This window comes from Bradyrhizobium sp. BR14999 (assembly GCF_056106085.1).
The window spans coordinates 3,430,748-3,884,315 of record NZ_CM148536.1; the positions used below are offsets into that span (position 1 = coordinate 3,430,748).

Annotated in this window: 400 protein-coding genes and 22 pseudogenes (2 of these 422 cut by a window edge); 195 read left to right on the forward strand and 227 right to left on the reverse strand. The window is 62.2% G+C overall.

The features are described from left to right. From ACR9YP_RS15765 to ACR9YP_RS15775, 3 genes are all read left to right on the forward strand, one after another. Positions 1–340 carry the 3' portion of a hypothetical protein gene (locus ACR9YP_RS15765; protein ID WP_474220375.1) on the forward strand. Its footprint begins 26 nt before the window's first position, so only the last 340 of its 366 coding nucleotides appear in the window; its start codon lies off the left edge, out of view; its stop codon occupies positions 338–340. An 83-nt stretch (positions 341–423) separates the two neighbouring features. Further along, positions 424–1,668 (forward strand): NAD(P)-binding domain-containing protein, encoded by a 1,245-nt coding sequence (locus ACR9YP_RS15770; protein WP_474220376.1) that lies wholly within the window; start codon positions 424–426, stop codon positions 1,666–1,668. A 122-nt stretch (positions 1,669–1,790) separates the two neighbouring features. Next, positions 1,791–2,927 (forward strand): ATP-grasp domain-containing protein, encoded by a 1,137-nt coding sequence (locus tag ACR9YP_RS15775; RefSeq protein ID WP_474220378.1) that lies wholly within the window; start codon positions 1,791–1,793, stop codon positions 2,925–2,927. 637 nt (positions 2,928–3,564) lie between these two features. Here ACR9YP_RS15775 and ACR9YP_RS15780 read toward each other — a convergent pair. The 3 pseudogenes from ACR9YP_RS15780 to ACR9YP_RS15790 form a co-directional block, all read right to left on the reverse strand. Then, positions 3,565–3,893: pseudogene (locus ACR9YP_RS15780) on the reverse strand (YqaJ viral recombinase family protein); the annotation flags it as partial. After that, positions 3,867–4,295 (reverse strand): annotated as a pseudogene (locus ACR9YP_RS15785) (IS110 family transposase); the annotation flags it as partial. The pseudogenes ACR9YP_RS15785 and ACR9YP_RS15780, both read right to left, overlap by 27 nt. A gap of 502 nt (positions 4,296–4,797) precedes the next feature. Further along, positions 4,798–5,114, reverse strand: a pseudogene (locus tag ACR9YP_RS15790) (hypothetical protein); the annotation flags it as partial. Between the two features lie 46 nt (positions 5,115–5,160). Between ACR9YP_RS15790 and ACR9YP_RS15795 the strand changes: the two are divergent. The 3 genes from ACR9YP_RS15795 to ACR9YP_RS15805 all read left to right on the forward strand — a co-directional run bounded on the left by ACR9YP_RS15795 (position 5,161) and on the right by ACR9YP_RS15805 (position 7,987). Further along, positions 5,161–5,823: an arylesterase gene (locus tag ACR9YP_RS15795; protein ID WP_438106312.1), complete on the forward strand. Its 663-nt coding sequence runs from the start codon at positions 5,161–5,163 to the stop codon at positions 5,821–5,823. Between the two features lie 383 nt (positions 5,824–6,206). Beyond that, positions 6,207–6,731 (forward strand): hypothetical protein, encoded by a 525-nt coding sequence (locus tag ACR9YP_RS15800; RefSeq protein WP_474220379.1) that lies wholly within the window; start codon positions 6,207–6,209, stop codon positions 6,729–6,731. A gap of 734 nt (positions 6,732–7,465) precedes the next feature. Next, positions 7,466–7,987: a transglutaminase-like cysteine peptidase gene (locus tag ACR9YP_RS15805; RefSeq protein WP_438106314.1), complete on the forward strand. Its 522-nt coding sequence runs from the start codon at positions 7,466–7,468 to the stop codon at positions 7,985–7,987. Between the two features lie 269 nt (positions 7,988–8,256). Here ACR9YP_RS15805 and ACR9YP_RS15810 read toward each other — a convergent pair whose 3' ends face one another. Then, positions 8,257–8,598: an H-NS histone family protein gene (locus ACR9YP_RS15810; protein WP_091878262.1), complete on the reverse strand. Its 342-nt coding sequence runs from the start codon at positions 8,596–8,598 to the stop codon at positions 8,257–8,259. Between the two features lie 1,071 nt (positions 8,599–9,669). Here ACR9YP_RS15810 and ACR9YP_RS15815 point away from each other — a divergent pair. Further along, a complete protein-coding gene (locus ACR9YP_RS15815; RefSeq protein WP_438106318.1) occupies positions 9,670–10,416 on the forward strand; it encodes a LuxR C-terminal-related transcriptional regulator in 747 nt (248 codons plus the stop codon). 190 nt (positions 10,417–10,606) lie between these two features. Here the strand turns inward: ACR9YP_RS15815 and ACR9YP_RS15820 are convergent, their stop codons facing one another. After that, positions 10,607–10,873: a hypothetical protein gene (locus ACR9YP_RS15820; RefSeq protein WP_438106319.1), complete on the reverse strand. Its 267-nt coding sequence runs from the start codon at positions 10,871–10,873 to the stop codon at positions 10,607–10,609. 222 nt (positions 10,874–11,095) lie between these two features. Here ACR9YP_RS15820 and ACR9YP_RS15825 point away from each other — a divergent pair. Then, a pseudogene (locus ACR9YP_RS15825) lies at positions 11,096–11,282 on the forward strand (hypothetical protein); the annotation flags it as partial. Between the two features lie 862 nt (positions 11,283–12,144). Continuing rightward, positions 12,145–12,630, forward strand: coding sequence for a phasin family protein (locus ACR9YP_RS15830; RefSeq protein ID WP_244550920.1), 486 nt, complete (start codon positions 12,145–12,147; stop codon positions 12,628–12,630). Positions 12,631–12,920: 290 nt separating this feature from the next. On the opposite strand, the gene ACR9YP_RS15835 is transcribed toward ACR9YP_RS15830, so the two are convergent. Further along, complete coding sequence (locus ACR9YP_RS15835; protein WP_370987673.1) at positions 12,921–13,706, reverse strand: Crp/Fnr family transcriptional regulator; 786 nt, start codon at positions 13,704–13,706, stop codon at positions 12,921–12,923. Between the two features lie 427 nt (positions 13,707–14,133). Then, on the reverse strand, positions 14,134–14,601 hold the full coding sequence (locus tag ACR9YP_RS15840) for a MarR family winged helix-turn-helix transcriptional regulator (protein ID WP_370987674.1): 468 nt from the start codon (positions 14,599–14,601) through the stop codon (positions 14,134–14,136). 310 nt (positions 14,602–14,911) lie between these two features. On the opposite strand from ACR9YP_RS15840, the gene ACR9YP_RS15845 reads away from it, so the two are divergent. The 3 genes from ACR9YP_RS15845 (at position 14,912) to ACR9YP_RS15855 (ending at position 18,871) form a co-directional block, all read left to right on the forward strand. Further along, a complete protein-coding gene (locus ACR9YP_RS15845; protein WP_091878253.1) occupies positions 14,912–15,253 on the forward strand; it encodes a hypothetical protein in 342 nt (113 codons plus the stop codon). Between the two features lie 482 nt (positions 15,254–15,735). Further along, entirely contained in the window at positions 15,736–16,935 is a 1,200-nt protein-coding gene (locus ACR9YP_RS15850) for an ABC transporter substrate-binding protein (protein WP_438106323.1), read from the forward strand. Between the two features lie 133 nt (positions 16,936–17,068). Further along, positions 17,069–18,871, forward strand: coding sequence for an AMP-binding protein (locus ACR9YP_RS15855; RefSeq protein ID WP_438106325.1), 1,803 nt, complete (start codon positions 17,069–17,071; stop codon positions 18,869–18,871). 107 nt (positions 18,872–18,978) lie between these two features. On the opposite strand, the gene ACR9YP_RS15860 is transcribed toward ACR9YP_RS15855, so the two are convergent. Beyond that, positions 18,979–19,491, reverse strand: coding sequence for a winged helix-turn-helix transcriptional regulator (locus ACR9YP_RS15860; RefSeq protein WP_091878246.1), 513 nt, complete (start codon positions 19,489–19,491; stop codon positions 18,979–18,981). A 232-nt stretch (positions 19,492–19,723) separates the two neighbouring features. On the opposite strand from ACR9YP_RS15860, the gene ACR9YP_RS15865 reads away from it, so the two are divergent. Beyond that, the gene (locus ACR9YP_RS15865) at positions 19,724–20,356 is read left to right on the forward strand and encodes a 2-hydroxychromene-2-carboxylate isomerase (RefSeq protein ID WP_438106327.1); all 633 of its coding nucleotides are present in this window, start codon (positions 19,724–19,726) and stop codon (positions 20,354–20,356) included. Positions 20,357–20,431: 75 nt separating this feature from the next. After that, positions 20,432–21,631 carry a CaiB/BaiF CoA transferase family protein gene (locus tag ACR9YP_RS15870; RefSeq protein ID WP_438106329.1) on the forward strand — a complete coding sequence of 400 codons (1,200 nt, stop codon included), beginning with the start codon at positions 20,432–20,434 and terminating at the stop codon, positions 21,629–21,631. Between the two features lie 46 nt (positions 21,632–21,677). On the opposite strand, the gene ACR9YP_RS15875 is transcribed toward ACR9YP_RS15870, so the two are convergent. Beyond that, the gene (locus tag ACR9YP_RS15875) at positions 21,678–22,337 is read right to left on the reverse strand and encodes a glutathione S-transferase family protein (RefSeq protein WP_091878239.1); all 660 of its coding nucleotides are present in this window, start codon (positions 22,335–22,337) and stop codon (positions 21,678–21,680) included. Further along, positions 22,337–23,080, reverse strand: a complete 744-nt coding sequence (locus ACR9YP_RS15880) for an SDR family NAD(P)-dependent oxidoreductase (protein ID WP_438106332.1) — start codon at positions 23,078–23,080, stop codon at positions 22,337–22,339. Before ACR9YP_RS15880 ends, ACR9YP_RS15875 begins: the two co-directional genes overlap by 1 nt. A 360-nt stretch (positions 23,081–23,440) precedes the next feature. On the opposite strand from ACR9YP_RS15880, the gene ACR9YP_RS15885 reads away from it, so the two are divergent. From ACR9YP_RS15885 to ACR9YP_RS15905, 5 genes are read left to right on the forward strand one after another with little or no spacing between them, the layout of a single operon-like run. Next, positions 23,441–24,178 carry an SDR family oxidoreductase gene (locus tag ACR9YP_RS15885; RefSeq protein ID WP_474220383.1) on the forward strand — a complete coding sequence of 246 codons (738 nt, stop codon included), beginning with the start codon at positions 23,441–23,443 and terminating at the stop codon, positions 24,176–24,178. Between the two features lie 14 nt (positions 24,179–24,192). Continuing rightward, the gene (locus tag ACR9YP_RS15890; RefSeq protein WP_474220385.1) at positions 24,193–25,374 is read left to right on the forward strand and encodes an acyl-CoA dehydrogenase family protein; all 1,182 of its coding nucleotides are present in this window, start codon (positions 24,193–24,195) and stop codon (positions 25,372–25,374) included. 24 nt (positions 25,375–25,398) lie between these two features. Continuing rightward, positions 25,399–26,529, forward strand: a complete 1,131-nt coding sequence (locus tag ACR9YP_RS15895; protein ID WP_438106334.1) for an acyl-CoA dehydrogenase family protein — start codon at positions 25,399–25,401, stop codon at positions 26,527–26,529. Between the two features lie 15 nt (positions 26,530–26,544). Further along, a complete protein-coding gene (locus tag ACR9YP_RS15900; RefSeq protein WP_438106336.1) occupies positions 26,545–27,732 on the forward strand; it encodes an acetyl-CoA C-acyltransferase in 1,188 nt (395 codons plus the stop codon). A 22-nt stretch (positions 27,733–27,754) separates the two neighbouring features. Then, positions 27,755–28,759, forward strand: a complete 1,005-nt coding sequence (locus ACR9YP_RS15905) for an NAD(P)H-dependent flavin oxidoreductase (RefSeq protein ID WP_474220387.1) — start codon at positions 27,755–27,757, stop codon at positions 28,757–28,759. A 136-nt stretch (positions 28,760–28,895) separates the two neighbouring features. Here ACR9YP_RS15905 and ACR9YP_RS15910 read toward each other — a convergent pair whose 3' ends face one another. After that, the gene (locus ACR9YP_RS15910; protein WP_091878224.1) at positions 28,896–29,075 is read right to left on the reverse strand and encodes a CsbD family protein; all 180 of its coding nucleotides are present in this window, start codon (positions 29,073–29,075) and stop codon (positions 28,896–28,898) included. A gap of 148 nt (positions 29,076–29,223) precedes the next feature. Further along, the gene (locus ACR9YP_RS15915) at positions 29,224–30,822 is read right to left on the reverse strand and encodes an alpha-amylase family glycosyl hydrolase (RefSeq protein WP_438106338.1); all 1,599 of its coding nucleotides are present in this window, start codon (positions 30,820–30,822) and stop codon (positions 29,224–29,226) included. A 333-nt stretch (positions 30,823–31,155) separates the two neighbouring features. Between ACR9YP_RS15915 and ACR9YP_RS15920 the strand changes: the two genes are divergently transcribed. Further along, complete coding sequence (locus ACR9YP_RS15920) at positions 31,156–31,938, forward strand: SDR family NAD(P)-dependent oxidoreductase (RefSeq protein WP_474220390.1); 783 nt, start codon at positions 31,156–31,158, stop codon at positions 31,936–31,938. 119 nt (positions 31,939–32,057) lie between these two features. Further along, positions 32,058–32,993, forward strand: a pseudogene (locus ACR9YP_RS15925) (cation diffusion facilitator family transporter); the annotation flags it as partial. Between the two features lie 283 nt (positions 32,994–33,276). Here ACR9YP_RS15925 and ACR9YP_RS15930 read toward each other — a convergent pair. From ACR9YP_RS15930 to zigA, 3 genes are all read right to left on the reverse strand, one after another. Then, a complete protein-coding gene (locus tag ACR9YP_RS15930) occupies positions 33,277–34,161 on the reverse strand; it encodes a LysR family transcriptional regulator (protein ID WP_438106342.1) in 885 nt (294 codons plus the stop codon). 112 nt (positions 34,162–34,273) lie between these two features. Beyond that, positions 34,274–34,462, reverse strand: a complete 189-nt coding sequence (locus ACR9YP_RS15935) for a hypothetical protein (protein ID WP_438106344.1) — start codon at positions 34,460–34,462, stop codon at positions 34,274–34,276. Between the two features lie 11 nt (positions 34,463–34,473). Beyond that, positions 34,474–35,679 (reverse strand): zinc metallochaperone GTPase ZigA, encoded by a 1,206-nt coding sequence (zigA, locus tag ACR9YP_RS15940; protein WP_438106345.1) that lies wholly within the window; start codon positions 35,677–35,679, stop codon positions 34,474–34,476. Positions 35,680–35,823: 144 nt separating this feature from the next. Here zigA and ACR9YP_RS15945 point away from each other — a divergent pair, with 144 nt between their 5' ends. Then, entirely contained in the window at positions 35,824–35,994 is a 171-nt protein-coding gene (locus ACR9YP_RS15945; RefSeq protein WP_438106347.1) for a hypothetical protein, read from the forward strand. A 60-nt stretch (positions 35,995–36,054) separates the two neighbouring features. Here the strand turns inward: ACR9YP_RS15945 and ACR9YP_RS15950 are convergent, their stop codons facing one another. The 5 genes from ACR9YP_RS15950 to dctP are packed head-to-tail and all read right to left on the reverse strand — an operon-like array spanning position 36,055 to position 41,936. Next, complete coding sequence (locus ACR9YP_RS15950) at positions 36,055–37,587, reverse strand: malonate--CoA ligase (RefSeq protein WP_438106349.1); 1,533 nt, start codon at positions 37,585–37,587, stop codon at positions 36,055–36,057. After that, positions 37,584–38,993, reverse strand: a complete 1,410-nt coding sequence (locus ACR9YP_RS15955; protein WP_474220392.1) for a malonyl-CoA decarboxylase — start codon at positions 38,991–38,993, stop codon at positions 37,584–37,586. The genes ACR9YP_RS15950 and ACR9YP_RS15955 overlap by 4 nt, the downstream gene beginning before the upstream one ends. A gap of 17 nt (positions 38,994–39,010) precedes the next feature. Next, positions 39,011–40,366, reverse strand: a complete 1,356-nt coding sequence (locus ACR9YP_RS15960; RefSeq protein WP_438106350.1) for a TRAP transporter large permease — start codon at positions 40,364–40,366, stop codon at positions 39,011–39,013. After that, on the reverse strand, positions 40,363–40,920 hold the full coding sequence (locus tag ACR9YP_RS15965; RefSeq protein ID WP_128945279.1) for a TRAP transporter small permease: 558 nt from the start codon (positions 40,918–40,920) through the stop codon (positions 40,363–40,365). Before ACR9YP_RS15965 ends, ACR9YP_RS15960 begins: the two co-directional genes overlap by 4 nt. Beyond that, positions 40,917–41,936, reverse strand: a complete 1,020-nt coding sequence (gene dctP, locus ACR9YP_RS15970; protein ID WP_438106352.1) for a TRAP transporter substrate-binding protein DctP — start codon at positions 41,934–41,936, stop codon at positions 40,917–40,919. The genes ACR9YP_RS15965 and dctP overlap by 4 nt, the downstream gene beginning before the upstream one ends. A gap of 123 nt (positions 41,937–42,059) precedes the next feature. Here dctP and ACR9YP_RS15975 point away from each other — a divergent pair, with 123 nt between their 5' ends. Then, positions 42,060–42,746 (forward strand): GntR family transcriptional regulator, encoded by a 687-nt coding sequence (locus tag ACR9YP_RS15975; RefSeq protein WP_438106354.1) that lies wholly within the window; start codon positions 42,060–42,062, stop codon positions 42,744–42,746. Between the two features lie 303 nt (positions 42,747–43,049). On the opposite strand, the gene ACR9YP_RS15980 is transcribed toward ACR9YP_RS15975, so the two are convergent. Then, positions 43,050–43,856 carry an AraC family transcriptional regulator gene (locus tag ACR9YP_RS15980; protein WP_474220394.1) on the reverse strand — a complete coding sequence of 269 codons (807 nt, stop codon included), beginning with the start codon at positions 43,854–43,856 and terminating at the stop codon, positions 43,050–43,052. A 148-nt stretch (positions 43,857–44,004) separates the two neighbouring features. Between ACR9YP_RS15980 and ACR9YP_RS15985 the strand changes: the two genes are divergently transcribed. The 6 genes from ACR9YP_RS15985 to acdA all read left to right on the forward strand — a co-directional run bounded on the left by ACR9YP_RS15985 (position 44,005) and on the right by acdA (position 49,878). Continuing rightward, complete coding sequence (locus tag ACR9YP_RS15985; RefSeq protein WP_474220395.1) at positions 44,005–45,324, forward strand: tetratricopeptide repeat protein; 1,320 nt, start codon at positions 44,005–44,007, stop codon at positions 45,322–45,324. Then, positions 45,325–46,551, forward strand: coding sequence for an MFS transporter (locus ACR9YP_RS15990; protein ID WP_438106359.1), 1,227 nt, complete (start codon positions 45,325–45,327; stop codon positions 46,549–46,551). It begins immediately after the preceding gene. Between the two features lie 89 nt (positions 46,552–46,640). Continuing rightward, positions 46,641–47,318 carry a cupin domain-containing protein gene (locus ACR9YP_RS15995; protein WP_438106360.1) on the forward strand — a complete coding sequence of 226 codons (678 nt, stop codon included), beginning with the start codon at positions 46,641–46,643 and terminating at the stop codon, positions 47,316–47,318. Positions 47,319–47,421: 103 nt separating this feature from the next. Continuing rightward, complete coding sequence (gene acuR / locus ACR9YP_RS16000) at positions 47,422–48,078, forward strand: acrylate utilization transcriptional regulator AcuR (RefSeq protein WP_438106362.1); 657 nt, start codon at positions 47,422–47,424, stop codon at positions 48,076–48,078. Between the two features lie 34 nt (positions 48,079–48,112). Further along, a complete protein-coding gene (locus ACR9YP_RS16005; protein WP_130211712.1) occupies positions 48,113–48,685 on the forward strand; it encodes a peroxidase-related enzyme in 573 nt (190 codons plus the stop codon). Between the two features lie 14 nt (positions 48,686–48,699). Further along, positions 48,700–49,878, forward strand: coding sequence for a 3-sulfinopropanoyl-CoA desulfinase (gene acdA / locus ACR9YP_RS16010; protein WP_438106364.1), 1,179 nt, complete (start codon positions 48,700–48,702; stop codon positions 49,876–49,878). Positions 49,879–50,227: 349 nt separating this feature from the next. Here acdA and ACR9YP_RS16015 read toward each other — a convergent pair whose 3' ends face one another. After that, the gene (locus ACR9YP_RS16015; protein ID WP_438106366.1) at positions 50,228–50,578 is read right to left on the reverse strand and encodes a RidA family protein; all 351 of its coding nucleotides are present in this window, start codon (positions 50,576–50,578) and stop codon (positions 50,228–50,230) included. Between the two features lie 241 nt (positions 50,579–50,819). Here ACR9YP_RS16015 and ACR9YP_RS16020 point away from each other — a divergent pair, with 241 nt between their 5' ends. After that, a complete protein-coding gene (locus ACR9YP_RS16020) occupies positions 50,820–53,141 on the forward strand; it encodes a molybdopterin guanine dinucleotide-containing S/N-oxide reductase (RefSeq protein ID WP_438106368.1) in 2,322 nt (773 codons plus the stop codon). 136 nt (positions 53,142–53,277) lie between these two features. Here the strand turns inward: ACR9YP_RS16020 and ACR9YP_RS16025 are convergent, their stop codons facing one another. From ACR9YP_RS16025 to ACR9YP_RS16035, 3 genes are all read right to left on the reverse strand, one after another. Continuing rightward, positions 53,278–54,261: a helix-turn-helix domain-containing protein gene (locus ACR9YP_RS16025; RefSeq protein WP_438106370.1), complete on the reverse strand. Its 984-nt coding sequence runs from the start codon at positions 54,259–54,261 to the stop codon at positions 53,278–53,280. Between the two features lie 251 nt (positions 54,262–54,512). Further along, positions 54,513–55,220, reverse strand: coding sequence for a hypothetical protein (locus tag ACR9YP_RS16030; protein ID WP_091878181.1), 708 nt, complete (start codon positions 55,218–55,220; stop codon positions 54,513–54,515). Positions 55,221–55,338: 118 nt separating this feature from the next. Beyond that, on the reverse strand, positions 55,339–58,182 hold the full coding sequence (locus ACR9YP_RS16035) for an ATP-binding protein (protein ID WP_438106372.1): 2,844 nt from the start codon (positions 58,180–58,182) through the stop codon (positions 55,339–55,341). Positions 58,183–58,507: 325 nt separating this feature from the next. On the opposite strand from ACR9YP_RS16035, the gene ACR9YP_RS16040 reads away from it, so the two are divergent. The 3 genes from ACR9YP_RS16040 to msrA all read left to right on the forward strand — a co-directional run bounded on the left by ACR9YP_RS16040 (position 58,508) and on the right by msrA (position 60,476). Then, on the forward strand, positions 58,508–59,197 hold the full coding sequence (locus ACR9YP_RS16040; protein ID WP_438106374.1) for a VOC family protein: 690 nt from the start codon (positions 58,508–58,510) through the stop codon (positions 59,195–59,197). A gap of 168 nt (positions 59,198–59,365) precedes the next feature. Beyond that, the gene (locus ACR9YP_RS16045) at positions 59,366–59,788 is read left to right on the forward strand and encodes an OsmC family protein (protein ID WP_438106375.1); all 423 of its coding nucleotides are present in this window, start codon (positions 59,366–59,368) and stop codon (positions 59,786–59,788) included. 172 nt (positions 59,789–59,960) lie between these two features. Beyond that, entirely contained in the window at positions 59,961–60,476 is a 516-nt protein-coding gene (msrA, locus tag ACR9YP_RS16050) for a peptide-methionine (S)-S-oxide reductase MsrA (protein ID WP_438106377.1), read from the forward strand. A gap of 127 nt (positions 60,477–60,603) precedes the next feature. Here the strand turns inward: msrA and ACR9YP_RS16055 are convergent, their stop codons facing one another. Beyond that, on the reverse strand, positions 60,604–63,447 hold the full coding sequence (locus ACR9YP_RS16055; protein ID WP_474220397.1) for an ATP-binding protein: 2,844 nt from the start codon (positions 63,445–63,447) through the stop codon (positions 60,604–60,606). Between the two features lie 292 nt (positions 63,448–63,739). Between ACR9YP_RS16055 and ACR9YP_RS16060 the strand changes: the two genes are divergently transcribed. After that, positions 63,740–64,729, forward strand: a complete 990-nt coding sequence (locus ACR9YP_RS16060; protein WP_474220398.1) for a Bug family tripartite tricarboxylate transporter substrate binding protein — start codon at positions 63,740–63,742, stop codon at positions 64,727–64,729. 6 nt (positions 64,730–64,735) lie between these two features. Here ACR9YP_RS16060 and ACR9YP_RS16065 read toward each other — a convergent pair whose 3' ends face one another. The 6 genes and pseudogenes from ACR9YP_RS16065 to ACR9YP_RS16090 all read right to left on the reverse strand — a co-directional run. After that, positions 64,736–65,896 carry an MFS transporter gene (locus ACR9YP_RS16065; protein ID WP_438106383.1) on the reverse strand — a complete coding sequence of 387 codons (1,161 nt, stop codon included), beginning with the start codon at positions 65,894–65,896 and terminating at the stop codon, positions 64,736–64,738. 60 nt (positions 65,897–65,956) lie between these two features. After that, positions 65,957–67,285 carry an ATP-binding protein gene (locus ACR9YP_RS16070; RefSeq protein WP_438106385.1) on the reverse strand — a complete coding sequence of 443 codons (1,329 nt, stop codon included), beginning with the start codon at positions 67,283–67,285 and terminating at the stop codon, positions 65,957–65,959. Further along, entirely contained in the window at positions 67,282–67,995 is a 714-nt protein-coding gene (locus ACR9YP_RS16075) for a response regulator (RefSeq protein WP_370987715.1), read from the reverse strand. Before ACR9YP_RS16075 ends, ACR9YP_RS16070 begins: the two co-directional genes overlap by 4 nt. 90 nt (positions 67,996–68,085) lie before the next feature. Then, positions 68,086–70,035 (reverse strand): MacB family efflux pump subunit, encoded by a 1,950-nt coding sequence (locus tag ACR9YP_RS16080; protein ID WP_474220401.1) that lies wholly within the window; start codon positions 70,033–70,035, stop codon positions 68,086–68,088. A gap of 1 nt (position 70,036) precedes the next feature. Then, positions 70,037–71,266, reverse strand: coding sequence for an efflux RND transporter periplasmic adaptor subunit (locus tag ACR9YP_RS16085; RefSeq protein WP_474220402.1), 1,230 nt, complete (start codon positions 71,264–71,266; stop codon positions 70,037–70,039). Continuing rightward, positions 71,263–71,901, reverse strand: a pseudogene (locus tag ACR9YP_RS16090) (TolC family protein); the annotation flags it as partial. The pseudogene ACR9YP_RS16090 and the gene ACR9YP_RS16085, both read right to left, overlap by 4 nt. Here ACR9YP_RS16090 and bamA point away from each other — a divergent pair. Both bamA and ACR9YP_RS16100 read left to right on the forward strand, forming a co-directional pair. Continuing rightward, positions 71,893–73,677: pseudogene (bamA, locus tag ACR9YP_RS16095) on the forward strand (outer membrane protein assembly factor BamA); the annotation flags it as partial. The pseudogenes ACR9YP_RS16090 and bamA overlap by 9 nt on opposite strands. A gap of 191 nt (positions 73,678–73,868) precedes the next feature. Then, a complete protein-coding gene (locus ACR9YP_RS16100) occupies positions 73,869–74,801 on the forward strand; it encodes a helix-turn-helix domain-containing protein (RefSeq protein WP_438106397.1) in 933 nt (310 codons plus the stop codon). A gap of 27 nt (positions 74,802–74,828) precedes the next feature. Here ACR9YP_RS16100 and ACR9YP_RS16105 read toward each other — a convergent pair whose 3' ends face one another. The 7 genes from ACR9YP_RS16105 to ACR9YP_RS16135 form a co-directional block, all read right to left on the reverse strand. Continuing rightward, on the reverse strand, positions 74,829–75,755 hold the full coding sequence (locus ACR9YP_RS16105) for a catalase family peroxidase (RefSeq protein WP_474220404.1): 927 nt from the start codon (positions 75,753–75,755) through the stop codon (positions 74,829–74,831). Positions 75,756–75,886: 131 nt separating this feature from the next. After that, positions 75,887–77,119 (reverse strand): Zn-dependent hydrolase, encoded by a 1,233-nt coding sequence (locus tag ACR9YP_RS16110; protein ID WP_438106400.1) that lies wholly within the window; start codon positions 77,117–77,119, stop codon positions 75,887–75,889. Further along, complete coding sequence (locus tag ACR9YP_RS16115; RefSeq protein WP_438106402.1) at positions 77,112–77,897, reverse strand: ABC transporter ATP-binding protein; 786 nt, start codon at positions 77,895–77,897, stop codon at positions 77,112–77,114. The genes ACR9YP_RS16110 and ACR9YP_RS16115 overlap by 8 nt, the downstream gene beginning before the upstream one ends. Beyond that, a complete protein-coding gene (locus ACR9YP_RS16120; RefSeq protein WP_091896321.1) occupies positions 77,894–78,667 on the reverse strand; it encodes an ABC transporter permease in 774 nt (257 codons plus the stop codon). Before ACR9YP_RS16120 ends, ACR9YP_RS16115 begins: the two co-directional genes overlap by 4 nt. A 70-nt stretch (positions 78,668–78,737) precedes the next feature. Further along, entirely contained in the window at positions 78,738–79,682 is a 945-nt protein-coding gene (locus tag ACR9YP_RS16125; RefSeq protein ID WP_128932433.1) for an ABC transporter substrate-binding protein, read from the reverse strand. A gap of 106 nt (positions 79,683–79,788) precedes the next feature. After that, positions 79,789–80,517 (reverse strand): histidine utilization repressor, encoded by a 729-nt coding sequence (gene hutC, locus ACR9YP_RS16130; protein ID WP_128932434.1) that lies wholly within the window; start codon positions 80,515–80,517, stop codon positions 79,789–79,791. Continuing rightward, complete coding sequence (locus ACR9YP_RS16135) at positions 80,514–81,872, reverse strand: formimidoylglutamate deiminase (protein ID WP_438106405.1); 1,359 nt, start codon at positions 81,870–81,872, stop codon at positions 80,514–80,516. The genes hutC and ACR9YP_RS16135 overlap by 4 nt, the downstream gene beginning before the upstream one ends. 82 nt (positions 81,873–81,954) lie before the next feature. Between ACR9YP_RS16135 and hutI the strand changes: the two genes are divergently transcribed. Genes hutI through hutU form a run of 3 tightly spaced genes read left to right on the forward strand, consistent with a single transcriptional unit; the run spans position 81,955 to position 86,405 of the window. Further along, a complete protein-coding gene (gene hutI / locus ACR9YP_RS16140) occupies positions 81,955–83,169 on the forward strand; it encodes an imidazolonepropionase (RefSeq protein WP_438106407.1) in 1,215 nt (404 codons plus the stop codon). Continuing rightward, positions 83,166–84,725: a histidine ammonia-lyase gene (gene hutH / locus ACR9YP_RS16145; RefSeq protein ID WP_438106409.1), complete on the forward strand. Its 1,560-nt coding sequence runs from the start codon at positions 83,166–83,168 to the stop codon at positions 84,723–84,725. The genes hutI and hutH overlap by 4 nt, the downstream gene beginning before the upstream one ends. 9 nt (positions 84,726–84,734) lie before the next feature. Further along, positions 84,735–86,405 (forward strand): urocanate hydratase, encoded by a 1,671-nt coding sequence (hutU, locus tag ACR9YP_RS16150; RefSeq protein WP_438106410.1) that lies wholly within the window; start codon positions 84,735–84,737, stop codon positions 86,403–86,405. 7 nt (positions 86,406–86,412) lie between these two features. On the opposite strand, the gene ACR9YP_RS16155 is transcribed toward hutU, so the two are convergent. From ACR9YP_RS16155 to ACR9YP_RS16175, 5 genes are all read right to left on the reverse strand, one after another. Beyond that, entirely contained in the window at positions 86,413–88,404 is a 1,992-nt protein-coding gene (locus ACR9YP_RS16155; RefSeq protein WP_474220406.1) for a putative bifunctional diguanylate cyclase/phosphodiesterase, read from the reverse strand. A gap of 290 nt (positions 88,405–88,694) precedes the next feature. After that, positions 88,695–89,579, reverse strand: a complete 885-nt coding sequence (blaBJP, locus tag ACR9YP_RS16160) for a BJP family subclass B3 metallo-beta-lactamase (protein ID WP_438106414.1) — start codon at positions 89,577–89,579, stop codon at positions 88,695–88,697. Between the two features lie 171 nt (positions 89,580–89,750). Continuing rightward, entirely contained in the window at positions 89,751–90,026 is a 276-nt protein-coding gene (locus ACR9YP_RS16165; RefSeq protein WP_438106416.1) for a TonB-dependent receptor plug domain-containing protein, read from the reverse strand. Between the two features lie 64 nt (positions 90,027–90,090). Next, the gene (locus ACR9YP_RS16170; RefSeq protein ID WP_438106418.1) at positions 90,091–91,326 is read right to left on the reverse strand and encodes a hypothetical protein; all 1,236 of its coding nucleotides are present in this window, start codon (positions 91,324–91,326) and stop codon (positions 90,091–90,093) included. 310 nt (positions 91,327–91,636) lie between these two features. After that, the gene (locus ACR9YP_RS16175; RefSeq protein ID WP_370987735.1) at positions 91,637–91,936 is read right to left on the reverse strand and encodes a hypothetical protein; all 300 of its coding nucleotides are present in this window, start codon (positions 91,934–91,936) and stop codon (positions 91,637–91,639) included. 161 nt (positions 91,937–92,097) lie between these two features. Between ACR9YP_RS16175 and ACR9YP_RS16180 the strand changes: the two genes are divergently transcribed. Beyond that, on the forward strand, positions 92,098–92,907 hold the full coding sequence (locus tag ACR9YP_RS16180) for an ABC transporter substrate-binding protein (RefSeq protein ID WP_438106419.1): 810 nt from the start codon (positions 92,098–92,100) through the stop codon (positions 92,905–92,907). On the opposite strand, the gene ACR9YP_RS16185 is transcribed toward ACR9YP_RS16180, so the two are convergent. The 5 genes from ACR9YP_RS16185 to ACR9YP_RS16205 all read right to left on the reverse strand — a co-directional run bounded on the left by ACR9YP_RS16185 (position 92,881) and on the right by ACR9YP_RS16205 (position 95,700). After that, positions 92,881–93,579 (reverse strand): ABC transporter permease, encoded by a 699-nt coding sequence (locus ACR9YP_RS16185; RefSeq protein WP_091896353.1) that lies wholly within the window; start codon positions 93,577–93,579, stop codon positions 92,881–92,883. The genes ACR9YP_RS16180 and ACR9YP_RS16185 overlap by 27 nt on opposite strands. 160 nt (positions 93,580–93,739) lie before the next feature. Continuing rightward, positions 93,740–94,444, reverse strand: coding sequence for an MIP/aquaporin family protein (locus ACR9YP_RS16190; RefSeq protein WP_474220407.1), 705 nt, complete (start codon positions 94,442–94,444; stop codon positions 93,740–93,742). After that, positions 94,444–94,854 (reverse strand): arsenate reductase (glutaredoxin), encoded by a 411-nt coding sequence (gene arsC, locus ACR9YP_RS16195; protein WP_091896359.1) that lies wholly within the window; start codon positions 94,852–94,854, stop codon positions 94,444–94,446. Before arsC ends, ACR9YP_RS16190 begins: the two co-directional genes overlap by 1 nt. A 16-nt stretch (positions 94,855–94,870) precedes the next feature. Next, positions 94,871–95,350 carry an ArsI/CadI family heavy metal resistance metalloenzyme gene (locus ACR9YP_RS16200; protein ID WP_474220408.1) on the reverse strand — a complete coding sequence of 160 codons (480 nt, stop codon included), beginning with the start codon at positions 95,348–95,350 and terminating at the stop codon, positions 94,871–94,873. 11 nt (positions 95,351–95,361) lie between these two features. Continuing rightward, a complete protein-coding gene (locus ACR9YP_RS16205) occupies positions 95,362–95,700 on the reverse strand; it encodes an ArsR/SmtB family transcription factor (protein ID WP_474220409.1) in 339 nt (112 codons plus the stop codon). Positions 95,701–95,943: 243 nt separating this feature from the next. On the opposite strand from ACR9YP_RS16205, the gene ACR9YP_RS16210 reads away from it, so the two are divergent. The 4 genes from ACR9YP_RS16210 to ACR9YP_RS16225 all read left to right on the forward strand — a co-directional run bounded on the left by ACR9YP_RS16210 (position 95,944) and on the right by ACR9YP_RS16225 (position 100,156). Then, positions 95,944–96,795 (forward strand): 3-hydroxybutyryl-CoA dehydrogenase, encoded by an 852-nt coding sequence (locus ACR9YP_RS16210; protein WP_438106423.1) that lies wholly within the window; start codon positions 95,944–95,946, stop codon positions 96,793–96,795. A 138-nt stretch (positions 96,796–96,933) separates the two neighbouring features. Further along, positions 96,934–97,398 (forward strand): group III truncated hemoglobin, encoded by a 465-nt coding sequence (locus ACR9YP_RS16215; protein ID WP_370987741.1) that lies wholly within the window; start codon positions 96,934–96,936, stop codon positions 97,396–97,398. 263 nt (positions 97,399–97,661) lie between these two features. Then, positions 97,662–98,315 (forward strand): QcrA and Rieske domain-containing protein, encoded by a 654-nt coding sequence (locus ACR9YP_RS16220; protein WP_438106425.1) that lies wholly within the window; start codon positions 97,662–97,664, stop codon positions 98,313–98,315. A gap of 113 nt (positions 98,316–98,428) precedes the next feature. After that, a complete protein-coding gene (locus ACR9YP_RS16225) occupies positions 98,429–100,156 on the forward strand; it encodes a methanol/ethanol family PQQ-dependent dehydrogenase (RefSeq protein WP_370987743.1) in 1,728 nt (575 codons plus the stop codon). Positions 100,157–100,384: 228 nt separating this feature from the next. Here the strand turns inward: ACR9YP_RS16225 and ACR9YP_RS16230 are convergent, their stop codons facing one another. The 7 genes from ACR9YP_RS16230 to xoxF5 all read right to left on the reverse strand — a co-directional run bounded on the left by ACR9YP_RS16230 (position 100,385) and on the right by xoxF5 (position 108,269). Next, on the reverse strand, positions 100,385–100,642 hold the full coding sequence (locus ACR9YP_RS16230; protein ID WP_438106427.1) for a hypothetical protein: 258 nt from the start codon (positions 100,640–100,642) through the stop codon (positions 100,385–100,387). 54 nt (positions 100,643–100,696) lie between these two features. Then, positions 100,697–103,009, reverse strand: coding sequence for a xanthine dehydrogenase family protein molybdopterin-binding subunit (locus tag ACR9YP_RS16235; protein WP_474220412.1), 2,313 nt, complete (start codon positions 103,007–103,009; stop codon positions 100,697–100,699). A 1-nt stretch (position 103,010) separates the two neighbouring features. Next, complete coding sequence (locus ACR9YP_RS16240; RefSeq protein ID WP_091896387.1) at positions 103,011–103,463, reverse strand: (2Fe-2S)-binding protein; 453 nt, start codon at positions 103,461–103,463, stop codon at positions 103,011–103,013. Positions 103,464–104,094: 631 nt separating this feature from the next. Then, positions 104,095–104,658, reverse strand: a complete 564-nt coding sequence (gfa, locus tag ACR9YP_RS16245; protein WP_438106429.1) for an S-(hydroxymethyl)glutathione synthase — start codon at positions 104,656–104,658, stop codon at positions 104,095–104,097. Positions 104,659–104,690: 32 nt separating this feature from the next. After that, positions 104,691–105,800 (reverse strand): S-(hydroxymethyl)glutathione dehydrogenase/class III alcohol dehydrogenase, encoded by a 1,110-nt coding sequence (locus ACR9YP_RS16250; protein ID WP_128945313.1) that lies wholly within the window; start codon positions 105,798–105,800, stop codon positions 104,691–104,693. A 60-nt stretch (positions 105,801–105,860) separates the two neighbouring features. Continuing rightward, positions 105,861–106,352, reverse strand: coding sequence for a c-type cytochrome, methanol metabolism-related (locus ACR9YP_RS16255; RefSeq protein ID WP_091896454.1), 492 nt, complete (start codon positions 106,350–106,352; stop codon positions 105,861–105,863). Positions 106,353–106,463: 111 nt separating this feature from the next. Beyond that, a complete protein-coding gene (xoxF5, locus tag ACR9YP_RS16260) occupies positions 106,464–108,269 on the reverse strand; it encodes a lanthanide-dependent methanol dehydrogenase XoxF5 (RefSeq protein ID WP_474220413.1) in 1,806 nt (601 codons plus the stop codon). Between the two features lie 514 nt (positions 108,270–108,783). Here xoxF5 and ACR9YP_RS16265 point away from each other — a divergent pair. Next, the gene (locus tag ACR9YP_RS16265) at positions 108,784–109,752 is read left to right on the forward strand and encodes a helix-turn-helix domain-containing protein (protein ID WP_091896399.1); all 969 of its coding nucleotides are present in this window, start codon (positions 108,784–108,786) and stop codon (positions 109,750–109,752) included. Positions 109,753–110,382: 630 nt separating this feature from the next. On the opposite strand, the gene ACR9YP_RS16270 is transcribed toward ACR9YP_RS16265, so the two are convergent. The 3 genes from ACR9YP_RS16270 to ACR9YP_RS16280 are packed head-to-tail and all read right to left on the reverse strand — an operon-like array spanning position 110,383 to position 113,341. Next, positions 110,383–111,312 carry a type 2 periplasmic-binding domain-containing protein gene (locus ACR9YP_RS16270; protein ID WP_438106431.1) on the reverse strand — a complete coding sequence of 310 codons (930 nt, stop codon included), beginning with the start codon at positions 111,310–111,312 and terminating at the stop codon, positions 110,383–110,385. Continuing rightward, entirely contained in the window at positions 111,309–111,665 is a 357-nt protein-coding gene (locus ACR9YP_RS16275) for a c-type cytochrome (RefSeq protein ID WP_438110630.1), read from the reverse strand. The genes ACR9YP_RS16270 and ACR9YP_RS16275 overlap by 4 nt, the downstream gene beginning before the upstream one ends. Positions 111,666–111,676: 11 nt before the next feature. Continuing rightward, entirely contained in the window at positions 111,677–113,341 is a 1,665-nt protein-coding gene (locus ACR9YP_RS16280; RefSeq protein ID WP_474220414.1) for a methanol/ethanol family PQQ-dependent dehydrogenase, read from the reverse strand. A gap of 336 nt (positions 113,342–113,677) precedes the next feature. Between ACR9YP_RS16280 and ACR9YP_RS16285 the strand changes: the two genes are divergently transcribed. From ACR9YP_RS16285 to pqqA, 3 genes are all read left to right on the forward strand, one after another. After that, on the forward strand, positions 113,678–114,070 hold the full coding sequence (locus tag ACR9YP_RS16285) for an EF-hand domain-containing protein (RefSeq protein ID WP_091896411.1): 393 nt from the start codon (positions 113,678–113,680) through the stop codon (positions 114,068–114,070). A gap of 144 nt (positions 114,071–114,214) precedes the next feature. Beyond that, the gene (locus ACR9YP_RS16290) at positions 114,215–114,550 is read left to right on the forward strand and encodes a hypothetical protein (protein ID WP_091896457.1); all 336 of its coding nucleotides are present in this window, start codon (positions 114,215–114,217) and stop codon (positions 114,548–114,550) included. A 228-nt stretch (positions 114,551–114,778) separates the two neighbouring features. Next, complete coding sequence (pqqA, locus tag ACR9YP_RS16295) at positions 114,779–114,859, forward strand: pyrroloquinoline quinone precursor peptide PqqA (RefSeq protein WP_008562446.1); 81 nt, start codon at positions 114,779–114,781, stop codon at positions 114,857–114,859. 224 nt (positions 114,860–115,083) lie between these two features. On the opposite strand, the gene ACR9YP_RS16300 is transcribed toward pqqA, so the two are convergent. Together ACR9YP_RS16300 and ACR9YP_RS16305 are read right to left on the reverse strand one after the other, a co-directional pair. After that, on the reverse strand, positions 115,084–118,230 hold the full coding sequence (locus tag ACR9YP_RS16300) for an efflux RND transporter permease subunit (RefSeq protein ID WP_474220415.1): 3,147 nt from the start codon (positions 118,228–118,230) through the stop codon (positions 115,084–115,086). Then, positions 118,223–119,293, reverse strand: coding sequence for an efflux RND transporter periplasmic adaptor subunit (locus ACR9YP_RS16305; RefSeq protein WP_474220416.1), 1,071 nt, complete (start codon positions 119,291–119,293; stop codon positions 118,223–118,225). Before ACR9YP_RS16305 ends, ACR9YP_RS16300 begins: the two co-directional genes overlap by 8 nt. A 218-nt stretch (positions 119,294–119,511) precedes the next feature. Here ACR9YP_RS16305 and ACR9YP_RS16310 point away from each other — a divergent pair, with 218 nt between their 5' ends. After that, positions 119,512–119,721 (forward strand): hypothetical protein, encoded by a 210-nt coding sequence (locus ACR9YP_RS16310; RefSeq protein WP_091896419.1) that lies wholly within the window; start codon positions 119,512–119,514, stop codon positions 119,719–119,721. 9 nt (positions 119,722–119,730) lie between these two features. Here the strand turns inward: ACR9YP_RS16310 and ACR9YP_RS16315 are convergent, their stop codons facing one another. From ACR9YP_RS16315 to ACR9YP_RS16335, 5 genes are read right to left on the reverse strand one after another with little or no spacing between them, the layout of a single operon-like run. After that, positions 119,731–120,072 (reverse strand): hypothetical protein, encoded by a 342-nt coding sequence (locus tag ACR9YP_RS16315; RefSeq protein ID WP_438106437.1) that lies wholly within the window; start codon positions 120,070–120,072, stop codon positions 119,731–119,733. 26 nt (positions 120,073–120,098) lie between these two features. Continuing rightward, positions 120,099–120,902: a pentapeptide repeat-containing protein gene (locus tag ACR9YP_RS16320; RefSeq protein WP_474221065.1), complete on the reverse strand. Its 804-nt coding sequence runs from the start codon at positions 120,900–120,902 to the stop codon at positions 120,099–120,101. A gap of 47 nt (positions 120,903–120,949) precedes the next feature. Then, on the reverse strand, positions 120,950–121,678 hold the full coding sequence (locus ACR9YP_RS16325; protein WP_438106439.1) for an ABC transporter ATP-binding protein: 729 nt from the start codon (positions 121,676–121,678) through the stop codon (positions 120,950–120,952). After that, positions 121,668–122,405, reverse strand: a complete 738-nt coding sequence (locus ACR9YP_RS16330; RefSeq protein WP_438106441.1) for an ABC transporter permease — start codon at positions 122,403–122,405, stop codon at positions 121,668–121,670. Before ACR9YP_RS16330 ends, ACR9YP_RS16325 begins: the two co-directional genes overlap by 11 nt. Before the next feature lies 1 nt (position 122,406). Next, the gene (locus tag ACR9YP_RS16335) at positions 122,407–123,405 is read right to left on the reverse strand and encodes an ABC transporter substrate-binding protein (RefSeq protein ID WP_438106443.1); all 999 of its coding nucleotides are present in this window, start codon (positions 123,403–123,405) and stop codon (positions 122,407–122,409) included. 87 nt (positions 123,406–123,492) lie between these two features. Between ACR9YP_RS16335 and ACR9YP_RS16340 the strand changes: the two genes are divergently transcribed. Further along, positions 123,493–123,852 (forward strand): hypothetical protein, encoded by a 360-nt coding sequence (locus ACR9YP_RS16340; RefSeq protein ID WP_438106445.1) that lies wholly within the window; start codon positions 123,493–123,495, stop codon positions 123,850–123,852. Positions 123,853–124,031: 179 nt separating this feature from the next. Here the strand turns inward: ACR9YP_RS16340 and ACR9YP_RS16345 are convergent, their stop codons facing one another. Together ACR9YP_RS16345 and ACR9YP_RS16350 are read right to left on the reverse strand one after the other, a co-directional pair. Beyond that, positions 124,032–124,850, reverse strand: coding sequence for a quinoprotein dehydrogenase-associated SoxYZ-like carrier (locus ACR9YP_RS16345; protein WP_438106447.1), 819 nt, complete (start codon positions 124,848–124,850; stop codon positions 124,032–124,034). Between the two features lie 42 nt (positions 124,851–124,892). Beyond that, positions 124,893–125,801, reverse strand: coding sequence for a quinoprotein relay system zinc metallohydrolase 2 (locus ACR9YP_RS16350; protein WP_474220417.1), 909 nt, complete (start codon positions 125,799–125,801; stop codon positions 124,893–124,895). Between the two features lie 146 nt (positions 125,802–125,947). Here ACR9YP_RS16350 and ACR9YP_RS16355 point away from each other — a divergent pair, with 146 nt between their 5' ends. Beyond that, positions 125,948–126,832 (forward strand): substrate-binding domain-containing protein, encoded by an 885-nt coding sequence (locus ACR9YP_RS16355; protein ID WP_474220418.1) that lies wholly within the window; start codon positions 125,948–125,950, stop codon positions 126,830–126,832. Beyond that, positions 126,829–127,386 carry a PQQ-dependent catabolism-associated CXXCW motif protein gene (locus ACR9YP_RS16360; RefSeq protein ID WP_474220419.1) on the forward strand — a complete coding sequence of 186 codons (558 nt, stop codon included), beginning with the start codon at positions 126,829–126,831 and terminating at the stop codon, positions 127,384–127,386. Before ACR9YP_RS16355 ends, ACR9YP_RS16360 begins: the two co-directional genes overlap by 4 nt. Before the next feature lie 224 nt (positions 127,387–127,610). Here ACR9YP_RS16360 and ACR9YP_RS16365 read toward each other — a convergent pair whose 3' ends face one another. The 6 genes from ACR9YP_RS16365 to ACR9YP_RS16390 all read right to left on the reverse strand — a co-directional run bounded on the left by ACR9YP_RS16365 (position 127,611) and on the right by ACR9YP_RS16390 (position 132,476). Continuing rightward, positions 127,611–127,916: a copper-binding protein gene (locus ACR9YP_RS16365; RefSeq protein WP_370991141.1), complete on the reverse strand. Its 306-nt coding sequence runs from the start codon at positions 127,914–127,916 to the stop codon at positions 127,611–127,613. A gap of 148 nt (positions 127,917–128,064) precedes the next feature. After that, positions 128,065–128,673 (reverse strand): hypothetical protein, encoded by a 609-nt coding sequence (locus ACR9YP_RS16370; RefSeq protein WP_438106452.1) that lies wholly within the window; start codon positions 128,671–128,673, stop codon positions 128,065–128,067. Further along, positions 128,670–129,518, reverse strand: coding sequence for an ABC transporter permease (locus tag ACR9YP_RS16375; protein WP_128939285.1), 849 nt, complete (start codon positions 129,516–129,518; stop codon positions 128,670–128,672). The genes ACR9YP_RS16370 and ACR9YP_RS16375 overlap by 4 nt, the downstream gene beginning before the upstream one ends. Beyond that, positions 129,515–130,321 carry an ABC transporter ATP-binding protein gene (locus ACR9YP_RS16380; RefSeq protein ID WP_438106456.1) on the reverse strand — a complete coding sequence of 269 codons (807 nt, stop codon included), beginning with the start codon at positions 130,319–130,321 and terminating at the stop codon, positions 129,515–129,517. The genes ACR9YP_RS16375 and ACR9YP_RS16380 overlap by 4 nt, the downstream gene beginning before the upstream one ends. Beyond that, the gene (locus tag ACR9YP_RS16385; RefSeq protein WP_474220421.1) at positions 130,318–131,310 is read right to left on the reverse strand and encodes a YVTN family beta-propeller repeat protein; all 993 of its coding nucleotides are present in this window, start codon (positions 131,308–131,310) and stop codon (positions 130,318–130,320) included. The genes ACR9YP_RS16380 and ACR9YP_RS16385 overlap by 4 nt, the downstream gene beginning before the upstream one ends. Further along, the gene (locus tag ACR9YP_RS16390; protein WP_474220422.1) at positions 131,295–132,476 is read right to left on the reverse strand and encodes an ABC transporter substrate-binding protein; all 1,182 of its coding nucleotides are present in this window, start codon (positions 132,474–132,476) and stop codon (positions 131,295–131,297) included. Before ACR9YP_RS16390 ends, ACR9YP_RS16385 begins: the two co-directional genes overlap by 16 nt. A 59-nt stretch (positions 132,477–132,535) precedes the next feature. Between ACR9YP_RS16390 and ACR9YP_RS16395 the strand changes: the two genes are divergently transcribed. Continuing rightward, positions 132,536–133,105 carry a DUF3280 domain-containing protein gene (locus ACR9YP_RS16395; RefSeq protein ID WP_438106460.1) on the forward strand — a complete coding sequence of 190 codons (570 nt, stop codon included), beginning with the start codon at positions 132,536–132,538 and terminating at the stop codon, positions 133,103–133,105. 161 nt (positions 133,106–133,266) lie between these two features. Here the strand turns inward: ACR9YP_RS16395 and fghA are convergent, their stop codons facing one another. Both fghA and ACR9YP_RS16405 read right to left on the reverse strand, forming a co-directional pair. Further along, entirely contained in the window at positions 133,267–134,112 is an 846-nt protein-coding gene (gene fghA, locus ACR9YP_RS16400; protein WP_474220423.1) for an S-formylglutathione hydrolase, read from the reverse strand. 70 nt (positions 134,113–134,182) lie between these two features. Continuing rightward, positions 134,183–134,803: a response regulator gene (locus tag ACR9YP_RS16405; RefSeq protein ID WP_474220424.1), complete on the reverse strand. Its 621-nt coding sequence runs from the start codon at positions 134,801–134,803 to the stop codon at positions 134,183–134,185. Between the two features lie 195 nt (positions 134,804–134,998). Between ACR9YP_RS16405 and ACR9YP_RS16410 the strand changes: the two genes are divergently transcribed. The 4 genes from ACR9YP_RS16410 to rpsU all read left to right on the forward strand — a co-directional run bounded on the left by ACR9YP_RS16410 (position 134,999) and on the right by rpsU (position 140,109). Next, entirely contained in the window at positions 134,999–136,357 is a 1,359-nt protein-coding gene (locus tag ACR9YP_RS16410) for a histidine kinase (RefSeq protein WP_474220425.1), read from the forward strand. Between the two features lie 163 nt (positions 136,358–136,520). Continuing rightward, positions 136,521–138,992 (forward strand): TonB-dependent receptor, encoded by a 2,472-nt coding sequence (locus ACR9YP_RS16415; protein WP_474220426.1) that lies wholly within the window; start codon positions 136,521–136,523, stop codon positions 138,990–138,992. A 133-nt stretch (positions 138,993–139,125) separates the two neighbouring features. Then, on the forward strand, positions 139,126–139,323 hold the full coding sequence (locus tag ACR9YP_RS16420; protein ID WP_474220427.1) for a hypothetical protein: 198 nt from the start codon (positions 139,126–139,128) through the stop codon (positions 139,321–139,323). Positions 139,324–139,833: 510 nt separating this feature from the next. Beyond that, complete coding sequence (gene rpsU, locus ACR9YP_RS16425) at positions 139,834–140,109, forward strand: 30S ribosomal protein S21 (protein WP_027572522.1); 276 nt, start codon at positions 139,834–139,836, stop codon at positions 140,107–140,109. 32 nt (positions 140,110–140,141) lie between these two features. On the opposite strand, the gene ACR9YP_RS16430 is transcribed toward rpsU, so the two are convergent. The 3 genes from ACR9YP_RS16430 to ACR9YP_RS16440 all read right to left on the reverse strand — a co-directional run bounded on the left by ACR9YP_RS16430 (position 140,142) and on the right by ACR9YP_RS16440 (position 141,095). Beyond that, on the reverse strand, positions 140,142–140,420 hold the full coding sequence (locus ACR9YP_RS16430; protein WP_130211800.1) for a DUF1488 family protein: 279 nt from the start codon (positions 140,418–140,420) through the stop codon (positions 140,142–140,144). Positions 140,421–140,539: 119 nt separating this feature from the next. Then, complete coding sequence (locus ACR9YP_RS16435; protein ID WP_091898391.1) at positions 140,540–140,836, reverse strand: hypothetical protein; 297 nt, start codon at positions 140,834–140,836, stop codon at positions 140,540–140,542. After that, complete coding sequence (locus tag ACR9YP_RS16440; RefSeq protein ID WP_474220428.1) at positions 140,829–141,095, reverse strand: hypothetical protein; 267 nt, start codon at positions 141,093–141,095, stop codon at positions 140,829–140,831. The genes ACR9YP_RS16435 and ACR9YP_RS16440 overlap by 8 nt, the downstream gene beginning before the upstream one ends. A 370-nt stretch (positions 141,096–141,465) precedes the next feature. Between ACR9YP_RS16440 and ACR9YP_RS16445 the strand changes: the two genes are divergently transcribed. The 3 genes from ACR9YP_RS16445 (at position 141,466) to ACR9YP_RS16455 (ending at position 142,731) form a co-directional block, all read left to right on the forward strand. Beyond that, the gene (locus ACR9YP_RS16445) at positions 141,466–141,792 is read left to right on the forward strand and encodes a hypothetical protein (RefSeq protein WP_474220429.1); all 327 of its coding nucleotides are present in this window, start codon (positions 141,466–141,468) and stop codon (positions 141,790–141,792) included. A 128-nt stretch (positions 141,793–141,920) separates the two neighbouring features. Continuing rightward, positions 141,921–142,262, forward strand: coding sequence for a hypothetical protein (locus ACR9YP_RS16450; RefSeq protein WP_438110906.1), 342 nt, complete (start codon positions 141,921–141,923; stop codon positions 142,260–142,262). Between the two features lie 61 nt (positions 142,263–142,323). Continuing rightward, positions 142,324–142,731, forward strand: coding sequence for a hypothetical protein (locus ACR9YP_RS16455; RefSeq protein WP_438106470.1), 408 nt, complete (start codon positions 142,324–142,326; stop codon positions 142,729–142,731). A gap of 200 nt (positions 142,732–142,931) precedes the next feature. Here ACR9YP_RS16455 and ACR9YP_RS16460 read toward each other — a convergent pair whose 3' ends face one another. After that, entirely contained in the window at positions 142,932–144,407 is a 1,476-nt protein-coding gene (locus ACR9YP_RS16460; RefSeq protein ID WP_474220430.1) for a sulfatase-like hydrolase/transferase, read from the reverse strand. 219 nt (positions 144,408–144,626) lie between these two features. On the opposite strand from ACR9YP_RS16460, the gene ACR9YP_RS16465 reads away from it, so the two are divergent. The 3 genes from ACR9YP_RS16465 (at position 144,627) to ACR9YP_RS16475 (ending at position 148,160) form a co-directional block, all read left to right on the forward strand. After that, entirely contained in the window at positions 144,627–146,090 is a 1,464-nt protein-coding gene (locus tag ACR9YP_RS16465) for a GH1 family beta-glucosidase (RefSeq protein ID WP_438106474.1), read from the forward strand. 252 nt (positions 146,091–146,342) lie between these two features. Next, a complete protein-coding gene (locus tag ACR9YP_RS16470) occupies positions 146,343–147,575 on the forward strand; it encodes an acetyl-CoA C-acetyltransferase (RefSeq protein ID WP_474220431.1) in 1,233 nt (410 codons plus the stop codon). Between the two features lie 282 nt (positions 147,576–147,857). After that, the gene (locus ACR9YP_RS16475; protein ID WP_084805933.1) at positions 147,858–148,160 is read left to right on the forward strand and encodes an HU family DNA-binding protein; all 303 of its coding nucleotides are present in this window, start codon (positions 147,858–147,860) and stop codon (positions 148,158–148,160) included. Positions 148,161–148,232: 72 nt separating this feature from the next. Here ACR9YP_RS16475 and ACR9YP_RS16480 read toward each other — a convergent pair whose 3' ends face one another. The 5 genes from ACR9YP_RS16480 to ACR9YP_RS16500 form a co-directional block, all read right to left on the reverse strand. Then, complete coding sequence (locus ACR9YP_RS16480; RefSeq protein ID WP_164934584.1) at positions 148,233–148,388, reverse strand: hypothetical protein; 156 nt, start codon at positions 148,386–148,388, stop codon at positions 148,233–148,235. A 5-nt stretch (positions 148,389–148,393) separates the two neighbouring features. Continuing rightward, the gene (gene lon, locus ACR9YP_RS16485) at positions 148,394–150,787 is read right to left on the reverse strand and encodes an endopeptidase La (RefSeq protein ID WP_438106477.1); all 2,394 of its coding nucleotides are present in this window, start codon (positions 150,785–150,787) and stop codon (positions 148,394–148,396) included. An 8-nt stretch (positions 150,788–150,795) separates the two neighbouring features. Beyond that, complete coding sequence (locus ACR9YP_RS16490; protein WP_370991044.1) at positions 150,796–151,179, reverse strand: Hsp20/alpha crystallin family protein; 384 nt, start codon at positions 151,177–151,179, stop codon at positions 150,796–150,798. A gap of 152 nt (positions 151,180–151,331) precedes the next feature. Beyond that, positions 151,332–151,898 carry a YciE/YciF ferroxidase family protein gene (locus ACR9YP_RS16495; RefSeq protein WP_130211786.1) on the reverse strand — a complete coding sequence of 189 codons (567 nt, stop codon included), beginning with the start codon at positions 151,896–151,898 and terminating at the stop codon, positions 151,332–151,334. A 113-nt stretch (positions 151,899–152,011) separates the two neighbouring features. Further along, the gene (locus ACR9YP_RS16500) at positions 152,012–152,218 is read right to left on the reverse strand and encodes a hypothetical protein (protein ID WP_091898377.1); all 207 of its coding nucleotides are present in this window, start codon (positions 152,216–152,218) and stop codon (positions 152,012–152,014) included. An 85-nt stretch (positions 152,219–152,303) separates the two neighbouring features. Here ACR9YP_RS16500 and ACR9YP_RS16505 point away from each other — a divergent pair, with 85 nt between their 5' ends. The 3 genes and pseudogenes from ACR9YP_RS16505 to ACR9YP_RS16515 all read left to right on the forward strand — a co-directional run bounded on the left by ACR9YP_RS16505 (position 152,304) and on the right by ACR9YP_RS16515 (position 155,035). Continuing rightward, entirely contained in the window at positions 152,304–152,930 is a 627-nt protein-coding gene (locus ACR9YP_RS16505) for a MarC family protein (RefSeq protein WP_370991042.1), read from the forward strand. Positions 152,931–153,094: 164 nt separating this feature from the next. Continuing rightward, a pseudogene (locus ACR9YP_RS16510) lies at positions 153,095–153,214 on the forward strand (class II aldolase/adducin family protein); the annotation flags it as partial. A 33-nt stretch (positions 153,215–153,247) separates the two neighbouring features. Further along, positions 153,248–155,035 (forward strand): chloride channel protein, encoded by a 1,788-nt coding sequence (locus ACR9YP_RS16515; protein WP_438106480.1) that lies wholly within the window; start codon positions 153,248–153,250, stop codon positions 155,033–155,035. Positions 155,036–155,046: 11 nt separating this feature from the next. On the opposite strand, the gene ACR9YP_RS16520 is transcribed toward ACR9YP_RS16515, so the two are convergent. After that, positions 155,047–155,304 carry a DUF2798 domain-containing protein gene (locus ACR9YP_RS16520; RefSeq protein ID WP_091898414.1) on the reverse strand — a complete coding sequence of 86 codons (258 nt, stop codon included), beginning with the start codon at positions 155,302–155,304 and terminating at the stop codon, positions 155,047–155,049. 304 nt (positions 155,305–155,608) lie between these two features. Here ACR9YP_RS16520 and ACR9YP_RS16525 point away from each other — a divergent pair, with 304 nt between their 5' ends. Continuing rightward, positions 155,609–156,013, forward strand: a complete 405-nt coding sequence (locus ACR9YP_RS16525; RefSeq protein WP_091898371.1) for a hypothetical protein — start codon at positions 155,609–155,611, stop codon at positions 156,011–156,013. A 1,022-nt stretch (positions 156,014–157,035) separates the two neighbouring features. Here ACR9YP_RS16525 and ACR9YP_RS16530 read toward each other — a convergent pair. The 3 genes from ACR9YP_RS16530 to ACR9YP_RS16540 all read right to left on the reverse strand — a co-directional run bounded on the left by ACR9YP_RS16530 (position 157,036) and on the right by ACR9YP_RS16540 (position 164,991). Further along, positions 157,036–158,406 carry an HlyD family type I secretion periplasmic adaptor subunit gene (locus tag ACR9YP_RS16530; RefSeq protein ID WP_474220432.1) on the reverse strand — a complete coding sequence of 457 codons (1,371 nt, stop codon included), beginning with the start codon at positions 158,404–158,406 and terminating at the stop codon, positions 157,036–157,038. 9 nt (positions 158,407–158,415) lie between these two features. Then, on the reverse strand, positions 158,416–160,119 hold the full coding sequence (locus tag ACR9YP_RS16535; protein ID WP_474221066.1) for a type I secretion system permease/ATPase: 1,704 nt from the start codon (positions 160,117–160,119) through the stop codon (positions 158,416–158,418). An 84-nt stretch (positions 160,120–160,203) separates the two neighbouring features. After that, entirely contained in the window at positions 160,204–164,991 is a 4,788-nt protein-coding gene (locus ACR9YP_RS16540) for a beta strand repeat-containing protein (RefSeq protein WP_474220433.1), read from the reverse strand. Between the two features lie 986 nt (positions 164,992–165,977). Between ACR9YP_RS16540 and ACR9YP_RS16545 the strand changes: the two genes are divergently transcribed. Next, on the forward strand, positions 165,978–166,289 hold the full coding sequence (locus ACR9YP_RS16545; protein WP_143035689.1) for a hypothetical protein: 312 nt from the start codon (positions 165,978–165,980) through the stop codon (positions 166,287–166,289). Positions 166,290–166,565: 276 nt separating this feature from the next. Next, a complete protein-coding gene (locus ACR9YP_RS16550; RefSeq protein ID WP_474220434.1) occupies positions 166,566–166,802 on the forward strand; it encodes a hypothetical protein in 237 nt (78 codons plus the stop codon). Between the two features lie 108 nt (positions 166,803–166,910). On the opposite strand, the gene ACR9YP_RS16555 is transcribed toward ACR9YP_RS16550, so the two are convergent. Next, positions 166,911–167,654 carry a hypothetical protein gene (locus ACR9YP_RS16555; RefSeq protein ID WP_474220435.1) on the reverse strand — a complete coding sequence of 248 codons (744 nt, stop codon included), beginning with the start codon at positions 167,652–167,654 and terminating at the stop codon, positions 166,911–166,913. 537 nt (positions 167,655–168,191) lie between these two features. On the opposite strand from ACR9YP_RS16555, the gene ACR9YP_RS16560 reads away from it, so the two are divergent. Next, positions 168,192–168,530: an H-NS histone family protein gene (locus ACR9YP_RS16560; protein ID WP_438106488.1), complete on the forward strand. Its 339-nt coding sequence runs from the start codon at positions 168,192–168,194 to the stop codon at positions 168,528–168,530. 466 nt (positions 168,531–168,996) lie between these two features. Here the strand turns inward: ACR9YP_RS16560 and ACR9YP_RS16565 are convergent, their stop codons facing one another. The 6 genes from ACR9YP_RS16565 to ACR9YP_RS16590 all read right to left on the reverse strand — a co-directional run bounded on the left by ACR9YP_RS16565 (position 168,997) and on the right by ACR9YP_RS16590 (position 175,253). Further along, the gene (locus tag ACR9YP_RS16565) at positions 168,997–170,196 is read right to left on the reverse strand and encodes an IS256 family transposase (RefSeq protein WP_474220436.1); all 1,200 of its coding nucleotides are present in this window, start codon (positions 170,194–170,196) and stop codon (positions 168,997–168,999) included. 799 nt (positions 170,197–170,995) lie between these two features. Next, positions 170,996–171,178: an N-acyl amino acid synthase FeeM domain-containing protein gene (locus tag ACR9YP_RS16570; RefSeq protein WP_438106492.1), complete on the reverse strand. Its 183-nt coding sequence runs from the start codon at positions 171,176–171,178 to the stop codon at positions 170,996–170,998. Between the two features lie 211 nt (positions 171,179–171,389). Beyond that, positions 171,390–173,120, reverse strand: a complete 1,731-nt coding sequence (locus ACR9YP_RS16575) for a GAF domain-containing sensor histidine kinase (RefSeq protein WP_438106494.1) — start codon at positions 173,118–173,120, stop codon at positions 171,390–171,392. Positions 173,121–173,496: 376 nt separating this feature from the next. Further along, positions 173,497–173,820 (reverse strand): transposase, encoded by a 324-nt coding sequence (locus tag ACR9YP_RS16580; protein WP_474221067.1) that lies wholly within the window; start codon positions 173,818–173,820, stop codon positions 173,497–173,499. 132 nt (positions 173,821–173,952) lie between these two features. After that, complete coding sequence (locus ACR9YP_RS16585; protein ID WP_474220437.1) at positions 173,953–174,138, reverse strand: hypothetical protein; 186 nt, start codon at positions 174,136–174,138, stop codon at positions 173,953–173,955. Between the two features lie 362 nt (positions 174,139–174,500). After that, positions 174,501–175,253 (reverse strand): cupin domain-containing protein, encoded by a 753-nt coding sequence (locus tag ACR9YP_RS16590; RefSeq protein WP_474220438.1) that lies wholly within the window; start codon positions 175,251–175,253, stop codon positions 174,501–174,503. 157 nt (positions 175,254–175,410) lie between these two features. Between ACR9YP_RS16590 and ACR9YP_RS16595 the strand changes: the two genes are divergently transcribed. Together ACR9YP_RS16595 and ACR9YP_RS16600 are read left to right on the forward strand one after the other, a co-directional pair. Further along, positions 175,411–176,049, forward strand: a complete 639-nt coding sequence (locus ACR9YP_RS16595; RefSeq protein ID WP_474220439.1) for a DedA family protein — start codon at positions 175,411–175,413, stop codon at positions 176,047–176,049. A 289-nt stretch (positions 176,050–176,338) separates the two neighbouring features. Then, entirely contained in the window at positions 176,339–178,102 is a 1,764-nt protein-coding gene (locus ACR9YP_RS16600) for a Rieske (2Fe-2S) protein (RefSeq protein ID WP_474220440.1), read from the forward strand. A 125-nt stretch (positions 178,103–178,227) separates the two neighbouring features. On the opposite strand, the gene ACR9YP_RS16605 is transcribed toward ACR9YP_RS16600, so the two are convergent. Together ACR9YP_RS16605 and ACR9YP_RS16610 are read right to left on the reverse strand one after the other, a co-directional pair. Further along, entirely contained in the window at positions 178,228–178,383 is a 156-nt protein-coding gene (locus ACR9YP_RS16605; protein ID WP_474221225.1) for a hypothetical protein, read from the reverse strand. A gap of 52 nt (positions 178,384–178,435) precedes the next feature. Then, a pseudogene (locus ACR9YP_RS16610) lies at positions 178,436–179,539 on the reverse strand (S41 family peptidase); the annotation flags it as partial. A gap of 458 nt (positions 179,540–179,997) precedes the next feature. On the opposite strand from ACR9YP_RS16610, the pseudogene ACR9YP_RS16615 reads away from it, so the two are divergent. From ACR9YP_RS16615 to ACR9YP_RS16630, 4 genes and pseudogenes are all read left to right on the forward strand, one after another. Beyond that, positions 179,998–180,597: pseudogene (locus tag ACR9YP_RS16615) on the forward strand (Crp/Fnr family transcriptional regulator); the annotation flags it as partial. 207 nt (positions 180,598–180,804) lie between these two features. After that, complete coding sequence (locus tag ACR9YP_RS16620) at positions 180,805–181,623, forward strand: Crp/Fnr family transcriptional regulator (RefSeq protein WP_474221068.1); 819 nt, start codon at positions 180,805–180,807, stop codon at positions 181,621–181,623. Between the two features lie 316 nt (positions 181,624–181,939). Continuing rightward, on the forward strand, positions 181,940–183,058 hold the full coding sequence (locus ACR9YP_RS16625) for an efflux RND transporter periplasmic adaptor subunit (RefSeq protein WP_244551409.1): 1,119 nt from the start codon (positions 181,940–181,942) through the stop codon (positions 183,056–183,058). A gap of 10 nt (positions 183,059–183,068) precedes the next feature. Beyond that, positions 183,069–186,161, forward strand: coding sequence for an efflux RND transporter permease subunit (locus ACR9YP_RS16630; protein ID WP_474220442.1), 3,093 nt, complete (start codon positions 183,069–183,071; stop codon positions 186,159–186,161). Between the two features lie 555 nt (positions 186,162–186,716). Here ACR9YP_RS16630 and ACR9YP_RS16635 read toward each other — a convergent pair. Further along, a pseudogene (locus ACR9YP_RS16635) lies at positions 186,717–187,322 on the reverse strand (PDC sensor domain-containing protein); the annotation flags it as partial. Positions 187,323–187,640: 318 nt separating this feature from the next. Between ACR9YP_RS16635 and ACR9YP_RS16640 the strand changes: the two are divergent. After that, a pseudogene (locus ACR9YP_RS16640) lies at positions 187,641–188,402 on the forward strand (outer membrane protein). Positions 188,403–188,737: 335 nt separating this feature from the next. Here the strand turns inward: ACR9YP_RS16640 and ACR9YP_RS16645 are convergent. Beyond that, the gene (locus ACR9YP_RS16645; protein ID WP_438106506.1) at positions 188,738–189,367 is read right to left on the reverse strand and encodes a LabA-like NYN domain-containing protein; all 630 of its coding nucleotides are present in this window, start codon (positions 189,365–189,367) and stop codon (positions 188,738–188,740) included. A 603-nt stretch (positions 189,368–189,970) separates the two neighbouring features. Between ACR9YP_RS16645 and ACR9YP_RS16650 the strand changes: the two genes are divergently transcribed. After that, positions 189,971–190,216 (forward strand): hypothetical protein, encoded by a 246-nt coding sequence (locus ACR9YP_RS16650; RefSeq protein WP_474220444.1) that lies wholly within the window; start codon positions 189,971–189,973, stop codon positions 190,214–190,216. Positions 190,217–190,524: 308 nt separating this feature from the next. On the opposite strand, the gene ACR9YP_RS16655 is transcribed toward ACR9YP_RS16650, so the two are convergent. The 3 genes from ACR9YP_RS16655 to ACR9YP_RS16665 form a co-directional block, all read right to left on the reverse strand. Continuing rightward, a complete protein-coding gene (locus ACR9YP_RS16655) occupies positions 190,525–190,962 on the reverse strand; it encodes a YybH family protein (RefSeq protein ID WP_474220445.1) in 438 nt (145 codons plus the stop codon). A 73-nt stretch (positions 190,963–191,035) separates the two neighbouring features. Beyond that, entirely contained in the window at positions 191,036–191,380 is a 345-nt protein-coding gene (locus tag ACR9YP_RS16660) for a calcium-binding protein (protein ID WP_474220446.1), read from the reverse strand. A gap of 150 nt (positions 191,381–191,530) precedes the next feature. Continuing rightward, the gene (locus tag ACR9YP_RS16665) at positions 191,531–192,703 is read right to left on the reverse strand and encodes a helix-turn-helix transcriptional regulator (RefSeq protein ID WP_438106513.1); all 1,173 of its coding nucleotides are present in this window, start codon (positions 192,701–192,703) and stop codon (positions 191,531–191,533) included. 384 nt (positions 192,704–193,087) lie between these two features. Between ACR9YP_RS16665 and ACR9YP_RS16670 the strand changes: the two genes are divergently transcribed. The 3 genes from ACR9YP_RS16670 (at position 193,088) to ACR9YP_RS16680 (ending at position 198,819) form a co-directional block, all read left to right on the forward strand. Next, positions 193,088–196,498 carry an AAA family ATPase gene (locus tag ACR9YP_RS16670; RefSeq protein ID WP_474220447.1) on the forward strand — a complete coding sequence of 1,137 codons (3,411 nt, stop codon included), beginning with the start codon at positions 193,088–193,090 and terminating at the stop codon, positions 196,496–196,498. 667 nt (positions 196,499–197,165) lie between these two features. Then, positions 197,166–197,699, forward strand: a complete 534-nt coding sequence (locus tag ACR9YP_RS16675; RefSeq protein ID WP_474220448.1) for a hypothetical protein — start codon at positions 197,166–197,168, stop codon at positions 197,697–197,699. Between the two features lie 928 nt (positions 197,700–198,627). Then, positions 198,628–198,819, forward strand: coding sequence for a hypothetical protein (locus tag ACR9YP_RS16680; protein WP_091898359.1), 192 nt, complete (start codon positions 198,628–198,630; stop codon positions 198,817–198,819). Between the two features lie 360 nt (positions 198,820–199,179). Here ACR9YP_RS16680 and ACR9YP_RS16685 read toward each other — a convergent pair whose 3' ends face one another. Together ACR9YP_RS16685 and ACR9YP_RS16690 are read right to left on the reverse strand one after the other, a co-directional pair. Beyond that, positions 199,180–199,410, reverse strand: a complete 231-nt coding sequence (locus ACR9YP_RS16685; protein ID WP_474220449.1) for a hypothetical protein — start codon at positions 199,408–199,410, stop codon at positions 199,180–199,182. 348 nt (positions 199,411–199,758) lie between these two features. Beyond that, positions 199,759–199,962 (reverse strand): hypothetical protein, encoded by a 204-nt coding sequence (locus ACR9YP_RS16690; RefSeq protein WP_091898363.1) that lies wholly within the window; start codon positions 199,960–199,962, stop codon positions 199,759–199,761. Between the two features lie 467 nt (positions 199,963–200,429). On the opposite strand from ACR9YP_RS16690, the gene ACR9YP_RS16695 reads away from it, so the two are divergent. Further along, a complete protein-coding gene (locus ACR9YP_RS16695) occupies positions 200,430–200,702 on the forward strand; it encodes a hypothetical protein (protein ID WP_091898331.1) in 273 nt (90 codons plus the stop codon). Between the two features lie 327 nt (positions 200,703–201,029). Beyond that, positions 201,030–201,218 (forward strand): hypothetical protein, encoded by a 189-nt coding sequence (locus ACR9YP_RS16700; RefSeq protein WP_091898333.1) that lies wholly within the window; start codon positions 201,030–201,032, stop codon positions 201,216–201,218. A gap of 498 nt (positions 201,219–201,716) precedes the next feature. On the opposite strand, the gene ACR9YP_RS16705 is transcribed toward ACR9YP_RS16700, so the two are convergent. Beyond that, positions 201,717–201,917, reverse strand: coding sequence for a hypothetical protein (locus tag ACR9YP_RS16705; protein WP_091898337.1), 201 nt, complete (start codon positions 201,915–201,917; stop codon positions 201,717–201,719). A 322-nt stretch (positions 201,918–202,239) separates the two neighbouring features. On the opposite strand from ACR9YP_RS16705, the gene ACR9YP_RS16710 reads away from it, so the two are divergent. Further along, the gene (locus ACR9YP_RS16710; RefSeq protein ID WP_091898340.1) at positions 202,240–202,431 is read left to right on the forward strand and encodes a CsbD family protein; all 192 of its coding nucleotides are present in this window, start codon (positions 202,240–202,242) and stop codon (positions 202,429–202,431) included. 311 nt (positions 202,432–202,742) lie between these two features. Here the strand turns inward: ACR9YP_RS16710 and ACR9YP_RS16715 are convergent, their stop codons facing one another. From ACR9YP_RS16715 to ACR9YP_RS16745, 7 genes are all read right to left on the reverse strand, one after another. Further along, complete coding sequence (locus ACR9YP_RS16715) at positions 202,743–202,901, reverse strand: hypothetical protein (RefSeq protein WP_474220452.1); 159 nt, start codon at positions 202,899–202,901, stop codon at positions 202,743–202,745. A 1,677-nt stretch (positions 202,902–204,578) separates the two neighbouring features. Further along, complete coding sequence (locus tag ACR9YP_RS16720) at positions 204,579–204,827, reverse strand: DUF6894 family protein (RefSeq protein WP_091898344.1); 249 nt, start codon at positions 204,825–204,827, stop codon at positions 204,579–204,581. A 149-nt stretch (positions 204,828–204,976) separates the two neighbouring features. Continuing rightward, positions 204,977–205,150 carry a hypothetical protein gene (locus ACR9YP_RS16725; protein WP_474220453.1) on the reverse strand — a complete coding sequence of 58 codons (174 nt, stop codon included), beginning with the start codon at positions 205,148–205,150 and terminating at the stop codon, positions 204,977–204,979. Between the two features lie 199 nt (positions 205,151–205,349). Further along, positions 205,350–205,550: a GDCCVxC domain-containing (seleno)protein gene (locus ACR9YP_RS16730; RefSeq protein ID WP_091898365.1), complete on the reverse strand. Its 201-nt coding sequence runs from the start codon at positions 205,548–205,550 to the stop codon at positions 205,350–205,352. A gap of 58 nt (positions 205,551–205,608) precedes the next feature. Beyond that, the gene (locus ACR9YP_RS16735) at positions 205,609–205,920 is read right to left on the reverse strand and encodes a hypothetical protein (protein WP_438106525.1); all 312 of its coding nucleotides are present in this window, start codon (positions 205,918–205,920) and stop codon (positions 205,609–205,611) included. Positions 205,921–206,115: 195 nt separating this feature from the next. Further along, positions 206,116–206,520 (reverse strand): hypothetical protein, encoded by a 405-nt coding sequence (locus ACR9YP_RS16740; RefSeq protein ID WP_438106527.1) that lies wholly within the window; start codon positions 206,518–206,520, stop codon positions 206,116–206,118. A 1,441-nt stretch (positions 206,521–207,961) separates the two neighbouring features. Beyond that, positions 207,962–209,206 (reverse strand): tyrosine-type recombinase/integrase, encoded by a 1,245-nt coding sequence (locus ACR9YP_RS16745; protein ID WP_474220454.1) that lies wholly within the window; start codon positions 209,204–209,206, stop codon positions 207,962–207,964. A 1,030-nt stretch (positions 209,207–210,236) separates the two neighbouring features. Between ACR9YP_RS16745 and ltrA (ACR9YP_RS16750) the strand changes: the two genes are divergently transcribed. The 5 genes from ltrA (ACR9YP_RS16750) (at position 210,237) to uraD (ending at position 214,122) form a co-directional block, all read left to right on the forward strand. Next, entirely contained in the window at positions 210,237–211,406 is a 1,170-nt protein-coding gene (ltrA, locus tag ACR9YP_RS16750; RefSeq protein WP_474220455.1) for a group II intron reverse transcriptase/maturase, read from the forward strand. Between the two features lie 103 nt (positions 211,407–211,509). Beyond that, positions 211,510–211,788 carry a hypothetical protein gene (locus tag ACR9YP_RS16755; protein ID WP_474220456.1) on the forward strand — a complete coding sequence of 93 codons (279 nt, stop codon included), beginning with the start codon at positions 211,510–211,512 and terminating at the stop codon, positions 211,786–211,788. A gap of 89 nt (positions 211,789–211,877) precedes the next feature. Continuing rightward, positions 211,878–212,291 (forward strand): DUF3830 family protein, encoded by a 414-nt coding sequence (locus ACR9YP_RS16760; protein WP_014493672.1) that lies wholly within the window; start codon positions 211,878–211,880, stop codon positions 212,289–212,291. Then, on the forward strand, positions 212,292–213,227 hold the full coding sequence (gene puuE / locus ACR9YP_RS16765; protein ID WP_438106534.1) for an allantoinase PuuE: 936 nt from the start codon (positions 212,292–212,294) through the stop codon (positions 213,225–213,227). It begins immediately after the preceding gene. A gap of 7 nt (positions 213,228–213,234) precedes the next feature. After that, on the forward strand, positions 213,235–214,122 hold the full coding sequence (uraD, locus tag ACR9YP_RS16770; protein ID WP_474220457.1) for a 2-oxo-4-hydroxy-4-carboxy-5-ureidoimidazoline decarboxylase: 888 nt from the start codon (positions 213,235–213,237) through the stop codon (positions 214,120–214,122). A gap of 200 nt (positions 214,123–214,322) precedes the next feature. Here uraD and ACR9YP_RS16775 read toward each other — a convergent pair whose 3' ends face one another. After that, complete coding sequence (locus tag ACR9YP_RS16775; RefSeq protein WP_474220458.1) at positions 214,323–217,049, reverse strand: molybdopterin-dependent oxidoreductase; 2,727 nt, start codon at positions 217,047–217,049, stop codon at positions 214,323–214,325. After that, positions 217,046–217,873: an FAD binding domain-containing protein gene (locus ACR9YP_RS16780; RefSeq protein ID WP_438106539.1), complete on the reverse strand. Its 828-nt coding sequence runs from the start codon at positions 217,871–217,873 to the stop codon at positions 217,046–217,048. Before ACR9YP_RS16780 ends, ACR9YP_RS16775 begins: the two co-directional genes overlap by 4 nt. 153 nt (positions 217,874–218,026) lie before the next feature. Between ACR9YP_RS16780 and ACR9YP_RS16785 the strand changes: the two genes are divergently transcribed. Continuing rightward, complete coding sequence (locus ACR9YP_RS16785) at positions 218,027–219,376, forward strand: 8-oxoguanine deaminase (RefSeq protein ID WP_474220459.1); 1,350 nt, start codon at positions 218,027–218,029, stop codon at positions 219,374–219,376. Positions 219,377–219,469: 93 nt separating this feature from the next. Here the strand turns inward: ACR9YP_RS16785 and ACR9YP_RS16790 are convergent, their stop codons facing one another. The 5 genes from ACR9YP_RS16790 to ACR9YP_RS16810 form a co-directional block, all read right to left on the reverse strand. Then, the gene (locus tag ACR9YP_RS16790; RefSeq protein ID WP_438106543.1) at positions 219,470–220,546 is read right to left on the reverse strand and encodes a BMP family ABC transporter substrate-binding protein; all 1,077 of its coding nucleotides are present in this window, start codon (positions 220,544–220,546) and stop codon (positions 219,470–219,472) included. A 79-nt stretch (positions 220,547–220,625) separates the two neighbouring features. Beyond that, positions 220,626–221,543 (reverse strand): ABC transporter permease, encoded by a 918-nt coding sequence (locus ACR9YP_RS16795; protein ID WP_474220460.1) that lies wholly within the window; start codon positions 221,541–221,543, stop codon positions 220,626–220,628. Beyond that, the gene (locus ACR9YP_RS16800; RefSeq protein WP_474220461.1) at positions 221,530–222,621 is read right to left on the reverse strand and encodes an ABC transporter permease; all 1,092 of its coding nucleotides are present in this window, start codon (positions 222,619–222,621) and stop codon (positions 221,530–221,532) included. The genes ACR9YP_RS16795 and ACR9YP_RS16800 overlap by 14 nt, the downstream gene beginning before the upstream one ends. Beyond that, on the reverse strand, positions 222,605–224,176 hold the full coding sequence (locus ACR9YP_RS16805; protein ID WP_438106547.1) for an ABC transporter ATP-binding protein: 1,572 nt from the start codon (positions 224,174–224,176) through the stop codon (positions 222,605–222,607). The genes ACR9YP_RS16800 and ACR9YP_RS16805 overlap by 17 nt, the downstream gene beginning before the upstream one ends. 41 nt (positions 224,177–224,217) lie before the next feature. After that, the gene (locus ACR9YP_RS16810) at positions 224,218–224,604 is read right to left on the reverse strand and encodes a hypothetical protein (RefSeq protein WP_474220462.1); all 387 of its coding nucleotides are present in this window, start codon (positions 224,602–224,604) and stop codon (positions 224,218–224,220) included. A gap of 132 nt (positions 224,605–224,736) precedes the next feature. On the opposite strand from ACR9YP_RS16810, the gene ACR9YP_RS16815 reads away from it, so the two are divergent. Further along, the gene (locus tag ACR9YP_RS16815) at positions 224,737–225,840 is read left to right on the forward strand and encodes a hypothetical protein (protein WP_474220463.1); all 1,104 of its coding nucleotides are present in this window, start codon (positions 224,737–224,739) and stop codon (positions 225,838–225,840) included. Positions 225,841–225,917: 77 nt separating this feature from the next. On the opposite strand, the gene ACR9YP_RS16820 is transcribed toward ACR9YP_RS16815, so the two are convergent. The 6 genes from ACR9YP_RS16820 to ACR9YP_RS16845 are packed head-to-tail and all read right to left on the reverse strand — an operon-like array spanning position 225,918 to position 231,790. Then, entirely contained in the window at positions 225,918–226,403 is a 486-nt protein-coding gene (locus ACR9YP_RS16820; protein WP_474220464.1) for a nucleoside deaminase, read from the reverse strand. 13 nt (positions 226,404–226,416) lie between these two features. Continuing rightward, positions 226,417–227,949 carry an ABC transporter ATP-binding protein gene (locus ACR9YP_RS16825; protein ID WP_438106553.1) on the reverse strand — a complete coding sequence of 511 codons (1,533 nt, stop codon included), beginning with the start codon at positions 227,947–227,949 and terminating at the stop codon, positions 226,417–226,419. Further along, positions 227,946–228,629 (reverse strand): biuret amidohydrolase, encoded by a 684-nt coding sequence (gene biuH / locus ACR9YP_RS16830; RefSeq protein ID WP_370989769.1) that lies wholly within the window; start codon positions 228,627–228,629, stop codon positions 227,946–227,948. The genes ACR9YP_RS16825 and biuH overlap by 4 nt, the downstream gene beginning before the upstream one ends. 11 nt (positions 228,630–228,640) lie before the next feature. Next, positions 228,641–229,567: an ABC transporter permease gene (locus tag ACR9YP_RS16835; protein ID WP_474220465.1), complete on the reverse strand. Its 927-nt coding sequence runs from the start codon at positions 229,565–229,567 to the stop codon at positions 228,641–228,643. A gap of 1 nt (position 229,568) precedes the next feature. Continuing rightward, positions 229,569–230,681 carry an ABC transporter permease gene (locus tag ACR9YP_RS16840; RefSeq protein WP_438106557.1) on the reverse strand — a complete coding sequence of 371 codons (1,113 nt, stop codon included), beginning with the start codon at positions 230,679–230,681 and terminating at the stop codon, positions 229,569–229,571. Further along, positions 230,678–231,790 carry a BMP family ABC transporter substrate-binding protein gene (locus ACR9YP_RS16845; protein ID WP_474220466.1) on the reverse strand — a complete coding sequence of 371 codons (1,113 nt, stop codon included), beginning with the start codon at positions 231,788–231,790 and terminating at the stop codon, positions 230,678–230,680. The genes ACR9YP_RS16840 and ACR9YP_RS16845 overlap by 4 nt, the downstream gene beginning before the upstream one ends. 409 nt (positions 231,791–232,199) lie before the next feature. On the opposite strand from ACR9YP_RS16845, the gene ACR9YP_RS16850 reads away from it, so the two are divergent. Both ACR9YP_RS16850 and ACR9YP_RS16855 read left to right on the forward strand, forming a co-directional pair. Beyond that, the gene (locus tag ACR9YP_RS16850) at positions 232,200–233,483 is read left to right on the forward strand and encodes an allantoate amidohydrolase (RefSeq protein WP_438106561.1); all 1,284 of its coding nucleotides are present in this window, start codon (positions 232,200–232,202) and stop codon (positions 233,481–233,483) included. Positions 233,484–233,556: 73 nt separating this feature from the next. Further along, on the forward strand, positions 233,557–234,930 hold the full coding sequence (locus ACR9YP_RS16855) for a hypothetical protein (protein WP_474220467.1): 1,374 nt from the start codon (positions 233,557–233,559) through the stop codon (positions 234,928–234,930). Positions 234,931–235,047: 117 nt separating this feature from the next. On the opposite strand, the gene ACR9YP_RS16860 is transcribed toward ACR9YP_RS16855, so the two are convergent. Further along, a complete protein-coding gene (locus ACR9YP_RS16860; protein WP_438106564.1) occupies positions 235,048–235,269 on the reverse strand; it encodes a hypothetical protein in 222 nt (73 codons plus the stop codon). A 350-nt stretch (positions 235,270–235,619) separates the two neighbouring features. Between ACR9YP_RS16860 and ACR9YP_RS16865 the strand changes: the two genes are divergently transcribed. Further along, a complete protein-coding gene (locus ACR9YP_RS16865; RefSeq protein ID WP_091897150.1) occupies positions 235,620–235,802 on the forward strand; it encodes a hypothetical protein in 183 nt (60 codons plus the stop codon). 25 nt (positions 235,803–235,827) lie between these two features. Here ACR9YP_RS16865 and ACR9YP_RS16870 read toward each other — a convergent pair whose 3' ends face one another. The 3 genes from ACR9YP_RS16870 to ACR9YP_RS16880 all read right to left on the reverse strand — a co-directional run bounded on the left by ACR9YP_RS16870 (position 235,828) and on the right by ACR9YP_RS16880 (position 238,505). Next, entirely contained in the window at positions 235,828–237,204 is a 1,377-nt protein-coding gene (locus tag ACR9YP_RS16870; protein ID WP_474220468.1) for a vWA domain-containing protein, read from the reverse strand. A 5-nt stretch (positions 237,205–237,209) separates the two neighbouring features. Next, the gene (locus ACR9YP_RS16875; protein WP_474220469.1) at positions 237,210–238,157 is read right to left on the reverse strand and encodes an AAA family ATPase; all 948 of its coding nucleotides are present in this window, start codon (positions 238,155–238,157) and stop codon (positions 237,210–237,212) included. A 147-nt stretch (positions 238,158–238,304) separates the two neighbouring features. Then, positions 238,305–238,505: a hypothetical protein gene (locus ACR9YP_RS16880; protein WP_091897156.1), complete on the reverse strand. Its 201-nt coding sequence runs from the start codon at positions 238,503–238,505 to the stop codon at positions 238,305–238,307. Positions 238,506–238,729: 224 nt separating this feature from the next. On the opposite strand from ACR9YP_RS16880, the gene ACR9YP_RS16885 reads away from it, so the two are divergent. Further along, on the forward strand, positions 238,730–239,704 hold the full coding sequence (locus tag ACR9YP_RS16885; RefSeq protein ID WP_474220470.1) for a quinone oxidoreductase family protein: 975 nt from the start codon (positions 238,730–238,732) through the stop codon (positions 239,702–239,704). Between the two features lie 40 nt (positions 239,705–239,744). On the opposite strand, the gene ACR9YP_RS16890 is transcribed toward ACR9YP_RS16885, so the two are convergent. Together ACR9YP_RS16890 and ACR9YP_RS16895 are read right to left on the reverse strand one after the other, a co-directional pair. Beyond that, complete coding sequence (locus ACR9YP_RS16890) at positions 239,745–240,020, reverse strand: hypothetical protein (RefSeq protein WP_128932532.1); 276 nt, start codon at positions 240,018–240,020, stop codon at positions 239,745–239,747. Positions 240,021–240,120: 100 nt separating this feature from the next. Continuing rightward, the gene (locus ACR9YP_RS16895) at positions 240,121–240,729 is read right to left on the reverse strand and encodes a S24 family peptidase (RefSeq protein ID WP_035705094.1); all 609 of its coding nucleotides are present in this window, start codon (positions 240,727–240,729) and stop codon (positions 240,121–240,123) included. Positions 240,730–240,895: 166 nt separating this feature from the next. On the opposite strand from ACR9YP_RS16895, the gene ACR9YP_RS16900 reads away from it, so the two are divergent. Next, complete coding sequence (locus tag ACR9YP_RS16900) at positions 240,896–241,429, forward strand: GcrA family cell cycle regulator (protein ID WP_474220472.1); 534 nt, start codon at positions 240,896–240,898, stop codon at positions 241,427–241,429. A gap of 62 nt (positions 241,430–241,491) precedes the next feature. Continuing rightward, a complete protein-coding gene (locus ACR9YP_RS16905) occupies positions 241,492–242,067 on the forward strand; it encodes a hypothetical protein (RefSeq protein WP_370989759.1) in 576 nt (191 codons plus the stop codon). A 33-nt stretch (positions 242,068–242,100) separates the two neighbouring features. On the opposite strand, the gene ACR9YP_RS16910 is transcribed toward ACR9YP_RS16905, so the two are convergent. After that, positions 242,101–242,457 (reverse strand): hypothetical protein, encoded by a 357-nt coding sequence (locus ACR9YP_RS16910; RefSeq protein ID WP_474220474.1) that lies wholly within the window; start codon positions 242,455–242,457, stop codon positions 242,101–242,103. A gap of 746 nt (positions 242,458–243,203) precedes the next feature. Between ACR9YP_RS16910 and ACR9YP_RS16915 the strand changes: the two genes are divergently transcribed. Both ACR9YP_RS16915 and ACR9YP_RS16920 read left to right on the forward strand, forming a co-directional pair. Next, positions 243,204–243,389 carry a hypothetical protein gene (locus ACR9YP_RS16915; RefSeq protein WP_474220475.1) on the forward strand — a complete coding sequence of 62 codons (186 nt, stop codon included), beginning with the start codon at positions 243,204–243,206 and terminating at the stop codon, positions 243,387–243,389. A 140-nt stretch (positions 243,390–243,529) separates the two neighbouring features. After that, entirely contained in the window at positions 243,530–243,871 is a 342-nt protein-coding gene (locus tag ACR9YP_RS16920) for a phasin (RefSeq protein WP_474220476.1), read from the forward strand. 194 nt (positions 243,872–244,065) lie between these two features. On the opposite strand, the gene ACR9YP_RS16925 is transcribed toward ACR9YP_RS16920, so the two are convergent. The 3 genes from ACR9YP_RS16925 to ACR9YP_RS16935 all read right to left on the reverse strand — a co-directional run bounded on the left by ACR9YP_RS16925 (position 244,066) and on the right by ACR9YP_RS16935 (position 247,459). Beyond that, positions 244,066–244,389, reverse strand: coding sequence for a c-type cytochrome (locus ACR9YP_RS16925; protein ID WP_438106575.1), 324 nt, complete (start codon positions 244,387–244,389; stop codon positions 244,066–244,068). Between the two features lie 292 nt (positions 244,390–244,681). After that, positions 244,682–245,512: an alpha/beta fold hydrolase gene (locus ACR9YP_RS16930; RefSeq protein WP_474220477.1), complete on the reverse strand. Its 831-nt coding sequence runs from the start codon at positions 245,510–245,512 to the stop codon at positions 244,682–244,684. 150 nt (positions 245,513–245,662) lie between these two features. Beyond that, on the reverse strand, positions 245,663–247,459 hold the full coding sequence (locus tag ACR9YP_RS16935) for a ShlB/FhaC/HecB family hemolysin secretion/activation protein (RefSeq protein ID WP_474220478.1): 1,797 nt from the start codon (positions 247,457–247,459) through the stop codon (positions 245,663–245,665). A gap of 130 nt (positions 247,460–247,589) precedes the next feature. Between ACR9YP_RS16935 and ACR9YP_RS16940 the strand changes: the two genes are divergently transcribed. Together ACR9YP_RS16940 and ACR9YP_RS16945 are read left to right on the forward strand one after the other, a co-directional pair. Continuing rightward, positions 247,590–248,780: a FecR family protein gene (locus ACR9YP_RS16940; protein WP_474220479.1), complete on the forward strand. Its 1,191-nt coding sequence runs from the start codon at positions 247,590–247,592 to the stop codon at positions 248,778–248,780. A gap of 60 nt (positions 248,781–248,840) precedes the next feature. Beyond that, the gene (locus ACR9YP_RS16945) at positions 248,841–251,582 is read left to right on the forward strand and encodes an EAL domain-containing protein (protein ID WP_474220480.1); all 2,742 of its coding nucleotides are present in this window, start codon (positions 248,841–248,843) and stop codon (positions 251,580–251,582) included. Positions 251,583–251,606: 24 nt separating this feature from the next. Here the strand turns inward: ACR9YP_RS16945 and ACR9YP_RS16950 are convergent, their stop codons facing one another. Further along, positions 251,607–251,867, reverse strand: coding sequence for a hypothetical protein (locus ACR9YP_RS16950; protein ID WP_130216261.1), 261 nt, complete (start codon positions 251,865–251,867; stop codon positions 251,607–251,609). A gap of 265 nt (positions 251,868–252,132) precedes the next feature. Here ACR9YP_RS16950 and rocF point away from each other — a divergent pair, with 265 nt between their 5' ends. Then, positions 252,133–253,110: an arginase gene (gene rocF / locus ACR9YP_RS16955; protein WP_128932543.1), complete on the forward strand. Its 978-nt coding sequence runs from the start codon at positions 252,133–252,135 to the stop codon at positions 253,108–253,110. Positions 253,111–253,240: 130 nt separating this feature from the next. Next, on the forward strand, positions 253,241–253,525 hold the full coding sequence (locus ACR9YP_RS16960; RefSeq protein ID WP_370989784.1) for a hypothetical protein: 285 nt from the start codon (positions 253,241–253,243) through the stop codon (positions 253,523–253,525). Positions 253,526–253,575: 50 nt separating this feature from the next. Here the strand turns inward: ACR9YP_RS16960 and ACR9YP_RS16965 are convergent, their stop codons facing one another. From ACR9YP_RS16965 to ACR9YP_RS16980, 4 genes and pseudogenes are all read right to left on the reverse strand, one after another. After that, positions 253,576–254,823, reverse strand: a complete 1,248-nt coding sequence (locus ACR9YP_RS16965) for an NRAMP family divalent metal transporter (RefSeq protein WP_474220481.1) — start codon at positions 254,821–254,823, stop codon at positions 253,576–253,578. Between the two features lie 327 nt (positions 254,824–255,150). Then, positions 255,151–255,336, reverse strand: coding sequence for a hypothetical protein (locus tag ACR9YP_RS16970; RefSeq protein WP_091897192.1), 186 nt, complete (start codon positions 255,334–255,336; stop codon positions 255,151–255,153). A gap of 320 nt (positions 255,337–255,656) precedes the next feature. After that, a pseudogene (locus tag ACR9YP_RS16975) lies at positions 255,657–255,800 on the reverse strand (IS5/IS1182 family transposase); the annotation flags it as partial. A 376-nt stretch (positions 255,801–256,176) separates the two neighbouring features. Beyond that, entirely contained in the window at positions 256,177–256,425 is a 249-nt protein-coding gene (locus ACR9YP_RS16980) for a hypothetical protein (RefSeq protein ID WP_474220482.1), read from the reverse strand. Between ACR9YP_RS16980 and ACR9YP_RS16985 the strand changes: the two genes are divergently transcribed. Beyond that, on the forward strand, positions 256,424–257,362 hold the full coding sequence (locus tag ACR9YP_RS16985) for a metallophosphoesterase (RefSeq protein WP_474220483.1): 939 nt from the start codon (positions 256,424–256,426) through the stop codon (positions 257,360–257,362). The genes ACR9YP_RS16980 and ACR9YP_RS16985 overlap by 2 nt on opposite strands. A gap of 7 nt (positions 257,363–257,369) precedes the next feature. On the opposite strand, the gene ACR9YP_RS16990 is transcribed toward ACR9YP_RS16985, so the two are convergent. Next, positions 257,370–257,858, reverse strand: coding sequence for a CDP-archaeol synthase (locus ACR9YP_RS16990; RefSeq protein ID WP_438106591.1), 489 nt, complete (start codon positions 257,856–257,858; stop codon positions 257,370–257,372). A gap of 102 nt (positions 257,859–257,960) precedes the next feature. Here ACR9YP_RS16990 and ACR9YP_RS16995 point away from each other — a divergent pair, with 102 nt between their 5' ends. After that, on the forward strand, positions 257,961–258,899 hold the full coding sequence (locus ACR9YP_RS16995; RefSeq protein WP_474220484.1) for a metallophosphoesterase: 939 nt from the start codon (positions 257,961–257,963) through the stop codon (positions 258,897–258,899). Positions 258,900–259,681: 782 nt separating this feature from the next. Continuing rightward, positions 259,682–259,831, forward strand: coding sequence for a hypothetical protein (locus ACR9YP_RS17000; protein ID WP_438106594.1), 150 nt, complete (start codon positions 259,682–259,684; stop codon positions 259,829–259,831). Between the two features lie 376 nt (positions 259,832–260,207). Here the strand turns inward: ACR9YP_RS17000 and ACR9YP_RS17005 are convergent. After that, positions 260,208–260,366, reverse strand: a pseudogene (locus ACR9YP_RS17005) (PRC-barrel domain containing protein); the annotation flags it as partial. A 976-nt stretch (positions 260,367–261,342) separates the two neighbouring features. Between ACR9YP_RS17005 and ACR9YP_RS17010 the strand changes: the two are divergent. Then, positions 261,343–261,639, forward strand: coding sequence for a hypothetical protein (locus ACR9YP_RS17010; RefSeq protein ID WP_438106598.1), 297 nt, complete (start codon positions 261,343–261,345; stop codon positions 261,637–261,639). 1,431 nt (positions 261,640–263,070) lie between these two features. Here the strand turns inward: ACR9YP_RS17010 and ACR9YP_RS17015 are convergent. Then, positions 263,071–264,111: an IS110 family RNA-guided transposase gene (locus ACR9YP_RS17015; RefSeq protein ID WP_474220485.1), complete on the reverse strand. Its 1,041-nt coding sequence runs from the start codon at positions 264,109–264,111 to the stop codon at positions 263,071–263,073. Between the two features lie 169 nt (positions 264,112–264,280). Between ACR9YP_RS17015 and ACR9YP_RS17020 the strand changes: the two genes are divergently transcribed. Continuing rightward, the gene (locus tag ACR9YP_RS17020) at positions 264,281–265,720 is read left to right on the forward strand and encodes an IS1182 family transposase (RefSeq protein WP_474220486.1); all 1,440 of its coding nucleotides are present in this window, start codon (positions 264,281–264,283) and stop codon (positions 265,718–265,720) included. Between the two features lie 419 nt (positions 265,721–266,139). After that, a complete protein-coding gene (ltrA, locus tag ACR9YP_RS17025; RefSeq protein ID WP_474220487.1) occupies positions 266,140–267,615 on the forward strand; it encodes a group II intron reverse transcriptase/maturase in 1,476 nt (491 codons plus the stop codon). Between the two features lie 200 nt (positions 267,616–267,815). On the opposite strand, the gene ACR9YP_RS17030 is transcribed toward ltrA (ACR9YP_RS17025), so the two are convergent. Further along, the gene (locus ACR9YP_RS17030) at positions 267,816–268,109 is read right to left on the reverse strand and encodes a GYD domain-containing protein (protein ID WP_474220488.1); all 294 of its coding nucleotides are present in this window, start codon (positions 268,107–268,109) and stop codon (positions 267,816–267,818) included. A 702-nt stretch (positions 268,110–268,811) separates the two neighbouring features. Here ACR9YP_RS17030 and ACR9YP_RS17035 point away from each other — a divergent pair. Further along, complete coding sequence (locus ACR9YP_RS17035; protein ID WP_176946161.1) at positions 268,812–271,061, forward strand: ABC transporter substrate-binding protein; 2,250 nt, start codon at positions 268,812–268,814, stop codon at positions 271,059–271,061. Between the two features lie 701 nt (positions 271,062–271,762). Here ACR9YP_RS17035 and ACR9YP_RS17040 read toward each other — a convergent pair. From ACR9YP_RS17040 to ACR9YP_RS17060, 5 genes are all read right to left on the reverse strand, one after another. Continuing rightward, positions 271,763–272,041, reverse strand: a complete 279-nt coding sequence (locus tag ACR9YP_RS17040; RefSeq protein WP_244551443.1) for a dodecin family protein — start codon at positions 272,039–272,041, stop codon at positions 271,763–271,765. A gap of 183 nt (positions 272,042–272,224) precedes the next feature. Then, the gene (locus ACR9YP_RS17045; RefSeq protein ID WP_091898887.1) at positions 272,225–272,662 is read right to left on the reverse strand and encodes a YybH family protein; all 438 of its coding nucleotides are present in this window, start codon (positions 272,660–272,662) and stop codon (positions 272,225–272,227) included. Between the two features lie 233 nt (positions 272,663–272,895). Then, positions 272,896–273,246: a response regulator gene (locus ACR9YP_RS17050; protein ID WP_244551444.1), complete on the reverse strand. Its 351-nt coding sequence runs from the start codon at positions 273,244–273,246 to the stop codon at positions 272,896–272,898. A 564-nt stretch (positions 273,247–273,810) separates the two neighbouring features. Next, on the reverse strand, positions 273,811–274,227 hold the full coding sequence (locus tag ACR9YP_RS17055; RefSeq protein ID WP_474221069.1) for an ATP-dependent DNA ligase: 417 nt from the start codon (positions 274,225–274,227) through the stop codon (positions 273,811–273,813). 327 nt (positions 274,228–274,554) lie between these two features. Then, on the reverse strand, positions 274,555–274,746 hold the full coding sequence (locus ACR9YP_RS17060; protein ID WP_474220489.1) for a hypothetical protein: 192 nt from the start codon (positions 274,744–274,746) through the stop codon (positions 274,555–274,557). A 354-nt stretch (positions 274,747–275,100) separates the two neighbouring features. Here ACR9YP_RS17060 and ACR9YP_RS17065 point away from each other — a divergent pair, with 354 nt between their 5' ends. Both ACR9YP_RS17065 and ACR9YP_RS17070 read left to right on the forward strand, forming a co-directional pair. Next, complete coding sequence (locus tag ACR9YP_RS17065) at positions 275,101–275,367, forward strand: hypothetical protein (RefSeq protein ID WP_474220490.1); 267 nt, start codon at positions 275,101–275,103, stop codon at positions 275,365–275,367. A 479-nt stretch (positions 275,368–275,846) separates the two neighbouring features. Beyond that, complete coding sequence (locus ACR9YP_RS17070) at positions 275,847–276,116, forward strand: excalibur calcium-binding domain-containing protein (RefSeq protein WP_474221070.1); 270 nt, start codon at positions 275,847–275,849, stop codon at positions 276,114–276,116. A gap of 1,872 nt (positions 276,117–277,988) precedes the next feature. Here ACR9YP_RS17070 and ACR9YP_RS17075 read toward each other — a convergent pair. Beyond that, a complete protein-coding gene (locus tag ACR9YP_RS17075) occupies positions 277,989–278,171 on the reverse strand; it encodes a hypothetical protein (protein ID WP_244551445.1) in 183 nt (60 codons plus the stop codon). 219 nt (positions 278,172–278,390) lie between these two features. On the opposite strand from ACR9YP_RS17075, the gene ACR9YP_RS17080 reads away from it, so the two are divergent. Beyond that, the gene (locus ACR9YP_RS17080; protein ID WP_438106640.1) at positions 278,391–278,639 is read left to right on the forward strand and encodes a hypothetical protein; all 249 of its coding nucleotides are present in this window, start codon (positions 278,391–278,393) and stop codon (positions 278,637–278,639) included. 118 nt (positions 278,640–278,757) lie between these two features. On the opposite strand, the gene ACR9YP_RS17085 is transcribed toward ACR9YP_RS17080, so the two are convergent. Together ACR9YP_RS17085 and ACR9YP_RS17090 are read right to left on the reverse strand one after the other, a co-directional pair. Continuing rightward, positions 278,758–278,973 (reverse strand): hypothetical protein, encoded by a 216-nt coding sequence (locus ACR9YP_RS17085; protein WP_091898891.1) that lies wholly within the window; start codon positions 278,971–278,973, stop codon positions 278,758–278,760. Next, the gene (locus ACR9YP_RS17090) at positions 278,970–279,170 is read right to left on the reverse strand and encodes a hypothetical protein (RefSeq protein ID WP_370989743.1); all 201 of its coding nucleotides are present in this window, start codon (positions 279,168–279,170) and stop codon (positions 278,970–278,972) included. Before ACR9YP_RS17090 ends, ACR9YP_RS17085 begins: the two co-directional genes overlap by 4 nt. A 333-nt stretch (positions 279,171–279,503) precedes the next feature. Between ACR9YP_RS17090 and ACR9YP_RS17095 the strand changes: the two genes are divergently transcribed. Beyond that, complete coding sequence (locus ACR9YP_RS17095) at positions 279,504–279,701, forward strand: hypothetical protein (protein ID WP_438106643.1); 198 nt, start codon at positions 279,504–279,506, stop codon at positions 279,699–279,701. A 333-nt stretch (positions 279,702–280,034) separates the two neighbouring features. On the opposite strand, the pseudogene ACR9YP_RS17100 reads toward ACR9YP_RS17095, so the two are convergent. From ACR9YP_RS17100 to ACR9YP_RS17115, 4 genes and pseudogenes are all read right to left on the reverse strand, one after another. Then, a pseudogene (locus tag ACR9YP_RS17100) lies at positions 280,035–280,391 on the reverse strand (MFS transporter); the annotation flags it as partial. Between the two features lie 15 nt (positions 280,392–280,406). Next, complete coding sequence (locus ACR9YP_RS17105) at positions 280,407–280,703, reverse strand: hypothetical protein (RefSeq protein ID WP_474220491.1); 297 nt, start codon at positions 280,701–280,703, stop codon at positions 280,407–280,409. Positions 280,704–281,340: 637 nt separating this feature from the next. Further along, positions 281,341–281,763, reverse strand: a complete 423-nt coding sequence (locus tag ACR9YP_RS17110) for a hypothetical protein (protein ID WP_438106645.1) — start codon at positions 281,761–281,763, stop codon at positions 281,341–281,343. A gap of 12 nt (positions 281,764–281,775) precedes the next feature. Further along, a complete protein-coding gene (locus ACR9YP_RS17115; protein ID WP_091898898.1) occupies positions 281,776–281,997 on the reverse strand; it encodes a hypothetical protein in 222 nt (73 codons plus the stop codon). Positions 281,998–284,031: 2,034 nt separating this feature from the next. Here ACR9YP_RS17115 and ACR9YP_RS17120 point away from each other — a divergent pair. Continuing rightward, complete coding sequence (locus ACR9YP_RS17120; protein WP_474220492.1) at positions 284,032–284,433, forward strand: hypothetical protein; 402 nt, start codon at positions 284,032–284,034, stop codon at positions 284,431–284,433. A 414-nt stretch (positions 284,434–284,847) separates the two neighbouring features. Here ACR9YP_RS17120 and ACR9YP_RS17125 read toward each other — a convergent pair whose 3' ends face one another. Next, positions 284,848–285,090, reverse strand: coding sequence for a hypothetical protein (locus tag ACR9YP_RS17125; RefSeq protein ID WP_474220493.1), 243 nt, complete (start codon positions 285,088–285,090; stop codon positions 284,848–284,850). Positions 285,091–285,165: 75 nt separating this feature from the next. Between ACR9YP_RS17125 and ACR9YP_RS17130 the strand changes: the two genes are divergently transcribed. Beyond that, on the forward strand, positions 285,166–285,447 hold the full coding sequence (locus tag ACR9YP_RS17130; RefSeq protein WP_438106649.1) for a helix-turn-helix transcriptional regulator: 282 nt from the start codon (positions 285,166–285,168) through the stop codon (positions 285,445–285,447). Next, complete coding sequence (locus tag ACR9YP_RS17135) at positions 285,444–286,808, forward strand: HipA domain-containing protein (protein WP_474220494.1); 1,365 nt, start codon at positions 285,444–285,446, stop codon at positions 286,806–286,808. Before ACR9YP_RS17130 ends, ACR9YP_RS17135 begins: the two co-directional genes overlap by 4 nt. 327 nt (positions 286,809–287,135) lie before the next feature. Here the strand turns inward: ACR9YP_RS17135 and ACR9YP_RS17140 are convergent. Next, positions 287,136–288,551, reverse strand: a pseudogene (locus ACR9YP_RS17140) (IS1182 family transposase). A gap of 432 nt (positions 288,552–288,983) precedes the next feature. On the opposite strand from ACR9YP_RS17140, the gene ltrA (ACR9YP_RS17145) reads away from it, so the two are divergent. Further along, positions 288,984–290,459, forward strand: coding sequence for a group II intron reverse transcriptase/maturase (ltrA, locus tag ACR9YP_RS17145; RefSeq protein ID WP_474220495.1), 1,476 nt, complete (start codon positions 288,984–288,986; stop codon positions 290,457–290,459). A gap of 149 nt (positions 290,460–290,608) precedes the next feature. Here ltrA (ACR9YP_RS17145) and ACR9YP_RS17150 read toward each other — a convergent pair whose 3' ends face one another. Both ACR9YP_RS17150 and ACR9YP_RS17155 read right to left on the reverse strand, forming a co-directional pair. Then, entirely contained in the window at positions 290,609–291,022 is a 414-nt protein-coding gene (locus tag ACR9YP_RS17150; RefSeq protein ID WP_474220496.1) for a cupin domain-containing protein, read from the reverse strand. Between the two features lie 156 nt (positions 291,023–291,178). Further along, entirely contained in the window at positions 291,179–291,793 is a 615-nt protein-coding gene (locus ACR9YP_RS17155) for a LabA-like NYN domain-containing protein (RefSeq protein WP_474220497.1), read from the reverse strand. Positions 291,794–293,371: 1,578 nt separating this feature from the next. On the opposite strand from ACR9YP_RS17155, the gene tnpA reads away from it, so the two are divergent. From tnpA to ACR9YP_RS17175, 4 genes are all read left to right on the forward strand, one after another. Then, complete coding sequence (gene tnpA / locus ACR9YP_RS17160; protein WP_474219587.1) at positions 293,372–293,794, forward strand: IS66-like element accessory protein TnpA; 423 nt, start codon at positions 293,372–293,374, stop codon at positions 293,792–293,794. After that, complete coding sequence (gene tnpB, locus ACR9YP_RS17165) at positions 293,791–294,144, forward strand: IS66 family insertion sequence element accessory protein TnpB (RefSeq protein ID WP_080134255.1); 354 nt, start codon at positions 293,791–293,793, stop codon at positions 294,142–294,144. Before tnpA ends, tnpB begins: the two co-directional genes overlap by 4 nt. Positions 294,145–294,213: 69 nt before the next feature. Further along, complete coding sequence (tnpC, locus tag ACR9YP_RS17170) at positions 294,214–295,803, forward strand: IS66 family transposase (protein WP_474221071.1); 1,590 nt, start codon at positions 294,214–294,216, stop codon at positions 295,801–295,803. A gap of 277 nt (positions 295,804–296,080) precedes the next feature. Continuing rightward, positions 296,081–296,215, forward strand: coding sequence for a hypothetical protein (locus ACR9YP_RS17175; RefSeq protein ID WP_474220498.1), 135 nt, complete (start codon positions 296,081–296,083; stop codon positions 296,213–296,215). Positions 296,216–298,985: 2,770 nt separating this feature from the next. On the opposite strand, the gene ACR9YP_RS17180 is transcribed toward ACR9YP_RS17175, so the two are convergent. The 3 genes from ACR9YP_RS17180 to ACR9YP_RS17190 are packed head-to-tail and all read right to left on the reverse strand — an operon-like array spanning position 298,986 to position 301,565. Further along, positions 298,986–299,981, reverse strand: coding sequence for an ABC transporter substrate-binding protein (locus ACR9YP_RS17180; protein ID WP_474220499.1), 996 nt, complete (start codon positions 299,979–299,981; stop codon positions 298,986–298,988). 22 nt (positions 299,982–300,003) lie between these two features. Continuing rightward, the gene (locus tag ACR9YP_RS17185) at positions 300,004–300,813 is read right to left on the reverse strand and encodes an ABC transporter ATP-binding protein (RefSeq protein WP_091898285.1); all 810 of its coding nucleotides are present in this window, start codon (positions 300,811–300,813) and stop codon (positions 300,004–300,006) included. Then, complete coding sequence (locus tag ACR9YP_RS17190) at positions 300,810–301,565, reverse strand: ABC transporter permease (RefSeq protein WP_474220500.1); 756 nt, start codon at positions 301,563–301,565, stop codon at positions 300,810–300,812. Before ACR9YP_RS17190 ends, ACR9YP_RS17185 begins: the two co-directional genes overlap by 4 nt. A 121-nt stretch (positions 301,566–301,686) precedes the next feature. Between ACR9YP_RS17190 and ACR9YP_RS17195 the strand changes: the two genes are divergently transcribed. From ACR9YP_RS17195 to ACR9YP_RS17205, 3 genes are read left to right on the forward strand one after another with little or no spacing between them, the layout of a single operon-like run. After that, on the forward strand, positions 301,687–302,814 hold the full coding sequence (locus ACR9YP_RS17195; RefSeq protein WP_474220501.1) for a mandelate racemase/muconate lactonizing enzyme family protein: 1,128 nt from the start codon (positions 301,687–301,689) through the stop codon (positions 302,812–302,814). Continuing rightward, on the forward strand, positions 302,814–304,409 hold the full coding sequence (locus ACR9YP_RS17200; protein WP_438106659.1) for a GMC family oxidoreductase: 1,596 nt from the start codon (positions 302,814–302,816) through the stop codon (positions 304,407–304,409). Before ACR9YP_RS17195 ends, ACR9YP_RS17200 begins: the two co-directional genes overlap by 1 nt. A 28-nt stretch (positions 304,410–304,437) precedes the next feature. Next, positions 304,438–305,160: a GntR family transcriptional regulator gene (locus ACR9YP_RS17205; RefSeq protein ID WP_438106661.1), complete on the forward strand. Its 723-nt coding sequence runs from the start codon at positions 304,438–304,440 to the stop codon at positions 305,158–305,160. Between the two features lie 5 nt (positions 305,161–305,165). Here the strand turns inward: ACR9YP_RS17205 and ACR9YP_RS17210 are convergent, their stop codons facing one another. The 9 genes from ACR9YP_RS17210 to ACR9YP_RS17250 all read right to left on the reverse strand — a co-directional run bounded on the left by ACR9YP_RS17210 (position 305,166) and on the right by ACR9YP_RS17250 (position 315,593). After that, positions 305,166–306,956 (reverse strand): chloride channel protein, encoded by a 1,791-nt coding sequence (locus ACR9YP_RS17210; RefSeq protein WP_091898275.1) that lies wholly within the window; start codon positions 306,954–306,956, stop codon positions 305,166–305,168. Position 306,957: 1 nt separating this feature from the next. Beyond that, positions 306,958–307,932 (reverse strand): formylglycine-generating enzyme family protein, encoded by a 975-nt coding sequence (locus tag ACR9YP_RS17215; protein ID WP_474220502.1) that lies wholly within the window; start codon positions 307,930–307,932, stop codon positions 306,958–306,960. 3 nt (positions 307,933–307,935) lie between these two features. Continuing rightward, a complete protein-coding gene (locus tag ACR9YP_RS17220) occupies positions 307,936–309,579 on the reverse strand; it encodes an arylsulfatase (RefSeq protein ID WP_438106664.1) in 1,644 nt (547 codons plus the stop codon). Positions 309,580–309,611: 32 nt separating this feature from the next. Next, complete coding sequence (locus ACR9YP_RS17225) at positions 309,612–310,385, reverse strand: GntR family transcriptional regulator (protein WP_474220503.1); 774 nt, start codon at positions 310,383–310,385, stop codon at positions 309,612–309,614. Positions 310,386–310,389: 4 nt separating this feature from the next. Continuing rightward, on the reverse strand, positions 310,390–311,442 hold the full coding sequence (locus ACR9YP_RS17230; RefSeq protein ID WP_474220504.1) for an ABC transporter ATP-binding protein: 1,053 nt from the start codon (positions 311,440–311,442) through the stop codon (positions 310,390–310,392). Beyond that, on the reverse strand, positions 311,439–312,278 hold the full coding sequence (locus ACR9YP_RS17235) for a carbohydrate ABC transporter permease (RefSeq protein ID WP_091898265.1): 840 nt from the start codon (positions 312,276–312,278) through the stop codon (positions 311,439–311,441). The genes ACR9YP_RS17230 and ACR9YP_RS17235 overlap by 4 nt, the downstream gene beginning before the upstream one ends. Next, positions 312,275–313,210: a carbohydrate ABC transporter permease gene (locus tag ACR9YP_RS17240; protein WP_091898263.1), complete on the reverse strand. Its 936-nt coding sequence runs from the start codon at positions 313,208–313,210 to the stop codon at positions 312,275–312,277. Before ACR9YP_RS17240 ends, ACR9YP_RS17235 begins: the two co-directional genes overlap by 4 nt. Positions 313,211–313,213: 3 nt before the next feature. After that, on the reverse strand, positions 313,214–314,608 hold the full coding sequence (locus ACR9YP_RS17245) for an ABC transporter substrate-binding protein (RefSeq protein ID WP_474220505.1): 1,395 nt from the start codon (positions 314,606–314,608) through the stop codon (positions 313,214–313,216). A 181-nt stretch (positions 314,609–314,789) separates the two neighbouring features. Further along, complete coding sequence (locus ACR9YP_RS17250; protein WP_474220506.1) at positions 314,790–315,593, reverse strand: DeoR/GlpR family DNA-binding transcription regulator; 804 nt, start codon at positions 315,591–315,593, stop codon at positions 314,790–314,792. A gap of 235 nt (positions 315,594–315,828) precedes the next feature. Here ACR9YP_RS17250 and ACR9YP_RS17255 point away from each other — a divergent pair, with 235 nt between their 5' ends. The 6 genes from ACR9YP_RS17255 to ACR9YP_RS17280 are packed head-to-tail and all read left to right on the forward strand — an operon-like array spanning position 315,829 to position 321,149. Beyond that, positions 315,829–316,848: an ABC transporter ATP-binding protein gene (locus tag ACR9YP_RS17255; protein WP_474220507.1), complete on the forward strand. Its 1,020-nt coding sequence runs from the start codon at positions 315,829–315,831 to the stop codon at positions 316,846–316,848. Positions 316,849–316,902: 54 nt separating this feature from the next. Further along, entirely contained in the window at positions 316,903–318,156 is a 1,254-nt protein-coding gene (locus tag ACR9YP_RS17260; RefSeq protein WP_474221072.1) for an ABC transporter substrate-binding protein, read from the forward strand. A 46-nt stretch (positions 318,157–318,202) separates the two neighbouring features. Beyond that, complete coding sequence (locus ACR9YP_RS17265; RefSeq protein WP_474221074.1) at positions 318,203–319,123, forward strand: carbohydrate ABC transporter permease; 921 nt, start codon at positions 318,203–318,205, stop codon at positions 319,121–319,123. Next, positions 319,120–319,929: a carbohydrate ABC transporter permease gene (locus ACR9YP_RS17270; protein WP_474220508.1), complete on the forward strand. Its 810-nt coding sequence runs from the start codon at positions 319,120–319,122 to the stop codon at positions 319,927–319,929. Before ACR9YP_RS17265 ends, ACR9YP_RS17270 begins: the two co-directional genes overlap by 4 nt. Further along, a complete protein-coding gene (locus tag ACR9YP_RS17275) occupies positions 319,818–320,768 on the forward strand; it encodes an endonuclease/exonuclease/phosphatase family protein (RefSeq protein WP_438106677.1) in 951 nt (316 codons plus the stop codon). The genes ACR9YP_RS17270 and ACR9YP_RS17275 overlap by 112 nt, the downstream gene beginning before the upstream one ends. A 3-nt stretch (positions 320,769–320,771) precedes the next feature. Then, positions 320,772–321,149, forward strand: a complete 378-nt coding sequence (locus tag ACR9YP_RS17280) for an NUDIX hydrolase (protein WP_091898249.1) — start codon at positions 320,772–320,774, stop codon at positions 321,147–321,149. A 323-nt stretch (positions 321,150–321,472) separates the two neighbouring features. Here ACR9YP_RS17280 and ACR9YP_RS17285 read toward each other — a convergent pair whose 3' ends face one another. The 3 genes from ACR9YP_RS17285 to ACR9YP_RS17295 form a co-directional block, all read right to left on the reverse strand. Continuing rightward, the gene (locus ACR9YP_RS17285; protein ID WP_438106680.1) at positions 321,473–321,748 is read right to left on the reverse strand and encodes a hypothetical protein; all 276 of its coding nucleotides are present in this window, start codon (positions 321,746–321,748) and stop codon (positions 321,473–321,475) included. Between the two features lie 336 nt (positions 321,749–322,084). Then, positions 322,085–322,807 carry a metallophosphoesterase family protein gene (locus ACR9YP_RS17290; protein ID WP_474220509.1) on the reverse strand — a complete coding sequence of 241 codons (723 nt, stop codon included), beginning with the start codon at positions 322,805–322,807 and terminating at the stop codon, positions 322,085–322,087. Between the two features lie 4 nt (positions 322,808–322,811). Further along, positions 322,812–323,594, reverse strand: a complete 783-nt coding sequence (locus ACR9YP_RS17295) for a nucleotidyltransferase family protein (RefSeq protein WP_438106682.1) — start codon at positions 323,592–323,594, stop codon at positions 322,812–322,814. A gap of 443 nt (positions 323,595–324,037) precedes the next feature. Here ACR9YP_RS17295 and ACR9YP_RS17300 point away from each other — a divergent pair, with 443 nt between their 5' ends. From ACR9YP_RS17300 to ACR9YP_RS17315, 4 genes are all read left to right on the forward strand, one after another. Next, a complete protein-coding gene (locus tag ACR9YP_RS17300; RefSeq protein ID WP_474220511.1) occupies positions 324,038–325,369 on the forward strand; it encodes an adenylate/guanylate cyclase domain-containing protein in 1,332 nt (443 codons plus the stop codon). Positions 325,370–325,682: 313 nt separating this feature from the next. Then, positions 325,683–326,096 (forward strand): SRPBCC family protein, encoded by a 414-nt coding sequence (locus tag ACR9YP_RS17305; protein ID WP_438106685.1) that lies wholly within the window; start codon positions 325,683–325,685, stop codon positions 326,094–326,096. 1,051 nt (positions 326,097–327,147) lie between these two features. Continuing rightward, the gene (locus tag ACR9YP_RS17310; protein WP_438106687.1) at positions 327,148–327,369 is read left to right on the forward strand and encodes a hypothetical protein; all 222 of its coding nucleotides are present in this window, start codon (positions 327,148–327,150) and stop codon (positions 327,367–327,369) included. Between the two features lie 247 nt (positions 327,370–327,616). Next, on the forward strand, positions 327,617–327,973 hold the full coding sequence (locus tag ACR9YP_RS17315; RefSeq protein ID WP_438106688.1) for a hypothetical protein: 357 nt from the start codon (positions 327,617–327,619) through the stop codon (positions 327,971–327,973). A 236-nt stretch (positions 327,974–328,209) separates the two neighbouring features. Here ACR9YP_RS17315 and ACR9YP_RS17320 read toward each other — a convergent pair. Both ACR9YP_RS17320 and ACR9YP_RS17325 read right to left on the reverse strand, forming a co-directional pair. Beyond that, a protein-coding gene (locus tag ACR9YP_RS17320; protein ID WP_438102468.1) for an IS5 family transposase occupies positions 328,210–328,958 on the reverse strand; the annotation gives its coding sequence in 2 pieces (ribosomal slippage) (positions 328,210–328,628 and positions 328,628–328,958; 750 coding nt in all). Between the two features lie 564 nt (positions 328,959–329,522). Further along, positions 329,523–330,354: pseudogene (locus tag ACR9YP_RS17325) on the reverse strand (IS110 family RNA-guided transposase). Positions 330,355–330,570: 216 nt separating this feature from the next. Between ACR9YP_RS17325 and ACR9YP_RS17330 the strand changes: the two are divergent. Continuing rightward, the gene (locus tag ACR9YP_RS17330; RefSeq protein WP_474220513.1) at positions 330,571–331,593 is read left to right on the forward strand and encodes an IS110 family RNA-guided transposase; all 1,023 of its coding nucleotides are present in this window, start codon (positions 330,571–330,573) and stop codon (positions 331,591–331,593) included. A 371-nt stretch (positions 331,594–331,964) separates the two neighbouring features. Here the strand turns inward: ACR9YP_RS17330 and ACR9YP_RS17335 are convergent, their stop codons facing one another. Beyond that, entirely contained in the window at positions 331,965–335,270 is a 3,306-nt protein-coding gene (locus ACR9YP_RS17335) for a LuxR C-terminal-related transcriptional regulator (RefSeq protein WP_474220514.1), read from the reverse strand. A 156-nt stretch (positions 335,271–335,426) separates the two neighbouring features. Here ACR9YP_RS17335 and ACR9YP_RS17340 point away from each other — a divergent pair, with 156 nt between their 5' ends. The 4 genes from ACR9YP_RS17340 (at position 335,427) to ACR9YP_RS17355 (ending at position 339,233) form a co-directional block, all read left to right on the forward strand. Beyond that, a complete protein-coding gene (locus ACR9YP_RS17340) occupies positions 335,427–335,765 on the forward strand; it encodes a nuclear transport factor 2 family protein (RefSeq protein ID WP_438106696.1) in 339 nt (112 codons plus the stop codon). A 553-nt stretch (positions 335,766–336,318) separates the two neighbouring features. Beyond that, the gene (gene ltrA, locus ACR9YP_RS17345) at positions 336,319–337,467 is read left to right on the forward strand and encodes a group II intron reverse transcriptase/maturase (protein WP_474220515.1); all 1,149 of its coding nucleotides are present in this window, start codon (positions 336,319–336,321) and stop codon (positions 337,465–337,467) included. Positions 337,468–337,794: 327 nt separating this feature from the next. Next, a complete protein-coding gene (locus ACR9YP_RS17350; protein ID WP_474220516.1) occupies positions 337,795–337,989 on the forward strand; it encodes a CsbD family protein in 195 nt (64 codons plus the stop codon). Between the two features lie 956 nt (positions 337,990–338,945). Continuing rightward, positions 338,946–339,233, forward strand: coding sequence for a hypothetical protein (locus ACR9YP_RS17355; RefSeq protein ID WP_438106700.1), 288 nt, complete (start codon positions 338,946–338,948; stop codon positions 339,231–339,233). A gap of 611 nt (positions 339,234–339,844) precedes the next feature. Here the strand turns inward: ACR9YP_RS17355 and ACR9YP_RS17360 are convergent. Beyond that, positions 339,845–342,985, reverse strand: coding sequence for an ATP-binding protein (locus ACR9YP_RS17360; RefSeq protein WP_474221075.1), 3,141 nt, complete (start codon positions 342,983–342,985; stop codon positions 339,845–339,847). A gap of 102 nt (positions 342,986–343,087) precedes the next feature. Then, positions 343,088–343,213: pseudogene (locus ACR9YP_RS17365) on the reverse strand (double zinc ribbon domain-containing protein); the annotation flags it as partial. 782 nt (positions 343,214–343,995) lie between these two features. Between ACR9YP_RS17365 and ACR9YP_RS17370 the strand changes: the two are divergent. Continuing rightward, entirely contained in the window at positions 343,996–344,403 is a 408-nt protein-coding gene (locus ACR9YP_RS17370) for a hypothetical protein (RefSeq protein ID WP_474220518.1), read from the forward strand. A 74-nt stretch (positions 344,404–344,477) separates the two neighbouring features. On the opposite strand, the gene ACR9YP_RS17375 is transcribed toward ACR9YP_RS17370, so the two are convergent. After that, positions 344,478–344,876, reverse strand: coding sequence for an EF-hand domain-containing protein (locus ACR9YP_RS17375; protein ID WP_474220519.1), 399 nt, complete (start codon positions 344,874–344,876; stop codon positions 344,478–344,480). Positions 344,877–345,139: 263 nt separating this feature from the next. Between ACR9YP_RS17375 and ACR9YP_RS17380 the strand changes: the two are divergent. Further along, positions 345,140–345,328: pseudogene (locus tag ACR9YP_RS17380) on the forward strand (LysR substrate-binding domain-containing protein); the annotation flags it as partial. A 186-nt stretch (positions 345,329–345,514) separates the two neighbouring features. On the opposite strand, the gene ACR9YP_RS17385 reads toward ACR9YP_RS17380, so the two are convergent. Next, entirely contained in the window at positions 345,515–347,047 is a 1,533-nt protein-coding gene (locus tag ACR9YP_RS17385) for an FAD-dependent monooxygenase (RefSeq protein WP_474220520.1), read from the reverse strand. A 227-nt stretch (positions 347,048–347,274) separates the two neighbouring features. Beyond that, complete coding sequence (locus ACR9YP_RS17390; RefSeq protein ID WP_474220521.1) at positions 347,275–347,619, reverse strand: response regulator; 345 nt, start codon at positions 347,617–347,619, stop codon at positions 347,275–347,277. A 405-nt stretch (positions 347,620–348,024) separates the two neighbouring features. Between ACR9YP_RS17390 and ACR9YP_RS17395 the strand changes: the two genes are divergently transcribed. The 4 genes from ACR9YP_RS17395 (at position 348,025) to ACR9YP_RS17410 (ending at position 351,826) form a co-directional block, all read left to right on the forward strand. After that, positions 348,025–348,324: a hypothetical protein gene (locus tag ACR9YP_RS17395; protein ID WP_474221076.1), complete on the forward strand. Its 300-nt coding sequence runs from the start codon at positions 348,025–348,027 to the stop codon at positions 348,322–348,324. Between the two features lie 337 nt (positions 348,325–348,661). After that, a complete protein-coding gene (locus tag ACR9YP_RS17400) occupies positions 348,662–349,933 on the forward strand; it encodes a CaiB/BaiF CoA transferase family protein (protein ID WP_474221077.1) in 1,272 nt (423 codons plus the stop codon). A 114-nt stretch (positions 349,934–350,047) separates the two neighbouring features. Then, complete coding sequence (locus ACR9YP_RS17405) at positions 350,048–351,253, forward strand: acyl-CoA dehydrogenase family protein (RefSeq protein ID WP_474220522.1); 1,206 nt, start codon at positions 350,048–350,050, stop codon at positions 351,251–351,253. A gap of 9 nt (positions 351,254–351,262) precedes the next feature. Then, positions 351,263–351,826, forward strand: coding sequence for a flavin reductase family protein (locus ACR9YP_RS17410; protein WP_438106716.1), 564 nt, complete (start codon positions 351,263–351,265; stop codon positions 351,824–351,826). Positions 351,827–351,838: 12 nt separating this feature from the next. On the opposite strand, the gene ACR9YP_RS17415 is transcribed toward ACR9YP_RS17410, so the two are convergent. Beyond that, entirely contained in the window at positions 351,839–352,756 is a 918-nt protein-coding gene (locus ACR9YP_RS17415) for an NAD(P)-dependent oxidoreductase (RefSeq protein ID WP_474220523.1), read from the reverse strand. Positions 352,757–352,934: 178 nt separating this feature from the next. Between ACR9YP_RS17415 and ACR9YP_RS17420 the strand changes: the two genes are divergently transcribed. From ACR9YP_RS17420 to ACR9YP_RS17445, 6 genes are all read left to right on the forward strand, one after another. Next, a complete protein-coding gene (locus tag ACR9YP_RS17420) occupies positions 352,935–353,918 on the forward strand; it encodes an ABC transporter substrate-binding protein (RefSeq protein WP_474220524.1) in 984 nt (327 codons plus the stop codon). A gap of 78 nt (positions 353,919–353,996) precedes the next feature. Next, positions 353,997–355,691 (forward strand): dihydroxy-acid dehydratase, encoded by a 1,695-nt coding sequence (gene ilvD, locus ACR9YP_RS17425; protein WP_474220526.1) that lies wholly within the window; start codon positions 353,997–353,999, stop codon positions 355,689–355,691. A gap of 123 nt (positions 355,692–355,814) precedes the next feature. Then, positions 355,815–356,660, forward strand: coding sequence for an ABC transporter ATP-binding protein (locus tag ACR9YP_RS17430; RefSeq protein WP_474220528.1), 846 nt, complete (start codon positions 355,815–355,817; stop codon positions 356,658–356,660). After that, on the forward strand, positions 356,657–357,442 hold the full coding sequence (locus ACR9YP_RS17435) for an ABC transporter permease (RefSeq protein ID WP_474220530.1): 786 nt from the start codon (positions 356,657–356,659) through the stop codon (positions 357,440–357,442). Before ACR9YP_RS17430 ends, ACR9YP_RS17435 begins: the two co-directional genes overlap by 4 nt. Then, positions 357,439–358,206 carry an ABC transporter permease gene (locus ACR9YP_RS17440; RefSeq protein ID WP_474220531.1) on the forward strand — a complete coding sequence of 256 codons (768 nt, stop codon included), beginning with the start codon at positions 357,439–357,441 and terminating at the stop codon, positions 358,204–358,206. Before ACR9YP_RS17435 ends, ACR9YP_RS17440 begins: the two co-directional genes overlap by 4 nt. Positions 358,207–358,242: 36 nt before the next feature. Further along, a complete protein-coding gene (locus ACR9YP_RS17445) occupies positions 358,243–359,289 on the forward strand; it encodes a 2,5-dihydroxypyridine 5,6-dioxygenase NicX family protein (RefSeq protein WP_474220532.1) in 1,047 nt (348 codons plus the stop codon). Here the strand turns inward: ACR9YP_RS17445 and ACR9YP_RS17450 are convergent. Genes ACR9YP_RS17450 through ACR9YP_RS17470 form a run of 5 tightly spaced genes read right to left on the reverse strand, consistent with a single transcriptional unit; the run spans position 359,286 to position 365,022 of the window. Beyond that, positions 359,286–360,278, reverse strand: coding sequence for a 3-hydroxybutyryl-CoA dehydrogenase (locus tag ACR9YP_RS17450; protein ID WP_474220533.1), 993 nt, complete (start codon positions 360,276–360,278; stop codon positions 359,286–359,288). The two genes, ACR9YP_RS17445 and ACR9YP_RS17450, sit on opposite strands and share 4 nt — an antisense overlap. A 3-nt stretch (positions 360,279–360,281) precedes the next feature. Further along, positions 360,282–361,370, reverse strand: coding sequence for an NAD/NADP octopine/nopaline dehydrogenase family protein (locus ACR9YP_RS17455; protein WP_474220534.1), 1,089 nt, complete (start codon positions 361,368–361,370; stop codon positions 360,282–360,284). Then, positions 361,367–362,902 (reverse strand): class I adenylate-forming enzyme family protein, encoded by a 1,536-nt coding sequence (locus ACR9YP_RS17460; RefSeq protein WP_474220535.1) that lies wholly within the window; start codon positions 362,900–362,902, stop codon positions 361,367–361,369. The genes ACR9YP_RS17455 and ACR9YP_RS17460 overlap by 4 nt, the downstream gene beginning before the upstream one ends. Positions 362,903–362,904: 2 nt before the next feature. After that, complete coding sequence (locus tag ACR9YP_RS17465) at positions 362,905–364,194, reverse strand: acyl-CoA dehydrogenase family protein (protein ID WP_474220536.1); 1,290 nt, start codon at positions 364,192–364,194, stop codon at positions 362,905–362,907. Between the two features lie 12 nt (positions 364,195–364,206). After that, positions 364,207–365,022: an alpha/beta fold hydrolase gene (locus ACR9YP_RS17470; protein ID WP_474220537.1), complete on the reverse strand. Its 816-nt coding sequence runs from the start codon at positions 365,020–365,022 to the stop codon at positions 364,207–364,209. Positions 365,023–365,214: 192 nt separating this feature from the next. Here ACR9YP_RS17470 and ACR9YP_RS17475 point away from each other — a divergent pair, with 192 nt between their 5' ends. From ACR9YP_RS17475 to ACR9YP_RS17490, 4 genes are all read left to right on the forward strand, one after another. Continuing rightward, positions 365,215–365,976 carry an SDR family NAD(P)-dependent oxidoreductase gene (locus tag ACR9YP_RS17475; protein ID WP_474220538.1) on the forward strand — a complete coding sequence of 254 codons (762 nt, stop codon included), beginning with the start codon at positions 365,215–365,217 and terminating at the stop codon, positions 365,974–365,976. A gap of 43 nt (positions 365,977–366,019) precedes the next feature. Continuing rightward, positions 366,020–366,856 carry an enoyl-CoA hydratase family protein gene (locus ACR9YP_RS17480; RefSeq protein ID WP_438106739.1) on the forward strand — a complete coding sequence of 279 codons (837 nt, stop codon included), beginning with the start codon at positions 366,020–366,022 and terminating at the stop codon, positions 366,854–366,856. A gap of 100 nt (positions 366,857–366,956) precedes the next feature. After that, positions 366,957–369,308: a bifunctional salicylyl-CoA 5-hydroxylase/oxidoreductase gene (locus ACR9YP_RS17485; protein WP_474220539.1), complete on the forward strand. Its 2,352-nt coding sequence runs from the start codon at positions 366,957–366,959 to the stop codon at positions 369,306–369,308. Positions 369,309–369,359: 51 nt separating this feature from the next. Continuing rightward, positions 369,360–370,631, forward strand: a complete 1,272-nt coding sequence (locus tag ACR9YP_RS17490) for a flavin-dependent oxidoreductase (protein ID WP_474220540.1) — start codon at positions 369,360–369,362, stop codon at positions 370,629–370,631. Between the two features lie 100 nt (positions 370,632–370,731). On the opposite strand, the gene ACR9YP_RS17495 is transcribed toward ACR9YP_RS17490, so the two are convergent. Then, complete coding sequence (locus ACR9YP_RS17495) at positions 370,732–371,187, reverse strand: cupin domain-containing protein (protein ID WP_080136282.1); 456 nt, start codon at positions 371,185–371,187, stop codon at positions 370,732–370,734. Between the two features lie 30 nt (positions 371,188–371,217). Continuing rightward, positions 371,218–372,393 carry an ABC transporter substrate-binding protein gene (locus tag ACR9YP_RS17500; protein WP_474220541.1) on the reverse strand — a complete coding sequence of 392 codons (1,176 nt, stop codon included), beginning with the start codon at positions 372,391–372,393 and terminating at the stop codon, positions 371,218–371,220. Between the two features lie 250 nt (positions 372,394–372,643). Between ACR9YP_RS17500 and ACR9YP_RS17505 the strand changes: the two genes are divergently transcribed. The 3 genes from ACR9YP_RS17505 (at position 372,644) to ACR9YP_RS17515 (ending at position 375,477) form a co-directional block, all read left to right on the forward strand. Then, the gene (locus tag ACR9YP_RS17505; protein WP_164934521.1) at positions 372,644–373,162 is read left to right on the forward strand and encodes a MarR family winged helix-turn-helix transcriptional regulator; all 519 of its coding nucleotides are present in this window, start codon (positions 372,644–372,646) and stop codon (positions 373,160–373,162) included. A gap of 143 nt (positions 373,163–373,305) precedes the next feature. Then, complete coding sequence (locus ACR9YP_RS17510) at positions 373,306–374,997, forward strand: benzoate-CoA ligase family protein (RefSeq protein WP_474220542.1); 1,692 nt, start codon at positions 373,306–373,308, stop codon at positions 374,995–374,997. A gap of 21 nt (positions 374,998–375,018) precedes the next feature. After that, positions 375,019–375,477, forward strand: coding sequence for a RidA family protein (locus tag ACR9YP_RS17515; RefSeq protein ID WP_474221078.1), 459 nt, complete (start codon positions 375,019–375,021; stop codon positions 375,475–375,477). A 26-nt stretch (positions 375,478–375,503) separates the two neighbouring features. On the opposite strand, the gene ACR9YP_RS17520 is transcribed toward ACR9YP_RS17515, so the two are convergent. Then, positions 375,504–376,232: a CBS domain-containing protein gene (locus ACR9YP_RS17520; protein WP_474220543.1), complete on the reverse strand. Its 729-nt coding sequence runs from the start codon at positions 376,230–376,232 to the stop codon at positions 375,504–375,506. Positions 376,233–376,443: 211 nt separating this feature from the next. Here ACR9YP_RS17520 and ACR9YP_RS17525 point away from each other — a divergent pair, with 211 nt between their 5' ends. After that, on the forward strand, positions 376,444–378,291 hold the full coding sequence (locus ACR9YP_RS17525; RefSeq protein WP_474220544.1) for a PHA/PHB synthase family protein: 1,848 nt from the start codon (positions 376,444–376,446) through the stop codon (positions 378,289–378,291). Here ACR9YP_RS17525 and ACR9YP_RS17530 read toward each other — a convergent pair. From ACR9YP_RS17530 to ACR9YP_RS17540, 3 genes are read right to left on the reverse strand one after another with little or no spacing between them, the layout of a single operon-like run. Next, positions 378,288–379,259 carry a CHAD domain-containing protein gene (locus tag ACR9YP_RS17530; RefSeq protein WP_474220545.1) on the reverse strand — a complete coding sequence of 324 codons (972 nt, stop codon included), beginning with the start codon at positions 379,257–379,259 and terminating at the stop codon, positions 378,288–378,290. The genes ACR9YP_RS17525 and ACR9YP_RS17530 overlap by 4 nt on opposite strands. A gap of 25 nt (positions 379,260–379,284) precedes the next feature. Further along, positions 379,285–380,820 (reverse strand): bifunctional aminoglycoside phosphotransferase/ATP-binding protein, encoded by a 1,536-nt coding sequence (locus ACR9YP_RS17535; RefSeq protein WP_474220546.1) that lies wholly within the window; start codon positions 380,818–380,820, stop codon positions 379,285–379,287. 11 nt (positions 380,821–380,831) lie between these two features. Beyond that, a complete protein-coding gene (locus ACR9YP_RS17540; protein ID WP_474220547.1) occupies positions 380,832–381,815 on the reverse strand; it encodes a zinc-dependent alcohol dehydrogenase family protein in 984 nt (327 codons plus the stop codon). Positions 381,816–381,990: 175 nt separating this feature from the next. On the opposite strand from ACR9YP_RS17540, the gene ACR9YP_RS17545 reads away from it, so the two are divergent. Together ACR9YP_RS17545 and ACR9YP_RS17550 are read left to right on the forward strand one after the other, a co-directional pair. Continuing rightward, complete coding sequence (locus ACR9YP_RS17545; RefSeq protein ID WP_474220548.1) at positions 381,991–382,830, forward strand: universal stress protein; 840 nt, start codon at positions 381,991–381,993, stop codon at positions 382,828–382,830. Positions 382,831–382,894: 64 nt separating this feature from the next. Further along, positions 382,895–385,588, forward strand: a complete 2,694-nt coding sequence (locus ACR9YP_RS17550) for a bifunctional acetate--CoA ligase family protein/GNAT family N-acetyltransferase (protein WP_474220549.1) — start codon at positions 382,895–382,897, stop codon at positions 385,586–385,588. A 9-nt stretch (positions 385,589–385,597) separates the two neighbouring features. Here the strand turns inward: ACR9YP_RS17550 and ACR9YP_RS17555 are convergent, their stop codons facing one another. After that, a complete protein-coding gene (locus ACR9YP_RS17555; protein WP_474220550.1) occupies positions 385,598–386,083 on the reverse strand; it encodes a phage holin family protein in 486 nt (161 codons plus the stop codon). Beyond that, on the reverse strand, positions 386,084–386,359 hold the full coding sequence (locus ACR9YP_RS17560) for a hypothetical protein (RefSeq protein WP_128932582.1): 276 nt from the start codon (positions 386,357–386,359) through the stop codon (positions 386,084–386,086). A gap of 177 nt (positions 386,360–386,536) precedes the next feature. Between ACR9YP_RS17560 and ACR9YP_RS17565 the strand changes: the two genes are divergently transcribed. Genes ACR9YP_RS17565 through ACR9YP_RS17575 form a run of 3 tightly spaced genes read left to right on the forward strand, consistent with a single transcriptional unit; the run spans position 386,537 to position 389,610 of the window. Then, positions 386,537–387,673: an ABC transporter permease gene (locus ACR9YP_RS17565; RefSeq protein WP_474220551.1), complete on the forward strand. Its 1,137-nt coding sequence runs from the start codon at positions 386,537–386,539 to the stop codon at positions 387,671–387,673. A 2-nt stretch (positions 387,674–387,675) separates the two neighbouring features. Then, positions 387,676–388,443 carry an ABC transporter ATP-binding protein gene (locus ACR9YP_RS17570; protein WP_474220552.1) on the forward strand — a complete coding sequence of 256 codons (768 nt, stop codon included), beginning with the start codon at positions 387,676–387,678 and terminating at the stop codon, positions 388,441–388,443. Between the two features lie 3 nt (positions 388,444–388,446). Then, positions 388,447–389,610 carry an ABC-type transport auxiliary lipoprotein family protein gene (locus ACR9YP_RS17575; RefSeq protein ID WP_474220554.1) on the forward strand — a complete coding sequence of 388 codons (1,164 nt, stop codon included), beginning with the start codon at positions 388,447–388,449 and terminating at the stop codon, positions 389,608–389,610. A gap of 6 nt (positions 389,611–389,616) precedes the next feature. On the opposite strand, the gene ACR9YP_RS17580 is transcribed toward ACR9YP_RS17575, so the two are convergent. Further along, on the reverse strand, positions 389,617–389,934 hold the full coding sequence (locus tag ACR9YP_RS17580; RefSeq protein ID WP_474220555.1) for a c-type cytochrome: 318 nt from the start codon (positions 389,932–389,934) through the stop codon (positions 389,617–389,619). A gap of 156 nt (positions 389,935–390,090) precedes the next feature. Between ACR9YP_RS17580 and ACR9YP_RS17585 the strand changes: the two genes are divergently transcribed. The 3 genes from ACR9YP_RS17585 (at position 390,091) to ACR9YP_RS17595 (ending at position 392,034) form a co-directional block, all read left to right on the forward strand. Continuing rightward, the gene (locus ACR9YP_RS17585) at positions 390,091–390,804 is read left to right on the forward strand and encodes a helix-turn-helix domain-containing protein (RefSeq protein WP_474220556.1); all 714 of its coding nucleotides are present in this window, start codon (positions 390,091–390,093) and stop codon (positions 390,802–390,804) included. A 96-nt stretch (positions 390,805–390,900) separates the two neighbouring features. Further along, the gene (locus ACR9YP_RS17590; RefSeq protein ID WP_256477624.1) at positions 390,901–391,029 is read left to right on the forward strand and encodes a hypothetical protein; all 129 of its coding nucleotides are present in this window, start codon (positions 390,901–390,903) and stop codon (positions 391,027–391,029) included. A gap of 276 nt (positions 391,030–391,305) precedes the next feature. Next, on the forward strand, positions 391,306–392,034 hold the full coding sequence (locus ACR9YP_RS17595; protein ID WP_474220557.1) for a Crp/Fnr family transcriptional regulator: 729 nt from the start codon (positions 391,306–391,308) through the stop codon (positions 392,032–392,034). A gap of 32 nt (positions 392,035–392,066) precedes the next feature. On the opposite strand, the gene ACR9YP_RS17600 is transcribed toward ACR9YP_RS17595, so the two are convergent. After that, positions 392,067–392,843, reverse strand: a complete 777-nt coding sequence (locus ACR9YP_RS17600; RefSeq protein WP_474221080.1) for a cyclase family protein — start codon at positions 392,841–392,843, stop codon at positions 392,067–392,069. 305 nt (positions 392,844–393,148) lie between these two features. Here ACR9YP_RS17600 and ACR9YP_RS17605 point away from each other — a divergent pair, with 305 nt between their 5' ends. The 4 genes from ACR9YP_RS17605 (at position 393,149) to ACR9YP_RS17620 (ending at position 396,852) form a co-directional block, all read left to right on the forward strand. Beyond that, entirely contained in the window at positions 393,149–394,120 is a 972-nt protein-coding gene (locus ACR9YP_RS17605) for a TRAP transporter substrate-binding protein (RefSeq protein WP_091890026.1), read from the forward strand. 68 nt (positions 394,121–394,188) lie between these two features. Next, entirely contained in the window at positions 394,189–394,740 is a 552-nt protein-coding gene (locus ACR9YP_RS17610) for a TRAP transporter small permease (RefSeq protein ID WP_128932589.1), read from the forward strand. Then, positions 394,731–396,023, forward strand: coding sequence for a TRAP transporter large permease (locus ACR9YP_RS17615; RefSeq protein WP_474220558.1), 1,293 nt, complete (start codon positions 394,731–394,733; stop codon positions 396,021–396,023). The genes ACR9YP_RS17610 and ACR9YP_RS17615 overlap by 10 nt, the downstream gene beginning before the upstream one ends. A 22-nt stretch (positions 396,024–396,045) precedes the next feature. Then, a complete protein-coding gene (locus ACR9YP_RS17620; protein ID WP_474220559.1) occupies positions 396,046–396,852 on the forward strand; it encodes an SDR family NAD(P)-dependent oxidoreductase in 807 nt (268 codons plus the stop codon). Positions 396,853–396,867: 15 nt separating this feature from the next. Here the strand turns inward: ACR9YP_RS17620 and ACR9YP_RS17625 are convergent, their stop codons facing one another. From ACR9YP_RS17625 to ACR9YP_RS17640, 4 genes are read right to left on the reverse strand one after another with little or no spacing between them, the layout of a single operon-like run. Continuing rightward, positions 396,868–397,566, reverse strand: a complete 699-nt coding sequence (locus ACR9YP_RS17625; RefSeq protein WP_474220560.1) for a molybdate ABC transporter substrate-binding protein — start codon at positions 397,564–397,566, stop codon at positions 396,868–396,870. Next, positions 397,563–399,686: a xanthine dehydrogenase family protein molybdopterin-binding subunit gene (locus tag ACR9YP_RS17630; RefSeq protein WP_474220561.1), complete on the reverse strand. Its 2,124-nt coding sequence runs from the start codon at positions 399,684–399,686 to the stop codon at positions 397,563–397,565. Before ACR9YP_RS17630 ends, ACR9YP_RS17625 begins: the two co-directional genes overlap by 4 nt. Then, positions 399,683–400,153, reverse strand: a complete 471-nt coding sequence (locus ACR9YP_RS17635; RefSeq protein ID WP_474220562.1) for a (2Fe-2S)-binding protein — start codon at positions 400,151–400,153, stop codon at positions 399,683–399,685. Before ACR9YP_RS17635 ends, ACR9YP_RS17630 begins: the two co-directional genes overlap by 4 nt. 15 nt (positions 400,154–400,168) lie before the next feature. Continuing rightward, complete coding sequence (locus tag ACR9YP_RS17640; RefSeq protein ID WP_438106781.1) at positions 400,169–401,143, reverse strand: Bug family tripartite tricarboxylate transporter substrate binding protein; 975 nt, start codon at positions 401,141–401,143, stop codon at positions 400,169–400,171. Positions 401,144–401,378: 235 nt separating this feature from the next. Between ACR9YP_RS17640 and ACR9YP_RS17645 the strand changes: the two genes are divergently transcribed. Beyond that, entirely contained in the window at positions 401,379–403,469 is a 2,091-nt protein-coding gene (locus tag ACR9YP_RS17645; protein WP_474220563.1) for a molybdopterin oxidoreductase family protein, read from the forward strand. A gap of 136 nt (positions 403,470–403,605) precedes the next feature. Then, on the forward strand, positions 403,606–404,388 hold the full coding sequence (locus ACR9YP_RS17650) for an enoyl-CoA hydratase/isomerase family protein (RefSeq protein ID WP_474220564.1): 783 nt from the start codon (positions 403,606–403,608) through the stop codon (positions 404,386–404,388). A 48-nt stretch (positions 404,389–404,436) separates the two neighbouring features. Here the strand turns inward: ACR9YP_RS17650 and ACR9YP_RS17655 are convergent, their stop codons facing one another. Continuing rightward, complete coding sequence (locus ACR9YP_RS17655) at positions 404,437–405,504, reverse strand: hypothetical protein (protein ID WP_474220565.1); 1,068 nt, start codon at positions 405,502–405,504, stop codon at positions 404,437–404,439. A gap of 1,839 nt (positions 405,505–407,343) precedes the next feature. Between ACR9YP_RS17655 and ACR9YP_RS17660 the strand changes: the two genes are divergently transcribed. From ACR9YP_RS17660 to ACR9YP_RS17680, 5 genes and pseudogenes are all read left to right on the forward strand, one after another. Next, positions 407,344–407,775, forward strand: coding sequence for a ParB/Srx family N-terminal domain-containing protein (locus ACR9YP_RS17660; protein ID WP_474220566.1), 432 nt, complete (start codon positions 407,344–407,346; stop codon positions 407,773–407,775). After that, positions 407,775–408,833: a DUF7146 domain-containing protein gene (locus tag ACR9YP_RS17665; RefSeq protein ID WP_474220567.1), complete on the forward strand. Its 1,059-nt coding sequence runs from the start codon at positions 407,775–407,777 to the stop codon at positions 408,831–408,833. The genes ACR9YP_RS17660 and ACR9YP_RS17665 overlap by 1 nt, the downstream gene beginning before the upstream one ends. Positions 408,834–409,163: 330 nt before the next feature. Beyond that, positions 409,164–410,087 carry a DUF2493 domain-containing protein gene (locus ACR9YP_RS17670; protein ID WP_474220568.1) on the forward strand — a complete coding sequence of 308 codons (924 nt, stop codon included), beginning with the start codon at positions 409,164–409,166 and terminating at the stop codon, positions 410,085–410,087. 122 nt (positions 410,088–410,209) lie between these two features. Then, positions 410,210–410,395 (forward strand): annotated as a pseudogene (locus ACR9YP_RS17675) (DUF2840 domain-containing protein); the annotation flags it as partial. Continuing rightward, positions 410,392–410,904: a S26 family signal peptidase gene (locus ACR9YP_RS17680; protein ID WP_474220569.1), complete on the forward strand. Its 513-nt coding sequence runs from the start codon at positions 410,392–410,394 to the stop codon at positions 410,902–410,904. The pseudogene ACR9YP_RS17675 and the gene ACR9YP_RS17680, both read left to right, overlap by 4 nt. Positions 410,905–411,249: 345 nt before the next feature. Here the strand turns inward: ACR9YP_RS17680 and trbG are convergent, their stop codons facing one another. The 8 genes and pseudogenes from trbG to ACR9YP_RS17720 form a co-directional block, all read right to left on the reverse strand. After that, positions 411,250–412,284: a P-type conjugative transfer protein TrbG gene (gene trbG, locus ACR9YP_RS17685; protein WP_474220570.1), complete on the reverse strand. Its 1,035-nt coding sequence runs from the start codon at positions 412,282–412,284 to the stop codon at positions 411,250–411,252. Beyond that, on the reverse strand, positions 412,281–412,964 hold the full coding sequence (gene trbF / locus ACR9YP_RS17690; protein WP_474220571.1) for a conjugal transfer protein TrbF: 684 nt from the start codon (positions 412,962–412,964) through the stop codon (positions 412,281–412,283). The genes trbG and trbF overlap by 4 nt, the downstream gene beginning before the upstream one ends. Positions 412,965–413,063: 99 nt before the next feature. Continuing rightward, positions 413,064–414,293, reverse strand: coding sequence for a P-type conjugative transfer protein TrbL (trbL, locus tag ACR9YP_RS17695; RefSeq protein WP_474220572.1), 1,230 nt, complete (start codon positions 414,291–414,293; stop codon positions 413,064–413,066). Next, on the reverse strand, positions 414,290–414,658 hold the full coding sequence (gene trbK-alt, locus ACR9YP_RS17700; RefSeq protein ID WP_474220573.1) for a putative entry exclusion protein TrbK-alt: 369 nt from the start codon (positions 414,656–414,658) through the stop codon (positions 414,290–414,292). Before trbK-alt ends, trbL begins: the two co-directional genes overlap by 4 nt. Further along, positions 414,658–414,780: pseudogene (locus tag ACR9YP_RS17705) on the reverse strand (P-type conjugative transfer protein TrbJ); the annotation flags it as partial. The pseudogene ACR9YP_RS17705 and the gene trbK-alt, both read right to left, overlap by 1 nt. 546 nt (positions 414,781–415,326) lie before the next feature. Then, on the reverse strand, positions 415,327–415,785 hold the full coding sequence (locus ACR9YP_RS17710) for a lytic transglycosylase domain-containing protein (protein WP_474220574.1): 459 nt from the start codon (positions 415,783–415,785) through the stop codon (positions 415,327–415,329). A gap of 28 nt (positions 415,786–415,813) precedes the next feature. Next, positions 415,814–416,179: pseudogene (locus ACR9YP_RS17715) on the reverse strand (autoinducer binding domain-containing protein); the annotation flags it as partial. Positions 416,180–416,569: 390 nt separating this feature from the next. Beyond that, positions 416,570–417,943: an MFS transporter gene (locus ACR9YP_RS17720; RefSeq protein ID WP_474220575.1), complete on the reverse strand. Its 1,374-nt coding sequence runs from the start codon at positions 417,941–417,943 to the stop codon at positions 416,570–416,572. 328 nt (positions 417,944–418,271) lie between these two features. On the opposite strand from ACR9YP_RS17720, the gene ACR9YP_RS17725 reads away from it, so the two are divergent. The 10 genes from ACR9YP_RS17725 to ACR9YP_RS17770 all read left to right on the forward strand — a co-directional run bounded on the left by ACR9YP_RS17725 (position 418,272) and on the right by ACR9YP_RS17770 (position 428,538). After that, positions 418,272–419,108, forward strand: a complete 837-nt coding sequence (locus ACR9YP_RS17725; protein WP_474220576.1) for a VOC family protein — start codon at positions 418,272–418,274, stop codon at positions 419,106–419,108. A 25-nt stretch (positions 419,109–419,133) separates the two neighbouring features. Next, entirely contained in the window at positions 419,134–419,985 is an 852-nt protein-coding gene (locus tag ACR9YP_RS17730) for a fumarylacetoacetate hydrolase family protein (protein ID WP_474220577.1), read from the forward strand. A gap of 84 nt (positions 419,986–420,069) precedes the next feature. Continuing rightward, positions 420,070–421,704, forward strand: coding sequence for a bifunctional 3-(3-hydroxy-phenyl)propionate/3-hydroxycinnamic acid hydroxylase (locus tag ACR9YP_RS17735; RefSeq protein WP_474220578.1), 1,635 nt, complete (start codon positions 420,070–420,072; stop codon positions 421,702–421,704). A 150-nt stretch (positions 421,705–421,854) separates the two neighbouring features. Next, on the forward strand, positions 421,855–422,592 hold the full coding sequence (locus ACR9YP_RS17740; protein ID WP_474220579.1) for an IclR family transcriptional regulator: 738 nt from the start codon (positions 421,855–421,857) through the stop codon (positions 422,590–422,592). Between the two features lie 181 nt (positions 422,593–422,773). Continuing rightward, the gene (locus ACR9YP_RS17745) at positions 422,774–423,484 is read left to right on the forward strand and encodes a dienelactone hydrolase family protein (RefSeq protein WP_474220580.1); all 711 of its coding nucleotides are present in this window, start codon (positions 422,774–422,776) and stop codon (positions 423,482–423,484) included. After that, on the forward strand, positions 423,481–424,191 hold the full coding sequence (locus tag ACR9YP_RS17750) for a class II aldolase/adducin family protein (RefSeq protein ID WP_474220581.1): 711 nt from the start codon (positions 423,481–423,483) through the stop codon (positions 424,189–424,191). The genes ACR9YP_RS17745 and ACR9YP_RS17750 overlap by 4 nt, the downstream gene beginning before the upstream one ends. Positions 424,192–424,235: 44 nt before the next feature. Next, entirely contained in the window at positions 424,236–425,219 is a 984-nt protein-coding gene (locus tag ACR9YP_RS17755) for a hypothetical protein (RefSeq protein ID WP_474220582.1), read from the forward strand. A 26-nt stretch (positions 425,220–425,245) separates the two neighbouring features. Next, positions 425,246–426,349, forward strand: coding sequence for an alcohol dehydrogenase catalytic domain-containing protein (locus ACR9YP_RS17760; protein WP_474220583.1), 1,104 nt, complete (start codon positions 425,246–425,248; stop codon positions 426,347–426,349). A 5-nt stretch (positions 426,350–426,354) separates the two neighbouring features. Next, complete coding sequence (locus ACR9YP_RS17765; protein ID WP_474220584.1) at positions 426,355–427,344, forward strand: TAXI family TRAP transporter solute-binding subunit; 990 nt, start codon at positions 426,355–426,357, stop codon at positions 427,342–427,344. Positions 427,345–427,482: 138 nt separating this feature from the next. After that, entirely contained in the window at positions 427,483–428,538 is a 1,056-nt protein-coding gene (locus ACR9YP_RS17770) for a quinone oxidoreductase family protein (protein ID WP_474220585.1), read from the forward strand. Positions 428,539–428,610: 72 nt separating this feature from the next. On the opposite strand, the gene ACR9YP_RS17775 is transcribed toward ACR9YP_RS17770, so the two are convergent. Together ACR9YP_RS17775 and ACR9YP_RS17780 are read right to left on the reverse strand one after the other, a co-directional pair. Next, entirely contained in the window at positions 428,611–429,567 is a 957-nt protein-coding gene (locus ACR9YP_RS17775; RefSeq protein WP_474220586.1) for a VOC family protein, read from the reverse strand. 78 nt (positions 429,568–429,645) lie between these two features. Further along, positions 429,646–430,518 carry a fumarylacetoacetate hydrolase family protein gene (locus ACR9YP_RS17780; RefSeq protein ID WP_474220587.1) on the reverse strand — a complete coding sequence of 291 codons (873 nt, stop codon included), beginning with the start codon at positions 430,516–430,518 and terminating at the stop codon, positions 429,646–429,648. Positions 430,519–430,594: 76 nt separating this feature from the next. Here ACR9YP_RS17780 and ACR9YP_RS17785 point away from each other — a divergent pair, with 76 nt between their 5' ends. Both ACR9YP_RS17785 and ACR9YP_RS17790 read left to right on the forward strand, forming a co-directional pair. Further along, positions 430,595–431,332 (forward strand): GntR family transcriptional regulator, encoded by a 738-nt coding sequence (locus ACR9YP_RS17785; RefSeq protein ID WP_474220588.1) that lies wholly within the window; start codon positions 430,595–430,597, stop codon positions 431,330–431,332. A gap of 105 nt (positions 431,333–431,437) precedes the next feature. After that, positions 431,438–432,214: a methyl-accepting chemotaxis protein gene (locus ACR9YP_RS17790; protein ID WP_474220589.1), complete on the forward strand. Its 777-nt coding sequence runs from the start codon at positions 431,438–431,440 to the stop codon at positions 432,212–432,214. A 22-nt stretch (positions 432,215–432,236) separates the two neighbouring features. Here the strand turns inward: ACR9YP_RS17790 and ACR9YP_RS17795 are convergent, their stop codons facing one another. Continuing rightward, complete coding sequence (locus ACR9YP_RS17795; RefSeq protein WP_474220590.1) at positions 432,237–433,199, reverse strand: LysR substrate-binding domain-containing protein; 963 nt, start codon at positions 433,197–433,199, stop codon at positions 432,237–432,239. Positions 433,200–433,312: 113 nt separating this feature from the next. On the opposite strand from ACR9YP_RS17795, the gene ACR9YP_RS17800 reads away from it, so the two are divergent. Then, positions 433,313–434,983 (forward strand): FAD-dependent oxidoreductase, encoded by a 1,671-nt coding sequence (locus ACR9YP_RS17800; RefSeq protein WP_474220591.1) that lies wholly within the window; start codon positions 433,313–433,315, stop codon positions 434,981–434,983. A gap of 206 nt (positions 434,984–435,189) precedes the next feature. Further along, positions 435,190–436,173: a SphA family protein gene (locus tag ACR9YP_RS17805; RefSeq protein ID WP_474220592.1), complete on the forward strand. Its 984-nt coding sequence runs from the start codon at positions 435,190–435,192 to the stop codon at positions 436,171–436,173. A gap of 1,087 nt (positions 436,174–437,260) precedes the next feature. Here ACR9YP_RS17805 and ACR9YP_RS17810 read toward each other — a convergent pair. The 3 genes from ACR9YP_RS17810 to ACR9YP_RS17820 are packed head-to-tail and all read right to left on the reverse strand — an operon-like array spanning position 437,261 to position 440,155. Beyond that, positions 437,261–438,259: an SIS domain-containing protein gene (locus tag ACR9YP_RS17810; protein WP_474220593.1), complete on the reverse strand. Its 999-nt coding sequence runs from the start codon at positions 438,257–438,259 to the stop codon at positions 437,261–437,263. A gap of 11 nt (positions 438,260–438,270) precedes the next feature. After that, positions 438,271–439,212: an N-acetylmuramic acid 6-phosphate etherase gene (locus ACR9YP_RS17815; protein ID WP_474220594.1), complete on the reverse strand. Its 942-nt coding sequence runs from the start codon at positions 439,210–439,212 to the stop codon at positions 438,271–438,273. 19 nt (positions 439,213–439,231) lie between these two features. Beyond that, entirely contained in the window at positions 439,232–440,155 is a 924-nt protein-coding gene (locus ACR9YP_RS17820) for a glucosamine kinase nucleotide-binding domain-containing protein (protein WP_474220595.1), read from the reverse strand. A gap of 118 nt (positions 440,156–440,273) precedes the next feature. Here ACR9YP_RS17820 and nagA point away from each other — a divergent pair, with 118 nt between their 5' ends. Beyond that, on the forward strand, positions 440,274–441,455 hold the full coding sequence (gene nagA, locus ACR9YP_RS17825) for an N-acetylglucosamine-6-phosphate deacetylase (RefSeq protein WP_474221081.1): 1,182 nt from the start codon (positions 440,274–440,276) through the stop codon (positions 441,453–441,455). Next, entirely contained in the window at positions 441,456–442,658 is a 1,203-nt protein-coding gene (locus ACR9YP_RS17830) for an aspartate kinase (RefSeq protein WP_474220596.1), read from the forward strand. A gap of 963 nt (positions 442,659–443,621) precedes the next feature. Here ACR9YP_RS17830 and ACR9YP_RS17835 read toward each other — a convergent pair. The 8 genes from ACR9YP_RS17835 to ACR9YP_RS17870 all read right to left on the reverse strand — a co-directional run. Next, positions 443,622–444,056 carry a hypothetical protein gene (locus ACR9YP_RS17835; RefSeq protein ID WP_474220597.1) on the reverse strand — a complete coding sequence of 145 codons (435 nt, stop codon included), beginning with the start codon at positions 444,054–444,056 and terminating at the stop codon, positions 443,622–443,624. 1,051 nt (positions 444,057–445,107) lie between these two features. After that, positions 445,108–445,362 carry a hypothetical protein gene (locus tag ACR9YP_RS17840; RefSeq protein ID WP_474220598.1) on the reverse strand — a complete coding sequence of 85 codons (255 nt, stop codon included), beginning with the start codon at positions 445,360–445,362 and terminating at the stop codon, positions 445,108–445,110. A 7-nt stretch (positions 445,363–445,369) separates the two neighbouring features. Then, positions 445,370–447,403: an acyltransferase family protein gene (locus tag ACR9YP_RS17845; protein WP_474220599.1), complete on the reverse strand. Its 2,034-nt coding sequence runs from the start codon at positions 447,401–447,403 to the stop codon at positions 445,370–445,372. Positions 447,404–448,963: 1,560 nt separating this feature from the next. Further along, positions 448,964–449,110 carry a hypothetical protein gene (locus tag ACR9YP_RS17850; RefSeq protein ID WP_164940500.1) on the reverse strand — a complete coding sequence of 49 codons (147 nt, stop codon included), beginning with the start codon at positions 449,108–449,110 and terminating at the stop codon, positions 448,964–448,966. A 167-nt stretch (positions 449,111–449,277) separates the two neighbouring features. Continuing rightward, positions 449,278–449,529, reverse strand: a complete 252-nt coding sequence (locus ACR9YP_RS17855) for a DNA ligase-like domain-containing protein (RefSeq protein WP_474220600.1) — start codon at positions 449,527–449,529, stop codon at positions 449,278–449,280. A 75-nt stretch (positions 449,530–449,604) separates the two neighbouring features. Continuing rightward, a complete protein-coding gene (locus ACR9YP_RS17860; protein WP_474220601.1) occupies positions 449,605–449,754 on the reverse strand; it encodes an ATP-dependent DNA ligase in 150 nt (49 codons plus the stop codon). 2,063 nt (positions 449,755–451,817) lie between these two features. Beyond that, a complete protein-coding gene (locus tag ACR9YP_RS17865; RefSeq protein WP_474220602.1) occupies positions 451,818–452,246 on the reverse strand; it encodes a GlcG/HbpS family heme-binding protein in 429 nt (142 codons plus the stop codon). Continuing rightward, positions 452,239–453,568 carry the end of an FAD-binding and (Fe-S)-binding domain-containing protein gene (locus ACR9YP_RS17870; RefSeq protein WP_474220603.1) on the reverse strand. 1,640 nt of this gene lie beyond the right edge of the window, so the window shows 1,330 of its 2,970 coding nt (coding positions 1,641–2,970); its start codon lies beyond the right edge, outside the window; its stop codon occupies positions 452,239–452,241. Before ACR9YP_RS17870 ends, ACR9YP_RS17865 begins: the two co-directional genes overlap by 8 nt.

Consider the following 453,568-nt stretch of genomic DNA (forward strand, 5'->3'; position numbering starts at 1 on the left):
CGTCGGCGAAGTCGAATGGGATGGCAAGGCGCTCTTGATCCTGGCGGTGACCGAATTTGGACACGTGCTCTGTAGAATCCCTCGCGAGACGATTCACGCGCTTTGGCTCTATTCGGACGCCATCGAACGCGAGATCCGTTTGGAGCGGCACCTGATCCTGGAACGGCTCGCCCCCGCACTGTGCGCAAAAATCTCTGCTCTGAGGGCAAATGAGCCGGTGGACCTATGGCCGTCGGATGTCAACGACACGCGCTCTCAGGCGCTCGTCATCGCGCCATCCATCGATCAAGCACTGGAGGGGCGCATGCAGGACGAGACTGAAAAGCAGCAACCATCGTGAGCGTGAGCTGCCGCTCGGGTTCGTCGAATTGAGCTATGTGCGGTGAATTGGTCTGTGGATTCGAATGGCCGGTGGTGAGCGCAATGGACACTGACGTGGCAATTATCGGTGCTGGTCCATACGGCCTGGGGCTCGCAGCCCATCTGCGCGCCGCGGGCGTCGATCATGCAATTTTTGGGCGTCCCATGGAGCTGTGGCGGCGCCACATGCCTGAAGGCATGCTGCTGAAGTCTGACGGCTTCGCTTCCAATCTCTACGATCCACATAACGAACTGCCGCTGTCGCGATTCTGTCGGGAGCACTCAATCGAGTACAGCGACGATCGAATCCCTGTACAGTTGAGGACCTTCATCGACTACGGGATGGCGTTCGCCAAGCGATTCGCTCCGAACCTGGAGGAGACAACGGTCAGCTCGGTTCGACAGCATGGCAATGGGTTCGCATTCGACTGCGAGAATGGCGCGATGGTGCGGGCCCGGCGCATCGTGGTGGCAACAGGCGTCGGTCCCTTCCGCTATATGCCGCCCCCCCTTGACGCGTTTCCGTCAGAGATTGTTTCGCACAGCCATGATCATCGCGATCTCGGCCGTTTTGCGGGCAGCCGCGTTGTCGTGATCGGTGGAGGTGCATCGGCGATCGATCTTTCGGCACTGCTAAAGGCGCGTGGTTGCGACGTAACATTGATCTGCCGGCGTCGAAACCTGATATTCGCGACCCCTCCGTCCGCCACAGGTCGTTCGTTGTGGCAACGCATCAGGCATCCCCGCTCTGGCATAGGCCCGGGTCTGAGGTCGCGGATGTGCACCGATGCACCGCTACTTTTTCATGTCATGCCCGACAATTTCCGCCGGGGAGTAGTTCGTCGCCATCTGGGACCGGCGGCGGGATGGCCTATGAAGGACATGTTTGTCGGTCGCGTTCCTGTGCTGAGCGGTCACGAGCTGGTGCATGCATCCATTTCTCACGGAAGCGTCCATCTGGAGTTGCGCGATGAGTCTGGCGAGACGGCCCGCGTAGAGACAGACCACGTGATCGCCGCAACGGGTTATCGCGTCGACATCCGGCGCCTCGACTATTTCGATGGCTCACTGCTGTCGCGCTTATCGCACACGGGGCAGGCCCCGTTGCTGTCCTCGCGTTTTGAATCGTCGATTGAGGGGCTCTTCTTCGCCGGGCCGGTCGCCGCAAACAGCTTCGGGCCGTTGTTACGCTTTGCCTTCGGTGCAGGATTTGCCTCGCGCCGTCTGGTGCCGATCCTGAGTCGGGAGCCGCGCCTGCAATCGCGCAGTTACGCGATACCGCAATTTGATGCGTGGGCGGAGAAATGAGTGCAAGAGTCCTTCTCGCGCACAGCATGTTGTGGCCCAATGTCGCGCGGTTAGCGATTGCATTTCGAAAAGCAGGTTCTGCGGTAGACGTCGTTGCACCCTCTGGGCACCCGGTTCATCGGATGCATTCGCCGAATCGAACGTTCGAATATCGGAGGACTGCGGCCTATGATTCGATCAAGGCCGCGATCGCTGCATCCCAGCCGGATCTGATTGTGCCGTGCGACGATCGAGTTGTCGCCCACCTTCACAGATTGCATGACGAGGTGTCAGCCCTCTCCAGTGAGGCTGGCATGCGGTGCATTGCTTCGCTCATTAGAGCATCGTTGGGATCGCCGCTTTCTTACCCTTTGGTTGTCCGACGTTCCTTCCTGTCCGATCTTTCGCGCTTGCCCGACGTTCACATTCCGCACACGGCGGCCATCGATGGTGTTACGGACCTGTTCGATTGGGTTCGCCAACATGGGCTTCCGGCTGTCCTGAAGCTCGACGGAAGTTCGGGTGGCAAAGACGTCATTGCGATTCGCAGGGTGAGCGAAATCGTACCTTGTTTTCTCAGGATGCGTCTCCAGAAGAGCTGGGTGCGTCGGCTAAAGTCGTTTTTGGTGAACGGTGATGGCGAGGCCCTGCTGGCGGCCAACAAGTTTTCGACAGCTCAGATTTGCGTACAATCGTACGTTACAGGGCGCCTCGCAAATTGCACCGTGGCTTGCTGGCATGGCGATGTTCGCGCTTCTGCGGCCGTCGAGGTCTTGCAGCGTACGAGCGACTTCGGAGTAGCAAGTGTGGTTCGTCGAGTGAAAGGCGAGGGGATGATTGCTAGCGCGCGGTCAATCGTGCGGCATCTCGACCTCTCGGGAATCTTTGGATTCGACTTCGTGTTGGAAGATGGCACCCAGCAGGCGAAGCTGATAGAGATCAACCCTCGGGCTACTCAAATCGATCATTTTCCGGGTTTCGACGGTCCCGATTTGCCATCGGCGCTGCTTAGCGTCATCTCGAACGAGCCTATTGTCAACGCGGTAGATCATCAAATCGCGAACGAAGTAGCTCTGTTCCCGCAGGAATGGCAGCGCGACCCGGCGAGTAGATGGTTCGCAAGGGCCTACCACGACGTTCCGTTCGAAGAGCCGGAGTTTCTACGGTACTTTGGATCTCGTGGCAGAAAGAGCATCCCGCCGCTCGTTGCTCGGACTGACCGAGCCGCCGCGGTCGACGGCCCTGGCGACATCGACCCGCGTCCTCGCCCACCACTTTAAATCCTGCGCGTAGTCGCACATCGCTCGACGCGACGCCTGTTGCTGAAGAGCTGCTAAAATGGGGGGTCGGTGATGCGGCTGCATCCTTCGTGGTCCAGAGTGGCCATGCTGGTTGGACTGCTACCATAACAGGCTTGGTGCGAGGCCAAGCGGATCGCGACCAAGGCCGGTTGTCGACACGCCAGACTGGCGTTCGCTGGAGAAGCGTCCGCTCAGGATGTTCAAGTTTCCCGCAATCTCACGAATCGGAGTGGCTGAACCAATATGTCTCGCAAAACGAACTCAGTCTGTGTGTTCGACGGGAGGGCCGAGATCCCAGAGTAGACCGACGGTTCTGACCATCCCGTTTCAAGCCGCGCTTGGACCTCGCGCCCGGCGGTGCTTGTGGATTTCCCTCAGCAAGAATACCCGCCGCGTTCCAGCGCCGTGCAACAGGTTCTCAAAGAGGAGAAAGATTTCGCGCGCTTGCACGTGGCCTCCATGCTGATCGAGTGCTGATCGAAGCCGCACGAGGCAAGCCGGGCCTCGATCTAGGCGCCGGCCTATCAACTCGCCAGCTCAGAGCGTTTTGCATCTTGTAAAACTCGGCTTCACATTTGAAATCGGGTGCGATGCCAACCAAGTCGACGCGGCGAAGTTGCCCGCCGCCGGTGATGATTGAGAGCACCGAGCTTCGCGCGGCCGTGACCCACATGTTATGCTATAGCTCGGCCATGTGTTTCTCGGCTGCTGCTTCCTCAGTGAAGGCCCACGGCAGCATGAACTTGGCCTCAAACACGGCGCCGGTTTGCTCGACGATGCCGTCAAGGGTAGCTGCCATCCATTTGTGTACGGGATGGCGGACGCGTTATTGGATGTTCCTGATGGTTTGCCCCGACGACCGTTGAATCAAGCGCGATTCACGGTTCCGAGCTGAATGATCAGATTGTCTGAGAGGTGGATCTGGTTGGAAAGCGCGGCAGTGATTCGGAACCAGCTGCGTCCGCGCTGCGACAAGCGTGCGGTCAGCATGCTGTCGAATCCCTTCACACGCACCTCACGAAAGCACCCGACTTCCGCGAGTTGCGCTAGGCCATCAGCGTCGTTTGCGTCCGTCTTATTCGCCGCCATATCGAGTGCCGCTTTAGCATAGCGCGCATCGATGCAGATCGCCGGCAACCCTTCGGTGCGCAGCGAATGATAGAACCATACCGACAGCGGTCCGGTCTCGAATACGACGCGTTTCACGGACGGCGCCCGCTTGCGGATGAGCTCTGCGATAATGCTGAGATCAGATGGGCACTTGCCGCGTCAGATCCGTTCACCTGTTTGGCGGATCGAGACTGCCGTCTCTTTCATCGACACGTCGAGACCAATAAATTCTCCCATGGCTGTTCTCCATTCGATGCTTGGGCCCGGCGTCAGGTCGTGAGCCCGTCTCTCCATCTTATCGGGGAACAGCCACTCATTCAGGGGCAACTCGCTCCCGCGATTACCCCATGTGGCTTGGCCACGCCGTCACTCTGTACGCTGCGCCAAGAACAGCGGCGCTCCTCGCCGCACTGCCTGAAGCCCCGCGTCTGCGAGGTGAGATACCGGCCCCCGCCTTCGAGCTCCGGCCGACTCAATAAACGCTCCGATTGCGCAGGAATTCCAGTCCTATCTGCAGCAGTCCTATTGCTCATGTCGCATCTCCGTCTGTGCCACGAGCGGCGGCCGGGGCGCCTCTAATGAAAAAGGCGACAAATCGAAGCTAGCGGGACCAACGACGAAGCAGCAGTACGGCCTTAGAGCTCGGAGCGACCCCCAAGGGTTCACCTTCTCCGCCCCGCGGCGCGATCAGCCTCTGCCGCTAACCCTCGTTGTCCGGTGAGCAGCCATCGATAGTCGTTCAATCACTCGGCCTGTATCCGTTGCATTCAGGGCAGGTCGCGAGATAGCTGGCGCCAAGTTTATCGTTACGCGCCGCCGCCCGACGACCTCGCTTGATGCTGTTGAAGAACCGCACAACCCGATTGCGGGCGCGATATAGGCAAGGACCAAAACAGATTAGTTCGCCGCGATTCCTTTTGGGCGGGATGTTGGTCCATGCGCCTTTCTTCATGGCAGCTCGGCGTCGTAGCCACGATCAGCAAGCCGCATCGATTCGGGCATCAAGCGAGACAGAAGTCTTCCAGCAAGCCGATTATCGTGAGCCTCGAGGGGGGCCTCATTGTGCCTTGCTGTTTGTTCGCTATCCGGATTATTGTTTAGTATGGTCACGCCCACTCTTCGCCTCACGATCATTGTCGCCGCGGCTTCCATCGTGCCGGCGTGGACAACGAACCATAATGTTCGAGCCGATGAAACGGTGGTCAGAATTGTCGCGCTCGGGGATTCTCTCACTGCCGGGTACGGTGTCCCCGCTGGCTCCGCCTTTCCGAAGAAACTAGAAGCTGCATTGAGAGCCAGAGGTCAACCAGCCGCGGTTGCAAATGCAGGTGTGTCTGGTGACACAGCTGCAAGGGGTCTTGCTAGATTGAACCGATCGATCAGTGACGATACTGACGCGGTAATCTTGGAACTCGGTGCGAATGACATGCTTAGGGGATTCGAACCAAATGTCACTCGCGCGGCGCTCGGGGAGATACTACGCAATCTCGAAGCTCGGCGGATTGTCGTGCTTCTTTGCGGGGTGCGGACCCAACCCAGCCGTGGAGATGAATACAAGCGTGCCTTTGCGGCGATGTTCTCTGATCTTGCCAGAGAGCACAATGTGTTGTTCTATCCGGCTTTCGACGATGCGTTTGTGGACGATACTCAGCTCAAACTGCCGGACGGCCTACACCCGACCGCGGCCGGAATCGAAGCGGTCGTCACGCGCATATTGCCAAAGGTCGAGGTCCTCATCGACCGCGCGCGTCATAGGGGTCGTTGATCCCTTCCAGGTTGCGCCGAATGGCGCCCATTTCATTGTCCCCGACGAGGCGATGAATAGCGCCGGGCCGCTTCCGCTTATGGGCCTATCGGCGACATCGGGATGTCCGTCCTGTGCTGCGTCGCATTCTCGCATTCGGCAGATCCGCCATGACATACTTGTTGCGTTGATGGAATGCCCAAGCCCGAAGCTAGCGAAGCGTCTTACTGGATTGGAGCGCTATGAGAGGCCGGTTCGGGCCGCGCAACGGCGCGTCCTGAAGCGCTGGCTGAAGGAGGGACAACAACAAGAGCGAAGGCAAGGCGCCGGAGCCATTGCGTTTGGAGAGCTTGCCGATCCCATGCCCTGTCAATCGCGTGGGGCCACCATCCCTCCAAAAAAGAGTGCGTCGATCATCGCGAGAGCTTGAAGCGGTTGATTCTGGCAACATCGAAGTGCGGTTAGTCAGTTTCAGAAAGAAGATTTCACTTGAATTAAATGTCTTATTAAATAATCTAGATAAATGGAGCCTATTTATTGGATATGGGATTTTTGATATGACGCGGAGCTCTGTCGGAGACATCGAGTTCGTTGGCGAGGTCGAGTGGGATGGCAAGGCCATCGTGGTCGGGGTAGCGACCCCATTTGGGCACGTGTCGTGTAGAATCCCTCGTGAGACAATCCACGCGCTCCCGATCTATTCGGATGCCCTCGAACGCGAGATCCGTTTGGAGCGGCACCTGATTCTGGAGCGGCTCGCCCCCGCCCTACGCGCAAAAATTTCTATTTCGGGAACGGGCGAACCAGTGGATTTGTGGCCTTGGGAGATCAGTCGCGCACGCCCTGCGGCTGTCGCGAGCGCACTACCCGCTGATCAAGAGACCGCCGGTGGATTGCCGGAGGCGATCGAAAAGGTGCAGCCGTCATGATCGGTCAATGGGTTCAAATCGGCTAGCTTGACGAACAACGTCGGCATAGCTGGACTTGAACGTCCAATCCGCGCGTTCGGATCGCCGCCGATTCCAAGGCTCCATCGCAGGCTTCTGTCAGGCGGCGTCCTGTGCGAGAAGCAATGGTGCTGGCGATTTCGACTCGCGTCCCCGCCCTGCACACAAAATCCGGTGCATAACCGCGGACCGAGTGCGGCGTTTGCGTGTTGCAAAAATATGTCTGCTCATTGCAGCCATTCGCTTGGCGAGCGAAGTCACCGCTACGATTGCCGCCTGAATTATGAGGGGACGAAGTTGGAGGCAGCGCGCCTTCGGCGCCGTCCGCCCGATAACAGCGCGACGCTCGCGACGCGAATGCCACCGTCGCTGACAGACGGCAGCCGCGTAAGGGCAGCAGCGCTCTCGGAGAGAAGCAACCGACGCGCATTTGAACCTGCTTGTCCACTGGCAGGCTCAGCTTTTTTCGTCCGAAGCTGGATTATTTAATCTCGAATGTTATTTTGGTTGATAATTAGATAAAATTTAATACATTTAAATATGACAATTAATCGCGCGGTTCTGGCCATGGCCTCGCTGCGGCTGGATCTGAGCCTCAGTGGTGTTCGCAAGGGGATCGGCAGATGTATCGAGTCTCCGGCTCCGTGTTGGTTGTAGCGGTCGCCATGATGGTCGGAGGTACTCCATGGGCGGACGCAGGACGCCTGGCGATGCCCATGACTTCTCAAGCAGCACTAGGGCGCATCGAACTCGGGCGGCCCACGCTTCCGCCTTTGACGTACACGATGTTCTGCCTGCGCTATGAGGCCGAATGCCGCTCGCGGCGTGGCTTCCGGGGCGGCCCGGTCCGGCTGACCGAGGAGCGGTGGGCGGATCTCTTGGAGGTCAACCGTGCGGTCAATCTGGCCATTATGCCGGTGCCCAACAACCTCGGCTTGGCCGGCGAGGCGTGGAGCGTCAATCCCGATCGCGGGGACTGCAACGACTACGCTGTAAGCAAACGTCACGAACTCCTTCGGCGTGGCTGGCCGGCGCGGGCCTTGCTACTGAGCGAGGTCATCGTCAGTTCCGGAGAACATCATTTGGTGCTGCTCGTCCGCACCCGGAGCGGCGATCTCGTGCTCGACAATCTCGCCCCAGAGATCAAGCTCTGGTCGCGAGTCCCCTATCGTTGGCTTCGCGTGCAAATGCCGAGCAGTCACCAGCTGTGGGCGACGATCGACGGGAAAGGGGCGTAATCGTTACCGGGCGAGCGCGATGCGGATCGCCATTTCCTTTCCCTTGGCGCCGCGCTCCCGTGGATCGGGCCTACTGCTCATCGGTGGACCGGCAGCGGCGAGATCCGAAAGCTGCCCACCATGGCCGTCGTTGCCGGCCCCGTGCAGTTCGGCATTGCGGTCAATGGGCTGCGGCCTCCTGGCGGCAAGGACGGCCCGAACCGCGGAGTAAGCCGCCCGCGGCAAAGGGCATCGTCTCGGCGCGCGGCGTCGGGATACGGCCGTGGCGCTCAGCCCGTCCGGCGGCGGCTTTGTCCGGATGGGCGGTTGATCAGTAGATCGGTCAGCTTCTTGCCGGCTCGAAGCTGCGCTTTCAGCCATCGGGGCTGCTTACCGCGACCGGACCAGGTTTCGGATGGGTCCTTCGGGTTCCGGTACTTCGGCAGCACTGGGGGGTAGGGACGGCGCGCACGCTCCGCGTTCGGGGCCCCGGCAGTTCCCTCAATCCTGCGAAGTCGTTCTTCGAGCTTGGCTTTTTCCGCGATCATTCTCCGACTGAGAACAGTCGTCACCTCATCGTAAAGCCGCCACAGCTCGGCTGTGGTCGCGGATGCCCAGTCGTCCTTCTCCATGGAAGCCGTCCCCACTACTTCCGATTTGAAATAGGAGGGGGACTTATCAGGTCGAACCCGGGTCGGGCAAGCACGATCACCTCGCGCACAGCCCGGTCTGCAACGCGGTTCTTCTTGATGCTACCGGCCGGGTCCGTGCCTCCGACCGACCGGCCGCCTCTCGGCCGCTCTCCGCCGACGGCCCCTTCGCATTGGACCAAGCAAGCGCTGCTCGGCCATCAACACGCGACTACGTAAATTCTGCAATTCAGTGAATTGAACGATCAGCGCCTCATGCGTTTGACGCAAAATAGCCGAAGAATACATGTGACCACCTACTCATGACCAGCGATGAACCCGTGACTGCAGATTGGAAGTTGCGGGTTGACGAAATGCCGCCCCAACTTTGCTGACAAGTTTTCATCGGTGCTACTACTGAAGCAGTACAGTTATCGTTCGAGATCCCTGATCAATGGTTGGAAATAAATTCGTGCCCCTCATTTGAGCCTCCCGGCTGGCACACGACTGAGATCGGAATGATTCCAGCCGCTGTCACGCTCGATGACCAGTCCTCGCATTATCTTAAGGAATAGTATTACTTTTTTGCGCCTCCTCTTTCTCGACCTTCCTGTCTGGGGCGAGGCTTTTCAGATTGCCTCGCTCCGGTGAAACTTTGTCGAATGTTAGATTTGAATCGTGAATGTCCCTATATATCGTTCGTAATAAGTGGCCGGTGACGAGTTAGATGATGTTAACCAACACTGACGAAGCGGCCAAATTACTGCATCAATACATTCTTTGGGAGGGCTTTCATGTTGCTACAACCCTTAATTGCAGTAGAAATCGCGGTTTAGTCGATGAATATGCGGTTTCGGATTTCCTTGAGGAGACCCGCATTCTTACGGTGCTGCATGCATTCTCTAAGCGAGTTACGTTGATGCGGCCATCAAGCGTTGCCGATACGTGCCGTGGCGAAGTTGGCAGTGCGACGTTTTGGCAGAACGGATCGGTTATGCCTCCTGCGCGTCTCTATAGAGGGAATGGTGGATTAAACGGCTGCATGCGGAGCTATTAGCGATAGGCAAGGGAAGCATGCGCCGCATCAGAGTCGTCATCGCGGATCGGCACCCGATCGTTTTGCAGGGCATCAGCAGCGTCCTTGCGGCGCAGCACGATTTTGCGATCGTGGCCTCCTGCGGCGATGCTGCGAACTGCATCGAGGCGATTCGACTCCTCGTGCCGGACATTGTGCTGGTCGATAACGCAATGCCCAACGTCAGCCGGCCGGATCTTCTTGCTCTGGCAAACACCGCTGGCCGAGGAGCCCGGGTCATTTTCTTCGCTGGTAAGGCTGGCGATCGCGAGTTGCAAAGGCTGGCCGCAGACGGCGCGTGCGTCGTTCTCACGAAGGATGCCAAGCCGGAGATGCTGGTCGCGACCCTGCGGGAAGTTGCACAGAACCAAGGACTTGCGTCGGGGTCGACGGGCCCCGGTGGGGAGATCAGTGCGGAGCCTCGCGCAGGTGAGGAGAAGTCCCTGACACAACTGACCGACCGGGAGCGGCAGATCATGAGGCTCGTATCGGAGGGGTTGTCGAACAAGGAGATTGGGCGCCGCCTGAACATTGCCGACGGTACGATCAAGGTCCACCTTCACCACATCTTCCAGAAGCTGGATATCAGCAATCGTACAGTTCTCGCGGCATTGGCGATTTCGCAAAACGAGCAGCATGCAGCTCCGCGTGAGTTCGCCTCCTCCGGGCTGCTCCAGCCGGATCCGGTGGTTCGAGATGACGAGGACGCCAAGTGCAACGGTGTCCTTCCGGAACGTACGCGTTAGCTGCAAATCGCACTTGACTGGATATTGTTCCGTTAACCTCGCTGCAGCTTCGGTGTAGGCCTTTGCTGTCGCGGCCGTGCCACGGGGCCGGTGCACGCAAGCAGGACAGGAGCCGGCGGCGCTCTCAGAGACCTGCGAACAATCGTCGATTGTTTTCGGGCATCCTGTCCGAGATGCGTTGTTCATTACGTTAAGTGGGGAGGTCGGTTGTCGCAGCCAGATGCTCAGCCATGTTGCGGCAGGCCCCCTCGGCCTCGGCCAGCGTTCGGAAGGGTGAGCCGCTGATCTTGACCGCGCCGTTGTTCTGGTAGAGCGGTCGCCAACTCGCCAGGTAGCCGGAACGTCCGTGAAAGCCTGGACCCGTGGGGCTTCCAAAGCTGATCACAAACGAGAAGCCATCGCTGCTCGCGCTCCATATCTCCATCCGCTCAAGGGATCGATGAAACTGCAGTGGCATGGCAAATCCTGCGGTGTCTTGGTGGTCGCTCGATTAATATAAATCAGAAATAAATACATTAAATCCTCAATTTGCAAGCCCGAAATTCGACGGCCGCCGCCGCGGAGAACCGCAAGTTCAAGAGGATGCGGAAAATGGCGAAGAGCTGCCGGCTCGACACACGCTTAACAGCTGCCCATTTTCAAACAAAAGTCTTGGTTGAATGCGGATTTAATATATAATATGGGGAATAAATATTTAACTCGAGGAGAGCGCATTGTGTCCCGTGACTGCACTGAAGACGACGATCGGCGGGCATTCCTCAAAACCTGCGGAAGATTCGCGGCCGTGACACCCCCCGTCATGACGCTGCTTCTGTCGACCTCCCTGACCTCGACCGCGATCGCACGTTCGGGCGGACAGACCGGTGTAACCCGAGACGACGACGGGGGCAGGTCATTCTTCGACGACGATCGTCCGTCCGGGGCAGGGTCGAGAGCCTCTGGCAGCGGGTCAGCTGGAGGTGGTGGAGCATCAGGCGGTGGCGGCGGCGGTGGTGGGGCCCCCGGAGGTGGCGGAGCATCTGGCGGTCGCCGTGGTGCGTCATCAAGTGCCGGAGGGACCTCCGGCGGTGGCGGATCCGGTGGAGGGGGAGCCGGTGGTAAAGGGCCGTTCGCGACCGGTGGGAGCTCCGAAAACCCGATCGCAGCTGGCGGCGTCGATTGTGCAGATGAAGATGACGAGGCGCGGAGACGCAATCCCGATTGCGAGCGACCCGCCACTCGAGTTTCGACTGCAACGGGATCTGAGCATTAGTGCATGCAGCTTGGTCTATCGAGCAGGAGACCTGCCATGCCTATCCGCGCTCGGCGGACGACCCTGCTGCCGTTCTTCGCCAGCGTCTCGAAGCGCTTGCCTCCGAACTCGCAGAACTTGAGAGTCTCAGAGGCCGGGTAGATCGGGCAGAGCGCCGTCAGCGCCACCTGCGCAACCGGGCTGTCCTGGGAAAGCGAGCGAGCTCAGAAGGCAAGCAAGCAGTCGTTGCAACCTGGCAGATTTAAATTTCATCCCTGCGCCGCCTGGTCGCAATTCGTCGAATTATTGCAACGAGTGTCCGAAAGCGAACGGATGGTTCGGCTTTGATCGATCATAGTTGGCTTCGGCCGGGGGGAGGCAGTTCATTCGCAGCAGCATCCCACCATGCCGAGAATAGGGGCGCTAGTCTTCTGGCGCAGCACGTGCCGGGCGCTTTGGGGTCTTCAATCCATACCTAGTTTCGCTTGAAAGGATGAATGCTCGTGAATGATGCCAATGTGAAAGTCGAAACGCATGCCGCGAATGAGAGCTCGAACGGAGCAAAGCCAAGGTTCGAGTTGCCGCTTTTAAATTTCCAGGAACTCTTCCGCGGCTTTGCCGAGCAGGGCGCCGCGCAGGCGAGGAAAAATATTGAGAGCATGAAATCCACTTCCGAGGAGATCAGCGACGTTCTCCGTGAAGCCTGTTCTATGAACGTCAAGGGAACCATTGACTACGGCGCCAGGGTGATCGAGATCTCCAAAAACAATACCAGTGCCACCCTGGAATTTTTTTCCCGGCTCGCTGAGACCAGATCGCTGCTGGATATCGTACATCTTTCGACCGCCCAAAGCCGCGAGGCTTTCGAAGCCGCTTCCGCACAGAACCGGGAGCTTTGGGCGCTCGCGCAGAAAGTCGCGATCGATACGACCGAGCCCATCAAGACTGGCTTCAACCGGGTATTGCAAAGGACCGTCGCATAAGACCGTCTGAATCGAGGCTACCGGCCGCGCGGATCGGCTGGACAAGCCTCTCCCCGACAAGGAGAGGCGCGGTCCAGCCGATGGCGGGCGAGTGTGCTCAGAGCCGGCAATAGATTGCAGGAAATCAAGATGGGTATAGTAATGATTAAGTGCCCGGAAACGGGGAGCGCCATTTCGACGGGGATCGAGACCGATCGCGAAAGATTCCGGTGCAGCGCAGTATTCTTCTCGCGCACCTATTGCCGGATTTGCGCCGCCACACACGAGTGGTTCGCGAGGGAGGCCTGGGTCTACGAACCTGCCTTGGATAGTCGGTTACCGGTCGGCTGGCAGGCTCGCGCCGGAGCGGCGTGAAGAACCTCGGCTGCGCCCTGCGAAACGATCCGATCGATCCTGCGGCTCATCACCTTGTAGCACTCGCATGCCACGGCTTCGAGCCGCGGCCGATCAATCTCGAGCTGACCGCGCCGGTTCGATTTCAACGCTCTTGACGCGCGCAACGCGCTCACGACGTGCGTGACGGTGGTGCGGCGGACTCCCAGTAACTCCGACATGGTCTCTTGCGTCAAAGGGAGGAGATTGCCGGCATCCGCCCGGTCGTGAATGTGAAGCAGCCAGCGCGCCATCCGGGCCTCGACGGAGTGCAGGGCATTGCAAGCCGCGACGTACTGGAATTGCGTCAACAGCGATCTCGTGAAAATCTGCACCATGGATGTGATCGCAGGGCTGCGACGCAGAGCCGGCATGAATTGCGCCGCCGGAATCTGCAGCACTGACCCTGGGACGCGGACGACCGCCGTCACGGGTGAGCGGGATGCGCCAAGCGCCGACGTCAGACCGACGGCACCCTCATGACCGATTACCCCCGTGGCGGCCGTCTGCCCGTTCGGCAAGTCCACGATAAAGGCGATCGCGCCGCCGCAGGGGAAGTGAAGGTGTTCGATCCGATCGCCTGATCGGACCAGTACGGCGTCGCGCTCGAGCGCGACTTTCCGCAAATGAGGTGCAAGCAAAGCAAAATCCGCCGGCGGCAACGCTGCTAACAAACGATTACCAACTCTGGTCGCGTGGTCCATCACGGGATTCACCCCCGACGGATAACCGGCGCTGGGACTCGTGCCGGTCGTGCCGAGCTGCTCTGCAGAGTGACAGCTCAACAGCAAGCCAACCGGCCACCTCAGATATGGTTCCAGCGATGAATGGGCATGCCGGACAGCCGCCCCCTGCGGCCGAGATCCTGTCGCGGCTCCAGTGGCGTCCGGCAGCGCCGCCGCACAACTGATCGCATCAACCTTGTGCTCACCAGGCCTACGCGGGAGCCGAAAGAGGGTTGTGCCAGCGACCACTCTCCGAACAAGCACGTCGGCCGCGATCAGTGACGCGCAAGGTGCGGACTGCAAGCGCGCTCTGAGATTATTCGGGGTCGAACTAATTCCCGCAAGAATGTTCTGACCCGGACCAACACTGGTGCAATGACGAGAGCGCCGAATTGAATCGTATGATCTACTCAGGGCGAGGGAGAGGGAGGTCAACGATCCGCTTCATCAAATCGCGCAGATCGGCGGCTTCCTGTTCGCCCATGGCCTCTTCAAAGGCTGTCTGCGCGAGCCGCCATGCAGCCAGGGCTCGCCCATGCGTCTTATGACCCTGCCTTGTGATCGTAACGATACGCTCCCGTCGGTCATTCTTGCCGACTGAAATCTCGACGAAGCCGTCACGCACGAGCGGCCTCAGGTTATGCCCCGTGGTCGCACGATCCATGGACATCAGCTTGGCGAGCTGGGCCATGGTCATCGGCCCTGACGTTACGAGATAACCCAACAAACTGTATTGCGTCGATTTGAGCCCGCTCGAGGCTAGCGCGAGGTCATAGTACCGGGAGAGACGTCTGGCTGCGCGGCGGACTTGATTGCAGTTACAGCGCGCCGGGTCATCGACCAGATTGGATGCTTTTGCTGCTGCTCTCGGCATCAATACCCCTCTCAGCGTCCAACATATCACACGGCTCCTATTTGTTGTCGATAGTTCCAGAACCGCACGCGCGCGCGAGAGCGTTGCGCGCTGACGCTTCCTGCTGTATATCCAAATATAGTTTGATATGCCCCTATTTTGACGGCGATCGGACTCTCAGCGCGTTCGCTCGGCGCGCCGGGCGCAGCCGGAGGAGGAAGACATGGAATCTCCAGTCTTGATCACGGGTGGCGCAGGAACCGTTGGTCATTTACGACGTCGTCCTGCGATAGGCCGATGTGTACACGGCTAGAAACCAGGGCTACCCGCTATGAAGCGCATCGTGTGGTCACTGGCCCTCATCATGCTGGCAACGTCTGCGCCGGCGCGTGACGATGGTCGCTACGCCAATTCACCGCTGAAGGAATGGTTCGAGAGCCTGTCCAGCGAGCTCGGACCATGTTGCTCGGACGCCGATGGATATTTTGTCGCCGATATCGATTGGGAATCCGATCACGGCCACTACCGGGTGCGCATCGATGGCGAATGGGTGATGGTGCCGGACGGCGCCGTGGTCGCACAGCCAAACAAGACTGGGCGGACTATGGTCTGGAAATACTATATTGACGGTCATCCGCGGGTCCGCTGCTTCATGCGGGGCACGATGATCTGACATGGGAGATCTGGCTTCAGCATGAGCGTGATTGTTCGCTCTCCCATGACTGCGCCCCGCGATACCTGGCGTTGTCCGACTCGAGGGCCCGATAGAGCCGCGCAGCAAGATCGCAAGCGTGCCCAAATAAGTACAATAATAGAACTGATGATCTCGACGACGAGGCGCTCCGTTTCCCCACGCGGCATTCCGATTGAAGGCGCTTCGCTGCTTAGTCTATTTGCGTGGAGACTGGCACGTCTCACCGGACGCAGCATGTGCGGTCCGTCCCAAAGCGATGGTCATCAAATCGCTTGACGAGTTCAAAAAAAGAACTGTAGATTTTGTGACAAGATGGCCGAGCTGAACGGCCGCAGGGCCTACCGCGCTGGCCAACCACGCTTGGACGGCGAGGCGCGCAATTCGCTCGGCGCGGTGCCGGGCGGGCGGTCAGCAAAACACAATGGCGTGCCCGGATGGGTGCGCATCAGGGAGGACGGGTCATGTTGGCGAAATGGAAGAGTCTTGCGGCTCTGGCTTTGCTTTTGAGCAGTCCAGCCTTCGCAGCCGACGAGCCGGGAGTTACCGCGACCGAGATCAAGATTGGCGGGGTGTTTCCGTTCAGCGGACCTGCGTCATCGATCGGTCTCGTGGGCAAGGGCCTCATCGCCTACGTTCAATCGGTGAATGACCGCGGCGGCATCAATGGCCGCAAGATCAACTACATCGCATATGACGACGCCTACAGTCCTCCGAAAGCGGTGGAGCACGTCCGCAAGCTCGTCGAGAGCGATGAAGTGGCGTTCATGTTCGGCCAGCTCGGCACGCCCGGCCTTTCGGCCACAGCAAAATACCTGAGGGCGAAAGCGGTGCCCAGCATCGCAATCATCAGCGGCTCGTCGAAATTCACGGACGTTGGCAGTTATCCGCTGACGACGACAGGCCTTGTCAGCTACGACACCGAAGGAAAAATCTACGCCAAATATCTGATCAGGACGCTGCCGAACGCCAAATACGCCATCCTCTATCAGAACGACGATCTCGGCAAAGATTACGTCAATGCCTTCAAGAGCTTTCTCGGCAAGGACTACGACCGAAAGGTCGTCAGCGCGTCCTATGAGGTCACGGAGCCGACCGTCGATTCGCAGATCACAACCCTGAAAAGCTCTGGTGCCGACGCCCTGATGATCGCGGGAACGCCGAAATTCGCAGCGCAGGCGATCCGGCAAGCTTCTGTGATCGGCTGGAAAGCAACCGTGATCATCAACTTTCCGTCCGGTTCGGTCGGAGGCACGCTCGCGCCGGCTGGCCTCGACAAATCAGTCGGTGTGATCGTCGGGACGATCAACAAGGACGTCGTGGATCCGACATGGAAAGACGATCCCGCCATGCAGGCTTATCGGGCGTTTCTCGACAAGTACCTGGCCGGCGTCGATATCACCAACGGCAGCTACCTGACCGGCTATCAGCAAGGCATCCTGCTCGAGCAGATCCTGAAGCAATGCGGCAATGACCTGTCCCGCAAGAACATTCTGGCGCAGGCCAAGAACCTCAGGGATTTCGTCGTCCCGACCGCGCTGCCCGGGATCAAGGTGAACACCAGCGAATCCGAGAACATGATCTGGACGCAGATGCGTTTGCAACGATGGACCGGATCGACCTGGGAAGCCTTCGGCGAGGTGTTGGACGCCAGGTCCGAATGATTTCGCCCCAGCCAGAGTGACGGACGCGGCATCAGTTGCGTCCGAGCTTGCTCTGCGCCGGCAGGCCGCCGCTGGGCAAGACAGGACTGCACCGCCTGCGGTCGCCTTTCAGCAATTCGGGAGATCATTTTCGATGTCGACGACCGCACTGACGTTTGCACCCCGCGAGGTTTCCATCGAGCGTCGAACCGACGGCACGCTTATCTTGAGCTCACCACTCGAATGGACGCCGTGCGACTGGCGCATCACAGATTTTCTGCCGCGCTGGGCCAATGCCGTTCCGGATCGGGTTTTCCTTGCGCAGCGCAATGCCAAGGGAGGATGGGACGAGATCACCTATGGTGAGGCATGGTCGCAGGTTCAGGCGGTCGGCCAAGGCCTGATCGATTTGGGCGCTAAGCCTGCCGACAAGCTTGCGGTGCTTTCCGGAAACTCCATCGAGAACGCGGTGATCTCGTTTGCGGCGATGTCGATCGGGGTCATCTTGGCGCCGATCTCGCCGAACTACACGCTGATGCCGGGGGGCCTCGCACGCCTCAAGGACATCGCGGAAGTGCTGCGCCCAAGCTTCGTATTCGTTCAAAGCGGACGCGACTTTTCCGCCAGCCGCGCGATTCCCGAATTGGCGGCCGCGACCTGGTTCAGCGTCGATGGCGCGCCGGATACGGTGCCTTTTCAGGCTCTGGCGGCTCGAACCGGGAGCGAAGGATTCGATCGCGCATCGCGTGAGGTGCCTTGCGACGCCGTCGCAAAGATTCTCTTCACGTCAGGTTCGACCGGCTTCCCCAAAGGGGTGCTCAACACCCATCGCATGATGGCAAGCTCCCTGCAAATGGGCAGCCTGCTCGTGTCACCTCCGGCCGTGCCGGTGCAGGTTGAATGGCTGCCCTGGCACCATACGATGGGCAGCAATGTCATCCTTCACGGCATCCTGAAGAATGGCGGGACGCTCTATATCGATGATGGCCGGCCGCTGCCGCAGCTCTTTCACAAGACGGTCGCCAATCTCAGGGAGATTTCACCAACCGCCATGTTCAACGTGCCTGCCGGCTATAACCTCTTATGTGATGCGATCGAGAACGACCTCGACCTTGGCGCCACCGTGTTCAAGCGGATGGACCGATTGAGTTATGCCGGCGCCGCAATTTCACAGGGCACCCTGGAAAAACTCTATCGATTGACATTCGCGGTCACCGGCCGACGAATTCCTGTCATGTCGGGCTATGGCACGACCGAAACGGCGCCGACAATCAGTTCGACGCATTGGGCAACGGACCAGCCCGGAGAGATCGGTCTTCCCGCGCCGGGGCTGCAGCTCAAGCTCATCCCGGTCTCCGATACCTACGAGGCCAGGGTCAAGGGCCCTAACGTCACGCCCGGCTATCTCGAAAGGCCGGATTTGACGGAAAGGGCCTTCGATGAGGAAGGATTCTACCGCATCGGCGACACTGTCTCGTTTCTGGATCCAGAGAAGCCGGAGCTTGGGCTGCGCTTTACGGGAAGAATTTCCGAGAACTTCAAGCTTGCGAATGGCACCTGGGTCTCGATCGGAAACATGCGCGCGGCAATCCTGGCCGCGACGCGCGGCGTCTTGCTCGACATCGTCGTTGCGGGCGAAAATCGCGAGGCGTGCGCGCTGCTCTGCTGGTTGAATCCGACCGAAGCGACGCGAGTTTCAACGAACCCAGCCGCAGATCTGACCTGCGATCCCTTCGTGATTCAATTTCTAAGGGATTGTTTTCAGAAATATAACGAGACCGTCGGAAGCAGCGAAAGAGTCTGTTCCTTCTCTCTGCTGAAGGATCCGCCATCAATGGCTGCCGGAGAGATCACGGACAAGGCCTATGTCAACCAACGCGCCGTGCTGAAGGTTCGCTCCGAACAGGTTGAACGCCTCTATACCAGCGAACCGGGCCGCGATGTGGTCCGAGTGTAAGGGCGAGTTGAGCGACATCGCGTGTCGGCCTGACGGCGCCCGCATGCGCTCCCTTGCGTTGCTATCCGATGCGCGGACCCTCGAGCAGCATTCCGTGGGCGGCCATCTCAAGCGGCGCGCGAGCGCGTCTTTGTCTTCCGGACCTCCGGCGCCGCCGTCGCGGGGGTGCCGCGGGCACCTGGTCCCGGATGAGTATGAACCTCCTTGGCCGACAGCGGCTCGCCGCATTCAGAGCACACCATGACCGGATCGAAGTCCTTTCCGCACTTGCGGTGCTGATGCAGCAACGGTCGGCCGCGCTCGTCGACCATGTGGGTATCGCCCCAATGCACGATCGCCATCATGATCGGATAGAGGTCGAGGCCCTTCTGGGTCAGGATATATTCGTGACGCTTGGGGGATTCCTGGTAGGGAATACGGCGCAGGATGCCCTGCCGAACCAGCTTTTTCAGCCGTTCGGCGAGCAAGTGTCGTGTGATTCCGAGCGCCGACTGAAATCCCTCGAAGCGGCGCGTGCGCAGGAAGCATTCACGCAGGATCAGAAGAGTCCAGCGATCGCCGATCACGCCGATGGTTCGGGCCATCGAACATGGCTCTTCCTCGAGTTCTTTCCACTTCATTCACCCACTCCAATCGTCCCGGCACAGGCCGTCTCCAATCGTCGCGGAGATCGGCACCGACTCTTGCATTCTAGATAGGTACTAGATTTCAAACAATACCCTTCCCAATAGGCCAAAATCAGCGGATTACAGGCGCATTGACAGTTCTATTTTAGAACTATATGGTTGCCGAAAGTCGCGCTGGCGATCGGATTGCCAGTGACCTCCATTCGCTCTCCGGGAGAAGGCCGAGATGACCCTGAAGGTTGAATTCCAGTTCGATTTCGGTAGCCCGAACGCCTACCTGGCGGAAGTGGCCATCCCTGGCATTGAGCAGCGGACCGGGGTGAAATTCGCGTACGTCCCGGTTCTGCTCGGCGGCATCTACAAGGCGACCGGCAACATGTCGCCGTTCGACTCGCTTCGCGGCATCAAGAACAAGCCGGAATATCAGGCGCTGGAGACCCAGCGGTTTATCCGACGCCACAACATCACGAAATTTCGCCAGAATCCCTTCTTTCCCGTCAACACGCTGACGCTGATGCGCGGTGCTGTCGCTGCCCAGTTCGAGGGCATGTTCGAGCCCTATTTCCGCGCCGCCTATCATCATATGTGGGAAGAGCCGAAGAAAATGGACGACCTCGAAATCTTCCGTCGCGCGTTTGTCTCCTCGGGTCTCGATGTCGATCGGCTGTTGGCGCGTGCGCAGCAGGATGACGTCAAGAAGAGGCTGATTGATCTGACCAACGACGCCGTCAGCCGGGGAGCATTCGGCTCTCCGACCTTTTTCGTCGGAAAGGAAATGTTCTTCGGCAAGGACCAGATCCGTGACGTCGAGGAATCGATCGTCGAGCAGATCAGGCAACCTGTTCCCAAGACGGCCTGACGGCGGCGACTGTCCGGGCTGCGTGGCGAAGCCGCTCTCGGACCCAAAGCAAACGTAAATTCAGGGAGAATGCCCATGCCCGGCCCACTTCACGGCGTTCGAGTGCTCGATTTGACCGGCGTGGTGTCGGGCCCGTTCGCGACCATGTTTCTGGCGGATCAGGGCGCCGACGTGCTGAAGATCGAGCCGATCGGCGGCGACATTACCCGCCGCAGCCGCGCCACCATCGACAAGGAGGGCGAGTTCTCCGCGCTATTCATCTCTTCAAACCGCGGCAAGCGCTCGCTGTCGATCGACGTCAAGAGTATGTCGGGATGCGAGGTGCTCACCCGGCTGGTCGCGCAGGCCGATGTCCTGGTGCAGAATTTCCGGCCAGGCACCATGGAACGTCTCGGTCTCGGCGTTGAGGAATTGCGCCAGCGCCATCCGCGCCTGATCTACGTCTCAATCAGCGGGGTCGGCGATACCGGACCCTATGTAAAGAAGCGCGTCTATGATCCGATCGTTCAGGGATTGTCGGGCTTCGCCGATATCCAGTCGCAGCCGGTCACGAACCGGCCGCAGATGATCCGCACCATCGTATGTGACAAGACCACCGCGGTGTTCACCGCTCAGGCGGTGGCGGCGGCGCTCTATGCGCGTGAGAAGACGGGGCAGGGCGACCACATCCAAGTGGCGATGCTGGATGCGATGATCTCCTACCTCTGGCCGGAAGGCATGATGCAGTACACGGTGGTCGGTGCCGAGGCGGCCACTGTCGATCCGAATGATCGGCCGGACCTGGTGTTCAAGACCAGCGACGGCTACATCACCGCCGGCACCATCTCCGACTCCGAATGGCAGGGCTTTTGCCACGCCTCCGGCGATCCCGAGCTCGCCAAGGATCCCCGCTTCGCGACTCCCGCGGCGCGCTCGGTCAATGCCACCGCGCGGATCAACAAGATGGCGGAATACATCAGTCAGCATACGACCGCCGAATGGCTGGAGCGCCTCGACGCCGCGGATGTGCCCTGCGCACCAATCCTGCGCCGGAGTGAGATCATTCATAACGAACAGGTGGTAGCGCGCGGCATCATCGCTGAATTCGATCAGCCGAAAGTCGGCCGTGTCCGGCAGCCGAAACCGGCAGCCCGCTTCGAGATCAACCAGGCTGCGATCGGCGGGCCGGCCCCCCGGGTCGGCGAGCATTCGCGCGAGGTGCTGCGCGATCTCGGATACGACGACGGCGCCATCGACAAAATGATTGCCGAGCGCGCCCTGCGCGTGGCTGTGTAGGCAGAAGCGTTAGCGCTGCCGGCGATCGCTTGGAGCTTTGCCGGCCCTACCGCAACGGGGCCACAGGAACATTAGCCGCGACCGCTCGCTGATAGGCCTCCCGTCGCTGGATGCGTTCGAGGTAGGGCAGCGCATTCTCGCAAATGCCGACGCCATAAGCGATGGCCCAGTCAAGGCACGTCGTAAGGAGGATATCTGCGCTGCTGAAGCGCTCGCCCATGAGAAACGGCCGGCCGTCAGCCAAGGCGACTTCAACGTGGCGCAGCTGGCCGCGAAAGTACTCCGCGGCTTGAGCGACGACTTCAGGTGCGACGCCATAGATGTGTCCCAGCGCGTCCGCCCGGTGGCGGCGCATGACGTAAAGGCTCGTGGAATCGAGCTCGGCCACGACAAAGAAGCACCATTCGAGCCACGCGGCATAGTCGTGGGTGGACTCCGGAATCAGCGAGCGTTCCGGCGTCGAATACATGCGCGACAAATAGGCAACGATCGCGGCGCTCTCGCCGATGCAGAAGTCGCCATCCTGCAACAGTGGGATCTTCTGGCGGGGATTGAGCCTGGTATATTCAGCGGTTTTGGTTTCGCCTGTCCGAGGTCCGATCGGCTTGACCTTATAGGATAGGCCAAGTTCGTGCATCGCCCAGTGTGCACGAATGGTGCGGCTTGTGCCGGCGCCCCACAGCGTGAGATCGGGTGTCGCGTTCATCACCACTTCTCCACCGACGGACGAAGATCGAGTTCATGGGTCCAGCCGTCGCGGCTCTGCTGGTGCGTGAACCAATAGGCTTCTGCGATAGAGGAGGTCTTCGTCAGGCTGTCCGGCGGGATCGCGCCTGCCTCGATCCCCTTTGCCGCTTTCATGCGCTGGTGGATGGCTTCGCTATCGACGCCGGCATCGATGATGAGATGGACGACATGGATATTCTTCGGCCCAAGCTCGCGCGCCATGGCCTGGGCCACCGCGCGAAGGCCGAATTTTGCCGACGAGAACGCGGCAAAGCCCTGGCCGCCGCGAAGGCTGGCGGTCGCTCCGGTAAAGAAAATGGTGCCGCGACCGCGCGGCAACATGACGCGCGCAGCTTCGCGGCCCACGAGGAATCCGGCGTAGCACGCCAGCTCCCAGGCCTTGAAGAAGAGCCTCTCCGTGGTGTCCACGAGCGGCTTGTTGACGTTCGATCCGGCATTGAAAAGGCAGACCTCGATCGGTCCGATATCGCGTTCAACGTCGGAAAAGAGGTTCTGCACCTCGGCTTCTTGCCGCGCATCGACACTGAAGGCGTGGATACGACAGCCGGCAGCCGTCAGCTCGTCCACGAGCCCCTGGGATTTGGTGGCGTCACGCCGGCAGATACAAACCGTGTAGCCGCCTTTGGCAAAACGTCGGGCGACGGCGGCTCCGATCGCATCGCCCGCGCCCACCAGGATTGCTACGCCGGGACCTTCGACCATGATCACTCCTCCCCATAAGTTCTTATTTGATACTTAAGGCTAGCCGTTCGCCGCAATGTTGTAAACGATGTTCTGCAAGGGCTACGCAAAGCGACAGCTATTCTGTCACTCTGGCGTTAAGTCGCCAAATGGTCATTTAGCGATTGACGAGTTCTAAAAAAGAACGTTAACTCCAATTCGAATGGGCTTGGGCCAAGGACCGGGCTCAGCGTTTCGGGAGGTTGGCAGTGGCGGGGTTTTTCAGGCGCGGCCGATATCGCAGGCGACCGGGTGATCACGGTGCGCGAACAGCGTATTGGGCTGGACGCTCCGGCACGGCAGAACAGCTTCAACAGGTCTAATTTAACCGGGAGACGACCCTTGCAAAAGAGAAACGCAACCGTGGCCGTGATCGGTGCCGGCGACTATATCGGCGGCGAGATCGCAAAGAAGTTTGCCTCGGAGGGCTTCACGGTGTTTGCCGGGCGCCGCAACGGCGCCAAGCTCGAGCCGCTCGTCAAGGAGATCGAGGCGGCCGGCGGCGAGATTCACGCGCGCACGCTCGATGCGCGCAAGGAAGAGGAGATCATCTCCTTCCTGGAAGACGCCGACAAGCACGCGCCGCTCGAGGTCTGCATTTTCAACATCGGCGCCAACGTCAATTTCCCGATTCTGGAAACGACCGAGCGCGTCTTCCGCAAGGTCTGGGAGATGGCCTGCTATTCCGGCTTTCTCGCTGGCCGCGAGGCCGCGCGGCTGATGCTGCCTCGCGGCAAGGGCAACATCTTCTTCACCGGTGCAACGGCGAGCCTGCGCGGCGGAATTGGCTATGCAGCCTTCGCCAGTGCCAAGTTCGGTCTGCGGGCCGTTGCCCAGGCCGCGGCGCGCGAGCTGGGGCCGAAGAACATTCACGTGGCGCATCTCATCATCGACTCCGGGGTCGACACCGAATGGGTGCGCCAACGACGGATCGAGGCGCTCGGTCCGAATGCCCTCGATAATCCTGATCTCTTGATGCCGCCGTCGTCCGTCGCGGAATCCTATTGGCTGCTGTATCAGCAGCCGCGCAGCGCCTGGACCTTCGAGCTGGAGATCCGCCCCTTCGGTGAGAAGTGGTAGCGGAGACTGTTGCGATGGAGCTCAATCTTTCCAGCGAGGATGCTGCCTTTCGTGACGAGGTTCGCACATTCATTGCGGAAAACTATCCGCAGGAAATGCGCGTTCCAAATCCCGAGACCGATTTGACCAAGGAGCAATCGCTGCTCTGGCATCGAATTCTCTACAAGAAGGGCTGGATCGCGCCGCTCTGGCCCAAGGAGTACGGCGGTCCGGGCTGGTCGATCACGCAACGCTTCATCTTTGAGCAGGAAACCTCTCGGGCCGGAACGCTGCCGCCGCTCGCGTTCAGCGTGACCATGGTCGGGCCGGTGATCTACACGTTTGGCAACGAGGCGCAGAAGAAGAAGCTTCTGCCGCGGATTCTATCCGGCGAAGATTGGTGGTGCCAAGGCTATTCGGAGCCGGGCTCCGGCTCGGACCTCGCGACCGTCAGAACCAAGGCGGTGCGCGAGGGTGACCACTACATCGTCAACGGGCACAAGACCTGGACCACGCTGGCGCAGCACGCCGACTGGATTTTCTGCCTGGTGCGGACGGATCCGAGCGCGAAGCCGCAATCCGGGATCTCCTTCCTGCTGATCGACATGAAGTCGCCCGGGGTGACGGCGCGGCCGATCATCACGATCGACGGCAGCCATGAAGTCAACGACGTCTTCCTCGAGAACGTCCGCGTGCCGTTGGAGAACCTTGTCGGCGAGGAGAACAAGGGCTGGACTTACGCCAAGTTCCTGCTCGGCAACGAGCGGACCAGCATGGCGGGCATCGGCCGGTCGACCCGTTACATCGGGAAGCTGAAGCAGATCGTGAAGGCCGAGATACCGGCGGACGATCCGGCACATCTCGAGTTTCTGCGGGACATTGCCCGCATTGAGCTCGACGTGCTGGCTCTGGAGGCGACCGAACTGCGCGTCGTCGCCCAGATGGCGCGCTGCATCGATCCGGGGCCGGCGGCGTCGCTGTTCAAGATCCGCGGCACCGAGATCTTCCAGAGCATCACCGAACTTACTCACCGCGCGATGGGCAATTACGGCCTTGCGATCCGCGAGCATCCGGCCAGTGCCAACCATTTCATGCCAGGTCCCGACTACGGACATACCGCGTCGGAGAAATACCTGAATGCGCGCAAGCTCAGCATCTACGGCGGATCGAACGAGATCCAGCGCAACATCATCGCCAAAGCAGTGCTCGGCCTTTAGGCGCGGGCGCATCGGGAGGATCGGATGGACATCCAGTTCACGGAAGAGCAGGACATGCTGCGATCCAGCGTCCAGCGTCTGCTGCGCGATCAATACGATTTCGACACGCGCCGAAAGATCGTGGCGAGCGAGCAAGGCTTCAGCCGGAAGCAGTGGGAGGCTTTCGCGGAGCTCGGCCTGCTCGCTGCGCCGTTCTCCGAGGACGCTGGCGGTCTCGGCGGCGGCGCGCTGTCGACCATGATCATCATGCAGGAGTTCGGCCGGCACCTCGTCGTTGAGCCTTTCGTCGAGACGGTCGTGCTGGCCGGGGGGCTGATCGAGCAGGCGGGCACGTCGGAGCAGAAGCAGGGCTTCCTTCCCGGCATCATCGACGGCAGCAAGATCTGGGCGTTGGCCTGGACGGAGAAGGCATCCCGGTTCGATTTCGCTAACGTCGCGACCAGGGCGCGGCGTGAGGGGAACGACTACGTTCTGAGCGGTCGGAAGACCATGGTGATCGCCGCGCCCTGGGCGGATCATCTGATCGTCTCGGGGCGGACCTCCGGCGACGACCGCGACGGCGGCGGCGTCAGCCTGTTCGTGGTCGACCGCCGCGCCGCCGGCGTCGATCTTCAGAGCTTCAAGACGATCGACGGGCGCCGGGCCGCCGAGGTCGACCTGCGTGAGGTCCACGCGCAATTGCTGGGGAGGGAAGGCGAGGGCGTCGCCGCGCTGGAGGCTTGCCGCGAGCGTGCGATCGGCGCCCTCTGCGCGGAGGCCGTCGGCGCCATCGGCGAGCTGAATTCCGCCACACTGGAATATTCCAAGACCCGCAAGCAGTTCGGCACCACCATTGGCTCCTTCCAGGTGCTGCAACATCGGATGGTCGACATGTTCATCGCGCATCAGGAGGCGCTCTCCCTGATGCAGCATCTCAACCTCAGCCTCGCGGCGGGCGATGCGGGACTTCCGCGGCTCGCCTCGGGCGCCAAGTCGAAGATTGGTTATGCCGGCAAGTTCGTCGCCGACCAAGCGGTGCAGCTTCATGGCGGCATGGGAATGACCGACGAGCTCAACGTCGGACACTATTTCAAGCGAATCTCCTCCATCAACATCCAGTTCGGCGATCCCGCGTTCCACCTGCTGCGCTACGCGCAGCTGGATGCGGCCGCGTAAAGAGAAGAGGCCAGCATGACGACTGAAGCAGTCATCGTTTCCACCGCAAGGACCGCCGTCGGCAAGGCCTATCGCGGCGCGCTCAACAACACGGACGGCCCGACCATGGCCGGGCACGTGATGGCCGAAGCCGTGAAGCGGGCCGGCGTCGCGCCCGGCGAAGTCGAGGACGTGGTGATGGGCTGCGCGATGCAGCAAGGCACCATGGTGATGAACGTCGCGCGCAAGGGCGCGATCCGCGCTGGCTTGCCGGTCACCGTCGCCGGCACCACCATCGACCGCCAATGTGCCTCCGGCCTGCAGGCCATCGCCGTTGCCGCGCGCTCGGTGATATCGGATGGGGTCGAGGTCGCGATCGGCGGGGGCATCGAGTCGATCAGCCTCGTGCAGAACGACCACATGAACCGGTTTCATGCCGTCGACGATGAGTTGATGGCGATGAAGCCGGAAATGTACATGTCGATGCTCGAGACGGCCGAGATCGTCGCCGAACGCTACAAGATCGGTCGCGACAAGCAGGACGAATACAGTCTCGAATGCCAACGCCGCGTCGGCGCTGCCATGCAGGCCGGCCACTTCAACGACGAGATCGTGCCATTCACCACCAGGATGGCGCTCGTCAACAAGGACACGAAGGAGGTGACCTACGAGCAGGTGACGCTGACAAAGGACGAAGGCCCGCGCCCGGAAACGACCGCCGAAGTCCTGGCCAGGATCAAGCCGGTGTTCGAGGGCAAGACGATCAGCGCGGGCAATGCCAGCCAGCTTTCCGACGGTGCTTCGGCCTGTGTGATCATGAGCGATAAGATTGCAGCCAGGAAGGGCCTCAAGCCGCTCGGCATCTTCCGCGGCTTCGTCGCTGCCGGCGTCGAACCCGACGAGATGGGCGTCGGTCCGGTCGCCGCGATCCCGCGGCTGCTCAAGCGCCATGGCCTGAAGATCGACGACATCGATCTCTGGGAGCTGAACGAGGCCTACGCGGTCCAGGTGATCTATTGCCGCGATAAGCTCAGCATTGACCCGGACAAGCTCAACGTCAATGGCGGCTCGATTGCGATCGGTCATCCCTACGGCATGACCGGGGCGCGGCTCACCGGTCACCTCCTGATCGAGGGGCGGCGGCGCAAGGCGAAATACGGCGTGGTGACCATGTGCATCGGTGGTGGCATGGGCGCGGCGGGATTGTTTGAAATCATCCACTGAGCGGAAACGCGGGAGATCATTCGTGAAGACAGCGATCACTGAACTGTTCGGCATCGAGCATCCGATCATCCAGGGTGGGATGCACTATGTGGGGTTCGCCGAACTCGCCGCCGCGGTGTCGAATGCCGGCGGCCTGGGGATCATCACGGGCCTGACGCAGCGGACGCCGGAACTGCTGGCCAAGGAGATCGCGCGCTGCCGCGACATGACGGATAAACCATTCGGGGTGAACCTGACCTTTCTGCCCACCTTCAGCGCGCCACCCTATCCGGAGTACATCGCAGCGATCAGAGAGGGCGGCGTCAAGGTCGTCGAAACCGCCGGGCGCAGCCCCGAGCAGTACATGCCGGCTCTGAAGGCCGGCGACATCAAGGTGATCCACAAATGCACCTCCGTCCGGCATTCGCTGAAGGCCGAGCAGATCGGCTGCGATGCCGTCAGCGTCGACGGATTTGAATGCGGCGGCCATCCGGGCGAGGATGACATGCCAAACATGATCCTGTTGCCGCGTGCGGCCGAGGAACTGAAGATCCCGTTTGTTGCATCCGGCGGCATGGCAGATGCGCGCAGCCTGGTTGCGGCGCTGGCGATGGGGGCCGCCGGCATGAACATGGGCACGCGCTTTATCGCCACCAAGGAGGCACCGGTGCATGAGAACGTCAAGAATGCGCTGGTCCAGGCCTCGGAGCTCGATACCCGGCTCGTCATGCGCGCGCTCCGCAACACCGAGCGGGTCCTCAACAACAAGGGCGTCGAAGACTTGCTGGAGATCGAGCGAGAGAAAGGTAAAAGCCTCAAGATTGACGACATCCATGACCAGGTGGCGGGCGTCTATCCGAAGGTGATGATCGACGGCGATATGGACGCGGGCGCTTGGAGCTGCGGCATGGTCGTCGAACTCATCCGCGACATTCCGACCGTGAAGGAACTGGTCGACCGCATCATGGCGGACGCCGAGCGACTGATCAGGGGCAGGCTTACGGGATTCCTGGACGCCGACAGCACGGCCGCCCTGAAGGTCGCATGAAGCGACGGCGAGCGGATTGGCACCTCGTAGGACTTGCCAAGCGCGAAATGCATCCCTCCAAAGCGGTTGCAAGACCCAGGAGAACGCCGGTCGTCCGCTTCACCTGATTGCTAGAGCGCCGGTTGCGACGGCGCGTTCACGTCAGCTGCTGGAGCTTCTTCAGCGGATTGAGTTCGCTCGGCTGGCCCTGTTCCTCGCGGCCGCGCTCCGCCTCGGCCTTGCCGTCCTCGTGGAGCTCCTGATCCCCGACGATCTCGCCGACGGCCTGTTTCGCCTTGCCGGCGATCCGCCGCTTAAGACCTTTCACCTTGCCCATGGCAGCCTCCAAGCTCACGCCGCTGCCCCGGCGCCAAACGGGGGAATAAGCGCCGGGGCCTGCGGTTTCGTCCAAAGTGCGTCCGACAGCAGGGGGCAGATGCCGGAGGCGTGGGGCAGACTCCTTGGCGCGCCGATGGTTCCTCCGATCATCGCCGTGCGAGCTCGATGATCACGCCTTCATTGCCCCGAAGCAGGATCGATGCGTCCGGCAATGGCTCGCGCGGCCGGTCCAGATGTGTTGACATCAGCAGGCGGCCACGGCCGTGCCAGTGCCATCTCCGCGGCTCGGCGACGATGTTGAGGGCGACCAGCACTTCGCCCGCGTCTGTCACGCGCTTGAAGGCGAGGACGTCGTTTTGCGATCGCAGCGGCGCGTGGCTGCCTTCGCGAAGACAGGCATGCTCGCGCCGCAGCGCGATCAGCGCGCGAAACAACGCCAGGATGGAATGTTCGTCCCGCCTCTGCTGCGCCACGTTGGGCGCATCGCGCGGCCCCAGCGGTAGCCATGGGCTGCCTGTGGTGAATCCACCGCTCTCGCTGTCATCCCAGCGCATCGGCGCGCGCTCGGGATCGCGGCAAAGTTCATATCCCGGCACAAGCTTCTCGAAGAGATCGCGAACGCGATCGGCTGGAATAGGGACCCGTTTGCGGCCGATCTCGTCGCCCATGAAGAAAAACGGCGTTCCCCGCAGCGTCATCAACAGCATCGCGAGCACGCGCATCTGCGCGGCACCGATCTTGCTCGCGATCCGCTGCTTGTCGTGCCCGCCGATCACCCACACCGGCCAAGCGTCCTTGGGAATGGCGTTGAGATAGGCGTCGATAGTCGCCTGGAGCGACAGCGCGTCCCATCGCGAGTCCAGCAGCGCGAAATTCAGCGGCAGGTGCAGGCGCGGTCGATCGTTGCCGTAGAAGTGCCCGATCCGGTCGGTCTTGCCCTGAACTTCGCCGCACAATAGCCGGTCCGGATAGCCATCGATCACCTCACGGATGAATTCGATGCACGACATCGTCTCCGGCCGGTCGTCGGTAAACACGGACGTATGGCGTTGCGGCGGCGGCTTGTCCTTGGCTTGCGGGTTTGGTGGATTGTCGCGCAACAGATCGTCCTTGATCAGCACGGCGCTGGCATCGACGCGAAAGCCGTCGACGCCGCGGTCGAGCCAGAAATGCATGACCTCGGCGATCGCAGCCCTCACGTCCGGATTGCGCCAGTTCAGGTCGGGCTGCTCGACCAGGAAGGAGTGGTAGTAATATTGCCGCCGCGCGTCACACCACTCCCAGGCGCTACCGCCGAAACGACTCAGCCAGTTGTTCGGCGGTCCGCCATTCTCGGCCGGATCGGCCCAGATGTACCAATCGGACTTTGCGCTGTGGCGCGAACTGCTGCTCTCGACGAACCAGGCGTGGTCGTCGGCAGTGTGATTGGGGACGAGGTCGAGAATGAGCCGGATCCCTTCTGTGTGCAGGGCGCTGACGAGGCGATCGAATTCGTCGAGCGTGCCGAAGCCCGGGTCGATTGAACAATAATCGGAGATATCATAGCCGAGATCGCGAAAGGGACTGCGGTAGATCGGCGTGAGCCACACCGCATCGATGCCGAGCCATCTCAAATAGTCTAGCCGCGACATCAAGCCGGCGAGGTCGCCTTTGCCGTCGCCATTGGAATCCTGGAACGAGATCGGCGCGATTTCATAGATGACCGCGGATTGCCACCACGCGCGTTCGTCACGGGATTTGGTCATTGCCTCGATTTCACCTCGTTGCAGGTGGCCTCTCGATCAAGCTCTGTAAACGGACAGCGATGGCGCAGCTCGTGAGCTTGATGATGGCGTCGCGCGGGTCCTGGATTTCCGGGTCGGTGACGGTGTCGCACCGGATGTCCGCCTTGCCATGCCAAACCAGCGCCTTGATCTCGGTCCTCCGCCATCAATCATGTGGCATCTAAGTTCAGGCATGAACGATGGTTGCTATGCAACGCGCAAATTCTTCGCACTGCACCGGACCGTGCGGGAATAGGAACAGCTGGCCGGTCGAGCGATTGGGCATCATCATCCCAACCCGCGAGGATACGCCCTATGGCCGCCAATCAACTCGCCGTCGTCACCGGCGCCTCAACCGGTATCGGCCTGGAACTTGCCAGGTGCTGCGCCCAAGCAGGTTTCAATCTTGTCATCGCCGCGGACGAGGCCGCGATCGAGGGGGTGGCCGTCGACCTGCGTAGGTTCGGCGGCAGTGTGGAGCCGGTCGAGACCGATCTCGCCACCATTGAGGGCGTCGACAAGCTCTGCGCGGCGGTCGCCGACCGGCCGGTCGACGCGCTGCTGGCTAATGCCGGCATCGGCCTCGGCAAGGCCTTCCTTGACCAGGATTTCCAACGCATCAGGCACGTCATCGATACCAACATCACCGGCACGCTCTACCTGATCCATCACGCCGGCAATGCGATGGTGCGACGCAACTCCGGGCGCATTCTCATCACGGGCTCGATCGCCGGCTTCATGCCCGGCAGCTTCGAGGCGGTGTACAACGCCTCCAAAGCTTTTCTCGACTCGTTCTCCTTCGCTCTGCGCGAAGAGCTGCGCGATAGCGGCGTCACCGTCACTTGCCTGATGCCTGGCGCCACCGACACCGAATTCTTCCGCCGCGCCGACATGATGGACACCAAGGTTGGCACCGAGCAGAAGGATGGCGCCTACGAGGTCGCCAAGGCCGGCTTCGATGCAATGCTGCGCGGTGAGGCCGACGTCGTCACCGGTCTGAAGAACAAGATCCAGGCGACGGTCGCCGCCATCACGCCGAACGAGATGCTGGCCAAGCAGCATCGGAAGTTGGCCGAGCCCGGCACGGCGAAATCGTAGCGCGAGAGTGCACCAACTCTCGCGGCACGCCGTAGATACGGCGTCTGCTGTGATGGCGCTGACCTTCTGTGCGTAACGGCGGGCCCGCCGACCGCAGAGGAGGACTGACCTTGGTGAACATGGCCGCTGCTTCGTCATCGAAGACCACGGTCTATGCCGCACTTGCCGGCAATGTGCTCGTCGCGGTCACCAAGATCGGCGCCGCCATCTGGACGGGAAGCTCGGCGATGACGAGCGAGGCCGTGCACTCGGTGGTCGACACCTCCAACGAGGTGCTGCTGCTCTATGGCTACCATCGTGCCAGCCGCCCAGCGGACGAATCCCATCCACTCGGCTACGGGCGCGAGCTGTATTTCTGGAGCTTCATCGTCGCCCTGGTGATCTTTGCGCTCGGTTCGGGCGTCTCGCTCTATCAGGGCCTCGTGCATGTTGCCGCCCCTGAGCGGATCGAAGATCCCATCGTCAGCTTCATCGTGCTCGGGCTGTCGTTCCTGTTCGAGGGCGCATCGTGGCTGGTCGCCTTGCGACGTTTCCGCTTCGACGCGGCGCGGTTCGGCTACTATCAGGCCTTTGTCCGCAGCAAGGACCCGCCTGCATTCATGGTGCTGCTCGAGGACAGTGCGGCGCTGGTCGGTATCGTCATTGCGGCCGGGGCAACGGCGGCGGCGGTGTGGCTGGAGCAACCGGTGTGGGACGGCGTCGGCTCGATCCTGATCGGGATTCTGCTGGGGGTCACGTCCGTCGGGCTCGCCCGCGAGAGCAAGAGTCTGCTGATCGGCGAGCCGGCGCACCCTGAGCTTGCGCGATCGATCCTCGAGATCGCCCGGCGTTCGCCGGGGGTGCTGCAGGCCAACGGGCTCCTGACGGTCCAACTATCCCCGGACGAGATTGTCGCCGCCCTCAGCGTCGAGTTCGCCGACGAGAAGCGCGCCGACGATATCGAGCAATGCGTGATCTCGCTCGAAGGTGAAATCCGCAAGCATCATCCGAGCGTCGCAGCCCTGTTCATCAAGCCGCAGACGAACGCGCGCTTTCACGCCGTTCGGGCGAAACGCAGGCGTGGAAGCTCCAGAGCCATCAATGACCCGAGAGGCGCTCCCCCCAGTGCCAAAAAGCCATGGCAAGCTCCGGGTCGATGTCGCGCTGTGGCGGACCGCCTGCGTGAGACCGATTTCATGCCGACTGTGATGTCGCCCGCTGCCTTTGCTGCCCATCTTCAATCGGAAGCGGATCGTTGGAGCGCGATCGCACACCAGTCAAAGGTCAGAATTGAGTGAGCGGTCGACGCTTTCCGCGAGCATCACGAAGCAGTCGAAGAGGAGCGGCACATTGGTTGGCTCAGCCGGTGAGGATCGGTTTCAAAGCGTCCGCTTCCGATGCGACAAAGTCAAAGAAGGCTCCGACCCGCGGGAGATGTCGGGCATCGGGATAGGTGAGGAGGCGCCAGGCCCGGGTCAACTCGGGCACAGGCTCGAGAACACGTACGAGATCGACTTCGGCATCCCCGAGCGCGATCGGTAGCGTCGCAATCCCGACCCCCGCCTTCGCTGAGGACACCAGGCCAAGCACGCTGATACTTCGTGCAGCATAGTGAGCATCGGGTGCGACTTCACGTAGCCAGGTCGACAACCGGTGGCCGGCGAGGCTTTCGTCGAAGGCGATCAGCGGATGGTTTTTTAGCGCGTCAATCGATCCTGGTGCGCCGTTGCGCTCGAGATAGGCGTGACTGGCGTAGACGGCCCAGATGGAGTCGGCGATCTTTCTGCCGATCATATCCCCTGTGGTATCGCCGGAGCGGAACGCGACGTCAGCCTCACCCTTCGACAAGTCGATGTAACGATCCGCGAGGACGAACTGGACACGAATGCCGGGATGTTTGGCGTGGAAGCGGTCGATGAAACCCGATTGTGCGAGGCGGATCGCGATGGGTTCGGGGCAGGTCAGACGCAGAATGCTGGCATGGGCGGCTTCGGCGGCCTTGAGCCGGAACGCTTCGATGCTGGCAGCCACGTCCTCGGCCAATGGGAAGACCAGCGCGCCCGCAGTGGTGAGGCTGTAGCCGCTAGGCGATCGCTCGACCAATCGTAGCCCAAGGCGTCCTTCCGGTTCGGTCAGGCGCCGCTGGACGGTGAACTGGTTCACTCCCAGATGGCGTGCGGCCGCGAGCGTGCTGCCGTGATGGGCCACCGCCAGCAGGTACTTGAGATCATTCCAGTCGAACATCACAGATCCCCAACGCGCGCAGCCATTCTGCATCCTTGCGGCTCCCTTCCGCAATCGTCTTGACTGCCGCGGTTCGCGCTCGACCCTCACGGTGTAGCGCAAAGGATCTACATCATTCGCCTTCGAGCGCATTCCTGAGGGAATCGGATGAGCTTTGCGTGCTCTGTGCGGGGCAACCATATGACTGCTCGCCGACCAAGGCAGTTGGCGGGAATATGCTGTCGTATATTGCGCGAGCTTCCCGAATGAGACGAATTCGCTCGAGCTCGGATTTCGGGACAAATCGAATGACGTCGCCCATGTGCGCTCCCGCTAGGCTGCTTCGTGCGCGCGCCGCCAAATCGGAAACGGGTCTGCGAGCTTTGCCCATTCCGCGACGTCCATGGCAGGTTTTCCCCTCACGAGACATCCGTCCAGGCGGGCGCAGATCGAGTCTTCGTCCATGCCGGCCCCGATGAACACGATTTCCTGACGGCGATCGCCGTAGATGCTGCTCCAGTTTTGTCGAAGTTTCTTGCGCCAGAAAGGATCATCCGGCCATCGTTCTGCCGGCACGCCGGCCCACCAGAAACCAAGGGCCTGGGTGCGAATGATCGAACCCGCCTGGCTGAGTTCACCGAGCCATTGCGGCCGTGTCGCGAGCCAGAAGTGCCCCTTGGCGCGAATGACGCCTGGCCAAGGCTCCTTGATGAACCTGTCGAACTTGGCGGGGTCGAACGGACGGCGCGCGCGGTAGACGAAGTTCCTCACGCCGTATTCTTCCGTTTCCGGCACGTGATCGGCAAAGCCGTAGAGCTCCTTGTACCAGAGGGGATGCTGCTGAGCCTTTTCGAAGTCGAACCGGCCGGTGTCGAGAATGCGATCGAAAGCGACCCGGCTGTGGTTGGCTTCGATCAGGTCCGCTTCTGGATTGAGCGCACGAATGATCTTTCGCGCCGCTTCGCGCTGCTCGGGCGAGGCGTCATCAACCTTGTTCAAGACGATCACATCGGCAAATTCGATCTGCTCGACGAGGAGATCGACCAACGTGCGCTTGTCGTTCTCGAGCGCTTCGCCGCGTTGCTCCAGAAAATCCGTCGACGAATAGTCCTTGAGCAGGTTCTCGGCGTCGACCACGGTGACCATGGTGTCGAGACGCGCCACGTCGGAGAGGCTTTCGCCGTCTTCGGAGCGAAAGTCGAAGGTCGCCGCGACCGGCAGCGGCTCGGAGATGCCCGTCGATTCGATCAGCAAATAATCGAAGCGACCGTGTTCGGCGAGTGCGCGGACCTCCTTCAAGAGATCGTCGCGCAGCGTGCAGCAGATGCAGCCGTTCGTCATCTCGACGAGCTTCTCATCGGTCCGGGATAGATTCGCACCGTCATCGCGAACCAAATCCGCATCGATGTTCACCTCGCTCATATCGTTGACGATCACCGCCACCTTCAGGCCGTGCCGGTTGTTCAGGACATTGTTCAGCAAAGTGGTCTTTCCAGCCCCGAGGAAGCCGGACAAGACGGTGACGGGGAGTTTCTGCATGGAGATCGAAGAGCCTTTTCAAGGGGAGAGGGCGGCGCTTGGGACAGGGCATTTCGGCTGACGCGATGTAATGTTATAACATTACATCTTCGAAGCTTGGCCATCTGTCAAGGCGCTTTGGGTCACCGCACGATCGGAACCACCTTGAACGCGCTGGTGCGGTCCGGGTTTAGCATCGAACTCGTCGACGCGTTCGCCCTGTCGATTGAGCAGATCAGGGAGAGTCAGGCGCTCACGGAAGAGCTGGAGCGGCCGATGATGCTGCTCGTGTCGTCGAGGCGATCGGATGCCGATCTCGCCATTCGATCTGCATGATGGCGGCAGACTCGAGGCTCCGCGCTCGCTCTGCGGAGCGGACCGTTCAAGCCGTCCGTATCAACTCCCCTGGCCGGCCTTGGCCGAATAGAGCTCTGCAAAGCGCTCCCGCAGCAGGTTTTTCTGTACCTTGCCCATCGTGTTGCGCGGAAGCGTCTCGACGAAGATGATGCCCTTGGGCTGCTTGAATTTCGCCAGCCGTCCGGACAGCGCCGCGAGAATGGTGCGTTCGTCCAAGGACGAGCCCGGCGACCGGACGACGGCAGCCGTGACGCCCTCGCCGAAATCGGCATGCGGCACGCCGACGACGGCACTTTCTGAGACCCCCGGGATGGCGTCGATCTCCGTCTCGATCTCCTTCGGATAGACGTTGAAGCCGCCGGTGATGATGAGATCCTTGCCGCGGCCGACGATGTGCAGATAGCCATTTGCATCGAGCTTGCCGAGGTCGCCGGTGATGAAGAAGCCGTCGCTGCGGAATTCGGCCGCGGTCTTGTCCGGCATGTTCCAGTAGCCCGCAAACACGTTCGGCCCCTTCACTTCGATCATGCCAACCTCGTTCGTGGGCAGCGCCGCACCGCTCTCGGGATCGGCGATCCGAACTTCGACCGCGGGCAGGGGGCGACCCACGGAGCCCGGAATGCGCTGGCCGTCGTAGGGATTGGAGGCGATCATGCCGGTTTCGGTCATGCCGTAGCGCTCCAGGATCGCGTGTCCGGTCCTCGCCTGCCAGGCGCGGTGAGTCTCGGCAAGGAGCGGCGCCGAGCCGGCGACGAACAGCCTCATGTTGGCGGTCGTGCGCTCGTTCAGGTTCGTGCTCTCGAGCAGGCGTACATAGAAGGTCGGCACGCCCATCAGCACGGTGCTGCGCGCCATCGTCGCCAGAATGCGCTCGGCGTCGAACTTTTGCATGAACAGGATGCGCCCGCGCGCGGCGAACGTGACGTTGCAGGCCACGAAGAGCCCGTGAACGTGGTAGATCGGCAGCGCGTGGATCAGCACGTCCTTCCTGGAATAGCGCCACTCTTCAACCAGCGTCAGGGCGTTCGAGGCCAGATTGCCGTGCGTCAGCATGGCGCCCTTCGAGCGGCCGGTCGTGCCGGAGGTGTAGAGAATGGCGGCGAGGTCGTCATTCCCCCTGGCCACGGTGTCGAATGCAATCGGGAAGTCCGCCGCGGCATCGGCGAGCGAGCCCTTGCCGTGGTGATCGAGCGTCTCGACCCGGCCGCCCGCTTTGGCAGCAATGGCGCGCAGGTCGGCTTCTTCCTTCGGATTGCACACGATCAATGTCGGCTGCGCGTCGCGGACGAAGTACTCGGTTTCGGCCGGCGTATAGGCAGTGTTCAGCGGCAGATAGACGGCACCGGAGCGGAGCGTTGCGAGATAGAGGGCGATGGCCTCGACGGATTTCTCGACCTTGGCAGCGACACGGTGGTTCGGGCCGATGCCAATCCTGGCGAGCAAGTTCGCAAACTTGCCGCTCAGCGCAGCGAGTTCGGCGTAGCTCAACGTCGCGCCGTCCTCCTTCTCAATGCAGATGGACTGATCGGACTCCGCAGAGCCAAGCAGGCGGTCGTACAGGTTCCAGGTCATGACGAGATCTTCCGTTGAGAGTTGGATTGGGGACTCGGAACGAGGTCGCGCGATGACAATTTCGCGCGAAGGGCCTTCTTCACCTTGTCGGACGCCACTACGGTGCCGGCTTCCGCAAACGCTTCGTGGTTCGCCTCGATGTGCTCGAGCGCGTAAAGATAGTTCACCATCAGTCCGTAGGACTGCTTCATGCCCTTGGGCGAAGCATCCCCCAGGAAATTCAGCCGCTCCAGGCGCGCGCCGTTGCCGAGATGGAAGCGGGCGACCGGATCGACCGGCTTGCCTGACGGCAGCTTCGCCTTCAGGAAGTAGTAGGCCGCAAGCGCGGTGACGGCCTCTTTCGCCTGCGCGATGTCGCCGCCGTCATCGAGAGCGGCCAGCGCGCGTCGTGTCTCCTCATCGATCGCGCCGGAGGCCTCTGTCTTGAGCTCGCGCCGCACCCAACCGGCAAAGCCGGGAATGGGCGACAGCGTGACGAAGGTCTTCAGGTTCGGCAGCTCGCGGGCGAGATCCTGCACCACCTGCTTGATCAGGAAATTGCCGAACGAGACGCCGGCCAGGCCCTTCTGCGTATTCGAGATCGAGTAGAACACGGCAGTGGTCGCCTCACGCGCGGCAATCGCCTGGCGCGATTTGTCGAGCAATGGGCCGATCGCGCCGGGAATCTCCTTGGTTAGCGCGACCTCGACGAAGATCAGCGGCTCGTCGACCAGCTGCGGATGAAAGAACGCGTAGCAGCGGCGATCCGGCGGCTCGAGCCGGTTGCGCAAGTCCTCCCAGTCCTGGATGGCATGGACGGCCTCATACTTGATGATCTTCTCGAGGATGTTGGCAGACGTCGTCCAATCGATCGGCCGCAGCACGAGGAAGCCCCTGTTGAACCACGACGAGAACAGATGGACGAAATCGTCGTCGACCGGCTGGAGCTCGGGATGCTCGCGCAGCAGCGAGAGCAGCACCTCCCGCATGCGAACCAGCGACGAAGTGCCGCCGGGCGCCAGATTGAGGCGCCGGATCAATTCCTGCCGGCGCGGCTCGGCGACGGCATGGAGCGCCTCGAGCTTGCTGCCGTCGCCGCCCTCCTTGCGTTGGTAGGCCGCGATCGCGAGCTCGATCGCGCGACGGTCGGGCCCGAACCGGTCCGCGAGCGAGGCGAGGAATTTCAGCCGCTGCGGCTCGCCGGCCTGCTCGAAAGCCGCAAGCAGCGATTGCGCGATCGCAACGCCGGAGGCTTCGCCGCGCCTGGAGAGCAGCGCTTCACCCAGAAGGGCGAGATCGCGATCCTCGCCTGGCTCGCGATCAGGCTTGATGCCCAGAACCGCGCGACCACGTTGCGTCAAGGTATCGATGAGCCCTTGCAGGAATTCGGGCGCCGTGATGCGTCCGGATCTTGTGTCGTTCAGCATCGTTCATGCCTCCTCGGTTAACGCGACGGGGCGCCCATCACCAGGTTGGGCAGAAAGGTGGAGATCGAGGGCGCCAGGCAAAGCAGGACGACCGCGAACGCCATCAGGAGCACGAAGGGCAGCGTCCCCCAGATCACGTCCCGCAACGGGATGTCCGGCGCGATGTTCCTGATGACGAAGATGTTGAGTCCAACCGGCGGATGAATGAGGCCCATCTCCATCACGATCGTCATCACCACGCCGAACCAGATCAGGTCGAAGCCTGCGTCCTTGAGCGGCGGCAGGATGATCGGCGCAGTCATCAGGATGATGGAGACCGGCGGCAGGAAGAAGCCGAGCACGACCACCAGCACCAGGATCGCTGCCAGCAGCACCCAGCGCGAGAGCTGCATCGCGACGATCGCTTGCGCCGCCGCCTGACTGATGTGGAGATAGCTCATCACGTAGGAGTAGAGCAGCGACATGCCGATGATCAGCATCAGCATGGTCGATTCCTTCAGCGTCGATTCCAGGATCGGGCCGAGATCCCGCGGGCGCCACACGCCATAGATCGAGGCGATCAGGACTAGCGCCAGGATGCCGCCGAGGCCTGCGGTTTCCGACGGCGTCGCATAGCCGCCATAGAGTGCGATCATGACGCCGCTGAGCAGCACGACGAAGGGGAGCACCCGCGGCAGCGCACCGAACCGCATCGCCATGGTGAAGCGCTCATTCGAAAGGATCGGGTGCTGCGCAGGGTCCGCGGCATAAGCGCGCTCTGCCGCGGCGTATTCGGACTTGAATCTCAACACCGCATACGTCGCAAACAGTAGCACCAGGAGAAGGCCCGGGCCGATGCCGGCGAGGAAGAGACGACCGAGCGACTGCTCCGCCGCGACCGCGTACAGGATCATGGTGATCGAGGGCGGCAGCAGGATGCCCAGCGTGCCGCCGGCTGCGATGACGCCCGCAGCAAAGCCGCCGGAGTAGCCGCGCTTGCGCATTTCGGGAATGCCGGCCGAACCGATGGCCGAGCACGTCGCCGGAGATGATCCGGCCATTGCAGCGAACAGCGCGCAGGCGAACACATTGGCGATGCCGAGCCCACCCGGGATCCGGCCCATCCAGACATGCAACGCGCTGTAGAGGTCTTGTCCCGCCTTCGACTTGCCAATCGCGGCGCCCTTCAGGATGAAGAGCGGGATCGCCAGCAGCGTGATCGAGGCCATCTCCTCGTACACGTTCTGCGTCACCGTATCGAGCGATGCAGCGGGCATGAAGAAATACATGAAGATGACGGCGACGGCACCGAGCGCCAGCGCGATCGGCATGCCCGAGGCCATGACGGCGAGCGTGGCCCCGCCATACATCAGTCCGACGGCAAACGTGCTCATTTGCTCCTCCATCCGTCGACGCGCGAGGCGAGCTGAAGCGCGATTTGAACCGTCATCAGCGTCATCCCGAGCGACATCATGCTGTAGGGAATCCATAGCGGCGGGGCCCAGGTCGATCCGGACACCTGTCCGTCGACCCATGCCTCGTGGAACAGCGTCCAGGATTTCCAGGCGAAGAAGCAGCAGAACAGCAGGCTCGCGGTGTCGACCACGAGCATGCGGATCGCATTGCCGCGCTTCGACAGATAGCCGGTGAGAGCCTCGATGCCGATGTGGCCGCGTCCGGCTTGCACGAACGCGGTCGACAGGAACGTGGCGCCGACCAGCAGGAACACCGCGGCCTCGTCCTGCCAATAGGTTGCCGCGTTGAAGAAGTAGCGCGCGGCCACGCTGTAGCTCAGGATCGTGCTCGCGACGATAAGTGCGACCGAGCAGAGGACGACGATCGTCCTGTTGAGCAGGATCATCGCGCGATTGATCCGTCCCACCGTGGAGCCGGGTCGCGCTGCCGTCATGACGACGGAGTGGCCGAGATCGACGCCGTGCGCGCTCATGATCCGGCCTCCATGGCGAGCTTGATCAGGCGGGCGCAGTTCTCGTTCTTTTTGGCGTAATCCTTCCAGGCCGTGTCGCGCGCAAGCTCCCGCCACGCCTGAACCGTCTTGTCGTCGAGATCATGCACGGTCGCGCCGGCGGCCTGGTAGACCTTGGCCACGCGGACGTCGTCTTCCATCGCCGCGGTGCGGCCGAACGCTTCCAGCTCGGCGCCGACCGAGACGATGATGTCGCGCTCCTCGCTCGAAAGCCGATCGAACACCGCCTTCGACATCACGAGCGGCTCGAGCATGAACCAGTAGCTCTTGGCCCGGCCGGTCGTCAGATGCTTGGCGAGCTCTTCCAGGCGGAACGAGGTCAGGCTGGTGGACGAGGTGAGGGCGGCATCGCAGGCGCCGGTCTGCATCGCCGCATAGAGTTCGTTGGAGGGAAGCGACAGCACCGAGGCGCCGGCGGCCTGGAGCACGAGATCCATCTCGCGCGAGCCGCCGCGGATCTTCATGCCCTTGGCATCGCCGACCTCGACGAGCGGACGCGCACGGCTGGCGACGCCGCCCGCCTGCCAGATCCAGGTGACAATGACGATGCCTTTGGCGGCGAGAAATTTGCTGAACTCCTGGCCGATCGGCTTGTTCTTCCAGCCGAGACCCTCGTCGTAACCGGTGACGAGACCCGGCATCAGGCCGATGTTCAGTTCGGGAAGATCGCCGCCGGCGTAGGAGATCGGAATGAGGCTCATGTCGAGCGCACCTTTGCGCATCGCCGAGACCTGCGCGTTGGTCTTCATCAGCGACGAGCCGGGATAGATCTCGGCGGTCATCGCGCCCTTGCTGCGCTCCTGGATCAGGGCTGCGAAACGCCGGCAGAGCCGGTCGCGGAAATCACCCTCGGTCGCCGTGCCACCCGGAAACTGGTGCGAGATCTTCAGGGCCGTGGCCGCGCGCGCTTCCCCGAACCGGAGCAGCGCCGGGGCTGCGATTCCCAAGGCCAGGGCTTGGCGTCTTGAAATCCTCATTCCATACCTCCCGTTGCCAGATTGCATTTTTTATTTCTAATCTTGCATACAATTAATATATGAACTGCATGCTGTTTGTTTTGTCAAGTATATGGTATGGAATTGTGGGATCAGGTGTATGCAATGAGCCAGGCCTTCAGACTTAAGCAGTCGATCGAAGACGCTGTGATTGCAGGAGAATTCCTGCCGGGTGATCGCCTGGACGAGGCCTCGCTGGCGGAGCGATTCGGGGTGTCGCGCACCCCCATCCGGGAGGCGCTGCTCCAGCTCGGCGCCGAGGGCTTCATCGATGTTCGCCCCCGCCGCGGCGCGATCGTCAGCGTCCCGTCACCGACCCGGCTGTTCGAGATGTTCGAAACGATGGCGGAGATCGAAAGCGCCTGCGGACGCCTGGCGGCACGTCGGCTGACGCCGGAGAACGATGCCGCAATGGAGACGGCTCATCGCGCCTGCGAGATTGCCGCGCGCGAAGGCGACAGCGAGCAGTACTACGCCGACAACCGCAATTTTCACGAAGCGATCTACCGCGCGAGCCGCAACAGTTTTCTCGCTGATCAAGCCTTTGCTCTGCATAAGCGGCTGAGCGCCTATCGCCGTATCCAGCTACGTGCGCGCAACCGCCTGCTGCAATCGCTCCAGGAGCACGCCGGGATTCTCGAAGCGATCCGCGCCGGCGATGAGCAACTCGCGGCAACGCGACTTCACGATCATGTTCTGGTCCAGGGTGAGCGGTTCTCGGACATGGTGCTTGGCCTTGCCGCGGATCGACGATCCGACGCGACCGGAAGCAAGAGCGGAACGGCGAAGTAGAGGCTGCGTCAGCGCCGGCTAGAGCATGATCCGGAAAAGTGTGCAGCGGTTTTCCGAAAAGATCATGCTAAAACAATAACCTAAAGCGCGATGACGATTCATCCCAATCTCATCGCGCTTTAGCGTTGAGTCTCGCCGTAGCCATTCGTCACTCCATTCAGGGTGTCCGCGCTGTGCTGCCGGTCGTGCCGCCAGTGAAGAATGCCACCCAACCCAATCTGGCCCCAACTGAGCTCGGCTTCGATGGTTCCGAGGAAGCCCGAATGCTGCTTCGCCGGAGCTCTCCGCTTCAGATACTCCTTATCAGCGGATGTCGGCGGCACGACGCTCGCTAGTTGCTCTTCGCATGTAGGCGTGCGGACTGGATCCCATTTCCGTCCGGAATGCGTAGACGAACGCGGATGCGGATCCGTAGCCCAGTTGCAACGCAGTCTCCGTGACTCCCGTGCCTCTGCTCAACAGCTCGATAGCGCGCAGCAGCCGTACCCGCCGCCGCCATGATCGCAGGCTCGAACCCATTTCCGCTTCGAACTGGCGCGTCAGCGTGCGCGACGACATGCCGAGCGCCTTGGCCCAATCATCCGAAGTTCGGGAATCGGCCGGATCTACGTAGAGCGCTTCGCAAAGGCGCAGCAGGCGTTCGCCGCGCGGCCACGGCAATCCCGCCCTCAGCGCGCGGGCCCTGCCGAGCTGATCGAGAATGAGTGTCGCGACGCGATCGGGGTAGCCGTCGGTATCCTGGCTTCCTTCGATGGCTGCGGCCTCGACGATCAACTCCTTCAGCAGGGGAGACACGGCGAGCACTGTCGGAGCCGATGGCAGATTGCTCCCGGCGTCGACGGCAATCCACAGGCTGCGAAACTCGGCGCCGAGAAGGGAGCCCACCCGATGGCGAACGCCGCGCGGCAGCCAGACGGCTTGTTCGGGCGAGATGACGAAGGAACGGTTCTCCGCGGTCACCATCAGCACGCCGTCGATGGCGTAGACCACCTGGTGCCAGTCGTGCGCGTGCTCCAGGAATTCGTGCCGCGCCGGGATCGACTGGGCGCGCATGGTGATCGGGCGCGGCGGCAAGGCATCCGGCGGAGCCGATAGTGGGGTCCAGGTCATGTCGTTTCCGATTGGCCGATATTCTATATAAATTGGCAAAACGTCGAAAGACAGCCGCTTTTCGCTCTGTTAGCGCTCCAGTTCAAGGCCGGCCACACCACGGACTTCGTTGGCCGGACCGTCTCGTCCCTCGTAGCAGGAGCGGAGCATGGCCGAGTGCGACAGCCGGGGCCTGCCGATTTCGACAGATTCACCGAAAGCCGCCGGTCAATATCGCGCCGGCATCGATCTGCTTCTTTCGGCGTGGCCGGGTGCAGATGAGGCGCTGCGGCAGGCCGTGGAGCACGATCCGCATTTCGCGCTGGCGCACGCCGCCCTCGCACGTCTGCACGCGATCAAGGCCGAGCCTGCGGACGCGCGCGCAAGGATCGCGACTGCGCAGGAAATCGTCGCGCGAAACGGCTCGCCGCGTGAGATCAGCCATGTGGCGGTCCTCGCGCTCGCGGTGACCGGCCAGTCCACCCGGGCGTTGGAGAGCGCGCTCGCGCATCTGGACGCGTGGCCGCGCGACGTCCTGATCCTCTCTCTGCCGCTCGGTGCGTTCGGCCTGTTCGCGTTCTCGGGGATGATCGGGCACGACCAGGCGCGCGTGGATCTCTGCGAACGCGTCGCGGGTCGCTACGACGCGGATGACTGGTGGTTCCTGACCTATCGCGGCTGGTCACATGCCGAGAACGGATCGGTCTCGAGAGGTCGCGACCTCGCGCAACGTGGTCTCGAACGGCGCCGCGCCAACGCGAACGCCGCGCATGCGGTCGCGCATGCGATGTTCGAGCAGGGCGCCAAGGACGAAGCCGAAACGCTGCTCGAAGGCTGGTTGCCTGATTATGATCGGGCAGGGATGCTTCACGGTCATCTGGCCTGGCACGCGGCGCTCTCGGCGCTGGAGCGCGACGATCCGCAACACGCCCTGGCGATCTACTCCAAATACGTTCGACCTTCGGCCTCGCTCGGTCTGCCGATCAACGTCGTGAGCGACACGGTTTCCTTGTTGTGGAGGCTTCAGGCGTATGGCCATGAGGTGCCGTCCGGCATGTGGGGCGAGGTCGAGAGCTACGCCGGATCCCGCTATCCGAGTCCCGGTCTGGCATTCGTCGAAGTGCACATGGCCTTGTTGGCCGCCGCGACCGGAAAACACGCCACGGCCGTCGACCGCATCAAGGCGAATGCGCAACGTGTCGCGGACGGCGCGCTGCCGGCTGGTCCCGTCGTGCCGGCCATCGGGCGGGCGGCGCTCGCGTTCGCGAACGCCGACTACGCCGAATGCATGCGGATTCTCGAGCCCGTGGCCGCAGACGTCGCCCGGGTCGGCGGCAGCGGCGCCCAGAGGGAAATCATCGAAGACATGTTGTTGCTCGCTTTCATGCGAAGCGGCGATTCCGCCAAGGCACGCGATCTGCTCGATCGCCGCCTTCACCGCCGTCCGTCGCAGCGCGATGCGCGCTGGCGCGGCCAAATCGAGGTCTGAATGTCAGAAGTTGCCGTGCAAGGGCGGATGGAGGCTCCGCCCGCGTTCCGTTTCGAGCGCAACAATATCGCAAGGCTCGCCGTCGCGCAGGCACTGGCCGGCGCGAATTCGGCGATCGTCTACGCCACCGGCGCCGTGATCGGCGACATGCTGGCGCCCAGCAAGGCGCTGGCAACTCTCCCAATCTCGATCTTCGTGGTCGGGATGGCGGCCTGCACCTTGCCCGCCGGAGCGGTCGCGCAACGTTACGGGCGACGCGCGACCTTCATGATCGGCACCGGCTGCGGTGTCCTCTCCGGCCTGATCGGATCGCTCGCGATTCTACACGCCTCGTTCGGCTTGTTCTGTGCGGCAACGTTTCTCGGCGGTGTCTACGCCGCGGTGGTGCTGTCCTTTCGCTTCGCTGCCGCCGATTGTGCGGCGCCGGAGCGGCGGCCGCGCGCGCTATCGGCGGTGATGGCAGGCGGTGTCTTTGCCGGCGTGATCGGGCCGCAACTCGTCACGTATACGATGGGTCTGTGGCCATCCCATCTGTTCGCGGCCACCTATCTGGCACAAGGCGCGGTCGCCGCGATCTCGTTATCGGTTCTCGCCGGGGTCCGTCTGCCGATGCCGATCGCGGCCGACAGGGGCAGAGGCCGTCCTCTTTCCGTGATCGCGCGCCAGCCGCGTTTCATTGCTGCGGTGGTCTGCGGTGTCGTCTCCTATCTGCTGATGAACTTCCTGATGACGGCGGCGCCGCTCGCGATGAAGTTCTGCAATCTGTCGCAGGAGTTTGCCAATCTTGGTCTGCAATGGCATGTGATCGCCATGTACGGCCCGAGCTTCTGGACCGGCAGGCTGATCACCCGGTTCGGCGCATCGAGGGTGGTGGCGACCGGGCTGCTGCTCACCGCCGCCTCTTCGGCAGTCGGTCTGTTCGGCATTCAGGTCGGGCACTTCTGGGCGACGCTGATCCTGCTCGGCGTCGGCTGGAATTTTGGCTTCGTCGGAGCATCTGCGATGGTCCTGGAGTGTCATCGCGCGGAGGAGAAGGCGCGCGTCCAGTCGCTGAACGACTTCATCGTGTTCGGGACGATGACCTTCGGCTCGTTCCTGTCGGGTGGACTGCTCTCCGCCTACGGCTGGAATACGGTCCTGTGGGTTTCGTTTCCGCCTCTGTTCCTGGCCGTCGCCGCGCTGGCGCTGGCATCACCACGATCGCGCCGCGGCGATACGGCGTCGTGATGTGCTGGAGCGCGCCGCGGAGGCCGTCGCACGGATGCGGTCCGGCCAGGCCAATTTCAGAATGGTGTTGACCATGAGGGAGAAGAGCCATGCGCATCAATGATAACTTGACGGTTCCGGTGATCGTCCAGGCTGGGCAGCTGCCGTGGACCCAAAGCCCGGCGGCCGGTGTCGACCGGCGCATGCTGTTCCGCATCGGTGACGAGGTCGCGCGCGCCACCTCGATCGTGCGGTACGCGCCGCACAGCGCGTTTCCGCGCCATACGCATGGCGGCGGCGAAGAGATCGTCGTTCTCGATGGCGTCTTTCAGGACGAGCATGGCGATTACCCCGCGGGCAGCTACTTCCGCAATCCGCCCGGGACCTCGCACGTTCCCGCATCGGAGGCTGGCTGCACGATCTTCGTGCGCCTTTGGCAGTTCCGGGATGGCGATCGCGACCAGATCGTACGACGGCCCGCGGAAGGTCGTCAGCGCGAGCCGCGATCCGGGGCGGCGAGCGCGCTCGAACTGTTCGACGATGGATTTGAGAACGTGCGTTTCGAGAGCTGGATGCCGGGCAGTTCCGTCGCGGTCGAGAATGCACGCGGGCTCGAAATGCTCATTCTCGCCGGGAGCCTGTCGATTGGTGATCAGACGCTGCTCCCGCAAGGCTGGGTCCGCTTGCCCGCCGGACAGCCCCTGCGCGCCGTCTGCGGTGCGGACGGCGCGAACGTCTGGCTGAAGGACGCTCCTCTGCTGCATCCGGACGTCTGTCAGATGCCGTGAGCGCGAGGCGATCCGCACGTCCTGGAAGGTCCGATCGACAGACGCCGGGCCTCGATGACGACGCGGGATTGATTTTGCAAGACGATCGGTCTAATAAATCGCCATGAAAGCGATTTCGCCGTCAGCCGAACCACGTCGCCGTGGCCGTCCGCCTAAGGACCAGACACGGCCAGACGCGCCGCGCGCACGGCTGCTGCGCACCGGCGTAGCGATCCTGACCGAGAAGGGCTTCAGTGCCGTGGGCGTCGAGGAGATCCTTGACACCGCGGAGGTGCCAAAAGGCTCATTTTACCATTACTTCGACAGCAAGGAGGCCTTTGGTCTCGCACTGATCGATGCCTATGCGGACTATTTCGCGCGCAAGCTGGACCGATGGTTCGACGACACCGAGCGTGCTCCGCTCGACCGTCTGCGTGATTTCATCGCGGACGCTCGCTCGGGCATGGCGAGACATCGTTACCGGCGCGGCTGCCTCGTCGGCAATCTCGGACAGGAGATGGGTGTTCTGCCCGAACCGTTCCGGAAGCGCCTCGCTGCTGTGTTCCGGGATTGGGAAGCGCGGACGTCCCGTTGCCTGCGGTCGGCGCAAGAGGCGGGCGAGATGTCCAGCGAGCTCGACTGCGAGGATCTCGCGCAGTACTTCTGGATCGGCTGGGAGGGCGCGGTGCTACGCGCCAAGCTCGAACGGCGCCCGGACGCGCTCGACGTCTTCGCCGAAGGTTTTCTTGTGATGATCCGGGCGAAAGGTGAGGGGCGATGACTGTCGTGCCAATCTTCAACGAGGAGCCAAGCTCATGACCGAAACACGCGCCGTCAGCCGCTTCCCTGTCCCCGATCTCGCCGATATGCCGGACGATATCCGCAGCCGCATCCTGGCCGTGCAGGAGAAGTCCGGCTTCATTCCGAATGTCTTTCTCGTGCTCGCCCACCGGCCGGAGGAGTTTCGCGCGTTCTTTGCCTATCACGACGCGCTGATGGATAAGCCCGGCAATCTGACCAAGGCGGAGCGCGAGATGATCGTCGTTGCGACCAGCAACCTCAATCAGTGCCAGTATTGCGTAGTGGCGCATGGCGCGATCTTGCGGATCCGCGCCAAGGACCCGCTGATTGCCGATCAGGTCGCCGTCAACTACCGCAAGGCCGACATCACCGATCGTCAGAAGGCGATGCTGGATTTCGCTGTTCGGGTCTCGACCGAGGCGCACAAGACGTCTGAAAGCGACTTCGCCACGCTGAAGGCGCACGGATTCACCGAAGAGGACATCTGGGACATCGCGGCGATCTCGGCCTTTTTCGGCCTGTCGAACCGGCTCGCGAACGTGACGAGCATGCGTCCGAATGCCGAATTCTATGCCATGGGCCGCTGAGAAGGAGCGGCGCCATGGAGCTGTCATCCCGTCAATTGGCTTTGAAGGAAAGAGCCGCCGCCTTCTCGAACGGGCTGCTGCGCAAGCGCGGCGCCGAGATCGATCAATCGCGCGAGTATCCCTTCGACGTTGTCGAGGCACTGAAAGCCGAGCGCTTCATGGGCATGACCATCCCGAAGGAATATGGCGGGCAGGGCCAGAGCTTCCTCGACACGGTGCTGGTGATCGAGGAGATGGCGCGCGCGTGCACGGTCTCGGCGCGTATCGTCGTCGAGGCCAATATGGGCGCGATCTCCACCGTCATGGCCTACGGCACCGATGCACAGCGCAGGCGCGCTGCTGATCTCGTCCTGGCAGGCGACAAGCCGGCCATCTGCATCACGGAGCCCGAGGCGGGCAGCGACGCGAGCGGCATGAAGACCCGGGCCGACAAGCGCGGCAATCGCTTCGTGCTCAACGGCAGCAAGCATTGGATCACCGGTGCCGGCGTGTCGCGCCTGCACCTGATCTTCGCGCGGGTCTTCGATGAGAGCGGTGAGGAGCTTGGCGTCGGCGGCTTCCTGGCCGTGCGCGGCGAGGCCGAAGGGCTGCGCATCGGCAAGCGCGAAACGACGATGGGACTGTGCGGCATGCCCGAGGGCGAGCTCGTGTTCGAGGATCTGGAGATCACGCCGGACATGGTGCTGCTGCCTCCGTCGGGCTTCAAGCGCGGCTTTGCCGACCTCATCAATGCCTATAACAGCCAGCGTGTCGGCGCAGGCACTGTCGCGATGGGGATCGCAGCAGGTGCGCTGGAGCACGCCGTCGAATGGGTCAAGACGCGCGAGCAGTTCGGGCGCCCGATCGGCGAATTCCAGGGGCTGCAATGGATGCTCGCCGACATGCAAACGCAGCTCACCGCATCCCGCCTGATGCTGCATGCAGCCGCCGCGTCGCGAGGCCCGGGCGGCAGCGCATTTCCCGATCCGACCCTCGCGGCGCAGGCGAAGATCTTCGCGTCCGAGGCGGCGATCAAGATCGTCAACGATGCACTTCAGATGTTCGGGGCCCGCGGTTATTCGCGCGACTTCCCGCTCGAGCGCATGGCGCGCGACGTGCGCATGTTCACGATCGGCGGTGGCACGGCGCAGGTGCTGCGCACGCTCGTCGCGAGCAAGGTTCTGGGCTGGAAGCTGCCGCAGACCCGTCATTGAGCGGGGGTCATCCAGACTGCTTCAGCCAGTTTTGGGCTCGGCTCGCGGTCGGCTTGCGTCTGCGATCACTAGCTCGTGTCATCATGGCCGCTTCAGCGGCCCTGACGCGCCGACGCAGCTCTAACAATTCGCAATATGCGGCACGAAGCGGATCGTCAGAATCGAGCGTCGGCGATTGCTTTGAAGAATTCGTCGTGCCGTAGGATGAGTATCTGATCATCTTGAACACGCTGCGTTTGATATACGCAGAGCGTATCAGGGCATTCTCTTCGCGCAACGAAAGTCGCTCGTTAACATTGATGTCGGCGCAAAAAGTTAAGACCGGTACAAGGATATGCTCTCCCAACCGCTATTGTCGCGCAGCGATCGCGGTCATCTCGAGCTTGATGCCCGGACCGAGATCGGCGACGCCGATTGCGGCGCGCGCTGGCAGATGAGCTTCCGCAAAGTGCGCCTTCCAGGCGGCGTTGAACGCGGCCTTCTCCTTGAGGTCCGTCATGTAGATGGTCACCTGCAAGACATTCGCCAAATCGGATCCGAGGGTCTTCAGCAGCTGCGCCAGCTGCCGGAGGACGTCGTTAGCCTGACCCGACATGTCGAGGCTCGTGTCTTCAGGGACGATTCCACCGATGTAAAGCACGCCATTATGCTCGACCACTTCGTGGAGCAGACCTTCGTAGGGCAAGACGCGCTTGATCATGATGAGACCGATGTTGCTGATGAGGGGAGGGATGCGTATCGCACATCTGCACCATCAATACGAGGCCCTGTGACGTACCGAGTGGCACCGTCGACATCGGCTTGAGTCTTGACCTCGCTATTCGGCGGCGTCGGGTGCAACAGAGTGCACGGGAGCCCAGCGTAGACGTCAGCCCTGATCTCGATGACATCGCAGTGTGGATCGGTATACTGCCACCACGTGCTGGAACAAGGATCAGGCGATGGACGATACGATTGGCTTTCCCGACCCCGGCCTCGACCTGTCCGACGGCTTCAAGCCGCACACCTCGCATTGGGGCGTGTTCTCGGCGCGCCAAGGCGCGGCCGGGCTCGAGGTGAGAGCGTATGCAGGGGATCCCGATCCCAACGGCATCATCGACAATTTCCCCGGCGCGCTGCGCCATCAGGCGCGCATCGCCCAGCCGGCGATCCGCCGCGGCTGGCTCGAGCGCGGTCCCGGTCCGGACGATCGCCGCGGCCGCGACGAATTCGTCTCCGTGAGCTGGGAGAAGGCGCTCGACCTGCTCGGCGACGAACTGGCGCGCATCCGCGACACGCGTGGTCCCGGCGCCGTGTTCGGCGGCTCCTATGGCTGGTCGAGTGCGGGCCGCTTTCATCACGCACAGAGCCAGGTGCATCGCTTCCTCAACATCGCAATGGGCGGCTATGTGCGTTCGGTCAACACCTATTCTTCCGGCGCGTCCTCGGTGCTGCTGCCGCAGATCCTGGCGGGATACGAGGACATCACCAAGCGCAACGTCACCTGGGAGCAGATCGCGGCTGATACCGAGATCGTGCTGGCGTTCGGCGGCATGGCGCTGAAGAACTCCATGGTCGCCGGCGGCTCTATCAGCAAGCATGTCGAGCGCGGTGCCATGGCGGCGGCGCGCCGGCGCGGCTGCGAGTTCGTCCTGGTCAGCCCGCTGCGCGACGATCTGCCGGTCGAAGCTGGCGCCGAATGGATGAGCTGCGTGCCCGGCACCGACACCGCGCTGATGCTCGGCATCGTCCACACGCTGGTGAGCGAAGGTCTGCACGACCAGGCCTTCCTCGATCGCTACACGGAAGGCTGGCCCGTCTTCCTGCGCTATCTCACCGGCGAGAGCGATGGGCAAGCAAAGCATGCCGGATGGGCCGCCGCGATCTCAGGCGTCGACGCGGACACGATCCGCGCTCTGGCGCGTCGCCTCGCCGGAAAACGCGCGCTCATCACCGTCTCGCATTCGCTCCAGCGCGCCGAGCATGGTGAGCAGCCGGTGTGGATGGGCCTGGTATTGGCGGCAGCGCTCGGCCAGATCGGTCTTCCCGGCGGCGGTTACGCCTATTCGCTGGGTGCGATCGGCTATTACGGCCGCCGCGTCAACGACGTGCCGGGGCCGACGCTGGGGCAGGGCCGCAACGGCGTTGCCGATTTCATTCCGGTGGCACGCATCGCCGACATGCTGCTCAACCCCGGCAGCACCTATCGCTACAATGGCGAGACGCGCACCTATCCGGACATTCGCCTCGTCTACTGGGCCGGCGGCAATCCCTTCCATCATCACCAGGACATCAACCGCCTGCGCAAGGCGTTCGCGAAAGTCGACACGCTGGTCGTGCACGAGCTCGGCTGGACCGCGACGGCCCGGCACGCCGACATCGTGCTGCCCGCGACCATGACGCTGGAGCGCGAGGACATCGGCTATTCCACCAACGATCCCCTGATGGTCGCGATGCACCGGATCGCCGAGCCGTTCGGGCTCGCGCGCGACGACTATGATATCTTCGCCGATCTCGCCGAGCGTCTTGGCGCGCGCGAACCCTTTACGGAAGGTCGCACCTCCCGGGAGTGGCTCGAACATCTGTATGAGCCAACCCGCGCCTCGCTCGCCAAGCGTGGCCTGGAAGCGCCCAGCTTCGACGAATTCTGGCAGCGCGGCAGCCTGGTCGTGCCGCAGCAGCCCGATGACGGCGGCCGGCTGCGCCGATTCCGTGAGGATCCCGCAGGTCACGCCCTGCCGACGCCGAGCGGCCGCATCGAGATTTTCTCGGCGAAGATCGCGGGCCATGGCGATGCGGATTGTCCGGGCCATCCGGTTTGGCTCGACAAGACCGATATGCCGAGGCCTGGCGCGCCGTGCTTCCTCGTCGCCAACCAGCCGGTGACGCGGCTGCACAGCCAGCTCGATTTCGGCGGCCATTCGCTTGCCGCAAAACATCGCGGCCGCGAGGTCGCGCGCATGAACCCGCGCGATGCGGCCGCGCGCGGCATCAAGGATGGCGACATCATCCGCCTGTTCAACGACCGCGGCGCCTGCCTCGCTGCGGTCCACGTCACCGACGGCATCGCGCCCGGCGTCGTGCAGCTTCCGACCGGAGCGTGGTATGACCCGATGGATCCCGAGGACGACGCGCCGCTCTGCGTGCACGGCAATCCGAACGTGCTCACCCGAGACATCGGCACCTCATCCCTGGCGCAAGGCTGCACGGGGCAGCTGACGACGGTCGAGGTGGAGAAGTTCACGGGCAATCTGCCACCGATCCGGGCGTTCGATCCGGTGTAGGGCTTTTATCGTAGCCCGGATGGAGCGTAGCGCAATCCGGGACCGCTCTCTTCATCGGCACCTTCCCGGATTACGCTTTCGCTCCATCCGGGCTACGGCATCTCGCAATGATGAAGTAGAGACCGTGTGCGCCTCGCTACGCGGCCACGCTGGCGATCCAGTCCCTCTCCAGAGCGGCACGCCGCTGCGGAGGCGCTTCTGCCTCAGCTCGCTCACCCTTGCTGGCGAGGCGCCAGCGTGCCGGAGACTGGCCGCTGATGCGCTTGAAGACGGTGGAAAAATGCGCCTGCGTGCTGAAGCCGACGGCAAGCGCGATCTCCGCCAAGGGCCGCTCGGTGGTGATGAGCAGCGCCTTCGCACGTTCGATCCGGTGATTGAGAAGATATTCGCGGGGACGGTAACCGGTCGCGGCGCGGAATTGGGCCGCAAAGTGCATTCTGGACAAGCCGGCGACATGGGCGAGCTCGGCCAGGCTGATGCAGCGGTCGAAATGATCGGCGATGTATTGTTCGACCCGCCGCAGCCGCCATTTCGGCAAGGCATTGACCCTGACGCGCGGCGGCTCCAACCGGGCGAGATGCATCGCGAGGGTCTGGCCGAGGCAGCGCATGAACTGGTGGTCCGCGGCGTGACCACGTTCGATCAGCGCCTTGGCAAGCTCCGCAGCGAGCGGGTCCCGCAACAGGACGAGGTCATTCAGTCCTTCGGTCGCGGGGAATTGCGCCGGAAAATGATCCGTGGAGATATGAAAGTGCAGGAAAGCGCACGGCGATTCGAATTGCGCGCGGAGAGGCTTCGACGGTGCGGTGACATAGAGCGTGCCTGCAGGCATGGCGCCGTCGAAAACGATCTGACGGTCCCGGCTCAGTCTTGCGCGCGTGGTCTTCAGGGCGATGCCGACGAAATAGCGATCCTCGGGCGTCGTCGTTTCGTGCGACGAAGCGCCACGGCAATCTTCCCATCGCGAGATCGTGATGTCCTCGCTGGACGTCTCCGCGCTGCGATCGATCTGACGCCATCGGCTTTCCCGGGCGAATGCCTGTGTCGCTCGAATGGCTTCGCGATTCCGGTTGACGGCTCGAAGATCGGCCCAGGCGTGCGCCTGCATGTCGGTGAACATCGTTCGTCCTCTCGTCTCAGCGGCGGCTTGCGAATGCGCAAGTTCGCTATGGTCCGAGAGTACGCGTGTGCGCGCCAGGACGCCCGTTAGTGGTGATTAGGAGTTGTTAGTTGTTGTGTGAGTGCGAGCGCTGTGACAGCTCGCCGCAGGGGGGCTCTATGAACGTCCCAATTCGTCGCATCGGTTGGCAATCGTCGGCGCAGTCCAGGCCTGGTTCGAGCACGTGACGTCGTTTGCGCGCTCATGCGCCGCTACTCGAAGACGGCGTCGAAGATCTCGACGTCCATCAGCACGGGCTTGACGATCACGGTTCCATCGGGCCGCAGCGTTTGCGCCCGTCGAAGCGTCGGCACCACGATGCCGCCGAAACTGTCATGAGCCCAGGAAGAATGTGCGACCTTCATCCCGAAGAGATCGTGATCTGTCCGTCGTTGCAGGGCGCTCTCGTCGAAATAGAAGATCTGCTCGGGAGCGAGCGTGACCAGGCGCGGGGGGAATTGCGCCCGCAGCCGCCGCCAAGTCTGGGTGCTCTCGCGCCACGGCGTCAGCTCTTCCACCACGACATCGGGGTCGGCGAGCAGGAATGGAGTCGTCAGGTAATTCCAGATCGCCACGCCGCAGAAGAAGACGAGGTGCAGTTCGTCCGCGAGCGCAGCAGAGCCAGCCTCGGCAGACGCGAAGCTCGGGTTGCGCCAGGTCCGCAGGACCTCACCATCCAGGCTCTCGATCGTGATCGCGTCCGGTTGAAACGACCCGGAATGTTCGCCCCCGGTGATGCCGGTGAAGCGGATCGATTGCGTCCGGGTCGAGCCTTCTGCGGTCACGTCCTTGAATTCCCGGGCGTGCCCGGCGCTGGAGAACAGCGTCCCGCCGACGGAGAGGTGGAGCGTGAACCCCTTCAAGCTGTTCCAACGGGCCATACCGCCGTTGGCATCGATTACGTCGTCAAGAAGCGCCATGTCCCGCCATATCCACCGTGAAGTGCCTCCACCATGGCGGGGTGTGTGCGGCTTGGCGTGTTAGAAGTTGTTAGGACTTGCGAGCGCGCGGGATGGCGGTATCTCGTTGAAGATGCTCTCAATTCAGGGCGGCAAGGAGGCCTCTTGCGGCAACCAGATCGCGGGTCTGGAGGCCCTCCTGATACTGCGCGACGAGTGGGGTGAGCAGGTCGCGCGCGTCGGCGGCCTTGCCGGTGCGCTCCCAGATGCGGCCAAGGCTGATCGCGCCGCGGAGTTCCCAGCCGACCGCGAATTGGCGCCGCGACAGATCGAGCGATCTGCGCAAGACGCTCTCGGCCTCCGCAACGTTGCCAGACCGTACGAGGATGTCGCCCTTGACCCTGAGCATCTCCGGCATGTCGAACGACTCGCCATGATCGGGGATTTCCGCGATGGCCTCATCGATGGTCCGCAGGGCCTCGTCGGGCTGGTTCTGGGCCAAGAGTCCCTCCGCGAGCGCCGTCGCAAACACCGTCGTCATGATCCGGTGCCGCGTTGCGAACAGCGTGGCCTGGCTGCGGCGAAGATGCTCCATGCCGGCGGCGACGTCGCCGCGGCGCAGCAGCAGCTCGCCTTTCTGGCCGATGCCGACCGCATGATAGGGGCCGAGGAAGTGGCGCGCGGAATGTTCGATCAGCCGCTCGATCAGGATTTCCGCATTGGCCCAGTCGCCGACCCAGAGGAACACATAGATCGTCCAGATCAAGGAAATACCGAGGGTCAGCGGCTGCTCCAGCAACTCGGCCTCGCGAACGGTGTACCTGGCCGCCTCAATTGCACGATCGGGCCGGCCGGTGAGCCAAAGCCCGCGCGCCAGTGCCACCAGCGCCACGATGCGGTCGTCATAACCGAGATGCCCGATGTTCAGCCGCTGCGAGCCGGGATTGTGCGCCATTGCGCTCTGGCAAAACTGCACGGCCTTGTCCTGATTGCCGATCAGATGATGCGCAACGCCCAGCATCCATTCCACGTTCAGCGCGGCGGCGGGATCGTTCAGCCTGCGCGCAACGCTTTCGCCCTGTTCGCCCGTGCCGAGCGCGCCGTGAAAATCGCCAACCCTGGTGAGATAGATGTGCAATCCGCGCAACAGCCAGAGCTGCCAGTGCAGATCCTTCAGCTCCCGTGCAAGCTGGAGACTGCGCGTGAACGCCGTCCGGACCGCTTCCGTATTGCCCTGCGTGAACATCACGGAGACGCCGAGCGCCGCCTGCAACGTCATCTCCTGGCGGCTGTCGATCGAACCCGTGTCGAGCGAGGCCAGCGCCTGCCGGGTCCAACGGTAGCATTCCGTCAGCAATGTCAGCTCGAGGAAGAACTGGGCTGCCGAGGCCGCCAGATCCACGCCGATTGTCCGGTCGCCGCCGTCCGAAAAGCTCCAGGTCAGCGCGGCCCTGACGTTGGGCAGGTAGTCGGCATAAGGAAGGAAGCCGCCGGCGCTCTGCATGCCCGCTGATTTGACAGCAACGTCGCGCAGGACATCGCGGAAATATTCGGCGTGAGCGCGCGCAGCGCGGGCCGCTTCCCCGTTCTCGACGAGCTTGTCCGCGACGAAGGCGCGGGTCGTGTCGAGCAGGCGATAGCGCAGCCGCCGCTCCGCGGGCGACGTTGCGATCAGCGATTTGGAGAGCAGGTTCGAGATCGTCTCGACCGCTTCGGATTCGCTGATGCCCTGGCTGGACGCGACAGCAATTGCGGCTTCCAGCGTGAACGGGCCGACGAACACCGACAGTGCGCGCAGCGTCGCGCTTTCGGCCGGCGGCAGCAGGTCGTAACTCCAGGCGAGTGCCGCGCTCAGGGTCTGGTGTCGCGGAATCGCAGTACGTCGTCCTCGCCACAACAGCGAGAAGCGGCTATCCAGCAGCGAGGCGGTCCCGGCAATGCCATAGGCGTTCACACGTCCGGCGGCGAGCTCGATCGCAAGCGCAATGCCGTCGAGACGCCGGCAGATCTCGGCGACGAGCGGGGCATCCTCCTCGCTGAGCTCGAACTCGCTCAGGCTCTCGGCGATGCGTTCCACGAAGAGTTGGCTTGCGGGATAGGCAAGGATGTCGGCGATGCTGAGACCGTCGCGCTGCGGTGGGCAATCCAGTGGAAACAGCCGGTGGACGCGCTCGCCTTCGGTGCGAAAGGATTCGCGGCTGGTGGCGAGAATGTGCAGCTCTGGCGCCTCCTGGACGATGCGTTCGGCTAAGGGGGCGAGCTCATCGAGAATATGTTCGCAACTGTCGAACACCAGCAGCATCCGCTGGCTGTGCAGGAACGTCAGTAGGCCCGGCATGGGATCGTCGGAGTTGACGGTCAGGCCAAGCGCGGCCGCAATCGTTCCGGGCACGAGGCGGGCATCCGTCAGCGCACCGAAATCGACGAAGCTCACCCGACCGTCGAAGGCCCCGAGCTCGCGGTGCGCGACGGCGAGCGCAACCGAGGTCTTGCCGATCCCGCCGGGCCCGACGATGGTGACGAAGTGGTGCTGAGTCAGCTCTGCGGAGATCCTCTCGACCTCATCGTCGCGCCCTATCATCCTCGCAAGCGGCGAGGGAAGCGCGTGGGGCGAAGCGGCAGGCAGGCTGGTGCGGTCCTCGAACAGTGCTGTCCGGAGCAGCGGGGCGGCGAAGCAATAGCCACGTCCGGGGACGTTGACGACGTAGCGGGAGCCTTCGCCAGCATCGCCCAAGGTTTTGCGCAGATTCGTGATGTGGAAGCGCAGGCTGCCTTCGTCGACATTCACGTCGGCCCAGACGCGCCGCATCAGCTCCCGTTTGTCCACGACCTCGCCGGCGCGCTCGGCGAGAAAGATGAGGATGTCGAGCGCGCGGCCACCGAGGTGAAGCGGCGCGCCGTCCTTCTCAATCAGCCGCGACTTGGGAAACAGCCGGAACGGCCCGAAAGCAATGGCCGAATTCTGGTCGTTAGTGTCCGGCACGAGCAATGGTCCGCTGAAAAGGCTGATGTCTGCACGTTGATCTATCAGAACGAGACGTTCAGTAAACTGGCCGAAAGTGGCGAAATCGCGTGGCGATCATCGAATGCAGGGGAATAGCCGTCACAAATTTTGCTTAAAGGCGAGCGATTTACGACGATGACTGCGACAATTCGTCAGCATGCTTGACCGTCGAGGTCGCGCTGTCCGCCGCCAGATTGCGATGCCGCCGATCATAACAGAATCTTGCAACGTCTAACGCGCAAAACGCGAGCGATGCATTCAGTATGGCCTTCGGGTTAAATCGTACTCCAACGGGGAGGTTATCATGGCCACTATCGAAATCGACCGTGACGTCGCGACCAAGCCTTCGACATCGCGTAGCCTTGATCTGAAGCTCGAAGTCGTCGTCATCCCCGTCTCCGATGTCGACCGCGCCAAGGCGTTCTACACGCGTCTCGGCTGGCGACTGGACGCCGACTTCGTGTCGGGCAGCGAGTGGCGCGTGATCCAGTTCACGCCGCCGGGCTCGGCCTGTTCGGTGATTTTCGGCAGGAACGTCACGGCGGCCGCGCCTGGTTCGGCGCGCGGCCTCTACCTGATCGTCTCCGATCTGGAGGCTGCACGACAATATCTGCTCGACCGCGGCATCGCCGTCAGCGAACCCTTCCACGGTGCCGGCGATGTTCACGCCGGTCCGGACGAGCCGTACCTGTTCGGCAGCGTCCGGGTCAGCGGTGCTGACCCGGAGCGCGGCAGCTACAGCTCGTTTGCCTCGTTCAGCGATCCCGACGGCAATGGCTGGCTGTTCCAGGAAGTCACGACACGATTGCCCGGACGCATCACGGCAGACGGCACGACGTTCGCCTCGCAGAGCGATCTGGCGGCGGCGTTGCGCCGTGCATCGGTTGCGCATGGTGAGCACGAGACGCGGATCGGCGGACACGACGAGAATTGGGCGGATTGGTACGCCGACTACATCGTGCGCGAGCAAGCCGGTCTACCACTGCCGTCCTGAGTTGAAGGCAGTCTTCCATCTTGCGCCAGTCATCGGACAAATCGGACGGAACCTCGGCGCCGCGTGACCGGTTGGAGAGGCGGCAGGCGCGAGGCCGCCGCCGTCTTCCACCGGCACGAGGTGCCGGGATCGGGCTGAACGATCCACAAACAAACAAGGAGAACCAGGATGATCCGCAAGGCAAAAGCAGTATGGAAGGGCACTGGTCGTGATGGCACGGGCCATCTCTCAGGTGAATCTGGCGTGCTCGCTGAGACGCCCTATTCGTTCAAGACCCGCTTCGAGAACGAGAAGGGGACCAATCCCGAGGAGTTGATCGCGGCGGCCCATGCCGGCTGTTTTACGATGGCGTTGGCCTTCGGCCTTCAAATGGCAGGCTTCACGCCGGAGGAGCTCTCGACCGAGGCAGCCGTCACGCTCGAGCCCGAAGGCAAAGGCTTCAAGATCAGCAAGTCAGCGCTCACCTTGCGCGCGAAGGTGCCGAACCTCGATGAAGCAGGTTTCGCGCGCCTCGCCGGCGAGGCCGAGAAGAACTGTCCGGTGTCCAAGGTGCTCAACGCCGCGATCACGCTCGACGCCAAGTTGGGCTAGCGGCGAGCTTTCAATTCGTGTCCATCCGGTTCTGGTTGGGAAACTGAAGCTGTCGACGCTTTGGGCCCATGAGAGGACCGGGTGGACAAATACCTGCCTTTCGGCCAGGCAGCCGAAAGCATATGATACGACAGGCGCAGAACGGACAGAGCGATCAATTGGGAGCGGACAGATGACGACAGAGCGCGCAGTTTTGGCCGGAGGCTGCTTCTGGGGCATGCAGGATCTGATCCGCAAGCAGCCAGGCGTGGTCTCCACACGCGTCGGCTACACCGGCGGCCAGGTGAAGAATGCCACCTATCGCAATCACGAGGGCCACGCCGAAGCGATCGAGATCATCTTCGATCCCGCAAAGACCAGCTTCCGGACCATGCTGGAGTTCTTCTTCCAGATCCACGATCCCACCACGCTCAATCGCCAAGGCAATGATCGGGGCACGAGCTATCGCTCCGCGATCTTCTATACCAGCGAGGCGCAGAAGCGCATTGCCGAGGATACGATCGCGGACGTCGAGGCGTCGCGCCTGTGGCCCGGCAAGGTGGTGACCGAGATCGCGCCGGCCGGCGAGTTCTGGGAAGCCGAGCCCGAGCACCAGGATTATCTCGAACGCTATCCGGACGGCTACACCTGCCACTTCATCCGGCCGGGCTGGAAGCTGCCGCAGCGCGCGGCTGCTGCCGGAGGCTAGAGCGTTATCGAGCGAAGTGGATACCGGTTCGCGTGAAGAAAACGCGTCAAAACAAGAATCTAGAGCTTCGGTTCTGATTCACCAGAACCGATCATGCTCTAGGCCGTCGCGGCGTCAGCGCGCGCGGTCAGGCGCGCAATTGCGCGATCAGATCGCGGGCAGTGCGTATATCGGCGATGTCTGCGCCCTCGGCGAACCTCCCGCAGACAGGGTCGAGAACCGCCAGTGCTTCTGCGCTTCGGCCGGCCCTGAACATGTATCGCGCGAGGCTGATAGCGCAACGCAGCTCCCAGAAGCGGGCGCCTTGCTGAACGGCCAGGTCCATGGCCTCGCGCAAACGTTCTTCGGCGTCGCCCGGGTGCCGCACACTCCTGAGCATCAATTCTGCCTTGATGCGGGTCAGTTCAGGCAGATACCAGAGCTCCTGCCGGTCGTTGCAGCGGGTCAGGACGTCGTCGATCACGTCGAGGCCGCGGTCGATCTGGTCGGTCTCCAGGAAGGCCGCCGCGAGTTCGCCGAGCAAGGGAAGAAATCGCGGCAGGAAGCGCGCATCGCCGGCGCGATTGAGCTCTTCGCGCAGCAGCGGCAGGCCCGTCGCGACGTCGCCTCGCTTGGCAATGACCGCTGCGTTGAAGGCTTTTGCCCACAAGCCCCACAGCCGGATCGCATGGCGCTCGGTGTGCTCGAGCAACTCGGTGCCGTGGCGCTCGGCGGCGTTGAAATCGCCGGCCCAGAACGCGATCGGGCAGGCGGCCTGTCCCAGCACGCTACAGAAGGTCAGGGCGTGGCCGTTGGCGCGGCCTTCCTCGATGTTCCTGGCGGCGAGCGCCTTGGCCTGATCGGCCAGGCCTTGCAGCCACAGGATGCGGGCGCGGAAATATTGCGTCGATATCCTGAGGTCGAGCGGGAAGATTTTCGGCTTCTCCGCCAGCACATGCAGCGACATGTTGACCCGATCGATGCGCACGCGCGCCTCGTCCTGGTCGCCGAGATAGTGCAGCGCGACGGCCATCAGCCGGTCGCCCAGCATGACATCGGTCTTGTCGGGTGAGTTCGCTGCCGCGTCGGCAAAGCGCTCGGCAAGCGTGCGGGCCTTGCCGAACTGCCCGTTGTTGAACTGGTCGATGCACAAACCCCACAGCGCGCGCAGCCGGAAATCCTTGTCATCGAGCCTGTCGGCCAGCTCAAGGGTCGTCTCCAGGATCGGACGCGCCTCGCGCGCGCGGCCTTCGCCATACATCAGCGACCAGCCAAGTGCCGACAGCAGCTGCATGCGGACACGGTCGTTGTCGCCGGCGTTGCCGAGCGCGGCGAGGGCCGTTCTGGTGCGCTCGCGGCATTCGGCGAACAAGGAAAGGCGCACCCACAGTGAGACCGCAACTGCGGTCAGGGCGATTCCCAGTGCAGCGTCGCCGTCGGGCGCGAAGGCCCAATCCAGCGCCGCGCGCACATTGTCCAGCTCTGCGCCGTAGATGTTCAGCCATTCGGGCAGCGGCGTTGTCGTGTCGGCCTCCGCGCGCTCGAAGAAATCGCGAAAATGCTCCGCATGGCGCCGCGCGAACTGCCTGTTTTCGCCGAGCTCGTGCAGCTTCGCGAGCGCGTAGGTGCGCGTTGTGTCGAGCAGGCGATAGCGCAGCGTTCGCGAACCGGACGGCGAGATCAGCGATTTGGTGACCAGGCTGTCGATCGCCTCCAGCGTCTCCGATTCGCTGAGGCCGTCGCCGGCCGCAACCGCGGCGGCCGCCTCCGGCGCAAAGGGCCCGGCGAAGACGGACAGCCGTCGCAAGGTGGCGCTCTCCGCCGCGGGCAGCAGATCGTAGCTCCAGTCGAGCGCGGCGGCGAGGGTCTGGTGTCGCGGCACGGCGGTGCGGCGCCCCCGCCATTGCAGCGAGAAGCGGCTGTCGAGCAGGGACGCGGTGCCGGCAATGCCGTACGCGTTGACGCGGCCTGCCGCGAGCTCGATCGCCAGCGCAATGCCGTCGAGGCGCCGGCAGATGCTGGCGACAAGCGGCGCCTCTTCGGCGCTGAGCTGGAACGGACCCGAGCTCTGCGCGATGCGCTCGACGAAGAGCTGAGCGGCGGGGTAGGCAAGGACATCGGCGACATCAAGGTCCTCGCGCTCCGGCGGACAATCCAGCGGGAAGAGCCTGAATATCCGCTCGCCTTCGCTGCGGAACGACTCGCGGCTGGTCGCGAGAACGCGAAGCTGCGGTGCTTCGCGAACGATGTGCTCGACCAGCGGCGCGAGCGCATCCAGCACGTGTTCGCAACTGTCGAAGATCAGCAAGGCCGGGCCGGTCTTCAGGAATGTCAGCAGGGCCGGCGTCGGATCCTCCGAGCTGATGGTCAGGCCGAGCGCCGAAGCAATGGTGGTCGCGATGTGGCTGGCGTCCCGCAACGGACTGAAGTCGACAAAGAAGACGCGCCCACCGAAATCCTGGGATCGGCGATGCCCGACGGTGACGGCGACGGCGGTCTTGCCGATGCCGCCCGGGCCGACCACGGTCATGAAGCGATGCAGCGAAAGTCCATTGGAGATCTTCTCGATGACTTCCTCTCGTCCGATCATCTTCGCGAGCTGAGCGGGCAGGGAGCGAGGAAGCGCGGTTTTGGCGGAGGGTGGGGCGATCTGCGGCGCCGCTTGCGCGAACGAGGCGACGAAGCAATAGCCGCGGCCGGGTACATTGACGACATAACGGGCCGACTTGCCGGTATCGCCGAGCACCTTGCGCAGCGCTGCGACATGAAAGCGCAGACTGCCTTCGTCGACATTGACGTCGGCCCAGATGCGCTTGACAAGCTCGCGCTTGTCGATGACTTCGCCGGGACGCTCGGCCAGGAAGATCAGAATGTCGAGCGCGCGGCCGCCGACGTGAAGCGGCGCGCCCTCCTTCTCCAAGAGCCGGGACTTGGGAAACAGCCGAAATGGCCCAAATGAAATGGCTGAGTCTTGGTTACTATGTGCTGGCACGCGCCATTGCCCCCTCGCGGGAGTCAAAAGGTATTTCGTTCTGGTCTAGCAGAACGAGGCGCCGAGTAAACTGGCCGAAAGCCGCATGACTGGCAGACCTGCGCAGATGGCTTGGGTCGGCCTCGGCTGATTGAAATAATTCTTGAAAAGGAATGGGTTAGACCAGCATGCCACGGCGGTGATGCTGCCGCTCGATCGGACCGGAGCATTGACGGCGGTCGCGGATTGCTGCGATGGGATGACGGGGAGCCGGTCCTGCCTCGACAGTAACTCCCGCTTCCGGAATTCGAACATGCCTTCCTTCTCGCGGCGACGGTTCGTCTCTGCGCTATCGGGCGCAGCGGCGCTGGCGACCATCCCACGCAGCGGACAAGCCGCCGACTATCCGTCCCGTCCCATTCGACTGGTGATTCCCTACGGGGCTGGCGGATCGGGTGACCAGATCGGGCGCCCATGGGTCGACAAGATGTCAGCGCTGCTCGGGCCGACCTTCGTCGACTATATCGGCGGCGCAGGCGGCGCGATCGGGACTGCCGCGGTTGCGCGCGAGGAGCCCGATGGCTATTCGCTGCTGCTTGGAAACGGCAGCACGCAGGTCATCATTCCCTTGACCTCGGCAAATCACGGCTATTCCGTCGGCGATTTCCGCGCCATCTACCGCCTGATCAACAGCGCACTGGTTTTCGCCGTCCATCCTTCCGTACCCGCGGCCAATCTGCGCGAGTTGATCGCCTATGCGAAGGACAATCCGGGAAAGCTGTCCTACGGGACGCCCGGCGTCGCCACCGGAAATCACCTGGTCGGCGAATCCTTCAAGCAGCAGGCCGGCGCGCTCGACATCGTCCACGTGCCCTATCGGGGCATCGCGCAGGCGACCAATGATCTCGTCAGCGGCCAGATCTCGCTCGTCATTGCCGTCATGTCGGTCCAATTGCAGCAGCTGAGCCAAGCCGGCAAGATCCGGTTGCTCGCGGTCACCACCGAAAGGCGGCTGAGCGGCGCGCCTGATATCCCGACGGCCGTCGAATCCGGCATGCCGGATCTCAGATATGAGGGCTGGTTCGGACTGTTCGCGCCCAAGCGCACTGATGATGCGATCATCGATCGGATCGCCCAGGCTACGCGGTTGGCCATGGCCGATGCCGCGCTCCAGGCAAGCTACCGTGCTCAAGGCATGGAGCCGGACGCCGATTCAAGCCCCGAAAAATTCCAGCGCATCGTCGAGGCGACAACGGCAAGCCTGGCGCCCGTGATCAAATCGATTGGACTGAATCAGTTGTGAGGCCGCTCACGCGCTGACGCGCGATGTCCGGCGTTGCTCCTTCGTGACGACGCCTGCCGACAGCGTGACGAGACCCATCAGCGCGGCCAGCAGCCAGAACGCCGTTGGCAGCCCACTGACGCGAGCAACGAAGCCGACGCCGGCGGGGCCGATGAGGATGCCGGCATAGCCGGCGGTCGTGATCGCCGCGACTGCGAGGCCCGTGGGCATGGCGGTCTGCTTGGCCGCCCGGCGGAACAGCACCGGCACCAGGTTCGATGCGCCGAGGCCGATGAGCAGGAAGCCGGCTATGGCCACCGCCGCGATCGGAGCCGTGAGCAGGACCACGAAGCCCGCGATGGCGATGAGGCTTCCCCACAACAGCGTCGTGCGGTCGCCGATGCGCGCGACGACAGCGTCGCCGCCGAGCCGCCCCACCGTCATCGCGATCGAGAACACGATATAGCCGGCGCCGCCTTGTGCCTCCGAGACGAGGCCCGCGCCGATGACGAGCAGCGCTCCCCAATCGAGCATCGCGCCTTCGACGAGAAAGGTGATGGCGCCGAGCAGCGCGAGCAGCAGCACGGAGCCGTGCGGCAGCACGAACAGCGGACCCTCCTGCACCTGCGCCGAACGCAGCAGACGCGGCCAGGTCACCAGCATGGCAAACAGCATGAGGATCGAGCAGATCAGCGTGCAAGTGAGCGCGCCGAGTTGCAGCGAGAGCAGTGCCGTCATCAGCGCGGACCCGGCGAAGCCGCCGATGCTGAACAAAGCGTGGAAGCCGGACATAAGCGGGCGCTTCGCGGCGCGCTCCACCTCCACCGCGTGGATGTTCATCGCGACGTCGATCGAGCCGAGCGCGGCGCCGAACGCAAAGAGCGCCAGCGCCAGCGCTGCTGGCGAGCTCGCGATCGCGAGCAGCGGCAGGACCAGGGCGAGACCGAGCCCGCCCGCAATGATGATCGGCCTGCTGCCGTAGCGCGCACTCAGGATTCCGGTGAGAAGCATGGCGAGGACCGAGCCGATGCCGAGGCTGAGCAGCAGCAGCCCGAGGACGCCATCATCGACGCCGAGCCGCGTCTTCGCGAACGGCACCAGCGGCGCCCAGCACGCGATGCCGAAGCCCGCGACGAGGAAAGCGAGCCGAGTCGCAAGGCGCGTCGACGGCCGGTCGGCAGAATGCATGGGAACTCCGGGGAAGCAGTCGGGGTAGGGTGCTCCAGAAGCCCCAGAATTGCCGCGCCTTTATGTCCGAGGCTTGCCCGAATTGTCGCAGGCAGCGCTCGAAAGCTGTAAGCGGACGCGCAGGCCCCTGGGCTTATTGTCGAGCAGTTGAAGCGTTCCATCATGTGCGATCACGATCGCCTGCGCGATCGAAAGCCCGAGGCCGAATCCGGCCCTCTCGTCCATGTTGCGGGCGTCCTCTCCGCGTACGAAGGGCTCCAGCATCGCCACCTTCCTCTCATCGGGAATGCCGGGTCCGTCGTCGGAGACGTCGATGACGATCTCGTTTCCGGGCGTCGACAGCTCGACGCGGACGTCGGTTCCGAATCGCGTTGCGTTCTCGACCAGATTGGTGACCGCGCGAATGATCTCGTCCGGCCGCATGACGAACGCGGCACGGTCGGGGCCGGAATAAGTCACGGCGTGTCCGCAATCCGAGAACTGCTCGCAGACCATTTGAAGGAGCGCGGCAACGTCCACCAGGGTCGGCTTGACAGAGCTTTCGTTGCGCAGCAACGAGAGCACCGATTCGAGCATCGATTGCATCTGGTCGAGGTCGCGCACGGTCTGCATGCGCTGCGCCGCATCCTCGATATATTCCGAGCGCAACCGCAGCCGCGTGATCGGCGTGCGCAGGTCATGGCTGATGGCTGCGAGCATGCGGGTTCTGTCGTTCATCAGCGTGGTGATGCGCTCGCGCATCCGGTTGAGCGCTCTTGCCGCGGACCTGATCTCCTCTGGACCGTTTTCGGGTAGCGGCGCAGACGATCCGTTCAAGCTGAAGTCCTCTGCCGCGCGCGCGAAGGCCGACAAGGGCGAGGAGAGCGCGCGACCGGCCCAGACGCCGAGCAGCGTCACGCTCGCCACCAGGAACAGCAACGTAGAGGTCCAGAGGCCGCTGACGAAGGCCGGCATTTTGGGCGATCCGATCGTAGCCTCGAGCACGTCGTCCTTTGAGAGGTGAAACCACACACGATCGTGTTCTGACGTGCTGCCGCGAATGAGGTCGACCTCACCGTCGAGCGGCGACGGGACGTTCAATGTCCGCTCCGGCAATGGCACGGTGGAGGCGGAAACGCCTTCCAGCAATTGAAGCTTCAACGCGGGAAAGGTTCGGCTGACGTTCTCGAGAACAAGAGCTCGCTCGGCTTGTGGCGTGTTGGCGATGATCCGAACGATCAGCGCAAACTGCTCGAGCGGCCTGTCAGCTAGAATTTTCGGACGGTTGAGCAGGAAATAGCCGGCGATCAGGACATGGATCAGGACCAGCGATACCAGCACCAGGGCCGCGATCTGGCCGCTGATCCGCCTGAAGCTGAACAGCGTGACGATGTCGGCGGCGCGGCTCATGCTTCCTCCACCACCGGCGTGAAGATGTAGCCGCCGGTGCGGACGGTCTTGATCACGGACGTCCCTTCCGTGCGGTCGAGCTTGCGGCGCAGGCGGCTGACCAGCACGTCGATGCTGCGGCCAAAGCTTGCGCCGGCACGTCCGCGCGTCATGCTGAGCAGGCTGTCACGGGTCAGGATGCGGCCGGCCCGTTCGCAGAAGGCTTGCAGCAGGTCGAACTCGGCGCTGGTCAGCGGCACCTGCGCGCCCTCGGGATCGCGCAATTCCCGCAAGCGCAGATCGATCGTCCAGCCCTGGAATTTCAGCCGGCTCGCCGTCGCGCTGGCCGCAAGGCCGCTCGATTGCCGGCGCAGGACGGCGTTGATCCTGGCGAGGAGTTCGCGCGGGTTGAAGGGTTTCGGCAGATAGTCATCGGCTCCCATCTCGAGGCCGAGGATCCGGTCGAGATCCTCGCCCCTCGCGGTGAGGATGATGATCGGGGTCGTGGAGTCCATGCGTAGGCGACGGCAGAGGCTCAAGCCGTCCTCGCCCGGTAGCATCAGGTCGAGCACGATTAGATCGACGCGGTTCTGCGCCAGGTGACGGTCCATCTCTTTGCCGTTCGTGACGGCGTCGACCGAGAATTTGTGATCGCGCAGATAGCGCGCGATGAGGTCGCGAGTCTGCTGATCGTCTTCGACGATCAGGATGCTCTGCGTGCCGTTTGTCATGATTGAGATCGCATCGGGGCTGCCGATCGTTGGTCGATGTGCGGACGATTGTCTCGTCCGAAGAACTACGGTCATGGGGCAATCCTACGGTCAGTCACGGCTCAACGCCACCACGGGGTCGAGGAAGGCGGCCCGCCGGGCCGGGAAGAAGCCGAAGGCGATCCCGATCCCCGTCGAGGTCAGGAACGCCGCGCCGATCGAGAACGGCGAATAGCTGACCTGGAATCCCGGGATCGCGATGTTGATCACGGTCCCGAGCAGGATCGCGACGACAATGCCGGCGATGCCGCCGATGGACGAGATCAAGGTCGCCTCCACCAGGAACTGCTGGAGGATGTCGGTGCGCCTGGCGCCGACCGCCATGCGTACGCCGATCTCGCTGATCCGCTCCGAAACGGACACCAGCATGATGTTCATCACGCCGATGCCGCCGACGATCAGCGAGATCACCGCGATCGCCGCCACGAGGAAGGCCAGGGTCTGCGTGGTGCGGCGGATGTCGTCGGTGTTGAGGATGACGAAATCCTTGACGTTGTGCCGCCGTGTTAGCAGCGTGGTGACCGCATCCTGCGCCAGCGCGGTCGAGATCTCGTCGCTGATCCGGAGCAGGATGCTGCGGAGCGAGCGGTCGCCCGTGAACTGCGCCTGCACGGTGGTGTAGGGAAGATAGACCGAGAGGTTCTGGTTCGAACCGAAGCCGCCCTGCTGCTGGGCGATGACGCCGACGATGCGGCAGGGCACCTTGCCGAGCCAGATGACGCGGCCGATGCCTGAGGTCTGGTCGTCCGCGAAGAAGGTCTTGCGGGTATTGTCGTCGATGACGGCCTGCCGCTCGATATTGCGGACCGCATCGGTGTCGAACAGGCGTCCTTTCGCCAGCTTGGCGCCCTTGACCTGGAAATAGCTCTCGCCGACGCCGTTCACCAGCACGTTGGATTCGTTGCCGCGGTACCGAACGGTGGTGCTGGTGGAGACCGTCGGCGTGACCCCGGCAATGAAGCTCTGGCGGTCAAGCGCGCGGGCATCGTCGAGCACCAGCGTCTTGATCTTGCCGGCACGGGCATCACCAAAGTCCTTGCCCGGAAAAACCTCGATCGTGTTGGTGCCGAGGCTTGCGATATCGGACAGCACCTTGCGCTGCGAGGCGTTGCCGAGCGCGACGACAGACGATACCGCCGCGATGCCGATGATGATGCCGAGCATCGTCAGGAAGGCGCGCAGCCGGTGCGCGGCCATCGCCACCAGCGCCATCCGCGATGCTTCGCGCAGCCGTCGCCACGCACCGGACCAGCCGGAGTCGCCGTCCCAGGACGTCCGGACAATCGGAGCGGACGGCTCCGCGATGACGGCGGTCGCGGCGCGGCGGTCGGCGGCGATCCTGCCGTCGCGCAGCTCGATGATGCGCTCGGCCCGCGCGGCGACCTCGGAATCGTGGGTGACGATGATGATCGTTCGCCCCTCGCGGTGCAGCTCGCCGAGGATACGCAGGATTTCCTCGCCGCTACGTCGGTCGAGCGCGCCGGTGGGCTCGTCCGCCAGGATGACCTCGGCCCCGTTGATCAGTGCGCGCGCGATCGAGACGCGCTGCTGCTGGCCCCCCGAAAGTTGGTTCGGGCGATGGCCGCGCCGGTCGTTCACGCCCAGTCTTGCGAGCAGCTTCTCTGCGCGCGTGCGGCGCTCCCGGGCCTTCATTCCGGCATAGACGGCGGGGATCTCGACGTTCGCGCCAGCCGAGAGGTCGCCGAGCAAATGATAGCGCTGGAAGATGAAGCCGAAATGCTCGCGGCGCAGCGCCGCCAGCGCATCGGCATCGAGCTCGGAGACGTTCTTGCCGGCGACCCGATAGGTGCCGGAGGTCGGACGGTCGAGGCAGCCGAGGATGTTGAGCAGGGTCGATTTGCCCGATCCGGACGAGCCGATGATCGCGACCATCTCGCCGGGCTGGATGCTGAGCGAGAAGTCGTCGAGTGCGATCACACTTGTGTCGCCGGCTGCGAACTCACGCCGGACGTTCTGAAGCGCGATGATCAGATCGGTCATGTCACGGACCTCCCGGCGGGCCGCCCGGCATGCCGTGCGATGCGGTCTGCTCGTTCGCTTCTCCGGTGACGACCCGTTCGCCCTCGTCGAGACCGGACCTGATCTCGACCGTGGTGCGGTCGTTGAGGCCGGTCTTGACCTCGCGCTTGCGAACGTCACCCGACGCGTCGAGGGTGCGGACGGTGCTGCGGCCGTCGGATTTGCGTGTCAACGCAAGCGCGGGGATGACCTTCACGCGTTTGGCCTCGCCGGTGACGATATGCACCTCGGCGGTCATGTAGGTTCGTAGCGCAAGGTCCTTGTTCGGGACGTTGAAGACACCGATGTAGTAGATCGCCGTGCTGGTCGAGCTCGACGAACTCGTGCTCGAGGTCGAATTGGTGGTGGTCGAAGAGAAGCTGGCGTCGCTCTTGATCGATTCGGGCGCCGGCTCGATCTGCTCCAGCCGCGCCTCGTAGCGATGGTCCTGGTCGCCGAGAATGGTGAAGTAGAGCGATTGCCCGGGCCTGACCTTGACGATGTCAGCCTCGGAGATCTCCGCCCGCACGGTCATCGTCTCGAGCTGGCCGAGCACGACGATGGTCGGCGCTGACTGCACCGCGTTGACGGTCTGTCCCTCCTGCACCACGGTGGCGAGCACGGTGCCGTCGATCGGTGCGGTGATGCGGGTGTATTCGAGGTTCACCCGCGCCGTCTCGACGCTGGCCTCGGCACCCACGATCAGCGCCTCCAGGGCCGCGATCTGGGCCCGGGTCTGGCGCACGGTCGAATCCGCGCTGTCGAAATCGCTGCGCGACGTCGCACGCTGCGCCAATGTCGCTTGCTGGCGCGCAAGGTTGGCCTCGGCCAGCACGAGCGCAGCCTCTTTCTCGACCTTCTGTGCACGGTAGTTCTTCAGCGACGCCTCCGCGCTGCGCAAATCGTTCTGCTTGGTGACGGGATCGATCTGGGCGATAACGTCCCCGGCCTTGACGCTGTCGCCGACGCGCACGTTGAGCGCGGTGATCCGGCCCGACACTTGCGCGCCAACAGCGGTCAGTCGCGCCGGCTTCAGCGTGCCGCTCGCGAGCACCTCCTCGCGCAAATCGCTGACGGTGACGGGCGCGGTGATGTAGGATTGCGCCTTGCTCGGTGTTCCCGGAAAGCGCGTCGCCGCGACGACGCCGGTGACTACGGCGACAATGAGCGCGGCAGTGATCTTCAGCCGCCTGGCGGTGATGATGGCAGTCACTTGACCGTCTCCCGCCAGTGAGGTCCCGTGCCCGCGTCGACGATAATCGGCGTCGATACATCGATTGGATCGGTCCAGCCGCCGCCAAGCGCCTTTGCCAGCGCGATGTAGTCCTTGGCCGCCGACACCTTGCTCTGGATCAGTGAATCTTCGGCTGAATAGAGCGAACGCTCGGCGTCCAGCACGTCGATGAAGCTGGCGCTGCCGGTCTCGAACAGCGATCGCGACAGGCGCGCAGCCTCGCGATAGTTCTTGGCTGCTTCGGACAGCTTGGTGGCGCGTATCCGTTCGCGCGACAGCGAAACCAGCGCGTTCTCGACATCCTCGAGCGCGGTGAGCAGGGTCGAATGGAAGGTGGCGAAGGCCTGGTCGCGTTGCGCTTCGGCGATCCTGACCGCCGCCTGTCGCTTGCCGGCGTCGAACACCGGCACGGTGACCGAGGGGCCGACCGACCAGCTCACGCTGGAATATTTGGCGAGATCGCCGGCCCGCAGCGCCGACGTGCCAACCGAGCCGGTCAGCGACACCGCCGGGTAGCGGTCGGCTTCGGCTTGCCCGATCTTGGCGGTCGCCTGCGCCAGCTTGCGCTCGGCACTTGCCACGTCGGGACGGCAGGTCAGGAGATCGACGTCCAGGTCGTGGCCGCGCTCACCGAATACGATCCGGAGAAGAAGGGCTTTCTCGTTACCTTCAAGATCGAGGAAGGACAGCAATATCGGGTCGGAGCGGTGAATTTCCGCTCCAGCATTCCCGATTTCGATGCAGGCTCGCTGCGTACCTATTCGCGCGTCAATGTCGGCTCGCTCTACAACGTCGAATCGGTCGAGAAGTCGACCGAGGAGATGCAGATCGAGGCCTCGCGCCGCGGTTACGCCTTCGCCGTGGTCCGTCCCGGCGGCGACCGCAATTTCGAGGCCCACACCGTCTCGGTCGTGTTCAACATCGACGAGGGACCGCGCACCTATATCGAGCGCATCAATTTGCGCGGCAACACCCGCACGCGCGACTACGTGATCCGCCGCGAATTCGACCTCTCGGAAGGAGATGCCTACAACCGCGCCCTGGTTGACCGCGCCGAGCGGCGGCTGAAGAACCTCGACTACTTCAAGAGTGTCAAGATCGTCACCGAGCCCGGCTCCTCCAGCGACCGCGTCATCCTGATCGTCGACATGGAAGAGAAATCGACCGGCGATTTCTCGATCTCGGGCGGTTACTCCACGGCGGATGGCGCACTGGCCGAGGTCTCGGTCTCCGAGCGTAACCTGCTCGGCAAGGGACTCTACGCCAAGGCGTCCGTCAGCTATGGCCAGTACTCGCGTGGCATATCTTTATCCTTTGTCGAGCCCTACCTGCTCGACTATAGGCTGGCGCTCGGATTCGACACCTACTGGCGCCAGCAATTGTCGAACAGCTATACGAGCTATGGCGTGACGACGCTGGGCTTCTCTCCGCGCCTGGGCTTTGCGTTGCGCGAAGATCTCTCACTCCAGCTCCGCTACTCGCTCTATCAGCAGAGCATCACGCTCGCCAGCGCGTACAATAATTGCAACAACAACGCATCGAACACGTCACTGGCCTTTAACCCGACGCCGGCCTACATCAGAAATGTTCTGGGCGGCGTCGACCCGACCAATTCCACGGATTCGGGTGTTTACGGTTACGGCTGCTACGGCGACGGCGAGTCGAGCCTGCCGGTCCGGAAAGAACTGGCGAACGGCGCGACCTGGACGTCGGCGCTCGGCTACACCTTGAACTACAACACGCTCGACAACACCAAGAACCCCACCGACGGGTTGCTGATCGACTTCCGGCAGGATTTCGCCGGGGTCGGCGGCGATGTGACTTATCTGAAGACTGCGATTGACACGAAGTATTACACGCCGCTCGTGTCCGAGATCGTCAGCGTGATCCACCTTCAGGGTGGCATCCTCAACAAGATCGGCGACCAGGATCTGCGCATGCTCGACCATTTCCAGATGGGACCGAACCTCGTGCGCGGATTCGCTTCGAACGGCATCGGTCCGCGTGACATCACTTACTGGAGCCTCGGCGCGAGCGGCGATGCGCTCGGCGGCACGAAATACTGGGGCGCGTCGATGGAGTTGCAGATGCCGTTCTGGTTCCTGCCCAAGGAGGTCGGCCTGAAGGGTGCGATCTACGCCGATGCCGGCTCGCTCTGGGGCTATCAGGGGCCAACGTCATGGACGGCCACCGGCGAAATCAACACGGCGGCCTGTCCGACCTGCGGATTGCAATATGACGACGGCAATGTGGTGCGATCGTCGGTCGGCGTCGGCCTGATCTGGGCCTCGCCGTTCGGGCCGCTGCGCTTCGACTATGCCGTGCCGATCACCAAGGGCAAATACGACATCGTCCAGGAGTTCAGGTTCGGCGGCGGCACGTCGTTCTAGCGATGCGGCGCCGGCACCGCGATTCTCGTGTCGCGTGACGCGCGTTCGCCATTTGATCGTGCGTTTGTGAAAACGTGTGAAGCTCGCCTCGTGCGCGCACGTGGACAGTCGCTTGCGGATGTTGGATAATGCGCGACTGAAATTGCAGGACACTGTGGCCTGCACTCGGCTTCCACAGAAAGGCAAATCCGATGACGCAAGCAGGCGCCTATGGACAGAGGCTCGGGCAGTTCCTGCGTCTGAAGGAGGCGCCGCCGGCCCTGGTCACGCGCTCGCTGCGCAGCGCCGAGCTCGCGGTCACCGAAACCCGGAATGATCACCCGGTGCCCGGCCTGTCCGGTTCGCTGACCGCCGAAGATGCCTTTCTCGTCAGCCTGAAGCTTCACGACTACCCGGATTGCGAGCTCTGGGAGCGTGGCAAGTGTATCATGAAGGCGGACGTCCACGCCGGTACGACTTATCTCTACGACCTCAAGCGCGATCCGCGCTATGTGATCGACAAGCCGTTCCACTCGCTGTTTTTCTACATTCCGCGTTCGGCACTCGACAGCATCTCCGAGCAGTGCAATGCGTCGCGGATCGACGAACTCGACTGTCAGATCGGCGTCGGCCATGACGACGGAATCATCCGCCACATCGGCGCGTCGCTGCAGCAAGGCCTGCGCAGGCCGGACGAGGCCAACCAGCTTTTCATCGACCACATGATGCTCGGGCTGACCGCCCATGTCGCCCAGACTTATGGCGGGCTCCAGCGCACGGCCGGACCCACCCGCGGCGGGCTCGCTCCGTGGCAGGCGAAGCGTGCCTGCGAGAGACTGGAATCCGACCTCGGCGGCAAGCTCTCGCTGCAGAAGATCGCGACCGAGCTTGACCTCTCGGTCAGCCATTTCTCCCGCGCATTTCGAATTTCCGTCGGCATGCCGCCGCACCAATGGCTGCTTCATCAGCGGGTGAAGGCCGCCAAGCAGTTGATGACCGTTCGCGACCTGCCGCTGACGGAGATCGCGATCTCGGCCGGGTTCGCCAACCAGAGTCACTTCACGCGCGTGTTTTCCTCGATTGCCGGCGTCAGCCCGGCGGTGTGGCGCCGCGAGGCGCTCGGCGTCTTGCGCGCCGGGACGTGACCCCGCTGATCTGGGGCGCCAGTGCCCTCAACGGCGTTTCGCCAGTGAAATGGCGTAGGCGGTGCGCCGCGCCGCAAAGATCTCGTCCGGCGGATGACCGATGCCATCGGCGAGATCGGCCGGATTGAAGATGGAGGCGTCGCAAGCCCGGTTCGGCTCGAACCCCGTGATCACGATCGTACCCAGACGCACCTCTTCGCGGCTGTCCTCGTCCGGCCAGCGTATGGTCACGTCCATGACGGGGTCGCCGGGACGGTCGAGCAGCGCCATCACGTTGAAGCGGACATCGCCGGTAGCGATCCGCGTGTTCAGGTCGTCGTGCAGGAAGTGGGCCGGCTTCGTCTCGGCTTCCTGCTCGGTCAGCGTGATGTCGTCGCCGACCGGGGCGACCTTGAACTTGATGAACCGCGTCTCGCCTCGCGCGCTGGTCGCAGGAAAGGCGTGCACGCCCCAATAGGTCGTGCCGGCAAAACTCCCGGGCAGCCGGCGCGCGGCGACGTAGTTCGCCTGATTGAGCGTTTCGGGATTAGCCGCCGAGAAAGCTGCGACCTTCGCCTCATCTGGCCTGCCGTCCGGCCCGGGGATGCGCGCCTCGAGGAAGGCCAGCATCTGGTCGGGCGTCCTTGCAAAATGCACGGGAGCGCTTTCCGTGAGGATGTCGGATCGATGATCCCCGTCGCCCAGTCTGAAGCTGAAGCCGCGCAGCACGTGGTTGTCGGTATCAGCGACGTTAGGATTGCCGCCGCCCACCGAGAAGCGTGCCAGCACGCGCGATGGTCTCGTGAAGCTCCGCGATCTCGTGACGTCCCCCGCGCGGTCCGACGGGGTGTAGGTGCCGCGAACACACCGGCCCTTCGCGAAGCTCGCACGCACTTTCGGCGGATTGCCGGCGACCGCCTTCAGGGCGCCGACGATGGAGGCGGGTGTTGCGACGCCGTTCGGGCTCTCTGACAAGGCGGACCTCTCGCATGCGAGCCCCGCTTCTAGGCACGCTTCGGGTCATGAGTTTTTCCCAAAGCGGGCACGATTTGCCCGATCCCGCCACGATCGATGCTCGATCGATCGGGCAGCGACGACCCGTATGCTCAGCCGCCGAGAATGCGGCGGCAGGCGTCGACGAACACCTCTGCGCCGGTGACGATGTCGGCATCGGTGGTGTTCTCGGTCCAGTGATGGCTGATGCCGCCGATCGATGGCACGAACAGCATCGCCGCGGGCATGATCGTTGCCAGCATCTGCGCATCGTGGCCGGCGCCGCTGGGCATGCGGACCGACCGGCCACCGGCCAGGGCCTTGCTCGCCGCTTCGATGGCATCCTGAAAGCCAGCGTTCATCATGGCCGGCGCGCCGGTGCGTAGTTTCTCCACCGTGACGGTGCAGGGGCCCTTCGCGTTGACCTCGTCCGCCATGGTCTGCAGCAACTGCTCGAGCCGCGCGATGATCGCCGGGTCGTCGTCGCGGATCTGGAACAGCATTTCTGCTCCACCCGGAATGATGCTGGGTGCGCCGGGATCGAGCGTGATGCGACCGGTGGTCCACACCGTGCGCGGGCCGCAGGCATCGGGCAAACGTTCGTCGACCGCGACACAGAATTTGGCCAGCGCCAGGCCGGCATCCTTTCGCACGGCCATGCGGGTGGTGCCGGCGTGGTTCTGCTCGCCGACGAAGTTGATCCGGTATTGCCAGATCCCGACGATGGAGGTCACGACGCCGATCGCGAGGCGGCCGCTTTCGAGCGTGTCGCCCTGTTCGATATGCGCCTCCAGATATCCGACGTGCCGGCCTGGCGGGGCGGTGATGCGCGGGCGCCCCGAGAGCCCCATCTCGGCGAGTGCATCGCGCATGGTGCGGCCGCTGGTGCGGTCGCGGGCAGCATCGACGTCGGCCTCGGTCACCTGGCCGACATAGGAGCGCGAGCCGAGGAAATGCCCAAAATGTCCTTCCTCGTCGCACCAGGCGGCGACCTCGACCGCGCCCTTGAACGAGGGATCGGCATTGAGCACGCGTGCGGCTTCGAGCGCATAGACGACGCCGAGCGGACCGTCGAGCCAGCCGGCGTAATTCTGGCTTTCCAGATGCGATCCCGCCAGCAGCTTCGGCCCGGGCTTTGCGCTGGTACCGAAGACATTGCCAATGCCGTCGATCGTGGCGGAGAGGCCGGCGTCGGGCAGCTTTCGCACCAGCCAGTCCAGCGAAAGCCTGTGCGGCTCGGAGAAGGTCGGCTTGTGCACGCCGGTCTTATAGGCGCCGATTGCGCGCAGCGCATTGAGGTCGGCGAGGACGCGCTTCCCGTCGGCGCGGGGCTGGGTGTCAGGCATGTTCGGCAACTTTCAGCGCCTCGGTGCGGATCTCCTCGACCAGCCGCTCCTTGAGCTGGACGAATTCCGGCGTGGTCTTGATCTTGTAGGAACGCGGATGCGGCAGGTCCACATGGATCTCGGCCTTGATGCGGCCGGGGCGCGCGCTCATGACGATAACGCGGCTGCCGAGGAAGATCGCCTCCTCGATGTCGTGGGTCACGAACAACACGGTCTTCTGGTCGCGCTCCCAGATCCCGAGCAGCATCTCCTGCATCAAGGCGCGGGTCTGGTTATCCAGCGCGCCGAAGGGCTCGTCGAGCAGCAGGATTTTCGGATCGTTGGCGAGCGCGCGGGCGATCGCCGTGCGCTGCTGCATGCCGCCGGAGAGCTGCTTGGGCCAGTGGTTCTCGAAGCCGGATAATCCGACCTGGCGGATGAAAGCGTCGGCGATCCTGTTCCGCTCGTCTTGCGACACGCCGCGCTCGCGCAGGCCGAAGGCGATGTTCTCGCGTACGGTCAGCCAGGGGAACAGCGTGTAGGACTGGAACACCATGCCGCGATCGGCGCCTGGGCCGGTCCCCTCGCGCCCGTCAAGCGTGACACGCCCGCTGGTGGGGCGATCGAGGCCAGCGACGATGCGGAGCAGCGTGGACTTGCCGCAGCCGGACGGGCCGAGGATGGTGACGAAGTCGTTGTTGCCGATGACGAGATCGGTCGGCTCCAGCGCCCTGGTCGGCGCATTGCCGTGGCGCGCAGGAAAGGTGCGCGAGACCTGCTCGATCTTGAGGATCGTCATGCGAGCCTCCACGGAAACAGCCAGGCGTTGAACGCCTTGAACATGAAGTCCGAGAGGAGGCCGATCAATCCGATCACGATGATGCCGAAGATGATCTGGCCGGTGTTGAGCAGCGCCTGGCTGTCGGTGATCATGTGGCCGATGCCCGAGGACGAGCCGATCAGCTCGGCGACGATGACATAGGTCCAGGCCCAGCCCAGCACCAGTCGCAAAATTTCTGCGATCTCCGGCGCGGAGGAGGGCAGCAGCACGCGGCGGATGATGCCGCGGTCGCTGGCCCCGAGCGTATAGGCCGCCTCGACCAGATCACGCCGCGTCGCTCCGACCGTCACGGCGACCATCAGGATGACCTGGAACACCGAGCCGATGAAGATGACGAGCAGCTTCTGCAATTCCCCGATGCCGGCCCAGAGGATCAGGAGCGGAATGAAGGCGGACGCAGGCAGATAGCGCGCGAAGGAGACGAACGGCTCCAGGAACGCTTCGACCGGCTTGTAGGCCCCCATCAGCACGCCGAGCGGCACAGCGATGATTGCCGCGAGTGCAAAGCCGCCGACGACGCGCCAGACCGTCATGCCGATGTCGTACACGAAGCCCTGCTTGGCTAGCAGATCATAACCTTCCTGCACCATGGTCAGCGGGTTCGCGAGGAACGTCTTCGACACATGGCCGCCGAGCGTCGCCCAGGACCAGAGGGCAACGAACAGCACGAAGAATGCAAGGCCGTACGCCATACGTTGCTTCGATGTCACGGGATCCAGGGGACGCATCAAACTGTCTATCCGAATAGTCGATCATGTGCCGGCTCCGCCTCTTGGCGGAACCGGTCACTTGCAGAAGTTACTTGATGTAGCTCGCGTCGAAGAGGTCTTCGACCTTCGGCGCGGTCTTGATGATGCCGATCTCGAGTAGGAGCTCGGCGGCCTCCTTGTTGAAGGTCAGGAAATCGCCGGCGAAGAACTTCTGGTTCGCCGCCTTGTCCTGCCAGCGCAGATATTTCGCCGAGTTGCCGAACTGCTCGCCGGACTGCTTCACGTCGGCGCCCATGATCTCGTAGGCCTTTGCCTGATCCTTGGCGATCATGTCGAGCGCCTCGAAATAGCTGTCGGCGAGCGCCTTGGCGGCCTTCGGGTTCTCGGTGAGGAACTTTGGCGTGCAGCCGAACGTGTCCATGACCATCGGGTAGTCGAGCGTGGTCGCGATGATCTTGCCCTTGTCGGGCGCGGCGCGAACCGTCGAAAGATACGGTTCATACGTCATCGCGGCATCGTTCTGCCCGGAGACGAAGGCCTGCGCAGCCGCAGCCGGCTCGAGGTTGACGACGGTGACGTCCTTCACCGACAGACCGTTCTTCTTGAGCATCCAGGCCAGCGCGAAATAAGGCGAGGTGCCGGGCGCGGAGGCCGCGACGGTCTTGCCCTTCAGATCCTTGATCGAAGCCAGATCGTTTCGCACGGCCATGCCGTCGGCGCCGTAGCTCTTGTCGAGCTGGAAGATCTGCTTGGTCGCAACGCCGTTGGCGTTCCAGGAGATCCAGGTCTCGACGGTCGTTGCCGCGCACTGGACGTCGCCGGAGGCGATCGCGAGGTGACGGTCCTTCTGCGGGATCTTCTTGATGGTGACGTCGAGGCCGTTCTTCTTGAAGATGCCGGCCTCCTTCGCCAACGTCAGAGGCGCGAAGCCGGTCCATCCGGAGATGCCGATGCCGACCTTGACGTCGTCGGCGAGCACCGGAGTGGCGGTCGCGAGGGCAATGATTGTCACAAATACTTTCGAACTACGCATGATTGTCGTCCTCTTGCCGATCGATGGATTGACGTCCTGTTGATCCTTGTCGGTCCATTTGGACCGTTGCCCGAAGCATTGCACGAACTGTGCCGACATTATTCTCTCAGCCTCCCTTGAATCGGGCGACAAGGCGGTGAGAGTCACCGGGATAAAGCAGGCGCACCGCGGTGATCGTGCGCGCGCTGCGCCAGGTGTAGCGATCGATCACGAGGCAGGGCGCGCCGATTGCGATGTCGAGCGCCTTCGCCGCGCGATCGTCCGCAACGATGGCGCTGATGGTATGCTCGGCCTCCGTCCACGGCACATGGTGGAGCAGCCACGAGCCCGGCGGCTCGCGCGAGAAGTCTGCCGTCGCAGCATTCGGCACGGACGACAGATCGATCAGTCTGTCCTCGACGGCGAAGGGCACGTTGTCGGCGCTGTGCCGGCAGGCGATCGCGACCACCTTGCCGGCCTTCTTGACGCCGAGGCGGTCGCGGTCAGCGGCGGTCGCCGTGCGCAGCTTGCGGCCGATCAGCTCGTAGCCGTAAGCGCGGCCGAGCGCGATGATTTCGGCGCGGATGTCGGCGATCTTGAGCACGGCGGACTGATGCTGCGGCCGGCGCACGAAGGAGCCGGCGCGCCGCCGTCGCTCGATCAGGTCGGCCTGCGCCAGCTCCGACAGCGCCTTGTTCACCGTCATGCGCGAGCAGCCGTAGCGTGCGACCAGCTCGTGCTCGAAGGGGATGCGATGCCCGGGCGGCCATTCGCCGGTCAAAATGCGCTTTTCAATATCGGCGCGGATTCGCTTGTAGAGCGTCGGCTTGTCGGTCGCACCGGTCGCGAGGCTCATGCGACGAGCCTCCGGATGGAGGCGTTGAAGCGCTCGCGTGCGGCTTGGCGCAGCTTGTGCCGGCCATTCTCGACGACCTTGGCGCCGCCGGCCCAAACGCAATCGATCGCGCCGCCGCCGGCCGCGAAGATCCAGCCGTCGATGATGGCGTCGCGTGCGCGCCCCGCCAGCGACGGATGTGCCGTGTCGAGCGTGACGATGTCAGCGCGCGCACCCGGCGCGAGGCCGACGGTCGTCTGTGCCATCGCCTGCGCGCCGCCCGCGAGCGCATGATCGAACAGCGTGCGTCCCGTCGAGCGCCCCGCACCGCTGGAGAGTACGTTACGCTGACGATGCTTCAGACGCTGACCGTATTCGAGCTGGCGCAACTCGTCGGCGACGCCGACCAGCACGTTGGAATCGGTGCCGACACCGAACGCGCCGCCGGCCGCGAGAAATTCGCGCGCCGGAAAGATGCCGTCGCCGAGGCTCGCTTCCGTGATGGGGCAGAGACCCGCGACCGCGCCGGTCTTGGCGAATGCGGTGACTTCCGCATCCGTCGTGTGGGTGGCGTGGATGAGGCACCAGCGTTGATCGACGGGCGCGTGCTCCAGCAGCCATTGCACCGGCCGCTGGCTCGACCATGCCAGGCAATCCTCGACTTCCTTCACCTGTTCGGCGGCATGAATGTGCACCGGTCCGCCATCGGCCAGCGGAATGATCGCTGTGAGTTCGTCCGGCGTCACCGCGCGCAAGCTGTGCGGCGCGATGCCGATATTGGCGCCCGGCAATGTTGCGATGGCCGTGCGTGATGCAGTCATCAGGGCGGCGAACTGATCGACCGAGCAGATGAAGCGGCGCTGGCCGCCATGCGGCGCTGCGCCGCCGAAGGAGCCATGCGCATAAAAACTTGGCAGCAGTGTCAGCGCAATGCCTGACGCTTCGGCAGCCTGTGCGATGCGCGCGGCCATCTCGCCGAGATCAGCGTAGGGCGAGCCATCGCGATCATGATGGAGATAGTGGAATTCGCCGACGCGGGTAAAACCCTGCTCCAACATCTCGACATAGAGCAGCGTCGCGACCGCCACGACGTCATCCGGCGTCATCGCCAGCGCGAAGCGATACATCGTCTCGCGCCAGGTCCAGAAGGTATCGGTGCTGTCGCCGCGCAACTCGGCGAGGCCCGCCATGCCGCGCTGGAACGCGTGGCTGTGCAGGCTCGCCAATCCCGGAAGCGCGATGGCGTGGCGCTCGTCGCCGGCCGCCGGCGCCACATTCGGCGTCACCGCCGCGATCGCGCCGGCGGTGATGACCACCTGCACGTCATTGGCCCAGCCCGAGGGCAGGAGCGCGGAGGCGAAATGCAGTCGGGTCATGATTACACGCCGGCTGGACAGAACCGCCTCACGATTATATGTCTAGACATATAAGTCAAGCATCCCACGAAGGGGCCGTTGCATGGCAGAGCGCTTCGACCGGATCTGGCACAATGCCCGGCTCGCCACGATGCGGGCTGACCGTCCTGACCTTGGCGAGATCGAGCGGGGCGTAATCGCCACGCGCGGCGGCCGTATCGTCTATGCGGATGCGCAGACCGATTTTCCGTCGGATGCCGATGCGGCCGAGAGGATCGATTGCGAGGGACGCTGGATCACGCCCGGCCTCGTCGATTGCCATACCCATCTGGTCTATGGGGGCAACCGCGCGCACGAGTTCGAGCTGCGCCTGAAGGGGGCGAGCTACGAGGAGATCGCGCGCGCCGGCGGCGGCATCGTCTCGACGGTGGCTGCGACGCGGAAGGCGAGCGAGGCCGAGCTCGTCGCAGGCGCGCTGCCGCGGCTCGATGCATTGATCGCCGAGGGCGCAACCACGGTCGAGATCAAGTCCGGCTACGGCCTCGATACCGAAACCGAGATGCGTCAGCTTGCCGCTGCGCGCAGCCTCGGTGGCCAGCGGCCGGTTGCGATCCGCACCTCCTTCCTTGGCGCGCATGCACTGCCGCCGGAGGCGGAGGGCAACAAGGATCGTTACATCGATCTCGTGTGCAAGGAGATGCTGCCCGCGGTCGCTAAGGCAGGCCTTGCCGATGCCGTCGATGCCTTCATGGAGGGCATCGCGTTCTCCGCCGAGCAGACCGCGCGGGTGTTCGAGACGGCGAGGGGGCTTGGACTTCCAGTCAAGCTCCATGCCGACCAGCTCTCGAATCTCGGCGGTGCCGCGCTTGCCGCGAAATTCTCGGCGCTCTCGGCCGATCATCTCGAGCACACCGACGAAGCCGGCGCTGCCGCGATGGCGAAGGCCGGAACGGTGGCGGTGCTGCTGCCCGGCGCCTTCTACTTCATCCGCGAGACGCAAAAGCCGCCGGTCGAGACGTTTCGCAGGCTTGGCGTCCACATGGCGCTGGCGACCGACTGCAATCCGGGCAGCTCGCCGCTGACCTCGCTGCTGCTCGTGATGAACATGGGGGCGACCCTGTTCCGGATGACAGTGACCGAATGCCTTGCCGGCGTGACGCGCGAGGGGGCGCGGGCGCTTGATGTGCTGGATGAGACCGGCACGTTGGAGGCCGGCAAATGGTGCGACCTCGCGATCTGGGACATCGAGCGGCCGGCCGAGCTGGTCTACCGCATCGGCTTCAATCCGCTGCACGAGCGGATATGGAGGGGGCAGTGACGGAGCAGGACACAGCGATCGTCGTCAGACCGGGGACGGTCAGTCTCGATGATCTCGCCTGCGTGCTCGATGGTGCGCCCGTCGTGCTCGATCCCTCATTCTGGCCGCGCGTCGAAGCCGCGGCGGAGATCGTCGCAAGAGCCGCGCGCGCGGATGTCCCGGTCTATGGCATCAACACCGGCTTCGGGAAGCTTGCGTCGAAGCGCATTCCGCCGGACCAGACCGCGCTGCTCCAGCGCAACCTGATCGTCTCGCACTGCTGCGGCGTCGGCCCGGCGACACCCGAATCGATCGTGCGGCTGATGATGGCGCTGAAGATCGTCTCGCTCGGCCGCGGCGCCTCCGGCGTGCGCAGCGAGGTGATCGAGCAACTGCAGGCAATGCTGGCGCGGGGTGTCTATCCGCTGGTGCCGCAGCAAGGCTCCGTGGGCGCCTCCGGCGATCTTGCACCGCTTGCGCATATGACGGCAGTGATGATCGGCGAAGGGCAGGCCATCATTGACGGGAAAACTGTATCCGGCGTTGAGGCACTAAAGGCCGCCGGCCTTGCGCCGCTGACGCTCGGGCCCAAGGAAGGCCTCGCGCTGATCAACGGCACGCAATTGTCGACGGCCTACGCGATCTCCGGCGTGCTGCGTGCGTTTCGCCTGGCCCGCGCAGCGCTCGTGACCGGCGCATTGTCGGTGGATGCCGCGATGGCCTCGACGGCACCGTTCCGCCCTGAAATCCAGGCGCTACGCGGTCATGCCGGGCAGATCGCCGCGGCGGCGACGTTGACGGCGCTGCTCGACGGCAGCGACATCCGCCTGTCGCATCTCGAAGGCGACGAGCGCGTGCAGGACCCTTATTGCCTGCGTTGCCAACCGCAGGTCGCGGGCGCGGCGCTCGACCTGATCACGCAGGCGGCGCGCACGCTGATCATCGAGGCCAACGCCGTCACCGACAATCCGCTGGTGCTGGTCGAGACCGGCGAGATCGTCTCCGGCGGCAATTTCCACGCCGAGCCGGTGGCCTTTGCCGCCGACGCGATTGCGCTCGCGCTATCGGAGATCGGCGCGATCAGCGAGCGGCGCATCGCGACGCTGGTCGACCCCGCGCTCAATTTCGGTTTGCCGCCGTTCCTGACGCCCGACCCCGGCCTCAATTCCGGCTTCATGATCGCCGAGGTCACGGCGGCCGCGCTCTATGCCGAGAACAAGCAGCGCGCGCTCGCCTGCTCGATCGATTCGACGCCGACCAGCGCCAACCAGGAAGATCACGTCTCGATGGCCGCGCATGCCGCGCGGCGCCTGTCCGACATGGCCGACAATCTCACCGCCATTCTCGGCATCGAGCTCCTGGTTGCCGCCCAAGGCATCACGCTGCGCGCGCCGCATGCGACCAGCGCGCCGCTCGTTGCCGTCATTGCCGCGCTTCGTGAACAAGTGCCCGCACTCGGTGCCGACCGCTACATGGCAGGCGATCTCGCCAAGGCAGCTGCGCTGATCGAGGCCGACGCGCTGCCGGCGATCGCGATCACCGCACTTCCATCCGATCCGTTTCCGAGACTTGACTAAGAGGTCCGCATGAACCGCCGACTGGACAATGACCGTACCATCCGCGCGCCCCGCGGCAGCGAGATCAGCGCCAAGAGCTGGCTGACGGAAGCGCCCTTGCGCATGCTGATGAACAATCTCGATCCCGATGTGGCGGAGCGGCCGAGCGAGCTCGTCGTCTATGGCGGCATCGGCCGCGCCGCGCGCGACTGGGAGAGCTTCGACCGGATCACGGCGGCCTTGCGCAAGCTCGAAAACGACCAGACCTTGCTGATCCAATCCGGAAAACCGGTCGGTGTCTTCCGCACCCATGCCGACGCGCCGCGTGTCTTGATCGCGAACTCCAACATCGTGCCGCACTGGGCGACGCTCGATCATTTCAACGAGCTCGATCGGAAGGGCCTGATGATGTACGGCCAGATGACTGCAGGCTCCTGGATCTATATCGGCAGCCAGGGCATCGTGCAGGGCACCTACGAAACCTTCGTCGAGGTCGGTCGTCGCCATTATGGCGGCAGCCTCGCCGGCAAATGGATTCTCACCGCCGGCCTCGGCGGCATGGGCGGCGCGCAGCCGCTGGCTGCGACCATGGCCGGTGCTTCGATGCTCGCGGTCGAATGCCAGCCGAGCCGCATCGAGATGCGCTTACGCACCGGCTATCTCGATCGGCAGGCCGCAACCCTCGACGAAGCGCTCGCCATCATGGAAGAGGCCGCGAAGACGAAGAAGGCGGTCTCGGTCGGCCTGCTCGGCAATGCCGCCGAGATCTTCCCGGAGCTGGTGCGCCGCGGCGTGAAGCCCGACATCGTCACCGACCAGACCAGCGCGCACGATCCGATCAACGGTTATCTGCCCAAGGGCTGGACGCTGGCCGAATGGGAAGCCAAGCGCGCATCCGACCCGAAGTCGGTCGAGCGTGCCTCGAAGACGTCGATGGTCGAGCACGTGAAGGCTATGCTGGATTTCCACGCGCAGGGCATTCCGACGCTCGACTACGGCAACAACATCCGCCAGATGGCGCAGGATATGGGCCTGAAGAACGCCTTCGATTTCCCAGGCTTCGTTCCGGCCTATATTCGTCCGCTGTTCTGCCGCGGCGTCGGGCCGTTCCGCTGGGCCGCGCTCTCGGGCGATCCCGAGGACATCTTCAAGACCGACGCCAAGGTCAAGGAGCTGATGCCTGACGACAAGCATCTGCACAATTGGCTCGACATGGCCAAGGCGCGCATCAAGTTCCAGGGCCTGCCGGCGCGGATCTGCTGGGTCGGCCTCGGCGATCGCCATCGGCTCGGCCTTGCCTTCAATGAGATGGTGGCGCGCGGCGAATTGAAAGCGCCGATCGTCATCGGCCGCGATCATCTCGACAGCGGCTCGGTGGCAAGCCCCAACCGCGAGACCGAGGCGATGAAGGATGGATCGGACGCGGTATCCGACTGGCCCTTGCTCAACGCGCTGCTCAATTGCGCCAGCGGTGCGACCTGGGTCTCGCTACACCATGGCGGTGGCGTCGGCATCGGCTATTCGCAGCACGCCGGCATGGTGATCGTCGCCGATGGCACGCCGGAAGCCGCAAAGCGCATCGAGCGCGTGCTCTGGAACGATCCCGCCAGCGGCGTGATGCGCCATGCCGACGCGGGTTATGACATTGCGATCGACTGCGCCCGTGACAAGGGTCTCGATCTGCCGAGCTTGGCGAAGTAGCCGCGCCTCAGGCCACGACCTTGGCGCCGGCGCCGTCGAGGCGCAGCTGTTCCTTGGCGAGATAGTCGCCGATCGCGTCGGCCGGCATGGGCTTTGCGAAATAATAACCCTGGCGGCGCAGGGTGTCGAGCTGAGCACGAGTCTCGACGCCCTCGGCGACGCAGGCGATCTCCATGTCGTCGCACAGGCCCGTGAGCGACTTGATGATCTTGTAGCTCACAGGATTGTCGTTGATGTCGGCGACGAAGCTGCGGTCGACCTTGATCTTGTCGAGCGGCAGCCGGTGCACGTGGCTGAGTGAGGAATAGCCGGTGCCGAAATCATCCAGCGAAATGCCGCAGCCCATTGCCTTCAGCGTCGCGATCGACTGCTGCGCGCGCACGAAGTCGAAAGTGACGGCGGTCTCGGTGATCTCGAAATCGATCCGGTGCGGCGGCAGCCCGCTCTTCTCGATGATGGCGATCAGCGGCAGGATGCCTTCGGCCGCGCAGACGTCGTGGGCAGAGAGGTTGAACGACAGGCGGATGTGATCAGGCCAGGTCCTGGCGGTCGCGAGCGCGCGAACCAGCAGCGCCTGCGTCAGCGGCCGGATCAGGCCGATGCGCTCGGCGGCGGGAATGAAATCGGCCGGGGAAACCAGGCCAAGGCGGGAGCTGTGCCAACGCGCCAGGACTTCGAAGCCGGCGGTGTGCTCGCTCATGGCGTCCACGATCGGCTGGAACACCAGGTCCATCTCGGTGCTGAAATCCGCACTGCGGAGCAAATTCTCGATGACGCCGCGGCTGCGGATCTCTGCCTCCAGCTCGCTCGAGAAGATCACGGTGCGGCCGCGCAGATGGCGCTTGGCGTGATACAGCGAGTAGTCGGCGCATTCATAGAGCGCTTCCGACGTCGTCGCCGAGGTCGGGAACAGCGCAAAACCAATCGAGCAGGACAGCCCGGTATGGGCGGTGTCGAGCTGGTAGGGCAGCTTGACCTGGCTGCCGATGCGCTCGCCGAGCCGCATCAGATCGGCATCATCGGGATCGCCGCACACGACGAGGCCAAACTCGTCGCCGCCGAGCCTTGCGAATTCCACGCGCTGCGGGCCAAAGCCCTCGCAGACTTCGCGGATGCGGCGGCCCGCCTCGATCAGGACGCGGTCGCCGACAGTATGGCCGTAATTGTCGTTGATCGGCTTGAAACCGTCGAGGTCGATGATCCCGACCGCGACGCGAACGCTCCTGCGCTCGGCATCGGTAAAGGCGCTCGACAGCTCGGCGAAGAAGCGGCGGCGGTTCGGCAGCTCGGTGAGGGAATCGAGATTGGCAAGGCGGAAGTTCTCGTCCGAGAGCGCCTGTGTCGCCGCCTGCTGCGCAAGCAGCGACTTGCGGCTCGCGACGAGATCGGCGAAGTCGCGGTAGTAGATGAACAGCACCGTCACCATCGCGCCCGAGACCAGCAAATTGTTGACGGCGATCGCCTTCAGCGTCGGCTCGCCCGTAGTGAAGAAGAACAACACATAGGGCACGTCGACGATCAGCGTCACGATCAGCGCCGCCGAGCGTAGATGCATCAGCGAGAAGATGCAGCCGATCACGGTGACCGCCATGTAGAAGGCGACTTGGCTCTTGGCGAACGGATCGCCGTAGGGGTAGAGCGCGAATGACCAGACGGTGAAGCCGGCACCGATCGGCAGTGTCAGCCAGTTGGTGGCGCGCAGATTGCGCAGGATGTCGGCATCGCTGCGCACGATGTGGCGCTGACGCAGCCACCAGAACGTACGGAGCGCCGCGAGCACGGTCAGCACAGAAGGCACGATCATCGTGAGCCAGTCCGGCGCCACGTTCACATAGGTGTAGGCGACCGCGATCGAGTTGCTCATAAGCAGGAAGTAGAGGAGCGGGACCTGTTTGGAGAAGGCGTCGAACTGCGCGCGTGTCAGATCCGGGTTGTCGGCCGGCACGCGAAACAGCCGCATCGCGGCGGCGAGATGAGACTTCAAATCGGCAACAGGCATTGCAATACGCGCCCCGGGTCCTTCAAAACCGGGCGATCTTGCATGGCGCGGGTAAAGGTCGCGTTAGGTGGGTTCCACGGGAAAAGCCAGCGCAGGTTGCACGTGACTGCGGCATTTTCCGTCGGCGTGCATTGGTGAGGGTCTGTTAAGGATGTTGCGGCGGCAGAGCCGGGCGCTTCGCCGCCGGTCAAAGCCGTGCGGCTACGTTCTGCTAACCATGTGCGGCGGCATAACGTATGCCGCACCACGTGTCCATTCGGGCGACGGTGTGGTGCGGCGTCTGATAGCCGCTATTTTTTCTCCAGCGCGGCCGTCTGCTTGGCGAGTTGCTTGTCGAACTCCTCCGACAGGCCGGTGACGTAGGTTGCAAGCTCCCCGGGGGTGACGAACGGGTTCGGCGCGCCGTCCTTCATCTGCGCGCGCTTGGCCTGCATGCCATAGACCTCCGGATGCGGCCCGAGCAGCACGTCGATCTTCATCGCCTTGGCCTTGGCGAATGTCGCGCGATAGTCGCCGACGATGCCGGGATAGGTCGGCTGACCGACCAGCCTGTTCAGCGCAACCGTGCCGCTACAGAAGAACAACACCTCGCGGTTCTGATCGCCGTCCTTGACGCTCATCTCCCAGCTCGTGCAGCCCGGCGAGTGGCCGGGCGTTGCATGCGCCGTCAGCGTGACGTCGCCGAGCGTGACCTTGTCGCCTTCCTTCACCGTGCGGTCGACCTTCACCGCGGGGAAGGCGAGGTCCTCGTTCTTCTCGTCGCCGGGATAATAGCCGCCTTCGAGCAGCGGCTTGTCGCGCTCGCCGGCCACGAGCTGCGCGCCGGTCTCCTTCTTGATCTCGGCAAAACCGCCAGTGTGGTCGAGATGCGCATGCGTGTTGAGGATGATCTTGATGTCGGCGACCTTGAAGCCGAGTTTCGCGATATTGTCCTTGATCATGCCGGTCGACTGGGGCATCGCGGTATCCATCAGGATCAGACCCTGCGACGTCTTGATGACATAGACGGCGATGCCGCCGGTTCCGACATAGTAGATGTTGCCGATGAGCTGGAACGGCTCGAACGGCGCTGTCCACTTCTGCATGGCCGTCGCCAGGAAATCCTTGATGGTCTGCGCCTGCGCGCCCGTTGCGAACAATGCCAGCGCGCACAGCGCGGCCGCGAGCTTCGTCATAGTTTGCCTCCCACAGTGTTCTTGTCGTTTTGATCGGGCGCGGACGTCGTGTGGCTCGACCGGTGCGCAAGCTACGTCGTGGCCGGCGTTGCGGGCAACTGCTTCGTGCCTGGAAATATGGATGTGCTCGGGCGGGAACAACGCCGGTCGGCCGAAAGCGGTGCGAGACGCCTAGCGCCCGATCGTCACGCCGGCGGTCGAGCGCATGGCGTCCCGGAGGCTCGTCGCATTCATGTCGTCGAGGACCTGCCGCGTCAGCACGGTGGTCTGGCCGGGCGTGTTGAGGATCGTCTCGCCGTGCGAGGAAGAGAGCCGATCGGCCTTGTAAGGCGCGGCCGGATCGGTGGCAGGAGTAGCCGCATGACGTGGCCGTTTGCCCGCGGCCCAAGCGGGCTGCGAGATGCAGAAGGCGGCGATCAGGATCAGAGACAATGACCTTGCGCGCATATGCGATCTCCCATGTCGGGACATCAACCTAGCACATCGCACCGGTGTGCCGCAGAAGAAAGGATCAGGCGAGCGCGGCCTGGCGCTCCCGCGCCGGCTCGCGGGCGCGGTCGTTTTTCCCAGGCTCGGCGAGCCGGGTGAAACTGCGCTGGCTCGCATGCGCAGGCGCCTCGACGATGACGCCCTCGCAGACGATCTGCCCGCCGAGCATCCTGAATTCCAGCTTGTCGTAGCGCGGCATCGTCTCGCCGGGCGCCGGCGGCAGCAGTCCGACACTGCCCTGGATGTTGAGAGTGGCATCGCCGGTGCCGTGCAGGCGCGGATTCCACATCCTGATCCCGGTCTCGGCCCAGCGCTGCCGGATCAACGCGGCGCGGTCGGTGGGCTCTGCGACCTTTGGCCGAGGCTTCCGCGTGCTGGGTGTCTTCGCAGCGGGAGACTCGAGGATCGGCTCCGGCGCGACATCCGTGAGGACGATCGGTGTGTTGGCGGAAGCGTCCGCTGCGACGATCGTTGCGACAAGCGCGGAATCGCCGGCGAAGCCGGGCTCGATCTCTACGGCGACACTGGGAGACGCAGCCCTGTCGATGCTGCTCTCGGCAATATCCTCCGCCGAGACTTGGCTATCGGCAAGCGCGACACGCGAGTCGTCCACGACGGCCAGCTCAACATCCCCTGGGAGGCCGGCGGAAGTGTCATCGTTGACGATGAGAACGGGTGTGTCAGCCGAGGCAATCGCGACCTCGCCGGCCGCGACCGGCACCTCCTCCGCGACGTTGGCCCGGAGTTCGCAAGCTGGATTGCTGCTGATGATGGGCTCGGGAACATCGACCGGCTCGACCTCGACGGTGGCGGTTGCGACCGCTGCCTCGTCCACGACGGCGGGGTCAACGTTCGCCGGGAGGTCTGCGGGCGGATCGTTGCTGATGACTTCAGGAACATCAACCGGGTCGCTCTCGGCCGACGAGGCCGCAACCTCTGCGATGACGACCGGTTCGACGTCTGCCGGCGTCTCCAGGGTTGGATGGTCGCTGACGTCGACATCGATTGGCGCTGCCGACGAGCTTTCCGCGATGACGGTATCATTCCCTGCGACCGGAGTCGCGACCGCGATCTCGGCATCGCTGCAGCACGGAGCGGTGCTGAGACCGGTGTCGAGAGGCGGAGCTGCTTCTGCAATTTCGGAGGTGACGCCGGGTGAGTCGCTTGCGGCACTCGGTGCGACGTCGACACTGCCGCTGTGCGGCAGGGGCCGAAGCCGGGTGAACGCCCATTTCACCGCAGGGATGCGGCGCAGCAACGATATCAGTCTCGAAAGCACTGGGAGTTGTCCAGGAGGTACTCGGCGTGAGGCAATCGCTGATTCGTCAGCAATGTGAAAAACTGCCCCGGCCGTCACACCGATGTCAATCTAGGTGGGACCAATTGCAGAACATCCGCGCGCCATCGTGCGCGTTGCGCGATCGTCTGGTGACGGCCCAGCTCAACTGGAAGAGCGAATTCCGAAGCGGACGCCAAACGTGCGAATAGCGGTGGTTAGCGATCGGCATGAGTGGGGGGCTCGTGCTTGGCAGCGAACCCCCAATGAAGCTGCAACGTCCTCTCTCGCGCTATTTCCCGCCGGAACCGGAGCCTGCACCGCTGCCAGAACCCGCGCCGCCGCCGGCCTGGCTGCCCATGTTATTCGTATTGGTGCCACCTGCGGATGGCGACTGTGCGCCCTTGCTGTCGCTGGCCTCGTTCTGCATGTTCGATGCGCGGCCCGTCGTCATGCCTTTGGTCGCGGGCCCCCGCGAAGAGGGACCAACCTCGCCCTGACTGGATGCGCCTGGAGCAGGTTGTGTCTGCGCGAAGGCGCTACCGGTCGCCAGCGCCATGATGCACGCGGATGCCAGAATGATCTTCTTCATTGGATTCTCCTTGACTTGGCATCCCGGACAATCCGCCTCCGCCAACGACGTTCCTGCCGATCTATCACCACCGCTTCAACTCTTTGCGGCCTAACGTCGGGGTTCCCGTCTTCATCGCCAGCGGCTATTCAGGACCCTCATCATTCGTTTAGGGAGGACGTATGAGAAAGATTGCTGCCATCGGAGCGGTTCTGCTCTGGTCCACCATCGCTTTCGCGCAGGATCGCACCATCACCGTGGCCTCGACAACGTCGACGGAACAGTCGGGGCTGTTCGGCTATCTGCTGCCGCTGTTCTCGAAGGCCGAGGGCATCGAGGTGAAGGTCGTTGCCGTCGGCACCGGCCAGGCTCTTGACATCGGGCGGCGCGGCGATGCCGACGTGGTGTTCGTTCATGATAGGGCTGCCGAGGACAAGTTCATGTCCGAAGGCCAGGGCGTGAAGCGCTTCGACGTCATGTACAACGACTTCGTCATCGTCGGTCCAAAGAGCGATCCCGCGAAGATCGCCGGCGGCAAGGAGGTCACTGATGCGCTGCGCAAGATTGCGGCTGCGAAAGCGCCGTTCATCTCGCGCGGCGACAAATCCGGCACCCATGCGGCCGAGCTGCGATTGTGGAAGGAAGCGGGTGTCGACATCGGAGCCGGCAAGGACGGCTGGTATCGGGAGATCGGCCAGGGCATGGGACCGGCGCTCAACATGGCCTCGTCGTCGAATGCCTATCTTCTGTCGGACCGCGGCACCTGGCTCTCGTTCAAGAACAGGGGCGAACTTGCCATCCTGACCGAGGGCGACAAGCGACTGTTCAACCAGTATGGCGTCATGCTGGTGAATCCGGCAAAGCATCCGAACGTCAAGGCGAAGGACGGGCAGGCCTTCATCGACTGGCTCATCTCATCGAATGGGCAGGATGCGATCGCAGGCTACAAGGTGGGCGGCGAGCAGCTATTTTTCCCCAACGCGTCCCACTAGCAAGAATGCGATGGTCGACACCGCGACGCTGAGCGCGAGCAGGATCAGCCCGAGCCCCAACGCCAGCGGCAGGTCGCCCTTGCTGGTCTCCAGCGCGATCGCCGTTGTCATCGTGCGGGTGAAGCCCCGTATGTTGCCGCCGACGATGATGATGGCGCCGACTTCCGCGATGGCGCGGCCGAAAGCCGCGAGAAAAGCCGTCAGCAGCGAGGTCCGGCCGAGTGCAAACAGCAGTGCCATGCTGCGCAGAGCAGACAGTCCGTCGATCCGCGCCAGATCGCCATACTCCGCCCACAGCAGGCTAGCCGGACGGTGCACCAGTGCCACCACGATCGGCGTCGCGAGCAGCGTCTGTGCGATCACCATGGCGGTCGGTGTGAACAATAGTCCTCCCGCCCCGAGCGGGCCGGACCGCGACAGCAGGAGGTAGAGCGCGAGCCCGACCACGACCGGCGGCAGGCCGAGCAAGGCATTGGTCAGGATGATGATGACCTGACGTCCGCGGAAGCGCGTGATCGCAAGCAGGGCCCCGAATGGTGCACCGATCAGCAGCGCGACGATGCTCGCGGTCAAGCTGACGCGCACCGACAAGGCGACGATGCCGAGCAGTTCGGCGTCGGCTTCGCCGATCAGCGTGAAGGCCGCACCGGTGGATCGTGCGAAATCGTTCATCCGGCCGGACGCTTTCGCGTCGGGCAGGATGCGTCGGGATCGTCGATATCGCGCAATCGCATCACGGATTGGTCTCTGCGAGTCTTTTGACATCGACAGAATACTCGGGCGAGACGATTTGGACAGGCGATTTAGCGGAAAATAACCGTCAAGTGCCGCGTTATGCAGGCTTTCCCGACGCGATCGGGGTGGCGTTCGGTTTTACAGAGGCTGGGCTCCAAAGCCAGCGCGCCAGCACAACGGCAAGAACTGCCCCGACGAATTGAGCGGCGATGAAGCCTGGCACGTCTCGCGGGGCGATACCCGCGAACGTATCAGACAGCGCGCGGGCGATGGTGACCGCGGGATTGGCGAACGACGTGGATGACGTGAACCAGTAAGCCGAAGTAATGTAGAGGCCGACGGCATAAGGAACCGCGGCGGGTGTCCGATACCGGACGCCAAGGATCGTCGACAGCAGGCCGAAGGTCGCCACTGCCTCGGCCAGCCATTGTCCGGCGCCGGCGCGTTCCGTGAGCGAACGCTGGAGAACTGGAAGCTCGAACATCAGATGTGCGATCTCAACACCGGCGATGCCGCCGCCCACCTGAGCGACAAGATAGATCGCGGCGTCCGTCCATGACGTTTCGCCGCGCAAAGCCAGGGCCAGCGTCACCGCTGGATTAAAATGCGCTCCCGAGATCGGAGCGAGCATCAGGATCAGCACGACGAGGATTGCGCCCGTGGCAATCGTATTGCACAGCAGTGCCAGCGCGACGTTTCCGCCGGCGAGCTTTTGCGCCATGATCCCCGAGCCGACGACGGCGGCGAGCAGAAACGCCGTCCCTAGCGATTCGGCGAAGGCACGCTGTCCCAGGCCCGGCATCAGGCGCCGCGATCGAGCCTGACGCGCTCGCCATCTTCCTTGACGAATTCGCCTTGTTGCGCCGGCAGCAGATCGAGCACCCGTTCGGAGGGGCGGCAGAGCCTGACGCCGTTCGGCGTCACCACGATCGGCCTGTTGATCAGGATTGGATGCGCCATCATGGCGTCGAGCAGCTGATCGTCGGTCAGCGCCGCGTTGTCGAGCCCGAGCTCCGCATAGGGCGCCGCCTTCTCGCGAACCGCCTCGCGCACCGAAATTCCCATGCGCGCGATGAGCTGCTGCAACAGCGTGCGCGATGGCGGCGTCTTCAGGTATTCGATCACGTGCGGCTCGATGCCGGCGTTCCGGATCATCGCCAGTGTGTTGCGCGAGGTGCCGCAATCGGGATTGTGATAGATGATCGCATCCATGGTGGAATCCTCGTGCTCAGCAGCACGCCTGCGACGCTGTGGGCGCTGCCTGCGGCGCGCAGCAGGCCGATTGCTGCTCCTGCTTCTCGTGAGCGACGCGCGCCCGGTTCTCGCCGCTGCCGTCGCCGTAATCGGTGCTCTCGCCCGTGGTGTAGAAGGTTTCCCAGGCGATGCCGGCTGGATCATCAATCCAGGATTTCTCCGACTTGGCATAGCAGCAGGTGATCTGCCCTTGCTCGACCACGTTGCCGCCGGCCCGGCGCAGCCGCGCATAGACTTCCTGGAGTTCCTCGCCGGTCTCGACCTGGATGCCGAGATGGTCAAGGCCAGCCGCGCGGCCACGCGTCGAGATCGCAAAATTCACGCGGGGGTCTTCCAGCATCCATTTGGCATAGTCGGATTTCACGACCGAGGGCTCGCTGGCGAACAAGGCGGAGTAGAACCCGATCGAGTGGGAGAGATCCTCGACGGATACGTGAACGTGCAGGCGCTTCATGGTCGGTCCTTTCAGGCTGGCACTTTGCTGCGCTTTCGCGCGGGTTTCGAAGGCGTCGCCGGAGCGCACGACACGCCGCCGCAGCAGTTCTCGGTCAGGAAACCGACGAGCGCGTTCATGGTCTCGAACCGCGCCGCATAGATCATCGAGCGTCCCTCGCGCCGGACGGTCACGAGTCGGGCCGTCCGCAGCCGGTCGAAATGGAAGGTCAGTGTGTTGGGGGCGAGATCCAGCGTTTCGGCGACCGCGCCGGCAGTCATGCCGTCGGGGCCGGCCTGCACCAGCAGGCGGAAGACCTCAAGACGGTTGTCCTGTGCAAGCGCGGCGAGCGCCGCGACGGCATCGTTCATTTCCATATTTCAACGATTATGGAAATAACGAGCGGCTGTCAATCGAGATTGTGGTGGGTCTAGCCCAATCTCGATTTGACGGTCGGTCGCCGCCGTTCAGCGCTTGGCGCTTTATTCCCGCCTCGGATGCTTTATGGAAGGGGCACGATCAGGTCGCACCCGCCCGGTGGGGGTGCTAGACCCTGGTGCAGGAACAACAGGGCTGGGCCGTCCTGGCCCCCCAAGAATGAAGGATGTGAGGCAATGATCCAAACCGTTGGCATCATCGGGGCAGGGACCATGGGGAACGGCATCGCGCAGGTCTGCGCGGCGGCCGGGCTTTCGGTCGTGATGGTCGACATTTCCGATGCTGCGGTGAACCGCGGACTTTCGACCGTCGGTGGCAGTCTCGAGCGGCTGGTCAAGAAGGAGAAGATGTCGGCTGCCGATCGCGAGGCGACGCTCAAGCGCATCACCGGCACGACCGACCGGTCGAAGCTGTCGGATTGCGACCTCGTCATCGAGGCGGCGACCGAAAACGAGGAGCTCAAGGTCAAGATCCTGAAGGATCTTTGCGCGACGCTGTCGCCGCGCACACTGGTGGCGACCAACACCTCCTCGATCTCGATCACCAAGCTCGCCGCGGCAACCGATCGTCCCGACCGGTTCATCGGCATGCACTTCTTCAACCCCGTGCCGGTAATGGCCCTGCTCGAGCTCATCCGCGGCCTGCAGACCTCCAACGACACCCACGCCAAGGCGCTGGATTTCGCCAAGCGCGTCGGCAAGGTGGCGATCACGGCCAAGAACAGCCCGGGCTTCGCCGTCAACCGCATCCTCTGTCCGATGATCAACGAGGCGATCTTCGCGCTCCAGGAAGGCATCGCGACGGCGGAAGAGATCGACGCCGGCATGAAGCTCGGCTGCAACCATCCGATCGGGCCGCTTGCGCTGGCCGATCTCGTCGGCCTCGACACCATGCTTTCGGTGATGGAGGTCTTTTACAAAGGCTTCAACGACCCCAAATACCGTGCAGCCCCCTTGCTCAAGGAAATGGTCGATGCCGGCCATCTCGGCCGCAAGACCGGGCAGGGCTTCTACATCTATAGCGCCTGAAGAAAGGCATCGGCGGCGGGCACTCAGCGTCCGCCGCCAGATTCCGCAATTTGCGCTGCGACAAAGACGCCGCGCGCAATTGGCCCGACAATGTCGAATGGGCGGATCGCGGGAACATCGGAACGGATAACGAAGGACATGTCGGATCGACTGAAGGCCGAGCGCGAGGCGGCGGCTGCGCGGCGGAACCTGCTCACCCAGGATGCGATCGAGCGCACCGGGATCACCGAGGAGATGATCGGGGAACTCGTCACCCGCTTCTACGGACGCGTGCGCGAGGACGCACTGCTCGGTCCGGTCTTTGCGATCGTCCTGAACTGGGATGAGCATCTCGTCAAGCTCAGGGATTTCTGGTCGTCGGTCGTCCTGATGAGCGGCTGCTATCATGGCTCGCCGATGCGGGCGCATTTGCCGCTGAGCCTGGTTGGCGATCATTTCGATCGCTGGCTCGACCTGTTCGAGCAGACTGCGCGCGAGGTCTGCCCGCCGGCGGCGGCCGCGCTCTTCATCGACAAGGCACGGCGCATCGCCGACAGTTTCGAAATGGCGTCGGCGACAGTCGCAGGCCGTATCGCGTCTCCGCGTCACGTGCTCCGGTCCTGACGACTGATCGGCCTGTCTGCAAAATACGCAGCTCCTTTGCTTCGCTTTTGCGTTGCGACTGAGATCGCGGTGCACCAATTCCAACAGCATCGGCCTGATCTGCAAAATCATCATGCCAATCGCGTGGCATGACGTTGAAATTGCGAAAACGCGCTTGAATGCGTTCACCCTCGCTCAATCAAAGCGAGCAAAGCCATATTGATGCACTGCGGCGCCAACTCTTCGCCTTGTTTTCGGCAGAGTTCCAGCGCCTGCTAGCGTGCATGTCGCGCTCATCGTTCACTCCCAATTCTGCATCCTCCGAGAATTCCACGGAACCCGAAGTCGACGCGGGCATCGAGCAGACGCGGCGAACGCTGCTGCTCGGCGCGCTTGCGAGCACCGCTTGCCTCGGCTGTTCGCCACCGGCGCGCGCGGGTGAAGATCCGCCCGGCTCCGACGAACGACCCCAAAAGGGTGACGTGCTGGTCTTCTCCGAAGGCGACAAGGAGGGGAAACTCATTACTGCGGCCGATGTGCCGGCCGGCGGGCCGCCGATCCATGCCTGGCCGAAGGATCCCAACACGTCAGTGGTGCGCAGCGCCTCGCGCCTCAACGAGATCCTGATCATCAAGCTCGATCCCGCCGAGCTCGACGAGAAGACCCGTGCGCGTGCCGTCGACGGCATCATCGCCTATTCGGCGATCTGCTCGCACGCGGGCTGTCCCGTCACCGCTTGGGTGAAGAGCGATGTCGGCGACCAGGAGGTGTTCAAGTGCATGTGCCACAATTCCGAATACGATCCCCGCGCGGGCGCGCAGGTCGTGTTCGGGCCAGCGCCGCGACGGCTTGCGGCGCTGCCGCTGGCACTCGCTGACGGTTCGCTCAGCGTCGCCGGCAATTTCATCGGAAAGGTAGGTGGCGCGCAGCCAGGATGACGGACGGTGCGGGCCGTGCCCGCGTCACGAGAGGCCGCATCCGCCGATGGGCGGACGGGACGAACGACAAGAATTCACAACAAGAATTCAAACGGATGAAAAGGGGAACGTCCATGTCCAGGAAGCAATGGTTACTGTCCGGCTTCGTCGCCTTCACGTGTCTTGCCTCGACCGCCGCCATATCAGGCCCGATCGAGAATTATTCTCCGGTCACCACGCAACGGCTGGAAAATCCGGAACCCGGCAACTGGATGCTCTACCGGCGCACGTATGACGGGCAAGGCTACAGTCCGCTCGACCAGATCAACGCCTCGAACGTGAAAAACCTCACGCCGGCTTGGACCTTCGCTACGGGCGTCGTCGAAGGCCACGAGGCGCCGCCGATCGTCAATAACGGCGTAATGTTCGTGGCGACCCCGATGGGGCAGGTGATCGCGCTGAACGCGAAGACCGGCGACGAATACTGGCGCTACAAGCGGCAGCTCCCCGACGATCTGTTCCAGCTGCATCCGACCAGCCGCGGCGTCGGCCTGTGGGAAGACAAGCTCTATCTCGCCACCACCGACGACCACGTCGTCGCGCTCGACGCCAAGACCGGCAAGGTGGTGTGGGACACCAAGGTGCAGGACTACAAGAAGGGCCAGTACATGACCCTGATGCCGCTGATCGTCGACGGCAAGGTCATTGTCGGCGGCTCCGGCGGCGAATTCGGCGTGCGCGGCTATGTCGCCGCCTACGATGCCAAGGACGGCAAGGAGTTGTGGCGGACCTTCACCATCCCCGGCGAAGGCGAGCCCGGTCACGACACCTGGCAGGGAGAGGACTGGAAGAACGGCGGCGGCTCGGCCTGGATGACGGGCAATTACGATAAGGAGACCAAGACGATCTACTGGGGTGTCGGCAACGCCGCGCCATGGCCCGGCGAAACCCATCCCGGCGACAATCTCTACACCTCCTCGGTGCTCGCGCTCGATCCCAATACCGGCAAGATCAAGACCCATCATCAGTACCACCAGAACGATTCCTGGGACTGGGATGAGGTCGATGCGCCGATGCTGATCGACCTGCAGCGCGACGGTCGCAACATCAAGAGCCTGGTCCATCCGGGACGCGACGCCATCTTCTGGGTGCTCGAGCGCACGCCGACCAAGATCAACTATGTCGCCGGCTGGCCGTTCGTCTCCACGGACGTCTGGAAAGGCATCGAACCGGAGAGCGGCAAGCCGATCGTCGATCCCGCGCACAAGCCGGTGATCGGCAAGCGCGTGGAGTTTTGCCCCTCACTCTGGGGCGGCAAGGATTGGCCGTCGGCGGCCTACAGCCAGAGGACTGGCCTCGTCTACGTGCCCGCCAACGAGAATTTCTGCGGTGGGTTCACCGGCGAGAAAGTCGCGCTGAAGCCTGGCGAACTCTGGCTCGGCACCAAGCCGGAGGATATCGGTCTCAAGGCGAAGCCCGGCGCGGATCATTTCGGCGAGCTCCAGGCCTGGGATCCCGCAACGGGCAAGAAGGTCTGGCAGCACAATTTCCCGAAGTCGCAACTGTTCGGATCGGTGACGGCGACCGCAGGCGATCTCGTCTTCGTCGGCGGCACCAACGACCGCAACTTCCGCGCCTTCAACGCCAAGACCGGCGAATTGTTGTGGGAGCAGAAGACCAACTCCGGCATCATGGGCATGCCGGTGTCCTATGAGATCGACGGCACGCAGTACGTCGCGATCCAGTCGGGATGGGGTGTGGACGCACAGCGCATCCAGGATGCACTTGCGACCAACAACATTGGCATCGAAGCCAACGTCCCGCAGGGCGGCGTCATCTGGGTGTTCGCGCTGAAGAAATAGCTCCGCAGGCGGATCGAAAGAGGCGGAGCAGCCGGGGGGTGGCGAATGCGGCGGACGGTAACGTCCGTCGCATTCTTGCTAAAGTGATGACGCCCTTGCTGCGCAATCTCGTCATGCCCGGGCTTGTCCCGGGCATCCACGTTCTTCGTGTTGAGACAAAGGTCGTGGATGGCCGGGACCAGCCCGGCCATGACGGCGTGGCAACATCAGTGCACCAAACTCGGAGCGCTACTTGCCCTGGCGCTCGACCTTGTCCTTTTCCTTCTGGTTCATATCCCGAACCTTCGGATCAGGGTTGCGTTGCCCGGTGGTCTGGCTGGTCGAGGCGGGCGGGGCGTTGGCGTTGGGCAGGGAGTTCTGGTCCGGCGCTGTGGGGCGCGTCGCCGTGGTCGGCGGGGCGGTGTTGCTCTGGGCGAACGCGCTGGCGGTCGTCAAAAGAAAGGCGCCCGACAGCGAGACTGCGAGCGCCTTTAAGATGTCGGTCATCGATCCGCTCCTGTCAGATCGATCGAAACGGCCCGAGGCCGCTTGTGTTCCGACTCACGCTTCCAATTGCTTGCCGATCGGAAGCGAGCGGATGCGTTTTCCCGTCGCCGCGAAGATCGCATTGATCAGCGCCGGCGCGAACGGCGGAACGCCGGGCTCGCCGACGCCGCTCGGCGGCGTGTCTGATGCGGGCGGCACGATGTAGACGTTGGTCACCACAGGAGATTCATCGATCCTGACGACCTGGAAGTCGTCAAAATTCTTCTGCTGGACCTTGCCGTCCTTGAAGGTGATCTCGCCATATTTGGCGATGCTGAGCCCCATGATCGCCGCGCCCTCGATCTGCGAGGCAATGCGCTCGGGGTTGACATAGGTGCCGCAATCGATCGCCGTGTCGACCCTTGGCACGGTCAGCTTGCCCTTGTCGTCGACCGCGACCTCGACGATGGTCGCGATGTAGCTGACGAAGCTGCGGTGCACGGCGATGCCGAGGCCGTGGCCCTTCGGGACCTGACGGCCCCATTCGCCCTTTTCGGCGACCAGCTCGACCACCTTGCGCAGACGCGCGGTGTCGATCGGGTAGCTGTCCTGGGGCTCGCCGTAGTTCCAGAGGTCCTTCACCGCAGGCTTGACGATCCGCGGGCTGCCGATCAGCGCGAGCAGGGTCTCCTTCTGGTCGCGGCCGGTCGCCTGCGCGATCTCGCCGACCATCGATTGCACCGCGAAGGCACGCGGGATGTTCGAGACCGACCGGAACCAGCCGATGCGGGTATGTGCGGCCGCCTCCGGATTTTCGCAGGAGATGTTGGCGATCTCGAACGGCATGTCGACGAGTCCCATGCCGATCTCGAACGGCGCCTGGTGCACGGTGCCGGCGGCAAACGTCGAGGCGATGCTGGGCGCCACGCTGCGGTGACGCCAGGCGATCACCTTGCCGCTCTTGTCGAGGCCGGCCTCGATCCGTTCGACCGAGACGGTGTGTAGGAAGCCGTTATGGATGTCGTCCTCGCGCGTCCACTGCACCTTGACCGGCGCGCCGAGCTCCTTGGAGAGCAGCGCGGCTTCGAGCGCGAAGTCGCATTTCGATTTGCGTCCGAACCCGCCGCCGAGCAGTGTGACGTTGACGGTGACGTTGCCTTCGGGAATGCCGAGCGTCTTGGCGACGTCCTCGCGGGTGCCGCCGGGGCTCTGCACCGGCGCCCAGATCTCCGCCTTGTCCCCCTTGACGTCGGCGACCGCCACCGGCGGCTCCATGCTGACATGGGCGAGATGCGGGATGTAGTACTCGCCGACAATGACCTTGTCGGCGCTCTTCAAGGCCGCGTCCGCATCGCCCTCCTGACGCAGGACGAGGCCGGGCTTGCGCGAGGCCTCCTCGAGCTCCTTGCGGTAGGCGACGGAGTCGTATTTGCCGTTGGGGCCGTCGTCCCACACGAGCTTAAGCGCGTCGCGGCCCTTGATCGCAGCACCAGTGTTGCGCGCGATCACGGCGACGCCGCCGAGCGGCTGGAATTTCGACGGCCATGGCCAGCCGCGCACTTGCATCACCTTCTCGACGCCGTCGATCTTCAGCGCCGCGTCCGGATCGAACGAGACCAGCTTGCCGCCGGTCACCGGCGGCCGCGCGATCACGGCATATTTCATGCCGGGCAGTCGCACGTCGGCGCCGTAGCGCGCCTTGCCGGTGGTGATGTCGTGGAGATCGACGATGCCGATCTGGCCCTTGGTGAGATAGCGGAAGTCCTTGGGGTTCTTCAGCTTGAGGCCTTCGATAGCAGGCACCGATTCCTTGGCGGCATCGGCGGCGAGCTCGCCGAAGCCGAGCTTGCGTCCGCTGGAGCCGTGGACGATATCGTGATTGACCGCCTTGACCTCGGTCGCCGGCACGCCCCAGCGCTTGGCCGCGGCCTGCTCGAGCATGGTGCGGGCCGAGGCGCCGATCTGGCGCATCGGCATCAGATAGTGCCGCGTGCTGCGCGAGCCGTCGGTGTCCTGGTTGCCGAACTTGACCTCGTCGCCATGGGCCTGCTGCACCTTGACCCTGGACCAGTCGGCTTCCATCTCCTCGGCCACGATCAGCGGCAGGCTGGTGCGCACGCCGGTGCCCATTTCCGAACGATGCCCGACGATGGTGACGATGCCGTCCGGGGCGACCGAAACGAACACCCGCGGATCGATCACGACGCCGTGCGGCATCTTTCCCGCGCCTGTTTCATAGGCGAATGCCTGGCGCGACATCACGGGTGCTGCAAGCACGAAGCCGCCGGTGACGCCGAGCCCCTTCAGGATGCTCCGGCGCGAGACTTTCTCGACCCTGATGTGCTTTTCGAAGCCGCGAAGCTTGCGGGGATTGTCGATGAAATTCATGTCACACTCCAGTCGATGCGAGATGGACGGCGTTCTCGATGCGCTGGTAGCAGCCGCAGCGGCAGATGTTGCCGGACATCGCCTCGCGAATCTGGTCGTGCGAGGGCTTTGGGTTGTCCATCAAGAGTGCTGCGCCCTGCATGATCTGGCCGGCCTGGCAGAAGCCGCATTGGGGCACGTTGAGCTCGCGCCAGGCCTTCTGCACCGGGTGATCGCCGGTAGGGTGCAGTCCCTCAATCGTCGTGACCTCGCGTCCGGCAACGTCGTTCACCGACGTGATGCAGGCGCGCACGGCCTGCTTGTCGACGATGACGGTGCAGGCGCCGCACAGGGCCTGGCCGCAACCGAATTTGGTGCCGGTCAGTCCGGCCTCGTCACGCAGGAACCAGAGTAGCGGGAGATCCGGGTCGCCGTCCCAGCTCTGTTCCTGGCCGTTGATCTTCACCTTGATCATGATCGTCCCTCGCTCTTCATAAGCCTGTTCAATTCAAAACTAACGACGCCGACCGGGCGTATGCCGGTTGCGTCGTGTCGCCGCATTCCGGCCGCATTATCCCGCGCGGGCAGATCCCGGCGGGCGGCAGGAATACAAATCGCAATGTCCGGATGTGCTCGATACCTCCCGTTTTGTTCTTAATTGTTTGCATTTCGCGCGGCATCGTGACGGCGCGACCGTAGCAGAGATCGCGCCGGACCGGCGTTCACAGCCGAGTGTTCTCACCCGGAAAGATTGCATCGATGGTTTGTCAAAAGCAGGGCGCGGCTTGATGCCGCGCTGCTTATGAGACGGGCGCAACCAAAAAAGCTTCGTCCGCCAGGAAGAGACTGCGCGGACGAAGCAGGATGCCTCAGTCGAGGGAGGGAGAACGCAGCACCGCGAACTTCAAGCCGGAAGCCGGCGGCCCTGCGCAGTCATTCAGAGACCAGGACTGAGGAGCTGATGGCCCTCACATACGCGTGGTGCAGAAGCGCGGCATCGCCGCGACGGTCCCGGACAGGGACCGATTCGGTTCGCTGGCGGTGGTCGGCACCAGCGAACCGATAGGGCTTGAGAGGGCTCGGCGGCCCTCGCTCGGGCGGCCTTCTTAGGCGGCCTTGGATTTCGCCACGTGGGTCGCGATCGCGTCCATCAGCGCCGGCGACAGGCAGTCATAGGGCTCCAGCCCGATCTCCTTCAGTCGCGCACGGATGCCCGCCATTTGCTCCGGCTTCACGCCCGATTCGATCACAGAGGAGACGAAGGCGGCGAATTGCGGCGCCTGCGAGCCCTGCTCCTGGAACAGCTCGGGATGGATGAAGTCGAGGCCGTAGAACGGATGGCCCTTGTTCTCGATGCGGCCGTACATGTGCGTGCCGCAGGCCTTGCAGGCGTAGCGCTGGATCACCGCGGCGGGATCGACGATCTGGAGCTTGTCGCCGTTCTCGAGCACGGTGACGTTCTGGCGCGGCACCACGGCGACGACCGAGAAGGTCGCGCCCGGCGGCTTCCAGCACTTGGTGCAGCCGCAGGCGTGGTTGTGCGCGACGTCGCCCTTGATGCCGACCTTCACCGGATGGTCCTTGCATTTGCAGACCAGCGTGCCGCCGGCGAAGCTGCCGCTGCCTTGTTTGATGCCGTTGTCGATCGATGGATGGAGTGCAACAGTCATGGGTCGATCCTCCTGGGTGTGATGGCAGTGAGCTAGAACACGACGACGGAACGGATGGATTTGCCCTCGTGCATGAGGTCAAAACCCTTGTTGATCTCTTCGAGCTTGAGCGTGTGGGTGATCATCGGATCGATCTGGATCTTTCCGTTCATGTACCAGTCGACGATCTTCGGCACGTCGGTGCGGCCGCGCGCGCCGCCGAACGCGGTGCCACGCCAATTGCGTCCCGTAACGAGCTGGAACGGCCGCGTGGCAATCTCCTTGCCGGCTTCGGCGACGCCGATGATGATCGAGGTGCCCCAGCCGCGATGGCAGGCTTCCAGTGCCTGGCGCATCACCGTCGTGTTGCCGGTGCAGTCGAAGGTGTAATCGGCGCCACCGTCGGTGAGGCCGACGAGGTGCTGGACGACGTCGCCGGTGACCTTCTTCGGGTTGACGAAGTGAGTCATGCCGAAGCGGCGGCCCCAATCTTCCTTGGAATCGTTGATGTCGACACCGACGATCTTGTCGGCGCCGGCCATCTTGGCGCCCTGGATCACGTTGAGGCCGATACCGCCGAGGCCGAACACGACGACGTTAGAGCCCGGCTCGACCTTCGCAGTGTTGACGACGGCGCCGACGCCGGTGGTCACGCCGCAGCCGATGTAGCAGCTCTTGTCGAACGGCGCGTCCTCGCGGATCTTGGCGACAGCGATCTCCGGCAGCACGGTGAAGTTCGAGAAGGTCGAGCAGCCCATGTAATGGTAGATCGGCTTGCCTTTGTAGGAGAAGCGGCTGGTGCCGTCGGGCATCACGCCCTTGCCCTGCGTCGCGCGGATCGCGGTGCAGAGATTGGTCTTCTGGCTGAGGCAGCTTTTGCACTGCCGGCATTCCGGCGTGTAGAGCGGAATGACGTGGTCGCCCGGTTTCACCGAGGTCACGCCGGGACCGATCTCGCGGATGATGCCGGCGCCCTCATGGCCCAGGATCGACGGGAAGATTCCTTCGCTGTCGAAGCCGTCGAGCGTATAGGCGTCGGTATGGCAGATGCCCGTGGCCTTGATCTCGACCAGGACTTCGCCGGCCTTCGGTCCTTCCAGGTCGACCTCGACGATCTCGAGCGGCTTCTTGGCTTCGAAAGCAACGGCTGCACGTGTCTTCATCGTAAACTCCTCAAATCTTCGTAGGACGCCAGGACGTCGTCGCGGCGATCCTGGCAACGTTCATTTCTTGCCCATGCAGGCGTCTTCCGCCTTGGTGTAGGCTTCTGTCTTCTCCTCCTTTTTGGAGGGACGCTGCCGGCCCCACGCGTCGGTGGAGCGGGCGCGCAGATAGACATAGAGATCGTCCATGTAGCAGGCGACGTTCGGGTTGTCGCCGAAGGCCGGCATGACGTTCTCCTGCGCGGTCGAGATGTTCTTGCGACCGGAGGCGATCACGCCGATAAAGTCGCCATAGCTCATCGATTTGACGGAATCCTTCAGCGCCGGTGCGTAGGTCGATCCCATGCCGTCGGGGCCATGGCACACATGGCAGTCTGAGTGATAGCGGCGGTATCCGGAATAGGTGAACCAGTCCACGGTGCCGTCGGCCGAAATCTTGTAGGTCGGGTTTCCTTCCTTATCGAGCCACTTCCCGTCGTCTTCCTTCTTCACCGCGGTCGGGTCTCCCGGACCGTCCGCGACCGCAACTCCTCCGGACGCAACGAAGATTATCACAGCAATGGCAGAGCAGATTTTACGCAAGAGATTTTCCTCGAAGGCGTTCGGTGGAGACGAGCCGGCGCGTGGAGTTGATCCACGCGCCGGAGCGATGCTGAGCGGGGCCTAGTTCGGCAGCGAGAACACGGTCAGCGTACCGCCGAGCGCCGTGTAGTTGCTGAGGGCCGCGTAGCCACCGACGGCGCCGAGACCGGCGGTCGGATCGGTCAGACCTGCTGCCAGACCGATGCCGGCCCAGCCACCCACGCCGGAGAGCACGGCAACGTACTGCTTGCCATTGTTCTCATAGGTGGTGACGTTGCCGATGATGCCGGAGGGAGTCTTGAACTTGTAGAGCTCCTTGCCGGACTTGGCATCGACTGCCTTCAGGTAGCCTTCGAGCGTGCCGTAGAACACCACGCCGCCGGCGGTTGCGAGCGCACCCGACCAGACCGAGAACTGCTCCTTGTTCGACCAGACGATCTTGCCGGTCTTGCCGTCCCAGGCGATGAAGTTGCCCATGTGGCTTTCACCCTGCGGCGGATACATCGAGAGCGTCGCACCCACATAGGGCTGGCCCGCGGTGTAGCTCACCTTGAACGGTTCGTAGTCCATGCAGACGTGGTTGGTCGGAACGTAGAACAGCTGCGTGTCGGGCGAGTAGGCTGCCGGCTGCTCGTCCTTGGTGCCGAGCGCGGCCGGGCAGATGCCCTTCACGTTGACGTCCTCGCCCGCCTTGTCGGTCGAAGCTGCGTCAAGCACCTTCGGACGGCCGTAGGTCGGCGAGCTCTTGTTCATGTCGACGCCGGAGGTCCAGTTCACCTTCGGATCGTACTTTTCGGCGACCAGGAGTTCGCCGTTCTCACGGTCCAGGGTGTAGCCGAGGCCGTTGCGGTCGAAATGGGTCAGGAGCTTGCGAGGCTGCCCATTGATCTGCTGATCCGTGAGGATCATCTCGTTGACGCCGTCATAGTCCCACTCGTCATGGGGCGTCATCTGGTAGACCCACTTGGCCATGCCGGTGTCCGCGTCGCGCGCGAAAATGGTCATCGACCATTTGTTATCACCGGGACGTTGCTTCGGATTCCAGGTCGAGGGGTTGCCCGACCCGTAATAGACCATGTTCAGAGCGGGATCGTAGGAGATCCAGCCCCAGGTGCAGCCGCCGCCGATCTTCCACTGATCGCCCTGCCAGGTCTTCAAGCTGGAGTCAGCTCCGACCGGCTTGCCGAGCGACGTCGTCTTGGCCGGATCGAGCTTGATCTGATCATCCGGACCTTCGGAATAGGCGCGCCAGACCTGCTTGCCGCTCTTGAGGTCGTAAGCGGTGACGTGGCACTGCACGCCGAATTCGCCGCCGGAGATGCCGACCAGGACCTTGTCCTTGACGACCAGCGCGGCCGACGTACCGGTCTCGCCCTTCGCAGGATTGCCGTTGGTCGCCGACCAGGCCACTTGGCCGGTCTTGGCGTCGAGCGCGACGAGGTTGGTGTCGGCCTGATGCAGGATGATCTTGCCGTCGCCGTAAGACAGGCCGCGGTTGACCGTGTCGCAGCACATCACCGGGATGACGTTCGGATCCTGCTTCGGCTCGTACTTCCAGATGATCTTGTTCTCGTTGGAAAGGTCAATAGCATAGACCTTGTTCGGGAACGGCGTGTGGACGTACATCACGTTGCCGATGATCAGCGGGCCGCCTTCGTGCCCACGCAGCACGCCGGTCGAGAAGGTCCAGGCGACCTGGAGCTTGCCGACGTTCTGTGCATTGATCTGGTTCAGCTTGGAATAGCGGGTATTGGCATAGTCGCCCGCCGGCATCACCCAGTCTTTCGGGTTCTGCGACATCTTGATCAGCTCGTCATTAGCTGAGGCGCTGCCGACGGCGAGAGCCGCCGCGGAGCCAAGATAGGTCGCCAGTAGCACCTTGCGCATAGTTAATTCCTCCGTTGGTCGTTTATTGTTTCCGAAGCATTGCTTAATCACCGGGCTTCTCGTCCGGCGTCTGCTCGTGCAGGGCGGTCACGATCGAGACCAGAAACGATGCTGTGCTGTTTCCTCCTCCTGATGAGAGCCACGGGTCCGTGTGTGCAGGAGCGGCCCGTTCTTGTTGTTCCTGCCGCAATCCCTAACGACTTCGTCAACGGGAAACTTGCCCAAGAGAGAAGCCGGTTTGCTCGACAGCGCACGGGCGCGAAGATTTTGATTTTGCAGTAGCGAATTCAGCGGTTTCCGCGCCGGCTTGCGCGGCCGTCCGCGCCCATGTTCCCCTTGACGGCGGTGCAACTAAGGCGGAGGATTAAGTTTCAAGGGTGGCAATGGAACGGAGGCGCAAGTTCCAAAAGATCGCCTAAGTTTGAGGTAAACGTCACGCAATCACGGCTGAGGGCTCCAGCAGCGCTGGTCGCGATTCGCGTCGAATCTCCGGATCAAACCAGTGGCTGGATCAATGTCCGACACAATTCACACGCTCTCGACGACCGGGCTGACGCCGAAGCGGCAGATCCAGAGCTGGATCGATGGTCTGACGAGCCTGTGCGGCTATTTCGACGTCGATCCGCTGGAGGCCTCCTCGCTCGAAGGTCGCATCGACTACACCACCGTTTCGCGCCTGAAGCTCTGCCAGATCGAGGTCAGCCAGCACCGCATCGCGCACACGATGGCGCGCGCCAAGGCAAACGAACATCCCTACATCAAGATTCACTTCCAGACCTACGGCGTGTCCTATTTCGAACAAGAGGGCCGCCACATCGAACTCAACCCTGGTGACATCATCGCCTATGACGTCTCCTGCCCGCATTCGATCATCAGCCCCGCCTTCACCCGCCACGACGTGGTGATCGTGCCGAAGGCGCTGCTGCGCGACCGCGGCTTCCCCTCGCAGCGGATGCCGGCGTGCAAATTGTCGGCGAAGACCGGGACGGGGCGGATCGCCCATGATTTCGTCCACGCCACCTTCGACGAGGCGGCGAAGCTGTCGGCGAACAGCGCGGTCGGCGTGGCCGATTCGCTGATCGACCTCTTGCTGCTGCCGCTGCGCGAGGCCGACACGATGTTCGACCGTGTCGGACCGGAAGCGATGTATGTGCGCGCGCAGTTCTTCATCCGCGAGCATCTGCGCGATCCGGATCTGTGCATCGATCAGATCTCGACCGAGCTCGGCTGCTCCAAACGCTATCTGCACATGCTGTTCTCGGAGCGCGGCACGACGGTGAGCGACTACATCTGGCAGGCGCGCCTGCAGAACTGCCGCCAGGAGCTCGAGGCCCACGCCGGCAAGACCATCACCGACGTCGCGTTCTCCTGGGGCTTCTCCAGCTCATCGCATTTCAGCCGCGTATTCCGGAAATATTTCGGCGTGGTGCCGTCCTCGATCCACAAGGCGCAGCAGGGCACCGCGAGCTCGAACGAGCATTAGAGCATGATCCGGAAAAGTGTGCAGCGGTTTTCCGAAAAGATCATGCTCAAACAATAACCTCAAGCGCGACAACGACTCGTCCTAATCCCATCTCGCTTTAGGCTCGTCGCGCTGCGGCCGGTCACCGACAATGTTGTGCCGGCCGCGTAGCGTCGGCCGCGACGCCTGTCACGCCGACATGGCGATATAGGGAAGGCTGGCCAGGAGAGCGGCAAGCAAGCGCGACCGCGCCTTCTCCTGGTTCAAGCCGGCTCGAGGCCGAGCGACTTCGCGCTCTCGATCCAGACCGGCAATTCGCGCTGATACAGCGCATTGGTTTCCTTGGTACTGCATCAAGCCGTCACTGCCATGGCCGACAGGCGAGACAGATTGGCGCATTGGAGGGAGGTTGTCCTGTTCGGCTCATCCGGGCGGCCGCGCTTTCCGCACGTCGGGAGCCTCCTAAGCCAGCGAGCCGATTTTGACGCGCATTCGCCGCACGCTCGCTGTCATGCCCCGCGAAGGCGGGGCATCCAGTACGCTGCGGCCTTTCGGTTCAATCGCAACCGCCTCTGGGATACTGGATCGCCCGCCTTCGCGGGCGATGACAATGGAGCGCGTGGCGGCGCCATCGCTCTTCGCGACCAACTCTCACCGCTGAATGATCTTCATCCAGACGTCGCCGAGGATCGCAGGCTCGCGCGGCGGCAGATAGGTGAGGCCGGCCTGCTTGCCGAATTCGGCGATCTTGCCTTCGGCGGCAAGCTGGCCAAGCGCCGTGTTGACGGCCTCGATCAGCGCGGGATCGCTGGCAAGCCCGACATAGCCGCGATTGGCGCCGATCGGATAGTAGTAGCCGGACGCGGTGATCGCCGTATCGGGGTGCGCGGCGCGATGGGCGTCGAAGCGCGCAAGATCGACCAACGTCGCGTCATGGTCGCCGCGTTGGAGCGCGCCGAGGAGGTCGTCGCGGCCGGGCACGAGATGGGTGATGTTGTCGATCAGGCGGCCCTTGTCGAAGGTCATCAGGATGGCATCGCCGAGCGAGCCGCTTTCGATGACGAGGCGAAGGCCGGCGAGATCGCCAATGTCGCCGATCTTGCGGCCCTTCGCCTTCGGCCCGAGCACCACCGTCATCGGCGAATAGACGTAGGGCTGGCTCGGCGTGAGCACGCCGAGCGCGACGCGGCGCCGCCGGTCCTCGCGCGTGGCGCCAGCGAAATCCGGCAGGCGCGCCGTCTTCATGCCGGGCTTGACGAGAGAATCCGTCGTCAGCGCGTAGCCGCCGACCAGCGCGCAGCGTCCGTCCGAGAGCAGCGCATTGGCCTCGAGCTGTGGGCTGGAATCCTCATCGAGCTTGCTCTCGAACCACTGGATCGTCAGGGGCCGTCGCAGGCGCTCGGCGACCGCCTGCGCCAGCAGCACGTCGAAGCCCGCATCCGGCTTGCCCTTTTGATGCACCGAGAGCGGCGGCCGGCCTTCATCAAGACAGATCCTCAGCGGGTCATCCGCCGCGCGTGCAACCGTAGGCGCCGCCGCGAGGATCGCGGCAACGCTCCACGCGGCGAGCCAACGCCTCATGGCTTCCTCCGGCTGGAGATGAAGGCCCAGAGGTCCCCGATCTGGTCGTCGTTGAGGATGTCGCCCCAGGGCGGCATCTTGTTGTTCTTGCCGTTCTTCACCGTGGTGACGAAGCGCGTCTTGTCGTCAGGGATCGCGCGCAGGTCCGGCGTGATGGTGCCGGAGTTCATCAGGTTGGGGCCGTGGCAGTGCGAGCACTTTTCGGCATAGGTCGATTTGCCGTGGTCGATCTGTGCCTGCAGAGGATTGCCGGTTGCGTCGTCCGCGGCACGAACGGTCGCCACAAACGCGACCGCCAGCACCGCGACGGCGGCGAAGATCGCCGCCGTCTTGTGAGATATCTCCTTCAGCATCGTGCCTGTGGTCACTGCTTGACTGCAAAGACCCACAGCGAGCCGCCGGGCGGCACATTGGCCAGTCGTTCGTCACCGGAGAACAGCGAGTAGACGCCGCCATAGCCGCTCGTCACTGCGACATATTGCTCGCCGTCCTGCTGCCAGGTGACCGGCTGTCCCTCGATGCCGGAGCCGGTCTGGAACTGCCAGAGCTTCTTGCCGCTGTCGGCATCGAAGGCCTCGAACTCGCCGGTCAGCGCGCCCGTGAACACGACGCCGCCTGCGGTCGACAGCACGCCGGAGAAGCGCGGGATGTCGACGGGGGCCTCCCACTTCGCCTTGCCAGTCAGGGGATCGATCGCCTTGAGATGGCCGCGCGGGCCGTCTCCGTACTCCCAGAGGTCGGTCAGGTCCATGCCGAGATACCATTCGCCCTGCTTGAAGGTGACGGGCTCGGTCTTGTACCTGCCGCCGAAGGCGAGCGTGTTGGCATAGGCCAATCCGGTCTGCGGATTGAACGACATCGGCTCCCAGTTCTTGCCGCCGAGGATCGACGGATAGACGGTGACCTTCTTGCCTTCGCGCGCGTCCTTCGAAACGTCGGTCTCGATCGGACGTCCGGTCTTCATGTCGATGCCGGTCGCCCAGTTGACCTTCACGTATGGGTTGGCCGCGAGCAGCTTGCCGTTGGTGCGGTCGAGCACGTAGAAGAAGCCGTTGCGGTTGGCGTCCATCAGCACCTTGGTCGGCTTGCCCTCGACGTTCATGTCGGCGAGCACCATCTCGGCCACGCTGTCATAGTCGAACGGATTGTTCGGCGAGAACTGGTAGTGCCACTTGATCTTGCCGGTCTTGGGATCCATTGCCAGCACGGAGCAGGTGTAGAGATTGTCGCCGGGTCGCACTGCTGAGTTGAACGGGCCGGGATTGCCGATGCCCCAATAGACCGTGTTCAGCTCGGGATCGTAGGACCCGGTGATCCAGGTCGAGCCGCCGCCGAGCTTCCACGTATCGCCCTTCCAGGTGTCGCCGCCGGGCTCGTCCGGTGAGGGGATCGAGTGGGTGCGCCAGAGATGCTTGCCGGTCGCCGGATCCCAGCCGTCGATGAAGCCGCGCGTGCCGAACTCGGCGCCGGAGATGCCGGTGATGACGACGCCGTCGGCGACCAGCGGGGCCACCGTCATCGAATAGCCTTCCTTGATGTCGGCGGCCTTCTGCCGCCACAGCTCCTTGCCGGTCTTGGCATCCAGCGCGATCACATTCGCATCCAGCGTGGTGCGGTATACCTTGCCGTCGTAGAGCGCGGCGCCGCGATTGATGATGCCGCAGCAGACGATGCGCGGCGTCTCGGCGGGATACTCGACCTTGGTTTTCCAGATCTGCTTGCCGGTCTTGGCGTCCACCGCCATGGTCGCATTGTGCGAGGTCACGTAGATCACGCCCTGGTACACCAGCGGCTGCGATTCCTCGCTGCGATCGTCGTTGAAAGAGTAGTTCCAGACCGGGACGAGGTTCTTGACGGTGTCCTTGTTGATCTGGTTCAGCGTCGAGAAACGCTGGAGATTGTAGCCCATCCCGTAATTGAGAACGTTCGATGTATCGGTCGCGCCCTTGACCAGTTGCTCGCTGGTCTGTGCGCTTGCACACGTCGATGCAAGCATGACGAGGCTCGCGGCCATCGCAAAGCGTTTCATCCGTTCCTCCCAATATGCGCGTCTTTTGACGCTGCGGGAACAACACTCCGCCCGAATGCAAAACGCGTCAATACGAAAGTCGCGAGTGCGACGCCAACATGTTGAATGCCGGAGGGCCAGTCACCTGACGGAAACCTGACAGCCCGCTCTCACTTGTGCGCAGATGCTGGAGAAATTCCGCGACGCGAAGCGGTCCGACGGAGGCGACTAGGCTGACGCCGCGGGGTTCCGTAAGTCTGGCGCGCGCAGGTTGTAATTTTCGACTTGAACCGGGGCTTGATTGTGGACTTATGTCAGTCTCGTGCTCGCTCAAATCGAGGTTGGCAGGAGGTTTCAATGAGGTCACGTCGCTCAATTACGCTTGCGCTCACGGTTGCATTGCTGTCCGGTCCGGCCCTTGCGGCATCCGGCAATGCGGTCAAGATGTTCGACACCGACAATGACGGCACGCTCGATCTCGCCGAGGTGAAGAAGGCGGCCAGCGCATTGTTCGCCAAGCTCGACCCCGATCATGACGGCACGCTCGATGCACGCGAGTTGCGCGGGCGGTTGTCGGCGAAAGAGCTCGCCGCCGCCGATCCCGATCGTGACGGGACTCTTACGCTCGACGAATACCTGTCCGTGGTGGAGAAGCGCTTCAATGCGGCCAATCCGGACAAGGATGGCACGCTCGATGCAAAAGAGCTGAACTCGCGGGCCGGCCGCGCGCTGCTGCGGCTGCTGCGCTGAGCGCGTACCCCTGGAACGGACGTGGCGGCGGCGGCATTGCGATTAATTCCGCCCCGACACTCGGAACATCGGGCTGCCGGGCCTGTTCTCCCCGAAATGGCCTGCCTGGCGCGTTGGGGCTGCGCGGCGGGAGGAGAGGAGATCATGCAGATGAACACCAAACGATCCGTTCTTGCTGCCTGCGCGATCCTGACGTTGAGCGCCGGTGTCGCCGTCGCGGGCCCCTGCAAAACCGGCAGTGCAGCCACTGACAAGGATGCCGGGTCTGGCCCGGTCACCGTGGGCTCGGCGCAATCCCATCCATCGAGTTCGGCGAGCGACACCAGTCAGCATCCGCCGACCAGCACGATGAATCGTGCGAGCGGCGAAACGCCGGCTTCATCCGAGGATGCGCAGCGGCAGATGCAGAGTGAACCGACGGCTGCTCAGCAGGCCGAAGGCGCCAAGCCGAATCCGGCAATGGCCGACAAGGACTGCTGACGACGTGGCGCTGGTCGTGTCGATTCGAGGCGCGGTGTGTCGCGCAAGGTGATGTCCTCCAGGTCTGTGCTTGACCAAGAGGGAACTGGCTTTGCCTGAGAGAGAAATGCGGCCGCGAAGAATCGACACAGACGCGTTCGGCATTCGAATCGGCGCTTGAACTATAGGGGACCGAGCCCTAGGTTTTGCCCCGCGCGATATCGCGCTCAATACCTTGGGAGACCCCGAATGGCTTGGAAAGCTCCGAAGATCGTGGAAGTGCCGGTCGGCATGGAAATCAACATGTACGCCTGCGCTTCGCGCAAGTAAGACTGACGACCTGCCGCGGCTTCGATGGCAAACGCCGTCGAAGCCGTGGCAGTGTCGGGCCGCCATTCTCGCGGCTTTCTGCTTATTCAGCGCAATTCAATGCGCTCCTCCTCTTCATGAGAGTTCATCAAGGCCGCCGCGGTGGACGTCGGGCCACAGTGACGGTCGGGGACGCTGCTTGGTCAGTGTTGTTTCCGCTTTCGCAGCGAACGTGATCTAGACCGTCACGCGCCTTGCGTGCGCTCGGAGCGCGTCTTGAAACGTGCATATCGAAGCGCAAGGGTGGGCAGAACCAGCAGACTAAGTGCCATCGAGGTCATGAGCCCCCCGAGGATGACGATCGCCATCGGGCCCTCTATTTCACGCCCCGGTTCTCCTGCGCCGAGTGCGAGTGGCAGCAATCCCAGACCAGTCACAAGAGACGTCATCAGGATCGGGACGAGACGGTCGGCAGCGCCCTCGTTCGCGGTATCGGGTCCCCACACGCGACCGTCGACGAGGACGAGGTGCTCGTAATGCGAGATCATAAGGATGGAATTGCGCAGCGTGATTCCGAACAACGTGACGAAGCCGACCATCGATCCGAGCGAAAGCAGACCACCGGTTACCGCTAGTGCGAACACGCCACCGACAAACGCAAACGGCAGGTTGATCATCACCAGCAACAGATTTCGCAAATGGCCGGTCACCATCGCGAGCAGCGCGAAAATACCCGTCGCAGCCAGCAAGGAGTTGACGATGAGATCGCGGCGCGACCGGGCTTGTGCCTCGGCCGCTCCTGCAAATTCGACATGCGCACCGGGCGGCAGTGCGACCTCGCGGGCCAGCTTGCGCTTGGCGGCGGCCACGAAAGATTCGAGATCGCGCCCGCTTACGTTCGCCGTTACGGTCTGAACCCGCTGTGCATTCTGATGCTGGATCTGATAGCGGCCCGAGGTTTCGTAGACGTCGGCGATTTGCTTCAGCAGAATGTAAGCCCCGCTCGGCGTGCGCACCGGCAGGTCACCGATCTGAGTGAGCCGGGCGCGGGCATGCTGGTCGAGGATAACGACAACGTTGAAGACGGCATTGCCTTCGTATCCCTGGCCGACGATGTCGCCCTGATAGCCGGTGCGGATCAGCTCGAGCACTTCGACGGCATCGAGGCCCCAACGCTGCAGATCGGTCGGGCGGAGCGTCACATTAAGCTGCGGCATCCCTGGCGGGGATCGTTGCTGCACATCGATCGCACCCGCGACTTCGTCGAGCTCTCGGGCGACGTCGCGCGCAGCGCTCTCAAGTGAATCGAGATCGGGCCCGTAGATGTTGATGACCACCGCCGCGGTGAAGCCGGAGACGGTCTCCTCCACGCGCTCCGTCAAGTAGGTCTTGCTCGAGAAAGAAACTCCGGGGAAGTCGGCCAAAGCGGCCCTGATGTGCGCTTCTGTCGCCGATTGCTCTTGACCCGAGAGCCCCGGCTGCAGGTCGACTTCGAACTCGCTGGAATGCGGACCCACCGTGTCGATGCCGGCCTCAGCTCGGCCTGCATGCTGCGCCACCCTGCGTACGCCTGGGATACGTCGGAGCGTGTCCGTCATCAGTTTCCCGATGCGAAGCGATTCGTCGAGCGAGGTGCCGGGGATCGCAGAGACGTGCAGAATCAGATGGCCTTCCCGCAGATCCGGAAGGAAGGTCCCGCCGAAGAAAGGCAGCATCGCGGCACCGGCGATCGTCAGAACCGCGGCCGCCGTCATCACGAGTTTCGGGAAACGGCCGATATGACGTAGCAAGGCTTGATAATGGCGACGGGACCACCGCACCGTAGGCGGTTCTTGCAGGCGTTGTCCGCCGGTCGTCCCGACGAGTAGCAGCATAGAGAGCGCGGGGGTCACCGTAAGGGCGACCGCGAGCGAGGCTAGCACCGCGAGGATGTAGGCGATAGCCAAGGGGCCGAACAGACGGCCGGCAATGCCGGAGAGCGCCAGGATCGGAAAGAAGACCAGCAGCACCGCAAAGGTCGCATAGGCTACAGCGGTGCGTACCTCAAGGAAGGCTTCGAGCACGACGCGAGTTTCGGATCTGGGCGCGGTTGCCCGGCGATTTTCGCGCAATCGGCGTACGACGTTTTCAACGCCGATCACGGCGTCATCGACGACCTCGCCGATGGCGATCGCAAGGCCGCCCAGCGTCATCGTGTTGAGGGTTTCGCCCATCCATTGGAGGGCGAGCACGGCCGCTATCAACGATAGGGGGATAGCGGTGCAACTGATGATCGAGGTGCGCCAGTCGAACAAAAATAGGAACAGAACGACGATCACGAGCACCCCGCCTATCAACAGGGCGTACAGCACGTTCTCCGTCGCCGTGTCGATGAAGTTGGCAGGGCGAAATATGTCCGCATGGAGCTGAACCCCATCGGCTTCGAGTCCCGGTCGCAGTCCTTGCAGCGCGGCTTCTGCTCGCGTGGTGACCTCTCGCGTGTTCGCTCCGTATTGCTGGCTGACCATGAGCATGATGCCGGGGACACCGTCGATGAGGGCGGCCCCGATTGGCGGCTCGGGAGCGGTCACGACCGTGGCAACGTCGCCGAGAACCACGCTCGCGCCGCCTTCGTGCAGGAGAACGGTGCGGGCAAGCTGGTCGGGCGTCAAAGATTGCCCATGGGTTTGCAGCGTGATGCGCTGATTGGTCGTATCGATAAAGCCGGCGCCCCGTATGCCGGTCGCCTTGCGCGCTGCGGCCAAGACGTCATTCAGGCCGACCCGGAATCGGATCAAGTCGTCCGGACGGACTTGCACCTGCAGAGATCTGACGTCTTTGCCGTAAGTGGATACTTGCGCCACGCCCGGTACGGCCAGGAGCCGTCTCGCCACGGTCCAGTCCGCGATGGTGCGCAAATCCATCAGCGAGCGTTGGTCGGAGGTCAGGCCGATGACCAGCACCGTACCGGCTAGCGGGGTCAATGGTGTCATCGACGGCGGCTGCACGCCTTGCGGCAGCCGCGCGGCCACGGCCGCGAGACGTTCCGTCACCAATTGGCGCGCCCGGTAGATGTCGCTGCCCGGCTGGAAGATGACCGTCACCACGGAGAGGCCCTGGATCGACGACGATCGCAAACTTTCGACGCCGGCCAAGCCGTTGATCGACATTTCGATCGGTTGGGTGACCAGAATTTCGACCTGCTCCGGACTGAGCCCGGGAGCTTCCGTCTGGATCGTGATCTGTGGCGGCGCGAATTCAGGGAAGACCCCGTATTTGGCTTCGCCGAGGGCGAACAGGCCATAGCCCAGCAGCGCACACGCAAGAGCGAGCACGATGCCGCGGAAGCGGATGGCGAACGCGACAAGAGCGGCTTGCGGCCCAGGCCTGTTGGAGCCGATGCCGTCAGTCATTGTCACCGCCGCCCCGAAGCTCGCTCCTGGCCTCCTCGGACAACAGGACCTGCGCGCCCCGGACCACGATTTCGGAACCCGATGGGATGTCTCGGACGACGTAGTCGTCATCCGAGACGGGTTGATCCGTGCTGATCGGATGACGTCGGAAGCTATCGGAGTTCACGCGCAGATAGACCCATGATCGACCCTGCCATCGGACGATCGCGGTATCTTCAACGAAGACTCCCTCGTAAGTATTGCCTGACGGCACGTAAACGATGGTGTTCATGCCGGGCAGCAGACCGCTGTCGCCAGGCGCGGAGAAGAAATAGCTCAATCCCTGGATACGGGGATCTGTGCGCGTTGCCGGGGAGATATACTGGAGATCGATGTTCGCGTTTCGCGTCGGGGCCTGCGCGAGAGCCGTTCCCGGAGTCCCAATGGCAGTCATGCCGGACGGCAGCGTCACCTGAACGAGAAACTGATCGCGTTCGATCAGCCTGACAACTCCGGGCGAGCGCTCGATGATTCCCCGGCCGATCACCGGCCCCCATTCCTGCTGCGCCGTGGCCGCGAGAGTCCTGAGCTGCGACTCCGCAGCGGCGAGCGCGGCCTTATCGGTCCGCAACGTTCCCTCTGCGGTCTCGGCCTCCTTCTTCGGGAGCGCTGCGGATTCGACGAGATTCTTCGTTCGCTCGAATGCGCTCTTGGCGACTTCGAGCTTGGCCTGCGCCGTCTGGAGTTGAGCCTGAGCATTGGCGTAGCTGTTCGTGAGCTCCGTAATGCGGGAGATATCCAGCACCGCACCATATGCGCGGAATTGCTCAGGATGCGGAGCAGTTTCGGCAACTGCGGTTTCGAGTCCGATCTGTCCCTGTTGGCTGCGCGTAAGCTTGACTACCGCCTGATCGCTGTTTGCGGTGCGGGAGGGCTCGGTACGGCCCGAATTCGCGCCGTCCGGCTGCGCCGGCTCCGCAACGGCTCGTCGGCCTTGACCAGAGATGGCCAAGGTGCCGGTGCTGAACGCCAGCAGGCACAGAGTTACCGCGACGCCGCGCCAAGAGGTTTCCGTGAAAGCCATCAGCCTGTTAGCAATTGTGGGGAACCAGCTTATTGACGAAATCAAGTGGCGACAAGGCGCCGTTTGACCTTAGCCAGCATAGGCAAAGGTCGGGGCACTTTTACGAGAGGCCGCAATTGCCAGGTTCCCGGTTCTACTCGCACGGAATTGAAACTTCCGTCTGCTGTGGACGTAGCCTTTGTGCTACTTCTTGATCGCGGAGGCGAGAGGATCCCGGCATGAACCCGATCGACCTGGTGGTGACTGTGTGTGCGGTGCTCTCGCCTGCGACCTGCGAGGAGCAGCATCTGGTGTTCAACTATTCCGGGTCGCCGCGGCAATGCGCGATGGCCGCGCCGCCCTATATCGCGCAATGGGTGGGCGAGCATCCGAAGTGGCAGGCGGTGCGGTGGCGCTGCGAATACCCGCACACGCATGACAAGGCGTGAGCGGCGGCGCTACTTGGTGCAATCCTTCAAATCCTTATCGGCGATTGAGAACACCGCGTCGGCCCTGATCTCGATGCCGCGGACGATGCACTGCCGGCCATTGGGATAGCTCACCCTGGCGTCGTAATGGCCCGGCTCGATGCCGGTGATGCGCAGCCGCTCGTCGTGGTCGACCTCCTTGTCCTTGTCGTTCAAGCATTGGTTCGGACCCCAGTCGGTCCTGCCGGCGGGAGCGAGCTGGAAGCCGGAGATCGTCTCAGTCGTCAGATTCCAGAGCCGGATGCCCTTGCCCTGCGCGGCGGCTTCGCCGGCAAGCGTCAACAACGCGATCAAAGCTAGAACCCAACGCATCAGCCAGTCCTCCCAAAGGCGGGCCGTCATTCCCTGATCAGGCGCTCGCGGTTCTTTGCCTTGTCGAAATTTTTGGCGCGGTCAAGGCCGTTCGGTGCGATCAGCTTCGCCGAGACGAGATCGGCGCCGTCGAAATCGGCGTCGATGACGATGGCGCCGGTCAGATCGGCTCCGCCGAGTTCGGCGTTTTTCAGTGATGCGCCGCTCAGGTCGGCGCCCCTGAGGGCCGCGAATTGGAGGTCGACGCGCGACAAATCGGCGTTGCGCGCGTTCAGCCGTTCCAGGTTGGCGGATCTGAGCACCGCGCGCATCAGCCCCATCGACTGGTTGCGCATATCGGCGCCAAGCTTCGCGTCCGCGATCGAGGCGCCGACCATGCTTGCGCCGGTGAGATCCGCAGCGATGCGCGCTCCCGACAGGTTCGCGCTGTCGAGACGCGCGCGGGCCATTTGCGATGCGAACAGATTGGCGCCCTTCAGGCTTGCGCCGGTAAGATCCGCATCCAGCAGCCATGCCTGATCGAGGATAGCACGGTCAAGCTTGGCGTCTCGGAGTATTGTCTTGTTGAGCCGCGCGGCGCGCAGAACCGCGTTGGACAGGTCCAGCCCCGAGAGATCGAGGCCCGACAGGCGTTTGCCGGTGAAATCGGCAGGCTGCGCGGCGCTCGCTTTGGCCAGCACGGCTTCGACCTCTGGCCTGGTCATTTCGGCCGAGACCATCGCGGGGGAGGTGAGGTCGACACCACGCATCATGTCCTGCGCGCCCGCCGTCATCGTGACGAGTGCAAGACCAAGCGTTGCAAGCGTTGAGAGGGCGACCGTCCGCGTCATCATCAACTCCGCCGCCGGCCTATCTAGCACATCCGCCAGCTGGCCGGCTATGAGATATCTCGCTCGGCGCGGTCGCCTTGAGTTCGTTGGGCGAGGCCGGCCTTGATCGCCGCAATCTCGGCTTCGCCGCGAGTGTCGCGTGGGATGTCGATAGGTACCTCTGCCACGATCCGCGTTGGCCGGGCCGACAGGAAGAACAGCCGATCGCCCAGGTGCACTGCATCGTCCAGGCTGTGTGTCACCAAAAGCGTCATCATTGGCCGGCTCGCGACGAGCGTCGCAATCTCATCCCGCAGGCGTCCAGCGAGAGCGTCGTCGAGCGATGCCAGTGGCTCGTCAAGCACCAAAATATCCGGCTCGACGGCAAAGGCGCGGGCCAGCGCGACGCGCCGGGCAAGCCCCAGCGACAATTCGCCGGGGAAATGGCTGCGATGTGCCTCCAGCTCCAGGATTTTGAACAGCTCCGACAGCCTGGCATCGGTGACATCGGGTGCAGCGAGCCGCACATTCTGCTCGACCGAACGCCACGGCAGCAGCCGCGGCTCCTGGAATACCATGCCGATCCGCGCCTGCGGCGGCCGTTCGATCCGCCCCTGAAACTCGTGATCGAGCCCCAGGATGATGCGCAGCATCGTGCTCTTGCCGCAGCCGGAGGGGCCGATCAGCACGCCGACCTCGCCGGATTCAAGCGTGAACTTGACCGGCGCCAGCACCTCGTGCGTTCCGCCGGCGGCACTTTTGAACGTCTTGCCTGTGATCTCGACCTCAAGCCGCACGGGGCCGCCACCGTGTTGCGCGGGCTTCGAACGGCTGCACCAGCAAGGTTTCGATGACGAGCACGACGGCGGCAAAGGTCAGCGAATAGGCGAGCAGCCGCGGCGTGTCGAACAGCTGGAAGGCGACGCCGATCTCGAAGCCGACGCCGTTCGGACGGCCCAACAGCTCGGCAACCAGCACGATCTTCCATACCAGCGACAATCCGGAGCGCGCGGAGGCTGCGATATAAGGCGCAAGCTGCGGCAGCACGACGTGGCGGAAAGCGCGCCAGCGCGGCATCGCGAATACACTCGCCATCTCGTCGAGCGAGCGGTCGAGCGCGCGGGCGCCCTCGCGCAAGGTGACGATGGCGGTCGGCAGCTTGTTGATGGCGATTGCCGCGATCGCGGCGGCCTCGGTGAGGCCAGCCCAGATATAGGCCAGCACGATCACGACCAAGGCGGGCAAATTGAGCAGCAGGATCAGCCAGGGATCGCCGAGCCGGTCGGCAAGCTTCACCCGTCCCATCAGATAGCCGATGGCGCTGCCGAGCGACATCGCCAGCACGAAGGCGAGGGTGACGCGCGCCAGCGTGGCGCCGAGATGCAGGAACAACGCGCCGCTCGCGGCCTCCGCGATCATCACCTGGAGCACGGCGGGCGGGGAGGGCAGCTTTGCGCCGCCGGCGAACAGCGCGGCGATCCACCAGATTGCGAGGAACAGGGCAAACGACAGAAGACGCAGCACCTCAGTCTCCGGGGACCGCGTGATAAAAGGTGCCGGGATCGAGCTCGGCCGCCGGCCCGACGAGGTCGCGGCCACCGATCTCGGCGAGCACGCGGTAGAGCACGCGCGCATCCGCCTCCTCGTCGCCGATGCTCCGCCGCGGGATACCGTCGCGATAGCGGTCGCGATAGGTCTTGAGCATGGCCGGATCGGTGGTGCCGGTAAGCGGTGCGATCTTGTCCCAGGCCGCGTCCGAGGTCACCAGCAGCTCTTTGGCCTTCCGGGTCATCGCGATGAATCGCGCCACGGCGTCACGATGGCTTGCCGCCCAGCTCTCGTCGAAGACATAGCCGACCGCGGCGACCGCGCCCTTGGCGCCGAGTTTTGGCAGGATGTCCTCGATGCCGGCGAGGCGGCGAAAGCCCTTGGCCTCGAGCTGCGCGCAGAAATTCCAGAAGTTGAGGCTCGCATCCATCTCGCCGTCGAGCGCCTTGGCGGCGATCAGGGGCGGGGCGCCATAGACGATGGTCGCCGCAGACTTCAGGTCGATGCCGTCCTGCTTCATGCGGGCCTGGAGCAGCAGCCAGCTCTTGTCGATTGCTCCGCCGGCGACGGCGAGCTTGCGTCCCCTGAGGTCTGCGAGCGTCTTGATTGGCGAAGCCGCCGGCACCATCACCGCGCCGAGCGCGCTGGAATAGGGATAGAAGGTGAGCTTGGCGCCGAGCGCGCGCTCGCGCGACACCCACAGCCAGTCCGACAGGATGATGTCGGCGCTGCCTGCGCGCATCGCGATCTTGCCGGCCTCGGTACTCGCGAGCTCGCTGACTTCCAGCGACAAATCGGCCTCCTTGTCCAGACCGTTCGCGCGGATCGCGGCCAGCTCCCAGGAGAATGTTCCGGTTTTCTGCACCGCAAGGCGGATGGTCTCCGCGGCGCGGGCGGGTGCGGCTAGGGTCAACGCCAGCGTCACCGCGAGCGCCAATGTTCGACCAAATACCTTTATCGCACCAAGTGCTCTCATCACCTTGTGAGCCGTTTCCTCTGACGGAGTGCTTTTCAGGACAATAGGCATAGCATAGCTTTGGTCGCAACCATCGGGAGGATGCGCATGAAACTGGCGGGACGGCTACGACCGATTGTCGCCGCATTGGCGGTATTGGCGGCGACCGCATGCGGGGCGCGGGCCGAGGACGCCAATGATTATCCGACGTCGGCACGCGCTGAGTACGTCTATGGCTGCATGAAGGCCAATGGCGAGACGCGGTCTACGATCGAGCAATGTTCCTGCTCGATCGACGTGGTCGCCTCGATAATGCCCTATGCGCGCTACGTCACCGCGGAGACCGCGCTCAGCATGTCCCAGGTGCGCGGTAATCTCGGCGTCCAGTTCCGCACCTCGGAGCAGGCAAATTCGGCGGTGAATGATTTGAGGCGCGCACAGGCCGAAGCCGAGGTGCGGTGTTTCTAGTGTAGCGGCACAGACGGTGTCATCCTTCTCCCCTTGTGGGAGAAGGTGGCGCGAAGCGCCGGATGAGGGGTATCTCTGCTCTTGCTCAGACGTTGAAAGTTGCGCTCGCGGAGAGAGACCCCTCACCCGCCTCGCTTCGCGAGGCACCCTCTCCCACAGGGGGAGAGGGTAAGAAATCTTCACGTCCCCGGCTTCTCCACGTCCCACTCATTGCGGAACACGTGCCCATCAGTGTCCTTCGCCTCGGCGCGAAAGCGCTTGGCGCCGTTGGAGACATAGGTGAAGCGCAGATTGGGATCTTCCGAGATCGAGATGCCGCCTTCCATCGACAGCACGGGGCTGTCGTCCTGCGTCAGCTTGAGCTGGTTGATGAAGAAGGCCGGGATATAGAGCTGCGTGACCTGGTCCATCTGGAGGCCGGAATTGTTGGGATGGCCGATCATGATCTGCGCCTCGCGCACGCGGCTCGCCGGCGCCTCCTCGCGTGCGAATTGCCGGTAGCGCATCTGGCCGAGCCGGTTCCTGGCTTCCTCGATGTTCTTGCCCGCCGGCGCCGAGCAGCCGCCGGAGGCCTTCACATAGACCTTCGAGACATAGAGCTGGCCGTCGCTGAGCTCGGCCACCGCATGCACGTCGGTGTAGTTGTTGACGCGCACGCGCGTCGAGATTTCCGTGACATTGGCATCCGGCCCGAGCTCGAATTTGGCGGCCATCGGCGCCGGGTTGCGGTCGATCACCAGCGTGATCGAACGGATGCGGCGCGCATCGCCGGGCGACAGTTTGCTGCGCAGGGTCACCGGCACGATGGCTGCGTCCTCGGCGCGATAGGGCATCTCGATGCCGATGACGGTGCTGCCGTCGTTCATCGGACGGCTATTGAAGATGTCCTGCACCAGGCCCGGCCAGGGATCATAGGCCTCTTCCGCCTGCGCCGGCACGGCGAAGGCGATGCCGAGCAGTACGGCGGTCAAGGTCAGGCGGCGAGTGCATGCCATCATGGTCACGGTCCTGCGGGCGTTTCGCCCATCGTAGCGCGCCCGCTACTCCCATTCAATTTCCGAGAATGCTGCGGTCGCGTTGCGGGCGTTGTAGTCCTCGAACAATTCCCAGCGCGGACGTTCCGACGCAGCGGCCTTGTCGGCGGCGGTTCGGATCGGTTCGCCCTTCTTGTTCAGAGCGCGGACATCGGACAGCAGCGTCGACAGGTAGCGTCGCTCATCGGTCAGTGCAGCAGGCCAGTCGCTCACGGGGCCGTGACCAGGAACGACGCGCAGCGCCGGCATGGCCTCCAATCCCTTCAGCGTGTCGAGCCAGCCGCGGATGCTGCCGTCCATGACCGGAATGTGGCGGAGAAAGACGAGGTCGCCCGCGAACAGGGTTTTGCTCGTCTCGTCGAACACGGTCAAATCAGCGTCGCTGTGCCCGGCTGGCCAGGCGCGCAGAGCCAGTCGGCGCGACCCGAGATCGAGTGTCGTCATGTCCGAAACGAGCAGGGTAGGGGCAATGATCTTCACGGGATCAATCAGCTCGCTACCCATGATGCGGCGGAAATTGTCGAGATAGAAAGGCCCACGCGCCGCGAGCGCCTGCGGAAGCTTGCTATGGCCGACGAAGGTGGTGGTTCCGGCGGCGAAGGCGGCATTGCCGAAAACATGATCGGGATGGCCGTGGGTGTTGATGACGTAGCGGATCGGCTTGGGCGTCTTCGCCCGCACGGCGGCCAGCAGCGCCTCGCCTTCGCGGTAGCTGCCGCCGGTATCGATCACAGCCACCGCGTCATCGCCCACGATGAAGCCGACATTGGCGATGTCGCCCTCGTTCGCGCGGGTCATCAGGGCGATGGTCCCGGAGTGTACGAAGATTCCCGGCGCGACTTCGCTCACAGGCAATTCGGATGCCCCGGCGCGTGCTAACGTGACGATCCCCGCCAGGGATAGGGCTGCGATCATTGAAGCGACGTAAGACACTTTTCCGCCTCAGTTCAGAGGGTTTGCTGCATTGCGCTGCAGCAAAGCAAAGCCAACACCAAGCTGGCAAAAGTTGGCGCGTCATGCGTTGCATGGATAGCATTCAAACAAAACGAGGAGGAAGCGCGATGACGGAGGCCGGACGACATCGTCGCTGGTTGTTTTCACTGTGGGTCCTGATGGCATCCTGCGCGTTCGGCGATGCTGCGATCGCGCAGACCAACGACACCGGCGACCTCTCCTTCGAATTGGTGGACCCGAAGGTGCTGCGCGTCTGCGCCGATCCGCGCAATCTGCCGTTCTCCAACGAGAAGGGCGAGGGGTTCGAGAACAAGCTCGCCGAGTTCTTGGCGGACAAGCTCCAGAAGAAGCTCGACTACGTGTTCTTCCCGCAGGCCACCGGCTTCGTGCGCATGACGCTGGGTGCGCATCGCTGCGACGTCATCATGGGCTTCCCGCAAGGCGACGACCTCGTGCAGGGCACCAATCCCTATTACCGCACGACCTATGCGCTGGTCGCCAAAGCCGGCAGCGGGCTTGAGGACGTCGATACGCTGGAAGACGCGCGCCTGAAAGGCAAGCATGTCGGCATCGTCGCTGGCACGCCGCCGGCGACCAACATGGCGATCGCCGGTCTGATGGGCGATGCAAAGCCCTATCCGCTGATGATCGACACCCGCTTCGACAATTCGGCGCAGGCCATGATCGACGATCTTGCCGCCGGCAAGATCGACGCCGGCGTGCTGTGGGGCCCGATGGCTGGCTACTATGCGAAGAAGGCCGGCTCTTCGCTCCACGTTACGCCACTGGTGAAGGAGACCACCGGGCCGAAGCTGGTCTATCGCATCGGCATGGGCGTGCGTTCCGCCGACCAGAACTGGAAGCGGCAGCTGAACAAGTTGATCCAGGAGAACCAGGGCGAGATCAACAAGATCCTGCTCGACTTCGGCGTTCCGCTACTCGACGAGAGCGATCGGCCGCTCGGCGCGGAGACGGTCAAGAAGACGCCATGAAGCGGCATCTTGCCGTTGCGCTGCTCGCCGCTGTTCTGGCAGGGCAGGCATTGGCGCAGCAGCAGGAGCCGTTCGAGCCCGAGGGATATCGCACCGACAATTACCGCGCGCCGGTGCCAGCGACGCTTGTGGGCGCGCGTGTGTTGACGACGGCGGAAGCCGAGGCGATCTGGCGCGCGAAGAGCGGTGCGTTCGTCGACGTGATGCCGCGCCCGCCGAAACCGAAGAACCTTCCTGCCGGCACCGTGTGGCGCGATGCGCCGCGCAGGAACATTCCGGGGAGCCTGTGGCTGCCGGACACCGGCTACGGCGCGTTGCCGCCCGCCATGGACGATTATCTCCAGCGCGGCCTCGCGCTTGCATCGCACGGCGACAAGGCCGCGCTGCTCGTGATCTATTGCCTGGCCGATTGCTGGATGTCCTGGAACACCGCCAAGCGCGCGCTGGCCTACGGCTATTCCAACATCGCCTGGTACCCTGACGGCACCGACGGCTGGGAGAGCGCAAAGCTCCCGACCGAGGAAGCGCAGCCCGAGCCGCGCCCAGAGCAGTAACGATTGGCCGAGGTGCGCTGCCTCGCCGCGCTTAGGTTAGCGTGAGGGGAGCCTCCGCGATCACGCTGTCAGCAATAGACACAGCGCTCCCCCTTCGTCATTGCGAGCCAACGGGTCCGCGCGAAGCGCGGCCCGATGACAGGCTCCGCGAAGCAATCCAGAATCATTCCGCGGAGGAACTCTGGATTGCTTCGCTTCGCTCGCAATGACGATCTGGACCAGTGCTACGGCTTCTGCTTCTCCAACTTCGTCAGCGTGCCCGTGCCGTTCGTCTCGGTGGCTGCATAACTGACCCTGTCGCCGGCATGGACCGCCTCCAGCATTGCCGCGTCCTTCGCCTTGTACTCCTGGAGCGCGCCGGCGTTGCCTGAGCTGGCGCCGACCGTGCCTTTCTGCGTCTGCTGGATCGAGATCGTGCCATTGAGCCGATCGATCCGCGTGACCATTCCGGTCATGTCGTCGGCAAAGGCGCTGGATGCGAGCATGGTGATGACCGCAGCGCCCGCGAAGCTGAATTTTGTAGTTCCCATCGAGGCCTCCCGATGTCCTGATCGGATGTCTTGGATTGACTTCGACAAGACATCCTGGAGCGATTTGGTTCCGCCAGATAGCGCGGCGAAAGGTTAACGATCGCGCTGATATCACGGGAACTTTGGTGAGCCGTCAGCGAGCCTGACGCTATTCCATTTCCTGCTGGATCACGCGCCCGAGCGCGAACAGGCGCTGGTCGATCGTGGTCGGAACCTCGCAGACGAATCGCACCACTTTGTGACGATCCTCGAAAATGCGGGTCTTCCAGATCAGTTCGTTGCTGAGCGCCTCGACCTTGGCATCTTCGCGCGGCGTTGCGCCCTGGAGCGCCTGGAGCGCCAGCGTCTCCTCACGGATCTTGTCGGCGGCCTCGCGCTGCTTGCGGCTGACGCGTTCGAGCCCGTTCATCACCTGGGAGCGCTGGGCGTTGAGCGTGTCGAACAGGCCGGCAAACAGCAGTTTGGCATTCGCGGTCTTGTCGGACGCGGAGGCGGCCAGAAACTCCTTCACCGACTTCTCGGCCTCGTCGAGCGGCGTCTTGCGCGCCGACAGCTTTGCGACCAGCGCGCTGATCTTGGCATCGTCCTTCCATTTGTTCTGGACGTCGTCGAGCGGCGGGCCGGCCCAGACAGCCGCCAGCGAAATCTCCGGCACCTTGGCCTGGGTGCAGGGCCAGTCCGGATAGCGCGAATCGGCCGCGCGCGCGGCCGTGCTCGACAGCGCAATTGCCATGGCAGCCAGGACCAGAACCTTCATCCTTCGCCTCCCGCAGGCCCGCGTCGCGCCAGCCCGCGCGACGGATCATAGGCGAAAATCGCACCGATCATGAAGACGATTGTGCAGATCGCGACCACCGCCAGCGAAATCCAGTTGATCTGTCCGTACAACGCGAATCGTATCAGCTCGACCGCATGGGTGAACGGATTGGCCTCGCAGAGGTAATACAGATAAGGGCTGCCCTCCTGGACCCGCCAGAGCGGATAGAGCGCGGAGGAGGCGAAGAACATCGGGAAAATGACAAAATTCATCACGCCGGCGAAGTTTTCCAGCTGCTTGATGCCGGAGGAGATCAGCATCCCCAGCGAGCCCAGCATCAGCCCGGACAGGATCAACGCCGGCAGCACGGTGAGATAGCCCGATGGCGGCGGGGTGATGTCCCAGAACCAGGCGATCAAGAGGAATGCATAGACCTGAAGCAGCGACACCGCGGTGCCCGCGAGCAGCTTGCAGAACAGCAGGAACCCGCGCGGCAGCGGGCTCACCAGCAGCGTGCGCATATTGCCCATCTCGCGGTCATAGACCATCGACAGCGAGGACTGCATGCCGTTGAAGAGCTGGATCATCGCCATCAAGCCAGGCGCGATATAGACCTCGTAGAGGATGTAGGTCTCGTAGGGCGGGATGATGGAAATGCCGAGCACCTGGCGGAAGCCGGCGGCGAAGATGAACAGCCACACCAAGGGCCGCACCAAAGCCGAGACGAAGCGCTCGCGCTGATGCAGGAAGCGCAGGCCCTCGCGCCAGACGATGCCGGTGAGGCAGGTCATGTACTCGGCGAACGAGAAGCCGCGCGGCGCCTCGCGGGTGGTGATGCTGCTCATGCGCCGCCTCCCGGCATGGTTTGTGCGCCGGTCAGGCGCATGAAGGCGGTGTTGACGTCCTGCGCGCCGGCTTCGGTGACGACGCGGCTCATCGGGCCCTGCGCCAGCACCTTGCCCTGGTGCAGCACCACGAGATCGTCACCGGGCATGATCTCGTCGAACAGGTGCGTGGCCCAGAGCACGCCGATGCCTTGCTCGGTCACGAGCTGGCGAACATGGCCGATGATGTCGGCGCGCGCCTTGACATCGAGGCCGACGGTCGGCTCGTCCAGCAACAGCAGCCGCGGCCGGTGCAGCAGTGCCCGTGCGATCTCGAGCCGCCGCATCTGCCCGCCCGAGAGATCGCGCACCTTGCTGCCGGCGCGCTCTTCGAGCCCGATGCGGCCGAGCAGCTCGGCGCTACGTGCAGCCGCCTCGCGCCGGCTGATGCCGTGCAGCGCGGCGTGATAGAGCAGGTTCTGCGTCAGCGAGAGGTCGAGATCGAGCGTACGCGGCTGGAACACGACACCGAGCAGCCGCAGCGCCTCGCCAGGGCTCTTGCTGATGTCGTGACCGAAGATGGAGACACGACCAGCCTGGATGCCGAACAGGCGCGTGATCAGTGAAAATAGCGTGCTCTTGCCGGCGCCGTTGAGGCCGAGCAACGCCGTGAAGCTCGCCGGCTGCACGTTGAAGGAGACATCGGTCAGCGCCCGTCGCGGCCCGTAAGAATGGCTGACGCCGTCGATCGACAGCGCCGGCACCGCGGCCGCTTCCGGCCTCGAGGTCTCGCGCGGCTCACCGATGGGGGCAGGGCTGGTCATGGCGCGATCGCGACGCCCCACGGCAGTTCGCCCACTTGAATTGTCTTGATCACTTTTTGCGCGGCGACGTCGATGACGGACACGTCGTTGGACACGCCATTGGTGGTGAGCAGGTATTTTTCATCCGGCGTGAACGCCATGTGCCAGACCCGCTGTCCGACCAGCAGATATTTCGTCACCTTGCGCGTCGCGACGTCGACAACGGCGATGCGGTTGGCGGGGCCGAGCGCGATGAAGGCGGTCTTGTCGTCCTTGGTCATGCCGATGCCGACCGGCTGGATCGCCTCTTTCCGCAGGCCCGGAATCTCGAAGGTGACCTTGCCGATCACCTCGTGCTTCCCGGGATCGATGATCGAGACGGTGCCGCCAATCTCCGAAGACACCCACAATTCCGAACTGTCATGCTTGAACTCGGCAAAGCGCGGCCGCGCATCGACCAACACATTGGCAACGATCTGGCGCGAGGATGTGTCGATGAAATGCGCCATGTTGGTCGTCTCGGACGTGTTGATCAGCATCTTGCCGTCGGGGCTGATGGTCATGCCCTCGGGCTCGACGCCGACCTGGATGTCGCTGAGCCGGGCGCGCTTCTCGAGATCGATCACGGTCACCGTGTTGTCGTTCTCGTTGGCGACGTAGAGGACCTTTCCGGCGGCATCCTGGGCGAACAATTCAGGGTCGGGGCCGGAGGGCAGGCTGTCCACCACGCTTTGCGTCTTGGCGTCGATCACCTGGATGGTGTCGTCGTCGCCGACCGCGACCATCACGAACTTGCCGTCGCGTGTGAAATCGATGCCACGCGGGCGCTGGCCGACCTTGATGGTCTTGGTCACGGTCCAGCTGTCGGTATCGATCACCGACACCGTGTTGCTCTTCTCGTTCGAGACATAGGCGATGAACGCATGCGCGGGCGCTACCGCCAGCGTCAGTCCGGACAAGAGCCCCACACGCCACATGCGCAACATCTGCGTCCTCATTTCAACTTGCATTTGCTCTCCGGGCGGTCATAGCCGAGCGTGTCGAGCTCGGAGACCTGGTGCAGGAATCCCTCCTGTGGCGACACCGTTACCACCATGCGGCCGTCGACCAGCAGGATCGGCTGGCGCAGCTGGAGATTCCAGTCGCGCAGGGTGAGCCGCGTGCCCTTGAAGGCGGCGACCGAGAAATCCGGGCCCTTGATGAAGTCGGTGACTTTCTTGACGTCGCCGGAATTGGTGCGCGAGGTGGCTTCGCCGATCATGCGCACCGCGGTCCAGGCCTGCATGTCGAGCGCGGTCATGCGCCGCGAATTCAGCTTGACGAAGCGGTTCTGCATCTGGATCGCGCCCCACTGGTCCTGCGCGGCATCCCAGCTGCGCGGCACGAGGCCGGCCGAGCCCGCGACGGGGCGCGGATCCCAGGTGCGATAGGGCAGATACGCGCCGAACACCTCGCTCTCGTCGGCGACAACGAGCACGTCGTACGCCGGGGCCTGCTGCGTGAACACCGGCATCTGGCGCTGGATCAGCGTCACGCCGGAGTCAGTCCGGCGCGCGCCGCCTTTGTCCTCGAAGGTGCGCTCCTGCACGATCTTGGCGCCGAACCGCGTTGCGGTGCGCCGGAGTGCATCGGCGAACAGCTTGTCCTCGTCATGCGAGCCGACCACCAGCAGCCAGCGTTTCCACAGCTTCCACACCAGATATTGCCCGAGCGCATCCGCCAGCATCGCGCGCGTCGGCGCGGTGTGGATGACGTTGGTGCGGCAATCGGCCTCGCGCAGCCGCTCGTCGATTGCGCCGACGTTGAACAGCAGGGTGCCGCGATCGCGCAAGGCGTCCGAGACCTTCAGCAGCGCATCGGCCGGCAGGTCGGCGATGATGAAGCCGTTCTTCTCGGCGAGCGCAGTCGCGGCCTGGACTGGATCCTCACCTTCCTTGATGCGGCGCTCCTCCAGCGTAAAGCGCTGGCCCAGGAATTTTCCGGTGGTGTTGTTGTCTTCGATGGCGAGACGGGCGCCGGCGACACCGTCATTCTCCGCGGGCTGCTCGACCAGCGACAGCGTCGATCTGGTGCCGGCGACGCCGAGATAGCCGACGCCGATCGCAACAGGGTCCGCCGCGAGCGCGCTCGTCGCGGCAACACCCAAGCCGATCAGGCCGACCAACCATCGGATCATGTTTCCTCCGGACGATCTCTCCGGCTTGACCGCCGTTGGAGAATTGTCTCTGCTAAAGCATGACCAATTTGTCAGGGCATGCAACCCCGCATTTCGTCCTCGCGCGCATGGGGACTGGAATCACGATCGTGCGAGCACTGATACGTCTGGCCGCTTTGCTGTTGACCGGATCGGTCGCGCTCGCCGACCCGCCGAAACTGGCGGTGTTCGATTTCGAGCTGATCGACACCAGCCTGCCTGGCGAGTTCTACGGCTCGAGGCCCGAGCTGGCGCGGCTGGAGCGCATCAGCGAGCAGCTGCGCAAGGAGCTGGCTGATTCAGGCAGGTTCCAGGTGCTCGACATCGCCCCAATCAGGGATGCCGCCCGTCACGCGAACCTGCAAGCCTGCGGCGGCTGCGACCTCAAGCTCGCCGGGCAGCTCGGCGCCGAGCTGGAGATCACCGGGCTCGTGCAGAAGGTCTCGAACCTGATCATCAACCTGAACATCTATCTGCGCGACGTGAAATCCGGCAACATGATCACGGTCGCCAGCGCCGACATGCGCGGCAACAGCGATGAATCCTGGACGCGAACGATGAGCTATCTGATCCGCAACCGCTTGCTGGCGCCGAATTACGGGCGGCCGTGAGGTCTTCGCCTCTCCCCGCCTGCGGGGAGAGGCCGGAATTTGCGAAAGCAAATTCCGGGTGAGGGGGAGTCTCCGCGACTCCAACTGTTACCGTTTTTGCGGAGGCGGCCCCTCACCCCAACCCTCTCCCCGTAAGAACGGGGAGAGGGAGAGGAGAAAGCTCACCCCTTCAATCTCTCCGCATGCCAGTGCAGATGATCGCTCATGAAGGTCGAGATGAAATAGTAGCTGTGGTCGTAGCCCGCCTGGCGCCGCAGCGTCAACGCGATGCTCGCCTTGGTGCAGGCGGCTTCAAGCAGCTCCGGCTTGAGCTGTTCTTTCAGGAAGTTGTCGGCCTCACCCACGTCGATCAGGAAGCCGGAGAATTTCGCGCCGTCCTCGATCAGTGCCACCGTGTCGTGGCTGCGCCAGGCGTCCTTGTTCGGCCCGAGATAACCGGTCAGCGCCTTGATGCCCCAGGGCACGAGCGAGGGCGCCACGATCGGGGCGAAGGCGCTTGCCGCGCGGTAGCGGTGCGGATTGCGCAGCGCCACCGTCAGCGCGCCGTGGCCGCCCATCGAATGCCCCATCACCGATTGCCGCTTGGCGTCGACTGGAAAATTCTCCGTCACCAGCTTCGGCAGCTCGTCGGTGACGTAGCTCCACATGCGATAGTTGCGTGCAAACGGCTCTTGCGTCGCGTCGACGTAGAAGCCGGCGCCCAGGCCGAAATCATAGGCGTTGTTGGCATCACCAGGCACGTCGGGCCCGCGCGGTGAGGTGTCGGGCGCGACGAAGATCAGGCCGAGCTCGGCGCAGGCTTTGCGGAATTCGCCCTTCTCGGTGACGTTGGCATGCGTGCAGGTGAGCCCGGAGAGGTACCAGACCACGGGCAGCTTGGCGCCGTCGGCATGCGGGGGGACATAGACCGAGAACACCATGTCGGTTCCGGTCGCCTGGCTCGCGTGGCGGTATACGCCCTGCACGCCGCCATAGGATTTGTTCGTCGAGACAGTCTGAATCGTCATGCCCAAAAGCTCCGTGGCATCTCACCACATCAAGATTGCAACGCTTGTATGACCGAAATTTGTGGCGATGTCAGGCAACGCCGCTGTCGATCGCCAGACGCACCAGCTCGACCGAGGTCTTCACCCCGAGCTTCTGTCGCATGATCGAGGAGGTGTTGGCCACCGTCTTGTAGGACGATTGCACCAGCCAGGCGATCTCGGACAGGCTTTTTCCGGCGCTGAGCAGCCGCAGGATCTCCATCTCGCGCGCGTTCAGCTTCGACAGCGGGCTTTGCGCCAGCATCGGTCCCGCAAAGGCAATGCTGCGCGCGATCGCGCTCGGCAGGTAGGTGCCGCCGCCGCCGACGGCGCGGATCGCCTCGACGAGGTCGTCGGGGTCGCCGGTCTTGGAAACGTAGCCCTTGGCGCCGCATTCGATCGCGCGCGCGGCGAAGGCCGGATCGTCGTTCATGCTGAACATGATGATGCGGGCCTCGGGCGCGCGCTCGAGGATGCGGCGCGCGAGCTCGAAACCGGAGACGGTCGGCAGGTTGATGTCGATGATGCAGAGGTCGGGGCGCTCGACGATGAAGACGCACTCGCCGTCTTCGGCATCGGCAGCCTCCAAAATCTCGATCTCGCCCTCGTCGGCCAGCACGGCACGGCAGCCGGAGGCGACGATGGGATGATCGTCGACGATCAGAATGCGCATAGGCGTTCCCCGCGACAGCCTCGGCCTGTTCTGCGCCGCATGAGGGCCGACCAGGCAAGACGCGCGCGTCTCACGTCGCCTCATGCAACCCGGCCGGGATTGCTGTACGCTTCCGATTAGATATCCGCCGCTTCGCCTCTGTCAACGTCATCGGACAGGCGCGGGCAAAACCTTCGCGGGGCACGAGCGATACCAATGTGGCAAAATCTATCCTTGCGCGGGCGCATCAACCTGTTGCTGGCGCTGCTGCTGGCACTCGGGCTCGCCGTCAATATCGGCCGCCAGGTTGCGGAGGCGGGGCCGCGCGTGCAGGCCGAGGACCAGAGCGTGATCCGACTCGCGCGCGAGTTCATCGAGATGATCGTTGCCGATCTCAACGAGGCGCCCGATCCGGATGCGAGATTGAACCAGATCGCGCGCGATCTCAGCCGTCTGCGCCATGTCAGCATCGCGCTTCGGGACGCCGGCGGCCATCCGCTGACGCCGCCCCGGCCTGATGCCGACGCCGAGACGCGCGGGCCGCCGGCCTGGTTCGTCAGCCTGGTTCATCCTGAGCAGACCGCGGTCAGCGTGCCCGTCTCGATCCATGGCAAGCCCGGCTCGCTCGTGATCACCTCGCATCCGAACGACGAAATGGCCGAAATCTGGGACAGCATCGTGACCCAGCTCGAGGTCGGCTCGGTTATCGCGGTCGTGCTGTTCCTGGTGATGATGAATGTGGTCGGCCGGGCGCTGGTGCCGCTCCAGTCGTTGGCCGAGACCATGGCCGAGATCGAGGGCGGTCATTATGACGCTCGGGTCACGCCGGGCGGCGCGCCCGAACTCGCCGCGATCTGCGGCAAGCTCAATCATCTCGCGGCAGCGCTCGGCGAGGCGGTCGAGGACAAGCGGCGCCTTGCCGAGCGTGCGGTGTCGCTCCAGGACGTCGAGCGCAAGGAGATCGCGCGCGAGCTGCATGACGAGTTCGGGCCGTATCTGTTCTCGCTGCGCGCTCATGCCAGCGCGCTGGCGAAGCTGGCGGACGGACGTGCGCCGAGTGCGGAGGCCGTCCGAAAGCACGGCAGCGCCTTGCTGGAGCAGATCAATGCGCTCCAGCAGTTCACCCGCCGCGTGCTGGAGCGGCTCCGGCCCGTCGGCCTCGCCGAGCTTGGCCTGCGCCAGGCGCTCGAATCGCTGTCGCGGCTATGGCGGGAGTCGCATCCCGAGGTCACGATCGAGACCTCGATTTCGCCCGCGCTGGGCGCGACCGGCGAGACCGCCGACCTCACCATCTACCGCATCGTGCAGGAGGCGCTCACCAACGTGTTCCGCCATGCCGGCGCAACCTCGGTCAACGTCGTCATTGAACCGGCGGAGCAGGCGACCCGTGATGGTCGCGTCTGCGCCCGGGTGAGGGTCAGCGACAATGGCCGCGGCATGGAGCCGGGGCACAAGCTCGGCTTCGGCCTCGTCGGCATGCGCGAGCGGATCCTGGCGCTGGGCGGCACGCTCAATGTCGTCTCTGGCGAGAGCGGTTTGACCGTCGAGGCGCTGGTTCCGACGGCGGCGGCCTGATCGCGCCCGACATCATCGGGAAGAATTCCCGATTTGGTCGGGAAAACGGGTGCGGATATCTCCCGACCTTTTGTGGCTGGCGCACCCACTGCCGCTGATTACACTTGTCTCGACCAAACGGCGAAAATCAAAACAGCCGGTGGTCACGGATTGGAAGGCGGGGATGGGCAAGGGTCTTTCGTTCAAGCGTCGTTTGTTGATGGCCTCGGTGTCGACGGGGCTGATGTCGGGATTGGTCTTTGCAGGCCCTGCCGCGGCGGCGCAGGACGATGAGACCAACGTTCAGAACCTGCCGCCGGTCGAGGTGACCGCACCACCGCCATCGACGGCGAGGCGCACTGCGCCATCGCGACCGGTCGCCCGCGTAGGCGCGCCGTCGTCCGCGAGCCCCAGGACACGCATTTACGTCTATCCGACCGCACCGGGCACCGGCCGAGGTCTCGACGTCGACAAGGTCCCGTCGTCGATCAATGCCGTCGATGCAAGCCAGATCAAGCGCACCGGCTCGCTGAACGTCACCGATGCACTGCGCGACAACATCGCCGGCGTCAACATCAGCGAAGTCACCGGCAATCCGTTTCAGCCGGATGTCGAGTTCCGCGGCTTTGTCGCCTCGCCCGTGACGGGCACGCCGCAAGGCCTCGCCGTGTACCAAAACGGCGTCCGCATCAACGAAGCCTTCTCGGACGCCGTCAATTGGGACCTGATCCCCACCGCCGCGATCAGGTCGGTGACGCTGGTGACCAACAATCCCGCCTTCGGCCTCAACGCGCTGGGCGGCGCCATCAACCTGCAAATGAAGGACGGTTTCACCTATCAGGATGCGGAGCTCGATGTCATGGGCGGCTCGTTCGGCCGCATCCAGGGCTCAGCGCAATGGGGCAAGCAGGTCGACAAGAATTTTGGCGTCTATGCCGCGCTCGAAGGCCTGCACGACAACGGTTTCCGCAATTTCTCCCGATCGGACGTGCGGCGCTTCTACGGCGATGTCGGCTACAAGGCCGGCGACAGTGAATTCCACGCCAGCATGGGCGTCGCCAAGAACGATTTCGGCGCCAGCGCCACCGTTCCGGCCGAGCTGCTCGACAAATATTGGGGCGCGACCTACACCACACCGCAGACCACGAGCAATCGCGTCGGCTATCTCAACCTCACCGGCAAGGTCGATGCGACGCCGACCTGGACGCTCGAAGGCACCGCCCATGTGCGCCGCTACGAGCAGAAGCTCGTCGACGGCAATCCGACCGATGTGCAGGAATGTGCCATTGCAGGGCTGCTGTGCTTCGGCGACGATACGACGCCGGCGAACGGCACGAACGGTCTTCAGCTCGCCAATCCCTTTGCCTCGGGCACCATCCTCGGCGAGATCGACCGGAGCACGATAAGGTCGACCACTCTCGGCGTGTCGGGGCAGGCCACCAACACCGATCAACTGTTAGGCCACGACAACCGCTTCGTGATGGGCGCCACCTATGACGCCAGTGTCACGCGCTATAATGCGACCGCCGAGATCGGCTCGATCGGAGAAAACTACGTCGTCAGCGGCAGCGGCGTCTTCTTGGGAGCGACCGGCACGCCGGATCCGGTTGCCGGTCCTATCTCGTTGCGGACCGTCAATCAGTATAACGGCATCTACGCGATGGATACGTTCAACGTCACGGACGCCTTCGCCGTCACCGGCGGGGGCCGCTTCAACGTGGCGCGCATCACGCTGGAAGATCAGCTCGGGACCGACCTCAACGGCGATCACACCTTCACCCGGTTCAATCCGGTGGTTGGCGGCACCTACAAGATCACGCCCGAGCTGACCGCTTATGCCGGCTATTCCGAGGCCAACCGCGTGCCGACGCCGCTCGAGCTCGGTTGTGCCGATCCAGCCCGTCCCTGCCTGCTTGCGGCGTTTCTCGTCTCCGACCCGCCGCTGAAGCAGGTCGTGTCGAAGACCGTGGAAGCGGGCCTGCGCGGCAGCAAGGAGCTGAACATCGGCACGCTCGGATGGAAGATCGGCGGCTTCCGAGCCACCAACTATGACGACATTGTTGCGGTACCCGCCGTCGGGCGCACCGGCTTCGGCTATTTTTCCAATGTCGGCCGGACGCGCCGGCAGGGATTCGAAGCCGAAGTCAACATCAAGTCTCCCACGCTCCAGTTTCAGGCGAGCTACGCCTTCCTCGACGCGCGCTTCCTTGACCCGCTGGAACTCGGCTCCGAGAGCCCGTTCAGGGATCCTGTCACCGAGACCATCCACGTCTCGCCCGGCAACCAAATCCCCGCGATCCCGCGCCATCGCGTCAAGATCGGCGTCGACTACGCCGTGACCGACGTCTGGAAGGTTGGCGGCAACGCGCTGTTCGTCTCCAGCCAGCATCTGGTCGGCGACGAGTCGAATCAGTTCGCGAGGCTACCGTCCTACACGGTGTTCAATCTCCACACCTCCTACCAGGTCACGAAGAACGTCCAGCTCTACGGCCGCGTCGACAACGTCTTCGACAAGCGTTACGCGACCTACGGCCAGTTCTTCGACCGCGAAGCCTTGCCCAACTTCACCAATGGCGGCGCAGAGTTCATCGACCCGCGCTCGCTCAGCCCGGCACGGCCAAGGGCGTTCTATGCGGGCATGCGGGTGACGTTCTGAGTGTGCTCGATGCACTACCTGCACCGGCGCTGCGCCATGTCTGCTTTGATCCGAAGCAGACGCGTGAGCTTCGGCAAACTAAATCGGACGCGTTCGGATATCAGTGCTAAACACTGGGATGATGGAATTCCTTATGGTTGCGCTGGTCACCACATTTCCGGTCCTCGCTCAAGTCAGTTCCACTCAAAAGCCGCCGCTTACCGATCGCGAACAGGTTAAGGTTGACCGCGCGAAAGCGGCCGAGGCCGAGAAGAGTGCGCCCACAGCGCGGCCTTGGGATCGTGACGCGGACGGCAAGCGCCCCTGGGATCAAAAGCCCTCGAAGCCCTGACAGAACAATGTCGCGCCCGCGCCATGCGCTCGAACTCCGTTCGATGCTTCTGGAGATAGCTGAAGGCCTGCTTCTGCGTGTTGAATGTCGTCGCGAGCCGGCACGTCTGCCGATTTGCGCCGGACGCGAGCAAGAAAGTGATGATCCCGCAGTCTGGCTTGATTCTAGGCACGACCTGCACTTTCCGGCATGTGATCGGCCCCTTTAAGTTTCGTCGGTGGCGTTGAAGGCGATTATCGCGCCGGCGTCTTGAACGCTTCTTGGGCGCTGGCAAAGCTATTCGAGGCGCCTCGCGCGCCTCTGTCGACATGCAAGCAAGACGTTATCGATTGACAGTACTGCACGAGAGTGGTCACGTGGATGCTACCAAGCTGCATCGCTGTGACAAGCAGATCGGCTCAGCCGCGACGAATGTCGCCGCCACTATCCTCAAAAGTCGCAATGAAACTCCTGCGCAATTGGCTGCCAGCAGGACGTGTCGCATCCGCAGCCCTGAGCGAGGAGAATCAATTGCACGTACTTGTCAGAGACAACAACGTCGAGCAGGCACTTCGTGTTCTCAAGAAGAAGATGCAACGCGAGGGCGTCTTCCGGGAAATGAAGCAGAGGCGTTCCTACGAAAAGCCGTCCGAGAGAAAGACCCGCGAGAAATCTGAAGCCATTCGCCGGGCCCGCAAGCTCGCTCGGAAGCAGGCGATCCGAGAGGGCTTGCTGCCCGCGCCGCCGAAAAAGAAACCGTTTGAGCGCAAGCCACCCTTGCCCGAGATCAAGGCACGGGCGGAATAGAGAGCGCCGTCATTGGGAAGCATGCCGTCGGGCTATGGTCTGAAATCGATGCCTCGCAGCACGATGCCCGGTGGCGTGCCTTCGAACTCTGTCGCGCGATATTTGCTGGCCGCTCGAGCTTCGATGCGATCCCGCAGGCGCGTGAACTGGGCTTCCCGCTGCTCGGGTCGGACTTGCGGCCCGCGCTCGAGATAGTCCATCGCGGAGGTGGAGATCGCGCAAGGAATCTCCCTGGCACCGTCATGCATCGAGAACCGGACGATCATCCGGTCGTATTCGTGGCTGATAAAGCGGCCGCTGGTCAATGTCATGGCTTGCTCCGGTACCTGATTGCGACCCGGCACGATCGTGCCTCCAATCATCTCCCGCGCCCGCTTCCCGGTCGCCCGAGCATGGCACGCGTCGCGAATGCAGGCGGCCGGCGTTCGCCTCAGCCCTCCCCCGATAGCCGGGCGAAATCGTCGAACAGTGCTGCCACCAGCGCGCGATGGCGCGTATCCTCGGCAGGCAGACTCGCAGCATAGAGGTTGAGCAGATGACGCGCCTTCACTGCCGCCTCCGGCCAGGACGCGGCAGGCACCGTCATCATGCGGTTTTCGAGATCGGCTTCGCGCTCGCGCAGCTCGCGGAGATTGGCCTCGACGTCAGCCAACGCGCGGCGCAGGTCGGTTGCTTTCTGCGCGGCCATGCCGCGATGCTTGTCGAGATCGACCGGCTGGTCAGTCATAGGCGATGCTCGCGTCCGCAGCTTGCGCGTTCGCAAGATCGATCGAGGCGATCGACAGCATCTCCGTGGCGCCGCAAGCGCCTTCGGCGCGCATGGTGATCATCGTGGCAATGCGGCGATAGGCCGAGAAGGTCAGGCCCACGATCGTCTCCTCGTCGGTGACGACCTCATAGGTGCCGGCCGGCAAGACGCGCTCGATGCCGCGGATGCGGAACGGATGCTTGAAGTTGACGGTTTGTCGCCGCGAGCGGATGGTCATGCACGCCTGCCTTTCGCAAGTGAAGGCCCAACCGATGCTGGCTGTCGCGACCATGCGCCCTTCGCGCAGCAATAGCCAGCACTATCGTGACCCGCCGGCAAACGAAGATGTCACAGCGGAGCCGTCCCCCGCGCCGCATTTAACGCTCGCTATTGGCTCGGCACGGGCGTAGGCTCGCCGCCATCACCGCACGTCTCAACGGCTTCGACCGGTGACTGAGGGTCACGTGTGCTCCCGCCGAAGGCCTCGCAGGAGCATTCGATGTCTCGTGTTCGCATCTCGGAATGGATCGTGCCGCCGGTGATCGTTCCGTTGTTTTTGCTGCTTCTCGTGTGTGGAACTGCCATCCTCAATGGCTAGGGCAACCCGCGTGCCGTATCTGGTCAGTGGGACCAAGGAGTACGGAAGCTCCAATGTCGGCCGCGGCAGTGCAACGGTCGCGCTGCGGCTCGCGCGCAAACTGCTGCGCGAGGGCTACATGGACGTCAGGGTCTGCACTCCGCGTGGACGGGTGCTGCAGTCGAACGAACTCGACGAACTCAAACCACCAAAGGAGAGCGACATGGCGAAGGGCCAGCAACGCGGCAATCGCGAAGCTAAGAAGCCGAAGAAGGAAAAAGCCAAGGTGATCGCCGCGGCGCCGAGCCGCAAGGAAGCCGCTTGGCAGCCGGATTTCGGGGCGGTGAAAAAGAAGTAGCGAGGAACGAAGCCGAGCGTTCGAGGCGCGCCCGAATTGATTCTCCCAACCGGCAGCTTTGATGTCGCCTGTTCGTCCGTAGCGGACGCGCGTCGGCGTTCCACGTCCGCTTTTCCAAGCGACATGGCTTGATTGATCGAGAGCGGCCTCCGCGATCGGGCGGATGGCACGAGATCGGCTGCACCCTGAATTCCTCGCCGCCGCATTGCTCGTTTAACCAAACAGAAACCATCGCAAATGATCCGAAAATTTTAACGAAACTCTCCGGCCGTCTGCGCGTCGGTTCGCCGGAGGGCCGCCTGATGACAGAGCACCAGTTGAAAGAGCAGGAATTCCAGATCGCGCGTTACAGGCGCCTGGAGCGGGAAGTGACAGATCCGCTCGCCGCGTGTCTGCTTCACAGCATCATCGAAGAGCTTGAAGCCGAGCTGCGCAAGGACAGACCGGATTGGCACGGGCCGCGCGATTAACGCTTTCTTAGCGCTAATGATGCGGACTATCCGCTTGGGAATACCAGGGGAGACGGCTCCCATGCTGAAGGACGGCACCTACGCGGCTTGGTACAAGACGCCGCTCGACCAGGGTACCGGCATCGTCCATGTCGCAGACGGACAGATCTGGGGCCGCGACAGCCTGATGACGTATCATGGCTCCTGTCAGGTCGATGGAGATCGCTTCACCGCCACTGTATCGACGAAGCGTCATACCGATGGACGCGCAACGGTGTTCGGCAACGACGATGAACTGACGCTGACCATCGAAGGAAACTGCCCCGGCAAGATCGCGACCTACACGGCGACCGCCGTACAAGTCCCAGGAATGATCCTCCAGGGCACGCTCATCCTGACGGAACAGCAGCCACCGGCACCTGAACGATCCGAGCAGATGCCGGCGTTCAATCCCGACAAGCTGCCGAAGTTGCCGAAGCGCTCGCGCTGAGCGAGGAGAGGCATCGCGCTGGCCTCCGATACCTGGGCTGATAGCGGCAAAACGGCAGCTGGACAACCTTGAGGGCGTGAAGCCACTTTACAGATCTTCGAGGACGAGAGCGACAGACATGCGCAATACCGCTGCTCGGTCATTGCGCACTTCGACTGCTATCCGCCCCGCTGCACTTCCGTTGACATTATGCAAATCAATCATCGCGAATTGACGAGGCTTAGACTTGCCGCGTCGTCTGTCGATGCTCGCTGTTGGTTGTGAGCGTCCTGCATCGGCGGAGGAGACGCTCGCTGTGGCTGGAGCCTGTACCAAGCCACTTGACCGGGCTCGAATTGGGCGCGGTCATGTCTCGACCAGAACGGCGGCGCATGGTCGCCGACCACCAGGATGTCGGCCGGCGCCACGGCTGGGTCGCGAGCTATCTTTGCGACGACGGCGAATACGTCGTGCCAAAGTTCGGCCATCCTGCAAACCTTGGGTCGACCGAAGACGCCGCCGTCGGTCTCGCAATGAAAATCCGTCAGAGCTTGACCAGGCGCGACCGGAATATGGGTATTCAGTGTGAGCCAATAGATGAACCGTGGCTTGCCTTGCTTTCCCGCTTCGCGGGAGGCCGCCGAAATCACGGGCGCGAGATCTGCATCGCACGCGCCGGCGAAGGCGCTGCCGCATACGCGGCGGGTCGTTCTGACCAGCTCGTCGCGGAAGAGTTCCTGGTCGAAGCCGATTGTCGGATACCACTGCTCACGCTCGAACATACCTCCAGCGAAGCCGTGCACGGCGATGTTGCTATAACCTCGTGCGGCCAGCAGATCCGGCAGGCAGGTGTTGGTGTCATTCTGAACGTACTCTGTGTAGAATGTGCGCGTATTACATAGTTCCCGCATCTCGCCCGATGTCGTCGAACCGAAATAGACCGTTTTTCCGGAGGTGATGGTGTAGTCCCTGGTCAGACTTTGATCATACAGGGGTTCTGCTATGCGCGTTCGGGCGTTCTGGTCCTTCAGGTAGCCCAAGCTCTCGACGATCACCAGGACGACGTTGTTTCCGTCGGCCCCTGCTGCCTGCCTAAAACCCGACACCTCCGCAGCGGATTGGATCGGCTCGTGGCGTCCCATCGTGGAGCCGAAATGGTAGTGTGGCGACGCGTTGCTGACATAGTCCATCACGCCGAACGCCTGTGCCAAGAAGAAGAGAACCGGTATGTTCGCATTCATAAGCATGGCGCGCGGCCTTAAGCATGCCAGGCTTACGCCCGTCGTCATGACGAGTGTGACGATCAAAGCGAAATAAAGCGGTGAGGCGAAGAAATTGATGCGCCTCGCGTGGTCGACAGCTGCCATTAGATCACTCAGCCCGATGCCGAACATGAGAGACAACGTTTGCACAATGTCGAAGGTGAGCACGGCAAGAAACAGCGCGACCGTGAGCATGAAGGGAATACGCCGCGCCAGGATGGCAATGCTGGCATAGAGAGCGATGGCGATGGTCCGCGGCGGCAAGCCGATATCGACCAATGAAGCCATCGTTGCCAGCGAGATTAGGTTTGGTATCAGCAGCCCGCCCGCGAGGAGCCGCACGTTGGGCGAATCGAGCGTGCCAAAGAACGTGGACCACTTTTCGCGACCTTGCGCGGCCCGCCGCGGATTGGCGGCAATTGACGACGGAGGCATTTTCGCAACCAAAAAGGGACTGTTTTTTCTGAGTGCAGCCTATAGGCGAGACCTGAAGCTTAGATTAATTGCGCTGCGGAAAACGCGTTGAATGAGTTAACTATGGGGAGGAGGCCCCAGCTTGCCGACTTTCCAGGACGTCGAAGCCGGACATAATGCCTGAGCGTCCGCGCCGAAGCGTCGGGCGTCTGGCCCAAACCATCTCAGGAGGCAGCATCAATGTCGGACAAGGTCTCGCGTCGCCAATTCGCGAAAATCGCGGGGCTGTCCGCAGCCGGAATGGCAAATCCCGTTGGGGCCGTCGAGGTCAACCCGGCACCGCCGCCGCGCGCCGGCACCGGCTTTCCGGCGGGCTTTGTCTGGGGCACGGCGACCTCGTCCTATCAGGTCGAGGGCGCGGTCAACGAGGATGGGCGAGGGGCTTCGATCTGGGACAAGTTCGTGCGCATCCCCGGCAAGATCGAGGACGGCACTACCGGCGACCGCGCCAATGAGCATTATCGCCGCTACAAGGAGGATATCGCGCTCATCAAGGAGCTCGGCTGCAAGGCCTATCGCTTTTCGGTCGCCTGGCCGCGGGTGTTTCCGGATGGCGATGGCAAGCCGAACCCGAAAGGGCTCGACTTCTACAACCGGCTCGTCGACGAGCTCCTCAAGAACGGCATCGAGCCGTGGCTGACGCTCTATCATTGGGATCTGCCGCAATCGCTCCAGGATCGCTTCGGCGGCTGGCGCTCGACCGAGACCTGCAAGATCTTCGGCGACTACGCGGCCTATGTCGCCGCGCATCTGACCGACCGGGTCAAGAACGTGTTCACGCTGAACGAGAGCGGCCGCTTCGTTTATTTCGGTTACGGCATTGGCATCGACGCGCCGGGCCTGACGCTGCCGCAGGCCGAGCTCAACCAGATCAGGCACAACAGCGCGGTCGCGCACGGACTCGCGGTGCAGGCCGTGCGCGCCCATGGCCGCCACGGCACCAGGGTTGGACCGGCCGAGAACATCGATGCCTGCGCGCCCGCGATCGACACGCCGGAGAACGTCCGCGCCGCTGAGATCGCGCTACGCGAGATGAATGGCGGCTATCTCAACGTCATCATGACGGGCCAGTATACCGACGCCTTCCTGAAATTCGCGGGGGCCAACGCGCCGAAATACACCGATGCGGAGCTGAAGATCATCTCCTCGCCGGTTGATTTCCTCGGCCTCAACATCTACGCGCCGCAGAACTACGTGGTTGCTTCCGACCAGGGGGCCGGCTTCATGCCGCTGCCGATCCCGAAATCGTTCCCGCACATGAATTCGGACTGGCTGCGCGTCGGACCCGAGACGATCTATTGGGTGCCGAAGCTGGCTGCCAAGATCTGGAAGACGGACGCGATCTATATCAGCGAGAACGGCACGTCCGGCGATGACGTGGTGAGGCCCGATGGCAAGATCTACGACACCGACCGCATCATGTATCTGCGCAACTATCTCGCCCAGCTCCAGCGTGCCACCAGTGAGGGCGTGCCGGTGCGCGGCTACTTCCTCTGGAGCCTGATGGATAATTTCGAATGGGTGTACGGGCTGAACAAGCGCTTCGGCCTTTACCACGTCAATTTCGACACCCAGGTCCGCACCCCAAAGCTCAGCGCCAGCTTCTATCGCAACGTGATCGCGACCAACGCGGCGGGGGTGTGATCTCTTCGCCTCTCCCCGCCTGCGGGGAGAGGCCGGAATTTGCGACAGCAAATTCCGGGTGAGGGGGGACTCTCCGCGAGTCCATCTGCTACCGTCCTTGCTGAAGCTCCCCCTCACCCGGATTTTCCGCTGCGCGTAAAATCCAGGCTCTCCCCGCACGCGGGGAGAGGCGAGGCGAGCCACCACGCATTGACTCACCTGTCCCCCTGATTCACAACGCCTCTCAACACCCATAACAAGGGGACAACGCCAATGGCTGACGCGCTGATCATCGATGCCTGCCGGACCCCGCGGGGCATCGGCAAGGCCGGCAAGGGAGCCCTCTCGGGCATTCATCCGCAGCAGCTCGGCGCAACTGTGCTGCGCGCGCTCGCCGACCGCACCGGCATCGACACCGCCGATGTCGAGGACATCGTCTGGGGCTGCAGCGCGCAGGTCGCAACGCAAAGCGGCGATCTCGGCCGGATGTCGGCGCTCGATGCCGGCTATGACGTGCGCGCTAGCGCCGTGACGCTCGACCGCTTCTGCGGCTCCGGCATCACCAGCGTCAGCATGGCCGCAAGCTCGATCATGGCAGGCGCGGAAGACCTCGTCATCGCCGGCGGCTGCGAGATGATGTCGATGGAGGGACGCCGTGGCGGCGGTCCGATGATGATGGATGGCGGCAATCTGCGCCTGCGCGCGCGGCACCCGCAGTCGCATCAGGGCGTCTGTGCGGACGCGATCGCGACGCTGGAAGGCATCACGCGGCAGGACGTCGACGCGCTCGGGCTGGAGAGCCAGAAACGTGCCGCGCATGCGATCGCGAACGGCCACTTCAAGAAGAGCCTCGTGCCCGTCCACCGCGAGGACGGCAGCCTTGCGCTCGACCATGACGAATATCCGCGCCCGCAGACCACGATGGAGGGCCTGAGCAGCCTGAAGCCGGCGTTTCCGGCGATCGCCGACTACGCGCTCGACGACAAGGGCACGACCTATCGCGGCCTGATCCTGCAAAAATATCCGGACCTGAAAATCGACTTCGTGCACCACGCCGGCAACTCGTCCGGCGTCGTCGACGGCGCCGCCGCGATCCTGCTGGCCTCGCCGGCTTACGCCAAGGCGCATGGCCTCAAGCCGCGCGCCCGCGTGGTGGCGATGGCCAACATGGGGAACTCGCCGACCCTGATGCTGAATGCGCCGGTACCGGCGACGCGCAAGGTGCTGGCGAAGGCGGGGCTGACCGTCGACGACATCGACCTGTTCGAGATCAACGAGGCCTTTGCGGTGGTTGCGGAAAAATACATCCGTGATCTCAAGCTCGACCGCGCCAAGGTCAACGTCAATGGCGGCTCGATCGCGCTCGGCCATCCCATCGGCGCGACCGGCGCGATCCTGATCGGCACCGTGCTCGACGAGCTCGAACGGCGCGACCTCAAGCGCGGTCTCGTCACCATGTGCGCGGCCGGCGGCATGGCGCCGGCGGTCATCATCGAGCGCATCTAACCCTTATTTTTCAGGGTGAATCGCGACCGGCCTCCGGCAAAGAGGCCGGTCGTCGCTTGTCGAAAGCATCGAATCAGCTTTAGCAAGGTGGCTTGCGGGCCTTTGAAACAAGGCAAAAACCGCTGCCTGAGGCTCCTTTCGCTCCGGAAGCAGCTAAAATGCAGGGTTTTTTGTCACAGAGGGCCAAAAAAGCCCGTAAAAACGCGATAAAGCTGTGCAGAAGGCTATAGGCCTTCGCCGCTTGGTCTAATATGCAACCGGCAACGAATCAGAGGAGACACGATGCCAACCCAAATGTCCAAATCGCAGCTGATCGAAAAGATTGCGACCGCCACCGAGCTTTCCAAGCGTGACGTCAAGAGCGTCATGGAGACGCTGACCGACGTCGGTCACAAGGAGCTCAAGAAGAACGGCCTGTTCCTGGTGCCGGGCTTCGCCAAGTTCGTGGTCATCAAGAAGCCCGCCACCAAGGCGCGCAAGGGCACCAACCCGTTCACGGGTGAAGAGATGATGTTCAAGGCCAAGCCGGCCCGGAAGATCGTCCGCGCCCGCCCGGTCAAGGCTGCCAAGGACGCCGTGGCCTGACAACGCAAAGGCCCCCTCGGGTAGGAGGGGGCCTTTTATTTGGGGCTGCCGCGAGGGCTTGAGACGGAGGGCTCAACCCTTGCGGCGCTTCACCCGGACCGGGACCGGCTGAAGCCGCGGTCCTGGCGCCGCCAGCGCATCGCGAACCCGGTCGATGGCGCGATCGAGCAGCTGGCGCAGCCGCTGCGTTTTCCGTGATCGCTTCGCTCTTTCCAGCAATCCGCTCATCGCATTCACTCCGCTGCCTCAACCTTGGCATCAGCCGGCTCGAGCGTCGCGGCGATGGCTTCGTCCACGCGCTCCAGCCAGATGAATTCGAGGTTGTCCCGCGCGCTCTTCGGGATGTCGTCGTAATCCCGCTTGTTGCGCGCCGGCAGCATCACCCGCTTCAATCCGGCCGCGGCCGCAGCCACCACCTTCTCCTTGATGCCGCCGACCGGCAGCACCAGGCCGCGCAGCGAGATCTCGCCGGTCATCGCGGTGTCGCTGCGCACCGTGCGATTGGTGAGTAGCGACGTCAGCGCCGTGAACATCGCAACGCCCGCGCTCGGCCCGTCCTTCGGGGTCGCACCCGCGGGAACGTGAACGTGGATGTCGCTCTTCTCGAACAGCTGCGGATCGATGCCGAGCTGGGTGGCTCGGCTCTTCACCAGCGTCAGCGCAGCTTGCACGCTCTCGCGCATGACGTCGCCGAGCTGACCGGTCAGGATCAGCCCGCCCTTGCCGGGGACGCGCGTCGCCTCGATGAACAGAATGTCGCCGCCGACCGGCGTCCAGGCGAGGCCGGTGGCAACGCCGGGAACGCTGGTGCGTAGCGCGATCTCGCCCTCGAAGCGCGGCTGGCCGAGCACGGTGGCGATGTCCTTCGTCCTCACCACGACCTTCGCGGCCGTGCCCTCGGCGACCTGCACCGCGGCATGCCGGAACACCTTACCGATCTCGCGCTCGAGGTTACGCACGCCGGCCTCGCGGGTGTAGCCCTTGACGATCAGCTTCAGTGCCTCCGGCTCGATCTCGGCCTGTTCGGCCGAGAGGCCGTTGGCCTCCAGCTGGCGCCGCACCAGGTAGCGCCGCGCGATCTCCAGCTTCTCGTCCTCGGTGTAGCCGGCGAGGCTGATCAGCTCCATGCGGTCGAGCAGCGGACCCGGGATCTGGTCCAGCATGTTGGCGGTCGCGATGAACACCACGCGCGACAGGTCGAAGGGCACGCCCAGGTAATTGTCCCGGAACGTCCCGTTCTGTTCGGGGTCGAGCACCTCCAGCATCGCGGCGGAAGGATCGCCCTGCACACCGCGGCCCATCTTGTCGATCTCGTCTAGCATCATCACGCAGTTGCGGGCGCCCGCCTTCTTGATGCCCTGGATGATGTTGCCGGGCAGCGCGCCGATATAGGTGCGCCGGTGGCCGCGGATCTCCGCCTCGTCATGCACGCCGCCGAGGCTGACGCGTACGAAGGGGCGATCCATCGCGCGTGCGATGGATTGGCCGAGCGAGGTCTTGCCGACGCCGGGCGGGCCGACGAAGCACAGGATCGGCGCCTTGCCCTGCGGAGCGAGCTTGCGCACCGCCAGATATTCGATGATCCGGCTCTTGATCTTCTCCAGGCCGAAATGGTCGTCATCGAGGATGCGGCGCGCCTCCTGGATGTCGATCGGCTTCTCCGCGGGCAGCGCCCAGGGCAGCTCGATCAGCCAGTCGAGATAGCTGCGGACCATGCCGGCTTCGCCGGCGGCCTCCGGCATGCGCTCGTAGCGACGCAGCTCTTTCTTGGCGTGCGCGTCCGCCTCGGGCGGCATGTTGGCCTTGGCGATGGCAGCCGTCAGCTCGGCGACCTCGGCCGCCTTGCCGTCGCCTTCGCCGAGCTGGCGCTGGATGGTCGCCATCTGCTCGCGCAGGATCGCCTCGCGCTGCCGCTCGTCGAAGCTGGCGCGGGTCTTCTGGCCGATTTCGTTACTGATGCGCAGCACCTCCAACCGTTCGGCGAGGTGCTTCGACACCTTCTCGACGCGCAAGGCGAGGTCGATGGTCTCCAGCACCTCCTGCTTGTCCTGCGGCTTGATGTCCATGAACGAGGTCGCCAGGTCCGCCAGCGCGCCGGGCGCGCTGGTGCCCTGGAACATCGCGGCTAGCTCGGGCGGGGCCTGCGGCAGCAGCTCGATCGCCTCGATGGCCAGGCGCTGCAGGTTCAGCGCGCGCGCCTCGATCTCGGGCGAGGTCGTGGTCGGCTCGGGGATCTGCTGGATGCGCGCAGCCGGGAACGGCGTGCCCGGCAGGAAGTCGAGGATACGCGCGCGCTGCACGCCCTGGCAGACGATGTGGTGGGTGCCGTCGGGCGCGGTGATGTAGCGCACGATATTGGCGATGGTCGCGACCCGGTAGAGGTCGTCCGGGCCGGGCTCCTCGATCTCGGGGCTGCGTTGCAGGACGATGCCGACCGGCCGCTGCTCGCGCAGCGCCTGCTGTGCGGCGGCGATGGACTTTGCCCGGCCGATCGAAATCGGCGCGATCGCGCCGGGGAACAGCACCATCTCGCGCACGGGGATGATGATCAGCGCGTCTTCGGGGACCTTCACGTCGGAGTTGTTTTGGGAATTGGTCTGGACGTTATTCATCTGTTCGGTGGCCATGATCGACCTCAGGATTTGGCGAGACGCAGCGCAACGCAGCCGTCCATCACGAAGCGGCTGATGGCGTAGCGGCCAAGGGGGAGCGCGATGCGCCGCTCGAAGCGGCCCTGCGGTAGCTCGAGCCGGTGGATGCGGGCGTTGCGAAGCTCCGGCGGAAGGGTGCGCTGGCCGGAGATGACGAGCGTGCCGTCATGGATCATCGTCTCGACATTGTCCGGATTGACGCCGGGAAGCGCGACCAGGATCAGGAGCTCATGCTCGGTTTCGAGCACGTCGATCGGCGGCTCCCAGCAGGCTTCCTGGCGGCCGAACTGCTGGCGCAGCCGTTCGGCGCGGGTCAGCGAGTCCAGGGCTTCGGACAGCATCCAGTCGAGGGGATTTTTGGGTTGCATGATGCGGACTCGGCGGTGGGAAAGGCTGCATATGGGGCCGGTTCCGCGGAAATCCAGCCCGACGACGCGGGCGTGCCATGCGCCATCGTGTGATCCCGAACAGGCAAACGCCGCGGCCGGGACCGCGGCGTCTTTTCTTGCGCGCGTGCGGCTCAGGCCGCCGCGCGGTACTCGTCTTCCGCTTCGAGGTTGATCACGGACGTCGCTAGCTCGGTCAGCGTGTGGTCGGTCGCCTCTTCCTCGTCCAACGTCTCCTGGAGCAGCCTCGCCGCATCCTGCATGCCCAGCTCCTCGGCCCAGGTCCGCAGCGTGCCGTAGCGGGAGATTTCGTAGTGCTCCACGGCTTGCGCCGCCGCGAGCAGACCGGCGTCGAGGGCAGGGGCGTTCTTGAACGCCTTCATGATCTCGGCGCCCTCGTCGGTGATGCCGTTGATGGCCTCGCAAGTCTTGCCACGTGCGGGCTTGCCCAGCATCTTGAAGACTTGGTCGAGACGCTTGACCTGGCCCTGGGTCTCGCGCAGATGCTTGTTGAAGGCCGCCGCAAGATCTTTCGAATGCGCAGCCTTGGCCATCTTCGGCAGCGTCTTGATGATCTTGTTCTCCGCGAAATAGATGTCCTTCAGCGTCTCCAGGAACAGGTCGCTGAGCATCTTCGGCGCCTGACGCGGTCGGCGCGCGGCGGTCTTCTTGGTTGTGCGTTTCTTCGCTCGTTTAGCCATACGTCCTCCTCTTGAGGTCACATGGGAAGGCGTCGCCTCCCTCAATCCTCAGGCGATCAAAGCCCCTTGAAAAACGAAAGTTCCAAACTGCAACCGGCGCTCACGGCGATCTCTCAGGTTGGATGCTTGTAGGGATCCTCCTGCCGTTGCCGGGCCTCGGTGTTGCGGTCGAGCTGCGCGCGTTCGCTGCGCCGCAGGCGTCCGGCCTTCATCACGCCGTAGACGAGGACCGCGCCGAGCAGGAAGGCTCCGATGAACCAGAGCCAGAGCAGGTTGGCCGAGAGATGGCCGAGCAGCATTCCGATTCCACTGTCGCTCATTGATCGCCTCCAGTGATTTCCAAAATGGTTCTGCCGGGCTAAGTCAGTCCGCCTGCCATCGTTCCTTCCGCGGAGCCCCCGAGACATGATCGATTTCGCCCTGTCGGCCTTCGTGACGCTGCTGCTGGTGGTCGACCCCGTCGGCCTTGCGCCGGCCTTCCTGGCCGCCACCGCCGGCATGCCCGACAAGATCAAGCGAACGGTCGCGTTGCGGGCGCCGCTGATCGCTGCCTCGATCCTGGTCGTGATCGCGCTGGTCGGAAACGGCCTGCTCCGCCAGCTCGGGATCGGCATTCCCGCCTTCCAGATCGCCGGCGGGCTGCTGCTGTTCGGCGTCTCGTATCAGATGATCTTCGGTGACCGTCCGCATCGCGAGGCCCGGGAGGCCGACAAGGCGACATCCGAGCATGCCTCCGATGTCGCGGTGTTTCCGCTCGCCATTCCCATGATGGCCGGCCCCGGCGCGATCGCGACCACGCTGCTGCTGGCGGGCGATGCCGGCTATGGAGCGAGGCTCGCGATCATCATCGCCGTGGTGCTCTCGGTCTGCCTGCTCTGCATGCTGTGCTTCGTCTCCGCGAGCCTGATCGCCCGCACCCTCGGGCGCACCGGAAATGCCGTGCTCTCGCGCGTGCTGGGCATGTTGCTCGCCGCCTATTCGGTGCAGTTCGTCATCAACGGCATTGCAGCCGTTCGGGCGAGCCTGTCGTAGGGGGGCGGCAATCTGCTAATTTGTTGATTTTACGGTTCATTTCGAGGAGCCGCGGATCCGTCGGTAAGATGGCGCCCGATCAGGTCGCTTTCGCTTGCACTGCGACATTGCTTTGCCGTACTTCCCCTCTGACGTTCATCGCCAAGAAGCCGAGAAGAATCGAGATGTCGATGACAGCGGACGAGCTCGACAAGAGACAGGCCATCATCGACGCCTGCCGCCGCATGAATGCGCTCGGCATCCACCAGGGCACCTCTGGCAATATCAGCGTCCGCATGGCCGACTACGGCCGGTCGGAAGGGTAGGGCGGGCAGAAGGTGTTCGTTCGAATCAAACATCTGATCGATAGCAAGAGGACGAACCGCACCATGGTTCGGCTGCGTGCCCTGCTACGCAGCAACGAGTTCTACCTGATCCCGCTCGCGCTCGCGATCGGCACGCTGGCGGGCGCGATCGTGACGCTGATGGCCGAGATCGCCCAGATCGCGCACGTCGTGATCTATGGCATTCCCATCGATGTCCGCCTCTCGTCCAATGCGAGCGTCAGTCCCTGGGCGGCGCTGATCGCGCCGGCGCTCGGCGGGCTCTCGCTCGGCATCATGGAATGGTCGCGGCGGCGCATGAAGATCTCGAACGCGGTCGACCCGATCGAGGCCAACGCGCTGCGCGGCGGCAATCTCTCGATGCGCGACAGCCTGGTGGTGTCGAGCCAGACCTTGATCTCCAACGGCTGCGGCGCTTCGGTCGGCCTCGAAGCCGGCTATACCCAGATCGGCTCGGGTATCGCCGCGCTGCTCGGCAAGTTTTTCAATCTCCGCCGCAACGATATGCGCCTGATGGTCGGCTGCGGCGCTGCCGCCGCGATCGCGGCGGCGTTCGGCGCGCCGATCACCGGCGCCTTCTACGCCTGCGAGCTGATCGTCGGCGTCTATTCGGTCGGCAGTGCCGCCCCGATCCTGGCGGCCTCGCTCGCGGGCGCCCTGACCGCGCAATGGCTGGGCGGCGCGCCGTACTCGCTGGAGATACCGAAGGTCAGCGCCGTCGGTGTCGAGCAGTACCTGGCCCTGATCGGGCTTGCCCTTGTCACCAGCGGCGTCGGCATCGCCGTGATGCGCTCCTCGCCGACGTTCGAGCGCCTATTCGCCTGGATGCCGGTCTGGCTGCGTCCGGTGATCGGCGGCCTCATCGTCGGCGGCTTCGCGATTGTCACGCCGCAGGTGCTGGCCGCCGGCCACGGCGCCATGGTGCTCGATCTCTTTCATGACATGACGATCGGCCTGATCGCGCTGGTCATCGCCCTGAAGGTGACGGCCTGCCTGGTCTCGCTCGCCTCGGGCTTCCGTGGCGGCCTGTTCTTCGCCTCGCTGTTCGTCGGCAGCCTGATCGGCAAGTTCTTTGCCGCGCTGCTGCTCTTGATCAGCCCGAACTTCGTGATCGATCCGCTGGTCGCGATGCTGACTGGCATGGCGACGCTCGGCGTCGCCATCGTCGGCGGCCCCTTGACCATGTCGTTCCTCGTGCTCGAGATGACGCGCAATGTCGACGTCACCGCCGTGGTGCTGGCCGGCTGCATCGTTACCTCGATCTGCGTCCGCTTCATGTTCGGCCACTCCTTCTCGACCTGGCGCCTGCACCTGCGCGGCGAGACCATCCGCAGCGCCAACGACGTCGGCTGGCTGCGTAATCTCACCGTCGAGCGGCTGATGCGCTCGGACGTCGGCAAGGTGCCGTCGACCACGACGATCGCGGCCGTGCGCCGCGAATTCGCGCTGGGCTCGCGGCCTGGTATCGTCATCGTCAATAATGCGGACGAATATGTCGGCCTCGTCCTGCTGCCCGACCTGTTCTCCAGCGATCTCGACACTATCGCCGACGAAATCCAGGTGATCGAGCTCGCCCGCCTGATCGACATCGTGCTGATCCCGGAAATGAACGTGAAGTCGGCGATGGCGGTGTTCGACGAGGCCGAAGCCGAGATGCTGGCGGTGGTCGATTCCACCGACAGCCGCAAGGTGGTCGGCTTCCTCACCGAGAACTTCGCGCGCCGCCGCTATGTCGAGGAGATCGACAAGGCGACGCGCGGCGTGCTGGGGGCGCTGTCGTAGGGGCGCTCCGGCTATTGGCCTGGTTGAGGTGGGGCGGCGACGAGGCAGGCCACGATCCGGCGGACCAGCGGCAGCACCACGAGCAGCGTCGGGAAAGCGACGAGCCATGACAGCCCCCAGGCGCCGGGCCAGGTTGCCAGGAAGGCCGGCGTTGCGCCGAGGCTTCGCAGCGTCGAAATGACTGACACCACCGCCGTCATGAGGATGGACAGCACGAATGGCATCACGATCGGCGCATAGCGCGCCGGCAGTTTACGAACCGCAATCATCTGATTTCTTTCGAGGAAAAGGACGCGTCGATCACGTTGAACCTTCGAAAATGGCATCGATTCCGACGGCGTCGGTTGATGCGTTGGTTCACGTGACACGCTTACGGCGACTGAAAAACGACGCGGCTGTTCATTATCCGCTCAGGTTGGATGGTTCAAGCTGGATCTGATCGTTCGGTTTACAATCGTTCAAGGCGTGGCAGATCGCCGCGATCAGGAAACCATTTCAGTGGTTTGCGAGTTACGTGTCGTTGCTTATGTCGCTTTGGCGAGAACAGAGGCGAGAAAATAGAGGAAGGTCAAAATGAGCGAAGGACCGATGATTCCCGCAGCCCGCCGCAACATGGTCCTGGCCGCGTTCGCAAGCCTGGCAATGGTCGCAGCCCCCGTATCGCCCTCGGCAGCGGCGTCCTCAGCACCGGCCACGGCGGTGTCCGCAAAGAGTGTCACGGCAGGGCAGGGCTCCTCCGACGTTACTGATTTCAGCGCCGCCCGACGCCGCCATTACTATCGACGCGGGCCGAACGCCGCAGGTCTCGCCTTCATGGGCATGGCGGCGGGTCTGATCGGAGGCGCGATCGCCGAGAGTCAGCGCCGCGAGTACTATGAGAACCGCTATTATTATGGCCCGGGTCCTTACTACGGCGGCCCGGGCTATTACGGCGGCGGTCCTTATTACGGTCCGCGCTACTATTACCAGCCATATTAAACGATCGTTTTCGTCTTAAGCGGTCGTTTTCGCCCAAAAGGGGTGGTGCTTTGCACCGCCCCTTATTGCTGTGTCGCCCCTCAGTCAATCCCAGCTCGCAAAAATATTCACATTTACCGAAATTCGGATTTGTCGTATGTGTCGCCCATCCCGGCTCACCCTTGAGGGGCGATCATGTGTCGTGATGATCGTAGAGTCGGGCTTGCGGTGGACGCGGCAGCGTCGGGCGCGAGGCTAAGGGCAGGGCGGATTGCTCTCCGTGAGCCCTAAAGTTTCGCGCGGACGGACGGCGCTGTCAGGTTCGTCGCGCCAGCATTTCGATGGCAACGTGCACAACGCCGTCGAACCCTGTGGCGCAGGCGAACCGCGCGTACGGCAAAACCGTGTGGTCCTTGCTGCAAGCGCTATCTTTGGCCGCGCGAAATTGGCTTAAATTGAATGATTCTCAATAACCTAGAGAGCATTTGCCTACTGAAGTCACTCAGGAGACTTCTGCCGAGGTGCTAACAGGCCTCGGCAAGGCAAAGGCCAATCAGAGAAGGCATTGGAGATCAGTAGGCAAATTGAAGCTGTCAGCAAGGCATTTGCAGCTTGCAAACCCGCTATAGAATACGCTTGGACGACCACAACATCCGAAGAAAATGCCAAGGCAGCTGAGAAGCTACGCGCCGCGGGGCAACTCCTTCTCATCGGGATCCAGGAAGCCGGTCCCCTTGTGCGATGAATGTCGCATGGTCGACTTCGTTGTTAAGAACGATTGACGCATCGACTTCACTGCCACGCATGCTTTTGCGCGTTGGTGCGTTTCCGCACCGGCGTTTAGGACCACTTGCCGTCGGCGATATTGCACGCGGCTTGATCGGCTTCCTTTTGTTGGTTTCTCGCCTGCAAGCAGCTTCTTAAGTTGCGAGCATAGCAGCTGCTGCGGCCGGCACTGGAGTGGTTTAGTTCTATGAAGGCCGCTAAAAGGATTTGGCCGCGTCGCGGCTGTTGCTGCCTCTTCGATCACCCGCGCGGTCGCGTTATTTCTGTCGGAACGATTGATTGAATGACATTGCGAGCGGCCCGACGATGTACTCGAACGCGGTTCGTTGAATGGTCGGGATCATAACAGTCGCCGGCATCCCAGGATACAAGCGAATGTTCGGCATGCCCGTCAGTTCAGCCTGGTTAATCCGGACAAAGGCCGTGTAGTACGACGCATTCGTCTTTGGATCAGTGAGGCGGTCGGCCGAGACCTGAATGACGTCGCCATGAATGATTGGGACAATGCGCTGCTTGTAGGCGGTGAGATGGACTTCAGCCCGCATATCGGGATGCACGTCGCTGATGTCCTCGACGGCAATTTGTGCTTCGATGGTGAGTGCGTCCTCAGCCGGCACGATATCGAGGATCCTATCGCCGCGCTGGATGACGCCTCCGACGGCGAATACGCTCAATCCCACCACCCGGCCGGTATAGGGCGCCCGAATTTCCATGCGACCAAGTACCGATTTTGCACTCAGCGCCTTCGGAATGACCTCGAGCAATCTGGCCTGCGTGTCGCGCAGATCCTTGGTGACATCTGTCATCCGATCATTGTCGAGTTGGGCGATCTGCTGCTCCTGTTCGGCGATCGCCTGGCGCGCCTTCGCGATGCTGGCTTTTGTGTCGGCGATCTGGCCTTCCAAACCGTACGCCGTTCGCTCCAGCTGGAGAATTCGCGGGCGGGCAATCAGGCCTCGTTCAACAAGCGGGGCTATATCCTGTGCCTCGTTGCGGACAGAGTTTATCTGGTCGGTGAAAGCCTTGACCTGAGCCTCCGCGCCCACGATCTGCGACCCAAGCTGGTTGATCTTCTCGCGAATGACGCTTCGTTGCCCCTCGAGTGACGCTCGCCGACTTTCGAACTGATTATGCTGACCGCTCCAAACGCTTTTGAAATAGGGGTCATCAGAGCGCGCTCTCAAGTCGTTCGGCATAGCCAGCTCGGATTCATGATCGAGCTCCGTCAGGAGCCGCACTTCCGTCGCACGAAGCACGGCGTATTGTTGCGTGAGTACCTCGTACTCAGCACGAGCCTGCGTATCGTCCAGGACGATCAGGACATCACCCGCCAGCACCCGTTCCCCTTCCCGAACGTGCAATTCCTTGACAATGCCGCCGTCGAGGTGCTGGACGCTCTTGCGGTTGCCATCGACCTTGATGACCGCATTGGCAACCACGGCGCCGTTAAGCGGCGCCGTGGCCGCCCAAGTGCCGATACCGCCAAAAAAGATGACGATGATCAGCCATCCCGTGAGCGCCACGCCACGAATGGAGTCGTTCGGCGCATTCTCCCTCGACCGCTCGCTCGTCCAGTCCGGCGCCGCAGCGAGTTGTTTCGATCGGCTTGCAAATTCCAACAGGGCCATGGCCACGTCCTAACCCGCCGTTTCACGGACCGTGTGGACCGGTACAGGCCGCGTCAGGCGGGCCAGGATCTCGGCACGTGGTCCGAACATCTCGACGACGCCTTCGCGGAGCACCAGAATCTTGTCGGCCACGCCGATGGTGGCCGGCCGATGGGAAATAATCACCACTGTCGTTCCGCGCTTCTTGAGTTGCATGATGCAATCGGCGAGAGCGGCATCGCCGTCCGAGTCCAGATTCGAGCTCGGCTCGTCAAGCACAACAAGGCTGGGATTGCCGTATACCGCCCGTGCAAGACCAATACGCTGACGATAGCCTCCGGACAGGACCGCGCCGCCTTCCCCAACATGGCTGTCATAGCCTTGGGGAAGTCGCAAGATCATGTCGTGAACCCCGGCCATACGCGCCGCCAAGATGATCTGTTGATCTGCCCCGGCATTGAACCGGCAGATATTTGCCGCAACGGTGTCGGCAAACAGTTCGACGTCCTGCGGCAGGTAGCCGAGATGGCCGCCGAGCGAGGTCTTGATCCAGGTCGAAACATTGGCTCCGTCGATGCGAATCGTGCCCGCCGATGGGGCCTGCACGCCCACGATGTGGCGCGCGAGTGTGGATTTACCGGCGCCGGACGGGCCGATGATTCCGAGCACTTCGCCTGGTTCGATCTGAAAGGTGACGCCCCGGAGGATCGGCTTCGCAACACCTGATGCGACGCAGGACACCGATTCGAGAGACAGGCGGCCCTCCGGTCTCGGCAGCGTGAGCAGGGCTTCCTGCGCGTGATGAGCCGCCAACAGCTCGCGCAGACGCAAGAATGCACCGCGCGCCGAGATCAGTCCGCGCCATGATCCAACGATCTGCTCCACCGGCTGCAAGGCGCGGCCAAGCAGGATGCTTGCGGCAAACATCGCCCCGGCGGTCGTCAGCCGCTCGATCACGAGGTAGGCGCCGAGACCAAGGATCAAGGATTGCATTGCAAGTCGCAGAAAGCGGATCAGGCTCTGCATTGTGGCCGCGCGATCGCTTGCGACCGCCTGGCGCTCGAGCATTCGGTTGCGATCGCGGCTCCAGCGCTTCAAAAGCCCTGCCGTCATGCCCATCGCGCGCACCACTTCAGTGTTGCGCAGGCTCATCTCCGTGAAATTGTAGTTTCGGCTTGCCGCCTCATTCGACTCCGACAACGGCGACTTGACGATCCATTCGTTGAGGACGGCCATCAGGATCAGGATAATCGAACATGCCAGCGCAAACATGCCCAGCGCGGAATGCAAACCAAAGATCACCACGATATAGATCGGCGTCCAGGGCAGATCGAGGATGGCATGAACTCCGGTGCCAGTGATGAACTGGCGGAAGGTGTCGAAATCGCGCAGCAGATGGCTGCGCGCACCGCCGGTAGCGCGATCGATGATGGCGGTCATGACATTGGGCGCGATGTCGCGGTCGAGACGGAGGCTGGTGCGCGTCAGCACCCGAGCGCGTACCGTGTCAAGGCCTGCGAGGGTCGCGAGTGCCAGCAACAGCGCAATCGTGAGCATGACCAGGGTAATTTCGCTGGCGCTCGAGATGACCCGGTCATAAATCTGCAGCATGTACAATGGCCCGGCCAGATAGAGCAGATTGATCGCCAGGCTGAATAGAGCTGCGGTGACGAAGGGCCCCTGAGAGGGCTTCAGCAGGCGCCGCAGCTGATCATGTGTTTGGGACGGGGTCATCAAATCCGGTACCTCAAAAGCGCAGAATGAAATCGTCGCAGCGCGCATCGCCCGGAACGCCGGCAGCTGGCACTTGCATGCTGCTCAGGCGACGTGGTGCGGGTCATAGACGATCGTGGTTCCACTCGTTGCGTCTCCTTTCGTGGTGAAACCTGTCGGATCATATTGGCCGAGCAGCACGATGTTCGCGGTGTGAGCGCCATCCGACACTGTCAGGGTGCCGCCGGTGCCCGCCTGGTTCCCGACGAAGCTCAGGGTCGTCTCAGCACCAAAGCTGACATCCTTGAGATCAATATCATCGTCAGCTGTCAGTCCGCTCACCGTTCCCGTGAAATGGAAGGCATCGTCCAGGACCAAGTGGCCGGTGGCATCTGCATCCAAGATGACATCGACGCTGGAAGCCGCTCCAAACTCGATCGTGCCGGTGCCGCTGATCTCCGCGTCACCGGAGCCGCTGACCTCGCCGAGCGCCGTAACGCTGGCACCGTTCGCCCATAACAGACCCGTATTGGCGACCGCGCTGTTGATCAAGAGACCGCCGCTGCCGGTGGCCTCCAACGTCCCGGCGTTCGCGATCACGTTGGTCCCGGTGTCGATCACCAGCGCATGGCTCCCATTGGCGAGGATAGTGCCCTCGTTGCTGAGCGTCAGGCTGCATTGCCCCAGCTGGCCGGCTCCAGAGATCGTGTTGTCGACGTTGTCGAGGATCACGTCCGACGCCGTACCGGCGATGATGTTGTGGTCATCATCCGACAGAATGACATGTCCGGCGCCCTCCAGCTTGAGACCGGTCTGGATGAGTTGCAGCAGCGTGTCGTTGCCGCATGCCTGCAACTCGATGGTGCCGGTATTGTCGACGATGCCGGAGAGCGGCAGCATCGCGCCATCGCCGACGGTCATCGCGCCCGGGTTCTGGACGGTCGGGCTGACATCGAATTCGAAGTTCGCCTCCGTCAGGTCCGCCGTATGCACGCCATCCAATATAATCGTCTGGCCGTCGCCCAGCGTGATGACGGCATTGCCGTTGGCGTCATCGGCGCTGTGGGCCTGAACATCGCTGAAGCTCTGCCAGCCGTAGCTGATCAGGTCGACGACGTCGGACGAGACGTCAAAGCTGTAGACCTTGTCGTTCCCGATCGGTTGCGAGAACACCAGGGTGTCATGGCCGCTTGATGCGGTCAGCGTATCGTCGCCCGACCAGGCGAAGATGGGCGAGCCTGGGGCGTAGGCTTCCAGATTGTCCAGGATCGTCGCTGTCCCGATGCTGCCATCCGCATTGGTCCATTGCTCTGCCACGTTCAGCACGAAGGCCCCGACGTAGTCTGCGGCGGTCGTGACGGTCAGCGAGCTGAGATTGCTCGTTGTGATCGACCACGAGCCATCTGGGTTGTGGGTAGTCCCACTGATCGAGCACCCCTCCAGCATCCCGGTGATGGTCAGCGTCACCTCTGCCATTCCTCCAGTCGGGTCACTCAAGCCGAGGTTGATGGGCGATCCAGCGACACCGGCCGGAGCCGAGAATTTTGTGCTCCCGCCGCTTCCACCATTAGTGTTGAAGGTCACGGCATCAAATACAGTGGTCGAAAGGTTGGCATTGTCCGTCACGACCGCGCTGATCTTATGCGTGTCGTTGTTGATGGTCGCAAACGGAGCCAGTCCATCTGTAAACGTATGAACATAGTTGCCGTTCACGATATCAGCCGCGGTGAACGTATAGATCAGGACTGGCTGGTTTGCAGTGCCACTCCCAGAAGGTGTTATCGTGTCAAACAGCTGAACCGTCTTGATGCCGCTCGCATCGGACGCCGCCACCGTGAAGGTGGAGGTCTGATGGCTCTGGCTCAATGCATGAGATACCGAGGCGGTCGGCGGCGTTGTATCCGGTTGCGTCACGGCAACGCTGAAGGTCTGCTGACTGCTCAGCGTGCCATCGGATGCCTGCACGGTTACGGAGTAGCTGTGAGATGATCCGCTGCCGGCATAACTTATCTTGCTCGGATCGGCGACGGTCACCACGCCGGTGGTCGCATTGATGGCAAACCCGCCATTGGAGGTGTCGCCCACCAGGCTGTAGCTCACCGCCGGCCCGTTGACATCAGTTGCCGACGCGGTGAGGCCGACGCTCGTTCCCGCCGCGGCGCCCTCGGCCACCGTGTTGGTGGCCGCATTGCCATCGACCGGCGTTGACGGCGCCACGTCCGTCACGGCGATGCTGAAGGTCTGCTGGCTGTTCAGCGTGCCATCCGAGGTCTGCACCGTCACAGAATAAGCGTGACTCGCCGCGCTCTCGTAATTGATCTTGCTCGGATCGGCGACAGTGACTACGCCGGTGGTCGAGTTGATGGTGAAGCCTCCGCCTGAGGTGTCGCTGGCCAGCGCGTAGGTCACCAAGGGTCCGTCGACATCTGTCGCCGACGCGGTGATGCCCACCGTCGTGCCGGCCGCGGCTCCTTCAGCCACGGAGTTGGCCGCCGCATTGCTGTCGGTAGCCGTTAATGGCGCATCGTTGATGCCGGTGATCGTCACCGTCACGGTGCCTGTGGCGGTGCCGTCCTGGCTCGTCACCGTGAACTGGTCCTGCACCTCTTGGCCGGCGGTGAGCTCGTTGTGCGCGCCGTTGCCGGTGTAGCTCCAGGCGCCGTTGGCATCGATGCTGAAGTCGCCATAGGCTCCTTGCACGTTGGTCTGCGCCACGACGTGGGCTTCGCCGCTGTCGGGATCCACAATCGTCAGCTGCCCGGAGGCGTTCAACGCGGCGGCGGTGTCGCCCTCGGTGACGGACTTCGAGTCCGAGCTCACGGTGGCAGCATCGTTGGTGCCGGTGATGGTCACCGTGACGGTGCCGCTGGCGGTGCCGTCCTGGCTGGTGACCGTGAACTGGTCCTGCACCTGCTGTCCGGCGGTGAGCTCGTTGTGGGCGCCGTTGCCGGTGTAGCTCCAGGCGCCGTTGGCATCGATGCTGAAGTCGCCATAGGCTCCTTGCACGTTGGTCTGCGCCACGACGTGGGCTTCGCCGCTGTCGGGATCCACAATCGTCAGCTGCCCGGAGGCGTTCAACGCGGCGGCGGTGTCGCCCTCGGTGACGGACTTCGAGTCCGAGCTCACGGTGGCAGCATCGTTGGTGCCGGTGATGGTCACCGTGACGGTGCCGCTGGCGGTGCCGTCCTGGCTCGTCACCGTGAACTGGTCCTGCACCTCTTGGCCGGCGGTGAGCTCGTTGTGCGCGCCGTTGCCGGTGTAGCTCCAGACGCCGTTGGCATCGATGCTGAAGTCGCCATAGGCTCCTTGCACGTTGGTCTGCGCCACGACGTGGGCTTCGCCGCTGTCGGGATCCACAATCGTCAGCTGCCCGGAGGCGTTCAACGCGGCGGCGGTGTCGCCCTCGGTGACGGACTTCGAGTCCGAGCTCACGGTGGCAGCATCGTTGGTGCCGGTGATGGTCACCGTGACGGTGCCGCTGGCGGTGCCGTCCTGGCTCGTCACCGTGAACTGGTCCTGCACCTGCTGGCCGGCGGTGAGCTCGTTGTGGGCGCCGTTGCCGGTGTAGCTCCAGGCGCCGTTGGCATCGATGCTGAAGTCGCCATAGGCTCCTTGCACGTTGGTCTGCGCCACGACGTGGGCTTCGCCGCTGTCGGGATCCACAATCGTCAGCTGCCCGGAGGCGTTCAACGCGGCGGCGGTGTCGCCCTCGGTGACGGACTTCGAGTCCGAGCTCACGGTGGCGGCGTCGTTGGTGCCGGTGATGGTCACCGTGACGGTGCCGCTGGCGGTGCCGTCCTGGCTCGTCACCGTGAACTGGTCCTGCACCTCTTGGCCGGCGGTGAGCTCGTTGTGGGCGCCATTGCCGGTGTAGCTCCAGGCGCCGTTGGCATCGATGCTGAAGTCGCCATAGCTGCCGTGGACATTACTCTGCGCGACGACATGGGCTTCGCCCGTGTCCGGGTCGGTGATGGTGAGCTGGCCGCTGGTGTTGAGCGCCGCTGCGGCATCGCTCTCGGTGACGGACTTGGAATCCGAAGAGACGGTTGCCGTATCGTTAGTGCCGGTGATGGTCACCGTCACCGTCTGGGTAGCCGTCGAGCCGTGGCCGTCGTTGATCGTCACCACGAAGCTTTCGGTAACGTTCTGGCCCGCGGCTAGATACTGAGCAGCCGAATCGTTAAGCGCATAGTGCCATTGCACCGAGCCGCTGGCGGCATTGGCCGGCTCGTTGACAGGATCGAGCGAGAAGGTGCCGAGCGAAGTGGTATTGAAAGAGGCTGCCGCGAACGAGGCCGAATGCGTGTCGCTGAGATCGGCGTCGTTGAAGCTGATGGTGCCGGCCGCGCTCTGCGAATCCGAGAGATCCGGCGTGGCGTTCGCGTCTTCTACCGCCGAGCCGCTCTGCGGACTCGATGTGATGAAGACCGAGTCGTTTGCGCCATTGAACTGAAGTGTCACGGTCGCCCAACTGAGCGTGCCATTACCCAGCTGGATAGCGTAGGTGAATGTGTCACTCAGCGTTTGCCCGGTCGCCAGCGCCTGAAGCTGAACGTTGATGTCGCCCTTGTCGTAATGAACGGTGCCGTCCGTTTCGATCCAGATGCGTGCACCGAGGGCGCTGCGGTCACCGGTTGCGGCCATTCCGGCGGCATCACCGCTGTACGCCACATCTTTGACCAGCAGGTCTGTCGGTGCGTAGTTCTTAGTGGACGAGGAGGCGCTCGTTCCATCGTCCAGGGAGAACAGCGTCTTTGCCGCGCCCCCAAGATCATTTGCCAGCACATTCAAGATGAGAATGTTGCTGGCGTCTTCCGTAAACGAGAAAATGTCGGTGTTGGCTTGCGGAGTATTTCCGAAAGAAACCGTGCTGCCGCCGTCCGTTGTCGCCATAGCTAAATCCTTTGGGTGATACGTCCGCGTTCACGGACCTGGACAAACTGCACAATTGCGCGGTGATGGTCGGCCACTGCCTTCCCTGCACTGCTGAAGTAAAGTTCTGCGCTGTCGAGCATGACTGTCGTCGTGCTCAGGGCTGCGAAAATGTGCAAGAAAAGCATGTGAAGACCTCAAGCTTGTTTGGAGCTAGCGTCGCTCCGAACGCGCAATAGGGTGTCGCGAGCCAGTGTCGCGGCCTGACAGAAGCAAAAGCTGGTCTCAAGCGCCGAACCGTACGCGACAGCTGACGGACCGTGCGCAAACGGCACGCTGAGCTCGATTGGAGGATCGTACGCTGACGGAGACGAATTCGAAATCGCCTGAAGACCGGCTTCAATTCGAGCCCGGCTGAATATTGTCTGGAACTCCCACACAAAACGTGCGCGCTTCATTCATAGCCCTCGCTGCAGAGTAGAGAGCGTCAGCGCAAAATCAATTCACGCAACGGCGTTCGCTGGGACGAATGACTTGTCCGCCCATGAGCGACGATCTGGCCAACTGCCGCCGAGTTACGGGAAAAGATTTAGAACTGTATCCCCTGCCCATTCGGGGGCGGTCCTGGTCCGCCCACGTTTGCAATTATCGATTTGCAGTATTCCTCCGCTCCAGGAGCGATTTCCGTGATCAGGAGCGATCACGATCATTCGACTCCGGATTAAATTTAAAGCTAAATTAAACCATTGTACTCGTCCATTTGTTTATTTGCGCGTTCGCATTTAATGATTAATGCATCAAAATCAACAGCAAGGGGCCTCTTGCGCCACCCGTGCCGGACCATACCGGTATCTTACGGAGCTCAGCGATATTATTCCGGGGCTCGAATCCTGCTCGGATTAAAATCGTCGGCTTCCGACCTATGGACGCTATTATTTGATTCGCGATCCCCACTGGGGCATGCCAAAGACTATGCGACCGCATCGTCGTGCCTCGATCCGCGATCGATGACCACCCATCAGTCTGCATTTGCCTATGTAAATCATTCGGGTGGCGCATCGCGGGCGCCGATTGGTTCGCTGCCCGTCGGACGACGCACGAACGCAACAGTCGCGCAACACCTTGCACCAACCACGACTGTTAATTTGCGTGCTCGACGCGATTCAGGCTTCCTGCGGCGAAAGCCACCAGATGAGGAAACGACCAGAATGATCGTCCGTGTTCTCGGCGGTGCTGTCGTATTGCTGGTGTCCCTGAGCTCCGAAGCGTTTGCAGTGCGCGATCACAGCTCGGCCTTTCTCTTTTCGTCGACTTCTTAGTTCAAGTCATTTTCTGAGGCACCTGATGTCCAGTACGCGTGAGATTTATGCTTGTGCTGTTCTGAGTAAACGACACCAAGCGCTTGTGGCGGAGCTTAGAGCAGTGGAGACGCTTCTAAGTAAGACTCCGGCATGTAGAAGCGAGAACACTCGGCAAAAGGCGGCGTGCCAAAGCGAGCAGCAGAGCAAGAGCCGTGAACTAATTTAACTCGGCGGCGAGATCGGCCGTCTATTCAGGACAAAGCGGTCGCACGGATTTCCGTTCGACGTTGCACCTTGAAAAACGGCAACAAGCCGATCGCCTTCCCAAAGCTCGACGTCGTGCTCGCCATACATTTGCTCGGCTCGACGTCTCGCCGCCTGCTCGTCAATGCAGTCAAGCTTCGCGGCGCAGATCACTCGCCGGCTGCTGTCGACCACGAACACTTTGTACCGCATGATGGCCGTCCCAACCAAAAGGGGGACCGTCATCGTAATCGAATGTCCGTCTCAGGCAGTGCCAAACTGGTCTAGGTCCAGACGCCGCGCGGAACCTTTGTACGTGTGGCAATTCGGCTCTACCAGCGTTAGAGCTCATCGATCGCGTGGCGGCGCGTCAGGTACCCTGCCTAGTGTATCGCGCTACCTCAGGGGCCCTAATCTTACCGCTTGCCGAAGCGTGCGGCTCGAGCTTAAGACGGAGAGGCTCCCCAGCGTCATCAGCAGCACGCCTAACCAAGTTGCCGTCCAGCTCCGCGCCTCGTCGCGCGCCTCCCCAATCCGCAAGCCGATCACCATAGCCGGTGGATCGGGCGAAGGCACCGCATCGTTGGCCACCGGCGCGACCGCGAGAAGCTGCTCAACATCGACTTGGCTAGGCATGGAGTGTTCGGGCGTGAGAAGGCGGCTGTGAAGCTCCGGGATGGGCGCCGCCGACGTCGGGGCGGGGACCGTACCGAGTTCGGAAGCGCCATCAGCTACCTTGATTTCGGGTAGAGGCGGCTGAGACCCCTCGGCCGGTGCGGAGCGCAGCAACTCCGCGCGCGCATCAACGACCGCGCTCCGGCTGCGCCGTACCGTTTCGTCGTCCAAACTGGCAACTTGATCTTTGGCCGCGCGGCGACGAATTGGCTTCTTCACCGTCGCGAGCCCCTCGGCCAGAGACCAGCATTTGCGGTGACCGTCCATTCGATAGACCCAATGCTGGCCGTCGGGGGGCGAGTTGCCGGGGCGCCCCAAGCATTCCGGTTGCGCCGGAGAGGTTGGAGCGGGTTCGCGGGGGGTGATATTGAACAACTCGGCAAAAGGGTTCGAGAACGCAGGTGTCCCTGAAAGAACTCCAACAAGGACCAAACTGGCGAAGTAAAATCGCAAATGACCGGACATAGAAAACTCCCGGTGTTGCGCCCCCATCCGGCACGAGCCTTGGCGGCGACATGGGCCCCCATGCGGCTTAAATCTGGCTGCGTGATGAATTAATTGTGCGCTGGCCATCCGAATTAATAAGCCCGCCAGCACTCCTGGGTTGCCAACACGCGGCAGCGCGCTCAATTAAATCGAGCCACCTGCGTTTCGCCGCGCATCGATCCCGCTCGCGCTCCGCGACGCAGGCGTCCGTTCGATCGCCGTCGCTGCGGCAATGTTTGCGCTCATCTCCGCGCCGGCAAGGCAATGCGAAAGCGCAACTGGTCGGGCGGTAAGCTTGTGGATGTCACGATACCGGTCTGCGGGCCCCTCAGCGAGGATTGCCCCTCCGCACCAAATTAAATGCTCCGCCATGATATTACCGCCGTCGTGCCTTTCTCGCCGCTACCTCCCGCATTTAAATGTGGATTGCACGACCAATGTTTAACTGACGTCTTGCCTGCTCCGTCATTCCCGACTTGTCTGCCAGGGCCTTCTCCCAAGAATTCGGATCAAGCCATGAACACCGAGCACTTCAATTCGCTCTCCCTTGACGAGCTCTGGACACTTCACCAACAGGTCGCCACCAGCCTCACTCAGAAACTCCTAGTACAAAAAGCACGCTTGGAGGAACGGCTCCACAAGATTGGACTGGCCAACGAGGCCACACGGTTCGATCGTAAGCGCCGCCCATACCCGCCCGTTCGTCCCAAATATCGCAACCCGAAGAACCCGGCGGAGACATGGTCGGGTCGCGGCAGGCTGCCTCGGTGGCTGCGGCCGCAGCTTCGAGGCGGCGGGAAGTTGGACGACTTCCTAATCGACCAGGCTTCGGTTCAAAAGCGGCAGACAAATTGAGCGCTGCGGTCGCGATCGCGTTGGGAACAAGGCCAACGCACATCCTTTCCTTGTCTGTCATCCGCTTGGCTTATCGATCGACTGAAAGAACACGGGCCAGCGCGGCAGCATCGAACGGGCCGATCCGGCGATCTTCACTCATCCACGGCTTGCGTGGCGGTGGAACGTCTTGCTCAAACGCCGCGTGCGAGCCTATCAGGATTTGCCTTCTGAGATCGTCGCCACGTGAGGTGACCATTCTCAATGGGTTTGCATCGTCCCACCGCTGCCTACAACGTAGTTGAGACGATTTAAGCAGGCATCAATAATCAATTTCTACGCGACAGATCTAGGCCCAGAATTCGGTCAACCAGGGCGGAGCGTGCGATCTACTTGAACTGCGCCAAGAGCCCGGCCCATGATCGTGTCCCCGGGCGTGGTGTAGCTGGCGGTGGGACACCGCGTTCACCGGCGGGAGCCGGGCAGGTCAGCTGGCGATTGCCGGGAAGCTGACGGCGGGATCATCGCTCAATGGGGCGATGGTTTCCAGCGTCATGTAGCGGGCGCGCTGGACGGCCCACTCATCGTTCTGCTCAAGCAGGATCGCGCCGACGAGGCGGACGATGGCATCCTCATTGGGGAAGATGCCGACCACCTCGGTGCGCCGCTTGATCTCGCCGTTGAGGCGCTCGATCGGGTTGGTCGAGTGCAGCTTGGTCCGATGCTGGGGCGGGAAGGTCATGTAGGCGAGTACATCAGTCTCTGCTTCGTCGAGGAAGGCGGCAAGCTTGGGGAGCTTGGGGCGGAGCTGGTCGGCGACCTTGCGCCACTGCGCTCGTGCGGCCTCGGCATCATCCTGGGCGAACGCGGTGGCGATGAAGGCGGAGACGACGCGCCGGCCGCTCTTGCCGGCAAGCGCGAGCGCGTTGCGCATGAAGTGCACACGGCAGCGCTGCCAACTGGCATTGAGCACCTTGGCGACAGTGGCCTTGATGCCCTCGTGGGCGTCGGACACGACCGGCTTGACACCACGCAGGCGACGGCGGGCAAGCTTGCGCAGGAATGCCGTCCAGAACGTCTCGGCTTCGGAGGGACCAATATCCATTCCGAGAACTTCGCGCCGGCCGTCACTGTTGACGCCGACCGCGACAATCACCGCGACCGACACGATGCGGCCCTGCTGGCGTACCTTCACGTAGGTGGCGTCGATCCACAGATACGGCCAGTCGCCCTCGATCGGACGGGCGAGGAACGCCTTCACCTTGTCGTCGATCTCACCGCACAGCCGGCTCACCTGGCTGTTGGAGATGCCGCTCATGCCCATGGCCTGCACGAGATCGTCAACCGAACGGGTCGAGACGCCCTGCACATAGGCTTCCTGCACCACGGCGGTGAGCGCCTTCTCGGCCATGCGGCGGGGCTCCAGGAAGCCGGGGAAGTAGGAGCCTTTGCGCAGCTTGGGGATGCGCAGTTCGACCGTCCCGGCGCGGGTCTCCCAGGTCCGGTCGCGGTAGCCGTTGCGCTGGGCCAGGCGTTCGGGGCTCTTCTCGCCATAGGCGGCCCCGGTCTGGCCTTCGACTTCCAGCTCCATCAGGCGCTGGGCGGCAAAGCCGATCATCTCGCGCAGCAGATCCGCATCAGGGGTCTTCTCCACGAGCGTCCGCAGGTTCATCATCTCGTCGGTCATCGGTGGTTCCTCGAATCAGGTTGGTGTCAGCAACCCGAATCGCCGGTGACCACCGCAAAGCCGCCCGTCCGCTACGGCGCTATTGGAGGGCGCTCGTACGGACGGCTTTGCTCTACCGAGCTACACCATCACAGGGGACACGACCCCGGCCCATTATTTTTCACCAGGTTATGGGAACGATCGCATCGACGATCTCTTCCCCCGACGTTGCCTAAATCGACGACCTTTTAGGCCCAGCGACGCAATGATCGCGCGCTCGGTCTCGACATTCTGCCGCGAAGTGTCGACATCCCCGCTAGATAGCTCGCCAGCCTCCAATCGCAGGATGCGGTCCTGCGCCATATCGATTATCTTTCGGGGCTGCGCCGCGCGCCCTGGAAAATTCCCATCTGACAGCTGGATCGGGGCGCATACAGGTGAATTCCCCTCCATTCGGCCTGCCTTCCGTCCTGTTCCTCGGTCGCCCTTGACGAGTTTCTAAATCAGCGGAGGTGGCGCCGTGAGTGTGAACCTCGTCAAAGAGAGATATCTGGCCGGCGAGCCGTTGAATTCCTCGGACGTCATGGGCGAGCGTCTGTGTGCCTCGCGCATCCATGCGGTGGCGAGACAGTCCGCTTGCACGTCCAAGACGTCCACGCCTTCCTACCGGCCCCCGCCCGGTACGGACTGTCGGCCTGCATCGCGACGATTCGAGCTCCTGAGGCACACCTGGTCGAAGATCTCGGCACCGTCACCTTCAAGACGGCGGATTCTCAACGCGGCCGGGGCATCGTTTGCTTCATCATGGGATCAGCGAGGATCAATACGCACCGTGGATGCCGAATGTCCAGGCGTTGGGGGCGTCCTCGTACTGGTCGCTGACCATCCCGCTCTCCGACGGCTCGATCAGGCCGGCGTCCAGATAGACCCGGTAGCGCAGCCGCCAGTCTTGCGTCGATCGTCGAGGCCGTGAAAGCGATAGCCGGTGCTTCGCCAAAGGCACGCGCGAACTTTGCCAAGGGCTGCTCCCGGGGAAACCTACAACCCCTCGAATCGGGCCGACGAGGTCACGAAGTCCCGGAGCTTTCACCATCACGTGTGCTGGCGCGCAGTCGGCATCGCCGCGACCTTCCTGATCGGGCTCGGCACCGCGCGGCGTTCAAAGTTTCCGCAAAGCATGGCATTGACCTGAGCCGAACGTTGCTGGCCTAACTCTATCGCGCAGCGTGCTCCAGCGCGTGGCGGCCGATCTCGGTAGAGACATCTGCCTTCGCGGAGAACGGGCTCTCGTTTTCGCTCTCCGTATCCGCTTTCTCAGGCCGCCGGCATTGGCCGGCGTATTCAGCGGAAATGGTCTCGTCTCGCTCTAGAGGCAGGCTGAATTGAAAGACCGCGCCTCGAGTTTCATGCGCGCTCGCCCAAATCCGTCCCCCGTGCGCTTCGACGATCGAACGGCAAATTGATAATCCCATGCCCATGCCACTGGGCTTGGTCGTGTAGAATGGGTCGAAGACTTGCTCAAGGCTCGCCGGATCCAGCCCCGGCCCCGAATCTCGCAAGCTGACGAGCACGCCATTCAGGGCATCTCTGCCAGTGCTGATCAGCAACTCACGCGGCTCCTCGCGGACGGCGCTCATCGCTTCGACGGCGTTGATGATCAAGTTGAGGACCACTTGTTGCAGTTGGACCCGATCTACTCGAATGAGCGGCAAGCCGTCCGCGAGGTGCGTCCGCACCGAGACGCCGTTCTTCACCACTTCACCATGGGTCAGAGCTATGACCTCAAGCACTGCCGCGTTGATCTCTATTTCCTCTCGCCGCGGAGGCGCCTTCTTGATAAGCCCCTGGATCCGACCAATGATCTCGCCGGCTCGCAGGCCATCATTTATTATCCAACCAAGCGTCTGTCGGACCCGATTCAGTTCTGGCGGCTGAGCATCAAGCCAGTTCAACCCGGCCTCTGCGTTGGCGACAACCGCCCCGATCGGCTGCTTCATTTCATGTGAAATCGAAGCCGTCAGTTGGCCCATTGTCGTGACGCGATTGACGTGCGCGAGCTCCATCAGCGCTTCGCGGTAGCGCCGCTCGTTTTCGCGGGCTTCCGCTTCCGCCCGCTTGCGCTCGGTCAGATCGAGCACGAACGCGACGCCTTGGTCTCGCTGTTCATCGAACGCCGCCGAGCCGATCAGCACGGGCACGCGGCTGCCGTCCTTGCGAAGGTACTCCTTCTCAAAGGGTTGCACCGCGCCAGTTCTCTTTAATTCTTCCTGGGCGCGTGCGGTGCGATCGCGCCATTCCAGCGGCGTGAGGTCCGTCCAACGCACAAGACCCGAGATGAGATCCTCGCGATCGTATCCCACCAGACGGAGAAACGTATCATTGGCCTCAAGGAGCCGACCATCGAGCTCCCAGATGTAGATCCCGATGATGTTGGCGTCGACCAGACGCCGGATTTTCGTCTCCCGTTCTTCGAGCTGTCTGTGCTGCGCCGCTAACCTTTGCAAATCAATCTGCACCGCGTCGCGCAACTGATGCAGCAGTCTGAGGTAGGGCTTGCTGTACTCGTTCCTTTTGTTGTCGAGAACGCAAATCGTTCCGAATACCTCGCCATCGGGCCAACTGATCGGTACGCCAAGGTAGGAAATCATCCCCAGCTTGATGTCAGGGTTTGATTTCCAAACTTCGTCGCGAAGGGCGTCTGGAACGAGCAGAGGTTGGCACGTCTTCATCACGGTTTCGCAATAAAGCCCCGTGTTAAGGGGTGCGAGCTCGTCCGGTTCGTAGGGGTTCCCTTTGGACTCGCTGGATACGAAAACTTTGATGTTGGGCGGCTCTACTCGCATGATCAAAGCAGAAGGAACGTGCATGATCTCGGCAAGCACGTCCACGACCTCTTGCCATTTATGGATGATTTCAGAAGGTACTTGGATAGAGTTGTAGAGCAACGATTGACCTCACCGAGTGGTCCGCCGCGGACAACGCGGCCAGGATAGCCTTTCGCTTGCCATCGGCGCGCCCAAGCATTTCGGGCAGAAGTCTTGCTCGACATGCCCGCTGGACCTGGAAGCCACTATCGCCATCAGCGCCGAACCGAAAAGACGGACAAATTGCTGGACTCCGCCGTCAGGCAAAGCCGCTGAGAGGGACGCCGATCTTCGTCCGGCCAAGGCGCGCCGAAACCAGCTTATCATAGCTTCGAACAGGATGTCCCGCGAGAAAGGGCGTGCAGGCTGGTTCAGCTTGCGGGCTTTGATCCTGAGCAGGTTCCAATGCTCAACGTCGAGACCCGTCTTGAGAAGCTCGGCGGAACGGGACGCCCCGTTATTCCGAGGTCATCGCGCGCGACGTTGAACCCAACCCCCACAGCCTGATTCTCCGAGCCGTCACCGAAAATGCGGTGACGACCCTGACCCATGCAGGCGCGTCTGCACTTGGGCCCTTCTGAGACGCACGGGTCAAAGCGATCAGTTGCTCGGTCGCATTCCTCTCGGCGCGAAACAACTGTCGCCATCGGAGCAGCAACGAGCGCGAAATGCCATATCGTCGCGCGGTCGCCGTAATCTGGCGTGGGGCTTGCAAGCTCTCCAGAACGATCTTGATGTTCTCGTCCTCGGACCAGCGTCGATGCCGACCCCTCTCAACCACATCGAGCCGACCGACTTGGGTGCTGAACTTATCACCGTCCAAAAGGACAGTTCTCAATACCGCGCCTCATTCGGCAAGGTGGTCTCCGGCGGACGGATACGGCGAGGTCGAGGCGTTGTCCGTCCGTTGTCGTCATGCCCGCCGTAGGACTTCGGGGACGATCGGCAATTTGCGGAGCCGCTTGCCACTCGCCGCGAAGATTGCGTTGGCGACGGCGGGAGCGATGCCGAACGTGCCGGGCTCACCGATGCCGCCAGGCTCTTCGTTACTCTGGATGATGTGAACCTCGACGGCCGGTGCCTCGTCGATGCGCAGCATCTGGTAACTGTCGAAATTGCTCTGCTCCACCCGTCGAAACGCTTCGCAATCAGATAAGATTCCCGGATCGCCACACGTGGTCGCCCGATTGCCTAGCGAAGATGTGATGCCCGCCTAAGCCGCCACCAAGGACCGGCCGGGCTGACGTACCCTAGGGCAACAAACGGATCGTGGTTCGGCACGCATTCGCGGCATCGGCTCGATCGTTCTTGTGCTCCGGACAAGTCACCCAACTCCGGCTCACGGTGGGCGCGTTGCAGGCGAGTACAGCGGTGTAGTGCGTGCCCATCACCCATTTGATCGAGCAGCCATTCGCTCTTGATGAAGTCAGGGAGTTTCTGCTGCAGGCCGCTCGCCGTTGTCTATTGGGTCTTCACTGGTGCACCCGGAAGCACGGCTACCACACCTTCCGGATTGATGTTGAAGACCAGGAATGTCAACGGCTCATCGCCTGGGTTTCCCCATTGGTGCACGAGGTCGTGCGGTTCATAGATCAAGGACCCCGGTCCCCTTGCTTCTGTTTTGCCGTCGACCGTGTTGGCCCCGGTGCCTGAGAGTATGAAGTATAGAGCTGCGCCTGACCGATGGTGGGGCGGGTTGGAAGGCATCTGCGCCGGAAATGTGACCCGCGTGAGATTGAGATCATAATTACCTGGGTTCAGGTTGGGGATCGGGCTCGCCGTGCGGTACAATTCTCTTACGACGGCAGGTGCCGTCTCGGCAGGCCGACCCAATTCTCCAGCGGGGACGAGAAAGAAGTGGAGAAATATTGACGGCGTCCCACTGCCTGCCGTCAGCGCGGCGGCCTTTCCGTCGGCGATGAACAGCCCTTCTCCGGCATTGAGCATTTTGACCTCGCCACCGAGCACGATCTCGGTCGATCCTGACATCTGATAGAGGATGCCGCTGGCCGCCGCGACGCTACTCCCCTCGTCCGGCTGCAGGGTGACGCTCACCGCCTTGAAATGGACCGGCAGGTTGGTGACGATCGGCAGTTTGGTTGCTGCGATCACTGTTCGTGTTATTGCCGGAGGAGCGGCGGGGGTTTGTGCGGTCCCGGAGGCGGGAAGCGCCATCGCGCCCAGCAACAATAGTCCGGTTGTCCTGAACTGCATGATTGCCTCCCAGGTTCAGCGGATCATCGGAGCATGATACGCTCTCCCAGCGCCACTTGGAATGGCAGGGCACTTGGCGGGAGACAGCGAGCAACGCCGAGCGAAATTCGTGCGGTCGGGGTGAAGTGGAGGAAACTGCAGCGGGCAGTCTTAGAAGATGGACTTTGCCTCTATCTCGAGCTCTCTGATTCGTTTGATCCAGGTCCATGGACCCTGGATCATTTCCGTGGTCGTTGCGCTAGAAAGCGCTGGCGTGCCCCTCCCCGGCGAGACTATCCTTGTTGCGGCCGCTCTCCTGGCCGCCGCTACCAATCAGATCGACATCGTTGTCGTGGTCGCCGCGGCCGCTGCAGGCGCAATCATCGGAGACGGAATCGGATACACGGTCGGGCGCCGCTTCGGAATGCCGCTTTTTCGCAAATACGGGCGATACATTCGTCTGGATGAAAACCGGTTGCTGATCGGTCGATACCTGTTCTTTCGCTATGGCAGCGCAGTCGTGTTTTTTGGTCGCTTTGTCGCGGTGCTGCGCATGTTTGCGGCTTTGCTTGCCGGCGCAAATGGCATGCCGGCGGGTCGCTTTTTCCTCTTCAACGTCACCGGGGGCATCTGCTGGGCGTGTGTCTTCGGCTTCGGTGCCCACGCTGTCGGAACCGAAATCTACAAGATTTCTGAGACGCTGAGCCTCGTGTCACTGGGATTGTTTATTGGCGCGGGATCTGCGCTTTCGATCATCGTGCGGCGATATGAAATTGTGATTCTTCGTCAGGCTCAGCGCGCACTGCCGGATGGCTAGTGCACAAATCGAAACGGACATCCTTTGTTGGTGGCTGAGTGGACATGATCAATTTGTCGGTGCGCGCCCCAGCGCTGGTTGGATCGGCAGGCGATTTAGGCAAGTCGCACGCTTGTGTCGAAACAGCCGAACGCGATCGAGCTGTACCTCCGTTCCGTACCACTTGATGATCCGGTGCGGTTCCTTTGGCGCAGCCCTAAACTACGGCATCCTCTCGCCTTGGCGCGTGACGATGCCTATGTTGTGGAGGACCTGCAGCGCCCCCAAAGCGACAATGGGAGGTATGCTTATGGACGCGCCTAGCAAGGAATTTGCGCTGGCGGGCAGCCTTGAGGAGCTGAAGATCAAGGGGCGGCTCGTTGTGCACGGTGGCCATCGTCCGATCCTCGTCATCTACGACCGCGGGCGTGTCTTCGCCCTCGACAATCGGTGCCCGCACATGGGCTTTCCCCTCGAGCGCGGCAGCATCGAGGACGGCATCCTGACCTGTCACTGGCACCACGCTCGCTTCGATCTCGAAAGCGGCTGCACCTTCGACCTATGGGCGGACGACGTGCCGATCTGCCCGGTGGAGGTGCGCAATGGTGACGTCTGGGTGAAGACCACGTTCACTCAGGCCGATCCCGCCGGGCACTGGCGTCAGCGGCTTGCGGACGGCCTCGCCCACGACCTCGGCCTCGTCATCGCCAAGGCCGTGCATGGTCAGCTCGCCGCCGGCGTATCGCAGGCCGAAATCGTCCGGCAGGTGGCGCTGTTCGGGGCGCAAAACCGCGACGGCTGGGGCGTCGGTCTTACGATCCTTACGGCACTCGCCAATCTCCTGCCTGTGCTGCCGGAGGAGGACGCCTATCTCGCGCTATTTCACGGCGCGCGCCGCGTGGCGGCGGACTGCGACGGCGAGGCACCGCGGCGGGAACGCGCGCCGCTGGACAGCCGGCCGGATCCGGCCGCGCTCAAGCGCTGGCTGCGGCGTTGGACAAACGTGCGCCATCGTGAGGCCGCCGAGCGCACGTTGCTCACGGCGATTGCGGCCGGCTTCTCCCCGGCTGAACTCGCCGAGGCCCTGCTCGCCGCTGCGACCGACCGGGCGTTCGCCGACACCGGGCACTCGCTTGACTTCATCAACAAGGCATTCGAATGCCTCGACCTGATCGGTTGGCAACACGCGGCGGCTCTGCTGCCGGCAGTCGTCGGTCAGATGGTGGCGGCCCGTGGCGCCGAGGAATCCACGGCCTGGCGCCAGCCCGTTGACCTTGTTCTGTTGTGTGAGGAATCCACCAGCGAACTTGCGGACCTGTTCGCTGCCGGACGCGGTGCGCGTGCCTGGTCGGGCCACGCCGCACTGGCCCAAGAGCTCCTCGGTGACGATCCGGCCAGGATCGTTGACGCGCTCAAGGGGGCGATCCGCGCCGGTGCCGGTCCTGCTGACCTTGGCCAATCCCTCGCGTATGCGGCAGCGCTCAGGGTGGCGCGCTTTGGCAATGCCAACGAGCACGCCGATTGGGAGACGGCGCATCACGTCTTCACCTACGCCAACGCGGTCCACCAGATGCTGACGCGCATCGGGACCACCAACATCGACGCGCACGGCGCGGCCGTCCGGAGCGTATTGCACGGGGCGATGGCGCTCTACCTTGCTCGCTATCTCAATGTGCCGCCGGCCCGCATCCCGAGCGACGGCGGCGAGCAGCTCGATGAACTGCCCGCGGAGCCAGAGACGATCCGCGCCACCTTGCTCGACGCCTTCGACCGGCAGCGACAGGTCGATCTTGCCGCACGCCTGGTGGCACGGCATCTCACGCTCGGTCATTCGCCGCGGGCGCTGATCGCCACGCTCGCGCATGCGGTGCTGCGCGAAGATGCCGGCTTTCATGCGTATCAGATTGCTGGAGGCGGGAGTCCGGCAATTCGGCGCGTGGGGCGACACAGACGCGGGGCGGCACATCCTCATCGCGGTTGCCCGCTATCTCGCGGCGCATTCGCCGACCGAACGCGCGTCCCTGCAGACAGCCGAAATCGCCCGCCGCTTGATGCGAGGTGGCGAGCTGCATGAAGAGGCTGGATCGTTCTGAATACGCGCTGAGGGCGATCTGAAGCGACAAAGGCCTGCGTCCGACACGCGCTTCCAATTACCATTTTTGCGCTGGCCCTGCTTTGCAAGTAAGTATGACGCCCGGATCAGGTCTCGGACAGAATCGCGACAGCACGGCTCAGTTGGGGGTCTTCCGACCCGGCGGAGGCTCCGCCTGCCTGGACCTCGATCGTCGGCGTCACGCCCACGCCTTCCAGGCGCTCGCCATCGACCCGGACATCTTCGACTGCGAGCAGCAGCAAGCCGCTTCCGATGAGAAACGCGGTGGCGGCAAGGACCGCGCCCTCTGTCCGGGTGCCGAATGAGCTCGCCCGACCGGTACTTTTTGAAGCCATAGGCAAGGACCTCCTTGCCGCTGCGCGTACCGCCGTGGATGATGAGCATCGCAACGGGCTTGCGCCACTTCACATTCACGAATTCGCTAGTACCGCTTCGGTCGGTGACCTGCATTGTTGGCCCCCGGGCGTTGAACAGGTCGAGATATTCGGGTTGCGCGCCGCCCCAGCCATCGCGCAAATCCCAGATCAACGCATCCGCGTCTTTTAGCGCGCCTTGAGACAGCAGGCGTTCAAGGGCGCGTTGATAGACGTAGCCGGCATAGCACCAAACATGGACATAGCCGATGCGCCGTCCGTTGGACTCGATGACGCGAGCACTGGACTCCAACCCATGCAAGAACATTTTCGTGGGCTCGAGGTCGACCGGCCTGACCGGGATTTGCACCACCGAAGCACCCCGATGCACCTCCAAGATAACCGGTTTGCCCACCTTCCCACGGAATGACGCGACCGGCTCAAATGCCATGCCGTCAGCCGCAGTTATTTCGTCACCCGCGCGGAGGCCCGCCTGCTGAGCCGGAGTTCCATCGATCACGCCAATGATCGTGTTACAACCAGTCGCCTCGGAACGTGAAATGATACCGATGCCAGGGTACGAAATGCGGCCGTCCGGAAACGCACGCTGCAGTCCCCGGCGTCGCAGTGCGCCGGAAAAAATATCTGCAAGTTGATAATATTCCGGGTCATCCGGAGTATAGAAACGCGTGTGCGAAGCGTGCAACTCAGACAGCATCGTATTGATGACGCGCGCCAGGGAGCTTTGGGAGGTTGCCCGCCGAACGTCGGGGAGATACCTCTCCCGAACCGCGGGCCAGTCCAGTCCGCTGTGATGCGGATCGTAAAAGCGATCACGCACGGTCTGCCAAACGTTTTCGAATGTCGAGACGCCGTCAGCGGGAACATAGGAATTGTCCGCCCCTTCCTTTAGAGCCTCCGCGGCCTTCGGGGGCTTCGCAACCACGGCAGATGCCGTAACCATGGCTGCCATCGCAACACTTGGCGACGCGACGGCTCGTCTGATCTCGCGGTGAAGCGCCTGTCGGGCGCATTCGCCGGCCATGCGATGCCGGCTCAGGCGGTCATTGAGGTCAGGACATACCCACGATAGCAATCCCTGCCACTGTGAGGCTACTTGCCGGACTTTTCGCCTATCGAGCCCCGCACGCGTACAGCCTTATTAGCCCTAGCTCATGAATGAGAGGCTGCCCTTGCAGAGACGCGAGGCGCGGGGCCGCCTCCGCCATCGCAGCAGGGTTTGCCGCGTTCCGGAAATTGGAACTCATGTGGCCGCGCCTACGGTGTTACCCATGCGCATTTTGCAATTGTGCCTTCGTAGCGCACTTCCCATCTAAGCCCCGATGATGTTGCAAGAAAATCCGCTTCGTGGCTGCGAGCGATTTGAGCGCAATTGTTGAAGCCGTCTGCAAATGAACTGGATCTCGGTGCAAGTAGAGAAGGCAGATTCGAACAGATGTTGAGGCCACCGGTCTGCGCCGCTCGGAGTGGAGAAGGCGGCCGATGCCTCACCCTGCAGTGACGCGTCCCGGCGGAAGTGGTAACCGGCTTCTAGCAGCACTGCTGCCACCGGACTTCGCTCTGCTGGCGCCCGAGCTAGAAGCGGTCGCGCTCGATCAGGACGCGGTGCTCGCGCGAGCGGGTGACGAGGTCGAGCATGTCTTCTTCCCTCATAGCGGCGCCATCTCGCTGATGATCGACATGGCGAACGGGCAGACGGTTGCCACCGCGGCAATCGGGTGTGAGGGAGCAGTCGGCATCCTCTCCGCGCTAGGGCCCTCACCTTCGGCCATTACCGCCATCGTGCACGCGGCAGGGACCGCCTCGCAGATCCCCGCCTCCCGATTTCGCGCCGCTTTCAACCGCAGCCCCGCGCTCCGGCACGCGCTCCAGGCCCACCTCAGCGCGATGCTGACGCAGTTCCAGCTCGGCGCGGCCTGCAATGCGCTGCATCCGGTCCAAGTTCGCATGGCACGCTGGCTGCTCTATTTAAGCGACCACATCGACCACGACATCCTCCCGCTCACCCAAGAAGCGCTGTCGCAAATACTCGGCGTGCGACGAACGACGGTGACGCTCCTGATGCGCAATCTGCGCGCGTCCGGCGCGACCAGATCTGATCGACGGGGCCAGATCGAGATCGACCGATCGCGCCTCGCGGCGGTGGCGTGCGAATGCCGCGAGACCATGCGTCTCGAAGTTGACGGATCTACCCCGACGAATACGGCCCGATCTCGCTTTCTGGATGTTGAAGATGATGAGCGCGTCTCACTGGGGGCATTGGTTGCTCGTTCCGGGAAGGACTACTCAGTGACCGCGCACCCGACCAGCGTTGGGAATAGGCTCTTGGCGGCGTTGCCGCCGGCGGATCTCGACCTGCTCACGCCCCACTTCCAGAAAATCTCGTTCGAACCCGACGCCGTGTTGGTGCGGGCGGGCGATGAGCTCGATCAGGTTTATTTTCCCCATAGCGGCGCCATCGCCTTCATGGTCGACATGCCCGACGGGCAAACGGTCGCGACCACGTTGATGGGGCGGGAAGGCGCATTGGCCTCGCTCTCGATGCTCGGCCCATCGCGGTCGTCCGTGACCGCGATGGCTCGCGTGGCCGGCACCGCATCGCGGATTTCCGCCGCGAAATTCCGGCTCGCCTATGCGCGAAGCGCAGCCATCCGGCACGTGGTGCAGGTCCACGCCCGCACGCTGTTGTTGCAGCTCCAGCACGTGGCCGCCTGCAACGCGCTGCATCGGGTGGAAGGCCGCATGGCGCGGTGGCTGCTGCAGATTCACGACCGCGTTCCCGACGACGTGCTTCCGCTGACGCAGGAGGCACTTGCACAATTGCTCGGGGTGCGGCGGACGACGGTGACGCTGACGATGAGCAAGCTTCGCGCAGCGGGGGCCATCAGGTCCGACCGGCGCGGCTTCGTCGAGGTCGACCGGGCGCGGCTCGACGGCATGGCGTGCGAATGCTACGCGCTGATGCAGCGCAGGATCGATCACATGTCCTGCCAGGACTTGTCCGCGCCGCGACTTGCCCTTGCGCGGTTCCAGGAAAGCTCCTTCGTCACCTCCAGTGAAGCCGGCGAAGACCGTGCTGAAATCAAGGCCGCTTCGCCGGTGAGGTAGTAGCGGGTCCCTCCGTCCAGGCTCTCTTCGGCCGATCAAAGTGTCGCCCCGGCCTTCCTAGCACCCCACCCCAGCCTACGGGTTGGCTCCAGGCTACGAAACCCTGGCCCCCGGATCGCGACGGTTTGTGAGGCAGTTCCCGCCGTGAAACAGATGTCGGGAACCGCCGCATTCAATAGTCGTTTCAGATCAGTCCTGGAACTGCATCTCGGAAAATCGGGGGGACGAGGCGCGCCGCGGGCGCCACAACTGATGGTCAACGGCAATGAAAAGCGCCGTTCCTTCCAAAAGCCAGAGCTCCCGAATGCTTCGACGCATGGCCATCATGCTGCTCGCTGTCGGGCTGGTTCTGGGGTCGGTGTTCGGGTTTGAAGCTTTTCGGGCCAGGATGATTCAGAAGTCGATCGCCGGACTGCGCAACCCACCGCAGACGGTTTCCACGATCACGGTCGGCACGCAGCGGTGGCAGGACCGCCTGGAGGCCGTAGGCAGCACCCGGGCGGAAAAGGGGGCCGACCTCAGTCCGCAGGTCGCCGGTACCGTCAAAGCCATCCACTTCCAGTCCGGCGAAGCAGTCGAGCAGGGAACATTGCTCGTCGAGCTGGAAGACGCCGATGACGTCGCGCATTTGCACGCTCTGGAGGCGACGACGGCGCTGGCGCAGCTCAACTACGATCGCGACGTCAGGTTGCTCAAGAGCCAGTCCGTGAGCCAGCAGACTGCTGATACGGACCTGGCAGCGCTCAAGAACAACCAGGCGCAGGTTGCGCAACAACAGGCGCTTGTCGGCTACAAGTCGATCCGAGCACCTTTTTCCGGCCGATTAGGCATCCGTCAGGTCGACCTCGGCCAGTATATCGCGCCGGGGACGCCGATCGTGACGTTGCAGAAGCTCGATCCGATCTTCGTGGATTTCTACCTGCCGCAGCAGGACCTGGCAAAGATCAGAGTCGGCCAACCCGTCATTGCGAAGGTCGACACCTATCCTGATGAGACATTCACCGGCACGATCATGGCGATCAACTCCCTCGTCAATGCGGCGACCCGGAATGTCCAGGTCCGGGCGACATTCAAGAATCCCGACGAGAAGCTGCTGCCGGGAATGTTTGCGACCGTCGATATCGATGTGGGGACGCAGAAGGATTACGTGACGCTGCCGAAGACGGCGATCTACTACAACGCGTATGGAGATATTGCCTATCTGATCGAAGATGCCGGCAGGGACGAGAGCGGGCAGGAGCAGAAGATTGCGCACCAGGTCTTCGTGAAAACCGGCCAGACCCGCGGTGACCAGGTCGCGGTGCTGGATGGAATCAAGCCCGGCGATGTCGTGGTCACGGCCGGGCAGAACAAGCTGCACAACGGATCGCCGGTCCAGATCAATAATGAAGTCACCACGCCTTTCAGCGCGAACCCGCAGGTCTCCGAACAATGAGAGGCCTGCCATGAACTTCACCGACCTCTTCATTCGCCGACCCGTTCTTGCCACTGTGGTCAATCTGATGATCCTCGCGCTCGGCCTACGCGCCATGACCTCGCTGCCTGTGCTGCAATATCCGCGCACGCAGAATGCGGTCGTCACCGTTACTACCACCTATTACGGCGCTGCCCCCGATGTGATCGCCGGCTTCATTACAACGCCGCTCGAGAACGCGATCGCCCAGGCGAACGGCATCGATTACATGAGCTCGAATAGCGCAAGCGGCGCCAGCACGATCACCATCAACCTCCGCCTCAACTACGATGCCGACAAGGCACTGACGGAAATCAACACCAAGGTCAGCTCGGTGCTCAACCAGCTTCCCTTGGGGTCGCAGCAACCGGTGCTGAAGGTGCAGATTGGTCAGACGATCGACGCCATGTATCTCGGCTTCGACAGCGACGTGCTGGGACGGAATCAAGTCACCGATTATCTCATCCGTGCCGTTCAGCCGAAGCTGCAGGCCGTACCGGGCGTTCAGACTGCGGAAATTCTCGGCGGACAGAACTTTGCCCTGCGGGCGTGGCTCAACCCGAAAAAGCTGGCTGCTTATGGCCTCAGCGCCGCAGATGTAGCGGCTGCGTTGACGCAGAACAATTTTATCTCCGGGCTCGGCACCACCAAGGGACAGATGGTGGAGGTCAATCTCACAGCATCGACCGGCCTACATTCGGAGAGCGAATTCGCCAACTTGATTGTCAAGCAAGCGGGTGGCGCGATCGTGCGGTTGAAGGATGTCGCAAACGTCTCGCTCGGCGCCGACGACTACGACACACAGGTCGCATTCGACGGCAAGCCGGCGGTCTATATCGGCATCCAGGTAGCGCCGACTGCCAACCTGCTCGACGTGATCGCGGGCGTACACCGGATCTTCCCGGACATACAACAACAGCTGCCCAACGGACTGCGCGGCCAGATCGTTTACGATTCCACCAAATTCGTGCGCGCGGCGATCTATGACGTCGTGCAGACGCTCGCCGAGGCTCTGCTGATCGTCAATCTCGTCGTGTTCCTGTTCCTGGGGTCGGGGCGTTCCGTCCTGATCCCGATGGTCGCGATCCCGCTGTCGCTGGTGGGCGCCTTCACCATGATGCTGGCGGTCGGTTTCTCGATCAATCTCTTGACGCTGCTGGCGCTGGTGCTTGCGATCGGGCTCGTGGTCGATGATGCCATCATCGTCGTCGAAAACATCAATCGTCACCTTGAGGCCGGCAAGGCGCCGGTCGTTGCGGCGATCGAGGCGGCGCGAGAACTCGGCCGCCCGATCATCGCCATGACGGTTGTCCTTGTCGCGGTCTATGTCCCGATCGCGTTCCAGGGCGGTCTGACCGGCGCGCTGTTCACGGAATTCGCATTCACCCTGGTCGGCACGGTGACGATATCGGCCGTTGCCGCGCTGACGCTGTCGCCGATGATGAGCTCCCGTCTGCTCAAGCCGCACGGCGCAACGCGCGGTTGGCAGGCACGATTCACCGCCCTCATTGATCGCCGTTTTGAGGCGCTACGTCGTCTCTATCTGAGCTGGCTGCACGGCAGCCTCGACTATGTACCTGTAACAGGCGTCTTCGCACTGCTCGTGCTGTCTAGCATCTATTTCCTTTATGCAGGCGCCAAGAGCGAACTTGCTCCCCAGGAAGACCAGGGGGTGGTGATTGCGACGTCCACGTTGGCGCCAGACGCGACCTTACAGCAAAAGGTCCTGTATGCGCGGCAGGTCTTCCAGATCATGAAGAAATATCCGGAGACCGATCACGTCTTCCAGATCAACTCGCCTGCGCGCGTGGTCTCGGGCATGGTGCTGACGCCGTGGGACGAGCGCACAAGGACGAGCAACCAGCTGCAGCCGATCGTCCAGAAGCATCTCGACCAGGTTGCCGGGGCGCGGATCGCCGCCTTTCAGCTGGCTCCGCTACCGGGCAGCCAGGGGCTGCCGATACAGTTCGTGATTAAGACAACCGATTCGTTCGACAAGCTCGACGATGCCGCCCAGCAGTTCCTGAAAGCTGCGATCGACAGCGGGATGTTCATCTTCCTCGACACGGATCTGAAGATCGACAATCCCGAAGCAGTCGTCGAGATCGATCGCGACAAGGCTGCGCAACTTGGGCTCAAGATGAGCGATGTCGGCAACGCGATGGGGGCGATGCTGGGCGGTGGGTATGTGAACTATTTCAGCCTCGACCAGCGTTCCTACAAGGTAATCCCGCAAGTCCAGCGACGGTTTCGTCTGAATGCCGATCAGCTGCTCAATTATTACGTGGCCAACGTTTCGGGCATTCCCGTGCCGCTGTCGACGATCGCGCACATCGCGACCAAAACGGTCCCGGAGACGCTCAATCATTTCCAGCAGCTTAACAGCGCCACCATTCAGGGCGTTGCGGCGCCCGGCGTAGCGCAGTCCGACGCCCTGGACTTCCTCAGCAATCTTGCTGCCAAGACGTTACCCCGAGGCTACACCGTCGACTACAGCGGCTTGTCCCGGCAATATATCCAGGAATCCTCCGGCTTTGTCGCCACGTTCGGATTTGCGCTGGTGATCATTTTCCTGTCGCTTGCAGCGCTGTTCGAAAGCTTCCGCGATCCATGCATCATATTGGTATCGGTGCCGATGTCGATCGCCGGCGCGTTGATCTTCGTGAGCCTCGGCATCGGCGGCGCATCGCTGAACATATACACCGATGTCGGCTTGGTGACGTTGATGGGCCTGATCAGCAAGCACGGCATTCTGATTGTCGAATTCGCAAACGAGCTGCAGCGCGGCGGCGTCCTCAAGCGCGAAGCCATCGAGCAGGCGGCTGGAATCAGATTGCGGCCAATCCTCATGACCACGGCAGCAATGGTCTTTGGCGTGGTTCCGCTGATCCTCGCAAGCGGCGCCGGAGCGGCTTCGCGTTTCAACATGGGACTTGTCATCGCAAGCGGACTTTCGATCGGTACGCTGTTCACCCTTTTCGTGGTACCGGCCATTTATCTCCTGATCGCGACCGATCATTCCCGCCAAGTGGCGCAGGACGCATCACAGCTTGCGCCGTCAGGTGACGAGGCGAGGACAGTTTGACCTGGCAATCCGTCTCACCAGCGCGGCCCGCAGAGTCTGCAGTCGGCTTCACCCCGTACGCTCGAACGGTACAGGCAACACATTTGTCTGTCAGACCAAAACCGTGCCACTTCCACTAGGAACTAGAGGTAGCCTCGGCCTAATGTTATTGTCGCTACATATTCTGATCGATATGCTTCTCGCCCGCGGAGAACGCGCCGGCGTTCAGGTGCTGATGAGCACGCTCACGGCAGATCCGCCTTTTGCATCGTCATCGCAGCTATCGTAACCTGGGTTGCGCATTCACGGCCTAGCGCTGGTTGAATCGACAGGCGATTTCGGCAACTCGCTGGGGGTGCGACGATGGATAGTCACGCGGTTTGACATCGCTGACCAGCAGCCCACCAGACCGATTTGATTCTCGCCATTCCGGTATAGCGCTCAGAAGTCAGTTGGTGCGGGCTGATCTCGAGGGAGAATGTGGCGCGGTTTGCAGCGCCCACGTACGCGGCACAGCCATCGGACTACACCGGCTAGGCAATACCGCTAAAGATCGGCGCGAAGCCGCGCGTGTGTACCGATGTCGAAGCGTCGGTAGAACTGAGTGAAGTAGGCGACGTCGATGCTAGTCAGCACCACGCCGGCGAAACTGCCGTCGGGATGATTGAAGCGGCGCGACGCGGTGATGATCCACTGTCCGCCGGACCGGCTCTTGACCGGCCGATCGATCAGGGTCCCGCGATCGGCCGAGGCGCGATGGCGCTGAAAGTAGTCGCGGTCGCTGTTGTTGAGGCTCACGAAGTCGACATCTTCGGTCGTGGCGAGCCAGCGGCCGGTTTCGTCGTAGACGAAGATGCCGCGGATGCGATGCCTATTGTACTTGCGGGCTTGCAGGAAGCTCTGGATTTTCGCGACCGCGGCCGGACTCGTTCCGCCGACCTCCATCCGGTCGACCATTCCGGCGAGGATGGTGTCCGCGAGCTCGAACGTGTCTTCGGCGTGCTGCGACAGCGACTGGGCAAGATTGGCCATGTCGACTTCGGCGTTGCGCAGCTCGACCTGGCGCGACTCCCATTCGCGCCATCCGCTCAGCGCCAGAATGGCGACGCAGGCCAGCGCCACGAAAGCCGCCGCCCACAACGGGAAGCGAGCCTTCTCGACCTCGCGGCGGGTGCTTGGCATCGGACGGCGGCTCCTTTTCGCGCAGGGTCCCACGCAGCCCTTAATGGCTGGTTTCTCGATAGCTTACTACCGATCGGCTAAGCGCCGTCCATTGTCCTATCGCGCACTTTTCTGGTTGCAGTAATCGCACGTTATCCGCGATGCCCACGCAGCTCGGACAAGAGATTGATCTCCGCTTCGCGACAAGGGGCAGAGCGAGGTCAAATTGTGGAACTCTCCGTTTCTTCCGTGCTGTGGCGCTCAGGTGACAGGAGTATCGGAAAGCAATGATAGGTTGAGGACCTGGGGGCCGCAGTCGATTCGACACTGGGGTCAAAAATGAAAATAGTCCTGCTCGGCACGGTAGCCCTCATCGCGCTGGCCGCCTGCCTCTGCCGCTGATCTGGCCGCGCGGCCCTATACCAAGCCGCCGCCGATGGTCCCGCCGATCTACATTGGAGCGGCCTCTACCTCGGCCTCAATGGCGGCGGCGGTTCAGCCCATAAATGCTTGGATGTGATCAATGCCGGCGGCGTGGTCGTCGCTCCGCCTCTTGCCATGGGGTGTCACGATGCGACCGGAGGCACGGCTGGCGGTCAGATCGGCTACCGCTGGCAGACGGCGAATTGGGTGTTCGGTGTGGAGGCGCAGGGCAACTGGGCCGATTTCAAGGGCTCGAACATCAATCTCGTCTTCGCCGGCGTCCAGGATGAAACCAAGATTGATGCGTTCGGTCTGTTCACAGGCCAGGTGGGCTACGCCTGGAACAACGTGCTGCTCTACGTGAAGGGTGGCGCTGCGGTCGTTCGCGACAAATACCGAATTGTCGATGTTGCGACTGGGCTCACCATCAACGACGCCAATGAAACCCGCTGGGGCGGCACGGTAGGGGCGGGCCTCGAATTTGGCTTTGCTCCGAACTGGTCCATCGGCGTTGAATACCTGTTCATGGGACACCGGGACGTGGACTTCTTCTCAACCGGAGTTGTGGGTGCTCCGGCGGGCGCTTTTGCAGGAACCGCCCGTAGTGGTCAGGACGTCGATATCGGTTTGGTCCGTGTGAACTACCGTTGGGGTGGCGCGGTCGCCGCGAAATATTGAACTTCGCCAGAACGGCCCATTCCGTAGTCCTCCGGCAACCAATCTTATCCGGTCTTTAATGACGCGGTCTCACGCTCGGCAGAGACCGCTCCCAGACGGTCTCTGTAACGACGGCCGTGGGCGGGTTCACCTCCAGCCTGCGCCCGTCTTGCAAGGAGAGATGCCATGGACCATAGCTCGCAATTCCTCGAATCGATCTTGAGGAAGCTGCGTCTCCATGAATGCGACGCTCAAATCGAGCAAGTTCGCGAACCGGACATCACACGTCCCCGCGTTCCTTCACGGGTGCGGGAGCCGGCCAGGCAGCCGGACCCTTCACGACGCTGACGCGACATTCAACGATCGAATTCGTCATTGCCGCTGCTCGACCTTGGGGAGACCTGACGCTGAGCGTATTGCCCACGCGCCTCGCCGCGCTCGCGTGCCGCTTGCCGCTCGGACGGATCGCGACCGACCTTCGCCTGCAGCTCCGCTAGATCGATGAAGACGTCGGCCTGACGGCGCAGCTCATCGGCGACCATCGGCGGCTGTGTGGCGATGGTTGATACCACTGCGACACGGACGCCTCGCCGCTGCACCGCAGCGACCAGAGGCCGAAAATCACCGTCGCCGGAAAACAGGATCATCTCGTCGATCAGTCCGGCGAGCTCCATGGCATCGACGGCGAGCTCGATATCCATGTTGCCTTTGACCTTGCGGCGTCCGGCGGCGTCGACGAATTCCTTGGTCGCCTTGGTCACGACGGTATAGCCGTTGTAGTCGAGCCAATCGACCAGAGGACGGATCGAAGAGAACTCCTGATCCTCGATGACGGCCGTATAGTAGAAAGCGCGAAGTAACGTGCCCCGTCCCTGAAACTCCTTCAGAAGGCGCTTGTAATCGATATCGAAGCCGAGCGTCTTGGTCGTGGCGTAAAGGTTGGCGCCGTCGATGAAGAGGGCGATTCTGCTGGGTGCCGGAGACATCCTGACCCTCGAATGCGGAAAGTGCGCTCCGCACGCGGCCCCATTGACCCATCTATCCGGAGCCGGAGGTGGAGCGGCTTGGGGGCCGCTCTTTAGGTCGCTGCACCCGAGCTCGGTCGCCAGAGGCTATCTTCGATCTTTTGCTGTTTCAAAACTTTTTTCATGAACTCTTGAACCCTGCGACACGCATCGAGGATGACGGAAGTATATTGCCGACAAGAAGGTCATGCCCAATCACCTGCCGCTCTTCGAAATCCATCTGAGGCAGCGTCGCCGGACGTTCAGGTGGTATCTCTCCACGTCCGACGGCCGACCGCTCATGCACGGATCGGAGACCAGCAGAGCGGCCGCCAGATGCCAGGCGAGTCGCGCACTGTTCCTGATGCTGCTGGGGTCGGCCTGTGGTTTCACTGCGACCTGCGAGCACACCGATCGTCTTGCGCGCCGGAGTCGCTCCGCGGCGAAATAGGCGAAAGCGTCGGGTTGGCGGCGGCCGGGCACGCGGGATGCGCCAAGTGCGGCGACGGTGAGGACGGACGGCTGCGACGCTCGGCTTCCGTCGAGCGCCTCCCGCAGCAGCCGCATGCGGACGCCGCCTAACCGATGAAAATCCGCTCGCACTCGCAGAGCCACATCGTCGAACTGGATGAGGGCTCGAAGTGGGAAATCTTCACTGGGGATCTGGATTTGACGCTTGACTGGAAACCGGAGACCGAGCTGACGGTCATCGAAAGCGGCGGCGAGGTCTCGTCCCACGAACTGATTGGCGGCGGCGCGAAGGTACGCGCGAGGGCCGCCGGCGAGAGCTGGCCGGTGAAGCAGGTCAAGGACGCGCTGAAGGACGGTTGAGCCGCACTGCGGCTGCTACCACCTCGCTGTACCGGTTCTAGCCAAGCGGGTTGATGGCCATCGAAAGTCAATGGCCATAGAAGACGAGAAGACCCGATTGCTCGCGGAAGCCCAAAGGTGTCGACGCCTGGCGGCAGCGATCAACGATCCGGATGCCGCCGCCCGGCTCAACGCGCTCGCTGAGGAATACGAGCGGCGCGCCCCATGCCTCGCAAGCCGCCAGGGACGAGGAGGGAGGAAGCTCACAGCCAAGCCTCCTCCCGGGTGTCACTCCTGTGCAGCGGAGTACAGAGGAAATGTCGCCCAACTCAGTTGAAGGTCTGCAGCCTCAGCTTCAGCGAGCCGTCCGCCTGGCGCTCGAATACGTGCGTTGCGAGGCCACCGAGAGGCGAAGGCTTGCCCTCCTTGTCCTTGCCGGTCGCACTCCACTTGGCTGTCCCGAACACGACCTTGTCGTCTCCGCCGGCGTCGATCATCTCCAGCTTGTGCCCTGTCACGCCCCCTGCGAAGAGCCCGGCAAAGAACTTTTCAATCTCCGCCGGACCCGACGCGACCTGGTGCGTCGGCGGCAGCAGCTTGGCGCTTGTGACATAGGCGGCACCGATAGCTTTCTCGTCGTGCTTGTTGAACGCAGCATCCCAAGCGGCGTATGCCTTCTCGACGTCGGCCTTGGCGTCCGCCGCCAGCGACACCCCCGGAGCGGCGACCAGACAAAATATGAGTGCCGATGCTTGAATAATGCGCATGGTATCCTCCTCTCTAAAGTCGGCGCATAAGAAAACCGTTTTCCAATTTGCGAGCCTCTCGATAAACAAGCCCTCAAACGAAGAAGAAATCATTTGCGTGCAGTTGCGAGGGCGCAATGCCCGGTAAGGTGATCGTGTCGTTCGCGTCGTAAGTGATCACCGTATTGCCGTGGCCGTCATTGGTCGCATGGGCCTGCACGGCAGCAAAATTGGCAAACAGCGCGTCATCGATCTGGATGTGGTCAGCGTTTGGCTTGAAGTCGGTAATCACATCCTTCCCGAACTTGGGATTGAAGACGAACGTGTCCGAATCCTTGCCGCCGGTAAGCGTGTCGTTTCCCCATTCACCAAGCAGAGCGCGACCGTACTCGTCACTACCCAGTATGCCGACTAGATCGCGACATGCGCCGAGTAGCATTCCAGCCGCGTGATCTTTTCGGACCTCCTCTCGCCCTTTGTCCTGAGCGGAGTGAAACGATCGCGCAGTATGGCCAATCCGGCTTGATGCAAATGTACTATGCGCGCCAAATTCTCCCGTAGTGCCAGCATGCTAGGGGCGAACGACCGACTATCCAGCTACTACGCCGAGTGTACTGACGATCAGTGTCACGAGTTCGGCCTGACGGTGTACCGCAGTCTTCTCGAGCACTGACGCGAGTTGGTTTCGTGCCGTGTTACGTGAGAGGCCGCTCTCGCGTGCATATTCCGCGAGGGTCCGGCCGGCGACCAGCGCGCTCGCGAGCCGCGCCTCGGCGGCCGATAATTTGAATACTGCCTGGATGGCTTGCGGAACGATAGAGTGGCTGCGCTCCGCTACGGCCACCAGCACGAGAATGGCTTTCCTCGCGGTTAGGTCCGGCACACATTGCGAGCGATGACTCGGCTCTTCTTGTTGCGTCGACTGCATGGGCAATGCCCAGGCGACATATGGCTGCCCGGATGCTCGCGAGGTCAACCGCACGGACTGCACGGTGCGTTGTGTCGGCGGACACGCTGCCTGCGCCAATGCACCGGCAAATGCCCTGTCTTCGCTCGGATGGGCGGCGCTCAAATGCTTGGAGTGGCTGACGCACAGCACCCGTTCGCGCCGCAACAGTTCCTCGGCCTTGCGATTGGTCAGCGTGAGGCTTCCCGTCCCGTCGACCACGAATGCAGCCAACCCGAGCGCGTCAAGACTCGTCTGGAGCGCGCTTTCGATCAGGCTCCTACGCGCCGTCGCGTGTTCAATCTCAAGGGCGCGCCTCAGGTGGGGAACGAGCAGTGACAGCCGATGCTGAGCGGAGGCCTTCTGTTCGCGATACACCGACGCATGTGGCGCGATGCTAAGGACGGTGACGCTGTCCTCGTCTTTCCGGCACGATACCGCGAGATGATCGGCGGTGATGCCTTGCGGCCTCATCCAGTCATGAAAGAACTCGGTGCGCTCGACGGTTTCCGGGTCCAGAAAGTAGGTCGCATCGACCACCCTTCCGACGGGTAAGTTTTGGAAGCCGATTGGCGCATAGGGATTGATGCTGGCGAAATGCTCACCGTATGAAGCGGTATATGCCGGATCGACGCCGAAGCCGTGGAACGCACTTATGGCCGATGTTGATACATCGATCCTTTGAAGGATACCGCAAGCTCCATCAAAAGAGCTCGGTAACGCGTCGAGGAAGGGAGTCCACCGCCCCGGATCGAGCGCAGCGTCGTAGAGCAAATCGAGAAGCTTTGGGAGTTCATTCTCTTCAAAAGTCGGCATGGGGGCATCCCGATGACGGAAAGCTCAGTCTATCGCTGTGCTTGCACGCCGTGACACCGCTCAGGTGGCCGATCTCACATGCGCCTGGCTTCAACCATCGTTGCTACATCTGCGGCGGGTCCCTGATGGGCGTCCCGCCCGACCCTCCGAGGTTGCCAAAAAATTGCATCAAAGTATTGCTGGAACAGCAACCCCCCGGAACTACTGTGAACGATGTTGACCGATCTAAAGGGCTAGAGCGGCGCCGCGTGATCCGGGGTGAAGCTCGGAACCGTGGCTTCGTTGGAAGCGCAGCTCGTCGCCGTCAAATCGTGACGTTTCACCGCGCCCCTCAACACGCACTTTTCAGGTAGTCTTGCGCTCTGAGGATCCAGGAGAAAGCCTATGGACATCGCGGCGTGGCTGCGTGGTCTGGGGCTGGGACAATATGAGGAGGCGTTCCGCGCGAACGACGTGGACGCCGAGGTCCTCATGGACCTCACGGCCGAGGATCTGGTCGGGCTCGGCGTCGTCTCGATCGGCCATCGCCGCAAGCTGCTTGCCGCCATTGCTGTACTGCGCGCCGGCTCAATGTCGGCGACCACCCCCGTTACGGCCGCACCCACCGTCACCTCCGGCAGCGCTGCGCTTGCACCGGAGGCCGAGCGCCGCCAGCTCACCGTGATGTTTGTCGACCTGGTCGACTCGACCGCGCTCGCGGCGCGGCTCGATCCGGAGGAAATGGCGCAAGTCCTGCGGTCCTATCAGAGTGCAGTGGCGGGTGCGATCGCGCGGTTCGAAGGGCACGTGGCGAAGTACATGGGCGATGGCGTGCTGGCCTATTTCGGCTATCCGCGCGCCCATGAGGATGAGGCCGAACGCGCGGTGCGCGCCGGCCTCGCGGCGGTCGCGGCGGTGCACAGCCTGGGATTGGCGCACGGCGAGACGCTGGCGGCCCGTGTCGGCATTGCGACCGGTCCGGTGGTTGTCGGCGAGTTGATCGGCGAAGGCGCGGCGCGCGAGGAGACCGTGGTCGGCGACACCCCAAACCTCGCGGCGCGGCTGCAGACCTTGGCCGCGCCCGGCACAGCGGTGATCTCCGCCCGCACCCGGGAGCTCATCGGCGGGCTGTTCGAGCTCGCGGAGCTCGGCCCACAGATCTTGAAGGGATTTCCCGTTCCGGTACGCCCGTGGCGCGTGGTCGGGGAAGGCACTGCCGAGAGTCGGTTCGAGGCGTTGCACGGGGCTGGCCTGACGCCGCTGGTCGGTCGCGACCATGAGATCGGCCTCCTGCTCGAGCACTGGGAGCGCGCCAAGGACGGGGAGGGCCAGGTGGTACTGCTCGGGGGCGAGCCTGGCATCGGCAAATCGCGCCTACTGCGGGCGCTGCGCGGGCGACTCGAGAATGAGCCGCATACGGCCCTGAGCCACTACTGCTCGCCGCACCATCAGACCAGCCCGCTCTATCCTGTGATCGGGCACCTGGAGCGGGCGGCGGGCTTCGCTGCGGACGATCCCGCTGCAACGCGGCTCGACAAGCTCGAGGCGCTGCTCGCGCTATCGACCGAACATGTCGCCGCGGTGGCTCCGCTGCTCGCGGCATTGCTGTCGCTGGAGACGGATGCACGCTACCCGCCGCTCGACATGAGCCCGCATCGGCAGAAGGAGCGGACGCTCGAGGCGTTGGTCGATCAGGTCCTGGGGCTTGCGACGCGCCGGCCCGTCCTCGCCTTGTTTGAGGATGTGCACTGGGCAGATCCGACCTCGCTCGAGCTGCTCGATCTCCTGGTCGACCGGGTGCAAGATGCCCCCGTGCTCGTTCTCATCACCTTCCGGCCCGAGTTCGAGCCGCCCTGGACGCACTATGCCCATGTCACCGCGCTGACCCTCAGCCGGTTGAGTCGCCGCCAGGGCGCGGCCATGGTCGCGCGGCTGAGCGGCGGCAAGGCGCTGCCGCCTGCGGTGCTCGACCAGATCGTCGCGAAGACCGACGGCGTGCCGCTGTTCGTCGAGGAACTGACGCGGACTGTGCTGGAGACCAATCTACTCCGCGATGAGGGCGACCATTACGCGCTCGCGGGGCCGCTGCCGCCCATGGCAATCCCGACCACACTCCAGGAATCGCTGTTGGCCCGGCTCGACCGGCTGGCCCCCGCTCGTGAGGTGGCCCAGGTCGCGGCCGCGATCGGCCGGGAATTCTCTCATGAACTGCTCGCGAGGACGGCGCAGTTGCCGGAGAGCGACCTGCAGGCGGGGTTGGATGACCTCGTCGGCTCGGGCCTGGTCTTTCGGCGCGGGACGCCGCCGCAGGCAACCTACAGCTTCAAGCATGCGCTCGTGCAGGACGCCGCCTATGCAACCCTGGTGCGCGTCAAGCGACAGCGCCTGCACGCCCGCACCGCTGCTGCGATCGAGCAGCATTTTCCGGAGACTATGCAGGCGCAGCCCGAACTTGTGGCCCACCACTACACAGAGGGAGGACTGATCGAGCCGGCGACCGAGTATTGGTTGAAGGCAGGACAACGAGCCATCGCCCGATCGGCTATGGCTGAAGCGCTTGCGCAGTTACGGAACGGATTGAATCTTGTCGCGGGGTTGCCCGAGGCCGATCGAAGGCGGCGCGAACTTGACCTGCAGGTTGCGTTGGGCGTCGCGCTGATGGCCACGCAAGGCTGGGCGTCGCCGGAAGCTGGACGGGCCAACGCCCGTGCCCGTGAGCTCTGCGAGCAGATCGGGGCCACCGCCCAGCTCTGGCCCGTGCTCTATGGTCAATGGGTGTTTCACGGCGTGCGCGCCGAGCACAACGCGGCGCGCGAGGTGGCAGACGAGTTTTTGCGCCGGGCGCAGGATCATCAGGAAACTTCCGCAACCATAGTTGCCCACCGCGTCAGCGGGACCGGTGCCCTGTGGCGCGGCGAGATCGCCGCTGCCCGCCTCCATCTGGAGCGGACGCTCGCGCTCTATGACCCAGAGCGGCATCGCTCGCTCGCCTTTTTCTACGTGCAGGATCCTCGGGTGGCGGCGCTGTCGGCGCTGTCATGGACGTTGTTGGCGCTGGGCTATCCGGAACAGGCATTGGCACGGAGCCGCGAAGCGCTCGATGCCGCCAACGATCTCAATCACCTCAACACGCTGGCGTACGCTCTCTTGTTCGCGTGTCTCTTCGAGCAGTATCGCCGGGCGGCGCGCGAAGCCCGGGATCGAGCCGAGGCGCTGGTTGAGCTCTCGACCGAGCAGGGTTTTCCGCATTTCCTCGCGCCTGCCACCGTGATCCGTGGATGGGCTCTGACCGAGTCAGATGAGTTAGAGACAGGGCTGGCGCAGCTTCGGCAGGGCCTGCCGGCTTGGCGTGCCACCGGGGCAAATGTCTATGAGCCGCATTTCCTCGGCCTCCAGGCCGAGGCGCTTGGCCGCTCCGGTGCAGTGGAGGAAGGCTTGGGTTTGATTGCAAAGGCGCTCGACCGCGTGGAAGAAACCCGCGAGCGGTGGTTCGAGGCCGAACTCCATCGGATGATGGGCGAGCTGATGCTGCGGCTGCCGAGGCCCGATCCGATCGCCGCGGAAGCACGGCTCTGCCATGCCGCTGCAACCGCGCGCCGGCAAGGCGCCAAGCTCTGGGAACTGCGCGCAGCGACATCGCTCGCGCGACTTTGGATAGAACAGCGCCGGCGCAGCGAAGCTCACGATCTACTCAGTCCGCTCTATGGCCAGTTCACTGAGGGCTTTGAGACAGTGGATCTGCAGGCTGCCAGAGCAATACTTCGAGACATCACTGCCAGCTCCGAGGCGAAGACGGGTCCCAAATACCGACAGTGATGCTGCATACTTGAGCTCTCCCGCTAAGCCACCAAACGAGAATCTCGCCGGTCTTGAGTCGTGATTTGAAGTCGGCCGACTGAGGCGGCGGCTGAGGGCACCGGCGGCGGTCGACTGCGAGGTGCGCCGAAGTACGGTAGCGAGAGCAGTTGGAACTGCTCGCTGCGATGGCCCGCTCGGCCGACACCATTACGGCGGCATACCGGATTACGGCGGCATATCGGCTCCGTGAGCTAGGTCGCAAGTAGCTCCGCGACGACCCGCGCGCGGTATCCGGTACTGGCGCTGTTCGTGCGGGTCGATTGAACTGCATGATACAAGATCACGGCCAGTCGGCAGCAACAAGTCAGCGGCCAAGTCACCGCCGAAACATAGAGCCGAGCTCGCACTTAGGCTAGAGGTAGTGCTTGCCTGAGCGTGCTTACTGGAAACTGTCGGGAGCGAACCTCCGGGCTGCGCACCTCACCGCGATCTTCTGGGCGACCATGATTTTCCCACGTCTGCATCTACTTCTTCACCGGCTTACCGCGCGCGGTTGCTTTCGAGTTGGGTCAGCCTACCGGACCGGTGAGACATGGACATCACGCGTCTTATAGACGCATTGGAAATTCACACACAGAGGTCTTTGCTCGGCACCGTTTAATCCGCAACCATCTGGGAGGAAACCATGAGGTATCATCTCAATTCATCGTGGATGTGCGGTTGTGTTGTGCTCGCTTTGGCAGTCCCGGCGGCCGCTGTTCCGGCCTTCGCAGAAGAAGCGGGCCAATGGTTCGGTCGAGCCGTTCTGGTCACCCTGTCCAGCAAGAGCGTGAAGCTCGAAGACAGGGCTGACCATACGGTCTCGGTCACGGAATACGACGGCGCCGTGTTCAATGCCGATGGCAAGCCCTTCCTCGACAAAGCTCGCTATCAGGTTGTTGATCTGACGGATGCTGGCACTTCCAGTGGCGGCCATAAGACCTTCACAGAGGCCGACGGATCCAAGGTCTTTGCCAGGTACGTCTTGAAAGACACCAAGCCGAAGGAGTTCCGCGGCACCTTCGAGTTCACTGGCGGCACGGGAAAATATGCAGGGATCACGGGTCGCGGTGAGTACCACGTCGTGCTGGTCAGCGACACGGCCTTGTGGGATGAACTCCGCGGCGAGTACAAAATTCCGGCTACCGTCGGAAGTTCGCGACCTGAACCGACTAGATGAGCAGCGAATCGCGCCCGCGTTCATCGTGAGCTGCTCAAATTGCGTAGGGATGTCGGTCGGCGGCACTTCGTACGCGTCTGTTTCGCAGTAAAGCAGACGCTTCGATCTTAAAGCCGAGGCGACGATTCTATTAGTAGAACCTGGTAGCTCCGCCGCGCGGTACGCTCGGAGAAGGCTTCACGAATGTTGGCGCGCGCCACAATGGACAGCTCCGGAGGCTCCACGATCCGGCTTTAAGCAATGGCCGAGCTGAACCCGAGCTGGTCTCGCGCGCCGGAGCCGTGCCACGTTCTGCACCAGATCGCGTGCAGTAATCGACGACATCAATGATCGTAAGGCACGGCGGATGTAACCGGCCTGATGATCTTGAAGGGCCCCGACGTGTAATGGCGTCGGGGCCTTTGACATGATCCATATCGGAGCCCCGATTTCCGGACGATGCGAATATCGACGACAAGACGGAAAAAGACCGCCCGAAGGCGGTCTTTTTAGTGCAATGCCGGGCCACAATAGATCGAGATCAAACGGTACTTGGCCCAGACTGACTACAGCTAACCATCGTCCAACGCGCGCTGCTTCACAAATTTCGTTGCAGTATTGAAATGGAGCGGAGTGCGCTTGCGGCTTGAGAACTTACGCGCGTTGTAGCGCAGCATGGCTGATTTCGCGAACAAAGAAAAACGGCTCCAGTTGTGGGACTGGAGCCGTGACCTTCCTAAAAGAGCGCCTCGACTTTGGGGGCTTGGAGGGCTCGGAAGAGACCGTCGTCAACGCTCAGAAGCCAAACGCCAAAAGTAAGACGATTGCGCTGTCATCAATTTGACCGTCAGACTCCGGACTATCGCTCGCAATGTCAATCTGCGAGAATTTGCCCTCGACACATGAGAGTAATAGGCTTGCGAAAAACAAGCCGAAGGGAGGGTCCTCAGTGGAGAAGGTGAGACGCTTGCGCGCGATGGGTTCGCTCTGCCGTCAAAATGCCGCGTACAACAGCATGAACAAGTGGAAGCTCCTCGCGGAAGCAGAATACTGGGAGCATCTAGCTGAGCTTGAGCTGTCGTCCTATTTCGAAGAATGTAATGCCGTCAGCCCGACCAGTTCGCATGATCTGGCCGCGTGAGAAAATCTGCAATCCGGCGGACGAAATCACTCTGAAGACCAAAGTTTGGCCGACTCTTTCAAAAGTCAGGGGGCGTGCAGTGAGTAACCGCAATCGGGTGTACGACCGCCTTGTTCTGTGCCAGCGCGCTCAGGCGCTCATTTTTCAGCTTGCCGAACTGGAGATTCTTCGAGGCCGAGTGCAAGAGGCCGAGGAGAATACGCTTCTCTGTCGAGCGGCAGCCCCGGTGAGGTCAACCATTCACTAATGGGCGGCATCCTGCAGGCTGATTGCCGGGGGCGTTTTTCTATGGTGCAGCTCAGTGTTCGGGACTCGAAATGACGTGTGCGACGCTTGCGCCGATGAGCAGCATTTTAGCGATCAGTCTGGAGGTGCATAAGCATCGGCCTGCGCGAATGTATCGAAGGGCGAGCCGCCGATCTTGGTCGCGCCTTTGCTCACATGGAGTGGACGCCATGAAGCCATATAGCCTGCGCGTCCGTGAAACTCGGGACCGTTAGGGCTCTGGTAAGTGATCACGAAAGAAAAGCCGTTGCTGCTTGCGCTCCATACTTCCAGATGCTCGACGGCACGGTGGAATTGAAGGGCCATCAGGTGACTACTCGGCAGGCCCACCGCTTCGACGGTCTGAATGCAGATTTGTGCCGGGTCTTTGAGGCCGGTCTGGCCGATCTTGATGATCTTCTTGGCGATCAGTTCGGTCAGCGGGAATTCCGATCTTCTACGCCAATGGTACGCAGAGCCTGCTCGTAGGCAGACGAAAGTCGGGCGATCTCTTCCGGCCCGAGAGGCAAGCTTTGTATGTAGCCGAACAATCTGTTTTCAGCTCCTGAGGTTATGAGGCCGGGGCCCTAGGCGCTCGGGCCTCGCCTTGTTGCGCATCGGTCCCCAATACAGCCGCGGCGCGACGTGATTGTTAGTCAATCTGCTCGTTCGAACTTAGTGCACCCGCTTCTGCGGCGGATGACGACATAGCTGATCGCCGACTTCTGCACTCATCAGCAGAAGTCTCTGCTCCAACTGCTCATTGACAAGCATCAAAGCCCTAAGGGCGCTCCACAGATCGCCGTCGCAATGGGCGACGAGTTCATCCACAGCTTGCCCGTATTGGTCAAGAATGAAGTTGGTGCCAACGTGTGACATGCGAACAACCTCCAAGAAGTGTTCGTGCAGTAGAACACCCCTGTCCAAATGTGGAAATCCGGGGCTCTACGGTTAGCCGAGCCAACGGCGCAAGATCCGCCATGGCTGACCAAGCCTTCGCGCACAACGTATGAGGTTAGCGTTCCTTCGCCGGACGTTTGAATATTGTCGAGCCGAGATGCGGGATATTCGATCAAGCGATCAATCCAATACGCGCGTCGCCCCTCCGGCCCGGTGATGGTTTTCATGCCGCCGCAGCCGCGCCAAATGACGGCGTCTTCAGCATACCTTCTCAAGATCCTTTCAATGTCGGCTTTGCGGTAGGCATCAAGCCAATCGACCGCTGCGGCCATCGGTCAATAAGCCATGCGCTCATGCGCCGCGCCCTCTCGTGTTGGAACCTCATTAATATTAATTGATTTAATTTGGGCGCCGTATTTAAATCCGGCAGCTGGGGATTGAACACCATGAATAGCTCGGAAGAGGATGACCGCCGCGAATTTCTAAAGACGTGCGGAAGGTTCGCCGCCGTGACGCCTCCGGCAATGACGCTTCTGCTAGCGACCTCTCTCACGTCGGATGCAATTGCTAGGTCGGGCGCGGGATCGGCCGGTGGCAACAACGGCAAGGGCAACGGCGGCCGTGACGGCAGCCCCAACGGCAAAGAGGACAAAACACGCTGTGCCAGGCACCGCAGCTTCCGGAACGAGACAAAATGCAGTCCAGGCGCCGCGACGTAGATTGGCAACTTCGCCTCCTTTATTGTTCTTTATTGTTTCGCTGATCTGGCTACCAGCTCACGCCAACCTGTCTTCAGCAAAGGAAGAGGCGGTTGGTTCGCTCACCGATGCAAGACGGACTAGCATCGGGAACCAAAATGGCACTAGCTAAGTTGATTCTTCCCGATCACGCCTCGACAACGTGATGCCGACACAAGGGCCTCAGCTTGGCGTTAGTCCCGTAGCTGAGGTTCTTTTTTTCGCTAGTGTACATTTTTGCGCAAAGCACCGGAACGCAATCCAGGTTCCTGACTCATCCCACGGGGACTTCGATCGGGATGTACAGACGTGCCGCGCTACACCTCCTTTGCCCGCGAGGCCGCAGCAACGCTGCTGCGAATGGCCAAAACAACAAAAGATCCGCAGGTTGCGTCCGGCTTGATCCAGCGTGCAGCCGATTTGAAGGACCGCGAACTGCCCCCGGTTGATATTGAGGCGGTCACCGAGGAGCCAAAGAAGCCTCTAACGAAGAACTGAGGCTGCCGTTGGCGGCCTCCTTCATTTCGGAACTCATGTGATCAAAAATGGCCCCGGGGCAATGGGCGGCGAAGCTGGGGCCAATCGGGGTCGCCCTTGGGGAAGGGCGTCGGGAAAACTTGGTAATCGGCAAAGCGTTCCCGCGCCCCGGGCTATCAACGGTCCTCAGGTTTGGAAGAATATGAATGAGGTTCATACTTGGAATTCAATTTTGCGTTTCTCTGCTCGTTTGCCGCTAACGCCCAAGACTCGCCGTTCCGGAAAAGAATTGAAGAGAGCAGGCGACAAGCCGCCGCCTAAGTAAGGTGTAGGAGAAGGCGCTCCTTGGTCCTTGATTAGCGCGCGCCTTACACTCGCGAGGCGGTCAACTAGACGTTTTCGTCTAGAACTGTCGCTCTCGTGGCACCATCGAACAGCACTGTGAACCAGGAAGAATTGGCTAGTGGTGATGCTGTAGAGGTTGCAGAGAGAGACCCCCCGGCCGCCGAGCCACGCGGACTAAATCATCCCCTTCTTGGTGACCCGCAAGCTGCGAACGTAATAGCCCTGTCTCTGAACGGCTGACTTGATCTCGTCGCTGACTTTGAGAACTCTTTTTCTGCTCTTACGCCACTTACTCCGAGAGCAAACGACGGGTATTGCGGAGCCATTGCTTAGAACAAGCAAGTCGCGCTTGTCATTGCGATAGACATCAAACATTTTGCGTCCCCGCCGATCGTATCGAAGTAAACACGAAATATGTTTCAATCATTTCTGATCGATCAGCTTACTATCTCGAATGGCTGTGCGGGTTGTAAATGTGCAACGCTCCGCGACTTCTGCTTCACGGTGCCACACCAGCACAGCTTGGATCGCACACCTCGGGTGCCACGCCCCCCTGATAAGTAGCCACCGAGGACCGATACACTTTTTTGGTCAATTTTATTGCCGCATAAGAGATCCACCTCAGCCGATCGGCTTTGCTTCAATAGCGCTCATTCGGAACGCTGAAATTGCGTCATCCAGATTGAAGGAGCACGTTATGGATCGCGAGCACGTGAAGGGTGTCGCCGACAAGGCCAAGGGCACGATTAAGGAAGGGGCCGGCAAGCTGAGTGGCGATAAGGACCTGCAAAGGGAAGGCAAAGCCGACAAGGCCAAGGGCTCGGTGCACAGTGCCGCGGGTGATGTTAAGGATGCGGCGAGGGACGCAGCAGGCGCCATGAAGAAGTGAGTTCACTCACAAGCAGATCTAGCACTCGCCGCTCTTTCGGAGCGGCGTTTGTTTGCGCCGCTCGTGACAGCCCGAGCTTGCATGAACAGGTTCGCGGTCCCGGCTGCGGGCATTGATAAACAAATCGACGGGCAAGCTGATCAGCGAGGTCGTCGAGACTTCTCGACTCTTTGCCCCGGTAAATGGGGTAGGAGCCGTTTACCGGGCTTTACGCAAACCGGGGCTGTCTCCCTAGCCCGCGCCGGGAAAGCCCATCAGCGATCCCTTACGGCCGAGCCGTTCGAGGTCCGTCTCGCTCACCGACAGGTCCGTTAGCTCGATACCCGGCCGCGTGCGGCATGGCCGTTCTTCCGCGCCATCGCTGCACGCTGCCGGTCCCGCGCATTTTGTTCGCGGAACAGCCCGAGAAACTGCGCCTTCTCAGTCCGCGAAAGCGCCTTCCATGCTCGCCAGGTCAGTTCCAAGGTCATCGCACCGCCTATCCATATGGTTTTGCCGTACTATGCCTTGAAGTAAAGCGAGAAAACGCCGACGCCAAATACGCGGAGACCGGGCCGTCGCGCGTCCCCCCGGTCCTCGCTGCAATCGGTAGGACCCGATGAAATGGCGCAGATCGCATGCTGCATCGCAGGGCCAGTTGACACTTAACGTTTTTTGTTCTGGCGCTGCTCAGTTTCCGGGCGCACACTATGCTGTCGCCGCGCGAAGCCTTGGCAGTTATCGGTGATGAGAACGCCGGTTGCGCTCCCGCCAGTGCTCGAAGGGAGGGAGCAAATGCCAGAGCCTCATCGTTTGACACCAACAAGTCCGCTTGACGAACGCCTTGCAGAGCAAGCACGACGGCTGCGCAAGCAGGCTCAAGGCACCCCGCCGGGCATTGACCGCGAGCGCCTTGTCCGCAGGGCCCGCCAAGCCGAGACAGGATCCCACATATTTGAGTGGCTGAACTCACGCGGGCTACAACCACCAAAATGAGTTCGGTTGGCAATGGCGGTTCCCGCTTGAACCGCTCCGGCGGCTTGTTCGTTAACGGGCATCACCGGCAAACTAACTTGGCCGCCGGTGGCTGAGAGATCAACCGTTCTCCCGCCGAACGTTACAGAGGCGAGAGCGATGCATTGCAAACGCTCTATCCCACACACGTTTCGTGAACTCCTGTCCGCTGAAAAAGCTCGCCTCGAAGTGCAACTGGAAAATACGAGCCAACGAGAACAGCGCGAATTGATCGAGCGGAGACTGCGCCAGATCGAAACGGCGTCTCGGATGGACAAATGGATGGCGTCGGCTGAATTGCAGCCGCCCCGTTAAGGCGCTATCGCACGTCCTTCACCGATGGCACTGCTCGTTCGCGTTGGCCATCGCCTGCATCTCAACGGCGAGGTTTTGTCCCACGCTCGGCCCCAGGAACGATTGACGGTGAGCGCTCCTCTAGTTTCCGGAGCCGTTCGATCTGCGTTTTTAGCCTCTCCGGTTGGTCCGGCTCAGGCTTTAGCGTCCCGCGCAGGTGGTCGCCGATTTCCTTAGCAATTGCCCGGCTGTGTTTGTCGTCTATGTCGATGCGGCGGGGCACAACGAACCTCCATGCCTACCCCTTCCCGCAGCTTCTCCGCCTGCGAGTACGGCTGCCCTAATCAAGGAACCGGAGACCGTCGCTTTTGGCTATCTACGCGAGCGCTTGCACTGAGCATAGCGGGTCGGTGGCCGCGACCTTTGGCTATCCCGCGATCTGCGCCGTGTTAGGACCGGCGAGCGACGGCCTCGTGTTCTGCCAAAGCCTTGACGGGCGCTTTCGTTCCTTTGGGATCGCGGCGCAGGGTTCATCGAACGAGGAAACGAACAGCTCCCGGAACCATTTCTAAGAGCGCCCGGTTAATTCCTGGCTATGAAGGGAGGGACAAGATGAGAACCGAATATCTCGCCGCGATTGTGATAGCTGTTCTTGCCGCTTGTACCGGGCTGGCCATGAATTCTCTCGGCTCGCTACCTCTCGAAAAGCAGTCCATGCCAGCCGCCACGCAAATTGCGGACCGATTAGCTGTGTCCGTGGATCCATTTTTGATGCGGTCTAGTGGCTAACAGCCCGCGTAACTCAAACGCATTGATACGCGCCTAGAATGGGCGAGGTGAATGCGGGCGGGCCGCTCATATTACCGCGCCAGGCGCGCCTCCGGGCCATCGCGTTCTGAGTACCTCCGTGAGACCACAGCGATCACATAGATCGGCTTCTCGCCGTTGAACACTCGCAGGGTCCAGTTGTCGCCCGGTTGCATTCCGTTTTCGGTGTGCCTCAGCATCCTGACCGCCTGCGCCCAAGCCACCCCATCGTCGGCAAGCTCCTTGCCCACCTCATCGTGGTGGGGCTTCTCGCCTTCGATGTGGAAGAAATATCGGGGCATGCTCAGCAACGTTGAAGGACGGGTCGCAACCCCTAACGGCTGTTCTATGTGTCATGACGCCACCTCTTCTTCTCTCGCCTCCGCCGTTTATTGCCGTTCCTGCCACTCAGCCGAGACGCGAGCCGCCCGAGTTTTGAGTTCTGTTGCGCCTACGGATCGCGCGCGTCGGTGATCTCGCGCGCCGCCAAGCTCAACTCAAGCTCGGTCAGCCGCTCGATCAACCGCTCGACGATCTCCTCGCAGTCGTATGGCGTCAGTGAACTCACGCCTCGCCGGGTCAATTCGTCTGTGAGGATCGTCACCATGAGGGCTTTGACGGTCACTTCCGCCTCCCTCTGAAAAATTTGATCGTGATCTAAATGCAATGCAATCGAGGCGGGTAATAGACGCCAAGCCGCAACCACGGGCAATGGCGTGCACCGCGCGTCAGTATAACTACGCGGCGGCTGTCTGATCGGTCAGTGCCGCCAGCCCCTTCATCGGCTGTGGGCGCTCAAGCAGCAGCGCAAGTAAGTTCGACCGCTAACAGCACTTCCTGTTCTGCTGGACCGGCGGACACGGCACCGAGCCGTATGAGCAGAACACACAGCAATCGCCGGGTTTAGGCCTTAGCCGCTGGCCGCAGCCCTTGCAGTCATAGAAAAACTGGCAGGCGTCCATCGGCATGGCCTCGGTACTGGAGTGCCGACAGGACGGACAGACGAGAGTTGATAGCAGTTGCATGACGCAAATCAGGTCCAACCCCGATCGACCGAAAATCTCCCTCGATCAGGCGAGCGGCTCAGGCTGTATGTCGATTGGAATTTTCATGATGCTTGAAGAAGAGATCAAGCTTCACAGGTTTGCCGGTGTCTCGCCAGAACAGTCTTTTACCCATGCTGCCCGCCACCGCGAGGCGATGGTGGCCGCCGATTAAAGTATGATCATCCGTTGCTATGGCGATGATCTCGCCGGTTTCATCAACGATGACTTTCATGCGCCGCCTCCAATGCAACGCGCCGGTCAGCGCAGCCGCGATGGTACGCAATTCATCTAACCTCGTGCCGCCCCCCACGTTCCAACCCGTGAAGATCAAGCCTTCCGTACTCGACATGCGCCACATCACGCACGGCCATTTTTGTACTGATCCGCACTACACGGCGGCGGGTGAGGGCGGGCATGCGCGCATCAAAGCGCACGCCGGATCGCGCCGCAAATTATCATGCTGTTGTGGTGGGGACTGCGCCCGGACTACTGCCGGTCGCGGGTGTGGAAAATCCGGTCGAACTTCGACCAACTCGCCGCGCAGCTAGCGGGAGCGCTTTGGTAACTTGGGAAGCTTCGCCGGATCGAACTGTGGTCTCGGCTTGGTCGCTTCTGGCACGAGGGTCTGCTGCTCGCTCAGAATGAGCATTCCCTCAAGCACCACTCCCGGCACCTGATCCGCCGTGCCAATGTAACGAGCTATCTTGCCGGGGCACGTTCCCTCAAGCCGAAGCGTGAGGTCATCTGCGCCGAACACCGTGGCATGTCCTTCGGTGTGCCTCTTGATCGTGATGATCGCGGTGAACCGATCACCGTCAGTCTGGCAAGACCCGCTGTATGTCATGATGCTATCACAGCCCCAGATTTGCCCGTCCGCGACGTGAGCGATACCGGTTCCTTGGCTGAGCGGGGTCTTGAACCACGCCGCATAGGTGCCGTTCTTTAGCATGGGAGAAACCACTCTATAGTTGTGGTTGACCGGTCGCGATGATCCGGCGACGAGCACTAATGCTTGGTAAATGCCGCGACCCGTTCAATTCCGGTGGCGGGGGCTAATCGTCGCGCGCTTGCGGCTTCCTTCGTGTTCGACTTCGCGGGGCCGCGCGTTGTTCCACGAGCCGCAGGAGGTTCTTGCACTTGGGACATCGATAGGTTCGGATTTCCCATACCGATGTCTCCGGTTCCGAATGGACGAGCCTCCTCTCGACATTGCAGGTGGAGCACATTTGCTGGCTCACAATCGGACCTCGCAAAATCCTTGCGAAAGTGAGTTGCCGCTCGATCGGCGAAGCCGTCAATTGGGAAATTTCCCAATGGGTAAACTACGGAGAACAAATGCTTGCGCTCGCCCGGCTTTGAGCAGCGGCCGGTTTTTCTGCGCACTCGAAGTGTGCCGCTGCCCGTTACCGGTGCACTACCATTGGCCGCCGCAGGCCAGCGCTTGCGGCCTCAAACGGGCATCCATTTTGTTCGAGACTATTCTTATCCGGGAAACTACGGTCCGGTGGATACACCGGATATCCGCTTGATGACAGCAGATTTGGAACCCCTAAGGAAGATGCTGCCACCTACGGGCAGGAACGGTCGGTGTTCGCTCTCGTTTACACCGGTCCAACCCCAAGGGAGCACTCGCATATGTTGAAGATCGCTCTTGTTTTGGCCGCAACCGCAGCGGCGCTGACAACTACCCCGATTGCCACCCCGGCAAGCGCCCAAGGCGTCAAGATGGCACAAGGCGTTGATGTTCAGATCGGACGGGATCGCGAGGATCGCTACTATAGGGACCGTGACCGGTACGACCGCGACACCACAGTTGGCGTCGGTCCAGGAGGCGTTACCGTCGGCCCAAGACAGCGCTGCCGCACAGAGACCGTCACGGTCGAACGTGATGGCCGCATGGTTACGCGCAGGGAGCGCCGTTGCGACTAATTCCGTCCGGGGTGAAGGCGGAATTAATCCGGGCAACACCATGGTGCACGCCGCAAGAAAGCGCGCGAGCTTGCCGCTCAACGCTTATGTTGGCGGCCACGCGCCGATTTGAAAGCTCAATGCGGCACTGAGATGCTGACACTGAAAGAAAGAACCGACGCGCACCGCCGGTTCACCTGATCCGGCTGACAGAGACACGCGGGATCGCGCGTTACATTGGAACGTGGCTACCGGCAAGTTCGTTGGCTTTCCGTCCCATTTTGAACAATGGACGCCAGGCTGGCCCCGACCCAGCTTCCCCCATTGCCCTTGGTGTCGGGGCCAGCCCATATGGAGAGAGACCTTGGACGGTAGGAGCACGGCCCGGATCGTCGGTTTCAGCATCGCGGGTATATACTTCGTTTGCATGGTGCTCGCGGCGATCAGTATGAGTTGACTACCTCCGGGCCTCACCGGAGCGATCAGGCCGCGAGCCGCAGCTTGGGGTCGACTGCCTTCACAGGAGGCTCCCCGATGATCCGCCGTAGTTCTGCCGCCCACGCCTGCAAGACTTCCCGCTTCTCTTTCACCTCGCGATCCTCGGCGTGGACGTAGTGCTTGCCGGTGAGGGGTGGCAGCTTGACGCCGTCCTCCGTCGTCACGCGATGATCCAAGCAAAGCGCAATCTTCGCCATCGGCTGACCGATCCGACGCGCCCAACTCGCCGCCGTCCGCCGCAGATCGTGTGGCGTGAACGGCTTCAACCCGAGCAACTGGCAGATGCCGGGCGTCCTCACCTTGCCCTTGCGCTTGTCGCCACGCAGCGCGTCGGCCATTGCTTTGCGGTGCATCGGCTTGTTGTCGAGCGGGCTGGCGAATACGAAATCCTTGTTGTTCCCCTTCAAGGCTTCCCTGACGATCTCCACCGCGAGGCTCGGCAGCGGCTGTTGGATCATTCGCCGTTTCTTGACCCGCTTCAAGGGAACGTCGAGGCGCGGCTGCTCGCCGTCGAGGTCGATCAGTTCGCTGCGGTGCGCGCCGAGCAGTTCGGCCGAGCGCAGCATGGTCGCCAGTTCGAACTTGAGCGCGAGCCGGGTCCTCCGGTCCCATGACGTCATCAGGTCGTCGCGGTCGAGGCCGTGCCAGAAAATCCTGATCTCGTCCTCGGTGAGGACGCGGGTGCGCGGATGCTCCGGGTCGAGCGGCTCCAGATCACTGCAAGGGTTGGCGGTGATGTACTCGCGCCGCAATGCCCACCGGAACATACCCGATGCCGCCTTGCGCATGTGACGCGCGTTGCTGACCGACGGCTTGCCGCCGTGCCGACCCGCCACGATGTCGTCCGACAACGCCTGAATGTCGCCTCGGGTGACGTCGGCCGCGATCTTCCGGCCCAGCTTCGCGCCGATGAAGCGGCGCAGATGGCTCGCGGTGTTCTCCCAGCTTTCCAGCCGGGGCCGCATCTCGCCGTCCGCCTTCCGGACTGGCGTCTTCATCCAGTCGATCCGTTCCTCGATGATCTCATTGACGGTCTTGCCTCGCTTCGCCTGCCGCTCTTTCCGGTCGTGGAAGGTTTCAGCGATCGCCGCAGCACCTGTGCCCCGCAGGCCATAAACCTTGCTCCGGGCATCATCGACGGTGAACGTCTCGGGGTTATACACGCCGAGCCAGCCGGTGCGCTGCTTGCCAGTCTCTAGATCGGTGAACTTAAACGAGAAGGTCGCCACGCCCGCCGTGGTGATGCTGACATAGAGGCCGGGGCATTTGCGATCGTAGAACTTGACCCGTTTGGGCACCCGCCTTTCGCAAAGGCGATTGGTCAGGATGACGCTGCCGGTGCGGGTGCGCTTGCCAGCGGGGTCGGCGGTGATGGTAGTATCCATTTCGGTTTCGGCTCCTAAGGCTTGGGACCAAAGGGCTCGGCTTTGGGTCTTTCAGTTTTGTCGTGCGGACGCTGAAAGGCTTAGGGCCGGGCCCTAGATTTGACGAAACCCGCCGAAGCGCCCCGAAACAGGCTAGTCGAAAAAGACTTGTTTTAAAGGGTTTTTGTAGTTTCGGCGTGTTTCACCGAATGCCAAAATATAGACGTGTGGTCCTGGCCGTCGTTGCTACGGTCAAGCCCTGGCGGATGCGGCATTGGCGTCAACCGGCGCGGTGTCCGTGACTTTCGCTGCGGTGAGGGAGGCCAGAAGGAATTCGGCTCCCGGGAGAGCGCGGCATAAGCCGTCCAACCACTGCGCAGGGAAGGCCGTGTGTTGGGCTTCACCTGTATGCTGCTGTGCGGTCTTCTCTGCGCGTGCTTTTCGCGCAGCGGACCGCGGGTGCCAGCCGGCACCCGGCCTTCCCTGGTGTGCCCGGCATGGGCTTCGACTTGGAGGTGAAAGTCCTTCCGTGAGCTGATCACAGCGAGCGAAGTGAACCGCAGAGTGTCGGACCGCGAGGCCGGCGTGAAGGAAGCGGGGAGCGAAGCTGCGGGCCGACGAACAGAAATCGGATATGAGGCGGAGCCGAGCAGGGCGAGCGGGCCAGGAGCCGCAAAGCCGTTGTGATCAAGGCAGGCGACGTAGATCCGGCGGTCGTGCAGCGAAGGTCGAAGGTCGAAGGTCTTACCCGGGGAGATCTCGCTTGCACCTGAAAGGGTGACGAGGGTTGCAAGGCCCTCGGAGCGAGAAGTCAGCAGAGGCCGTAGTAGCGGCTTAAAGCCGTGAAGGGCCGAACGATGGGAAGGGCGAAACGCCCACAAACCTCGGGGGAATTATGCCACAGAAGCCGGAAGCCCCGGACGCACGATCGACCGCTGCGGTGAAGCTGCAGCGGCCGGCCGGGCGCGTGGAAGCGCCCCTGACTGGAAGTGGAGACGAGCGCCCAGGAAGCAGCGATCTGATGGAGAAGGTGTGTGAACGCCAGAACCTTCAGGCCGCACTGAAGCGTGTTCGGCAGAATGCGGGCAGTCCCGGCATCGACGGGATGACGGTGGAGGAGCTACCTAACCATCTGCGCGTGCACTGGCCGCTCCTGCGCGAGAAATTGCTCGCGGGGCAGTACCAGCCGCAGCCAGTGAAGCGGGTGGCGATCCCGAAGCCCGGCGGGGGCGAGCGCGAGCTCGGCATCCCCACCGTGCTCGACCGGTTCATCCAGCAGGCCCTGCTGCAGGTTCTGCAACCGCAGTTCGACCCAACCTTCTCGGATGCAAGCTATGGCTTCCGGCCCGGACGGAGTGCGCACGACGCGGTGCGTCGCGCGCAAGCCTATGTGCAGGAAGGCCGCAGCTTCGTGGTGGATATCGACCTGGAGAAGTTCTTCGACCGGGTCAACCACGACATCCTGATGGGAAGGCTGGCCAAACGGATCGCGGACCGTCGGGTGCTGCGGCTGATCCGCCGCTACCTCAATGCGGGCGTGCTCGCAGACGGGGTGGTGATCGAGCGGGGTGAGGGGACGCCGCAAGGCGGTCCGCTGTCTCCGCTATTGGCCAACGTGCTGTTGGACGAAATCGACAAGGAGCTGGAGCGGCGCGGGCATGCCTTCGTCCGCTACGCCGACGATCTGAACGTCTACGTTCGGACGCAGCGTTCGGGCGAGCGGGTGATGACCTCACTGCGCAAGCTGTTCGGGAAGCTGAAGCTCCGCGTCAACGAAACCAAGAGCAAGGTACGACGCGCCACGGCATCGAAGTTCCTCGGCTTCTCCTTTTGGGTGGCTGCGGGACGGACGATCAGGCGGCGCGTCGCACCACAGGCCATCGAACGCATGAAAGAGCGCGTGCGCGACATGACCCGGCGCAGTGCCGGACGCAGTCTCGCACAAATGTGCAAGCCGCTCGGCAAGTATCTGACAGGGTGGAAGGGGTACTTCCGCCTTGCAGAGACGCCCGGCGTCTTTGCCGACATCGACGGGTGGATGGCCTGGTGCCGCCCAGAGTGTTAGGCGGCACGCCGGCTAAATATTCGGCAATCGTGCCCGCGGCGCCGATGGACTTGACCGCTGCAATCCGGTTCAATGGGGCCAATCGAGTTTCCAGGCGACAATGATGTCGAGATATCTGCTGGTCCTGCTGCTGATCGCCTCACCGGCGGCGGCGCAAGTGAAAATGACGCAGAAGACCACGGCGGCGCATCCCGACCCCTGTGCCCCGATCGGGCGTACCGCGGACGGCAAGCTGGTCTACTCCATAAAATGCGAGACCCTGCCGGCGCCGCCCCCGCCGCCGCAGGCGGAACTGAAGGAGGTGCCTCCGACGGCGACCGCGGAGCCGGAGCCGGAGGTCCGGCGGAGCGGCATTTTCGGCTGGTCCTACGACCGTAGGTGAGGGCCGCGCCTCTTGCGCGAAGCCCGATGGAATGCTCTTTGCCGAGGAATCCACCGTGGGGCCCATCACCCCCGACCCAGAGAGATGAGATGAGCAAACTCGTTATCCGCGCCGGCGATTTCACCTTCGATGCCCGCTTCGAGGAGCAGCTGGCGCCCAAGACGGTCGCCGCGTTCCGCAAGGCGCTGCCGTTCGAAAGCCACATCATCCATGTGCGCTGGAGCGGCGAGGGGGTGTGGATGCCGCTCGGCGACCTCGATTTCGGCGTCGGCTACGAGAACCACACGAGCTATCCCGCGCCCGGCCAGATCATCCTCTATCCCGGCGGCATCAGCGAGACCGAGATCCTGCTCGCCTATGGCGGCGTGCACTTCGCGAGCAAGATGGGCCAGCTCGCCGGCAACCATTTCATCACGCTGACCTCGGGGCTGGAGAATCTGGCAACGCTGGGCAAGAGCGTGCTGTGGAAGGGCGCGCTCCCGATCCGCTTCGAGGAAGTCTGAGTGACTGAGACCCGCTACCCGCGCGATCTCCGCGGCTACGGCCGCAACCCGCCGCATCCCGAGTGGCCCGGCAATGCGCGGGTCGCTGTGCAGTTCGTCGTCAATTTCGAGGAAGGCGGCGAGAACAACATTCTGCACGGCGACCGCGCCTCGGAAGCCTTCCTGTCCGATGTGCTCGGCGCGCAGCCCTGGCCGGGCCAGCGCCACGCCAACATCGAATCGATGTTCGAATATGGCTCGCGCGCCGGATTCTGGCGGCTATGGCGCATGTTCACCGCGCGCAACTGGCCGACCACCGTGTTCGGTGTCGCGACCGCGCTGAAGCGCAATCCGGAAATCGTAGCTGCGATGAAGGAGGCGGGCTGGGACATCGCGAGCCACAGCCTGAAGTGGATCGAGCACAAGGACATGACCGAGGCGCAGGAGCGCGCTGAGATCGCGGAAGCCATCCGTGTCCATACCGCGGCGACCGGATCGCGGCCGCTCGGCTGGTACACCGGACGCTCCTCGATCAACACCAACCGTCTCCTGATGGAGGAGGGCGGCTTCCTCTATCTCTGCGATTCCTATGCCGACGATCTGCCCTATTGGGTGAAGGGCGCGAACGGCAAGCAGCTCATCATTCCCTATACGTTAGACGCCAACGACATGCGCTTTATCAACCCGCAGGGGTTTGCCGAAGGCGAGCAGTTTTTCACCTATCTGAAGGATGCCTTCGACGTGCTCTATGCTGAAGGGCAGACCGCGCCGAAGATGATGTCGGTCGGCTTGCACTGCCGCCTCGCCGGCCGGCCCGGCCGCGCTGCGGGGCTGATGCGCTTCTTGGATTACATCGGCAAGCACGAGCGCGTCTGGGTGCCGACGCGATTGCAGATCGCGCAGCACTGGCACGACAAGCACGCGCACCTTGCGGCCGATGCATTCGAGATCGGGTGAGAGAGCGATGTCGCAGATCTCGCTGGCCGATCTCAACGCTGCAAGCAAAACCGATTTCGTCGCGGCGCTCGCCAACGTCGTCGAATATTCACCGTGGATCGCCGAGCAGCTCGCCGGAAGGCGACCGTTCGTCGGCATCAACCAGCTGCACGCCGCGCTGATGGCGGCGATCCAGAGCGCCGAACCGGACGTGCAGTTGGCATTGATCCGAGCGCATCCCGATCTCGCCAACAAGACGCAGCGCGCCGCCGGCCTTACGGCAGAATCGACCAACGAGCAGAACAGAGCCGGTCTCGACCGGCTGTCGGACGCCGAATACGCCGCGTTCGAGCACGTCAACACCGCCTATCGCGATAAGTTCGGCTTCCCCTATATCGTCTGCGTGCGCCGCCACACCAGGGATTCCATCCTGCGTGACTTCGAGACGCGGCTGCTCAACATCGTCAAGACCGAGATAAGGCACGCGATCGAGGAGATCGGCCGCATCTCCGCGCTGCGGCTGGATCAGCTCGTCATTGCCGACGACAAGCTGAAGGTGCACGGCCGGCTGTCGACGCATGTGCTCGACAATCACGCGGGCAAGCCTGCGCGGGGCATCCCGGTTGAGCTGGTCGAGCTCGCGAGCCTCGGCGAGAGCCGCGTCATTGCGCGTACTGTCACCAACGCGGACGGCCGCACGGATCAGCCACTGATCGGCGGTCGCCCGATGCCGATCGGCCGCTACGAGCTCAGGTTCAGCGTTGCCAGATATTACGCCGAGCGTAACGTGCCGTTATCCGACCCGCCGTTCCTCGACGAGATCCCGCTACGTTTCGCCATCAGCGAGCCGGAGGGACACTATCACGTGCCGCTCCTGGTCACGCCATGGAGCTATTCGACCTATCGCGGCAGTTAGAGCATGTAGGTTCGGCGGGCTGTCCGTGGTTCACCTCTCCCCAAAGGGGAGAGGTCGGATTGCTGTGGCGCGCAATTGCGCGCCTGAGCAATCCGGGTGAGGGGCTGCGGCGCTCAGTGAAACCTAAACCCCTCACCCGGACCGCATCTTCGATGCGCTCCGACCTCTCCCTACGGGAGAGTGAACCGAACCATCCCGCTCTAGCCACCGAACTTGTCGAGCAGCGCCGGAAACAGCCGGTCCGGCTTGAAGGGCGGCGCGGTGAAGCGGATGCCGGTGGCATCGGCAATGGCGTTGCCGAGCGCGGCGGCGACGGGGTTGTACGGACTCTCGCTCATCGACTTCGCGCCCAGGGGGCCGATCGTGTCGGACGTCTCGGCGAAGAACACCTCGGTGCGGGGCACGTCGGCGAAGGAGGGCAGGTGGTAGTCGCGGAACTTCGGGTTGGTGACCCGGCCGTCTGCGTCGATCACCATCTCCTCGTAGAGCGCGGCGCCGAGTGCCTGCGCGACGCCGCCCTCGACCTGTCCGCGGCATTGCATGGGATTGGCGACGACGCCGGCGTCCGCCGCCTGCACGCTCCTGAGAATCCTGAGCTCGCCGGTGCCCTTGTTCACGGCGACGCGAAGGCCCTGCACGTTGAAGCCGACCGAGCGCGGCGTGCCGGTGGAATTGCCGGTGCTTGCGAATGGCTGTCCGCGGTCGCGCGCGAGCTTTGCCAGCTCTACAAAGGACATGCGCCGCACGCCGCTGACGACGGCGTCAGCTTCGAGCGCGCAGCTCCCGGCATCGGAGAGCCACGCCTCCGCAGCCGCTGCCTTCAGCTCGGTCGCAAGCTGGATGGCCGCCGCATGCGTCGCCTTGCCCGCGACGAACATGCCCGCGCTGCCATAGGCGCCGGTGTCGTGGCCGCCAAGGGCGGTGTCGGACTGGCGCAGGTGGATCCTGTCGACGGTGGTCGCAAGCGTCGTCGCCGCGATCTGCCGGTGCACCGTGCTGGTGCCGTTGCCGAACTCGGCGGTGCCGACGGTGAGATCGAAACCGCCGTCATCGCGCAGCGCGATCATGGCGTCGGCGAGGTGGCCCGCCGGTGGCGCCGTGTCGATCATGGTCAGCGCGATGCCGTCTCCGATCAGCCATTCAGGCGACAAGTCGGACTGCGGCCCATCGGCCTGCATCGCGCGCTCGACAAGGTCGAGGCACTGGTCGAGCCCGTAGGAGCCATAGTCGACGTCGTGAAATTCGGACGGTGGCGGCGACAGCATGGGATCGCCGGGCCTGACGATGTTGCGCCGGCGCATCTCGTAGGGGCTGATGCCGAGCTGCTTCGCCAGCTCGTCGATCGCGGCCTCCACCGCGATCAGCGCCTGCGGCAGGCCATAGCCGCGAAACGCCCCCGCCGGCACCGTGTTGGTGTAGACGGCGGCGCCGTCGACCCGCTTGTTCGGGCAATTATAGACGCTGATGGACTCAGCCAGCGCGTGGAACATCACGGGCCCAGCGTGATTGCCGTAGGCGCCGGTGTTGGAGAGCACGTCGAGCTGGAGCGCGGTGAGCTCGCCGTCGGCATCGGCGCCGGCCTTGACGTGGACCCGCATCGGGTGGCGCGTCGAGGTCGCGATGAACTGCTCCTCGCGGGTCACCTCCAGCTTCACCGGCCGCCCCGTCTTGAGCGCGGCAAGCACCAGAATGTCCTCGACGAACATCTCCTGCTTGCCGCCAAAGCCGCCGCCGACGCGCTCGCAGAATACGCGGACTTTGTCCATGGGAAGCTTGAAGATATCGGACAGCGCGCGCCGGGTCAGGAACGGCACCTGCGTCGAGGTGCGGACATTGAGCACGCCGGCGTCATCGAGCCAGGCGAGGCCGCCATGGGTCTCCAATGCGGCATGCTGCACACGATGACTGTGGAAGGTGCCCTCGTAGCTGACGGCAGAGGTGGCGAGCGCAGCCGCGACGTCGCCGAATTCGCCATGCGTCTCCGCGACGAGGTTGCGCTGAGCATCAGTGACCCGGTTCGCGGTGGTGCGATCAGGATGAATGACGGGCGCGCCCGGCGCCATCGCCTGCTCCGGATCGATCAGCGCAGGCAGGATCTCGTAATCGACCTTCAGCCGGCGGCACGCCTCCTCGGCGGCGGCTTCGCTCTCGGCGACGACGGCCGCAACCTTCTGGCCGATGAAGCGGACGACGTTATCGAGAATGCGGGTGTCCTCGGGATCCATCCAGTCCTTCTCGTGCCGCGCGGTCGACATCAGGACGGGCGGCGCATCCTCATGCGTCAGCACGGCGTGCACGCCGGCGACGCGAAGGGCTTCCGACTTGTCGATCGCCACGATCCTGGCGTGAGCATGCGGGGAGCGGAGCAGCTTGATGTGCAGCAGTCCGTCGATGGCGGTATCGAAGGTGTAACGCGCCCTGCCGCGCACGATGTCGGGACCTGCGGGGGCCGGCAGGCTGCGGCCGAATGCGGCGCCGGCCTCGATGCTTGCCTCGACATTGGTGTTGCCGAGGATCGCGTCCTCGATCGAACGATAACCGGTGCAGCGGCAGATATTGCCCTTCAACGCCGTGCCGAGATCGGTGCGCTGCGCCTGGTTCAGCGAGGCGCAGGTCAGGATCATGCCGGCGGTGCAGAAGCCGCATTGAAAGCCTTGCGCATCGAGGAAGGCCTGCTGCATCGGATGGGCGCCGTGGTCGCCACCAAGGCCTTCGATCGTGGTGACGCTGCGTCCCTCGGCGCGGAACGCCGGGATCAGGCAGCTATGGACCGGCTCGCCATCCAACAGCACGGTGCAGGCGCCGCAATCACCGGCATCGCAACCCTTCTTCACGCCGAAATGGCCGAGTTCGCGCAGGAACGTGCGCAGGCACTGGCCGGCACGCGGCCCTTGCGAAAACGCCTTGCCGTTGATCTCGAAGCTCATGATGGCACTCCGCCCAGGAGTTCGCCGCGGATCTCCTCGGCGAGCCGCAGCGTCATGTGCTTGCGCCAGAGCGGCTTGCCATGGATGTCGGTATGGTACAGGTCGTCCGTGATCTGCTGCGCGATGTCATCGCGAAGCGCACTCGCGTCGGGGGCCTTGCGAAAGGTCAGCTGGATCGGCCGCACCGTCGATGCGGTAACCGTTAGCGTCAGCGTGCCGTCCGGATCGAGACTGCCGATCAGAAGCGCCGCAGAGCGGCCGACGGGCGCCAGCGAGATCTGGCGAAAGGCGGTGCGGCGCCTCAATGCGGCAATGGGGATATCGATCTGCCGGATCAGGTCGCCTGGCGTCAGGCGGTTGCGCTGGTTGCCGGTGACGAAGTCGGCGACGGAAATCCTCTGTTCACCGCCGCCGGCCTTCCAGATTATGCAGGCGCCGTCGAGCGCCGAGGTGAGCGAGATCATTGGTCCCGCCGGCAGCGACATGCAGAGATTGCCGCCGACCGTTGCCGTCTTCCAGATCTTGAACGAAGCAAGAAAGGCCCGACAGCACTGGCCGATCAGCGGTGCCGCGAGCCAGTCGGACGGGCAGGCGAGACCATCGAGCTCCGCGATGGTGCAGGTGGCGGCGATGCTGAGATGGCTCGCGGTGATCGTCAGCGCCGGCCATTTCAGGTCGGTGAGATCGATCAGCCGCCTCAGATGCGTTTGCGGCTCCGAGAACAGCCAAGTGCCGCCCGCGAGCCAAGCATCACCTGCCGTCCAGGCAGGGAGTTGCGCGCGTGTTTGCGGATGGGCGACTGCTGTGATGGTATTCAAATCCATGGCTGCGCCAACGCTTCCGCCGGGTGAATCGGACAAGAGAAAGTCTTGCAAGACCGGAGCCAAGTCGCAACAACAAGTCGCAGCCAAGAACGCGATCGGACCGGCCTCCGCCTTGCAGGCCTGCCGTCAGCGGAGGTGAGGAGAAGCAGGATCATGACCGACGCAAGTCCGATCTGGATCAGGGATCCCCTGGCCATCCTCGCCGATGGGGCCGAGCGCGGGGTCGTGGTGAAGGATCGCCGGATCGTCGAGCTGGTGCCGGCCGGCGGGACGCCCGCGACTGCAAATATCGCGGTGTTCGATGCAGGCGACCACGTCGTGCTGCCTGGCCTGATCAACACGCACCATCACTTCTACCAGACACTGACGCGGGCCCTGCCGGCGGCGATGGATCGCGAGCTGTTTCCCTGGCTCCAGGCGCTCTATCCGGTGTGGGCGAAGCTGACGCCGGAGGCGCTGGAACTCGGCGTCACCGTGGCGATGTCCGAGCTGCTGCTGTCAGGGTGCACCACGACGACCGATCATCACTACGTCTTCCCGGCAGGACTCGAGGACGCCGTGGATATCGAAGTGGCGGTGGCGCAGCGGCTCGGTGTGCGCGTGCTGCTGACGCGCGGCTCGATGAACCTGTCGCAACGCGACGGCGGCCTGCCGCCTGATAGCGTCGTGCAGGACGAGGATACCATCCTCGCCGACAGCGCGCGCGTGGTCGCCAAGCATCACCAGCGTAGCGCAGATGCGATGGTGCAGATTGCGCTCGCGCCGTGCTCGCCCTTCTCCGTGACGACCTCGCTGATGCGCGCCACCGCCGAACTCGCCGAAAAGCTCGACGTGCGCCTGCACACCCATCTCGCCGAGACCGAGGATGAGAACAAATTCTGTGAGCAGATGTATGGCTGCCGCCCGCTCGATTATCTCGAACAATGCGGCTGGCTCAATGCACGGACCTGGCTCGCTCACGGAATCTTCTTCAACGCCGAGGAGATGAAGCGGCTCGGCAAGGCCAGGACGACCATCAGCCATTGCGCGTGCAGCAACCAGCTGCTGGCCTCCGGCTGCTGTCCCGTCTGCGAGATGGAGGAGGCCGGGGTCGGCATCGGTATCGGCGTCGACGGCTCGGCCTCCAACGACGGCTCGAACCTGATGCAGGAAGTGCGTGCCGCCTTCCTGCTACAACGAGCCCGCTACGGCGTGACGAAGGTCAGCCACAAGGACGCTTTGCGCTGGGCCACCAGAGGCTCGGCGGCGTGCGTCGGCCGGCCCGAGCTCGGCGAGATCGCCGTCGGTAAGGCCGCCGATCTCGCGTTGTTCAAGCTGGACGAGCTGCGCTTCTCCGGCCATGGCGATCCCCTGGCCGCATTGGTGCTGTGCGGCGCGCATCGGGCCGATCGAGTGATGGTGGCGGGAAAATGGGCCGTGGTCGACGGCGCGATCCCGGGCCTCGATGTGGCGGACCTCATCCGCCGCCACAGTTCGACGGCGCGGAGCATGCAACTGGGATAAAAGAGGGGGCAGCCACAAGTGCCGGGTGCTTCTGGCCACCCCCTCCGAACCTCCTCCGGGAGGAGCAGGTGATCTGGTCAAGCAAGAAGCGTGCTACTTGCCCGGCAGCTTGTCGTCGATGCCCTTGACGTAGAAATTCATGCCGAGGACCTGGCCGTCATCGAGGTGATCGCCGCCCTTGCACTCGACCGGCTTGCCATCCTGCCCAACGATCGGGCATTTGAACGGATGCAGCTTGCCTGCTGTGATCGCGGCCTGGGCATCCTCGGCCATTTTCTTCACGTCGTCAGGCATGTTGGTATAGGGCGCCATCGCGAACATGTGGCTGTCGAGGCCGCCCCAGGTGTCCTCGGACTTCCAGGTGCCGGCGAGCTCGGCCTTGACGCGCTCGATGTAGTAGGGGCCCCAGGTGTCAAGGATCGAGGTCAGCTGGGTCTTGGGACCGAACTTGATCATCTCGGAGTCCTGGCCGAAGGCGAGCTTGCCGCGTTCACTGGCGATCTGCATCGCGGCTGGCGAATCCGTGTGCTGCATGATCACGTCGGCGCCCTGGTCGATCAGCGCCTTGGCGGCGTCGGCCTCCTTGCCCGGGTCGAACCAGGTGTTGGCCCAGATGATCTTGACCTTGATGTTGGGGTTGATGGTCTGCGCCGCCAGCATCGTCGCGTTGATGCCGGAGACGACCTCGGGAATCGGGAACGAGCCGATATAGCCGAGCACGCCGGACTTCGACATCTTGGCCGCGATCAGGCCTTGAATGTAGCGGCCTTGATACCATTTGGCCGAATAGGTCGACATGTTCGAGTTGCGCTTGTAGCCGGTGGCGTGTTCGAAATGCACGTTCGGATACTTCTTGGCGACCTTCAGCGTCGGATCCATGTAGCCGAAGGAGGTCGTGAAGATCAGCTTGTTGCCGGCGCGAACGAGCTGCTCGATGGAGCGTTCGGCGTCGGGACCTTCGGGCACGTTCTCGAGATAGGTGGTCTCGATCTTGTCGCCCAATTCCTTCACCAGCGCCTGCCGCGCGAGATCGTGCTGATAGGTCCAGCCGAGGTCTCCGATCGGACCCAGATAGATGAAGCCGACCTTCAACTTGTCGGCGGCGGAGGCTGCACCGACGCTCCCGGCAAGCAAAAGCCCGGCAGCCAGCGCAAGAAGTGATTTCCTCATCATCAATCTCCAAACATCAGGGGAAAGCCACGATCCGCAACGCGCGCGCCCCATCGCGCACGCTGCGGAAATGAAAAACTCAGCGGTCAGGCACGAACACGCTGCCGAGCGCGGCCGGCGCGGTCGAGCCGCCAGTGCGCGCACGGGAGAGCAGGACCAGGACGATGACGGTTGCAAGGTACGGCAGCGCCGACATGAACTGCGAGGGGATGCCGACGCCCCAGCCCTGCGCATGCAGTTGCAGGATCGTCACCGCGCCGAAGAGGTAAGCGCCGACGACGAGCCGGCCCGGCCGCCAGGACGAGAACACCACCAGCGCCAGCGCGATCCAGCCGCGGCCTGCGGTCATGCCGGGAATGAAGAACGGCGTATAGGCGAGCGGCAGATAAGCGCCCGCCAGCCCTGCGCAGGCGCCGCCGAACATCACGGCGAAGGTGCGGATGCGCAGCACGGGATAGCCGAGTGCATGCGCGGAGACATGATTGTCGCCGCAGGCGCGCAGGATCAATCCCGCGCGCGAGCGGTACAGGAACCACCAGACGCCAACGATGAGTGCGACCGAGAAATAGACAAAGGCGTCCTCGCCGAACAGCACCCGGCCGATCAGGGGGACATCCGTAAGGCCGGGAATGGTGAGGTGCACTGCCGGCGTGATGCGCTCGCCGACGAAGCCGGCGCCGATCAGGCCGGAGAGTCCGACGCCGAGGATGGTCAGCGCGAGACCCGTTGCGACTTGGTTGACGGCGAGCCCGAGCGTCATCAGCGCGAAGATGAGCGACATCAACGTGCCCGCCACAATGCCGAACAGCGCTCCAATGAAGATCGAGCCGGTCAACCAGGCGCCGGCAAAGCCGCAGGCCGCGCCAACGATCATCATGCCCTCGACGCCGAGATTGAGCACGCCGGAACGCTCGGTCACGAGCTCGCCGGTCGCCGCGATCAGCAGCGGCGTCGACGCGGCGAGCACCGCCAGGATGATGGCCTCAACCAGCTCCACGGGTCACCTGTCGGTTCGCGAAGATCAGCTTGAAGCGGTAGAGGATGAGGGAATCGCAGGCGAGCACGTAGAACAACAAAATGCCCTGGAAGACCTTGGTGACGTCCAATGGGATCTTCATTGCGATCTGTGCCTGCTCGCCGCCGATAAAGGTCAATGCGAGGAAAAGGCCTGCAATTAATATTCCAAGCGGGTTCAGCCGGCCAAGGAAGGCCACAATGATCGCGGTGAAGCCGTAACCCGGCGAGATGCCGGGCTGGAGATGCCCAACGGGTCCTGCGACCTCGATGATGCCGGCGAGGCCCGCCAGCGCACCAGAGATCGCGAAGGTCAGGATGATGAGCTGGTCGGCATTGAAGCCGCCGAACCGGGCGGCACGCGGCGCGGCTCCAACCACGCGGATCTCAAAGCCCTTGATGGTGCGTGCGAGCAGGATCGCGGCTGCAGCGACGACGAGCAGGGAGATGATCGAGCCGAGATGCAGCCGGCCGCCCTCGATCAGCAGCGGCACCGTCGCCACCGGATCGAACTCGGCCGTGGTCGGGAAGTTGAATCCGTGCGGATCGCGCCAGGGGCCGCGCACGAGATAGTCGAGGAAAAGGTCGGCGACATAGACCAGCATCAGGCTGGTCAGGATCTCGCTGGCGCCGAACTTCACCTTGCAGATCGCTGGGATGAGCGCATAGAGGGCGCCTGCGGCCGCGGCGAGCACGAGCATGGCCGGCAGCACCCAGCCGCCGGCATCGGTGCCCTGCGTCTTCACCGCAATCCAGCTTCCGGCGACCGCGCCGATCAGGAATTGTCCCTCGGCGCCGATGTTCCAGGCATTGGCGAGATAGCAGAGCGACAGCCCGATCGCGATCATCACCAGCGGCGTGGCCTTCACCGCGATCTCCTGAAGCGAATAGCCGTCGGTTAGCGGCGCGATGAAATAGGCATGCAAAGCGAGCAGCGGATTCTTGCCGAGGATCGCGAACAGAATGACCATGGTCACGATGGTGAGGCCGATCGCGATCAGTGGCGAGATCAGCGCGATCGTATTGGAGCGTTCGGCGCGCTTCTCAAGCACCAACTGCATGCGTGACCTCCTTCGGCTCCAGGCTGCTGCCGCCCATCAGAAGGCCGAGCTTTTCGCGGCTCGCTTCGCTGGCGGCAAGCGGAGCCGACAGCCGGCCGTGAAACATCACGGCGATGCGGTCGGCGATCTCCGTGAGCTCGTCGAGATCCTGGCTGGTCACGAGCACGGCGGCGCCAGCGGTTGCGAGATCAAGCAGCGCCTGGCGGATCACGGCGGCAGCGCCGGCATCGACGCCCCAGGTCGGCTGGCTCACCACCAGCACCGCCGGATTGCGCAGGATCTCGCGTCCGACGATGAATTTCTGCAGATTGCCGCCGGAAAGGGATGCTGCTTCCGGATCGCGTCTGGCCTTGCGGACGTCAAACGTTTCGGTCGCGCGGTCGACCGTCTTCAGCGTTGCCGCGGTGTCGATGAAGCCGTGACGGACCATACCGCTGGCGGCATGCCCGGTGAGCAGCGCGTTCTCCGACAGCTTCATGCGCGGCGCGGTGCCGTGGCCGAGACGCTCCTCGGGCACGAAGGCGGCGCCGAGCTTGCGCCGCTGCGTGATCGAGAGGTGGCCGGCGGCGATGCCCTCGATCACGACGGTGCCGGGGTCCTTCGACAGGCGCTCGCCGGAGAGTGCGGCGAACAGCTCGTCCTGGCCGTTGCCGGCGACGCCGGCGATGCCCAAGATCTCGCCACCCTTCAGCTCGAACGAAATGTGCTCGAGACGTACGCCATGCGCTTCGCTTGGAGAGAGCGAGAGATCGTTGACGACGAGCCGCGGCACGGTGGTCTTGCGGCCGGATGCGGCCTTCACTTGCTTGATCTCAGCCCCGACCATCATGCGCGCGAGCGAGGCGGCGGTCTCGCGCCGGGGATTGCAGGTTTCGACCTTCCTGCCGCCGCGCAGGATCGTTGCTGTGTCGCAGAGCCGCTTCACTTCCTCTAACTTGTGGCTGATGTAGAGGATGGCGCGACCTTCGGCCTTGAGCCGCTCCAGCACGATGAAAAGCTGGTCGGCTTCCTGAGGCGTCAGCACTGCGGTGGGTTCGTCCAGGATCAGGAATTTCGGATCCTGCATCAGCGCGCGGACGATCTCGATCCGTTGGCGCTCGCCGACCGACAATTGCCAGACCTCGCGCCGGGGATCGAGCGGCAGTCCGTAGGTCTTCGAGACCCGCTCCAGTCGCGCCGACATGTCCTTGAAGGATTCCTGCCCGTCGAGGCCGAGCGCGACGTTCTCGGCGACGGTGAGATTGTCGAACAGCGAGAAATGCTGGAACACCATGCCGATGCCGCACCTGCGCGCGTCCGAGGGACCGGACAGCACTAGTCGTTCGCCCTGCCAGCGAATCTCGCCGGCGCTGGGCTGGATCAATCCGTAGACCGCCTTGACCAGTGTCGACTTGCCGGCGCCGTTCTCGCCGAGCAGCGCGTGGATTTCCCTCGGCCGGATCTCGATGTCGATGGCCTCGTTGGCGAGGAAATCACCATAGCGCTTGGTGAGCCCGATCGCCTGAAGCAGAGGGGGCTCGCCGGAATGCAGGCCGTTAGGCGTCTGATCTAACATTCGCTGATGCGCTGGCATGGATGAAGTGCCTCAATTGTGAGCTAGTTTGAGCCGCCGCGTAAGATGTGAAAAAGCGTCATCCCTTGCTCAACGCTGCGGCAGGTGCGGCGGTGCCGGTTGAGTCGTTCCACGCTTTCGTGCGCAAACACGGACAGCGGAGGCAATCGCTGCATCGAGTCGCGCCTGTTGCAAATTTGTGACGGTTCAAACCAAATCGGAACCCGCTGTGCAGGCTTGACGCCATGTTGAGCAATCATGCGCCGGTCCGTCCTTCGCTTGCAGCGCAGCGATCGCGACGGCCGCTCCAACTCGGCGTCGCATCGGGGCGTGATCAGAAAATCCGAATAAAAACAATCGGGAATGTTCGGCAATAGCGATCCCTTGCCTCTCGTGCTCACTGCGCGCGGGCACTGTGCAATCTCCTCCATGACTCGTCGCGTGCTGCCGAAACAAGCGGCACGCCGTGTGAAAAGTTGAGGCTTCTCACTCCGGAAGATCGGCGCAAGTGTCGCACCCAGGGGACGTTCATTTTTACGTGTCCAAACTTGGGGGTATTCAGGATGTCGTTTCGTTACACGGCAATGGCAGCAGCGGCGCTGTCACTTGCTACGCTGGCCACCGGTGGCCTGGCTCAAGCGGCGGATCTGCCGGTCAAGGCGGTCAAGAAGGCGCCGGACCTTCCGTTCTTCCTGGTCATCGATAACCGCGTCACCTTCTCGTACATCTTCAACGCTTCGCAGCCGGGTGCGTGGTCATTCCGGCCGGATGGATCGATCAACAGCAAGACCACCAAGCAGGTCTATTCGTTCACCCATTTCGACCTCTGGGCATACGGCACGAACTTCTTCACCATCTCCATGTTCAAGTCGGATCACAATGACCCGGCGGGACCCTGCACCAACGCGGGCACGATCTTCGGCGCGCCGGCATCCTGCGCCGGAGCGACCGAAATCTATGGCCTATTCCGCTCGACCTTCGGCTGGAACGAGCTCTTCAACACCAAGGCTTTCACCGCGGGGCCGCTGCACAACATCTCGTTTGAAGTCGGCATGGATGCCAATACGGAGAACAGGTATTTCGGCGCCGCCAAGCGCGACGTCGTCGGCGGCCTGCAGTTTGCGTTCGACCTGCCCTACAAGGGCTACATCAACGTCGCGCCGCTGGTCTATTGGGAGTTCGCCAACCACAATTCCTTCAGCCAGTGCGGCCTGTTCGGTCCGGGCGTTCCCGGCGTGACGTGTCTCACGGACGGGAACACGTCGTTCAAGCCAACCTGGGCTGTCGAAGTCAACTACTACATGGATCTCGGCTTCCTGCCGCCGAACATGCAGTATTTCTCGATCAGCGGCCGTGCCGGCTGGTACGGCAAGAAGGGCACCGACACCGAGCCGCTTCCCTACAGCCCGGCGAATGGCGTCTACAACACGGCGGTCGAGTTGAATTCGGAACCCATCCGTCTGACCTTCGATGCCTCGAAGGCGGCCTGGGGTGACAAGTACTCCCACTTCGTGGACGTCTGGGTGGCCTACCGCTACTGGCAGAACAAGTTCGGCCTCGATCACAACCTTGCCGTCGGCTGTACCACGGCCGTCGGTGGCCGGACGGTGAGCACCGGCTCCTGCACCGAGTCCTCGCTCTATTCCGGTATCACCGTGAAGTTCTAACCACCTGACCTTCTGCAGGTGAAAGACGATGGCGCCGCGTCAAACCTCCGCGGCGTCATCACCTTTTGGATGTGCTGCTACTTCGTCCACGCGCCCTGGTGCAACGCTTCGGCCTCATCCTCCAGCAACGGCCCGACCACTTCGGTCGGCCGCTGCCCGCTGGCAAAGACCTCGCGGCAGGGCAGGTCGAGCGTCGGATTCTCCGGATGGTTGCCGGTAACGCCGCGCAGGCGGTGCTCGCTGAGACCATAGACCACGCGGCCGATGCCGGCCCAGTAGATCGCGCCGGCGCACATCGCGCAGGGCTCGGCGGAGGAATAAAGCGTCGCCTTCGCCAGCACCTCGCGACTGAGCGTGCGGCAGGCCTGCGTGGCCGCGAGGCGCTCGGCATGCGCGGTGCCGTCGTGATCCGGCATGTAGCCGTTCTCGGTCTCGATCAGCACGTTGCTATCCGCATCGACGACGATGCAGCCGAACGGGTGATTGCCATGGGTGAGGGAGCGGCGGGCGATCGCGAAGGACAGACGCAGGAAGTGCTCGTCCCGCTCGGATGCGCCGCTCATCGCTGCTCCCTGGTCAGTGCCCCGCCATGTGCCGGCCGACCACGGTGAGGTCGGCCTCGCTGGTCCGTGCTTCATACACGAATTCGCCGTGGAACATCACCACCAGCCGATCGGACAGTTCGAGCAATTCGTCGAGATCCTCGCTGACGAGCAGCACGGCGGCGCCGCGGTTGCGGGCGGCCATGATCTCGGCGTGGATCTGCGCCACCGCTGCGAAGTCGAGGCCGAAACAGGGATTGGCCGCGATCAGCACCTCGACGTCGCCGGCAAGCTCGCGGGCGAGCACGGCACGTTGCACGTTGCCGCCGGACAGCGCCGAGATCGGCGTATCCGGCGTGCGGGTCTTGATCTTGTATTGCGCAATCTTCGTCCTGGCGTCGTCTCGAAAGGCGCCGCGATTGAGCCACCAGCCGCCACGGGCGAAGGGCGCACGGTCGAATTCGCGGAAGGCGATGTTGTCGGCGACGCTCATGCCGCCGACGCAGGCGTTCTTCAACGGCTCCTCGGGCAGGAGCGACATCTTGTGGCGCCGCATCTCCTCGCGGCTGGCGCGGTAGGGATCGCCGGCAACACGGATCTCGCCGCTTTCGGCCTCGCGCTGGCCGGCCAGCACCTCGACCAGCTGGCGCTGGCCGTTGCCGGAGACACCGGCGATGCCGACGATCTCGCCAGCCCGCACAGTGAGCGAAACGTCATGCACGGCGACTGCGCCGGCATCGTCGATCGCACGGAGCTTTTGCAGCTCGAGCCTGGCTTGGCCAGCCTTACCGGTGCGCGGCGGCTGCACCGTCAATTCCTCGGCGCCGATCATGGTGCGAGCCATCGCGTCCGGCGTGAGCTCGGCCACGTTGCCATGACCCGCCAGCTTGCCGCGGCGCAGGATCGTGACGTCGTCGGCGAACGCCATGACCTCGCGGAACTTGTGCGTGATCATCAGGATCGTCAGCTCACCCCTGACGACCATATCGCGGAGCATGCCGAGCACCTCGTCGGCTTCCGCCGGCGTCAGCACCGAGGTCGGCTCGTCCAGGATCAGGAAGCGACGCTTCAGGTAGAGCTGCTTGAGGATCTCGCACTTTTGGCGTTCGCCGGCAGAGATGTCCGAGACTTTGGCGCCGAGCGGCACCTTGAAGGGCATGCGGCTCAGAAACGCCTCGAGCTCCTTCATCTCCTTCGGCCAGTTCACCACCGCCGGCACATCGTCGCGGGCCAGCACGAGGTTTTCCGCGACCGTCATCGCCGGCACCAGCGTAAAATGCTGGTAGACCATGCCGAGCCCGAGCGCGTGAGCGTCCTTCGGATTGCCGATCGCCTGCTCGCGCCCGCCGACGAGGATGTCGCCTTCGGTCGCGTGGTAATAGCCCATGATGCATTTGACGAGGGTCGATTTGCCGGCGCCGTTCTCGCCGAGCAGCGCGTGGAACGAGCCCGGCCGCACCTTCAGCTCGACATTGTCCAGCGCCAGGAAATCGCCGAAGCGCATGGTCATGGCGACGGCATCGACGCCGAAGGCGCCGGAGGGCGGTGGCGTTTCGCCGATGATCACGAAATCGCTCCGATGAAGGCGTCCGACGTCGAGACCGCGCCGAACACGCCGCCCTGCATCTTGATCATCTTTAGCGCGTGGTCGTGGTTGCTCTTGTCGGTCGCGCCACAGCAATCGTGCAGCAACACGCATTCGAAGCCACGGTCGTTGGCCTCGCGCATGGTGGTGTGAACGCAGACGTCGGTGGTGATGCCCGTGAGCACGATGTTCTCGATGCCGCGCACCCGCAGGATCAGCTCCAGGTCGGTGGCGCAGAACGAGCCCTTGCCCGGCTTGTCGATAATCGGCTCGCCCGGCAGCGGCGCCAGCTCCGGGATGATGTCCCAGCCGGGCTCGCCGCGCACCAGGATGCGGCCGCAGGGGCCGGGATCGCCGATGCCGGCGCCGATCTGGCGCGAGCGCCAGCGCTTGTTGGCGGGAAGATCGGAGAGATCGGGGCGGTGGCCTTCACGGGTATGGATGATATGGAAGCCTTGGCTGCGCATCATTGCGAGCAGCTTCCTGATCGGCTCGATCGGTGCCCGCGTCAGCGAGAGGTCGTAGCCCATCTTGTCGACATAGCCGCCGACGCCGCAGAAATCGGTCTGCATGTCTATGATGATGAGCGCGGTGTTTTCGGGACGGAGGTCGCCATTATAGGGCCAGGCATAGGGCTCGGACTTGATGTGGCGCTCAGGCATGATCTTGCTCTCTAGCGGGTGATCGACAATTCGGCCGGGGCTCCGGTCAGTGTGCGTTTGGGCGAGCAGGTGATGATCATGATCGCCAGCGTCAGGATGTAGGGCGCGGCGTTGAAAAGATGATAGCCGGAGGTGACGCCGACCGATTGCAGCGCCGGCCCCAGCGCCGCGGCGCCGCCGAAGGCGAGCGAGGCCCATAAGCAGAGCAGGGGATCCCAGCGCGCGAAGATCACGAGCGCCACCGCCGTGATGCCCTGGCCCGAGGACAATCCTTCATTCCAGCTGCCGGGATAGAACAGCGACAGGAACGAGCCGCCGATGCCGGCGAGGAAGCCGCCGACCATGGTGGCGCGCAGGCGGATCAGTAGCACCGAGTGGCCCATCGCGCGCGCGGCATCCGAGCTCTCGCCAGCGGTTCGGATGAGCAAGCCCCAGCGCGTGGTGCGGAAAGCCCAGTACAGGATCGGTGCGAGTGCGACGCCGATCAGGAACAGGACGTTGACGCGCAGCGCAGCGCGGACCTGCGGGACGTCGCTCCACCAGCCGAAATCGATCGCCGGCAGGCGCGGCGCAGTGGGCTCGATGAGCGGCTTGCCGAGATAGAAGGCAAGGCCGGTACCGAACAGCATCAGCGCGATGCCGACGGCGACGTCGCTGACGCGCGGCAGCGAGCAGATGCCAGCGTGCAGCGCGCCCAGCAGTGCGCCGGTGATGCCGGCTGCGAGCACGCCCAGCCACGGAGAGCCCGAAAGATACGAGACACCGTAGGCGCTCATCGCGCCCATCACCAGCGTGCCTTCGAGGCCGAGATTGATCCGGCCGGAGCGCTCGGTGATGCATTCCCCCAGGCTCACGAACAGGAACGGCGTGGAGACACGAATGGCGCCGCCGAGCACAGCGAGCGGGACGGTCCAGAGTCCGATCGATCCGTCTGCCATCTCAGGATTTTCCCTTCAGGAATCCGATGCGGCCGTAGAGCGCATCGCTGGCCAGCACGAAGACGAAGATGATGCCCTGGAGCACCAGCACGGACGCATCCGGAAGTCCGAGGCGCCTCTGCAGCAGGCCGCCGCTGGCGCTGATGCCGCCGAGGAGGATCGCTACGGGGATGATGGCGAGCGGATTTTGCCGCGCGAGGAAGGCGACGAGAATGCCGGTGAAGCCGTAGCCCGCAGCAAGATTGGCATTGGTGCGTCCCTGCACGGCGGCGACCTCGACCATGCCGGCAAGGCCTGCGGCGCCGCCGGCGAGAAAGCAAATGGTCAGGATCAGCTTGTCGACGCCGAGGCCGACGATCTTCGCGGCGCGGATGTTGCCGCCGGCAACCCGCGCCGCGAAGCCGAACACGGTGTGATAGATCAGGATGTAGGCAGCAATGGTGGCGATCAGACCGAACACCAAGCCCCAATGCACGTCGGTGCCGGGAATGGTGCCTATCATGTTGGCGGCGCCGATCTCGCGCGTCGAAGGCTTGTTGAGGCTCGCGGGATCGCGCATAGCGCCTTCGACGAGATGGTTGAGGATTGCAAGCGCGATGTAGACGAGCAGCAGGCTCGATATGGTCTCGTTGACGCCGCGATACTGTCGCAAGCCGCCCGACAGCATGATCCACACGCCTCCGCCGGTCACGCCGGCGATGACCATGACAATTTGCACGGCGAGCGGCGGCATGCCTTGAAGCGCCAGTGCGGCGCTGGTTGCCGATAGCGCACCGATCAGGAGCGCGCCTTCGCCGCCGATGATGACCATGCCGAGTTGTGCGGGCAAGGCGGTGCAGAGTGCGGTGAGGATCAGCGGCGCCGCACGTGTCAGGGTGTTCTGCCAGGAGAACCAGGTGCCGAACGCGCCGTAGTACATGTAGAAATAGAGGTCGAGCGGATTCTTGCCGAACATCGCGACGAAGATACCGAACACCACGAGCGCGCCGACGAGCGCGGCGCCCGGGATAAGAATGTATTCAATCGTTGCGCCATGGCGCTGGAGAAAGCCGGGATCGGCGGCCGGGGCAATCGTCCCGGCCGCATCAGTGGAATCCACAGCTTCCGTCGTCACGAAGTCGCTCCGATCACGCCTTCGACGAGGTAGTCCATCTTCTCCAGCTCGGGATCCTTCTGGCCGCGATCGGTGCCGGCCGCGATCACCGTCTTGCCCTTGTTGTCGACCAGCCCGCCCTTGAAGATGGCGTAGCCTTCAGCCGAGAGGAATTTGGCCTTGACGTCGTCGGCATGCTTGCGGGCTTCTGCGGAAACCGCTTCGCCATAGGGCGATGTCTTGACGATCTCCTCCTTGAGGCCGCCGCGATAGAAGTTCGGGATGCTCTCGCCGGCGGCGATCATCTTCACGAACTTCGGATAGAGCGCTTCCCAATTCCACTCCGCGCCGGTGAGATACGCCTTCGGGGCGAGCGGCGACTGGTTGGTATGATAGCCGCAGACGAAAGCGCCGCGGCGCGCCGCGTTCTCGACCATGGTCTTGGGGCCGTCGACATGGCAGGTGAGCACGTCAACGCCCTGGTCGATCAAGCTGTTGGTGGCTTCGGCTTCCTTGACCGGCATCGACCAGTCACCGGTGAAGATGACTTGCGTGGTCGCCTTCGGATTGGCGAGCCTGGCCCCGAGCGTGAAGGCGTTGATGTTGCGCAGCACCTGCGGGATGGGCTTGGCCGCAACGAAGCCGAGCTTGCCGCTCTTGGAAGTGTAACCGGCGACGATGCCGGAGATGTATTGAGCTTCGTCGATATAGCCGAAATAGCTGCCGGCGTTCTTCGGGTCCTTGTCGCTCCACAGGCCGCCGCAATGCTCGAAGCGCAGCTTCGGGTACTTGTTGGCCATCTTGACCATGTGCGGATTGTAGTAGCCGAACGATGTCGGGAAGAGCAGGCTGGCGCCGTCGAGATTGATCATGGATTCGATCGTCTTCTCGACCGCGTCGGTCTCCGGCACCTTCTCTTCCTCGACGACCTTGAGGCCGGGAATCTTCTTCAGTGCCGCTGCGCCCTGCGCATGCGCCTGGTTGTAACCGTAGTCGTCACGCGAGCCGACATAGATGAAGCCGATCGTCGTCTCGGCTGCGAAGGCCGGTCGGACGCCAGCCGCGGCGCCGAGGGTCAGGGCCGCGCCGCTTTGCAACAAATGCCGTCGTGAAATCCTGCCAAAATCCATTGCTTGCTCCCCTTGGCGGATGCCCCGCCTCAATCTCGCGGCTACCGCCGGTCTGGCGGAGCTTGGAACAAGTGTCGCAAGCTTCGTGCCACAGGCTGCGGAGCGTTCATTTGAGTGCAAGTTATTGAAAATAGTGGAATTTGTGGGTTGCCTGAATCCTGATCAGGGAATCGACGGATTAATTTATGGGCAGTAGCTCCCAATTGTATGCAATGGAGTTAAGCAGCCTTAACCGGTTCGCGCGTGTGCATGAGGGGAGCGGGACGGTCGGCCGGCCACTCGCATTCATGCTAACCACGTGCGGATTAGGACGGCGCCGGATGCGTGATTTTCGCTGGCACCGAACTTGTATCGATCGTCATCAGAACCGCCGCTGCTGCGGTCCGCGAGAGATGGAAAGCCCGCCGAGATGGTTGCTGGGAACGCCGTTCAGACGACATCGCTCGGCGAAGAGATCGGGCGCCGCATCAACGAGCTCGGCGCGATTTCGGAAGAGGTTGGCAAGCTCACCCGCATCTATCTCAGCAAGGAGCTGCGCGAGGCTGCGGACCTCATCTTGGGTTGGATGCGCGAGGCCGGCATGAGCGCGCATCTCGATGCGATCGGCAATGTCTGTGGCCGCTACGAAGGCGAGCGGCCGGGTGCGCCCTGCCTGATGCTCGGCTCGCACTACGACACGGTGCGCGATGCCGGCAAGTGGGACGGGCCGCTCGGCGTGATCACCGCGATCGCCTGCGTCGCAGACCTCAACCGCCGCGGCAAGCGCCTGCCGTTCGCGATCGAGGTCGTCGGCTTTGCCGATGAAGAGGGGGTACGTTTCGCCTCGACGCTCCTCGGCAGCCGCGCGGTGGCCGGCACATTCGAGGAGAGCGTCCTGAACACGCGCGACCGTGACGGCTTGTCGATGCGCGATGCGCTCATCACGTTCGGCCTCGACCCCGATCATATCGGCGCGGCTGCGCGGGCGCGGCGCGAACTGCTTGCCTATCTCGAGCTGCACATCGAGCAGGGGCCGGTGCTGGAAGCGCAGAACCTGCCCGTCGGCGTCGTCACCGCGATCGCAGGGGCCACGCGCCTTGCCGCGCGGCTGACCGGCATGGCCGGTCACGCCGGCACGGTGCCGATGGCGCTTCGGCGCGACGCACTTGCCGGCGCCGCCGAATGCATCGGCGCGATCGAGCAGTTTTGCCGGACCGACGAGGGCGGGCTGGTCGGCACCGTCGGATACATCCAGGCAAGGCCCGGCGCGACCAACGTCATCCCGGGCGAGGTGTCCTTCACCATCGACATGCGCGCACCGACCGACATGCATCGCAAGCGTGCAGTCGCCGACATCGTCCGCCAGATCGAGGCGATTGCCAAGCGCCGGCAATTGGTGCTTCAGCTCGATGTCACGCACGAGAACCGCACTGCACCTTGTGCGCCCTGGCTCAAGGAGCAGATCGCCAAGGCGATCGGAGCGGAAGGTTTTTCCGTATTCGAGCTGCCGAGCGGGGCAGGGCACGACGGTATGGCGATGATCGACATTGCCGATGTCGGCATGATCTTCGTCCGCTGCCGCGGCGGGATCAGCCATCATCCTGACGAGCATGTCGAGCTCGCCGATGCCGACACCGGCGCGCGGGTGCTGCTGCGGGTGATCGAGAATTTCAGGCCGCGGGACGGTCAGTTGAGCCCGCAAGTCACCGGATAGAGACACGAATCAGACACGCCTAAAATAGTGACGGCCTTCCGCCGGGACCACGAGGCACAATTCGACGAGACATATGAACAGCAACATTTCTTTTCCGCGCCATCGTGAAAGCCGGTTCTATCAGGGCGTGACCGCAACCTTTGTCGCCAACGCGCTTCAGGCGGTGAATTTTCTCGGCGATCGATTCCTGAGGCAATCGCATCATCCGTTCACTGCCATTGCGGACCTTTACCGGCACTCGATGGACAGCGCCTTTTCGGTGACCGAGGCATTCCTCGTCACGGGGGCGCCGCACGCTTCCGCGTACTATCCGCGCGACTTCGCCTGGTTCTATCCCGACGTTCTCGATCCTGAAACCATCATGGATTCGCAGGACGCGGTGCGACGGGCCCGTCTGCTCGAAAAGAGCGTGCGTCTGTTGCTGGAGGCGGTTCGCGCTGGCGTCGTCACCACGACCATCGTGCCGGCGGGACGCGGTCGGTATCTCGGCGTGAACTATTTCTCGCGTCCTTCGGATACGCTGCTCGGTATCCTTGCCGGTCTCCAGCAGATGATGTCCGCCGAAGACAGGGCGTCGTCCTTTCTGGCAATGTCGCAATGCGCGCATGCTGGCCGCCTACTGCTGGCCGAATATGGCGCCGACCTGAAGGGGGCGATCCTGCAGCTCGCAAGCGAGCTGGAGCCGTTCGAGGCTGATGGCACTAGATATTTTCTGTGCGATGCCCGCGCCCCGCGCTCTGCGGCAACCGACACCCGCGCCGAGCGCCGACGCTTCGTGACCAATGCCTGCGTCTACACGACGTTCGTGTGGGGCGTGCAGCTCGGAATCGTCGACGAAAACGAGCTGAAACGGCTGCTCGGGCGCGACCTTGCGCAGCACAAGAGAGACCTGCTCCGGCTGTTCGGCAAGGACGGCTACATCAGACATTCCCTGGACAGCCTGGCGGCTACGCCAGCGTCCTCGGTTGCGCTGGATTTCGTCAGCGTGCATCGCGGCTTCTGGGATCTGAACGAGGAAAGCGAGCGCGCGGTGTTCGCGGCCACGGCGGATTTGATCATTGCGGAGCCGCGCTTCCGCATTCCCAGCACGTTCCACTTCCTGGTGTCGGCGGATAATCCGCGGACCAAGATGATCCACAAGATCGCGGCTCCCGCCTACCAGGGACGCTCATCCTGGCCGACATTCAATGTCGAGTTTGCGGATCGCATGCTGGACTTCGACGAATTCTCGGGGAGCGGCACCTACCGGGCCTGCGCCCAGGGAATATTGGATGCCATTCGGGCTGCAACAGAGGTCCATGGCGGCTATCAGGAACTGATCTCGGAGCAGGGCCTGAAATATCGCACCTGGGCTTATAAGGGCGCCGTGGCTCATTCCTGGTTTCCCCGCTTCCTCTCTGTCTGGAGGAGGGCATATGGAACGCCGCTCCTCCGGTGGGATGACTGATCCACAACGTCGGTTAATCAGTCGGCGAGGCCCCCTCGAGCACTTTTGCTGCCAGGGTCATCTAGTTCCGATTTCGGCGAGAACTAATATTCGGGCGAGGGGGCCGCCGTCCTCGCACTACGCCACGAGATCCAGCAGCCGGCATGATCCGCGCACCAGCACCTTGCGTCCGGTGGGCGTCATCTCAGGCAAGCCGTCATTGACGACAACGAGGCCGAGCTTGACGAGACTTTCGAGGAGGTAGGCCTTCGAGGGGCGACCGTTTGATGCCGGATTGCGAAGTGTGCGTAGCGCTTCCCATTGTTCCGGCGAAAGATCGAAGTCGACGTCGTTGCTCATGTTGCCTCAAGCGATAGTACCGTTCGCGCGCCTCTGTTAGCGACGCTGCATGAAAACCATGCGACGACAATGAGTCGGGAATTCGGTGAGCTGTTTGGAACGTCTCTTCATAAATTGCCGCACTTCGTTGCGCCACAAGAGTTAAGATCGCTCCGCCGCGAATATCGTTCCGGACCTCGATCACTTATTGATGATGTTGGCTTGATGTTGCGCTGCGAACTGCCGCGCTGCACGGGAAGTGCTGCTGTCTCATTTCGCGTCGCAATATGCACAGAAACAATGAGACGGAGCGTTCCGGACTCTGTTAGCCTCGTTGGCAGGGAATGGCTTCACAGGCCGGAGTGGAGTGCATGAAGAGGCTGGTCGAAATCCGCAGTCAGGAATCCCTGTGCCGAGAGCGGGCCGCGCTCGATTTCGAGCGCCGCGTTTTCTGGCTCGCGCAGGCGGAAGAGTGGAAGCAGCGCGCTGTCGACGAAATCGCGCATCACTTTCGCGAGTGCAATCTTGCTCACGCCGAGCTGACCGCCGCCTGACGATAGAGGCGGGTGCGATCGCCGCTTATTGATAACTGGCCACGATATCGGATACCGCGCGCTCGAGTTGCTGCGCGGTTGCGCATTGCCGTACGACGCTGCAAAAGGTCGCATAGCGTGACATCTCGGAATCGCCAAAGCCCCAGGCGAGCCGTCCTTCCGGATTGAGCCAGACCAGTCGCTTCGATCGTTCGGAGATGCGGCGCAGAATGTCGGCGCGCGGGTCGAGATTGTTGCTGCGGGCATCGCCGAGCACGATCACCGTGGTCTGCGGCGTCAGCGTGCTCATGAACTCTTTCTCGAAATCGACCAGCGAGGAGCCATAGTCGGACGAGCCGAAGCCGACCTTGGACATGATCTCGGCCATCGCCTCTTCCGGCGAGTTGTTCTCCAGGATCTCGCTGACTTCGATCAGATGCGAGGAGAAGGCAAACGAGCGGACGTCGTCGACCACCTCGTGCAGCGAGTGGATCAGCAGCAGGAAGAAGTCGGAGACCTGCGCGACCGAGCCGGAGACGTCGCAGAGCGCCACGATCTTGGGCCGGTCACGATGCTTGCGCTTCCATGCGGTGAGGAACGGTACGCCGCCCCAGGCCGCGTTGCGGCGGAGCGTGCGGCGAACGTCGAGATGGCCGCGGCGCTGGCGCTTGCGCGGCTTCGAGTAGCGCTCGCGCAGCCGTCGTGCGATCTGGCGGATGAGAGCGCGCATCTCGGCGACCTGGCGCCGCTCGATGCGCGCGAGCGGCGCGTTGCGCAGGATCTCGTTGCGGAGGTTTTCGGCCTCCTCGCGGGCGTAGAGCGCGAGCCCCTGCGAGACCGTGTCGCGCACCGCTTCGCGCAAGGCATCGAGCGCGGCGCGCAGACGCTCGGCCAGCGACGGGTTGGTCGCGGTCAGTTGGTCCAAATCGTCCCGCAGGCGCTGGAGGCCCATGGCGTCGAGGATGCGGCTGGAGAAGATGCCGCGCTGGGTGGAATAGCGGATGTCGGACAGCGAGGCAGCACCGGAGGCACTGGCGATCGCCGCTGCGATCGCATTGCGATCCTGCGACAGCAGCATCTGCGCAAGAGGGCCGAGTTCCTGGGCGGGCTGACTTTCACCAGCTTCGCCGGCCGCCTCCGATGAGGACGACTGATCTGAATCCTGCGAAGCGTCGTCGCTGCCCGCCTCGGGCTGATCCTGCCGCGGCTCGGGCTGGCTGAAGAAGAGATCAAAACAGTCGCCGAGTGCGAGTTTTTCGTCCTGCGACTTGGCGAGCGTCAGCAGCAGGGCGTCGCGCAAGATGGCGCGGTCGGAGAAACCGACCTGCTTCACCGCGCGCATCGCATCGATGCTTTCGGCGGGCGAGACATGAACGCCGGCGCCGCGCGCCGCCCGAAAGAAACGATGGAGGTTCTCGCGCATCGGCGTCAACCGAAGACGTTGGACCGTGCCGCCTTGGCAATGAAGGTCGTAACTTGCGGCACTGCTGCCTCGATGTCGGCTTCGTATTTCAGCAGCACGTTGAGCGTGTCCTTGACGATCTCGGTGTCGAGTTCCGAAGCCTGGAGCAGCACCAGCACGCGCGCCCAGTCGATGGTCTCGCTGACTGAGGGCAGCTTTTTCAGATCCAATGAGCGGATCTCGTGGATGAAGCCGACCATCTGCCGGCGCAGCGTCTGCGAGATGCCGGGCACGCGGCTCTCGACGATGCGTTCCTCCAGCCGCTGCTCGGGGAAGCCGATGTGCAGATGCAGGCAGCGCCGCTTCAGGGCATCGCCAAGATCGCGCTCGCTGTTGGAGGTGAGGATCACGGTCGGCGGCGTGATCGCGGAGACGGTGCCGAGCTCGGGGATCGTGACCTGGAAGTCGGACAGGATCTCCAGCAGCAGCGATTCGAACTCCGCGTCCGACTTGTCGATCTCGTCGATCAGGAGCACGCAGCCGCCCCGCTGCTCCAGCGCCTGGAGCAGAGGGCGCGGCTCGACGAATTCCTTGGAGAAGAACACGTCACCGAAATCATGCAGCTGGTCGAGCGCGGCATGCAGTGTCTGCGCACCGCTCAGGACTTCGCCGAGCTTGTCCTTCAGGATCTGGGTATAGAGAAGCTGCTTGGCGTATTTCCATTCATAGAGCGCCTTGGCCTCGTCGAGTCCTTCATAGCATTGCAGGCGGATCATCTTCATGCCGCGCCATGCGGCAATCGCCTTGGCAAGCTCGGTCTTGCCGACGCCTGCGGGGCCCTCGACCAGGATCGGCTTCTCGATCTGTTGCGACAGATAGACGGCGGTCGCGATCTGCCGGCTCGCGATATAGCCTTGCGCGGCGAGGCCGCTCTCCACTGCCTCGATCGAGGTCGAGGCCTTCTGATCAGCCACGAAAGGGCGCTCCCAAAGGTCTTGCTTGAGGCTTGTTCTGCCTGCGTTCCGGGCAAAGAACAAGCCTCGTTTGGAAGACATCAGACCCGCGCGAACTGCGTTTTTTCCGCTTAACGCAAATAGTTGAGCGGTGGGCGGGCCCCGCGATCAGTGCCGCAGCTGCTCCGGCTTGCGGATGGTTTGTCTGACCTCGGCGCCGCAATCGGCGCATTCATAGACAAAGTCGATCTTGGCAAGGCTCCAATGCGGTTCGACCTCGCGCACATACATCGGCAGGAACCCCATGCAGGTGGGGCAATTCACTGGCGCGATTTCGACATCCTGATGATGCTGAACATAAGCTGGCATCTCGGCTCTCCTTCGCAGGCGACTACCAAACCCCGCGTGAAGGCTACTGCCACTCGCCCCAGGCCCGTCATCAACTCTTCCGAACAGAGACGGAACGGCAGGCGTTTGTCGTCCGTTGTGACATTCTTGTTACGGGTCTGTACTGTAACGGCCGGACCAAATGCCTATTTCACGGGACGATCAGGTGCTCTGAACTTCACTGCAACGATAAGGGAGTAACGCCCATGACGCATGCCATTCGCTTTCACAAGACCGGCGGCCCGGAAGTCCTGGTCTGGGAGGAGGTCAGCGTCGGCAAGCCCGGACCGGGCGAGGCGCGCATCCGCCACACCGCCGTCGGTCTCAATTTCGTCGACATCTACAACCGCTCGGGCCTGTATCCGGCGCAACTGCCGAGTGGGCTCGGCAGCGAGGCGGCCGGCGTTGTCGAGGAGGTCGGCCCGGGTGTCACCGATCTGAAGCCGGGCGATCGTGTTGCCTATGGCGCCTCGCCGCTCGGCGCCTATTCCGAGGCCCGGCTGATTCCCGCCGACCGCTTGTTGAAGCTGCCTGACGGCGTCGATGACAAGACCGCGGCGGCCATGATGCTGAAGGGGCTGACGACGCAGTATCTGATCCGGCAGACCTATCGGGTGAAGGCCGGCGACACCATCCTGCTCCACGCCGCAGCCGGCGGCGTCGGTCTGATCCTGAGCCAGTGGGCCAAGCATCTCGGCGCGACCGTGATCGGCACCGTCAGCAACGACGAGAAGGCGAAGCTTGCCAAGGCGCATGGCTGCGACCATGTCATCATCTACACGCGCGAGGATTTCGTGAAGCGCGTCGACGAAATCACCGGCGGCAAGAAGGTGCCGGTCGTCTATGATTCCGTCGGCAAGGACACGTTCCTGAAATCGCTGGACTGTCTCGCGCCGCTCGGCGTCGCCGCGCTGTTCGGCCAGTCCTCCGGCGCGGTGGAGCCGCTCAATCTCGGCCTGTTGGCTCAGAAGGGCTCGCTCTACGTCACGCGGCCGACGCTGTTCACTTATGCCGCCAAGCGTGAAAGTCTGGTCGCGATGGCAGGCGAGCTGTTCGACGTCGTCAAGTCCGGCGCAGTCAAGATCGAGGTGCACCAAACCTATCCACTGAAGGATGCCGCCAAGGCGCATGCCGATCTCGCGGCGCGCAAGACCACGGGATCGACCGTGCTCATGGTGTGATGTTCACCCGAGACGGTAGGGCAGAGGCTGCCGGCTTCCGTCACGTCCGCTCGTGCTTGCGCAGATCGCGGGCGTGATCGAGGCGCTTTGCCTGGAGGTCGATGTCTTCGGGCGGGATCTGGGGCAGCGCAGCCTCGGCCAGGATGGCCTCGGTTACGTCCTCGACCGAATTCTCGGCGATTTCGTGGATGAACGAGACGTTCTGGTATTCGCCCGAAACGATGCGCGAGATGACCTCGCGCCTTGTGATTTCGGGATCGACGACCGCCTCGCGACCGCGCCGCCCGTAGTCGATCATCACGACGAAATATTGCATGGAATGAACCTGCCGCACCCCGAGTCGGGAGTGCAGCAGAGTATTTCCGAAAATCAGAAATCAGTCAAGGGTTGATTTCCAAATCCCGGAAATCCGGGCCCTATTTGCCCTTCTTGCGGGGGCGGGCCGACTTGGCGCGCAGCCGCTCGAGCTGTCCCTTGGGCATGGAAAGGCAGATCTCTCCGACCCAGTCGAGCTTCACGCCGACGATCGGCTTGGCGTTGAAGCTGGTGAGATTGACGACGGACGGGCTCTTCCCGCGCTCGATGGTCTTCAAATAGCGCTCGCCGGTCTTGAGCCGGACCACGGCCTCTTCGCCGTAGAAGCTCGACAGCGGATGGCGCTGGTCCTTGTAGACCACGATCACGTCGCCGCTCTCGTACTTGGGCAGCATCGAATCGCCCACGATCTCGAAGGCGACCGTCTCTTCCATGATCGGGAAGGGCAGCGTGATGTCGCCGAGTCCCTCCGGCGGAACCTGTTCATAATCGGGCTCGATCACGGCGCCGGCGCCGACGCGGCCCATGATCGGCGCGAGGTTGAGCTCGAGATATTCCATGATCGGAATGATCTCAGAGGCCTTCACAAGGCGCTCGCCGCCGAGAATCTCCGAGACCGCGCCGGGCCGCACGCCCATGGCCGCCGCCAGGCCGCCCTTGCTCTTGCCCGTCTTTTCCAGGCCCCGCTCGATCATTGCAACGTCCAACATGGTGATTCCCTCGATTGCGCACCGTCTTGCCTCTTATAATCCGAAATTCGGAATTGATGCAATTATGAATATCAGAATTATGCTTGACTTTCGATTCGGAATACCGGAATGTGCCTTCCCGCCACCCGATCGTGCGATCGGAGCAGGCGCATCACAGGACAGCAGCATGGAACCGGGTCATTGGCCGTCGGAGCACTCCGACGCGCTTCGCGACTATTTTCTCAAAGGAATGTCTTACGCGGCAATCGCAACGGAGATTAACGCAAGGTTTGGAACGGCTTACACGCGCAACGCGGTGGCTGGCCGCGCGAAGCGGCTGGGAGTCGCCACATTGGCGCGGATGACGAGCCCGCCGATCGTGCCGTCTTTGCCGGGCGAGGTCTGTCTGCCTTCGCCGTGCCGTCCGGCATTACCGAGCCTGAGCCTGCCGCCAAAATGCGCGACGAAACCTGCGGCGCGCGTGAAGTTGCGCTGTGTCGGCGTCCAGCCGCGCCTGATCCCGCTGCTCGAACTGGCGCGAGGCGACTGTCGCTATCCCTATGGCGGCGACAAGGACGGGGAGGAGATCACGTTCTGCGGCCATCCGCGTCAGCCCGGCTCCAGCTATTGCGCGCCGCATGCAGGTCTGACGCGGCCATCCGGGGTTGCGTCGGCCCGTGTCGTCGGTCCCGTCGTGTTGCGGCTGGTCTCGGCCGGCTGAGGAGGCGGCCACCCCGTTCGACTATCGATTTTGCCATCGCCAACTTTGCAAGGAGTATCCGAGTGGCACGTGCCCGACGCAATAAATCTTACAAATTGGCTGGAATCTACGACCGGCGGTCCCGCGACGTGCCGTTCAATGCCGATGTGGCGGAAGTCGAGGTCGACAATCCGCTGGCGCTCGATGCCGGCGAGAAGATCGTGGCCGTCCGGTCCGTCCGTAGTGACCCGCTCGGCCGGCTTCACGCGCACCATCAAATCGACGAAGCACAATATCGCGGCGGGCGCGCCTTCCAGAGCGATTGGGAGAGAGCGGAGAGGGGCCCTCAGGCGATGGATCCGACCCGCGAATATGTCGATGGCGCGCGTACGCGCGAGCCGGTCACCGAAAGCCAGCGCCAGGCGGTGTTGCGGCTGAACCGAGTCGAACGCGAACTCGGCACCGACGGCGCAGCATTGGTGCACGACGTGCTCGTGCTGGGCTTGACCATGGATCAGATCGGGCAGCGGCGCGCCGTTCGTACGCAGCGCTGGAACGACTATTTTGCGCGGCGTTTTCGTGAATGCCTGGACCGGCTGGCGCTGATCTACGGTTTTGCGACGGAAACGGGGACACCACGGGCAGAGCAGCGCAAATGACGACGGCACGCCCGCGGGCATGCCGTCTGCTGCTTACGGATGCGGTACGATCTGGTAAGGCGTGGAATACGGCTCGACACAGAGAGAAGCGTTGGCCAAAAGCCCGATCTTGGCGCTCGGCGCCTGCTGCAATTCGCCGTTCGGGCCGCGGTGCACGCTGTACTGCCAGACGGTGAGGTCGCCTTTCTGCGCCAGCGCATGCGCAAGCGCGCTGGCGTCATTGCCGCCGAGCGCCTGAAGCTCCTCCGCCGACAATCCGACGATGATTTCGTCCTTGATGGTGACGATCTTGAACAGGTTCATCCTGGTCTCCTGCGCCCATGCGCCTTGTATCGAGAGGGTAAGAAGCGCGACCGCGGCGCCCTTGATCAGATCGCAGCGAGAAAGCATGCCGTCGTCCTTTGGTGGTGACACGCGCCCAAATCATGAGTTTATCAGCCATAGCGCCGTCGTCCGCGTGGCCGTTCCGCAACCGCTTTGTCGTTCGCTCCTGAACAACGGTTCACGGCCGGAAAACATATCGGAACCGATGAGGCTCGCTGGGAAAAGCGCCAGCGGGGCGCATTCCGACGAGATGAGGAAGGCGACCGATCCCAAGGCGCTTGCCGCGTTGGTCGGCTTCACCGGCGCCCCAATCGGAGCATTGAAGACCTGGCGTTCATGTCGCTGACGATACAACCGCTGGGACGCTACAACCGCTGGGACGCTACTCAACAATTACGTGTATATGCTGCCGAGGCGCCAGTTCGTCTCTGCAAATGTCTGTTCACATCGGAAACAAGGCGAAACGCAGCGCCGATTGGCCGCGATCTCGGCTGTATGCGTGATTGATGCCGCTTCTTGACGCAGGTGGGTGACGGCGCTCGATATTCCTGTTATCCGGAATTGCCGTGGCGTGATGCGGGCGAAGCATCGCTAGGCCGGGCTGTTGGGCTTGCCGGATCGGTTGTTCCTTGGCATAATTGCAACCTGTTCGGTTGGGACCATCCGTTCGGCTAATGGAATTCGGCCTGCTAGCCCGCCGGGACCTGCCGGCCGGAGGCCTGATTGTCGCCATTGTATTGGGTTGCGACGTTCGCTCCTCGAGTGCGACTTCGACGCAAGAACTGAAGGCCGATGCTTGTCATAGGTGCGGGATGAAGAACCTCGATTTCGCGGCTGAACTGCACCTCAAGCTTGGCGCGCCTGCGAGCGACACCGTCGAAAGCCTGCGCCTGCTCCGTGCGTTCCTGAAGCTCGAGGCTCGGCAGCGTTTCGAGGTCATCAAGCTCGTCGAAGACCTCGCCACCGAAGAAACTCTTCCCGAACACCCCCTGTCCTGAGTCTGGCCGCGCCGGCCCTACACCTCGTCCCTCGTTTCCTGCCAGATCCGGCCCACCGGGCAACCTTTGCCCCGGGGCTGGCCGCTGGAAGGCGATCCGGCAAGTGTGGTATTCAGTCAGAAAAAGGGAGGAATGCGATCATGATCGAACCGAAACTCGAAGTTCCGGCCGAACTGCGCGACTTGGCCGAAAAGACGATTGACCAGGCGGAAAAAGCATTCGGCATGTTTTTCGAAGCCGCCACCAAATCGATGTCGTCCGTCCCGGGCGCGGGGACGGACGTGTCGAAGCAGGCGCTCGCTTTCACCGAACAGAACATGAGGTCGGCGTTCGAGCACGCGCGCAAGCTCGTTCACGCCACAGACCTTCAGGAAGCAATGCGAATTCAGTCCGACTTCCTGCGCAGTCAATTCACCAGCGCCGGGGACCATATGCGCCAGATGACCGGCAGTTTCATGCAACCGGGCAAGGACAAGTCCTGATTCTGTCGGTGCCGTGCGGCATGCCCACAAATTGATCTTGCGCGGCGGCGAGATGCGTATTCTGATCCTGGTGCAGGTCCATGATGGGCCACCGAATGGATCCCCATTTGCCGTCCATCATCCTTTCTGCTGATCCCTGTCGGTCTTCCGGCAGGGATTTGCAGTTTTTAGCAGGCTCGCGATTGACCGGGGTTCTATTGGCGCAGCGATCCGATATAGGCCGCGATGTCGCCAGCTTCGGTCCGGCTCAAGGGAAAGTTCGGCATCTTCGGGTGCGGATCGAGCAGGAAGAAAGCGAGCCGCTCCGGACTGAAGTCTGGCCTGCGCGCAACGGATGCGAAGGAGGGGACGTCGGCGCTAGCCTGCGTCTGGCCGCTCGCCACCACGTGGCAACTCGCACACCAGCGCTTGGCGAGATCGGCGCCGTGCTCGGCATCGGCGGCGAGGGCAGGCGACATGCCGAAGCCCGCAATGGCGCCGGCAAGCAACAGGAAAATTCGTCTCAAACATCGGTGCATCGGGCAACCTTCATGCATGCGCTTGCGGCCGACGTGCTCACCCGCAACACGATCCCGGAAATTGCGAGAGATCGATGCGGGCGATGATCGACCGCAGCAGCCTGCGGGTCGAACGATAAAAGTGCCGTACGAACGCCGGCGTCCTTGCCGCGGGCAATCCAAGGCTCTTCGTATCAAGGCTCTTCGTATCAAGACTTTCGGTATAGTGCGACACGTGCCTCTCCGAGATGGCAAGGCCCTTCCTATCGTGGCCGGCTCGGAGCTGCCTTGATCTGCCGCAAAGGGTTTCCGGCTAATAGTCGCCAGGGTTCATGATCATCGGGCTATTCGTATCGGCCGGCGCGAGCGCGCTGCTGGCGCTGTCACGCAGGAAGCGGTCGAGCGTCGCCTGGATCTTCTCCTTGACCGCGTCGGGACCGCGATCGCTCATCTCGGTGTGCTGTGCACCAGTATGGACGATGTCGATGCCGCGAGCCCTGGCCTCCTCCGGCGTCGGCAGTACGCCGGGATCGGTCACGAAATGCGGATCCTTCGAGCGGAACGACAGGATCTTCATATGGTCGCTGAGCACGAAGGGCACCCGCAGATTGTCGAGCGTGATCACCTTCGATACCAGCTCCGGGTGCTGATGGGCGACATACATCGAGACATCGCCGCCGTTGGAATGGCCGACGAGGGTGATGTGGTCGTAGTCGGCGTTCTCCTGCCGCCTCTTCAACTCGCCCAGCACGAACAGAATATTGGCCTCGCAGCGAATGTAGACTTCACGCCGGCCGACGTATTTCTGGCCGGCATGGGTCATCAGCGGCGGATCGCTCGGAAGATCTTGTTGGATGCTGGCAACCAGATAGCCGCGTGCGGCGAGCACGTTGGCCAGGAAGGAATATTCGGTCGCCTTGACGGTGTTGCCGTTGCTGATGATGGCGAGCGGGAGCTTCCAGAGGCCGAGATTGGCCTTGGTCTCGTAATCACGCCGCACCGCGATGTCGACCGAGATCGGCCGCTGGCGCGAGGCGTCGAACATGCTCAAAGTCTCGTGGTGGATCGCGAACCGGCTGACGATGAAATACTGGCCGACGGCGAGGACGCAGAGGAACGCCAGGACTGCAAACACCCTCTTCATGGCTTCGTCTCAAATCACCTTTGGCTGAACATGGTCATTGGGAACTCGCGGATCGAGCGATCGTGAGCAAGTTACGGGATTAAATTTAGGCAAGTCTGTGAGCAAGCCGCAAAAGCGCCGCATGCAGGTTTGTGGGGCGAAGCGCAAGGCCTAGAGACAGCCGGCCTTGCCTCGTTCAGGGCAGAGCCGCAGCGCGCTCGACAGTGTGAGCAGGAAGCGCGGGCTGCGGCGCTCGTTGTCCGGCGCCCTGTAGCTCAAGGGAACGGCTACGCCGAGATCGACCTGGAGATCGTCCGGCAGGAAGAACCGCACGCCTACCCCGGCCGAGGTCAGCGCGAGGCCGTCGCTCAGGCGGTAACCGTCGTTCCAGACCGCGCCGGCGTCGCCGAAGGCGTAGAGTTGATAGCCGGTCCAGTAGCGAAAATTGAGCTTCTGGTCGAAGCGCAGTTCGAGCGAGCCGGCAAGACCGTTGTCGCCACTGATCTCGGCCGCGCCATAGCCCCGGCCGAAGGCGGCGCCGCCGAGATAGAATTGCTGCGAGGTGAACAATGGCCGCGATGTCGTCTGGCTCGCCGCCGAGAGCTTGAGTGACCAGGCGTCGTTGAGTGTCTGATAGCGCGTGAACCAGAGGTTCAGCACCGAGAAGTTCGATGACGCGCCGACGCGCGACAACAGATCATCGTCGAAATGCGAAGCGCCGAAGATGTCGAGGCCCTGCCGGTAGCTCAGCGTAGCGAAATTGGTGCCGCCGAAGCGATCCTGGAGCCTGTAGTCGGCGGTCAGGCTCGCCGTCCTGATGTGGTCGTTATACCAGGGGCCGTAGAGGTCGTGCTCAGATACATCGCTGAAGGTCGTCGCTGCAGTCAGGGTCAGCGAGGAGGACAGCGACTGCAATGGGACGACGCTGGCACGCAGTTCGAACGCCTCGGTGGTGGTGATGTCGCTGTCGAGACGACGAGCATCGCCAGGCCGGACTGCGCTGTACAGGATCGAAGCGCCAAGGCGCACGCCATCGACACCGACCGGTGCGTCATAGGACATCCGCGCGAAACCGAGCTCGCGCGGATCATTGGCAATGGTCGACAGGTTGACCGCGAGCGTGTCGCCGGGCGTGAGGTAGGAGTTGAACGCGCCGGTCGCGTAGGTCTGCCACGGACCGACTGAGGAAGATCCGAGATTGTCCATGCCGAACGATGAGAAGACGTGCCAGGTCTTCAAATAGACGATCAGGCGGAAGCGGCCGGTCGCTCCGCCAATCTCTTCCAGCGCGGTGTGGGTGATCCGGACGCCCGGCCTGCCGTTGATGAGGAACAGCTGGCGTTCGAGCGTTGCCAGGCGCGACGGCTGCTCGGCCAGAATCGGCCCGAGCATCGGCCTTACGCCGAACTGTTCGGCGCCGTCGCCTTTCAGCTCGGCCTGCACGATGGCGCCTTCGATCACCTGGATCCGAACGCGGCCGTCGGCGATATCCTGCGGTGGCACGATCGCGCGGCTCAAGTGGAATCCGGCTTCGCGATAGAGATCGCTGATCGCGCCGGCAATCGCGGCGAGATCCGCTTGCGAGACCTTCTTTCCAAGATAGGATTGATAGGCTGTAGCGATGCGATCGGGGGAGACGGCGTGGGCGCCGATGACGTCGATTCCGCGCAGCACGAATTGCGGCTTGGTATCACCGCCGGTGTTGGGTTGGCCGACCGTCGGTAGCCTGACCGGGGGGCGGTTCAGCGTTTCCCGCTCGGTTTGGTTTTCAAAGTACTTCTCGGGCTGGCGCGGATCAAAGCCTGGCTGGTTCGCCTGCTGCGCGAAGGACTGCGGAATTCCCGCAAAAATCGTTGCCAGCAGTACCGATGTAGTAAGGAAGTGTCGCTTCTCAATACGCGGAGTGAACGCGTCTCCGTAGTTTGACGGGGATTTGCCCATAAGGCGGTAAGGGTTCGTTAGCCGCATGATTTTCCATAGTTTTTCATGGTCAATGATTGGTTAATGCGGCTTCTCGGCTCGCCACTTCGCGCTAATTTTCTCTTGAGTGATTTCGGATACGCCTCAGATCTGGCTGTAACGCGGACTGAGGATTGTCATGTTCGGTAGAGTTGGAGTGTGGCGCGCCTTGCTGGCAGCGCTGATCCTTGGAACCGCATCCGGTGCATTTGGCGCGGAGAATGGCGCCTGGTCGGTCAGCAAGGCCACCGGCGAGGTCTGGGTCGCCACCAACGGCGCGCAGCAGGTGTCGTTGAATCAGGAGGAGGCGCTCAAGCCTGGCGACACCATTCGCACCGGCCGCAACGGCCGCGTGCTGCTCGTCCGCGGCGAGGAAACGATCCTGATCTCTCCCAACTCGGTCGTCGGCTTGCCTGCGGAGAAGAAGGAGGGACTCTCGACCACCATCATCCAGCAGGCGGGTTCGATCCTGCTCGAGGTCGAGAAGCGCAACGTCAAGCATTTCGAGGTCGAGACGCCTTACCTCGCCGCCGTCGTCAAGGGAACGCAGTTCAGCGTCACGGTGGGGGCGGGCAGCACCAAGGTCAGCGTGCTCCGTGGTCAAGTTGAAGTTTCCGACTTCAAGACGGGACAGATCGCCCAGGTCATGCCGGGGCAAGTGGCCGCCGTCTTCGAACATGGCAAGCCTGGCCTCAGCCTGAGCGGTGCGGGGACGTTCAATCCGATCGAGCAGGGTAAGCCCCGCGCCTCCACCATCGAGCGCATTCCCGTGCCGAAATCGGGATTATCCGCACCGCGCAATGCCGCGAATGGTCATGCGATCCATGCGCTCCGTCCGATCGACAAGGGGATCAAGATGGTCGGTGCGTCGATGCGGTCGCATCAGGCGACTGGCGGGCAAGCCCCCAAGGCCGGCGTCGTGCGCATCTCGAGCTCGCTCGGCGAGGTCAAGCTGAATTTCCAAAATGTGACGCGCGGGCTCGCCCATGGCGCGGTTGTCCCCGGGCAGGTGCGCAGCGCGAATGCCAGCACCGCTACCGAGACGGTCTGGAGCGATGGCAAGGCCAGCACGCAAGTATCCAACAGTGCCGTCCAAACCGCGGCAACGACTAGTGCTGCCGCAACAGCTGGCAGCAGTGCCTCGTCGGGCGCAAGCGCAGCGATAGCCGCAACTAATAACGGAAACTCCGGTGGCAATGGCAATTCCGGTAATGGCAGCAATAATAATGGCAACGCCAACAATGGCGCCACCGGTAACGGCAGGGGCAACAATGGCGATGGGCGTGGCGGCGGTAACGGCAGCAACGGCCACGGCTACAACAGACACTAAGGCGATTTCCTAGGGGATGAGGGGCGCTCGCAGGTTGAAGCGGGCGCGGGGGAGGATCAGGTGAAACGCTATCGGCCGCATATTCTGGTCGTGATCGCGCTTGCGGTCGTGCTGTCCACGGGGTGGCATGGCGCGCTCCGCAATGCGCTCGCCGACCTGCGGTTCGCCTGGCAATCGCGTGCTGCCAGCGGCAATGTCGTCGTCGTGGCCATCGACGCGCCCTCGATCGACCAGATCGGGGTGTGGCCCTGGCCTCGCCGGCTGCACGCGGAGCTTCTGCATAGGCTTGAAGCCGCCGGCGCGCAGGATGTGGCCTTCGACGTCGATTTCAGCACGCCGTCGGATCCGGCCTCTGACGAGGCTTTCGTCAAGGCGCTTCGGGACGTCGGCGGCTCGACGGTTCTGCCATCCTTCAAGCAGCCGGCGCCGAATGGCGGCGCGGCTTACATCAATCATCCCATGAAGCCGTTCAGCAACCAGTCTTGGCCGGCCGTCGTCAATGTCGCGGTCGAATCCGACGGACTCGTGCGGCGTTATCCGTTCGGCGAGAAGCTCGGTGACGCCTTATTGCCGTCGATGGCCGTCGTGCTGGTTGGGCAGGACGCCAATCGCCGGCCACCCTTCCTGATCGACTTCAGTATTCAGGCGGCTTCGATCCCAAGTGTCTCCTATGTCGACGTGCTGCGCGGCGATGCCGCGACCCTGGACAAGGTGAGAGGCAAGAAGATCATCGTTGGTGCGACGGCGCTCGAACTGGGCGACCGGTTCAGCGTTCCGAATGGCCGCATCGTCTCTGGACCCGTCCTTCAGGCGCTCGCGGCAGAATCGATCCTCCAGAACCGGATGCTGCGCTGGACCTCCGATGCCGGCATGATGCTCGGCCTCGGCCTGATCTGCCTCTTGATGATCACTTCGTGGCGCCGCTTCGCACCGGGACTTCGCGTCGCAATCCTGATCGCAGCCGGCGCTGCCATCGAACTGGTTGCGACCTTTGTGCAGGCGAGATGGCCCTTCGTCATCGATACGTCGCTGTTCCACATCGCGATCATCGCTTATCTGACGGCGATTGCGCTGGACGAGATCGATTTCCGCAGTCTCCTGGGTCGCATCGCCGAGAGCCGCTTCCACCGTATCGCGATGTCGCTGGGCGATGGTCTCGTCTGCACCGACGAGGATCATCGGATCACGGTTTGGAATCCCGGCGCCAGCGCGATTTTTGGCTACATGCCGGCCGAGATGATCGGTCGCCCGTTCGAAACGCTGTGCGCCGTGCCTGCGGACGGCGACGCGAGGCCGTCCATGCACGATGCCGCGCGCCAGTCGCTCCTGGTTCCCGGTGGCGCCGTCGTCGTCGAGTTCGAAGGGCGACGCAAGAACGGCGAGACATTCCCGGTCGAGGCAAGCTTCTCAGGCTGGCAGGGAACGGACGGCTTCCAGTATGGAGCGATCCTGCGCGACATCTCGGTGCGCAAGCGCGAGGCCGAGCGCGTCAGGTATCTCGCCGAACATGATGCGCTGACAGGTCTTGCCAACCGCAACATGCTACATGCGTCGCTCGCCAGTCTGATCACCGCGGCAGAGCATCGGTCTTCCAACGTCGCACTGCTCGTGCTCGGGCTCGACGGCTTCCAGCAAATCAACGACATGTTCGGGCATGCCGCGGGCGACCTCGTACTGCGGGCGGTCGCCGAGCGCCTAACGGCCGAGGCCGGCGCCGAGGCGATCGTCGCGCGCCTCAGCGGCGACGAGTATGCCGTCGCACTAGATTGCGCGGACGCCAGCGAGCCGATTGCCGAATTCGCCGAGCGAATCGCGCGCGCGTTCGAAACGCCGCTCGCAATGGGCACAAGGCAGTACCGGGTCAGAATCAGCATCGGCGTGGCCGTCCATCCCGACGGCGGGCGCAACGCCGATGATCTCCTCGGTAACGGCCACCTCGCACTTACGAAGGCGAAGCTGACGCGGCGCGGCAGCCACGTGATCTTCGAGAGTGCGATCAGGCAGGAGCTGGAGAACCGGCTGACGCTCGAGAGCGAATTGGCGCTTGCCGCGGATCGCGGCGAATTCGAACTGTTCTATCAGCCCCAGGTTCGTCTGGTCGACGGCAGCCTGGTCGGAGCCGAAGCGCTCATCCGTTGGCGGCACCCCGTGCGCGGCTACGTCTCGCCTGCGGAGTTCATGCCGGTGGTCAACACGTCGGCTCTGTCCGAGCGGATCGCGAACTGGGTGATGGAGACCGCCTGCCGCCAGGCGCGCGCCTGGGAAATATCCGGCAACGAGGTCCGCGTGGCGATCAACCTGTCGCCGTCCCAGCTTGATTCCGGCGACCTCGCGCATTCGGTTGCCGAATTGCTCGATGCGACGGGGCTGGCCCCCTCGCTGCTCGAACTCGAAGTCACCGAGGACATCCTATTACATGACGAGGCCCGCGTGCTCGACATGTTCAAGCGGATCCAGGAGCTGGGCGTCCGCGTCCTGTTCGACGATTTCGGCACCGGCTATGCGAGCCTGAGTTATCTGAAGAAATTTCCGCTCGATGGGCTCAAGATCGACAGGTCGTTCGTGCTCGACCTGCTCACCGATTCCGACGATGCCGCGATCGTCGGCTCCACCATCGGTCTCAGCAGGCAGCTTGGACTCACGGTCGTAGCTGAGGGCATCGAGAACCGCGCCACGGCCGACTTCCTGATCAGCATGGGATGCGCGGAAGGGCAGGGCTACTTCTTCGGCCGTCCTATGCCTTCCGAGGCGTTCGAACGGCAGTTCCTTACGATCGAGCGCGCCATCGTCAGCGCCGCCTAGACGGGTGCGTATCCGGTAAGGTCGCTAACGCCGGCGCGCCACCGCGACGCCGAACAGGAAGGCAACGAACAGGCTGGTGAGCGGCGCTTCGCGTGTAATCGCCGCAACCGTCGAGAGCGGACGGCCCGGCTTTCGCGCTTCCTCGATCGCGGAGGTAAGACGGTCGACCGCTGCATGCAGGCCTCCGGCGACTTCACCGATCGTGCGGGATACATCTGTCGCTGCATCGATGGCGCGTTCGGCCATGCCAGGTTGGGGATTGGACTGCGGTATCTCCGTGCTCAAGCGTGCGATCTCCAGGCCCGATGATGGAGGCCGGCACCTTTGGCTATCCGCGCGAGCGCTCGTTTTGAACAGCGGGTCTGACGACCTTTGGCTATCCGCGACAGGCGCCGTGGTTTACGTTTACGGCGGGTGCCGGCCTTGGATGGCAATTCGGCGCGGGGGATTTTGTTCCGGGAGGATACGCCCACGGCGGACCTCCCCGGGAAACGACGGGTGCGAATCTCTGTTAGGCTGGCGGTAGCCTTGCTGACATCAGGAGATTGCCGTGACCGATCGGACCGTGACGGATCGAACCCGGCGGATCGCCTTGCTCGGCGCTCCCATCGACATGGGAGCTTCGCAGCGCGGTACCTTGATGGGCCCTGCTGCGCTCCGCACCGCGGGCCTTGCGACACTGCTCGAGAGCCTCGATTTTGAGGTCGTCGACTACGGCGATCTTTCCGTGGCCGAGGTCCGGGACCTCGCCGACAAGCCGCCCGAGAAAGCCAATCACTACCGCGAGATCCAGCGCTGGACGCGCGTGCTGAGTCACAGAGGCTATGAGATCGCGAAAACCGGCGCACTGCCGATCTTCCTCGGCGGCGATCACACGCTGTCCATGGGGTCGGTCAATGCGATGGCGCGTCATTGGAAGGAACGCGGCCGCGAGCTGTTCGTGCTCTGGCTCGATGCCCATACCGATTACAACACGCCGGAAACGACGATCACGGCCAATATGCACGGCATGTCGGCCGCGTTCCTGTGCGGGGAGCCTGGCCTCGACGGATTATTGGGCGATGATCCGCGCGCCTCGATCGACCCCGATAGGCTCGATCTGTTCGGCGCGCGTTCGGTTGACAAGCTCGAGAAAGAGTTGATGCGCGCACGCCGGATCAGGGTCATCGACATGCGCCAGATCGACGAGTTCGGCGTCGCCGTGCTGATCCGGCGCGTCATCGAGCGCGTGAAGGCGAGCGGTGGCGTGCTGCATGTCAGCTTCGACGTCGATTTTCTCGACCCGTGCGTGGCTCCGGGCGTTGGCACCACGGTGCCCGGTGGCGCGACCTATCGCGAGGCGCATCTGATCATGGAGCTGCTGCACGATTCAGGGCTCGTGGGGTCGGTGGACATTGTCGAGCTCAATCCGTTCCTCGACGAGCGCGGCCGGACCGCGCGTACCGCGGTCGAGCTGATCGGTAGCCTGTTCGGTCAGCAGATCACCGACCGGCCGACGCCGAGCAATGCCATCGCGCCGGGCGAGTGAAACCGGTTTTGAACCATGCAAGGAGGGTGTGTTCCCCGGCCTTGGCCGGGAACTTACCGGAGCCAGGACGGGAACCGGAGGGACGCAATTGAATTAACCTGCGATAGGATAATTGCGGACCCTTCTGATGATGACGGCTGATCGTTTCGCGGATTCCATCTCTACGGCGCTTCGTCATCCCGGCGTGATCGCACTGATCGTGGCGGGCGTGACGATTGCAGCGATGCTGATCGTCGACCACGGCCCTTGGAGCCGCGCCAAGACCCAGCCGGCCCATATCGCGATGTACGCGACCACCGGGGAAGCTGCGCGCGCCGCGGGCGCTGCTGTGCTTCCGACCGAACCGAAGTCGCCGGTCGAGCCGGCACGGCCGGGGCCGAAGACGTCGTCGACCGTCAATCCCGTGACACCGTAGCCTTATCGACGTTGATCTCGCGCTCTTCCGGTTCTCCTTCGTCCCTCTCATCAGCCGATCACGGACGAGCCGAGCAGGGCGAGGACGGCGAGCGCCATCAGTGCGGTGCCGAGCCAGCCGAGCGCGATCAGCCATGAGCGGGCCTTGAAGCGGCCCATGATCGTACTGCTCGAGACGATCAGCATCATCATCGCCATGATCGGGACGGCGACGATGCCGTTGAGCACCGCGCTCCACACCAGCATGTGTATCGAGTCGATCCCGGTGAAGCCGAGGCCGAAACCGATGATGGTTGCGGCCGCGATGATCGTATAGAAGCCGACTGCCTTCTCGGGCTTCGCCTCCAGCGTGGCGCGCCAGCCGAAGATCTCGGCGACGCCGTAAGCCGCCGAGCCCGCCAGCACCGGGATCGCCAGGAGGCCCGTGCCGATGATGCCGAGCGCGAACAGCGCGAACGTGAAGTCGCCGGCGAGCGGCCGCAGCGCTTCGGCGGCCTCCGTCGCCGAATGGATCTTGGTCACGCCGTTGGCATTCAGCACCGCTGCGGTGGTCAGGATGATGAAGAAGGCGATGCCGTTGGACAGCAGCATGCCGGAGATGGTGTCGGCCCGGATGCGCGCGAGCACGGGATCGCCGCCGCTCGGCAGATCGCGCAGCGGCCTGTCGTGCTTGCCCTGGTTCATCTCCTCGACCTCCTGCGAGGCCTGCCAGAAGAACAGATAAGGGCTGATGGTGGTGCCGAGTACGGCGACGACCATCAGAAAATAGTCGGCGCTGACATTCGCCTTGGGCCACACCGCGGCGAGCAGCGCCGTGCTCCACGGGATCTGCACGGTGAAGGCGGTGGCGACATAGGCAAACAGCGCCAGCGTGAGGAATTTCAGCACCGGCGAATAGCGGCGATAGGGCAGGAAGACCTCAAGCAGGGTCGAGCCTGCCGCGAAGATCAGCGCGTGTTCGTGGTGGAGCCCGCCGATCACGAGCGCGAGCGCCTCCGCCATCGCCGCGATATCGGCCGCGATGTTGAACGTGTTGGCGACGACGAGCATGGACACGAGCGCGAGCACCGCCCAGCGCGGCGCCAGCTGCATGACGTTGGCGGCAAGCCCCTTGCCGGTGACCCGGCCGATCCGGGCGCTAACGAGTTGAATCGCGATCATGAACGGCGTGGTCAGAAACACCGTCCACAGCAGCCCGTAGCCGAATTGCGCGCCGGCCTGCGAATAGGTGGCGATGCCCGATGGATCGTCGTCGGCCGCGCCGGTGATCAGGCCCGGCCCCAGTCTTTTCAGCAGCACCGGCACGGACTTGGTCGAGGCGTCGACGCTGCCATGCTTGGCGGGGCGGTGTTTTGATCGGGTCGACAGGGGCAGGCCTTCCGCAATTTCGAAATCAACGATTAAGCCCGATTATAGCCGGAAAGTTCCCGCAGAGGGGGGCGTGTGGATTTGATTCTGATAATACGAATTTCGTTTGACCCGTCGGGCAAAACAGGTGTAGAGTGTCATCATCGCAGAAATAGCCGATGTGCGCGCCGTCCCCGGCCGCGGGCTTTCTGTTGCGGCGCGATGTCTTGTGTTCGCCTGGCCCGCTCGCAGGTCCGGAAGCCAAGTCGTGGCCGGGTGCTATTTGATGCTGACGAACATGCCCCAGGCGGCGGCCAGCGCTGCGCCCGCGAAGACGAGCACCGGATTGTCGCAGAACGCGCTGCCATAGCGGCACACGTCTGCGCCGAACTGGCCGAGCTCGTGACGGCCCGCGGAGTAGAACAGTCCCGACAGCCCCAGCAATGCAGCGGCGACGTAGTACATCGGTGGTCTCTCCGAATCTGTCCCGATTGCGTCCTTCGCAACCGGAGCAAAGCGACATGTCCCAGCATGGCGCGAAGAGCTTTCATTCCGCCAAATCCGATGTGGTGGATTTAGATAAAGTTTGACGGTTAGTGCCAATTTTTCCCGACGCGGCTTGGGACATCGACTCATTCGCGCAGGCAATGGGACGCTATCCGCCCAAAACCAGACCTACTATGCTCACCTTGAGTTTTGCCGAATTTGACTGATTCTGTTGAAAAAGGCCGGCAGTATTTCGTTGTAGTAGCTCCGTCGCAACGTCGCCGAACTGCTCTACCGACCTATGCGAGGCTCGGGGTGGGCATCCGGATCAGCTTGGCCATCTTTCGAAGGTTTTGGGCGGTGGCTGCGAGGATGAACTCGTCACGCGCGCCGGGACCTCGTAAACGCAAACGGTCGAGCTTGAGAATGCGCGTAACGGTGGCGGTGCGCTTTGAGAGATGCCTACCATGGGATGCAGCCAAGGCAAACCCGTCCTTAAGCGTGAGGGCGGCCGCCGGCGAGATGGAGATCGCCGCAAGTAGACGCGACCTGCATAGCGCCATCGCATGTGCAGGGTCCGAACGCGACGGCCTGGCTCCGCCGAGCAAGCTCGCTGAGGGCATGGGAAGGATCTCGATGCGCAAGCGTCGGGATTTCTCGCCTATGTCCTCTGCTCTAACCTTCACCACCAAGCAAGGCCGGGAGAGATCGAGAGGAAGTAAGTAGAGAGCTTGGAATGAACAGAAGGTGGGGGTACCAAAAAGTCTATAACCTTCTCTCCGGGACCGGTCTTCCTGGTTCGTGCGCAAAATTCCGGAATTAAATACAAAAAGCCACCGGCCTGGGACGCAGGTGCGGCGAGCTATGACCCAAAGCGACATTGAGCTCATAGCGAAGTTCCACACGCACAATAGAAGTTGCAACGTCCAGCAGGTTTATAAGAAAAAGCCGGAAGATCTTCCTGGATTTTGTGCTGCCAAGCAGCCAGCCGAAAGGAATATCCTGAAGAGTTGGCAAGTCCTGGTGCTCCCATGGGAGGTTGAGCCGATTCGGAGGAATTCGTTCCATGGACGAAGATATCCTACACAAATTGGAGGGGCGCCTCGGACCGCTCCATGCGAGACAGCGATTGGCTATCGAGACGGTTCATGAGGCGCAGATCTTCGGCCACGGCCTTCTCTCCTTTCACATAGAGAACTGGTATCCGTTCCACTCTGTCGTCCGAAATGCACTCAAGCTGACTGGTCTCTACTGGCGCGGACGCCGAAATACAGAAAGCATTCTCGTCAAACGGAATGATGTTGTGTTCAAGGAGCTGCCACAGCTTTTCGACGGCTTCACCATACTCCACCTTAGCGACATGCACGTGGATATGAATGAAGCTGCCATGCAGCGCCTTATCGAACTCGTCGGCGACATGCGCTACGATCTATGTGTCCTAACCGGGGACTATCGGGGGAAGAATCTTGGACCGTTTGAGGCTACCTTGAACGGCGTTGCACGAGTGCGAGCTCATCTAAAGGAGCCCGTTTACGGGGTTCTAGGCGACCACGATACCATCCAAATGGTTCCGGGGCTGGAAGCCATGGGAATACATATACTGCTTAACGAGAGCGAGGTGATCGTGCGCGGCGATCAGCAAATCTATCTAGCCGGAATCGATGACGCTCATTGCTTGAAGGCCGACGATATCGAAAAGGCTGCGTTGCAGATACCGTTTGGCGAGTTCTCCATCTTACTGTCACACACACCGGAGGTTTATCATCCGGCGGCTCATGCCGGTTTTAATTTGTTGCTGAGCGGGCATACGCACGGCGGGCAGATCTGTCTGCCAGGATCTATTCCGATCATACTTGATGCAGTATTGCCTCGACAGATGGGGGCAGGAGCTTGGCGGTATCATGACATGGCCGGCTACACCTCTGTCGGTGCTGGATCGAGCGTCGTTCCTGTTCGCCTCAACTGTCCACCAGAAATCACCCTGCACTGCCTTCGTTCGGGCTAACGGCGGGCTAATATGGTTCGTCACGCAGGTGGACCCGGAATAGAAAACGAGACAGAATTACCGCGCCAATAAAAAAGATCCCGACGCCAAGCGCGACGTCTGCGATCGTCAATGAAAGTGCGCCGCGGCATGCCAGCATCGGAAATACGGATTCGGGAATCTGATCGAGCCCGAGTGCCTGGCTGCTGGGCGGAGAGTTTAGGCGGCGCTTCACGAAGCTGGAGAACAAATCGCCCGCCATAGCCGCAACCGCTACGATTGCACCAATCGTCAGATCCAGACCGATAACAGGGGCGCTTGCTGTCGTCACGAGGAATGAAATCAAGATACCGCGGATGGTCTTCGATGGTCCAAACAACGGCCGGCCATCAAAAAATGTGGTGCCGGCATCCAGCGGAAAGGAAAAACGTGAGCCAAAAATCTTCTTCGCAACGATCGGTGTGCCGTTCGCCAACGTCATTAAAACCAACAATTGCAGAATATGCACAAGTTGCATTTCTTCAGCTTAGCTTATAGTTGCATCCGCCAGGGTCGGGCTGATTCTGGCCTCATGGGAATACGCTATATCTACCTGAAGGCCGATCAAGGGGGCTAGCTGGTGGACGAAGACATTCTGCGCAAACTCGAGATCCGTCTCGGACCGCTCCACGCCCGCCAGCGATTGGGAATTGAGCGAGATCATGAAGCTCAGGTGTTTGGCCAGGGCCTCACATTCTTTCACCTCGAAAACTCATCCTGGGCCGAGTGGATCATTCGAAATGTTCTGCGGGCAACGGGGCTTTATTGGCGTGCACGCCAGAATGCAGAACGCATTCTTGTCAGGCGGAATGACTTGAGGTTCGAGAAATTACCGGTCCTCTTTGAGGGCTTCACCATTCTCCACATTAGCGACCTTCACGTGGATATGAATGAAGTTGCCATGAACAGACTCATCGAGCTCGTTAGCAGCATGCAGTACGATGTGTGTGTCCTGACTGGCGATTATCGGGGGCGAACTTTTGGGCCCTTCCAGCCCGCGCTGGATGGTGTAGCGCGATTGGGAAATCATCTGAAACAGCCAATCTACGCCGTGCTCGGCAACCACGATACGATTCAGATGGTTCCGGGGCTCGAAGCCATGGGCATTCGCGTGCTGCTCAATGAATGCGAAACAATCGTTCGTAGGGACCAACGGATCTATCTGGCGGGAATCGACGATGCACATTTCTACAGAGTGGATAACATCGAAAAAGCCGCTCTCGCGATACCCCGCGGTCAATTCTCGATCTTGTTGTCTCACACGCCGGAGGTTTATCGCCAGGCTGCCCATGCCAATTTTGATCTCATGCTGAGCGGACACACCCACGGCGGTCAGATTTGTCTCCCAGGATCCATTCCAATCAAGCTCGAGGCGGTGCTGCCAAGACGGATGGGGGCGGGGCCTTGGCAATACGGCGATATGGCCGGCTATACTTCCGTTGGTGCGGGCTCGAGCGTAGTCCCCGTGCGCCTCAATTGCCCGCCGGAAATAACCTTGCACCATTTACGTCGCACCTGACGCTCACCTAAGACGGTTCATCACGTACATGAGCCTGAAACAAGAGTCGGGGAGAGAAGTAGCTCGCCGAAGCGAAAACACCTCAACACCCGAGGCAGCTTTCGGCAACCGACTTTCCTTCTAAAGTCGCCGATGGCATCGGTGAGAGAGGAAAGCGAACTGCCCTCGAGTCTCAAAAGGCGGATGCAGAAATTGCGCGAGCTGGACGAGTCGCCGTCCATTGTTCCCAGCGGAAACGAGCGGTTCTCGTAACCAACACGCGACTGCTCGCACAGATCAGCTAAAATGGAAGTGAGTATTACCTCGCCAGCAAGCGCGATTGTGATCGATGCGCACTGAAGTCCCCGTGTTGCCCCAAGCAGCCTTCGCCGAGGGTGCCGCGCTCAATCTATGTGAGCGCTCGGGACATGGTGCGCCGGATCGCAAGGTCGTGGGAAGGAGGCACCTCGCGACAAGTGAAGGTCTCGGCCTAACACCGCTTGGAACTGAAACATTCCCGAGATCGGGGGGTTGGCTATTGGGCTTCGGGGCTTCGCAACGTGCGAGGCGCGCCATGACCCCTCTTCCGGTGGGTGATGTGTTTCTCACGGTCGCAATCATGGCCGTGACCTTCGCGGCCGAGATCGGCCTTTTCATCTTGATCGGGATGTTCTGAATGGAGCACTCATCCCTTGATAGGACACCTCGCGCCGGAAAGGACGCCTTAATTCCGGCTCAAATTTCTCAAAGTCCCCGGCAACCATCGGCCCCGTTCGGCGTCATGCTCAATTGCGGAGCGCGCGATGGACGACAATGAGCAACAGCAAGAGCTTCAAGACCAGATCAGGGGCTACCGCATGATGGAGCGTGACATCACTGATCCGCTCGCACTTGGCCTCCTGCACGACATCGTCGCAGAATTAGAAGCCGCGCTGCGGTCTGCCAACGAATAGCGAACCCCCGCGATGTGCATCTTCCTGAAACGTTGTCGCAGCCGTTTACTGCTAGATCGCCCGGCAGTGCGCCTTGGCTCTAAAAGCAGGGCTGCGGGGGGCGCTTAGTTATGAGGGTGGGCGATGGCGGAGGACAAAAGCATGCAGTTGCCCGAGCAAACGACGCACGACGCGCAACGCCGATGCCCCGCTTGTGCAGTTATTCCGACATTGCTCCACTCAATCGCCGATCCGCACAGCGGTCGGATGATCCGCGTGTTCCGGTGCCGATGTGGCGAGCTCATCTGGGACGATTAGCTGCCACGAGCTCGATTGGGACCCCTAAGGCGACCACCCTCGAAATGGGAAAGGCAGCGCGCGCCGCTGATGTCGAAGGTCAATTCTCAACAAGCTTGATAGTCGAGAGTGGCCATCTTCCATAATGACCTTTGATCGAAATGCGAAGCCCATGCAGTTCATCTCGCCAAACGTTCTCGACGGTGCGTGCCTTTCCATCGGTAAGGACGACGGCTTTGTCGATCAATTCGGCTTGCGCCCACCGTACTCATTCAAAATTCTTGGCGCACAGCGTTTCACCGATGGCATTGCTCGTCCACGTTCGGCGACCCATCTGCGGCTCAACGGCGAGATTTGTTCCCATGCTCGCTCCCGGGGACGATTGACGGTGAGCGCTCCTCCGATCTGCGTTTGAGCCTCTCCGGTTGGTCCGGCTCAGGCTTTAACGCCGCACGCAATTTCTCGCCGATTTCTTTGGCAATTGCTCGGCTGTGTTTGTGGTCTATGTCGATGCGGCGGGGCACAACGGACCTCCGTGCCTACCCCTTTCTCGCAGCTTCTCCGCCTGCGAGCACGGCTGCCCTCCACTAGTGGAACCGGAGACCGCCGTTTTTGCCTATCTGCGCGAGCGCTTGCATTTAGAACAGCGGGCCGGTGGCCCCGACCTTTGGCTATCCCGCGACATGCGCCGAGCTAGAATCGGCGAGCGACGGTCTCGTGTTCTTCCAAAGCCTTGGCAGGCGCTTCGTTCCTTTGGGATCGCGACGCCGGGCCTCCATTCGAACGAGGAAACGAACAGCACTCGGAACGATTTCTAAGAGCACCCGGTTAGTTCTTGGCTATGAAGGGAGGGACAAGATGAGAATCGAATATCTCGCTGCGGTTGCAATAGCTGTTCTTGTCGCCTGTGCCGGGCTGGCTGTCAATTCTCTCGGCCCGCTGCCTTCCGAAAAGCAGTCCGCGCCGAACATGCAAGTGGGCAGACCGACTGGCTGCCTCGGTCGATCCATTCTTGCTTCGGTCTGGTGGCTAACAGACGACGTTGCAGCCAACGGTGCTTGCATCCACTGGTAAGTTGTTTCGCGCTGTAGTTGGATATTTATTCGCGGAGCAGCGCTCTTAAGTTGTTTGACGAAATTCTGCTGAAACAGAAGGCTGCTATAATCTCTTTTAGGTAATCGGCCCTGTTCCTTTTTGCACCGACAAGCCAGCCAATCGCTCTTTGAGTTTTTGAATTGGCTCAGCCTGTAAATGGGCTCACATCGGACAGCCATCGCCGGGGCCACGATTATCCGAAATCCGTGCTGGAAATTATCTCTAGTGATACTCAAACGATGGGGGTATCCATGCCCGCCATATTCGACCTGCTCTATCACGAATATTGCCGCGCCCGCCTTGCCGAAATGCGGAAACAGCTTCTGATCGCGCGTGAAACTCCGCAAGTCTCACAATCGGATTATGATCCTGCTGATCACAGTAGCGTTGGTAGGACGGACACGCAGCACGAATTCAGCTACGGCGCGCCGAATTGAAGCGGTCGCGAGACGTGGGCTCTTCGCCGCAGTAACTAACCAAGCGGCGATGGCTCGGGATACCCATTTGCGTGCGGACTAAGATTGTAACTGCGCAGTACTTCATCTCGGTTGTGAGGGCTCAACTCATGACGAAACACTTTTCGAAGCGCATTATGATCGATGTGCTTGTAGTCGCCATATCTTTGATGACAATCACGATTGCAGCGGCATCGTTGGGCGAGCCCATTGTTGCAGGGATTGCTGCTTCTATTCCGGGCCCATTCCATCTTGCGACGGAATGGACACTTGCAGGTGCCGGGCCGAGCAAACCGACGCTCGCCCGCGCGCCAACGGGTTGTCGGCTTCGATCTGCTCCTCTGCAATGGAAGGTGGACTGGCTTTTCGGGCCGCCTGTGGCTCCCTTACGATGAATCCCCGCCCAGGGCCGCCGACCGCTGCCCTTGAGGCTTAACGGAAAGGGTAAGCCGACGATTTGCTCGCGTTCGCCGCGCCGTCGTCCTCGGCTATGTCGAAGATCTTGACTGCCTGTGAAGTAGCTTACATCCCTTCGCTCGCGGCGCGCGCTAATGTGAAGAAAGGTTCTTACCTTGACGGAGACCTCCAATGCTTGCAGCAATCAAATGGAACTCCCGACATAGTGCTCGCGAATGGGTAATGATGGCTGTGGCGCTTGTCGTCCGCACACAGGCAAACCGGCAGAACGGCGAAAGGAAGCAAAAGCAGCCACTCTGGAAGCAGTTCGACGACACCCATCATTGGGACTCAACCGCGGAGGAATGGGTCCCCAACCCAGACCGACCGACTTCCTAAATACCTGCGAACGACGGGGGTGTCGGACAGGGCGATGGAATTTCTGTCAGCAAGACTGGCGGGATATCCAATCGGCGAGTCCAACGATTGGGGACCGACTGCTTGCCAGTCTGATCGGACGAGTGGCTTACCCCATCCACGCGTGCATTGCATGGTCGGTCCCGACGAATCCTTTGGCTTGGCCTCCCAGCAATTGCTTTGAGCCTGGCTGCAGTTCCCGTCGCGTTCTGCAGTGGCGTTACCCTGTCTTGCCAACATGATCCACGAACGGTTGATGTCGGATAATGGCCCCGTGGCCGCTCAATCGGACGCAGCGATGTCTGCCTCTGGGAGATGAGCCGACCGTCTCCGGTAAGCTCCCGAGGGCGGCCTTTGACCCTGGCTGTTCTCTAATTCCGGGCGTGAGGTCAAGCTCTCCTTGAACATCCTTGCCGGGTCCATGGTTCTCTCCGCGGTAGGGGCGTGCCCTCCGCATGATGGCGTAAGGTGACGTTAGCGGATCAATGTGTGAAGCGCGCTTTGCCCTTTCGAGCACCGCAAAGCCAGGGGCGATCTCACCAACGCCAGCGTCCCGGCAGGGACGTTCGCTCCCGCTGTTCGGCGGGAACTCGTTATCCTTTATGCAGGCTGATCAGCAGCATCCTTTGATGACCATTTAAATTCGGTACCATCGATCCACATCCGATGCAGAATGACAGCAAGTTTTCGGGCAACCGCAACCTTGGCTTTGCGTAGCCCGCTTCGTTTCGCAAGCCGAATGCCCCACGCTTTGAGTGCTGACCATTTTGCTGCGCGTGTGAGCAGCACATTGGCCGCCTCGTAGAGGTAACTTCGTAGCATCTTATCGCCGCATTTCGAGATTCGGCCCGTCCAGTCAATCTCGCCGGATGCGTATCGGCGGGTCGTTAGCCCTGCGTAGGCTCCGACGCTTCGTGATCTCTTGAAGCGAGCGGGGTCATCGACCGTCGCAAGGTAGCAAAGGGCCGTGACCGGGCCGATGCCAGGAGCCGTCATGAACCGTCGCACCTGAGCGTTGTTGCGAGCCAGCCGCAGCACCTTGCGGTCAAGGTCCACAATCTGTTGCTCGACGGCCTCGCGTGCCTTCAGCAATGGATCTACAGCGGCAAAAAGCTCTGACCGATCCCCCGCCAACTGCGCGGCACGCACAGCAAACATATTCATCTTTGCTCGTCCGATGACAAGCCCAAGATTCTTGAGGAGCCCCCGGATTTGATTTTCGATATCCCGCTTGATCCTGACGAGCAGAGCTCGACTGACAAGAAGGGCTTTGGTCGCATGACTATCGAGATCCTTGACGCAAACCTCCTTGTACCAACCACATTGCATGATACGCGCTATGCCAGCAGCGTCATTTCGGTCGCTCTTGTTGATCTGCATCTTCAGAACCGCCTTCGCATGCCTGGCGTCAATGCAGATAACGGGTAACCCGATCTTATTCAGCTCGGTCCACAGCCATGTCGACGTTGCTCCGGTCTCGAGTCCAATCCGAACGACGTGTGGCGCGTGCAATTTGATGAACGTCGCGATCGCCTCCGGGTCAGACGTAACCACCCCTTCGCGCTCGACCTTTCCTGTCCGATCGACGATGCAGATCGAAGTTAGTTTCAGTGACACGTCTAATCCGACATAGTGCTCCATTACCTCTCTCCGTCATTGCAAGGCCCTGAGGTAGGCCTCGTCGAGTCCTGGAGAGCTGATTCCCAGAGCCTGAGTATGGCTCCGAGCCCGGAATTACCCCATGTGTGAAAACGCTGCGCTTGATGTGATTCGCGCGATATGATTCCCGCACGATTTGCGGGGGGCTGGAATGAAGCGCTTCGTTGCGGAGGCGGATCGTGGGCAATCGACGCTATTGCCCGAGTGCCTCGATGATTTCATTGACGAGAGCAACCCTGTTCGCGTGATCGACGTGTTTGTCGATGCGCTCGATTTGGCCGAGCTAAGCTTCGAGGGGGTGAAGCCGGCGGCGACCGGTCGGCCGTCATACCATCCCTCGGTTCTCCTGAAGCTTTACATCTACGGCTATCTGAACCGGGTGCAGTCGAGCCGGCGGCTCGAACGAGAGGCCGGACGCAATGTCGAGACCATGTGGCTGCTGGGCCGGCTCGCACCTGATCACAAGACGATCGCGGACTTCCGCAAAGACAATGGCCTGGCGCTCCGCAAGGTATGCGCACGCTTCGTCGAACTCTGCCGTGAAATGGGTCTCCTCGCGACGTCGAGCGTCGCCATCGATGGCAGCAAGTTCAAAGCTGTGAACAACCGGGACAAGAACTTCACACGCGCGAAGGTGGAGCGGCGGCGCGCGCAGCTGGAGGAGAGCGTCGCGCGCTATCTGAGCCAACTGGACACGGCCGACCGGCAGGAGCCGAGCGAGGCGTTGGCCGCCAAGGTGACGAGGCTAACCGAGAAGCTGACGAAGCTGAGGGAGGAAATGGGCAAGCTTGCCGTCTACGAGAAGCAGATGCTTGCGTCACCCGATCAGCAAATCTCGTTGACCGATCCCGACAGCCGTTCGATGGCGACAAGCGGCCGGGGCTCCGGCACCGTTGGCTACAACGTGCAGGTCGCCGTCGACACCGAGCACCATCTGATCGTAGCGCACGAGGTGACGAACAGCGGCTCAGATCGGGCACAACTCGCCAATATGGCCAGGCAGGCGAAGGCTGTTCTCGAGACCGAGACGCTCGAAGCTGTAGCCGATCGCGGCTACTTCAACAGCCCGGAGATCCTCGCGTGCCACGAGGCCGGCATCACCGTAACTCTGCCCAAGCCGCTGACGTCGGGTGCCAAATCGGAGGGGCGCTTCGGTAAGCAGGACTTTGCCTATTTGCCAGAGGAGGACGCCTATCGCTGTCCGGCTGGGGAGCGATTGCCGTATCGCTACACAAACGAAGAAGACGGCAAGATGCTGCGGCGCTACTGGACCACTGCCTGTCAAAGTTGTTCGCTCAAATCGCAGTGCACGACAGGACCAGAGCGGCGAATTACACGCTGGGAGCACGAGCATCTGCTTGAGGCTGTGCAGCAGCGCCTTGACGCAAACCCAGAAGCCATGCGTCAGCGTCGGGAGACGGTCGAGCATCCGTTCGGCACGATGAAGGCCCGCATGGGAGCGACACACCTCCTCACCAAAACGCTCCCAAAAGTAGCGGCCGAGATGGCACTCTCGGTCTTGGCCTATAATCTTACACGGGTCATGAACATCGTCGGGGCCAAGCCACTGATCACTGCGATCGCGGCCTGAGACAGGCGCGGTTCCTAGCTTCCGGACCGATGCCCTTTGAAGCCGTTTTCACACGGGTGCGCCGGGAGACCGGCAAGGAGTAGGTGGTGCAAGTCCACTACGATGAAGGAATAGCGAACCGCATCGACCCCGAGCCGTGCGCAGGTATCCGCGAGGATGTCGGCGAAGCGTCGGTAGGGGGACGTGCAGGCCAACCATTGAGCCGCGATAGAAAAGTGATCCCGGGTGCCGACGCTGTCTGTGTAGCGGAAGGCAACATGCTCAAGAGCGTCATCGCAAGCGCTTGGGTAACCCGGCGTGGTCGAAGAACTTGGCATGCACGCACGCTCCCTGCACGGGAACCGGGAGGTCTCCGGGTTGGCCGAAAGCCCCTCTGGGTAGACGGTCCGCGACGGGAAGGCGAGGAGCCGTAGCCGTCGATGCACGATCCGGAGAAGTCTGACTCTGCCGTAGTAGCTGGGAAGTCGCCGAACAAAGCCGGGCCACCGGCGGCGGAGGCGGCGGAGCAAAGGGCAGGGACCAAGGGGAATGCGGATCAGCAAAGCACGCACCGGACGCAGACCCGGGCGCGCGTGACCCAGGCGCTGAGCCGCGTACGGCAAGCCGCAAGGCAAAGGAAGAAGGAGCGGTTCACCGCGCTTCTCCATCAGGTCAACGTCGACACGCTCCAGGTGGCATTCTACGCGCTCAAACGCAAAGCTGCCGCTGGAGTCGATGGGGTGACCTGGCAGGACTACGAAGTGAACCTTGAGCGCAATCTCGAGGATCTCCACGGAAGAGTCCACCGAGGAGCGTATCGGCCTCATCCATCGCGTCGGACATACATACCGAAGGCGGATGGCCGACAACGGCCGCTGGCGATCGCGGCCCTGGAGGACAAGATCGTCCAGGGCGCTTGCGCCATGGTGCTCAACGCCATCTACGAGGAGGATTTCCTCGGGTTCTCGTACGGGTTCCGACCTGGACGAGGGCCGCACGATGCGCTGGACGCCTTGGCGGTGGCGGTCACCAGCCGGAAGGTGAACCACATACTTGACGCCGACATCCGGGACTTCTTTGGCAGCGTCAACCATGACTGGTTGATCCGCTTCCTGGAGCACCGCATCGGCGACAAGCGCATCATCCGTCTGATCCGTAAATGGCTCAAGGCGGGCATCCTCGAAGACGGGATCGTATCCGTAGCTGACAGTGGGACTGGCCAAGGTTCGGTGATCTCACCACTCCTCGCCAACATCTACCTGCACTACGTGTTCGACCTGTGGGCCGATCGCTGGCGACGGCAAGAGGCCCGCGGCGGCATGATCGTCGTGCGCTATGCAGATGATCTGGTCGCAGGCTTCGAGCATGAGGACGACTCCCGTCGATTCCTTGATGCACTGCGTGAGCGGTTCGGGGCATTCTCGCTGTCGCTCCATCCGGGCAAGACCCGCTTGATTGAGTTCGGACGCCATGCGGCAGTCGAGCGCAAGAAGCGTGGCATCAGTAGACCGGAGACCTTCGCGTTCTTGGGCTTCACCTTCATCTGCGGGAAATCTCGACGGGGTGCCTTCCAACTACAGCGGAAGACCCGGCGCGACCGCATGCGGGCGAAGCTGCAGGAAATCAAGGCGGAGCTGCGGCAAAGAATGCATCAGCCTATCCCGTCTCAGGGACACTGGCTGAGGCAAGTCGTTACAGGCCACTTCGCCTATTATGCCGTGCCCACAAATAGTCGGGCGCTCTCAGCGTTCCGGCATTACGTGGCCGACCTCTGGCGCCGCACGCTTCGGCGGCGCAGCCAGAAAGACGGCTTCACGTGGGAGCGAATGACGAAGTTGGTCGCCGACTGGCTTCCCGCGCCGCGCATCCTTCATCCATGGCCCGACCGGCGCTTCGCCGTTAAACACCCGAGGTAAGAGCCGGATGCTCGAATCGGGCTTGTCCGGATTCTGTGCGGGGGGTGTCCAGCAATGGGCATCCCTACCGCGATCCAGGGTCATTAGCGTTGTTTTGAAGGTCGGCTTGTTATTTCCGATCTGTCGTCAACTTCAGACATGTCGCTGCGCTGGCCGACGTTATGTGCCAACAACTGACCTTCGTTTTGATTTGCGTTAGCTTACGCAAGTCCCGCGATGATCTTGTCAACGTCCGCTTCCGCGAACACCTTGACCGAAGTCGTTCGTACGTTACCGATGGCGACCAGCGACAAGAGAAACTTGGCCATGGCCTCATCGTCGGTGGCCTCGGCGTGGATGATGAGGTCATATGTTCCCATGGCGAGATAGCCGGCCTTGATGTCAACGCCAAACTTTTTGCCCAACTCCCTGGCGGCCGCTCGACGCTGCGGCATGTCCTTGATGGTCCGAACACCTTGCTCGGTGAAATTGCAGAGAAGCATGTACGTGGACATGGCGATTCTCCTTTGACAAAGAAGCAATGGACTTAACGGGTCCACGTCGTGGATTATGCCACACTGCCTGACCCCGCCCAACCACCAAGATCCCCTCAGGGTCGCTCGAAGCGGCTAGGGGTCATTTTCGACCGAATTGGGCTATCCGCGTGGCGTCCGGTTTAGCGCCGTTAGCAGCCAAAGTGCGGACTACCCTCAACTTCGGAAATATTCAGGCGTCGCGCAAACCGTCGCTAAGGGTCGATTCCGTTGAAAAAGTCCCATGTGGCGCGCACGCCTATTTTCTAAGGTGCTACCGGTGCGGTCGACGCCGTTAGACACGGGGGACCACGTCAATCTACACTGGATCGCTCTGCGGTCTTCCTAGCTTTGCCGTGAAGGCTTTTCTTTCGGAGTTCGCCCTGAGCTGATTTCAGCAAGATTTTTGCGCTGGTACTATTTTCGACTTTTTCAACAGTATCGGCCCGAACGCGAAGTCCGGGCCAAGCCGCTCCTCGTCGGCTCATCAGGGTGGACAAGGCCACGGCCGACAGCTCTGACCTTCGGCACCACGCACTTTCCTTCATCCGCCTTGAGTGGTCTTGATTCTGCCGGTGGCGATGGGGCGGGCTTGAAAAACGCTGTCAGCGGCGGCAATCTCGGCCTGATTGAGGCTTCGATCTGACGAATCTCGGCTTATGCCGACCGATACGAGGATCGACGATGAAGCAGCGGCCGACAGTGTGGCTTGCCGTTGTTGCGGGCGTGGTCCTGGTGCTTGCTGTCGCCTGGGCCGCCATCCTCTGGACGCGCCCAGAGCCTATTCGCATCGCATTCGCCAATTCGCTCTCTGGCCCGTCCGCCCCGGCCGGGGCGGAAAGCCTGGTCGCGACGCAGCTTGCAATCGACGAGGTGAATGCCAAGGGGGGTGTCAACGGACGGCTGATTGAGCTCGTTCTGTTCGACGACGCAAGCAATCCAGCCGTGGCGCGCGCGAATGCGCAGGCGATTGCCGACAGCCCGTGCGTCGCTGTGCTCGGACATTATCTCAGCTCCGCGTCGCTCGCGGCGGCGCCGATATATAAGGATGCGCGGATACCGGCACTCACGGGAAGCTCGGCTGCCGACGATCTGACAAACAACAGTGAATATTATTTTCGCGCGCTGTCGCCGGTCTCCGTGCAGGCGCGCTCGATCGCGGAACATCTGCGCGCCGTGATGAGGGAGCCAAAAGTCCGTCTCGTTCACACGCGCGATTCCTACGGCAAGAGTTTTGAGCGTGGATTTGCGACGGCCTATCCGGCGGAGCAGTTGCGTGTGTTCGGACTGGACGTCGCAGCCGGTCAGATCGGATCGACGGATGAGGCGCTGGACGCTGCCGCGCAGGAGCCCGGGCCCGGTGTTATTGTCGTCGGCGCGGCGACCGATTTTAGCGCAGACATCGTCAAGGCGCTCCGCCGCCGCGGCATCAAGGGAATGATCATTGCATCCCAAGCCGCGGCCCGCGAAAGCTATTTGCAGAATTTCGCCAATGAGCCCGAGGAAAACGCGCAGCCGGGTTTCTTCAGCGAGAATCTGTATGCTGCTTCCTCGCTGATGTTCGACAGTGCCGGCGTGGCAGCGCAGGTCTTTGCCGCCGACTACAAAGCGAAAGCGGGAACCTTGCCAAGCTGGGTTGCCGGCGGCTCGTATGACGCTGCGCGCCTGATGATCGATGCGCTAAAACGAGCTGCCGTACATCCCCGGTTTATGGGGCAGGGGATTCAGAAACGATCCGACAGCAAGGTTGCAGATCGCGACCGTCTGCGCGTCGCGCTCGCCGCGATCGACGATCCGAAATCGGCGGTCGTCGGGCTGACTGGGCGGCTCTATTTCAACGGGAACCGCGACATTCCGCGCCCGATTCGACTGGGTTTCTTCCGTTACGGTTTGTTCGTCACTGCGCCGCTGCAACTCGTGCGCATCGATCAGCCCAAAGGAATCGATCTCGCCGCGGAACGAGAGGAGGGCCATGTCGTCACGTTCGGCGACCGACACTACTGGATACAGCGCGTCGTTTATACCGGCATCGACATTATTCGCGTCAATCGGATCGACGTGAAACTGAATTCGTTCAGTGTCGACTTCTATCTTTGGATGCGGTTCGCCGGCGACGATGAGGCGCAGACGCATGTCGAATTTCCGGCCTTGGCGGATCGCGGGGCGTTCGATCCGGCTCGGCCAATTCAGGCTGGACGAGAAGACGGCCTGAGCTATCGGCTCTATCGCATCAGCGGCGATTTCAAGGCTCGTTTCGATCTCCATGATTATCCATTCGACACGCAGCAACTGCGCCTGCATCTCCAGAATACGGAACAGCGTCGCGAACTCATCACCTACGTCATCGATCGGTTCGGCTTGCGCCTCGCCGATGATGGAAGCTCGCGGGCCGAGGACGGGGCCTATTCCGGACTTCAGCTCTGGCGATTTCTCGGACTGAACTATTTTGCCGAATCTCAGTCCAGCGGATCGACGCTCGGAAAGGCGTCTTTGTTTGGTGCCGAGGCAATGACGGAATTCGCAGGCTTCGATGCGACCATCATGCTGCGCCGCAGCTCCGCCATCTACATGCTGAAGAACCTGCTGCCGCTGTTTCTGCTCGTGCTCGTCGTGTTCGCGACGCTGTTCTTTCCCGAAACCATGTTTCGTGAACGCGTGACGATTCCAGTGACCTCGATCCTGGCGAGCGCGGTGCTGCTCGTGACGGTCGCCAGTCAGGTCGGCGATGTCGGATACACGGTGGTAGTCGAAGAGATGTTCTACATTTTCTTCATACTATGCCTGATGACGATATTGGCGGGCTACAAACATGAAAAACTTCGAGACGCCGGCCGAAAGCGCGCCGCTATTATTTTGGATCACGCAGCGCGGGTCATTTATGCCGGGACGGCACTCGCTGTAATCGTCGTGCTCTACCGGCGTTATGCCGTGTGAGGCAAGCGTGGATACCTCGCCGGTCCGCCACACCTTCTTGAAGTTCGCAGCATGGGTCCGGATCTGGCCCTTCGCGACCAATCGCGCGGCACGGGGAAAAGTCCGAAGTCGAGGTGAGACCAGAAGTCACCCGCTAACGCTCAAACCGACGCTCATGCCCCGATCCGGAAGTTGGCGTCAGGGCAACGACAGGCCCGGCGTCTCCAATGCCAGCCATCCACCGTTATCAGTTGTGGGGTCATCCTGCGGATCGGACGCCTCGTGGATCGACATCTCGGTTCGCGGCGACGCAGTCGATCTCGCCGCGCGAGATACCGATATCGTGGAGCGCCATGTCGCCCAGGCGGACAAGTTGGCCTTTAGCCATCGGCGTTCGTGCCTTTCGCGAAGGGCGGCGCGGTAATTGGCGAGCAGGTTCAGCCCAAGTCGAACCGGCGCGAGGGTTTGTCTCGATGCGGACAGGCAGAGCCTGAAGATAGAAATCATAGGCCGTAAGGTTGTTCGGCCGCCGTCGCGTCGCCAACGCAATTTCCGTTTGAAGCAATTTCGGCTCAATGGCCGAGACGACAGCAACGGCGACTTCGTCCTAGAGGGCGAACACGTCCGTTAGGTCGCGCTCCTGTCGGCCCAGATGTGCGCGCCTGTCACCGCATCGATTCTAATAACCCACCTCGCCCCGCAAAGGGGCGAGGTGCTGAGGCTCAGGAGCCCTCGAACTTGAACGATACGTTGAGCTTGGCGCGATAGGCCTCAACCTTTCCTTTGTCATCCAGTTGCATATCGAGCTTGACGACCTCTGCGATGCGAAGATCCCGGAGAGATTTTGCAGCTTGCTCGACCGCATTGGCGGCCGCCTTCTCCCATGAGTCGCTGCTGGTACCGGGGAGGTTGAGACACGCAGCGCATCGGAGGGGCAGCGCCGGGCCGATTGGCGGAAGGCCGAGCTGGCGGCCGAGCGCTTTCGTGCCGCATGTGATCACGCTGATGCCTTCGCCGTGCCACGTTCTGCACCAGATCGCGAGCGTTAATCGAGGTACCAAAGATCATAAGGCACGGCGGATGTAACCGGCCTGATGATCTAGAAGGGCCCCGACGTGCCAGCGTCGGGGCCCTTTCGAGTCTCGTGGAGGCGGTCATCCAGAGTTCCGTCAGCCTAGGCCAACTCAATTAAAGGTCTGAAGCCTTAGTTTCAGCGCGCCATCCGCTTGGCGCTCGAATACGTGCACGGCCATGCCGCTCAAGGGTGTCGGCTTACCCTCCTTGTCCTTGCCCGTGGCGCTCCATTTAGCCGAGGCAAAGATAACCTTGTCGTCTCCCCCAGCGTCGATGACCTCCAGCTTATGGCCTGTCACGCCCGCGGCGAAGAGGCCGTCCCAGAACTTCTCGATCTCCGCTGGACCGGACGAGACTTGGTGTGTAGGCGGCAGCAGCTTAGCGGTCGAGACATAGTCCGCAGCAAGTGCCTTCGCATCTTTCTTGTTGAAAGCGGCATCCCATGCCGCGTACGCTTTCTCTACATCGCTCTTAGCATCGGCGGCGAACGATATTGCCGGCGCGGTGAGCATACAAATGACCAATACTGATGCTTGGATAAGACGCATAAAAATCTCCTCTGTTTAAGTCGGCGAACAAACGAGAGACCTACCCGTTACTTTGGGATCCACATCACTCTTATCACCTCACTTTCACGCCGCCTCGCTATGCCAAAAGCTATGGACCTCTCGCGATAAGCTAAGGGATCGCGCGCCCAAAATCGCGACATATCGGTCAGAGCAAAACCATTCCAACCTAGTCGCGCTTACGTCCGCACAACTGTCTGATCTCCCGGATCAGCTCAGACGGCTCGACGGGCTTTTCCAACCACCGCACGCTTCGAAAGCGGTCGGTCAACACCTCGGGGCCGTAGCCGGTCGCAAAGACAAAGGGGATGCTCTCCGCGCAGATCGACATCAAGAACAGCAACGTCAATGCCGCCATTTGCAACTTGATCGTTCGCCTCTGAGAGTTCGGCAATAGGGCCGACTACTATCGCGCCGTGCGCCTTCAAGTCCTCGGCCAAATCACTAGCCAAAAAGTATTCATCTTCGACAACCAGAACCCGGTAACCAGCCAGCTTATCGATCGCGGGATGCGTGAGCCCTTCCGGCCCTACATCGGCGGCCTCAGTCCCGGCGATGCGAGCCATTTGTCAATCTCCGGACCCGGTACGGCCTGTTCGGCTTTCGCATGCGTGCGTGCATTTCGCGAAAACAGCAGCCGTGCGGCACGGCAGCCCCTGTCGGCGATGTCCAGTAGCACCGCTCTCATTGTCGGCTTCCGCCGTCGCATGGACTTGCTCCTCAGACCTTCGAAACAAGACGCTACGCTTGGGGGAACATGGCGATGTCACTATTGATGGCCGGAGCCAGCTTTTCGCGCCGGTAGCATTCGAAAGCGGTAGGTTCTCGTTCCGTCGCGGGAACATTACAAATCCATCCCGCCGCCCCGTGTAACACTACGTTCCGGCCAGCCGGACTATCATGCTGGCCGCGTGGCGCATGCCACGGCGCCCGCCCATCGGACCGCCGGCCACATTCCCTCTCCGCTACGAAGGCCGGTTGGCCCGAGGGGGCACGCTTCGCCTAGGCTGGCCATGTAGCCGAACGACCTCTTGTCAGGCTGCTGAGGTTATGAGGCCCGGGCACTACTCCGGACCTCGCCTGGCGCATCGGACTCTCGTTCTGGGCGTTACGATCTCTACTCGGCTGCTTTACAATTCCCGCTTCATCGCTGGGTGACTACGGTTCTTCACTTTGACCCAGTACTTACTCCGTCCGGCCTGATACGGGCGGTCCCGCCGCTTCGACACCAGCCCTTCAAGTCCCAGTTTGCAGGCAGCTCGAAACAGGTCAGGCCCAAGCTCGCCACGTTCGAAGGGACTGACGAAGACGCCTTCAGGACGGCGCGCCAGCAGGCGCTCCAAGTTCGCCTTTCGCATCGACAGCGGGAGCATGCGGAGGTCGTCACGCCCTTCGGCGAGGATATCGAAGGCGCAGAACTGCACTTCGTGATCGTGCTTGCGCGAGTGGAGCGCATTAAAATCTGAGATGCCATCGACGCCCAGTACGACCGCCTCGCCATCGAGCACGAAGTGCTTCTGGCGAACCTTGCGGGCGGCCTCGACTATCCAGGGGTAGCGGCTGGTCCAATTTGTAGCCGCCGCGCGTGATCAGGCGCGCACGGTCGCCATCACGCTCCAGGCGGAGGCGATACCCATCGTATTTCACTTCATGAAGCCAATCGGCCGTCCGGGACCGTTATGCCCCTGGTCGGCAGGCAAAATTCAAATAAAAGCATGCGGGAAAAATAGGCATTTGCCGCCTGAATACGAGATGGAGCTTGGGCAACCGGCCACAAGCTGGCGGCCTGCTCTACGGCCTTGGCGGCAGATCAGGGGTAATTTCGCTACCGGCGCTCTCTCCGATAGCTTGCTCCACTGCCTATAGCGCGACAATCAGGATGAGAGCGGAGTCTCACCCTGATCGCCGCCGCGCAACTGCCGATGTGCCGATGCGAGCACAGCAAGGTGTTCGGCCAATCTGGCAAACAACTCACGCTTTTTGGGGTCGGTTGCCAAATCTCGAATAAGGGCGCACTCAGCGGCGTCTCGCCGACGCTTCTCTAGCTGGGCCTGCATGTCTTTCATTTGCGGCCTCATGTTCCCTTGTGGGAACGTTACAAATACTTGTTCCAGGTCACAAGTGAACAAGCGAAATCGCCGAAGTGGACTAGCGTCCAATTGCATGGCGCACCTCCTCACGCGCCAGCCGTCGGACCGCCTGCCCCCTGTTGCCCCTCCAGCCCCTAAGGAGGGCAGGCTGGTCCGAGGGGGCTTTGCGCAGCATCAAAGCGAGATCCTGGTCCCCGGATAGGCTGGACACGTAGCCGAACAGCCTGTTGTCGGGCTGCTGAGGTTATGAGGCCCCGGGGCTCCGAGGCACGCCTGGCCTCGTTTTCATGCTCTTACCGACTGCTTGGGCGAGATCATTGGAGGCTCGACATGTGCACCAAAGATTGTGCCGACCATCTCAACGCAACCGTGCGCTATGCCCTAGAAACAACCCGTGCAATCGCAGTCTGCCCGTTCCATGCTGATGTCATCGTCCGCGTATGCGACGATGCAGTCGACAGCCACGCCTTTGAGCGTGCCAAGAGGATCGTCAAGAGCGACGGCACGCACTGGGAGACGCAAGACCTCAGGGAAGAAATCGCCCGGCAGCTGAACATAGCGGCAGATGGTGAGTGTCCTCTTTGCGCTTCACATTGAACTTACGCAACGGCGCAGAGACAAGCGAAACAGTTCGTTAGCTTTCTTGTGACTAGCTAAGCGCGTGCCGATTACCGCCGATTGCGGCACATTGGAATGGGAATGCCGGCCCCGGCTGTTTAACCCCATCCTGCGGCTGGGGCCGTTTTTGAACTTTCGCAGCATTGTTCAACCCGGTCACAACCATGTTTAGAGGCATCGCTATCGCGCTATTTGGAATGGGCATCTTTTCTCAGCTTGATCGCGCGCTTTTCTATGGCCGCAATACCGACGCGGCACTCAGGCTGATGCACGAGATTGGCCGAGGCTTTGGGCTGTAGGTCTCAGGCGTTGCTCGGCATTTCCCTGGTCTAGCCATGCCGCACCTTCCGAACCCCAAGCCCGTTCGTCCCGGTCCTGGTCCTGAACAGCGACTGCGTGAATTGCAGCGTGCGGTATCGGCGCGCCATGATCGTACTACTAAGCTGCGGTGGGCTATGATGGCATTGATCGCAATCGCTGCCATTTTGGTTGCCTATCCGGCTATTTGGCTCCTTGTTTCGAGTTCTTGGCCGATCACGACAACGCTCAGACATATTGCGTCCGCCCCCAACTGTGAGTTTGCCCGCTTAGTCGGCTTGGCACCCGCGAGGCGGGGGGAGCCCGGCTATTGGAAACACCACGACCGCGACGGGGATGGAATTGCTTGCGAGCCATGGCCGTCACGGCGGGGAGCTGCTTCGCCGGTATTTTCGACTAACAACGGCTAGACCAAAAGGCTCAACGGCCCAGTCGTTTTCGGCGCTCCCAACGGCTACTTCTTCAACAGTACTCCGATGGTTCGCGCCATTCGCCTAACCGATCCGGCGTGGCGGCCCAGTTCGGCGGCTATTCTCGATGCGCCAACTCCCTGCCGCGCGAGCCTAATTAATCGGCGGACCTCCTGCTCGGCCCATTGCTTTGGCTTTGGCGTTTTCATGGTGCGGCGCTCGATCCGCACCAGTTAACCAGCGAGCGTAATGACAGACACTTGGGAAATTTACGGGTGGGCTCCCTGCCTGAGGCCGGCCCTCGCCGTTGAACGGCGAGCTCGATGCTTGTCGGATCTCGGCCGTAAACCGGGCGTAGCGCTGCGCTTGCGACGAGCGCTGCTTGTGACCCCGCAGGTGACTTCCCCGTGTCTATCAAACGGTCTGCTGCTGAGGGTGAACCGGAAGCAGCTTGCAACTGGATCAACCGCCGTTTTTGATCCTAATCAGACAAAGCTCTGGTTCGTGTTGAGATGTCGCTGACCAGATAGTTCCAGTTGGATGATCGGTGTGCACGTCGTAGGTTTTCGAATGCGGCGAGCTGGGACTACCGTCGTTTAGGCGTGACAAAGGTGACGCCCAGGGGATTTCCCTTGGCGATAGCGGCGGGCGCGCCTAGGGCGCTATGCCCCACGGCGTACCGCACCGCGCCCGAACTGTCGGTGGCGTCAGAGCACTGGAGACGTACTGAGGACACGCACAGATATGTTGTCGGGTCATCATTCTCGGTCCGGCACAGTTTTGAATCTTCGATCCTCCAACGGTTGATGAAGATTGCACCTGCGGTTTCGGCTGAAGGAAGTTGGAGATCCGCGCCCTGTACGTGCGTCGGGATTGTGATCACGACGACACGACCATCTGGGCTGAAAAACTCGCCTGAGCGACCGTCGGCTTCACCCTTGCTGTCAAGGTGCACCGATCAGCCGCGCAGTTGCTTCCGCATCTGTCAATGTCGTCCCACAATAATGTGTTTCTGCCGCGTGTTGCCCGACATCCGGCTGAAGGAGTTGGGGCTGTGAGGCGGGATCAAATGTCGGAAAGATTGTGTTACCTTGGACCAGATCGAACTCGTTCGTCCTAGAATCGAGCGGGTTAGGATCGAGCTTGGCCCTGCCAAGGATCTGGCCGTCTCTCGCCGACGCCGAACTGGAGCGCGGGGTAAAGATCAGAGAAAATGAGCGATCTGCACACTGCTCGTACTGAGCGCTTTGGCAGAGCCGACTTTCTTTGATGGACACGAGCAAAAGGTCACACCCCGCAGCCTCGGCTAAGCGCGTTCGGTCTTTGGGAGGCACTTCGGAGGGATTCCACCCCCGACAATAGTACTCGACGGTTTCGGTTAGAAAGTAGCGGCGATCAGGAGCCGATTTCCCATTTCCGACTGATCTCAGAGTCTTCCCGACGAGAAACTTGAGTGCCTCAGCGCCGTTCAGCATTACTTCATCGCCAGAAGCCGATCGCGCAGGGCTTGTGATATTGGTCGCAATCAACAGTAAGCCGACACCGCCCCACTTTCGCGGACCTTTTGCTGGTACAATCTTTGGCAACGAAACACCGTCAAGCCTAACCCACTTAGAAGCTAAAGCAGCTAAACACGATTGCAAGCTGAGATTGTTCGAAACTGCAACTGCACTGCTTGGTTCAGTGCCGCGAGAGTCGCCTCCTGGCCCATCTGTGACCTCGGAGAATGTCCGCTCTTCGTCCGATGTCGGGGGGTGACGGGACATCGGTCTGCCGCTCGCTCAATGAGTACATGACTTGGTCGGTTCGATCCTCCAATATCAAAAAAGGCCCCGCATCGCGGGGCCTTTGTCTTGTTGGGTCCGACCCGGCCTATCGCCGCGTGCCTACTCCGTATAGCTCGCGCTCGCGGCGGATGTCGTCGGGAGCGAGCGGCGGGCTTGCGGCGTCGAAGTCGGTCCAGCCGGCCTTCTGCCAGGCCGAGCTGCGGTCTCGAAGGTTCACGGACATCTCATCGAGCAGCGCATCGAGGCGGGCGCGATCCTGCTCGGGCACTTTCACGGCTCGCGAAACACGGCTGAAACAATCCTGAAACCCGATTGTCCTGAACTCCTCAGCCGCGGGCCCCGACCAACGGATCGAAAAGGAGAGACAATCATGATTCAGATCGGTTCGAAGGAAGAAGTCGCGTTGCTTTTGGCGCTGTTCGGCACCCACACTCAGCCGGTCAGGAAGCCGAAGCCGAAATCCTCGCGCGGGTGAGGCGCGAATCGCATGTCGGGTTTGGCCGATTGCCAGAGCCTCCTGCGTCTTTTGATCGCGAGGGGAGATCCCCAGGCGATCCCGCTCGCCGAAAATGCCATCGATCAGTATCTGGCCATCACGCCGGCCAGCGCGCGTGGGCGCGGCCTGTGCGAGCTCCAGCGCGACGCACGCGACCAGCACGGGGCCGCGGTCGGCGTGCAGCGCTCGTTCGCGGAGACGGTGGACGCCTACATTGCACGAAAGCTGACGGAGGAATGAGCGGGCCTTGGAGGGGCAGGCAGACGAGGCGATCGACCTGCGCGACGACGGCGGTCCCGTGATGCAGGTGACATTCTGGTTTGAGATCGAGAATCTCAAGACGCGATCGCGCGCGCGATCATTGAGGCGTGAGCAAGTTCGGCGGCGGCTGCTCGGGCTCCAGCACGGCGATCTTGCGGCCGAGCTGCCAGACCTCGACCTTGCCGTGGCGGGTGAACTGCCGTGCGAAGGTGAGGGCGGAGGCGTCGGACGCCGCCTCGAACGCCTCGGCGGAGCGGAAGACGCCATCATCGCCGACGAGGTAAGCGCGATATTGATGGCAGTGATCGCTCATGTCGGAGTCCTCAGCCCCGGCGAATGCAGCCAGGCGTCGATCTGCATGGCGGTCTCATCCTGCCGCGCCTTGCGCAGCAGCAGTTCGCGGCGGCGTCCCGGCGCCAACACGCGGGCTTCGTCGCGACAGCGCGCGGCCTCGTCTGCCAGCCGTTCGGAAAGTGTCTTGGTTTGTTTGAAGCGTCGCCGCTTCAGCATGGCGCATCTCCCTTTGTCTAAGTGGGGCGGGAGCGCAATCAGGGCGTTCTCATCACCGATAAATGCCACGGACCGTGCGGTGATAGGTTAACCCTACGCCTCCATCTGCGGAGAGTCTGTATCTTTTGATATGCTGCGAGAGCTAATTTTCGGGTGCAATTTCAGCCGTTTGTGCCACTTACTCATCTTGAGTGCAGGCAATTTGTAATGTCCAGTTTTGAACAAAGGCAGCCTCAGGTCGTTGACCCTCATCACCGGCCAAGGCTTTGTCCGTGGGCGTCGGTGGCTGAGAGACCGAGCGCGCTCCCGCCTGCAAAGCAAGGGAGCACGGCCGTGCCGGACAACGACAATCATACGCGCCGCATTCACGACGAGGCTGCCGCTATCGCGAGGCAGAGTGCATACATTCGCGACCTCGTCGCGCGATCGTGCGAGATCCTGAAGCAGCCGGTGCCGGACACGTTTCTGGGCCGCAGGACCCACGAGCCTTTCCCCGGCGAGCCCAGCTCTTCGCCGGAGGACGAGCGCTGACCGTCGTCGCGATCGCGACTGTCGGCAGCAGGCCGGTTTGCAGCGCGCGGATTTGCCTGGCATGGGCGCAAATGGCCCGGTCGGCTTCGAGGAGGGCGGCATCGGCGCGCGCCAACAAGGGATCGCGCATTGATCCGCGCACGGCGATGCAACGCGGCATCTTGCCGCTCGTTCCCGGCAGCGGTGGCGCCGGGCGCCGACGAGGTCGTGAAGACGCAGCTGTAACGGACCGGACGCCGCACGTATATCACCGGCAATCTGCGAGAGGCGGGGAGCAGCCAGGGGAAGTAGGCGGCGTTCGTAAGTCCTGTCTGCGCTCGCACGAGCGACGGATCAATCTCTCCCGTTGGCGAAGCCAAACCAGGCGAATGGGAGCGTTGCGGCGCAGAGGGCTGCCATGGGAAAGAACGCGGCTCCGGCCCACGAGACGTAGAGTGCACCAGACGCGAAGGTGAGTACCGCCGTGACCACGCCCGAGCCAAATGCATAAAGAGCGTGTGCAGTTGCGGCGACACTTGGTGCGACCAAGGTTGTCATCATCCGCATGCAAGCGAGGTGAAGCAAAGCGAATGTCAACCCGTGTAACGGCTGTATTAGTGAGAGCAGCAACACCGAGGTGGTTGCGCCGGCTACAGACCAGCGAATGACTCCCGCCGTAGCCGCCAAAACGGCCGCACTACGCACCCCAAGCCGATCGAGGAGCTCTCAACCGGCGAGCATGAACACCAACACCTCAGCAAGTACCGCCTCCGACCAAAGGAAGCTAATCGCGGAAGTGCTAATGTCGGCTTGGCTCCGCCTGATCACAGCAAACGCATCGTGCACAGCATGGCTGCCATAGACAAAAGCTGTGACGACAAGAACGATTCGAAACCGCGAGATCCTGAGTAGAGCTTGCAGCTCTGACGCAGGAAAGAATGGCGCGGTTTGCAATGCGGCTTGACCAGCCCGGGGCACCAGTGCTGTGGCGCCAGCGGCGGCGATCAGGAAGACAGCATTCATCCAGATAATCGGCGAGAGATCCGTGGGGCTTATCAGCTGTCCAGCAGTCAATGTCCCCAATACGAATGCCGCGGCGGCGGAACCGCGGATCCACCCATACTCGAATTGTCTTCAGGGCCTCGCCGTATTGACCGACAACGCACCAGCTATCGAGGTGGTAGGGGCGAGAGCGGCAGCCTGAATGAGGGTAACAACCAGCAACAACCAGAACGCTTCAGCGCCAAACAGTGCGACGGCTGCCGAAGCCGCCAAGGCAGCGCGGCCTGCGAGCACGAGGCGCAATGACCCGAGCAAATCCGCCAGCATTGCAACGAGCGGTCCAGAAACAAGCCGCATTATCATTGCGACAGCGAGGGGAAACCGATCTGCTAGTGGTGCACGAATACGCACAGGGGGCGACCCATGGTTTGCTGTGTTGCGTCACACGAAGTGTGACGCCTTAGATCCGAGCGTGCTCTCGGCTTGCATCGCGATCGGGGCCCCACAGACAGGCGGTCCGATTGCGGTATTCGTTGCGATAGCGCGATGACTGCGAGCGTCCAGCGGGGCTCGAGATTTCCGGGATGGTTGACATAGCTGAGCAGGCGCGATTGCCCGTGATTCAGCTGATTTATCCAAGCCCGATCACGTTCGCAGCTCAACCCAGAAGGCGATTCCGCCGGAACATAAAACCAGTCGGAACGAATTTTCTGGAGACCTCAAGGGCGCGGCTTTCGCAGCTTTCCAGCGCAATCTTCTGGGAGAGCATGACGTCTCCGATTGGCAGTTCGCCCCGCGGCAGGAAACACAGCCCGACCGTCGGACCTCCCCTTTCGTCGACCTCGCAGACATTCGCCCCTCTGCCCGCGTAGATCCTGTACTGCTTGCCGGTGTCCCCGCCGATCACCTCGAAATAGCCTTGTGCCGCGAACTGCGCCGATTGCGCCGGCGATAGCCACTCGCGCAAGAGCCGCAGCGAGCGGCCCTCCGGCGTTCTTTCGGCGCCCAATCGGATGAAGAGCGCGCGGATAGCTCTCTTGCGCGAGCGTTCACGCGGGCGAGATGGGCTGAAGCCCAACATAGCGCGGGGTGATCAACCCCCGACCAGTCTAGGGAAGAAGACGGTTTCCTCAGCGGTCGGATCGAATGAGCGGATCTGCGTGACCTGACCCGGGCCCGTCCGGACCGCCGCCGTGAAACCGCCATCTGTGAGCGCGTAGAAGCGCCGCTGCGCGTTCGCCAGCTCTCGTGCGTCGTCAGGATTGAATGGGTGATGGCTGTCGCCGGTACGGTCCATCACGATCTGGATTGCCATGATCTTCCTCCTCGGAATGCTGAGGGCCAGGGACCTGACTAAGTATCCGACTGATGCTGTGGTGGTTCAAGAGGAGAAGTTGCGGTCGCGAACTTTCGGACATAAGGCCCCGAGCTGATCTTGGCCGGATAATAAGAAAGACGCAGAACCATTGTCGCGCGTTGCCGAGTCACGGCGCCAGGCAGGAGCACCTCGACGCTGACCTTGCGATAATAGTAAATGATCCTGGCGCGCACCTATGAAGCAGCGCGGCGATGTGGACATACCCCCGTTTGCATTTGCGAAACGCCCAGGCTGTGCGCTGCCTGCTATGTCGAGGGGCGTGATGGCCGGCGCCGACCGTTTCCCGTGCTGCCTTCGCGGTCTGTTTGCTTGAGCGCCGTTCGTTGGCCTTTTTCGAGTAAACAGATGAACTTTCCTGATTGCCCGCTGGACGTGTGGTCAGATCGCGCCGAGGCCCCGCCATCGCATCTGCCGATGCGGCAACCGGCACCAGGCTTAGTGCGGCGGGGGAAGGCAAAGGGAGCAAGAGGCGGCCCACCTGTGTTCATTGACGGCTTGCAGGAACGAACGCCAGCCGCAGCATCGCAAGTACTTTGGTGGACGGTCGCCTTCGGGCGGCCTTTTTCTATTGGTATCCGCACAAACGACCTCGGTTTGGGGTCCGAGGTCGCCAACCTTGGGGAAGGTTTGCTCCCGACGGGGGCTTTTGACTTGGGGACTGGTCGGGAGCTTAGATTCGACTCGGCATCGGGAAAGTCGTTCCGCTTGCCGACTAAATAAAACGGCCCCGGCGTCGTTCGCTGGGGCCGTTGCATTTCCGGATGCCGTTCCGATCGCTTGCAGCTTCTCGGGTCACTCCGAGAGGTGCCGGTTCACATTTGCGGGCCCGCTGTAGTCCCTCGGGAGGCGCTCGCCCAGGAACGTTTAGCCCCGCCCGGCGTCGAATGGCGACGAAACCCGCGGTTCGCCTATGAACAGAGAGGTTGCTTATGCGATCTCGATATTCATCGTCCTCTTCGGCGTCTGGATCATTGCTGCCGGCCTGTCCTCCGGCTCACCTGTCCTATGGATCGTCGTCGGGCTTGTCCCCATAGTGATCGGGCTTGTAAGCGCTTTCGGTCCCACCTGATGGGTTCGTCCCCTTCCTGAAGCGGAACGGCACTATGCCCGTAGAGTTGTTCCTAGAGAAGCGAACGTGGATCTAATCGAGATCGAGCGCGCGTTCTTAAAGCAGCTGTCTTCCGAACCGTGGATCAGCACTCCAATGTTCGTCACGAACTCGTCGCGCGGCTGGTGGAGTTAGGTCTGGTTGATGCAGCCCCCAAACATCGCTTTGAGCGGATACAGGTGCCACTTACGAGCTATCTGCGCTCTATAGCGCGACAATCAGGATGAGAGCGCGTCTCACCCTGATCGCCGCCGCGCATGCGCTCCTTCTCTCAAAAGCTTGGGGCCAAATCCCGCGTCAGTTTTTATGGATGGAGGCGGTCGCCGGCCGGTAGCCCTTGCGCTCGTCCTCCGGCGCTCTCTGGCATGAAATTCCGGGTGCACTCCGCTGGCACGGTCCTTGCCAATCCAGCGTATCTTCCGTCGATCCTGGCAGGGAGCCGTTTCGCGATGAAACAGAAATCTCGAGTCCCAACGCCGCGCAAGCCCACTCTGACACACATGGTCTCCGATCTGGTGAGATTGCTTAAAGCAATGGACGACCTTGAGGGGCTGAGAGAGAAGGTCCGGCTTCCTGAGAACAACCAGAGACCGCATTAGCCCGAAACGGATTGTCACGAGACCGCCTATCGCAATCAGGCTGGGAAATGCGTCGGCTTGGAAGCTCTCGCCTCCCAATGTGGAAATCCTCCGATTGAAGTAGCTCAAGGCGCCGACAAAGCTGGTGCAGTCAACGGGGCAGCGATCCACTTGTTGATGGATCGGGCTCAAGAGGCGTGTGTGAAACGGCCAAAGCGATGTTGTTGCGAAGATCTGCGAATCGACAGTCCTCGCGCGCGATTCTGGTCTCGTCAGAGCATACAGGTGATTGCCGGCCTCCTTCTCGTCGCACCGGCGATGACCTTGCCGATCCAAGCCGCCATCGATCCGGCGACAGGACCTCGGTACATGGGTCACGCTTCAGCAGATCGCGATCAATGGCAGAGGATCGATTTCCGATCGGAGCGGCTGTCCGTCCGAACAGCGCAGCACATCAATGTTGCCATCCAGACCCGAGGACCGGCCATGCAGGGCCTCATCCGTATTCCGGGCTGTCCGGTTCACCGCCGGCTCCGCACACCCTCAAAGCTCATCAGCCAAATCGAGTGCCTCGACAAACGCGTCGATCACGCGAACGGGGTTGCTCTCGTCAATGAAATCATAGAGGCATTCGGGCAACAGCGTCCGCTGCCCCACGATCCGCCTCTTCAACGAAGCGCCTCATAGCAGCCAGCGTTTTCAAACAGACAGGGTCACAAGCCGCCGATCATGCTCGATTCGGGGTAAGTTCCGCTTTGCCTTTGGAAGGACGTCTATGACACACGTTAGACCGCGCGCATCGCCGTTTGCGCTTGAGGTGACTGCGGCCATGGGCAGTGTTGGTCCCCTACAAGTCGGTCCCCTAATCGCTTCAAAGTAGGTAGTGCCGTAGAGCTCAGACCGCGCCGGCGACGGCCGGGTTCTTTGTTTTGCGCAACTATGGAGGGGCAGTTGCGCAAGACGCGACATCGCAGAGTTTCAACAGACAATCCGCGATTTCGGGCACAGTAGATGATCAAGAAACCCGCCGGAGCGCGTGATTTCTTCTCGGCTCCTCAATTTCCGGCCGCTACGGCTGACCTTGGCCCGCTGGTAAACTGTTCAGTGCGCCGGCTCAGTGAACGGCGAGAGGTCCGGATGGGTGAAGAAAAGCACAGGCGCGTGATCAAGATCATCACGCAAGAAGCGCGATACTCCGATGATCGCGGCGGTCAGCCGCTTCCTTGAGTTGTTGGTGACCGCGGACCGGATTTCCCGAGAGTAAACTTGACCATCGGGGTGTTCCTGAGCGGAGATATTTTCCCGATTGGGAAATTCCATTGCCAGGAAACCGTTTCTGACCATTGATTTTCCCGCTCGGGAAATTAACTTGCTTTTGGGGTACTTTTCAGGTTAACATTCCCGTTCGGGAAAATCGACATGGCCATCACGACCACCTCAGAGCTCGGCGCGACGATTCGGAACCGGCGGACCTCCTTAGGTCTTCGGCAGCAGGATCTTGCCTTGGCGGCAAACGTCGGCGTCCGCTTTATCGTCGACGTCGAGAATGGCAAGGAGACAAGCCAGCTCGGTTTGGTCCTCCGCCTGCTGCAGGCGCTCGGCATCCGGCTGACGGCGGAAATGAGCCCAGTGCCAGCGGCTCGGCCGGCCAGCGAGGAATCCCAAACTTTCGACCCCGACAACTTCACGCCGTCGCCATGACCAGCAAGTCAAAAGCCGGCGGCACTGGCGAGACCCTGGAAGTCCGGTACGGCAACAAGCTCGTCGGGCTGCTGCGCCGGCGTTCAGAAGAGATCCAGGACATCGAGTTCGTCTACGATGAAGCGTGGGCGAAGGACCCCCACGCGTTCGCCGTCTCGACCCGCATGCCGCTCGCGCAAGGCGTTCACGAGCCGGACGTCGTGTACCGATGGTTTTTGAACCTGCTGCCAGAAGGCCGGATGCTGCGGACGGTGGGCACCATTCTCAAGATTCCGGAGGCGAACGTGTTCGCGCTCCTCGAGGAGTTGGGAGAGGACCTTCCGGGCGCGCTCGAAGTCCATCGCCCCGCGGACCAGCGGCCGAAGCGCACGCCGCGCTATAAGCGACTGACGGAAGCCGAACTCGCCGCGGCCATCCTTCGTCTTCCGGAGAAGCCACTTCTCGTTGGCGAGGAGGGCATCCACATGTCTGTGGCCGGCGCGCAGGACAAGCTTCCTGTGGTTCAGTATCCGGACGGCGACATCGGCCTCGCGCTCGACGGCGCGCCGACGACGCATATCCTCAAGCCGGCCAACAAGCACTTCTGCAACGCCGTCGAGAACGAGGCCTTCTGCCTTCGCTTGGCGGCCAAGGTGAAGCTGCCCGTCGCCGAATGCACGATCGGAAATGCGGAGGGTCTCGATTACCTGCTGGTGAAGCGCTACGACCGCGAGCCCCACGGGCGTAGCCTCCGCAGAATTCATCAGGAGGATTTCTGCCAGGCCACGGGGCACATCCCGTCGACGAAATACGAATCCAATCCGGCGACCAAGCTGCGTGGGCCGACCCTGAAAGACTGCTTCGACGTCCTGCGGAACACCCAGGCAGGTGCCTTCAACGCCGCCCGCTTCGTCGATTTCTTTGTCTTCAACGTTCTCTGCGGAAACGTCGATGCGCACTCGAAGAACTATTCGCTGCTGCTGCAGTCGGGCGGCGCCGTCTTCATGGCACCGCTCTACGACGTCATGACCGGCGACATCTATCCGGACGTCACGCGAAACCTGGCGATGAAGATCGCTGGCAAGAACCGCGGTCACTACATCTACGCCCGACATTGGGATCGGATGGCGGAGGAAAACCAGCTTTCCGGCGCGCAGGTAAGGCGCCGCGTCGCCGAATTGTCTCAGGCTGTCCTCGATGCGCTGCCGTCCGTCGTCGAAGAGTTGAACGCGTTGAAGACGTCGCCGGTCTACCAGAAAATCTCGGACTACATCGCCGGCTATTGCCGCGACATGCTGCGGAATCTGAAAAGCGACGCCAGGGACGAGCCCGAAGAGGACCCGGACCACGAGGCCGCCACGCGTCCACCGGGGTTCGCCTGAACATTTGAACTGCATCGCGACGGTGCAGTTAGTCTGAAATACGTAAAGCCCCGCCAGCGATGGCGGGGCTTTACGTATTTCAAATTGTCCGTCCAAGGACGAGCGTCGATCGATCGGACTTTTGTCCGCTTTACCTCAAAGAGCCGGCATCCAGGATGGCGATAGGATCGTCAGCTACGGGCCCAGGCCGTGTGAAAATCCGGCAACTTGGGGAGCTCCGGTGCATTGCGGCCGCCGAGCTTCTATTCGGTGGAATCGACCTCCTGTCATCTCGGTGGCAACCAGGAGCTTCGTGCAGGCGCTGATTTGGTCGTGCAGAGGCCGGCCTCACGCCTGCATCGCCTCCAGCAATCCGCCTACGCGCACGAGCATCATCACGCGCTTCATGTTGTAGGCGAGCACGTTGAGCGCCATCTCGGGGGCCACCTTTGGCAGCTTTTTCGTGAGAAAGTGCGTTGCTCCCATCCAACACTTCATCGTGCCGAACGGATGCTCCGCTGTCTGACGGCGGACACCCATTGCATTGGGGTTGTGGTCGAGCCGATCCTGAACTTTTTCCAGAACGGCCTCATGCTCCCAGCGTGAGATGCGGCGCTCGGGACCTGTCGTGCACTGAGCTCTTAGCGCGCAGGTCTTGCAGGTGCTTGTCCAATATCGGCGCAGTGTCTTTCCGTCCTCTACGTTCGTATAGTGATAAGTTAGCCGCTCGCCGGCGGGACAGCGATAAACATCATTGGCGGCGACATAGACGAAGTCCTGTTTGCCGAAGCGGCCAGCAGCCCGAAGTCATCGGCTTCGGCAACGTCACCGTGATGTCGGCTTCCTCGTAGGCCCTGATCTCCTCGCCATCGTAATAGCCGCGATCTGCCACGACTTCGAGAGTCTCGACAGCCATCTCGTCGCGAGCCTGCCTGGCCATGTTGGCGAGTTGGTGTCGATCGCTGCCCACGTTGGTCACCTCGTGAGCCACAATGAGATGATGCTGCGTATCAACTGCAATCTGCACGTTGTAGCCAACGATCCCGGTGTCCCTGCCACTTGTCGCCATCGAGCGCGCGTCAGGATCGGTCAGCGAGATCTGCTTGTCCTCACTCATTATCATCTCCGCGTTGATCGTGTTGAGCCGGATGATCTACTCCTTGAGCTTCTCGATCTTGCCCTTTAACCGCTCAACCTTCGCCTCCGGCACCGCGTCGCCATGCCGATCAGCGGTCTCGAGCTGCGATGCTCTCATCGATCCGCTCAAGACGCCGCTTCATCTTGGCCTCGGTAAAGTTCTTGTCCCGCGCATTGACAGCCTCGAACTTTGACCCGTCAATGGCGACGCTTGCTGCACTGAACAGATCAAGCTTGCGGCACAGTGCGACGAACTCGCGACAGACCTCACGAATGGCCTTGCCATTGTCCTTGCGGAAGTCCGCAAATGGTCTTGAAGTCCGGCGCCAGCTGCCCGGTCAACCAGATCATCTCGATATTGCGCTGGCATTCCCGCTCCAGCCGTCGGCTCGACGGCACGCGATTGAGGTAGCCGTAGATGTAGAGCTTGAGCATAACAGCGGGGTGATAGCTGGGTCGGCCGATATCGAGTGGCTGGACGCCAACGAAGCCGAGCTTATCCAGATCGAGACCGTCGACGAATATGTCGACCGCTCGGACCGGATTATCCCCGCTCACATAGTCATCGAGCGACGACGGAAACAGCGTGCTCTGCCCCCGATCCAACCCTTCAACAAAGCGCTTCATCAGATGCCCCGCAAAATCGTGCGGGAATCTTATCGCCCGAATCACAGCAAACAGAGCCTTTTCACACAGGTGCGCCGGGAGACCGGCAAGGAGTAGGTGGTGCAAGTCCACTACGATGAAGGAATAGCGAACCGCATCGACCCCGAGCCGTGCGCAGGTATCCGCGAGGATGTCGGCGAAGCGTCGGTAGGGGGACGTGCAGGCCAACCATTGAGCCGCGATAGAAAAGTGATCCCGGGTGCCGACGCTGTCTGTGTAGCGGAAGGCAACATGCTCAAGAGCGTCATCGCAAGCGCTTGGGTAACCCGGCGTGGTCGAAGAACTTGGCATGCACGCACGCTCCCTGCACGGGAACCGGGAGGTCTCCGGGTTGGCCGAAAGCCCCTCTGGGTAGACGGTCCGCGACGGGAAGGCGAGGAGCCGTAGCCGTCGATGCACGATCCGGAGAAGTCTGACTCTGCCGTAGTAGCTGGGAAGTCGCCGAACAAAGCCGGGCCACCGGCGGCGGAGGCGGCGGAGCAAAGGGCAGGGACCAAGTGGAATGCGGATCAGCAAAGCACGCACCGGACGCAGACCCGGGCGCGCGTGACCCAGGCGCTGAGCCGCGTACGGCAAGCCGCAAGGCAAAGGAAGAAGGAGCGGTTCACCGCGCTTCTCCATCAGGTCAACGTCGACACGCTCCAGGTGGCATTCTACGCGCTCAAACGCAAAGCTGCCGCTGGAGTCGATGGGGTGACCTGGCAGGACTACGAAGTGAACCTTGAGCGCAATCTCGAGGATCTCCACGGAAGAGTCCACCGAGGAGCGTATCGGCCTCATCCATCGCGTCGGACATACATACCGAAGGCGGATGGCCGACAACGGCCGCTGGCGATCGCGGCCCTGGAGGACAAGATCGTCCAGGGCGCTTGCGCCATGGTGCTCAACGCCATCTACGAGGAGGATTTCCTCGGGTTCTCGTACGGGTTCCGACCTGGACGAGGGCCGCACGATGCGCTGGACGCCTTGGCGGTGGCGGTCACCAGCCGGAAGGTGAACCACATACTTGACGCCGACATCCGGGACTTCTTTGGCAGCGTCAACCATGACTGGTTGATCCGCTTCCTGGAGCACCGCATCGGCGACAAGCGCATCATCCGTCTGATCCGTAAATGGCTCAAGGCGGGCATCCTCGAAGACGGGATCGTATCCGTAGCTGACAGTGGGACTGGCCAAGGTTCGGTGATCTCACCACTCCTCGCCAACATCTACCTGCACTACGTGTTCGACCTGTGGGCCGATCGCTGGCGACGGCAAGAGGCCCGCGGCGGCATGATCGTCGTGCGCTATGCAGATGATCTGGTCGCAGGCTTCGAGCATGAGGACGACTCCCGTCGATTCCTTGATGCACTGCGTGAGCGGTTCGGGGCATTCTCGCTGTCGCTCCATCCGGGCAAGACCCGCTTGATTGAGTTCGGACGCCATGCGGCAGTCGAGCGCAAGAAGCGTGGCATCAGTAGACCGGAGACCTTCGCGTTCTTGGGCTTCACCTTCATCTGCGGGAAATCTCGACGGGGTGCCTTCCAACTACAGCGGAAGACCCGGCGCGACCGCATGCGGGCGAAGCTGCAGGAAATCAAGGCGGAGCTGCGGCAAAGAATGCATCAGCCTATCCCGTCTCAGGGACACTGGCTGAGGCAAGTCGTTACAGGTCACTTCGCCTATTATGCCGTGCCCACAAATAGTCGGGCGCTCTCAGCGTTCCGGCATTACGTGGCCGACCTCTGGCGCCGCACGCTTCGGCGGCGCAGCCAGAAAGACGGCTTCACGTGGGAGCGAATGACGAAGTTGGTCGCCGACTGGCTTCCCGCGCCGCGCATCCTTCATCCATGGCCCGACCGGCGCTTCGCCGTTAAACACCCGAGGTAAGAGCCGGATGCTCGAATCGGGCTTGTCCGGATTCTGTGCGGGGGGTGTCCAGCAATGGGCATCCCTACCGCGATCCTGGACCAAGACCCGACGAATGCATCGCAGCAAACGGCCACCTCAATCAACCACTCGTCAAATCCGTTCTGAAGTCAGTTGGCGGGTTTGAAGATGTCGACTGCTATCAAAGTGACGGGCTCCTTACCGTCGTTATGATGCCAATGAGTAGTGTCTTTTGTAGCAGAAGACGTATCTCCCGGACCAAAGGTCTTCGACGTGCCGTCCGCAAGGGAGACCGTATCGTGCCCCTTGAGGAAGTAAACTACGGCGGGCCTGTCCTTGTGACTGTGCAATCCGATATGACCTCCCGGTTCAATAGTGAGCAATCGCAGTCGTAGTTGTCGCCCCGTCATTCCCTCAATTTCAGGACCCAGGTCAACAACGGTTGTCTTGCTCGCCGTAAATCCCTTGTTGTCCTGAGGAGCATCCTCGGAAGAGGCAACAATTGGGCATCCAAGGACAATTGCCAATGATAGCAAAGCAAAAACGATGTTGCCTGATTTCATGACGTCCTCCCTTCGAACAAAGAAGCCCGCCCGCACGGATTATTGCAAAAAGGCAATTAGCAAAGTACTTGCACAATAGTCGTCCAGAATTGAGGAGTGAACAAGCGAGGCCCGTCCTAATCCTTCGCACATGTGACCCGACGCAGCGGCACCGTTTCATTCCGGTGGGTCATTCCCTTTCGGCTCTTGTAAGAACTTCGGCAGGCGGCCCCGCGGCTCGCGATCACGCGGGGCGGGGCGTTCGGACGGGTCGCGGCCGAGCTTGGATTGCAGCTCGACGAGGTCGGTGAAGACGTCGGCCTGGCGGCGCAGCTCGTCGGCGATCATCGGTGGCTGGCTGGCCATGGTGGAGACCACGGTGACCCGCACGCCGCGGCGCTGGACGGCCTCGACCAGGGAGCGGAAGTCGCCGTCACCCGAGAACAGCACCATCTGGTCGATATGCTCGGCGAGCTCCATGGCGTCGACGGCAAGCTCGATGTCCATGTTGCCCTTGACCTTGCGGCGGCCGGAGGCGTCGATGAATTCCTTGGTCGCCTTGGTGACGACGGTGTAGCCGTTGTAGTCCAGCCAGTCGATCAGCGGGCGAATCGAGGAGTATTCCTGATCCTCGATGATGGCGGTGTAGTAGAACGCCCGAAGCAGCGTTCCGCGGCTCTGAAACTCCTTCAGCAGGCGCTTGTAATCGATGTCGAAGCCCAGAGTTTTCGCCGTCGCGTAGAGATTGGCGCCGTCGATGAAGAGCGCGATCTTGTCGGAAGGAGAGGGCATTTGTGCCGTTTGCAGAAGCTAAATGAAGGATTGAACGTGTAAGGATTTATCCGCCGAGCGCGAACAGGCGGACGCTTTATACAGATAGTCACCGGGGATACTGTGCGCCAAATGGGGTCGGCTCAAGGCGCTCGAGATCATGCCTCGGAACTCGTGCTGTAGACGAAAGTTGTTCTGTCAAATTTGTCATTTTTGCTGTCCGTTCTAGAAGCTTTTTTGAGGCTAGTCGCGTCATGACGTCTGGCGAATTTGCTCTCTTCGAATTCTCCATCAGAAGGCGCGGCCGTACTTGGCGGTGGTCTGTCTCAGATCAATGCGGGAATCTTCTGTTGGCAGGAAATGAGCGCAGCCGGCATCGGGCGCAATACATGGCTGCCCGAGCCATTTTCCAGTTTTTGTTGACAGCCCCTTATCGCAATCGACGAGATCTAAGGCAGCGCCGTCGGCGCCCTCCCATCCACACGAATGTCAGGATGCATTTCAATCCACGGTAACAGGCCGAGGAGGAGATCACAGCTTTCGGCGGTAGCCCAATCCCCGAGAGCTTCCAGGTCGTCCCGTCGAGATGCATGCTGACGCTATTTGCGTCCTGACACTCGCCAGGGCAAATGATCGTCGAAGCCAAACGCACAGAAAACGCGAGGCCAGCGCCTGATAACGCGCCGCCGGCGGCTAAGGCGGTGAAAACGAGGCCCGCCGTTTTACACTAGCGGCTGTGTCACTAGTCTCAGAATAGAACGCTGCCGGGCTCGAAATACAGGTCCCGGCAGCGTTTTCTTCTCAAACTGAGTGCTGAAATCCCAGTTGGTCTCGATTGTGCAACGGCCATGCCACAGGTGTGTGACACGTGACCGCCGGTTCACGCTGGCGGGCCTTCTATGCTAGCAAAATGACGTGCCCCGCCGATCGTGCGGAACGTCGTGGCACCGGCCGCAGGGGCTGTTCCAGATCCGCGCCTGCGGCTTTCGTTTGGCACCTTCTTCAAGCGGGCGGATTATTCGGCAATGCGACGTCGCCGCGAGATACTTCCGTCAAGCGAAGGACTGCCTCGATGAGGCAGAGAAGGCCACAAGCCCGGTCGATAAGGAGGCTTGGCTAAAGCTGGGGGAAGAGTGGCTGGCGATGGCGGAGAAAGCTCAAAGATCGCGGTCCCAGTCCCCGAAGTGAATAATCCCATGGTGACGCGACTCTAGATCGGCTCCAAGATAGTTCCGGCTTCGGAACGGCTGTTTTGGGGCAAAATCAAGGGCGTATATCGAGCTTACATAATTGGTGCGGATCGACACATAGAACTGCGGATTGACCTCGATGTGCACGACGAGGCAGCCGCAAGGGAAAGAGCCAAGCAGCTTGTTGACGGGCACGCTGTAGAGCTCTGGGAAGGCGCGACCAAAATCGAGACGTTCGACCCCGAGTAGGGCCGCCTAGTTGGGCGGCCTGTCCTGGTTCAAGCTGCCGGGCGCCTTGTTCTCGCTTCAGGAAATGTTCTCACGCATCGTCCGTAAGCGCTTAGCCGGAGCCCTTGCTTCGGGGTCGGGATAGCTGTGCGAAGAAGCCTCCGGCTGGACGGAGGTTTAGATGGGATTAGACAGCAAAAAGGACGTCCATTTGGACGGCTCATCGGCGGGCTCGGTGAGCCGGCTGGAGGTTCTTGAAGGACCATCGGGGCGCCGCGTACGTTCGGAAGCTGAGAGAGCTCGGATCGTCGCTGAGAGTCTGTTACCCGGTGCCCAGGTGGCCGAGGTGGCGCGCCAGCACGGAGCGACGCGCTGGCAGATCTACGATTGGCGACGGCGATTTCGACAGCGAGGCATGTTGCCGCCGTGCGAGGCGTCGCAGCCGACATTCGCGCCGCTGGTCGTGGAAGGTGCGTTGGAGGAGCGTCAGTTGCCGGCGATCAAGCTTGAGATCGCGATCGGCGATGTCGTGCTGCGGACGGATATGGCCATTGATGCCGAGCAGCTGTCCCGAGTGATCCGCGCGGTGCGAGCGTCACGATGATCGCGGCTGGTGCGGATCTGAAGATTTACGTTGCAACGCGGCCGATCGACTTCCGCTGTGGCCACGATGGGCTTGCGGCGAAGGTGCAGGAGATGCTTCGTCTCGACCCGTTCAGCGGCGCGGCCTTCGTGTTCCGATCGAAACGAGCTGACCGGATCAAGATTTTGGTCTGGGACCGAACGGGCCTGGTGTTGGTGCACAAGCGCCTCGAAGGTTGCAAGTTCGTTTGGCCAACGATCGCGGACGGCGTGATGCGGATGTCGCCGGCGATGTTCGCGGCCTTGTTCGAGGGGCTGGATTGGAGGTTGGTCCGTCCGGAAGAAGCACGGCGCCCGCAGGTCGCTGGATAACTGCGGCAGAATGACTCGGAAGCTATTTTGAACGTGGCACGCGCGGCGGCGATGTGCTCGAAATGGAGCATGAGCATCGCGGCGCTGCGCGACGAAAATGCACGCCTGAAGGCGCTTTTGGCGCAAACGCAGGTGGCCTTGAGCGAGCATCAGGGGGCGCTGGCGGCGTCGGAGGAAGCCCGACGCCGGCTGGAGGTCATTCTCGGCGAATTGCGACGCGACAAGTTCGGCGCGAAATCCGAGAAGCTGCGACCAGATCAGTATCATTTGCCGCTCGAAGACGTGGAGATCGCGCAGGGCATCCTGGAGGCCGCGCAGGAGAGAGCCGAGAAGGTCATCCAGGGCCGATCGCGAAACGCGGCGGATCAAAGCTCTCATCGCAATCGCGGCTGCTTGCCTGCCCATTTGCCGCGGGTGGAGCGGATCATCGAGCCTGCGAGCACGCTCTGCCCGTGCGGTTGCGGCGCCATGACGATGATCGGCGAGGACGTCAGCAAGCGCCTCGACGTGATCCCGGCGCAATGGCGGGTGCTGGTCACGCGCCGCCCGAAATACATCTGCCGCCGCTGCTCCGGCCCTGTCGTGCAGGCGCACGCGCCGGAGCACGTCGTACCCAGCGGGCTGCCGACCGAAGCGGCCATTGCGCACGTGATCGTCTCCAAGTTTGGTGACCATACGCCGTTTTACCGCCAGTCCGAGATCTATGCGCGCCAGGGCATCCGGCTTGATCGGGCAACGCTGGGCAACTGGTCCGGTCGCGCCTGCTTCCATCTTCAACCCATCGCGGACCACATGCGCCGCCACCTGGCCATGGCGGATCGTCTGTTCATGGACGAAACCACGGCGCCGGTACTCGATCCCGGGCGCGGCCAAACGAAGAAAGGCTACTTCTGGGCGATCGCCTCCGACGACCGCGGCCACAGCGGCCCAAGTCCGCCGATCGTGCTGTTCCGATATGCCCCCGGTCGCAGCGGTGCCTTTGCGGAGCAGTTCCTGGATGGCTTTGGCGGACGCTTCCTGCAATGCGATGCCTATGACGGTTATGACCGGCTGACCGAAGTCGCTCGACCGCAAGGGCCGTGGACGCTCGTGCATTGCTGGAGCCATTTGCGCCGGCGCTTCGTCAAATTGGCCCGCAACAGCAAATCGCCGATCGCCGAGGCCGCCGTTCGGCACATCGCACAGCTTTACGCCATCGAGGCCATGGTGCGCGGCTCATCGCCGGACATCCGGCTCGCCGCGCGAAAGGAGCATTCGTTGGCTCTCGTCGCCACTTTGAAAACGTGGTTCGAGAAGCAGCTGTCGATGATCTCCAGCGGCTCGACACTTGCCGAAGACATCCGCTATGCGCTGAATCACTGGCAGGGGCTGACCCGCTTCCTCGAAGACGGGCGCCTCGAGCTCGACACCAACCCGGTCGAGAACGCCATCCGGCCAGTTTGCCTGACCAGGAAAAATGCGCTCTTCGCCGGTCATGAAATCGGGGCAGAAAACTGGGCCTTGCTCGCGTCGCTCGTCGCCACCTGCAAGCTCAACGACGTCAACCCGGCTGCCTACATCGCTGAAACACTCGAGGCGATCATCGACGGCCATCCCCATAGCAGGATCGAAGACCTCATGCCGTGGCGATTCCGCAAAACGTCAAGCCAGCCTCAATAGGGTCCCGGCTAAGCGCTTACCATCGTCCAAGTACCGTCCGTGTTTAAGTCCCGGTGACCTAAGTTGAATTTGAAAAGCGCTCTAATTTCCCGAAGGAACGAATGTTCTCTTTGACACTTAAGGGGCTGGTAGCTGAAGACGGTGCAGCCGTTGCTGAGGCTATGGGCCCGGCCTCCTAGGCACACCGGGCCCGCTTTGCTCAAGACCGCCTCAGTTGGGGCGCCGTTCTCTTGATCTAGCTCAAGCGATGCTTCCCTCTGCGACAGTCCATCAGGCCATGCCTGACCCCGAAAAACAGACCGAGTGGAAGGAAGACAAGCCGTCGCCCCTGGACGAGGCGCGTCGGGTTATTGAAGAGTACGCTGCTAACCTGCGCGAGATCATCAGACGGCTACGCCAGATGATGAACTAAGGCTGTCTTAGCTTTTCGCGTTGGCGGGTCGCACGCGCGAAACCGGTGCTCTCCGGAAGAGTACTGACAATGTCCGGAAACGAACATAACGGCGCTTTGACTGTGAGTAAGCTCGGAGGTGCTTGATCCTCCCCAAGGTCCAAGCACCCCAACGGCCCCGGCCTCCCACACCCACCCCATGGCCGGGGCCGTCATCGTCAGAGTTCGCGTGCCATCGCGGGATGGCCTCGGCTCTTCACCTTAATCCAGTGCTTCTGCCGACGACCTCGGTACCGATCGCGATGCTTGGAAACCAGTCCCTCAAGTCGCATCCGGCAGGTGGCCCGGAACAGGTCCAGCCCGTTCTCGCGTCGCTCGAAAGGGGCCACGCTGATCCCGTCCGGCCGGCGCGCCAATAGCTGCTCCAAGTTTGCTTTGCGCATGTGGAGGGACCGCAAATCATCGCCCATGATGAGGATGGGCTCGTTCTCGCTGGGCTTTGCTAGCGTGAGGACCAGGCAACCTCCAGCGGCCCCGGCCTCACGACATTCCTCTCTACCCGGTCCGGGGCCGTCCAACCGCCATCATTGTCCCATCGCTGCCGACGCGCACGATGGCGCCGCGCTGGCCACACGCCTGACAGATGAACCGCGGCTCGAGTTACGACAATCGGATATCGTCCGGCCACTCGTCAACCACCATGGCCGAAAGCTTCACCCTGTGGCCACAGCGATAGTCCTGACCGAAGGCGAACAAGTCGCGCACGCCGGTCGATCGCAACTCGCCGAGCTTCTTTCTTCCTGACACAAGGGGGCAAGATCCTTCCTCAGCTGACCGAGCTGCTTCTCAATGCCGCTTGCGTATTCGTGCCAGTGCACCACCATGGTCGCTCGTCCGACCATGGCAATCAAACGGCGACGCAACCGAAGGGCGAGCGCAAGCACCTCGGTGGGCCAATTGCCAAGCCACCGCTTTGATCACCAGGATGAGAAGGTAGATCGCGGTGCGGCGGCCGATGCGGTTCATCGTTTCTTGCGGGAGGGCAAGGGATGAGGCTGGAAGGTGGGCAGATTATTTTTTCAGAATAAGCCACATTGCGCGCGCCATTCGCCTCACGGATCCGGTGTGCCGAGCGAGCGCCGCCGCTATCTCCGCCACGACACGACGACGCGCCAGCCAGGCAAGCCGCTTCCGCTCAGCCTCAGGCCATTCCTTTGGCTTCGACGATCTCATTTCGAAATGATCGAATGAGCTCGATGCGAGCGATATTGGGAAATTTACGGGTGGAGGTGCCGAACCACCCTGAGAACGCGCCCCAAGCCCGCCAACCTTAGTGCAATACGCGAGCGAGCTCGGCGAGCCGGACCTCTCTCAGGCTCTCAAGGTGCTCCATTGCTTCAAGCAATTTCACCAGATCGGAGATCATATATGCCAGGGCTTGCGCGGTTTTCGGGAAGAGCGACCGCCAGCGCCTCCCGCCGGCGGGTAGGGCGGTGAAACCGGTGAAACCGGGGCCCGCCGGTTCACGCGCGTTGTCCGTACCTCCCATTTCGATACGTTCGGTCCCGGGCGCATTTGTTTTGCGATCGCGGTGGCTGGTGGCGCATTATTAATCGCTATCACGAGCTTTTACTTCATGGAATAACGCGCTCGGAATCGGGGCAAATCGCCAGAATGCTCCGGTCCCTAGCCGCCGCCTGCCTGGCCGCATTCAGTGTCGCCGCGCGAGTGTCCCCGCATTAGACAGTAAGCCGCTTCAGTTAGCGGACTCAGGTGATAGTCGCAGGGCAGCTGGAGCTGCAGAGCGACTGTTTGATACCAAGGATCTGGAGAGACGGCCCCAGCCTCCAGGGGGCTGTTGAGGGGTGGGCCGGGGCCGCTCCGCCAGCTCGGGCTGCGAGCCGGCACGACTTAAACGTTCGCCAGCGCTTGTGTTCCTTTGAAAACGGTCAAACCGAGGATTCTAAGGCAGATTTCGTCTTGTAATAACGATTAGCTACAATGTAAGGTTCGGATTTTCAGTCCTGTTATTTGAGGTAGTAATGAGTACATCTGATCGGACTGCCCATACCGCCACCGTTTTGCACCAAACTATCGCACGTCTCGAAAGTCAGATTGCCGAATTGAGCGTACTGCGAAATCGATTGGCGCAAGCTGAGTTGCGCCGCTCTCGGTCGAGATCGGTTCAGTCAGCTTCCCGAAAAATAGGACGAGACGCTAGGTGTAGATAACCTTCCACGGTCAACCCACGTCTCGTTTGCCGGCCGCGTCTGGTAGCTCCAAGCTTCCTGCGTGAGTCGGGGGATTCAAGGAACGGGAGCGGTTGCAGAGCATGTCTTTGGAGGAGCTGTGGCAACTCCACAGGCTAGTCAATGACATTCTCGCGCTGAGGCTCTTAGTGAAGAAAGAAGAGCTTGCGACACCTGGAGGCTTAGCCGAGGCGACAACGCTCCTGTGACGAGGTTTGACCCGGAGGAGTGAGGTTGCCTGGTTGCCTAGAACTGTTGGCTCGCTAGATTAACAGTCGATTCTCGCGCGCCATGGAAAACTGCCCCCTCGGCGTCACGAGGAATTGCCCCCTCCTTGGATAGCCTACCTGAGGTCGGCAATCCATGGCTATCTGGACAACAGAGTGCGGCAGCGCGGTTGAGCGTGCAGAAGGGACAGTGTGTTAAACTCCGGTGCGCAACACGTGCCGGATGCAGGATACGACAGCAGAGCCCGAGAAAATTGGGGCGCGCCGCGCAGTTGGTGTTCGGCGCGGACACAAATCCCCTCAGCCCCCTGATATCTAGGCGATAGTCTTTAAATAGAGGCTCGGGTCAAAGTATTTGCTCGCCGGCGTGAAGTCCTTGATGCCTGCGTTGGCCATGAAGAAATCTGTCGATTGTTGTAGCCAGTTGGTGACGGTCCCATCCGAGTACATGCGTTTCCAGTCCTTGGACGTGAACATCTTCTGAGCCTTGAACGACTCATTGATGTCGGCCATCGGCGTCTGGCTGTAGTGACCCTTCTGGAGCTTCTCCATCGCCTCCGCGCTGTTGGCGATGATGAAGTCGTTCGCCTCGGCCCAGCCCTTGATGAGCTTTGCCAGTGTTTCCTTGTTTGGCTCGTAGTAATCGTTAGCCGCCGCCCAGCCGCCGATGATCGCTGCCTTTGGATAATAGGCTGACGCATCCGCGAGCTTGACTGCGCCGGGCACCTTGTCGCGAACTGTCACGTTGAAGGGCACCCAGAGCGCGACGGCAGGCACTGCGCCGGAAATGAAGGCGGTCACGGCGGCCGGCATGGTCTGGTTGACCAGTTCGACCTCCTTGGGATCGACCTTGTTGGCACGAAGCGCTGTATCCAGGAATACGTGCGCCGTTGTGCCGGTCGCGGTCGCGATGCGCTTGCCCTTCAGATCCTCGAACGATTTGATGCCCTGATCACCGCGAACCCAGAGTTGCGCCGTCGCTACCTCGATGTCGTTGATGAGGAAGACCTTGCCTTGGCCACGGGCCGGGAAGTTCGAGAGCACGGCGCCGGTTGCCAGCACGTCGAGGCTGCCGCCGATCAGCGCCTGGAAGATTTCCAGGCCGGTGTTGAACTGTCGCAGCTCGAGATCGAGGCCCTGCTTTTCGAAGGAGCCGCGGTCCATGCCGGTCCAGATCTGGCCGTCAACGGCGACAGTGTGAAGATAGCCGACGCGGACCTTTGTTTTCGCCTGCGCGATCGCAGGCGCCGTGGCCGTGAAGGTCCCCAGTGCAAGGCCTGCCGTCATGGTCAAAAATTGTCGCCGATCCATAGGTCGCTCCTCCGCTTTATGATTATTCCGAGAATGAGACCGGACGCATCTGCGCCTGCTGGGCGCGATATTCGTCCATCACGAGTTGCCTGATTTGGCTTCGCAGTTCGGCGAATTCCGGACGCTCCTGTATCGACTCGTCGCGCGGATAGGCGAACGGCACGTCGATGATCTCCCGGATCCGCGCCGGCCGCGCGGTCACCACCACGATGCGGGATGCGAGGTAGATCGCCTCTTCCACGGAATGGGTAATCAGCATGACCGTCTTGCCTTCGGTCTCCAGTACCTTGAGCAGCAGGTTCTGCATGTTGGAGCGGGTCTGGGCGTCGAGCGCCCCGAACGGCTCGTCCATCAGGAGGAATTGCGGCTTCACCGCATAGGCCCGCGCGATCGCAAGCCGTTGCCGCATGCCGCCGGACAGATGTTTCGGATAGGAATTGGCGAAGTCGGACAGGCCCATCAGAGCAAGATAGTGATCGCAGATCGCGTCGCGCTCGGCGGTTGCGACATGGTTGGCGTTGAGCGTCAGGCCGAAGGCGATGTTTTGCTTCACGGTCAACCAGGGGAATACGCCGTACTCCTGGAAGATGACGCCGCGTTCGGGGCCGGGGCCGGCGACGGGACGGCCATCGAACAGGACCTTGCCCGTCGTCGGCTTCTGGAAGCCGGCGAGCATGCTCATCATCGTGGTCTTGCCGCAGCCGGACGGCCCGATCACCGCGATGAAGTCGCCGTCGTTGATGTCGTAACTGACGTCCTCGACGACGTTGAGACGGCCCTTCGGCGTCTCGAAGGAGAGCGAAACCTTGTCGAACTGCGCGCGTTTGGTCATGCGATCGCCCGGTCCTGCCAGACCAGCAGCCGCGCCGTGATCTTGCGCAGGATCATGTCCATGATCAGCGCGATCAGGCCGATGCAGATGATGCCGACATAGATGACGTCGAGCAGGAAATATGTCGAGGCATTCTGGATCATGGCGCCGAGCCCGCGCTGGGCCGCGATCAGCTCGGATGCGACCAGCGTCGCCCAGGCCACCCCGAGCGCGACGCGCAGCGCAGTGAGGATGTGCGGGACGGTGAGGGGAATGATCACCTTGCGAAAAATCTCGCTCTGGTTGGCACCGAGCGTCTGCGCCACGCGGATGTAGAGCGGCGTGATCTGCGAGACGCCCTCATACATCACGATCACGCCGGAGAAGAACGAGGCGTAGAACAGGATGACGAGTTTTGCGACCTCGTCGACGCCGAAATAGACGATCACCAGTGGGATCAGCGCGATCGGCGGCAGCGCGCGGAAGAAGTTGATCATGGGGTCGGCGAAGGTGCGGGCCGGCCGGTACCATCCCAGCAGGAAGCCGACCGGCACCGCGGCGAGGATTCCGAGCGCGACACCGAGAAAGACGCGCCTGGTCGAGGCGAAGACGTCGATCAGCAGACCTTCCCTGGTGAGAAGCTCAAAGAATTTTGCGGCGACCTGGTGCGGCGCGGGGATTAGCGAGACGTTGACGAAGCCGCTCCAACGCACGGCGTACCAGAGCAGGATCGCACCGATCCACGGGATCAATCCGAGACCAAAGCGTCTCACGCCAGCTCCGTCCATTCGACGCGTCCACCCGGATTGCAGTTGATGTTTTCCAAGGTCATATTATAAATAGGATGACCATACAAGTGGCGCCTTTGGTCGTAGGCGTCGCAGGCTTTCCCGCATGACAACTTCCCCTTTCACCATCCAAAGCGTCCAGGCCTTCGGCTATCGCTATCCGCTGACGGCGCCAGTCATCACGTCCTTCGGGCGGATGAAGGATCGGCCCGCCGTTTTCGTCCGCGTTGAAGACGCCGATGGACATGTTGGTTGGGGCGAAGTGTGGTGCAATTTTCCTGCACCAGGTGCCGAACATCGTGCTCGGCTCGTCAACGAGGTGCTTGCGCCGGCCCTTGTCGGATTCACTGTGCCCGAGCCGTCCGCCGCGTTCGAGCGTCTGACGCAGGGAACCTCGGTCCTCGCGCTACAATCAGGCGAAGCCGGCCCGTTTGCGCAGTCGATCGCCGGCATCGATATCGCCGTCTGGGATCTCCACGCGCGCCGCCAGAACCTCGCGCTGTGGAGGCTGCTCGGCGGGGCGAGGCGCAAGATCAAGGTCTACGCCAGCGGCATCAATCCGGTCGGTTCCGAGCGGATGGCCGAAGCGGCCCTGGGCCGCGGCTACCGCGCGTTGAAGCTGAAGATCGGTTTCGATCCGGCAGGTGACTGCGCCAACCTCGAAGCGCTGCGCCACCTTGTGGGCAAAGGCCTGCTTGCTGCCGACGTCAACCAGGGCTGGACCATTGCCCAGGCGCTGGAGCTTGCACCGCAACTCGAGCGCTTCGGCCTCGTATGGCTCGAGGAGCCGATTCGTGCGGACCGCCCCCGGCAGGAATGGAAGCAGTTGCACGAGACCGTCCACTTTCCGCTCGCAGCCGGCGAGAACATCGCGAGCCTCGCCGGGTTTGCCGAGGTGCTGCGTGAGCCGGTTCTCGATGTCGTCCAGCCCGACATCGCCAAATGGGGCGGGCTGTCGGCTTGCGCAAACATTGCCCGCGACATCCTGACTTCGGGAAAGATGTTTTGCCCGCACTATCTCGGCGCCGGCATCGGTCTTCTGGCGTCGGCGCATCTTCTCGCCGGTGTCGGCGGCGACGGGCTGCTCGAAGTCGATTGCAACGAAAACCCGCTGCGCGATCGCTTCTGCGGTCCCGTGCTTGAAGTCCGCGACGGTATGATCGAGCTCGGCGACGAAGCGGGCCTCGGCATCACGCCCGATCTTGCCTCCATCGCACAATACCGGATGGTCTGATGTCAGCTCGTGGTTACGACTACATCATCGTCGGGGCGGGCTCCGCCGGCTGCGTGGTTGCGAACCGGTTGTCGGCGGATCCGTCCTGTCGCGTGCTGTTGCTCGAGGCCGGCGGATCGGATCGGAATTTTTGGCTGAAGCTTCCGGTCGGTTACTACCGGACCATCTACAACGAGCGATACTCGCGCCTGTTCAGGACCGAGCCGTCGGAAGGGAGCGGCGGTCGTGCCATCGTCTGGCCGCGTGGCCGCGTGCTCGGCGGCTCTTCTTCGATCAACGGGCTGATCTTCATCCGGGGCCAACACGAGGACTTTGACGATTGGGAGCGCCTTGGCGCCGATGGCTGGAACTATCGCGAACTCCTGCCGTACTTTCGGCGCTACGAACGCTACCGCGGCGGCGAGAGCCAGTTTCACGGCGGGCTCGGGGAATTCGAGGTCTCCGATCTGCGCAACGACAATCCGGCATCGAAGGCCTGGGTCGACGCGGGCGTGCAGTTCGGCCTGCCGCGCAATCCCGACTTCAACGGCGCCACGACGCTGGGGGTCGGCACCTACCAGCTCGGCATCGGGCGGCACTGGCGGACCAGTTCCGCCTCTGCTTTTCTGCGTCCCATAGCCGGCCGTCCCAACCTCACCATCATCACCCATGCTCAGGTCAGCAGGGTCGTTTTCAACGGTCGCATCGCGACCGGCGTCGAGTGGATCAGCAAGGGTCATGTCCACAGTGCGGCGGCTGACCGTGAGATCATCTTGTCCGGCGGCGCGCTGCAGTCGCCGCAGATCCTTCAGCTTTCCGGCGTCGGTCCGGCCGACCTGCTGCGCAAGCTCGGCATTCCCATCGTTGCCGATTCTCCGGAAGTCGGCGCCAATCTTCAGGACCACTATCAGGCCCGGCTGATCGTCCGCCTGAAGGAGCGAATTTCGCTCAACGATCAGGTTCGCAATCCCGTCGACCTTGCGAAGATGGGCTTGCAGTGGATGCTTGCGGGCAGCGGCCCGTTGACGGTCGGTGCAGGGCAGGTGGGCGGCGCAGCCTGCACGGAATACGCCGTCGGCGGTCGGCCGGACGTGCAGTTCAATGTGATGCCGCTCTCGGTCGACAAGCCTGGCGAGCCCTTGCACAGCTATTCCGGTTTTACAGCTTCGGTCTGGCAGTGCCACGGAAAGTCGCACGGACAGCTTGCCATCAGCTCAACCGATCCGTTCGAGCAGCCGCGGATCGTACCGAACTATTTCGCCGAGGAGGTCGACCGCAAGACCATCGTCGCGGGTCTGAAGATTCTGCGCGAGATCTATCAGCAGAAGGCGTTTCGCGCGCTCTGGGATATCGAGATGATGCCGGGCGAGGCAACAAGGGATGATGTCGGGTTGTGGGATTTTGCGCGCAACACGGGTGGCACGGTGTTTCACTGTGTCGGGACCTGTCGCATGGGCAGGGACGCGCAGGCCGTCCTCGATCCGCAGCTGCGTGTGCGCGGCGTCGAGCGGCTGCGCGTGATCGACGCCTCGGTGATGCCGCAGATCACCTCGGCCAACACGAATGCGACCAGCCTGATGATCGGCGAACGCGGTGCCGCGCTGGTCATGGCTTGATCGCGTGACCTGAATTCTGGAGGGCGAGATGGAATTGAGTTCCGATAGTCACGTCCCCAAATACGCGCAGATTGCCGACATCTTCCGGCAGCGGATCGCGCGCGGCGTCTGGACCCAGGGTTTTCGCCTGCCGGCCAACGAGGAACTGGCCGCCGAGTTCGGTGTGTCGCGCGTCACGATCAGGCAGGCGGTGGAGCTGCTCGCCCGCGACGGTGTGATCGAGGCGCAGCAGGGCCGTGGCACCTTCGTCACGGGGACCGTGCGGCAGGACCGGTGGCTCAAGGTCGAGACAACGCTATCCGATCTCGCCGACATGTACCGCGACACCTCGCCCGAGATCATCAATATCTCGGAAAGCCGCAGCGATGCACCGCTGCTTCCCGGGGACGGCAAGCCGGCCGAAAAGTACGTCTTCATGCGTCGGCTGCATTCGCGGGAGAAGCAGCCCTACTGCGTCATTTCCATCTATCTCGACGAGGAGATCTTTCGTAGGTCTCCGAAGCGATTTCGCAACGAGACCGTGATTCCGATCCTCAACGATCTCAGGAATCCCGCTATCGCGAGTGCGCGCCAGACCTTGACGATCGGTACCGCGGATATCGAGGCGGCGCGGCTGCTGCGCGTGCCCCTGAACTCGCCAGTGGCCGAAGTCCGCCGCATCTTCACGACGCAGGACCGCACCGTGATCTATCTCGGCGAGGTCACCTATCGCGGCGACTTCGTGCGGATCGATATGGATCTGCGGCCCTAGCGCCTTCAACGCGAAAACAGTTCCTGGTTCCGACGCTCGAGTTCTTCCCCGTAAGTACGCAGCACATGAGCTTCGCTCAAGGTGCCGATCGCGGCGCGATGGTCGGCGCGGTCGACAACCGCGAGCACGTCGGCTTCGCTGCGTTCAAAGGCCTTGAGGATCTCGCGAACCGGCGTGCTCGGGAGCAGGCATTCATCCTTTTGCTGCGCCAGTGACCCGATCAGCTCGTTGTCCTGATTAGCGACGGAATGTAGCGTCGCGGCGGAGACGATGCCCGCATAGATGCCGTTAGGATCGCGCAGCACGATCTGGCGGACCTGCACCGGCGAGAACAGCTTTTGCGCCTCGCCAATCGGCATCGTCGTCAGGGCATTCTCGAAATCGGTGCGCATCAGGGATGCCGCACTCATCTGCCGGACCCAGCCGATGTCCTGCGGTCCGCGGATCACCTCGCCGCGCAGATGAAAACGCCATGTCGCAAAGCTGTAGCCGAACAGCTCGCGGACGATCAGCGCGCAGACCGACGATGCGACCACCGCTCCAACGGTGACGGAGAAATCGCCGGTGATCTCGAGCGCGAGACAGACCATGCTGAACGGCGCTCCGAGCACGCCGGTTCCGAGCGCGGCGAGTGCTGCAATGGCTGCCGTGCCGGGCTGTAGCGCCAGGGTGGGAAGAAGACCCATCAGCACGATGCTGTAGAGCTGGCCGATCAGCGCGCCGAGCAGTAGCGAGGCGAAGAACAGGCCGCCGCGAAAACCGGCTCCGAGCGAGATGGCGGAGGCCAGGATTTTGAACACAATGGTGGTTGTGAGCAGGAGCCAGGTCGGATTGCTAACCAGCAGAATCTGCATTGCGCCATGTCCGGCGCCGAGCACGGTCGGCGTCAGCAAGGCAAGGCTGCCGAGGAGGAAGCCGCCGAGAATCGGTCTCACGACTCCCTTGAAAACCGTGACGCGCTGAAAGCAGCGCTCGGAGAATGCGACCGCAAGCATGACCAGGATGCTGGCGAAAGCGCAGATAATGCCGATCAGCACCGTCTGCCCGATCATTTCGACGGACACCGGCGATGGGAAGCCAGGCACCATCAGGAAGGATTGGTGCGTCAATTGCCGCGCGACGAGCCACGCGGTGACGGCGCTCGCGATGACCGGTACGAGACCGGCCGACGTATAGGCACCGAGCACGACTTCGAAGGCGTAGAATGCGCCGGCAAGTGGTGCTGAAAACGCGGCGCTGATCGCACCCGCGGCGCCGCAAGCCACCAGCAGCCGCATGTCGTTGCGCCGGGCGGCCAGGCGCTGGCCGACATGAGAGCCGAACATTGAGCAGATCTGGGTGTAGCCGGCCTCTAGCCCGACCGACCCGCCGAACCCGTTGGACAGCAATGTCTGGATCGAGATCAGCAAGCTGCCGCGAAAGGACACCCGGCCGCCATAGAGCGCATTGGCCTCGATCGCGTCGGCGAGCTGCTGTCCCCTGACGCGCCGGGCGAAGTACAGCCCGATCAGCGCAAGCACCAGGCCACCGAGCATCGGGATCAGCAGCGTGCGCTGCCACGAGATCACGCCGGTGGCACTGAGGTGTGCGTCGAAAGGAATGTCGAACAGCAGTGCGTGAGAGAACTGGCTGAGGCTCGAGATCGCAGCCACGAGCACGCCGTTGAGCAGTCCGACGACGATGGCGACCAGCACGAGGCCAGTCTCGCGATTGCGCACGAAATTGCGCAGGAACAGGGGCAGCAGTCGGATGCCGGGGGCAGCGGCCGGCCTCGCAGGATGTGGTGCCGGCTCCATCCTATGAAGGATCCCGCAGCGGCTCAGTGCGCACGACACGAAAGCCGATATTGCTGGACGAGGAGTCAGGCGTATTGGAGCTTCGCGCCGCGACGCGGTAGCGATTGCAGTAGGATTCGTGGCAGAGGAAGGATCCGCCACGCATCGATCGGTTGGGAGCTGGCTCGCGGTTCAAGGGGTCTCGCGATGGCGTGAGGCGGTGATAGCTCGGCGAAAAATAGTCCTCGCACCATTCCCAGACATTTCCGCAGACATTGTGCAGGCCATATCCGTTGCGCGGAAAAGCATGAACGGGCGCGGTACCGAAATAGCCATCTTCCACGGTATTGCGATCGGGAAAGTTGCCCTGCCAGATGTTGCAGCGATGCTCGCCATCCGGCTGCAGCTCGTTGCCCCAGGGATAGGTGGCCTGGTCCAACCCGCCGCGCGCGGCCATCTCCCATTCAGCTTCGGTCGGAAGACGCGTGCCGGACCATTCGCAGTAAGCCTGTGCGTCGTTCCAGGAAACGTGGACGACGGGATGATCGAGCCTGTCGAGGATGCTGCTCGTCGGTCCCTCCGGTTGCGCCCAGTAGGCGCGCGTCACCGGGACCCACCATGGTGTTTCCTGAACGCACATTGTGCGCGCGGTGCGCGTCTCTTCGGGCAGGAGCCCGTCGAAGACAAAACTCCAGCCGTAGCGCTCGGCTTCCGTCGTGTAGCCCGTGGCACGGACGAAGTTGCCGAATTGCAGGTTGCTCACGGCGTGGCAGGCAATAGCAAAGGGCGACAACGTAACCAGCCGAACCGGGCCTTCGCCGTCTTCGACAAAGCCGATGTCGGCAGATCCCATGTGGAAGGTTCCGTCGATCAGTGCGCTCCAGCTGCGCAGGATCGGAGTTGGACTGGGGGGGATCGCTGCTTGCGCATCGTTGCCCGTCGCCGGTCCGTTGCCGGCGACGCGCTGGATGCAGCAGTGTGAACGATCCTTCGTCATGTCCTATTTCTGCTTCTCTTCCTCCCAGAAGGCTGTGCCCCCTTCCGCCTTCATCAGCTCGAGAATCTTCTCGCGCGGGATCACGCCGCAACGGTTCGCCCATTGCTGGTATTGAGCCGTCATCTCGCGGACGCGATCCGGATGCTGCGCAGCCAGATCATTCATCTCGGTGCGGTCCGTCTCCATGTCGTAGAGCTCCCAGGGTCCCGGGTAGTTCCGAACCAACTTCCACTTGCCGACGCGCACGGCTGCATTTCCCTCGTGCTCCCAGAACAGCGGGCCACGGTTGCCATAGGCCGACGCGAATGACGGCACGAGGCTCTCACCCTCGCAAGGCAGGATGGCGTTGCCGTTGTACTCCTTGGGATAGGTGGCGCCGGTGACGTCGAGAATGGTCGCCATCACGTCTGTGAGCTGGCTGGGGTTGTGCCGCAAGCCGCCTTTTTCAGAGATGCCGCGCGGCCAGTGTATGATGAGGGGCGTGGCGATGCCGCCTTCGTGTATCCAGTGTTTGTAGAGACGGAACGGTGTATTGGAGAGATTGGCCCAGGCGGTGCCGTAGCTCTGGTAGGTGTCCTCGCCACCGGGCATCAAGGTCGGATCGTTACCGAAGCGCACCGGCCTGCCGTCGCGCGTTCTGGCCTTGGCGATCATGAGCTGGTCCACCAGCTCCTTCGCGGTGACCCCTTCCGGAATGTCCTCGGCGCATGCGCCGTTGTCGGACAGGAAAATGATCAGCGTATTGTCCATCTGGCCGGTTTCCTCCAGCGCCTTCAGGATGCGGCCGATGCCCTGGTCCATGCGATCGATCTGGGCCGCATAGACCTCCATGCAGCGCAGCGTCCATTCGCGTTGCTCCGCGTCGGTCCACGACGGCTGGGTCGGATCGCGATCGGTCAGGCGCCAGTTCGGATGGATGATGCCGTCATCGACGAGGCGCTTGAGGCGCTCTTCGCGTAGCCTGTCCCAGCCCGCATCGAAGCGGCCCTTGTACTTGGCGATGTCTTCGTCATGGGCATGGAGCGGCCAGTGCGGCGCCGTGTAGGCGACATACTCGAAGAACGGGGCGTCGGGCTTCTCTGCATTGTGCTGGCGGATGAAAGCCGCTGCCTGGTCGCTGATCGCGTCGGTGTAGAAGAACGACGGATCCTTCTCGGCCTCGTGCTCGATATTGTCGTTGCCGCGCGTCAGCGTGTTCGGGTGATAGAAGCTGCCGGCGCCGATGATGGTGCCGTAGAAATGGTCGAAGCCGCGCTGCATCGGCCAGGCGTCGGTCGGCTCCGTCAGGCTGCTGGCGATGTGCCATTTGCCGCTGAGATAGGACGTGTAGTTCCGGCTCTTCAGGGCCTCGGCGATCGTCACGCAGCTCTTGTTCAAATTGCCGGCATAGCCCTCGGGGCCGTTGCTGTAGGTGAGGATACCGATGCCGGTCTGGTGCGGATGCAGGCCGGTCAGGAGCGAGGCGCGCGAGGGACTGCAGCGGGCGGTGTTGTAGAACTGCGAATAACGCAGCCCGTTGGCCGCGAGGCGGTCGAGGTTCGGGGTCTGGATCTCGCCGCCGTAGCAGCCGATGTCCGAAAAGCCCATGTCGTCGTTGAGGATAAGCAGGATATTGGGGCTATCAGTAGTCTTTGCGCCATTCGGCATGTTTGTGTCCTCGTTATTGACGTGTGGCGTTGTCAGTGGCGGCGCGTCAGGCTGATGCTGAGGCGGAAATATTTCGGCAGGTAGACGGCACGCAAAAGCTCCAGCGCCCGCCTGTCCTTGCCGAAGGTGACGCGCTCGATAGAGAGCAGGGGCGAGCCGACCTTCACGCCGAGCAATTTTGCGCTGCCGGCGTCGGCGAGGTCGGCGCTGATGGTCTGCTGTGCGTCCTTGATGGCGAGTCCAAGCTCGTCCTCGAAGACGCGGTACATGATGATCGAGAGGAGGTCGCGCTTCTCGAGCTCGAGACCGATGTCCGGCGGATAGAAGGCGTGCTCGATGGCGATCGGTGTATCGTCTGCGAGCCGCAAGCGCCGAAGCTGCCAGACGGCGCGCTCGCGAAGCTGCTCGCGCACGGCAGTGTCGTGCCGGTTGGTCATGCCCTGCTGTAGGATCTTTGCACCAGCCTGGTAGCCGGCGTCGCGGATGGTTTCCGAAAATCCCATGAGATGGCCGACCCAGTTCTCAGGCTGGTTCGAGCGCAGGAAGGTGCCGCGGCCGCGTGAGCGGTCGAACATGCCTTCGTTCACCAGAGGTGCGATGGCGTTGCGGATGGTGATGCGGCTGACACCAAAATGTCGGCCGAGTTCGGCCTCGGTCATCAGGCGGCCGGTCTCGTCGATGAACTTGCCGTCGCGCACCTGGCTGCGAATGGATTCGCGGATCTGGATATGCAGGGGCGTCGAGCCTTCCGCGACCACATCGCTGCCGAGCGGTGCGGGTTTCTTCTTGCGCGTTTGAACAGCCATGGTGTCAGAGCCGCATGCGTGTTGCTGGATCGAACAGGTGAATGTCTTGCGGACGAGCCGTGATCGAGATCGTGTCGCCTTCGCCGGGAATGTTGCCGCCGGAAACGCGCATGCGGATCGTGGTGCCGGCGCAATCGAGATCGAGCACGGCGGTATCGCCGAGATCCTCGATCAGGTCGACACGCGCGCCAAGGCCGCCGTCCGTCATGCGCAGGGCGCCGGGGCGAAGGCCGACCACCACATCGCGCTCGCCGGCTGTCGTGGTCGTCGTCTTCACACGATGGCCGGCGATGATCACGTCGCCGTCCACGTAACGGGCGAGAACTAGGTTCATCGGGGGATTGCCGATGAAGCCAGCGATGTCGATCGAGTTCGGACGGGCGAACACTTCTGCGGGCGTGCCGACCTGCTGAATCTCGCCTGACATGAATACCGCCATGCGATCGGCGAGCGTCATCGCCTCTTCCTGGTCGTGCGTGACGTAGACCGCGGTGACGCCCAGCGAGCGCTGCAGCTTCTTCAGCTCGGCGCGGGTCTCCAGCCGCAGCTTCGCGTCGAGGTTCGACAGCGGCTCGTCGAGCAGGAACAGGCGCGCCTTGCGCACGATGGCGCGGGCCAGCGCGCAGCGCTGCTGCTGGCCCCCCGAGAGCTGACCCGGCTTGCGGTCGAGCAGATGGTCGATCTTCACCTTGCGCGCGGCGTCCTTGACGGCGGGCGCGATCTCGGATTTCGGCAGCTTGGCCATCTCCAGGGGGAAGGCGATGTTCTCTGCCACCGTCATGTGCGGGTAGAGCGCGTAGCTCTGGAACACCATGGCGATGTCGCGGTCACGCGCATCGGTCGAGGTGACGTCTTTGTCGTCGATCAGCACGCGGCCGGCGGTCGGCGCGTCGAGGCCGGCGAGGATGCGCAGCGTTGTGCTCTTGCCCGAACCCGATGGCCCGAGCAGCGCAAAGAACTCACCCGGCTTGATGTCGAAATTCACGCCCTTGAGCGCGGCGAACTCGCCGTGCATCTTGACGATGTTGCGAAAACTGACCTGACCTTGGCCGCTCATCGGCGTCCTCCGCCCTTGACTGCACCGACCGTCAGGCCCTTCACGATATGCTTCTGCGCGACCACGCCGAGCACGACGACAGGCAGCATGGCGAGGACCGAGACCGCCGCGAGCTTGGCCCACAGCGTCTGCTCGACGGAGACGAAGTTGAACATGGCGACCGTGACCGGTCGCACCGTGTTGCCGCTGAGCACAACGGCGAATAGGAATTCGTTCCACGCGTTGAGGAACACGAACACGACTGTCACGGCAATGCCGCCGCGGACCTGCGGAATGATGATGCGCCACAGTGTTTTCAGTCGACTCGCGCCGTCGAGATAGGCGGCTTCCTCCATCTCGAAGGGAATATCCTCGAAATAGGAGACCAGCAGCCAGATCGCGAAGGGCAGTGAGAACGACAGGTAGATCAGGATGATGCCCTGATAGGTGTCGATCCAGCCAATGTTCCGCAGCACTAGGAAGTAGGGAATGATGATGCCGACGGGAGGCAGCATCTGCGTTGCCAGCACATAGAATCCCGCGAACTTCTTGCCGCGAAAGCGCAGTCGCGCCAGCGCGTAGGCCGCCGGCACCGCCATCAGCATGGTGAGGATGGTGGTGCCGACCGAAATGATGATGCTGGAGACGAGGTTCGGCAGGATCGAGCCCGAACCGAAAAGCACGTCACGATAGGCTTCCAGCGTCGGTGTGAACACCAGCTTGGGCGGATAGGCCAGCACGTCGGAATCGGTCTTGAGCGAGTTCAGCACGCTCCAGATGATCGGAAATGCCCAGGCCAGCAGGAAGACCATGGAAATCGCGAGCAGGGCGAAGACGCGAAGGCGCTTTGCAGTCATTTCGCCCTCCGCATCGCGAACAGGATGCCGGAAATGATGATGGTCACGATCAGCAGTGCGACTGCGAGTGCCGAACCATAGCCGATCGACAGCTCGGTGAAGGACTTCCGGTAAGCATAGAGATTGAGGATCTCGGTCGCGGTGCCGGGGCCGCCGGCGGTGACGGTGAAGATCGCTGCGAATGCGGTCAGGGCCACCATGGTCCGCATGATGATGACCATCACGATCGCGGGACGCAGCAAAGGCAGGGTGATGCGGCGGAAGCGCTGCCAGGCGGAGGCTCGGTCGAGCCGCGCGGCTTCGTAGATGTCTTCGGGCAGGGAGGCCAGCGAAGCGAGCAGCACCATGAACGCGAACGGCGTCCACTGCCAGGTGTGGATCGCGATCACCGAGACCATCGCGAGCGTGGGATCGCCGAGCCAGTTTTTGCTGCCCAGCCCTGCATTGATCGCAAGGAAGTCGACGATGCCGAATTCCGGTGCCAGCATGAAAGTGCGCCAGATCATACCGACCACGGCCGGCGACAGGACCACGGGCAGGATGGCGATGATCCTGAACCAGCCCTGGCCACGCTTCATGTCCATGACCAGCAAAGCGAGCGCCAGGCCGATGATGACCTGCAGCGCGACGGTCGAGCCGGTATAGACGAGGCTCACCAGCAGCGAGGTCCAGAAGCGCTCGTCGGAGAGAAGCACCTGGTAGTTCTCAAATCCGACGAAGCCGTTGGTGAACGGCATCGCCAGATCCATCCGGAATGCGCTGGTGTAGGCCAGGAAGAGCAGCGGAAACGTCGTCGTGGCGAGCAGCGCAAGAAACGCCGGTGCAAGCAGGGCCGCTGCAAACCGGCGCTCGCGCTGCGCCAATACGCGTCCGAAATCGCTGCGAGGCGCCTCGCTCGCGATCTCGGCCGATGTCACCGCTGTCGTCGCCATGGCTCAGCCGCGCATCATCGGTTCGATGCGGCGCTGCGCGTCGTCCAATGCGGCCTTGATCGTGGCCTGGCCGGAGAGGGCCGACTGAATCGCGGTCGCCATGGTGTCGCCGATCGCCGGCCACTGCGGCACGCGCGGACGCCAGTCGACGTCGGTGTCCTCCTCCAGGGCGCCCATCGTGGCCTCGACGAAGTTCTCGCCAAAGCCGTTCATGAGCTTGATGTAGTCGGGATCCTTCCAGATCGAGGTGCGGTTGACGCCCGAGCGTTTGGTGGGACCGGCGAACTTATGCGCGGTGCGCGCCTGGGTCTCGGCGCTCGCGGCCCACTGGATGAACAGCCAGGTTGCCTTGCGCTTCTTCTCCGGCAGTGCGGAATTGATCGGAAAGCCCCAGTTCCAGATCGATGTGGTGCGCTTGCCCGACGGCCCCTTGGGCCAGCGGGCATAGGCGACTTTGCCGATCACCTTGGACTTTTCCGGATTGTTGATGACCGAGGCCGACGAGTGCGCGTCGATGTAGCTGGCGACGGTGCCTTGCGAGAAAGCGTCGGCGATATCCGGCCAGTTCCAGTTCGCCGCCGCCGTCGGCGCGTACTTCTTCATGATGTCGACGTACCAGGCGAGCGCCGCCTCGGCCTCGGGGCCGTTGACGGTGAGTTTGCCGCCCTTCATCCAGTCGCCGCCGAACTCACGGAAAATCGACGGATAGATGTACATATTCTGGCCGGCACCGGCGACGCCGCGCAGTGCTGCGCCCCAGACGCGATCGTTCGGCGTGTTCAACGCCCCGGCATTGGACATGTAGGCTTCGAGCGTGTCTGCCGGCTTCAGGCCCTTCGCGTCATAGAGGTCCTTGCGATAGACCTGAATGGTGACTTCGCCGTCATAGGGCATGCCGTAAAGCTTGCCGTCGATGCCGTTGGCGCTCCGCCAGGCCGGAATGATGTCGTCGAGCTTGAACCAGGCCTGATCGGTCAGCGCCTTGTCGTTCAGATAGGTGCCGAGCGGCTCGACCCATTTGTTCGCGGCATAGAGCGCGTAATACATCGGGTCGGCGGCGTGGGTCGCGTAGGTGCCGGTCTTCGAGGTCAAGTCGATGACGCTTTTCTGCCGGATCTGCGCCGGCGGAATCTTCTCGAAGCGGACGTCGATGCCGGTGAGCGCCTTGAACTGCGGCGCGAGCGTGATGAGGTTTTCGAAATAGCTCGCCGGGATCACGGCGACCGTGATGGTCTCGCCGGAGACTTGCTGCCAGTCGATCTGAGCGGATTTGTAAGGCGCGAGGTCGGCGTCCTGCGCGGCGGCTTGCCGTAGAAGTGCCGGACCAAGCGTCGCGAAAGCGGCGGCTGCGGTTCCGGTCTTGAGTAGCGTTCGTCGCGTCGGCTTGAATGATGGCATGCGGTCCTCCCGAAAATCCGGATTTATATTTCCGGTTAGTTAGGACATTTGCTCAAATGTTATAACAAGTCAACCGCGACAAAATGGATCGTCATCCGGCCGTTCCGCGCGGAGCGTGAATCGATCTCGGACCTCGCCCGGCGGGCGATTGGGCTGAGCAGCGATGATGTGCAGTTGTCGACTAGGTGTTGCCAAGGCGCTCGAAATCTGCGCGAGCGTCGCGGGCGGTATGGATTTGACCGCTGTACCTGTGCGCGATCAGCTCGAACGCTGCCGGCAATCGGTCATCGATGACAAGATGGTGGCACTCGTCGAGGTGGCCACCCCGAACCGTCGCATTGCGCCCGAACTTGGTGATGTCGGCCACGAGCACGGACGTTCGTGAATTGGCAGCGATGGATTGGCGTGCCTTGACTTCATCGACATGGAAGTCGAGCAGCGTGCCGTCCTGATCAACGCCGCCGACGCCGAATATCCCGAAATCAGCGCGAAAATTCGAGAAGAAACGCGCAGCGGCTTCGCCAATGATATCGCGGTCGAGCGGCCGCAGCGTGCCGCCCGCGATGCTGATTTCCACATCGGGATTCTGCGCGAACGCTGTGGCGACGTTCAGGCTGTTGGTGATCACCCGCAGATCCCGTCGGCGGGAGAGTGCCTGCGCGACATATTCGGGCGTCGTGCCGAGCCCGATCATCAGCGACGTCCCGTCGGGAATGAGTTTGGCGGCCGCGTGCGCTATCCGCCGCTTGGCGTCGGCGTTCAACCTATGTCTGCTGCCGTAGGCGAGGTTCTGGTTCTGGACGGGGAGGCTGACCCCGCCATGCACCCTCCGAAGCAGCCCTTGGTCGCAGAGCGCATTCACAAGGCGGCGAATGGTCTGCTGCGTCACGTCGAAACGTGCCGCAAGCTGCTCGATGGAGGCGAAGCCTTGCTCGCGCACGATCTCCAGGATGTGGGACTGACGTGTCGTGGCGGCCCTGAGCATCGGATCTCCGTTCCCAACGAAAGTATCATTTGAACGTCGAAGACGCAATTTTCTGTTTCATATGGTGTCACGCTATGTTCATATGAACATAATAGTCGCTACGCCGATGAATGCGCGCGGCTCAAAGGGAGGGGCGCATGGACCGGTCTGCCTGTCGTGACCGGCCTTGCGTTGCTCTGTTGGAGCGAGCCGCCGCCAGCGTGCGTAGCTGCATCATGCTGAGAGCGAACCGGCCATGTCGGCGATTACGCTGAGTCATGTCTCCAAGTCCTGGGGCGCGATGCGCGCCGTCGATGACGTCAGTCTTACGGCGGACGAGGGCTCGCTGCTGGTGCTTTTGGGACCGTCCGGCTGCGGCAAGTCGACCACGTTGCGGCTGATCGCCGGCCTCGAGGACGCCGACGGCGGCACGATTGCCATCGGCGGCGCCGACGTGACTCACCTGACGCCGGCGCAACGGAAGATCTCCATGGTCTTCCAGTCCTACGCGTTGTTTCCGCATTTGAGCGTCGCCGAGAACATCATCTTCGGTCTGCGCGTCCGTCGCGTGGCGCGTGCCGAGCGGGACGCGCGGCTCCGTCGCGTGGCCGACATCGTCGGTCTCGGCCATCTGCTCGAGCGCAAGCCGTCGCAGCTGTCCGGTGGCCAGCGCCAGCGCGTTGCGCTGGGACGCGCCATCATCGCGGAGGCGCGGGTCTGTCTCATGGATGAGCCGCTGTCCAACCTGGACGCCAAGCTGCGGCACGAGATGCGGACTGAGATCCGCGCGTTGCAGCAGCGTCTTGGCATGACGATGGTCTACGTGACCCACGATCAGACCGAAGCCATGACGATGGCGGACCGCGTCGTGCTGATGCGCGACGGCCGTATCGAGCAGAACGGTTCGCCGGAAGAGCTCTACAACCGGCCGGCAACGGCCTTCACGGCGCGGTTCATTGGCACTCCCCCGATGAATCTCGTGCGACGGAGCGATCATCTCATCGGCATCCGGCCGGAGCACATCCGCATCGTGTCGGACGGCGATCATGGGGCGCGCGTCAAGGCCGTCGAGCATCTCGGGGCCGACAGCATCGTGCTGTGCGAGATCGATGGTCAGCCAATCTCGGTGCGATCCGATGGTTTCAGCAAGGTTAAGCCCGGCGAGGATGTCCGGCTGGCGTGGGACCCCGCGAACGAGCATCAGTTCGATCCGACGTCGGAATGCCGGGTGGAGAGTTCGGTCAGGGAGTGCCTGCTGGCTGCATCCGGTCGGTAGCAGCGGCGGTCAAGGGATAACGAGGGAGAGCGAAAGATGTTTGCGCGACGAACGATGTTGATGGCAGCTGCATTCGCGGTCTTTTCCATGGGCGCGCGTCCCGCCGCCGCGGTGGACCTGACGATGTATTATCCGGTGGCGGTCGGCGGCCCCGTCACCAGGATCGTCGACGATATGGTCTCGCGCTTCGAGAAGGACAATCAGGATATCAAGGTGACGGCGGTCTATGCCGGCAACTACACAGACACGATGACCAAGGCGATGACCGCAATGAAAGGCGGGCAGCCGCCGCAACTGTCGGTGCTGCTGTCGACCGACGTGTTCACGCTGATGGACGAGAACGCCATCGTGCCGTTTGACGGCCTCGTCAGTGACAAGGCGTGGTTCAAGGACTTCTATCCAGCATTCATGGCCAACGGACAGATCGACGGCAAGACCTGGAGCATACCGTTCCAGCGCTCGACCATCGTACTGTATTGGAACAAGGACGCCTTCAAGGAAGCTGGCCTCGATCCCGAGAAGGCGCCGGCCTCCTGGGACGAAATGGTCGAGATGTCGAAGAAGCTCGTCAAGAAGGACGGCGGCAACACCACGCGTTGGGGCGTCGAGATTCCCTCGACCGGCTACGGTTACTGGATGCTGCAGGCGCTGGCGATCGAGAACGGCCAGAAAATGATGAACGAGGCCGGCACCGAGGTCTATCTGACCGCGCCGAAGACGGTGGGCGCGCTCGATTACTGGGTCGACCTGTCGCGCAAGCACAGTGTCATGCCGTCCGGCAGCGTCGACTGGGCGACGCTCCGCACCGACTTCCTCGAAGGCAAGACCGCGATGATGTGGCACACCACGGGTAACCTCACGGCCGTCAAGGACGCCGCGAAATTCCCGTTTGGTGTCGCTATGCTCCCGGCCAAGGAGCGGCGGGGCTCGCCGACCGGTGGCGGCAGCTTCTACATCTTCAAGAGCGCGTCGCCCGAGCAGCAGAAGGCCGCCGTGAAGTTCATTCAATGGATGACGGCGCCCGAGCGCGCGGCGGAATGGAGCATGAAGACCGGCTATGTTGCCGTGTCGCCGGCCGCTTACAAGACAAAGGCGATGGAAGAGTATGCCAAGGGCTTCCCGCAGGCGACCGTCGCGCGCGATCAGCTCGAGCATGCGGTGCCGGAGCTCTCGGTCCACGAGAACGGCCGCATCTACAAGTTCGTCAACGACGCGATTCAGGCCGCGGTCACGGGGGCGCAGAAGCCGCAGGAGGCGCTGGCTGCCGCACAAGCCCAGTCCGATCGCGTGCTGCGCGCCTCGAAGTAAGGGAAATTGCGGGATGGCGGTACGCCGCCGTCCCGCTTCCTCGGAAATGTCCGACGCCGCGGCCGCATCGCTAGTTTCTGAACGCCGCGCTGGATCGCAGGCGTGGTGGAATGCCGTGAACGCCTGGCTGCTGCTGTTGCCGGCAGCCGTCCTGCTGATAGCGTTCACCCATTACCCGATCCTGGCGACGATCCGGCATTCGCTGTTCATCACCAAACGCAACGGCACCGAGGTCTTCGTCGGCCTCGACAGTTATCAGGGGATGGTCGCCGATCCGATCTTCTGGAAGGCGCTGGTCAACAATTTCTGGTTCGCGCTCGGCACGATTCCGACTTCGATCGCGCTCGCGCTCGTGATGGCGATCTGGGTCAATCGCAACATGCGCGGCCGCGGCTTTCTGCGTCTCGCCTACTTCACGCCGACCGTGCTGCCGATGATCGCGGTCGCCAACATCTGGCTGTTCTTCTACACGCCGGATTACGGCCTGCTGGATCAGTTGCGCGGCGTTTTCGGTCTCGCCGGCTGGAACTGGCTTGGCGATCCCTCGACGGTCATGGAGTGTCTGATCGTCATGGTGATCTGGAAGGAGGCCGGCTTCTTCATGATCTTCTATCTGGCGGCGCTGCAGCAACTGTCGCCGGATCTCGAAGAAGCCGCCTCCATCGAAGGCGCAAGCCGATGGTATACGTTCCGCCGGATCACGTTTCCGTTGTTGATGCCGACCACACTGTTCGTGGCGATCAACGCGGTCATCAACTCGTTCAAGCTGGTGGACCACCTCGTCATCATGACCAAGGGCGGGCCGAACAACGCCAGCACGCTGCTACTCTACTACATCTATGAAGTCGCCTTCACCTTCCAGGACTCCTCTTACGCCGCAACGCTGACGGCAGTGCTTCTGGTGATCCTGAGCGCGGTCGCGCTGATCAAGTTCGGCTATCTCGATCGCAGGATCCACTACCAATGAGAGGCCGAACACATCCCGTCGAGGCCGTCGCGGCCTGGGTGCTCGCTCTGATCTGGCTTGCGCCGTTGGCCTATGCCTTCTGGAGTGCGCTGCATCCGGCCGCCTATGCGACCTCGTTCAGCCTATCCGCGCCCTGGACGCTGGAGAATTTTGGACGGGCCTGGCGGCAGGCGCCGTTTGCCCGCTATTATCTGAACACGGTCGTCCTGGTGACGTTGATCCTGGTCGGGCAGCTCATCTTGTCAACGCTGGCGGCTTACGCCTTTGCGCGCTTCAAATTCAGGGGCAGCGGCATCGCCTTCGCGCTCGTTCTGCTCCAGCTGATGATTATGCCCGACGTTCTCATCGTCGAGAACTATCGCGCGATCTCGCGGCTTGGCCTGCTGGATACGATCCCTGCGATCGCGTTGCCCTATCTGGCGAGCGCCTTCGGCATCTTCCTGCTCCGCCAGACCTTCAAGAGTGTGCCCCAGGAACTGGTCGAGGCCGCTCGTGTCGAGGGAGCAGGGCCGCTGGCAATCCTGTGGCGAGTTTACGTCCCGCTGGCCCGTCCGACCTACGTCGCGTTTGGCCTCGTCTCGGTCAGCTATCACTGGAACAACTTCCTGTGGCCGCTGATCGTCACGAATTCGGTGGAAGCACGGCCGCTCACGGTAGGTCTTGCCGTGTTCGGCGCGCCTGAAACCGGCGTGGATTGGTCGGTGATCACGGCGGCAACCGTGATGACGATGGCGCCGCTGCTGATCGCGTTTCTGCTGTTCCAGCGCCAGTTCGTTCAGTCATTCATGCGTGCAGGTATCCGGTAATGCGGCTTCTCACCTGGAACATCCAGTGCGGAAAAGGTTGCGACGGGGTGACCGATCTGGCGCGGATCGTCGCCGTCGCAAGGCAGACGCTCGATGCGGACGTGTTCTGCTTCCAGGAGGTGAGCGCCAATTTTTCGAGATTCGGCGATGGTGCGGATCAGAGTGCGCAGCTCGCAGCCCTGCTGCCCGGCTACTCCGCAATATTCCGGCCGGCGATCGAGACGGTCGATGGTGATGGCAACCTCCACCGCTTCGGCAACATGACGCTCTCGCGATTGCCGGTGCTACAAATCGCCAATCACCTGCTGCCGTGGCCAGGCGCGGCCAAAGTGCGCAGCATGCGCCGTCACGCCCTGGAGGTGACGGTGCAGGCCTCATTCGGCGCGATTCGCATCGTCAACACGCATCTCGAGTTTCATTCAACCGACCAGCGCGAAGCGCAGGTCGCGAGGCTGCTGGATTTGCAGGAGGAGGCGTCGGTGAATCCCAGGCAGGCCGGTTCCCGGTACGATGAGCCGTATGGAAGCCAGACCGTCGCTGCCTCGAGCTTGATGTGCGGCGATTTCAATTTCGACGTCAGCGACCCCCAGCATGCCTTGATCGACCGGTCCAGCCGGCCCGGTCTGACCTATCGGGATGCATGGACCGCTAGTCGTGCCGACCGCCCGCGCGCACCGACTTGCGGAATCTACGACCGCGCGCAATGGGTCGATGGCCCGGACTGTCGCGACTTCATTTTCGTGACCGAAGATCTGATCAGTCAGGTTCGCAGAATCGACGTCAACGAAGCGACCGATGCTTCCGATCACCAACCTGTTGCGATCGAACTGGCGGAATAGAGAATGGCGAAGTCATCAAAACTTGTGGTCGCGCGGAAGGGCAGGGTACTCCTGGTCAGACGTCGACGCGACAAGCATTGGATGTTTCCGGGCGGCCGCAGGCGAGCCGGCGAGAGTGAGAGAAAGTGTCTCCGTCGCGAGATTACCGAAGAGCTACCCAAGCTCAGGCTTGGTGAGCTGAGGCTGTGGAAGGAAGTCAATGGCAAGAATCGCCTCACCGGCCGAAAGATGAGCGACGCGATCTTCCTGACCAAGAAGGTTTCAGGTCCATTAAAGATCGGGGACAAGAGGGAGATCGACAGGGCGGCATGGCGAAAACCGCGCGGACTCAAACTGACGCCAACCTCGCGATACATTCGCGACAAGCTGTTTCCAGAATGAGCCTTCCGTTTGGTCCCTCACTATGCGGAGCATGACCGACGCCGACAGGTCACCAAAACCTTCTAGGCGTACCTGCCGCTCTTAGATAGCTTCATACTGCGCTGAGCTCTCCGCTTCCTTTTCACAGCCGGGGTCGGAGCTTGGTGGCCCCAAACCTGAGTTGGGGAGGCGTTCTTGGCACAAACCGGACGTTCGGCCAGCCCAGCATGTCTCAGGAGCGCCAGAAGCGGACTGCCTCGCAGGCCGCGAGCGACCTGGTACACGACCGCGCAGTCCTTCCCTTCGGTTGCGTTCAGGCAAGCAGCGGGGTTTCCCGAAATTCCTCATCGATGCATCCACGCCCTCGAAATCGAAAGCAGTGTGTGACCAATGACGCTGAGGAGCGCCGCGATGCCCCATATAGTGAACATGTTCTCTTTGTAGCTTGCAGAAAAGCCAGCGCCTTCGGCGATCACATCGCCGATATACTTCCACCAGCCGGTGAGAGTGCCCGGCAACCCGCCAGTTGCATCAGCAATCGCAAGCGTTACTCCCGAGATTACGGGAAGATAGAAGACGAGAACTACGGATGCGGCGAGAACACGGAGAATGAATCGCATGAGACCCTCCAATGTATGCAATGATGGCCGCGAACTCACCGAGCCGTTGTTTCTACGTGAGTCCCTTTGAGGACAGCACCTCGAAACAATCCGCTTCGCTTACACTCATGACTGCGCACGCGCCCCTGCAAAAAAAACTGCTGCTCCCGCGCGCGCGTTTGTCGCCGAGAGCGGAATCATTTTCGGCGCGACCGCGGCGCTCTATGGCGAGATCACGGTCAAGAATGGTCGGGTCGAGCAGGCCAACTTCGACACTGCGCATTAACGAAACGCCCAATATCGAGGTCCATAGCGTCAAAGAGCTCGGAGCCACGGGCTTCGCCGTGGCAGCCCGCCTCAAACCTGAATCAAGGCGTAGGGTCGACCGCTGGGCTTCTTGATTGACCGCGCCACGTTGTAAACCCGCGCGCCTCCGGGCGTGCGGCCTTCATAGCGGCCCTGATGAGCATGGCCGTGAACGACCGCACTCACCGTAAATCGATCGATCGTTTCGCCGAGGCGTGACGAGCCGAGGAACGGAAGAATCTCCAGCGGCTCGCCTTCAACCGTATCGAGAATCGGCGCATAGTGAAGGACGACAACAGCCTGCTTGCTCGCCACCGCGCGCATCGCATTTTCGAGGCGCGTCGCTTCGTTGACGGCCTCGGCGACCAGGCTCTTGACGACGGCCTCGCCGAACGAAGCGAGCATGCGGCGGCCGAACCCACCGATGAAGCCCTTCACGCCGACGAAGGCGACGCCATCGATTTCGTACGACTGCCCGTTGAGCAGGTGCATTCCGGCGCCCTTCAAAATGCTCTTTACGTCTTCAGTCTGCCCGGACTCGTAGTCGTGGTTTCCGAGCACGCCGACAACGGGAATGGAGCAGGCGCGCAAATCCTCCGCCAGAAGTTCCGCTTCGGACGGCTTGCCGAGGTCAGTGAGGTCGCCGCAAAGGACGAGCACCCGGGCCTTGGTCGAGAGCTCGGCAAAGAGTTCCCGGAAGGACAACGTGCGGTCCTCCTTCACGTGGAGATCGCCAATGGCAGCGAAGGTGAGCGTGTCGGGTTTTTCGGACATCGCGCTACTCGCTATCCTGGTCTGCGTCGGCAAAGCCCCATTCCTCAACGGCCGGGGCATAATCGACCTGCGAAAACAGGCGCCCCCGACATATCTTCACGCGCGGAGGAGGAAGTTCGAACTGGGTCTTCAGGCGGGCGACCAGTTCGTCCATCAGCCAGCGCGGCAGGCAATCGCGCTCGCTCGGATAGGCCCAGCGGAAGTTGAGTAGATGTGCCAGAAGCACCTCCCAATGCAGCTCCATGTAGGCAAGCAGACGCCGCCAGTCGATCTGATCGTGCTGCTTGAGAATGAGATGCGCGATATCCGGGCCATCGTAACGGTGCCGCAGCTGGACGAAGGCCTTGGACCAGATCAACTCCGTCGGGGCGATGATGCGCATCGGCGTACCGAACACCTCGATGCGCGGCGCGGATTCGAACCATTGGTCGGTCACGGGAGCCATGCCATGCCAGAAAGCGAAGATCACATCGAAAAAGTGCTCGTCCTGGAAGACCTTGCCGAGCCAGCGTTCGTCCTCGATTGCGACGGTGTACCCGAGGTTGCGGAAGTGGTTGAGAACACGTGGATAGTCAGTCGGCTTGCACACGATATCGAGATCTTTGGTAGCGCGCACCACGCCGGTATAGGCGCTGAGCGCATACGTGCCGGCCAAAAGAAACGGCAGATCCAGCTTCGCGAGCTCGCGCAAGGCCTGAGTGTAAAACACCTCGGCGCGGGCCGATGGCACGATCGGCTCGGCGGCCGCAGCGATCGTCTCTATCGATCCAGTGGTCTCCTTGGCCATAATAGTTCACTCGAAGCTCATCGGCTTCGGCCATGAGGGTCCCTGTTCGACAATCGAATAGACCATGCAAAGTTCCGCGCGCCCTAGGTCCCACCGGCAACAAACCGGTTCGCAATGGTCGATGGACTTCGCTTTCAGCGTGCCTTGGCGACGTTGAGGAATTGATTCGTCTTCAAATTCGATAAGTCTTCAGCGAGCCAGAGAAGCGCGTCAAACATCTGCGCACGGCGGTCGACAACATGGGCGTATGCGGTGAGGTCCGCTATACCCCTGATAGCGGCGCGATAGCCCACCCCACCAGAGGTCCGAGGCGGGCCAAAATCCGACATGGAACGAGCCGTCGGAATGTCCCGCCTTTGGGCGAAAATGAGAGCCGCCGACTAGCGGCGTGTGCTAAATAGTAAAAGCTTCAATTCCGATCGCATCAGGCGGAATGATTAGTGATGCTTCCCGAAACCCGATACGCCAGAAGCGGCGAGGTCCATATCGCTTATCAGGTCATTGGCAACGGTCCATTCGATCTTGTCTGGGTACCGGGATTTATCTCGCATGTCGATCACGTTTGGGATGAACCTCGCTGGGCCGGCTTCATGGAACGGCTCGCCTCGTTCGCTCGCTTGATCTGCTTTGATAAGCGAGGAACCGGGTTATCAGATCAGGTTACGGCAATTCCTACGCTTGAGGAGCGAATGGATGACGCGCGTGCGGTGATGGACGCGGTCGGTTCGAAGCGCGCAGCATTCCTCGGCATTTCCGAGGGCGGTCCGATGTCACTGCTGTTCGCTGCCACACATCCTGGCCGCACCCTTGCTCTCGTACTCTATGGCTCTTACGGGCTATTTTCGACGGCCGTGATGTCGCCAGAAAAACTTGCCAGTTTCTTGGAAGAGGTTGAACAGTCGTGGGGGAGCGGAGCGCTTGTTCCCGGGTTTGCACCGAGCCTTGCTCAAGACAGGGCGTTTCGCAACTGGTGGGCTCGCTTCGAGCGGCTCGGCGCCAGCCCGTCGGCCGTGAAGACACTCATGCGGATGAACAGCGAAATTGACATCCGCGGCGTCTTACCCGTCATTCACGTACCCACGTTGATAATGCACAGAACAGATGACCCGCGCGTGAATGTCGCGGCGAGTCGTTATCTGGCCGCACACATTGCCGGTGCGCGCTACGTCGAGTTATTAGGCAATGATCACCTGTTCTGTGCAGGCGACTCACAACGGATTCTCGACGAAATAGAAGAATTCTTGACCGGGTCGCGCTCTCATTACGAAATGGAACGTTGTTTGGCGACAGTATTGATCACCGATATTGTTGGTTCGACAGAGCGCGCATGCTCGCTTGGCGACCGCGAATGGCGCCACCTTTTGGTGAGGCATGACGCGAGCGTGCGTCGCGAGTTCGCTCGATTTCGTGGCAAGGAAATCAGGACGACCGGCGATGGGTTTGTTGCAACGTTCGACGGTCCCGCCCGTGCAGTACGTTGCGCCGAGGCTGTCCGTGAAGCCGTACGCGACCTGGGCCTGGAAGTTCGGGCCGGTCTGCACACCGGGGAGATAGAGATTTTGCCGAATGATATTGGCGGGATTGCCGTACACGTCGCAGCTCGGGTTGCTCAACTGGCTGCCCCGGGGGAGATCCTAACGTCGAGTGTACTCAGGGATCTGGTTGCGGGTTCTGGTCTCCACTTCGAGGATCGTGGCGTTCATGCGCTCAAGGGACTGGTCGAAGGGGTGAGGATCTTCGCTGCGCGGTCAGCTTCAATCGTGCAGCCAACGTGATGTCCGCTCCGGGGTCATTCGCGTCGGTTTGGCCACGTGATTACCACGTCCGGTCCGGCCCCGGCTGCTGACGTGCCGGCCGCAATCGCGATCTTCGTCTTTGGGCCACATCGGGACTCTCCGCAAGGGGCGACCTCCAATTGGCTTGCGGTCGCTCGTGGATGGCTAAAAGGACCTACTAACAACACGCTTTCAAATTCTTACGCATTAACGACTGGACCGTGTCGGCATGGATGGGTCTCGATCGTCCTTGGATGGACTTCCCGGATGTGTCGTTACCTCGAGCCGTTGAAATTGAACTGGAGCAATACCGATGAGAATCACCGTCAAAGCCAATGTAGCAGCCCCGATCGATCAGGTCTGGCGTGCGTATACGACGCCGGCCGACATCGTGAAGTGGAACGCAGCGTCGGACGACTGGCATACGACCAAGGCTACGGTCGACTTGCGGGATGGCGGCGCCTTCTCGTCCCGCATGGAGGCCAAGGACGGCAGCATGGGCTTCGACTTCGCCGGTACCTATACGAAGATCGCTGAACACGAGCGGATCGAATATGCGTTCGGCGATCGAAAGGCCGAAGTCGAGTTCCTGCCCGGCCCGAAGGGCGTTCTCGTCCGCGTTGTCTTCGATAGCGAACCGACCCACTCAGTCGAGCAGCAGCAGGGCGGTTGGCAGGCAATCCTCGACAACTTCGCGCGATACGTGGAGGTGAAGGAGAAGACGTGAAGGTGTGCGAGGGCTGGAGATGGTGGTCGCTGACGGGCGTCTTCGGTTTCCGCGGAGCAACTGACAAAAACTGAATAGTGAACGGTCGGCTTAGGATCACGGCCGGATATACTCGAACTGATCACAAGATTTGGCCGACATCGATTCTATGAGCCTAGACGCTTGTTGCTGGATGTGGCAGCTTGACCGGTGCGCCGCTGTTTTCAAGTCGAAGACCAAGCCTTGGGACCGGGTGGGGTCTCCTACTACCGACGCACACCCGTAAAAGAACCGAGTGCCCCGCTAAGCGCTTTGAATAGATAGCTTTCCAGACTAGGCCGACATTGCTGCGGGCTGAGGAAGCAATGCCATTCGTATGTTTGAGACAGAAAACCTGTCCGATTTGCGATAGGCCGATGGAAGCTGCGCCGTCAGTGTCGGAGGAGGTGGAGTATCGCTGCGCCACTTGCGACGAAAGCGATCCGATGAAATTTGCCATCGTTCGCGGCTGATCGAAAGTCCTCTGAAGCCACCCGAGAGATAGCATCCCAGCATTGATCTGCGTCATCATCGCCGCGAGCGAATGATCGATGATGTGGCAATGACCGCGATTATGTTCCGCTGTCCCTCTACGCATCAATTCGTGCAGCACTGGGTTGATGATGACCCAAGTGCGGCGCGGGACTCGTTCGTGATGGTGAAATGCCCGGCCTGCGGATCCATTTCATCTGTCGGGCGACGCAACAAGCGGTCGGGGCACGAGAACGAATCCTGAGGCTTTGCGGCATTGCACTCTCTTCGACGAATCAAAACAGAACGTGTGCGGAGACGGAACCAAACCGAACCTCGCTAACTTTGTGAAACGGAAGGCACGCAAAGGAGCGGCCATGGTGGTCGATTTTTTCTCTCCGGAAGTCAATCCGGCGGACGATCGGCGATATCCCCCGTCCGCTCCGGCTCCTCCAAACTCTCCTTCATACTGCACACCGCAAGACCGTCCACGTCCTCGAGCGCGGGCTTGCACAAGGTTGGTCTGGGACGATTAGGGCAGGTTAGCGCAAGGAGTAGCGCCATGAGTAAGGCTATCCGCAATGCGACCGCCGATCCCCCGATCATTACTGTGGGCGATCTCATCGATGAACTCTGCCGATTGCCAGATACAGCGCTCGTTAGTTTCCACTGCCCAATGCTCGAACATGAACTTGCATTTTACCACCTTCGACGGCGATCGAAGGACGTCGTTGAAATCGAAGTGAACGCATATCCGCAAAGTCGCCCGGCCAACGCCGCATGAGAATTGGCATTTGGTGTACAACCGGGAACGATCATCCCGTCGCGGCATTAACACATGAGACGGTCGCCCGCTGTTCCCACAAACAGCGCATGTCGCGGGGATACCGCTGTTTAGGAAACCAGCGCCCGCGCAGATTGCCAAAGGCAACGGTCTCCGCCTCTCCTTCCAGAAACGGAAGTATTGGATCGTGGCAGGGCTTGGAAGGCCCGAGTAATCGTTTTGACCAGGCTCACGGGACCGAACGAGCATGCCCAACATCAGCATTGACCAGACACACGGCCGCGCAATCGCTCATGAGATTGGAGAGCGTCTGCGTGGATTGCTGCGAGAGGAAGTCGAGTTGCCCTCAAGCCTCAAAAGGCAGATGCAGCGACTTCGCGAGCTGGACATCGAGGCGCCCTCGATCGTTCCCACGACGAAGAGAACTCCATTGGTCGGAATCCACCGCGACTTAGGTCGTGGTGGCGAAGACAAGGCTGATTCAGATTACCCCGAGTGCGATGAAACGCCCGATCTCGATCAGGAGAGCAACGCTTGTGAAAGTAAGAAACACATCGCTCTGGGTCATGGCTCGACTCATTCCACTGCGAGCCCCGTCGCTTAAACTCCACATTGAGTAAGAAGGTTTCGGTTCCACGCGAGGGCAGATGCAGCGAAAGAATCGGGGGAATTCAGGGGTCTGCTCAAGTCGTGGCCAGGGATGCCTATGTTGCGGTGGTTTCCCGGAATGGACCCTTGCCACGAGTCCGATCAGAACGACCCTCAAGGAGGGGTTGATTATGAGTGAATTGATCGCACACAAGCAAATCTGGATGCCGTACTAAGGCCTGTTTACAGTCGCTAGTTTGCGAGGAAAGCCGCGACGAGATTGAGGAGGCCGGCAAAGCAGGCGTCTGTCTTTTCGTAGCGAGTTGCGATGCGGCGGAATGCCTTGAGCTGGCAGAAGAAGTTCTCGACCAGGTGGCGCCATTTGTACATTTCGGCGTCGTGCGGGATGCGCCCGGCGCGGTCGGCCTTGGACGGGATGACCGCTGCGGCGCCGCGTTGGTTCAGATTGGCGCGCAGCCAGTTATTATCGAAGGCCTTGTCGCCGATCAGCGCTTCAAAATCGAGGCCAGTGATCAAAGGCTCGACGCCAATGCTGTCGTGACGCTGGCCGGGCAGCAGGACGAAGCGAATGAGATTGCCGAGTGCGTCGACCAGAGCCATGATTTTGGTAGTCAGGCCACCACGCGAGCGGCCTATGGCCTGATTTTGAGTCCCCCTTTTGCCCCGGTGCCATGTTGGTGGACCCGGACGAGTGTGCCGTCGATCAGGACATATTCGAAATCGGGATCGTCACAGAGAGCTTTGAAGACCCGCTCCCAGACCCCCTTCTGCGCCCAGCGCCAGAAGCGCGTATACACTGTGAACCACTTGCCGAACGCTTCCGGCAGATCTCGCCACGGCGAGCCCGTGCGCGCAATCCAAAGAACTGCTTCGATAAAGAGCCGGTTGTTACGCCCGGTGCCGCCGGGATCACCGGCTTTGCCAGACAATTCCGGCGCAATCCGCTCCCACTGCGCATCGCTCAACATCAATCGAATCAAGGCTGATCTCCAATTTTCAGCCTTGAATCAATTTTCTACTGATTTGGGAATCCTGTCTGTAAACAGGCCTTAGAAGAAATCTGCTGCGAGTTACCTCCTCACCACGGCTACCACGAAACCCGCAAATAAATTGCAGAACAACTGATTGCCGCTGCGCGGTCCGGCAAGATCACGTTGGCAGATCTTCGGGCAGTGGCACGTCACGCTCGCTGACATTGATTGGCCGGAAATCGGGGTAGGGCACGCACTCGTAAATCGCGATCGGCGCGTGGATGTCTGCTGCGCCCCTGATAGCTACGCGATAGCTGACCTTACCAGAGGTCCGAGTTGGGCCATGTGTGGACGGCTCCGGGTTGGCAAGGAGAATCTTTACTTTGCGGCGTTGGTCGGAGCGGCCATGTGTTCGGCCTGTTTGCGCGGTTCACGTGACCGCTGGCCATAATGCCCTCCGCGGATCAGGTCCCGATCAAAAGCACGCATTTCGGAGATGCCATGGCCCGTGTGGGTTGTCCTGATCGCCGGATCGACCGGCGCTGCATTAAGTGCTGTTCGCCCTTCCAACCGTTACGTCACACGCATGTCCGGCGTAATCTCATTTACGGCGGGTTCCTTGTAGCGTTCGTTCCTCGCCATCATCGCCCAGGCTATCCTGGCGAGTTTGTTGGCGAGCGCGATGGCAGCGACCTTAGTTGCTCGCCGCGCCAGCAATGCGGAGAGCCAGGGTCGAGGCCCCGTTCCATGGATCTTGGCATAGCGGATCACGGCGAGTGCGCCGGCCGTGAACAGGCTGCGCAAATAGCGATCGCCCTGCTTGCTGATACTGCCAAGCTTGTCCTTGCCTCCGCTCGAGTTCTGCTTCGGCACGAGCCCAACCCAGGCCGAGAAGTCTCGACCCGATCGGAACGCCTTGGCATCAGCAACGCGCGCGACCAGCGCCGGACCGACACCAGGGATCGCGTCCAGTCGCTTGCTCGTCGCGCTCGATCGATGCCAGGCGACAATGCGCCTGTCGAACTCCAGGATTTGCACCTTCAGCGCCCGCAATTGACTGCCGAGAGCAGCAAGACATGCGCGGGCCACCTCCGGGAGCCGGCGGTCAGCTGTATCGGCGACGACTTCCAGCAACTGATCGACGCCCCGGCGCCCGACCGGGGCGACAATCCCGAACTCGGCAAGATAGGCGCGGATTGAAGTTGATGACGGCAGTCTGCTGGCGGATGAAGAGGTGGCGCGCTCGATGAAGCATCAGACAGCTCTGTTGCTCGACCGTTTTGGTCGGCACAAGAAGGACAGCACGAAACGGCGCTTGAGTTGACGCCGTATGACCACTTGCCCGGCCATGCACTTGAAAGACCGACTTCGCAATATCCAGACCGATCGTCGAAATTGACTGCATAGGCTGCTCCTCCGAATCGTGGGAGCCTCAAAAACGGTGCCCATACCTTGGCACTCTCGTGCCGGTGGAGGAGCCGTCCACATGGGGTAATCGCGGGAGCGAGTCGCCCCTGAATCAGTCCCAACCGACAATGGAAGCTGGTGGCTGTTCCCCGATAGGATGGAAATACGGGCTCACGACTGGACGCCGGGCCCAAGCATCGAATGGAGAACAGCCATGGAAGAGTATATTGGTCTCGACGTGTCGATGAAAGAGACGGCAGTCTCGATCCGCCGAGCAGGTGAACGGATCTGGCGCGGCAAGTGCGCTTCTGATCCCAGCATTGTCGCCGAGCTTATCCGCAAGCGGGCGCCATCCGTGAAACGCGTGGTATTCGAGACCGGACCGCTGTCGGTATGGTTCTATCATTCTCTGCGCACCGAAGGGTTGCCGGCGATCTGCATCGATGCGCGCCATGCTAAAGCGGCGCTCGATATGGCAACGAATAAGACGGACGCGAACGACGCCGATGGTCTGGCGCAGCTCGCGGAAGTCGGGTTCTTTCGTGAGGTGCGTGTGAAGGGCTTCGACAGCATGCTGACCCGCACGCTTGTCGCAGCGCGGACGCGGCTGGTCCGAATCACTACCGAGCTTTCCAACCAGATCCGCGGTGTCATGAAAACCTTCGGTCTGCTCGTTCCCGCCGGAAAGGGAAGCACCTTCGAGAAGAATGTGCGGAGCCTTCTTGCCGACCAGGACGGACTTGCATCCATCGTGCTGCCGATGCTGGAAGCCTGGCGCGGCATTCGCCTCCGCGCCGCCGAACTCGGACGCCAATTGGTGCGGGACGCGCGCCAGAGTCAGGCTTGCCGCATCCTCATATCGATTCCTGGCATCGGTGCGATCACCGCAACCTCCTTTACCACAGCAATTGAGGAGCCTGACAACTTCAGGAAGTCCCGATCTGTCGGTGCGTGGATCGGGCTAACAACGCGCCGCTACCAATCCGGAGAAGTCGATTATCACGGCCATATATCCCGACGTGAACCACAATTTGCGAGGGCTTCTCTACGAAGCGGCGGCGGTCATTCTGACGCGCAGCTCAACCCACAGCACGCTGCGCACGTGGGGTCTGCAGCTCCGGCAGAGGATCGGCTTCAAAAGAGCTGCCGTGGCTGTGGCCGCAAACTGGCGGTAATAATGCATACGATGCTTAAGACCGGCGAGCTGTTTAACCCGAATGCCGGAGCCGCCGCATAAGTCCAGATCGCGTTCGGAACCCGAACGCCTAAGGCGTCCCTGCCGGGACGTGAGCCGAGCCATTCCGCTGATGCTGTTGCATTGCTGACTCAGCAAAGTGCGTCGTCCACATTGAAGGCTCGTCCCGCGAAGCTCCATCATGCGGCGGCTGATGCCGACCGCGAAGACAACCATGCACCCGGCAGTGTCTCCTCAGGGATTATATGCTTGACGCCCCGGCAGCGATTAGACAACAGCATCAAGAGCGGAAGTCGCGAAGCTGCGGACGCGGGGGGATCTCACATCGGCGGCCTATGTTGGCGGCAGCCTGCTCAACATCACGCTCTCGCTGCCGCGCTCCTGCCCATCTCGGTCAATGACGATGGAACGCTTCAAATCAGCAGGTCATGTGGCGCAGGTCCAATGGCGTGATGCGGACCATTATTGCCGTGGTTGGCCGCCTGTTCGCCCGGTGCATTGAGGACCATTTTGATGATCATCTCGAGGTCCTCTGGCTGACCGGGCGGAACGCGCAGATCGAGCGGATCATTAAGTTCCTTAAGCTCGACTCTCGCGATGACAGTAGAAGGAGCTGCGGCGCTATCGAAGTGGAACACCGGTTCTCGATCTGCGCCGCCCGTCTCGAACGCAGCTTTGGCCGGCTGTGTCGATGCGATTGCAGCAGATTGCGCAGCATGCTGCGAGTTTCCGCGTCCGGCGTCACCGCCGGTTGCGACACTCGGATCTATGATGTCGGCTGCTTGCTGTGCGTTTGCAGAGGCTGAGTCTAAATCGTGTCTCAAGTCACCGTGTTCCACGGCGACCGGTTCTGCCGTCTTCACTGCCACTGACGCCCCAGCAGCGTCCGAAGCCGGAGCGTGATGCTCCGCGCCATTCCCGACGCCATTGTCCGGTTTGACACCAGCTTCAGTCGATTCGCTCGCTGCCGCCTTTGTAGAGGCTGGCCCTGAAGCGTGCTGCGAATCGCCGTGGCCCGCGCTAACGGCCGTTGCGACGCTTGATTTGACGTTCTCGGTTGTTTCCGGCGCGTTTGCCGCGGTTGAGTGCCCGGATTTGCCGTGTTCCGCGCCGCCTGGTTCTGCCGTCTTCGCTGACGCCCCCGCAGCGTCCATAGCCAGAGCGTGCTGCTCCACGCCATTCCCCGGTTTGGATTCAGCTTCAGTCGATTCCGTGGCTGCCGCCTTTGCAGACTCTGATTCCGAAGCGTGCTGCGAGTTACCGCGGTCCGCGCTGTCGGCCACTGCGACGCTCGAGTCGACGTTCTCGGCTGTTTCCGGCGCGTTTGCCGCGGTTGAGTGCCCGGATTTGCCGTGTTCCGCGCCGCCTGGTTCTGCCGTCTTCGCTGACGCCCCCGCAGCGTCCGTAGCCGGAGTGTCATTCCTGACGCCATCGCCCGGTTTGGATTCAGCTTCAGTCGATTCCGTGGCTGCCGCTCTTGCAAACCCTGACTCCAAAGCGTGCTGCGAGTTACCGCGGTCCGCGCTGTCGGCCACTGCGACGCTCGGTTGGACGATCACCAGCTCAGTCGACGAAACGCCGGCATCCGCATTGATCGAAGCACTCTTCGATGTGACATTTGCGACTGCCGTTGCCGTCGCGCTTTGAGCAGGCTCGATCGATGATAAGCGAACCGACTCGCCAGACGCAGCGCTCTCTTCCGTTGATGGCGCCGAATCGCTGGTGAGGGTTCTGAACCTTGCCGCTCCCCCCAAGTTCCGGGTCTGCCCGAACTGGAACCCCAAGCCGTGGTCGGCCAGAATGGCCGCCGTCCCGGGCGTGCTCTCGCTCGCGTCGATGCTGACCTGGACACTGTCCTGACTCAGAACAGTCTCACCGAGAGGCCTCGCCGATGCCAGCGCTTGTTCGAGCTTCTCCAAGGTGACGGCGGCAGCTGCGCCTTCTCGGTGGTCGGCGAAATCCGCTTCCGCGAGAGATACGATCCCCTGCAGATGGATTTCCAGCAGGGCGCGATCTCCGATACCGAGAACACGATCGGTCGGATTCACATAGACGATCGTTTCATTGGTTGCGGAGTTGTAGATCCAGGCAAGGGTATGTGGCGGTATGGACTTGCTTGCTGCTGTCTTATGCAACCATGCAAGCGCTCCGAAAGCCGCAAGATTGATCCTGCTCGACCCCGATCCGAAATCGAAGGCAGAGTGGGAAGAGGTAGAATTGGAATCGATCGGGGAGCGATGAACATCGTTTTCACCAACTTTGCCGCCCAACAGCTGATCGTGGCTGTCTCCGCCAATACTGGCATCGTGACCGGCCTCCACTAAGCGAACAGGTTTTTGGAGTATGTTGCCCTCGGCGCCATGAATCATTTGGCTCCGAGCGTCTTCTCCCGCGACGCTTTCGTTTCCCCTGGTCACATCTCCGGAAGGCAGGTGGGAATCGAGCGAATGGAAACCCGGGGCTGAGTTGTCTACACGATTGGCATTGGCATGAGCGATCGCGGCCGGGCTTGTGGCCATATTCTCTTCGGCGACGACCACGAGGCTGTCGATCAACGCCTTACCCGGGTCATGCGGCTGCACGGCGAGATGAGGGTCGTGCAGTGCGTAGATCAACGCGCCTGCGAGAGTGGCGAAGGTGCCATATCCTCCGTGAAGCGACATCGGATGGTCCGGAGTCGGTTCACCTCCAATCTGTGTGCCGCTGGTTTCTCGCCGTCGAGGCGCAGGAAGATTGGGTGTGCTCGATCCAACAGGACCGTAGTCTTTCCACGGTTTCGAGCCTGCAGATTGCTCAACTGGGCGCAGCGCTTCCATGGCCGCCGCCGGGCCCGTGACTTGGCTCAGCTTGGCAAAAACGTCACTCTGGGTAAGTGGGGACATCTCGGCGGATTCCCAGGCGGTGAGGTGCCGGAGAATAGCTTTCTTCCAGGGGTCATATTCGGCGTGCTCTCCCGCCTGGCTGATGCTGTCGTCATTCGGAAGCATGTCGCTCGCTTCCGACGCCTTGAGTTCGTCCGCAATGGCGATCGCCAGAAAGGCCAGCGCGAGCGTGCCGAAGCCGGAGGAATGTTTTAACAACGCGAGGGTAGCGAGCACAGTCCTGTTGGTGATCTCAAGCTTCTGAAATATATTGTACAGGTGTACTTTGACTGTCCCTGGTGAAACGTTTAACTGGCGCGCGATCGCCTTGTTCGACATTCCTTCTGACACCAGTTGCACGATTTGACGTTCCCGGTGTGTCAAAACCTCCAGTCTCTTTTCAATTTTGCCGGGACCGTCAGCTTCCTTCCCGGTTGGCGAGAGATCTAACTGCTCGGGCCGCTGCGTCAACGCTCGCAGCAGTCGCAACATGGTGTCGGGGGAGGCGCACTTCGAAATTGCGCTGCAGGCGCCGGCAGCAATCGCCGCGGTTAGATCGTGGTCGGATTCGGATTCGGTAAAGAACACCAAATGCGTGGAAAGATTCTCCGCTTTCGCAATGGCGAGTATCCCAGATACCGTCAGGTCCGGCAGCGTGTCGGCAATAAGCGCGACGTCGGGTATCAAAATCCGAATTGCTTCGAGGCAACTTGTCCCGTCGCTGCATGACGCGACAACGTCGAAGTCCTGCTGGACTCCGAGTATCGATTTCAGCCCCTGTAGAACGATCGGTTGTCGATCTACGATCATAAGCCGGGTGCGCTGGAATATCCCCTGCTTCGCAGACACGTTTAACATGCACGCTGCCTCGGCCCGGCCATCTATGTGCTTTGGCATATGGCCGAGGCCGGGTGAGGCATTAAAATACAATTAATAATTGAATGAAGAAAGAGGTTTGGCGGCGTTGACGGGACATGGAACCGCGAGCTTTCTGGGCATTTTGGGTGAGAAAATATGTCATTTGACCCGATGGCGGTTGCGATTGACTGGCTCGATGCCTACCGCGCGGGCGATATCGAGGCGATCTTAGAAATGTATGCCGAAGATGCCGTGGTTCACTGCGGCTGCGGTGGCGACGTCAAAACCATTAACAGCCGGGAGGCACTTCGAGCCTATTGGGTCGATCGCCTCCGAGAGCATCCGGCCGGCAAGTTGTACGATCTCAATCCCTCGCAAAATGACGGGACCGTTATCTCGTACATCACCGATACTGGTGTGATGAGCGCCCTTTTCGCGTTTGACACCGCCGGGAGGATCAAGGAGCTAAACTGCAATCCCTCACACGCGGCGTGATCCAAGCCGCAGTGGGTCACGTGCTGGACTTGCGGCGCGAGGGTGCCAACGTCCGCCCTGGGTGTGCGCCGTGAGAAGGCGGCGCTTTCCAGTGGGTGCAAACCCCACCCGGCAAACGCTCCAGCCGGAAGCATTCGGAGCAGTCATGGAGGTAACGAAGTGGCTGAAGCCTTCGATTAGCGTGTCACGAATTGGTGATAGCGCGAGTGTGCAGGCCGTAACGCGAGTGAACGCCGAGCAAGCCTCGAAAAGGACGATGCGCAGGCCGACCCGACAACCCTTTCGGGGAAGGCTGATACGGCTGGGATAACGAGCGAAATCCACCCAGCCGCTGCGCCGGGGTAGTGGCGACAGCATGTACACAAGGAAAGCGTACGCAACACGGGAGGCCCTACGACGTGGTCAGGGATGATCAACCGGACGCCCGCGAGGGACAGGCCGGACGCCGTGGGGATGCGGAGGGGTTCATAGTACTGGTGAAGCCGGGTAACGCCGGTGGAGGGAAGGGACCTCAGTTCAAGACGAACGCAAGACGTAGTGAGGGACCTGGGGATTGGGCAGCCTATCAACTCCGAAGAGTGTTCAGAAACTGCAGACCGCGTTGCACGCGAAAGCGAAGGCAGAAGCTGGCTACCGCTTCTACGCCCTGTACGACAAGATCAGCCGGGAAGACATCTTGGCCCATGCCTATGCCCAATGCCGCTCCAACAAGGGCGCACCGGGCGTGGACGGTCAGGACTTCGCGGACATCGAGGCGTACGGGGTGCAGCGGTGGCTTGGCGAACTGGCGCTTGCGCTCAGGCAGGAGACGTATCGACCGGACCCTATCAGGAGAGTGTACATACCGAAGGCCAATGGCAAACTCAGGCCATTGGGCATCTCGACCTTGCGCGATCGAATCTGCATGACGGCAGCGATGCTGGTGCTAGAACCGATCTTCGAAGCCGGCCTTCCACCCGAACAGTACGCGTACCGTCCCGGGCGAAATGCCCAACAGGCGGTGGTCGAGGTGGAAGAGCAGCTGTTCCGCGGCCACCCGGAAGTCGTAGACGCCGACCTCGCGGACTACTTCGGGAGCATTCCACATGCCGAACTTCTAAAGTCGGTAGCGCGTCGGATTGTTGATCGGCGCGTGCTGCATCTGATCAAGATGTGGCTGGAATGTCCCGTGGAAGAAACCGATGATCGAGGAAGGAAGAAACGGACGACCGAGGCACGGGACAAGCGGCGCGGCATCCCGCAAGGCTCACCCATCTCACCATTGCTGGCGAATCTTTACATGCGCCGGTTTGTGCTGGGATGGAAGATGCTCGGTCTCGAGCAAAGCCTCGGCTCTCGCATCGTGACCTATGCCGACGACCTCGTAATCTTGTGTAAACGGGGCAAGGCTGAAGAAGCCTTGCGTCAATTGCGCATGATCATGGGAAAGCTGAAGCTGATGGTCAACGAGGAAAAGACACGAATCTGTAAGGTCCCGGAAGAGGAGTTCGACTTCTTGGGCTATTCGTTCGGGCGGATGTACTCAGAGAGAACCGGCCAGGCACGCCTGGGGTACCGGCCATCGAAGAAGAGCATCAAGCGTATGGTCGAGCAAATCCATGCGCTGACGGTCCGAACGGGGACATGGCAAGAAACCACAGAGCTGGTGGGTAAGTTGAACCGGGGAGCGGCAGCTTGCGGCGCAAGAGGCGCTGATTATTGAATTGAGGCGGCAGGGTCTGAATACGGACAACGCTGAAAAAGAACTCGAAATATTGCGCGAGAACCAGCGTCGGCGCCATCAAGACCGACAACGCCTCCTCTCGCTGCTACAGCCCTGATCAAAAGTCCGCCTCGGATCCAAAAGTGGCGGTAGACGTGGACGAGGACCAATGTCCGATCTACTGCGAATAGCCGAGGTGGAAGCGAAGCAATGGTCGGCTCAGACGCAAATTCAGAAGTCTTCGTGTGCAAGACCGCTGGTTATTATCCGAGGAACCACTGCGTGACTCTTTCGTTGTGCTGGTCTTCCGGACAGCAAAGGAACACGATGATGGATCGAGAACATGTGAAGGGCGCAGCCGACGAGGCAAAAGGCGCCATCAAACAAGGTGCGGGTAAGCTCAGTGGCGATAGGGACATGGAAACCGAAGGCAAGATCGACAAGGCCAAGGGATTCGCCCACAACGCCGCGGGAGATGTGAAGGATGCAGCGCGGGACGCTGCTGACGCCCTCAAAAAATAAGCAAGAGGGAAGTCCAAGACTAGCCGCCTCGGGCTGCCTTTTCTTTGCCACTGAGCGCTCTGGCTGAGTGTGCCCGTTCGGGGCCAGAACGTCGCACGAGGTCCGCGTCGCTCTCCTTACCGGACGTGTTAGCCCAGGCCAACTCGCATATCGCGGCGGACTACTCAATCACCACCAATTTAACGAAGCTTACAATTGAGAAACTAAAAGTGTAACGCACGCGATCAGTGTCGCCGTGCTGAGGGTCACCACGACGAGAGCTTGTTCGCTGCGAGCTTGCAGATTGTCATCGTCCATTGACCTCAACGCGAAGAACACGCATCGTTTCCATCCACAGGGAAAGACCGTCTGGCTGTTTCGGCTCTCGAACTTGAGGGTCATGAGCGCCGGCTGGTGGCTCCGCTTGTTTGTTTCGCTCTTTTTCGATGAGCGGACAACAGGCACGCCGCCCGGACCAGCGCCTTTGGGCCAGAAGCGGGCATCGGAGACGGCGGGTTGGGACGCGGCTGGAATTTGTCAAGTGAGGGCGCGTCATAGGAACTCTCGAATGGAGCCAATCCAGCCGCCCGCGTGAGAAGCTGCTCCTAACGTTCTGACCTCATGTAAGGCACTCCGCTGACGCGCCAAATATCTGGCTCCTCGCCTACGCCTGCTTGCGGTGTCTTGCGGATCCCACGCGTTGTGCGGTGCTCTACGTAGAGGTGGAGTGACTAGGAGCACGGCGCAAAAATGCTCCTGCCAGCATTGCTGTTGCCAATTCCGGATGCTTGTTCATCAAATCCTCCCGCAGTGACTTCCTAAAAAATCTTCGGGGTGCGTGTGGGACGTTCCAGGAGCGCGCCGGGGAACTGCTGACTTTAAGTGCGGTGTAGGCACCATGCGGTGCAGCTACGAAACAACGTTACATCGCGGAACGAAACCGGTAGCCAATCTTTCTCTGTCTTTGGAGGATGCCTATGACTTCTCAGGCCATAGAAGGTGCGTGTGCGTTCGCTTGGCGGAACTACCTGCTGTTCCACAGCGGCATCAGCGAGAACGATAATAGGCGTTCTGCCCTCTATCGCTACGTCGCCAATCTTCCTGATACTGGTGGAGATAATTTCGATCTATTGCAAATAGCGGCCGTCGCTTACTTAAAAAAACTGGACGAATTGCACGACGAAAGATGTGCGAGGCTTGCGGCAGATCAGGTCTTGGCTGAGTGCTTTAGAAGCACGCAGGGCACAACCCACCACGAAGCTTAAGGCCACAACACCAAAAAGAGGGAGCGAACCGCATGGCAGACAAGACCGCTAACGCAAACCGTTTCGCGCGCGACCCAAAAATCCCGTCACCGCAACGACTGCAATCGGTATGAATGCGTTGAATCCGATTATGCACTTTCAAGTGTCAGTCCTGAGCATGTGGGCCGATAGTATTGAGAGGTTCGCGGGCAACTACGAAAAAGGGCTAGAAGAAACGACGACCGTCGTCGAGGAACAGTCAGACAAGGGACGCGCCGCATAAATTAACGCGAATGGTGTAAGTCGGAGTCCGCCTCGCGTCATTCGCGTCGATTTGGCGCTGTCCCGGCATTTTCCGGTGTCAATCGGCTTCCAAATTTTGGACGCCGATCGCGACACTAGTCAGCCCTCTATTCCACAGGTACGTACGCGCACTTTGGCTTCGCAGGGACTCTCGCAAACTGTCAACCATACCGTCGATTGACTGGGACCTCATTTTCGTGACGCAAAGAGGACTTTGCGATGCGACTCTCCGGCCTTGGTCTTCTGACACGATGGCACAGTAGAGTCGCCAAACCCGAAATTGCTTCGGAGCTGCAGTTGATCGCGCTTACGGTAAAAGTTCCAGGTGTCTACACCCAAAGATCTTGCAGCAGTGCCTTGCTTTCCTTCAAGTCGCGAATGTCGAAGCCCTCGTTGAACCAACCGTAGACCGGCGCGAGAAGACCGCGTGCTTCATCAGCCTTGTCCTGATCACGCCAGAGCCGGGCGAGATTGACGGCAGAGCGAAGTTCCCAGAGTTTCGCCTCCTGCTGACGCGCAATCGCAATGGCGTGGCGAAACTCAGTCTCCGCCTCGGCCGCGGCGCCCGGCCGAGCCATTAGCATCAACTCGCCTCGTCGCCGGTGCAGCTCGGCCTCGAACCATCGCACCCCCAATTTCTGGGTTAGTGCTAAGGCGTCGGATAGTTGACCGAGCCCGGTTTCAAATCGTGCTGCGTTTGCCTCGGCCGCCGCGAGCTGCGCGAGGTAGAACGGAAGAGTCCACGCTGCGCCGGACGCCTGGAATCCCTCGATACCGCGCCGCAGTAAGTCCACCCCGGCTTCGGCGTCGCCGGCCTCGGCCAGCGACCAGCCGCGATATGCCGTCCCCATCGCGAGAAAGAAGGCAAAGCCCTGCTCGGTGGTGAGCGCAACTAGCTCCTCCGCCCGTCGCCCAACCATATCCGCATCATCGAGCACGAAATGCAATCGGCATGCGACGCTCAGCGCGAACGCGAGGCTGATCGGGTGGGACGAATCGCGCGCCTCTGCCAGGGCGTCATTGCTCTGCACGCGCGCCTGATCGGCGAAGCCAAGGAGGCCACACGTCAGCGACAGGAACGAAAGCATCGCTACGCGGGCGTTTTCTGCGAACAGGGCCGTCAGAGAGCGCTGCAGCTCCGGATCGTACATGGCGAGCCCCCGCTCAAGATGGGCACGCGCCAGGGCCAATTGTCCGCGATGAAGCCAGCTATCGCCGACTGCCCGATGACCGGCGACAAGAATAGCGGCGTCGTTTTGTCGTCCAGCCAAATCGAGCAGGTCCTCGGCGATGCGATGGGATCGGTCCGTTTCACCACGCACGTGATAATGCACGAACTCGCCCCAGAGCGCCTTGAGCAGGTTCGGCGTGTCGTTCAGTGACTCGCAGAGGCAACGCGCCCGGGCGTAGGCCCTGCCGGTCTCTTCGGCCGCATGGCCCTTTGCGGCGATCAGTGCGCCGCCGAGCGCGAGTTGAAGGTCAGTTTCGGTGCCCTGGCGCCCGGGGGTATCCGGGAGATGGGATAGCAGATCGAGCGCCCTTCGCATCTGCACGATTGCTTCTGTCATGGCCGATCGAGCCTTGGAACGCTCACCAGCCTGCTGCCAATAGGAAACCGCCTTTTCGATCAAACCCGCATGCCCGCAATGGTGGGCGAGGATCTCCGGTTGCTCTTGGATGCCCCTAGCGAGCCTCTCCTCGAGCGTGCCAGCGATCCGCGCGTGCAGCTCGCGGCGTTGGCTGCGCAACAGTGTGCCGTATGCCGCGTCCTGGACCAGTGCGTGTTTGAACAAGAAATTGGCGTCGGGCGGTTCGCCACGCCCAAAAATGAGCCCGGCGTTGATCAGCCGGTCGATCGCCGCTTGCAGCTCGTGATCGCACCGCTGCACGATCGCGGCAAGCAGATCGTAGGAGAACTCGCGGCCAATGGCCGCGCCGACTTGCGCCACCTCCTTAGCTATCGGACCGATTCGGTCGAGCCGCGCCATCAACGAAGCATGCAACGTGGCCGGCACAGCAAGTCCGGGCAGGGGCGCGAAAGAGATGGCTCGCGCGATCCCCTCGGGGCTTGTTTCGAGCACCGCTTTGGTCAACTCCTCGACGAACAGCGGTACGCCATCCGTTCGTTCAGCAATCTCATTGACGATTTCGGTCGGCAGCGTCCGGGTGCCAGCCACGCTCCGGATCAGCGCGGCGCCCGCGCTCTGGTCAAGCCGGTTCAGCACGAGCAAGCTGACGTGCGGCTTTCCGGTCCATACCAACGGGAACTCGGGGCGGCAGGTGATCAGGACCAAAACTGGTAGGCTTGCTACTCGATCGACCGTCCGGTCCAGCAGCTCGCGCGAGCTCGGATCGATCCATTGCATGTCCTCGAACACGACCATAATTGGATATCTTTGTGCGAGAGTTTCAAGCTGGCGAACCAGAGCGGCGAAGCTTCTCTCCTTCTTTTGTTGCGGCGTAACGGTAACCGGCAGATACAGATCACCGTCCGGGATCGACAGCAACTCGGCCAGGATCGCCACGTCCTCGTCGGACGGCAATGCCGGGGATAGTAGGACTCGGAGTTTATCGAGCTTCGCCCTCGGTGTGTCCTCACGATCGAAACCAGCCGCTCGCTGGAGTTGTGCGGTGAAGGGATAGAGCGCACTTTCCTGATGACGTGGCGAGCAGAAATAGCGCAAGCAGGTGTGCGGCTCGCGTTCGATACGCTCCTGCAGAGCCGCAACGAGGCGCGACTTGCCGATCCCCGCCTCGCCCACGAGCAGTGTTACTTGACCGGTACCGACCCGCGCACGGCGCCAGCTCCGTTCCAGCTGCGCGAGTTCTTCCTCGCGCCCAACCAGCGGGGCGAGGACCGCAGGATGCAACGCCTCGAAGCGGCTTTCCGCTGTTCCCTCATGCAGCACCCGCCAGGCTTGCACCGGCATGGCGAAGCCCTTCAGCGTCACCGCGCCGAGATTCTCGTAGTCAAAGAGCCCGCCGATGAGCCGCCGCGTGTCCTCAGCGATTACCACCCCATCCGGTTCGGCGAGCGCTTGCAGTCGAGCGGCAAGGTTTGGCGTCTCGCCAAGCACCGCCTGTGCCTCCGCAGCTTCGCTGCCGATAAGGTCACCTACGATGACGAGACCAGTCGCGAGCCCAAGGCGAACCCGGAGCTCGAACTCGGGTGGGGCTCTCGGCGCGCGCCTGAGCGCGGCGATCTCAAGCGCAGCGCGCACCGCGCGTTCGGCATCGTCCTCATGCGCTGAAGGATGGCCGAACAGGATGAGCATGCCATCGCCGATGTAGCGGCTGATAGTGCCACCGTACTTGCGGACGACCGCCGCTACGCTATCGCGGTACTCGGCGATTATGTCTCGTAGATCTTCTGGATCGAGCCTTGTCGCAAGTGCCGTCGAGCCGACGAGGTCGCAAAACATCACTGTGAGCTGGCGACGCTCGGCGGAAGAACTTGGCGCGGGTGACAAGCTCGAGCGCTCCGTGGCCCGCGCTACGATGGACGTCGAGGCGCCGGCCCCTGCTGTTACTTGCGGCGGTACTGTCGGCGTGAGCGCGGCACCGCAGTCGCCACAGAAGTTCTTGTCTGGCGGATTGTCGGCCCCGCACGCAGGGCAGCGAAGGAATAGCGGCGCGCCGCAATCGCCACAGACCTTCTTTCCCTCTGGGTTGACTCTGCCGCAACTCGGACAATTCATGCCGCACCCGATCGAATTCCGACCGACGTGAGGTCGCGTCGGTCTATGGGCGAATCTTCAGAGCGCGCTCTTTGAAGATTCTCTTCGTCAGCTGCCTACCAAGCGCCAAGGATGATCAAGCTCACGATGGTCAGGAAGCAGATACAGGCGATAGTCGCAGGGAAAATAAGCCAGCCGGGTGTCATCGTTGCCTCCCGAGCGGTTGTCTCGACGAGCTTAAGCCGGCAGGCTCAACAAGCATTATGAAGTGGCTAACACTCTGCAACTCAAGCCTATATTCAATCTAAGAAGGCTGACCACACCCTAAGACGACCCAAACGCGAAATTGGTGGTGATCAGCAAATGCCTGCAACCCATGGGCAATCCACTAACTACCGCCGGCCGAGTCGATGAAAGGTCCTCGCACTCGTCAGCAACCGAGCGCTTTGGGCAAATGCGAATTTGCGGGAACGGCAGCTCTTGGGCGCAAAGCGGATCGGCCCTCTCGGTATGTCTCAGAGGGCTCCGGACAGTCCTCAGGGTCGCAGTTTCCCTGCCTCGAACCGCCTGACAATCCTATCGTGCAACCTATCTGTTTCCCGGATCTGTCTGCAGGCGTAGAATGTCGCTGCCCTTGAAGCGGGATGTGCCGAAATCACCGTCGAGGGCGAACGAGCAGCGCTGGTGCTATCGGCAGGCAGGATCTCTTAGCGACCGATCCTTTTTTCGGTTTCGTACCACCTTAGCCACAAACTTTGCGCGCCGCTTTGCAGCGGTCGTTAGGTTATGTTGGGAGAAAAGCGATGACCAAGATCGATCGAAGGTCAGCACTGGGAATCGGGCTGGCAGCGGCTTCGGCTGCCATAGTGAAGCCAGCCGCCGCTCAAACCACAGGCTACAAGGATACGACGCCTTGGGCAGGTGTTGTAGTGCGTGAATATGAAGGCGAGACACCATCCCTGATCCCAGGTTTTAAGGCCGTCTCAATGCGCGATATCATTATGCAGCCGGGATCGAAGACCATGGGACCCCCGATGATGAATGCCATGGTCTGCCATATCACCGAAGGCGAGCTTCGGCTCGAGCAGGACGGAAAGACCTTTACGGGCAAAAAGAATTTTGTCTGGACTTGCAACAGGGATACAAAAGAACAGGCGTTCAACGATGGCAATGTGGTCGCGATTATGCGGATCACGGACCTGAAGGCGTAAGGCTGGCTCCTCGTAAGAGACCGATCGTAGGAGCGGATGGCGCGCGCTACGACGCGCCATCCACGCCGAGCCAATTACCTGGTCCGATGTATAAAAGCTTGCATCTCCTCCAGGGTAAGCTTGCCATCCTTATTGCTGTCCATCGCCTTGAAAATTCGTTCGTGAGCTGCCTGAAACTCTTGCAGTGAGATGGTCCCATCGCCATCGGCGTCCATCAGAGCGAACATCATACGCATCATAAAAGGAGGTCCCATGGCGCTCCCACCCATCATGCCACGCCCCATCATATGTCCTCCCATCATGTCGTTCATGCCACCTTGCCCTATCGTGCTCGGGCTTTCCCGGCCCATGGAATGAGATTGCATTTGTTGCTGATCTGGCTGGGGTGTCATTCGGTCCTGTGCGATCGCGCCCGCATTGCAATACGCCAGAATGAGGGTAGATATCGTGAGTCCCAGAACGCGCGAGTACATTCGAACCTCCTCGGAGATGTGTGGCCCGTCCCATTAATTCCGCGCGAGTGATATTGATCCTCCTGCTCGGCTTTCCCCCAACGCAGCCGCCATTCTGATCGACTACTAAGATCGTAGGCTTCAGCTGGAAGAGCCAGACGGAGACCGCATGCACTACAACCGCATGCAGGACCGTTTCGGGTTAAAGGCGGGCCTCGGACTGATCGGCGCGACGGTCCGCAAAAAAGGCCGATTCCCTTGAAAAGGCGCAGTTGCGGCGCGAGATGCTTGCCCACCCGAGCGGCGTCTTGCGCGTTTCTCTGCCTGTGGATCTCGCCACGACTTATCTTGCGTCCCAATTGGCGGAGTTCTCCCGGCGCTATCCCGAGATCAGCTTCGAGTTCGATCTTACGCTGCGGCGTGTCGATCTGGTGGCCGAGCCGTTCGATGTGGCGATTCGCATGGGCGAGTTACGCCGTTTGCGGGTTGGAGCGGCGGCTCCCGGCTGAACCTGCCGTCTGTCACGGGCCGCGGCCGTTTCGAATTTGAAGCGACGGGCAAAAGACTTGGCAGAATGGCATCAGTGAAGGAGTTCGGATCAGGCGTGGGGGATGCCGCGGGCTTTGTTTGTCTCGGCGGCGAGTGAGACGTTCGTAACACTACGCAGCAGGCGGCCCGAACCAGGTCGTCAGCGCCTCCGCAAGTCCGCGTTGGCTATCGTCTTCCACCCAGGCCACATGTCCATCGGGCCGCACGAGCACGGCCTTGGGCGCGGCGATCTGTCCGATGGCCGGAAGCTCCCATGTGCCGTCGTAGGCAGCATCGACCGCTTCGACGCGCCCCGCCCATGGCGTGATGTCGAGAACATCTGCCTTCTCAAAATTGAGCAGCAGGCCCCGCGCGCCGTGCAGTAGCGTGAACAGTCTTAGTGGCTGCCTTTCGACCGTCAGATCGAGATCCGGCATACGCCGTCCGAGCAGCGCATGCCCTTCGCCGAGATCATAGCGGATGTCGAGCCCGCTCATCATTGCGCCAACGCGCTGGCGCGGCTGGTCCATGGCGAGCAGCTCGGAGACGACGTCGCGCGCGGCCTTGAGGCCATCGTCGCCGCGGCGGAGCAGGGCGATTTGCGCCATGGTGTTTTGCAGGACGCGTGCCGCGACGGGATGGCGCTCGGAATGGTAGGTATCGAGCAGGCTGTCCGGCGAGATGCGATTTACCACCTGCGCCAGCTTCCAGCCGAGATTGACGGCGTCCTGCACGCCGGTGTTGAGACCTTGTCCGCCGACGGAGTGATGGATATGCGCGGCATCGCCGGCGAGCAACACGCTCCCCTTGCGATAGGACACGGCCTGCCGTGCCGCATCGGTGAAGCGGGAGATCCAGGCGGGATTGTTGAGGCCGAAGTCGGTGCCGTAGACCGCGATGAGGGCGTCGCTGAGATCGCGCAATGTGGGCTCGCCGGTGCGCTCGAGCGTTGCTTCCGTCACGACGACCAGCACGCGTCCGCGCTCGGTCTTGCTGAGGCCGTGAAAGCCGATTGCGTCGTGACGCAGGCCGAAAGCGGGCGCCTCGCGCATCTCGACCTCGGCCATGAGATTGCTGAGCGTCGGATCGGAACCGGCGAACTCGATGCCGGCGGCTTTGCGCACTAGGCTGCGACCGCCGTCGCAGCCAACGAGATAGTTTGCGCGTAGCGTCTCGCCGCCGGACAACGCGATATCGATGCCGGTCTCATCCTGCGCAAAAGCCGTTACCTCGGCATTGCGATAGATCGGAACTGCGAGTTCCTCGACCCAGCCGGCCAGGATGCGCTCGATGTGGCTCTGCCGCAGCGCAAGGCCGTAAGCGTGCCGGGTGGGGAGGTCGCTGATGTCGAGCCGCGTCCACGCGAAGCCGGCGAGCTGGGTAATCTGGCCCTCGCGCAGAAAGCGGTCGGCGACGCCGCGCTGATCGAAGATCTCGAGGGTGCGGGCGTGCAATCCGCCGGCGCGGGTCTCAACCAGCTCCTGGTTCGCGCGCCGCTCGACCACAGCGACGTTGACATGGGCGAGTGCGAGCTCCGCAGCCAGCATCAAGCCGGTCGGGCCAGCGCCGGCGATCACCGCGGCATGATCAGTCATCGCCGCGGTCCTCGCGCCGGCGCGATGCGCCTGCTGCTGGGAACGGGACCTTGGAAGCAATACAGGCATGGCGTGACCCCTCGATGTGTTGGCTGGGCCACGGGTTCTACGGCAGGGACGGGGACTTGAAGCAAGCCCCTCGCACACCACATATCTAGCTGGGAGGAAGGGCTTGCCGCTCCGCGTTTGCCGCGTTGACACGTCGGGCAAAACACTGGCAGAATGGCATCATCGAAAGAGTTTGGTTCAGCCCGCGCGGGAGCAATCCGCTGCGGGTTTTCTTTTGGGCATGATGGTCAGCAAATGCCGGCGGTCCGCTGCATGATGTCGGCGAGTTCCTCGAACGAGAACGGCTTCCTGATCATCGGAAGGCCGCCGCGCCGGGGTTCGCGACCGGACAGCTGAAGCACCTTCAACTCGGGGCGGACTCGTTTGGCTAACTCGGCCAGTTCATGGCCATCCATGTCCGGCATATTGATGTCCGTGATCAGGATGGAGATGTCCTGGTTCTCGTTGAGCTGATCGAGCGCATTCGGACCGTTTTGGGCACTGATCACCTGGCAGCCAAGATCTTCCAGCATGCCGACGATCACGTCGAGGACGGCGGGGTCGTCGTCAACAACCAGGACAGTGTAACTCATCGAACGAACGTTCCTTCCAAGAAGGACTAAACGCGCCTCTCGTCAGGTAGGTTCCCGGCAAGCTCTGGTCGCATTTTCAGACGTTTGACACGACGGGCAAAACCCCGGGCGCATGTGCCGCCCGTCCGCACAGTAGCCGGCCTTGGACGCGCGAACGTGCTGGCCCGCGCGGCGCTGCGCTCCTTGCTCACGCCGCTGCGATCTCCAGCAGCCGAGATCGGGCACTCGTAAAAGCCGGACAAGCTGATGGTCTATCGCGCGGCACTACATCTTGCAAAACTCCTGGTCTGGGACAAAGTCCTCGGCTTTGGCATCCACGGATGCTCTGGCAGGAATCACGGCCAATCTCGTGGTCCCCTACCTCGTCAAACGCGGCTTCGAGAACGCTGCAAGGATCATCAAGCGGTGAAGATGGTGGACGAGGAAATCAAGGCCATTGTTGCCGAGACGCTGGCTGAGCAGCACAGACTCCAGCAAGAGAGCATCGATGCGATCGTATCGAAGGCAGTGGCGTCGGCGCTGGCTTCTTTTGGAATCGAGGATGACGATCGGAAAGAGCTCAGGGCGGACTTCCAACACCTGCGGCGATGGCGGAAAAGCGTGGACCAGGCGCAGCGGTATACGTTGAAGGCTGTCATCACGGTAATCGCCACCGGCCTGATGGGGGCCGTCTTGTTAGGCGTCCAGGTCGTGTTGGGTAAGTGAGGATTCCTCGGCGGCAACGTCGCCGTACGACGGATCGAGGTTGAGCCCGAGATGCCCTGGGCCTGGCCGCATACGCTTTACTGGCGAAAGTGGCTGAGATGGGCGGTGAGCGGCGTTTCCCGTGATGCGGAATGCGGCCTGTAACGTCGAATAGTCCGATGTGGCGCAGCCTATATGTGCAGTATGTCGAGAGGCCCGGCAGCCCGATGGCCGCCAGGCCTTTTTTGCGTTCTCAGGCCGAGCAGGTGAAACACTTGCGAAGTCGGTGGCGCCGGGCTTTAAGTTCGATCTTGCAGGAAATTCGGCGGCTATAAGCCGATGTAAAGGAGCGCTATCAATGCCTACCAAGCCTCAGTTGCCGGAACGTGCGTCGCGGGCGAGGGGAGGGCCAACTGCACTCGATGGTCTGCTGGTCGTCGATTTTACGCGTGTCGTCGCTGGGCCGGCCTGCACACAGACGCTTGCTGATTTCGGCGCGCAAGTCATCAAGATTGAAAACCCTGACGGCGGCGACGACACACGAGCCTATGAGCACGCCGAAATCGGTGGAGAGAGTGCCGCCTATCTCAGCCTTAACCGCAACAAGCGCGGCATCGTGCTCGACCTTACCGTGCCGGAGGCTCGCGAGATCGCGCTCGACCTGATCCGCAATGCAGACGTTGTCGTCGAAAATTTTTCCAGCGGGGTCATGAAGAAATTCGGCCTCGATTATGAGTTTGTCGCTTCGCTAAATCCACGGCTGGTCTATTGCTCGATCTCCGCCTATGGGCGCACCGGACCGTTCGCTGCGCGTCCAGGCTTCGATCCCATCACGCAGGCGGAAAGCGGCTTCATGTCGCTCAACGGGTTTGCCGACGGCCCGGCGGTCCGTACCGGTCCGCCGATCGTGGATATGGCCACGGGAATGTCTGCCTGCAACGCCATCCTGCTGGCATTACTGGCGCGGGACCGGCTCGGTCGCGGGCAGCATGTCGAGGTCGCTCTGTTCGACATTGCGATGGGGATGACCGGTTTCTACGGCATGGCCTATCTGATCAACGGCGAGAATCCCGGCCGGTTTGGCAATTCGCCGAGCGGATCTCCCACCGTGGGCGTCTACGAGGCGTCCGATGGGCCGCTGTACATGGCTTGCGCCAACGACCGGCTTTATCGCCGGCTCGTGGTCGAGGTGCTCGACCAGCCCGATCTGATCACCGATCCGAAATTTGCGACGCGGAAAGCGCGCTCCGAGAACAAGGAGCTCCTGCGGGCAGCTATCGCCGAGGTCTTTGCAAGCGATACCCTCGAGAACTGGATGGCAAAGATGAAGCTGGCCAATATCCCGGTCGGCTATCTCCGGACGGTGGAGGAGGGGTTCAATGCGCCGGAAGCGCGCGAGCGCCACCGCTTGAGCCGGATTCCGCATCGTACAGCAGAATGGGTCCCCAACATCGAGCCGCCAATTGCGATGAGCCTGACTGGGGCCATTGATCCCGTGGCTGCTCCGCTGCTGGGTGAGCATACGAAGCAAGTCCTGCACGATACGCTCGGCTACGACGAACGTCGCATCGCGGAGTTCGCCGAAAAGGGCGCCTTTGGATCGGCCAAGCCTTCGGCCGATTTGAGCTAGGCAGGTACCACGCGACCGCACTGCGACCGTGGCCTCGACTTGATTTGGCGAAGGTCCGGCCGCATAACTGTGCAAAAGCGAGGGATACGAATGGCGCCTGGTCGAGAGCCGAGCATGAGCGAGCCCGCTGGACTGGAAGCCGGTGAACGCGCCTATGCGGCAATGATCGCGAAGGCCCGGGCGCTCCTCCCACGGCTGCGAGAGCGGGCGGCGCGGACGGAGGAGCTACGGCATCTTCCGCCGGAGACTGAAAAGGATCTTCACGACGCCGGCCTGTTCCGGATGCTCCAACCGAGACGGATAGGCGGCGCGGAGCTTGACTATGTTGCCCTGATCGACTGCGCAGAACTGCTTGGATCGGCGGATGCCTCGGTGGCTTGGAACCTCGCCAACCTGGCGAGCCATCATTGGATGCTCGGCATGTTCGAGCAGAAGGCGCAGGACCTGGTCTGGGATGGCGATCCGGACGTGTTGATTGCGTCCTCGTTCATTTTTCCGGCCGGACGCGCCACGAGGGTCGCGGGTGGATATCGGCTGCATGGTAGCTGGCCGTTCTCCTCGGGCGTCGCCTCCTGCGAATGGAATATGCTTGCAAGCGTTGTTTACTCCGACGACGAAGCCGACGGCATCGCGTATCGGATCTTTTTGCTGCCGAAAGGCGACTATAATGTCCTCGACACCTGGAATGTCGCGGGATTGCGCGGGACGGGATCTTGCGACGTGGAGGTCAGGGACGCCTTTGTGCCTGATTATATGACGGTCGCCGTCGGCGATCTCGCCGGGGGCCCAACGCCGGGAAGCAAGGTCAATCCGAATCCGCTATATGCGCTCCCTGTGTTCTCGCTGTTTCCTTACGTCCTCTCCGGAGTCGCGCTGGGAAACGCGCAGGCGTGCCTCGACGATTATACCGAGGTCGCGCGTCATCGCATCTCGACCTACAACCGTGCCAAGCTGAGCGACTTTCAAAGCACGCAGATCAAGATCGCGGAGGCCTCGGCGAAGATCGATGCGGCGCGCCTGATCATGCGCTCAGCCTGCCTGGATGCGATGGAGAACGCTCGGTGCGGTCGTATTCCCGATATGGCGACCAAAACCAGATATCGGCGCGATGGAGCCTTTTCGGTGAATCTGTGCACCGAAGCGGTCTCCATGCTGTTTGCCGCGAGCGGAGCGCGCGGCCTGTTCACGACGGGCGTGCTGCAGCGGCAGTTCCGCGATGCGCACGCGATCAACTCGCATCTCGCGTTCAATTTCGACGCGGCGGGGACCAATTATGGACGCGTGGCGCTGGGCCTGCCGTCCGAGAATCTCACGCTGTGAGGCCGGCCGATGAATGATCTGCCGAAGCAGCCGGCCGTTCCCGATCCAGCCAACGAATTCGCGAGCGACAGCTCGTCGATCGATCCTCGCGATTTCCGCAACGCGCTCGGCACCTACGCAACGGGCGTAACGATCATCACGGCCGCGGCTCCTGATGGCAAGCCGTATGGTCTGACGTGCAATTCGTTCGCCTCGGTCTCGCTGAATCCTCCGCTGGTTCTGTGGAGCCTCGTTGTCTATTCCTCCAGTCTGACCGTATTCCAGAACGCCAGTCATTTCACGGTCAACGTGCTTGGCGTTTCGCAACAGGCACTCGCGAACAAATTCGCAAAACCGTCCGACGACAAGTTCACCGGCGTCGATTGGGCGCCGGGGCTTGGCGGTGCGCCGGTGCTGGCAGACAGCGTCGCCAATTTCCAATGCCGCTCCGTCAATCGCTACTATGGCGGCGACCACGTGATCTTTCTCGGCGCAGTCGAGGCTTATACCTACAATGTGAAGGAGCCGCTGCTCTTCGCGCACGGGACGTTCGGTCGCTTTCTGGCCGACGATGAGCGCAACAAGGCGCCGTAACTCGCTGCCATCCTAGACAGCTTGACGCTCCGACGCTGAAAGCTTGTAGATCTCCAGCGCGTCGGCTTCCGCGCCTCGCGCTAACTTGGCCAGCCTGAAAAGTTGCCCCGCAAGCGAGGCCATCGGCACCGGCGTGGACGTCGCCTGTGCGACATCGGCGACCGTATCGAGGTCCTTGAGCATTGTGGCGATGTGCCCGAGCGGCGGGGTGTGAATGCCCTGAACCATCCGCGGCACGAAGAGCTGGAGTGGGATGGAATCCGCGAAGCCGCCGGCGAGTGCTTCGGGCAATCGGTTGGCGTCAATTCCGGCGTTCACGGCAAGACGTGTTGCTTCCGCGAGGACGGCCATCGCGCATCCGACGATCACCTGATTGCAGAGCTTTGTGGTCTGGCCGGCGCCGATCGGGCCCATTTGAGTGAACCTGCGCGCCATGGCCAGCACATAGGGCCGTACCCTCTCGATATCGGCCGCTTCTCCGCCAGCCATGATCGCAAGGGTGCCTTCCTCAGCGCCCTTCGTGCCCCCGGACACTGGCGCATCGATCCAGCCGGTACCGTTCGCGTCTTTCAGTCGCGTTGCAAGGTTGCGTGCGGCGTCAGGATGAATCGACGAGAAGTCGACGACAAGTTTCCCGGCGCCCGGAGCCGACGAAAGACCTTCGCGTCCGAAGATCACCTCTTCGACGGCGGCGGCGTCCGTCACGCACATGAAGACGATCTCCGAGCTCGCCATCACGTCGCGGGGTGTGGCTGCGCGGCTTGCGCCGGCCTCGACCAGCGGAGCCATCTTGTCCTGCGATCGGTTCCAAATGGTGACCTGATGGCCGGCTTTGAGCAGACGCCGGGTCATGGGCGCCCCCATGAGTCCAAGGCCGATATAGCCGAGCCTCTCGACCCTCTGCGGGTTTGTCCTGCTTGCATCAGCCATAGGTTGCCTCCGTCTGTCGCAGCGCAACGCCGTGCGACTGCGAGCTTACCTTACATGGCGCTTCGCTCAGTGACACCGTGGCGCATGCATGGCTTGCCTGATTGTTTGAACCATGAAACATTTGGACCGGTCGGGTTGGGTGGCGCCCGTCGGGCGCCGGAGCAGCGGAGTGGGCAAGATGCGAACCGTTTCGAGGTGGATCCTGGCATTGAGCGCGGTTGCGGCCGTGATCGCGGGCTCAGGCCCGTTGCGGGCGCAGCAGACCATCCGCGTCGGTTGGACGATCCCGGCCGAAGAATCCAAGTACTGGATGATGCGCCGCCCGGCTGAGTTTCCCAACCTCGGCAAGGCCTACAACATCGAATGGACCCAGTTTCAGGGCACCGCGCCGATGACGCAGGCACTTGCAGCCGGGGCGCTGGATTGCGCGACACAGGCGCCGCTGTCGCTCGCCAATGGCGTGGTCGGCGGCAATCTCAAGGCCTATATCGTGGCGCAGCACGTCTTCGAGAAGCCCGGCGGCTTCTCGGTCTATTGGGCTGTCATGAGTGACTCGCCGATCAAGACGATCGCCGATCTCAAGGGCAAGACGGTCGGCATTTCCGTGATCGGCGGCGGCACGCAGGGGCCATTCAACCTGCTCCTGAAGCAGAATGGCGTCGATCCGGCCAAGGACATCAAGCTGGTCGAGGTCGGCTTTGCCGTCTCCGAAGACGCGCTCCGGCAGGGCCGCGTCGATGCGGTCAACATGAATCAGCCCTTTGCCGCGCGCGCAGAAGCAAAGGGTGGCACCCGAAAGCTGTTCTCGCTGTCGCAGGCCATGCCGAATATCGTGCACATCCTCGAAGCCTGCCGCGCCGATTTCGTCGACAAGAACCCGGAACTGGTCAAGGCCTATGTCCGCGACATCACGTCGGGCATGAAGAAGGCGCTGGCAAACCGCGAAGAGACCCTGAAGGTCGTGTCCGAGGTGCTGAAAGCGCCCGTTCCAGTGCTCGAAACATATCTGCTCAAGGACAACGATTTCGGCCGCGATCCAGGTGCGGCACCGAACTTCCCCGCGATCCAGAAGATGCTGGACATCTATGCAGAGACAGGAATGCTGCCGAAACTGGATGTCGCACAGTTCAAGCATCCGACGATCGTCGCTCCGCTGCAATAAGCGAGCGGGCGAATTGTCCGAAGAGGGGGATCGTGGCGTCCCGGATCATCCGGGACGCAGCATGAAGAAGATGCACGTATGAAGAAGTTGCGATCACGGGTCACCACAGACGGTCTCGATCGAGCCCCGCATCGTGCGTTCATGCGCGCAATGGGTCTCGACGACGCCGCGATCGCCAAGCCGATGGTCGGCGTCGTCAGCATGAAGGGCGAGCAGACGCCCTGCAATATGACCCACGACTTTCAGGTCGCCGCGGCCAAGACCGGAATCGAGGAGGCCGGTGGCACACCGCGGGAATTCTCCACAGTGTCGGTTTCCGACGGCATCAGCATGAATCATGAGGGGATGAAGTTCTCCCTGTTTTCGCGCGAGCTGATCGCCGACTCCATCGAAGCGGTCGTCCATGGTCTGGCTTACGATGCCCTGATCGGATATGGCGGGTGCGACAAGACGCTTCCCGGCGTGATCATGGGCATGGTTCGCTGCAACGTGCCATCCATTTTCATCTACGGCGGCAGCTCGCTGCCGGGCCGCGTGGACGGGCGGACCCTGACGGTGCTCGACTCCTATGAGGCTGTCGGCAGCTTCATGACCGGTGAGATCGACGGCACCACGCTCGAGCGGATCGAGCGTGCCTGCCTGCCGACGATCGGTGCGTGCGCCGGCCAGTTCACTGCGAATACGATGGGCATGGTGTCGGAGGCGATGGGCCTCACCATCCCCAACGTCTCGATGGTGCCCGGTGTCTACGCCGAGCGCGCGCAGATCTCGCGACGCGCTGGACGCCTGATCATGGAGATGCTGGAACGCGGCGGGCCACTGCCGCGCGACATCGTGACGCGAAAGTCCCTGGAGAATGGCGCCGCGCTTGTCGCTGCGACGGGCGGTTCGACCAATGCCGCTCTGCATCTGCCGGCGATCGCGAACGAGGCGGGCATCGCGTTCACCATCGATGACGTCGGCGAGATCTTTTCCAGGACACCGCTGATCGGGAATCTGCGGCCCGGAGGCAAATACACGGCGAAGGATGTCTACGATATCGGCGGCGCCGCCGTGGTGATCCGCGAACTGATCCAGAGCGGGCATATCGATGGCAGCTGCATCACCATCACGGGCCGCACGCTTGCCGAAGAATATGGTGCAGCCAACGCGCCCGATGGTGAGGTCGTTTACGCGGCCCGCGCGCCGATCATGCCCGATGGCGGCGTGGCGGTGCTGAAAGGCAATCTTTGTCCCGACGGCGCGGTGATCAAGGTTGCGGGATTAAAGAACCAATTCTTCGAGGGCCTGGCGCGTGTTTTTGAAGACGAGGAGGCTTGCGTCAAAGCGGTTCGTGACCGCAGTTACAAGGCGGGCGAGGTGCTGGTGATCCGCAATGAAGGGCCGGTTGGTGGCCCCGGCATGCGCGAGATGCTTGGGGTCACCGCGCTGATCTACGGGCAAGGCATGGGCGAGAAAGTGGCCCTGATCACCGACGGACGGTTTTCTGGCGCGACCCGGGGCATGTGCATCGGCTACGTCTCTCCTGAGGCGTTTGTTGGCGGTCCCCTGGCGCTTGTTCGTGACGGCGATAGGATCCGGATTGATGCCGCAAACCGGCGGATGGATCTGCTGGTCGACGAGCAGGAACTTGCGGCGCGCCGACGCGATTGGAAGCCTCGGCCGCCGCGTCATCGAGCCGGCGCGCTGGCGAAATATGCGCGGTTGGTCGGCCAGGCACCGGGTGGAGCTGTCACGCATGAAGGGCCGGCGGAATGGCCCTGGTTCGAATGACGCACAGCCGGGTGCGAAAACGATCTCTGTCTGGCAGGTTTCTTGCTAAGCTCGTGCCGCTGAAGGTGAACGTTCGGCAGGTTCGTCGAGTAATGTTTACGCGCAAGTGAGGCGAGCGACGGGATGACGGCGGTGCCTTCGAGATCGAGTGAATGGGTGAAACCGGTGATGTCACAAAACCGGGCTTCTGCGATCATTCAGATCGACCGCGTCTCGCAGGTTTTTCAAACCTCGGCGCGGAAGGATCATGTGGCGTTATCGAGCATCTCGCTCACGATCGACGAGGGCGCATTTGTCTCAATCCTCGGTCCCTCCGGCTGTGGCAAGTCGACACTGCTCTACATCGTCGGGGGCTTCGTCAGCCCGACCAGCGGCGCGGCGAAGATGAAGGGACAGGCGATCACGGGGCCTGGTCCAGATCGCGGACCCGTGTTTCAGGAGTTTGCCCTGTTTCCGTGGAAAACGGTACTCGGCAATGTGATGTATGGTCCGCGCCAGCAAGGCGTGCGCGCCGCCGAGGCTGAAGCGCAGAGCCGGGCCTTGATCGAAATGGTGGGCCTCAAGGGCTACGAGAACTTCTATCCCAAGGAGCTGTCGGGTGGCATGAAGCAGCGCGTCGCGCTGGCGCGAACGCTCGCCTACCATCCCGAAGTTCTATTGATGGACGAGCCGTTCGGTGCGCTCGACGCGCATACCCGGACCCGCTTGCAGAACGATCTCTTGAACATCTGGGAGCGTGATCGCAAGACGGTGCTATTCGTCACCCACTCGGTCGACGAAGCTGTCTTCCTCTCCGACAAGGTCGTCATGATGTCGAAATCGCCCGGCCGCATCCGGCAGGTCATCGACATTGAACTGCCGCGGCCGCGCCGTCGCAACGAGCTGTTGCTCGATCCACGGTACCAGAAATACGTCGTCGATATCGAGCACATGTTCGATGAGAGCGACGCAGCCGGCGCGCCCGCATGATGTCGTCGGCTGCCATAGTCAAGCGCGCTGCCCCGGTGCTCGCCTGTATCGGATTGCTGGTGGTGTGGCAGGTGGCGTCACTCGCGCTGAAGAACGACAGCTTTCCGACGGCGATCGAGGCGATGCGGGCGATCCCGGATATTCTTGGCGATAAGGAATCCCTGATCAACATTCTGGCCTCGCTCCGGCGCATGGCGATCGGGTTTGGCGTGGCGGTGCTTGTTTCGATTCCACTCGGTCTCTTAATGGGGCGTAGCGCCGCGGTCGCGGCCTTCTTCAATCCGCTTCTGATGGTGATCTACCCGGTGCCGAAGGCGGCGTTGATGCCGATCATCATGCTGTGGCTGGGCGTTGGCGACATCACGAAGACGTTGGTGATCTTCCTCGGCGTCAGCCTGCCCGTGATTTATCACAGCTTCGAAGGCGCCAAAGCGGTCGAAGAGAAGATGGTATGGTCAGGCGCCGCGATGGGGCTCTCGCCGGCGCAACGCCTGGTGCGCATCGTGTTACCCGCGGCACTGCCGGAAATTCTGACGGGCTGCCGCACGGGATTGGTGTTGGCACTGATCACGATGATCACAAGCGAGATGATCGCCCGTCAGTCCGGCGCCGGGAACATCCTGTTCAACGCACTCGACATGGGCCAATATGACACCGTCTTTGCGATGATCATCATCGTGGGGGCAATGGGAATCTGCCTCGACGCGATTTTCGAAAGGGTTCGTGCCCGCCTTGTGCGCTGGTCCGAGCCTCAGTTCGACCTGCCGCTGAGCTTCTCATGATGTCGCGCCTTCTCTCCCCAAACGTCGTTCTCGGGCTTGCACCAATCGTGCTGGTGATCGCAGTTTGGCAAGGCCTCGTGTCAACAGGCCTTGCACCTGTGACGCTGCTGCCGCCGCCGGGCTATGTCTTCAGCCGGCTGTTCCAGCAGCTCGTGACGTGGACGTTTCAGCAGGAGATCACGGCCACCCTGACCCGGCTGTTTGCCGGGTTCGCGATTGCGGTCGTACTGGGTGTCAGTATCGGCATCGCTGCCGCCGCCAATCCCGCGATCAACGCCGTGGTTCGGCCGATCGTGCGCGTATTGGCGCCGTTGCCCAAGGTCGCCCTCTATCCAGCATTGCTGCTGCTGCTCGGCTTTGGCCACGGGTCGAAGATCACATTGGTGGCTGCCGATGCTCTCTTCCCAATTCTGTTGTCCACCTACTACGGTGCGTCGACCGTGGAGCAGAAGCTGATCTGGTCGGCCATGGCGGCGGGAACGCCGCGCTATGAAATCCTCTTCAAGGTCGTGCTGCCGGCGGCCCTGCCGTCGATCCTGACCGGCTGCCGGATCGGTCTTGTCATTTCCTGCATCGTGGTGTTTCTGGCCGAGATGATCACCTCGACGGACGGATTGGGTCATGCGCTCGTGACGGCGGCCCGAACCTTTCAGGCTGTGGACATGTTCGTCCCGTTGATCACGATCTCGCTGCTGGGTTTGATCCTGAACGGCTTGCTTGGAGCCGTGCGATCGTATCTGCTCCGGGGCTTCCCCGAAGCGTAACAGACAAATAAGAATTCTGAAGACAGGGAGTGAACCATGCTGGCTGATCGCATCGAGGCAAAATGGATCGACGCATTTTGCGAGATCTTTGAGCGATGCGCCGTCAAGACCGGCGATACGGCGGCGATCCTCTCGGAAACCCAGTCACGTGCGTTGAACGTGCATCTGGCGGAGCTCGCGCTTCTGCGGATGGGAGCACGGCCGTTTCATGTGGTGATGCCGACATCGCGTAACCGTCATGTCGTTCCGGTTCGCTCGACCGGGGCAAGCGAGGCGATCCATCGGCTGGGGCCGGTGATCAGCGCGCTTCAGCAGGCCGGCTTTGTAGTGGATTGCACCATCGAGGGCCTGATGCATGCGGTGGAGACACCGGAAATTCTCAAGGCTGGCGCGCGTATTCTGGTGATTTCAAACGAGCATCCCGAGGCGCTGGAGCGGATGGTGCCAGATCCCGCGCTCGAGAAGCGCGTTCGTGCCGCGGCAAAAATGCTGCGCGGGACCAAGCGGATGCGGGTCACCTCAAAAGCAGGAACGGCTCTTGATGTTGATATGATCGGAGCCTCCACGGTCGGCGTATGGGGCTGGACCGACAAACCCGGTACGCTGGCGCATTGGCCCGGCGGAATCGTCGTCAGCTTTCCCAAAAGCGGGACCATCAACGGCACGCTGGTAATGGCGCCCGGCGACATCAATCTCACCTTCAAGCGTTATCTGACGTCGCCGGTTAAGATGACGCTGAAGGACGATTATGTCGTCGAGCTGGAAGGCGAAGGTACGGATGCCGCGATGATGCGCAGCTATCTCGCCGCCTGGGGCGATCGCGAAGCCTATGCGGTCTCGCATGTCGGTTTTGGCATGAATCCCGGCGCGCGGTACGAGGCGCTCTCGATGTACGACCAGCGCGATACCAACGGCACGGAGCTTCGCGCTGTGTCCGGCAATTTCCTGTTCTCGACCGGTGCGAACGAGTTCGCAGGCCGCTACACGTCGGGTCATTTCGATCTGCCAATGATGGGAACCACCATCGAACTCGACGGCGTTGCCGTCGTCCGTGACGGTGTGCTCCAGGACGTCTTCGGCTAGCCGCGATCGACCACCGGCGGCCGCGCCAGGCCAAAGTGGCGGAGCAGGTCGACCATGGCTTTGAGTCGCTCCACACGATAGGCATCGACATCGAGCCCGGAATAGTCGAGGAAGCCCGCGCCCGTCCGCAGGCCGATCCGGCCCTCGCTCATGTTGCGCGAAATCACCTCTGGCGCCCGATAGCGGTCGCTGCCGAGTGCGCCCTCGAGATAGCGGCTGGCGTAGTAGAGGATGTCGCCGCCGCCCCAGTCGATGAATTCAAGCAGGCCGAGCACGGCGTAGCGGAAGCCGAAGCCGTAGCGGATCGCCTTGTCGATTTCCTCCGCGCTGGCGACACCCTCCTCGACCATACGAGCGGCCTCGTTCATCGCCAGCGCCTGGATGCGCGGGACGATGAAGCCCGGCGTCGCTGCGCAGACCACCGGTACTTTGCCAATGCCTTCAAGCAGCGCCTTGACCTCGTCGATGATGGCGGGATCGGTGGCCTTGCCAGGCGAAACCTCGACCAGCGGGATCAGATAGGCCGGGTTGAGCCAGTGCACGTTGAGGAAACGGCGAGGGTTCACGATCGCGCCGGAGAGATCGTCGACGAGGATGGTCGACGTCGTCGATGCAATGATCGTGTCTGGGCCCACTTGTCTTGAGGCGGTCGCCAGCACCTCCCGCTTGAGCTCGACAACCTCAGGAACGCCCTCGAAGACCATACCGGCCTCGGACAGCGCTGTACCGCTTTCGCCGGCCGCCACCACCGAGACCCGCGCGATGAGCGGATCGACGTCCGCTTCGGTCAATAGTCCCAGCTTCGACAGGCTGGCAAAGGTCTTCCTGACTTCGTCGAGCGCGTCCGCCTCCAGCTTGGCGAAATCGTCCGCGGAGCGCGCCTTGATGTCGATCATCGTGACCCTGTGCCCCGCATAGGCGAATGCGACGGCGATACCGCGTCCCATGCGGCCGGCCCCGAGACAGGCAATGTTGACGCGATTGGTCATCGATCAGAATCCATTGCGAAGCAGCGTCTGCAATTCAGCCTTGCTGAGATCGCCGAGCCCCAGGGTCTCGAGGGTTCGGCCACTTCGCGAAAAATCCTCGCCGCAGACCGCGCCGCCGATCGCCAGGAACGCTTTGGCCAGCGGCGCGGCGACGCCTACCAAGTCTGCGATGGAGACCAGCAACGACAGCCCGAGCCGCAGATCCTCGCGCATGTAGCGGTGCTCGGTCAGCACGATCCGTTCGCGCCAGTCGCCGGAATCGGTCAGCCGGTCGTGCGAGCCACGGCCATACATCCAGATCTCACCTTCCTTCGCGTAGTGATGAGCGAGCGGGAAATGCGGCGCGCCGTAACCGAGCGCCTCGCGCACCGCGATGCGTTCCGCGTCGAGGGCGTCGGTGACCCGGCGGATCGCGGCTTGCGTGCCTTCCTTGTGGATGTCCCAGCGCTCGAAATGTTCGATCGGGCCGGCGTTCATCACGATCAACGGCGGATGGATGATGGGTCCTGCATTCATCAGCGCACCAGACAGCGCATCTCCGCACGGTTCGATCGCGTCCGGGAAGGCGCGTCCAATGACTTCGAGCGCATGCGCGGCCTGATCGAGCGGGAATACGCCGACCGGAAGTCGCTTGGCGCGGATGGTGATCGCGACCTCGAACGGTCCGTGCTTGCGGGTCAGCCAGGGCAACGTTCCTGTCTCGGCAAAGCCGGCCTTGGCATGGTTGCCGGCATCTCGGGCCGCCTGGGCGAAGATCATCGAGCCGAATGTCGCCGGCGGTAGAAAAACGACCTGGCCGTCCCGCAGATGCGGGGCGAGCAGACCGGCAATATCCGGCTGTGCGAAGGCGGGCGCGGGGCAGAGGATCAGCTCGACGTCGTTGACGGCTTCGGCGATGTCGGCCGTGATCAGTGCGAGCTTCACGTCGTGGCGGCCGTTATGATCCTTGACCAGGATGCGCGAGCCGGCAGCGCGATGCGCCGCGACCTGATCCGCGTGGCGGCGCCACAGCCGGACCTCATGCCCCGACAGCGCAAAATCGCCCGCGGCCGCGAAAGAACCGTTTCCCCCACCCAGAACCGCAATCTTCAAGATGTTTCTCCTTGCGCGCGCGATTGCGCATCGAGCTGCTTCAGCAGGAAATGCTGCACCTTGCCCAGCGCCGTGCGCGGCAAGTCGGTGACGAAGACGATCTCGCGGGGAACCTTGAATCGCGCGAGCTGCGCCTGGATGTGCGTTCTGAGCTCATCCGCTTCGAGATGCGAGCCGGATCGCCGGATCACATAAGCGATGGGGACTTCGTCCCAGCGCGGGTCGGGCCGGCCGATCACGGCGCATTCGCTGACATCGGGATGTTCGAGCAGGACGCGCTCGACCTCCGCTGGGTAGACATTCTCGCCGCCGGAAATGATCAGGTTCTTCTTGCGGTCGCGCACCCAGAAATAGCCGTCCGCATCGCACAGGCCGATATCTCCGGTGCGATACCAGCCGTCCTGCAATGCATCGCGCGTGGCGTCCGCATTGCCCCAATATTCGAAAAACACGTTGGCGCCGCGCACCGCGATTTCGCCCGGTGTGCCAGCCGGCATCTCGGCACCGGCCTGATCGACCACTTTTGCCTCACAACACAAGCCGGCGAGTCCAGTCGATCCCACACGCGACAGATCGCCGCCGAGGCGGGTGTAGATTGCGATAGGGCAGGTTTCAGTGGAGCCGTAGACCTGAAGCACGGGAACGCCCCGCGCGGTGAAGCGGTCGATCAAGTGCGGCGGTACGATGGTCGAGCCTGTGGCGACGGCCTTGAGCGACGAGAGATCGGCCGTCGCCCAGGCGGGATGCTCGCTCACGGCCTGGATGATCGCCGGCACCATCACGGTCAGCGTCGGCCGCTCGCGTTCGATCGCCGCGAGCGCCGTATCCGGCGTGAAGCGGGCGTGGATCGTGACGGTTGCACCCAACTGCAGCGCGGGCGTGGTCTGGATATTGAGGCCGCCGACATGGAAGAGCGGCAACACGGTCAGCACGTGGTCGTCTGACGTCATGTTGTGCATGTGCTGGCTCATGACGCCGTTCCAGAACAGCGCCTCCTGCCGCAGCACCGCGCCCTTCGGCCGTCCCGTCGTTCCTGACGTGTAGACGATGAGGAGCGGGCAGGAGAGATCGGTGTGCGGATTGCGGCCGCTGCCCTGGCCGCGAGCCAGCAGACCTTCGAATGTCGTGCCGCCAGGCGGCGCGAAGTCGAGGCCGACGACAGATGTCCCCGGCGCAGCCCGCCCAAGCTCGGCAAGCACTCCCTCAAATGCCTGCTCGAGCACAAGGACCTTGGCGCCGGCATCGCTCAGAATGAACAGCTGCTCGGCGACCGCCAGCCGCCAGTTCAGCGGCACCAGCATCGCCCCGAGCCGCGCACAAGCGTAGAGCAGAACGAGGTAGTCCGGCCGGTTCAGGCTCAGGATCGCGATCCGGTCGCCGCGACCGACGCCGAGTTCCTGCTTCAAGGCGGTCGCGGTCCGTTCGATGCGTGCGGCGAACGCGCCATAGCTCAGCCGTTCCCCTTCGAAGGCAATGGCCGTCTTGTCTGGCGCGAACGCTGCGTTGCGGTCGATCAGGCTACAGAGGTCCACCGTCAGTCGTCCGTCTCGCCGGCCTCGTACAGCGCCTCGCGTCCGATCCGGTCGAGGCAGAGCTCGGCGGTCCAGGGCAGCATCAGCGAGCCGCAGCGGCTGTCGCGGTAGATCCGCTCCAGCGGCAGCGACCGCAGCATGGCCTGACCGCCGCAGGTGCGGATCGCGAGCGCGGCGAGCTCATTGGCGCCCTCCATCACCGAGTATTGTGCGGCGTAGGCGCGCAGAACCTGTTCCTTGCTCGGATTGGCGCGGGCTTCGGTCACAGCCTGGAACCAGATCGCTTTGATCTGCTCGAGCTTGATTTGCATCTGCGCGACCGCGATCTGCTTGGTCGGGTACATCCGGCGCTTGACCGGCGGCATGCCCGGCACCTCGCCGCGCAAATAACGCACGGTGAAATCGTAAGCGGCTTGCGCGAGGCCCATATAGGTCGGCGACAGCGTCAGGAACATGTGCGGCCAGCGCATTGCGGCCTGGAAATAGACGCCGCGCGGCATCAGCGCGGAATCCTCCGGCGCGAACACGTCCTTGAACAGCAGCGTCCGCGAGACGGTGCCGCGCATGCCGAGCGGATCCCAGTCGCCGACGACCGAGACACCTTGCGATTTGGCGGGAATGGCCAAATAAAGGGTGTTGCGGCGCGAAGCCTTCCCGCCTTCCTCGATCTCGGTGCAGAGCACGCCGTAATAATCGGCATGACCGGAGAGCGATGCAAAGATCTTCTTGCCGTTGACGATCCAGCCGCCCTCGACCGGCCTTGCTTCCGTGCCGAAAGCGACGCCGCCCGCAGCCGCCGCGCCGCCTTCGGAGAAGGGCTGCGAATAGATCGCGCCGTCCTCGACGATGCGCTTGTAGTGGGCCGCGCGCCGCCGCTCATGCGTGGCACGGGTGTCCGCGTCCATGTCGAGATCGTCAGCCAGCGGGCCCGACCACAGCGTCGAGCACACATGCATGTTCCAGGTCAGCGCGGTCGCGCCGCAATAGCGGCCGATCTCGGCCGCCGCCAGGGCATAGGTCTGGTAGTTCGCGCCAAGACCGCCGTGCTTCTTGGGGATGGCAATGCCGAGCAGGCCGGTGCGGTGCAGATCGCGATAATTCTCGGTCGGGAAGGTCGCCTCGCGATCGTAGGTCGCGGCGCGGCCGGCGAACACGCTTTGGCCGATCTCGCGGGCGCGCGCAATGATGCCGGCCTGCTCGTCACCCAGGCGGTATGCGACGGGATCGAAGATCGGCGCGTCGAGCACAGCCTTGTCGCTTGCGCCGATATTCTTGCCGACTTGCATGGTCATGGCGCAATCACCTTAGGCTTTGGTCGCGAGAGAGTTCAGGAACCGGCCGAGCGCTTCGTCGAAGGCATCGGGGCGTTCGAGATTGGCGAGATGGCCCACGCCAGCGAGCTCGACATATTCAGCTCCCGGAATAAAGGTCGCCGTCTTCGCCATCATCGGTGCGGGCGCGTTGTTGTCCTTCGAGCCGGACAGCAGCAGTGTCGGGACGGAAATATCCCTGAGCGTGCTGCGCTGATCGAAGCCGATGAGAGCCAGCATCATGGCGCGATAGCTGGCCTCAGGCACGCTTGCCATGCAATCACGTGCCATTTCCATCCCGTTCGGATCAGGGTCGTCGCCGACCAGCTCCTTCACCAGCGAAGGCGCCAGCGACGTCATTGTGTCCCCGCGGTCGAGCGGCCCGAGTCGCGCCGCGATGAAGGATCTCTGCCAATCGCCGTCGGCCTTGCCGAAGGCCGGGCTGGTCTGCGCCAGGACGACGGCGCGTGCCAGTTTAGGTGACTGCACCAGCCATTTCTGGACGATCATGCCGCCGATCGAATGGCCGACCAGAACAGGCCTGCTTGCGCCGAGCTGCTCGATGAACTGCTGGAGCGCATCTGCGAGGGCAACGATGCTCACGCTGGGGAGCGGCGCCGATCCGCCATAACCCGGCATGTCCCATGCGATCGCGCGGAAGCGGTTGCCGAATGTGGCGAGCTGGCGCCGCCAGGCTCGCGCCGCGCCGCCAATGCCGTGCAGGAAAATCAAAGGTGTCGCGCCCGGATCGCCCGCGGCTTCGTAGGCGAAGCGTCCGTCCTTTGTTATCATTGGCGCAGGCTGCGACACGCGACAATCCTTTTGCTTTGCCCTGTGATGCTAACAGGCCCGCGGGCGATGGGAAGGGATAATTTTATACTTAAAGCAATTTTCGGGCCGGTCGCCATGCGGCCGTTCCCCATATCGATCGGCGCTTTCGTTGCAAAAATTTGAAGGTTAAAATATATCGAGGGAACGATCAGGAGCTGAGGGAGCAAGCGCATGTCCGGATTGCCGCATTCGCCGCACGCGCTGGTGACCGGTGGTGGTCGCGGCATCGGCCGCGCCATCGCGGCTTCGCTTGTCGGTGCTGGCGCGACCGTGACGGTGCTCGGTCGGAATGCGGCGCCTCTTGCAGAGGCCGTCAACGCAGGCGCCGCGCATTTCGCGGCCGTTGCCGACGTCTCTGATGAGGCGTCGTTGAAGGCGGCCATCCTTGAAGCGAGTGCGCGCAAGCCGATCGACATCCTGATTGCCAACGCAGGCAGCGCTGAATCGGCGCCATTTGCGAAATCGGACAGTGCCCTCTTCAGCCGCATGATGGATGTCAATTTCATGGGCGTGGTCCATGCGATCCGCGCTGTGTTGCCGGGCATGAAAGACCGTCCCTATGGCCGCATTGTCGCAGTCGCGTCCACTGCCGGGCTCAAGGGCTATGCCTATGTCAGCGCCTACGCTGCGGCCAAGCACGCCGTGGTCGGTCTCGTGCGTTCGCTCGCTCTCGAGATGGCCGGGAGCAATGTGACGGTGAATGCAGTGTGTCCCGGCTTCACCGACACCGATCTGGTCGCCGGCAGCATCGAAAACATCATGACGAAGACCGGCCGAACCCGCGAGCAGGCGATCGCCGAGCTCGCGAAACATAATCCGCAAGGAAGACTGATCATGCCTCAAGAGGTGGCCGATGCCGTGCTGTGGCTATGCGGTGAGGGCGCTGGCGCGATCACCGGACAGGCGATCGCGGTTGCCGGCGGTGAAATCTAGCGTGTGTGGTGCAGGCGCGGAACAAGGAAGCTAAGGAGATCGCATGAGCAGACCAGCCAATCCCGTCACCATACCGCTTGCAGATTACTCGCCACAGCACTTCCTGCTGGCCGTCGTCGACGGTGTCGCGACGGTTACGCTCAATCGCCCCGACCGAAAGAATCCGCTCACCTTCGAAAGCTACCGGGAACTGACTGATTTCTTCCGCGCCTGCGCGTTCGATGATGCGGTCAAATCCATCGTCGTCACCGGAGCCGGCGGCAATTTCTCGTCCGGCGGCGACGTGTTCGAGATCATCGGCCCGCTCGTGAAGATGGATACCAAGGGGCTGACCGCCTTCACACGCATGACCGGCGACCTCGTCAAGGCGATGCGGGCCTGCCCGCAGCCGATCGTGGCGGCGGTCGAGGGCATCTGCGCCGGCGCCGGGGCGATCATCGCCATGGCGTCGGATATGCGCCTCGCGGCAAGCGGGACAAAAGTGGCGTTCCTGTTCAACAAGGTTGGCCTTGCCGGCTGCGACATGGGCGCCTGTGCGATCCTGCCGCGGATCATCGGTCAGTCACGCGCCTCCGAATTGCTCTACACCGGCCGGTTCATGACCGCGGAGGAGGGCGAGCGCTGGGGCTTCTTCAGCCGCCTCGTCACGCCCGAGCAGGTGCTGCCCCAGGCGCAATTGCTGGCCAAGCAGGTCGCGGAAGGACCGAACTTCGCCAACACCATGACCAAGCGGATGCTGGCGATGGAATGGGCGATGTCGGTGGAGGAGGCGATCGAGGCCGAGGCCGTTGCCCAGGCGCTGTGCATGACGACGGCGGATTTCGAGCGCGCCTTCGAGGCGTTCGCCAACAAGGTCAAGCCGGTCTTCAGGGGCGACTAGGACGATCGTCTTTAGGGGGCACATCCGCAACGGGGGACTTGCGCAAAATTATTTTAGGCTTAAAATAGTTTTCGTGACCAGGTGAATTGGCGAGGCTCCCATGAAAGTCGCGATCATCGGTGGCGGACCTGCGGGTCTCTACGCTGCGATCCTGCTCAAGAAGCAGCGCCCGGGTGCCGAAGTCACCGTGTATGAGCGCAATCGGGCCGATGACACGTTCGGCTTCGGCGTGGTGTTCTCCGACGCCACGCTGGACAATTTCGAGAAGCACGATCTTCCGAGCTACCGCCGCATCACTCAGGAATTCGCCTATTGGGACGATATTGCTGTGCATTTCCGCGGCACGGTGCACCGGGTCGGTGGCAACGGCTTTTGCGGCTGCTCACGGCAGAAGCTGCTGCTGATCCTTCAGGAGCGGGCACGCGAGCTCGGCGTCTCCCTGCATTTCGAAGTGGATATCGACGACGAATCCCGCTTCGCCGACGCCGACCTCATCCTGCTTGCGGACGGTATCAACAGCCGCTTCCGCGAGAAATACATCGATCATTTCCAGCCCGAGGTCGACGTTCGCTCCAACAAGTTCGCCTGGATGGGCTCGACCAGGCCGCTCGATGCCTTCACCTTCATCTTCCAGGAAACCGAGTGGGGGCCCTTCATCGCCCATGCCTATCAGTATGAGGCCGGGCATTCGACCTGGATTTTCGAGACCGACCCTGAAACGTTCGCGCGGGCGGGGCTGACGGGGCTGGACGAGGCTCAGTCCGCCGCACGGATGGCGGACATCTTCGGCTGGTTCCTCGATGGGCATAAGCTGTTGACCAACCGCTCGATGTGGCGCAACTTCCCCATGGTCCGCAGCAAGCGCTGGGTCAAGGACAACATGGTCCTGCTCGGCGATGCCAAGGCGAGCGCGCACTTCTCCATCGGCTCCGGCACCAAGCTCGCGATGGAAGACGCCATCGCGCTGGCCGAGGCGATGGAGAAGGCGCCCAGCATCGAGGCGGCGCTGGAGGTCTATGAGAACGGCCGCCGCGAGGAGGTCGAGAAGACGCAGCATGCCGCCGACGTCTCGCTGGTCTGGTTCGAGCACGTCGACCGCTTCTGGGATTTTGACCCCGTGCAGTTCGCCTTCGGCGTCATGACGCGCTCGAAGGCGATCACCTACGACAATCTCAAGCTCCGCGCGCCGGATTTCGTGGCCGAGGTCGACAAGTCGTTCGCCAAACAGGTGCGCAGCGGCGGCTTCGATGTCGACACCGACCGGCCGATGGTGCCGCTGTTCCAGCCGTTCCGCTTGCGAGAGATGGAGCTGGCCAATCGCGCGGTGATGTCGCCGATGTGCATGTATTCGGCGCGGGAGGGTGTGCCGACAGACTTCCACCTGGTGCATTACGGCTCGCGTGCGATCGGCGGCGCCGGGCTGATCTTCACCGAGATGGCCTGCGTCAGCCGCGATGCCCGGATCACGCCCGGCTGCGCCGGTCTCTGGACCGACGATCAGGAAGCCGCGTGGCGGCGCATCGTGAATTTCGTCCACGGCAATTCAGCCGCGAAAATCTGCCTGCAACTGGGCCACGCCGGCCGCAAGGGCGCGACCAAATTGATGTGGGACGGCATGGACCGGCCGCTGGAGCAGGGCGGTTGGGAGGTCTTTTCGGCATCGCCGCTGCCCTATTTCCCCGATAGCCAGGTGCCGCGCGAGCTCGATCGCGCCGGCATGAACGCGGTGAGGGACGCTTTCGTCGCGGCGGCCGAGCGCGGCGAGCGCTGCGGCTTCGACATGCTCGAATTGCACTGCGCCCACGGCTATCTGCTCGCGAGCTTCATCTCGCCGCTCACCAACACCCGCGCGGACGAGTATGGCGGTTCGCTCGAAAACCGGCTGCGGTTTCCGCTCGAGATCTTCGAGGCATTGCGGGCGGTGTGGCCGTCGCACAAGCCGATGTCGGTGCGTATCTCTGCGACTGACTGGGTGGAGGGCGGCATCACCGGCGATGACGCCGTCGCCGTCGCGCGCGCCTTTGCCGAGGCGGGTGTCGATCTCGTCGATGTTTCGACCGGGCAGACCGTGCGCGATGCGCAGCCGGTGTACGGGCGCATGTTCCAGACGCCGTTCTCCGACCAGGTCCGCAACGAGGCGCGGGTGGCCACCATGTGCGTCGGCAACATCACGACGGCGGACCAGGCCAACACCATCTTGGCCGCCGGCCGGGCGGATCTCGTCGCGCTCGGCCGTCCGCATCTGGTCGACCCGTTCTTCACCATGAAGGCGGCGGCCTGGTACGGGGCAAACGACGCTTTCTGCCCGCCGCAATATCTGCCCGGAAAGGATCAGATTTTCCGTAACAGCGTCCGCGACCGGCAGGACTTCGAGGAGCTGAGAATTAAGGCTAAGCCCAAGACCCGGGCCGAGCTCAAGGCGGAGGCGACAAAGCCGCTTGCGGCGGAGTGACCGCCCGTGCGACCTTGACCCATTGCCTGTGTTTCGAGTGGAGTAAGGGCGATGAAGGCGATTATCGTCGGTGGCGGTATCGGTGGTCTCACCACGGCATTGATGTTGCGCTCGCGCGGCCTGGATTGTGAGATCTTCGAGCAGGCCGACACCATTCGCGAGCTCGGCGTCGGGATCAACACGCTGCCGCATGCCATGCGCGAGCTGGCGGGGCTTGGGCTGTTGCAGAAGCTCGACGAGGTCGCGATCCGCACTGATCAGCTCTATTACCTTAATCGCCACGGCCAGGAGGTCTGGCGCGAAGCTCGCGGCATCGACGCCGGCCACGACGTGCCGCAATTCTCGATCCATCGTGGGCGCCTTCAGGGCGTCATCCATCGCGCCGTCGAGGAGCGGCTCGGGCAGCAAGCTATTCAGACCGGCTGCCGGCTGGGTGCGTTCACGCAAGACGAGGGCGGCGTCACGGCCTATTTCTTCGATCGCGTCGGCGCGCATGTCCACACCGCGCGCGGCGATATCCTGATCGGCGCCGACGGCATCCATTCGCGCGTCCGCGAGACGCTGTTCCCGAACGAGGGGCCGCCGTGCTGGAATGGCCTGATGCTGTGGCGCGGCGCCCGCGATTGGCCGCTGTTCCTCACCGGCAAATCGATGATCGTGGCCGGCGGTCTCAATGCCAAGGTGGTGATCTATCCGATCGCGGAGGGATCGAGCCCGGCGAGCCGTCTGACCAATTGGGCGGTGCTCGTCAAAGTGGGCGAAGGCAATGCACCCCCACCGCGGAAAGAAGATTGGTCGCGGCCGGGCCGCCGCGAGGAGCTGATGCCGCATGTCGCGCGCTTCTCGGTGCCCTATATCGACGTGAAGAGCCTGATCTCGGCGACGCCCGAATTCTACGAATATCCGACCTGCGACCGCGATCCCTTGCCCTATTGGTCGTCGGGGCGCGTCACGCTGCTCGGCGACGCCGCGCATCCGATGTATCCGGTCGGCTCCAATGGCGCCTCGCAGGCGATCCTCGATGCGCGCTGCCTTGCCGACGTGCTGGTGCGCGCCGAGCACCCGCGTCAGGCGCTGGTCGAATACGAGAAGAAGCGTCTGCCGATGACGGCCGACATCGTCCGCGCCAACCGGCGCGGCGGCCCCGAGGGCGTCATCGACGCCGTCGAGCAGCTCGCGCCTGATGGTTTCGACAATGTCGACAACATCCTGAGCTATTCTCAGCGCGAAGCGATCGTGCGCGGCTATGCCACCAAGGCAGGCTTCGCCGCAGTGCCCGGACTTGCGGCGGTGCGCGCTGAAGTCGGCGGTAGAGCGGGATGAGATTGAGGAGTCGGCGCTAGCCCGGGACTCAGATCACCTTTCCCCGCTGGGAGAGGTGGAGCCCGAGCCACCGAACGAGCCTAACTTCATCCCACTTTAGCTAGCCGCCGGGCGGCGGCGGCAGGAAGTGGATGTTGAACTCGGCGGCCATCGCCACCACGTCCTCGGGCTTCTGCTCCTTCATGTTGTGAAGGCCCCAGAACAGGTCGAACAGCTTGCGGCTCGGCGACACCCAGAACAGCACCTTTGCGGTCTGCTCCGACTTGTTGAAGATGCCGTGCGGCACGCCCATGCCGAGGCGGATCAGGTCGCCCGCGGTCGCCTGCGCCTCCGAATTGCCGAGCATGAAATCGAGCTTGCCCTCCAGCATGTAGAGATATTCATCCTGGTCAGGGTGAATATGCGGCGGCACGAACGTGCCTGGCGGCAGTGTCGCATGCCAGGAGAAGCTGTTCTCGGCGTAGCTCTTCGGCACATAGGTCTGGCCGAGGATGTTCCAGGAGATGCCCTGGATGCCCTCATTGGCCCGGGTGATGCCGGTGATTTCGCTCTTCATTGCAGTCCTCCCGTAACGCGATACACGGCCTTAGTTCGCCGCCTTGCAGTCCTTGGCATAGCGGTCGCCGTAATTCTCGAAAACCTTCTGCACGATTTCGGTCTGGAACTTGCCGTCTGGACGCTTGGCGACCTTGGTCAGGTAGAAATTCTGGATCGGATAGCCGTTGGTGTTGAACTTGAAGGCGCCGCGCAGCGAGGTGAAGTCCGCCTTCTTCAAAGCGGCGGCGACCGCGTCCTTGTTGGAGAGATTGCCCTTGACGGCCTTGACCGCGCTGTCGATCAGCATCGCGGCGTCATAGGCCTGGAAGGCGTAGGTGCCGGGCACGCTGTTATAGGTGGCCTCATAGGCGGCAACGAACTTCTTGTTCTGCGGATTATCCAGGTTGGGCGCCCAGTTGGCGCCACCGAACATGCCGACGGCCGCGTCCTGCTGCGCCGGCAAAGTCGATTCATCCACCGTGAACGCCGAGAGCACCGGAATGCTATCGGCCAGCCCTGCCTGCCGGTATTGCTTGACGAGATTGACGCCGAGGCCGCCCGGCATGAACGTGAACAGCGCATCGGGTTTCTGCGACGAGATCTTGGAAAGCTCCGGCTGGAAGTCCAGCGTGTTCAGCGGCATGTAGGATTCCTCGACGATCTCGCCCTTGTAGTCGAGCTTGAAGCCCGCCACCGAATCCTTGCCGGCCTGATAGTTCGGGACCATCAGATACATGCGCTTGTAGCCGCGATCCTGCGCGACCTTGCCGAGGATCTCGTGCACCTGATCGTTCTGGTAGGAGGTCACATAGAAGAACGGGTTGCAGTCCTTGCCGGCAAACGTCGACGGGCCGGCATTGGGGCTGATCAGGAAGGTTTTCGATTCTGTGATGGGCCGGTGGATCGCCTGGAGGATGTTGGAGAAGATCGGGCCGACCACGAAGTCGACCTTGTCGCGCTCGAGCAAGCCCTTGACCTTCGTCACCGCCGCATCCGGCTTCAATTCGTCATCCGCGACGATCACCTCGACATCGCGGCCGCCCATCTTGCCGCCGAGATCCTTCACCGCGAGCGCAAAGCCGTCGCGGACTTGCTGGCCCAACGCAGCGGCAGGTCCCGACAGGGTCACGACCACGCCCAGCTTGATTTTCTCCTGGGCGAGGGCAGGGCTCATCGCGGTGCCGAGCAGCATGGCGGCTGCGGCCAAGGTCATTTGCGTCTTCATGATCTGTCCCTCGTGACGATCGGCTTGCGCTGCAAGCCGCGTACTCCAATCCAAGCTTATGCCGATGATGGCCGCCGCGGCAAGCCGAGCTCGAGGCGTCGCATCCGGCGGGCAGCGGCGCATGCAAGCGGCGCGCCAATTATTTGAAGCCTAAAGAAATTGACGTGCGGTCGATTGTTGCAGCTTTGGACTTGCAGCCGGCCCCGATTTATTTGAAGCTCAAAACGTTAGGGAATCCGTGCCGGCGCCAATGCCGGCCGTGAGTGACTGCATCAACATGCTCGATTCCGAGACCAAGGCCGTCGAAACACCGGAGGACCATGCCGAAGAGCTTCGGCTGTGGCTGCGGCTCTTGACCTGCACGACCCTGATCGAAGGGGAAGTCCGCGGCCGGCTGCGGCAGCGGTTCGACGTCACTTTGCCCCGGTTTGACCTGATGGCGCAGCTCGACAAGGCGCCGGACGGCATGACCCTGTCCGATGTCTCCAAGCGCATGATGGTGTCGAACGGCAACGTCACCGGCCTCGTCGAGCGGCTGGTGGAATCCGGTCACCTCGACCGGCGTACCTCGGAGACGGACCGCCGCGTCCAGGTGATCCGCCTCACTAAGCTCGGTCGTGCCGAGTTTCGCAGGATGGCTGCGGAACACGAAACCTGGATTGCCGACCTCTTCGCCGATCTGACGCCGAAGGACGTGCGCGAATTGATGCGGCTCCTGGCCAGGACCAAGGCGTCGGCGCAGAAATCGGCCGCGCGCCGCCGGCCGTAAGCAGGCGGGCGGGCCGCCGAACCCATTTGCCGCAGGAAAAAGCAAGGAGTGCCCAAAATCCGCTATTGCGCCAAATTGTTTTAAGCCTAAAATGTTTTCCAGATCGTGCTGCCGGGTGCAATCCATGCTGAAAGGAGCGTGCGATGGCCAACGCCGCCAAGGTTCAAGTGTCGGGCTCGTGTGACGGCAATACTGCGACGGCCCATGTCGATACGTTCGCGCGGCAACATCTGCCGCCGCGCGAGCTCTGGCCCGAATTCATCTTCACGCGGCCGGAGCTGCGCTACCCAGCGCGATTGAACTGCGTCAGCTATTTCCTCGATCGCTGGGTCGAGCAAGGCCACGGCGATGCGCCTTGCGTCATCAGTCCTGCGGTCAGCTACACCTATCGCGAGCTGCAGGCCCTCGTGAACCGCATCGCAAACGTGCTGGTCGGCAAGCTGGGTCTCGTGACCGGCGGGCGCGTGCTGCTGCGCTCGGCCAACAATCCGATGATGGTCGCGACCTATCTCGCGGTCATCAAGGCCGGCGGCATCGTCGTGGCGACCATGCCGCTCTTGCGGGCCAAGGAGCTGTCATATCCGATCCAGAAGGCTGAGATCACGCTCGCGCTGTGTGACGGAAAGCTCTCCGAGGAGATGGAGAAGGCGAAAGCCGCGGCGCCGGGCTTCAAGCACGTGGTCTATTGGGGCAATGGCGCCTCCGATTCGCTCGAAGCGCTGATCGCGGATGCGAGCCCGGAGTTCAGGGCTGTCGATACCGCGTCCGACGACGTCTGCCTGATCGCCTTCACGTCGGGCACGACAGGCGATCCCAAGGGCACCATGCATTTCCATCGGGACATGCTGGCGGTGTGCGACAGCTATGCGCGCAACATCTTGCGGGCCGAGCAGAAGGATCGCTTCGTCGGTTCGGCCCCGCTCGCCTTCACCTTCGGCTTCGGCGGCGTGCTGTTTCCGATGCATATTGGCGCCTCCTTCGTGGTGCTGGAGAAGACGACGCCGGACGACATTCTGAACGCGGTCGAGCAGTACAAGACCACGGTCTGCTTCACGGCGCCGACCGCATACCGGGCCATGCTCGGCAAGCTCGCGGGCCGTGACATCTCCTCGCTTCGCAAATGCGTCTCCGCGGGCGAGACGCTGCCCAAGCCGACATTCGAGGCCTGGCTGAAGGCCACCGGCATCAAGCTGATGGACGGCATCGGTTCGACCGAACTGCTGCACATCTTCATCAGCGCGACCGAGGACGAGATCCGTCCCGGCGCAACCGGCAAGCCGGTGCCGGGCTATGAGGCCAAGATCGTCGACGATGCCGGCAACGACGTGCCGCCGGGCACGATGGGCCGACTAGCGGTACGGGGGCCGACCGGCTGCCGCTATCTCGCCGACGAGCGGCAACGGAAATACGTCCAGAACGGCTGGAACATCACCGGCGACACCTATCTGATGGATAGCGACGGTTATTTCTGGTACCAGTCGCGCTCCGACGACATGATCGTCTCGGCCGGCTACAACATCGCAGGCACGGATGTCGAGGCAGCGCTGCTCACGCATCCGTCCGTCGTCGAATGCGGGGTCGTCGGTGCGCCGGACGAGGCACGCGGCATGATCGTGAAGGCCTATGTCGTCGCCGCGCCCGGTGTGACGCCCGACGCGCAGCTCGTGGCCGAGTTGCAGGAACATGTCAAACGCGAGATCGCGCCGTACAAATATCCGCGCGCGATCGAATTCGTGACGCAATTGCCGAAGACCGAGACCGGCAAGTTGAAGCGTTTTGCCCTGCGTCAGCTGGCGCAGGCTGCAGCGACGTCCTCAGGCGTCGCTGCGGAATGAGAGAAGGATAGAGAAGTGTCCGTGACGACGCCAAAAGGCCCGCAGCTCGCGGTGCTGCCGACAGCAGCCGAGCACGAAACCCGCCCCAAGGCGCAGATCCTCCAGCCGTCCGGCTGGCCGATGCCGAAGGGTTATGCCAACGGCATGGCTGCCGAAGGGCGGATCGTCGTCACCGGCGGGGTGATCGGCTGGGATGCCGAAGAGCGTCTCGCGGACGGCTTCGTCGCGCAGGTGCGCCAGACCCTGAGCAACATCGCCGAAATCCTGGCCGAAGCGGGCGCCCGGCCCGAACACCTCGTGCGCCTGACCTGGTATGTCGTCGACATGGACGAGTACCTGGCCAATCTGAGGGAGCTGGGCAGGGTCTACCGCGACGTCTTCGGAGCGCACTATCCTGCGATGGCGCTGGTCCAGGTGGTCCGGCTCGTCGAGAAGGCGGCGCGCGTCGAAATCGAGGCCACCGCCGTCATTCCTCGCTGAGCCCGGCCGCGATTAGCTCGCCTTGATCAGCTCGCCTTGGCGAGCTCATCGTCCTCGGGCGAGTTCAGATAGACGCCGGACATGGTGTCGACCCAGCAAAGATGGTCGTGCACCGTCTTCACGCCTTCGACGTTCTCCGCCGCGACGATGGCCGCCTGCCGTGCGCGTTCTTCGGTGATGACGCCACTGAGGTGAACGATGCCGTCACGGACGATGACGTTCAGCCCGAATGGGCACCAGTCGTTCTTCTCCATGATGTCGATGATGCGGCTGCGAATGTGATCGTCGTCCGCCGTCGGATCCGGCACTTCGCGAGCGAGCCCCGCCACCGCCTGTAGCAAATTGGCGCGGGATACGATTCCGACGACCTTGTCGCCGCGCACCACCGGCAGCCGCTTCACGTTGTTCCGTTCCATGAGATCGACGATCTCCGCGAGCGCGGTATCCTCGGTGATGGTCACGACCGAGGCTGTCATCACCTCCGAGACCTTGCGGCCATGCTCGTGGACGAAGTCGCTGGCCGATTTGCCCGGACCGAGGACGAATCTCAGCCAGCGCCCCCGCTTGCGTCCGGTGCCGATTTCGCTGCGGCGGATGAAATCTCCTTCCGAGACGACGCCGACCAGCTTGCCGGTATCGTCGACGACCGTGAGGCCGCTGACATGCCGCTTTAGCATGATGTTCGCCGCCTCGACGATGCTGATGTCGGGGGTAACCGAGATGACCGACCGGGTCATGATCTGGTGGGCGCGCATGATGAACTCCGCTGGCTTGCCGAATGTCGATGCGCAAAACCTTAGCGGGGACGTCGAGATGCGGTTTGACCCAGGTCAAGTGGACGAGGCCGCTTGGTCCTGGTTCAGCGATTGTGATCTGTGCCGGATTTGATGCAGCTCAACGCGCATCCGAAGCGTCGCCATATCCTCGTCCTGACGTAGACCGGAAGCCGGCAGGGAACATTCAGCCATGAGCGTCGTCCAGATATTTCCACGGGTCGACGAGCCGGCGGCGCACGCTCTCGTCAATTCCATTGCCGGCCCTCGAGCCGCTGCGGCGAGCCCCGAAAAGCCGGCAGGGAAGCCGGCCGCCGCAGATCTGCCGCCCGCATCGGAGCCATATCCTCTCGACCGCGCGTTTCATGCCATGCTGGCACGGTTCACGGGCGGGATTTCGCCAATGGCCTTGTCGCTCGCCTGGCTCGATTGGAGCTCGCATCTCGCCGCAGGCCCACAGCGCCAGATGGAGATTTCCCGCAACGTTCTTCGCGACACCGGCCGGCTGCTGGAAGCTGTCGCGCACGCGACGTCGCAAAAGCCGTGGTCCGTCATTCAGCCGCAGGAACGCGATCGCCGCTTCAGGCAACCGCAATGGGAGGTCCCGCCGTTCAATCTGCTGGCGCAGGCGTTTCTGCTCGCAGAGCGCTGGTGGCACGATGCCACGACCGGCGTGCGCGGCGTGTCGCATGCAAATGAAGCCATCGTTGAGTTCTCGGTGCGCCAGATGCTCGACATGCTGGCGCCGTCGAATTTCGCGGCGACCAATCCGCAGGTGCTGGAGAAGGCGTTCCAGAGCGGCGGGGAAAATTTCGTCTTCGGCTGGCAGAACTGGTGCAGCGATCTGATGCGTCTGCTTTCGGTGTCGAAACCGGCGGGCCACGCGCAATTTGTCGTCGGCAAGACGGTGGCGGCTTCGCCCGGCAAGGTCGTCTATCGCAACGAGCTGATCGAGCTGATCCAGTACCATCCGGCGACTGCGCAAGTGCGACCCGAGCCGATCCTGATCGTGCCGGCCTGGATCATGAAATACTATATCCTCGATCTGTCGCCGCAGAATTCACTGGTCAAGTATCTGACCGCTCAAGGCTTCACTGTGTTCGCGATCTCCTGGCGCAATCCGGATGCCAACGACCGCGATGTCGCCTTCGATGACTATCGCAAGCTGGGCGTCATGGCCGCGCTGGACACGATCGACCGGATCATGCCGGGCCGGAGGACCCATGCGTTGGGCTACTGTCTGGGCGGGACGTTGCTGTCGATTGCTGCCGCCGCAATGGCACGCGACGGCGACAGGCGGCTCGGCACGATCACGCTCCTTGCCGCCCAGACCGACTTCACCGAGGCCGGCGAGCTGACGCTCTTCATCAACGAGAGCCAGGTCGCTTTCCTCGAAGACATGATGTGGCAGCGTGGCTATCTCGACACGACGCAGATGGCCGGTGCGTTCCAGCTGCTGCGCTCCAACGAATTGATCTGGTCGCGGCTGTCTCATGACTATCTGATGGGCGAAAGCAGTCCGCCAAGCGACCTGATGGCCTGGAATGCCGATGCGACGCGGCTGCCTTATCGCATGCACTCGGAGTATTTGCGCCAACTGTTCCTCAACAATGAGCTGGCCGAAGGCCGCTATCGCGTCGAAGGCAGGAGCATTTCGCTCTCGGACATCCATGCGCCGATGTTCGTGGTCGGCACGCTGGCCGATCACGTGGCGCCGTGGCGGTCGGTCTACAAGATTCACTATCAGGTCGATGCCGACGTGACGTTCCTGTTGACCAGCGGTGGCCACAATGCCGGTGTCGTCGCTCCGCCTGACGACCCTGGGCACAGCTATCAGGTCATGACCAAGGCTGCGGACGCGCCCTATGTCGGTGCAGATGAGTGGCTGAAGCTGGCTCCGCGAGTTGAGGGCTCCTGGTGGCCGGAATGGGCCGGATGGCTGGCGGCGCGCTCCGGGGGGCCCTGTGATCCGCCGCAGATCGGGCTTGGCGATGCCCCTTCAGGCCTGCCCGAAGCGCCGGGAGACTACGTCCGCACCTAGTCCTCAGGCTCTGCATTTGGCGCGAGGTCCGAGGAGCGGAAGGGCTTGGCCTTGTCCAGTTTGCGGTAAGCCGCCGCGGCGGTTCGCAACAGCTTCTTTTCCCGTTTGCGGTCGAGGAAGCGAGTGCCGGCCTCGAAGCCGACACCGTTCAACGACGCCGCCAGCGTTTGCCCTCGCGCATCGTCGTTCAATTGCCCGAGAGATCTTTGCGCCTTGCGCAATTGCTTGAGGATGGACTTCTGCTTCGTCGCTGATCCGTCGGCGAACAGGTCCGCCAGCGATTCGACCGAATAGGTCATCCGCTTATTGAGGAGGCGCAGCTTGTGCCGTTTCTCGACGTCGAGCTTGCTCAGCTTCCGGGCCTTCTTGAGCAGTGTCGTCTCCCACTCGGTCAACCGCGCTGTCGCGTGGTCGGCGAGCGAGCAGCGACGCAATCTGATGGCTTCCTTGCTGCGCCGGGTCGACCAGGGGCCGCTCTCGATCCAGACCGAGGTCTGCTCGACCAGGCGGCGATAGCGCGCGGATTGCAGCGCGCGCGCCAGCAGGCGGTGGCTCTCGGCGCGCTTCTCGTCCCAGTGCTGGAGTTCGGCGATCACGGCGAGCTCGTTGCCACTTTCGGCGACGATCCGCTCGATCGCCACGTCGAGGTCCCGCACCATGCCGAGCTGGCTGTTGAGCCATTTCAGCTCGGCCCAGACATTCGGCCGCAGCGCGTCGTCGACCATCGGCGCGAAGAAGCGGATGGCGGTGCGCAGATGCGTCAGCGCGATCCGGATCTGGTGCAGGGCGTCGGGATCGCCGCGGCAGGTGCCGTCGTGCTGGGCGAGGACGGCATCGAGGTGACGGCGCGCGATGATCCGGAACGCCGTGTCGCAGGCCATGCCGGAGCTGAGGCGGCCGGGCAGCGCATTGCGCCGCGTTGCCGGCATTGCGCGGGCGGCCGTCGAGGTCGTGCTGGGTCGCGCCATCCTTGCCCGCGTCAATCAGATTGCCTTATTTGCCCTCGGCGATTGCGTCCCGGCAGCTCTGGAGCGTCTGCTCTGGTGTCCCGGATGCATCGATGGTCGCCCAACCGACATGACCGATATTATAGCGCTCCTGCTGCGCGGCAACCTCTTGCGTGGCGTCGGACGCATCTCCCCGGCGGCTTCCGATTCGCGCCTGCCGGGTCGCGAGGTCGGCGACGAGGAACAGGCCGTTCAGCGGCACGTTGCGCTCGCGCGCCAGTGTGGCGATCGCGTCTCGTTCGCCCTCGGCGGCGAATACGCCGTCGACGATCGCCGAATGGCCTTGCGCCAGCACGCGCCGGGCGTAACGAGCCAATGTCCCGTAAACGCGGGCCGTGACCTCTGGCGTGTATGCGAATGGCGGCAGTCGCTGCGTGTCCTCGATCCCGAACATCTGCTTGCGGACGATGTCGCTGCGCAGCACGATCGCCCCCGGCTGTGGCGCGACGACCGGCGCGAGCGCGCGCGCCAAAACCGTCTTTCCGGTGCCGGACAGTCCCCCGACGGCAATCAGCCGCGGGGCTGGGGGGTGGATCAGCGCTCGAGCGAGGCCGAAATAGCGCCGTGCATCGTTAAGGATGCCGACATCATCAGAACGCGGCGGCTTTAGCCGTGCCAGCGCCACCTGAGCGCGGATCGCCGCCCGGATCGACATGAACAGCGGCAGCACCGAGAGCGCGTCGAGATTGTCGGATGGCGTCGCAGCGAGATATCGGTTCAGGACGATGTTGGCCGCGAGCGGTTGATCGTGGTGCAACAGGTCCATCAATGTGAATGCGAGATCGTAGAGCACGTCGACAGTTGCCATCTGGGCATCGAACTCGATGGCGTCGAACAGGACTGGCCGCCCGCCGATCAACACGATGTTCGCAAGATGCAGGTCGCCGTGGCAGCGCCGCACAAAACCCTGCTGGCCGCGCTCTTCGAGCAAAGGCCGGAGCCGCAGAAACATCGCCTGCGAGGCTCTGCCGAGCAGCGCGATTTCTTCAGCTTCAAAATGATTGCCTTTTCCCAGGCCATTGCAGTTGCCGTCGATGAGGCCGGGGATGGAGGAAATCCACGCCTTGCCGTCGGAGCGGCCCGCCGCCGCATGTGAAGCCACGATCGCGTCGGCGGCAGCCGAAGCTAGATTCTCATCGAGCGGGCCGGCCTTGGCCAGATGATCCAGCGTCTGGCTTTCGTCGAAGCGCGACATGTCGACCGCATACTCGATCGGCCGGCCGGGCCCGTCGATCTTCACCGACCCATCCGGCTCCTCCGTGATCGCCACGACGCGATGATAGATCTGCGGCGCCAGCGGCCGGTTGATCCTGATCTCCTCCTCGCAGGCCGCCTTGCGCTTGTCGAGCGTCGAATAGTCGAGGAACGGAAATTGCACAGCCCGCTTGATCTTCAGCGCGCGGTCGCCGTCGAGAAACACCGAAGCCGCGTGGGTATCGATCCGTCTCACGCCGGGACGTCCAGTCAGGAACTGGAATATCCGGTCCTGGGCCTCCGTCTCATCTCTGATCGACTTTGGCATCTGCGTCACCGTCAGGGCGTCAGGACGGCCGCGCCGAGAATCTGGCCATTCCGCAGCATTCTCAGAACTTCGTTGGCCCGGTCGAGCGGAAATGCTGTGGTCTCGGTGCGTATGCCAGCTTGCGGGACGATCCTGAGAAAATCGAGGCCATCCTGCCGGGTCAGATTGGCCACCGAGACCAGCTGCCGTTCCTCCCAGAGCAGCTCATATGGAAAGCTTGGAATGTCCGACATGTGGATTCCGGCGCACACGACGCGGCCGCCCTTGCGTACGGCGCGCAGCGCGGCCGGGACGAGTTCGCCAGCTGGTGCGTAGATGATGGCAGCGTCGAGCGGCTCGTCCGGTGTTTCGTCAGAGGCCCCTGCCCAGACGGCGCCGATACGACGTGCAAGGCCTTGCGCAGCGGCATCGCCACGCCGCGTGAATGCATAGACGGATCGTCCCTGCCAGACCGCAACTTGCGCGATGATGTGGCCGGCCGCGCCAAAACCATAGAGGCCGAGCTTGCTGGCAGAGCCGGCCATTACCAGCGAGCGCCAGCCGATCAGCCCTGCGCACAGCAGAGGGGCAATCTCCACGTCATTGCCGTTTTCGCCGAGTGGAAACGCGTAGCGCGCGTCAGCGATCGTGTGCGTTGCGTAGCCGCCGTCGCGCGTGTAGCCGGTGAAGAGGGGGGCGTCACACAGGTTTTCCATGCCGTCCCGGCAGAACCGACACTTGCCGCAGGTAAAACCAAGCCAGGGAATGCCAACCCGATCGCCGGGCGCATGCGTTGCAACATTCGGACCCACGAGATCGACCCGGCCGACGATCTCGTGGCCAGGCACGATCGGATAGCGAATATCGGGCAGCTCGGCGTCGACGACATGCAGATCGGTGCGGCATACTCCGCAGGCGCTGACCTTCACTCGGATCTGGCCTTCGCCGGGAATAGGATCGGGCCGCTCCTCCATCTGGAGCTGCGCTCGTGAGGCCGGCAACACCATCGCACGCATGAACCTCTCCGGGGCGAACCGCTCGGACTGACTTATTCATAGAATGGCCGAGCGGCCAGTCCTTGATGTTGGTCAACGGGCCGTCGCCAACCGACCGGACGGAGTTCCCCGGGCTTGACGAGGATCAAGCGTCCCGACGAAACCCGGCCTATGCTGGCGGCCAAGGAGAATCCCGATGGCCATCAAGGACGTCTTTCTGCCGCTTGTCGGCCAGCCGCGCCGGCCGCTTCTAGCCGCGATCGAGAAATGCGTGGCTGTCGCCGCCGATCTCGGCGCCAGGATCACCGCACTTGCGCTCGAGGAAGATGTTTTCGTGCGGCCGAAAGTGCTGCTGCCGGACGATCCCGCTGCGGCCGAGGCAACGGGGTTGCTTGGGGCGGGCGATATGCAGCTGCTCCTGAATGCCTTTGCTGATGTATCGTCCCGCGCCGACATTCGCGCCCATGGCCGATCGGCCAAGGTGCCGGCAGACCAGATCGCTTCGATCCTGGCCGAGCATGCGCGCTTCAGCGATCTCACGTTGCTCCCGGTGAAGCCGCACGACAGCCGAACGGAACACATCATCGAGACGCTCCTGTTCGAATCCGGGCGGCCGCTCCTGCTCTGCCCGGAACAGCACGTCGACGAGCTGCGACCGGAATTCGAGAACGTCATGATCGCGTGGGATCACTCTGCGCGTGCGGCGCGTGCGGTCGGCGATGCGCTGCCGGTCCTTCAGGCGGCCGCATCGGTCCGCGTGGTGACCGTGGTGGACGAGAAGACCGACGCGATCGTGCAATCCGGAACGGCACTCGTCGACCACCTCAGGGAACACGGCGTTCACGCCTCGTTCGAAACGACGAAATGCGGCGGCAGTTCGATCGGAAAGGTGCTCGGAAGCTGGGCGAATTCCCATGCGATCGATGCGATCGTGATGGGCGCCTATCATCATTCGCGCCTGAACGAGATCGTTTGGGGCGGTGTGACAAAGACCGTCATTGGCCAGCCACCGTGCTGGGTTATGATCTCGCACTAGGCACGCAGTTTCCAGCCTGATCTTCCATCCTCGGAACCGCCAGCGACCGGGCGCATTTGCTTTCATGTCCACCTACCGCCTGAAGAATCTGCTGTCACCGCGTTCGGTCGCGCTGGTCGGCGCGAGTGCCCGCCCGGTCTCGGTGGGACGCGCCGTCCTGGAGAACATCCGCGGCGCCGAGTTCAAAGGACAGTTTGGCCTCGTCAATCCGCGCCATGCCGAGATCGGCGGCATCGCCGCGGTGAAGAGTCTGGACAGGTTGGACTTCGTCCCCGAGCTCGTGGTCATCACCGCGCCGGCGCGGGAGGTTCCCGGCATCATCGATCAGGCCGGACGTCGCGGCTCGGCGGGCGCGCTGATCGTCTCGGCCGGGCTCGGCCACGGACCGGGATCCCTGCACGAGGCTGCAATCGCCGCGGCCCGCAAGCACGGCATGCGGCTGATCGGTCCGAACTGTCTCGGCATCATGATGCCCGCCGTAAGCCTCAATGCCAGCTTCGCCGCGCACATGCCAGGCGCGGGAAATCTCGCGCTGATCTCGCAATCGGGCGCGATCGCGGCCAGCATGGTCGATTGGGCGGCGCAGCGCGGCGTTGGCTTCTCCGGCATCGTCTCGATCGGCGATCAGATCGACGTCGACCTTGCCGATCTGCTCGACTATTTCGCGATGGATCACAAGACCCGCGCGATCCTGCTCTATATCGAGGCGATCAAGGACGCCCGCAAGTTCATGTCGGCGGCGCGCGCCGCCGCGCGCGTGAAGCCGGTCGTCGTGGTGAAGTCCGGCCGGATGGCGCAGGGAGCGAAGGCCGCGGCCACGCACACCGGGGCGCTCGCCGGCACTGATGTCGTCTATGACGCGGCGTTCCGCCGCGCGGGCGTGCTGCGGGTCTCCGATCTGCGCGAGCTGTTCGATTGCGCCGAGACGCTTGGCCGCGTCGAATCGCCGGCGGGAAAGCGCCTCGCCATCCTGACCAATGGTGGTGGCATCGGCGTCCTCGCCATCGATCGATTGGTCGAGCTTGGCGGAATTCCGGCATCGATCTCGGCGGACGCGCGCAAGAAACTCGATGACGTGCTGCCGCCGACCTGGTCCGGTGCTAATCCCGTCGACATCGTGGGTGACGCCGACGCCGCGCGCTACGCAGCGGCGCTGGGGGTGTTGCTCGCCGATCCCGACAATGACGCCGTCCTCGTCCTCAACGTGCAGACGGCGATCGCCTCGGCGGCCGACATCGCCACGACCATGACGGAGCTCGTCGGCAAATATCGCGAGCAGCATCGCCGCTGGGCAAAGCCCGTCCTTGCCGCCTGGGTCGGAGCCGACCAGAACATCATTCAGACGCTCTCCGGCGCGGGCATTCCGAATTACCCGACCGAGGATGATGCCGTGCGCGGCTTCATGCATCTGGTCCGGCACCGCGAAGTGGTTGAAGAATTGAGCCAGGTTCCGCCCGCGATGCCCGACACGTTCGTGCCGGACGCCAAGGCGGCGAGGCAGATCGTCACGGCCGCGATTGCCGACGGCCGTCAATGGCTCGAGCCTGTCGAGATCAAGCACCTGCTCGAAGCCTACGACATTGCGATGGTGCCGACCTATGCCGCAACCGATGTCGAGCAGGCGGTGGCCTATGCGAACGACATGTTCGCGAAAGGCGCGACCGTCGTGCTGAAGATCATGTCGCGTGACATCGTTCACAAGTCAGATGTCGGCGGCGTCATCCTCAATCTGACCACGCCGGATGCGGTGCGCGCGGCTGCCACCGACATTCTCGACCGGGCGAGGAAGCTGCGACCCGAAGCCCGCATCGGCGGTGTCATCGTCCAAGCGATGGTGGTCAAGGCGAAGGCGCGCGAGCTGATCCTCGGTCTCGCCGATGATCCCACCTTCGGCACCGTCGTCGTCTTCGGCCGGGGCGGGACGGCCGTGGAGATCATCAATGATAAGGCGCTTGCGCTGCCGCCGCTCGATCTGCAGCTCGCCCGCGACCTGATCGACCGCACGCGCGTGTCACGGCTGCTTCGCGCCTACCGGGACGTGCCGGCAGTGAAGCCGGATGCGGTCGCCATGGTGCTGGTCAAGCTGGCGCAGATGGCCGCCGACATTCCCGAAATCCGCGAATTCGACATCAACCCGCTGCTCGCGGACGAAACCGGCGTGACCGCGGTCGATGCCCGCGTCGCCGTGGGCCCGCCGCAGCGAAAGTTTGCAGGCTCCGGGCCGGCCAATTTTGCCGTTCGGGCCTATCCGTCGCAATGGGAACGCCGCCTGGAGCTGAAGGACGGCTGGCGCATCTTCGTGCGGCCCATGCGCCCTGAGGACGAGCCGACCATCCACGAATTCCTGCGTCACGTCACGCCGCACGACCTCCGTCTGCGCTTCTTCGCGCCGATGAAGGAGTTCACCCACGAGTTCATCGCGCGCCTGACCCAGCTCGATTATGCACGCGCGATGGCCTTCATCGCGTTCGACGGGGAGACCGGCGAAATGGTCGGCGTCGTCCGGCTCCATTCGGATTCGATCTACGAGAGCGGCGAATATGCCATTCTGCTGCGGTCCGATCTCAAGGGCAGGGGACTCGGATGGGCTCTGATGCAGCTGATCATCGACTATGCGAAGTCGGAAGGGCTGAAGACCATATCGGGCGACGTGCTTCAGGAGAACATCGTGATGCTCGAGATGTGCCGGCAGCTCGGCTTCGAGGTCAAGCCGGATCCCGCCGAGCCTGATATCTGCGACGTCAGGCTGAAGCTCTGAGCGCGCGCTTTAGGAGTGCGCTTCAGCCGACGTTGCGGTGGATTTCTTGGCCGTCGTTCGCAAATTCTTGACGATGATCGCAATCAGCGGCACCAGCACCGGCACGACGGTGCTGAGCGGATGATGCACGGCGCCTGACACCTGGACCTGGAGCGCGCGCGCCTCGAGCTGAAGGGCTTCGATGGATGCGTCATGAATTTCGTTCGCAAATTCGATGTCACGCCCTGACGGAGCGCGGCCGGCGACCATGAACAGAGCTGCCGCGATGACGAAGTTGACGGCGCCGAGGATGGCGGCCGCAGTAATCGCACTCCAGATCTGCACCAGCGCGAAATAGGCCGAGAGCTCCAGCATCAGGAGTCCGAAGGCCGCGATCAGCGCTGCGAAGGCGCGAAGGCCAAGCCCCATCAACAGATGGCGCAGCCTGATGTCCGCGATGATCCGATCGGTGCGCCACAGCACGCGCAGATGTTTGACGACATTCTCGGTATTCACCTAGTGCCTCCTCAGCATGAAGCCGACCATCACGCCGAGCGCGAAGACGGAGGCGAGCGATGTGATCGGCCGCTCCGCAATGAGGCCCTGAAGCTGCTCCTGCTCTTCGTCGACGGTCTCGCCAAGCTCGGTGAGCGCAGCCCTGATCTGATCGGCCAGCGCCTCGGCCCGATCTTTCGAACTGTCGTAGATCTCCTCGCCGGCGGTGCTCAAAAGGCGCGTGACGTCAACCTTCAGCGCTCGCAGTTCGTCGCTCATCTTGTCGCTGTCGAACATGGTTTGATACCCCCCATTGATCGCCAACGAATCTAGGATCCTCGGGCGCAACCGTACTTGATATGCGTCAAGGAGGTGCGGTGTTGCCCTGGTCTTGAGACAGGTCAACCCGGCCGCCACATGCTGGCCTAGAAATCCCGGCTGAATGGGCGCCAATCATCCCGATGAGGTGGAAGCGTGAACCCCGAACCGCTGTTGCTGGCGACGCCGTCCGGCGATGTGCTGAAATTGCGCCCGGAAGGGCCGTGGACCGCAGCGAATGTGGTGACGCTCGAATCGCTGTCCCGGTCGGTCGGGGCGGACGTCGATCGATCCAGAGCCGTGACCCTGGACATGTCGGGCGTCAGCGCGCTCGACACGCTCGGCGCCTGGGTCCTGGAGAAGCTGTCGCGCCGGGCTGCATCATCCGGCAGATCGGCTGAATTCGTTGGTGTCGCCGATCATTTCAGTGGGCTGATGGACGAGGTGCGCCAGGTCAACCGCGACGCGCCGACACCCATAGCCACGTCAAATCCCCTCCTGCTCAGGCTCGGCGATCTCGGCAAGGCCACGATTGCTGCGCGGGAAGACGTCGCGATCTTTCTTCAAATGCTTGGCGCGTTATTCATGGCTATGATCGGCGTGCTGCGCCGGCCGCGATCGCTGCGGCTGACCTCGCTGGTCTATCAGCTTTACCGCATCGGATGGCAGGCGATTCCCATCATCGTGCTGATCACCTTCCTGATCGGCGCCATCATCGCCCAGCAGGGATTCTTCCATTTCCGCAGGTTCGGCGCGGAGTCCTACACAGTCGACATGGTCGGCATCCTGGTGCTGCGCGAGCTCGGCGTGCTGATCGTCGCCATCATGGTCGCCGGACGGTCGGGAAGCGCCTATACCGCCGAGCTTGGCTCGATGAAGATGCGCGAGGAGATCGACGCGCTCTCGACCATGGGCCTCGACCCCGTCGACGTCCTGATCCTGCCGCGCGTTGCCGCGCTCGTCATCGCGCTGCCGATCCTCGCCTTCATCGGATCGATTGCCGCGCTCTATGGCGGCGGGCTGGTCGCACAGTTCTACGGCGACATGGGACCGGCGATCTACATCGCACGGCTGCATGACGCCATTTCCATTACCCATTTCGAGGTGGGGATCCTGAAGGCGCCGTTCATGGCGCTGGTGATCGGGATCGTCGCCTGTAGCGAAGGATTGCGCGTCAAGGGCAGCGCCGAGTCGCTGGGACGGCAGACCACGACATCGGTGGTGAAATCGATCTTCCTGGTGATCGTGCTCGACGGCCTGTTCGCGATCTTCTTCGCTTCGATTGGAATGTGACGATGGAGGAATCGCAGGAAGAGTTCGCGATCCGCGTCCGCGATCTCGTGGTCGGCTTCGGCCGCCAGATCGTGCTCGACCATCTGTCGCTCGACGTCCGACGGGGTGAGATCCTCGGGCTGGTCGGAGCGTCCGGCGGCGGCAAGTCGGTGCTGATGCGCACTATCATCGGCCTCATCCCGCGCCGAAGCGGCAGCATCGAAGTCATGGGACAGCCAGTCGGCGGCCGCGCTCAAGGCACGGCCACGACTTGGGGCATCCTTTTTCAGCAGGGCGCGCTGTTCTCATCGCTGACGGTGAGACAGAACGTCCAGTTTCCACTGCGGGAAAATCTCGTCCTGTCGCAGGAGCTGATGGACGAGATCGCGATTGCCAAGCTAGAGATGGTCGGGCTGCGGGCGCAGGATGCGGACAAATTTCCGGCGGAGCTGTCGGGCGGCATGACCAAGCGCGTGGCGCTGGCGCGCGCGCTCGCGCTCGATCCGACGATCCTGTTCCTGGACGAGCCGACGTCCGGCCTCGACCCGATCGCCGCCGGCGATTTCGACGCGCTGATCAAGACGCTGCAAAAGACCCTGGGCCTCACCGTGTTCATGGTCACCCACGACCTTGCGAGCCTGACGACGGTCTGCGACCGCGTGGCCGCCCTGGCCGACGGCAGGATCGTCGCGATCGGCCCGATGCGCGAACTGCTGCAATCCGAGCATCCCTGGGTGCGGGCCTATTTCCACGGCAAGCGCTCGCAGATGCTGCAACACGAAATGAGATGACACATGGAAACCCGCGCTCCTTACGTGCTGATCGGCACCTTCGTGCTGGCTGCGATCCTCGCGGTGTTCGGCTTCGTCTATTGGCTGAACAACACCGGCGGCATCGGGCCGCGCACGAACTACCACGTCCAATTCCAGGGACCGGTGCCGGGTCTGCTGGTTGGCGCCGGCGTGCTGTTCAACGGCATCCGCGTCGGTGAGGTGACCGAGCTCGGGCTCGCGCCGGATAACCCGCGCTTCGTCAATGCGACGATCTCGGTGGCGGCGGCGACGCCAGTGCGTGCCGACACCAAGGTCGGGCTCGATTTCCAGGGCTTGACCGGTGTGCCGGTGGTGACGCTGGAGGGCGGCATGATCGTCGCCAAGTCGGGCGCCCAGTCCGATGCCAAGTCCGACGCCAAGTCCGAAGCCAAGTCCGAAGCCAAGTCCGGCGAGCCGCTGACCTTGATCGCCGAGGCCGGGGCAGGCCAGAGCATGACGCAGGCGGCGCGCGATGCGCTGCGGAAGGTCGACACGGTGCTGGAGGACAATTCCGGCCCGCTGAAGGACACCATCGCCAATTTGAAGACGTTCTCCGACGGGCTCGCGCGCAACACCGGCAAGATCGACGGCATTCTGGCAGGCCTCGAGAAGATGACCGGTGGCGGAGCGCCCGCGCAGAAGGTCACCTATGACCTGCGCACGCCGAAGAATCTGGGGCCGGCCGGAAAGACGCTGTCTGCGTCACTGGCCATTCCCGAGCCGACCGCAGTCGCGATGCTCCAGACCCAGCGCATGCTGTTCTCGCCGGTCGGCGACAATCCGGGCTTTGCCGATTTCCTCTGGGCCGACAGCATTCCAAAACTGGTGCAGGCACGCCTGATCGACAGTTTCGAGAATTACGACATTGCCCACGCCCCGCTACGCACGACCGATCTCGGTCAGGCGGACTACCAGCTCCTGATCGACATCAGACGCTTTCGGATCGCGACAGACGGGGAGGCGAAAGTCGAGATCGGACTGTCGGCGCGGATCGTCGACAAGAACGGCAAGGTGATTGCCTCGCGCCTCGTTGAGACCACCGAGAAGCTCGACAAGGTCGAGCCGGCCGCTTCAGTCGCAGCGTTCGATGCCGCCTTTGCCCGGATCGCAAAGGAGCTGATCGGCTGGACCGTGCAGGCGGTATGATGCCTGCTATTCCAGAGTCTTCAGGTAGGACAGGAGGTCGTGGATCTGGTCCGGATTGAGCTCGAAGGCGGGCATGTCGGCATGGCCGGTGTAGATACCTTCGGCCAGTGCCTCTCCAAGGGTCTCGATCGGATAACGCCGATGCAGGGTGCGCAGCGCTGGCGCGCTCTTGAGCGGACTTTCGGAGACAAGGTCGATCGCATGGCAGCGAGCGCAATTTGCCCGTGCAAAGGCCTTGCCGCGCTGCTCGGCGGTCGTGGCTGCTTGCGCAGGCGTGATCAGGAGCAGCCCAATCAGGCCGTGACGCAGCGCGCTTTGCAGCATGGAAAGTGATCCCCGTCGAACTCTGGAACGACAGAATAAGGCGGGGACCTCGGCCAAAATTGATCTGAGTCAATCGGCTTTGTCACAGCGCAGTAAAATGCAGATGCGTGGCAACTCGGCCCGGGGGCAGAGCTGGGCCGACGCTTGGAGCGGTGGATGAAGCCTTCCGTGGTCACGATTGAGCCGAACGGGCATTTCTGCAGCGATTGTGCCGTACGTGCATCGGCGGTTTGCTCGTCACTGGATGCAGCCGAACTCAGGGAATTCGAACATCTGGGGCGCCGTGTCCATTTTGGCTCAGGCGAGACCGTGTTTTCCGAAGAGGACATCACGACCTCGTTCTACAATGTTATCGAAGGCGTCATGCGGCTGTACAAGTTGCTGCCTGACGGTCGGCGGCAGATCGTGGGCTTTGCTTTGCCGGGCGATTTCCTGGGGATAAACCTTTCCGGCCGCCACAATTTTTCGGCCGACGCGATCGGCGCTGTGACCGTGTGCCAGTTCGCCAAAGCAGCTTTCGGCCGTTTCATCGAGAGCCGGCCGCAGCTGCTCAGGCGGATCAACGAGCTGGCCATTCGCGAGCTGAGCCAGGCCCGCGACCACATGGTCCTGCTCGGCCGCCGCTCGGCGGACGAGAAGGTCGCAACGTTTCTGCTCGGCTGGCGCCAGCGTCTGTTGGCGCTTGGGGGATCGCTGGACACCGTTCCGCTTCCGATGAGCCGTCAGGACATCGCCGACTATCTCGGCCTGACCATCGAAACCGTCAGCCGCACCTTCACCAAGCTCGAGCGTCACGGTGCAATCGAGATCCTTCATGGCGGTATCGGCCTGCGCGACCCCGCGCGCGTCGAGGCGCTGGCCGCGGCCTGACATTCTGTCTGTCCGCAACGCTCGCGGATTTTTGATCCCGATCAATGACGCCGGCCATCCGTCGCAAAATAATGCCTCAGACAATCCGGGAGAAGCATGATGCCCGCTGACGCGTTGCTGGTGACTGTCGTCGTCGTCGCGATCTTCGTCGCTTTCGCCGCAGCCTTGGCTTGGGCGGACCGGCAGACCAGCGCAGGCCGGCTCGACCCGGATTCCAAGCGCTGAAGCTCCTGAGATCGTCGTCCGATCTGACGCCGACCGCCGACGCTCGTCCGGAGCTCTGGCCGTGCGGCAGCGCCTCAACGCAATCACGACTTGCGCGATCTGCAACTCTGAATCGATCCAAATGCATCGGCACATCCTTCGGATGTTGCCCTCCGCCTAACCACGGCGTTTTCGCGGCATTTGCCTAAAACGGCGCCCGTGCTTTCCGGTTGAAAAGCCTGATAACGTTGACTACGCAGGAACCCCAATGCCTCGCAGTCTTAGGAGCCCAGCGGCGTGCCTCAGGACAAGACCGGCGACCCCCGACAGTCAGCGGGCAACAAACTATCGGTGCTGCGTAAGCACCCGATCTTCGCGGATCTGGAGCCGGAGGCGCTCGATCAACTCTGCCGCTATGCCAAGCACACCACCGTGAAGCGTGGCGCGACGATCGCCGCCAAGGGCGATCCCGGTAACAATCTATTCGCGGTGGTTTCGGGGACGGTGAAGATCTCCTCTTCGTCGCCGGATGGGCGGAATGCCATTCTCAATCTGATCGGTCCCGGAGAAATTTTTGGCGAGATCGCGGTGCTCGACGGCGCGCCCAGGTCGGCCGATGCCACCGCGAACACCAATTGCGAGCTCTACATCATCGATCGCCGGGACTTCCTGCCATTCGTGAGGAGCCAGCCGGCGCTGGCGATGAAATTCATCGAGCTGCTCTGCGCGCGCCTGCGCTGGACCAGCCAGCAGGTCGAGCAGGTGATCCTCCAGAACCTGCCGGGCCGGCTCGCCAGCGCACTGCTCGGTCTCACCGAGGAGCGCAAGCTCGACTCCGGCAGCGGCACGCTCGCCATCACCCAGCAGGAGATCAGCGAGATGGTCGGGATGACGCGCGAGAGCATCAACAAGCAATTGCGCGCATGGTCCGGCCGCAACTGGGTTCGTCTCGAGCATGGCGCGATCGTCGTGCTGGATACAGATGCACTGCGCGAACTCGCCGAGAGCGGTCTCTCCGGCGATTGAGAGCGTAGAGCGTGCTCTACATTATTGAGCATCTAGCCATCGATGATGGCGATCGCGCGGGTCCAGCCTGCGGAGGCGCGTTCGATCTTGACCGGAAAGCATGAGACCATGAATCCGGTCGCGGGCAATTGATCGAGATTGTGCAGCTTCTCAAGATGGCAATAGCCGATGTGCCGTCCCGCCTTGTGGCCTTCCCAGATCAGGCTGGCATCCCTTGTTTCGGCGTATCTCTTCGCGGTGTAGACGAACGGCGCATCCCAGCTCCAGCCGTCGGTGCCGGTCAGGCGGACGCCGCGTTCGAGCAGGTACATGGTGGCTTCATAGCCCATGCCGCAGCCGGAATTGACGTAGTCGGCTTGGCCGAATTTCGCGCCGGCGCTGGTGTTAACGACGACGATCTCCAGCGGCGACAGCGTGTGTCCGATGCGTTTCAGCTCCTTCTCGACATCATCGGCGCTCGCCACGTAGCCGTCGGGCAGATGCCGGAAGTCGAGCTTCACGCCCGGTTGAAAGCACCATTCCAGCGGCACCTCGTCGATCGTCCATGACCGTTCGCCGCGGTTCATGGTCGGATGGAAGTGCCAGGGCGCATCGAGATGCGTCCCGTTGTGGGTCGACAGCGAGACCTGCTCGACGGCCCAGCCCTGGCCGTCCGGCAAATCCTGCGCCTTGAGGCCGTCGAAGAACTGCAGCATGCGCGGCAGGCCCTGCTGGTGATCGATATACTGGATCGTCGGATGGTTGCCGGGCGGATCGGACGTCACGTCGTTTCGGAGCGGCACTGAGATATCGATCAGCTTCCGCGGCATGGGCATTCCCTCGAGATGGTCCACTGTTTCGAACATGTTGAGGGGGCTCCGTAGGGGGCGTCAAGTCACGTGCGGGCGACGTCGAGCCAGCCCGCCGTACCCCACCCTAATGCGAATTGCGCCAGAAATTGATCGATGCAACTCTTGCATTGATCAATGCTGGATTTGGCTTGGACAGAGAATGCCGCTCGCCCTAGGGACGACATTGGCGCTTGACTTCACACCTGAAGTGGAGCGACCCAAGGCGGCCTGCAGCCGGCCCGACAACAACATAATCAACCCAGTCGACCAGGAGGAAAGCCCAGATGAAGACACTCACCGGTATCATCACAGCCGTTGCACTGGCGGTCTCAGCGCCCCTGGCGACCGCACGCGATTTCCGCTCCGCCGACGTCCACCCCGCCGATTATCCGACCGTCGAGGCCGTCAAGTTCATGGGCAAGCAGCTCGCGGCGGCGAGCGGCGGCAAGCTCGGCGTGAAGGTGTTTCCCAACGGAGCCCTGGGATCCGAGAAGGACACCATCGAGCAGCTCAAGATCGGCGCGCTCGACATGATGCGGATCAACGCATCGCCGCTGAACAACTTCGTGCCGGAAACCATCGCGTTGTGCCTGCCTTTCGTCTTCCGGGATACGCAGCACATGCGCACGGTCCTCGATGGACCCATCGGCGATGAGATCCTGGCGGCGATGGAGCCCGCGGGATTGGTCGGCCTTGCCTATTACGACAGCGGCGCCCGGTCCATCTACACCGTCAAGGCACCGGTCAAGTCGCTCGCCGACCTCAAGGGCCTGAAGATCCGCGTCCAGCAATCCGACCTGTGGGTCGGCATGATTCAGAGCCTCGGGGCCAACCCGACGCCGATGCCCTATGGCGAGGTCTATACCGCGCTCAAGACCGGCCTCGTGGACGCTGCCGAGAACAACTGGCCGTCTTACGAGTCCTCGCGCCATTTCGAAGCCGCCAAGTTCTACAACGTCACCGAGCACTCGCTGGCGCCGGAAGTTCTCGTGATGTCGAAGAAGGTCTGGGACACGCTGAGCAAGGACGATCAGGCGATGATCCGCAAGGCGGCCAAGGAATCGGTGCCCGTCATGCGCAAGCTCTGGGACGAGCGCGAGCAAGCCGCCCGCAAGACCGTCGAGGCCGCCGGCGTTCAGGTCGTGACCATCGCCAACAAGGCGGAATTCGTCGACGCGATGAAGCCGGTGTACACGAAGTTCGCCGGTGACGAGAAGCTCCAGAGCCTCGTCAAGCGCATCCAGGACACGAAGTAAACATAGCAGTGTCGGGTCCGGAGTCGCCCAGTTGCGGCACCGGACCCTCGGGAGGAGGGAGGCGCGGGATGACAGACCCACACGTCGCAAGCCACGAGCACGAGGCGGTCACTGGTCGCCCGTCCACCGGATTGCTGTCGCGGATCAATGCTCCCGTCGCGCGCGCGGGCATGTATCTGTCCGTGGCCGGCCTGCTCGTCATCGTCGTCATCGTTTTCTACCAAGTGTTCGGACGTTACGTGCTCAATTCCAGCCCGACCTGGACGGAGAACCTCGCGCTGGTCCTGATCCTGTATGTCACCTTGATCGGCGCCGCCGTCGGCGTGCGCGATGCCGGACACATCGGCATGGACAGTCTCTTGGTGATGCTTCCGGATCACATGCGGGAGAAGATCGAGCTCGTGATCCACGTCCTGGTGGCCGTGTTCGGCATTGCGATGGCCTACAATGGCTGGATCCTCGGGGCGTCGGTCGGAACGGTGAAGATCCCCAATCTCGGCCTGCCTGAGGTGATCCGCTACGTGCCGCTGATCGCCTCCGGCATCCTGATCATCTCCTTTTCAATCGAGCACATCATTGCTCTCTTGCGCGGCGAAGAGGTCGTCCCCTCATGGAACTGATCATCCTCGGCGCCACCTTCTTCGGCTTCCTGATCCTCGGCGTCCCCGTCGCCTTCGCGATCGGCCTCTCCGCGATCTGCACCATCCTCTACGAAGGCCTGCCGGTCGCCGTCATCTTCCAGCAGATGATGTCGGGGATGAACATCTTCTCCTTCCTCGCCATTCCGTTCTTTGTCTTCAGCGGTGAGCTGATGCTGCATGGCGGCGTCGCCGACAAGATCGTGCAGCTCGCCAAGAATCTCGTCGGGCACATCCGCGGCGGGCTCGGCATGTCGAACGTGGTCGCCTGCACCCTGTTCGGCGGCGTCTCCGGCTCGCCCGTCGCCGACGTGTCGGCGATGGGCGCAGTCATGATCCCGATGATGAAGAAAGAGGGTTTCGACACCGACTACGCCGTCAACGTCACCACCCATGCCTCGCTGGTCGGAGCCTTGATGCCGACCAGTCACAACATGATCATCTATGCCCTTGCCGCGGGCGGCAAGGTCTCGATCGGTGCGCTGATCGCCGCCGGCCTCCTGCCGGCGCTCGTGCTGATGGTCTGCATGCTGGTCGCTGCTTACGCGGTCGCGGTGAAGCGCGGCTATCCGGCCGGCAAGTTTCCGGGCTGGGCCGAGGTTTTCCGCTCGTTCGCGGCCGCGCTGCCCGGCCTTCTGATCGTCGGCATCATCCTGGCGGGCATCCTGTCCGGCGTCTTCACGGCAACCGAATCCGCAGCCGTCGCGGTCACCTACACGATCCTGCTGACCTTCTTCATCTACCGCACCATGACCTGGGGCAACTTCCTGCGCGCCGCCTCCAAGGCGGTGAAGACGACGGGCGTGGTGCTGCTGCTGATCGGCGTCTCAACCATGTTCCAGTATCTGATGGGACTCTACGAGGTCGCCGACCTCGCCGGCGAGATGATGAGCAAGGTCTCCACGCAGCCCTGGATGATCTTCCTGCTCATCAACGTCATCCTGTTTGTGCTCGGCACGTTCATGGATATGGCCGCGACCATCCTGATCTGCACCCCGATCTTCCTGCCGATCGCGATGAAGGCGGGCATGGATCCGGTGCAGTTCGGCATGCTGATGCTGATCAATTGCGCCCTGGGGCTGAACACGCCGCCGGTCGGAACGACGCAATTCGTGGGCTGCGCCATCGGCGGCATCTCGGTCGGCGCCGTGATGCGCACCATCCTGCCGTTCTATGCCGCGCTGATCGCAGCCTTGATGTTCGTGACCTACGTCCCTGCATTCTCGCTGTGGCTGCCCCGCCTGCTGATGGGCTACAAGGGCTAGCAGCACCAGGGAGAAGCCATCAGTGACGGACTATCGCAAGCTCTTCGATCTCACCGGCAAGACCGCAGTCGTCCTCGGCGCCGCTTCCGGCATCGGCAAGTCGTCGGCCGAGGCGCTGGCCGGGCTCGGCGCCCGCGTCGTCTGCGCCGATCGCGCGCTCGACGCCGCGGAAGCGACCGCCGCCGGCATTCGCGACAAGGGTGGCTGGGCGGAAGCGGCTAGCTGCGACGCCGCAAGCGCTGCGGACGTCAACGCGCTGGCCAAAATCGTGATGCAGAAGTTTCCGCGGCTCGACATCGCCGTGACGACGCCCGGTCTCAACATCCGCAAGACCATCCTCGACTACACCGAGGAGGATCTCGATCGCGTCCTGAACCTCAACGTCAAGGGCACGGTCTGGTTCTTCCAGGCTTTTGGCCGCATCATGGTCGAGCAGAAGGGCGGCAGCATCATCGCCTGCTCCTCGGTGCGCGCGGTCACCATCGAGCCGGGCCTCGGCGTCTACGGCTCGACCAAGGCGGCTATCGGCCTTTTGGTGAAGGGCTTTGCCTCGGAGGTCGGCCATGCCGGCGTGCGCGTCAACGCGATCGCGCCGAGCATCGCCGAGACCGCGCTGACCGGCCCGTTCAAGCAGCGCCCCGACATCTACAATCTCTACGCCGGCCACACCGTGTTCAACCGCTGGAGCAGCGCCGACGAGGTCGCCACCGCCGTGGCCTATCTCGCTTCGGACGCCGCGAGCTATGTCAGCGGCAGCACGCTGTTCGTCGATGGCGGCTGGACTGCCGTCGATGGCCCGCCGACCGGGCTTACCCAACTGCACAAATAGGGACGGTCATCGGCTCTAGTCGGTGAAGCCTGCCCGTTGGCGCAGCTCCTTCCGGTCTGCGCTGGTCAGCAGCGCGATCAGCGCGGCCGCCTCCCTTGGGTGTGCGGCCCGCGCGGTCACGCCGGCCGTGTACATCGTCACGAGTTCGCAGCCGGGCGGCAGCGACCCTGACAGCGCGATGCCGTCGGTCGCGATGATCTCGGTCGCCTGCGTGCAGCCGATCGGTCTTTGCGCGGGGGACGCCGCAAGCTCCCGCATCGCGGTTGCGCCGTTCGGAAAGATCTTCAGACGCGAGGCGACCTCATAGGCGATGCCGAGCTGATCCAGCACTTTTGCGACGTGCTGTCCCGCCGTGGACGCCTTCGTGTCCGGAACGTAGATGGCATCTGCGGAGCGCAAGACCTCACGCAAATCGGCTTCGGTCCTCACCGTCACCCTGGGATCGCGGTTGCGGACGGCCAGCGCAGTCTCGACGGGGCCGACATCGGCGATCGAGGAGGCGGTGACGAGCTTCTCCTGGGCGAGCTTGGCAAGAAGCACTTGGGTCAGGATCACGAGATCCGCGAGCGCTCCCGCGCGCAGCTTGTCGGCCATGATACCGACCGCGCCGAACTCGCCGTCGATACTGAGGCCGGTCTGCGCCTTGAAGGCGTCGGTAAGGCCGCGGACAAGGCCTTGCGCTGCGCCGCCACTCAAAATGTTCACTGTCGTCACGATGCAAGCTCCGCAGCTGCAATGATCCTGTCGCGCGTGATCGGCAGGTCGCGCACGCGCACGCCGAGGCAGTCGTAAACCGCGTTGGCGATCGCTGCCGTCACCGGGCCGTGCGCGGCCTCACCGGCGCCGACCGGCTCGATCTCCGGCCGCTGGATGATTTCGACATCCACCGCCGGCACCTCGCTGAACCTCAGGATCGGATAGTCGGTCCAGGACGTCGAGGTGATGCGCGTCCGATCGAAGCGGACACGCTCCTTCAGCACCCAGCTCGTCGCCTGGATCGCGCCGCCCTCGATCTGGTTGATGACACCCTCCGGATTGATCGCCTCGCCGACGTCGACAGCAAGCGTCAGCCGCTTCACGCGGATGTCGTCGGTGCCTTCGATCTCGGCAATCGCGGCGCAGTAGGCTCCCATGTTCTTGTAGCGCGCAAACCCGACGCCGTGACCGATGCCGGTTCGCTTCTGCGGCTTCCACGCGGCACGTCGCGCGGCAGCGCGGATGACGTCCTTGGCGCGCTCATCGCGCAGATGGCGCAAGCGGAATGCAATCTGGTCCTCGCCGCGCAGGACGGCGATCTCGTCGAGCAGGGATTCGATGGCGAACACGTTGCCTTGCGCGCCGAGGGTCCGCAGCGCTGAGGTGCGCACCGGCATCGTCAGCAGCCGGTGGCTCGTGATCGTCCAGGCTGGGAGATCATAGAGTGGAACGGAGTTGCGATCAGCGCCGCCGCCATTCGCAGCCGGCGGGTTGGACGAGATCATGCGCGGGTAGGGATTTGCGATCTCGGTTGCGGCAAGCAGCGCAGGCTGCGCCGCGCGCCCCGGCCGCGCCGCATGGCCATTGCTCCAGATCGCATGGCGCCAGCCGGTGATCTCGTTGTCGGCATCGAGATCGGCCTCGATCTCGATGGCCATGGCCGCGCCGAACGGCGCATGGGTCATCTCGTCGTGGCGAGACCATTGCACCCGCACCGGACGGCCGCCGGCAGCCTTTGCCAGCAGCACGGCATCGAGCGCGACGTCGTCGGCTGCATTATGTCCGTAGCAGCCGGCGCCCTCCATGTGCTCGACGACGATATTCTCGGCCGGCAGCTTGAGCACGATCGCGAGATCGGCGCGCAGCAGATAGACGCCCTGGCTGTGGGTCCAGACATGGACGCGATCGCCGTCACATTGCGCCATGGCGCAGGATGGCGCGATCGAGCCGTGTGCGATGTAGGGGCGGGTGTATTGCCGGCGCAGAGTTTGGACCGGCTTGTTCGTCGCTGCCGTCCTGGTGTCGATGACATCAGTCTCGACCGGCTGGCTCTTCAGAAAGCCCGCCAGATCGTCTTCGTCGGGCAGCGGATCGCCGGCCGACCATGTCGCGCCCTTGCCCAGGGCTTTCACCGCGGCTTCCGCCGCGGCCTCGCCATCGGCAACGACGCCGGCAAAATCGCCGTCGCGGACGATCGCGATGAGGCCAGGGACAGCGCGCGCAGCCTCCTCATTGAACGCAATCAATCTGGCCCCTGAAACCTCCGGCCGCAGCACGCGTCCGTGCAAAAGGCCCGGCAGCGAACAATCGTGGATGAAGCGCGGCCGCGCGAACACCTTGTCGGGAATGTCGACGCGCTGGACCGAATGCCCGGCGAGCGCGCGGTCGGCGGCGCTCTTCGCTGTCGCGCTCGCGGTCGCGTCGTGATCAAGAGAAACCTCACCAGCCAGCTCCCAATAGCTGGTGCTGACATTGCCCGGTCCCGAGATCGTGCCGTCATCGACACCGAGCAGCGCCGCCTCGACGCCCAGGCGCTCCGATGCAGCGGTGAGGAAGCGCTGGCGCACCTCGGCACAGGCCTGGCGCAGCGCGCGGCCGGATTGCTGAATCGACAGGCTGCCCGAGGTGACGCCTTCGTTCGGGCTCGTCGCCGTCGAGGCGCGGATCATCTCGATGCGGCCGATATCAACATCGAGCTCGTCCGCCGCAATTTGCGCCAGCGCCGTGACGATGCCCTGGCCGATCTCGACCTTGCCGGGCGAGATCGCCACACGGCCTTCGCCGGTGAATCGTACCCAGGACGACAGTCTTGGATTGGCCGCCAGACTGACCGGCAGTTTCGGGGCGGGGACCGTCATAGGGCTGCCATCTCCGCCGCCGCCCGCATCACCGCACGGACCATGCGGTTATGCGATCCGCAGCGGCACAGATTGCGGTCCAGCGCCGCTCTGACCTCGGCCTCCGTCGGTAACGGATTGCGCTTCAGCAGGGCTGCTGCACTGATCAGGATCCCTGAGACGCAATAGCCGCATTGCATCGCCTGCTCGAAGATGAAGGCGCGTTGCAGCGGGTGCGGTTGCTCGACCGTGCCAAGGCCTTCCACCGTGACGACGTCCTTGCCCGCAACCGACCACATCGGCATATCGCATGAAGCCATCGCGCGGCCATCGACCATGACATAACAGGCGCCGCACTCACCGGCGCCACAGCCGAAATGCGCACCGGTGACAGCGAGCCAGCTGCGCAGCACGTCGAGCAGCGTCTGGTCAGGATCAGCATCCACGGCCATCGCTGCGCCGTTGAGCTGGAATTGAATGGCAGGCATTCTCGCTCTACGATCTCACGACTTGTCGAACTTCTTGACGACGTCGGCCCATTTCTCGATGTCACCGCGCAGGAATTTTTCGAACTGTTCCGGCGTCATCGACATGGGCATGGCGCCCTGTTCTGTCCAGAGCTTGACGATGTCAGGCCGCTTCACCATTGCGTTGACGGCCGCATTGAGCTTGTCGATCACAGGCTTCGGCGTGCCCGCGGGAGCCATGAGGCCGAGCCAGATCGTCGCCTCGTAGCCGGGCACACCGGCCTCGATCGCGGTCGGCACGTTCGGCAGCACGGCCGAGCGCTGCTTGCCGGTGGTGGCGAGCGCGCGGACCTGGTTCTCGCCGATGTTCGGCGCCATTGCCGGCACCGCGTCGATCATCATCTGCACCTGTCCGCCGATCACGCCGCTGCGCGCCTCGCCGCTGTTGCGATAGGGCACGTGGACGATTTCGACGCCGGCCATGGTTTTGAACAGCTCGCCGGCCATGTGATAGGGCGTGCCCTGGCCGGAGGAGGCGTAGTTCAATTTGCCCGGCTGTGCCTTGGCGAGCGCGATGAACTCTTGCAGCGTCTTCGCTGCGACTTGCGGGTTCACCACGATGACGAGATCGGAATAGTTCACCGGCGCGATTGGCGCGAGGTCGCGCATCAGCTCGTATTTGCGCTTGTCCGGGGTCAGCAGCGATTCGTTCGCGGTCTGGGTGTTGGACATCATCAGCAGCGTGTAGCCGTCGGGCGGCGACTTCGCCGCTTCGACCGTGCCGATGACGCCGCCCGCGCCGGTGCGGTTCTCGATCACGAAGGGCTGGCCAAAGCTCTCCTGGAGCACGTTGCCGATCAGCCGGGCCGCGACATCCGCCGGCCCGCCGGCCCCAAAGGGCACCACGATCCGGACTGCGCGGGTGGGATAATCCTGCGCCAATGAGGGGGCTGCGGAGAAGGCGCCGAGCAGGCCGACGGCGACCACCAGCACGAATCTTCGGGCTTTCATACCCACCTCCCTGATGTCGTTCTTGTTTGGTCGGCACTGTAGCGGCAGGGGATGTGGACTGTCGACGGCTCACAAAGCCGATCGTGCCGGGAATATCGGGACGGTGTCGGTGTGGCTGCGCCGCTCTTCGCAGTCGCGGCAGGAACCGGCAGCGCACGTGATCTGAGCAAATCGCATGGGCATTGCCGGATAAATGCCCTCGGCTGACAGGTATTTTGGTGTTACGAAATTGGCCATGAACCAGCACGCCAAGATCGAAATCCGCCACTCGACCTGCCCGCATGATTGCCCCTCGGCTTGCGCCCTCGACGTCGAGGTGGTCGAAGGCCGCAGCATCGGCCGCGTCCGCGGTTCGAAGCAGCAGACCTATACGGCCGGCGTCGTCTGCGCCAAGGTCGCCCGTTATGCCGAGCGCATCCATCACCCCGAGCGGGTGACGTTTCCGATGCGCCGCATTGGGCCAAAGGGCTCCGGGCAATTCGCGCGGATTTCCTGGGACGAGGCGCTCGACGAGATCGGGCATCGCTTCAATCAAGCCGAGCGCGAGTTCGGCGCGGAATCGATCTGGCCCTATTACTACGCCGGCACGATGGGCCTGGTGATGCGCGACGGCCTCAATCGCCTCACCCATGTGAAGAAATATTCGCGCTTCTATCAGACGATCTGCGCCAATGTCGCGCGCATCGGGTTTGCGATCGGCACCGGCAAGATCGCCGGCGTCGACCCGCGCGAGATGGCGCTGTCCGACCTCGTCGTGATCTGGGGCACCAATCCGGTCAACACCCAGGTCAACGTGATGACGCACGCCTCGCGCGCGCGCAAGGAGCGCGGCGCGAAGATCGCTGCGGTCGACATCTACGACAACGAGACCATGAAGCAGGCTGACATCAAGATCATCCTGCGGCCCGGCACCGACGGCGCGTTTGCCTGCGGCGTGATGCATGTCCTGTTCCGCGACGGCTATGCCGACCGCGCCTATATGGACAAATACACCGACTGCCCGGATGAGCTCCAGGCGCATCTGAAGACGCGCACACCGGAATGGGCATCCGCCATTTGTGGCGTGCCGGTGTCGGAGATCGAGGCCTTCGCGAAAGCGGTTGGCGAGACCAAGCGCACCTTCTTCCGCTTCGGCTACGGCTTTACGCGCAGCCGCAATGGTGCCACGCAGATGCACGCGGCAAATTGCATTCCGGCCGTGACGGGCGCCTGGCAATATGAAGGGGGCGGCGCCTTCTTCAACAATTACGCGCTGTGGCATTTCAACGAATCCATCATCGAAGGCCACGACGCGATCGACAAGACTACGCGTGCGCTCGACCAGTCGCAGATCGGCCGCATCCTCACCGGCGATGCCGAAGCCCTGCAGGGCAAGGGCCCTGTCAAGGCGGTGCTGATTCAGAACACCAACCCGATGACGGTCGCGCCGGAGCAGGCGCTGGTTCGGCAGGGTTTTGTGCGCGAGGATCTGTTCGTCGTGGTGCACGAGCAGTTCATGACCGAGACTGCCGAGATGGCCGATATCGTGCTGCCGGCGACCATGTTCATGGAGCATGACGATCTCTATTACGGCGGTGGCCACCAGCACATCTCGGTCGGCCCCAAGCTGATCGACCCGCCCGGCGAATGCCGCTCCAACCACGAGGTGTTGCAGGCACTGGCGCCGCGGCTCGGCGCCAAGCATCCGGGTTTCGAGATGACGCCCCGCGAATTGATCGACGCGACCTTGAGGCTCAGCAATCACGGCGACATCGCCGGCCTTGAAGCTGATATCTGGCGCGATCTGCAGCCGGATTTCCGTACCTCGCACTATCTCGACGGCTTTGCCCATGCCGACAGGAAATTCCATTTCAAAGCCGACTGGGCGCATCCGCCGTTCGGTCAGACCATGGGCGATTTCGACAAGATGCCGTCGCTGCCGGACCATTGGGCGGTGATTGAGCACACGGATCAGGCCCATCCATTCCGGCTCGCGACCAGCCCGTCGCGCAGCTTCCTCAACACCACCTTCAACGAGACGCCGTCCTCGCAGGCGCGAGAGGGCCGGGCCAGCGTCATGATCCATCCGCTGGATGCAGCCGCGCTCGGCATCGCCGACGGCGATGCGGTGACGCTCGGCAACAGTCGCGGCGATACCACGCTGGTCGCAACGCTGTTCGACGGCGTGCAGCGCGGCGTTCTGATCGCCGAATCCGTACACCCGAACAAAGGCCATATCGGAGGCCGCGGCATCAACATGCTGACGGGCGCGGACACCATCGCGCCGATCGGCGGGGCTGCATTCCACGACAACAAGGTCTGGATCAGGAAGGCGGCCGCGGGCTGAAGCACGCTGTCGCTTCGATTGCTCTATAAATTTGTGTCGAGGCGCTAAAGCGGCGCCTCGCCGCAGATTGCGCTTGCACCTGGCGCCCGAGCTGCCGCAAATGACAGCAAAACGGAGCCAAGGAAGCGAGCGTGCCATGAGCGACACCACAGCCGTCATTACCGAGAAGCGCGGGCAGGCGTTCTGGATCACCATCAACCGGCCGGAGAAACGCAACGCCCTGAACGGCGACGTTATCGCCGGCATCACCAAAGGCTATCGAGACGCGCATGACAACAAGGATGTCCGCGTCATCGTGCTGACGGGCGCGGGCGACAAGGCGTTTTGCGCGGGCGCCGACCTGCAGAATTCCGGTGCGGCTTTCGCGATGGATCTTTCCAAACCAAATGTCGACTATGCCGACCTGTTACGTTTGTCACAGAACGCCACCAAGCCTGCGATTGCGCGCCTCAGCGGCGTCTGCATGGCCGGCGGCATGGGCCTTTTGTGCATGACCGACATGGCGGTTGCGGCCGATCACGCCATCTTCGGCCTGCCCGAGGTGAAGGTCGGCGTGTTCCCAATGCAGGTCCTGAGCCTGCTGCAGAGGATCGCGCCGCCGCGGCTCGTCAACGAATGGGCGCTCACGGGTGAGCCGTTCGACGCCAAGGCCGCGCAGGCCGCAGGCCTTCTGAATTACGTCGTGCCCACGGCCCAGCTCGACGCCAAGGTCGACTGGCTGATCGGCCGCATCGTCGACAAATCCCCGACCGCGATCCGTCGCGGCAAATACGCCATGCGCGCGATCGCCTCGATGTCGTTCGACGAGAGCATCGCCTACACCGAAAGCCAGATCGCGCTGCTCGCGATGACCGAGGATGCCAAGGAGGGCTTGAAGGCGTTCAGCGAGAAGCGCTCGCCATCGTGGACGGGAAAATAGGCGATCATTTCAGGGCAAGATTGGATGCTGTGGTCGTTCAATGCACCGCTATTCCGCGGAATAATCGGCGTTTAGTCGAACAAGAAGTGATCTTGTCCGCTCCTCGCGACGCTTCTTTGTGGCCGTGATCAACTGCTTGCCGGTGCGCTTGGCGTAGGTTGGCAGTTGGCGGCTTGATCTATGACGGCCTGCGGCGCGCAACTCTGCGTCCGTGAGATCGCTGTCGGCACCTTCGGTGAAGCCTCCGTGCCGGAAGGAAGTAAAGGACAGTTCCTGACGAAGGCCGGCCTCCGCAATGATCTGCTTTACCACGCTGCGCAAATAACGCAGGTCCTTGCGTGGCGTAATCCATGGAAGCGGGGTTGCCGACCGACGATGGGCATGGTCACGCCGGAATACCAGGCCCGGGAGCGAGGTCTTTTTAATCTCGTCGAGCTCGTCCATAAGTTCAGGAAAGAGAGGGGCGCCCGTTTCATCTAATAATGGCCACCAGGCTTCCTCTCCATTCTTTGGGTGCACGATCCTGACGCTGTTTGGCCGTTCGCTAGGACGGTAGTGCGACATGTCGAAGGAGCCAAACACGTGCTGCTCCCGCTGCAGCCATTCCCATGACAACAAAGCAGCAGTTGCGATCGAGCGATAGTCGAGCCTTTTCGCGGCAGCCCTGAACGCGACCAGTTCATCCCAAGTTGCGGTTGGTGTGGGCCGTATCGGCTGGCCGGGTGCACGTGATCTTAATCCCATCCGTGAAAACGGATTGCTCGCTGGTACCACTTTTTCTTGGGCGCGCTGGCCAACGAACCAGGCGCGTCGGCAGCTCGCCATGGCCACATTTGCATAGCGACGACGCTCGCGGACGACGACCTCTCCATTGTTACTCACTTTTGTTACGACTAGCAGCTTTCCATAAACTGCGTCGACAAAGGCCTTGGTAAAATCGGACAATTGCTTCGACCCAACGCGGCTTCCATCTTTCAGCTCGTGATTGGCAAAGAGCGCGAGACTCTTTTTGTACTGACGCTGAGTGGTGCTTTCAATTTCGCCCCACTTCTGGTGAGCTTGGAAGATGCCGATTAGCCAATCGAACGTGCCGGGTGCGGGAGAGACCGGCATCATGTCACTTAGACCCCGTGAGCGCCAACTCTCGAATGCGGGCAAGAGGACTTTCTCTACCCGTTCGACGGCACTGGCATAATCGCTCCCTAAAGCTTCAGGGCTCAAATCGCAGCCCTGCCGACGAGCCCAGGTTGGCGGTGCAAAATAATAAGCCACCCTATTGTTCGCCAACAGCTTTCGTTGACAATATCGAGGAAGCTTTGGTGCCGTATCAACTGAGATCATACCAGACATAAGAGATCCTCCGGCTCTCTGGCGTCACTTCTTCCAATGGGTGCGGCGAAGTGGTCCATGGTCGCCTTCGACCAGACTGGCTGCCGCAGCCGTCCTGTTCCACGACAGCTGTCCGGTGGCGGTGCGTCTCCACGGCGGATCGCGCGCGCAAGTTCGCCTGTGTCTTTAAAGTCCAGGTAGGCGGCCGCCATATCCGCTCTCATCATCGCTGGCCAAGTGGCAGCAGGTGGGTAGCGAGCAGGCAGCGCTGTGTGTCGTGAGGATGGGCGGTCTGATCTCACTGATGGGGCCTGCTTAGGTCCAACAAGAGCTGAATTCGCTGAACAATGACGTCCGATCTGGAAGATCTAGATGATCTCTACTCATGGTCGGTGGAGCGAGAGTCGCGGTGGGTCATAAAATGAACTTTTACGATCAAACATTTTTTCGCTCTACTGCGCAGTGCAACCTGGCGGGAATAGGCCAAGTTAGCGCGCGAAAAGGAGACCTCGGCGTACAGTCCTCGAGCAGAACCAATTCTGACCGGCAGGATCCCCAAAAGTGGAAATAGTCAGTATCGCCGTTGGCGTCGTCGGGGGCCGCTAGCAGGCAGTCAACGGCTTGAGATGCATCATCAATGGTTTTTCCGACAGATTCGCCGGTGGACTTGCCTTAAGTATATTGGAGCGTCGTCCGGTGTCAGAATTTGGATGTGCGCGATGCACCAGACCGGCTCTTGTCGAAGCATGGCAAATTCGAGCACGTGTTGGGCCGCTCATTTTTCGGTCCACCCGGTCATTCCCGACCAACTCATTGCATAAGCCAGCCGAAAATTGACGGCCCGTAGCGACACGCTTGAAGCAGCCGGTCGATTCAAAGCCGAATTGCAACCAGAGACGACACCGGTTCAGGTGAGAAGAACTAAAGAACATGTTCCCTCTCCAGATCAGGATCTCTGGAACGCAGAGCAGTGCTCGTTAGGAAATTTCGTCCTCCGACTGGCGGATTTTCTCGCTTGCGCGCGTGCGGCTGCCGCCGCACCGGGCTCTCGTGAACCGAGCCGCTTTGCGTCTCGGCCTGCGGCGTCGATCCCTCGCGCAAAGACTAGACTAGCGGTGCTCCTCGCCGGGGGCACTCGGGAAAGGGGCTCGCCTGCGGCGATCGCTATCACTGCCCCGTTCCCGGGTGCCGCTATTGAACCGGTCTCGTCGCCGCACTCGGACCCGCGTGCCCCTTCGGGTCGCTATGCTCACGCTCTCCGGGTGCCATTTTTTGGTTGAGGCGACGTGCCGTTGGCGCGCGCCTGGCCACGCCTGCAGCCCAAGGCACTTCAATCCCATCAAGAATCGGACGCTAGCGGTCTGCGTCGCAGAGTTAGCATTCTCTGATACAGACGCCGATCTTGCCGTGGCGGGTTATACGGCTGCAATCGCGCGATTGTGAGAACTTCTTCACAAGCCAGCAAGCTCATGAACTAGCTCGTTGGAGTCTTGCCGGAGCCCGCGGTCGACATGATGACCGCGAGCGGAGCGGGAGGCGGGAGGAGAGTGAAAGGGGTGCGGCGGTTTTCGCGATGGGTTGGAGGCCGAGAGAGTGGCTCCCGGCCGCCCGTCGTGGAGAACCGAGATGACGGAGGCTGTCCAAAAGATCACCCTGTCGCCTTCGCGCGACATCCCCTTCAACAAACTGGTCCTCAGACAATCGAAGGTTCGGCTTCTCAAGGCCGGAATTTCGGTCGAGCAATTCGCCAAAAATATCACGCGCCGTTCGCTGCTGCAGAGCCTCAACGTATGGCCGATTGTGGAGGCGGTAGGCAATAAGACTGGCATGCTTGAGGTCCCTCGCTACCGCGCGCTCGGACTTCTCACGAAGCAGAAGCGAATGGCGAAGGCGCAAGCCGTTCCTTTTGTCGAGCACGAGGGAGGCATCGGTGGAGACGAGATCATCTCCTGGAAGCTGCGCATGTTCGTCCCCACGGGCGCAAGCGGCATCGAGATTCGCTCGAAAGTGCTCGACAGTTATCCGCTTGCAGCCATCGGCGAGCGGGAGGCTGCGTGATGTCCCGCCAGCCTTGCGAACTGGCACGCCGCCTCGCGCGCGAGGCGGAGGCGGTGTGCCGACACTATCTCTCCAATGGCAAGCGGTCGGGTCGGTACTGGGTCGTCGGTGACGTCCACAACACGCCCGGGCGCTCGCTGTTCGTGCGCCTCCAGGAATCACCTAAAGGTCCAGCTGGCAAGTGGATTGATGCTGCGACCGCGGCGCATGGCGATCTGCTCGACATCATCCGGGAAAGTCTGGCTTTGCGGAGTTTCCGCGAGGTCGCCGAGGAGGCGAGGCGCTTTCTGAAGCTACCTCGTTCTGAGCGGCAATCTAGTCCGAAACTCATTCGTCCAACGGTGCTGGCAGGATCGCAGAAAGCCGCCCGCCGGCTCTTTGCGATGTCCAACCCGATTGGGGGGACGGCGGTCGAAATGTATTTGCACCGTCGTGGGATAGCCCATATCCACGATGGTGGCAGCCTGCGCTTCCACCCTCGGTGCTACTATCGCGCCGACGAGCATTCCCCGACCGAGACCTGGCCAGCGATGATCGCCCGCGTCACGGACCTCGATGGACGGATCACCGGTGTGCACCGCACCTGGCTCGATCCAGATGGGTTTGATCGGAAGCGACTTGGCAAGGCTCCGCTTGACACACCACGACGGGCCATGGGCAACCTGCTCGGCAATGCCGTTCGCTTCGGCGCGGTGGACGATGTGCTCGCTGCCGGTGAGGGTATCGAGACCATGCTGTCGCTGCGCCACGTGTTGCCGACGTTGCCGATGGCAGCCGCACTTTCGGCCAACCACCTCGCAGCTATGTTGCTGCCGACCGGCCTGCGTCGGCTCTATATCGCACGCGACGCCGATGCCGCCGGAGATGCCGCACAGGCTATTCTCACCCAGCGCGCGGAAGCCGTCAGCATTGAGGTGATCCCGCTATCGCCGCGTTTGGGCGACTTCAACGAAGATCTGCAAATCTTCGGCTCCGATGCCGTCCGAGAAGCGATGCGGCGTCAACTCGTCCCAGAGGACGTCGTCCGTTTCCTGCATTGGTCGACGGCCGGTGAATAATACCGGTGCTCCGATCGGCATCGACAGGTCGATCATCGCGAAGCCCGTTTTCGGAAGAGCACGCGTCCTCGGCCTTCTAGAGGGCGATCGGACGGCAAGCGGCCCAGGCCGGCAATGGCTACGTCCGGCTATTTTCCGCCGCGCGCTGGCGATGGGCGGACACATCAACCTCAGACCGGCGCGCTTTGCATCGCGAAGCAAAATAGCCGGCCTCCGCCATCCTCCGCTGCCGCTCTGGCCCGTTCGGGTTCTGGCCCGTTCCGCCGGCCGCCTGAGTGATCGCCACGAAGGCCGCGATGGGCGCGGCCAATCCGGCAAAGGACCTTTTCCATGACCGATCACGACGACATCGAACCTCCGCACGCTCCTTCTCCAACGGACTATGTCTTCACCGAGCTAAAGCTCTTCGGCTATCGTCCCTTCGACGACCAGCCCGATCCACGGCCGCTTCCCGAGGCCAAGATGATCGCCGGCGCCACTTCCGAAATCTTCGACGCGCTGGTCGTGACGTTGAGCGACACGCGGCTTGAGCCGGACCTCAATGATTTGCTCTGGTCGACCGTCAACCTATTCCATCGGGCCGTCGACCGCATCGGACGTCAACTCGACGACAACGAACAGGCGCAACAAAAGAACCAGCGCGAGCAGAACGGCTCCGAAGTCAGATCGGTCGAACTCGAACGCCTGACGGCGGAAGGCATCACATTGATTGAGCGCCGTAACTGCCTGGAGCTCTTCCGCGATCAGGCCATCGAACGCTTTGAGGCTCACACCGGCTCATCCTGGCGCCCTCGGTCGGGATCACTGGTGAATCACCGCGCATTGACCGCAGCGATGATCGACTCCCGCGACTTCATCGCGGCCAAGCGTCGTGCCGAAACCGAGGTCATGTTGCCGCCGGGCCCGAAGATCGCACTTACTGGCGGACTCGACTTCAACGACTACCACCTCATCTGGGATCGCCTCGACAAGGTTCATACCAGGCATCCCGACATGGTCCTGCTCCATGGTGGCTCTCCCAAAGGGGCCGAACTGATTGCCTCCAAATGGGCGACTAACCGGAAGGTGCCTCAAATTGCCTTCAAGCCCGACTGGACGAAGCACGCCAAGGCAGCACCGTTCAAGCGCAACGACGCCATGCTCGAACTCTTGCCGATCGGCGTCATGCAATTCCCGGGTACGGGAATTCAGGACAATCTCGCCGACAAGGCGAAGCGGCTCGGCATCCCTGTCTGGAGGTTCGACGGCGCGTGAGCGCCGCCTTCTCCACTCCAAGACAGCGCAACTCCGTCTATTCTATATCTGAAGCTGCGCGGTGGTGGTGGAAGGCGCGACTGGTACATCTTTGTACATGAAGCGGGCACCATGCTCGCCCTTGGCCGAAGGTCGAGCGCGTGCTGCAAATGATCGATGCCGTCGAGGCCCTCGGCATCGATCCCGCTGACGTCGCTCCCGATCATTGGCATCACGTTCACAACCGTCTGTCCGTCAACGAGAACCCGCGACTGTATACGAGAGCGCGCCACCAGGCCTGGCTTCACCGTCAGCGGGTGATGCGATGACGGGCCGCCTGAAGACGCTGGCCGCGAGTTTTGGGGCCGCTGCTGCGCTCGTCGCAACGATCGCCCTGGAGCCACTTCCGCTCTACATCTGGAATGCATCCGCAAGCGTGCCGATCGGTCTCTATCGCCTGCGGCAGGCGGAACACTTCCATGTCACTGAGTTGGTGGCCGTGCAGCCGCCGGAGCCGCTCGCGACCTTCCTCGATCTTAACGGCTATCTGCCCATTGGCGTGCCGATGCTTAAGCGCGTGCTGGCGCTGCCCGGGCAGACGGTCTGCAGAAGCGAGCTCATCATTTCGGTCGATAACATTGCAATGGGTGAAGCGCGGGATCGCGACGGACGCGGCCGGCGGCTGCCGAAATGGCAGGGCTGCCGCGTCGTCGGCGACGGTGAGCTCTTTCTCATGAATTGGCAGTCGGACGACTCTTTTGATGGCCGGTATTTTGGGTCTCTTCCGGCGTCCGCCGTGATCGGCCGTGCCATCCCGCTATGGACGTGGGAGGAGTGATCGTGCCTTTTCCACGTGTTCACCTCGCCATTCCTCTGTTCGATCGATTGCGGGATCATTCCTCCGTGCCGATCGATGTCTGCAAGGCCGGCGCGCGCAGCGGCGGTCCAGGGCGGCCGAATGGCCGGCGCGAAGCAGCTTTACCCTGGACGGGCGCGAGCGCGACGGCATGCTTGGCTCGGTCGGACGCGCGTGTTTGGGCAAGGAAAGCAACCGCGCTCCCTCCGGCCAGCACTTTTCGTGACAACCGCGTCACGCGCGGATGCTCCGCTCTTAATCGGAAACTCCTCGCCCCATCGTCTTGTGTGTGCGGCGGATTCGCTTGCTCGTTTCCATTTGGGGAGTTCATGACGACGGCCTCCCGTCGGTCCTGACGATCCTAACCTTCTGCTGATGTTCACCCCCGAGCCGCAGTTCGGCGGCTGCGAACAGCCGATCGACGATCAGCACGTTCCCATAGGCGCGATAGTTGACGAGTTCGGTCTTACCGCCTGGGCCGATGACAAAGAGGGGTGGCATCTCACCTTGCACGATGCCTCGCGGGAACTCGACATAGACTTTGCGGCCATCGTCATATGCGGCGACGGGTCGCCAAGAAGGGCTATCGCCCTCGATGGCGTAGCGAGAGATGCGCTGTGCCGGATCCGGAAGAACAGGCTTCAGGGCGACCGAACGCGATCGTTCGCGCACTGTTTCCGGATAATACCAGGCAACAGAAGGCATGTATGGCCGTTCGCGGGAGCGGAGTTCGATCAGGTAGGTACGCCGGTCGGTATTGACCACCAAATTGGTCTCGATCGAAGCTCGGGTCGGCTTGACCAGGATATGGACGCGCCTTGTGTCGCCGCTCCCGCTTTCGGTATCGCCCACGACCCAGCGTACGGTATCTCCAGCCGCGATCGGCCCTGATCCCGTCAACTGTTCTCCCTCCTCGAGCGCGATATCCGTGATCTGCCCCGGTGCGGCGTAAATCTGATAGAGGGCCCCTGGACTATACGCGTAGATCTGCGCCGCGTTGAAATACCCGCGCTTGCGCGGTTCGACTCGAGCTGCGCTGTTTGCCGTTTCAACCCGGCTCACGGGTTCAGGCTCTTCCTTCCCTCCTGACTTGCCGCCGAGAGCCGGCTTCCAGAGCGGCGGAACGTGAAGCGGTCGCGGTCTGTCGTCGAGAGTCGCAGGAGATGGCGGCAATGGAGGCACTTCCCGGTCATAGCTGATTTCCGGCGGAATGTAGGTCGCGCACCCACTAAGTATCGAGGAATAAAGCAGGAGAGCATGCAACCTTGCTCGCTTCGCAGTCATGAACTTGGCCCGGGCCGAATTGCGCCTGCTCCGGGAAATAGTCCACTTCAAGTGGACGTTAGACGGCGTCTTGGTCACTGACCCAACTCCTTCGACCAGTTGATGGCGCGGACGTAGACGCCAAGGGGATTCTTGCGCAGACGCTCGGCATCGCGCGGCGTCTCGATCACGATCGTGAGAATTGCAGTCCAGCGCTCCGTCGAGCTCAGCGAACCGTTGTCGTAGGTGCGCTGGGTCCACGCGACCCGAAAGCTTTCTGAAGACGCGCGAATGACGCTCGAAACGTCCACGGAAATTTGCGCCTTGCCCAATTTGGCAAAGGGGTCATTGTTGCGCGCATAGTCGTTGAGCGCAGCCGCGCCGCGGTCGGTCGTAAAGTCATAAGCCCGGAGCCATTTTTGACGCAGCACGATGCCGTCCGCCGGCAGGCCTCTGACATCCTCGATGAAGCGAGCCAAGTGATAGGCGATCTGAGCGTCTGTGGGTTGATAGTCGAAATTGGCCGGCGCGACTCTCTGGGCCTGGCCGAGATGATCGACTTCAACCACCCATGGCGTAATCGAGCCTTGGCTCGATTGCCAGACAAGTCCGCTCGCGAGACCGGCGGACAGCATCAAGCAGCCGAACGCCATCAGGCGCCAGTTTTTAGCTTGCACGCGGGCAGATCCAATGCGTTGGTCCCAAACCTGCGCGGCCTTTTGATAAGGCGTAACCGGCTCGGGCATGCGCCCGTAATGAACTGATGATCGTTTGAACATCGATAGTTGCCCCTAAATCAGGTTCTCGGTTCCAAGTCGTGCGGTGTGCGGGTTTGACGCGTCGGCGCGCGGCGTGTGGCTAGCGCATGGGATTGCGCTTCAGCGTTCTCCTTCGGACAAATCGACGGAAGAACCGCTGCCACCGTGATCTCCTGAGCGGACCGCGTGGCCGGCTGCCGATGCACCATGCCGGACGGTCTGGGCCCGCTTCATGCGCCGCGCCCAATCGGGCTGCCCTTCCGCCGAAGTGCTCGCGGCCTGCTCGCCGGTTTGTCCACCTCCGGCCAACGCAGCCGCTGCGCGACGCAACGGGCTCATAGCAGCCGAGGCACCAGCCTCAGCGACGCCAACGAGGCCGCCGCTTCGATAGGCGGCGGATGCTCCGCTTAGGACGGCGCTGCCGCCGCGCGCTGCGCCAGCAATCGCGCCGCCTGCGAAGCCGGCACCGCCGGCGGCCAGGCCCGCGCCGGCAGCAACGACACCGCCAGCGGCGAGTCCCGTGCCGACTGCGGCGCCAGCGCCGAGTTGCGGTCCGCCGGACACCAGACCATTTGCGATTCCGGGACCGAAGGTACCGAGGCCCAACAGCGAGAGAGCCGCAAGGACCAGCGTCATCGCGTCTTCAATGGTCGGCTGTGCGCCGCCGAACCCTGCGGTGAACTGCGAGAACAGGGTCGATCCAATGCCAACGATGACGGCCAGGACCAAGATCTTGATTCCAGAGGATATGACGTTGCCTAGGACCCGCTCTGCCGCGAAGGCGGTCTTGCCAAACAAGCCAAAGGGAATGAGCACGAAACCAGCCAGCGTCGTGAGCTTGAACTCGATCAGGGTGACGAAGAGCTGGATCGCCAGAATGAAGAAGGCGAGCAGCACCACGACCCAGGCGAACAAGAGAACGACGATCTGGACGAAATTCTCGAAGAAGCTTATGTAGCCCATCAGGTTGGAGATCGAATCGAGCAACGGCCGACCGGCATCAAGGCCGACTTGAGCGATCTTTCCCGGTCGGAGGAAATCTGACGCGGAGAGGCTTGCGCCGGATGCTTTCAGCCCGAGACCGGCAAAGCTCTCGAAGACGATGCGCGCCAAGCTGTTCCAGTTGCCGATGAGGTAGGCAAAGACGCCGACGAAGAGCGTCTTCTTGACGAGGCGCGCGATGATGTCCTCATCCGGTCCCCAACTCCAGAACAACGCGGCGAGCGTGATGTCGATCGTCGCAAGGGTCGTGGCGAGATATCCGACGTCGCCACCCAGCAGCCCGAAGCCGTTGTCGATATAGCGCGTGAACGTTTCCAGGAACTGGTCGATGATTCCGGTGCCGGTCATGGCTTGCTCGCCTCAGGTGCGGCCACAGGCGGATATCCTTGCGGGATTCGGCTCTGATCCTTTGGGGCGGGCGCCAAGCCTGCGGCGGAGTCATCATGACCAGGAACTGCGGGGCCGTGTGTCTTGCCAAAGAAGCGACGCCGGTTTTCGTCCCAAACCCGCTTGCAATGTTGATAGCTGGCCGCATCCTCCGAAGTGACGGTGTGGCAGCGTGCGAGGTCTGAGCTCGTTGCACCTGTCGTCTGCTCTGCCTTCGGCGGCGGAGACTCCTCTCCACCACGAAGCTGAATCGTGCAGGCGGCGACGGCGAATACGCCGATTGTCGTAAGCAGCGACAACGCCTTGAGTGCCCTTACATCGGTCATCAGTGGAACATCCGCACGTCTTGGGATTGATAGCCCTGCCCCGGTGTCAAAAACCGTCGGAGCTGTTCTCGGCCCTGGTCTTGGGCCGCGGCGCGTTGCGCCGTTTCAAGGCTCTGCGCCCTGCGAATGCGCCCGGGCCGAATACGCAGATCGCTGTCGCCCACGGTCATGGCCGGCCCTCGAAAACCGTAACGACGCCTACAGTGCCGAAAACATGATTGAATCTTCTGACGAAAATCTTGGGCGCGGCACGCGCCCCGACCGACCGGCACGCCAGAACCCAACCCATGTCAATGGCTTGCAATTCGACCGGCGAGCCCCTTTTATCTCGCCATCCTGCCGTCGTGCTCTCCCGGTCGCTGCTTCCGAGCCAACAGACTCTCGGTACTCGCGGCGATTTGCGACAAAATGCAGTTCGGGTCATTGCGGTGGATCCTCCAACAGCGCCTGCCCGAACACGTCGGCTGGTGACCGATTCATTGCGAAAGAGCCGCCGCGACTTGGCAGTTGAGTTGCGAAGCCGCACTGTTTCCGAGCGATGCGATAGCGATCGTTACCCGAAGGGCCGAGACACCCGTAGGGTGGCTCGGTGAGGAGCGAAGCGACGAGTAGAGCGCGGGCCGAAGGCATCGCCCGCATGCCATCAGCATGCAAACGTGCCCACCTGGTCATTGCGATGCTCCCGAATCCGATCGACAGACGAACACGCCAATAGGACGGGGGACCATCTGCGAGATTGCATGCACTGAGATTGCAGCCGTGGTGCCGCTCGAAGGCACGAGCACCGGCGACCGATCGCATGCTTTCATCAGATCGGATCGCGCTACGAATAGCATCGCAGCTGATGATGACTGTCCGCTGGGCGTCCACTTAGGCGGCAGTTCGATGGCAAGCATATTCACGAGCTTTGCGACATATGCTCGCGTCTCGTCTGGCAAAGAGCCACCTGCGAGATACTCTTCATAGCGAGATGGTCCCGCGTTGTACGCGGCAAACACGCCAGGCGAGCCATAGCGATCGAGCAGTTCGCGCAGATATGCCGTGCCGGCCAGAATGTTGTCGTGCGGGTCGTAGGGGTCGTTTCCGAGGTTGTAGCGCTCGCGGAGTCCCTCGTTGGTTTGCGGCAAAGGTCAACGCTGCAACAGGCCCATGCCCGTCATGAATAGGGACGGTAAAGCCATAACGGATATCAAACTGAGATGCTTCGTCAAACAGCTGTTGCTGTGCCGGCGAATATTTCGATAGCAAACCTATCCCCCAAGGGAACGGCTCGGGGTCTTGAAGTGCTTGCACGATGACGGGATCAATCCGTTGGTAGTTGCATCTTAGGTAGTGCGAAGTCCATTCCTTAGGATACGTCGAGATCAAGCGTGGCTCTCTGTTTGAGCTGCGCGGGAGGGCCAAATACGCGAAGCAGGACAAGTTCAGTGATGCCGCAGTGGTAGCCATAGCGTTAGAAAAGTCGGCAGGAGCTTCTGCACGCGAGAGCAGATCAATGAAAGTCTGGAAAATGCGGTGCATAGAGGACTAGCCGGAACGAGTGGTAGAACTCAGGGTTACTGACGATTCCCCTGGGTGGCACTGACACAAGATGTTGACGACCAAAACGAATCGATCGGGTCATCGAAAGAGAAAGATCGAGAGTGCTGGACGCGAATTGAACGAACTTGCCGCCGGAAGACGTCGTTGCTGTTCTGACGTATGATCTCCTTGACTTGTAACGATCGCTATGGGCTCACCAACGATTTGCGGCCGCGCTCGCCCCGTCGATGACGGGCCGAGCGCTACCTCTCTGTCGGCTACCAGTCTGTCGATTGGCCTCAGGAGGAGAGTAAACTTGACAGCAGGTCACAACCAATGGGTTGGAGCTTTACCAGCTGGCAGGACATGCATCAGCATGCGACGCGCGCGTTACGCTCGCTCAAGCCGCTTGTCATGCTCAAATTCGCCGCGCAGCTCCAGAAATAGCCCTGACAAAAATGCAATGAGCGCGGGTGCCAGGGCAATCGTAAAGCCGTGCTCGGGCGCCCCAAGAAAGGTGATGAGGGCACCTGCGACGATTGGCGTGATGATCGCGCCGGCTCGCCCGACTCCGGCAGCAAATCCCGATGCGGTTGCTCGGATGGCGCTGGGATAGAACTCGGCAACGACCGCATTGAGGGAGAATTGAGATCCGACCACCGAGACACCGGCCACCACCAAGGTCAGGTAAAAGATCGTGTCCGCACCGCCGCGCAACGTTAGAACGGTCGTAGCAGCGACCGCGACGGCGTAGGCGGTCGTTAGCAGGCGAATGGCGCCGACCCGCCGAAGCAGTAAGGACATAGCCAATCCACCGGCGGCGCCGCTCATGCTGAACACAGACGTTGCGCGGATAGCCGCTTCGGCATTCAAGCTGCCGCTGGCAATCAGCGACGGTAACCAGGTGAAGTAGAAATATGCGAGCGCGACACTCCCAAAGTTCATGAGCCAGAGCAGAATCGTCGCTTGCCGCCTATCGGGGGCTATCAGGGCGCGGACGCGCTCGCCGAAGGATGAAGAGTTATTTACTCTGGCCCGGAGGGCGTCCGGCGCAATTGAGCGGGCCGGTGAGGATAAACGGCCGAGCCGGGCAAGAATGGCCTGCAGTTCGGCTGATCGTTTCGGGTCGCGTACCAGGACTGAGGGCGACTCAGGCAGCGCAAGGAGAGAGAGCAAAATAACGAACACGGTCGCAGTCGCGCCCACAAGGAATATTGCCGAATGCGCAAGCGTGGGGATTAGAGAAGAGGCCAGGGCCGATCCGACTGCGGCGCCGAATGGATAGCCGCAACTGACGAGCACTACGGCGAAAGCTCGCATCCCGAATGGTACGAGCTCTAAGGCCAGCGCCAGCACGTTGGGCAGGGCGCATCCAAGGCCGATTCCGGCAAGCAGACGCGTTGTCGCAAGCGAAGGCACTGAGGGTGCCACTGCGCCAGCTCCCGTGCCGATGGCGGCTAGGATGAGACCGAGCAGAATAGCTTTGCGGCGACCGATACTGTCGCCCAAGGGAGACAGGAGAAAGCTCCCGAGAACCAAACCGATGGCCGACACGGACAGCAGCAGTCCAATCTCGGAGAAGCCGAGCTTCCAAGCCGTACGGATGAGCGGCGCCGCGAGGGCCATGGCCTGCACATCATAGCCCTCGGTCATCCCGATCAAAACACAAAGCGCGAGCATAGCCGCGCTGTACGTAGTCAGCGGACCGCTCGCGCTGAGCCCGGCGTCAGAGTTGTTGTCGAGACTTGAATTATTAGCCGCCATACCTTGTTTCCTCTCCGTTGTTCTTAACTTGGACAGCTTGATGCGTCCCGCCGAGCCCCAGCTCCACTCCACGCTTTGCGCCGGGCCCCAAGGTCTCCAACAATCCTCCGACCGCGTTTGCGCGTAGGTCGAGCCAACGTTCGCGAGCGCGCGCCGCCGTCGCGCGTCTCCCTGATCGCGAGCGATCGCGGGCAAATCTACCGATCCGTCGATCGCTCCACCCCCTTTGTACCGAACAAAATATCATAAATCGATAATAAATTGAGGTTGACGCGATCAAATTATCAAAATATGCCAATAACGAATAGTAGATTGGAGGTTGCTCGACATGTCTCTCACTGCCGTTCGCGCTGGCGCGTACCTGCACCATGTTGCCTTCGAGAGCTCAGATGCGGAGCGCTTGGCGCGGTTCTACGCCGTCGCAATGAATATGGAGCTTGCCAAAGTCGGTGACGACTGGATCTGCGAGGGGCCGCAGCGCCGCTATGTCGTGCGCGCGGGCGAAGATCGCAAGCTGGCCTATGCTGGTCTCGCCTGCCGCGACCAAGGGGGCGTCGATGAACTTAAGGGACGGGCCCAATCCCATGGGCTTGAGATACTGCCAGCTCCATTGCATTTTTTTGAAGCCGGGGCCTTTGCAGTACGGGATCCCGACGGACACCTGATCACGTTTGGCTGCGCCAAGCCTCAAGCGAAAACGTTCAAGGGTATCCGTGGCCCCACTCAGCATCTCACATTTGCTTCGCTCAACGTCGAGGCGTTCAGCGATTTCTACCATGGTAAGCTCGGCTTTGCCGTATCGGATCGCGTGCTGCACAAGGATGGCACACTCGCAACCTGCTTTACCCGCTCAAATCACGAACATCACACGATCGCCTGCTTCAAGTCCGATCGTATTGGCGTCGATCATCACTCTTACGAAGCGGGTGAATGGGATACGATCCGCGATTGGTGTGATCACTTAGCTGCCCACGATGTTCCGGTCATGTGGGGGCCCGGGCGTCACGGTCCTGGCAACAATCTGTTTATCTTCATTGAGGATCCGGACAGAAACTGGATCGAGATATCCGCAGAGCTTGAAGTCATTCACGACCGCCCTGCGAAGGTGTGGCCGCACGAGGCTCGTACGTTGAACCTGTGGGGCAGGGCAATCCTTCGCTCATGATTGGTTTTGTTCTGAGGTGAAGAGAATGCAATTCGTCAGTTATACGAGGCTTGGTCGTATTGGGTACGGTGCGCGGGTAGAAGGAGGGATCGTTGATCTCACACGAAAACTGCGTGCAGATGTGGTCACGCTTAAGGGGGCCATCGAGGCGGGCATTTTGGGTTCGGCTCACGCTTACATCGCTGGTCACCGGGCTGAGTTCACAGAGGCGGACATCGCTCTGCTGCCGGTGATCCCCGATCCGGAAAAGATCCTCTGCATCGGGCTCAACTACGAGAGTCATCGGGCTGAAACGAAGCGCCCCGACGCCAAATACCCGACCCTCTTCACCCGCTTCGCGGACACGCAGATTGCACATCGCCAGCCGATCCTGAAGCCGCGGGTCTCGGAGCGCCTCGACTACGAAGCGGAGCTTGCGATCGTGATAGGCCGCGGTGGGCGCTACATTCCGGAAGAGGCGGCGCTCGAATATGTAGCCGGCTATGCCTGCTACAACGATGCTACCGTACGCGACTGGCAGCGCCACACCTTTCAGTTTACGCCGGGCAAGAACTTCCCCTCGACCGGCGCCTTCGGGCCTCAGCTCGTCACGCCCGAGGAGATCGGCGACTATCGCAATCTGCATATCACCGGCCGGCTGAACGGTGAAGTGATGCAAGATGCTGCGCTTGCTGATTTGATTTTCCCAATTGCAACGCTGATTTCCTATTGCTCGTCGTTCACGCCGTTGCGGCCAGGTGACGTTATCGCCACTGGCACTCCTGGTGGAGTGGGGGACCGCCGCGAGCCACCCATCTTCATGAAGCCAGGTGATGTGTTCGAAGTGAGCATCCCTGGCGTTGGTCTTCTGATCAGTCCGATAGCCGCGGAAACCTGATTTCCCTGTTGGCGCGCGTTTCTCCAGCCCGGCGAGGTCTCCGGGGCGGGAAGAATATATGACGAAACGATCAGGATGAGGGCCATGGAAACGTCTGCATTGAACGCGGAAGTGGTGATAGTGGGAGGGGGGCCAACAGGCCTGACGCTGGCGAATCTTTTGGGCGGAATGGGGGTGTCCGTCGTTCTCATTGAGCGCAACCTGACCACTGTGCAGGAACCGCGGGCAGTGTCCATCGACGACGAATCCATGCGGACCATGCAGGCGATCGGCCTTTCCGATGCGGTCGAGGCGATCATGGCGCGTGGCTACGGCTCACGTTATTTGTCTCCATCGGGGCAGGTATTCCTCACCGTGGAGCCGACATCGCAAGACTATGGCTTCGATAAGCGCAATGCCTTTCAGCAGCCGGAGCTTGAGCGCGTGCTAAAGAATGGCCTTATGCGCTATCCGCACGTCCGGCAGATGTTCGGCTGGGAGATGACGTGCTTCACCCAAGACGAGTGTTCTGTCACGATCGAGGTCCACGACGCGAACGGGGCGACGCGCATTGTGACAGGAAATTTCCTGGTCGCTTGCGACGGCGGACGTTCGCCGACACGCACCAAGCTTGGCATCGAACTGGTTGGCTCGACCTTTGCGCAGCGTTGGCTGATCGTCGATCTTGTGCGAACCGAGAACCGCTTTCGTCACACTGAGGTTCGTTGCGACCCTGCGCAGCCCTGCATCTCGTTGCCTGGGCCGGACAATATCCGCCGTTATGAATTCATGCTGCATCCCGGAGTGGATGGTGAGGCGGCGACGAACGAACGGTTGGTGCGCGAATTGCTGACGCGTGTCGGTCCCGATCGCAATGCGGAACTGCGCCGAACTCGGGTCTATACTTTCCATGCACGCATCGCGGCTCGCTGGCGCGAGGGCCGCATCTTTCTGGCGGGCGATGCCGCACATTTGACGCCACCTTTTGCGGGGCAAGGGATGAATAGCGGCCTACGCGATGCACAGAATCTCGGTTGGAAGCTGGCCGAGGCCGTCCGCGGCGGCGTGGACGCGAACTTCCTCGAAAGCTACGAGATCGAGCGTAGACCACACGCGTCGGAAATGATTGCGCTCGCATTGAGGATGGGGCAGGTGATGATGCCGGAAAGTGCGTTCAAGGCAATGCTGACGCGGGCGGCATTTCGGATGCTTGGGCTCTATCCGTTGGCGCGCGACTATTTTGCGCAGATGCGCTACAAGCCCAAGCCACGGTTCCGCGCGGGCTTGATGTGGCCGGACGGCCGCTCAGAGAGAGCGACGATGGTCGGGCGGCTCATACCTCAGCCAATTGTAGAGGACGCGCGGCGAAATCGCAGTCTGCTCGACCAGGTATTGCCCGATCGCTCAGTCGTGCTGGTGTTCGACGAGTATCCGGATCGGACGATGTCGCCCGAGGTCGCGAGTGCTCTTGAAGTCGCTGGAGCGATGATAGTCGGTTTGACGCCCGAATGGGTCAATCCAGTGGATGGTGCTTTTCCCGTCTATCGTGACGTGAGTCGGCTCTTCAGCGCGCCAGCCCTGAGGGCGTATCTCGGTCACGCGTTGTTGCTGCGACGCGATCGTTATGTTGCGGCCGCGCTACCGATTGCGCGGGCAGAAGGTCTCGCCGATATGGTCCTGTCACTTCGGCCGACTCAACGCGTGGCCCAAACGAATGAATCTGTCCTCGTGGCGTTGTAGCCCATCTTATTGGGGGCAACCTCAACCTGCGCCTCAAAGTTATCCTTGAACGCGATCTCAAGGCCATTATCCCAGATTGACCAAGTTCAGTCACGGATGGCAATTAGATCAGTCTCGATGGATGTTGATGCGGGTTTTTTGAGGATTCCGATGGCAGGGCTCGATCGGTTTTTTGATGTTTTGAGATTATTCGACGAGCGTAGTCCAGTCTGGACGATCCAGGAAATCGCCGACGCGACCAATGTGCCGGCAAGCACGGTCTATCGCACGGTGAGAGTCTTGGTCGCGCAAGGCTTCTTGGATCCTGCAACTGAAGCCAAGTACCGTCTCGGCGCAGCCTTTATCGAATTTGATCGTCGCCTGCGGATCGCGGATCCACTTATCCGAGAGGGCGAGCCAATGTTGCGCGACCTCCTCGGAACTGTGCAAATTCCCTGTGCGGCAGTCCTCGCTCGCCTCTATCGCGATCAAGTGATTTGCGTCGCCGACAACCGCACGTCGACCTCTCCGATCGCAACGAGCTACGAACGAGGCAGGCCAATGCCGCTCTTTCGCGGCGCAACCTCCAAAGCCATCTTGGCGCAATTGTCGCGAGCGAAGCTGAACAAGATCGTGCGAGGCGCGGCGGACGAGGACATCTCCATCGAGGATGTCACCTCTGAACTGTCAGCCATTCGAAGGCGGGGCTACATAATCACCCGCGGAGAGGTTGACGCGGGCCTCGTCGGTATTGCTGCGCCGGTATCCTGTTCGAGTGTAGCGATCAACGCCAGCATGAGCCTCATTCTGCGAGCGAGTGACCTCGATGAAGCACTCGAACGCCGCCTGGTTATGGCGTTGGTGCCTGCTGCCTCCATGCTCGCCGAGACTCTCTCTAAGGACCACTAGAAGGCTAAGGACATTAGACAATCAGGGTATTTCTTAACTTTTATCATTTTTTGCCTAACGGACCATATCTATGTCACGTAATTATCAAAAAATGATATTTACATTTGACGATGAAGCTTGGTTTATTCTATATCTGAGATAGGACGGCACCGAGGGATTTTGCTCGGCATTGGGAGGGCCTATGACCGGTTCCAGCATCGCGATTGTTCGCGAAAACGGAAAAATGGCAGCTTATCTGGCGCGGCCAGGGCGTCCGAACGGTGGTGCGTTGGTCGTGTTGCAGGAAATCTTCGGTGTTAACGCGAATATCCGTGCAATTGCGGATAGGTTCGCGGCTGAGGGCTATCTCGCGGTGGCGCCCGACCTCTTTTGGCGACAGGAGCCGGGCGTACAAATCAATCCTTCCTCCGAGGGTGCTTATGAGCGCGCCATGAGTCTTATGAAGGGGCTCGACCATCATCGGGCCCTTGAGGACGCTCACGCTGCGGTTCGCTGGTTGCGTGCCCAGGCAGAGGTGACGGGTAAGATTGCGGTTGTCGGCTTCTGTCTGGGCGGGAAGCTGGCGTTTCAGCTCGCTGACCGTCCCGACGTGAATGTCATCGTGACATACTACGGTACTGGGCTTCATACGGTCCTCGACACGGCGATTGATTTTGAGGGGGAGGCGCTCATCCATGTCGCCGAGAAGGATCATTTGTGTCCGCCTGATGCGCAAGTGGCCATCCGGCGCGCATTTGCGGGGAATAACCGAATAACGGTGCTCTCCCATCCTGAGGCTGGTCATGCCTTTGCCCGCGTCGGCGGCGACCACTACGATCCAACGGCGGCCGCAAAGGCCAATGAGGCAACCTTCGCGTTTCTTGCGGCGCGGCTGCCGAGTGAAACGGTATGACCGCTCGACTCAACGAGATCGTCGCGGCCAATCGGATTCTGTACGCCCAGGGCGTCCTGGATGCCTTCGGCCACGTCAGCATGCGCGACGCCGAGGCCGGGCATGGCTTCTGGATGTCGCGCAGCATGGCGCCGGCTCTTGTCACTGCCAAGGATATCTTTCTCCACGATGAAAATGGCGACCTTTGCGATGGCGGCCAGGCGAAACCGTTCCTTGAGCGCTTCATTCATTCAGAGATTTATCGCGCCAGACCTGATGTTGCGGCGATTGTGCATAGCCATGCGCCTTCTGTCCTGCCGTTCACCGTCGTTGCTGATGTTCCCTTGCGGCCGATTTGCCACATGTGCGGTTTTCTCGAGGGTACACCCTCGCCTCATGACGTTGCCGAAATTGCCGGTACCGAAACCGATCTACTGATCAGTAAACCAACTTTCGGAGCCTCCCTTGCTCGGCATCTGGGGGCGGCCAATACAGTGCTTATGCGCGGTCACGGCTTCACCGTTGTGGGACAGTCCCTGCGGGAGGCGGTATTTCGTGCCGTGTGGACCGAGCGCTGCGCGAGACTGCAGCATTCGGCGATGCTTCTTGGCAGACCACGCTATCTTTCGGCGGAGGAAGCCCAGGCCTGTGATGCGACGACGCGCAGCCAGATCGGTCGCGCTTGGGACCTTTGGATAACCGAACTCCGAGATCAAGAAGACAGATAGGAGTCTGGCAGCAGCAGGCCGGATTCCTGATAGGAGGAAATTCGATGGCGATTATAACTGAAGTCTTCGACTCTCTGCCAAACGACGCGCCTGCGCTCATGTTGGAGCGAGATGAGGATCTGCTTCTCAGCATTCCCAATCACCCGATGGCAGGTAAATGGGGCGCGAATAGTCCACTGCCGGTCTACCATTTCCCTGCCGAATACGAGCCCATGAAATTCGCCGCTCCGCGCGGCGTGTTCGAAGGTCCATATCTGCGGCTAGAATGGCAAAATATGAACGCCCGCCAGCCATTCTATCACCGCAATACCGACGTCGACGAGATATCGTTTCAGGTCTGCGGCGAGCGCACGCTCATGACCGAGCAGGGTACCGTTGAATTGGCAGCGGGTGATCTCGTATCGCTTCCGACGGGTGTTGCGCATGACAATTTCGGTCGTAAGGACATCCATCTGTTGTTCTACGTTCACGGTCCCGCGCAGCTTAGCGTCAAGCCGGATAGAGTAGGACGTTACCTCATTCCCCCATTTGACGGTTGGGAGGCGAGACCTTGCATCGAAGCAACGACCTTCTGCTTAGGCGGGCCGCACTGTGACGTTGCTGCCTCGATGGTCGACGAGTTATTGCTGCTGAGGGCCGCGGAGCGGAGCGCTGACCGGTTAGCTGTCGTTCGTCCATCTGCCGCAGTCAACGAAACGCAGTGGATCTACCGTGCTCCGAAAGTGTGGATCGGAAGCACGACCCTAAACAACGCCGCGCCGAGCTTGTATCAAAGACACCGCTGTGCCGATGAAATTCAATATCAGGTTTACGGTACCAGAACATTGGTGACGCAGCGCGGAGCCGTGAAGTTAAGCGCCGGTGATTTTGTCTCGATTCCCTTTGGCTGTGCGTTCGCCTCGTTTGCGGAGGAAGAAACCCAATACCTATCGATTCTGACGACTGAGCGCACGCCGGCCGTCGCGGAGCCGGTGCGTGTCGCGGATATGACCTCGAAAATTCGGCTTCCGGCGAAAAGCGGCGCTTGAAGAATCGACTCCAGAAAGGAGAAAGCATGGCTAAGATGCTCGCGCTTCGCGCAAATCGTGGAGAGACGGTCACGCGTCTTGAGCGTATCGAAATTCCGGAGGTTGGGCCTCAGGACGTACTTATCAAGGTTCACTCTGCGGGTCTTGCGCCGGGCATGTTTACGTTGCTCAAGCGCGGGCTATTACACCAATTGCCGACGACGTTAGGACATGAGGCCGCTGGATTCATAGCCGCTACGGGCGGCGATGTACGAGAATTCCGCGAGGGAGATCGGGTACGTCTTCATCCAACGATGACGTGCGGTCGATGCCGCTTCTGCGTCTCTGACCGCGAGCAGATGTGCGCCGGTGCCGCGATGATTGGGTTTGTCGCGCACGGGAACGAACCAGTACCAGAGTATCAGCGGTATCACGAGGGTGCGCTCGCGGAATATATCCGTGTGCCGGCTCGCTACGTGGATTTGCTGCCTGATAATGTCAGCTTCGATGTCGGCGCAAAGGTGCACGATCTTGCCAACGCTATCCGTTGTTTCAAGAGCGCTGACCTTGGACCTGGTGCCACCGTCATGATTCTCGCCGCATCGGGGACTATGGGAACCGCTGCGATCAAGCTTGCTCCGTTCTTCGGAGTGGCACGCCTCGTGCTAGTTGGACGATCGCATGCGCGCCTGGAGCCACTTCGGGCGCTTACCACTCTCCCAACTGATTTGTTGGCTGTCGACGATTTGCTTGATGATGGCAAATTGGAGGCGGCGTTCGCGGCCCGCCTTAGCGAGGTTCTTCCTGATGGAGCCAATGCGATTCTCGATTTCGCACCGAATGGATCAGGCCTTTGGCCGGCGGTGAGCGGTCTCGCCTCAGGAGGTTCTTTTGTCCATATGGGTGGTAGCGTGGAGGTCTTCCCGATCCCCTTGGCGACCATGTTGCGCAGGTGCTGGCGCGTCGTTGCCACTCGGAATCATACACGATCCGATACGCACCTTGCGCTAGATCTCCTGAGAAGTGGGACTTTAAAGATCGACGAGTTGATCAGTCATCGCTTTCCACTCAAAGATGTTGATCGAGCGGTCGAAGCACTGACGACCCGCTCCATGCCGATCTGGATGGGTGTCGTCAATCCTCACGAGTGAAACTGATGGCTGAGCAAACACGTGAAAATCCTGGAGTTACCCGATCCATTTCGCTCGATCTGGTCGGCGATTGGGGGCAGGCAAACTTCCATCGGATTCTGTCTTGGCTAACCCAAGAATTTTGTGACCGAGCAGGGCCTCGCAGCCGAACACGTATTGCGAGCGTTCGCGGTGGCGGGATCGAGGCGATTTGGGAGGTGAATGACGGAGAGGCTGATCTCTGCATCGTGACGCCCCATCGGCTCATGAGTAAGGCCCTGACTGGCGAAGCGATCTTTTCTGCGCGCGAACCGATGCCGCGCCTGCGCGCGCTGGCGGTCCTACCGCAGAACGATTGCATGATGTTCGCAGTAAAACCCAAATACGGCATTGGCTCTTTTGACGACTTACGCCGCCTGCGGCCGCCGCTGCGCATCGCGACCTCGAGGGAAGACGAGGGGAACTTCATCGGATATGTCGCTCAGCGCTTCATGGAAGCCCACGGTATAACACGCGAAGTTCTTGAGACATGGGGTGGGCGTTATGTGACCGCGCATCGTCCGGAGCAGTGTCTCGATTTCGTTCGCAACGGCGAGGCAGATGCTGCGCTCCAAGAGGCCATCATGGCGCCCTGGTGGCGTGCTTTGATCGAAGGCGGAACTCTCTCTCCTATCTCCGCAGAGGCGACTGCGTTGGAGCGGCTTGACGGACAGCTCGGGCTACCGCGCCGGACAATACCTTCGGGATACTGGGACGGCCAGTCTACGCAGATCGATACTCTGGATTTTGCCGATTTCGTTATCGTCGTGCGCGACGATATGCCTGACGATGTTGCCTACTTGTTAACGTGGTGTCTGATCGAGACGCGGTTCAAGATTGAACGTCAGTATCAGCATATTGCGCCAGAGCGGAGTCCACTAAGCTATCCGTTGGAGCCCACGAAAATGACCCGCACAGGTCTTCCGCTGCACGCCGGCGCTCGTCGATACTTCGTTGAGGCGGGCTTGATGCGCTGAACTGTCTGCATTTCGCCAGCCCGAACTAAGCAAAAATAGGAAACAGGCACCGCGTGGTTGCGAGGGCACCGTGCATGCGCGTGGCATCGGGAGGCGACCGGGGCCTAACATGTGGACGCTCCTTGCAGGGAAGAAGATATGAAGGCTGTCTGGCTGTTCGAGCATGGCGGGCGCGAGAAGCTGCGATACGATGACTATCCCGAACCCGAGGTAGGCCTGGGCGATGTGCTGGTGAAGGTACTCGCCACCGGCGTGTCGGCCTGGGATGTCAAGTACCGCGTCGGCGATCTGCCAGTGCTGCCCGGACGCAAGCCTTTCCCGCTGCCGATGCAACTGGGCCGCGATGCCGCAGGCGTCGTCGAATCGGTGGGACCGCAGGTGACGGCGTTCAAGCCGGGCGACCGCGTGGTCGGACTGGTCCATCCGGCCAATCCTGCGTCGCCGCTCACCATTCGCGGGTTCGGCAACCTCTCGACCGACATCGAATATCCCGGCCACACGCTCTTCGGCGGCAATGCGCAATACGTCTCGCGGCCCGAACATTATTGGATGCATCTGCCCGATGCTGTCGAGCCTAGCTCCGCGGCGGCGGCGCTGTGGTCTTACGCCACATCGCATCGCGTGCTCAGTAACCGGCTCGGCCTTGATCTCGGCGACACCTTGCTGCTGATCGGCGCGTCGGGCGGCATGGGCACCGCCACGCTCGATCTCGCCCGCGCGATGGGTCTACGCGTGCTCGCCGTCACCCGATCCCAGACAAAGGCAGGCTTTCTTCGCGAGCGCGGCGCTGCGGACGTCGTGGTGCTGACGGGCGAGGGTGATGCGGGCCGTGTCCGCGAGGTTGCACCCGCGCTCGGGATTGATGGGGCGGTAGATTACAGCGGCGATCCGGCGATGCTGAAACTCTGCATCGATACGCTGAGGCCCGGAGGCACGCTTGTCGTCGCTGCGGTGGAGGGAGGTGGCGCGCCGATTCCAGTCAGCACGCGAGATTGCCTGCGGCTGGAGCTCAACCTGCGCGGCGCGAGAGCATCGACCCTCGATGACCAACGGGCCGTGCTCGATCTGCTCGGGCAAGGTAAAATCAACCCCGCGATCGATGCCGTCTTGCCGCTATCCGAGATACGCGGGGCTCATGAGTTGCTTGAACAGGGAAATGTGCGGGGACGCATTCTACTCTCACCTTGGCCATAACTGCATTGTCGATCGGCAGGTAACACTTGCCTGCCGATGACTGTAATTTTCCCATAGATCGTTATCGTTGCTCTAGTCTGCTTCGTAATTGTGCACAAAGTCCTCGGGAACCTCGGGGCCCCAAGCATAGAAAGAGTTCTCCGGTGAGAAATCTCCCGTCGGCCAATCGCAGTCGGCGGGGACGTAGTCGATGTCAGCGGAGTATTCGCTGAAACTGCCCCACGGGTCCTGTACATAGTGGAAGTAGTTGGAGCCGAGCACGTGCCGGCCTAGACCCCAGCCTTTCACGAAGCCCTTCTCGAGCATGTGCATAGCGCCGACGCCGATATCGTCGACGGAGCCGACGTCCCAGCTGAAATGGTGGTGCCCTGGCGCGTTTGAGTGCGCGAATGCGACCATGTGATGATCGCTACCGTGGATGCCGTGAAGGAAGGCGATGCCATCGCCCGAGTGGTCCGAGAGCCGCATACCGAGGACGCGGGTGTAGAACTCGATCGCCTTACGGACATTGGGAGTGAACATCAGGATGTGGGCGAGGCGGCGCGGCCTGGTTCGCGCGATCTCGCTGCGGAACGGCGCTCCGCGTTCGCCGGGCCGCGACGACGTGAACGTGAACTTTGACTTCTCGGCGGGCGAGGACTTTGCGGCGACTTTGATTTCGATCAGGTTGCCGTCATGATCGTGAAACCACAGGCCGTTCGATTCGACGCCCGGTGGAGGATCTAGACGACGGATTGCCATGTCCTGAAGGCGCCGAGCAAAAGCCTCAATGTCGCTGTCGAAGGCGCCGAACGAAATGTACCCATGTTTCTTGCGCGGCCCTTCGCCGATCGTTCCCCACAGATGCGGATGACCAAAGGTCCCGAGCGTGATGAGATTTCTGGTCTCTCCTACATCGAGGCCAAACTCGGCGTAGAAGATCCGGGCCGCACTGAGGTTGGGGACAGCGAAATGGAAGCGATCGAGTGAGTGGATTCCAAGCTCGCCGGGTCGACGGCTCGGTTTGATGAAGCCATGGATTTCCGTCATTGTCACTTCTCCCGTTGGGTCCGCGAGCTCGCGATCGACCGCCGTGGTGACGGTTCGCGCTTCGCAGCGACGTTTTCGTTACGTCGCCACGAGTTCGTCCTCATCGACGATCGGATTCGACAAGACGCCAATCCGTTCGATCTCTACTTCGACCATGTCGCCAGGTTTCATGTAAAGCGGAGGCTTGCGCGATAGGCCGACGCCGGACGGCGTTCCCGTGACAATCACGTCATTGCAGGTGAGGGTCATCGCTTCGCTGATTACAGAGACAAGGGTCGCGACGTCGAAGACCATGTCACTGATCGATGCACTCTGTACTACTTCACCGTTCAGACGGGTCAGGAGCTGTAGACCCTTGCAACCGGCTGGGAGTTCGTCCGCCGTGACGAACACCGGTCCAAACGCGCCGGTGCTGTCGAAGTTCTTGCCAACAGTCCATTGCGGGGTCTTGAACTGATAGTCTCGGATCGAGGCATCGTTGAAGATAGAATAGCCGATTACGTGATTGAGGGCGTCGGAGCGGGCAATGTTTCGGCCACCCTTCCCGATTACAGCGACGAGTTCGCCCTCATAGTCCAACTGTGCGGACTGAAGAGGCCTAACGATTGGTACGCCATTGCCGATCAGGCTCGAATTGAAGCGGCCGAAGAGCGTCGGGTAGGTCGGCTGTTCGAAGCCGGATTCGGTCGAATGATCGCGGTAGTTCAAGCCGACACAAATGACCTTCTCCGGGGCGCGAAGGGGCGGCAGAAGTTTCACCGCCGTGATGACGACGTCATCGCCCGCCTCGAGCGCTTTGCGGGCGGCTTCCAACGCGGGGGTCCCGCTGCGGATCAGAGCGTCGAGGTCGCCGGGATATCTCGGGTGCGTCGAGAGCAGGCCGCGTGTACGCCCGTCAGTTTGTATGGCGAGGCCTTCGGTCGGCCCGATCTGATAACGCAGGAAACGCAAGGGATCCTCTCTTCGCTGGTCGCTGCTAATTGGCCGGACCATCCTCCTAGAAAATATATTTGTCAATTAGAAATAAATGATACTTGCAAATGTCTATTTCTTGACGAATAATTTTGTTATGAACACGAGTGCTTCGTCCACAAGCAGCCTGACAAAAGCTGACGCTGCCTACCGAGCTCTCTACGACGAGATCATGGGCTGCAAGCTGGCGCCCGGCTCGAAGATCAACATCAACGAGGTGGCGCTCCGGCTCGGCCTCAGTCCTGGCGCAGTTCGCGAGGCCCTGTCACGACTGACCGCCGAGAAGCTGACGGTGGCAACTGCGCAGAAAGGCTTTTCGGTCGCCGATGTTTCTGCCGACGAACTGCGCGATCTCACGCGCACGCGCGCCACGATCGAGCAACTCTGCTTACGTGGCTCAATCGAGAAGGGCGACGTTGAGTGGGAGACGGCGGCAGTTGCGGCGTATCATCGCCTGCATCGGATTCCAGTCCAACTCGGCGATCCTCCAAGGCTGAATCCTGCCTGGGCCGAAGCGCACACTATGTTCCATTCGGCGCTTGCTGCCGGATGCGGCAGCCGTTGGCTGCTCACGCTCAGGGAAACGCTGTACGCACAGGCCGAAAGATACCGTCATCTCTCGGTCGCCTTGGGGAGAGGGCCGCGCGACGTGGATGCGGAGCACAGGGCTATTCTGGATGCCGTTCTCGCGCGCAATGCTGAAGCTGCGTGTCGGCTCTTGGATCAACACCTAGAGCTCACGTTGGCGATCATTCTGGAATCGCCTCTTCTCAACCTCCGGCCAAGTACTTGACGGCGATCGGTCCGGGGCGGCAGGAGAGCCCTACTGGATTGATGAGACAACGCCGTCGCATACCGATCAGTGGGACAGGACGTTAAGTCAACCGGGGATTTGCGAATGCCTGATGTGGAGAGCATCGAGATCGCGCAGGACCGCAGCACCGAGGCCAACCGCGAAGTGGTATTCTCGATTGTCGGTCTCGTTGAAGCCATGAACCGCAATGTCGGCTACGCGCGCGGCGCGCTCCGCTCGGCGATGGATTCCTGTTCCGATCTCGAAAAGAGTTCTCTCTCCGCGGCCGAGGCATCACAGACGGTGCGAGTCTCGATAGCCGATATCTCGAGTCAGGCGAAGTCGGCCTCCGAAACGATCGGCCAGATTGCCTATAATGTCGATCTTGCGCAGGAAAACTCCGGAGCCCTGGAGAAAAGCGTCGAGCGCACCGCCTCGGTGGTCGACCTGATTAACAAGATCGCAAGGCAGACCAACTTGCTATCTCTCAACGCGGCCATCGAGGCGGCGCGTGTCGGCGATGTTGGCCGGGGATTCGCCGTCGTGGCCAACGAGGTCAAGGAACTCGCGAACCAGACGTCGCGCGCGACCGAGGACATTGCCTCTCAGGTGAGGCAGATCCAATTATCCTCGCGTGAGACCATCCAGTTGGTCCGCATTATCAGTGCCGACATCAAAGGTATGGCGGAGCGGTTAGCTGCAATAGCCAAATCGGTTGGACATCAGGAAAGCTCTATCGCCGAGACCGCGACGGCTCTGGAGACGTGCACTGAGGCATTGCGCGCACTGCGCGGCGCGCTCGGTAACATCCAGGAAGGCGCCAACATTAACTTCGAGCGAACGACTGCCATGGACGTCTTGTTGCAGAAACTTGATTTCTAACCAATCGCCTAGTCCAGTGTGGTCACCGCCTGGACGGTTTGCCTCGACGAGCGACCGAGGAGGCGGAAGGAATGCCCCTGCACAGCAGATCGACAAGATGCGTGGCAGCGGGCGTGAGTGGCACGCCCGAGCGCCTGATTAGCACGATCGGCGGAGCGGGCAGCACTTCCTTAACGGCGATGGTGCTAAGCACATCCGCCGTCGGCGCGAACTCGACCCACTGTTTTGGCACCATCGCGAGCAGATCGCTGTAGGCGAGCGACACGATGAGCGACAACGCAGATTGGCTTCGTAACATCAGCTTGGGCGGTGGAAGCCTCAGATTCTCGAACAACTCGCTCAACTCTTCTGCGGCCCGCAGCGTGATGGATGTCGTCGCCCATTCTGCGCCGGCAAGCTCCTTCATCGACCGTGCGCCGGCCAGCGGATGCCCTTTGCGACAAAGGACCGTGCGCGTATTCCGAAAAAGTTCCTGCTGTACGAATTCTGGCAGCACTGGCGTATCAGGTTTCGGGCCGATGTAGAAATCAATCGACCCGTTACGCAAGCCGCTTTCCAGCGTGGGATAGAACCCTTCGATGATGTGAAGGTGCGTTGTCGGAAATCGGGCCTTGAACGGGCCAATGGCCTTCGGAAGCATCGCAATATGAGCCGCGATTGAGAGGCCGGCAACGACGCCGCCTCCTTCGCTCTTGCGCAACTGGTCGACCTCCTCTCGCGCGCGGCGGACGTCGTTCAGCACCGACGTCGCCCGGTTGATGAAAGTTTGACCGATCGGAGTGAGCACCATGCCGCGGGATTGCCGTTCGAACAGCGCCGCTCCGAGTTCGCGTTCCAACTCACCAAGACTGCGCGTCAACGCTGGCTGGGCCAGAGCAAGATGGCGCGCCGCGGCGCGCAGACTCCCCTGTTCGGCAATCGCCACAATATTTCGAAGCTGATGGAGTTTCATCGCCTGATACCGATTGGTTATCGCTGCGATCAACCTGCCATCTTCTTGGGATCGATGTCGAGTCGTATCTACAGCGATCAAGGTGCGTTGTGCGGCCCGTGCGGTGCGAGAAGACGACGCCGACTGAGGGAGGGGAAGCCGGTTACATGAAGCGAGCAATGTCTGACTGCGAGAGCTTCGACGTAATCGTCGTGGGAGCAGGCCCCGTTGGGCTCTCTTGTGCCATCGAGCTTGGGCAGCGCGGCATTCGCTGTTTGGTAGTCGAGAAGAACGATCGAGTCGGCTACAGCCCGCGCGCGAAAACGACTAATGTGAGGACAAGAGAGCACCTCCGCCGCTGGGGGATCGCCAATACCTTGCGCGAGGCTTCACCCATCCCTCCAGACTATCCGCCAAGCGTCGTTTTCGCCACGCGAATGAACGGCCCGCAACTCGCACGGTTCGAAAATGCTTTCAACGGGGCCCGGGAAAGGAACAATCTTTATTCCGAGGAGGCCCAGTGGGTCCCACAGTATGTCCTCGAAGAAGTTCTCCGTCGGCATGCGAAGTCCCTAGGTTGCGTCGACCTGTTGTTCGAGACACAGCTCATCGATTTCGCGCAATCTGAAGGCGGTGTTCGCGCGCGCTTCCGCCACATGACATCAAACGAAGAGTGGGAGACTCAAGGCGCCTACCTAGTCGGCGCTGATGGGGCACGCAGCAGCGTGCGCGAAGCGATTGGCGCGAAGATGATTGGAGACGGTGCCGCGTCGCGGAATTATAGCATCATCTTCCGCGCTCCGTTGCTCGCCAGCCATCATCGGCATGGGCCGGCGATCATGTACTGGATGATCAATCAAGACGTGCCGTCGCTGTTGGGGCCGATGGATCAAGCCGGCCTCTGGTTCTTCATGGCAACCAAGCTTGCCGAAGGTCCAGATGTCGCTGCGATTGATCCTGTCGAGCTAATCCGAAGGGGGACGGGTCTTGCCGATCTCGAGATCGAGATCGTTGGCACTGACGCATGGATGGCACATCAACTCGTCGCCGACCGATACGTACGAGGGCGCGTCTTCCTCGCTGGAGATGCCTGCCACCTGCACCCCCCGTTCGGTGGGTTTGGCATGAACATGGGAATCGGTGACGCCGTCGATCTGGGATGGAAACTCGCGGCGACTCTGCGCGGCTGGGCTGGACCAGACCTGCTCAAATCATACGAACAGGAGCGACGCCCGGTTCACCTGCGCACGATCGCTGAAGCCACAGTCAACTACGGGACCGTAGGCAATCAACTAATTCGTCCCTTCCTCGAGGAGGTTGGCTCGATCGGGGATGCTACGCGGCACGAAGTTAGCGAAATGATTATGGCTACGAAAGTTCGCGAGTTCAAAACGCTTGGGCTCGTGTTGGGAGCCCGATACGCGAACTCAAGCGTCATTGTTGCAGATGGCAGTGAGCCGCCTGAAGAGCATTTCATGCTCTATGTTCCCTCGGCGCATCCTGGTTGTCTCGCGCCTCATCTTTGGCTGGCCGATGGCTCGTCGCTCTACGACCATTTCGGTGTCGGATTTACTCTTTTGGTCGCCGACGGTGACGAAGGCGAGACTACTCGTCTCGCCGCCGAGGCTGAGGTGCGCAAAGTGCCGCTGAAGATTATCGCGCCGTCCGATGCACGCCTTCGCGAGCGGTATCGCGCCCGCTTCGCGCTGATACGTCCGGATCAGTACGTCGCTTGGCGCGGTGATGCTATCCCGGCCGACGTTGCCGGTCTCCTGCTTCATGTCACTGGCGGCCTCGCGCCGACAGCTGACCGAACAAGCGTCGCCGACGCTGCATAAGGACAGAGATAGAAAATGGAACGAAATAGTAGAGATGGTGGACGTTCTCAGCCTCGATCTTGGCGTGACGTTGAAGACGTCAATCGAGCTAGGGACGCAATTCGATCAAGTTGAAATCCGCCTTTCTATTTCTCGAATTCGATTTCGGAGGCGAGATCGGACGCCAGAGTAGCGACGCGACTGAACTAAACGACTCGGAGGGGGAAATGAAACTTAGACGAATTTTGACCTTGGCCGCGATGCTGTTAGCATCAGTCGCCTCAAGCAGTGCGAGAGCTTACGAACTCGGCTACGCGGGCTGGGCGCAAAAACCTGGGCTAACGCTCGGGGCAGGAACGGCAGGCACGCCACCGCCCGGCATTTACATGTTTGATCAGTTCGTGTCGTACTCGGCCCATCTTGTCGGTCCGACTGCGCCCCAGGTCAACGGAGCCCCAACGCAGCTCCGCACGGAGGGGGCGGGCGTAGGTTTTATCATCGCCCCTGGGTGGGAATTTCTGGGGGCGAAGTACAATGCCGTCATTGTGCAGCCTGCCGCCTCCACTTCTTTGTCTGCGCCAATCAATCAACAATTGGTCGGCATGCACAACACCTATATTGTTCCGGGCGAACTAAGCTGGAAGCTTGGCGATAGCGGCTTCTTTGTGAAAACAGGCTTGGGCATGTGGGTGCCCGACGGTACGATCTCCGGACCAAACGGTATACGGAGCATTGGAAATCCGTGGTGGACCTTCCAGCCAGAGTTTGTCGTGTCCTATCTGAAGGGTGGCTGGAATTTCACGGCTTGGGTTTTCGGAGAAATCAATACTCGAAACAGCCTCACAGATTATCGAAGCGGCGATCTTCTCCATGCCGAGTTCACCGCTGCAAAGAGTTTCGACAAATGGACCTTGGGTGCTGTTGGTTACTACGTCGGTCAGGTGACGAGTGATGAATCAAGTGCGTTCTACAAGAACGCCATTAACACCCGGTCATATGACATCTGGGCTGTTGGAGGGCGGGTGAGCTACGACTTCGGACCCGTAGTACTGAACGTATGGGGTTTGAAGGAGATCAGTACCCACGTCGTTGGCGCCACACCCTCCGTCGGAACGGCACAGCAGGGCACGACAGTATATGCGTCCCTCAGCTACAAGATCTGGTCCTTTGATACGCCGCAGGTGCCGAAGGCTCCCCTGATCCATAAATAGAAGAAGCTGCTCAAATATGGTCGAGGTTGGATGACCTCGACGAAGGTCATTTCGCTCTGGTTTCCAAGTTGCCGGAGTGGAAGGAGCGATACCGGATGACCCTGTTATCGCAGCCCGCACGGGCTCCTCCCAGACTGGTCCTTCGTGGACCGAGGCTTGCGGTTGAACAATCGCAAGCCTTCTTTCTTTTGACGCGCCGCTAAAGATTTACCAACGGTAAGCTCAACCGCGAAACGTTGAAGTTCGTCAAAAAGCTGTAGCGACTAGTTCCCTGATGTCACCGGTGATCAGCGAACAAACCGTAGCGTCAGAACGTAGTAGGGTGGAGAGGGACTTCACGACGAGAAAGCGCGCGCAAAGCTCAAGCCGGTCGATATCCGACGCGAAAAGGAGTGAACTTTGATTAGAATAACAACCTAACGCTTCCTGTTTGACCGTGCATCTCCGGGCCTCTGGCGAGTCTTTTGCGGGGAGTGGTCGACGCGTCCGAGTATCGGATCTCCTTACATCTCAGAGCGGTTCGCGGTGATTGAGACGCGCCGCATCCACGGGGATCTGGTCCAGACATCGGTGAACCCGATCAGGATAGGGTTATTGTTCCGTCCATGGTTGCATCGAGCATCTCTAGGCATGCGGGTTGTCCCGGGGAAGAGCCGCGAAACCGCAGCTGAAGGTATTGCGTTCACTTGTCCAGCAGGCACAGATGTAGGAGACGTGAGAGCGGCTAATACTCAGCCGCGCACGTACGCCATGTTATGCCAGCGCGCTAGACAGCCTGCCGCATGCGTTTGATTCTGGGGGTTATATAGTTTCCAAGGCGCTGCTGATCGTGTCGCGCATCAGATCAGTCTACACAGCCGCCAAATCGTGAGGAGTTCGGCAGCGCTACAGTTCGATGCGGTCCATGGTCCTCTCGATCTGCTGTCGACGAAATCAAAGTGCTCGCGTGATACGCCATTCATTCCTTTGGCGACTGCGGTTGTAGAGTATATGATTGCTTCGGCGGACCGCGCTCCGTTGCCCGCTGCGTTTCATTGCCCGGGGGTGTAATCCAGCTTTCGGTCGGCCGCCAGCAATCAGTCACCTGTCAGAACGTCTCGGTAATCTTGCTCAGGCGAGGGGGATGATCCGGGTCAAACCCGCAGGCGCGAGCCGTCTGCTCGATCATCCGATAGGCCGGAACTAGCATGGTGATCGGGTCAGTCGCGGGGTCATCCTCCGCCAACCAGGTCAGCGACCCATGTGGTCCACCGCAGAGATGAAGCGCGATCTTTTGCTCGCGCATTTCTGCTGCCAGCGCGTCCACCATGGCCGCCGTTTCATCCATGAGGCGCATCATGACAACCGGCGTGCGCGACGATAGCGCGGCGCGCGGCCCATGCAGCAGCTCTGCGGCGCTTAGACCAATCGAAGGCAGGCGCAGGATTTCCGAAAGTTTGAGCGCGATCTCCTTCGCCGAGCCCAGGCCAAGGCCCCGCGCCGCCACAAACACGGCTGACGCCTTGGCGAGATCGGCGGCAATCTCGGACCAGTCGAGCGCCAGCGCGCGATGCAGGCGCTCGGGCAGCCTCTCGAGAGCCGACCGCAGCGCCTGATCTTCGGCCAGCTCGGCAACGAGTCCGGCACTGGCAGCCATCGAGCCGATCACGGTCTTCGTCGCAGCTACGGAATGCTCCTGGCCGGCTTCGATCGGAACGACGAACTCCGCTTCGTCAGCCACCGGCGACGACGTTGCATTGACGATGGCAATGGTGCGGGCGCCCGCGGCGCGCGCCGACCTTGTCGCCGCGACCAGATCCGGGCTGCGCCCGGACTGCGAGATCACGATGAACAGCGCATGGCGCAGCATCAAGGGCGTGCGAAATGCCGTGACCACCGAAGGAGCGCTTGCTGAAACGGGAAGGCGAAGCCGCGTCTCGACAAGATATCTCAAGAAAACCCCGGCATGCCCAGAGCTTCCCCGGCCGCACACGACGCACAAGGGGGCGGAGCCAATCCCAATTCGCTGTGTGATGTCGCGTGCGGCGGGGCGACTGCGAACGATGTTGGCGACAACATCCGCGCTTTCTCCGATTTCGCTCGCCATCGCGGATGTCGTCACGGGTCAACCGCTCCGCTTCGATTGCGCGCCGCTCGGGTGGGATGCTGGTCACGATTCCTGGCGAGCTCGGCAAATACGCGCCGAAGGTTGCCGTCACATTTTTTGAGAACGGTCTCAGCGTCAACCCTATCGACACCCAACGCCAGAAGGACAGCCGTCTTGATGTCTCCCTCGGCCTGCTCAAGCGATCGTGCGGCGAGCGACGGATCGCAGTGCGCGATTTGTGCGACCATGGCTTCCGCGCGCCGCTTCAGCTTGGCATTGGTCGGCGGCATGTTCACCATCATGCCGCGATACACCCGGCCAAGGCGGAGCATGATTCCCGAGGAGATCAGGTTGAGAACGACCTTCTGTGCGGTGCCGGCCTTCATCCGCGTGGAACCGGCGATCAGCTCGCGGCCGGTCTCGATCAAGATCGGAAATTTTGCTGACTCCAGCAGTGCGGTGCCGCGATTGTTGGCGACACCGATCGTCACTGCACCAAAGGAGCCTGCCTGCTGCAGTGCCGCGACTGTGAATGGCGTTGTCCCGCTGGCGGCTACCGCAATCACCACGTCGCGCGGCGTGAGCCGCGCGGCATTGATCTGCGTGACCGCATCATCGACAGCATCCTCAGCGCCCTCGATGCTGGTGATGAACGCGCTGTCTCCGCCGGCGACGATGAAGCGGACGCGCTCGCGGGGCCAGGCGAAGGTCGGCGTCAGCTCGGCGCCGTCCTGCACCGCTACGCGGCCTGAGGTGCCGGCGCCGACATATACGATGCGACCGCGATCGCCCAGCGCCGCCTTGGCCGCTTCAGTCGCCGCAGTGATCGCGGGAAGGGCATGGCCGATCGCGGCGACTGCCGCAAGCTGGCCCTCCCACATCGCTTCCATCGCCGAGGTCAGCGGCCAAGCATCAAGGTCGGCAAAACGGGGATCGACTTCTTCGGTAGCCATATTGTTGATCCAAGCGCCATCAAACGCGGAACTTCGAAGCCTGTTCATGCTCAGTTTCTCTCTTGGGCAGGTCAAGCCGTCCTCGTGCCACCAGTAAGGCGCCGGCCGCTGCATCGGCGTCAGGACGCCTCAGGCGGGCGCGCAGATCAGGCGTCAGCCATGGCGTAATGGGATCCGCGAGCCCGCCCACCAGCGAGAGCCGGTCAATTCCTCTCGCCAGGAACAAATCGAGCAGATCGCCAATTGCATCGGCCGCGCGTTCGACGATGCGACGGCCGACCGGATCGCCCTGATTGGCGTGACGCATTACGATCGGCGCGAACGCGGCGTAGTCCGTGGCCTTGGCTTCTTCAGACCAGGCCACCGCTTGATAAGGATCATGATCGAATGCGCCCAGCACCTCTGAAAGCAATGGGGTCAGCTCGCTGCGGCGATCCGCGGCCCGCAGCGCCAGTCGAACAACCTGCAGGCCGATGTCGGCGCCGCTGCCTTCGTCCGACACGGGAAAGCCGTAGCCGGCGAGACGGATTTCGCGCCCGTCGAGCAGGCCGACACCCGCCGAGCCTGTACCAGCGACCACGATGGCCCCATCCGCGCCGCTGTGGGCGCCGAGACAGGCCGCGAGGCCGTCACTGATGAAGATGACGGACGCAAAGGGATGCGCGATGTTCTTGAGCGCCGCTTCCGCGCCCCGGCGGCCAAGTCCGGCAAGGCCAATTCCGGCGTGCATCCGCGCGAAATCCTCTTGCGTCAGGCCGGACTGGGCTGCCGCCACTTCGGTCGCTTCAACGATGGAACGCCAGGCCTTTTCGACGCCGATCCGCGTCGTCGCAGATCCCGAGCTGGCTTCGCCGAGCACTCTGCCGTTTTCGTCCTCGATCCGGGCACGGCAACGGGTTCCACCGCCATCAATGCCGAGATACGTGGTACCTTTTGTTCCCATGGAAATTTAACGCAAGGGGGTCTGCTCCGGGTCCCCGAGGCTCCTGGTACATATAAGGTCCTGAAGGGGACGGGACTCACCTCACGAGCCCGTGACTGCTATTCTTGGATCAATGCTGATGGGCCACGCTGGGTCTTCCGTCTCTCTCTCGATTGCCGCGCAGCACATCTTTGATGGTGCCGAGATGCGCGGGCCGGGGTCGGTCAGGATCACGCAGGGGCGGATTGAAAACATCACCTTCGGCGAGGCGGACGGGCTCGCCTCAATCCACCTTCCGACAGAAGCGATCCTTGCGCCTGGATTCATCGACATCCAGATGAATGGAGGAGGGGGTGTTCTTCTCAACGACCAGCCAACGGAGGCGGGCATTCGACGCATCGTCGCAGCGCACCGCAAGGCAGGAACCACAGGCTGCTTGCCGACCCTCATTACCGACCGCATCGAGGTCCTCGAGCGGTTGGCCGCAGCCGCCGAGGCTTGTCTGATGGTTCCCGGCGTGCTCGGTTTTCATCTGGAGGGGCCGGCCCTCAACAGGTCTCGCAAGGGTATTCATCCGGAAGCCGAGATACGCGTGCCCGATCGGCGCGATCTCGCCGCGATTAAAAGTTTCGGGGACCGCGGCCGCTCTATTGTGACCTTGGCCCCGGAATGCGTGCCCGCGTCCATGATCGATGAATTGATCGGCGCCGGATTGCGTATCGCGGCCGGCCATAGCGACGCCACCGCAGCCGACATCGGGTCGGCGGTCGATCGCGGTATCTTAGGGGTGACTCATCTGTTCAACGCCATGTCGCAGTTGAGCGCCCGGGAGCCGGGCTTGGTGGGCGCCGCGCTAGCGGATGATCGGCTCTTTGCGGGGATTGTCTGCGACGGCATCCACGTTGACCGCGCCGGTTTGCGTGTTGCCTCCCGCTGCAAGGGACGCGATCGATTGATGCTGGTCACCGATGCCATGCCATTGGTGGGCACGAACGACTTGCAATTCTTGCTGCAAGGAAGGCAGATCGCGTTGCACGAAAATCGCCTGACCGGCCCTGATGGTACACTCGCGGGCGCTCATCTCACCATGATCGAGGCGGTGCGCAACGCCGTTGAGCTGATCGGAATCTCCCTTGTCGACGCCCTCATCATGGCTTCCCGGACGCCTGCGGCATTTCTAGGCCTTGAGTCCGAGCTTGGACGGATCGCGCCCGGCTACCGCGCGGACTTTGTCGCCTTTAATCCGAACTTCGAAGTCGTCGGAACATGGATAGCTGGTGCCGGCTCGGGCGAGGCGAGCGAGGTCTCTCACCGAGGTTAGATGCGCAACCATCCCATCATCGTGCAGAAATATGGCGGTGTCTGTCTTGAAACGCCGGCGAAGATTCGCGCGGTTGCGCGCAGTCTCGCCGACCTGCACGGCCGTGGTCATCGTGTCGTGGCGATCGTCTCCGCGATGGGCACGACCACCGACCAATTGATCCAGATGGCTTATCAGGTGAGCCCTGCTCCCAATCGCCGTGAACTCGACATGCTGCTGACGACTGGTGAGCGCATCAGCATGTCCCTGATGAGCATGGCGCTTTCCGATCTCGGAGTGCCCGCGATCAGCTTCACCGGCAGCCAGGCCGGTGTGTTGACCGATGACTTTCATTCCTCGGCGCGCATTCTGGATGTACGCCCAATTCGCGTGCGTGAGGAACTCGATCGCGGGCGCGTTGTGGTGCTGGCAGGATTTCAGGGCGTGAACCCGCCGACCAGGGAAATCACAACGCTCGGCCGGGGCGGCAGCGACACCACTGCCGTTGCAATGGCTGCGGCGCTGAAGGCCAAGCGCTGTGAAATCATCAAAGAAGTCGATGGAATTTGTTCTGCCGATCCGCGAATCGTGCCGGATGCAAAGCCGCTGCGGCGAGTGGACTTCGCATCCTTGTCCGAAATGTGCTTCTGGGGTGCAAAAATCCTGCATTTTCGCAGCGTAGAGCTGGCGCAAAGTCAGGATGTGCCTCTGATTCTCAAGCAGTGGGGTGGCGTTGAACACGGCACGCAAGTGATGAAAGAGGTTGCAGGCATGGAAAATGGAAAGGTTCTAGCCGTCAACTCGATAGCTCGCATTGAGCATGTGGAAATCGATTCCAAGGATCTCAATCAGGGTTTCGAGAAATTCGCACAGCATCTCAAGGAAAACAGTCTGTCCTGGCCACAACTCCTCGCCTCGAGCTTCACCATGGGAAAAACCAGTATGTCCGTGGCCTGTGATTCAGAGTGGCTCGACGCGCTGTTGCGCACGCTGGAGCGAAGCAAAAACCTGCGCAAGCAGCGCGAGGCTTCAAGCTCGGTGAGTCTCACCTGCTTCGGCGGCGTTTCGTCAGAATTGCCGTTCAGAGCACTGCAGATTCTCGGACATCACGGGATTGTCCCCGACAAGTACGTGTTGTCGCCGCATTCGGTCAGCCTGTTTGTCCCTGTGGATGACCGGGAGGCCGCGGTTAAGACGTTGCATTCTCTCGTCCAGCAAACATAGCGGTGGGCGAGATGCGGCAACTATGTCTCCGCGAGACCCCGGTCGGCGGATGCTGGCGAGCAATCTCGAAAGCGCTATCACGAGCGTGCGGACCAGTGCGGTCCCCGCATCCAACCGTGCTCTTCGCATTCGCAGATGGAGCCAGCTTCCAACAACACCGACCGAGCCCAGCCTTCCAGGCTACGGTAAGTAGGACGTCGCCCCCGGAACATCAACATCGCACACTCCACTGACGCGGAAGGAATCGCCATCCAAGTCCGTCGTTCCGACGCTCGGCGGCCGAGATGGAGTGCGAACTCGAGCCATCGGGCCAAGCCACGAACCGAGAGCAAGCGAAAGTACCCACTGGTAAACCTGAAGCCAGCAAAAGGAACTAGAGCCAATTGGCACAGTTATGTTGGGGGGCGATGGAGGTCCATCACCATGAGGACCGAATATCTCGTCGCGATTGCAGTAACCGCTGCTGCCGGAATGGTCGGCTCGACGGTGTATTCTGTCACAACCTCGGACAACTGCCCTAAACCCTCCGCTGCCTCGGTGACTACGCTGTTTGCGCCGTGCCAAGCGTTCGCCGCTGCTACGGGCCCAGGGATCACAATCGAGGAAGTCATGGATGTGGGCCCACTCCCGCCGAGTCCTGGGCCGACGTCAGCCCCGGCTCGAGCACCGACGCCGACCCCGGCACAACTGGCGGATGAACACGCAACGGTTGGCGTCGCGACGTCCAAGCGGCAGCATTAGGGGACAGTCTGCTAGGTATTGACAGTCGTGGTATGGAAAAGCCGATCGCACAGAAAGCGCAATCGGAAGGTTGGCTGCGCGAGCCGGCTCGAATGACGGCTTGAGGGTCAAGGCCCTGCGCTGATCTCTTTGAGGAACTCTCCGAATAATTCGCGGGCCTTTTGTTCGTCTAGGTGATGGTTGAGGTAATTTGCAGTTTCGGCGGTGTAGTTTCCGCTGGTCTCACACTTTCGATACAGATCCGTCAGGTCGTCTGCGAACCAGCGTGCGATGCGCAAATTCGCATTCGTTCAGCCATTCGCCCGGGCGAGGCAACGCTTGATCTAAATCTTCTTTGAGGTTGTACAAGTTAAGTCTCAGAATGCGGTGCTGCCCTTGCGCACGCTTTTCATACGCGCTAACGCCCGTTGAATGACTGTCCCTTGCGTCTTCAACGTCCTCCTGCTTGGTCGATCTGGCCCGCTCAACCAAAGCCGAATAGCGCACTCCGAGTATTTCCGGAGCGTGCTCGTGGAGATGTTGAAAAGATCGATTCCGATCACTAACAACTGGCTGAGTTATCAGAGCGCGCTCTTCAGCAGCTACTTGGAGGTCTGATAACTGGCGATCGATTTCGTCTAGAACGGCTTTCTTCTCCTTTGCCGGCGGCGTCCTCATCCAGTTGCCTCACGCAATGGTCAGTAGTAGCTCTGGCGTTCATCTCGGCGAGCCGCTGCAAGCGCTTCATGATCTCGTCGGCCCGATCGAACGTTCTTACGAGGCGAGCCTCGATGCCCCAGGCCTTCAGAATTTCGATCTGAGGAAGGAACACAATGAGTGTGCAGACCAGAAAAATTTGCAGCCAGGAGGCTCGCGGAGGCAATCTCTTTTTGAGCCGCTTGATAGACAGCCAAGGTCAACGAAAATATCGCAAAAGCTCCAGCTAGCAGGAGCACAACCTCTCTCAACTTATCTTCCAGTGTCCTGCTTCGCTTGCGGTAGCATGACGCGCTGAGCGCGCGTTGCCGGCTGAGTTCGCGCTTATCCCGCCTATTCATAGCGCGGCAAACATGGGCGCCGCGCGAACGCAAGGGGTAAGCTTCAGTCCTAGTGGGCGGTGTCCGGCTTAGGATTGCCGCTCTTTGGTCTCGCTGCTTCTTTCGCCCTGGCCGCCATCCACGCATCGTATTCGGGCGTACCTGCACGCGGCGGCGCATCGGCAGGCAAGCCACCCATCCAATGCGGTAGGTCCGCCAGCCGCTGCCCGATAGTGGCGTTCACGCCATTGGGATCAGGCACAGTGTAGAAATTGCTCGCGGTGGTGCAGCCAGCTAGCGATAGGCAGGCAAGGAATACGAATAAAGCACGCTTCATGCCGATCTATTTGGCTGCTGATTGTGGCCTAGGCAGGGTGAGGAGGGCGAGCGCAAGGGATGAGGCTAGAAGGTGGGCAAGATTATTTTTTTAGAGTAAGGCCCATTGCGCGCGCCATTCGCCTCACCGATCCGGTGTGCCGACCGAGCGCCACCGCTATCTCCGACACGACACGACGGCGCGCCAGCCACGCAAGCCGCTTCCGCTCAGCCTCAGTCCATTCCTTCGGTTTCGACGATCTCATGTCGAAATGATCGAATGAGCTCGATGCGAGCGATATTGGGAAATTTACGGGTGACGGCGAGCGACTAAAGCGACCCGAAGTGCCGCTGGGATGGATTTCAACTGATGGCGATCACTGCCGCTGCCGCCGCCCAGCGTTCACCCGTCCGATCCTTTGAAGCTCCCCGATCATTGTGTCGATGTTATCGAGAATATTGATCAGAGATGCCCAAAGCCACAGCCCAGCGGCAAGCAATGAAACCGCAACGCCGAGGAACGCCGCCATTTTCCATTTCAGCCCCAATATCGACTCGTATGTTTTTTGCGACCGGAAAGCGAGCGCAAGAGGAGACGGCCCCAATAATCGGTGGATCGACAATGCCGCCACGCCGCGATCAAAAGTGCTTCATGATTAGCGGTGCGAGATGCTCGCGGGCGTGCCAAAGGGATGCATGCGGTCTGAGGTGCACGGTGTCTGCCGTAATGAGCCCTTCGCGCCGGTTGTCGCCCAAAAAGGCTAGGCATCCTTGCGCGTTGCAGAAGGCCTGCATCTCGTCGATGAACTCGAATGGCTCGTCTTCTCGCAGCTGCGATTGGAATTTCCAGGTCAGCGACATCGCTGGAATGTCCAGATGTCCCGGGATGTAGCGCGGGGTCGATGCCCAGAAATGGTCGAGGACAGTGCGTGGAAGCGAAAATTTCCAATGCGGACGCATGCCGAGCACAAGCACATGCTTGACGCCGTAGCCTTTCACGCGCGTGGCGAACTGGCGGATGTAATCGATGTCGTAGGAGTTGTTGGAGGAGAGCAGTAGCACGTCCGGTGGATCAATCTTAATCCGCTCCAGGGCGAAATGGTTCGCCATGTTGCAGTGATGTGTGTTGATGATGTGCTCGACCACGACGCTGACCTGACAGCCCGAACTGTAGATCATTAAGAGCGAGATCTCCTTCGGAAGCGTGGCTTTGAGGCCGTAGTAGAGGTCAGCGGCGTTTGAATCCCCAAGAATCATGAGGCTCTTGTCCGAATGCCTGATGTAGCAACTTGGGTCGATGGCGCCGCGCGGAACAAGAGTGGGGATCGGGCTATCTACGTTATAAAAGTTACACTGATCCTGCCCGACGTCTCTATGTTCGGTCTGCATAATCGGAGAGGCATTGCCGAAATACGTGACGTAATCGCGCTTGTCGGCAGACAGTCGCCCGGGAAGTCCGTCGCCCACGAGGGTGATAATTCCAATCGAGCCGATGAGGACGACTGCGGATGCGAGTGCCGGCGCGATCCAGCGCTGACGGCATCCGAACCTGATCGGCTTCTCCACGTAGTGATAGGTGAGCCAGGCGAGGCCGATTGCGGCGACGACCAACGTCGCACGAAGGATCGGCGGTGCGGCCTCGCCATCGAAAAACAAACGCGCAAATGCCAGCAAGGGCCAGTGCCAGAGATAAAGCGGATAGCTGATCAGGCCGGACCAAACCAGGAGCCTGTTCGAGAGCGCGTACCGATTGAGCCAGGCGTGAGGGCCCGCGGCGATCGTGAGATAGGTCCCGAGCACGGGCAGAAGCGCTGCCCAGCCGGGAAACTCGTTGCGCTTAGTGATGACGTAGATCGACGAGAGGATCATCGCCATTCCAAGCGTCGACAGGACATGGCGATAGAATTTGTCGGGATCGATACCGCAGTCGCGTTCAAAAAAGACGGTTCTAAGAGCGGCCGCGATGATCCGCTCAATCCATACGGCCCACGGGGGGGATGTGACGATGACCAGCGCAAGGACGCTGCCGGCGGTAAGCTCCCAAAAGCGACCGATCGGCGAATAGAACGCGGCCACTGGGTTCGGTCCGACCGTCTTGATTCCGTAGACAAACGAGGCGGTAAAGATAGCGGCAAACAATAGGACGCGCCGCAACTTGGCGCGCCACGCTAGCCACAGAAGAGCTGGCCAGATGAGGTAAAATTGCTCCTCGATGCCTAGTGACCAGAGATGGAGCAGAACTTTCGAGTCGGAGGCGACATCGAAATAATTGGCTTCCTGCCAGAGCGCTACGTTCGCGACGAAACCGGCGCTGGCCGCCGTGTGTTTGCCCAACCGGCTGAAATCGTCGGGCCAGTACAGGACGGCGCCCGCCAGCAGGCATGCGAGCAGGACGATGATCAGCGCCGGGAAGATTCGCTTGATGCGCCGAAAGTAAAACGACGTGAAGCTGAAACGTTGCTCGATCGTCTCATGGAGGATGATCGAGGTGATCAGATAACCGGAGATCACGAAGAAGATATCGACGCCAACGAATCCGCTTCGGACTACACTGGGAAAAGCATGAAAAGCGACCACCGAGAGAACGGCAATCGCCCTCAGTCCGTCGATATCTGGCCTGTACTTTGTGCCGATCTCCGAACTGATTTGCGGTCCCCGCAATGGCGTGTGCATACGCTCGTTCCCCGACTAACCCGCTGAGGAGCTTTACCTTGCACGCATTGCGTGAGCAACCGATGCGAGAGCATTTATAAGCTTCGACTAAAGATGGGTGGTCCCATTCTACCGGTTAGCTACATATCACCCGGGGGCTGATAACCCGGACTGAGATATATCCGCGCAATGCCTGGTCAGCATGCATCCCGATTGGCGTCGGGATAACGTCGGCTGAACGTGATAGCGCATTGGCCTGCGCTTGACTTGGCCATTATGGCCGGCGGGGGCCGCGCTATGTCCAGAGGGGAAACTCTTAAAAGCGCCCCGCCACTCTCTCGGGTGTTTTCCAACTCCCGGCTGCCGGTCCGTCACCGGTAACGGCCTTGGATAGCCGACGACCATGGACCGCATGAAGGAACTCTGGCGCTGCCGAACTCCTCAGCCCATACGCGGGCTGCAACGGTAAGCGCCGGCGCCGATCTCATAGGAAATGCAACCGTCTGGCGGCACATGCCAGACGGCTAAGGCGATGAATAAGGGGGCGCCAGCTTGGCAGGCTTCTCTATTGCGGCTCTCTCAGGCGACCAGTTTAATTGTCTCGATCAGTGGGAGGATCGCGAATGCAAAAAAATGATTACGGTCGTCGCAATGACCGCCGCCCTCGGGCTAGTTGGTTGCGGAAGAGAGCCTGGACCAAAGGGCGATCCGGGACCGCAAGGCCCGGCGGGCCCGCAAGGCGCTCAACGAATTCAGGGCGTACCCGGTCCACAGGGACCTGCCGGCGCGCAAGGGCCGCAGGGACCAAAAGACGATAAGGGGGACAAGGGTGATCCGGTGCTCGTCAACATCCGCGCCGTGCAAGCGGATGGCGCAGTCAATTGCGATAATAACGAAGCACTGGTATCCGTATTCTGTCCTAGTGGAGGAGCCGCAGACGGCGCGAAATGTGGGTCCTCGCCGACAGTCGGTCTCTGCATGAAGAAGTGAAGACAAATGGCCCGCCGGTTCACGCTGGCGGGCCCTAAGCTCTCGCTGGTCTTGCAGGTCAGGCGCCAAGAAGGCATGGTTGGAGGTGAGCCAAAATTGGTTTCTAGCCCTTCATTTCGGGCTGATGGCGGTAGCCTGCTTTCTGGCTGCCATATTGGCTGACAGCGTCACCCGCAGAATCGGGGGCGTCGATCTCGCTCCGCCGGTTCAGGCCGGCCGGCCACGCTGCTACAGCCTTTTAGCGACCGGCAACCGAGGTCGTAATCTACAGTCCAAACTCCCGCCGGCTCACAAGGTCGGCGGGGTTTTTCTTTGCCAAGCGAATCACGTAGCCTCCGCGTTTTCATAAGAGGCCCTCTGATGTCAATTTCAGATCGTGGGCGCCAGCGTCGGACGGCAGTTCATTGAGGGGCAGCCCGATCGCTTTACTTGGCGTTTCAGCTATGAGCGCGACGGCGGCGGACTTTTCCACTATGAGGTCGACGGCCGAAGAGCACAATCCTCGATGGACACCGTTGAAATCGCCCGGCGCGGACTCGGCGCAGACTAGGCTGTGACGATACCAGCCGCGGGGCTTTGGTCCCACGCTCACTACTTGCGGCCAGTAAGCAATGAAACAATGATAGGCTTGTCCTCAGGGCTTTCTTGGTAGACCAGGACGCTGATAACGAACCAAGCCGCCACGATGCCCAGCGTGATCGCGAGTGGCCGGAGCCAGGAACCGTGTTGGTAATCCATGGCGAGTGCTTCTCTCGCCACGCAACGCCCACCGCTCCGAAAAGTTCTTCAGCCGAGCGCATCCATCACGCGATACATTGCCGGATACGTGCGGTTCTTCACCTTGATCCAGTGTTTCTGGCGGCCACCACGATATGGCCGATCGCGGTGCTTGGACACTAGACCCTCTAGGCCCATGCGGCACGCCGCCCGAATTGGTCAGGGCCGATCTCGCCGCGCTCGAAGGGCGCCACTGTGACCCCGTCCGGCCGGCGAGCCACCAACCGCTCGAGGTTCGCCTTGCGCATGTGGATGGGCAGGGACCGCAGGTCGTCGCCACCAATGGCGAGGGTATTGAACGGGTAGAGTTGCACCTCATGGTCGTGCTTGCGGCAGTGCAGCGCGTTGAAATCGGAGACGCCGTCGACGCCCAGGATCACCGCTTCGTCGTCGATGACGAATTGCTTCTGCCAGTTCTTCAGCGCCGTCTCGGCAATCCAGGGATAGCGCTTGGTCTAGTCGGTGCCATTGCGGGATAGCAGGCGCACGCGTTTGTCCTTCCGAATGACCAGCATCCGGTAGCCGTCGTGCTTTACTTCGTGGATCCAGTCCGGCCCGTCCGGGACCTGCTTGCAGGCGGTCGCCAGGTACAGCTCGTACGCCATCTGCATGGAGGGAAGATAGGCACTGGCCGCGATTTACGAATCCTACCCATGCAGCCTCTTCCTATCCGGAAGAGTACTGCCAATGTTCGGAAACGAACAGAACGGCCCTTCGAGCTGTGAGTAAGCTCGCAATCGCTTGAACTTCCCCAAGGTCCAAGCACCCCAAATGGCCCCGGCCACACCCACCCCTAGAAGCCCACTGGCCGGGGCCGTCTTTTGCCCACTATCGATATCCCATGGCGGGACGGGCAGGCCGTCCCAATTGAAGTCCGGCCGGACCTCAGCGCCGCGCCTTCCGCAGGCTCGACACACAAAACGCGGTTCGATGCCCTCATCCGTCCAGCGATCAGCGCTCAGAGCGATATGGTGGCTACAACGGTAGTCGGCGCACACTAGATCAGGAGACTGCGCACGCCTGTCGCGCCCATCTCGCCAGCGTGATCCTTACCGGGCGTCCATCAGGGCAGGACGCCGTTTGTCGTCGGGCAGGGCAAGCCATGCCGCGCCATCAAAGCGGCCTCCGCGTGCTCGCAAATTATCAATCCCTTCGGGATCGCGAGTGCGAGAGGCCCTGTACGTCGCGGGCATGGAAAAGCCGATCGCACAGGAGGCGCAACCGGCAACTGGGTCGCTGCGCTTAGATACGCTCGTCAATCAGATCGATCTGGCTTAGGATGCGAGCCGAGGTTCGTCGCGGCGTACCGGCCTGAGCCGGTGCTGGCGCGGCTGGCCGACGGGACGGCCGAGCTCGCTCTTTGTTTCAACCTTCCGATCCCGCCGCAAGATTCGAGCGGCAATCTTGAATATGGCACCGCGTTGCAAGCCGTCGCGCGAAAGATGAGGCTACCAGAACCGTATGTCGCGGGGCTAACCCGCTGAGGGGGCGACCGCGGCCCGCCGGTTACGGTGGCGGGCCAGCTTCTTCAGAGCCCAAGTCCCTTGTACCGCGTTGACGCCGGCATTCTCGAACGGACTCAAATTTGGTGCCGGCTGACGAAGGGGACATGGAGGGCTCCAGTTCTGCGGTCGGCCTCACGGACCGCTTTGTCAGCATCTTCGCCAGCCTGCTTGGCCCGAATTGCGGCGCCCATGATCTTGATCGCCCCAGATTTCTTCTCGCGACTTTGGTGCCCACGGCACATAGGCTCCGCGGGCGAGCCGGAGGCAAGCCGCTACAACGTGCGGCGCCAAGCTTGGTAATACCCCTGCCGCCGCGTCTGAACGATTGGCGACCTAATCCACGACATAAGCCACTCTTGACGCATACGCATGATCACTCTAACCGCCCGTGACCACGTCGAAGGAGCATGAAGTGGCAAAGAAGACGAAGAGCAAGCGCAAAGAGTATACGAAGGACGACGTCAAGCTACTCAAGGAACATTCCAAAGCTCGCACTCCAGTGGCCAAGCTTTCTAAGCTGATGAAACGATCCGAGGGCTCATTGAGGCAAAAGGCGCGTAGCCTTGGAGTTGGCTTGGGCCATCAGCGCTAACCTGCACACAAAGAGATGGCCCGCCAAGTATGATCCGGCGGGCCCGATTTTGCTACCGATCCGATCGGCTTTCATCAAAGCCACTCAGAGACCGTATCAACCAGCCGTGTGCTGGTGTCTTGCCCGATTGGCGCGCGAAGGACCATCATGGGGGCTGATGTCACCATATGCTTTGATCGGGTTATCGCGATAATAGTCAGCGATGAACTCTTTGATGCGCGTCGGCGCGCCTTGGTAATTGCGAAGGGATGCAGTTCAACGAACCGGCGAGACCATCATGACTTTCCACGAGCGTCGCGACTCGAGGTGGCCCGAAAGCATCCGAAATAGTGGGTTTCGCGATGTAGCGGAGCTTGGGAATCGAACGGACGACAGATCCGCCAAGTTGCCGCCTATGTGGTTCGTGTCGACGATAGTTTGGCGGCCGCGCCAGGGGGGCAAAGCCTGTTCGGCAGCTCTCCTTCGCCGGAGCCACTCAATCAGCTGCTGCTGGTGCTTATCGTTTACACTAGGACAGTGAACAGCATCCGCACTGACCTACTGACTTCCTTAGCCATTCGGCGGACGAATCTTAGCCCACATTCGCCTTCAACCCTGCGGCCTGGATGCCCGCGACCGCGCAGGCCTCGTCATTGTCGGAGGTGTCACCGGAGACGCCGACGGCGCCGAGCAGCGTCGTGCCGTCCATGATCAGCACGCCGCCGGGTACCGGCACCAGTGCGCCCTTGGCCATGGTGTTCACGGCATCGATGAAAAAGGCCTGCTCCTGCGCGCGCTGGAAGAGAGCGCGCGAGCCCATGCCCATCGCAAGTGCGCCATAGGCCTTGCCGTGCGCGATCTCGGCGCGCATCAGGCTGGTGCCGTCCTGCGCGGCGGCGAGCTTGAGCACGCCGCGCGTGTCCAGAATGGTGACGACCAGCGGCTTCAGCTTGAGCTCGCCGGCCTTCGCGAAGGCGGCGTCGAGGATCTTGCGAGCATTGTCGAGCGTGAGGTCAGCCATGGCTGGTTTCCTTTGCAGCTGGAGAATTGGTTTCGGCGCGATCGAGACTCATCGCCAGCACGCGCGCGACGTGAAGGGCCTCGCGTTCGGTGCCGTCGTGGATCTGGTGCCGGCAGGAGGTGCCATCGGCAACGACCAGTGTCGTCTGGTCCGCGCGCCGCACGGCGGGCAGCAGCGACAGCTCGGCCATCTCGATTGAGGCATCGTAGGTGTCGGCGCCATAGCCGAAGGCGCCGGCCATGCCGCAGCAGCTCGATTCGATGGTCTCGACCTTGAGGCCAGGGACGAGGCGCAGCACCTGCTCGACCGGCTTGAACGCGCCGAAGGATTTTTGATGGCAATGGCCGTGCACAATGGCTTTGTCGGCGACGGTAGCGAGCGGCAATTGCAGCCGGCCGGCCTCGGCCTCGCGCACCAGAAATTCCTCGAAGGTCAGCGCGTGGGCACCGACCGCCTTGGCATCGTTGTCCTTGCGCAGCGAGGCGAGCTCGTCGCGCAGCGTCAAGAGGCAGCTCGGCTCGAGACCTATGATCGGCACGCCGCGCGCGGCGAAGGGCGCGAAGGTAGCCACGAGACGATCGAGCTCGGCCTTGGCTTCGTCGACGAGGCCGGCTGACAGGAACGTGCGACCGCAGCAGAGCGGGCGGCGGCCGCTCTCAGGCTTCAGCAGATGGACGCGATAGCCACCGGCTGCGAGCACGCGCAGCGCTGCGTCGAGATTTTCGCGCTCATAGATGCGGTTGAAAGTGTCAGCGAAGAGAACGACCTCGCGGCCACTCTCCGGTCCCACGCTGTCAGCCGGCGCCACGAAGACATCGTTGCGGAAGGCGGGCAGGGCACGGCGCGCGCTGATGCCGGCAAAGCGCTCGAACAGCTTTCGCAATAGCGGGCTGCGGTTGCGCAAATTCGCCAGCGGCGCGAAGCGCGAGGCAAGACCTGCGTAGCGCGGGAGGTAGCCGACCAGGCGGTCGCGCAACGTGAGGCCATGGGACTCTGCGCGCGCAGCCAGCACTTCGATCTTCATCTTGGCCATGTCGACGCCGGTCGGGCACTCGTGGCGGCATGCCTTGCAGGAGACGCAGAGCTTCAGCGTCTCCATCATCTCGTCGGAGGCGAGCGCGTCAGGGCCGAGCTGGCCAGAGATCGCGAGCCGCAGCGTGTTGGCACGGCCTCGCGTGACATCCTTCTCATTGCGCGTCGCGCGGTAGGACGGGCACATCACGCCGCCTTCGAGCTTGCGGCAGGCGCCGTTGTTGTTGCACATCTCGACTGCGCCCTGGAAGCCGCCGCCGGCGCCGGGATAAGCAGACCAGTCGAGCCTG

What these genes read in the sequence shown, in the direction of transcription:
- ACR9YP_RS15770 (WP_474220376.1), top strand. Translation starts at nt 424, where the DNA reads ATGGACACTGACGTGGCAATTATCGGTGCTGGTCCATACGGCCTGGGG.
- ACR9YP_RS15775 (WP_474220378.1), top strand. Translation starts at nt 1,791, where the DNA reads ATGCATTCGCCGAATCGAACGTTCGAATATCGGAGGACTGCGGCCTAT.
- ACR9YP_RS15795 (WP_438106312.1), top strand. Translation starts at nt 5,161, where the DNA reads ATGGTCACGCCCACTCTTCGCCTCACGATCATTGTCGCCGCGGCTTCC.
- ACR9YP_RS15805 (WP_438106314.1), top strand. Translation starts at nt 7,466, where the DNA reads ATGACTTCTCAAGCAGCACTAGGGCGCATCGAACTCGGGCGGCCCACG.
- ACR9YP_RS15810 (WP_091878262.1), bottom strand. Translation starts at nt 8,598, where the DNA reads ATGGAGAAGGACGACTGGGCATCCGCGACCACAGCCGAGCTGTGGCGG.
- ACR9YP_RS15815 (WP_438106318.1), top strand. Translation starts at nt 9,670, where the DNA reads ATGCGCCGCATCAGAGTCGTCATCGCGGATCGGCACCCGATCGTTTTG.
- ACR9YP_RS15820 (WP_438106319.1), bottom strand. Translation starts at nt 10,873, where the DNA reads ATGCCACTGCAGTTTCATCGATCCCTTGAGCGGATGGAGATATGGAGC.
- ACR9YP_RS15830 (WP_244550920.1), top strand. Translation starts at nt 12,145, where the DNA reads ATGCTCGTGAATGATGCCAATGTGAAAGTCGAAACGCATGCCGCGAAT.
- ACR9YP_RS15835 (WP_370987673.1), bottom strand. Translation starts at nt 13,706, where the DNA reads ATGGACCACGCGACCAGAGTTGGTAATCGTTTGTTAGCAGCGTTGCCG.
- ACR9YP_RS15840 (WP_370987674.1), bottom strand. Translation starts at nt 14,601, where the DNA reads ATGCCGAGAGCAGCAGCAAAAGCATCCAATCTGGTCGATGACCCGGCG.
- ACR9YP_RS15845 (WP_091878253.1), top strand. Translation starts at nt 14,912, where the DNA reads ATGAAGCGCATCGTGTGGTCACTGGCCCTCATCATGCTGGCAACGTCT.
- ACR9YP_RS15850 (WP_438106323.1), top strand. Translation starts at nt 15,736, where the DNA reads ATGTTGGCGAAATGGAAGAGTCTTGCGGCTCTGGCTTTGCTTTTGAGC.
- ACR9YP_RS15855 (WP_438106325.1), top strand. Translation starts at nt 17,069, where the DNA reads ATGTCGACGACCGCACTGACGTTTGCACCCCGCGAGGTTTCCATCGAG.
- ACR9YP_RS15860 (WP_091878246.1), bottom strand. Translation starts at nt 19,491, where the DNA reads ATGAAGTGGAAAGAACTCGAGGAAGAGCCATGTTCGATGGCCCGAACC.
- ACR9YP_RS15865 (WP_438106327.1), top strand. Translation starts at nt 19,724, where the DNA reads ATGACCCTGAAGGTTGAATTCCAGTTCGATTTCGGTAGCCCGAACGCC.
- ACR9YP_RS15870 (WP_438106329.1), top strand. Translation starts at nt 20,432, where the DNA reads ATGCCCGGCCCACTTCACGGCGTTCGAGTGCTCGATTTGACCGGCGTG.
- ACR9YP_RS15875 (WP_091878239.1), bottom strand. Translation starts at nt 22,337, where the DNA reads ATGAACGCGACACCCGATCTCACGCTGTGGGGCGCCGGCACAAGCCGC.
- ACR9YP_RS15880 (WP_438106332.1), bottom strand. Translation starts at nt 23,080, where the DNA reads ATGGTCGAAGGTCCCGGCGTAGCAATCCTGGTGGGCGCGGGCGATGCG.
- ACR9YP_RS15890 (WP_474220385.1), top strand. Translation starts at nt 24,193, where the DNA reads ATGGAGCTCAATCTTTCCAGCGAGGATGCTGCCTTTCGTGACGAGGTT.
- ACR9YP_RS15895 (WP_438106334.1), top strand. Translation starts at nt 25,399, where the DNA reads ATGGACATCCAGTTCACGGAAGAGCAGGACATGCTGCGATCCAGCGTC.
- ACR9YP_RS15900 (WP_438106336.1), top strand. Translation starts at nt 26,545, where the DNA reads ATGACGACTGAAGCAGTCATCGTTTCCACCGCAAGGACCGCCGTCGGC.
- ACR9YP_RS15910 (WP_091878224.1), bottom strand. Translation starts at nt 29,075, where the DNA reads ATGGGCAAGGTGAAAGGTCTTAAGCGGCGGATCGCCGGCAAGGCGAAA.
- ACR9YP_RS15915 (WP_438106338.1), bottom strand. Translation starts at nt 30,822, where the DNA reads ATGACCAAATCCCGTGACGAACGCGCGTGGTGGCAATCCGCGGTCATC.
- ACR9YP_RS15920 (WP_474220390.1), top strand. Translation starts at nt 31,156, where the DNA reads ATGGCCGCCAATCAACTCGCCGTCGTCACCGGCGCCTCAACCGGTATC.
- ACR9YP_RS15930 (WP_438106342.1), bottom strand. Translation starts at nt 34,161, where the DNA reads ATGTTCGACTGGAATGATCTCAAGTACCTGCTGGCGGTGGCCCATCAC.
- ACR9YP_RS15935 (WP_438106344.1), bottom strand. Translation starts at nt 34,462, where the DNA reads ATGGGCGACGTCATTCGATTTGTCCCGAAATCCGAGCTCGAGCGAATT.
- zigA (WP_438106345.1), bottom strand. Translation starts at nt 35,679, where the DNA reads ATGCAGAAACTCCCCGTCACCGTCTTGTCCGGCTTCCTCGGGGCTGGA.
- ACR9YP_RS15950 (WP_438106349.1), bottom strand. Translation starts at nt 37,587, where the DNA reads ATGACCTGGAACCTGTACGACCGCCTGCTTGGCTCTGCGGAGTCCGAT.
- ACR9YP_RS15955 (WP_474220392.1), bottom strand. Translation starts at nt 38,993, where the DNA reads ATGCTGAACGACACAAGATCCGGACGCATCACGGCGCCCGAATTCCTG.
- ACR9YP_RS15960 (WP_438106350.1), bottom strand. Translation starts at nt 40,366, where the DNA reads ATGAGCACGTTTGCCGTCGGACTGATGTATGGCGGGGCCACGCTCGCC.
- ACR9YP_RS15965 (WP_128945279.1), bottom strand. Translation starts at nt 40,920, where the DNA reads ATGAGCGCGCACGGCGTCGATCTCGGCCACTCCGTCGTCATGACGGCA.
- dctP (WP_438106352.1), bottom strand. Translation starts at nt 41,936, where the DNA reads ATGAGGATTTCAAGACGCCAAGCCCTGGCCTTGGGAATCGCAGCCCCG.
- ACR9YP_RS15975 (WP_438106354.1), top strand. Translation starts at nt 42,060, where the DNA reads ATGAGCCAGGCCTTCAGACTTAAGCAGTCGATCGAAGACGCTGTGATT.
- ACR9YP_RS15980 (WP_474220394.1), bottom strand. Translation starts at nt 43,856, where the DNA reads ATGACCTGGACCCCACTATCGGCTCCGCCGGATGCCTTGCCGCCGCGC.
- ACR9YP_RS15985 (WP_474220395.1), top strand. Translation starts at nt 44,005, where the DNA reads ATGGCCGAGTGCGACAGCCGGGGCCTGCCGATTTCGACAGATTCACCG.
- ACR9YP_RS15990 (WP_438106359.1), top strand. Translation starts at nt 45,325, where the DNA reads ATGTCAGAAGTTGCCGTGCAAGGGCGGATGGAGGCTCCGCCCGCGTTC.
- ACR9YP_RS15995 (WP_438106360.1), top strand. Translation starts at nt 46,641, where the DNA reads ATGCGCATCAATGATAACTTGACGGTTCCGGTGATCGTCCAGGCTGGG.
- acuR (WP_438106362.1), top strand. Translation starts at nt 47,422, where the DNA reads ATGAAAGCGATTTCGCCGTCAGCCGAACCACGTCGCCGTGGCCGTCCG.
- ACR9YP_RS16005 (WP_130211712.1), top strand. Translation starts at nt 48,113, where the DNA reads ATGACCGAAACACGCGCCGTCAGCCGCTTCCCTGTCCCCGATCTCGCC.
- acdA (WP_438106364.1), top strand. Translation starts at nt 48,700, where the DNA reads ATGGAGCTGTCATCCCGTCAATTGGCTTTGAAGGAAAGAGCCGCCGCC.
- ACR9YP_RS16015 (WP_438106366.1), bottom strand. Translation starts at nt 50,578, where the DNA reads ATGATCAAGCGCGTCTTGCCCTACGAAGGTCTGCTCCACGAAGTGGTC.
- ACR9YP_RS16020 (WP_438106368.1), top strand. Translation starts at nt 50,820, where the DNA reads ATGGACGATACGATTGGCTTTCCCGACCCCGGCCTCGACCTGTCCGAC.
- ACR9YP_RS16025 (WP_438106370.1), bottom strand. Translation starts at nt 54,261, where the DNA reads ATGTTCACCGACATGCAGGCGCACGCCTGGGCCGATCTTCGAGCCGTC.
- ACR9YP_RS16030 (WP_091878181.1), bottom strand. Translation starts at nt 55,220, where the DNA reads ATGGCGCTTCTTGACGACGTAATCGATGCCAACGGCGGTATGGCCCGT.
- ACR9YP_RS16040 (WP_438106374.1), top strand. Translation starts at nt 58,508, where the DNA reads ATGGCCACTATCGAAATCGACCGTGACGTCGCGACCAAGCCTTCGACA.
- ACR9YP_RS16045 (WP_438106375.1), top strand. Translation starts at nt 59,366, where the DNA reads ATGATCCGCAAGGCAAAAGCAGTATGGAAGGGCACTGGTCGTGATGGC.
- msrA (WP_438106377.1), top strand. Translation starts at nt 59,961, where the DNA reads ATGACGACAGAGCGCGCAGTTTTGGCCGGAGGCTGCTTCTGGGGCATG.
- ACR9YP_RS16060 (WP_474220398.1), top strand. Translation starts at nt 63,740, where the DNA reads ATGCCTTCCTTCTCGCGGCGACGGTTCGTCTCTGCGCTATCGGGCGCA.
- ACR9YP_RS16065 (WP_438106383.1), bottom strand. Translation starts at nt 65,896, where the DNA reads ATGCATTCTGCCGACCGGCCGTCGACGCGCCTTGCGACTCGGCTCGCT.
- ACR9YP_RS16070 (WP_438106385.1), bottom strand. Translation starts at nt 67,285, where the DNA reads ATGAGCCGCGCCGCCGACATCGTCACGCTGTTCAGCTTCAGGCGGATC.
- ACR9YP_RS16075 (WP_370987715.1), bottom strand. Translation starts at nt 67,995, where the DNA reads ATGACAAACGGCACGCAGAGCATCCTGATCGTCGAAGACGATCAGCAG.
- ACR9YP_RS16080 (WP_474220401.1), bottom strand. Translation starts at nt 70,035, where the DNA reads ATGACCGATCTGATCATCGCGCTTCAGAACGTCCGGCGTGAGTTCGCA.
- ACR9YP_RS16100 (WP_438106397.1), top strand. Translation starts at nt 73,869, where the DNA reads ATGACGCAAGCAGGCGCCTATGGACAGAGGCTCGGGCAGTTCCTGCGT.
- ACR9YP_RS16110 (WP_438106400.1), bottom strand. Translation starts at nt 77,119, where the DNA reads ATGCCTGACACCCAGCCCCGCGCCGACGGGAAGCGCGTCCTCGCCGAC.
- ACR9YP_RS16115 (WP_438106402.1), bottom strand. Translation starts at nt 77,897, where the DNA reads ATGACGATCCTCAAGATCGAGCAGGTCTCGCGCACCTTTCCTGCGCGC.
- ACR9YP_RS16120 (WP_091896321.1), bottom strand. Translation starts at nt 78,667, where the DNA reads ATGCGTCCCCTGGATCCCGTGACATCGAAGCAACGTATGGCGTACGGC.
- ACR9YP_RS16125 (WP_128932433.1), bottom strand. Translation starts at nt 79,682, where the DNA reads ATGCGTAGTTCGAAAGTATTTGTGACAATCATTGCCCTCGCGACCGCC.
- hutC (WP_128932434.1), bottom strand. Translation starts at nt 80,517, where the DNA reads ATGAGCCTCGCGACCGGTGCGACCGACAAGCCGACGCTCTACAAGCGA.
- ACR9YP_RS16135 (WP_438106405.1), bottom strand. Translation starts at nt 81,872, where the DNA reads ATGACCCGACTGCATTTCGCCTCCGCGCTCCTGCCCTCGGGCTGGGCC.
- hutI (WP_438106407.1), top strand. Translation starts at nt 81,955, where the DNA reads ATGGCAGAGCGCTTCGACCGGATCTGGCACAATGCCCGGCTCGCCACG.
- hutU (WP_438106410.1), top strand. Translation starts at nt 84,735, where the DNA reads ATGAACCGCCGACTGGACAATGACCGTACCATCCGCGCGCCCCGCGGC.
- ACR9YP_RS16155 (WP_474220406.1), bottom strand. Translation starts at nt 88,404, where the DNA reads ATGCCTGTTGCCGATTTGAAGTCTCATCTCGCCGCCGCGATGCGGCTG.
- blaBJP (WP_438106414.1), bottom strand. Translation starts at nt 89,579, where the DNA reads ATGACGAAGCTCGCGGCCGCGCTGTGCGCGCTGGCATTGTTCGCAACG.
- ACR9YP_RS16165 (WP_438106416.1), bottom strand. Translation starts at nt 90,026, where the DNA reads ATGCGCGCAAGGTCATTGTCTCTGATCCTGATCGCCGCCTTCTGCATC.
- ACR9YP_RS16175 (WP_370987735.1), bottom strand. Translation starts at nt 91,936, where the DNA reads ATGAAGAAGATCATTCTGGCATCCGCGTGCATCATGGCGCTGGCGACC.
- ACR9YP_RS16180 (WP_438106419.1), top strand. Translation starts at nt 92,098, where the DNA reads ATGAGAAAGATTGCTGCCATCGGAGCGGTTCTGCTCTGGTCCACCATC.
- ACR9YP_RS16185 (WP_091896353.1), bottom strand. Translation starts at nt 93,579, where the DNA reads ATGAACGATTTCGCACGATCCACCGGTGCGGCCTTCACGCTGATCGGC.
- ACR9YP_RS16190 (WP_474220407.1), bottom strand. Translation starts at nt 94,444, where the DNA reads ATGCCGGGCCTGGGACAGCGTGCCTTCGCCGAATCGCTAGGGACGGCG.
- arsC (WP_091896359.1), bottom strand. Translation starts at nt 94,854, where the DNA reads ATGGATGCGATCATCTATCACAATCCCGATTGCGGCACCTCGCGCAAC.
- ACR9YP_RS16200 (WP_474220408.1), bottom strand. Translation starts at nt 95,350, where the DNA reads ATGAAGCGCCTGCACGTTCACGTATCCGTCGAGGATCTCTCCCACTCG.
- ACR9YP_RS16205 (WP_474220409.1), bottom strand. Translation starts at nt 95,700, where the DNA reads ATGAACGATGCCGTCGCGGCGCTCGCCGCGCTTGCACAGGACAACCGT.
- ACR9YP_RS16210 (WP_438106423.1), top strand. Translation starts at nt 95,944, where the DNA reads ATGATCCAAACCGTTGGCATCATCGGGGCAGGGACCATGGGGAACGGC.
- ACR9YP_RS16215 (WP_370987741.1), top strand. Translation starts at nt 96,934, where the DNA reads ATGTCGGATCGACTGAAGGCCGAGCGCGAGGCGGCGGCTGCGCGGCGG.
- ACR9YP_RS16220 (WP_438106425.1), top strand. Translation starts at nt 97,662, where the DNA reads ATGTCGCGCTCATCGTTCACTCCCAATTCTGCATCCTCCGAGAATTCC.
- ACR9YP_RS16225 (WP_370987743.1), top strand. Translation starts at nt 98,429, where the DNA reads ATGTCCAGGAAGCAATGGTTACTGTCCGGCTTCGTCGCCTTCACGTGT.
- ACR9YP_RS16230 (WP_438106427.1), bottom strand. Translation starts at nt 100,642, where the DNA reads ATGACCGACATCTTAAAGGCGCTCGCAGTCTCGCTGTCGGGCGCCTTT.
- ACR9YP_RS16235 (WP_474220412.1), bottom strand. Translation starts at nt 103,009, where the DNA reads ATGAATTTCATCGACAATCCCCGCAAGCTTCGCGGCTTCGAAAAGCAC.
- ACR9YP_RS16240 (WP_091896387.1), bottom strand. Translation starts at nt 103,463, where the DNA reads ATGATCAAGGTGAAGATCAACGGCCAGGAACAGAGCTGGGACGGCGAC.
- gfa (WP_438106429.1), bottom strand. Translation starts at nt 104,658, where the DNA reads ATGACTGTTGCACTCCATCCATCGATCGACAACGGCATCAAACAAGGC.
- ACR9YP_RS16250 (WP_128945313.1), bottom strand. Translation starts at nt 105,800, where the DNA reads ATGAAGACACGTGCAGCCGTTGCTTTCGAAGCCAAGAAGCCGCTCGAG.
- xoxF5 (WP_474220413.1), bottom strand. Translation starts at nt 108,269, where the DNA reads ATGCGCAAGGTGCTACTGGCGACCTATCTTGGCTCCGCGGCGGCTCTC.
- ACR9YP_RS16265 (WP_091896399.1), top strand. Translation starts at nt 108,784, where the DNA reads ATGTCCGACACAATTCACACGCTCTCGACGACCGGGCTGACGCCGAAG.
- ACR9YP_RS16270 (WP_438106431.1), bottom strand. Translation starts at nt 111,312, where the DNA reads ATGAGGCGTTGGCTCGCCGCGTGGAGCGTTGCCGCGATCCTCGCGGCG.
- ACR9YP_RS16275 (WP_438110630.1), bottom strand. Translation starts at nt 111,665, where the DNA reads ATGCTGAAGGAGATATCTCACAAGACGGCGGCGATCTTCGCCGCCGTC.
- ACR9YP_RS16280 (WP_474220414.1), bottom strand. Translation starts at nt 113,341, where the DNA reads ATGAAACGCTTTGCGATGGCCGCGAGCCTCGTCATGCTTGCATCGACG.
- ACR9YP_RS16285 (WP_091896411.1), top strand. Translation starts at nt 113,678, where the DNA reads ATGAGGTCACGTCGCTCAATTACGCTTGCGCTCACGGTTGCATTGCTG.
- ACR9YP_RS16290 (WP_091896457.1), top strand. Translation starts at nt 114,215, where the DNA reads ATGCAGATGAACACCAAACGATCCGTTCTTGCTGCCTGCGCGATCCTG.
- pqqA (WP_008562446.1), top strand. Translation starts at nt 114,779, where the DNA reads ATGGCTTGGAAAGCTCCGAAGATCGTGGAAGTGCCGGTCGGCATGGAA.
- ACR9YP_RS16300 (WP_474220415.1), bottom strand. Translation starts at nt 118,230, where the DNA reads ATGACTGACGGCATCGGCTCCAACAGGCCTGGGCCGCAAGCCGCTCTT.
- ACR9YP_RS16305 (WP_474220416.1), bottom strand. Translation starts at nt 119,293, where the DNA reads ATGGCTTTCACGGAAACCTCTTGGCGCGGCGTCGCGGTAACTCTGTGC.
- ACR9YP_RS16310 (WP_091896419.1), top strand. Translation starts at nt 119,512, where the DNA reads ATGAACCCGATCGACCTGGTGGTGACTGTGTGTGCGGTGCTCTCGCCT.
- ACR9YP_RS16315 (WP_438106437.1), bottom strand. Translation starts at nt 120,072, where the DNA reads ATGCGTTGGGTTCTAGCTTTGATCGCGTTGTTGACGCTTGCCGGCGAA.
- ACR9YP_RS16320 (WP_474221065.1), bottom strand. Translation starts at nt 120,902, where the DNA reads ATGACGCGGACGGTCGCCCTCTCAACGCTTGCAACGCTTGGTCTTGCA.
- ACR9YP_RS16335 (WP_438106443.1), bottom strand. Translation starts at nt 123,405, where the DNA reads ATGAGAGCACTTGGTGCGATAAAGGTATTTGGTCGAACATTGGCGCTC.
- ACR9YP_RS16340 (WP_438106445.1), top strand. Translation starts at nt 123,493, where the DNA reads ATGAAACTGGCGGGACGGCTACGACCGATTGTCGCCGCATTGGCGGTA.
- ACR9YP_RS16345 (WP_438106447.1), bottom strand. Translation starts at nt 124,850, where the DNA reads ATGATGGCATGCACTCGCCGCCTGACCTTGACCGCCGTACTGCTCGGC.
- ACR9YP_RS16350 (WP_474220417.1), bottom strand. Translation starts at nt 125,801, where the DNA reads ATGATCGCAGCCCTATCCCTGGCGGGGATCGTCACGTTAGCACGCGCC.
- ACR9YP_RS16355 (WP_474220418.1), top strand. Translation starts at nt 125,948, where the DNA reads ATGACGGAGGCCGGACGACATCGTCGCTGGTTGTTTTCACTGTGGGTC.
- ACR9YP_RS16360 (WP_474220419.1), top strand. Translation starts at nt 126,829, where the DNA reads ATGAAGCGGCATCTTGCCGTTGCGCTGCTCGCCGCTGTTCTGGCAGGG.
- ACR9YP_RS16365 (WP_370991141.1), bottom strand. Translation starts at nt 127,916, where the DNA reads ATGGGAACTACAAAATTCAGCTTCGCGGGCGCTGCGGTCATCACCATG.
- ACR9YP_RS16370 (WP_438106452.1), bottom strand. Translation starts at nt 128,673, where the DNA reads ATGAAGGTTCTGGTCCTGGCTGCCATGGCAATTGCGCTGTCGAGCACG.
- ACR9YP_RS16375 (WP_128939285.1), bottom strand. Translation starts at nt 129,518, where the DNA reads ATGAGCAGCATCACCACCCGCGAGGCGCCGCGCGGCTTCTCGTTCGCC.
- ACR9YP_RS16380 (WP_438106456.1), bottom strand. Translation starts at nt 130,321, where the DNA reads ATGACCAGCCCTGCCCCCATCGGTGAGCCGCGCGAGACCTCGAGGCCG.
- ACR9YP_RS16385 (WP_474220421.1), bottom strand. Translation starts at nt 131,310, where the DNA reads ATGCAAGTTGAAATGAGGACGCAGATGTTGCGCATGTGGCGTGTGGGG.
- ACR9YP_RS16390 (WP_474220422.1), bottom strand. Translation starts at nt 132,476, where the DNA reads ATGATCCGATGGTTGGTCGGCCTGATCGGCTTGGGTGTTGCCGCGACG.
- ACR9YP_RS16395 (WP_438106460.1), top strand. Translation starts at nt 132,536, where the DNA reads ATGACCAATTTGTCAGGGCATGCAACCCCGCATTTCGTCCTCGCGCGC.
- fghA (WP_474220423.1), bottom strand. Translation starts at nt 134,112, where the DNA reads ATGACGATTCAGACTGTCTCGACGAACAAATCCTATGGCGGCGTGCAG.
- ACR9YP_RS16405 (WP_474220424.1), bottom strand. Translation starts at nt 134,803, where the DNA reads ATGCGCATTCTGATCGTCGACGATCATCCCATCGTCGCCTCCGGCTGC.
- ACR9YP_RS16410 (WP_474220425.1), top strand. Translation starts at nt 134,999, where the DNA reads ATGTGGCAAAATCTATCCTTGCGCGGGCGCATCAACCTGTTGCTGGCG.
- ACR9YP_RS16415 (WP_474220426.1), top strand. Translation starts at nt 136,521, where the DNA reads ATGGGCAAGGGTCTTTCGTTCAAGCGTCGTTTGTTGATGGCCTCGGTG.
- ACR9YP_RS16420 (WP_474220427.1), top strand. Translation starts at nt 139,126, where the DNA reads ATGGTTGCGCTGGTCACCACATTTCCGGTCCTCGCTCAAGTCAGTTCC.
- ACR9YP_RS16430 (WP_130211800.1), bottom strand. Translation starts at nt 140,420, where the DNA reads ATGACATTGACCAGCGGCCGCTTTATCAGCCACGAATACGACCGGATG.
- ACR9YP_RS16435 (WP_091898391.1), bottom strand. Translation starts at nt 140,836, where the DNA reads ATGACTGACCAGCCGGTCGATCTCGACAAGCATCGCGGCATGGCCGCG.
- ACR9YP_RS16440 (WP_474220428.1), bottom strand. Translation starts at nt 141,095, where the DNA reads ATGACCATCCGCTCGCGGCGACAAACCGTCAACTTCAAGCATCCGTTC.
- ACR9YP_RS16455 (WP_438106470.1), top strand. Translation starts at nt 142,324, where the DNA reads ATGCTGAAGGACGGCACCTACGCGGCTTGGTACAAGACGCCGCTCGAC.
- ACR9YP_RS16460 (WP_474220430.1), bottom strand. Translation starts at nt 144,407, where the DNA reads ATGCCTCCGTCGTCAATTGCCGCCAATCCGCGGCGGGCCGCGCAAGGT.
- ACR9YP_RS16465 (WP_438106474.1), top strand. Translation starts at nt 144,627, where the DNA reads ATGTCGGACAAGGTCTCGCGTCGCCAATTCGCGAAAATCGCGGGGCTG.
- ACR9YP_RS16470 (WP_474220431.1), top strand. Translation starts at nt 146,343, where the DNA reads ATGGCTGACGCGCTGATCATCGATGCCTGCCGGACCCCGCGGGGCATC.
- ACR9YP_RS16475 (WP_084805933.1), top strand. Translation starts at nt 147,858, where the DNA reads ATGCCAACCCAAATGTCCAAATCGCAGCTGATCGAAAAGATTGCGACC.
- ACR9YP_RS16480 (WP_164934584.1), bottom strand. Translation starts at nt 148,388, where the DNA reads ATGAGCGGATTGCTGGAAAGAGCGAAGCGATCACGGAAAACGCAGCGG.
- lon (WP_438106477.1), bottom strand. Translation starts at nt 150,787, where the DNA reads ATGGCCACCGAACAGATGAATAACGTCCAGACCAATTCCCAAAACAAC.
- ACR9YP_RS16490 (WP_370991044.1), bottom strand. Translation starts at nt 151,179, where the DNA reads ATGCAACCCAAAAATCCCCTCGACTGGATGCTGTCCGAAGCCCTGGAC.
- ACR9YP_RS16495 (WP_130211786.1), bottom strand. Translation starts at nt 151,898, where the DNA reads ATGGCTAAACGAGCGAAGAAACGCACAACCAAGAAGACCGCCGCGCGC.
- ACR9YP_RS16500 (WP_091898377.1), bottom strand. Translation starts at nt 152,218, where the DNA reads ATGAGCGACAGTGGAATCGGAATGCTGCTCGGCCATCTCTCGGCCAAC.
- ACR9YP_RS16505 (WP_370991042.1), top strand. Translation starts at nt 152,304, where the DNA reads ATGATCGATTTCGCCCTGTCGGCCTTCGTGACGCTGCTGCTGGTGGTC.
- ACR9YP_RS16520 (WP_091898414.1), bottom strand. Translation starts at nt 155,304, where the DNA reads ATGATTGCGGTTCGTAAACTGCCGGCGCGCTATGCGCCGATCGTGATG.
- ACR9YP_RS16525 (WP_091898371.1), top strand. Translation starts at nt 155,609, where the DNA reads ATGAGCGAAGGACCGATGATTCCCGCAGCCCGCCGCAACATGGTCCTG.
- ACR9YP_RS16530 (WP_474220432.1), bottom strand. Translation starts at nt 158,406, where the DNA reads ATGGCCCTGTTGGAATTTGCAAGCCGATCGAAACAACTCGCTGCGGCG.
- ACR9YP_RS16535 (WP_474221066.1), bottom strand. Translation starts at nt 160,119, where the DNA reads ATGACCCCGTCCCAAACACATGATCAGCTGCGGCGCCTGCTGAAGCCC.
- ACR9YP_RS16540 (WP_474220433.1), bottom strand. Translation starts at nt 164,991, where the DNA reads ATGGCGACAACGGACGGCGGCAGCACGGTTTCTTTCGGAAATACTCCG.
- ACR9YP_RS16545 (WP_143035689.1), top strand. Translation starts at nt 165,978, where the DNA reads ATGACCACCCATCAGTCTGCATTTGCCTATGTAAATCATTCGGGTGGC.
- ACR9YP_RS16555 (WP_474220435.1), bottom strand. Translation starts at nt 167,654, where the DNA reads ATGTCCGGTCATTTGCGATTTTACTTCGCCAGTTTGGTCCTTGTTGGA.
- ACR9YP_RS16560 (WP_438106488.1), top strand. Translation starts at nt 168,192, where the DNA reads ATGAACACCGAGCACTTCAATTCGCTCTCCCTTGACGAGCTCTGGACA.
- ACR9YP_RS16565 (WP_474220436.1), bottom strand. Translation starts at nt 170,196, where the DNA reads ATGACCGACGAGATGATGAACCTGCGGACGCTCGTGGAGAAGACCCCT.
- ACR9YP_RS16585 (WP_474220437.1), bottom strand. Translation starts at nt 174,138, where the DNA reads ATGCTGCGCATCGACGAGGCACCGGCCGTCGAGGTTCACATCATCCAG.
- ACR9YP_RS16590 (WP_474220438.1), bottom strand. Translation starts at nt 175,253, where the DNA reads ATGCAGTTCAGGACAACCGGACTATTGTTGCTGGGCGCGATGGCGCTT.
- ACR9YP_RS16595 (WP_474220439.1), top strand. Translation starts at nt 175,411, where the DNA reads ATGGACTTTGCCTCTATCTCGAGCTCTCTGATTCGTTTGATCCAGGTC.
- ACR9YP_RS16600 (WP_474220440.1), top strand. Translation starts at nt 176,339, where the DNA reads ATGGACGCGCCTAGCAAGGAATTTGCGCTGGCGGGCAGCCTTGAGGAG.
- ACR9YP_RS16625 (WP_244551409.1), top strand. Translation starts at nt 181,940, where the DNA reads ATGGCCATCATGCTGCTCGCTGTCGGGCTGGTTCTGGGGTCGGTGTTC.
- ACR9YP_RS16630 (WP_474220442.1), top strand. Translation starts at nt 183,069, where the DNA reads ATGAACTTCACCGACCTCTTCATTCGCCGACCCGTTCTTGCCACTGTG.
- ACR9YP_RS16645 (WP_438106506.1), bottom strand. Translation starts at nt 189,367, where the DNA reads ATGTCTCCGGCACCCAGCAGAATCGCCCTCTTCATCGACGGCGCCAAC.
- ACR9YP_RS16650 (WP_474220444.1), top strand. Translation starts at nt 189,971, where the DNA reads ATGAAAATCCGCTCGCACTCGCAGAGCCACATCGTCGAACTGGATGAG.
- ACR9YP_RS16655 (WP_474220445.1), bottom strand. Translation starts at nt 190,962, where the DNA reads ATGCGCATTATTCAAGCATCGGCACTCATATTTTGTCTGGTCGCCGCT.
- ACR9YP_RS16660 (WP_474220446.1), bottom strand. Translation starts at nt 191,380, where the DNA reads ATGCTACTCGGCGCATGTCGCGATCTAGTCGGCATACTGGGTAGTGAC.
- ACR9YP_RS16665 (WP_438106513.1), bottom strand. Translation starts at nt 192,703, where the DNA reads ATGCCGACTTTTGAAGAGAATGAACTCCCAAAGCTTCTCGATTTGCTC.
- ACR9YP_RS16670 (WP_474220447.1), top strand. Translation starts at nt 193,088, where the DNA reads ATGGACATCGCGGCGTGGCTGCGTGGTCTGGGGCTGGGACAATATGAG.
- ACR9YP_RS16675 (WP_474220448.1), top strand. Translation starts at nt 197,166, where the DNA reads ATGAGGTATCATCTCAATTCATCGTGGATGTGCGGTTGTGTTGTGCTC.
- ACR9YP_RS16685 (WP_474220449.1), bottom strand. Translation starts at nt 199,410, where the DNA reads ATGGCCCTTCAATTCCACCGTGCCGTCGAGCATCTGGAAGTATGGAGC.
- ACR9YP_RS16690 (WP_091898363.1), bottom strand. Translation starts at nt 199,962, where the DNA reads ATGTCACACGTTGGCACCAACTTCATTCTTGACCAATACGGGCAAGCT.
- ACR9YP_RS16695 (WP_091898331.1), top strand. Translation starts at nt 200,430, where the DNA reads ATGAATAGCTCGGAAGAGGATGACCGCCGCGAATTTCTAAAGACGTGC.
- ACR9YP_RS16705 (WP_091898337.1), bottom strand. Translation starts at nt 201,917, where the DNA reads ATGTTTGATGTCTATCGCAATGACAAGCGCGACTTGCTTGTTCTAAGC.
- ACR9YP_RS16710 (WP_091898340.1), top strand. Translation starts at nt 202,240, where the DNA reads ATGGATCGCGAGCACGTGAAGGGTGTCGCCGACAAGGCCAAGGGCACG.
- ACR9YP_RS16715 (WP_474220452.1), bottom strand. Translation starts at nt 202,901, where the DNA reads ATGACCTTGGAACTGACCTGGCGAGCATGGAAGGCGCTTTCGCGGACT.
- ACR9YP_RS16720 (WP_091898344.1), bottom strand. Translation starts at nt 204,827, where the DNA reads ATGCCCCGATATTTCTTCCACATCGAAGGCGAGAAGCCCCACCACGAT.
- ACR9YP_RS16730 (WP_091898365.1), bottom strand. Translation starts at nt 205,550, where the DNA reads ATGCAACTGCTATCAACTCTCGTCTGTCCGTCCTGTCGGCACTCCAGT.
- ACR9YP_RS16735 (WP_438106525.1), bottom strand. Translation starts at nt 205,920, where the DNA reads ATGTCGAGTACGGAAGGCTTGATCTTCACGGGTTGGAACGTGGGGGGC.
- ACR9YP_RS16740 (WP_438106527.1), bottom strand. Translation starts at nt 206,520, where the DNA reads ATGCTAAAGAACGGCACCTATGCGGCGTGGTTCAAGACCCCGCTCAGC.
- ltrA (WP_474220455.1), top strand. Translation starts at nt 210,237, where the DNA reads ATGCCACAGAAGCCGGAAGCCCCGGACGCACGATCGACCGCTGCGGTG.
- ACR9YP_RS16755 (WP_474220456.1), top strand. Translation starts at nt 211,510, where the DNA reads ATGTCGAGATATCTGCTGGTCCTGCTGCTGATCGCCTCACCGGCGGCG.
- ACR9YP_RS16760 (WP_014493672.1), top strand. Translation starts at nt 211,878, where the DNA reads ATGAGCAAACTCGTTATCCGCGCCGGCGATTTCACCTTCGATGCCCGC.
- uraD (WP_474220457.1), top strand. Translation starts at nt 213,235, where the DNA reads ATGTCGCAGATCTCGCTGGCCGATCTCAACGCTGCAAGCAAAACCGAT.
- ACR9YP_RS16775 (WP_474220458.1), bottom strand. Translation starts at nt 217,049, where the DNA reads ATGAGCTTCGAGATCAACGGCAAGGCGTTTTCGCAAGGGCCGCGTGCC.
- ACR9YP_RS16780 (WP_438106539.1), bottom strand. Translation starts at nt 217,873, where the DNA reads ATGGATTTGAATACCATCACAGCAGTCGCCCATCCGCAAACACGCGCG.
- ACR9YP_RS16785 (WP_474220459.1), top strand. Translation starts at nt 218,027, where the DNA reads ATGACCGACGCAAGTCCGATCTGGATCAGGGATCCCCTGGCCATCCTC.
- ACR9YP_RS16790 (WP_438106543.1), bottom strand. Translation starts at nt 220,546, where the DNA reads ATGAGGAAATCACTTCTTGCGCTGGCTGCCGGGCTTTTGCTTGCCGGG.
- ACR9YP_RS16800 (WP_474220461.1), bottom strand. Translation starts at nt 222,621, where the DNA reads ATGCAGTTGGTGCTTGAGAAGCGCGCCGAACGCTCCAATACGATCGCG.
- ACR9YP_RS16805 (WP_438106547.1), bottom strand. Translation starts at nt 224,176, where the DNA reads ATGTTAGATCAGACGCCTAACGGCCTGCATTCCGGCGAGCCCCCTCTG.
- ACR9YP_RS16810 (WP_474220462.1), bottom strand. Translation starts at nt 224,604, where the DNA reads ATGGAGGAGATTGCACAGTGCCCGCGCGCAGTGAGCACGAGAGGCAAG.
- ACR9YP_RS16815 (WP_474220463.1), top strand. Translation starts at nt 224,737, where the DNA reads ATGTCGTTTCGTTACACGGCAATGGCAGCAGCGGCGCTGTCACTTGCT.
- ACR9YP_RS16820 (WP_474220464.1), bottom strand. Translation starts at nt 226,403, where the DNA reads ATGAGCGGCGCATCCGAGCGGGACGAGCACTTCCTGCGTCTGTCCTTC.
- biuH (WP_370989769.1), bottom strand. Translation starts at nt 228,629, where the DNA reads ATGCCTGAGCGCCACATCAAGTCCGAGCCCTATGCCTGGCCCTATAAT.
- ACR9YP_RS16835 (WP_474220465.1), bottom strand. Translation starts at nt 229,567, where the DNA reads ATGGCAGACGGATCGATCGGACTCTGGACCGTCCCGCTCGCTGTGCTC.
- ACR9YP_RS16845 (WP_474220466.1), bottom strand. Translation starts at nt 231,790, where the DNA reads ATGGATTTTGGCAGGATTTCACGACGGCATTTGTTGCAAAGCGGCGCG.
- ACR9YP_RS16850 (WP_438106561.1), top strand. Translation starts at nt 232,200, where the DNA reads ATGGTTGCTGGGAACGCCGTTCAGACGACATCGCTCGGCGAAGAGATC.
- ACR9YP_RS16855 (WP_474220467.1), top strand. Translation starts at nt 233,557, where the DNA reads ATGAACAGCAACATTTCTTTTCCGCGCCATCGTGAAAGCCGGTTCTAT.
- ACR9YP_RS16860 (WP_438106564.1), bottom strand. Translation starts at nt 235,269, where the DNA reads ATGAGCAACGACGTCGACTTCGATCTTTCGCCGGAACAATGGGAAGCG.
- ACR9YP_RS16865 (WP_091897150.1), top strand. Translation starts at nt 235,620, where the DNA reads ATGAAGAGGCTGGTCGAAATCCGCAGTCAGGAATCCCTGTGCCGAGAG.
- ACR9YP_RS16870 (WP_474220468.1), bottom strand. Translation starts at nt 237,204, where the DNA reads ATGCGCGAGAACCTCCATCGTTTCTTTCGGGCGGCGCGCGGCGCCGGC.
- ACR9YP_RS16880 (WP_091897156.1), bottom strand. Translation starts at nt 238,505, where the DNA reads ATGCCAGCTTATGTTCAGCATCATCAGGATGTCGAAATCGCGCCAGTG.
- ACR9YP_RS16885 (WP_474220470.1), top strand. Translation starts at nt 238,730, where the DNA reads ATGACGCATGCCATTCGCTTTCACAAGACCGGCGGCCCGGAAGTCCTG.
- ACR9YP_RS16890 (WP_128932532.1), bottom strand. Translation starts at nt 240,020, where the DNA reads ATGCAATATTTCGTCGTGATGATCGACTACGGGCGGCGCGGTCGCGAG.
- ACR9YP_RS16895 (WP_035705094.1), bottom strand. Translation starts at nt 240,729, where the DNA reads ATGTTGGACGTTGCAATGATCGAGCGGGGCCTGGAAAAGACGGGCAAG.
- ACR9YP_RS16900 (WP_474220472.1), top strand. Translation starts at nt 240,896, where the DNA reads ATGGAACCGGGTCATTGGCCGTCGGAGCACTCCGACGCGCTTCGCGAC.
- ACR9YP_RS16910 (WP_474220474.1), bottom strand. Translation starts at nt 242,457, where the DNA reads ATGCTTTCTCGCTGCGATCTGATCAAGGGCGCCGCGGTCGCGCTTCTT.
- ACR9YP_RS16915 (WP_474220475.1), top strand. Translation starts at nt 243,204, where the DNA reads ATGAAGAACCTCGATTTCGCGGCTGAACTGCACCTCAAGCTTGGCGCG.
- ACR9YP_RS16920 (WP_474220476.1), top strand. Translation starts at nt 243,530, where the DNA reads ATGATCGAACCGAAACTCGAAGTTCCGGCCGAACTGCGCGACTTGGCC.
- ACR9YP_RS16925 (WP_438106575.1), bottom strand. Translation starts at nt 244,389, where the DNA reads ATGCACCGATGTTTGAGACGAATTTTCCTGTTGCTTGCCGGCGCCATT.
- ACR9YP_RS16930 (WP_474220477.1), bottom strand. Translation starts at nt 245,512, where the DNA reads ATGAAGAGGGTGTTTGCAGTCCTGGCGTTCCTCTGCGTCCTCGCCGTC.
- ACR9YP_RS16935 (WP_474220478.1), bottom strand. Translation starts at nt 247,459, where the DNA reads ATGCGGCTAACGAACCCTTACCGCCTTATGGGCAAATCCCCGTCAAAC.
- ACR9YP_RS16940 (WP_474220479.1), top strand. Translation starts at nt 247,590, where the DNA reads ATGTTCGGTAGAGTTGGAGTGTGGCGCGCCTTGCTGGCAGCGCTGATC.
- ACR9YP_RS16960 (WP_370989784.1), top strand. Translation starts at nt 253,241, where the DNA reads ATGACGGCTGATCGTTTCGCGGATTCCATCTCTACGGCGCTTCGTCAT.
- ACR9YP_RS16970 (WP_091897192.1), bottom strand. Translation starts at nt 255,336, where the DNA reads ATGTACTACGTCGCCGCTGCATTGCTGGGGCTGTCGGGACTGTTCTAC.
- ACR9YP_RS16985 (WP_474220483.1), top strand. Translation starts at nt 256,424, where the DNA reads ATGGACGAAGATATCCTACACAAATTGGAGGGGCGCCTCGGACCGCTC.
- ACR9YP_RS16980 (WP_474220482.1), bottom strand. Translation starts at nt 256,425, where the DNA reads ATGGAACGAATTCCTCCGAATCGGCTCAACCTCCCATGGGAGCACCAG.
- ACR9YP_RS16990 (WP_438106591.1), bottom strand. Translation starts at nt 257,858, where the DNA reads ATGCAACTTGTGCATATTCTGCAATTGTTGGTTTTAATGACGTTGGCG.
- ACR9YP_RS17000 (WP_438106594.1), top strand. Translation starts at nt 259,682, where the DNA reads ATGGACGACAATGAGCAACAGCAAGAGCTTCAAGACCAGATCAGGGGC.
- ACR9YP_RS17015 (WP_474220485.1), bottom strand. Translation starts at nt 264,111, where the DNA reads ATGGAGCACTATGTCGGATTAGACGTGTCACTGAAACTAACTTCGATC.
- ACR9YP_RS17020 (WP_474220486.1), top strand. Translation starts at nt 264,281, where the DNA reads ATGAAGCGCTTCGTTGCGGAGGCGGATCGTGGGCAATCGACGCTATTG.
- ltrA (WP_474220487.1), top strand. Translation starts at nt 266,140, where the DNA reads ATGCACGATCCGGAGAAGTCTGACTCTGCCGTAGTAGCTGGGAAGTCG.
- ACR9YP_RS17030 (WP_474220488.1), bottom strand. Translation starts at nt 268,109, where the DNA reads ATGTCCACGTACATGCTTCTCTGCAATTTCACCGAGCAAGGTGTTCGG.
- ACR9YP_RS17035 (WP_176946161.1), top strand. Translation starts at nt 268,812, where the DNA reads ATGAAGCAGCGGCCGACAGTGTGGCTTGCCGTTGTTGCGGGCGTGGTC.
- ACR9YP_RS17045 (WP_091898887.1), bottom strand. Translation starts at nt 272,662, where the DNA reads ATGCGTCTTATCCAAGCATCAGTATTGGTCATTTGTATGCTCACCGCG.
- ACR9YP_RS17050 (WP_244551444.1), bottom strand. Translation starts at nt 273,246, where the DNA reads ATGGCTCGCATCGCCGGGACTGAGGCCGCCGATGTAGGGCCGGAAGGG.
- ACR9YP_RS17060 (WP_474220489.1), bottom strand. Translation starts at nt 274,746, where the DNA reads ATGAAAGACATGCAGGCCCAGCTAGAGAAGCGTCGGCGAGACGCCGCT.
- ACR9YP_RS17065 (WP_474220490.1), top strand. Translation starts at nt 275,101, where the DNA reads ATGTGCACCAAAGATTGTGCCGACCATCTCAACGCAACCGTGCGCTAT.
- ACR9YP_RS17070 (WP_474221070.1), top strand. Translation starts at nt 275,847, where the DNA reads ATGGCATTGATCGCAATCGCTGCCATTTTGGTTGCCTATCCGGCTATT.
- ACR9YP_RS17080 (WP_438106640.1), top strand. Translation starts at nt 278,391, where the DNA reads ATGTCGGGTTTGGCCGATTGCCAGAGCCTCCTGCGTCTTTTGATCGCG.
- ACR9YP_RS17085 (WP_091898891.1), bottom strand. Translation starts at nt 278,973, where the DNA reads ATGAGCGATCACTGCCATCAATATCGCGCTTACCTCGTCGGCGATGAT.
- ACR9YP_RS17090 (WP_370989743.1), bottom strand. Translation starts at nt 279,170, where the DNA reads ATGCTGAAGCGGCGACGCTTCAAACAAACCAAGACACTTTCCGAACGG.
- ACR9YP_RS17105 (WP_474220491.1), bottom strand. Translation starts at nt 280,703, where the DNA reads ATGAATGCTGTCTTCCTGATCGCCGCCGCTGGCGCCACAGCACTGGTG.
- ACR9YP_RS17110 (WP_438106645.1), bottom strand. Translation starts at nt 281,763, where the DNA reads ATGTTGGGCTTCAGCCCATCTCGCCCGCGTGAACGCTCGCGCAAGAGA.
- ACR9YP_RS17115 (WP_091898898.1), bottom strand. Translation starts at nt 281,997, where the DNA reads ATGGCAATCCAGATCGTGATGGACCGTACCGGCGACAGCCATCACCCA.
- ACR9YP_RS17125 (WP_474220493.1), bottom strand. Translation starts at nt 285,090, where the DNA reads ATGGTCAGAAACGGTTTCCTGGCAATGGAATTTCCCAATCGGGAAAAT.
- ACR9YP_RS17130 (WP_438106649.1), top strand. Translation starts at nt 285,166, where the DNA reads ATGGCCATCACGACCACCTCAGAGCTCGGCGCGACGATTCGGAACCGG.
- ACR9YP_RS17135 (WP_474220494.1), top strand. Translation starts at nt 285,444, where the DNA reads ATGACCAGCAAGTCAAAAGCCGGCGGCACTGGCGAGACCCTGGAAGTC.
- ltrA (WP_474220495.1), top strand. Translation starts at nt 288,984, where the DNA reads ATGCACGATCCGGAGAAGTCTGACTCTGCCGTAGTAGCTGGGAAGTCG.
- ACR9YP_RS17150 (WP_474220496.1), bottom strand. Translation starts at nt 291,022, where the DNA reads ATGAAATCAGGCAACATCGTTTTTGCTTTGCTATCATTGGCAATTGTC.
- ACR9YP_RS17155 (WP_474220497.1), bottom strand. Translation starts at nt 291,793, where the DNA reads ATGCCCTCTCCTTCCGACAAGATCGCGCTCTTCATCGACGGCGCCAAT.
- tnpA (WP_474219587.1), top strand. Translation starts at nt 293,372, where the DNA reads ATGGGATTAGACAGCAAAAAGGACGTCCATTTGGACGGCTCATCGGCG.
- tnpB (WP_080134255.1), top strand. Translation starts at nt 293,791, where the DNA reads ATGATCGCGGCTGGTGCGGATCTGAAGATTTACGTTGCAACGCGGCCG.
- tnpC (WP_474221071.1), top strand. Translation starts at nt 294,214, where the DNA reads ATGAGCATCGCGGCGCTGCGCGACGAAAATGCACGCCTGAAGGCGCTT.
- ACR9YP_RS17175 (WP_474220498.1), top strand. Translation starts at nt 296,081, where the DNA reads ATGCCTGACCCCGAAAAACAGACCGAGTGGAAGGAAGACAAGCCGTCG.
- ACR9YP_RS17180 (WP_474220499.1), bottom strand. Translation starts at nt 299,981, where the DNA reads ATGGATCGGCGACAATTTTTGACCATGACGGCAGGCCTTGCACTGGGG.
- ACR9YP_RS17185 (WP_091898285.1), bottom strand. Translation starts at nt 300,813, where the DNA reads ATGACCAAACGCGCGCAGTTCGACAAGGTTTCGCTCTCCTTCGAGACG.
- ACR9YP_RS17195 (WP_474220501.1), top strand. Translation starts at nt 301,687, where the DNA reads ATGACAACTTCCCCTTTCACCATCCAAAGCGTCCAGGCCTTCGGCTAT.
- ACR9YP_RS17200 (WP_438106659.1), top strand. Translation starts at nt 302,814, where the DNA reads ATGTCAGCTCGTGGTTACGACTACATCATCGTCGGGGCGGGCTCCGCC.
- ACR9YP_RS17205 (WP_438106661.1), top strand. Translation starts at nt 304,438, where the DNA reads ATGGAATTGAGTTCCGATAGTCACGTCCCCAAATACGCGCAGATTGCC.
- ACR9YP_RS17210 (WP_091898275.1), bottom strand. Translation starts at nt 306,956, where the DNA reads ATGGAGCCGGCACCACATCCTGCGAGGCCGGCCGCTGCCCCCGGCATC.
- ACR9YP_RS17215 (WP_474220502.1), bottom strand. Translation starts at nt 307,932, where the DNA reads ATGACGAAGGATCGTTCACACTGCTGCATCCAGCGCGTCGCCGGCAAC.
- ACR9YP_RS17220 (WP_438106664.1), bottom strand. Translation starts at nt 309,579, where the DNA reads ATGCCGAATGGCGCAAAGACTACTGATAGCCCCAATATCCTGCTTATC.
- ACR9YP_RS17225 (WP_474220503.1), bottom strand. Translation starts at nt 310,385, where the DNA reads ATGGCTGTTCAAACGCGCAAGAAGAAACCCGCACCGCTCGGCAGCGAT.
- ACR9YP_RS17230 (WP_474220504.1), bottom strand. Translation starts at nt 311,442, where the DNA reads ATGAGCGGCCAAGGTCAGGTCAGTTTTCGCAACATCGTCAAGATGCAC.
- ACR9YP_RS17235 (WP_091898265.1), bottom strand. Translation starts at nt 312,278, where the DNA reads ATGACTGCAAAGCGCCTTCGCGTCTTCGCCCTGCTCGCGATTTCCATG.
- ACR9YP_RS17240 (WP_091898263.1), bottom strand. Translation starts at nt 313,210, where the DNA reads ATGGCGACGACAGCGGTGACATCGGCCGAGATCGCGAGCGAGGCGCCT.
- ACR9YP_RS17245 (WP_474220505.1), bottom strand. Translation starts at nt 314,608, where the DNA reads ATGCCATCATTCAAGCCGACGCGACGAACGCTACTCAAGACCGGAACC.
- ACR9YP_RS17250 (WP_474220506.1), bottom strand. Translation starts at nt 315,593, where the DNA reads ATGCTCAGGGCCGCCACGACACGTCAGTCCCACATCCTGGAGATCGTG.
- ACR9YP_RS17255 (WP_474220507.1), top strand. Translation starts at nt 315,829, where the DNA reads ATGTCGGCGATTACGCTGAGTCATGTCTCCAAGTCCTGGGGCGCGATG.
- ACR9YP_RS17260 (WP_474221072.1), top strand. Translation starts at nt 316,903, where the DNA reads ATGTTGATGGCAGCTGCATTCGCGGTCTTTTCCATGGGCGCGCGTCCC.
- ACR9YP_RS17265 (WP_474221074.1), top strand. Translation starts at nt 318,203, where the DNA reads ATGTCCGACGCCGCGGCCGCATCGCTAGTTTCTGAACGCCGCGCTGGA.
- ACR9YP_RS17270 (WP_474220508.1), top strand. Translation starts at nt 319,120, where the DNA reads ATGAGAGGCCGAACACATCCCGTCGAGGCCGTCGCGGCCTGGGTGCTC.
- ACR9YP_RS17280 (WP_091898249.1), top strand. Translation starts at nt 320,772, where the DNA reads ATGGCGAAGTCATCAAAACTTGTGGTCGCGCGGAAGGGCAGGGTACTC.
- ACR9YP_RS17285 (WP_438106680.1), bottom strand. Translation starts at nt 321,748, where the DNA reads ATGCGATTCATTCTCCGTGTTCTCGCCGCATCCGTAGTTCTCGTCTTC.
- ACR9YP_RS17290 (WP_474220509.1), bottom strand. Translation starts at nt 322,807, where the DNA reads ATGTCCGAAAAACCCGACACGCTCACCTTCGCTGCCATTGGCGATCTC.
- ACR9YP_RS17295 (WP_438106682.1), bottom strand. Translation starts at nt 323,594, where the DNA reads ATGGCCAAGGAGACCACTGGATCGATAGAGACGATCGCTGCGGCCGCC.
- ACR9YP_RS17300 (WP_474220511.1), top strand. Translation starts at nt 324,038, where the DNA reads ATGCTTCCCGAAACCCGATACGCCAGAAGCGGCGAGGTCCATATCGCT.
- ACR9YP_RS17305 (WP_438106685.1), top strand. Translation starts at nt 325,683, where the DNA reads ATGAGAATCACCGTCAAAGCCAATGTAGCAGCCCCGATCGATCAGGTC.
- ACR9YP_RS17310 (WP_438106687.1), top strand. Translation starts at nt 327,148, where the DNA reads ATGAGTAAGGCTATCCGCAATGCGACCGCCGATCCCCCGATCATTACT.
- ACR9YP_RS17315 (WP_438106688.1), top strand. Translation starts at nt 327,617, where the DNA reads ATGCCCAACATCAGCATTGACCAGACACACGGCCGCGCAATCGCTCAT.
- ACR9YP_RS17330 (WP_474220513.1), top strand. Translation starts at nt 330,571, where the DNA reads ATGGAAGAGTATATTGGTCTCGACGTGTCGATGAAAGAGACGGCAGTC.
- ACR9YP_RS17335 (WP_474220514.1), bottom strand. Translation starts at nt 335,270, where the DNA reads ATGTTAAACGTGTCTGCGAAGCAGGGGATATTCCAGCGCACCCGGCTT.
- ACR9YP_RS17340 (WP_438106696.1), top strand. Translation starts at nt 335,427, where the DNA reads ATGTCATTTGACCCGATGGCGGTTGCGATTGACTGGCTCGATGCCTAC.
- ACR9YP_RS17350 (WP_474220516.1), top strand. Translation starts at nt 337,795, where the DNA reads ATGATGGATCGAGAACATGTGAAGGGCGCAGCCGACGAGGCAAAAGGC.
- ACR9YP_RS17355 (WP_438106700.1), top strand. Translation starts at nt 338,946, where the DNA reads ATGACTTCTCAGGCCATAGAAGGTGCGTGTGCGTTCGCTTGGCGGAAC.
- ACR9YP_RS17370 (WP_474220518.1), top strand. Translation starts at nt 343,996, where the DNA reads ATGACCAAGATCGATCGAAGGTCAGCACTGGGAATCGGGCTGGCAGCG.
- ACR9YP_RS17375 (WP_474220519.1), bottom strand. Translation starts at nt 344,876, where the DNA reads ATGTACTCGCGCGTTCTGGGACTCACGATATCTACCCTCATTCTGGCG.
- ACR9YP_RS17385 (WP_474220520.1), bottom strand. Translation starts at nt 347,047, where the DNA reads ATGCCTGTATTGCTTCCAAGGTCCCGTTCCCAGCAGCAGGCGCATCGC.
- ACR9YP_RS17390 (WP_474220521.1), bottom strand. Translation starts at nt 347,619, where the DNA reads ATGAGTTACACTGTCCTGGTTGTTGACGACGACCCCGCCGTCCTCGAC.
- ACR9YP_RS17400 (WP_474221077.1), top strand. Translation starts at nt 348,662, where the DNA reads ATGCCTACCAAGCCTCAGTTGCCGGAACGTGCGTCGCGGGCGAGGGGA.
- ACR9YP_RS17405 (WP_474220522.1), top strand. Translation starts at nt 350,048, where the DNA reads ATGAGCGAGCCCGCTGGACTGGAAGCCGGTGAACGCGCCTATGCGGCA.
- ACR9YP_RS17410 (WP_438106716.1), top strand. Translation starts at nt 351,263, where the DNA reads ATGAATGATCTGCCGAAGCAGCCGGCCGTTCCCGATCCAGCCAACGAA.
- ACR9YP_RS17415 (WP_474220523.1), bottom strand. Translation starts at nt 352,756, where the DNA reads ATGGCTGATGCAAGCAGGACAAACCCGCAGAGGGTCGAGAGGCTCGGC.
- ACR9YP_RS17420 (WP_474220524.1), top strand. Translation starts at nt 352,935, where the DNA reads ATGCGAACCGTTTCGAGGTGGATCCTGGCATTGAGCGCGGTTGCGGCC.
- ilvD (WP_474220526.1), top strand. Translation starts at nt 353,997, where the DNA reads ATGAAGAAGTTGCGATCACGGGTCACCACAGACGGTCTCGATCGAGCC.
- ACR9YP_RS17430 (WP_474220528.1), top strand. Translation starts at nt 355,815, where the DNA reads ATGACGGCGGTGCCTTCGAGATCGAGTGAATGGGTGAAACCGGTGATG.
- ACR9YP_RS17435 (WP_474220530.1), top strand. Translation starts at nt 356,657, where the DNA reads ATGATGTCGTCGGCTGCCATAGTCAAGCGCGCTGCCCCGGTGCTCGCC.
- ACR9YP_RS17440 (WP_474220531.1), top strand. Translation starts at nt 357,439, where the DNA reads ATGATGTCGCGCCTTCTCTCCCCAAACGTCGTTCTCGGGCTTGCACCA.
- ACR9YP_RS17445 (WP_474220532.1), top strand. Translation starts at nt 358,243, where the DNA reads ATGCTGGCTGATCGCATCGAGGCAAAATGGATCGACGCATTTTGCGAG.
- ACR9YP_RS17450 (WP_474220533.1), bottom strand. Translation starts at nt 360,278, where the DNA reads ATGACCAATCGCGTCAACATTGCCTGTCTCGGGGCCGGCCGCATGGGA.
- ACR9YP_RS17465 (WP_474220536.1), bottom strand. Translation starts at nt 364,194, where the DNA reads ATGACCATGCAAGTCGGCAAGAATATCGGCGCAAGCGACAAGGCTGTG.
- ACR9YP_RS17475 (WP_474220538.1), top strand. Translation starts at nt 365,215, where the DNA reads ATGTCCGGATTGCCGCATTCGCCGCACGCGCTGGTGACCGGTGGTGGT.
- ACR9YP_RS17480 (WP_438106739.1), top strand. Translation starts at nt 366,020, where the DNA reads ATGAGCAGACCAGCCAATCCCGTCACCATACCGCTTGCAGATTACTCG.
- ACR9YP_RS17485 (WP_474220539.1), top strand. Translation starts at nt 366,957, where the DNA reads ATGAAAGTCGCGATCATCGGTGGCGGACCTGCGGGTCTCTACGCTGCG.
- ACR9YP_RS17490 (WP_474220540.1), top strand. Translation starts at nt 369,360, where the DNA reads ATGAAGGCGATTATCGTCGGTGGCGGTATCGGTGGTCTCACCACGGCA.
- ACR9YP_RS17495 (WP_080136282.1), bottom strand. Translation starts at nt 371,187, where the DNA reads ATGAAGAGCGAAATCACCGGCATCACCCGGGCCAATGAGGGCATCCAG.
- ACR9YP_RS17500 (WP_474220541.1), bottom strand. Translation starts at nt 372,393, where the DNA reads ATGAAGACGCAAATGACCTTGGCCGCAGCCGCCATGCTGCTCGGCACC.
- ACR9YP_RS17505 (WP_164934521.1), top strand. Translation starts at nt 372,644, where the DNA reads ATGCCGGCCGTGAGTGACTGCATCAACATGCTCGATTCCGAGACCAAG.
- ACR9YP_RS17510 (WP_474220542.1), top strand. Translation starts at nt 373,306, where the DNA reads ATGGCCAACGCCGCCAAGGTTCAAGTGTCGGGCTCGTGTGACGGCAAT.
- ACR9YP_RS17520 (WP_474220543.1), bottom strand. Translation starts at nt 376,232, where the DNA reads ATGCGCGCCCACCAGATCATGACCCGGTCGGTCATCTCGGTTACCCCC.
- ACR9YP_RS17525 (WP_474220544.1), top strand. Translation starts at nt 376,444, where the DNA reads ATGAGCGTCGTCCAGATATTTCCACGGGTCGACGAGCCGGCGGCGCAC.
- ACR9YP_RS17530 (WP_474220545.1), bottom strand. Translation starts at nt 379,259, where the DNA reads ATGGCGCGACCCAGCACGACCTCGACGGCCGCCCGCGCAATGCCGGCA.
- ACR9YP_RS17535 (WP_474220546.1), bottom strand. Translation starts at nt 380,820, where the DNA reads ATGCCAAAGTCGATCAGAGATGAGACGGAGGCCCAGGACCGGATATTC.
- ACR9YP_RS17540 (WP_474220547.1), bottom strand. Translation starts at nt 381,815, where the DNA reads ATGCGTGCGATGGTGTTGCCGGCCTCACGAGCGCAGCTCCAGATGGAG.
- ACR9YP_RS17545 (WP_474220548.1), top strand. Translation starts at nt 381,991, where the DNA reads ATGGCCATCAAGGACGTCTTTCTGCCGCTTGTCGGCCAGCCGCGCCGG.
- ACR9YP_RS17550 (WP_474220549.1), top strand. Translation starts at nt 382,895, where the DNA reads ATGTCCACCTACCGCCTGAAGAATCTGCTGTCACCGCGTTCGGTCGCG.
- ACR9YP_RS17560 (WP_128932582.1), bottom strand. Translation starts at nt 386,359, where the DNA reads ATGTTCGACAGCGACAAGATGAGCGACGAACTGCGAGCGCTGAAGGTT.
- ACR9YP_RS17570 (WP_474220552.1), top strand. Translation starts at nt 387,676, where the DNA reads ATGGAGGAATCGCAGGAAGAGTTCGCGATCCGCGTCCGCGATCTCGTG.
- ACR9YP_RS17575 (WP_474220554.1), top strand. Translation starts at nt 388,447, where the DNA reads ATGGAAACCCGCGCTCCTTACGTGCTGATCGGCACCTTCGTGCTGGCT.
- ACR9YP_RS17580 (WP_474220555.1), bottom strand. Translation starts at nt 389,934, where the DNA reads ATGCTGCAAAGCGCGCTGCGTCACGGCCTGATTGGGCTGCTCCTGATC.
- ACR9YP_RS17585 (WP_474220556.1), top strand. Translation starts at nt 390,091, where the DNA reads ATGAAGCCTTCCGTGGTCACGATTGAGCCGAACGGGCATTTCTGCAGC.
- ACR9YP_RS17590 (WP_256477624.1), top strand. Translation starts at nt 390,901, where the DNA reads ATGATGCCCGCTGACGCGTTGCTGGTGACTGTCGTCGTCGTCGCGATC.
- ACR9YP_RS17600 (WP_474221080.1), bottom strand. Translation starts at nt 392,843, where the DNA reads ATGCCGCGGAAGCTGATCGATATCTCAGTGCCGCTCCGAAACGACGTG.
- ACR9YP_RS17605 (WP_091890026.1), top strand. Translation starts at nt 393,149, where the DNA reads ATGAAGACACTCACCGGTATCATCACAGCCGTTGCACTGGCGGTCTCA.
- ACR9YP_RS17610 (WP_128932589.1), top strand. Translation starts at nt 394,189, where the DNA reads ATGACAGACCCACACGTCGCAAGCCACGAGCACGAGGCGGTCACTGGT.
- ACR9YP_RS17615 (WP_474220558.1), top strand. Translation starts at nt 394,731, where the DNA reads ATGGAACTGATCATCCTCGGCGCCACCTTCTTCGGCTTCCTGATCCTC.
- ACR9YP_RS17630 (WP_474220561.1), bottom strand. Translation starts at nt 399,686, where the DNA reads ATGACGGTCCCCGCCCCGAAACTGCCGGTCAGTCTGGCGGCCAATCCA.
- ACR9YP_RS17635 (WP_474220562.1), bottom strand. Translation starts at nt 400,153, where the DNA reads ATGCCTGCCATTCAATTCCAGCTCAACGGCGCAGCGATGGCCGTGGAT.
- ACR9YP_RS17640 (WP_438106781.1), bottom strand. Translation starts at nt 401,143, where the DNA reads ATGAAAGCCCGAAGATTCGTGCTGGTGGTCGCCGTCGGCCTGCTCGGC.
- ACR9YP_RS17645 (WP_474220563.1), top strand. Translation starts at nt 401,379, where the DNA reads ATGAACCAGCACGCCAAGATCGAAATCCGCCACTCGACCTGCCCGCAT.
- ACR9YP_RS17650 (WP_474220564.1), top strand. Translation starts at nt 403,606, where the DNA reads ATGAGCGACACCACAGCCGTCATTACCGAGAAGCGCGGGCAGGCGTTC.
- ACR9YP_RS17655 (WP_474220565.1), bottom strand. Translation starts at nt 405,504, where the DNA reads ATGATGCCGGTCTCTCCCGCACCCGGCACGTTCGATTGGCTAATCGGC.
- ACR9YP_RS17660 (WP_474220566.1), top strand. Translation starts at nt 407,344, where the DNA reads ATGACGGAGGCTGTCCAAAAGATCACCCTGTCGCCTTCGCGCGACATC.
- ACR9YP_RS17665 (WP_474220567.1), top strand. Translation starts at nt 407,775, where the DNA reads ATGTCCCGCCAGCCTTGCGAACTGGCACGCCGCCTCGCGCGCGAGGCG.
- ACR9YP_RS17670 (WP_474220568.1), top strand. Translation starts at nt 409,164, where the DNA reads ATGACCGATCACGACGACATCGAACCTCCGCACGCTCCTTCTCCAACG.
- ACR9YP_RS17680 (WP_474220569.1), top strand. Translation starts at nt 410,392, where the DNA reads ATGACGGGCCGCCTGAAGACGCTGGCCGCGAGTTTTGGGGCCGCTGCT.
- trbF (WP_474220571.1), bottom strand. Translation starts at nt 412,964, where the DNA reads ATGTTCAAACGATCATCAGTTCATTACGGGCGCATGCCCGAGCCGGTT.
- trbL (WP_474220572.1), bottom strand. Translation starts at nt 414,293, where the DNA reads ATGACCGGCACCGGAATCATCGACCAGTTCCTGGAAACGTTCACGCGC.
- trbK-alt (WP_474220573.1), bottom strand. Translation starts at nt 414,658, where the DNA reads ATGACCGATGTAAGGGCACTCAAGGCGTTGTCGCTGCTTACGACAATC.
- ACR9YP_RS17720 (WP_474220575.1), bottom strand. Translation starts at nt 417,943, where the DNA reads ATGGCGGCTAATAATTCAAGTCTCGACAACAACTCTGACGCCGGGCTC.
- ACR9YP_RS17725 (WP_474220576.1), top strand. Translation starts at nt 418,272, where the DNA reads ATGTCTCTCACTGCCGTTCGCGCTGGCGCGTACCTGCACCATGTTGCC.
- ACR9YP_RS17730 (WP_474220577.1), top strand. Translation starts at nt 419,134, where the DNA reads ATGCAATTCGTCAGTTATACGAGGCTTGGTCGTATTGGGTACGGTGCG.
- ACR9YP_RS17735 (WP_474220578.1), top strand. Translation starts at nt 420,070, where the DNA reads ATGGAAACGTCTGCATTGAACGCGGAAGTGGTGATAGTGGGAGGGGGG.
- ACR9YP_RS17740 (WP_474220579.1), top strand. Translation starts at nt 421,855, where the DNA reads ATGGCAGGGCTCGATCGGTTTTTTGATGTTTTGAGATTATTCGACGAG.
- ACR9YP_RS17745 (WP_474220580.1), top strand. Translation starts at nt 422,774, where the DNA reads ATGACCGGTTCCAGCATCGCGATTGTTCGCGAAAACGGAAAAATGGCA.
- ACR9YP_RS17750 (WP_474220581.1), top strand. Translation starts at nt 423,481, where the DNA reads ATGACCGCTCGACTCAACGAGATCGTCGCGGCCAATCGGATTCTGTAC.
- ACR9YP_RS17755 (WP_474220582.1), top strand. Translation starts at nt 424,236, where the DNA reads ATGGCGATTATAACTGAAGTCTTCGACTCTCTGCCAAACGACGCGCCT.
- ACR9YP_RS17760 (WP_474220583.1), top strand. Translation starts at nt 425,246, where the DNA reads ATGGCTAAGATGCTCGCGCTTCGCGCAAATCGTGGAGAGACGGTCACG.
- ACR9YP_RS17765 (WP_474220584.1), top strand. Translation starts at nt 426,355, where the DNA reads ATGGCTGAGCAAACACGTGAAAATCCTGGAGTTACCCGATCCATTTCG.
- ACR9YP_RS17770 (WP_474220585.1), top strand. Translation starts at nt 427,483, where the DNA reads ATGAAGGCTGTCTGGCTGTTCGAGCATGGCGGGCGCGAGAAGCTGCGA.
- ACR9YP_RS17775 (WP_474220586.1), bottom strand. Translation starts at nt 429,567, where the DNA reads ATGACGGAAATCCATGGCTTCATCAAACCGAGCCGTCGACCCGGCGAG.
- ACR9YP_RS17785 (WP_474220588.1), top strand. Translation starts at nt 430,595, where the DNA reads ATGATACTTGCAAATGTCTATTTCTTGACGAATAATTTTGTTATGAAC.
- ACR9YP_RS17790 (WP_474220589.1), top strand. Translation starts at nt 431,438, where the DNA reads ATGCCTGATGTGGAGAGCATCGAGATCGCGCAGGACCGCAGCACCGAG.
- ACR9YP_RS17800 (WP_474220591.1), top strand. Translation starts at nt 433,313, where the DNA reads ATGAAGCGAGCAATGTCTGACTGCGAGAGCTTCGACGTAATCGTCGTG.
- ACR9YP_RS17805 (WP_474220592.1), top strand. Translation starts at nt 435,190, where the DNA reads ATGAAACTTAGACGAATTTTGACCTTGGCCGCGATGCTGTTAGCATCA.
- ACR9YP_RS17810 (WP_474220593.1), bottom strand. Translation starts at nt 438,259, where the DNA reads ATGGCGAGCGAAATCGGAGAAAGCGCGGATGTTGTCGCCAACATCGTT.
- ACR9YP_RS17815 (WP_474220594.1), bottom strand. Translation starts at nt 439,212, where the DNA reads ATGGCTACCGAAGAAGTCGATCCCCGTTTTGCCGACCTTGATGCTTGG.
- ACR9YP_RS17820 (WP_474220595.1), bottom strand. Translation starts at nt 440,155, where the DNA reads ATGGGAACAAAAGGTACCACGTATCTCGGCATTGATGGCGGTGGAACC.
- nagA (WP_474221081.1), top strand. Translation starts at nt 440,274, where the DNA reads ATGGGCCACGCTGGGTCTTCCGTCTCTCTCTCGATTGCCGCGCAGCAC.
- ACR9YP_RS17830 (WP_474220596.1), top strand. Translation starts at nt 441,456, where the DNA reads ATGCGCAACCATCCCATCATCGTGCAGAAATATGGCGGTGTCTGTCTT.
- ACR9YP_RS17835 (WP_474220597.1), bottom strand. Translation starts at nt 444,056, where the DNA reads ATGAGGACGCCGCCGGCAAAGGAGAAGAAAGCCGTTCTAGACGAAATC.
- ACR9YP_RS17845 (WP_474220599.1), bottom strand. Translation starts at nt 447,403, where the DNA reads ATGCACACGCCATTGCGGGGACCGCAAATCAGTTCGGAGATCGGCACA.
- ACR9YP_RS17850 (WP_164940500.1), bottom strand. Translation starts at nt 449,110, where the DNA reads ATGGATTACCAACACGGTTCCTGGCTCCGGCCACTCGCGATCACGCTG.
- ACR9YP_RS17860 (WP_474220601.1), bottom strand. Translation starts at nt 449,754, where the DNA reads ATGGCGTACGAGCTGTACCTGGCGACCGCCTGCAAGCAGGTCCCGGAC.
- ACR9YP_RS17865 (WP_474220602.1), bottom strand. Translation starts at nt 452,246, where the DNA reads ATGGCTGACCTCACGCTCGACAATGCTCGCAAGATCCTCGACGCCGCC.